The following is a 448,993-nucleotide window of genomic DNA, read 5'->3' as shown; positions in this document are numbered from 1 at the left end:
CGTAACTTCGAGACAATCTCTTCGGGCTTCGGTCTCTTGTTTGCCATTCGTCGTCCTCCGTTTCCTTAACATAACGGTGGACCAGTTCACTGGGGGAGGCTCAGCAAGGACCAAAACGCCCTATCTATCTCGGAATCTGGCGGCAAGCTGTTGTTGTACTGTTTCAAGAACGGTTGCGGCTTCCGGGATATCGCAGACGCGGCCAACCTTCCGGCTAATTCGGCGCAGATCGATCCGGCGGCGCAACGTGATGCGGATCAGAAGCGCAAAGAATACGAGGCCAACAAGCTGAAGCAGGCGCAGGGAATCTGGGAGGCCTGCCTCCCTATCGAACGCACCAAGGCCGAGGCATATCTGCGCGGAAGGGGTATCACATGCGACCTGCCCCGGTCTCTGCGCTTCGCACCGGATATCTTTCACAGCCCATCGACCTCGTGGTGCATGGCTATGGTAGCCCAAACCACGACCGGTGGCATTCATCGGACGTTCTTCGACAAGCGGGGCAATCGTCTAGAGAAAAACGCCAAGATGATGCTGGGGCCTTGCGCTGGTGGTGCTGTGGTGCTGTCACAGGCTGTCGGGTCGCTCGTGGTGTGTGAAGGCATCGAGACAGGTCTGTCGCTGCTGTCGGGGCTCCTGAGCGAGCCTGTCACAGTCTGGGCAACTCTCAGCACCTCGGGAATGAAAGCCCTGAACCTACCGGATCGGCCAGCGGATTTGATTATCGCGACTGATGGCGACGAAGCCGGGCGTGAAGCCGGTCATTCGCTAGCCAGTCGTGCCAATTCCCTAGGCTGGAAAGTATCGACCATGCCCGCACCTAACGGGCAGGACTGGAATGACATTTTGCAAGAAGGGGCAAAGGTATGACAGTGATCCAGCCCAAACCATTCATTGAAGAAGGTCCCCAGCCTCTGCTGCGGGAAATTCCGCGCGGTGATGAGTACCCTGTAAGTGCGCTGGGACCACTCAAGGGCGCTGTTCTGGCCGTGCAGCAAGCCACACAAGCTCCGGTGGCAATCGCGGCTCAATCGGCCCTGTCGGTGGCTTCTCTGGCGGTGCAGGCTCATGCTGATGTTGAAACCCTGGCCGGGTATTCACCAACTTCCCTGTACTGTCTGACGGTCGCGCAATCGGGTGAACGGAAAAGCGGATGTGACAAGCTGGTCATGAATGGCCTGCGTGAATTCGAGCGGGAACAAACAGCCCAGCACAAAGAGGACATGGCGGAGTGGCAGCTTGCCCAGAAGCTATGGACAGCTAAGCGTGACAGGCTGTTGAAAGAGGCATCGGGTAGCAAACCAGACAAGGCGACAGCAGCCGAGGCCGATTTAAAGTCCATGGGGCCGGAGCCCGCGCAACCCTTATCACCAAAACTGACGGCCTCTGAGCCCACGATTGAGGGCTTGGTAAAGCTCTACCTTGTGGGCCAACCCAGCCTTGGCTTGTTCTCAGACGAGGGCGGCGGGTTTCTAGGTGGCCACGCCATGAACAGCGACAACCGCATGAAAACCGTCGCTGGTCTTTCCAAGCTCTGGGACGGTGAGCCACCTGACAGGGTTCGCGCTGGTGATGGCGCTGTCAGCCTCTATGGTCGCAGGCTGGCCATGCACTTGATGGTTCAGCCAGTGGCGGCAAGGCCCCTGCTATCAGATCCGATTGCATCCGGTCAGGGTTTCTTGGCCCGGTTCCTCATAACCGAACCCATAAGCCACATCGGGGCACGACTGAACAGGCCGAATGCCGATGTAGCGAATGTAGCGAAAGTAGCAATGGCCAGCCGTCTGAATGCGCTTTTGAATCACCCAAAGCCCCTTGATGAGGACAAGCCTCAGGAACTCAAGCCACGGGCTCTGCATCTGTCCGGAGCTGCAAAGGATATTCTGTTTGAATACTACCGGGCCACTGAACTGTCACAGGGCAGCGGTGGCGATTTCGAGTACGTCAAGTCTTTCGCGTCTAAGTCCGCGGAACAGGCGGCGCGGATTGCCGGCGTGCTGACGCTTTGGAAAGACGTCAACGTGCAAGAGGTTTCGGTTGAGACGATGGCTGACGCTATCGACCTTGCACAATTCTATCTCCGCGAGGCAAAGCGTCTGGCTGAGGCCGCAATGATTACGGAGAGGATTGAGCAGGCCGAGCGCCTACGCAAGTGGGTTATCGACGGCTGGCCGGAACAGGCGCTGAAGCTGGGCAGAGACGCGAACACAATTCTGCCCCGCGACGTTGTACTGTACGGACCCAATTCGATGCGCGAGACGGCACAGGTTAAGTCTCTCCTGTCAGTTCTTTCATCTCATGGGTGGCTGCACCAGTTGGACGCCGGAACAGTGATTGACGGGGCTAGTCGCAACCTTGCCTTTCGTATCGTCAGGGGGTGAGCCGTGGCTGCATTCTTCGATACCCGCGCGGCACTTGCAAAAATCAAAAATCAGCAGTGCACCCCTGCTACATCCGCTACACCCGCTACACAGGGCGGCAAATCGAGGTCTCATGTAGCGAATGTAGCGGATGTAGCGGCACCACTTGGCCAAAACCCAAAAAATGAGGGTGAGCGGAATCCGCCTGTTTCCAAGGCTCCGCAGACAGATGAACACCCCGATAAGGTTGGTGTAGGCGGACGGCCCCGCACGTGGACCGGCAAGGTTGTCTCTCTGGATGACTGGCGAAGCTTGACGGAATGGGAACGCCACGGTCCGAACGGGCGCATGTGGAATGGCAAAACTCAGCAGTGGGAGCAGGGCTCATGAGCAGTGACGACAACCGAAAATACGGTGCGAATACGGATGAAAGAAACCCAGACGGCACGTTTTCGACCGGCAACCCAGGCAAACCACGTGGAACCCGCCACAGGGTCACACGGGCAGTTGAGGAACTGCTTGAAGGACAAGCCGAGGCAATCACTCAAAAGGCGGTCGAAATGGCGCTGGAGGGCGATAGCACGGCTCTGCGTCTGTGTCTGGAGCGAATAGCACCCACAAGAAAAGACGCGCCCGTCAGCTTTGAACTACCGCATATCAAATCGATCGAAGAAGCGTCAGAAGCTGCACAGGCAGTACTACAGGCCGTTTCAATGGGCGAGGTGACGCCTTTGGAAGGCGCAACCGTCATGGGGCTGGTTGAGCAGTATAGGCGGGTGCTGGAAACCACGGAACTGGAACGCAGGATCACAGCGTTGGAGGCACAGAAATGAAATTGCATAGTCGCGTTACTAAACTGGAAAAAGACCAGCCAACTGGCCCCGAAAAGCTCACCATTTACCGGACAATTGTGAGCAAAAAACCAGACGGCAAGCTGACAGAACGGCTGGCCACCATTTGGCAATCCGGCACCCTTTTTCGCAGGGGAAAGGGTGAATCCGAAACAGCGTTCATTGAGCGCGTTGAAGAAGCACAAGAAAGGAACAGCCAATGAGTTTGGAATCACGCCTCAGAAAAGTCGAAGGAAGATCCGGAGGGAAACGAGGCTCCGAGCCACACGCAGTCTACCTATGCGAACTGCAAACCGATGAAGAAGAAACCAAAGAAGGCGGTGAGCCACGACTGGCGTACATCATGAAGGGCCCGAATGCTGGTAGCCAGACATCACGGGAAGAAGATGAAACGCGGGCTGAGTTCGAAAGTCGCGTTCAGCGCTTGGTGGAGGGATTGGGATGAGCATACGGTCAAGAATTGGGAAACTGGAAAGGGCTGCGCCTATCGACTTCGAAACCTTGCACCCCGAGTTTTTCAGAGATAACGCGGGCGAATTGACAGCGGCTGAGTTACCGCAGCTTGGTTTGAAGCGTGTTAATCGCCTCAATGATGAGAAAGAGCTCGACTTCAAGCAACGTGTTCATCTGGAATTGGTGAAAGCGCACGCTGGGCGGTCTGGACCGTTCTACGAACTGATGGACACACCAACTCTTGAAGCATGCGGTGAAGCTATCGAGGCGGTAATCGCTGCGCACGATCCACGTCTGCTGGCGAAACTGAAAGAAAGCGGAGAACTAAACGGCCAATCCAAGCACCTAGAGGAAAAATAAAAAAGCTCGAAATTGGGGTTTGAATACTAATACCACAATCCACTCTCCCAACGCCCCTTATTGGGACCGAAACTCTGCCTTTAAATGCAAGCAATATCCCACAATAATCGCCGCTTTTTCTTGAGAAATGGGTGGTAATATGATACCTCTATTTGCACATAAGCAGTTGACGGCAGATCGAAATGATTGGGTTCATCGACGTACCACGGGACAGTGAGGGAGAGGTTATAGAAACCTACCCTGTGGCACTTTACGCAAACTCTCAACTGCTGATGGCACGAATGATGGCGGTGCTTCACGCGCAGCCTGAGCGATTCATCGAAATACTATGCGCGGATCGAGAGGCATTGCGAGATTATCTCGCTCAACTGGACGAGGCCATTGAAGCGCACCAGCAGGCGAAGCGGGGGCTAAATTGACATGGTCTTACCAGACAACAGCAGCACTCCAACAAACGCATCGAATCCATGGGTGCGCATGGCGTGTTGGGGCACCTGTTTGGTGGTTGCACCGCTGGGCATATTGGCCGCTTTGGGGAGTTTTTTAGATGCAGATGGGACCAACAATAAACGCGGCAACGCACATGTACGACAAGAAGCGCGCTCAACCCATGTTGGGGATTGGCCCAATGGCTTCGGCCTTGCAAGAGGCGTCGCCGCTTCTGCTGGCCATGTCCAAAGGGCTTCTATCTGGTGACGGCGTAGGGGCGCATATGGGGGAGGGTATCGCCCTGATGGACCGGCGCAGAAAGGAGCGGGAGCAAAAACAACAGATGGACACCCACGCAAAGCGCTTAGGTTCGCGTCTCGGGAGCTTTCCTGTGGCGGCGGCGTCTAGAACTCGCGGGGCGACCCGGCCTTTACCCAACCGTACCCTTGAGCAGGAAATCGGTGACAGCGCGATGGCTGCGCTTGGTAAACCGGGTGCCATGTCTCTAACCGGCCTATTCGGCCAGTTGGAACAGCAGCACGGCTTGCCTACAGGGTATCTACACCAAGTCGCCCAGATTGAAAGCGGTGGAAACCAGTATGCGCAGAACCCAAATTCGTCTGCCGGTGGAATGTTCCAGTTCATCGATAGCACGGCTCAGCGGTATGGGCTGACAGACAAAACCGACCCCCACGCGTCTGCGCAAGCTGCGGCCCGTCTTGCGGCGGATAACGCAACCCACCTGCGGCAGGTTCTTGGCCGTGAACCTACGGCGGCTGAGTTGTACCTTGCTCACCAGCAGGGCGCAGGCGGCGCGGCCAAGTTGCTTGCGAACCCGAACACACCGGCGTCTGATGTTGTTGGGCATGACGCGGTAATGCTCAATGGCGGCAACATGCATATGTCGGCTGGGGAGTTTGCGAACCAGTGGCTCGGTAAGTTCGGTGGTGGGCAGAACCCCAGCATGGTTGAGGTCGCTTCTAACGATCCGAGTGACCTCATAGCGCTGTTGGCCCATCCATCGACCACACCCCAACAGGCGCGGGCCATTCAGATGCAATACGAGCTTGAAATGCGCCAGCGCAACCAAGCCGGGCCCAATTATAGCATTCAGGAACTCGCGGATGGCCGCAAATACTACATCGATCCGACCGGCCAGCAGGCCCCCCGACTTGTGGCACCAAACCTGATGCCAACGCCCCCGGCCCCCGCAGATGAATACGGTCGATACGCAGCCGAGGAACGCAAGGCCGGACGCGCGCCGTTATCTCGCATTCAGTACGCCCAAGCCAAGAAGGGCGGTGGGTTCAATGTCACCACACCAGACGGCACCACCATTTCTTACGGCGGTGGCAATCAGCAGGGCTTTGGCACCAAGGCCACCAATGACATCGAGGGCCGCATACTGGACTCTGGCGCAATGCTGGGCCGGTTGAATGACACAAGAAAATTGTTCAAGCCAGAGTATCTGGAAATCTCTACCCGCATTGGTGCGAAATGGGGGCAGTTGCTGGACAAGATGGGCAGCGCCACGGCAGAGCAGCAAGAGATTGTTGCGAACTTCGCGCAGTTCAAAACCGAGGCTTTCAACAACCTCAACACCACCCTGAAAGAGCTATCCGGGGCCGCTGTGACTCCGCAAGAGGCAGAACGCTTGCTTGAGCAACTTCCCAGCGTAGGAACGGGCATTCTGGACGGGGACAGCCCGACAGAGTTCCAGGCCAAGCTTGAACAGTCCATTCTGCAACAAAAACGCGCCGTTGCCCGCTACAATCTCTGGCTGGCAACGGGCCGTCAGGGCAAGCCTTGGGAATTAAGTTCGCTGGATGACTTGGACAAGCTTATCAACCAGCGGGGCGAACAGATTGAGCAGCAGTTGCGGGCTGCAGGTTTTTCTGACGAGGCCGTTATCAAACAGCAGGCAGCGCAGCAACTTCGCGCAGAGGTGGGTATCTAATGGCGGGACATGATTACGCATCCGAGATATTCGGAACCAAGAAGGCAGCGGCTAAAACGCAGATGTACGACTATGCCGCAGAGATTTTCGGTAAGCCTTCGCACTCAGATCCACAGCCGCAAGGCGCTCAACGCAACCCGGACGGCACCTATGGGCAACCGCCTGAGGGCATGATTGTAAATCCGGTCACGGGACAGTTGACGGATCGCGACATGCTCACCAGCCACCACATGCAGAACAACAGCCGGGGCAGTGCTGCACTGCGCATGGCCGGTCATGGGGCTACTTTGGGCTTGTCAGACGAGGCGGCTTATCTGGGTGGTCGTTTGGCCGCTGGTCCAGAGGGCGGTACATTTGCACGAGAGAATGAGCGCGCCAAAATCGATGCGAACCGTCAGGATTTCCCGGTTACGTCCTTTGTGTCAGAGGCGGGCGGCGGTCTGGCTGTTCCCGCAACCCTTCTGGGCAATACAGCAAAGGCAGCGACCACGGGGCAGGCCATAAAACAGGGAGCCAAGACGGGCGCGACTGTTGGTACAATCTATGGTTTCGCGGAGGGCGAAGGGTTTGACAATCGCATGGTCCGCCTACCCGGCGGCCTCATCGGCGGTGCTGCAGGTGGCGCCGCGTCTGTCCCTGTGGCGAAAGTCGTGGGCTGGGCCGCAAAGAAGCTCGGTACGCCTGTTGCGAAACTGTTCCGCGACCGCCGCTATTACACACCAGAGGGCGGCATAACCCCCGCAGGTCGGGATGCCCTCAGACAGCTTGGGTATGAAGCAGACGATGTTAGCAACACATTCGCCCGCGAGTTTTCTAAGGGCATTGATGACGGTATCGATCCTGCCACTGCAGCCCGCGTTGCGGAAATGGAAGAATTCGGCATTCCGGCCTTCAAGCACAATGTCACAGGCGATGTGAATGATTTCGCGAACTTTGAACGTGCCCGCCGTGGTGTTGGTCCTGATGCTGTTGTGTCCAAGGCGCAGCGTGTCGGCAATCAGCAAGACATGGCCGCACGTCGCGCTGTGGACGGCGTAGCGAAGGAATTGAGCGACGGTATCCCGGCGGATCAGTTCGACGCCTCACAGGCAGTTACTGCCCGTTTGCAATCCATGAGTGAGGCCGAGAAGGCCGCCGCACAAACGCTCTACAGGGCCGCTGATGATGCTGGGGTTGCTGTGCCCGGAAATGTCGCTAAAGGCGTTGAGCAGCGCGTACAGGGCCGCTTGGCAGACGAGGAAATAGACCTCACGGCTGATATCTACTCTAATGCCCGCGCCTATATGTCCCGTCTACAGAAACGGGGTGAAGGTGAGGGCGGCGTATCCCTCAGGCTGATTGAGACATTCCGCAAGGATTTGAATGCATCGCTGTCCAAAGCAAAACCCGAGGACAAGCGGGCGCTTTCAATCATCAGGTCTGAGTATGATGCCTGGGTTGATGATGTGGTTACAGCCAAACTGTTTGATGGTAACGAGGCTGGATTTGGGGCGTTAAAAGAGGCTCGTAGGCTCTGGGCAGACTATTCCAAGAAATACCGGGGTAAGGATGCAGGATCGCGATTCTTGCAGGACATGATCGATGCAGACGCCAGCCCGGATCAGGTCATGCGGTGGATGTTCGGTGCGTCAAAGCTGGGGGCCGGTAAAATGAATTCGTCCTTAGCTGCAAGCCTGCGCGATACGCTGGGCAAGGGCTCTGATGAATGGAACCTTGTCCGGCAGGCTGCATTCCGGCATTTGGCGCAGAAACCGGGCACAGAGACACCGGGTGTCGCAGGCCCTATTCCATGGGGGCCTCAGAAAGTATCCGAGAATATCCGTAGCTTTTTCAGCAGCCCGCAAACCCGGCCGCTGGCGAACACCTTGTTCAGTCAGAAAGAACGCAACCAGATGATGCGGCTGGCCAACGCCCTGAATCGCATGGTGCCGCCACCGGGTGCAGTGAATCACTCAGGCACAGGGTACGAAAACGCTAGGGCCGCAAAAAAGCTCTGGGAGGGTGCGCTTACCTTGCTCGGTTACAAGGCAGGAGGCCCCGGCGGGGCTGTTGCGGGTCGTGCGGTGGCAAAGGGGGCTGAGAAAGGCGCGGGATGGCTTCAAGCCGCGAAAATAGGTCAGCCCATCCAAGGCGAAAAATCCATTGGCCCCGTGGTGGCCGGCGCAATTCCTGGGGCTGCTGCTGGCGGCTTCGCGACGGAATTCAGTTCCAGCTTATTGTACCCATACCAGCAAGAATGAGACCGCCGCCGACCAGCGCCACAGCAAAGCCTATCATCACTGCCATGTTGCCATCGCCCCGCTGCCAGTGAGCTACCGCGCTCTTGGCGAAAAAGACAACCAGATAGGCAATCAAAATGCCTGCTGCGACTTCCAAGGCTAACGGGGGATCGGCTGGGCTCATACCCACAACCTAAGTGCCAGTGTGTGATACGTCCAGATAGGAGGCCAGATATGAAGACAGAGATATGCGGAGCAAAAACCAAGGACGGTGCATGCATGGCAACCCCTATGGACGGAAAGACACGCTGCTACAGTCACGGTGGGGCTTCTACAGGAGCAAAGACACCTGAGGGGCGTAAACGGCAGTCTGAGGGCGCTAAGGCGATGTGGGCTGAGCGTAGGCGCCTGATAGATTTGGCTCGGGAGGCAGAACAGATTTAAAGTTGGGGCGTTCACCTAAATACTCAGAATATCCGCAAAACTCATATTTTCAGCGAATAAGTGCTATACTTACTAAGTTCATTTTCTTGAAGTCTGTTTTTTAAGGAGAATCATGTGAAAAACTTGACTAATTGGCTTTCTTCACTGACCATCTCACTCGGCTGCGTAATGATGGCATTTGCTTCAGAAGTTCGAGGTCACAACGTGGAAGGAGTTGTGAATGAATCTCGGAACCTTTCCAAAGATGAAAGCCTAAACAGCGAACTTGATGCAACACTCCATGGCATTATAAACGGAGCTAAGGTTTGGGAAACCGGTACACCCGTTGAAGTTTGCTTCATGGACGGAGATTCTAGCACGCAGTCTTTCGTACTAGAGACTATTGCGGATTGGGAACATGCTGCACCCGGTTTGTCATTCGATGGTAAATTGGATGGTGAACCGAGAATTTGCTCTGATGAAACCGCCGACATTCGTGTGTCCTTTGAATCGCAAGGCAATTGGTCCTTTGTGGGAAGAGACGCTTCGAGTGTGTCGGCCAAGCGACCGACACTGAATATAGCAGTGCTGCGTGGAGCGCTTACAAATCGTAAGAAGAAAGAAACAAGAGGAACGGTTTTGCATGAATTCGGGCATGCTCTAGGTATGTACCATGAACATCAACATCCTGACTCTAATTGCGAGGCACAGCTTAATTGGGATGTAGTATACGAAAAACTTGGCGCTCCACCCAATTCTTGGAGCAAAACGAAAGTTGATCGAAACATACGTTCACTAACAAAAAAGCGATATGATTTTTCACCGTACGATAGAGAGTCAGTTATGCACTATGAACTGCCGGCTTTATTCTTTTTTGAAGGGAGAAAAGCGAGTTGCTATGTTCAAAGGGGAAACACGCTCTCTAAAGGCGATAAGGAACTAATCTCGTTGAAGTATCCGGAGAACTCTAACAAGCAAGATGACTATTTCCAGTCATTGAAAGAGTTCTCTCAAGAGATAGCGGGAACATTGGAACAGGAAAAGGGCAGGCAATTCGTAGAAGCATTCAACAAAGCGCTACCTAAAAGATTCACGAGCCAATTCGGTGGTATTGCCTACCAGGGCTCAGTCAGTGTTGACATCAAGACAAGAGATAATATCGGAGGTGCAATCCTGGGAACGAATAGTGGGAGTTTTACAATCAACAACGAAAACAACTGAGATAGGAATCCGCAATGCTATTCAAGACACGATTGCTTCAACTAATGGGATTTATTTCATCCGCCTTTTTTCTGGGGCCAAGTTTAGTAGAAGCTGATCAAAGCAGTATTATCACACGAGATGTTATTGGAGGCGTAGTCGTAGGCCAGCAAACCGGTGGAACTATTATTGTTGAGAACAATGGCTCTCAGTTTAAAGTAGTAAACGGAAACAGAGTCAAAGTGCTTTCTCCAGGCGAAGAAAATATCCGACATCATTGCACAGCATTGGAAAGCAGCACAATTAGAAAGCAGTTGTTGGGATTGGATTTTGTAGGGGTTCAACTAACCGATCAACAAAAGAGAAATGAGGCAAAGGCCGTTATGAAGTTCATTGACCGAACTTTTGGTGAAGGCCCCCTACTTCCTCCCGGCGCATTGGGTTATTTAGGAGATTTTTACTTTGATGGGAAAGGGGACGTTTTCAGAAAACAAGCAGATGGCGCCTTTGTTCCAACAACGACTTACGACAAGACGACTAAAACCGAGAGAAGAAAACAATTTAAGAATTCAGGAATTCCAAACAATTATTTATTTTTCATAGATTATTTTTACCCCGATTTCGACTCAATCGTCATGGGGCCTTTGAAGGGCAAATACTCTGGTGCTGCAATTTACGTGAATTTCAATGGGAGACTTGAGGCGGCACTGAAATTTGAGCTTTTTGCAAAACAAGGTTCGGTCGATATGAGTGCCGTGGTTGCGTTGTATCAAGAAATGTACCAATGCGCGGCGTTTTCTGGGTCATGACACGATGCGAATGGCTGTGTTCATCCAACGCAGCTAGATGATTTTTCGAAGTTTACAATCCGTCATTACTTACTTCCCGGCTGAAAGCGAACTAGCTCCTGAGGCGACTTTCTAAGCCTGGCACCAGGTTCTCCGCTGTTCAGAAGCTCGATACCTGAGGCACTTAGTGCGTTATAAATCGCGACCTTTGTGGAAAGGTCAGCTTTAGCCATCGCCTCCGGCTTAGATTCCAGCCGCTTTACCGTTGACCCGCCAACTCCTGACTTTTCTGCCAAATCACCTTGTGACCACCCTAAGAGCATTCTGGCTGCTTTGGTGTGCTGGGGTGTGATGTCTGCAAAGTGCATAATACTTTATTTATCTCCATGGTACTTTTAGTATTGCGAAAGGGTAGTCCCTCCTGTATACTATAAGTATCACCGGCGATACTTTTGGACAAGGCGAGGATTTCCACCATGTATGACCGCCAGAACATCATGAACCGCGCTTGGGCCATCATGGCAGGACGCAAGCTTCACCGGGTTATCTGGCGCAATGCTCTGTGGCAGGCATGGGACGAAGCAAAGGACGCAGTGCGCCAGCCCGTCGCTGGTTATGGCCTTCACAAGCCACAACTATGAGAAAACCAATGAACAACACTCAAACAGGAAACGACCTACAGCAACACGCCGTTGCTCTGGAGAAACTCATATCCGCCGCCTTGGCGGTGCTGCCCCATGGAGAAGATTGCAGCGAAGCATGGGGGATCATGGATATGGCCCACTCACGCGCACGCAAGCTCAACGTGGCACTGGACAGTGTCAATGCTCTGGAGGTGGTGAAATGAAACAGAGTCACCGTCACTATAACTTCGGCACCTTCGAGGAACGTCTGGAACACTTCTGCCTGTTGTTCGAGCTGGACCCGCCTGAGATTGAGTATGAGGACGGCGATATTGCCTTGAACTCGCCTCTTATGGACTGGCTCACAGAGAATACGGCAAACATGGACTGGTTGTTCGCGGGTTGTCCAAGCGCAATGCTGCAACGCTGGGTCGAGAAAGAACGTAGTGTTCGTGACTTTAACCGAATAAACAAGGAGCTCGAACCACAGGTCCAGGAAGGCATGCGAGCCATGTTGACTGCCGTTGTAAATCACGACCTGCCACTCGAACCAGCTATCGAGATATTTCAGGGTGTGGTGGAAAAGTGGCGCGGGGAGAAAGCTTTCGACTAAACGTCTTGTAATTCAGACAATCGTGCCCGGCCCATGTGGTCGGGCTTTTTTGTTTCAACGCAAGAAGAACTGTTGGTTAAATCCGCGTTCTTCTATGTGATTTCTCCTAGGTATGGCTATGAAAAAAACATATTTCCAATTTCTTGGACCCAAAACTCATTGTTGCAACAATGCAACACAGATACTCACGTACCCGTTATGCAGGGTTAAACTGGGAGATTGCCGCCAATAGCTCGCTGCTGTTCTTGAAGCCGCCCGTTTGCACGGGATGGTATGGAATGAAGCAAATGTCGAAGCTACTTGTTGCAATTATAGTTAGTGCCCTTGCCGCAACCACTATCGCTGGCCAGGCGCAGGCTAAGAAAAAGGACCTGAGGCCGTATTATCCGGACAGCGGCATGGAAGCACCACCTCTCAATGAGGTGAACCCTCCCAATTATACACCGCCTGAGAGTAAGCCTGGGTATATTCCCAATTATCGCGATGGGAGCAATGACAACGGCACCCCAAAGATACCAATTCCAGATGGCACGCAACGGGGTGGTAATGGAGGAGGTGGTGGAGGCTCATCTCCAAACGAATATGGTACATCGCCTAGAGTTCAGGACAGAGGCGGCATTTGCCTTGGTACTCCAGACCTATGTGGTGTGTAAGGCATAATTGGGGCGGAGGGCTTGCCGATATGCGCTCTCTGCCCCAAGACTAAAACCCAGAAACCCAAGCAATGAACTGCGGCATTCGCAACGGCTCATAGGCCCGCAACGGGTGGCGGTGAAGGGCTATACTTGGATTGGGTCAGGCAAGGTTGGTTCCTTGTGTTGGCTACTGAGGATTGCATTTAGTCCAATGCGGACACTAGGTTTCATTGCATCGGGCAGATTAGTCTACCGGAATTCATTTCCAATATTATTCTGTTTCCCATAGCGGTTTGCATTGAGCGGAAAAAGGAAACACACCCTCGTCCCAAGAAGCATTCGGGTTCTCGTCACGGACAACAAGTCCTGGTCGAGCGAGTATTCGTAATTGAATTCCATCACCTACGTCAAAAAAGTAGAAGACAGCGTCCCATTCTCCATCCAGTCGGCTAAATCTTTCGTAGGCACCTTTTCCCACCCGATAGAACCTTTGCGGTCGCCCTTGGCCTTCCGCATACCTTCTTACCGCAATGTCTCCATAGAATTCCCAAGTGTTGGGGCCGTGACTAGTCATGCGTACGCACGACAAACCAGTCATGTCTACAGGTTCGGAGTTTGCAATAGTGCCCGCGACTACAGCGAATGACACCAAAGCCGATTGGATCATTTTCTTCATAGAGATAAGATTAAACAGTTATTTGGTCGAAGAAAACATACACTGTGCGATTTGGGCAATGGCGGACATTCGAAGTGAACAATAGGAGCGGCCATGGGTGTAGCTGAGGCGAGACATTTGCAAGGAGCCAAGATAGCCGTCATCTGTAATAGTGCGGTTGTGGCTTATCTGAGAGATGATTTCGACCACATTCCGAACCCAAATCAATGGGACTTACCGGGTGGCGTGCGCGAAGGTAGCGAAACCGCCTTTGAGTGCGCGATACGTGAAACACACGAAGAATTTGGCATCTCATTGTCAAAGAACCTGATTGATTTCGAGACGACTTACTTTGCTGAAGCGGCAGGGGCTCTACCCAAGCGCGAAGTCGCCTTTTTTGCGTGCGTTGTCTCAGAAGAACTCATTTCGACGATTAAGTTTGGTGAAGAGGGGCAATGTTGGCGAATGATGCCGATCCAAGAGTTTGTCACCCGTTCCGACGTTGTGCCTGAGCTTCAAATCGCGTTTCGGGTTTATTGGGAAAGCTGCACATGAAGCCCGCCATTCGCCAATCCTACGAGCGCTACATATCCAAGATAGAGGCAGAGCTTACCGACTGCACGGATGACGCACGCCGCGCCTGATCCGCTGGACCATTTCCAAGCCACGGATTTACTCATGCTGAATGCCTAAGACATATGGATAGCAGCCAGGATCAGGCGTCACGGTTATGCCGCCTGATACCCCCACCAGTTCACCATTTGGGCCAAGCTACCGACCGGGCTGAGACAGAGCTGTCCAAGATTATGAACGGCTATGGGGATTGGATGTTCTACGGCCACGCAGGGACAGATGGGCGAACGACACTGAGTTGGTGGCTGATAAACCTACGGGCCTTTAGAGCGGCGCTGATACGGCACCGGACCACTGGTGCGCGCTTGCATATGGCTGACATGCGACACCGGGACGGGACGTGCTTCAAGTGGTTCGATATCTGGTCATTTCCAAAGGAGCCGCGCTTGGTGATAGCAAGAGTTTAGTGCTCCAGTGAAATATGCCTGAGTCAAATGGTCGCGCATTACCACACGCGTAGCACAATAAAAAATTGAGAGTTGACGGCAATTTAGCGTATGAAATGTATGATACACAGAATCGAATAAATCGTTTAAACCGAATAAATCGTTTGGAAATACTTGTCTGCTATGTAATCTAGCACCAAGTAAGACATAAGAAGTTTACGCCATTATTGGTAAAACACTGATAAAGTGAGGGTATCCATGTCGGGAAACACTGCTGAAGTCGTCGACATCACAAAGAGGATGCCGACGCGAGAAGAGATTCAAAACGCGGGTGACGGATTAGCCGCGATAGAAAGCGTAATGAACGGCGAAGGTCAGTTGCCGATTGGAGAAGTGTACCTGTCGCCTGCGTTGACCGATTTGATCCGGGGATTGCTGGGTATCGTTTCAAGAGGTGAAACAGTCACCTACATGCCGCAAGGTCGAATGCTATCGACCCAGCAGGCTGCAGATATCTTAAATGTAAGCCGGTCTTATGTATTAAAGCTGATCGAGCGCCAGGAATTGTATCATGAGATGGTCGGTACACATCGCCGTGTGCCGTTCATTGAACTGATGAACTACAAAGAGCAGCGCTCTGCGGCGCGTAGTGAAGCGCTCGACGATATGCTGGACTTTACCATGGAGTTCGAAGCCGAGTGATTCCTGCGTCCAACAGGTTTCTGGCCGTGTTGGACGCTAGCGTATTGTACCCACTGGCGTCGAAAGACCTTCTTTTGCGTTTCTATCACGCGGACCTTTTCAAGGCGCGCTGGACCGACAAGATTATGGAAGAGTGGACCTTCAACTTAAAACGGAAACGGCCAGAACTTGAGGCAAGTATTAACAGAACCGAAGCAACCATGCGCGACAAGTTCGACGATGCATGGATATTTGACTACGAAGACTTGATCGATTCTCTGCAACTACCAGACCCGAACGACCGCCATGTTCTTGCCGCTGCTATTAAATGCGGAGCACACTACCTCGTCACTAACAACATAAAGCACTTTCCAACGGAAATTCTCGAAAGATATGACATGGAGGCTGGAACTGCAGACCAATTCCTGTCTGGTACAGTTGATCTGTTCCCTTACGAAGCGTTCCCAGTCCTTCGCGGACACCAGCAAAAACGCGATTTGGTTTTTGGCGAATACGTTTTGTACCTGCGAAAATCCCAGTTGCCCTTGCTCGCAAACTTAGTCAACGCCAACAAGGTATTCTTTTGACTGAGGGTGAACCAAAACTTGTAACTACGTACATCGTTCAGCGTTCGAAACCAACTATACCATCCAAACCTATTAAGGTGGTTGAAAGGGTGGTCAGAACAAGTGTCAATTTAGCCAAGTACCGGAATAAATTAAATTTTTTTGAAATAAATGGTGCCTCAAGAGGGACTCGAACCCCCGACCTTGTCCTTACGAAGGACCTGCTCTACCATCTGAGCTATTGAGGCAAGCGACGCTTCGTTTAAACCGTCACCTTGAGAGGCGCAAGTCTCGAAATCAGAAGGTTGCGCACCGTTTTATGCGCCAATTGATGCTGTACAGACGTGCTGTTCTTTCGCGTTGCCACTTTGACATTCTGTATTTTCCATTTTTTTCAGTGATATACGAACATCTAAGCTCATTTCAGGAGGTCGTTGACTCACAATCACTATTTCAATATTTCATGAAATATGATAGAATCTACGTCTGATAAGCTTTCAACACTCGGCCATCCACAACGCCTGATGGTGTTTCGCATGTTAATGCGACGTTTTCCTGACAGTGTCCCTGCCGGAGAGCTCGCATCCGAGCTAGAGATCAAAGCCAGCACTTTGTCGAATTACCTGAATGCGCTGCAGCGTTCGGGGCTGGTGCGGCATGACCGGTCAGGAACCTCGCTACTGTACTCGATCGAGATGAAGAACGTGCAGCACATGCTGGATTTCCTGCTGAACGATTGCTGCCGTGGACGTCCCGATATCTGCATGCCTTTTTCACAAGGAGCCAAGACGATGACGGATCGCAAATACAACGTTCTGTTTCTGTGTGTCGGCAACTCTGCACGTTCGATCTTTGCAGAATCCCTTTTGCGCACGTTGGGCGAAGACCGGTTCGAGGTTTATTCCGCAGGGACGCAACCAACATCTGAGTTGAACCCGTTCGCGGTGCAGGTTCTTAAGGACAAGGGGCATGACACGTCTGTCTTGCGTTCCAAGCACATGTCCGAATTTGCCGTTGAGGGCGCTCCGGAAATGGATTTTGTGTTTACGGTTTGCAATCAGGCTGCAAACGAAGAATGCCCGGCTTGGGAAGGGCAGCCCATTAGCGGTCACTGGGGCATGGTTGACCCGGTCAAAGCCACCGGTACGGACGCAGAAGTAAGTCTGGCGTTTCAGAACGCATATGGCGCGCTCAAGCGCCGGATTGAGGCTTTCACATCCCTGCCCGTCGAAAGCCTCGACCGGATCGCCTTGCAATCCGCTGTCGACGACATCGGAAGAACCCCCTCTGAGGAAATGAAATGACGACATATGCGCTTAACGGCCTGGGCCGTATGGGAAAGCTGGCGCTAAAGCCCTTGCTGGACAAAGGTGCGAACATCGCCTGGATCAATGATGGGGTCGGCGACCCGGAAATGCACGCGCATTTGCTGGAGTTTGATACCGTCCACGGGCGTTGGGGCGCAGAGTTTGAGCATGATGCGGACAGCGTCACGATCAATGGCACGCGATTGCCGTTTATCGGGACCAAAAACCTAAGCGAGCTTCCTCTGGATGGGGTGGACGTCGTCATCGACTGCACAGGTGTGTTCAAAACCGAGGCCAAACTTGCCCCGTATTTTGAGGCAGGCGTGAAAAAGGTTGTCGTTTCGGCCCCGGTCAAGGACGGATCGACGGCCAATATTGTCATGGGCGTAAACGAAGACACCTATGACCCCGCAACACATCACATCGTAACAGCCGCGTCCTGCACCACCAATTGCCTGGCACCGGTGGTTAAAGTCATTCATGAAAGTCTTGGCATCCGCCACGGCTCAATGACCACGATCCATGATGTGACGAATACGCAAACCATCGTGGACCGCCCGGCCAAAGATCTGCGCCGCGCGCGCTCGGCGTTGAACTCGCTGATCCCAACGACCACAGGCTCTGCCACAGCAATCACCCTGATCTATCCCGAGCTCAAGGGTCGGTTGAACGGTCACGCGGTGCGAGTGCCGCTGTTGAACGCATCGCTGACGGACTGCGTGTTCGAAGTAGAACGGAACACAACGGCCGAAGAGGTCAATGCGTTCTTCAAGACCGCTGCCGAGGGCGAGTTGAAGGGCATTTTGGGCTATGAAACCCGGCCTCTGGTTTCAACCGACTACACCAATGATGAACGCTCCTCGATCATCGATGCGCCGTCGACAATGGTTGTGAATGGAACGCAGGTGAAAATCTATGCGTGGTACGACAACGAAATGGGCTATGCCCACCGTCTGGTCGACGTCGCGCTGAAGGTTGGAGCCTCGCTGTGACATCCCGGCCCGAAGGACTGTCGGCCTATATCGCGGTCACGGCGGCCTATTGGGCTTTTATGCTGACCGATGGGGCCTTGCGTATGTTGGTGCTACTGCATTTTCATACGATGGGGTTCTCACCGGTTCAGCTTGCCTATCTGTTTGTTCTGTACGAAATCGCAGGGATGGGAACTAACCTTGCCGCGGGCTGGATTGCAGCAAGGTTCGGGCTGACCTCGACACTTTATGCGGGGCTTGGTCTTCAGGTCGGTGCATTGCTTTTACTGACACAGTTAGACCCTAACTGGGCGATTCCTGCGAAAGTTGTCTTCGTTATGGTCGTCCAAGGGGCAAGCGGTGTTGCCAAGGATCTGGCCAAAATGTCCTCGAAATCCGCGGTCAAGCTGTTGGCGCCGACGGAAGGGGGTGGCCTGTTTCGCTGGGTCGCCATCCTGACGGGATCGAAGAACGCGGTCAAAGGCTTGGGTTTCCTGCTCGGGGCCGCCCTACTTGCCACTTTGGGTTTCATGTGGGCCGTATTGGTTATGGCGATCGTGTTATTGGCGATCCTCTTGGCGGTCATCCTGTTCATGCCCGACGGGCTGCCCAAGGGCCGCAAAAGCGCGAAATTCTCCGAGGTATTTTCGAAATCGCCGAACGTAAACTGGCTGTCAGCCGCCCGCGTGTTCCTGTTCGGAGCGCGAGATATCTGGTTCGTGGTCGGTATCCCGATTTATTTCTACGCCGTCCTGTCGGATGGCACCGAGGATGGCAACCGCGCCGCCTTTTTCATGATCGGTACGTTCATGGCCATCTGGGTGATCCTTTACGGCGCAGTACAGGCCAGCGCGCCAAAAATTCTGCGCGCGGCAGACCGATCCGAAGGCGACTTGATCCATTCTGCCCGGAATTGGGCCGCTGCTTTGTTCTGTGTGCCAGCGGCGTTGACGGTCGCTGTACTGATGTCTTCGGGCCCACAGCCTTGGCTGACTGTCACGCTGGTCATTGGCCTTTTGGTTTTCGGCGCAATCTTTGCCGTCAACTCCTCATTGCATTCCTATCTGATCCTGTCTTTCACCAAATCCGACAGGGTCACGATGGATGTGGGCTTTTACTACATGGCCAACGCAACCGGGCGTCTTGTGGGAACTGTCTTGTCTGGTCTGACCTATCAAATAGGGGGGCTGGCTCTCGTCCTGGGCACTGCCGCAATCATGGTCGCGTTGGCTGCGCTGACGTCCTCCAAACTGACAAATCCCGCGTCCGAGGCTTATCCTTGAGTGTTTTTGAGCGATACCTTACAGTCTGGGTCGCTTTGGCGATGGTGGGTGGCGTGCTGATCGGCCTGATCGCCCCGGGTCTTGTCGAGCTGATCGCCGCGACCGAGGTCGCCAGCGTGAACTTTGTGGTCGCAATGCTGATATGGGCAATGGTTTATCCCATGATGGTCGGTGTCGACTTTGGCGCAGTCGCTGGCGTGGCGCGTCAACCACGCGGGCTGATCGTCACCTTGGCCGTCAATTGGTTGATCAAACCTTTTACAATGGCCGCATTGGCCGTTTTGTTCTTTGACTACGTCTTTGCACCTTGGATTCAACCCGAGGACGCTGCGCAGTACACCGCAGGTCTTATCCTGTTAGGGGCGGCCCCCTGTACTGCGATGGTCTTTGTCTGGTCGCAACTCACCCAAGGAGATGCTACCTAAACGCTGGTCCAGGTGTCCGTAAACGATCTGATCATGGTGATTGCTTTCGCCCCAATCGTGGCGTTTTTGCTTGGGGTTACGGATATCGCGGTCCCCTGGCAGACACTTGTTCTTGCGACGGTCCTATACGTGGTGCTGCCTTTGATCGCCGGGCTGTTGACCCGCCGTCGACTGAAATCACAACAAGCGATTGACGCGTTCACGGCGCGGGTGAAGCCGTGGTCGATCATTGGGTTGATTGCAACTGTGGTCATACTGTTCGGGCTTCAGGGGCAGACCATTCTGGCCAAGCCACTGGTCATCGTGCTGATCGCTGTGCCAATCCTGATCCAAAGCTATGGGATCTTTGCGCTGGCCTACGGGGCCGCCTATGCCCTGAAAATACCGCATCGGATTGCGGCCCCTTGCGCAATGATTGGCACCTCTAATTTCTTTGAGCTGGCCGTCGCAGTTGCCATCAGCCTTTTCGGCCTGAACTCGGGCGCAGCACTTGCCACCGTTGTTGGTGTATTGGTCGAAGTACCCGTGATGCTTTCGCTCGTCGCCTTTGCAAACCGAACGGGCGCCCGGTTTGCTCTTACCTGAAAGCACGATCTGACGGTTTTTTCTGTCCGATGACTAGGCAGAAAAGACACGCCGATAGCATATTTTGTGTTTTGCACTACCAATCGACGCTACTTATACTAAGGTTGTTCTGAAAATGAGCTTACCTTTGAGGTTTCTTCGAAGATGAAGTCGCGCAAAACCCCCCAAGTTGTCGAAGTCTCTATGCCGAAGACTCTGGTGGGGCAGAGGGCGGGAATATTCTTTTTGCTAAACGAACTGGAAATTCGAAAATCACAAGGCAAAAACCCCGCGATATCTGAAGACGTTGCTCAAAATGGTCAGACGCCAAAGTCTGCAGGCCCCAAATTGACTAAACCCTTTCATCTGACAGATGAGTTTATATTTACGTAAGCGGAGCTGTCACAGATGGGTGCCCGCGCAAAGGCATTGTCCCGCCTTGTCGAAATGTCTCGGTAATGACCGCCGAGCCTAATGATACGTGCGCAAAATAGTCTTGAGTTCGGAGATTATCCGGAAGGGTATGCAACAGTATTGCCTCGAATTTTGGCGGGGTTTTCTTGAAATTCCTCGTCATCACAAACGTGTCGGCTACCCTTTCGCGTTCAAATGGTCTTGGATATGACGGGTAACACCTAAATATTCATTATCCTCGTGGAAAATGTCGGAGCACAACAATGAAGTCTCGCAGTTTGATCTTGGCCATTGTTGCCTTCTTTTCTCCCATCGCAGCACTGGCACAGAGCCAAAGCGACGCTCAGGGTGATCTGATGATCGAACTGAACACGGTGCAGGACGTCGACCAGGCGTGTCGCCTGACATTTGTTGTACAAAACAAGACTGGTACCGCAATTGACGCGGCCAGTTTTGAGACCGTGATTTTTGATGCTTCGGGCAGCGTTGTCAGCCTGTCGCTGTTCAATTTCCGGGACCTTCCAGCGGATCGGCCGCGTGTACGCCAGTTTGATTTGCCGAACAGAACTTGTGACATGGTCGGGCAGGCACTGATTAATGGGTCCAGCGCCTGTGTTGTGGATGGGTCGGACAGCCAGCTTTGCCATGATGCTTTGAAACTGAGCAGTCGAACCGAAGTGGAGTTGCTGGGATGAGCCCGATGGAAGCGTTGCGCGCAATTGTGGCGCTAGGCGGACCGGTTGTTGCGATCCTGATTGCCATGTCCGTGGTGACCCTTGCGGTTACGCTCTACAAGCTTTGGCAGTTTACGGCGTCGGGTGTCGGACGGCACCGTGTGCTGTCTCAGGCACTTGCTGCCTGGGATGACGGGGATGTTCAGACCGCGCGTGCGCGTCTGGCCAAAAGCCGAAGCTACCTTGCGCCGTTGGTGCAAGTCGCCATGGATGCGCCGGAAACACCGGGACTGGATCAACGTCTGGATGCCGAGGCGGGTCTGGCGCTGGCCGGACTTGAACGTGGCTTTCGTCTTTTGGACACGGTTGCGCAACTGGCGCCATTGCTGGGCTTGTTCGGAACTGTTCTGGGTATGATCGAAGCGTTCCAAAGCCTGCAAGCGGCGGGTTCATCCGTTGATCCGTCATTGTTGGCGGGGGGTATCTGGGTTGCTTTGGTGACAACCGCGGTCGGGCTGGCTGTTGCGATGCCTACCTCGATGGTGCTGTCCTGGTTCGAAAGTCGCACGGCCCGTGAAAGGGTTTTTGCAGACAAAGCCTTGCGCACAATTCTGGTGCCGGGGCAGGCGATACCACTGGCGGACAGCACCGAGATGTTGGTGGCTGCGCCCGGACATGCGTAACACAGCCCCATTTGTGCGGCGGCCTTTGTCGATGACACCGCTCATCGACGTAATATTTCTGCTTTTGCTGTTCTTCATGCTGACATCGACATTCTCGAAATATGCTGAGATCGAGCTGAGCAACGCCACCGGCGGCGGCCCACCGTCCGACAGCCCGACCGAGCGGTTGTTTGTCCAGCTAGGCCCAGAGAGGCTTGTGTTAAACGGGTCTGAAATCGCTCTGGACGACCTGACCGCGCAAATCGAGGCCGGGCAGGTTCTGGTAAGCCTTGACCCAGACACAACGTCGCAAAGGCTGGTGGATCTTCTTGTCCGCCTAAGAGGGCGCGAAGGCATCAGCGTTCTGGTGTTGGAATGATTCAAGCGCCGCGCCCCCGCCGCAAACGCGACTCGACGATCGCCCTGATCAACGTCGTCTTTTTGATGCTGATCTTCTTTTTGATCGCAGGCACTGTGGCCGTGCCGTTAGACCCGGACCTTGAGCTTGTGGATACGTCCGATCTGGATGGGCGCGAACCACCGGATGCGCTGGTTTTGCACCAGGACGGGACGCTCAGTTTCCGTGGGAACACGATCGAACCCGAAGCATATATGGAGGGGCGCGAGCCCGGCGCTGTCCGAATTGTTCCTGACCGTGCGGCTCCGGGCAGCCGGTTGATCGAAGTTACGGGCACGCTTCGCCGGCTTGGGGCCACTTCTGTTTTTGTGGTGACTGAGAAGGCGCTCGAATGATCCGGGGGTCGATCTTCATAGCGGTGATCGCGATACTGATTTCGTTGGTATTGCATATCATGGGCCTAAGCATCACCGCCCCAAACCTGACACAAGATGCCGGAACGTCAGAGGCACCGGATGCGGTTGAGTTGGGAAACAGCTTTGAGGATCTGACCGATGAAATCGCGGAACCCGTAGAACCGGAAGCCGCCGAAGCCCCCGAACCACCCGTCGAAGAAGCACCGGTCGAGGAACCCCCGGAAGCGCCCGAAGTACCAATCAGCGAAGCATTGGTGGCCTCGGATGACCCTCAGCGTACCTTCGCCCCCGATGTCGGCGAGGCCGAGGTCGTGAATCCGGCTGCAATTGAGCCTGTTGAACCAGAAGCCGCCGAAACCGAAGATTCAGCGGATGGTGACAAGGCGGCCAGTGAAGATGTGAACGAAACGCCACCGGTTGAACCGGACGAAATCGCCGAGATTATCGAAGGCGATCCAGACGCACCCGCTGAGGAAGTCGAGGCTGCGCAGGAGGTTGAGCCAATCACGGCCGAGCCACAAGAGCTGGCCGCCCTGCCCGTGCCTGAGGCTGCTCCGGTTCCTGATGTGTCTGCTGTGCCCGTGGTTCCATTGGAAAATGAGGCGGTCGAGCCGGACCTGCCGGAAACGACCGCTGACCCTGATGAAACCGAGCCGACGTCCGAACTGGCCGTGACATCGTCAATCCGACCGCAAAGACCGGAACGACAGCCGACGCCTCAACGACAGGGTGTTCAGGGTGGTGCGCGGGATTTCAGCAACCTCAGATTCCCGGCGCAGGAGATTGAGTCGCCCCTTACAGCATACCGTCGCGAAGGGATCGACGCCTTTACATCAGGGGATAGCGGCACCCGGTCCGGTGGGCGAGGGCCCGGGAATGCGAATACGACCAACTACGCTGGGCGTGTTCTGGTGCATCTGAACCGTGCACCGATTGTTTTCGTATCCGCCCGAGGGTTTGCCCAGGTCTTTTTCGAGATCAACCCCGATGGCACTTTGGCATGGGTAGATGTCGTCGATAGCTCGGGATCGCGCGAGGTTGACCGCGCGGCCAAGGATCAGGTCAGGGCGGCTGCCCCCTTCCCGCGTCCACCCGGAGGTGCCAGCCGGAAGTTGTCATTCTTCTACACGAGCAACTAGTGGAAAATAGACGCGTGGCCTCGATCTTACTGTTGTACCGCCACCCTCGCAGATCGTTTTAGAGGCGGCGGTCGTGACCTAGATCAATACTTTTGGAAACGAACGCGTAGGTCGTCAGGCCTTGGCTGTCCGTTTTGTCATTTGGCTATTTTTTCTCAAAGAACAGAACAACTTCACCCAGTCGGACGCCATAGCGTGAGACATAAGCGCGGTTCAGCAGCCTGTCATCGGACAGCAACCACATCCAGTCATCGAAGTTCACACGCATGGTGCCATCTTTGACCGGCAGGTCGATCTTGTATTTCCAATTGAACGTATCGCCCCGTTCGATCCCGCTGGCGGTGCCCAGAACCCCCGGCGCGGTGCCGGTCCAGGTGTCTTCACCTGTTTTGGTCAGGGTCCAGATGCGTTGTTCCGTTGCACCGTCGTCGTACACAAAATCTTCGACCAGAGTCAGCGTCTCACCGTCCCATGTGCCGTCGATATCGACCGTGAACCGGCGCGGGATGTTCCCGAAGATGTCTTGAAACTGGCCGTAGGCGACGGTTTCGCCCTCAAAGAACTCTTCCAGATTCAGTTGCCGGTCGGACAGAAACGACTTGGGCACGCGCGGCTTGGCCGCACAGGAGGCCAGCGCAGTAACCCCAACTATGGCAAGCAACGATATCAGGAACCGACGCGAGATCATTGCAATGGCCTTGCTTCGGTATCGGCGTCATACCCGTTTGCGCCGTTCAGATGCGCAGATTTCGTTTCGGGTGCTGGGCGCATGGTCGCAACTAGTTCAGCGACCTTCAGGCCGAACTTGCGCATCTCGGAGCGGTTCATGATGACGCCGTTTTCGGTCAGGTACATCCAGTCGGTGACATCCAGTGTATGCCCACCCGAGTCTTCGGGCAGAATGATCCGGTAGGTCAGTTTGACGGTAGAGCCCGAGATCGTGCCTTTCCCTTCCCCGACGATATCATCCGCAGTGGCTGTAAATGTATTTCCGGTGCCCAAGGTCAGGTACCATTTCCGGGTCATCTTCTTGCCGTTGGAATACGTGAAGTATTCCGCCAGCGTGCCCTTGTTTCCGTCCCATTCACCGACCATACGCGCCACAAAACTGTTGGTCATCTTACCATTGGGCCCATAAATCAGACCTTCTGACAGGATCTCTCCGTTCAGGTTTTCCTTCATTTTGAAGGCGGGTCCGGTTCCCGAATAATCCGCAGGGGATTGGGACCGAAAGCTCAGAAAGCGACCCTTGACGGCAAAAAGAGCGAGAATGGCAAGTAGAACAACGACCAGCAGTTTCATTTGGCTGTGACCTCAGTTGGCAGCGTCAGGACCATTCCAAACGCGCCGAGTTTCAGGATGCAGGGCAGGACGGCATAGGCGAGGGTGAGCGTGCTCAACGCCTCAGCCGAGTTGGGCTGCCCCGGCGTGAATCCACTGCGCTCCAGCAGTGGCAGTGTAAAGAATGCGGCAAGGGCAAGGCCCAGTTTGCCAGCGAAGGACCAGATACCAAAGGCTGCCGAGGCGTTCAGACCCGCGCGTGTCAGAACGACCGAGAACATGGCAGGCAGTACGACCATGTCAGCCCCCAGCGCCGCGCCCGAGGCAATGCAGATCACCGCGAACCCCGTCAGGTTTCCGGCTGACAGGGCTGCTGCGCCAACAAAACCAGCGATCGACAGTGGCATCGCAATGATCAGGGTCTGTTTCGGACCAATCCGGTTACTGAGTCGCGCCCAAAGGGGCACCGTGACACCTGCGCTGAGAAAGAACAGGATCAAAAGCGGCCCCGCTTTCCCCGGCAGTTGCAGACGGTCTTCGACAAAAAACAAGAAAAGGGTCGATGTGATCGCAACTGGCAGGCTGTTGACCAGCGCCAGAAGAAGCAGGCGCAGCGCGCCGGCCTGACCCAATCCCGCAAAGGATAACCCGTCACCAGTGATCGGTGTACGTCGCCACATTGGAAGCGTCATCAGGGCCGTAAGCACCGCCAGCAGGCCCAGAAACACACCAAAGGCCGGATATCCCTGCGCACTTGCTCCAAACGCCAGAAACAGGGCAGGAGCGCTGGCTGCGATAACAACACCGGCCAACTGACCACCCTCCCGCCATGCGGCAAGGGTCATCAGTTCGGTCGGTTCGGGTCGTTTCGCTAAGGTGGCACTTCGACCGTACAACAGGATGGTGCCAAGGCTGTAAGCCGAAAAGAGCAGCACCAAGACAGACACTAATAAGGCAATACTGGCACCTTCAGGCAGGTTGAAGAGTAACGGAAACCCAATCGCCAGACCTAGGGCTGCCGTTGCCGCGAACAGCATTTGTGCCTTTGGCCAACGGTCGATCGCCCAACCGATCAGAGGGTCTTGCACCAGATCGACCAGCCGGATCACTAGCAGAACCGTGCCAATCACACCCAGCCCGATCCCTAGATTGACCGCCGCAAAGCGTGGCAGATGAATATAAAGGGGGATACCCGCTGCCGCGAGCATCAGCGCGTAGAGGCTGACTCGCGGATACAGCATTATTGTCCCCGCAATTTCTGCGTGAAGGCGGCCGACCGGGTGTTTTCACCCAGAAAAACAGACATAAAGCTGCGCTTGATGCCCGGATAGGACATCGTGCAGGTCTTGGCCCCGTTCAGCCAAAACGAAACGCTGTTTGGCCCGTCCGAGACAGCCAGAAACCGGTCGCCTTTCTTGACAGCCTTAAAGCAGACCTCAAGCTGATCGCGCACCGGCGCGGATCGCCCGATGCGGTCCATTTCATCGAGGGTCGAATTGATCAACGCTTTTTTGGTCACATTGCGGCGGTACTGAAGCTCTAGCGCGAAATCCTGCGACCAGTCGAAGGAGGCTCCGTTTTGGGTAAAAAGCTGCGCGTTATATAGCGGCAACCCCAGATAACGATAGGTTGCCTGGCCACGCAATTGAGCGTCATCCAACGTGTTCAGACCCGGCGACGCTGCCACGCCACCAGGGATCAGCAGCAGGCTCCAGATCAATGTCGCGGTCAGGCCGCCCTTACGCAGGGACGGCGCGATCTTTTTCAAGAATGCCATTTTCAGCTCCGAGGGTTTGCGGGGTGCCGTTCAATTGCGCGACGACATGCATCGCACTGGCAATCCCGTCTTCATGAAAGCCGTGCCTGTTATAAGCGCCGGCAAACCAAGTTCGGTTCTGTCCCTGCATCTCGCGGATTTGCCCTTGTGCCTTGAGGGCGGCCTTGTCGAATACCGGGTGGGCAAATTCGACCTGGTCATAGATTTTATCCGCGGGAATTTCCGATGAAACGTTCAAAGACACGAACAGCGGGTCGCTGTCCGGGATGTTCTGAAGGCGGTTCATCCAATAAGTCACCCCGACATTTCCATTCTGCGAGCGGTAGGTCCAGCTGGACCAGCACGCACGTCGGCGGGGCATTTGACGCGGGTCGCAGTGAAGGACCGCGCTGTTGGGTTGATACCGGATCGCGCCCAGCGCCGCTTTTTCGGCGTCTGTGGCGCTGTCACCCAGAATGGCGAGCGATTGGTCGGAATGCGTGGCCAAGATGACCTCATCGAATTGATCGGCATGGCCCTGGCTGTAGACGGTGGCGGCGACATCGTCGCGATGGATATGATCCACAGGTGCCGCAAGCCGAATGTCGCAGCCTCGGGCGCGCAACGCAGCGTCCAGTCGCCGGACATATTCGATGCTGCCGCCCTTGACGGTGTACCACTGATGCTGGTTGGCGCGACCCGACGCCAACAGGGCATGGTTGCGGAAGAACTGAACCAGCGATCGCGCCGGGAACTGATCCACAAATTCAACCGGAGTGGACCAGATCGCACCGCACATCGGCATCAGGTAATTGTGGCGGAACCAGTGACCCAGACGCAGCTGATCCACTAGCTCTCCGATTGTTGTGTCGTCGTCCTGTGCGGCCTCGGGGGCTTCTTTACCGAACCGCAGAATGTCTGCGATCATCTTGTAATATGCGGGCCGCGCCAGATTGCGTTTTTGTGCGGTCAGGGTGCGCAGGTTGTTCAACCCATATTCGATGCGCCCATTGTCGATGGTGGCACCAAAGCTCATTTCAGATTCGATGACAGGGACATTCAGCTCATCGAAAAGCTTCGTCAGGTAAGGGTAGGTGACGTAGTTGAAAACGATAAAGCCGGTATCAACGGGCTGATCGCCGTTCTTTCCCGCCATCACGGTACGGGCATGACCACCAAGCCGGGGTTCAGCCTCATACACTGTTACGTCGTTGTTTTCTGACAGGTAGTAAGCTGCGGATAGACCCGAGATGCCTGCGCCAATTACTGCGATTTTTTTCCGGCCGCCCCGGGATTCGTCGAACATTCCAGCCTCGTTATGTAACGTATTACAACAGGATACGCAGAATAGGCGGGGGTGGATCAATCGGTTTAGAAGAATCTCCGGGATGCACTATGTTGTGACTTCGGGTTACAAGACAGATTACTGACGTTGTCCGATGACGCGTGATCCAGTGCTCTGCCGGGGCCGTAAAAGAACTGAAAAGAATGAAACGGTTCCAGCATGAGCAGCTTTGACGGAAAAACCTACTGGATCATCGGCGCGAGCGAGGGTCTTGGCCGCGCTGTGGCCGAAGCCCTGAGCCGTCAGGGCGCGCGCCTCATCCTGTCGGCGCGCAATGGCGATCGTCTGGCCGAGATCTGTTCGTCTTTGCCTGATGCGCGTGCGATCGTGATGGATGTCACTGATTTAGAGTCTGTTCGCGCCGCTGTGGCGGATGCGGGTGAGGTCGACGGCCTGGTTTACAATGCTGGCGCATATGACCCTATGCGCAGCGGTGACTGGAACACCCAAGCTGCGTTGCGAATGGCAGATGTAAACTATCTCGGGGCCATGCGCGTGCTTGGCGAAACCGTTCCTGGTTTTGTAAAGGCGGGGCGTGGTGAGATTACTTTGATTGGGTCGCTTGCGGGGTATCATGGATTACCGGCAGCAATCGGCTACGCCTCGAGCAAGGCAGCACTGGTGTCATTGGCCGAGACGATGCGGCATGATCTGGCCGGTTCAGGTGTAACGGTGCGCATCGTCAATCCGGGGTTCATCAAAACCCGCCTGACCGAGAAGAACAGTTTCAAGATGCCGATGCTGATGACGCCCGAGGATGCAGCAGATCGGGTGGTCAAGGCGATGTCGCGCCGCCGGTTCCGCACCGATTTCCCGGCACCGTTTTCCTGGGTGATCCGGTTGATCGACTATCTTCCGGATGTGCTGGTCTATCGCGGAAAATAGACCCTAATTATGGGGTTTTTAGCAAAATTGCCCCTGACAGAACCAACCCGCAGACATCGTGCCGCCATGACCGTAGAACAGCCATAACCGCTCTCCCTGTTCTGTGACCACGACCCAATAGTCGCGTACGCCGCTGCGCCAGTTCGGATCATCGAGCCACCATTCGGGCGCGATGCGTTCCGGGCCGGTGGCTTGCGCCAACTGCCAGCTGCGCCCGCGCCACCGAAAGGTGTGGGGTACGTCCGGGGTTTCCGGGGCCATCACAGGCTCGGGTTGCCACATTTGCAACGGCCTGGGGCGGGGCGGCGCAGGCCAGTCACGCGCAGGTTCGGACCATGCCGCCGCCAGCACCTGTGCGGTTTTCTCGGGGATGTGCGAGGCTGCAGGATGCCGCCGAGTGATTGCGTCCAGGCCCACCCGCGCACCCAATTTGCCGATCAGGTCTTCGACGGCGGTATTGCCGTCCAGCCGGTCGCGGGCAACGCGGCGGGCTTCGGCATGGCCCGCCAGAGTGCGGGCGTGTATCGGTTCGGTCTGCACCGCCTCAAGCCGCAACATGTCGATGCCATAGCCCGCGTCGATTTGATCGATTTTCATCTCTAATAAAGGACGAATGCGGTGTTTGTCATAGGTCGGGCGGGCCAGTCCAACCTCGATGATCTCAGCCGCCTGATCGGCGCGGTGGGCCTCAAGCCGCAAGGTCCGCACCCCGCGCCCTTTCTCTTCCAGCTTGGCGCAGAGCGTTGGCAACACCCGGTCAATGGCCGCCATCACATCCTCGGCCAGACCAATCGGGTTGGGCAGGGTCATCCGCACCGCGAAATGATGTGGCGGACGGGCAGGTGAGACCGGTTCTGGCGCGCTGCCCATCGCCTGATCCAGCCGCAGCACCAGCCCGCGCCCGAACCGTCGGGCCAAACCGGCGCGCGGCTGGCCCAGCAGATCCCCGATCCGGCGCAGGCCCAGACTGTTCAACTGCGTCACGATCTGATCCTCAAGCCGCAGCGCCGCGATGGGCAAGGGGCTGAGCGCGCCATAGGACTGCCCCGGCGCGGCGATCCGTGCGCCGCCCCCCAGCGCGACCACCTGCGGCGCGGCCCCACCCTTGGTCCAGTGTCGCCGTTTGGTGGCGCGGGCGCGGGTGGCGCGGGCCTCCTGGCTGATGGCGTCGCCATTGCGATCCGAGACAGCCTCTTGCCCCGCATAGCGCGCCAAAGCCCAGGCCGCGCCCAGCGTATCAGCAATGCCCATCTGCACGCTGAGGCCCATATCGGCGCAGTCGGTTTCAATCACGTTCAACAACGCCTTTTCCCCGCCAAACAGATGGGCGCAACCTGACAGATCGACGATCAGGCCATCGGGGGCTTCTTCGGCGACCCAAGGGCTGAACTTGCCCACCCAGCGGCGTAGCGCGGTCAGAAAGGCAGCCTCTGCCGGGGCGTTGCGCGGGCGTGTCACCAGCGCGGCACACATGGCGTGGGCATCACGCACCGGCTGACCCACATGCAAACCAGCCGCCTGTGCCTGATCATTCAGTGAGGTGATGACCTGCATGTTGGACTGCTCGGTCACGATAGCCAAAGGCCCATCCTGCAGGCCCCGCGCGGCGCGGACCAACCGTTCAGCCCCCAGACGGGGAAACCAGAGTGAGAGTATTCGGCGTTTGGGCATCGGCAGACATCAAAAATGTTCCCATTTTGTTCTTACTCTAGAATCACGAGGGGAGTCTATGCCTACCCACAAACCAGACGCTGAATGACCCCGGCGTCGTCCACGTAAACATTCAGCCGGTCAATACGGTAATCCTGCGTGACCGCAGTATCGGGCCCCAGAACCCGTGACCGCTCTGGCAGTGTTGCTTGAATGGTTGATACCGGCTGACCGATAGAGTTGGCAAAAGGCTCACCCAGACAAAAAGCCAGATCAACAGGGGCGGGTTCAGATGCCCGAGGTGTGTTCTTAGGCGTAGGTGTTTCGGCACAGGCGGCCAACAGGATCAAAGGGGCAAGAAAACGGTACATTGGCGCTCCTTTTTCCGACAATGTCGTTTCTGCAATATCAGATGTTTAGCGGGTCTGCCATGAAAGCGCAGTTGAAAACGCCCTGCATTTGACGCAGGGTCGGGGCAAATTTGACAGGGAGACAAGCACAATGCGTACCCGTGCCGCCGTCGCCGTTCAGGCAGGCAAACCTTTGGAAGTGATGGATGTGAACCTCGAAGGCCCCAAAGCCGGTGAAGTTCTGGTTGAAATCAAGGCTACCGGCATCTGCCACACCGATGAATTCACCCTGTCGGGCGCTGACCCCGAGGGGCTGTTTCCCGCAATTCTGGGGCACGAAGGCGCAGGCGTTGTGGTTGAGGTCGGCCCCGGCGTGACCAGCCTGAAGCCGGGCGACCACGTAATCCCGCTTTACACGCCGGAATGCCGCGAATGCGAATACTGCCTGCACCCAAAGACAAACCTGTGTCAGGCAATCCGCACCACGCAGGGGCAAGGGCTGATGCCGGACGGAACCTCGCGCTTTTCGACGCTGGATGGTGATCCGATCCTGCACTATATGGGCTGCTCGACCTTCTCGAACCACACTGTTCTGCCTGAGATCGCGCTGGCCAAGGTGCGTGAGGACGCACCGTTCGACAAAATTTGCTACATCGGTTGTGGTGTGACCACCGGCATCGGTGCCGTGATCAATACCGCCAAGGTAGAAATCGGTAGCCGTGCGATTGTGTTCGGTCTGGGTGGCATCGGTCTGAACGTCATTCAGGGCCTGCGTCTGGCCGGAGCCGATCAGATCGTCGGCGTCGACCTGAACCCTGCCAAGGTCGAGATGGCCACCAAGTTCGGTATGACCGATTTCGTGAACCCCAAAGAGGTCGAAGGCGATCTGGTGCCCTACCTGGTCGATCTGACCAAGGGTGGCGCGGACTACACATTCGACGCAACCGGCAATGTCGGCGTAATGCGCGACGCGCTGGAGTCGGCGCATAAAGGTTGGGGTGAATCGATCATCATCGGCGTGGCACCTGCGGGGGCCGAGATTTCAACACGTCCGTTCCAACTGGTCACCGGCCGCTCATGGCGTGGGACAGCGTTCGGCGGTGCGCGTGGTCGGACCGACGTGCCGAAAATTGTCGACTGGTACATGGAAGGCAAGATCGAGATCGACCCGATGATCACCCACACCATGGGTCTGGACGACATCAATCACGGCTTCGACCTGATGCATAAAGGCGAAAGCATCCGTTCGGTTGTTGTGTACTAAGGCCCTGAACTTGCGATTTTGAGGACGGCGCGCTGTGAATGGCGCGCCGTTTTTATTTGCCGGGTCGGGTTGCGCCCGTGTCGGACCGGGGCGAGCGGACCCGCAGAACCGGGGTATTGACCGACGAGGTGTTCGCCCGGCTTTCGCGCCAGACCACATAGACGCCCGAAGCAATGATGATGCTGGCCCCGACCGCGACCCAACCATCGGGCCGCTCGTTGAAAAAGACCATGCCGAACAGCGTTGCCCATATGATCTGGCTATATTGGCTGGGGGCGACGACCCCTGCGGGCGCGGCGCGATAGGCAAGGATGATCAGGTGTTGTGCGATGACCGAGAACACGCCCACCAGCGCCATCATCGCCAAATGCAGCAGCGAGGGTGGTTGGTAAACGGCGGGTTGCATCAAGCTCATGACGACAATGGCCAATAGCATGGGATAGAGGATCAGCACGGCCGATCGTTCCTCATTCCCGATCTTGCGCACCAAAACAGATCCTAGCGCGCTGGAAAAAGCCGCCGTCAGGGCCGCGAGATGGCCTAGAGTGATATCCGTGGCACCGGGGCGCAGGACGATCAAGACCCCGATCAGGCCACAGCCGACGGCGGCCCAACGTTGAGCGCGCACGACCTCTCCCAATATCGGGATCGACAGGACAGTCACGAACAGTGGGAAGGCAAACAGAAGTGAATAGACCTCGGCCAGTGGCAGCGCCGAGAAAGCGTAGAAGGCGCAGACCATGGATGTGACCATCAGGGCCGAGCGCAGCAGGACCAGCCATGGGTGATGCGGCAGGAAATTACCTGTTGTCCGGTCGGTCAGGATCGTCACGGCCATCGGTACAAAGGAAAACAGCGTAGCGAAGAAGATGATCTGCATCACCGAATAGGTCCCGCCCAGCACCTTGATCAGTACGTCATGAGTCGCGAAGACGGCAAAGCCCGCAAACGCATAGCCAAGTCCCCGAAGGGTGGTGTTCTGAGTGCTCATAGTCTGGCCTCGGGCAATTGTCGGTGTGTTGGCGATCTGCCGAATGCAGCGCGAGCTGGAGCTCGGGCTGTGTGGATACTGATTAAACCGAATTCGCGGGTGCGAATAGCCCCTATTTTACCGCTAACATGTCAAACCCGCCATGACCTGAGATCAACGCAGGATCGGCGGTGCATCCTTTGGTTGGCGCGCAGATTGCACGCCGACCCGCATCCCCACTCCGATCCGCCGGGCCAAAGCGACCCACGGTGTTGCGGTTTCTGCAGGCAAGGTTTGGTTTGCGACCTCTTCAAACAGGTCCAGCCAATGGGCGAACATCTCGGGCTGGACGTCGGGGCGTTCTATGTGAACCCGTTGTGGATTGCCGTCATAGCTGCGCTCAAACAGGATGGCGTTGCGCCAGAAGGCAGCGATCTTGTTCTCATGCGCGGGCCAGTCGTGGACATGTTTGTTGAAAATCGGGCCCAGCACTGTGTCTTGCCGCACACGAGCATAGAAGGCGCGGACCTGTGCGTTGATCTGCGCAGGCGTCGCCGGAAAGCGCGGAGGCAGGGGTGGTCTGGTCATGAATACACCAAAATCGACTCTGTTTTGGGGCAATATCCGTTTGTCGTGTCAGGCAACAGGCGTGGTTTTGTCGCGTGGTTCGGGTGTCAGGAGATGCCGTAGCAGGGCGACCGGGTGCGCCCGCAAGCTAAGGCGGGTGGCCACGTAATCCTCGACCACCTGCTCGCCCAGCGTCATCTGCGGCAGATAGGCTTCGGGCTCATTCAGCGCCTCGCCCTCCAGATCCTGCGAGAACAGGGGCAGGGGTTTGGCGGTCGCGATCGCCTTGGCCTGCCACAGCGCCTCGCGCCTTGTCAGGTCGCAGGCGGCGAAGGCATCGGCCTCGGCCAACCGCTCGATCACCGACGGGCCAAGTCCCGCGCGCCGCCAGACGTCATCGACCTGATGGTAACCATTTCCGCGCGCGGCGGTCAGCCAACTGGCGTCTTCCTCGCTGAGGCCCTTGATCTGGCGGAACCCCAGCCGCAGGGCCAACCCGCCGTGACCGTCGGGTTCCATCACATTGTCCCAGAAACTGGCATTGATGCAGACCGGGCGCACCTGCACCCCGTGTTCGCGGGCATCGCGCACGATCTGGGCGGGCGCATAGAACCCCATCGGCTGTGAATTCAGCAGCGCGCAGGCGAAGATGCCCGGATGGTGGCATTTGATCCAGGCCGAGGCATAGACCAGTAGCGCAAAACTGGCCGCGTGGCTTTCGGGGAAGCCATAGGACCCAAACCCCTCAATCTGCGAAAAACAGCGCTCGGCAAACTCATCGTCATAGCCGTTGCGTTTCATCCCCCGCAGGAAAAGAGCGCGGAATTCGCTGACATTGCCGTGTTTCTTGAACGTCGCCAGCGAACGTCGCAGGCGGTCGGCCTGTTCCGGGGTGAAACCTGCGCCAACGATGGCGATCTGCATGGCCTGCTCCTGAAACAGCGGCACACCCAGCGTTTTGCCCAAGACTTCACCCAAGGCATCCGAGGGGAAGCTGACCTCCTCCTCTCCGTTTCGTCGTCGAATGTAAGGGTGAACCATGTCGCCCTGAATGGGGCCGGGGCGGATGATGGCGACCTCGATCACCAGATCATAGAAATTGCGTGGCCGCATCCGAGGCAGAAAGTTCATCTGCGCGCGTGATTCCACCTGAAACACGCCGATACTGTCTGCCTTGCAGAGCATGTCATACACCGCCGGATCCTCGGGCGGCAGGGTGGCAAGGGTGTAGCTCGTCTGGTGATGCTGGGTGATCAGATCGAACGCCTTGCGGATACAGGTCAGCATGCCAAGGCTGAGGACATCGACCTTGAGAATACCCAAGCTGTCGATATCGTCCTTGTCCCAGCAGATGACCGTACGGTCCTCCATCGTGGCGTTTTCGATGGGGACAAGTTCGTCCAATCGTCCTTCGGTGATGATGAACCCACCGACATGCTGAGACAGGTGGCGGGGGAAACCGTCTATCTCGTAGACCAACATTAGAGTCTGTTTTAGCCGCTTATCTTCTGGATCCAGGCCGATCTCACGCATCCGTTCGGCCTCAAGCCCTTTGGCCGAGAAGAACCCCCAGAGCTGTGATGAGAGCGCCGAAATCGTATCCTCGGTCAGGCCCATCGCCCGCCCGACCTCGCGGATGGCGCGTTTGCCGCGATAGTGGATAACAGTGGCGCAGAGACCCGCGCGGTTGCGGCCATAGCGGTCATAGATATGCTGGATTACCTCTTCGCGGCGTTCATGTTCGAAATCCACGTCAATATCGGGCGGCTCGTCCCGTGCTTCGGAGACGAAGCGTTCGAAGACCATCGTGCCCAGCTCGGGGCTGACCTCGGTGATGCCAAGGCAGTAGCAGACCACCGAATTGGCTGCCGAGCCGCGCCCCTGACACAGAATATCGCGGGACCGGGCGAATTTGACGATGTCGCGGACGGTGAGGAAATAGGGCTCATATTTCAGCTTGCCGATCAGGGTCAGCTCATGCGCCAGCATTTTCTTGGCTTTCTCTGATGCGCCCGCCGGATAACGCCATTTCAGCCCTTCATGGGCTAGACGGTGTAAGCGCTGGGTCGGAGTTTCCTGTTCGCTGCCCTCGCTGGGATATTCATAACGCAGCTCATCCAGCGAGAATTGCAGCTGTTCGCTGAGTATGTGGGCGCGGGCCACAGCCCCCTCATGACCGTTGAAGATACGCAGCATTTCGGCCTCGGACCGCAGGCGTTGTTCGCCATTGGCCAGGGCATTGCGGCCCAGATCATCGACCTTGCGGCGCAGGCGGATGGCGGTCAGCACGTCGGCCAGTTTGCGGCGAGCACCGTGATGCATCATCGGTGTGGCACTGGCCAGGGTGGGGATACTGAGTTGTTGTGATTCAGTCTCTAATAAAGAGAAATATGTGCTGTCTGCCCCATCATATCTGGGGTGCATCAACAGATGCATCCGCCCGGCAAAGCGGCGCGTCAGCTGTTGCGCCTGTGTCCGCCATGCGCTCGCGCCGCCCTGCGACCGGGTCGCCTGTGGCCAGAGCAGCAGGTGAAGGCCGTCGGAGAACTCCGTCAGGTCGGACAGGTGCAGGATGCAATCGCCTTTTTCCGCACGCAGGCGGCCTGCGGACAGGATTCGGCACAGGTTCCCCCAGCCTTGCCGGTTCAGGGGCAGGGCGGTGACGGTGGGCGCATCGGTGAAGATCAGCCGCGCTGCCGGGATCAGGCGGGGGACTGCGTGGATCGGGTAGGAGGGCGGCTTGGGAATGTGATCGGGGCAGGGCGGGCCGATGGATGTGTGCTGCGCCTCCCACTCCAGCCGTTCGCGCACCTTGCGGGCGATCTCGCGCCCTTGGGTATGGGCGCGGACGACTCCGGCGACTGAGTTGTCATCGGCAATCGCGACGGCGGGCAGACCCAGGGTCACGGCACGCTCCATATACTCCTCGGGGTGCGAGGCCCCGGTGAGAAAGGTGAAATTCGACGTGATCGACAGCTCGGCATACATGGCGATTCCACATTATATTCACCTTTTGTTCTTTTTCGAGTCCTTTGCGCAGGAAACGGGTCGCTTAGGTTTGTCCCGCTGAGCAAGGTGATAGAAAAAGGAGACGCGAGATGTTCAAGATCACTGCCCTGCCCACAACCCAGGTACGTGCGCTTCAGGCCGGAGGGCCGGACGCTTACGGCGCCGCGCCTGAGCGTGCTGTTTCAAACGGTTCCGGCAATCCCTGCCGTCATTGTCTGCAAAATATTCCCGAAGGCCACGAGATGTTGATACTGGCACATCGCCCTTTCTTAGAGACACATCCATATGCCGAAACGGGCCCGATATTCCTGTGTGCTGCCCCGTGCGAGCGATATGAAGGCGCGGCCTTGCCTGAGATTTTAACAACTTCCCCGGATTATCTGATCAAGGGGTATGGGATGGACGACCGGATCGTCTATGGCACCGGCAAGATTGCCTCTAAGGAACAGATTGGCGTTGCGGTAAAGGATATCTTTGATCGCCCCGACATTGCCTATATCCACGTGCGATCCGCCCGGAACAACTGCTATCAGGCGCGGATCGACCGGGCCTAAAGCTTAACCCTATGGATCCCTCGGCGCGGCTGATCGTGGTCGTCCGCCGGGGCATCGCCTGCGCGACTAGAGGTCAACGCAAGAAAGACGTCTTCTAGATCGGCCTCTTCGGTGCGGACGTCACGGATGCGGATATTCGCAGTGCGCACGGATTCCAGAACCTGCTCGGCACTGGTCTGGGTGCTGCGATACTGCAGTACAAGGCTGCCATCGTCGCGAAGCCCCGCGTCGACCCCATCGGTGGCAGGCAATTCGATAACAGGGCTATCAGGGATGATCACCATTGTGCGGCTGTCCATCCGGCTAAGCAGGTTCGAAGTGCTGTCCTGTGCGATCTTTTCACCATGGTTGATGATTGCGATCTCGTCGCACATCTCTTGCGCTTCTTCGAGGTAGTGCGTGGTCAGGATGATGGTCATACCCTGTTCGTTCAGTTTGCGAACATTTGTCCACAGCATCTGGCGCAGTTCAATATCGACGCCCGCCGTGGGTTCATCCAACACAAGGATTTTCGGATGATGCACCAGCGCCTTTGCCAGCAACAGCCGCCGCCGCATGCCGCCCGACAGCGTACGCGCATAGGCCTCGGCCTTGTCGCTGAGGCCGACGAGTTCCAGAATCTCATCGCTGCGGCGCTGCGCCTTTGGGACGCCGTATAACCCGGCCTGCACTTCCAGAGCACCGCGCGGGGTAAAGAATGGGTCGAGATTAAGCTCTTGCGGCATGACCCCGATTGCTGCGCGGGACTGGCGTGGGTGTTGGTCCTGATCAAAGCCCCAGATCGACACATTGCCCGACGTTTTCACCACCAGACCCGCGAGAATATTGATCAATGTCGATTTTCCTGCCCCGTTTGGCCCCAAAAGGCCAAAGACGGAACCCCGTGGAACAGTCAGGTCTATGCCCTTCAAGGCGTGCTTTTCGGGTTGCCCCTTGCCGCCGCGATAGGTCTTGCGCAGTCCTTCGATCCTGATTGCCGCATCACTCATGTGGCTCTTGCCCCCGGTTTGCTCATCGCTCATAAACGCACCTAATACATGCCCGCGAGGCCGACAACCGAAGAAGGATCGCCAGCCGTGACCATCGAAGCGCCGGAAACCAAGATCGTCGAAACCGCCCGTGTCGCCTGTGACGGTGGCGAAGGTGCGTTGGGCCATCCGCGCGTGTGGTTGCAAATCCCCGAAGACACCGGTTGGGTCGAATGCCCGTATTGCGATTGCAAATACATCCTGAAGGGCTCGCAGGCTGACAGCTGACCATCATTGCGTGCCAGATCACAGCCTTTCGGCCCTGTGAACCAGAACCGTTCTTTTAACAGGAAGGCCCGATGTTGTTTGCCCTTGATCAACTGCAGCTTTCTGACGGGGACCTTCTGACAAAAGGTGGCCATCGCGACGTCTATGCGTATCCTGATCAGCCCGGGTTGCTGGTCAAAGTCACCCGCCCGCGTACCCGAAAGAACAGATCTTTCGTAAAACGTCTGGTTCGGCGCCTTTTGCCCGACTCGCATTACCGAAACGCGCTCAAGGAAATTGAATGCGAAATGCAGGCGGCTTTGAAGATCGGCGATGAAATTTCGCGGTTGCCCCTGGCGCGTTGCTTCGGGGTGGCGCAAACGAATTTCGGACCTGGCGTGGTTGTGGAGAAAGTCACGTCTGCCGACGGTCAGCTTTCCGATCACCTGTCCACCTTATGCGCAAAAAATGCGTTGACTGCTGAGATGCTGGAGCAACTGAACAGCTTCGCGCAAAAGCTGTTTCAACTGCAGATCGTGGGGCGAGATATCCATGAAAAAAACATCGTCCACGGGTTGCGGGATAAAACCCCGATGTTTTTCCTGATTGACGGGTATGGCGAGCGGAACCTGGTACCTTTGCGCAGTCTCAGTCGCATGTTGAACGATCGTTCGCTGAACAAGCAAATGCATTCTATCGCTGGAAAAGTCGGGCTGCATTGGGACAAAAACAGCAGAGCCTTCCGAAACTCATAAAGTTGGTGTGCGTGTATCTTTGGGTCTACTTGGCATCCACTAAATTAAGACAGGCTGATTTCCTATTCCGCGCGGGGTCGGTTATGTCCCCCAAAGCACAGACTTAGCCTTTTTCCGCGCGTGCTTTGTCCCCGCCCAAGTCTTGCCGTGATTTTTGTGTTACTGGTTTTCAAAAGTTGTTTTGGGTGAGTTTTATGACCGACGTTGCCACCAACGACACAGCCAGCCCGGTTTTCGGCTGGATCGGGTTTTGTATCTCTGCTTTGGCATTGTTTGCCGCTTTGTTCGTGTTTTGGGCAGGGCCGTTTGCGCCCCAGCAATCAACGGGGGTAACCCTTGGTGAACTGGCGGCCGAGATCGGGAAATCGACCCTGCGCGCCGCTACCGGGGCCGAGCAGCCCGAGCCCGTAGCCCGAGCACGCGATCTGGACGATTTTCTGCAAATCGGTGTGGCGATGCTGGGCGGGTTGGCGATTGTTGTTTCGGTCATCGGCATCCTGCGCCACGAAAAACGCCGACCAGCCATTGCAGGTATGGTCATTGGCGTCGGTGCAATCCTGTTTCAGTTTTTCGCCTTTGCGTTTTTTGCCTTCCTCGGTGTGCTGGTCATCATGGCGCTGGTACACAGTTTTTCGGACGTTTTCAGCGGCCTCTTTGGGGGCTAGGACACGTTCCTGACTGGTCACTTGCGCGGCCCTGTGGCAGAACCATCTCTGACCGACAGGGAGAGCGCGCATGAGCAATTTCGGAAAAGGGTGTCACCTGCATCTGATCGACGGATCGGCCTTTATTTTCAGGGCCTATCACGCGCTGCCCCCATTGACGCGCAAATCCGACGGGTTGCCGATTGGTGCGGTCTCGGGCTTTTGCAACATGCTGCAGAAATATGTCGAAGGAAACGCCGGGCCCGACGCGCCGACCCATGTGGCGGTGATCTTTGACAAGGGCTCGCACACGTTCCGCAATGACCTTTATGACCTTTATAAAGCCAACCGCGAGGCGATGCCCGAGGATCTGCGCCCGCAGATGCCTTTGACCCGCGAGGCAACCCGCGCCTTCAACATCGCCTGCAAAGAGCTTGAGGGGTACGAGGCCGACGACATCATCGCCACGTTGGCCGTTCAGGCGCGTGAGGCCGGGGGCCGTGTGACCATCGTCAGTTCCGACAAGGACCTGATGCAGTTGGTCGGCGACGGCGTTGAGATGCTGGACGCAATGAAGAACAAGCGCATCGACCGGGATGGGGTGGTCGAGAAGTTTGGCGTGGGCCCCGAACGCGTGGTCGATGTGCAGGCGCTGGCCGGGGATTCTGTGGACAACGTTCCGGGCGCTCCGGGGATTGGGGTCAAGACGGCGGCTTTGCTGATCAATGAATACGGCGATCTGGAAACCCTGCTGGACCGCGCCGAAGAGATCAAACAGCCCAAACGCCGCCAGACCCTGATCGAAAAACGCGACCAGATTGAGCTGTCGAAAAAGCTGGTACAGCTGGACGAAAACACTCCGCTGGATTTCACGTTGGACGATCTTGAGGTGAAAGACCCCGATGCCGAAACCCTGCTGGGCTTTCTGGCGGATATGGAATTCCGCACCCTGACCAAACGCATTGCGGACAAGCTGGGGGCCGAGGCGCCGATGATTGCCGACGCGCCCGCGCCGGTCGCCGAGGTGGAAGAGGCCGAGGCGCTGCCCTTTGATGCCTCGAAATACGAATGCGTGCGGGATGCAGGTGCGCTGCAAAAATGGATCGATCAGGCGTACGAGCGGGGCTGGGTTGCAGTAGATACCGAAACCACCGGCCTGAATGAGATGATCGCTGATCTGGTTGGTATCTCGCTGTGCATTGAGGCCGGTGAAGCCTGTTACATCCCGCTGACCCACCGCGATGGTGCGGCGGATGATCTGTTTGGCTCAGACGCGCTGGCCGAGGGGCAGATGCCGCTGGATGAGGCTCTGACCCTGCTGAAACCGCTGCTTGAGGACCCGTCGATCCTGAAAATCGGGCAGAATATGAAATACGACGCCAAGATTTTCGCGCGTTATGGCGTGAGTGTTGCGCCGATCGATGACACGATGCTGATGTCCTACGCGATGCATGGCGGTGAGCATGGGCATGGCATGGATACCCTGTCGGAACGCTACCTGAGCCATACGCCCATTCCGATAAAACCCCTGCTGGGCTCGGGTAAGTCGGCGATCACCTTTGACAAGGTGCCGATTGATGAGGCCACCGCTTATGCGGCCGAAGATGCAGATATAACCCTACGCCTGTGGAAGCTGTTCAAACCGCAACTGCATCAGGTTCAGGTAACGACTGTTTATGAAACGCTGGAACGGCCTTTGGTGCCGGTTCTCAAAGAAATGGAAATGCACGGCATCAAGGTCGACCGTGATGTCCTGAGCCGTATGTCCAACGCATTCGCGCAGAAAATGGCTGGATTAGAGGCTGAAATTCACGAATTGGCTGGTGAGAATTTCAACGTCGGCTCGCCCGCGCAGCTGGGTGAGATTCTGTTCGACAAGATGGGGCTTGAGGGTGGCAAGAAGGGCAAGACCGGGAAGTATTCGACCGGGGCCGACATTCTGGAAGACCTCGCCACAGAACACGAACTGCCCCGCCGGGTGCTGGACTGGCGTCAGCTGTCCAAACTGAAATCGACCTATACGGACGCGCTTCAGACCCATATCAACCCGGACACGGGGCGGGTGCATACGTCTTATTCGATCACCGGGGCGAATACGGGGCGTCTGGCCTCGACCGATCCGAACCTGCAGAACATTCCGGTGCGCACCGAAGAAGGTCGCCGCATTCGTGAGGCGTTTATTGCCGAGCCGGGCAATGTGATGGTCAGCCTCGACTATAGCCAGATCGAGCTGCGGATTCTGGCCCATATCGCCGACATTCCGGCGCTGAAACAGGCGTTCACAGATGGATTGGACATCCACGCGATGACCGCGTCCGAAATGTTCGATGTCCCGCTGGATGAAATGACGCCAGATATCCGTCGTCAGGCCAAGGCGATCAACTTTGGTGTGATCTACGGCATCTCGGGTTTCGGTCTGGCGCGTAACCTGCGTATTCCGCGGGCTGAGGCGCAAGGTTTCATTGACCGCTATTTCGAACGTTTCCCGGGGATCAGAGCCTATATGGACGACACGGTCGCCTTCGCGAAGGAGAATGGATACGTGCAGACCCTGTTCGGACGCAAAATCCACACGCCCGAAATCAATGCCAAGGGGCCGCATGCCGGTTTCTCACGCCGCGCGGCGATTAATGCGCCGATTCAAGGCACGGCAGCGGACGTCATCCGACGTGCCATGGTGAGAATGCCGAAGGCGATCAACGGGCTTCCCGCAAAGATGCTGTTGCAGGTCCATGACGAATTGCTGTTCGAAGTGGCCGAGGATGCAGTTGATCAGGTCGTCGGCGTGGCGCGGCAAGTCATGGAAGGCGCGTGTGATCCTGCCGTGAAACTGGATGTGAAGCTGAGTGTTGATGCGGGTCAGGGTGCGAACTGGGCCGAGGCTCATTAAGGGTCGCACGAACCCTCGGGTCTATTTCGCGGCGAGTCAGTCCTGAGATTTCACCAACGAGTCCACCAGCCGGTGAACCGTTGGACCCAGGATAAAGATCACTGTAAACGCGATGGGCCAGCAAAATCCCCAAGACGCCATCCAGTCATTAAAGGTAGTTGGGCCCAGCCCCAAAGCCTTGACCGTGGCAATGCCAGTGACAATGCAAGACATCAGCCCCGACATGATCAGGCAAAACACAATGCGGGAAAAGCGAGCAGGGATCATCACACACTTCCTTGAGGCCGTTACGATGGTATCTGCGCGATTTTTCACGAAAAGACCAGATATCAGAGGTGTATCCATCCCAAACTGTTGAAAGTTTGCGTCGTCGAAGGCGTGTATTCGGCACTAACCCACCCGCCATAGCCTTTTTCGTCGAACGCGGAAAACAGGGCTGCGAAATCTGTCGGACCGCGTCCGGGCTCGGATCGGTCCGGGGCTGCTCCGATCTGCGCGTGCGAAACTAGAGGGTGAAAGCGATTCCAGACGTCCAGCGCGTCTCCGTGGATCATGTGTGCGTGAAAGCTGTCATATTGCAAACCGACATTCGGGCGATCTACCCGACCCAGAACCTCAGCGGCCAGATCGTAGTCGTTCAGGAAGTAGTCGGGCTGGGAAACGGGATTAAGGGGTTCGATCGTGAAACTTTGCCGAGGCGCAAAGTCAGCAGCCCACTGCAGGTTCTGGACAAAAGCATCCAGTGCATCCGGCCCGGACGCATATCCCGACATAATATGGATAAGCCCGGGTTTCAGCAGGTCGGCATAGCGCATGACACGCCGTATGTCGGATTGAAACCGATCCTTGCCGCCCGGAACAGCCGCGTATCCGGGCGTGCCGCCGGTGTAGTTTGGCGGCGGCGCATTAATCAAAACAAGCTCAAGACCGTTTGCCAAAAGCGCCCGGCGGGTTTCCTTGGCAGCCAGGTCATACGGAAACAGAATCTCGACCGCTTGGAATCCGGCTTCGGCTGCGGCTTGAAACCGGTCGAGGTAAGGTAGCTCGGCAAAGAGCAGCGATATGTTGGCAGCAAATTTCGGCATTGGTGTTCCCAGACATCTTGTTGCCGGACCTTAGCTGTAGCGAATGCGCGGTAAAAGAGACTGAAAACGACAGATTGTCGAAAACCGACCAGATCGCCCGGCGCGAATCAGGAACCTTTGCCGAAACGCTGCAGACTATTTCCGATCAGCGTCCAAACAGTAGGTCTGACAACATGGCTTGTGGCCCTGAACCCGTGCGCGGGGATAGCCTTTCTGTATCGCTTGGGCGACGTTCCGCCCTATCCGGCAACGGCCTTGCGGTTGCTTCTATGCTGACATGGGCTGCGGGATTTCCGGCGGCAGAAGTGTTGCTGCAAACCTGGCCGCCTGTGGCTCTTTTGGCCGCAAGGTTAGGCCTGGCCGTTCTTTTTATGGTCCCGCTGTGGTTTTGGCTCGACGGTCCAAGCCGGGTGCTTCGGGCCCGTTGGGGGCATGCGATGCTGGTCGGTGGCTTTGGTATTGGGGGCGGAATGTTCCTGATCATCGTCGCGCAGAAGCTGACGGATCCCGTAACGGTCGCCATCATTGCCTCATGTGCCCCGTTGACGGCCACTATATTGGAACTGGCGGCGGGAACGCGGCGTTTGCGCTGGAATTTTGCCTTGGGCGTGATTGTGTCGATCATCGGGGGCCTGATTGCCACCAGTGCGTTGATGCCAGCCCAGCTTGGGCTGGGCGCGATTTGTGCAGTTGTCTCTACAGGCCTGTTTTGCTGGGCAAGCATGGCAACTGCGCGAGACTTTCCAGAGCTTAGTCAGACCGGACGCACCACGATTACCTTTGTCGGTGGTCTGATAATGGCTGCGCTGTTGCTGTTTGGGGCGGCCCAGTTTGGAATGGATGTTTTGCCGACCGCGCAGTTTGATGTGCGCCAAGCCGGGATGCTTGTGATGTATTCGCTCATCGCGATGGGGTTGAGCCAGGTGCTTTTCATCGCGTCCATAAGCCGGATTGGCGTCGCCTTGTCCGCGTTTCACATCAACATTGCGCCGTTTTACGTGATGTTGATCATGTTGGTCATGGGCGAAGACTGGAACTGGACCCGCGCTTTTGGTGCCGCGATCGTGGCTGTAGCCGTGATTTTGGCACAGGATCGGCGGGGCACCCGCCCCACCTAATCAGGCAAATCCTGGGACCGGATCAGTGGAAAGAACTGGCCCGAGGACCAAATGCCGAACCACTCATCATCATGCTCTGCTATGTCGACCAGCCGATAAAAGCTCTTGCGGTCGATCCGGGCCTCAAGGTTTGCGCGCACCAATATATAAGGTGACGGCTCCTCCGTTTCCGGGTCAATGACAATCCGGATAGGATGATCCGGCCCAGCGGTGGCTGTGTCCCCCACAAGCGTCGAGAAAGTTAGTTTTTGGGCCTGCCCAGATCCTTCAACGTCGAAATCCACGGCTACGAACGGCGCATCTTCGACGGTGATTCCCACCTTTTCGACCGGGGTCACGAGGTAATATTTGCCCCCTTCTTTCTTAAGAATTGAGGAAAATAGCTTCACAAGCTCGAACCGGTTGATGGGCGACCCTAAATAACTCCAGGTGCCATCTTTGGCGATCCGGATGTCCAGATCGCCACAAAACGGAGGATTCCACAGGTGAACCGGGGGTAAGCCCCGTGTTTTCGCGGCTTGAACTGATGCCGCAATGCCATCAGGAGAGGGTGTCACAGGTTTTTGTCCGCTCATTACTTTTGCCATTTCCTTTTCGCGCGATACACTTCAACCATATTAGTCCACGGAAGGGAAAGTCATGACCGAACCTGCCGACCTCGTGTCCGAGATCGAAGCGCTGGAAACCAAACTGCAAGAGGCCAAGTCCTCGATCACCCGCCGCTTTATCGGACAGGAGAGGGTCGTGGACCTGACGCTGACCGCGCTGTTGTGTGGCGGGCATGCTTTGCTGATCGGTCTGCCCGGTCTGGGCAAAACGCGACTGGTCGAGACATTGTCGACCGTAATGGGTCTGCACGGCAATCGCATCCAGTTCACACCAGACCTGATGCCCGCCGATATTCTGGGGTCCGAGGTTCTGGATACCGCCGAAGATGGCAGTCGCCACTTCCGGTTCATTTCCGGTCCGATCTTTTGCCAGCTGCTGATGGCGGATGAGATCAACCGCGCCAGCCCCCGGACGCAGTCGGCGCTGCTGCAGGCGATGCAAGAACGCACTGTGACGGTGGCGGGCGAGGATCGCTCGCTTGGCACACCGTTTCACGTGTTGGCGACGCAAAACCCGATTGAGCAAGAGGGCACCTATCCGCTGCCCGAGGCGCAGTTGGACCGCTTCCTTGTGCAGATCGACGTGGAATACCCCGATCGCCAGACCGAGCGTGACATTCTGCTGGCGACCACGGGCGTCGAAGAGGACGATGCGCATGAGATTTTCACCAAAGAAGAATTGCTAGCCGCGCAGGTACTGTTGCGGCGCATGCCGGTGGGCGACTCGGTCGTTGAACTGATCCTTGATCTGGTCCGCGCTTTCCGCCCGGATGAGGCAGGCGTGTCTGAACGTGTAGCCGAAACCGTCGCTTGGGGCCCCGGCCCACGTGCGGCACAGGCGCTGATGATGACCGTGCGTGCGCGCGCAATGCTGCAGGGGCGTCTGGCCCCCAATGCCGAGGATGTTCTGGACATGGCGCGGCCTGTCCTCAGCCACCGGATGGCGCTGAACTTTGCGGCACGGGCGCGTGGTGACAATCTTGCTGATCTGATTGAGTCCACCGCAGCCGGGCTGATCCGCACCGAGGCTGCGGCGTGAATGCTGCGCTGACCCTTCGTGAAAGATCCGAGGCCGAAGCGTCCCGGTTGCCGCCGCTTTTGGCGCGCGCCGAGCATTTGGCCGGTACGGTATTGCTGGGGGATCACGGGCGCAGGCGGTCAGGATTGGGTGACGATTTCTGGCAATATCGCCCAGCGCAGATCGGTGACAGCCGCCGGATGATCGACCATCGCCGTTCGGCGCGTGGCGATCAGCAATTTGTGCGGGAACGCGAATGGCAGATTGCACAATCGGTCATGCTGTGGATCGATCAGGGTGCGTCGATGCGGTTTGCATCTGACAAGGGCCTGCCGACCAAGGCTGACCGGGCGCGGTTGTTGGGCCTGTCCACGGCCATCCTGCTGGTGCGCGGTGGTGAGCGGGTGGGCCTGACCGGCACCACCTTACCGCCAAGACGTGGCAATGCTCAGATTGTTCGTCTCGCGCAAGCGTGGTCCGAGGACTCAGAGACAGACTATGCCCCACCTGAACATCGGGCCATGATCCCGCACGCCCGGGCCGTGTTTATCTCGGATTTCCTTGGTCCAATGGACGAAGTTGAGCTGGCGCTGACCAAGGCCGCTGACCGCGGCGTGCGTGGCGTTCTGTTACAGGTGCTTGATCCAACAGAAGAAAGCTTCCCCTACCGCGGGCGCACTATTTTCGAGAGCGTCGGCGGCACGACACGCCATGAAACGCTCAAAGCCGGAGAGTTGCGAGACCGCTATCTAGAACGTCTTGCGGCACGCAAGGATGCGCTGACGCAACTGTGCCGTGCAACAGGCTGGCAGCTTGGCCTGCACCATACGGGTGACAGCGCACAAGCGGCCCTGTTGTGGCTTTATCGTGCGCTGGATCGGGGGTCGGTATGACGGTTCTTGCGGGCATCGGATTCACCGCGCCCTGGATTTTGATGGGCCTTCTGACGCTGCCAATTCTGTGGTTGATCCTGCGCGCTGTGCCGCCCGCGCCGATCCGGCGGCTGTTCCCGGCGGTAACGCTGCTGTTGGGGCTGAAGGATGAGGAAAGTGTTTCGGACCGCACCCCTTGGTGGCTGCTGCTGCTGCGGATGTTGGCCGCTGCGGCAATCATTATTGGATTGGCCGGGCCGGTTCTGAACCCATCTCGCGACCAAGCCGGGTCGGGGCCATTGATGCTGGTTCTGGATGCTAGCTGGGCGGGCGCGACACGGTGGTCGTCGACCCTTGATCAGATTGACGCACAATTGACCGAGGCAGGTCGCGCGGGTCGCACCGTTGCGATTCTCAGCCTCACTGAACCGGAAGTTCCGGTTTTTCAAACCGCCGAAGATTGGCGCGGCCGGTTGCCCGGATTGACACCCTCCCCATGGCAGCCGTCTGACGCACAGATTGACCAGGTTTTGTCGCTGCTCGACCAGGTGGACAGCGGATTTGATACGCATTGGTTTAGCGACCGTCTGGCGTTTGATCGCCAAGATGCTGTTCTGTCTGCGCTACAGGGCCGGGGCGATGTGACTGTCTATCAATCTCAGGCACCTGTTGTTGCCATTCAGCCCGCAGCCTATCAGGACGGTGTCATTCAGCTTACCGCGCAGCGAGCCGAGGCAGGCCCAGCCGAGACGATCACCATTCTGGCGCAGGGCCGAGACCCGGCAGGCGCGATGCGTGTGTTGCAATCGGCCGAGATGGGGTTTGCCAGTGGCGAGACGCGCGCGCAAGTCGAGTTGGCTCTGCCATCCGAATTGCGGGCACGGATCACCCGGTTTGAGATTCAGGGACAACGGTCCGCCGGGGCTGTAACCTTGACGGATGACAGCCTGCGCCGTCGCGAGGTCTCGTTGATTGCGGGGACGCTGAACCGGGAGGGTTTGGAATTGCTGTCCCCCCTGCATTACCTAACGCAGGTTCTGATCCCGACGGCCGATTTTGTCGAAGGTGGCTTGCTGGATGTTCTTCCTGCGAACCCGGATGTCATTGTGCTGGCCGATGTGGCCAAACTGTCTGATGGCGAACAAGAGGCCGTTATCGAATGGGTCGAGCAAGGCGGCCTGTTGTTGCGCTTTGCCGGGCCGCGAATGGCGGCCAGCGATTTGGGCCGCGATGCCGAAGACGAACTGTTGCCCGTTCGGTTGCGGAGTGGCGGACGCTCAGTCGGTGGCGCGATGAGTTGGGGGGAAGCAAAGGGTTTGGCACCCTTCACCGAAAATTCTCCATTTTTCGGGTTGAAAGTACCTGAGGATGTCTCGGTCACGACGCAGGTGATGGCACAACCGGACCCCAACCTTGCGGACCGGGTGATTGCATCCCTTTCGGACGGAACGCCATTGGTGACGCGCAAGGCGCTGGGATTAGGGCAGGTGGTGCTGTTCCATGTGACGGCTGATGCAGAATGGTCCAGTTTGCCGCTGTCCGGTCTGTTCGTCGAAATGTTGGATAGGCTGGCTGTCGCGTCGGCTGCCAAGTCCCGGCAGGAGTCTCAATTGCAAGGCACGACTTGGGAGCCCATTCAGGTGATGGACGGGTTCGGCAGCCTTTCTGATGCCAGCAATCTGCCCGGCGTGGACGGGGTGGCATTGGTGTCAGGTGATATCGGGCCCGAGCTGCAACCGGGACTTTACGAAAGTGGCAAGCAGAAACTGGCGCTGAATATTCTGTCGGAAGAGTCTGAGCTGACGCCGGTCTCGTGGCCTGCCGATGTGCCAATCAAAGGGCAGGAGGTCAGCACTGAAACTCCGATCGGGGGGATTTTGCTGAGTCTGGCTTTGCTGCTGTTGACCATCGACGTACTCGCATCGCTGGCGTTGTCAGGGCGGCTTGGTTTGGCGCGTGCAGCAGCGATGGCGCTGGGCGCGATGCTGATTGCCCCTGAGTTACAGGCGCAGACGCCTGAAGATACCGAATTTGCCCTGAACGCGACGCAGGAACTTGTTCTGGCGCATGTTCTGACCGGCAATGCACAGGTGGATGACATTGCGGGTGCCGGAATGCGTGGGCTTGCGCAGACGCTGTTCTATCGCACTTCGGTCGAGCCGGCGGAACCTTTCGGGGTGGATCTTGAACGTGATGAACTGGCGTTCTTCCCATTACTCTACTGGCCGGTTACGCCGGATCAGCCGCAGCCCTCGGCCGAGGCATATTCCAAGCTGAACGCCTATCTGCGATCAGGTGGGATGATCCTTTTCGATACCCGCGATGCGGATGTCGCCCGCTTTGGCGCGGCAAGTCCCAATGGGCGTAAATTGCAGCAACTGGCGGCACCGCTGAATATCCCGTCGTTAGAGCCTGTTCCGCGCGATCACGTGTTAACGCGCGCCTTTTACCTGCTGCAGGATTTTCCGGGCCGTTATGCGGGCACAGATGTCTGGGTCGAAGCTGCACCATTGGATGCAGAGCAAATCGAAGGGATGCCGTTCCGCAACCTCAATGACAACGTGACGCCGGTGGTCATCGGTGGAAACGACTGGGCCGGGGCGTGGGCTGTTGATCGCAATGGTCAAGCGTTGTTGCCGGTCGGCCGCGGCTATGCCGGGGAACGTCAGCGCGAGCTGGCAAACCGATTTGGTGTCAATCTGGTGATGCATGTGCTGACCGGGAATTACAAATCTGATCAGGTCCATGTGCCTGCACTATTGGACAGGTTGGGACAATGACCGGAACCGTTATCTTTGATCCGCTGATCCCGTGGCAGGTGCTGGTGATTGTCGCCTTGGTTGCGATGGCAGGTGTGGTCTTGGCGCTTTGGCGCGGGTTGTCCGGCTGGGCTTTGCGTGGCCTTGCAGCGCTTGTGGTAATTGCAGCGCTGTCCGGCCCTGTCTATCAGGTCGAGGACCGCGCGCCGCTGACAGATATCGTTTTGATGATCGAGGATGAAAGCGCCAGCCAGACGCTATCAGACCGGGCGGATCAGACCGCCCGCGCGGCCGAGGATCTGGCCGCCGAGATTGAATCCCGCGACAACACCGAACTTCGACGCATTAAGGTTGGCGATGGCGACGGCGATCAGGGAACGCAAATCATGGCAGCGCTGAACGAAGCGCTGGCCGAAGAACCCCGCGCGCGCATTGCCGGGGTTCTGGTTCTGTCAGACGGGATCGTACACGACGCTGATCAGGCACCCGACCTGCCTGCGCCGATGCACCTGTTGCAGACAGGTCGTGCATCCGATTGGGACCGCAGGCTTATTGTGCGCAACGCACCGGCATTTGCCATCATTGGTGAACCCGTCACGCTGACACTGAGGGTCGAAGACAGTGGCGCTGCCCCCGCGGGGGCCGTGACCGCGCCGCTTGAAATTTCAGTCGACGGTGCCGAACCGGATGAATACACAATCCCGATCGGCGTGGACGTTGAGCTTCCGATCACTCTGCCCCACGGCGGCAGGAACGTGCTGCAATTCACCGTCCCTCAGGCCGAAGGTGAATTGACTGACCGGAACAACACGGCGCTGATCCAGATGAACGGGGTGCGTGACCGGCTGCGTGTTCTGCTGGTGTCCGGAGAGCCCCATCCCGGTGGCCGGACTTGGCGCAACCTACTGAAATCGGATAGCTCGGTTGATCTGGTGCATTTCACCATTCTGCGCCCGCCCGAGAAACAGGATGGTGTCCCGGTCGACGAGCTGTCGCTGATCGCGTTCCCAACGCGCGAGCTGTTTCTCGAGAAGATCAACGATTTCGACCTGATCATTTTCGACCGCTACAAGCGACGGGGCATCCTGCCCGCGATCTATCTGGACAACGTCAACAACTACATCAACGACGGCGGGGCAGTTCTTGTTGCCGCGGGTCCTGATTTTGCGACAGCCGACAGTATCTCACGCTCTCCATTGGGACCGATTTTGCCGGCGCAACCGACCGCGCGGGTCATCGAAGAACGTTTTGTCCCTTCGGTTACAGATTTGGGTCAGCGCCATCCTGTGACGACCAATCTGGGCAACCCCGAGCAATGGGGCGCATGGTTGCGCCAGATTGATGTCAACCAACGCTCGGGCGAACTGTTGATGACCGGTGTCGACGATCGTCCACTGTTGGTTCTGGATCGCGTGGGTGAGGGCCGTGTTGCAATGCTGGCCTCGGATCACGCGTGGCTATGGAGCCGCGGCTTTGAAGGGGGCGGACCGCAGCTTGAGTTGCTGCGCCGGCTTGCCCATTGGATGATGAAGGAGCCGGAACTGGAAGAAGAGGCGCTTTGGGCCGAAGCGAACGGTCAATCCATGCGTATCATTCGGCAGACGCTTGAGGATGAAGTTGGACCGGTCACCGTAACCCGACCCAATGGCGAAACACTTGAGATACCTCTGGAAGAGGTGACCCCGGGGCGTTTTGAGGCGCAGTATTATGGACCAGAGATCGGGCTCTACCGACTGCAAGAGGGTGAATATTCCGCGGTTATCGGCCTTGGTCCGGCCGCACCAAAAGAGTTTGAGCGCACGATCAGCACATCCGAGGTGCTTGATCCGATCCTGGCGACCCTACGCGGTGGTGCGATCCGGATAGAAGACGGCTTACCTTCAATCCGCAACGTGCGTGAAGGACGACCAGCTTCGGGACGTGGTTGGATCGGCTTGACCCCGCGCAACGCCTATGAAACGCGGGACGTCACGCAGGCAGGGCTGCTGCCACCGTGGCTGGTCCTGTTGTTGGCTGGCGGATTTCTGGTGGGCGGCTGGTTGCGCGAAGGGCGGCGCTGATTATTCAAACACAACGCTGACCGAAGGATCGCCCGGCAAACCCTGATAGGTGGCGGACGCCTGCCCTTTTGCCTTGGCTGGTGGGAAAAGTGGCCCGAAAGAACCGACTGAGATCAGGTCGCCGGGCTGAAACTCGATCCCGGTTGATGCCAGCCACAGGGCTGCGTTTGCGGGATGTCCAAGCACAGCAGTTCCCGGTGCCTGGGCCAGAACTTCGCCAGTTGCATCCTGCAGGGTAACGGTCATATCTGCCAGCGCTTTCGTCATTTCCACCGCATCTTTGACCTCGATTCCAGGGCCTAACACGCCAAGTTTTGGCGCGACGCCAATGGCGGTCAGGGTCACAGGTGTAATCGGTTCTTCGTTTGACAGGGTAAGATCAGGTAATTCGATGAAGGGGTGGATGGCTGCGATGTTCTGCATAACCTCTAGTGGGGTGGTCGCCTGATTGATGGACTTGTCTGCGACGACTTGGATCAAATCGGCCTCGAACACCGGGCGAGCTCCCCAAGTCGTTGGTACAGTTGCGCCGTCTTTCAACATCATGTCCCGAAACAAAACACCTTGTACTGGTTCGGTCGCGCCGAACCGCTCTTGCGCCGGTGTGCTGGTTAAGCCGGCCTTATAGCCGATGACCGGGCCCAAATGCGGCTCTAACGCGATGACAAGCTTGGCTTGTGAACATAGCACGTCTTGCATGGTGCCGTTGGCTGACAGGGCGACGGTCGGGGTATTGGTCAGGTAATCTTGTAAAAACTGATCAATTTGCGGGTCTGTTGCGCAAGCAGCACTGGCGACTTGCGCACCAAAAATCAGAAAAAGGGCGGACGACAGACAGGTTTTTCGGGTCATGGGTGGCCTCCGATCCGAGGCGAAGTTTGCCATGGCAGCGGGACGTCAGGCAACGGTTTAAACAGTTCTTCATGCTCTGGGGTGATGCTGAGCAAGAACATGGCCGGGATCACCGATGATGAGTCTTGCAACAAAACTGGCACAGGAACGACGCGCACGGCTGGCGGCCGAACGTCTGCTTGAGATGAAACAGGCCGAGTTGTCGGCAGCCAATCGTAAACTGGGTCTGCACGCGATGGCGTTGACCAAGCGGATCGGCGAAACGCAGGCCGAGGTGGAAACCGTTCGGGATGAAAACGAAAAGGTCAAATCTGACCTTACCCGCGCGAATGCTCAGATCGAAGTTGCCGAACGCCGCCTTTGGCATTCGATCCAGACATTCCACGACGGTTTTGCGTTCTTCGATGAAAACAATTGTCTGATCGGCGCCAACGCAGCGTATCTCAGCGTGTTTGAAGGTCTGGACGAAGTTGCGCCGGGAATTTCATATGAACGTCTGCTAGCAGTCCTGATTTCGGAGGGGTTGGTTGACTTGGGCGCTGAAACAGCCGCTGATTGGTCAAGGCGCATGCTAAACCGCTGGATGCAGGCCAATCCGGAACCGGAGGTCGTGCGCCTTTGGAACGGGCACTACATTAAACTCATTGACCAGCGCGGCAATGGCGGAGATGTGGTCAGCCTCGCGCTGAATATATCCGCATCGGTGCAGTATGAGGCCGAGCTGCGCTCGGCCCGCGAACGGGCCGAGGCCGCCAATCGCGCGAAATCGGCCTTTCTGGCTAACATGAGCCATGAGATCAGAACGCCGATGAATGGCATTGTTGGGATGACCGAATTGCTGACGGAAACCCCGTTGGATGATGAACAGCGCCTGTACCTGAACACGATCCGAAACTCGGGGGAGGCACTGCTGGTCATCATCAACGACGTCTTGGATTACTCCAAGATCGAAGCGGATAGGCTAGTTCTCCATCCCGAACAGTTTGATTTTGAACGCTGTATTCTTGAGGTCTCGATGCTGCTGCAGCCCAGCGTGCGGGACAAAGGCCTGACATTGTTGGTGGATTATGACCTATTCCTGCCGACGCTATTTGTGGGTGATCCGGGCCGTGTCCGGCAGGTCCTGACCAATCTGGTGGGCAACGCGGTCAAATTCACGGCGGATGGGCATGTATTGGTGCGCGTGACCGGTGTGCCGAATGCCGAACAACAGACCTGTGACATCCACGTTGCGATCGAAGACACAGGCATCGGCATCGACGCCGAGAAAATCGAGCATATTTTCGGCGAATTCAATCAGGTTGAGGATGAGCGCAATCGCCAGTTCGAGGGGACCGGCTTGGGACTGGCCATCACCAAACGTCTTATCACGCTGATGGGGGGTACGATCTGGGCGGAAAGCGACCCCGGCAAAGGGTCATGCTTTGGGTTTCGCTTAACTTTGCCAACGGTTGCAGGGCCGCAGCCGGAACCGCCTGATCTGGCCGACCGTCCGTATCACGTCCTGGTCGTCGAAGGGCTGGCCGTCAACCGAGCAATACTTGCCAAACAGCTTGACCTGTTGGGGTCGCGCGTCACGGTTTGCGCTACAGGGGGCGAGGCCTTGGCCGCTGTGGACGACAGCATAGATCTTGTGTTGTGCGACCACGACCTGCCGGACATGGATGGATTGGAATTTGTGTCTACTCTGAAGGATCGCGGGTGGCCGGACTTGCAAGTGGTGTTGATGTCAGCCAATCCCGGCGTGATCCACGCCAACCCGGCCCGCCACTTAATCGAAGGCGTTTTGCAGAAACCGATACCAAGGGTCGAGCTCTACGCTCGCTTAACGGCGTTGGGGCAACGTACGGGATCAAATGTTGCCAAAAAGACCACGAAACCCGTCTTTGCAAAGGGCGAAACAGGTCAACGTCTGATGCGTGTTCTTGCGGCGGAGGACAACAGAACCAACCAGTTGATCCTGCAAAAAATGGTTAAGGATTTGAATCTGGACCTGCGCTTTGTTGCTAACGGCACCGAAGCTGTCGAAGCCTGTTCCGAGTTTGAGCCCGATCTTGTCTTTATGGATATCTCAATGCCCAAGATGGACGGCAAACAAGCGACTGCAGAAATAAGACGACGCGAGGTTGGAACGGACCGCCATGTTCCGATCGTGGCACTTACCGCGCACGCAATGGCCGGTGATGATCAAGGTATTCTGGCAGCGGGTCTGGATCACTATCTGACCAAGCCGCTGCAAAAGCTGAAAATCCATCAGATGATCCGAACTTACCATCCGGACGGCGCGCAGCACCTGATTGTCGAGGAAGGGGAACCAAACTAGTCTGACATCATGTCAGAAACCCGTGGATTTCAACCGCGCGCGCTGGGCGAGATTGCCATACGCTGCGCAGATATGAACGCAATGGTACGGTTCTATGAAGATGTGATCGGGTTAGAGCGCCTTTCGGGAGACCATAACAGCGCGATCACCTTTTTCCGCATCGCGCCCGGATTCGGTGGCCACACGCAGGTTCTGGCTCTCTTTCATCATTCCGCTGCCCCCCGGCCGGGATTGCATCCGAGTGGAAACACCCAACCAGCGACGGGGTCTGGGTCTTCGTTGCATCATTTTGCTCTTTCGCTGCCCTTTCACGAACAAGAGGCCGTGATGCAATGGTTCGATCACCTCGACCAGCCCTATCGCGTGGAGCAATTCGGATGGGTAGGTTGGCGCGGTATTTTCACCGAAGACCCCGAAGGCAACACGATTGAGCTGGTTGCCTTCGACGTGTCGATGAAGGATCAGGCCTGATAGGGACGGACGAAAACCGGTTTGTCCTCGGACGACAGATCCGCACGGTAAGCATAGCCACCCGTATCAAAATCCAACAACCCTGCGGGGTCGGTCAGGCGGTGTTGAATAACATAACGCGCCATTGCGCCACGGGCCTTTTTGGCAAAGAAACTGACGATCTTGGGTGTCCCTGCTTTGTCTTCCATGAACACCGGAGTGATGACGCGCAACTTAAGGGCTTTGGGATCGACCGCGCCGAAATACTCTTGGCTGGCGCAATTAATCAGCACATCCGAGCCGATCTCGGCACCTTGCGCGTTCAACGCCTTGCTGAGCTGATCGCGCCAATACTCATAAAGGTTCTTGCCGCGCCGCGTTTTCAGTTTGCTGCCCATTTCAAGGCGATAGGGCTGAATCGCGTCCAACGGGCGGAGCACGCCGTAAAGACCGGACAAAATACGCAGATGGTCCTGGGCCCAGGCCATTTCCTCGGTGTCCAGAGTGGCGGCTTCCAACCCTTGATACGTATCACCCGCAAAGGCCAGCGCGGCCGGGCGGGTCATTTCCGCGTCGGGTGCATCGGAAAAGGCGCGATAACGGTCGCGGTTCAGCCGGGCGAGATCATCGCTCAGGTCCATCAGCTTTTTCAGATCGCCGAGGGTCAGATTACGGGCGGTTTTCGATAGTCGGATTGCATCATCCTGAAAATCGGGTTGTGTGACCGCAACATCGCGCTCGACCCAATCCAGCCGTTTGGCCGGGGAAATCACTACCAGCATATCCGCCCTCGTTCCTTGCCTGATGAGGCGTATCTAGCCCGCCTGACGCAGCACGTCCAGAAATGCAGCTCCAAACCTTTCGTGACGCCGATCGCCCAGAACCTGCTCCATACCACGCGGATCGTCTGGGCGCAGTTGCGCGACTTTGGCCAACTGAGAGGCCGAGCAGGTCAGCGGCTTGTCAATCCCATCCGGGCCCCTTGCAAGATCGTTCTGGATCGACAGCAATTGATCGTAGATATCGCCCTGTTCGCGTCCGGCCAATTTACGCCGTGCAGGGTGGATGGCGGCAGCCTCGCCGGCAATCACCTCAAGGAACGTGTCGCCATACCGTTCCAGCTTTTTCGAGCCCACGCCCCCGACACGCGCCATATCGTCCAGCGTCATCGGGCGCTTTTCGGCCATTTCGATCAGAGTTCGGTCGGGAAAGATAACATAGGCCGGAACACGGGCAGCTTCGGCCAATGCGCGGCGCTTGGCCTTGAGCGCCGATAGCAACGGCGCGTCCTCATCAGAGACCATGGCCTTGACCGCGGGGCGTCGTGTTGCCTTGCGGATCGTGTCTCTGCGCAGGTCAATCTGTGCCTCACCTTTGAGGATGGGCTTGGCGGCTTCGGTCATGCGCAGCGCGCCGTGGCGGTCAGGGTCGGGGCGCACAAGGTCGTGGCCCATCATTTGTCTAAAGATCGCCTGCCATTGAGGGCGCGACCAGTCTTTGCCAACGCCGTAGGTCGACAGCGCATCATGCCGGCGTGCACGGATCTTGTCTGTTTCATTGGCCAGCAGAATGTCGATCAGATGACCTGCCCCAAACCATTCTTCGGTACGCAGGATTGCGGACAAGGCCATACGAACCGGGGTTGTGCCATCGAACACTTCGGGCGGGGTGTCGCACAGATCGCATTTGCCGCAAGGCTCGGCCTGTTCACCGAAGTATCCCAGCAGGGTTTTTCGGCGGCATTTCAAGGCCTCGGCAAGTCCCAATAGGGCGTTCAAGCGGGCATGATCGGCCATGCGACGTTCGGATGGCGCCAGCCCTTCATCTATCTGTGACCGCCGCAACCGAATGTCGTCCGGGCCAAAAAGTGTTAGGGTTTCAGCCGGGCCTCCGTCACGTCCAGCGCGGCCGATCTCCTGGTAATAGGCTTCGATGGATTTGGGCAGGTCCGCATGAGCGACCCACCGGATATCCGGCTTGTCGATCCCCATGCCAAACGCAACGGTCGCCACCACGATCAGACCGTCTTCACGGGCAAAGCGGGTTTCAACGATGCGGCGGTCTTCGGGATCCATACCCCCGTGATAATGACAGGCCGTATGGCCATCGGTGGTTAAGGCTTGCGCCAGCACTTCGGTTTTGTTCCGGGTGCCACAATAGACGATGCCCGATTGGCCTTTGCGGGCGGCGGCAAAGTCCAGGATCTGTTTGCGCGGTCCGTCCTTGGCGGCAAAGGCCAAGTGAATATTGGGTCGATCAAACCCGCGCAGAAACTTGCGCGGCGCGATGCCGTCGAACAGTTTCTCGACAATCTCGTCCTGCGTTTCCGCGTCCGCAGTGGCAGTGAACGCGGCCAGAGGGACATTCAGCGCCCGCCGCAGTTCGCCGATCCGCAGGTAGTCGGGGCGGAAGTCGTGACCCCACTGGCTGACGCAATGTGCTTCGTCCACGGCAATCAAGTTAACATTGATCCGACGCAACATGCCCAAAGCGGACCCGGCGCCCAGACGTTCGGGGGCCATGTAAAGCAGCTTGAGCCGCCCAGCCTCCAACGCCTCCCACACGGCATCTGTTTCTTCAGGGGTATTGCCCGAGGTCAGGGCACCGGCTTCGACGCCTGCTTCTTGCAAGCCGCGAACCTGATCCCGCATCAGGGCGATCAGGGGCGATATTACCACTGTGACGCCGTCCCTCAGCAAGGCAGGCAGTTGATAGCAAAGGGATTTACCGCCGCCAGTGGGCATGATCGCCAGCACATTTTCACCAGACGTCACGGCATCTACGATTTCCTCCTGTCCCGGGCGGAAGTCGTCGAATCCAAAGACATCTCGCAGCAAAGGCGCGGCGTCGAACATGTGGGGGTTGCCCTGTTTTAAGGTTTATCTGCTCTTAAGACAGGACAATCACATACTAAGATTCAGTGAACAAGAGGTCAGACGAAATAGACCATATTGTTGATAAGGATAATCCGCAGCGCGTAGACGCCGACCAGCACGACCAAAGGGGTCAAATCCAGCCCGCCCATGTTAGGCAACACGCGACGGATCGGGCCGTAGATAGGCTCGAGTATACGGTTCAGGCCGTACCAGATTTGTGCGACCAATTGCTGGTGCAGATTGAGCACCTGAAAGTTGATCAGCCAGCTCATGATCACATGGGCCAGAATGATGAACCAGACAATGTCCAGGATCAGCAGGAGGATTTGGATCAGCGACAGCATGGGCTCTCCGTTCTTGTGTTGGCTGAGAGGTAAGCGCCGCAACGGCAAAGAGCAAGTGTAGCGAACTCTGCGCTTGCGAATTGATCCAAAGCCCCGTCTTATAAAAGCAACAAAACAGGGGCAGTCATGGCAGAGATTTCCAGGCGCAGGCGCATTTGGGGCTGGTGGTTTTTTGACTGGGCCAGCCAACCTTATCACAGCTTGTTGGTCACCTTTGTCTTTGGTCCCTACTTTGCGGGGGTTGCTGCCGGGTATTTCTCGGGCACAGGGCTGGATGCGCAGGCAGCGGCTGCACGTGCGCAAACCGTTTGGGCCAATTGCCTGACCATCACCGGTCTTATCATCGCGTTCGGGGCCCCGTTTTTGGGCGCGATGGCAGATGTGACCGGGCGGCGCATTCCATGGATATTTGCGTTTTCGGTCATGTATGCGGTGGGTTCTGCCGCGTTGTGGTTTACAATGCCAGATGGCTCGAACATGTGGCTCATGTTGTCGGCATTTGGTCTGGGATTTGTGGGCGCAGAATACGCGCTGATCTTCATAAACTCGCAATTACCGGAATTGGGCGATGATGATGAAGTTGGTGAGATATCGGGCTCTGGTTTCGCGTTTGGCTATTTCGGTGGGCTGCTTTCCCTGGCCATAATGCTGGCCTTGTTCGTGGAACAGCCAAACGGCCGGACGCTAATCGGGATCGAGCCTGCCTTTGGGCTGGATCCGGCACAACAGCAGGGCACGCGGTTTGTCGGCCCGTTTACTGCCGGGTGGTTCATTCTGTTCATGGTGCCGTATTTCCTGTGGGTGCGCGATGACCCTGACAGCAGCAAAACCGGCTCGCTCACCGAAGCTTTGCACTTGTTGAAGAAATCCATCACGGATCTGCGTCACCGGGTCAGTCTGGCGACCTATCTGGGCTCATCCATGTTTTACCGGGATGCTCTGAACGGGTTGTACAGTTTTGGCGGCGTATATGCCCGGCTGGTGTTGGAATGGGGGCTGATCAAGATTGGAGTGTTCGGTATTGTCAGCGTTCTTGCCTCGGCTGTTTTTGCATGGATCGGGGGGAAGGCCGATAAGAAATACGGCCCTAAACCGGTTATTCTTGTCGCGATCTGGGTGCTGATCTTTGTGTGTATCACGGTGGTTTCGATGGACCGTACGCAGATTTACGGCATCAGTCTGCCGCAGGGGTCCGGATTGCCGGATATGGTGTTCTTTGGATGTGGCGTTTTGATTGGCGGGATGGGAGGTATCCTTCAATCCGCCAGCCGGTCGCTTATGGTGCGACACACCGATCCCAAGGCACCTGTAGAAAGCTTTGGGCTTTATGGATTGTCCGGCCGCGCTACGGCTTTCGTGGCGCCCTTACTGATCGGGATCGTGACGACAGCGACAGGCAGTGCGCGCTTAGGGGTGTCACCGATCATCGCATTGTTTATTCTGGGCCTATTCCTGATGCGCTGGGTGAAACCGGAAGGGGATCAGAGCAGATGATTTTACTACGTTTTTTGGCAATAATCGCCGCGATTGCATTCTCAGGTACGGCAGGGGCGCAGCCTCTGGCCAAGCAGTTGTTCGGGGCGCAAAAGCAAAGTTCACAGCAGAAACCGGCCGCTTTCGGCAGTTATTCGCGCGGATGTGCGGCGGGATCGGTGCAATTGCCCGAAACGGGGCCGACTTGGCAGGCGATGCGGCTTTCCCGCAATCGCAACTGGGGGCATCCTGACGCAATTGATTTCGTCAAGGATCTCAGTGCGGTTGCGGCCAGGCAGCCAGGGTGGAACGGGCTTTATATAGGCGATATCAGTCAACCCAGGGGCGGGCCGATGACGTCAGGCCACCGTAGCCATCAACTGGGGCTGGATATCGATGTTTGGATGTTGCCGGGTGACAATATGCGTCTCAGCCGCAAGGCACGCGAAAACTTGTCTTCGATTTCACTCCGACGCTCCAATGGGGCCTTCGTTAACGGCAATTGGACCAAGCAACACCACGAGGTTTTGAAAGCCGCGGCCAAAGACAAACGCGTCGCCCGCATTTTTGTCTTTCCGGGTGCCAAGGTGCAGATGTGCAATGATGAAAAGGGTAATCGAGCCTACTTGCGCAAAATTCGACCCTGGTGGGGGCATCACTACCATTTTCATGTCCGGCTGAACTGTCCGCGCGGGTCCAAAGGATGCGTTAATCAAGACCCGCCCCCCAAGGGTGATGGATGCGCGCAGGCGCAGGAATGGGTGAACAACATCCTGAACCCTCCGCCACCGGATCCAAACGCGCCGCCGCCCAAGAAACGTCGTGAGTATCGATTGGCTGATCTACCCCAGCAATGCGCCGCCGTCTTGCAATCCAACTAACCGCGGCGTCTTTGTTTGCCACTGCGGTTTTGGCTGTCGAGGTCAAAACTGCAGCGCAGCTGGGCAGCTTTGTCTGGCGAAATGACGCAGAATGGTTCGGCGGCTTTTCAGCGCTGCATCTGTCAGAAAATGGCAGCAAAATGCTGGTGCTCAGCGATCGTGCCCATTTGGCTCAAGCCGAGATTGACCGTGATGGGGATACCATCACGGGCGTTCGGGTTGTCGGCCATTGGCCAGTCCTGTCCACTACGGGTGCGACTTTACCGGGTATTTCGGGCGATTCAGAAGGGATCGCGTTCAAACCTGACGGCAGCTTCTTCATCTCGTTCGAGGGTGTGCACCGTGTGGCTTATTATGAAACGCCTCAGTCGGCTGCGCGCCCTCTGCCACGGCCCCGTGCGTTCAACGGGCTGAACCTGAACGGTTCGTTCGAAGCGCTGGCAATTGACGATCAACAGCGCCTTTACACCCTGACCGAGAAAAGCCGCACCCAACAGGGCGACATCCCAGTCTATCGCTGGGACGGGCAGTCATGGTCGACACCCTTCGTGTTGCCACAACGCGGTAAGTTCCTGCCCGTGTCCGCCGATTTCGGCCCGGATGGCAGGTTCTACGTGCTCGAGCGAGCGCTGGGCTGGACCGGTTTTCGGTCTCGCCTGCGTCGGTGGCGGATCGACGGGGATTTACCCACAAACGAAGAAGTTCTGTTTGAAACCCGCACGGGCACGCATGACAACCTTGAAGGGCTGTCAATCTGGCGCGATGGCCAGCAGAGATTGCGTGCGACCATGATCTCGGACGATAATTTTCTGGCGCTGCAACGAACCGAATTGGTGGAATACCTGCTGCCTGATTGACAGGGCAAGGCCAAAGGTCTAAACGCACGGCTTGCCTTGGGATACGCCCGGGGCCAAGTCGCCGCTACCTTGTCAAAACGGGCATCAAAACATGCAACGCAGCTTTCTACCCGGCATTATCGCCATGGCCTCCATTGTTGTGGCCTCGAATATTCTGGTCCAGTTCCTGATCTTTGACGGGCTGCTGACCTGGGGTGCTTTCACCTATCCGCTGGCCTTTCTGGTCACTGACATCATGAACCGCGTTTACGGCGCGGCCAGTGCCCGCAAGGTCGTTTTCGCAGGTTTTGTGACCGGCATTATCTGTTCGCTGATTGGCAGTCAGATCATGCTGCAAGGCGATGGGTTTACCTATGCGGCGGTGCCGCTGCGGATCGCTGTCGCGTCCGGTACGGCCTTCCTGATTGCCCAACTCACAGATGTGACCGTGTTCAATGCGATGCGTGGTGGTCGTTGGTGGCGCGCGCCGCTGGTCTCGACCATCATTGGCTCGGCGCTGGATACAGCGATCTTCTTTACCCTCGCCTTTTCAGCTTCGGTCACGTTGTTCGGGGCCAACGCCGACGCCGCAATCAACTGGGCGTGGGAACCTGTTCCGTTCATGCTGTCCGGACCAATGGCCCCGCTTTGGGTGACGCTGGCCTTTGCCGACTGGCTGGTGAAGCTGTCGCTGGCGCTGATCGCGCTGATCCCGTTCAAAGTGATCGTTGCGCGGTTGACTGCGCAACCGGCTTAAAAAAGTGCTTTGAGAATGGCGCATCTTGTGTCACCATCCTTATCAACCGCAACAGATAGAAAAGGAGGTGATCCAGTGTCAAGAAAGAGATTGGAGAGAGGTGTCGGAACAACCGGGGGGATCGCCTGCTAGGGCAGCCCTTGGTGGGGCGCACGCCCCGGCTGGTCGATTGATCTAACCGACCCGACCTCCTGAACTTTCGAAGGGCCGTCCCACCGGGGCGGCCCTTTTTGTTTCCGCAGCGCCCCTGTAAGGTCCACGTCATGTTGCGCATCAACGACGAAATTGCCCTGCAAGACTGGGAAATGACCGAAAGTTTTGTCCGCTCCTCCGGTCCCGGCGGTCAGAACGTCAACAAGGTTTCGACCGCGGTTGAACTGCGGTTTGAAGCGGCGCGCTCGCCCTCGCTGCCTGACCCGGTCAAAAACCGCCTAAAGCGTTTGGCCGGACGACGCTGGACCAAGGACGGCGCAATCATCATCCAGTGCGAAGAGACCCGCTCGCAGGCGCGTAACAGGGACATCGCCCGCGCGCGCTTGGCCGAACTGATCACGCGTGCATTGGTCAAACCCAAACGACGTATCGCCACTAAACCCACGTACGGATCGGTCAAACGACGGTTGGCCGCGAAAAAGGCGCGTTCTGACGTCAAAGCGCTGCGCGGCCGGGTATCCGAAGATTGACCTAGCAAGTTTCCTACGCCTTGCTACTTTACTTTCGTCAGGTGATGGGGAGGCAAATCTATGAGGCTAGAGGGAAAATCGGCGATCGTAACCGGCGGAGCGTCCGGGTTCGGGGCCGGGATCGTGCAAAAGTTCCTCGAAGAAGGGGCGCGGGTGATGGTCGCCGATATCAATGGTGATGCGGCACTGGATATGGTCAAACAACTCGGGTCAGCAGCGACAGCACAACAGGTCGATGTAGGCGATGAAACCTCTGTTCAGACAATGGCTGATGCCGCCTATGATGCGTTTGGTCAGCTGGATATTCTGGTCAACAACGCGGGCGTCACCCACTTGCCTGCTCCGCTAGAGGACGTGAGCCCTGAGGATTTTGACCGCGTGTTCAACGTGAATATGAAATCCGTCTATCTAACGGCCCGCGCTTTTGTTCCGCAAATGAAAGCAAGGGGGCGTGGGGCAATTCTGAACGTGGCTTCAACTGCCGGTTTATCGCCACGCCCGAACTTGAACTGGTACAATGCCTCCAAAGGCTGGATGATCACCGCGACCAAGACGATGGCCGTCGAACTGGCGCCATCCGGCGTTCGCGTCAATGCCATCTGCCCGGTGGCAGGCGAAACACCCCTGCTGAAATCTTTCATGGGGGAAGACACGCCGGAAATCCGGGCCAAGTTCCTGTCGACCATCCCACTGGGTCGTTTCTCGACACCTCAGGACATGGCCAACGCCGCGTGCTTCCTGTGCTCGGACGAGGCCAGCATGATCACAGGCACAGCGTTGGAGGTCGATGGTGGCCGCTGCATCTGATCCGTTCTTCATCTGGCCAAAAATATCCCCGCCGGAGGCAGCGCGCTTGCGCGCTTCCCTGCTCTGTCGTCCGAGGATCTCATGACCCCCGGCGTCAGGAACATGATCACCGATGTCCCTGGACTGCTGGTCGGGAACGCACAGTGTGCGACCCTGAAGTCAGGCACAACTGTTCTGACGTCAGATACCCCATTTACAGCGTCGGTTCACGTTATGGGTGGCGCACCGGGAACGCGGGAAACCGATATGCTTGCGCCAGATAAGTCCGTTGACCACGTAGACGCGATTGTTTTGTCCGGGGGGTCCGCGTTTGGGCTGGATGCCTGTTCGGGCGTGTCAGACGCGTTACGGGCGCAAGGGCGCGGTTTTCAGGTTGCTCATGCCGTTGTTCCCATTGTTCCGGGTGCCATTCTGTTCGACCTGTTGAATGGGGGCGACAAGAATTGGGACGAAAACCCGTACCGCGCATTGGGACGACGCGCTTTCCAAGATGCTTCGGACCGTTTTGACCTGGGCACAGCCGGCGCGGGTACAGGTGCTCTGGCAGCTCGGCACAAGGGCGGTCTGGGCTCGGCCTCGGTTGTTTTGGAAAATGGTGTGCATGTGGGGGCGCTGGTCGCAGCCAACCCGATGGGAAGTGTGACAACCCCGGGCGATCGTCACTTTTGGGCTGCACCGTTTGAGGTGGGGGATGAGTTTGGTGGCTTGGGCCCTGATCCGGTATCAGGGCTGGGTGCACCGAGCCCAAGCCTCAAGGCGCAGATGATCCACCCGGCACCGGCAGATCGCGGGAACACAACAATCGCTATCGTTGCAACCAATGCCGCCTTGACCAAGCCTCAGTGCCAGCGATTGGCCGTTGCGGCGCATGACGGCATCGCGCGGGCAATTGTTCCGGCACATACTCCGGGGGATGGTGATCTGGTTTTCGGGGTCAGTACAGGCGCGCACAAAGTTGACGCAGAAGCGATGGCGATGATCGGGCATGCAGCGTCGCTTTGTCTGGCCCGCGCCATAGCGCGCGCCATTTTTCTGGCGACGCCGAGTAGCGGGGATTTTCTGCCATGCTGGTCCGATTCTCATGATTCAGATTAAGGACGACTAAAGTCGCTCTGTGATACTCTTCCTTCACGCGGCAATCTGCGCGTTGACTCTCTGTTGTACCGGCTGTCCATTCGGTACAGCCAATTTGTATCGGAGCATGAGCCATGAATCGTATCCTCGCCACCGCAATTGTCGGCCTGCTGGCTGTTCCCGCGTATGCAGAAGGCGACGCGGAAGCCGGTAAAAAAGCTTTCAACAAGTGTAAATCCTGCCACCAGATCGCAGACGCGTCCGGTGAGGCAATCGTAAAGGGCGGCAAGACAGGCCCGAATCTGTACGCCATTTCAGGTCGTACCGCCGGCACGGTCGACGGGTTCAAATACGGTGACAGCCTCGTTGCCGCGGGCGAGAAAGGCTTGGTCTGGGATGAGACCACCTTTGTGGAATATGTCGAAGACCCCAAGGCGTTCCTGAAATCCTATTTGGATGAAACCTCGGCCAAGTCCAAAATGACCTTCCGTTTGAAATCGGGTGGCGAGGATATTTACGCCTTTATCGCCAGCGTTTCGGGCGAATAAAGCCTCTAACTTAACAGTTCGAATAAATTTGAAAGGCCGCAGCCCCCTGCGGCCTTTCGTGCGATTGATAACGGCCGGGAACAGCGCCACCTTGAAGGCTCAGAATGCCGTGAGTCCGTGCCCAACCGGCGGACCGGCAGCAGGAGACGACAAATGGGAATCATGATCCCGGCCTGGGTCGATGGTGAGTTGACCCCCGTGGACAAGCTTGAAGCGCATGAAAAGGGGCTGCGGCACAAGGCCGTGTCCGTCTTTGTCGTGCGTGGAACCGAGATTTTGCTGCAGCGCCGGGCTATGGGCAAATACCACACGCCGGGGCTTTGGGCGAATACGTGCTGCACGCACCCCGATTGGGGTGAGACACCGTCGGCATGCGCTGTTCGCCGTTTGCGGGAAGAACTGGGCATTACTGGTCTCTTCCCAGAATACCGTCACCGGTTGGAATATCATGCAGATGTTGGCAACAACATGATCGAGCATGAAGTGGTCGATATCTTCTTGGCCCACGTGCGCAGCCCCTTGAAAATCGAGCCTAACCCGGACGAAGTCATGGATATCCGCTGGATTGACTATCATGATTTGCTGGCCGAAGTGCAGCGTCATCCGACGCGTTTCACCCCTTGGTTGAAAATCTACCTGCACAGCTATGCGGATACAATTTTCGGCCCTGATCTGATTATCTCGGCCACCAGCTGACCGCTTCGGCTTGCAAGGGCGGTCCAAGCCGCCTAAATCAACGCGTCATGGCCAAGCAAAAGCAGAACACGGATCCGAACTACAAAGTCATCGCCGAAAACCGGCGTGCCCGCTTCGATTATGCGATCGAAGAGGATATCGAGTGCGGCATCGTGCTGGAAGGGTCCGAGGTCAAATCCCTGCGCGCGGGTGGGTCAAACATCGCCGAAAGCTATGCTTCGGTTGACGATGGTGAGCTGTGGCTAATCAACAGCTACATCGCCCCTTATGAGCAGGCCAAGGTGTTCAAACACGAAGAACGCCGCCGCCGGAAACTGTTGGTTTCCCGCAAAGAGCTGTCGAACCTGTGGAACGCGACCCAGCGCAAGGGTATGACGCTGGTACCGCTAGTGCTGTATTTCAACCACAAAGGTCGGGCCAAGCTTAAGATTGGCATCGCCAAGGGTAAAAAGCTGCATGACAAGCGCGAAACCCAGGCCAAGCGTGATTGGTCACGTCAGAAACAGCGTCTGATGAAAGATCACAGCTGAGTTTCGCTTTTTTTTGCCTTGAAGGGGCGACCAGGCCCTAGAACGCCATGGTCGCCTGAACGGCCCGTTGCCAACGTGCGTAGGCTGCGTTCCTGTCTTCCTCAGCCATCGCGGGTTCGAACCGGCGATCCAGATCCCAGGTGTCGGCAAAACCAGCTTGATCCGGATAAACACCGGCCTTCATTCCCGCCAGCCATGCGGCCCCAAGCGCCGTGGTTTCCTGCATAACAGGGCGGTCTACCGGTGCGCCAAGGATGTTGGACAGGCCCTGCATCGTCCAATCAGATGCGCTCATCCCGCCATCGACACGCAGTATGACGTCTGCCTCGGCCCCCCAGTCACCCTGCATCGCCTGCCACAGGTCACGCGTCTGAAACGCGATGCTTTCCAGCGTGGCGCGTGCGATCTCGGCCCGGCCAGAGTTTCGCGTCAGGCCAAACATGGCCCCACGGCATTCGGGCTTCCAGTAGGGCGCGCCGAGACCGGTGAACGCGGGCACAAGCACCACGTTCTGCGTTAAGTCCGCCTCAGCGGCAAGATCGCCGCTTTGCGGTGCGGCGTCGATTATTTTCAACGCATCGCGCAACCATTGCACGGCGGCACCCGCAATAAAGATCGACCCTTCCAGCGCATAGGTCTTTTGACCGTTCAGCTGATAGGCAATTGTGGTCAGCAGACGGTTCTTGGACATGACCGGCTGTGTCCCGGTGTTCAACAAAGCAAAACAGCCGGTTCCATAGGTGGATTTCATCATGCCAGGTTGGAAGCAAGCCTGCCCGATCGTGGCCGCCTGCTGATCACCAGCCACACCCAGAATCGCGATATTTCCCCCAAATAGGGTCGTTTCTCCAAATTCTGAGGCACAATCCTGGACACTGGGCAGCATGGACTGGGGCACATCCAACAGATCACATATTTCGGCGCTCCATTCCCCTTTGTGGATGTCGAACAGCAGGGTCCGGGCGGCGTTGGTGGCGTCTGTGACGTGGTTGCGGCCCTCAGTGAGGCGCCAGATCAAAAAGCTATCGATTGTGCCGAACATCAACTCACCGGCCTCTGCTTTGTCTCGCGCGCCCGGAACGGTATCCAGCAACCATTTGACTTTGGTTCCCGAGAAATAAGGATCCAGCAGCAGCCCGGTCTGAGCGGTCACATCATCCTCGCACCCCGCCTGTTTGTAACGGGCGCAAATCTCGGCCGTGCGTCGGTCTTGCCAGACAATTGCATTGTGGATCGGCTTACCCGTTGCGCGGTCCCATACAACGGTGGTTTCGCGCTGGTTGGTGATGCCTATGCCCGCGATCTGATCAGGTGCAACGCCGTTCGTTTCCATGACTTCACGGCAAACGCGCAAAACACTGTCCCAGATTTCCTCGGCATCATGTTCAACCCAGCCTTCCTGCGGAAAGTGCTGGGTAAACTCATGCTGGGCGGTTCCAGCACGTTGCATATCCGCGTCGAACAAAATGGCCCGTGACGATGTGGTACCCTGATCAATAGCGAGAATATAGGTCATTCCCCGCGCCCCTCCCGTTTCGTTTTGCGGGACTTTAGCGCAAACACACGCGCGGGTGCCAGAGTGTTCAGACAGGAATGTTGTCGATCAGACGCACCCCATCCGCCCAAGCGGCGGCGAACAACCTTGCGGGACGGTCTGCGTGTGTAATTGGGTCCAACGTTTCGGCGCAGCGCAGGTGGATATATTCGACCTGCGCGAAACCAGCAGCCAGAAGTGCGGCTTCAGCCTGCGCGGCTAGGGCGTCAAAAGCCGTACCGTCCTTTAAAGCAGCGGCCAATTCTTTCATGATCCGGTGCTTATGGGCCGCAACCTCAAGCCCCTCGGGCGACAGGCGCAGATTGCGCGATGACATTGCCAACCCCGAGGGTTCGCGCACCGTAGGGCAGCCGATCACCTCAATCGGAATATCCAGATCACGCGCCATGCGGCGCACGACCATCAGTTGTTGATAGTCTTTTTCCCCGAAATAGGCTCGATCCGCCTGTGTTTGCAGGAACAGCTTGGCCACCACTGTCGCGACACCGTCAAAGTGACCCGGGCGAAATTCACCTTCCATCACGTCCGTCAACCCTGTGACCGAGACGGTTGTGGCAAATCCTGTTGGATAGATTTCGTCGGGGTCGGGAACGTAAATCGCGTCAACGCCGAATGGGGCCAGTTTGTCGGCGTCTTCATGTTCGGTACGCGGGTAGTTGGCCAGATCTTCGGGATTGTTGAATTGTTTTGGGTTCACAAAGATCGTTACGATCACCCGGTCGGTGCCTGCCTTTGCGGCTTCGACCAGGGACAGATGCCCCTTGTGCAACGCGCCCATGGTGGGAACGACGCCGATCACCTCACCTTCGCGATGCCATTGGGTGGTCAATGCGCGCAAATCGGCCAGGCGGCGCAGGATAGGCGCGGTCATTGGCCGGATCCCGGTGCAGGGGCCTGATCGGAAAACACATGTTCGTCGGCTGGAAAAGCACGCGATCGAACTTCGGTTGCGTATTCAGCTATGGCGGCCTCAGCAAGCGGGCCAAGCTCAGCGTAGCGTTTGACAAATTTCGGTTTGAAGGCGGTGAAAAAGCCTACCATGTCGTCCACCACCAATATCTGCCCGTCACAACCAGCCGACGCGCCAATCCCAATCGTCGGGATCATGACTTCGTCTGTGATCCGGTTCGCCAAACCTTGCGGAACTTTCTCTAACACGATCGAAAATGCACCGGCCTCCGCCACGGCGTGTGCATCGGCCAGTACCGCCGCAGCCTGTTCATCGCGACCTTGCACCTTATAGCCACCCAAGGTGTTGATCGACTGGGGGGTCAGGCCGATATGGGCCATCACAGGGATACCGCGCTTGACGAGAAAGCGGATGGTTTCAGCCATTTCGACGCCGCCTTCCAGTTTGACGGCACCCGCGCCTGTTTCTGCCATAATGCGCGCCGCATTGTGAAAAGCCTGCATCGGGCTTTCCTCATAACTGCCGAACGGCATGTCGATGACCATCATGGCCTGCTGCAGACCGCGCCCTACGGCTTGGCCGTGCATGATCATCATCTCCATCGTCACGCCAAGAGTGGATTCCAGCCCGTGCAACACCATACCCACGCTGTCACCGACCAGAACGAAATCACAATGAGCATCCATCAACCGGGCCATCGGCGTCGTATAGGCGGTCAGACTGACCAGAGGCGTGCCACCTTTGCGGGCGCGGATATCCTCGGCGTTCGGGGCTTTTTTTCGGGCAGTGGCGCTCATTTCGGCTCCTGCTGTGTGGATATTTCGGTGCGGCATAGCAGATGGACCGGGGCCATATAAACCCCGGTTGCGCGAACATTTCCTTGATTGCCCCTAGGTTTATGGGGACATTGGCTCAAGAATGGCCCGAATAGATACGGGGCCCAGCAAACTCAGTGGGGAGTGATTTATATGACAAAGCAGTCGTTTCGAACTTTTGTCTCGGCTTTGGCGGTTGGTGCCAGCCTGTTTGCAGGGCAGGCGTTGGCCAAGTCGGATATCACCATCGCGATGCAGCTTGAACCTCCGCATCTGGATCCAACCAGCGCAGCTGCGCAAGCCATTGATTCGGTTGTCTACACCAATATCTTCGAAGGGCTGACGCGCTTTATGGGCGACGGATCAGTGGTGCCCGGCCTTGCCGAAAGCTGGGAGATTTCTGACGATGGGACGGTTTACACCTTCAAGCTACGCGAAGGCGTGTCATTCCACGATGGCACGTCCATGGATGCCGAGGACGTGAAGTTCAGCCTGGATCGCGCGCGGGCCGAAGACAGCGCCAATGCGCAAAAGGCGCTGTTCGCCGGGATCGACAGCGTTGATGTTCTGGATCCTCAAACAGTTCAGGTCACGCTGTCCGGGCCAAACGGCAATTTTCTGTTCAACCTCGCTTGGGGTGACGCGGTGATTGTAGCCCCCGAAAGTATCGAGGATATCAAAACCAACCCCGTCGGGACCGGCGCTTTCACTTTTGGCGACTGGGTTCAGGGCGACAGCATCACGTTGAACCGCAACCCGAACTATTGGGGCGATCAGCCCGCGCTTGAGACCGCGACCTTCAAGTTCATCTCGGACCCGACCGCAGCGTTTGCGGCCATGATGGCCGAGGATGTCGATGTGTTCGACAATTTCCCGGCCCCCGAAAACCTGCCACAGTTCGAAGCTGATCCGCGTTTTCAGGTTCTTGTGGGCTCGACCGAGGGTGAAACGATCCTGTCGACCAACAACAAACAGGCACCCTTTGACGATATTCGCGTTCGGCAGGCGTTGGCCCACGCAATTGACCGTCAGGCGATTATTGACGGGGCAATGTTTGGCTATGGCACGCCAATCGGAACGCATTTCGCGCCGCACAACCCGGCCTATGTCGATCTGACTGGAAAATCGGCTTATGACCCAAAAGAGGCCGCCAGACTGTTGGCCGATGCGGGGTATGCGGATGGGTTCGAAACCACGCTCCACCTGCCGCCACCGTCATATGCGCGCCGCGGGGGCGAGATCATTGCTGCTCAGCTGGCCGAGGTCGGCATCAAGGCCGAGATTATCAATGTCGAATGGGCGCAATGGCTGGAGTCGGTCTTTAAAGGCAAAGACTTTGGTTTGACCATCGTCAGCCATACCGAGCCGATGGATATCGGAATCTATGCGCGGCCTGACTACTACTTTCAATACGACAGCAGTGATTTTCAGGCGTTGATGGACCTTTTGAACACAACGACCGACCCGGATGAGCGTAAAAAGCTTATGGGTGAGGCGCAGCGTCTTATCTCGACAGATTATGTCAACGGCTACCTGTTCCAGCTCGCCAAGCTGGGTGTGGCCAAGGCAGGCGTACAAGGGCTTTGGGAAAATGCGCCAACGGCCGCAATAGACCTGACCCAGATCAGCTGGTCTGAGTAAAACTGCACGGGGCCAGCTATTCTGGCCCTGCCCGGCCGTTGGTTGCTGCGCATCCGCGCGCCACATAGCGCTATCGCGGCGGTCGCAGGCCATGTATTCATTCGGTCCCTTAGATGCTGGACCCCGGCTAGATGTGGCCCTAACGTCCTCAATATGCTGCGCTATGCTTTGAAACGCCTGATCTCGTTGATGATCAGCCTGGCTGTTGCCTCGGTGGTCATCTTTGCGGTGATTGAGGTGGCACCGGGTGATCCGGCGTCCTTCATGCTGGGTGTAAATGCGCAAGAGGATACGCTGGCTGCCCTCAGGGCCGAGCTGGGGTTGGATGTCTCAAAAACCGAACGGTACTTCAATTGGGTCGGCGGCATGCTGGTAGGTGATTTCGGCACGTCCTACACTTATCGCACGCCGGTGTCGCAGATGATCGCAGATCGGCTTTGGGTCTCACTGCCGCTGGCGCTTTATGCGTTGACGCTGTCCACGCTGATTGCGTTTCCCGCCGGTATCTACGCAGCGGCGCGGCGCGGTAAACCTGGTGACCTGACCGTTATGGGCGCAACGCAGTTGGGGATCGCCGTACCAAATTTCTGGTTTGCGATGATGCTGGTGCTGATTTTTGCGATCAACCTGCGCTGGTTCAATGCCGGAGGTTTCGCAGGTTGGGACAACGGCCTGTGGGTCGGGCTTCATTCGTTGACGTTGCCTGCCGTGGCCTTGGCGCTGCCGCAGGCGGCCATTCTGGCACGAGTCATGCGATCGGCGCTGTTGGATATCCTCGGTGAAGATTTTATGCGCACCGCGCGCGCCAAAGGGTTGTCGCGCCGTCAGGCACTATGGCGGCATGGGGTGCGAAACGCGCTAATCCCTGTACTGACCATCATAGGGCTGCAGTTTTCGTTCCTGCTGGCTGGGTCCATCATCATTGAGCAGGTCTTTTACCTGCCTGGTCTTGGCCGGTTGGTCTTTCAGGCCATTTCAGCCCGCGACCTGATCGTTGTGGAATCTGTGGTTATGTTGCTGGTCTTTGCAGTAATCACCGTGAATTTTCTGGTCGATCTGGCGTATGCCGCCGTCGATCCACGGTTGCGGAGCCGGACATGAACCGCAATCTGGTCCTTGGTGCAGGTTTGTCATCGCTGGTTTTGCTGGCGGCTTTGATCTCGTTCGTCTGGACGCCCTATGATCATGCTGCGCTGAATATTCCCGAAAAGTTACAAACACCCAATGCGCAGCATTGGTTTGGCACCGATCATTTTGGGCGGGACATGTTCTCGATGATCATGGTCGGGGCCCGTACGTCAATCGCAGTGGCGCTGGTGGCCGTGGGTATTGGCATGGCGCTGGGCGTGCCGCTTGGCCTGACGGCGGCCGCGCGAAAGGGGTCTTGGCTGGATGAGGTGATCATGCGCGGGAATGATCTTGTGTTTGCCTTCCCCTCGTTGGTCATCGCCATTCTGATCACCGCTGTATTCGGAGCCGGAGCGATCAACGCGATTATCGCCATTGGCATCTTTAACATCCCTGTCTTTGCCCGCATCACGCGTGGTGCAGCGCTGTCGCTCTGGGAACGAGAGTTCATCCTTGCCGCGCGCGTCTCGGGAAAAGGGGCCGCACGGATCTCGGCTGAGCATATTCTGCCGAACGTTGCGAACCTGCTGATTGTTCAGGGCACCATCCAGTTCAGTCTTGGTATTCTGGCCGAAGCCGGGCTTTCTTACGTTGGTCTGGGTGCTCAGCCGCCCACGCCAAGTTGGGGAAGGATGCTAGCCGATGCGCAGACAATGGTCAGTTTTGCCCCGCATTTGGCTCTGATACCGGGTCTGGCGATTATCGTCACGGTGCTTGGGTTGAACCTTTTGGGCGACGGTTTGCGCGACTGGCTTGATCCGCGGATCAGGGTGGCGCGCGCATGAGTTTGCTGCAGATTGAAAACCTTTCACTGTCGATCCACGGTGTCCAGGTTCTGAAACGGGTCAACCTGTCCATCGACCCCGGTCAAATCGTTGCGGTCACAGGTGAAAGTGGGTCCGGTAAGTCCATGACTGCGCTGGCTGTGATGCAATTGCTGCCGAACGGTTCCAAAGCCAGCGGTGCAATCCTGCTGGACGGCGCTGACGTTCTAGCCCAGTCCGAGGTCCAGATGTGTGCCTTGCGCGGGGCCGCAATCGGTATGGTGTTTCAAGAGCCTATGACGGCGCTCAATCCGGTGAAGACTATTGGCGATCAGGTGATGGAGACGATCCTGATCCACAAGGCCATGCCGCAGGATCAGGCGCTTGACCGTGCCCGCGACGTGCTGACCCGTGTGGGACTGCCGCCGGAACGTTTCCCGTTATCTCGGTACCCGCACGAATTGTCCGGTGGCCAACGTCAACGTGTCGTAATCGCGATGGCGATCGCCCTCCGGCCCAAACTGTTGATTGCTGATGAACCCACGACGGCATTGGACGTGACGACACAGGCGCAGATTCTGGATCTGCTCAAAGGGTTGGTGCGGGAATACGATATGGGTCTTCTGATGATCACACATGATCTGGCGGTGGTTTCGGATATGGCCGACCAGATCACAGTCATGCGCCACGGCGAAGTGGTCGAAAGCGGCGCTACGCAACACCTGCTGCACCATATGCAGCATCCCTACACTCGGATGTTGTTCGAAGCGTCAGACCATCAGGTGGTTCTGCCCGAACCGGGTGAACCGCGACCGTTGTTGGAGGTTTCGCAGGTCGTGCGCGACTACCGGTTGCCGAAACAGGGATTGCTGGATGCTCCACGCCATCACCGCGCCGTCGATAAGGTCAGCTTTACCTTGCACAAGGGGGAACGCTTGGGTCTTGTGGGTGAGTCTGGGTGCGGAAAATCGACTCTAACTCGGGCGATTTTGGGCCTTGAAGAGGTTCAAGCGGGGCACATCCGGCTGGATGGTCAACCAGTGTGCAGCGGGCACAAACCCAATCTTTCCGTGCGTCGCAAGATGCAGGTGGTGTTTCAGGATCCATATGGCAGCTTCAACCCCCGACATCGAGTGGCGCGGTTGATCACCGAACCGTTTCACCTGCTTGACGCGCAACCGACCGGATCTGAACGCCAAGATCGGATTTCCGAGATGTTAACGGCCGTTGGCCTGAGCCCGGACGATGCGGGAAAGTATATCCACGAGTTTTCAGGTGGGCAGCGGCAAAGGATCGCCATCGCACGTGCTCTGATCATCCGACCTGAATTGATTTTGTTTGATGAAGCCGTTTCAGCGTTGGACGTCTCGGTCCGTGCGCAAATACTGGATTTGCTGGCAGAGCTTTGCGAGGCATACGGTCTGACCTATCTGTTCATCAGTCACGACCTGAGCGTTGTGCGGACCATTACGGATCGGGTTTTGGTTATGCAGGCAGGTAAAATCGTTGAACAAGGCGATACGCAACAAGTCTTTTCTGACCCGCAGCATTCGTACACCCAAACACTGATCCAGGCGGCACCCAGTTTGCCGGAAATCAGTGTCGATCTGGCAAATATAACTTAATTAGAGCCGAAACGGAGGCTGAACATGTCCAATCCCATATGGTTCAACCCCACCCGCTGTCTGATTGGCGGCGCATGGGTCGAAACGTCGGCTCAGATGGATTTGCCGCTGATTAACCCGTCGGACGGGACCGAGATTTGCAGGATCGCGCGGGGCAACGCCGCCGATATCGACGCAGCCGTTCAGGCGGCCCATTCCGCGCTGGCAGGGGATTGGGGACGCAAAACAGCGGTCGAGCGTGGGCGCGTTCTGACGCGGCTGGGTCAATTGGTTCTGGAGCGCGTTGATGATCTTGCCGCGCTCGAGGCGATTGATGTGGGCAAGCCGCTCACACAGGCGCGCGCAGATGCGGTGGCGCTGGCGCGCTATTGCGAGTTCTATGGTGGTGCAGCGGATAAGATCATGGGCGAAACCATACCTTATCTGGACGGTTACACTGTTTACACCTTGCGCGAACCACATGGTGTCACGGGGCATATTGTACCGTGGAATTATCCGATGCAGATCATTGGCCGTTCGGTTGGTGCAGCGCTTGCGATGGGCAATGCTTGTGTCCTTAAGCCCGCGGAAGAGGCATGTCTGACCGCGCTCGCCTTTGCCCATCTGGCACAAGAGGCCGGGCTGCCGGCCGGCGCGCTGAACGTTGTCCCCGGCCTGGGGTCTGAGGCAGGCGCGGCGTTGTCGGGACATCCAGGCGTCAACCACATCTCATTCACAGGCTCCGTTGCAACGGGTGCGCTGGTGCAGCAGGCCGCGGGGAAAAACGTTGTGCCTGTGACTTTGGAGTTGGGTGGAAAATCACCGCAACTGGTATTTGATGACGCCGATCTGGACGCAGCCCTGCCGTTTCTGGTGAATGCAGGGATTCAGAACGCCGGACAAACCTGCTCAGCGTCTTCCCGCATATTGGTGCAGCGTGGGGTTTATGAAGAGGTCAAATCCCGAATGTCAGCGGCTTATGAGGACCTTACCGTAGGTCCCGCGCCCGAGGATTTGCGTGTTGGCCCTCTGATCTCGGATCGACAAAAGAGGATCGTTGAGGGTTTTTTGGATCAAGGCACCGACCTGACCGTCGCTGCGCGAGGGCAGATCGTTCCTCACGCGCCGTCGAGTGGTGCGTATGTGCGCCCAACCTTGTTTGCAGATGTAGCGCCCGATCACGTACTGGCCCAGGATGAGGTATTCGGGCCAGTGCAGGTTCTGATCCCCTTCGACACCGAAGAGGAAGCCGTTCGGATTGCCAATGGCACCGACTATGGGTTGGTGGCCAGCATCTGGACACGGGACGGCGGGCGGCAGATGCGACTGGCCAAAAAACTGCGTTCGGGTCAGGTGTTCGTCAACAATTATGGCGCCGGAGGCGGCGTCGAACTTCCCTTTGGCGGGGTCGGGAAATCGGGTCATGGCCGCGAAAAGGGATTCGAGGCGCTCTATGGCTTCTCGCAATTAAAAACCGTCGCGAATTACCATGGATAGGGTCTAAACAACGACTTCGATTGCCTCTTGAGCACCCACGCCGAACACACGCTTATAGCGTTCGATTTCCTGCGCAGGTCCCATTGCCTTTTCCGGATTGTCGGACAGTTTCACAGTCGGACGACCGTTGGCGGAGACGGCTTTGCAGACCAGCGAAAACGGCGCAAGCGCGTTGTCGGGGACCAATCCGCGAAAATCATTGGTCAGCAACGTACCCCAACCAAAGGACACTTTGGTCCGTCCAGCGAATTGGGCGTGCAATTCCCGAATTTTGTCCACGTCCAGCCCATCCGAGAAGATGATCCGCTTTTCGCGCGGGTCTTCTCCACGCGATTTCCACCAATTTATGGCCGTTTCCGCCCCTGTTGCCGGATCACCGCTGTCGACGCGGATGCCGGTCCAGCCCGCAAGCCAGTCGGGCGCGTTGTCCAGAAACCCTTTGGTTCCATAGGTGTCTGGCAAAATGATGCGCAAATTGCCGTCATGTTCGTCATGCCAATCGCTGAGAACGTCATACGGGGCTTGCGCAAGCTCGGCATCTGTCTCGGCAAGCGCTGAATAGACCATGGGCAGTTCGTGGGCATTGGTTCCGATCGCCTCGACCTCGCGGCGCATGGCGATCAGGCAATTCGACGTGCCGGAAAACGCAGGCCCCAGCCCCTCGATCATCGCCTGCACGCACCAGTCCTGCCATAGAAAGGAATGCCGCCGCCTTGTCCCGAAATCAGCGATCCCCAACCCGTCAATATCCCTGAGTTGTTCGATTTTTTCCCAAACGCGCGTCATTGCCCGCGCATAAAGCACCTGAAGCTCAAACCGGCGCATTTCGTTCAGAACCGCGCGGGATCGTAGCTCCATCAACACGGCAAGTGCGGGGATTTCCCACAACATGACCTCATGCCACTTACCTTCAAAGGTCAGCTCGTACTGATCGCCTTTTCGCTCTAAATGGTATGGCGGCAGGCGAAGGCTCTCGTACCATTCCATGAAATCGGAACGGAACATCTGCCGTTTGCCGTAAAACATGTTGCCCCGCAGCCATGTGCTTTCGCCCCGACTCAGGCTGAGGGAACGGATATGATCCAGTTGTTCGCGTAGCTCGCCCTCGTCGATCAACTTGGCCAGAGGTATGTGATTCGACCGATTGATCAGCGAAAACACCACATCCGTTTGGGGCTTATTTCGAAACACTGACTGGCACATCAGCAGTTTGTAGAAATCTGTGTCGATCAAAGACCGGATAATTGGGTCAATTTGCCATTTATGATTGTACACCCTTGCCGCAATATCGACCATGAGGAACTCCTGCGATTTCCGTTGTTAGATCAATCGGTGTGTGAAATGGCAAGAGTCGCTGGTTTGGTGACAATGACAATGTACAGTCACAAAGCGAGCATATTGTGTGATCTTTTCACTGGTTAGTGAAAAGAGAGGGTACGGAAGACGAGGTTAAAATAGTGTATGGTTCTCGAGTACGATTTTGACATTGTTGTTGTCGATCCGGGTGAAAGAGACCCAGAGGCCGGCCCGGATGGGTTTTCCAAGAAACCTGTGCTGCGTGCGATGTTTCGCAACGTAAAAACTGCGGACGCCCTGCGTGCCACCTCTCCTAAAATCCGCAAAATCTTTCAGGACGCCGGATTTGGGCTTGATGCAACTGGCAGTGAACTGATGCACGGTCTCTATCGTCCGCGTGACGAAGCCGAACGCGAGCGCATTCTGCGAGCGCTATTCAACAACATCCGGGAAATGGGTGTTCAGGGCGAATATTGCGGTGAGTTTGATTTCCTCAAATTCCTGCGGGACGTCAAAAATGCACGCCCACGGAACGGTCAGCGCCGTAAGGTTGCCGATTGGAGCCCGAACCCCCGGTACAAATCCCCGGCGTCGCCCGAACGGCGCACCCTGCCGGGTCGTATCGGTGTTGCTTTGGGGCTGGCCGTGGTCCTGTTTGTGATCCTCAAGTACCTGGCCGAGAGGGGCGGAACCCCCTAGACCAGTGTAATGCCTGCATTGCGCATGGCCGTTTCAGCGGCGGCCAGTGATCCATCTAGGTCAATGGCCCGACACGCATCCATTCGAACGGTGACATCAAACCCAAGGCGCGCCGCGTCCACAGCTGAGAAATGAACGCAAAAGTCTGTCGCAAGCCCGACAAGTGTCAATTTCTCAATCCCTCTGGTGTTCAGGTACCCCTTCAGTCCGGTCGGCGTCGTCTGATCGTTTTCGAAAAAGGCGGAATAGCTGTCGATAGCGCTCCGAAACCCCTTGCGGATGATCAGGTCGCCGTCGGTATTCAGATCTGGGTGGAACGCTGCGCCCGGCGTACCCTGAACACAGTGATCGGGCCATAACACCTGCGCACCATAGGGCATTTGGGTTACGTCGTAAGGATTGCGACCGGCATGGCTGCTGGCAAAAGAGGAATGTCCTGCAGGGTGCCAATCCTGGGTCAGGATCACGGCGTCAAAATCGCCCATCATGGCGTTGATGGGCGCAATGATGGAATCGCCATCCGGAACGGCCAGCGCACCACCGGGGCAGAAATCGTTCTGGACGTCGATTACGATCAGGGCATGAGTCATTCTGGGCCTCCTAGCGTTGCAATATCGGTAGGCGGCAAGTGCGGGGGCGTCAATCCGGTCACTTGCGACTCTGCGCGTCCGGGTTTAGACCGCGCGCATGTATACGATCGCTGCACTCTATCATTTCACCCGTTTCGCTGATCACGCCGCCCTGCGCGATCCTTTGCTGGATTTGTGCCGCGCGCAGTCGGTCAAAGGAACCCTGTTGCTGGCGCAAGAGGGGATCAACGGCACCATCGCGGGGCCACGCGCCGGAATTGACGCAGTTCTGGCCCATATCCGCGCCTTACCGGGGTGTGCCGATCTGGAGTGGAAAGAGGCAACTGCCGATCATCCGCCTTTCGGCAAGATGAAAGTGCGCCTTAAGAAAGAGATCGTGACAATGGGTCAGCCCGATGTCGATCCGCGCGCCCGCGTCGGCAATTATGTCGAGCCCGAGGAATGGAACGAGCTGATCCGGTCCGACGACGTAGTGGTGATTGATACGCGCAACGATTACGAAGTCGCGATTGGTACGTTTGAAGGTGCAATAGACCCTGAAACAGCCAGTTTTCGTGAATTCCCCGCATGGTGGGACGCCAACAAAGAGCGTTTTCACAACAAGCGGGTCGCCATGTTCTGCACGGGTGGTATCCGGTGCGAGAAATCCACCAACTTCTTGCTGGGGCAGGGCGTTGAGGATGTGTACCACCTGAAGGGTGGTATCCTGCGTTATCTTGAAGAAATGCCAGCCGATGACAGCACATGGCAGGGCGAGTGTTTTGTTTTCGACAACCGTGTGTCGGTGGGCCATGGATTGGTCGAAGGACCACACAAGCTGTGCCACGGGTGCCGTCGGCCGATTTTACCCGAGGATATGAAACGCCCGGAATACGAGCATGGTGTTGCTTGCCATCGGTGCGTTAACGAAACCTCCGAAGCGGACAAGAAACGTTTTCGCGAACGGCAAAAACAAATTGGTTTGGCGCGCCAACGCGGACAGGAACATCTGGGCGCAGATTAAATCGCCGCTTTTCGCGGTTGCGCGCATGAGCCAAAACCCGGATCATCGCACCCGCATAATACGGAGGCGACATGCACCGCGAACCAAATACGTTGGAAGAGTGGAAATCGACCCTGTTTGCAGCAGTTGGGCTCGTATTCGTCAGCTTTCTCGCGTGGTTCGGGCTATCCCGTCTGAGCGAGGCGACAGCTGGCGACACGATCGGCACAGTTGCAACCGTGTTTCTGGCTGTGTGGATGGTCTCGCAGATCTGGTACTATGCCACGCAAATCCGATCGCCCCGGCGACAGCTGTTGTTGATGGGGATTTCCTTTATTCAGGTGGTCCCATTCCTGTTCGCCGCTGTTTACGGCGCGTTTGGCTATCGTGATCTTTGCGTCGTCGGGGCCAAAGGTCCGGCGGATGTGCTTTATTTCTCATATGTCACGTTTACGACCGTCGGGTTTGGCGACTTGCGCCCCGCAGGATTGTGCCGCGGTCTGGCGGTCGCCGAGGCGATCACTGGCTACGTCTTGCTGGGCCTTTTCGTGGCCGCCGCCGTGGGTATTTACGCGCGCAGCCACAACAAAGCGTAACGCCTTATTTGTTGTGGTCGATCCACAATGACATGGCATGTTTGTCGCGAAAGCATTCCTGCGGGATTTGCCGACGCTTGATGCGCGCGATCCGTTCCGCATAGGCCACTTGTTTTCCCGTCGGATAGTTCGCGAATGGCGAAGGGTCACTTACCTTATGGGCGGAAATCCAGTCCGACATTGATTTTCGATCGCGCTGGGCCTCGACCGGAATCTCCAGTGCTGATTGCTGGGCAATCGCACGCGCGTATCGCATCTGCCGGTCTGTCACGGGCAACATATGATAGTCGTTGCTGGGTGCGTCATACCAGCTTTGACGGGCAGCGTTGGTCATAGCTCGAATACCTCCGTTCCGTCTCAGAAAATCTGATGGAACAAATATAGAACATTTTAGGAACTTTTTCAAGATTTCCACCGGTTCGCGCGGCCCCCGCCACGTATTCAACCAGTCTGTCCCGTCGTTTTTCGACCAAATCGGCACGTTTTTTCGTGCTTCATAAAAGAATCAAAGAATCGGCGTGCGTCGTTTCAATACACAGATGCTCACGAGATCGCGCGCGAGTCTTACAATGGCAATGATCCGCCGAAGCCGGGCCTATTTCCGGCGCTTTGGGTGATTTTTGCGACATTTCGCGTCGGGAACAGATCATAAGCTCTCGCAGAGCTGTGGCTGACTTTACCAAAGGGCGATGTTTTGCACGAGGAGAGCCGGACGATGAAAACCCATGCACAGGCGGTGGTAATCGGAGGAGGGCTGGTTGGATGTTCCATCCTGTATCATCTGGCGAAACTGGGCTGGAACGATGTTGTGCTGCTTGAACGGGATGAACTGACGTCGGGCTCAACCTGGCACGCAGCGGCAAACATTCACGGACTACACGACAATAACAACGTCACCCGCCTGCAGCATTACACCATGAACCTGTATAAGCAGTTGGAAAAAGAAACGGGCCAGGGATGCGGCGTGTTCCAGTCCGGCTCATTGTATTTGGCGCAGACGCAGGATCGGGAACATCAACTGCGTCTGCAAGAAGCCAAAGCGCGGTATTACGGCCTGAACTTCTATGAAGTCAGCCGTGAAGAAGCGATGGATTTGCACCCGTTGGCACAGTTCGACGACATTCGGTGCATCATGTTTGAACCGGACGGTGGCAACGTCGATCCCTCGGGTGTAACGCATGCTTATGCTGCGGGAGCACGGGCTTTGGGTGCCACAATCGAGCGGTTTTGCCCTGTAATAGGGACTGATCCGCAACCGGATGGGTCATGGATCGTGCGCACTGAAAAAGGCGACATCCATACGCAATGGGTGGTCAATGCAGGTGGGCTTTGGGGGCGCGAAGTTGCTGCCATGGCAGGGCTGACCCTTCCCTTACAACCAACCGAGCATCAGTATTTTGTGACAGAAGCAATCGAAGAGGTCGCCGCGCTGGGTCGGCGGCTGCCTTCAATTGCAGACCGGGATGGGGAATACTACTTCCGGCAAGAGGGCAATGGGCTGCTGATTGGTGCCTATGAAAAAGACATGCGGTTTTGGGCCGAAAACGGTACGCCGCTGGATTTCGCCCATGATCTTTTCCCGGATGACTTGGACCGCATCATGGAAAACGTCATTCGCGCGACAGAACGCGTGCCATTGGCCGCAACTGCGGGTGTAAAGCGCGTCATCAACGGGCCAATGATCTGGTCTCCGGACGCAAACGCGATTTGGGGGCCGGTTCCAGAGCTGAAAAACTACTTCTGCTCTACCGGCATCATCCCTGGGTTTTCACAGTCTGGCGGCTTGGGTCTTTTGGCGGCGCAATGGATCATCGAGGGCGAGCCGCAATATGACATGTTCGCATGGGATTTGGCCCGGTTTGGGGATTGGGCAGATCAGAAATTCACCAAAGCGCGGGTCCAGGACGCCTATACGCATCGTTTCGCGATCCATTTTCCGAACGAAGAACGCGCCGCGGGCCGTCCTGCACGCGTGCGCCCCGCTTATATAATGCAAAAGGAGATGGGCGCGGTCTTTGGCATGAACTGCGGTCGGGAGCATCCTTTGTGGTTTGCGGATGCACCGGATGTGACGGAAACGACCGGCTTTACCCGTCAGAATTGGTGGGAACCGGTTGGGCGCGAGGTCAAGATGCTGCGGGATCATGTGGGCGTGATCGATATCTCGAACTTTGCGAACTACGTGGTCAAAGGGCCCGGAACGTATGATTGGCTGGATCGCGTCGTTGCCAACCGCGTTCCAACAGAAATCGGGCGATCTTGCCTGACCCCGTTGATCTCGGTTCGGGGCGGTATCGCAGGGGATTTCACAATCACCAAAGTTGCCGATGACGAATACATGATGATCGGGTCCGGCATGGCTGAACGTTATCATCAACGGTTTTTCCGTATGGTAGACCTGCCCAAAAACACCACCTTTGAAATCGCGACGGATCGGATCGCCGGTTTCAACATTGCTGGTCCAAAATCCCGCGACCTGTTGCAACGGTTGACCAATGCTGACTTGTCCAACGATGGATTTCGGTTCATGCGATCTCGTGTGATCGATGTTGCCGGTGTCACATGTCTGGCGATCCGGGTCAGCTTTACCGGTGATCTCGGGTGGGAACTGCACTGTGCCGCAGAAGATCAGATCAGGCTCTATTCAGCGCTTTTGGACGTTGCCAATGATCTGGACGGAGGGCCTGTTGGGAGCCGCGCACTTGGATCTTTGCGCATCGAAAAAGGCTATGGGTCCTGGGGTCGCGAGTATTCGCAGGAATATTGGCCGCAGGAGGTCGGGCTGGCTGGCTTGATCAAGCTAGATAAGGATTTCCTGCACAAGGATGCCTATCTCGCAATCAAGGACAATGCACCTCGAGAGGTGTTGTCCGTCTTTTCAGTTGACGCCAAAGAGGCTGACGCGTCGGGTGGTGAGCCAATCTTTTCGCTGGACGGGACGCCCGTTGGGCGCGTGACTTCAGGGGCTTTCGGCTATTCCGTCGGAAAGTCTCTGGCGTTGGGCTATGTCGACCCCAAACTTGTCCAACCGGGGGAAACGGTCGAGGTTTTCATTCTGGGCGAACCCCACCGCGCGACCTTACTCGCCGAGCCGCCATTTGATCCTGAGGGTCATCGCCTGCGCGATACCGTTCAACCTGCCGCAGAGCTCGTCAAATGAGCGATACGTTTTCCCGCGTTGCCGATTTTGTTCTGAACCGGTCTTCGGATGATATGCCCGACAGCGCGAAAGAGGCCGCCGCGCTGCTTATGCTGGATACGATGGGGATCCTCATTGCTTCGGGGCCGATGGAGGCCGGGGTAATCGCGCGCGACACTGCAGCTTTGCTGTTTGCCAGCCACGACCCGTCTTATTCTGCACGGATGATGTTCGATGGTCGATCCGTCAGCATGGCGGGTGCCGTCTATGCCGCTGCCACGCAGACCGACAATTTGGACGGGCATGATGGGTACAACCCCACAAAGGGCCATATCGGTGTGGTCGTTTTGCCTGCTCTGGTGGCACTGGCGGAGAACTGTCCAGATTTGACCGGGCCAGAACTGCTGTCTGCCGTCGTCGCCGGGTACGAAATCGCAGGCCGGGCCGGGTTGTCCCTGCACAGTTCTGTCAGTGATTACCACACGTCCGGGGCTTGGAACGCGCTGGGCGTGGTGGCAATGGCGTCCCGATTGCGTCACCACTCGCCCGAACAGATGCGACAGGCCATGGGCATCGCCGAGTATCACGGACCACGCAGCCAGATGATGCGTGAAATTGCGAATCCGACGATGCTGCATGATGGCTCTGGCTGGGGGGCGCTGGCGGGAATGTCTGCTGCGGTTCTGGCCGAGCGCGAGTTTACTGGCGCTCCGGCGATTACGGTCGAAGCCCCGGAAGCTGCGCAATTCTGGCAGGATCTGGGGCGGTTTTGGCAGATCGAACATCAATATATAAAACCCTACCCAATTTGTCGGTGGGCCCATGCAGCCATTGATGGTGTCCGCGCATTGATGTCGGCCAACAATCTGATACATGAACAGATAGAAACCATACAAATCAACAGTTTTGACGAAGCTGCGCGTCTCTATGCGGGGATGCCCGATACGACATCTCAAGCGCAATACTCTTTGGCATTCGCAGTTGCCGTTAACGCGATTTATGGGCGGATTGGGGTGGAACATATCTCAGGCGCGGGTTTGCGCGATCCTGCCGTTGCCGCGCTGTTGGAGCGGATTCATGTCGCGGAAAGCCCTCGTCATTCAGCGCGCTTCCCCGAGGGGCGATGGGCGGATGTACAGATAACCACCGCGGATGGTCGCGTGTTCGACTCGGGCGACTTACACGCTCGTGGGGGACCGGAACACCCGTTTGGCAGGGCCGAGGTGATCGACAAGTTCAACGCCTTCGCGTCACCTGTGATCGGGATCGAACGCGCGGCGGCAATCCAGAACGCAGTATTGGGATGGACCAGCCCGTCTTCGCGGTTCTCGGACCTTTCCCAATGGCTTTTCGACCCGCTCGAAAGCTGAGCGGTAAAACAGCATCACTGTGTCGCCTGCGGAATGATTGCGCTCGCCCTTTTTACGGGCCAATCGCATTCAGCAGGTCAGCAATCGTTTGTCGAGCATCCGCGCTGTCTTGCAGCAGGATCCGGGCATCGGCCAATGGTTTATCCAGCTCTCGTGGGGGAGGTGTTGCGATCTTCTGTGACATCCGGTTGACCTCACCGAATTTCGTTTCGCGCGTTGGGGCGATCCTGTCAGGTTGATCCGCCAACCAAAACAGCCTGTCGGCTGCACTAACGTCTGCCAGCTCATTCAACAATTCTGCGGCTGCAGCTAAGTCCCCTGTTGCCATCATAGCCTGCGATTTGATTTGCAGCGCGCCTTCAGATGCGTCGTTTTCCAGCTCTAACATGGCGCGATGCGGGCGTCCCTGCAGCAACGATGCCTTCGCCCTTATTTGTGCGCGTTCGGCCCGGTGCTGCTTGTCTTGTGACCGATTGGCGAGAGTATATGCAGCCTGCGGGAAACCGAGTTTTGCCAGTCGCACTGATACTGACGTTGCCACGGTTGTACTGAGTGCTGCGCTGATCTCGTCAGAAAATGTCAACGCATGGCGTAGAAAGGTTACGTCACCGGCACGTTCACTCGCCAGGTGAATGATCCGGTTCAGCGCGGCCTCGCGTTCAACACCGATGGGGATTTGACCGGCGACACCCAATGCCGCGTCAAACTCATTATTCAGGCTCAGAGCGACTGCATGCGCGCGCATTAGCGTCGGATGCATGTCTGACTTACGGTGTTCGACTGCGAAAGCCGCCGCCAAACCCATTTCTTGAGGTGAAACGGATCCTCGGTCCATCCAGCGTTTTTCCACAAGGCGCGCCATCGCAAGAGGGGCTTCTTTGTTTGCGTCCTCTGCGGTGATGGCATCGGCCAAGTGCTTTTCTGCCTTCGGGCCATCGCCTTTCGCAGTCGCTACCGTGGCCTTGGCTTGCGACACGCCTGCGCTGGTGCTGGCTTCTATGCGGTCAACGGCTCTTAGGACGCGTTGCGCCGCTTCAAGTTTGTCGGCTGAGACCAAAATGTCGGACAGTTTTGGTCCGAGATATTGCCGCAAATGCGCAGGAAGAGCGGTAAAGGTCTTTTCGATACGGTTCAGATGCGCATCACCGCTCAATTCCCCTTCCGTCAGCACTGCCCAAAGTGCGACATCGCCGTCACAGCGCTGCAGACCCTGAAACGGGTTGTCACCAGTGAGTTGACCGTGGTCCAGGTATTGCGCGATCGCGGACACCCTATGTGTTTCGGCCGTGCTGAGTTGAGACAATTCCAGTGTATCAAGTGCTTCGGCACCAAACCCGTGATAGGTATATAGCTTCGCCAGCTTCAGCGCGCTGTCCCTATCAACAGTGTCAAACTCCTGAAACAGGGCAGAACGATGCGCCGCAACCAACACCGAAAACGGGGCTTCGCTGGACCACGTGTTAAATCCCAACTCTGTGTCAGACACGCAGACTGGGGGGCGTTCAGCGTCAGTCACATCCGGACCCAATAGGCCATCCAGTTCATCAAAAACTGATGTGACGTTAATGTTTGCATATAAGTCAGTCTGCGGAACCCGCACGTTTTGGGCCAGTGACGATCGGGGTCCCAAAGGTGCTAGGCTGAGGTCCACGAGACTACGATCCGCACCTTTGAGGACTTGTGCAGACAACTGGTTTTCGAGACTACGTGCGTTCAGATTGAGCAGTGGCAGAGGAAGCGTTTCCAAAGACCGCTCCGGGTCGACCGTACTGATTTCCGCCGCTACTTTCGGCAGGATCGGTGGCGGGATGCTTGCATCTATCGGCGGCAGTTTGGTCGCTGGCGCGATATCTACAACAATCATCGTGTCTTGATACAAAAACGAAGACGCAGCACATTCACAACCGAACTGCAATTCCAGCACGTCTCCGGGGTTCTTTTGCGATATTGCCGAAAGCCGGTTCTGAGTCAGACGCTGAAATACCGACGCTGTGCTAAACGTCACATCCGTCAAGTCGACTTTCAATTGCGCACCGTTTTTGGTTTGCGCAAACTCCCATTCCGTGCGCGCAGGGATCTGAACGACAAGCCGTGTATACCCTTCGTGTTCACCTGATCGAACCGTCAATTGTTGGGCAAAGGCCGCGCTCGCCACCCCCAAAGCGAACGCTGTCGCTAGAGCAATCCGGATCATGCCGCAGCCTGCTTGAGCTCTTTCAAAGCTTCCTCAAGTTCGGAAAAACCGGGGCGATTATGTGTTGGTGTATTCTGACGGCCAACTTCAATACACATGGCGGCGTTATGGTTATGCAGATTGGCAACCAGGACTTCCTTGATCAGTTGATAGAAGTGATTGTCCTCCTCAACCACAGCTTTCAATTTGCCGGCGAAGGGCCCAACCAGACCGTATGCCAGAAAAACCCCCAGAAAGGTCCCAACCAAAGCGCCGCCGATCAACTTGCCCAGCACCTCGGGTGGTTGGTCGATTGAGCCCATCGTTTTGATAACACCCAAAACAGCCGCGACAATTCCCAAGGCGGGCAATCCATCAGCAACTGTCTGCAACGCATGGCTGGAATGCATCGCGTGGTGGAAATTTGCCTCCATCCGTTTTTCCAGAACTTCTTCCACTTGATGTGGATCGTCATAATTCATCGAGGCAGACCGCATCGTGTCGCAAATCAGATCTACGGCCTCCTTGTCTGCTTGGATCTTGGGGTAGTTCGAAAAGAGCGATGAGTTCTGGGGGTCTTCGATATGTTGCTCAACCTCGACCGGGTTCGCCTTGGCAATGCGGATCAGCGAGAACAAAAGGCATAGCAAATCCCGGTAGTCATCGGGTTTCCATTTGGGGCCTTTGAAGACTTTGCCGATATCCTTGGCGGTGTGCTTTACCGCGCTCATATCGTTGCTGATCAAAAAAGCACCGACAGCCGCGCCGCCGATCATCATCATCTCGAACGGTAGTGATTTCAAAATGATCGTCATTTTTCCGCCTGCGGCGAGGTATCCGCCGAAAACCATTGCGAAAATAACTACGATTCCGATTATTCCGATCATGTGCGTTCCCCAGCGGTGTAATTTGCGGAATTGAATTTCATGAGGTTATTCCTGCGGCGCGGCAGCATTTCGACCGGCCATGATGACACTGATCGTGTAAGCGGCCTCGGGGCTTAACCCTGCAAGAACGCCAGCCGCTGCATCCGCGGGCATGCGTGACAGGAAACCGGCTGCAAATCCTGGGTCCATCGTTTCAAACAAGGCGGCGGCGTCTTTCGCTTTCATACTTTGATAGACATCGGTGAGGCGCGTAAGATCGCTCTCGGCCGCCTTTTCCGCGTATGAGAGCGTTTCTCTCAGGCTCGCTTCTGCCTCCTGCAACGCGGCTAGCCGTAATTCGATCGCATCACCCGCAAGCTTTAGTGCTTTTTCCCTGTCCAGCGCGGTTGCCTCCCGCTTTTCCAGTGCTTTCTCGCGACGCAACAGCTCTGTTAATAACTCATCTGCTCCTGGCAGATCAGACTGCACAATTGGCGATGCAGTGTTGGATGGGACGGCTTCTTTGGCCAAAGCCGGGCCCGCCTCGAGCCCCAGACGAATGGCGGCTGAGCCGATCATTAACAATGAGATCACGGCAAGCACGCCCCCTTTGGGTCGGGTGGAACGCTTGCCCAAAACCCTTCCCTTCATGGAGTGACCTCTTTGCGGTCGCGGCTGTGACGCATGAACATCAACCCGACAGGACGTTTGATCGGTTCCACCTGCACTGGATCAGAATCCACTTCTGCTTCAGTGTTGTTCTCTGATTCTGAAAGGTCGATTACCGGGGGCGCTTCGACGGGACCCTCATCGGGGATGACGTCGTGCATGGAAGCCATCGTCAGCTCCAGGCGTTTGGCCACAGATTCAGCACGCTGCGTGAGGTCGTTCAGCTCTACACCTGCCTGTTCCGAGGCCGAGCGCGCTGCGTCCAGAGACCCTTTCAATTCATCAACCTGCGACGATAATACGGCAACAGCGCCGCCCACGCCCTTTTCCAGATCCGTAAACCGCCTAAGACGCCGGGACAGGACGAAACAGTACAATCCCGCGCCCAAAGCACCGGCAACAAGCAAAATATCTGCGATCAATTCCATTATCGGCTCCTAATTCAGTACGAATTCCATCACGAGGACATCGCGTACGCGGTTCTCACCGACGACGATGCCGATTCGACGGAGCAGGTGGCCGCGGATGCGCATCAGGGCCAGTGAGTCCTCAAAGTCCGAGATTTCCACCGCGCGCAGATAGCTGTTCAGAACGTCCATGATTCGTGGCTTCATTTTCTCCACGTCGGCGATGTGTTCAGAATCCACCTCAAGCTGTGCGTGAAACTTCAGATGTCGAGAATCACCGGTTTTGACCGACACGATCACCGGCAGAAGGTCCACGAAGCCAACATCAGGCAACGCCTTGGCTGGTTTGTCCTTGTTTTGTTCTTTGGCCCCTGTTTCTGCGCGTTCGGGCCCAATTGGCAGTACGCCCGAGGTGGTGGCAAAATAGCCACCCGCAGCCCCGGCCACCGCCAGAATCACACCGATAATCAATCCCTTTTTCCCAGATTTTTCTGGGGCTTCTGCCTGTTCTGCAGTCGCGTCAGCCATGACGTCCTCATTCCTACGTTCTGAAGCTGTCATAACCCGGCAGGGACTAACCGATTGTTAAGGGCAATCGTTCAAACAAGGGATGCGTCAGGCAGAACGCCGGCGAGTCGGAGGTGAATGTGCAGCAGATCGGAACTGTCTGGGCAAATTTGGACAGGCGTAAACAAATCATCGTTGCCGGTGCAGTTGTACTGGTTTTTCTTGGGGTCCTTGCAATGTCGCGGATGGTCAGCGCGCCATCGATGACCTTGCTGTATGCCGGGCTGGAAAGCGGTGCGGCGGGCGACATTGTTCGATCGCTGGATCAGCGCAGTGTTCCCTATGAGATTCGCGGCGGCTCGATTTATGTGCCGGGCTCACAGCGTGACGAACTGCGGATGACACTGGCCAGCGAAGGGCTGCCCGCGAACGGGAACAGAGGGTACGAGCTGCTGGATTCACTTAGCGGTTTCGGCACTACGTCTCAGATGTTCGATGCCGCGTACTGGCGTGCAAAAGAGGGCGAGCTTGCGCGTACAATTGTTGGCAGTGCACATATCAACCAGGCGCGCGTTCATATTGCAAACGGATCGTCGAACCCGTTTCAGCGCAGCGTGGCACCCACGGCATCAGTATACCTTGTGCCATCGGGGGGCGACATAACTTTGGATCAGGCCAAGGCGGTTCGGTTTCTGGTCTCGTCCGCAGTCAGTGGCCTGATGCCGGAAAACGTTACGGTGATCGATTCGAACGGTGCAGTGATTGGGGCGCAGGACGGCGCTGTTGCCGCAGATACCGCGGATGACAAATCGCGCCAGCTGCGCGAACGTGTTCTAAGACTGATCGAAGCTCGTGTCGGCGCGGGGAATGCCGTGGTCGAGGTCAGCGTTGATACGGTCACCAAGACCGAGTCGATCCGTGAAAGGCGTTTCGATCCGAATGGTCGGGTAGCTATCAGTACCGACGTTGAAGAGCGTTCGGACAGCGCCCGAAATCAATCGGCAGATGTCACCGTGGCATCAAACCTGCCGGATGGGGACAGTGCGGGCGGTGATGAATCGAACTCAAACGCGACCCAAACCCGGGAGCGCGTGAATTATGAAGTCTCCGAAACAGAGCTTGAAGTTCACAACGCGCCCGGTGCCATCAAACGACTGACCGTTGCAGTGCTGGTCAACGGAACGACCTCAGTCGCCGCAGACGGAACCGAAACTTTCGCCCCGTTGCCGGAACAGGAAATGGGTGCTTTGAAAGAGCTTGTTGCCTCGGCCGTCGGATTTGATTCGGAACGCGGTGACGTGATTACGCTGAAGTCCATGGATTTGCCCACCGTTGAACCGCAGGGCACGGTCGCTTCGGTTTCGATCTGGCAGAATGTGCATTTGGATGCGATGTCGCTTGTCCAAATGGCGGTACTGGCTGTTGTATCGCTGGTTCTCGCGTTGTTTGTCATACGGCCGATCATGACGAAACCGGCTGCGGCCCCGGCGCTGTTGCCTGCAGGTTCATCCTCGGAACCCGAGACTTATCTGACCGGAGAAATAGCAACAGACGAAGGACAGCAATTCCAGGCGTTGCAGGCACAGGAACAATCCGGCGGGGTCCCCACCCTTGCAGCCCAACAAGCCACGGATCCGGTCGACCGGCTCAGGGCAATGATCGGCGACAAACAGGAAGAAACCGTCGAAATTCTGCGCAGTTGGCTTGAAGAAGGCGAGGAGCGCGTCTGATGTCGATTGCACACCTTCTTGAGGATTTCACCGTGCAGGCCAGCGGCGGTAAGCTGCACCTGCTGGACGAAGATGCGCTTGAGGAACAGCGACTGGCCGCGTTCGAGCAGGGATACAGCGCGGGTTGGGAAGACGCGCTTCAGGCGCAGGAACAAAGCCGGGGGCAGGTATCGGCCGACTTGGCCCGGTCGCTGCAAGACATGTCCTTTACTTACCACGAAGCGATGAGGCGTATGAGCCTGTCATTGGAGCCTTTGTTCCAAAGCCTCGTTCATGCCGTTTTGCCGGAAACGTTGGAACAAGGGTTTGCCCTACGCCTGGCCGAACAGCTGGTCGATATGGCCCGTGATGAGATCGGACAACCCATGCAGATATTCGCAGCCGGTGGACAGGTGGATGACATCAAGGCGTTGCTGCCAGCAGACCTTTCGCCACCTGTGGCCGTGATCGAAGACCCCTCGCTAACGGAGGGGCAGGCAAGGCTGCAAGTGGGTGTTTCACAGCGTGAGGTCGATACCGCCGGTCTGCTGGCTTCGATCTCAGGGGCCTTCGACGCGTATGTATTCGAGACAAAAAAGGCGACAAGCAATGAGTGACCCGCAAAATATGAAAACCGAAAAACCAAACCCGTTCGAAGCCGTCCCGATTGAGGTCACAGTTTCTGTCGGACGTGCCCGCCCATTGATCCGAGATTTGTTGAACATGGGAAAGAATGCGGTGCTTACACTGGACAAACGGATTGAGGATCCGGTCGATCTGTATGTGGGCGATCAGCTGGTAGCACGCGGTCTGTTGGAAGAGATGGAAGGTGACCAGCCGGGCCAACTGGCTGTCCGGTTGACGGAAATCGCCGATCTGCAAAACGGAATAGGCTGATGCGTGCCCTCTTGTGGGCGTTGGTCGCCGTCGCGCTGTTAAACCCCAGCCTTGCAGCAGCGCAGGACGTTTCGTTGTCTCTGGGTGAAGGTGGCTCAATTTCTGCGCGCACGATTCAGTTGATTTTGCTGATCACGGTTCTGAGCCTTGCTCCGGGATTGGCCATCATGATCACCTGTTTCCCCTTCCTGATCACGGTATTGGCGATTTTGCGACAGGGCATCGGCTTGCAGCAATCGCCGCCAAACATGTTGATCGTCAGCTTGGCGTTGTTTCTCACCTATTTCATTATGGAACCCACCTTTACTGAGGCCTGGACTGCGGGCATCCGCCCACTGGTCGAAGAAAAGATGGAGGTAGAACCCGCGCTGGAGCGTGCCTTGACCCCTTTCCGAGCCTTCATGGCAGCACGCTTGGACCCGGATACGTTTCACTCCATGGCGGCGCTGCGCCCGGGTGGTGACACTGTGGACGTGTCACCAGATGCGCCTCTGTCGATCCTGATGCCGTCATTCATATTATCCGAAATCGCGCGGGCATTTCAGATCGGATTTCTGATCTTTCTGCCATTCCTGATCATAGACCTTGTTGTTGCGGCAGTTCTGATGTCGATGGGGATGATGATGGTGCCGCCAGCGACCGTTTCTTTGCCCTTCAAGCTGGCATTTTTTGTTATCGCGGACGGCTGGTCGTTGATTGCAGGTGCACTGGTCCGCAGTTACATGACGTGAAAAGTCAGTGCCGGGCTATTTGCAGGCGGGCGCGGAGCCCGTGATCGCCCGCTTCGAAGCTTAGGGATCCGCCGTGCTGCTCGGCGACAGTGGCCGCGATGGTCAGGCCCAATCCGTAGCCGTCCGAGGATCCTGTGTTCGATCCCCGTCGGAATGGTGCCATCAAGGCCTCGATATCGGACACAGAAAGATCGGTGCCTTTGTCCTCGACAGTTATTGTCGCCATATGGGCATCGGTTTCCAGTTGGACATCTGCGTGCCGCCCATATTTCAACGCGTTGTCGACAAGATTGGTCAACGCCCGTCTAAGCGAAATTGGCCGGGCCATAACCAGCATGCGGCGCGTTTCGGTCAATGACCCTTGCCCCCTGCGTGACATGAAAACGGACGGTGCGCCCTCGACTTTGACGGGGTCGGTTTTTTGCAATGCGACCGGCAGGCCCATGTCCTGATAATCCGCCACCAGCGACTCGACGAGGGAGGTCAGGGAAACCTGGCGAGGCTCCTCAATACTGAGTTCCGACCGCGTGTAAGTCAGCACGCTTTCGATCATGCCAGTCATCTGATCAACGTCTGCCTCAAGCTTTTCACGCAATTCGTCGTCGGGGATCAGCGCGGCCCGCAACCGCACGCGCGTTGCAGGCGTTCCAAGATCGTGACTGACGCCGGACAAGACCGTTGCACGTTTTTCCAGCTGCTGCCGTTCGGCATCAAGATGGGCATTGACCGCAGAAACGATTTCGCGCAGTTCGCCGGGGCCATCGGTGTCATAGCTATCCGGCCCGCCCCGCCGTTGTCGCATGCGCAAAGCATGCGCGAACCGGGTGAACGTCTCGGACACGTTGCTGACAGAGGTCAGGATCACGGCCAACGCGACAATGCCAAGTATGATTGCGGGCAGCCGCAGGTCTGTCGGTGCTGCACCACATCCCCAGATTTCGGTTCCGTCCACTTTTTGCCACGGCCCGCGCCCGAATTGCGCGATCAAGATCGGCTCACTGCAATATGTGGCCAGCAGACGGGTCAGGTGCCCCATTTTCTCCGGTCCGGTCTGATCGCTGCCGGATACGATGTCAGAGACAGGGTACACCAACCTGTCGGACATAATGGCCAGTGTCAGCTCGCGACCGCTGAGCGGTGACGAACTGTCGGTAAGGATCGACAGGTTCGTGACAAACCGGCGATCGGAAAATCCCGGCAATTGCTGAAACTCGCCTTTGTTGGCCAGCACCGCTTCGGCCGGAGATAGCGGAGTGATGGACAGGCCCGCTGACGGTGCCATCCCGGTCCGTAACTCTTCATAAACGGCAAAGCCTGCCACAAAAGATTGCGTTACGAACTGGTTCCACGCGCGCGCCGAGGCGAACCACATGACGGCCGACAACAACCCTGCTGCAAAGGCAGAAAGAACCCATAGCCAACCCAGTTCGCGCAGGCGCAATGTCATTCGTCGTGCACCGAAACATCAGCTGCAAAGACATAACCCACACCACGTTCCGTGCGCAGCATCTGCGGATCTTTCGGATTTGCCTCGATCTTGGACCGTAGTCGCCCAACCAGCATGTCTATAGCGCGGCCCTGCGCTTCGGACTTGTCGGCATCGCCCGTCACATCAAGTGCTGCCACGATTTCATCGCGGGTCAGGGGTATGTGCGGATTGGCCAGCAACACTTTGAGCAGCGCTGTCTCTCGTTGTGACAGGGAAACAAGGTATCCTTCGGGCGAATGCACTTCGTCCCGCTTGCCGTCATAAACCCAGTCATCAAAGCGAAAGCTGCGGGTCTGTCTGCGATAGGCCAGCGACGACGTGCGCCGCGCCCGTTGCATGACCGCTCGCACCCGTGCCAGCAACAACTGTGGATTAAACGGCTTGGCGATATAGTCGTCGGCGCCGACCTCATATCCCGCCATGCGCTGGTGATCCGCCGACAGGGCGGAAACAAGGATGATCGGAACATCCTGTTCCGCGCGCAGGGTGGCGCAAATGTCGACACCGTTTTCATCGCCCAGCATGACGTCCAGCAGGATCAGATCGATACGGCCCGCATTCAGATGTGTTCGTATTTCGGCCTGAGAGCTTGCTGGAAGCGCGATAAAGCCGTTTTGCTGGAGGAACTGTGTCATCATTGACCGCATCTCTGGGTCATCATCCACCACCAAGAGCCGTGGAATGCTCACTGTCTTTATCCTCCCGTTCTCTGCCCCTCTGGCGTCGTCAATTGTAACGAACGGAAACAGATTCAATGTCAACGTAACACGCTGTAACAAAAGCGGTGAAAAATTGGACGGTTTGGGTGAATCGCCGCGGATTCCGCGTTGCCAGACGGCACTTGAGGCCCAGTATGACCGTCATCGCTGCTGCGGCAGTCACTGAGTTCTCTAGGGAGGAGACACTATGAAGCGTTTTTCATTTGCCACCGTATCGACGCTGGCGGTCATTGCCGGATCGACGGCTCTGGCCGGTCCAGAGGCCGAGGTACTGCATTGGTGGACCTCGGGCGGTGAGGCCAAATCGGTAGCCGTCCTGCAAGAAGAGTTTGCCTCGAACGGCGGCACATGGACTGACATGCCGGTCGCTGGCGGCGGTGGTGATGCAGCTATGACCGCGCTGCGTGCGCGTGTTTTGTCCGGCAACGCTCCCACGGCTGTTCAGCTGAAAGGCCCGGCCATTCAGGAGTGGTATGAAGAAGGTGTTCTGGCCGACATTTCCGCGGTGGCCGAGGCCGAAGGGTGGGCCGATGTTCTGCCAGCTTCGATCGCGGGTCATATGAAATGCGATGGCACATGGTGTGCAGCACCGGTTAACGTACACCGTGTCGACTGGATCTGGGCAAACGCCGACGTTCTTGCAGCAAATGGCATCGAGATGCCGTCCACATGGGAAGAATTCAACGCAGCTGCTGAAAAGCTTCAGGCGGCTGGTGTGATCCCATTGGCGCATGGTGGGCAGGCCTGGCAGGATGCCACCGTCTTCGAGGCGGTTGTCCTGGGTGTTGGTGGGCCTGAATTCTATCAAAAAGCCCTGGTCGATCTGGACGCGGATGCTTTGACATCAGACACGATGGTTCAGGTCTTTGATCAGATGCGCACAATGCGTGGTTACGTGGACGAGAACTTCTCGGGCCGTGATTGGAACCTGGCCACCGCGATGGTCATGAACGGCGAGGCCGCATTCCAGATCATGGGTGACTGGGCCAAGGGTGAATTCCTGGCGGCAGGCAAAAAGCCCGGTGAGGATTTCCTGTGCGCCTCGACCCCCGGTGATGGCTATCTTTACAATGTCGACAGCTTTGCCATGTTCGACGTGGACGGCGACGACAAGAAAGCCGGTCAGGACCTGCTGGCCAAGCTGATCGTTGCGCCGAACTTCCAGAAAGTGTTCAACCTGAACAAGGGCTCAATCCCTGCGCGTACCGACGTGGCGCTGGATGACTTTGACATCTGCGCCAACCTGTCGGCCGAAGATATGGGCTCGACCTCGGATGCAGGTTCTCTGCTGCCGTCCTATGCCCACGGCATGGCGTTGCGCGGGTCGCAGTCTGGTGCGATCACGGATGTTGTGACCGCACATTTCAACTCGGATATGTCGTCGGCTGACGCGGTTCAGCAATTGGCGGCGGCAGTGGCTAACAGCTACTGATCCAAATCGCTCTGCCCCCTATACTGACGGGGCAGAGCATCTTTCCCCGGAGGAAATCATGTCCGAATGGCTGGAAAACCACCTGCCCAAGGTGGTGCTGGCACCGTCGTTCATTGCCGTATTGATCTTTGTCTACGGCTTTATCGGATGGACGGCTTGGGTGTCGCTGACCCGATCGAAACTGTTGCCGAAATACGAAATCAAAGGCTTCATTCAATACGAACGCCTGTTTGAATCCCCCCGCTGGGATACGGCGATCAACAACCTTTATATCTTTGGCGCGTTGTTCATCGTGATTGCGATGGTGCTGGGCCTGTTGCTGGCCATCCTGCTGGATCAGAAAATCCGCGTCGAAGGGGCCATTCGCACGATCTACCTGTATCCCATGGCGCTGTCGATGATCGTGACCGGTACGGCGTGGAAGTGGATTTTGAACCCGGGTCTGGGCATCGAATCCATGGTGCAGGGCTGGGGTTTCACGAATTTCGAATTCGACTGGCTGGTGAACCCGGACTACGCGATCTACACCATCGTGATGGCTGCGATCTGGCAAAGCTCAGGCTTCGTGATGGCGCTGTTCCTCGCTGGTCTGCGGTCAGTGGACGGTGAGATCATCAAGGCCGCCCAAGTCGATGGTATCCCCACATGGCGTATCTATACGGCGATCATCATCCCGTCGATGGCTCCGATCTTCCTGTCGGCCTTCATCGTGCTGGCCCACCTTGCGATCAAAAGCTTTGATCTGGTCATCGCGCTGACAGGTGGCGGTCCGGGCTACGCAACCGATCTGCCTGCCACATACATGTACGCCATGGCGTTTTCGCGCGGCGATATTGGTCAGGCGGCCTCGTCCGCGATGATCATGATGCTGGTCGTCTTTGCCATCGTCGTTCCCTATCTTTACTCAGAGCTGAGGGCGAAAAATGACTGATCTGTCGATGCCCCAATCCCAAACCGAACCCCGCAGCCAAAGTGCCGCTGGCAAGATTGCCCTGCGTTGGTTACTCTATGTTCTGCTGGGCCTCTTTGCGCTGTACTACCTGATGCCGTTGTTCGTGATGTTGACCACATCGCTGAAAAGCCTTGAGGAAATCCGCACAGGCAGCCTGATTTCCTTGCCGCGCGAGGTCAGTTTTGACGCCTGGAAAACCGCATGGTCGGGCGCCTGTACCGGTATTCAGTGCGAGGGTTTGCGCCCCTATTTCTGGAACTCGGTCCTCATCGCGGTGCCTGCGGTGGCGATCTCGACCCTGCTGGGCGCGCTGAACGGCTATGTCGTGGCGCAATGGCGGTTCAAAGGCGCGAACATCATCTTTTCGCTCATGCTGTTTGGCTGCTTTATTCCGTTTCAGGTGGTTTTGCTGCCGATGGCGCGCCTGTTGGGCATGATGGGGATCGCGGGGACCATTCCGGGCCTGATCTTTGTCCATGTGATCTACGGGCTGGGCTTCACCACTCTGTTTTTCCGCAACTACTATGTCACCATCCCGTCCGAGCTGACCAAGGCCGCGCGCGTCGATGGGGCCGGGTTCCTGCGGATTTTCTGGTCGATCTTCCTGCCGCTGTCGCTGCCGATCATCGTTGTGACCGTGATCTGGCAGTTCACGCAGATCTGGAACGACTTCCTGTTCGGCGTGTCGTTCAGCCAGGCGGGCACGCAGCCAGTGACCGTGGCGCTGAATAACATCGTAAACTCCACCACCGGCGTCAAAGAATACAACGTCGACATGGCCGCCGCGATCATCGCGGGGCTGCCGACGCTGCTCGTCTATGTCGTTGCCGGTAAGTATTTCATCCGCGGCCTGACCGCCGGTTCTGTGAAGGGATAAATCATGGCCCCGATCCTTGATATCAACAAACTCTACAAGAATTACGGCGCGACCGAGATTCTGAAGGACATCAACATCTCGATAGAGCCGGGCGATTTTCTGGTGCTGGTTGGCCCCTCGGGCTGCGGTAAATCCACCCTGCTGAACTGCATCGCAGGGCTGGAGGAAATCACCGGCGGCACCCTGTCCATTGGCGGCAATGACATGACCCATGTCAGCCCCAAGGACCGCGATATCGCGATGGTGTTCCAGTCCTACGCTTTGTATCCTACCATGAGTGTGGCCAAGAACATCACCTTTGGCATGAAAGTGCGCGGGGTGGATCAGGCGACGCAGGATGCCAAGCTGAAAGAGGTCGCCCAACTGCTGCAGATCGAGCCTCTGCTGAACCGTCGCCCCAGCCAGTTGTCGGGCGGTCAGCGTCAGCGTGTGGCCATGGGTCGGGCGCTGGTGCGCGATCCCAAGCTGTTCCTGTTTGACGAGCCTCTGTCCAACCTCGACGCCAAGCTGCGGGTTGAGATGCGGACCGAAATCAAGAAGCTGCATCAGACGCTGGATGCCTCAATCGTCTATGTGACCCATGACCAGATTGAAGCGATGACCCTGGCGACCAAGATTGTCGTGCTGAAAGGCGGGGTCGTGCAGCAGATCGGCACCCCGGCCGAGATCTACAACAACCCGGCCAATCTGTTCGTGGCCGATTTCATGGGCTCACCGGCGATGAACCTGATCCCGGCGCAGGCGCATAAGAACGGAGCGGGCACGCAGATCGCGATTTCACGCGAAAGTGGCGAGACGCTGGTTCTGAACGACGCGCGTGATCTCGCACTGCCCAAGGATGTGATCCTGGGCCTGCGTCCCGAAGACATCGCCGAGGCCGGGTTCCGTGCGGGCGATGGCGTGCAAGAGGCCGAATGCCTGGTGGATATGGTCGAACCCGCGGGGGCGGATACCTATGTGGTTTCGGAACTGGGGGGCAAACAGGTGACGGCGCGGCTGCATGCAGAAACCAGTGCGCAGGCCGGTAAAGTTCTGAATCTGGCCTTTGACATGAGCAAGGTCTCCTATTTTGCCAAAGAAACTGGCGAACGACTGAACTAAGGCCGGCAAGGCCCCGACAAAAAAACGCCGCGCGATTGGATCGCGCGGCGTTTTTGCGATTTGGTGTTGCGATCAGCTCAGCTTGTTCTGGTTCATGTCCTTGATCAGGCGGTTCAGATCACCGCCGCGGGCGTCCAGCATCGCGCCGACTTCTGTCCGCTCGGTCAGCAGCATGTTTACGCCTTCGATAAACATGTTGAAAAACTTGTCGCTGCCCGACTTGTCAGATACCAGGAAGGTCACCTCGAACGGGGACGACCCCTGCAGCTTGACCGAGGTGCGCACCTCGTAACCTGCCTTGATTTTGCGCGCATTTCGAACGGTGACCTGACCGCCGATGAATTCACGGAAGCGGCGGCCGTACTTGTTCGAGATATAGCCCTGAAACGCGCTGGTGAACTGCCGCAGCTGCGCCGGGCTGGCTGATCGGCCATCGGCACCCAGCACATAGCGCGCCATGATCGGCACGTCCGCATATTGGGTAAAGATCTTCTCGAAATCGCGGATCATCGCATTCTCGGACTTGCCCGAGGCAATCACACGGTTGATGTCATCCACGACACTGACCACCAGCGCCTTGGCACTGGCTTCGGTCTGGGCAAAGGCGGGCAGGGCGGTCAGCATCGCCCCGGCAAAGCCAGTGGCAATGAAACCGCGTCGGTTCAGTTGATTATTCGGCATATGGGTCCTCGTAGGGGTCTAGGAAGGGGTCCCTGACAGGGTCGGTCCCGGTTACGGCGTAAGGGTCGTCATAGAGGTCCAGATAGGCCTCTTCGTCATCGCGTGCCAGTTCAAAGCGTCGGTTTTGCAGATAGATCGTCTGCGCCTGCGCGTAACTGTCCGCGCTTTCATACAAGATCGAGTCCACCGTGTCCGAGAACCGGCCCCGATCGCCCATGCGGCGGACCACTTCGGCATAGACACCGATATTGTCGACCGGACGAACCGGAGAGAAGTTGATCGGGTTCGAGAACAGATTGACCACAACGCCGATCGCGTCGCGTTGCGTCGATGGACCATAGAAGGGCAATTCGACATAAGCGCCTTCGCCCACGCCCCAAACGTGCAGGGTTTCACCGAAATCGGTATCAACCGGCGGCAGGTTCAATTCGTCCGCAGGTTTGGCCAGCCCGGCCCCCCCGACGGTCGTATTCACCGCAAAGCGCAGCAACGCATTGCCCGATTGTTTCAGGTTGCCCTGCAGCAGGTAGTCCAGTGCCTGTCCCGGCATCGTCAGGTTTTCCGCGAAATTGCTGAAGCTGGTCACAACAGGATCTGGCACGATCTTGACATAGCCTTTGGAGGCCGGACGGAACAGGAACCGGTCTACGCCAAGATTGAACTTGTGAATCCCGCGGTTGTTTCTCTCATAGGGGTCGAAAGTTGCACCCGGCGGGGTTCCTTCTGGGGGCCGCGTGGCACAGGCACCCAGGATTGCCAACAGGGACAGAACGATCAGGGGCTTAAAGCTGGTCTTACTCAACACGGTCTTTGCCACTCCAACGCGTCGGGATCAAAAGCTTCCCAACGTTAAATAAATACTGTTTCGGGCCGGTTTTCGGCTCAATCTGATGTCACATATGTGTTTCATAAATACATTGAAACAGCCAGCGTGTAACCTGCGCAAAAGGTCAACGTAAAGTGACACAAGTTCAACAGTCCAGAATAAGTGAAGTTATGCTTACTGCGCAGGCAATCCTAAAACTGCCGGTTTCCCGCTTTCCCAGTCGTGCGATCCCGGTTAGCGTCCGACCGAGTCGAATTAAGGTGAGGACCAACTCATGAGCATCGCAGCGAAACTGGAAAGCCTTGGCGTCACATTGCCCGACGCCCCCGCGCCTGCAGCGAATTACGTGCCTTTTGTGCGTATTGGCAATATTGTTTACGTCTCGGGCCAGATTTCCAAGGATGATAACCTGATCACCGGAAAACTGGGCGATGACTTGGACGTGGACGCCGGGGCTGCTGCGGCTAAAGTCTGTGCGATCAACCTGTTGGCACAGGTTAAAGCAGCGTGTGGCGGGGATATCGAGAAACTGGTGCGCGTCATCAAATTGACGGGCTTCGTGAATTCCACCGCTGGTTTCACAGCCCAACCGCAGGTGATCAACGGTGCGTCGGATTTCCTTGTCGAGGTGCTGGGCGATGCTGGCCGTCACTCAAGATCAGCCGTTAGTGCTGCGTCATTGCCATTGGGCGTCGCGGTTGAGATCGAAGGTATTTTCGAGGTCGCATGACACCCTCATTGCCACCGGCCTTTCTGGACGTGCCAATTGCGCATCGCGCGCTTCACGACCTGTCAGACAACCGCCCGGAAAACAGCCGGGCGGCCATTCGTGCAGCGATCGAGGCGGGTTACGGGATCGAGATTGATCTGCAACTGACATCCGATGACAGGGCCGTGGTCTTTCATGATTACGACATGGGTCGCCTGACAGGCCAATCAGGGCCGATCCGCCAGATAACGGCGGCGCAGGCATCTGATTTGACCTTGTTGCACGGTGAAGACGGCGTTCCAACACTGGAAGAAGTGGTCGCCATGGTGGCAGGTCGCGTGCCCCTGCTGATCGAGCTTAAAGATCAGGACGGTGCCATGGGGCCCGATGTCGGGCCGCTCGAACGTGACACGGTGCAGGCTTTGGATGGGTATGACGGGCCCGTGGCGGTCATGTCCTTCAATCCAAACTCGGTGGCTGAACTGGCGCGCATTGCGCCGCACTTGCCACGCGGCCTCACGACCTGTGCCTACAAGCCCAAGGTTGAACTTCTGCCACAAGATGTCTGCGATCATCTGCGCGACATTCCTGATTATGATCGGGTCGGTGCCAGTTTTATCAGCCACGAAGCCGCTGATCTTTCCCGCCCCCGCGTGGCTGAATTGAAAGCACAGGGTGTTCCCATTCTGTGTTGGACCATCCGGTCGCCTGAACAAGAGGCAGAGGCCCGCACGGTTGCCGACAATGTGACCTTTGAAGGGTATTTGGCCGCGCATTCGGGTTGAACCCGGTCCTGTACGTCACAGATAGTAAAAGGACGCGGAGGGCACATGGATCAGGCGCAAATCGAGGTTCGGGTACTTGGATCGCTCTCGCAGATTTCTGCGGCGGAATGGGATAGTTGCGCCTGTCCCGAGGCCGCAGATGGCGGACGCCCACTGGATCCATTTACCACGCATCGTTTCTTGCTGGCGCTCGAGGAAAGTGGCTCTGTAGGGCGGCGCACGGGATGGCAGCCGCAATACCTGACAGCCTATCTTGACGGAATGCTCATCGGTGCTGCGCCGATGTATGCCAAATCGCATAGTCAGGGCGAATATATCTTTGACCACAACTGGGCGCATGCTTACGAGAACGCCGGCGGTCATTATTATCCTAAGCTTCAGATCGCTGTACCGTTTACACCCGCCACAGGCAGGCGTTTTCTGGTGCGCCCGGGATATGAGGGTGTGGGCCTGTCGGCTCTGGTGCAAGGCGCGGTGCAGTTGGCTGCAGACAATCAGGTATCCTCGATCCACGCGACCTTCTGTACTGAAGAGGAGGCCGAAGCAGGTCAGGAAATGGGCCTGATGGTGCGCCACTCGCAACAGTTTCACTGGTTGAACGATGAATACGCGGATTTTGACGGATTCCTTGCTGCATTATCGTCTCGCAAACGCAAGAATATCCGCAAAGAGCGCAAGCAAGCCTGCGAGTTCGGCGGAGAAATACGAACCCTGACCGGCGCCGACCTGAGACCCGAGCACTGGGATGCGTTCTGGCGGTTCTATCAAGATACGGGTTCGCGGAAATGGGGTGTGCCATACCTGACCCGGCAATTCTTTGATATCGCACATGAAACCATGGCGGATGACATGGCACTTGTTCTGGCCGAGCGTGATGGCTACCCGATCGCCGGGGCGCTGAATTTCATCGGTCGCGAAACGCTTTATGGCCGGTATTGGGGCTGTATCGAGCATCATGCATGCCTGCATTTCGAACTGTGCTATTATAGGGCGATCGACTTTGCGATCGCCCAAGGCCACAAGCGGGTCGAGGCTGGCGCGCAGGGGGAACATAAACTTGCGCGCGGCTACCTGCCCACACGGACGCACAGCCTGCATTGGGTCAATGACCCGGGCTTTTCTGATGCGATCCGCAAATATCTGAAGGCCGAAGCACAGGCGATCGGCGACGAGATCGAAATCCTGACGGATTATGGCCCGTTCAGGAAAGCGAACCCGGAGGAACAGCAATGACCGAACTACTGTCGACCGAGACCCGCGGCCCCCTGCTGGACCCGCTGTTCGAAAACGGCTGGACCATGGTCGAGGGTCGGGACGCAATTACCAAGAGTTTTGTGTTCAAGGATTTCGTCCATGCCTTTGGTTGGATGACACAAGTGGCGATCTTTGCCGAAAAGTGGAACCATCATCCCGAATGGTTCAACGTATACCGAACGGTCGAGGTCACCCTGTCGACCCATGACGTTGGGGGATTGTCTGCGCTGGACGCCAAGCTGGCGCGCAAGATGGATAGTCTGGCCTAGCGCCGATCCATATCCGACCCGAAGCCACCCGCCAGGCTTGCGACCTGCCCCAGTTGCTTGAATTCAGCCGGAGTGACGGTTCCGTTGCTGACGTTAATATTGCTTGGAATTCGGGTGGCCCGGTTTCCGACCATTCGTACGGATCGGGCCGCCGGGTCGATATCCAGACACCGCGTTTCATAGCAGGTCAAACCACTTGTGTTGATCTGTATGCGCGGCTGGCCATCTGGACCCGTTACAATTGGGGCTTGTGGTACATCACAGGCTGCAATCAGGGCCACGACACCCAGAGAAATCCATTTGTTCATCTCGAACTCCTGACTCTTGAGGCAGGTGGCCGGATTCAGTCCAACTGACCGTTGCCGTCTTGATCGGCGGACTCGAAATCTTGGTTCATCTGCAAATCATATTCATCTTTTGAAATAAGGTTGTCTTGGTTGCGGTCAAGCTGCTGAAACTGCTTGATATCCAGAAACGGCTTGGCTTCTTCCAACCCCAATGTCCCGTTCTTGTCTTCGTCCATTGCCTGATACGCGTAGTCGGAAAAGGCATTGAACTCATCTTTGGATAGAAAGCCGTCATTGTTTGCATCTATGGCCTTCAGTTCATTCTCATGCAGTTCCGCAACGGTTTCAGCAATAGCCCCGCTGGAAAGTGTAACGAAGGCCAACGTCAAAATGTATCTCATGATCGCCCCTTTCAGCACGCGAATTTCTGCCCTTCGATCCCGCCAACCGCAGCACCTGCTGCTGTCAGGATCGTTTTACCCGAGCCGCCTCCGAACTGGTTGCCGATCACGCCACCCAGCAATGCACCGCCTACTGTGCCGCTGAGGCACGCAATCTCATGCTGACGTGCCGCCTGTTGTTGAGGCGTTGGCGCTGGACCACACGCGGCCAAGGCGCCGGCTGCACCCAGAGAAAGATAAATAACCTTTGGGTTCATGAAAAACTCCCTGACGAATACATCTCAAGTATTTGCGCATCAGGGCAGAGGATCAAGTTAATTAGGATACTGGCCCCGGCACCGCCGGGGCCAAGTTTTGGCTTAGATTACGTCCAGCAAACCTTCGCCGGCCGAGATTTCGCAAGCGCCGGGGCTTTCTTCGAGGTTCAAGGCGACAACCTTGCCGTCTTCGACAAGCATCGCATAGCGTTTCGAGCGCGCGATCAGACCAACTGGCGGTGCATCAAAGTCCATACCGATGGCCTTGGTGAATTCCGACGCCGCATCAGCCATCATGGTCAGGCCGGCTTCGGTCGCGCCGGTGGCCTCACCCCATGCGCTCATAACAAAGGGGTCGTTCACGGAAATGCAGATGATCTCATCCACGCCCTTGGCGTCGAACTGATCCTTGGTCCGCACAAAGCTGGGCACGTGGGCTGAATGACAGGTCGGGGTAAACGCACCCGGTACGGCGAAAATCACGACTTTCCGGCCACTTGTCTTATCTGAAATCCGAACTTCTTCGGGGCCTTCCGCGCCCATCTGGGTCAGCGTGGCGTCGGGCAGCGTGTCACCTGTTGAAATCATTTTTGTGCTCCTGTCGTTTGGATTTGCAGAGTCGGGCTTTGCCGCAATATAGGGGAGCCAGAGGAAGTGACCACGGTAATTCGACTGAGCGAGGAAATGATGAGCCATATTGTCGTGATTGGGGCTGGGCAGGCGGGTGCTTCGCTTGTCGCGCGACTGCGCAAGGATGGGTTTGACGGTGACATCACCCTGATCGGCGCTGAGCCGCATTTGCCGTATCAGCGCCCACCGTTGTCCAAAGCGTATCTGCTGGGCGAGATGGAGCTGGAACGCCTGTTCCTGCGACCCGAGAGCTTTTATGCCGAGAACAATATCACCCTGCGGCTTGGGCAACGCGTGACCGGTATTGACCCGCAGGCCAAGACTGTGTCGCTGGGCGATGAGGTCATTTCGTATGACGAGCTTGCCCTGACCACAGGGTCTGATCCGCGCCGTCTGCCTGCTGCGATCGGCGGCGATCTGGCGGGTGTGCATGTGGTGCGCGATCTGGCCCATATCGACGAGATGGAGCCGCGCGTGAAAGACGGTGCGCGGGCCTTGATCGTCGGCGGCGGTTATATCGGGTTGGAGGCTGCCGCAGTCTGCGCCAAGCGCGGGGTCAAGGTGACCTTGGTCGAGATGGCCAACCGCATTCTGCAACGCGTCGCTGCGGCTGAGACCAGTGACTATTTCCGCGCGCTGCATTCCGAATACGGCGCAGATATCCGCGAAGGGGTTGGGTTGGACCGTCTTGTGGGGGAAGACGGCAAGGTAACGGGTGCAATTCTGACCGATGGCACCGAACTGGACGTAGATTTCGTCGTCGTCGGCGTCGGTATCGCCCCGGCAACGGGGTTGGCAGAAATGGCTGGACTTGAGCTTGAAAACGGTATCAAGACCGATGCACATGGCCGCACCTCAGACGCGTCGATCTGGGCGGCAGGCGACTGCGCCTCGTTCCCTCATGCTGGGGGGCGCATTCGACTGGAAAGTGTGCCGAACGCCATTGATCAGGCCGAGATCGTCGCCCAGAACATGTTGGGCGCAGCCAAGGATTACACGGCGACACCGTGGTTCTGGTCGGATCAGTATGACGTCAAACTGCAGATCGCTGGATTGAATACCGGGTACGATCGCGTTGTGACCCGCAAGGGCGAGGGCTCGACCGTGTCCTTTTGGTACTACAAGGGTGATCAGTTGATTGCGGTGGATGCGATGAATGACCCGCGCGCCTACATGGTTGGTAAACGGTTGATCGACGCGGGCAAAACTGCGGACCCTGCCGTTGTGTCCGACCCCGCCGCGGATCTGAAGCCGCTTCTCAAGGCGTGAGGATCATCGCCGGACAGTACCGGGGCCGTTCTTTGGCCTCGGTCGGCAAGGGTGACGCAGGGGCGCATTTGCGCCCCACGACAGACCGGGTGCGCGAGAGTCTGTTCAACGTACTGAACCATCAGATCGACTTTGACGGACTGCGTGTTTTGGATCTGTTTGCAGGCACCGGAGCCCTGGGTCTTGAGGCTCTTTCACGCGGCGCGGCCCATGTGACCTTTGTTGACGATGGTCGCGTGGCGCAGGGATTGATCCGCAAGAATATCGAACTGACCCAAAGCCGCGACAATACGGATCTGATCCGTCGCGATGCCACTCGTTTGGCAGCGAACTCCGACGACCCTTACGATTTGGTTTTCCTCGATCCGCCATATGGCAAATCTCTTGGGCAAAAGGCGCTCGCCAACTTGACGCAACGCTGGTTGTCGGATGGTGCGCTGATTGTCTGGGAAGAAAGCGCACCGATGCAAGCGCCCGAAGGTTTCAGCGTGCATGACAGCCGCAAGTACGGCGACACGCATATCACGCTGATTTGGAAGGATGATGCGCATGCATGACCTGGTGATTTTTGATTGTGACGGCGTTCTGGTCGACAGCGAGCCGATATCCAATCAAGTCCTGGTCGACAGCCTGTCGCGTTATGGTCTGCCGCTAACCGTAGAAGAGTGCATGTCGCTATTCGTGGGCACCACCATGACAAAGGCACAAGACGTGGCGCAAGATATGGGAGCGGTATTGCCGGCGAATTGGATCGAAGAGGTCTACGCCGAAACCTATGCTCGTTTGCGCCAAGGTGTTTCATTGGTTGAGGGCGTGGCCGAAGTGCTGGACCGCTTGGATGAGAAGGCCATACCGTTCTGCGTCGCATCCAACGGGCGGGTGGACAAAATGAAAATCACGCTGGGTCAAAACGGTTTGTGGGATCGGTTCGCGGATGTCATGTTCTCGGCTCATGACATTGGTGTCGGTAAACCCGATCCGACGATGTTCCGTTTAGCGGCGCAACACTTCAACGCCAAATCTCCGGTCGTCATAGAGGACAGTGTCAGCGGGATTACTGCGGCTTTGCGGGCGAACATGCGCTGTCTTGGTTACGCTGCGCATGACGATGGTGACGAATTGGCCGCCTTAGGGGCCGAAGTTTTCACGCGCATGTCACAAGTGCCCGAGCTTTTGGGACTCTGACGACCGATCGTGCTATGGTCGTATTCATGGACCGTGCACTTACCCCGCCCCTGTGGGCATTTTCAAAAGACACCGAAGCTGCCACCGGACCCGAGCGCAAGCCAACGCGCGCGCCGGTTTTCATCCATGACGCGATCACGCCATGGGGTTCTGAGACGCTGTTGCTGAAACTGATGAGAGATCAGGCCACAGATCAGGACGAATAGGTCGGATGGAACCTGTCACCTGGTGACAGGGTGAAAATCTCAACCCCATTTGCGGTCACACCGACCGAGTGTTCGAACTGTGCCGACAGGGATTTGTCACGTGTTACCGCGGTCCAGTCATCTGCCAGCGTCTTGGTCTCGGGTCGGCCGAGGTTCACCATGGGCTCGATGGTAAAGAACATGCCCTCTTCCAGCACGGCACCTGTACCCGGGCGGCCATAGTGCAGAACGTTTGGCGGCGCATGGAAGACACGACCCAAGCCGTGCCCGCAGAAGTCCCGGACGACACTCATCCGGTGAGCCTCGACATAGGCTTGAATCGCGTGGCCGATATCGCCGAACGTGTTGCCGGGTTTGACCATTTCGATCCCTTTGAACAGGGCGTCATGCGTGACCTGAATCAACCGTTCCGCCTTGCGTGGCAGCTTGCCCGCTACATACATGCGTGACGTGTCGCCGAACCAGCCATCCACGATGACCGTGACGTCGATGTTCAGGATATCGCTATCCTTCAGCTTTTTGTCGCCGGGAATGCCGTGGCAGACCACATGGTTCACACTGATGCAACTGGCGTGCTGGTAGCCTTTGTAGCCAATAGTGGCCGAGGTTGCGCCTGCGTCTTCGACCATCCGGGTGATGATCCCGTCAATTGCACCGGTGGTCTGACCGGGAAAAACGTGTTCGGCAATGTCATCCAGAATCCGCGCGGCCAAGGCCCCTGCCGCTTGCATTCCGGCAAAGTCACCTTGCTCATAGATGCGTATACCGTCCTTGGTCAGGCGGCCACGATGTTCTTTCATCGGTGCGAGGCTCCAAATGTTTCGCGCAGCATTCTATTTACGCTGCTTGTGCAGAAAGTTCCAGAGGGCGTGCGGTCGCATCATGGTGAAACTATGTGCACATCATTTTCGCAGGTGGACCAAGGCGGCACAATGAACTAGCACAAGGCAAGTCCTACCCGCATGCTAAAACCACAAAAAAGGGTGCGCCAATGCAAAAAGCCGACCAGCTTCGGGCCGAAATTGCCAGCATTACAGACCTGCTCAAGAAGGGACGGCCAGAGCGTGCACTTAAACGAGCAAGCAAAGCCGCCAAAAAGTGGCCAAAGGTGGCTGCGTTGCCGAGGTTGGCAGGATTGTGCGCTGTTCAGCAGCAGAACCCCAAGCTCGCTCAACCTTATTTCGAACAGGCTTTGAAGCTGGACCCCGGTAATCAGGAATTGATCCAGAACTACGGTCTAAGTCTTGTCCAGGCGGGCGATGCCGAGGCTGCTTCGAGGTTTATCGCCAAAATCGCGTCCAAAGGGCCGTTGACGTCGGCGCAGCACTATATCCACGCGATGGCGTTGCTGCGGGAACGTCACTTGGATAAGGCGCTGGGCGCGGTTGATCAGGTGACACAACACGAGCCGCGCAATTTGGCGGCTGTCTGTCTCAAGGCGGATATTCTGGACGAGATGCACCGTTGGGACGACGCGATCGCTGTGTTGCAGGACTTGGTCGTTCAGCACCCACGTTTTCCTTACGGCCAGTTGCGGCTGGCCAAAGGCTTGTCGGGACTGGGGCGTGTCGATGAAGCCCTGGACCACGCCCGAACCGCACTCAAGCTGGCCCCAACACACGCCGAGACCCTGCGTTTCCTGGCAACCCTTCCCAATCTTACTGCCGATGATGTGTCGGATCTGAAGGCACGTGTTGGGCCTGTCGTTGCGAAGCTGCCATCCAGCAACAGCCAGGAAGACGCCGTGGTTCATTTCGCCGCCGCAAAACTCGCCCTTCGTGATAGGGACGCGAGGCAAGAGATGCAGCATCTGGCTATGGCGCACGAGTTGATGGCGACCGGCCTAGAAAAAATGGAAAACGATAAGGCAAAAGAGGCCCGTAAATTATTGGCGGCACCACTTCCGGCCGAGTCGGAGAACGCAAACCCAGAAATCCCTCGCCCAATCTTTGTGGTCGGGTTGCCTAGGTCTGGCACAACGCTGGTCGAGCGTGTTTTGTCCTCTCATTCAGGCGTTCACGGCTTTGGAGAGCTTGTCACCGTTCAACACTGGGTCAGAAAGAACAAGGTAGAGACCGTAGACAAGTGGGATATGGGCGATCTTGCGGAATTCTATGCGAACAAGCTGCCGGTCTATGATGGTGAACCGGTTGCCTTTGTGGACAAGATGCCCGGAAACTACGCCTATCTGGGGGCCATTGCGCAAGCCTTTCCGAATGCGATCATCCTGAATGTCCAGCGGGACCCAAGGGACATCGCCTTGTCGATGTGGCGCGAGTACTTTGGTGCCCGGGGTATGTATTTTTCGCATAACTTCAAATGGATGGCGGCAGAGGCCAACCGCTATCAACGATACATGCAGCATTGGCATCAGGTTTTGCCGGGTCGTATTCACGATATTGTCTATGAAGAGCTGGTCGGCAATTTCCCTGACGCAGCGCGTTCACTGGCGCAACTGTGCGATCTGGAATTTGAAGAGGACATGCTGACACCCCAGAAAACCCAGGATGCGGTGAGAACGGCCAGCTTTTTACAGGTTCGTAAGCCGGTCAGTACGTCATCGGTCGGGCGGTGGAAGGCGGTCGAAGACCATCTTGCGCCGTTTATCAAGTCGCTTGACACTACGCTGTGGGCGGACCTTGAACCCAAGACATAAGGTCTGGCTGCTTTATTGCTGGGTCAGGGTATCGTGACTCAGTTTTAGTATCCATGCCGACGGTTGCCGTGCTTGGGTGGGCTTGCGAATTTGGTGCAGACGCATGTGGAAACGATGAAGTTACGGGCGGTGATCCTTCTTTTTGTGGCCCTTGCAGGCTGCCGCGAAGATGTGACCATGCTGTCCGGACCTGAAATCGCGGCACTGCTGACGGAAGATCGCAAAATTTCATTCAAAAGGCTGCACTACAGCGGCACCGCCACGTTGCGCGCTGACAAAACGTTTAAGGCCTTGGTTCCGCGCGTTGGGCAGGACACGGGCATTTGGTGGGTGGAAGACAACAAAATCTGCAGCCGTTGGCAGGACTTCCGGCAGGGGCGTATGCTGTGCGCGCAGGTGGGGCGTTTACCCGATGGAACCTACAGGGGGCTGTTTGCGAACTCGGGCGCCTTTTTAGGGGATTTCCGGATCGTGCCGTAATCTCAGACGATCTGCCAGCGCTTTGCGGGATCGACCCAAACACCCTCGGGTGTGATCTTTGTGCCAACGATCAAACGCTCAACCCCTGTCGCCTCAGAGAACGCCGCCGCGTATTTGGGATCGATATCCGCCGCCAGCGTAAATTGATCGCAATCGGTACGTTGAACCAGATACAGCATGATCGCCCGGTGCCCTTCTGCTGACATAGCCGCAAGTTCCGTCAGGTGTTTGGCACCACGTGCGGTGACACTGTCGGGGAACTCGGCCAAACCGGATTGGCGCGATAGTGTCACGCTTTTGACTTCGACATAGGCGTCGGGCATGCCGGGTTGGGTCAGAAGGAAGTCAATTCGGCTGTTCTCGCCGTATTTGACTTCGGGACGCACAGTTTCATAGGCGGCCAGCTCAGGGATTGCCCGAGTTTCAAGCGCGGCGCGCAAGGCTTTGTTGGGAACCGAAGTGTCGACACCCGTGAAGTGTCCGTTTTCATGATCGACCAACCGCCAGCCGAATTTCAGCTTTTTCTTCGGGTCGTCATTGGGTTCCAGCCAGATTTTCTGGTCAGGTTCTGCCAAACCCATCATTGACCCCGGGTTGGCGCAATGCGCGGTAACTTCACGCCCGTCCTCCAGCCTGCAATCGGCAAGAAAGCGTTTATAACGTCGGATCAGGCGGGCGGGGACAAGAGGGGTTTCAAAGCGCATGTGTCACGGCCTATACCTGCCTCAAGGGTCGATCAAGAGGAGGGCACTTCGACATGTCCAATCCAACTGCTGCAATGCTTGTGATCGGGGATGAAATCCTGTCTGGCCGAACGCGCGACGCGAATATGCATTTCCTTGCCGGAGAGCTTACGAAACAGGGGATTGACCTGAAAGAGGTCCGCGTCGTCAGCGATGATGCACCCGCAATTGAAGCCGCCGTGCGCGCATTGTCTGAGGCGCATGACCATGTATTCACCAGTGGCGGTATCGGACCCACACATGATGACATCACGGCCGACTGCATCGCGCGCGCGTTTGACAGACCGATAGATATTCGCGCGGACGCACGCGCGCTTCTCGAAGCGCATTATGAAAAATCCGGGCTTGAACTGAACGCGGCCCGTTTGCGTATGGCGCGTATCCCGGATGGCGCAACGCTCATTGACAATCCGGTTTCGACGGCACCGGGGTTCACGATTGAAAACGTGCATGTCATGGCAGGTGTGCCGTCTGTCTTTCAGGCAATGGTGGCCAGCGTGCTGCCCGGGCTGACCGGAGGCCGTCCGCTTTTGTCGCAGACGCTGCGGGTGGATCGGGGGGAAGGCGATATTGCAGGCCCGCTTGCCGCTCTGGCCGCCGATTTTCCGGATCTGGCGATTGGCAGCTACCCGTTCCAGGTGAATGGCGTCTTTGGTGCCAATGTGGTTGTGCGTGGCACGGATGGTGCGCGCGTCGACGTCGCTGTCACCCGTTTGGCAAAAGAGTTCGCGCTTTGACGGATTGGCCCGGTGTTGTGGACGGAACATGGCCGGCTGCGCGATATCAAAAGCTAGGCCCTTTTCAACTGCGTGAAGGGCAGGGCGGCGGCTCGCGCGTTTCCGCGACAAGTACCTTTGAGCCCGCGACCGAGGCCCAGATTGATGCCGCGGAAGAGGCTATGCTGGCTATGGGCCAAAAGCGCATTTTTTGCATCTGGCCGGGAAATGAGACACTGGACAGGCAACTTGCGGGTCGCGGGTATTCGGTTCTGGACCCCGTGAATATTTACAGATGTCCGGTCTCTCATCTCACCGACGTGCCGATTCCGCGGGTGACGGTTTTCACCATTTGGGACCCGTTGGCCGTGATGAACGAAATCTGGGCCAAGGGCGGCATCGGGCCGGCGCGGCTTGCCGTTATGGAACGGGCGCAAGGGCCGAAAACCGGGCTTTTGCTGCGCCGCGTCGATCAGCCTGCGGGGACGGCCTTTGTGGCTATGCAAGGTAAGATTTCCATGGTGCACGCGCTTGAAGTTCTATCCAACCACCGCAGACATGGTCTGGGTCAATGGGCCATGCGGGCGGCCGCGTTTTGGGCGCAGGAACAAGGGGCACATACCCTCAGCGTGATCTGCACCAAGGCGAATGCAGGGGCGAACGCCCTTTATGCAAAGCTTGGGATGGAGCTTGCCGGAGAATATCATTACCGTCAGCTTGTGTAAGGAGAAAAGCCTGACGTGACCGATCACACCTTGCCGACTGCATTGAACCTACCCATGGTCGACCCGCTGCCGACTGAGACGCAGCGGTACTTTGATATCTGCGTCGAAAAGCTGGGCTTTGTTCCCAATGTTCTGCGCGCATATGCCTTTGACATCGACAAGCTGAACGCCTTCACCGGCATGTATAACGACCTGATGCTGGCCGAAAGCGGGTTATCCAAGCTCGAGCGTGAGATGATTGCCGTTGTTGTGTCTGCAATTAACAAGTGTTTCTATTGTCTTGTGTCCCACGGAGCAGCCGTCCGACAATTGTCCGGTGATCCGCAATTGGGTGAGATGTTGATGATGAATTACCGGGTAGCACCCTTAAACCCACGACAACGTGCGATGCTGGATTTTGCTGTGAAAATGACCACATCCAGCGCCGAGATTGATGAGACCGACCGGCAACATTTGCGCGACGCAGGATTCTCGGATCGCGATATCTGGGACATCGCCAATGTGACCGGTTTCTTCAACATGTCGAACAGGGTCGCCAGTGCCACGGCGATGGCCCCGAACGAAGATTACCACGCGCAGGCCCGATGATCTGCCGGGTCGCCCTGATACTCGCCGTCATGGCCGGACCCTTGCTTGCCCAAGAAGTCGCGATGCCTTCCGGCTCGCGATTGGTCAGTGATCGGGCCAGTCCTTTTGACAGCTATTACATGCCAACCGGCCCATTCTCCGGTGGCACGGTGCCGACGCTACGCGTCGAAGGGCAGGTCGAGCGGCTGACATGGCGCTTGCAGTCCGGGTCAAGCACCACATTGCAACTGCTATCGCCACTGCGTGACCAGATCGAGGCGCAGGGGTTTGACGTTCTTTTCGAATGCGATGCGGATACCTGTGGCGGGTTTGATTTCCGCTTTAATACCGAGGTTGTGCCCACCCCGGATATGTATGTTTCCATTCAGGATTACCGCTTTTTGTCCGCAACACGCGGAGAAGAAGCCCTGAGCCTTTTGGTGAGCCGCAACCCGCCGGACGGCTATGTTCAGATGATCCGCGTTACGCCGGTGGATGCGCCGCCCCCCCCACCTCTTGTCGTCGAAGAGACGATTACGCAGGCTGGGGGTTTGCTGGCTGATCTGGAAGAGAACGGCCATGTCATTCTGGCCGACCTGCATTTTCGCACCGGAGAGATAACACTGGGCGAAGGCCCGTTTTCCTCTTTGGGTCTGATTGCGGGCTACATGTCCGAAAACCCGGATGTCCGGTTGGCGCTTGTTGGGAACACGGACGACACGGGCGCGCTTGAGGCGAATATTTCGGTTAGCACAGGGCGTGCCCAGGCAGTACGTGTTCGGTTGATCGAAAATTATGGGATAGCTGGTGATCGGCTCGAGGCGCGGGGGATCGGATATCTGGCCCCGATGACGTCTAACGCAACCCCCGAAGGCCGCGAGCAAAACCGCCGGGTCGAGGCGGTTTTGCTGTTAAACTAATCGCCTACATAACCCACCACAGGTACACAGGCAGTCCAACCGTGATGTTGAACGGAAAGGAAACGCCCAGAGACAGGGTCAGATAGATTCCGGATTCGGCCTTGGGCAGCGCAATTTTCATTGCGGCAGGTACCGCGATGTATGAGGCCGATGCGGACAGAACCATAAACAGGAACAAGCTTCCTTCAGACAGTCCGATCAAGGCACCCACGACCCAGGCCATCAGCGCTCCGATCAGGGGCATCAGTACACCAAAGGCAAACAACCCCACCGACAGCTTGTCCCGGTTCTTGATCAGGCTTCGACCCGCCGACAGGCCCATATCCAGCAGAAACAGGCAAAGAATCCCGGTGAATGGGGTGACAATGAAGGGCGCGATCATCTGCATACCCTCGCCGCCGGTAATGGCGCCGATCAGAAAGGCTCCGGTCAGCAATACGATTGACCCATTGGCCAGCAGATCCCGCCAGAGTTTGTCGTCCTTTACACCGTTTCCGCCCGACCTGTGGGCCAGCCAGAGCGCGGACAGGATGGCAGGCACCTCCATCGCGGCGGCTACGGCCACCATGAAACCGTCATGGCTGAGGCCGACCAGATCCAAAAGACTGGTCGCGGTCACAAACGTTACGATCGAAATCGACCCATAGTGTCCTGCAACCGCCGCCGCGTTCAAAGCATCCAAGCGGGTCATCGCCCTCAGCAATCCGAACGCCACAAACGGAATGGCAAACGAGAGCGCAACACCCCCCAGCAATGTCAAAAACAGGTCCAGATGAACCCCATGCTCTGCCAGGTTGCTACCGCCTTTGAACCCGATGGCCAGCAATAGGTACAGCGACATGAATTTGGCTGCGCCTTCTGGAATGGACAGATCGCTTCGCACAAATGCGGCCAGCAACCCGAGGGCAAAAAAGAGGATCGTCGGCACCAACAAATTGCTGGAGAGGGTTTCGATTACGCTGGGCATATTTAGGCTCCTGTCCCGGTCTTTTGGGGCTGTTGCCTTGCAGAAAAGATTTATCCCAATATTATCTTTCTAAATTTAACATAGTTTAAGGCTATTAAATGCGACCAACCCTGCGCCAGTTGGAATATATTGTGATGGTAAGCCGACTGGGTCGCTTTGGGCTGGCCGCTGAGGTCCTCAATGTCAGCCAGCCCAGCTTGTCGGCCCAAATTGCGACGGTAGAACAAGAGCTTGGGCTGCGGATATTCGACCGAAACCGCGGTGGAGTTCAGGTAACGGCAAAGGGGGAAGAGTTCATTTCCCGCGCCCAGAAGATCCTCGCGGACGTTCAGGATCTGCGCCACGCCGTCACCAGCGATACTCCGGTTGGGGGACGACTACGGCTGGGCGTGTTGCCATCAATTGGTCCGTACCTGTTGCCGCAAGTCATCAAAAGGGTGCACCAGGATCGTCCAGGGCTGCGTATCGTCGTACGCGAGGAAAACACCCGCGATCTTGAGCAGGGCCTGAAAACAGGGCGGTTCGACATGATCATTTCCACCCCCGAAGATCATCCCAACACGGTTCAACAGCGACTGTTCAATGAAACCTTATGGATAGGTGTCGCGGTCGACGATATCCTGGCGCGCGATCTTCACGGTGTCACGGCCGAGGATTTGCGCGATCGGCTGATCCTGACGCTGGACCAAAGTCACCGTTTGTCCCGTATCGTCTATGCTTTGGCGGCCGAATGCGGAGGGGTGGTTTCAGATGAATATGAGGGCACGACACTGGATTCGATCGTGTTGATGGCCGCGTCGGGGGTTGGTGCTGCGGTTCTGCCCGATTTGTATGCCCGGCGTCAGGGGATATATCGTGACGAAGTTCGTTTGCGCCCGCTGGCAATTCCCAATGCCAACCGCGACATTGCCCTGCTGTCGCGCAGCGGCGAGCGTAATTTGCCCGGCCAGAATATTCTGACAGAGTCGCTGCGCACCGTGGCGCGCGGGATGGGGTTGAGGGTTCTGAGCGATTGAAAAAAAAGACCCGCACAGATGTGCGGGCCGTCTAGTTTCACCGGGGAGAAATTACCAATCCATCGGTCCCTTGTCTTTGAAGGACTCGACCAGAAAATCAATGAATGCGCGTACTTTGGGCTGGGTAAAGCGGCCGGGCGGATAGACCGCAAAGACACCCTGCACTTCATCCGGTAGTGACGGCATCGCGTCCAAAACCTGTCCGGATTTCAAAGCGTTGGCATATAGATAGCTTGGGAGATGCGCGATCCCAAGACCCGAGATCGCAGCGTTCAGCAAGGACTGCCCGTCATTCACGCTTAGCCAACCTGCAGTGCGGACCTGACGTTTTTCACCCGAAGGTGCGGTCAGTTTCCACACGTTGCCCGATGACTGGCTGGAATAGTGCAGCAACTTGTGTTCGTTCAGGTCGTCGATCTTTTGCGGACGGCCATATTTTTCAACATAGCTGGGTGCGGCGACCATGCGTTTAACGGTTTCCGTCAGCTTGCGGGCGCGCAGGGTGCTGTCTTCAAGCTCACCAATGCGCACGGCCACGTCAAAACCCTCTGAAATCAGCTCCACATAGCGGTTGTTAAGAACCATGTTCACGGTGATGTCCGGGTAGGCCGACAGAAACTCTGACAGGACCGGAGACAGGTGATTCACACCAAAATCGGTCGCAACGCTGATCCGCAACAGCCCGGATGGGGCGGATTGCATCGATGTTACCAAAGCGTCTGCTTCACCCGCGTCATTCAAGACGCGGCGGGCGCGATCATAATAGGCCAAGCCGATCTCGGTCGGCGAAACACGCCGTGTCGTACGGTTCAGCAGGCGGGCGCCCAAGCGGGCCTCCAGGCTCGATACGTGCTTTGACACGGCCGATTTGGAGATGCCCATCTTTTTCGCCGCGTCGGTGAAGCCGCCCTGGTCCACCACATTGGCAAAGGCTTCCATTTCGGTCAGTCTGTCCATCCTCGTTCCCCAGGTCTTTTCGTTTGCACCAACCTGACGGGCAATCTGGGCGGAAACAGGGCAGAGTCGGGATAATATCAGGGATTTAAAAGGGATCGTTTAAGGATGGGAAACGCGGAAACGGTGGTTTCCTAAATCGCCACAAACCCAGTAATCACAGGCTTTTGTGGGTCTTAGCCCGATTATGCCAAAATGAGAATGGCAATTTTGTGGCCATCGAGAAGGTTTTGGGCCTCATTTTCACCACCTCGATCCTGACTTTTTCTATCCCACTCACATGAGTTAATCGCGAAACTAAAATACCCCGGCTAGGATCGCCTATGTCGAGATGCTTTTGGATGCAAATACCACGCATGCTCCGATGACAGCGGTGTACCTGCAAAGAAAAAGGGGATGGCACCCACAGGGCTCGATTGAGACAAATGGGGGCACCACCATCCTTTGATTTTTGATCCCGGCGTTATTCTTAAAAACTTGCGGCCAATCGCGTGCCTTGATTAATCGCCCGTTTCGCGTCCAACTCGGCGGCCACGTCCGCTCCTCCGATCACATGCGGTGTGAGTCCGCGTTCGATCAGGATATCTGCGAGGCTACGGTCCGAGACCTGTCCTGAGCACAGAACGATTGTGTCCGCGGCAATCACGGTCGGATCGGCGCGTTCTTCGCCAAAGGTGATATGCAGTCCGTCATCGTCGATTCGTTCGTAGTTCACGCCACCGACGAAATTCACATTCTTCATCTTCAGCGTTGCGCGGTGGATCCAGCCCGTCGTCTTGCCCAACCCTTTGCCGTGCGCCTGTTTCTTGCGTTGCAACAACGTGACCTGCCGTGCAGGCGCGGCGGGTTGCGGCCCCTCGGGTGCCAGGCCCGAGCGGTGTTCAGCCGGATCTGTCACGCCCCATTCCTTCATCCACGCCGGAAGATCCGTGGTGACACTGTGGCCGTCTTCCAGCAGAAATTCGGAAACGTCAAAGCCAATACCGCCTGCACCAATAACGGCGACAGATTTACCGACATCGGCCTTGCCCCGCAGGACGTCAATATAAGTGAGGACGTTATCGCGATCTTGTCCCGGTATTTGCGGATCGCGCGGTGTGACGCCTGTTGCGATGACAATCTCATCGTAACCTGACAGATCGTCGGCGGTGACCTCGCGGCTTAGTTCAACCTTTACGTTCAACTCGTCCAGCATCGTGCGGTACCAGTCGACCAGCCCCCAGAACTCTTCTTTACCGGGCACCTGTTTGGCCATGTTCAGCTGACCACCAATTTCGGTGGCCCGGTCAAACAGGGTGACCTTATGTCCGCGCTGGGCTGCGGTCATCGCAGTGGACAGCCCTGCCGGGCCAGCGCCGACAATGGCGACTGTCTTGGTCGTCTGGGCATCTTCAATGACCAGTTCGGTTTCATGGCAGGCACGCGGATTCACAAGACACGAGGTGAGCTTGCCGCCAAACGTGTGGTCAAGACAGGCCTGATTGCATGCTATGCACGGCGCGATTTGTGCGGCGTCACCGGCGATCGCCTTATTGACGAAATCCGCGTCCGCCAACATTGGGCGTGCCAATGAGACCATGTCTGCACAACCCGTTGAAAGTACCTCTTCGGCGACTTCGGGCGTGTTGATGCGGTTTGATGTAATGACGGGGATCGAAACTTTGCCCATCAGCTTTTTGGTGACCCAGGCAAAAGCAGCGCGGGGTACGCTGGTGGCGATTGTGGGAATCCGGGCCTCATGCCAGCCAATACCTGTGTTGATGATTGTAGCACCGGCCTTTTCGATCCGCTGAGCCAGCTCAACCACCTCATCATGGGTCGAGCCGTTGGGTACCAGATCGATCATCGACAAGCGGTAAATGATGATGAAATCTGTTCCGACGGCTTCGCGCGTCCGTCGTACAACCTCGATCGGCAGGCGCATTCGGTTTTCATATGACCCGCCCCAACGGTCTTCGCGCTTGTTGGTATGGGTCACAAGGAACTGGTTCAGGAAATACCCTTCGGATCCCATGATCTCGACCCCGTCGTAACCGGCTTTCTGGGCCAGAACAGCGGCGTTGACGATGTCGCTGATTTGCTTTTCGATCCCGTCTTCATCCAGTTCATTCGGCGGAAAGGGTGAGATCGGAGATTTGACCGGGCTGGGCGCCACGCATTTCGGACCGTAAGAATAGCGACCCGCGTGCAAGATCTGCATTGCGATTTTACCGCCGGCCTGATGGACGCGGTCTGTCACGATCGAATGGTTCGCAACGTCCTTATCTGTGGTCATCATTGCGGCTCCGGGTAGGACGGAACCTTCAAGGTTCGGGCCGATCCCACCGGTTACCATCAGGGCAACACCACCACGCGCCCGGTCAGCGTAGAACTCGGCCACCCGGTTCCAGTCGCCGGTTTCCTCAAGGCCGGTGTGCATCGAACCCATCAGCACGCGGTTTTTCAGCGTGGTAAAGCCCAGGTCCAGCGGGGCCAGCATGTTTGGGTACGCAGTCATGGTGAACTCTCCCTCAGGAATATTGCCCGTTAGATTGACGTTCGCGTCATCTTTGTCACGTGAAACCTAACGTCACCCCCTATGCGGGCGTTGCGGCTGTTGATACAGAGTTTTCGTAGCACATTTATGAGGCCGCGCATGACCCCCGACGAAATCGCCAAACTGCCCTACCGGCCCTGTGTTGGGCTCATGCTGATGAATGCCGCGGGCAAGATCTTTGTCGGGCAGCGGAATGACCGTCACAAAGACGCCTGGCAAATGCCGCAGGGCGGCGTGGACAAGGGCGAAGACCCACGTGATGCGGCCCTGCGCGAGCTGTGGGAAGAAACTGGTGTCACGGCCGATCTGGTCGAGATCATCGCCGAAACCGAGGGCTGGTTGCCCTATGACCTGCCGCACGACATCGTGCCCAAGATCTGGAAAGGCCGGTATCGCGGGCAGGAACAAAAGTGGTTTCTGATGCGTTTTACGGGCCGCGACGAGCAGATCAATATCGAAACGGATCACCCCGAGTTCACGCAGTGGAAATGGCAGGAGCCTGCGAATCTGGTCAATGAAATCGTGCCGTTCAAACGCGCGGTTTACGTCAGCGTGCTCAGCGCGTTTGCTGCGCATCTGGAATGAAAGTTCGGCAACGCCCCATGTGTGATTTAGTTCCATATCCGAATGAATTCGGTCTTAGCGGGGTGGGCAGGGTCGCGTTGTGAGAACTGCCGTTGTCTCATGCATGAAGAACGAAGGACCGTTCGTTCTGGAATGGGTGGCCTATCACAAGGCCATCGGTTTTGACGATGTCTACGTCGTGACCAATGATTGCACGGACGGGACGGACCAGATCCTTGAGCGGTTGCAATCATTGGGTGTTGTTCGTCATTTCGATCAGTCCGTGCCCGAAGGCGAAAGCCCGCAGGTGAACGGATTGAAAGCGGTTATGGGCCTGCCCCAAATGGCGGACACCGATTGGTTGTTGCATGTTGATGCGGATGAATTCCTGAGGGTTTCCGCAGGCGACGGTCGGGTCGGCGATTTGCTGGATGTGTGCGGGCATGCAGATAACATTGCGCTGATGTGGCGGCCCTTTGGCAATTCCGGCCAAAGGTTTTGGCGCGGTGGCAGTGTATTGCGCAGTTTCCTGCGCTGCCAGGCGCGGCCCCGGCGGCCTAACTCTGGTCACAAATCCATGTTCCGGCCATCGAAGTTCACCTTCGCAATAGACCACATGCCGAAAATCCCGCGTGACCCAAAAATCCTTTGCGTGAATTCCAAAGGGGAAGAGATCAGCAATGCTGCGGTCAAGTCACCCGGACGTGCACGATATATTCTGTCAAACGACAAGCTGACCTGGGATGTGGCTTGTATTCACCATTATGCGATCCGTTCGCTGGATGTATTTCTGATGAAAAATGACCGCGGCGACGGCATGGGGCACAGCCATCAGAAATATTACATCAACTCGACCTTTTTCCGACGCCATAACGGGAATGACAGACGGGACACTGGCATTCTTGACCATATCGACGCGGTTGAGGGCTTGTTGTCGGATTGGTTGCAGGACCCCGTCCTTCGCGAACTCGAGCAAAACGCGTTACGTCTGTTTCAGGACAGAAGAGACAGGTTTCTGACCTCCGAACGCATTGCCAAGCTGACGATGTAACACCGAAACCTGATGTTTTTGCTGGCGGGCGTTCACTGCGCTGCACGTTGCCGTGAGGGGGCGTAGTTCGGGCTGGGGCACATCTCTAGCTTGGTCCGCATGAGAGACACCGCGCATACCGAACTCGCCATCGCTCCTGCAGGGCGCAAATTCACCGGCTCAGATCGCCGCGCACCTTTGCGTACCGGTTTGAAAAGCTGTGGCGAATACGGCGCCGGGCAGACTGCGGGTCGCTTTTATCCCATTGCCTGCGTAGCGCTTGAGGTGACGCAGCGCTGCAATCTTGATTGTACACTGTGCTATCTGTCTGACCGGGCCGAGATGACATATGACCCCCCGCTCTCGGTCCTGTTCGCGCGGTTGGCTACGATCCACAGCCACTATGGATCTGGCGTTTCCGTGCAGCTGACAGGTGGGGATCCGACGTTGCGCAAAGTCGAAGATCTTGAGGCGCTGTGCCGTGAGATCCGACGATTGGGCATGCGGTCCTGCTTGATGACGAATGGCATTCGCGCCAGCCGGGCCTTTTTGACACGTCTTGCCGCTGCCGGGCTGGACGATGTGGCCTTTCATGTGGACATGACACAGGAGCGTAAAGGATTCGATAGCGAGGTCGAACTGAACACGGTTCGTCGGGCGTATATTCGCCGCGCGCGCGGGCTGGGCCTTCGGATTTTGTTCAATACCACGGTGTTTGAAGGCAACTTTGCCGAGCTTCCGGCACTAGCCCGCTATCTGAGAGACCGGCCCGAGGTTGCCTTTGTGTCGTTCCAGATGCAGGCCGATACCGGGCGCGGCGTGTTGCGTGAACGTCCCGACATAATCACACAGGACGCCGTCGCCAAAGCTGTTGAGGAAGGCTACGAAACCCCTTTGCATTTCGGCACGGCTGCTGTGGGTCATTCCAAGTGCAACCGATACGCAAGCGTCGTGACGGCGGGTGGTCGGGCAAGATCAGTGCTGTCGAACCCAAAACTGGTGCATCGCGTCATGGCAGCGCTTGAAAAGGCGGACCGCGCGACAGATGGGCATCTGGTGATACGAGATGGCGTGCGGCGCATGGCTCTCCGAAACCCGCGGCTGGCTTTGAGGGCCGGTTTGCATCTGGCGGTATGTGTTTTGCGGCTGGGGACCGGGCTGTTGCGGGGGCCGGTTCGTCGGCAGGCTGTTTTCATTCACAACTTCATGGCAGCCGATGCGTTGGAAGAAGACCGATGTGCGTCATGCGTGTTTATGGTGGCGACGGCGAACGGGCCCTTGTCCATGTGTGTGCACAACGCCCAACGCGACATGCACCTTGCCAGCCCCGATCGCATTGACGGTCCAACCGGCCCCAGCTGGTGGAATGCTGCGGTTCCGCGTCTTTCGGGTGGCCCCGACCTACCCGATCTAAGCGATCCTGCGCTGGCCCCTATGAAACGATTGAAAGGGCAGATGCGCGCCCTGCGTCAAACTCGAAAGGACGCGTCATGAGAGCCTTCCTGTTGATCCTGCTATTTCCGCTGCTCGCAGCCTGTGCAAGCGTCGAACGTCTGGCATTGCCCGCGGCGGCGCCCTTGCCGGACAGCGCGTTGACCCAAACCGCGCCTCCGCCCGGTGAGCGCGTCGATCACCGCAATTGGAGCGCGTTCCTGAACAGCTACGTGGCACCGGACGCGCAAGGTGTGAATCGCGTGGCTTACGCGCAGGTTACGCAAGCCGACCAAGCGCGGCTGGATGATTACCTGAACCGGTTGCAGTCAGTGGACCCAACCACGCTGACCCGCGATCAGCAGCTTGCGTATTGGATCAACCTTTATAATGCGGTCACGGTTGACCTGATCCTTGAAAACTATCCGGTTGAGTCGATCCGGGATATTACAGATGGCGGGTTCTCTTTTGGCCCATGGGACAGGCCACTGGTCACGGTGGAGGGTCAGACCCTGACCCTAAACGAGATTGAACACCGCATCATTCGCCCAACCTTTGACGAACCTCGCATTCATTATGCGTTGAACTGTGCAGCCGTGGGCTGCCCCAACCTGATGGATCGCGCATGGCAGGCTGAAACGCTGGAGCGCGACCTGGCCGCAGCAGAACGCGCCTATATCAACGATCCGCGCGGCGTGCGCTTCAATGATCGCGGCGGTTTGATCTTGTCCAAGATCTATGTCTGGTTCCGCGAGGATTTCGGATCGAATGAGAAAGCCGTTTTGGAATACATCAAGACGGCCGCCGACCCGGATTTAAAAGCCCAGCTGGAGAACACGTCGCGGGTCAGCGCCTATAAATACGATTGGGCGCTGAACGACGCGGCAACCGGGTCCTGAGCGTGTTACAAAAGCCCTTCGGCCTGTAAAAGCTCCTTCATGTTCGCTTCGGGGCGTGGGCCGATGTGGCTGATGACCTCACGCGCGCAGACATTGCCGATCTTAGCGCAGGTCTCATAATCGCGACCTGTGGCCATTCCGAACAGGAAACCGGCGGCGAACTGGTCGCCTGCTCCGGTTGCATCTACTGGCACAACCTTTTCTACCGGCACATCTGTGCGCTGACCGTCGAACAAAACCGTCACGCCGTCACCTGAGCGAGTACAAACGACCAGCGGACAGATTGCTGCAGTTTTGGCTAGCGCTTCTTCCAGATCGTCGGTTTCAAACAGCGATTTGATCTCGGCCTCGTTGCCGATGACGAAATCCAGCTCATTCTCGATCAGCAGCAGGAAATCGACCCGGTGACGTTCCACGCAGAAAGGATCAGAAATGGCGATCCCGGCCTTGCCGCCACCTTTGTGACAGGTGCGCGCGGCCTCAAGAAACGCGGCCTTGCCCTTTTCCTTGTCGAACAGATACCCCTCAAGGAACATGATCTGGCTGTTGCCGGACACGTCCTCGGATACGTCCTGAGACGACAGTTCCGAGGAAATGCCCAGATAGGTGTTCATCGACCGCTCGCCATCGGGCGAGACAAAGATCATCGAGCGTGAGGTCGGCAACTCCCCACCCGGCACCGGCGGGTTCACGAAATCAACCCCATCCTCGTTCATCGCGTCCGCATAGAACCGGCCCAAAGCATCGTCATGAACCCGACCGATAAAGGCCGCATCCAGACCCAGTGCCCCGGCACCCGCGATGGTATTTGCGACCGATCCGCCCGGCGTCTGCACCCGGCCTTCCATCGAGGCATAAAGAACCTCACCGCGTTCCTGCTCGATCAGTTGCATGATGCCCTTCTCGATGCCCATCAGTTCCAGAAAACTGTCATCGGCCTGAGAGATCACGTCCACAACGGCATTTCCGATACCGGTGAGCTGATAGGTTTTCATAAGTTCTTGTCCTCGAATTGGCAGAGATCGCGGATGATACAGGTTCCGCATAGGGGTTTGCGCGCCTTGCAGTGATAGCGACCATGCAGGATCAGCCAATGATGCGCGTGAAGCTGGAAATCGGCGGGAATATTGTCTTCGATGGCGCGCTCGACGGCGTCCACATCCTTGCCGGGGCAGATGCCGGTACGGTTGCCGACGCGAAAGATATGCGTATCCACAGCCTGCGCCGGTTGCCGCCACCACATGTTCAGAACCACATTGGCCGTCTTGCGCCCGACACCGGGCAGAGATTGCAGGGCGGCACGTGAATTTGGCACCTCGCCGCCATACTCCTCGACCAGAATACGACTGAGTTTGATGACGTTCTTGGCCTTTTGGCGGAACAGACCAATGGTCTTGATATGCTGGGTCAGCCCCTCTTCGCCCAGATCCAGCATCTTTTGCGGGGTGTCGGCGATTTTGAACAGCTCGCGCGTGGCCTTGTTGACTCCTGCATCGGTTGCCTGCGCCGACAGCGCCACGGCGACGACCAGAGTGTAGACGTTCACATGCTCCAGCTCGCCCTTGGGTTCGGGGTCGGCGGCTTGAAAACGCGTAAAGATCTCGCGGATCGTGTGATAATCGAGTTGCTTTGCCATCCGGGTCTTAATGCCGCCCGCAGGGCTTTGACACAAGCCCAAAGCCAATGCGCAAGTTCCGGGTCGCGATGGCGTGGCCTGCGCGCTATGGTTTGGCCAATTGGAATGAGGTGAGTCCCATGAACGTCCAGACCCCCGAAAGCGGATACCACTACAACGTCATGCGCCGCGCGATCGAATTGATTGATCAGGGGGGTGAGGCCCTCAGCCTCGAGGAATTGGCCAAGCAGATGGACATGAGCCCAGCGCATTTCCAGCGACTGTTCTCGCGTTGGACCGGCGTGTCCCCCAAACGGTATCAGCAGTATCTGACGTTAGGCCATGCCAAGGCGCTGCTGCGTGAACGGTTCACCACTTTGGACACGGCCCATAATGTCGGTCTGTCCGGCAGCGGCCGTTTGCACGATCTTTTTCTCAAATGGGAATCCATGAGCCCCGGCGAATACGCCCGCAAAGGTGAGGGGCTTACGATTTATTGGGGTTGGTTCGATTGCCCCTTTGGCCCGACGCTGGTGATGGGGACTGAAAAAGGCATCTGCGGGATGGCCTTTGGTTCAGAGACCGGAGAAGAAGCCGCGATGGAGGATATGATCTCTCGCTGGCCCAAGGCGACCTATGTCGAGGATGCCGAAAAACTGCGCCCCTGGGTCGATACGTCCTTCGGAGCAGAGCGGTCTGAAACGCCACTGCATCTGATCGGTTCCCCCCTGCAGATCAAAGTGTGGGAGGCGCTGATGCATATCCCCTCAGGCCAGGTCACCACCTATTCAGAGATCGCGCAGCGGGTCGGTTCACCGCAAGCCGTTCGTGCAGTGGGCACCGCCGTTGGGCGCAATCCGGTCAGTTGGCTGATTCCGTGCCATCGGGCGCTGCGAAAATCGGGTGGGTTGGGTGGCTATCACTGGGGGTTGCCGGTCAAACGCGCCATGCTGGCCTATGAAGCCGCACAGGCGGATGCCTGAAGAATAGAGCGAGGCACCCTTGGGTGCCTCACAACTGGATAACAGTTTGCCCAGCTTACTCGGCCGCCCAACCGCCGACAGCTTTGACCTCAAGGAAATCCTCAAGCCCCCAAACGCCGCCCTCGCGCCCGTTGCCGGATTGCTTCATCCCCCCAAAGGGCGATCCTGCGCTGCGCGACTGGCCATTCATTTCGACCATACCGGACCGCAAAGCCCGAGCCATGCGGTTGGCGCGGGCTCCATCCTGTGTTTGGACGTAATTCGTTAGGCCATAGGGCGTGTCATTGGCAATCTCGATGGCCTCTTCCTCGGTATCGAAGGGTATCATGGTCAGAACAGGCCCAAAGATTTCCTCGCGCGCGATGGTCATCTGGTTGTTGGCATCGGCAAAGACGGTCGGGCGCACATAATAGCCTTTGTTCAGTCCCTCGGGCCGTCCGGTGCCACCTGCAACCAGGCGCGCGCCTTCATCAATGCCTTTCTGGATCAGGTCTTGGATTTTGGTCCACTGGACCTCGTTCACCACGGGCCCGATATGGCGGCCTTCTTCTGACGCTGGACCAACGGCCACATTGCCGGCCACCTCGGCGGCGGTCTCAACCGCCTGATCGTAGATCGGGCGCTGAACAAGCATCCGGCTGGGGGCATTACAGCTTTGACCTGTGTTGTTCATCATGTGCAGCACGCCGCGCTTGACGGCTTTTTCATCTGCGTCCGCAAAAACCACATTCGCGCCTTTACCACCCAGTTCAAGATGCACTTTCTTGAGCGTGTCGGCGGCATTCTTGGAAATTGCCGTTCCGGCGCGGGTTGAACCGGTAAAGCTGATCATCTCCACGTCTGGATGCGCTGAAAGGTGTGAGCCGACGCCGACGCCATCCCCGTTCACCAGATTGAAGACGCCCGGTGGGAATCCTGCTTCATCCATCATTTCAGCAAAGATCATCGCGTTCAGCGGGCTTTGCTCGGACGGTTTCAGGACCATTGTGCAGCCAGCGATTGCGGCGGCTCCTACCTTGAGTGTGATCTGATTCATCGGCCAGTTCCACGGCGTGATCAACGCGGCGACACCGACGGCTTCGTATATGATCCTGTCATTCGGGGCGTGCTCACCCAGCGGGCGGTCGAATTCAAAGGCTTTGGCCGCGCGCACAAAATTCTTCAGATGCCAGATACCTGCACCCACTTGCTGGGTTCGCGACATATCAATCGGGGCACCCATTTCGTGAGACATAGCTTGTGCAAGGTCTTCGGTGCGGGTCTGGTAAACTTCGACCAGTTTTTCGACCAACGCGATGCGTTCGCTGACTGGGGTGGCCATCCACCCTGGCAAAGCGGCTTTCGCGGCCGCAACGGCCGCGTCAGTATCGGAGGCCCAGCCCAATGAAATCACGGCGCAAGGCTCTTCGGTTGATGGGTCGATGACCTGAAAATCGTTGGGCTGTGCCGGGGAAACCCACTGGCCGTTGATATAGAAATCGCGCTTTTCGATCATGAGGGTTCCTCCGCACCACAAGATAACCGACCGAACGGTCGGCTTATAATCCACTTTGGCATCGCAGGGATGGCGACGAAAGCGAAAAACGTAAGTCAAATATGGCGATACGTGAATTTACCTTACGTAAGCACACAAAGGTTTAACCTGCGGCCAAAGTGGTTAAGTTTGCTGCAACCGACTCGGTTCCCATACCAACAGAGGAGACGCATCATGGGTTTGCGCATCAACGACACTGTCCCGAATTTTACAGCGGAAACGGATCAGGGGACCATTCAGTTCCACGATTGGATTGGCGACAGCTGGGCGATCCTGTTTTCACACCCCAAGGACTTTACCCCGGTTTGCACCACTGAGTTCTCGGCGGTCGCGCAATTGAATGACGAATGGGCTGCACGTGGCACCAAGGTGATCGGTGTGTCCGTCGATGGTGTTGAAGACCACAAGAAGTGGAAGAAAGACATCGAGGCTTACGGCAACGCCAATCCGGGCTTTCCGATTATCGCGGATGATGGTCTGGCGGTTTCAAAAGCATTCGACATGCTGCCCGCCGAAGCTTACCTGCCCGATGGGCGTACCCCTGCGGACAGCGCGACCGTCCGCTCGGTATTCATCATCGGGCCCGATAAGCAGTTGAAGCTGTCGATGACCTATCCAATGACCGTTGGCCGTAATTTTGCGGAAATCCTGCGCGCTCTGGACGGTCTTCAGATGAGTTCGAAGGGTGTTGCTACCCCGGCCAACTGGGTGCCGGGTGAAGACGTTATCATTCCACCTGCGGTATCGAATGAAGATGCCAAAGAGAAATTTGGTGAGTTTGAAACCATCTTCCCTTACCTGCGCAAGACCAAAGCACCCAGCTAAGAACGTGGGCGGGGCAATTGCTCCGCCCATTACCTTTTAAGGGCCTGCTGCTCTGATTCAGGCCGGACGGCCTATGCGGCCGGTCTTTGAGGGTGTTGAAGCAGTTTCGCCCGGTAGGCGGCTCGCTTGAACTCTCGCGTGACTTTGTCGGACGCTGGTGGGCGAACCTGAATGGTTGAACCACCGATTTGGCCCGCGATTTCCTGAATTCGCGTACCTTGCAAGGACAGAATTTGCTGTCCGGTCAGCCAATGCATTTGCAAAAATGTATCCACGGGGCGGTCGATCTTGTCCGTAACGGCCAGCAACCTTTTGGCTGCATTTCGACCGACCACCTGACAAACGCACTGCAGTCCAATCACTTTGGGCAGGATCAGACGCATCCCATCTTGCCGGGCAAGAACCTTGGCCGCGACTTCGCGCTGTTTGACGGGTATGCGGATGTAGTGGTCAGGCGTGGCGATCGGCTCCAGTATCTTCAGTGCCGTAGTCATACGCGCGGGATCAATCCGCAAATCGTCTTCGGTGATGATCGCAAGATCTATTTGCTCGTCGACCAGCTTGCGCCAAATCCGGCGGTGGCTTTCGAACACGCCAATCTCAGTAGGGCGCAGTTTGAACGGGTATGCCGGGCGATGCAGGTTGCCGGGAAACAACTGCACGCATGCAATCTGATGCGGGTCCCGGCCATCGACAGCCTCGAACAACTCAGCGTTTGGCAGATCATTGCACAGCTGTTCCGCGTTCGGTCGACGTGCAGCACTTGAAGACATATGAATAACGAAAGATCGCATGCCCCTGTGCATAGAGCACGAGGGCATGCGGGGGAAGTGAAACCGGAGAGAAACACTTCCCATTGCGGTCAGAAGCTTTGACGGAACCCGAAATTGACGCTGAATGCGTCGATATCGTCTTCGACTGTACCGGTAAGCGACCCATCAGGCGCAAAACGGTCAGAAGATACGTCGAAAGCACGAGAGTACCGGGTATCCAACGTCAGAGCGGTATTCTCGCTGACGTCATATGAAACACCCGCAATGATTTGCGCCGCGAAGTTCGTGTCGCTGTCATCAAGCTCGAGCCCCGGACCATAGGCAAAGTCCAAATCGGTATAGGTCGCTCCAATGCCCAGACCGACGTAAGGCGTGAACAATCCAGCCTGTTTGAAATCGACCAACACGTTGGCAAACAAAGAGGTCTGCGTCACGTCACCCGAAACGTTCCCTTCAGCGGCGGGTCCGTTGCCGGTAAAGTTTACCCCATCCACGTCGTTGTCGCGATAGGACAGCTCCAGCTCTACCCGGGTGCCGATGGTATCGTTGCTCCATTGTGGGATTTCCTTGCCCACAGCGACACCAAGGCCAAATCCACCATCAAAATCCGTGTCTACGTTTTCCGAAGATCCGTTGATGGTGCCGCTGAAGTCGCTGTCTTGCAGCTGGCTGTATCCCGCGAAACCTTGAATATAAAGTCCGTCTGTCAGGCTTTGGGCGGACAGCGCCGAAGCGCTGATCGTCAGGGCCGCCGTAGTAATGAGAAGACGCGTAACCATATCCATGTCCTTTGTTCCAAATGGTTCGTGTCGCTCATGTGGGCAACGCAGGTCCAAAAGGAAGCCAAGGAACCTTCACTTCGTTTCACAGGTATTTTGAGGGGTGTGAGCCGTTGATCTGAGGCAGTACTTGATCGCGTCTTACGTGACCGAAACCGGGCTAGCGGGATCTTTGAAAGAGGCGTCAGTTAGGTTGGGCTGAACAGGACGAAGACGGTCGTAAACGATGTGGAATACATAGGTGTAGACCGAATAAGTCACGGTCAGGCCGAGGTTGAAGGCCAACGCCGCTGTTAACGAATGTCCCCCCAAATACATCAGCAACGGGCATGTGATGAGGACTGCGGTCACCTCGTGCATCACGGCATGAATAATTCGCAGCTGGTGGGGGCGAGCACAGGCAAGTCGACAGGTTCGGTGTCGCTCAATCAGGTCGAACAGCGTGTTGAATATCGGTGACCAGATCAGGATGACGATGGACAGCATGGTAATCAATGCGAACCCGTGGGCCATAGATGCGCCTGCGATGTAGGCATAGACAGGTGAGACAAACGCGATGCCGATTAACTCGAAACTGCCCGTCTGAATGACTCGTTCCTTGAATGTCCTGAGTGTCATTTGCCGCCCCTTCAAATACACGCTTTTGAAATCTGTTCGCTCTGGTTTCGGGTCAAAAATGTCAGCCCAAGCGTAGATTGTTTCCGTTACGTAACCTGTCACGGCAAGGCGCCTTTGACTGTGAACTTGCACACAGACACATGATGGCCGGCGGAAACACACCCATGGCTTCGTATGTCGGGTCAAATATGTTAGGGTGATCTGGGGCGGGACATTCTTCATTTGGACAATTGCGGGTATCGGGCATTCAAACTGTGCATCACAGGAGAAGACGATGGCGTTTAAAGATTGGTATTTGGAAGGCGATGCCTTCGGAAATTGCAATTGCGGGTACGCATGCCCCTGCCAGTTCGAGGAGCTGCCGACAAACGGGCATTGCCGCGGGTTCGAAGTTCTGGAGGTATCGCGCGGGCATTTCGATGACGTCGATCTGACCGGTTGCAAGGCAGCTCTGATCTACGCTTGGCCGGGTCCGATTTTTGAGGGCGGCGGAGAGATGCAGGTTATCATTGACCAAGGTGCCTCAGATGCGCAGCGTGAGGCCTTGGAAAAGGTTTTCCACGGTGAAGAGACCGAAGAGATGGCGACCCATTGGTTCGTCTTCCGCGCGATGTGCAAGACTGTGCACGAAACCCTCTATCTACCGATAGATTTCGAAATGGATATGGAAGGCCGCACAGCCAAAGTTGCAATCGGTGACGTCCTAAGCTCGTCCGGTCGCCCGATTCAGGCCCCGCATGGCGGAGGTGAGCATCGTGTTCGGATCGACATCCCCGGCGGCATCGAATTCACCCTGGCCGAGATCGGCAGTGCCTCGACCAAGGCGGATGCCGCGATCAAGCTGGACCTTAATGACAGCTACGGGCAATGGCATGTGATGAAGCACGGACCGTCAGGTGTGGCGGTAAGCCACTAATTAAAAGCTACTTCGCCGTTCCACAAAAGAAGAAACAGGTGCTTTTCTGCACCCGTTTCTTTTTGGTAAAAATTCAAAACGTCAGACTAACAGCCAATCAGTTTCAAACGTGATGACGTCTGTTGTGCCTGAGTTTCCAGCGATCTCAATTTGCGTTAGACCCCCGATCTCGTTGACTGTTACGTCTTCGATCTGGTCCGCTTGTTCAACGATGGCTGAAAGATCGCTGACCTTGACCGATCCGCCTAGTGGATCCGGTTCGTCCGGCGCTGCGACCTCGTCAGTTCCGATTCCGATCTTTTTGTTCAAAGGATCATCAGACGACACAAAAACGAATTGATCTTCTTTGTTTTTTGGATTGATCAGATCGTCCGAGCCGAAAACATTACCGATGATCCCGGCAGCGTCCTTAACCAGAAACGTGTCGGTCACATCATTTCTGTTGACCTGAATCGTAAAGCTTTCTCCGTCAATATCCAGAAGAGTGACACGTGGGTCCCCATCCAAAGCGGCCTGAAGCAACGCCTGGTAGTCGCTTTCCCCTTTCGCAGAACCGCCGACCAGATCACCGATCCCGCCAACAGTGCCCAGCTCGTCGTCGACGTAGTTTTTACTGGTGCCGATAATCTTGCTGTTCTTGGTGTTGTCGGTTGCCGAAACCACATTAAAGGATTCACGATTGTCGCCGACATTGCCCCCAAAACCGCCGTTCTGGTCCAAAGATGCCATATCGGCATCCACGCGCAGTATGTCAGTCTTACCGGCGTCATTTGTGATTTCCAGCGTGTACCCGTGGCAGTCCAGTTCCGAGACTTTTACGCCTTCAACGTTTCCACCCAGCGCCTGATAGAAAAGCTCGACCATGGCGTCATAAGTCGAATTCGTGCTCATGATGCTATCAAAATCATCGCTGGCCGTGCTGACATTTCCAAAAAAGTACTTGTCGCCTTCGACCAGAGTAACCGTATTGGTTTTTTCGACGCCGCCGCCGACGTCCACTGCAATCTGTTTGACCATTTCTCCACCCGTTAACTTGTCAAATAAGGGGGAGTGTACCGGCGGTCATGTGGGAACTCACATTAAGTTTATGCCGTCAAACATTAAGATGTTGTAACAAAAAAATAGAACTTCAACTTCCGACTGTAGTGCGCAATCAGGTCGGGAAACATGAGTGCTCTGCACGTCGTTCTTTGGGCGCAACATTCCAGGCAGAATCGACCCGCAACGCTTTTTAGGAACGCGAAACAAAAAAAGACCCCGGCAAAAACCGGGGTCTTTCTTAGTTTAGTTGGAAGCACAGACTACTCTGCGTCTTCTTTCTTTTCTTTCTTCTCGGGAACGATCTCTTCGCCGGTTTCCTGATCGACAACTTTCATCGACAGGCGGACCTTGCCGCGGTCGTCAAAGCCCAGCAGCTTGACCTTTACTTCCTGACCTTCTTTCAGAACATCCGACGGATGGTTCAGGCGGCGGTTTTCGATCTGGGACACGTGGACCAGGCCGTCGCGCTTGCCAAAGAAGTTCACGAAGGCACCGAAATCGACGATCTTGACCACTTTGCCGGTGTAGATCTGACCTTCTTCCGGCTCGGCCACGATCGAATAGATCATGTCATATGCCTTCTGGATCGACTCTCCGTCCGGCGAGGCGATCTTGATGACGCCGTCGTCGTTGATGTCGACCTTGGCACCCGAAACCTCAACGATTTCGCGGATGACCTTACCGCCTGAACCGATCACTTCGCGGATCTTGTCGGTCGGGATGTTCATGGTCTCGATGCGCGGGGCGTGGACCGAGAATTCGTTGGTCTCGGACAGGGCTTTGCCCATCTCGCCCAGAATGTGCATCCGGCCCTCTTTGGCCTGCGCCAGAGCGGTCTCCATGATCTGCGGCGTGATGCCTGCGACCTTGATGTCCATCTGCAGCGAGGTGATGCCGTTCTCGGTACCCGCCACTTTGAAGTCCATGTCGCCCAGGTGGTCTTCATCACCCAGGATGTCGGTCAGAACAGCGTATTCGCCGTCATCTTCCAGGATCAGACCCATGGCCACACCGGCAACCGGCGCTTTCAGAGGAACACCCGCATCCATCATCGACAGCGAACCGCCGCAGACAGAAGCCATCGAGGAGGAACCGTTGGATTCCGTGATCTCCGACACCACGCGAACGGTGTAGGGGAAGTCAGTCGGCGCAGGCAGAACCGCCTGCAGCGCGCGCCATGCCAGCTTGCCGTGGCCGATCTCGCGGCGACCGGGCGAACCCACGCGGCCTACTTCACCAACCGAATACGGAGGGAAGTTGTAGTGCAGCAGGAAGTTCGATTTGAAGTTGCCATGCAATGCGTCGATGAACTGCTCATCGTCGCCGGTGCCCAGCGTGGTCACGGCCAGCGCCTGCGTTTCACCACGGGTGAACAGGGCGGAACCGTGCGTGCGCGGCAGCAGCGAGGTTTCCGCCTCAATCGCGCGAACATCGGTGGTCGAACGACCGTCGATACGCTTGCCGCCTTTGACGACGTCACCGCGCAGAATGCCGGCTTCCAGCTTTTTCATCGCCGAACCCAGGTTGCCGTCTTCCAGCTGTTCCTCGGTCAGCGCTTCTTTGATCGCTTCGCGGGCCGCGGCAACAGCAGCGGTGCGCTCTTGCTTGTCTGTGATCGCAAAGGCGGCGCGCATCTGCTCTTCACCGGCTGCGGAAACAGCGGCGTAAAGTTCCGAGTAGTCGGGTGCGACGAACTCAAACGGCTCTTTTGCGGTTTCTTCGGCCAAGCTGATGATCAGGTCGATGACCGGCTGAATCTGTTCGTGCGCGAAGGTCACGGCGCCCAGCATTTCCGCCTCGGACAGTTCGTAGGCTTCGGATTCCACCATCATCACGGCGTCTTTGGTACCTGCAACAACCAGATCCAGACGCTGTTCGGGGTTCAGGCGCAGGTCCTGCATGTCGTCCACGGTCGGGTTCAGGACGTATTCGCCATCCACGAAACCAACACGGGCACCGGCGATCGGACCCATGAAGGGCGCGCCGGAAATGGTCAGAGCAGCGGATGCCGCGATCATTGCAACGATGTCAGGGTCGTTGACCAGATCGTGGGACAGCACGGTGCACATGACCAGAACTTCGTTTTTGAAGCCATCGACGAACAGCGGGCGGATCGGGCGGTCGATCAGACGCGCGGTCAGCGTCTCTTTCTCGGTCGGACGCGCCTCGCGCTTGAAGAAGCCACCCGGAACTTTACCGGCGGCATAGTATTTCTCTTGGTAGTGGACGGTCAGCGGGAAAAAATCCTGACCGGGCTTTTGTTGCTTGGCAAAGGTCACGTTGGCCATGACGCTGGTTTCGCCCAGCGTGGCAATCACGGTGCCGTCCGCCTGACGGGCAACCTTGCCGGTTTCCAGTGTCAGCGTCTCTTCGCCCCACTGAATCGATTTCTTTGTTACATCAAACATATGCGTATCCTAGAACGGAGCACTCCCGCCCCTGCGGGTCTCCGGTTTGCATGGCGGCCCCATTGCCGCCGACCCCATTTATCTTCCATTCGAGTGCCGGGGTCAGGGCACAACGTCTCAGATACCCGCGCGGATACATGAGATTGCGGCCAAAGGAAAGCGAAACCGCACCGGGGCAGTGGTCCGCCATAAATAAGCAAAGCCCGCTTAATATCGTTGACGCGATTTCCGCAGAGCTTGAACATCCGTCGATCTGTCCGCTCTGCGCGAACGTTGGGCATTTTTATCGTCGAATTTCAATAGAGCCAAAGCCGTTATCGACCAGATCCAAGCGTTAAGCCAGAGCAGTGCCGCCAGCGACGCGACCCCCGTCAGAATGAAATCAAGATCAAACGCCGGCAGGGTTTGAGTGAAAATGAACAAAATAACGGACAAGATCAGGGGAAACAGCGCGTATAGGACGGATAATAGCTCAAAGTAGAATATCGGAAAGATAGACAAGAAGAAGACGCAGAACAGAGGGATGAAACTACGTCCGAAACCATTGAAGAATCCCGGACTGACAAAACCATGCCCGGCGGCTCGGGCTGCGTTTGCCAATGGAACAGCCATCAGCGCGTAGACCACTGATACGGTAATCGTAGAGACAACGATCTTGCCAAGCAGCGTGTAGATGCCAAAGGCGAAAAGTTCATCTTCGGTGACAGACTGAAGCGCTGACAATGACAGGGGCTCGCCGATTTTCCATAGTGCAAACCCGACTGCTGCATAGCTTGTGATCACATTCATTACAGCGAGAACGGCGATGAAAAACAAGCCATATAGAATCGCGAAGGCGATCAGGTTCTTGAAGTCTGTACGATGCCGGTCGCCGGTCAAAGCCAAAGCGGCGCGAATGCCAACCATGCTGATAAAAGCGGTTGTGACGCCCTCGCTGATGTATTCGGAAAGCCCGAGGGACACGATTCCCAGAACACTCCAGACGGGAATACACAAAGCGAAGATGATAAGCACCGGGAAGATCATGCGTACCGCCACACCGACTGAAAGAACCAATGACTGGAAGATGAGCTTCATAGGAAGTACCTTTTAACAATAGCATTCTTCTGGGTGTTAGAACGCCAAACCAATTAAAATCACTGAAAATGCCGTTGCTCTAAGCGCGGAGATTTCCAAGTTCACTCTACCCTTGCGAGAAAATGTTGCAAGAAATAGCGGTGATGCAAACCCGGTGAGTCTGAACTGTCGCAGTGTCTGCTGCGATTTTGCTGAACTGAACGAAACGATATCAGCGAAAAGCTCCTTGCTAATTATTATGTGATAACATAACAACTTTGAGGCAAGCTAGGTTATAACCCATTCGACGTCGCATCGTTTGCCGAGCCGCACATCTACATCACGGAGCCCTTAAATGACTGACACCCGCCTTCCAGTAACTGTTCTGTCCGGCTTTCTTGGTGCAGGTAAGACAACGCTTCTGAACAGGGTATTGAACAACCGCGATGGGCGTCGGGTCGCCGTAATCGTAAACGACATGTCTGAGGTGAATATTGACGCTGATCTGGTGCGGGCGGACACCGAGTTGTCGCGAACGGATGAGACGCTTGTGGAGATGTCTAATGGTTGCATTTGCTGCACCCTGAGGGATGACTTGTTGGACGAAGTGCGCCGTCTGGCAGGAGAGAAACGCTTTGACTATTTGCTGATCGAGTCCACCGGTATTTCCGAGCCGCTTCCAGTGGCGGCAACCTTTGATTTTCGTGACGAAGACGGGCTGAGCCTCTCGGACGTGTCGCGCCTTGATACGATGGTTACGGTAGTGGATGCGGTGAATTTGTTGGAAGACTATTCCAGCCATGATTTCCTGAAGGATAGAGGCGAAACGCTGGGTGAAGAAGACGAACGAACCTTGGTGCATCTACTGACGGATCAGATCGAGTTTGCTGATGTTGTCATTCTGAACAAGGTTGCGGATGCTGGTTCCACGCGCGTAGAGGCCGCGCGAAAAATCATTCGTAGCCTTAACGCCGATGCGCGGATCATTGAAACCAATCACTCTGATGTATCAGCGGCAGAAATTTTGGATACGGGCCTGTTCGACTTTGAAAAGGCTCATGAACATCCGATGTGGGCGAAAGAGCTTTACGGCTTTGCCGATCACGTCCCCGAAACTGAAGAATACGGCGTTTCCAGTTTTGTCTACCGTGCACGACAGCCGTTTGTACCAGAACGGATCATGGAGGTTCTGAATGGCGACTTGCCCGGGGTGATACGGGCCAAGGGGCATTTCTGGATTGCGACGCGCCCTGATTGGGTGGCCGAGTTTTCTTTGGCCGGTGCTTTGTCGTCAGTGCAGCCACTTGGCACATGGTGGGCCACTTTCCCAGAAGAGCGCCGCCCAACCCACCAAAGCGCCCAGGCTTATATGCAAGCCCATTGGCAGGAGCCTTGGGGCGATCGGCGTCAGGAGATCGTATTCATCGGCAGTGGCATTGACTGGCCTTCGCTCAAAAACCGTCTGGACGCGGCCCTTCTGCCCGAGAGTGTTGCGTCCGGTCCTGAAGACTTACCGCACCTTCCTGACCCTTTCCCCAACTGGCGGCGCGCGGAGGCTGTAGCATGAAGTTCGTGCGCGAAGCCATAACCGACGCGGCGATTGGCGTTGGCGTTTCTGAGACTCCCAATGGTTTAAACGTCATTCATCAACCGGGTTGTGCAGCCGCGATCTGGAGACGGAATCCTTTACCGGGGTTTCAGTCTTGGTTGGACGGGCTAGATCCTCAGCAATTGCCTAAAACGCGCGTGATCCTACGCTCCGAAGCGGCGCGTGATGTGGCTCATTCTGTCTGCGAGGCATCGGGAATACCGGATTGCGCTGAACGCGACCGTCTCGTGTTTGATATTGCGTCTCTGTCGGGCCTTTTCTCGGGTCTCATGCGGACCAAGTGGCTACGCTTGCGCTTGGATGTGGTCGAAACCAACGCCTGCCGCCGGTTCCACATCGACGCGGTAACTGCGCGTCTCGTTTGCACGTATCGAGGGACTGGGACCCAATATGGCATTTCGACGAGCGGTACTGATCCAATTCGGGTATTTACCGTTCCAACCGGTTCACCGATCTTACTGCGCGGCACACTCTGGCCCGAGCATCCGGCATCGGGTTTGCTGCACCGTTCTCCGCCAATCGAAGGAACGGGGGAAACGCGTCTTGTGCTGGTGCTGGACCCGGTTCTGGATCCCGAAGGCGAGCCAGATTCAATTTACATGAATTGAGCACTTTTTCGTCCAAGAATGGATGCTCTGATCTAATAAGCAAAGCGTGAGACTTAGCACGCGTTGCAACTAATGCGTGTTAGACACACTTTCGAATGCAGAAAAACTGGTTTGTTGAAACCGACTAGGTAAATTCGGCAAGCTGCAAGACATGCGTATTTCAACCATTTTTCAATTTCTTTTACCGCTTGTACTGTTCGGGATTTCTTATCTTTTTTTGTCAGGCACACTGTCGTTTGTTCAATTTTATCATAGCTTCCAGCGTTTAGGGTCTGGTGTGATCGGTCGTTCTGCCGAAGCAGTGCACAGTGTTAAGACAGACTCGAGCATCGCTCTAATAGACAGATACACTTTTGCAGGTCAGCTTGACGCAACGCTTAGGTTTGCCGATCCCGAGGGGCGCGAGACTGTCTATGATGTGCACTACCCGGGTGACTACACCATGTTTTTTGATGGCCTTGGCCCATTGTGGTTGGCCAACTGGAGACCGGACATTGCCAACAATCCGCAAGTCACACCTGTTTTGGGGAATTCCTGTCTGCAGACGGTCGGGACCGAAAACCTTGCGCCCAGCGTTCGATATCGAACGGGATTCAAAGAATACATCGTGTGTCGCTTTCTGGATGAGCAAAAGCCCGATGCGCCGCGAGTCTACGACATTTCTGGTGCGAGCCCCGCTGTGATCGGGGTAATCTGGGCCAGCCCTAATCATCAACCGATCGATATTCCGCGCGAACGATGTATAGCCGAGATGCGCATCTGGTCGACTGAGATTGCCCAACCCGGGGATCGTTTCATGGCCTGTCTCTTTGTTGTGAATGAGACGCCGGAGCAGGTTGAAGTTTTCGCTTTTGAATTGTCCGAAGACACCATTGTTGAGGTTGGCGGTGCCAATGAAAGCTGGTCGCGTGCGTCAGTCCCTGTGCGTGAGGACGCTGCGCGATTGAATCAATACCGGCTGATGCAAACCTGGCTGTTGGACGATGCTGCGCATGATCAAGCCATAGAACGGGCTCACAAGCGTATTGAAGCCAGCCTTGAACAGATTATTCCACACCGAGTTTCGCGTTTTGATGGGGTCGAGCTTCGGGACGGCATAATCAATTTCACCTTCAGTGCGCGTAACACGGCCGAGATGGTTCGGATACGCGATGAGTCGACCTTTGGGGCAGATCTCCATCTCTACCGACATATCCGTCCGGTAATCTGCGGTTCGGACGAGCGTGCCGCCTTGCTGGCATTTCAGGAAAACCGGACCGCTTACATGTTCGACTTATTCCGAAACGACGGAAGACCCCTGACGCGGTTTGGCCGTTTCCCCAATCTGCCCTGTTAGTCCTGACGGCTAAGAACGTGGCGAGGCGCGCCTGATGAAATGAAAACGCCCACCAAGCGGCGGGCGTTTCACCGGATCAGACCGGGTTCATTCGGAACGCAAAAAGCGATTAGCGGCGGATGCCCAGCTTTTTGATCAGGTCCTGATAACGCGCTTCTTCTTTGCCTTTCAGGTAGTCCAGCAGCTTACGGCGCTGGGCGACCATTTTCAGCAGACCGCGACGACCGTGATTGTCTTTTTTGTGGGTCTTGAAGTGCTCGGTCAGGGTGTTGATGCGCGAGGTCAGGATGGCAACCTGAACTTCAGGCGAACCGGTGTCGCCTTCTTTGGTTGCGAATTCTTGCATGACGCGTGCCTTTTCAGCAGCAGTGATCGACATCGGGGTCTCCTTTACAAGGTTAGAGGTGATGGCGCAGGCCGGGATGTCGTCCAGCACAGGCCCATGGAGAAAAACGCACCGATTCCGATGCGGATGGGCGCGTATAGGCGCTTTTTTCTGGAATGGCAAAAGGAATCTGCCGCGGTCAGCCCAACCCAGATAACTGGGCCAGATCGCTTTGGGCAATCAATTGAATGTCTTCGGCCGTCAGCCCTTCGGCCCCGAGTAACTGCGCGACAGTCTGGCCATCAACCAAAACATTTGTCAGGTTATCATTCTCGGCATCCGCTTCGATCTGAATGTCGGCTTCATCTTCGCCTTCCCAAGCGATCATCAGTTTGTCTTGCCCGGGTTGAAAGTCCATCACGGTGACGGCCTCATCATCCGCCTCTGCCGAGACAGCAATGCGGTCATCGCCTGCACCGCCAGTCACGATATCTCCGCCCTCGGCCAGAATGGTATCGTCACCTGCGCCGCCGTTCAGGAAATCCACTTCGTCACCATTTTCACCGTCTTGCCCGGTCAGCACATCGTCACCGTCGCCACCAAACAGCGTATCCTGTCCCGCGCCGCCGGAAAGGTGATCGTCGCCAAAGCCACCATGCAGCGCGTCATCTCCGGCCTCGCCCGCCAAGGTGTCGTCGTCTTGCCCGCCGTAGAGCACATCATCGCCGTCACCGCCTTGCAGGTTGTCGGCACCGAAGTGACCGTACAGCGCGTCCTCGCCTTCGCCTCCGCTCAGTAGGTCATCGCCATCCTCGCCGTGCAAAGTGTCATCGCCTTGGCCCCCGATCAGTGTGTCGTCACCTGTACCGCCATAAATGGAGTCGTCCCCCATACCGCCGAAGACCGTATCGTCATCGTCATACCCGTTGATCTGATCATTCCCGTCGTGACCGGTCAGGATATCCTCGCCGTCGCTGCCAGCGACAATCAGGTCGCCATCAAACTCTGAAATCACAGTGCCGGTTGAAGCCTTGGTTTCTTCGGGATCAGGAGGGTTTTCGCTGATTTCAAGCAGATTCCCATGTGATGTCTCTTCGACCTCATCTTCGACGATCTCATCGTCTTCCGGCTCTTCGCTCAGCTCAAAAAGATCGCTTATGGCGTAAGCTGTACCTCCAACGGCCACGAGGCTGAACAATCCGATCAGAAACATCTAACCCTCCCAATGCGCACGGCGTTGAGGGTGATTTATCTCATTTGGTCAAGCGGTTGGTCAAAGCCAGGTTGGGCTCTTGGTTAACCTTTGGTCACCACGGCTCTGGCTGTTGGGTGTAGGATATGTAAAGCGGATGTTTGGGGTGACCGGCCTGGGTCAGCCCCAGATGGAACAAAGGCTGCCTGGTGCCCCGCAACAGGGTTTCAACCGCAGGCCCTCGGTCCAGATGTGCGCCGTGGGTGCCCCATGCGGCGATGACCTGATCGGCCCATTGAACGCCCTCGAGAATAGCCGCGTCATTAGCCGGGCCCACCGGATCGGTGGCGGCGCGCATCTTGCGCGGGTCGGTGTCGCGCCACGCAAAGATATTCGTCACCTGAAACGCACCAAACCCCAGCGCCCGTGCACGGCGTTCGCAGCGTTCGACCGTGGGGTCATTCTGAACCTCGGTCGCGGTCGAAGGGTTCAGCATCACAAACAGCGCCTTGCGCCCGTCCGGGTCCCAGACCCGGGTCAGGCTATAGCGATACTTTTCGCAATCGGAATAGACGGCGGTCGAGGGCGCGTCGCCCTTGGTATGCGTTCGGGTGATCATACTAAGTTTATCCAATTCTCATTTTGATACCACTATATGTGGATTGTGTTCTCGTTTTGTGCCAATGTGGATTTAGTGATTCCATAGGAGACTGACATGCCAGCGAAAAAGCAATCGGGCAACAAAACTTCAACTTTGGCTTCAAAAGTGCTTTCGGGCAAAAAGAAGCCGACGCAAAGGGAAATCAAGTCTTTAGCAGCTTCTGTGCTGTCTCAGGACGAAACCAAAGGAAAGCGCAGGTCTTCTAGGTGACGAACACCCGGCTGGGGTGCAGTTCGCCGGATTTATAGATGCCCACGGCCACAGCTTTGCCGTCCAGTGAGGCCCAAGCCTCGTCGCCGTATTCCACGTCGCTGGCCAGAACCATACCCGGATTGCCGTTGCGCAGGCGGGTGGCGCCTTCGGGGGTGCATTTCAGCTCGGGCAGGTCGGCGAGGCCGGTTTCCAGCGGGTGCAGGTAGTCGTCCAATGCCTCGGTTTTGGCCATCTCGTCGATCTGTTCGATGCTCAGCCCATCTTCGACCTCGAACGGGCCGGACCAGATGCGACGCAGCTCTTTCACATGGCCGTGGCATCCCAGCGCCGCGCCCAGATCGCGGGCGATGGAGCGGACATAGCCGCCTTTGCCGCAGGTCATCTCAAGCACCACGTGATCGGCGTCGGGGCGGTCGACAAGGATCAGTTCCTCAACCCACAGGGGGCGGGCGGACAGTTCCACATCCTCGCCGTCGCGGGCCAGTTTATAGGCGCGCTGGCCGTCGATCTTCACGGCCGAGAACTTGGGTGGCACCTGCATGATGTCGCCCAGAAACGGGGTCAGCGCCTGTTTGATGTCGTCATCTGATGGACGCGCATCGCTGGAGGCGATCACCTCGCCCTCGGCATCGTCGGTATTGGTGGCCTGACCCAGACGCACGGTGAAGGTGTAAGCCTTCAGAGCGTCGGTGATATAGGGAACGGTCTTGGTCGCCTCACCCAAAGCCACGGCCAGAACGCCGGTTGCCTCGGGGTCCAGAGTGCCCGCATGGCCCGCCTTTTTCGCATCCATGGCCCAACGCACTTTGTTGACCACAGAGGTCGAGGTCATGCCCGCAGGCTTGTCCACCACCAGCCAACCGGAAATGTCGCGGCCTTTGCGTTTGCGTCCCATATCACACCTTGATTCATGCTAAGGCGCGCGGGGTAGCGGATCACATGGGCGCTGTCAATTTACGGGTGCGCTTTCGACCACTCCCACGATCGGCCCCAGCGAGAACCCGATATCCGAGCGTCCCCCGGCCCGGTGATACATGCGTGAGATATTGCCGTCGAAGAACAGCGCATTGGGTGTTTTCAGCTCGTCCCGAAACAGGCTGCCGAATTCGTGGAAGGTAACGTAATCGTCCGAGATCGCAAACACCGCGCGGGTGCCATCACCGCTGGTACCCACCCCGTTGCGCACGAAAAGAGAGGTCGAGTCGGGCAGAAAGCGCGGGTGCAGCTCTCCGTCGATCACCAGCATGGGGCCGGATTGGGTGGCAAAGCGGCAGTCGGGGGCCTGATCCACATAGTCGAGCGTTTCGAATACATCGGCGCGACCGTCGCGGATGCAGAACACGCCATTGGGCAGCAGGCCGAAATTGCCGGGGCCGGGGTTGGCGATGACGCGCATCTGCTCCTGCCCGTCCTCGACATAGTGACCCACTGGCGAGCGGTCGTCGTGATACATGCCCGCGTTCATAGCAAAGGCCAGACGTTCGCCGCCGGGGGCCAGCGCCTCATTCACTGACGAGAAATGCCCCAGAAGGGCACCGTTTTCGTCGTTCAGAAACAGGCGCAGGTCTTCATTGGCCGCGTCCACCTCGCAAACGGTATAGCGCTTGTCCCCATGTGTGACCTTTTCACAGGTCACCGCGCCAGCCTGCGCGGCCCAGAGGAGCGCGCATAATGTGGCCAGCGTGCGGATCACTCGTCCAGATCGCGGCGCACCGCGTCCTGTTCGAACATGCGGCGGGTGTCGTCCAGACGGTCGAACGTATCATCCAGTCGGAACCGCAGATCGGGCGAGAATTTCAGGTTTAGCTTCTTGCCGATCATGCGCCGCAGCTCACCCTTGTTACGGGCCAGCAGATCGATTACGTCTTCCTGTCCCTTGCCGCCCAGTGGCAGCACATAGGCGGTGGCGATCTTGAGATCGGGCGAGGTACGCACTTCGCCTACAGTAATCGACATGCGGTTCAGGTCGGGGTCGTGGACATCTCCGCGCGCCAGAACCTCGGACAGGGTGCGGCGGATCAGTTCGCCGACGCGCAGCTGTCGTTGGGACGGGCCGGGGCCATCGTGGAATTTGTTCTTTGCCATGACTTCGATCTAAGCCCAAATCCCACCTTTGCCAAGCGGGCGCGAACCGGGTAGGAGGCTTTGAGCCGATTGCAATGAGGGAAGCAAGCCATGACCCATATTCCGGGGATCGTCATCACAGGGGCTTCGGGCCGTATGGGGCAGATGCTGATCAAAACCGTGACTGAGAGCGATCAGGCGCGTCTGGTCGGTGTCGTCGAACGCACGGGTCATGACTGGATCGGTCAGGATGTGGGTACGGCCATGGGCGGTCAGGCGCTGGGCGTCACCGTCACCGATGACCCGCTTGAGGCATTTGCGCAGGCGCAGGCCGTGATAGACTTCACCGCGCCCGAAGCGACGCTGGAATTCGCCGCGCTGGCGGCGCAAGCGCGCTGCGTGCATGTGATTGGAACCACCGGTATGACGGATGAGCAGATCGCGACTCTGGAACCTGCCGCGCGCCATGCGGTCATCGTGCGGGCGGGCAACATGAGCCTTGGCGTCAACCTGCTGGTGCAGCTGACCAAAAAGGTCGCTGCCGCGCTGGACGAGGATTTCGATATCGAGGTCATCGAAGGCCATCACCACCACAAGGTCGATGCGCCATCGGGCACCGCCCTGATGCTGGGCGAAGCCGCTGCAGAAGGGCGCGGGGTCAATCTGGCGGACGTGTCCGATCGCGCCCGCGACGGTATCACTGGCGCCCGCAAGCGCGGCGATATCGGCTTCCACGCCATTCGCGGCGGTGACATCGTGGGCGAACACGACGTTTTGTTCGCCGCTCCTGGCGAACGCATCGTGCTGCGCCATCTGGCCACTGACCGCGCCATTTTTGCACGCGGCGCATTGAAAGCTGCGCTGTGGGGACAGGGCAAAGCGCCCGGCCAATATGACATGGTGGATGTGCTGGGCCTCTGAGACATAGACGCGGAGACCAAAGGCGCTAGGGTCACCTTATGCGAACCGTGAAGTCTCGCGTAGTTTTGGGCTTGCTGCTGGTGGTGTTCTATCTGACGCTGCTGCCTTTCGTCGTGCATGGTTTTGCAATGATCGGTGTCGGGCTGTCCGAAGACGCGGCGCAGCAAAGCTATTTGTTTGCAGAAGGGCAGCGCGTCGGCAATTTGGCGATGCTGGTGCATATTTTCGCCGGGACCGTGTTGGTTGCGCTTGTCCCTTTGCAATTGCTACCAAACTTGCGGCGGAGATTTACCGGTTTCCATCGTTTACTGGGCAGAGTGCTGGTCACGCTGGCACTGATAACCGGTTTGGCGGGAATGACCTATATTCCGCTGCGCGGCACGATCGGTGGGCCGGTTATGTCAGCCGCTTTTTTCCTTTATGGTCTTTGCCTGTTTACCGCTGCAATGATGGTGGCCCGCAGGGCGCGCACCCGGAACCGAGAGGGTCATTGGGCGTGGGGGCTTCGGCTGTTTTGGCTGGCGCTTGGGTCATGGCTGTACAGGGTGCACTACACGATTTGGTATCTTCTGACAGGCGGGCTGGGGTCCGAGCCCGATTTCTCGGGCCCGTTTGACCTTGTGCAGGATTTTGCGTTCTTTGTACCCTATCTGCTGGCCGTTCAGGTCTGGATCATGCGCCAGAAATCGGCACATGGCGGGGCTTTGCCTAAACGTCCTTGATCTTGTCCGCGCGCAATGGGCAGGCGAGATAGACTCCGAATTCCTTGCCGATATCGGCACTGACCCGTGCGTGAACCGCGCCCTGGCGGTCTAGAAACCGTTGTTCGTCCTGGACCGGGAAAATCCCCTCGTGCCAGATGCCGGGGTGGATATAGAGACCGCGTGAGCCATCACACCAAAACGCCACCACCTTTTCCGGTGTCAGGTTGTCGCCGGGCAACGCGGCAGGAATGATGAAGGGCTTGTTGTCCAGCGGCCAGAACATTTGCCCGCCATCCGGGTGATAGTTCATGTGCCACAAAAGCACCTGATAACGCGGAGCGGTCTGCCGGTCGGCCTGCGCCTTTTGCGGATCGGTAGACCAACCCAGAACGTAGTGACCCCCAACCGCTTCGTTTCGACCATAGAGCACATCGCCCTTCCACTCGCCATGAAAGGTGCCCTCAACCCAACCGCCTTCATCCCCCGTGCCCTCGTCAATGGGCCGCCAGCCCTGTTGCGGCCAGCGGGTGATTTCGATCTCGAACCCTTCGGGATCATCGACCAGACAGCCATAGCCTTTAACCGTCTCATCGGTGGCTTGGATCAGCGGGACCTCGTGCCAGGGCAGAGACGGTTTGGTGCTGGCTTCAAAGATGTACTCCGGTGCGTTCATGCGGCCCCCATATGCTTGTTGACCATGCGCTGTACCATGGGCGCAAAGTGGGTAAAGTCAGGGGTCTGCATATCCGGGCGCTTGCCTGCCTCGTCCAGATAGCGGACCTGAATGATCTCTTTGAGGTTCGGATTGGATTCGAACTCGGCCACTTCTGCGGGGGTCATGGGCCCACCCTGCAATTCCAATGTGTGGACCGAGGCGGCGGACAAGCGATTGAAATATTCCGGCTTGGTCGCACACAGATACCTTTTGGCCGCAACGTGATAGCGGCAGCTATCGGTAATGACTGAGGGGAAGAATTGCTGCAGCACCTCGGCCCCCGCATCTTCGTGGTGCCGGTCCTCGGTGTCGTCTGGGTGATAGGTGCCGAACTCGGACGTGAAGTGGCCGATATCGTGAAGCAACGCGCCCACGATGATCTCTTCGGGCATGCCGTTCTGTTCGGCAATCGTGGCCCCTTGCAGCATATGTTCGGCCATGGTGACGGGCTCACCCAGATATTCCTCACCGCCGCGGCGCGCGAAGATATCACCGATAAATGCCACGATATTGTCGCGGGTCAGGGTCGAGAAATCGGGCTTCATTCTGCGGCCTCCGGTGTGGTCATCTCCATCGCTGCCAGTGTTGACAGCAAGCCGTCCTTGTCAGCGTAGCATCCCTGCAACCAACGCGATCCTGCACCGGAGTATCCCAGCCTTGCATGCAACACACGGGTGTTGTCGACGATAAAGCTTTCGCCCGGCTCAAGCTTGAAGGAAACACCCATTTCAGGGTCGTCGATATAGGCCGCCAACTGACGGTAGGCGGCATAGTAGGCTTCCATCCTATCAAACGGAATGTCGACCAGAGGCGCTGTTGACCGGTTATTGAAACGGATGGCGATCAACTCGCCGTCTGGCGACAGTTCGATCATCGGGCGTCTTGAGCGCAGGCAAACTCCATCTGAACCTTTATATTCGAAACGGGCCGGATACCCTGCCAGCAAAGCAAAACCTTCAGGGTTATCCGTGCGCAGGCGTTCGGCCGCGCGGAAACCATCGACGACGATCGAGTCGCCCCCTTCTGCGCTGTTTTCAAGGCAATATAGGATTTGCAGCGTTGGTACCGGATCGCGATAGGGGTTGTCCGTATGCGCCTGTAAACCCAGGCCCGTATAAGCAAGGTTGGTTGGGTTCACCTCGGTGCGGACTTCGAAGTAGGGGCCGTAGTTGGTCTCGCGGACATAGCCGAACAGATCGGCCACTTGCAGCAGTGACTCCGGTTCTTTCGGGCCGCCGGTCAATTTGGCAAAGCCAAATTCGGCCACAGCCGCCAGCCAGTCGCGTTTGACGGCAGGATCGGTCTGCACCCGAGTCCAGTCTGCGCTGGGCGCATCAATATCGTTCTGCCACGTGGTAATGCCGGGGGCCGTGCGGCCGAAATCGGTTGAGTGGTCGTGGTCGTACCGATGGGCGGCCAACCAATGGGCGGGGAAGGTGACTGTCTTGTTCTCGGGTTTGAACGTGATCTGTAAATCGCCATCCACGATCTCTACCGCGCTGATCGTGACCTGTTCGGGCAGATCGCCGATGGTGATCAGTCGCTGACCGTTGCCCGGTGCGCGCGTTTCTGGGTCCAGCGCGTTGTCACGCAACCAAATGGCATGAAAGCGAGATCTGGAACCGTCGGTGAATTCGACCGTCAAGACGGACGCATCAAAAGTGGCTTGGCGCAGCATGGGGCATCTCCTGTTCAGCGCGAGCTTTGATTGAGCTGATACGCCGTTCATGGCATTACGACAATTAATCCTTATTACGACTGAGGCTTGGAATTACTTATGGCTAAGAAAAAGATCGGATTGCCCCCGTTGGATTGGTTGCGTGTTTTCGAGGCTGCCGGTCGTCTTGGCGGATTTTCAGCGGCTGCTCGTGAATTCGGCTTAACGCAGGCCGCGGTCAGCCAGCGTATCGGGAACCTCGAGGCGTGGTTGGGTCGATCCTTGTTTGTGCGCGAGGCGCGCGGTGTGTCCTTGACGGTTGAAGGTGAAAGCTACCTGCCGCTTGTGCAGGACAGTTTGCAGGCGTTAGAGCGCAACACCGAGGATTTATTCGGGAAATCCCCGCGCGAACTGCGGGTGGCGGGGCTGTCGTCGAATATTCACGCGTTGGTCGTGCCTGCGATCACAAGGTTTCGGCAGATGCGTCCGAAAGTCCGAGTTCTGACAGATTCGGTTGCCCGCAGGTCGTCGCTGGATGAAGAACGGACATGGTTGCAAATCCGTTATGGACGAGGGGCGTGGCCGGGACGTGAGGCAGAGTTAATTGCGCCCGAAGTTCTGGTTCCGATGGCCGCCCCAGGGATCGAATGGGGTGATGCGGTCATTGATCTGCGTGGGGAAAGACCCGGTTGGCGCGACTGGTCCCGAAAGGTTGGGTTAACCGAGGTTTTGCCGTCAAAGATCAGCTTTGATTCGATGGAGCATGCTATTTCTGCCGCGCGACAGGGCATGGGGGTGGCGCTGTGTTCTGTACCTTTGGCGGGCGCCGATCTGCGCGCGGGGCGTTTGGAAAGACTGGACTTGCCGGAATTGGAAACAAAGGACGGCTATTGGCTGACATGGCCCGAAGAACGGGCGAAATCCAAAAAGCAACGCACTCTTATTAGCGATTTCCTGCAAGCACTCAGGGAGTTTTAGGGGTCAAAAGTCGATTGCGATGCCCTTTTTTTCCCAATCACCATACCGGGCCGGGTCAGGGCCGTCTCGGCCACCCAGCTCTTTGGGCAGCTCTTTCGCCTCGGCCGCGGCCTTGCGACGACGTTCTTCGGCTTCGGCCAGAGCACGCTGTGCTGCAGGGGGCAGGTCTTTGCGATCGTCAGTCATGACACTGGGTTCCTTTCCGTGCATCTGCTTGATATACGCCCCCGTCCGCGATTGGCAATGCGGGCGAGGGTCACAGCAAAGGCGGTTCCATGTCTGACAATGCAACAGCGGCACGACGCAGCGCGATATATCTGCTGGATCAGATTCTGGGCGAGGGGCGGCTGTTATCCGAATGCCTTGCCGCCGGTGCGTTAGAGCGGCTGAACCCCGAAGACCGCGCGCGTGCGCAGCGTTTGACGCTGGAAACCCTGCGCGGATTGGAACGGGCAGATCGCCTGCTGGACAACCATCTGAACAAGTCCCCGGCGCTGACTGTGCGCAACGCGCTGCGACTGGGTGCTGTCGAGCTGTGCCATGGCGAGGCGGCGCATGGGGTGGTGAATTCCATGGTCGAGATTGTAGGACGCTCGCGCAAACATGGTCGTCTCAAGGGATTGGTCAACGCGGTGCTGCGCAAGGTTGCAGCAGAGGGTCCCGAAGCATGGCCCAAGATGCGGGTGCCACGCCTGCCCGAGTGGTTACGTGACCCTCTGACCATGGCTTGGGGGGCGGATGCCGTTGCGGGTATGGAACGGGCGCATTTTGAAGGCGCGGCATTGGATCTTTCGCTAAAACCCGGGGCCGACGGACCAGGCGAGGTGCTGCCGACCGGTTCGCACCGGGTGCGAGACGCGGGTCAGGTCTCTGCTTTGCCCGGCTATGATCGCGGCGATTGGTGGGTGCAGGACGCCGCTGCGGCATTGCCTGTGCAAGTTCTGGCGCCAAAAGCCGGAGAGAAGATCCTTGATCTCTGCGCAGCACCGGGTGGCAAGACGCTGCAACTGGCTGCGGCCAAAGCGCAGGTCACCGCATTGGATGTATCCGAGACGCGGCTGGAGCGCGTGCAGGAAAACCTGACTAGAACAGGATTGAACGCCCAAGTTATCGCTGGGGACGCGTTGGAGCATCAGGGCCAGTATGATGCTGTTTTGCTGGATGCGCCCTGTTCGGCGACGGGTACCATTCGACGCCACCCGGATTTGCCGTTTGCCAAGGACGGTTCTGAATTTGGTGAGCTGATCGCGCTGCAATCGCAGATGCTGTCTCATGCGTGGCAATTGCTGAAACCGGGGGGGCGGATGGTGTATTGCACATGCTCATTGCTGCCAGACGAAGGCGAGGTGCAGATCGAAGACGCACTGGAGCTGCATTCGGACATGCAAGTCGATCGCGCGGCACTGGATTTGGACGGTGTTGAAAAAGACTGGATCAACTCAGAAGGCGGCTTACGGCTTCGGCCCGATTACTGGGCGGATCTGGGCGGAATGGATGGCTTCTATATCGCTTGCCTGAACAAATCTTCCTGAGGCTACGCTTTTCGATGACATGACGCGCGACGCGGTTTATCGTCGGGCACATGCGCCACCAGAGCGCAGGGGGCAGAGTAACGAGCGGCATGTCGAATTCGGATAGCATGGCAAATCGGTGGACGCGGTTTCAGAACCGTCTTTACGCGCGTCTCAGCCAACGACGTAAGGCCGTAAACGGTTTCGTCGGCGACCCCGAGCCGCGAACTGTCGGATCCTTTGCGCGCGGACGACAGCTGGTCGCCGGAAACCTTTTATTTGCAGGCTTTCTTGTCGAAGCGCAGGATACCGAGCTTTGGGATGTCACCGCGCCAAGCGCAGGTTTTGATCATGAACGGCACGGGTTTTCATGGCTGGACGATCTGGCTGCCGTGGGTGATATGCGCGCCCGGGAAAAGGCGCAGCGTTGGGTTTGGGGCTGGATCGCGGCGCATGGGCGTGGACATGGCCCGGGGTGGGCCCCGGATCTGACAGGTCGGCGCGTTATGCGCTGGATCAACCACTCGTCCTTTCTGTTGCGTGGTCAGGACGAGAAACAAAGCCAGCAGTTCTTTCGCGCTTTGGCTCAACAGACATGGTTCCTGTCCAAACGGTGGAAAGCAGCCACGCCGGGGCTGCCCCGTTTCGAGGCTTTGGCGGGCTTGGTTCAGGCGGGTTTGGCGCTGGATGGTTTTGAGCATATGGCAGATCCGGCGCTGCGTGCGCTGGCCCGCGAATGTGACACGCAGATTGATCAAAAAGGTGGTATTCCAACGCGAAACCCAGAGGAATTGCTTGAGGTCTTTACCCTGCTGGCCTGGACGTCGGCGGCGCTCAGTGAACTGGGGCGTGGGACACCCGGTGCGCAATCCAATGCCATTAAGCGGATGGCTCCAACCCTGCGGTGCCTGCGGCACGCGGATGGCGCGTTGGCGCGGTATCATGGGGGTGGTCGCGGCGTCGAAGGCCGTTTGGATCAGGCCTTGGCGCAAAGCGGAGTCAGGCCCCAGCACGTCACCGGATTGTCGATGGGCTTCGCGCGCTTATACGCGGCACGAACCAGTGTAATCATTGATGCCAGCGCCCCGCCCAAAGGGGCCACATCCTTTAACGCACACGCTTCGACCCTGGCATTCGAGCTGACGTCCGGACGGCGGCCTTTGATTGTCAATTGTGGTTCAGGTGAAACCTTCGGGGCAGAATGGCGTCGGGCCGGGCGTGCAACCCCGTCGCATTCGACGTTATGTCTGGATGGCTATTCCAGCGCACGTTTGACCGCACCCAACGAAGGCACCGGAACCGAGGCTTTGGTTGATGCGCCAAAAGACGTTCCGAACGAATTCGAAGAGTTTTTCGACGGCACCCGGTTCATGGCGGGTCACGACGGCTATGCCAAGGTTTTTGGCCTGACGCATGCGCGTACGTTCGAGCTGCGCTTTGACGGGCGCGAACTGGTTGGCGAAGATATTCTGCTCGCTGCCGATGACAAGGCAAAACGGCAGTTCGACAAGGCGCTGAACGCCTCGAATCTGCAGGGCATCGGTTTTGATGTCCGCTTTCACCTTCATCCGGACGTGGATGCAGCGCTGGATTTGGGCGGGGCCGCGGTGTCGATGGCCCTCAAAAGCGGCGAGATATGGGTTTTCCGCCATGATGGCGTTGCGAAATTGTCCGTTGAACCAAGCGTTTATCTTGAAAAGGGTCGCCTGAAGCCCCGCGCGACAAAACAGATCGTTCTATCTGGCCGCGCAATGGAGTATGCGACGCGCATTCGGTGGACGTTGAGCAAGGCACAGGATACAGCCTATGCCGTGCGCGATGTGCACCGGGACGAGCCCGTTTTCGACTGACGCCAAAAGGACCTTTGGACCCATGACCGACCTTCACCCCGTGCGCCGCGCGCTACTTTCCGTATCCGACAAGACCGGATTGATAGACCTCGGCAAGGCACTGGCCGAGCGCGAGGTTGAGCTGTTGTCGACCGGCGGTACGGCACGCGCGCTGCGTGATGCCGGGCTGGAGGTCAAAGACGTAAGCGAGGTCACCGGCTTTCCCGAAATGATGGATGGCCGCGTAAAAACGCTGCACCCGATGGTGCACGGCGGGCTGCTGGCGCTGCGTGACAATGACACCCATGTGGCTGCGATGAATGAACATGGCATTGGCGCGATCGACCTGCTGGTGGTGAACCTCTACCCGTTCGAGGCGACCGTGGCCAAAGGTGCCGGCTATGACGAGTGCGTCGAGAATATCGACATTGGCGGCCCCGCGATGATCCGCGCCGCGTCCAAGAACCACGCCTTTGTAAACGTCGTCGTGGATGTCGAGGATTACGATGCCTTGCTGGCCGAACTGGCGGCAAATGACGGTCAGACCTCTTATGCGTTCCGGCAGAAACTGGCCCAGACTGCCTATGCGCGCACGGCGGCCTATGACAGTGCTGTATCCAACTGGATGGCAGATGCACTGTCCGCCGAGGCCCCGCGCCGCCGCGCCTTTGCCGGTGAGTTGAAACAGACCCTGCGCTATGGCGAGAACAGCCATCAGACGGCGGCGTTCTACACAGATGGTACGAACCGCCCCGGCGTGGCGACTGCCGTGCAGCATCAGGGCAAGGAACTCAGCTATAACAACATCAACGACACCGACGCAGCGTTCGAACTGGTGGCCGAGTTCGACCCGGCACAGGGTGCCGCCTGTGCCATTATCAAACATGCCAACCCCTGCGGTGTGGCGACGGGTGCCACGCTGATTGAGGCTTACAAGGCCGCGTTCGACTGCGACCGGACCTCGGCCTTTGGTGGGATCGTGGCTCTGAACCAACCGCTGGATGCGGAAACCGCGCAGGAAATCACCGGGATTTTCACCGAGGTGGTGATTGCCCCCGGTGCCTCGGATGAGGCCAAGGCGATCTTTGCCGCCAAGAAGAACCTGCGCCTGCTGACGACCGAAGGGCTGCCGGATGTGACCGCAGGCGGCAAGACCGTCCGGCAGGTGGCCGGTGGCCTGTTGGTGCAGGACAAGGACAATGGCTTTGTCGGTATGGATGACCTGAAGGTTGTGACCAAAAAGGCCCCGACCGAGGAACAGATGCGCGACCTGCTATTTGCGTGGAAAGTGGCGAAACACGTCAAGTCCAACGCCATCGTCTACGTCAAGGACGGCGCGACCGTAGGCGTGGGCGCAGGGCAAATGAGCCGCGTGGATTCGGCCCTGATCGCGGCCAAGAAAGCCGAACGCATGGCCGACGTGCTGGGGCTGCCGCAACCTCTGACCATCGGCTCAGCCGTGGCCTCGGATGCATTCTTCCCCTTCCCCGATGGTCTGATGGAGGCTGCCGAGGCGGGCGCGACCTGTGTCATTCAACCCGGCGGCTCGATGCGCGATGATGAGGTGATCGCGGCTGCGGATGAGGCCGGGCTTGCCATGGTCTTCACCGGCATGCGCCACTTCCGCCACTGATGCGGTATCGGCTTCTGCTCTGGGCCGCACTTGTGGCGTTTGCGATCGACCAGATCAGCAAGGTTCTGGTCGTTCACGTCATGCGCGTGGCCGAGGGCGATATTGATGTGCTGCCACCCTTGCTTGTGTTCAAATACGGTGAAAATCGGGGCATCAACTTTGGCCTGTTCCAGGGTAATAGCGACGCCGCGCGCTGGGTTTTGATCGCAATCTCGCTGGCAATCGCGATAGGCGTGATGATCTGGCTTGTGCGATCCGCGCCGTCAAAAATAATGTTATTCTGCGGTGGGCTGCTGATCGGCGGTGCGCTTGGAAACGTTCTGGACCGGCTGCTTTATGGATATGTCCTGGATTTTCTGAACATGTCCTGCTGTGGCATAAACAACCCTTTTGTTTTCAACCTTGCAGATGTGTTCATTTTCGCTGGGGCCATCGGTCTCGTGATCTTTGATGGTAAAAAGCCCTCGTGACGCGCGAATTGAAATGCGATAAAAGCGCCTGAAACAGGCTGGAGACTCTGATGCGGTTGCCGCGTTCCTTCATTGCAGTGACATTGGCCTTTGCGGCTGCGGGTTGTTCCGATATCGGTCTGCGCCATCTTGAGGCGCCGGGACCGGGACCGGATGAGTTTTCGGTTCTTCCGGCTAAACCGCTGACACAGCCACAAGACTATCAGTTTCTGCCTGCACCCACACCCGGGGGTACCAACCTGACGGACCCGACGCCAAAAGCTGATGCAGTGGCTGCATTGGGTGGCAACCCTGCCGCGTTGAACCCGAACACTGCCATCCCGTCGACGGATGCGGCCTTGGTGACGGCTTCCAGCCGCTATGGCGTTCCGGCGAATACACGGCAGACGGTCGATGCCGAAGATGCCGAATTTCGCAGGAAACAGGGACGCCTGACGCGTCTGCGTCTGTTCAAGGTGGATCGGTACGCGCAGGTTTACCGCAAGGACGCGCTTGATGCAGAAGAACAGAACCAAGCGGCCCGTCGCGCGGGTATCGAAACGCCGTCGGCGCCCCCGGCGGATGAATAATCCTTAACTTTTCGTCATCAGTCTTGAACCTGCGCCGCGTCACCGTAGTTTGAACATCAGACAACAAACGGAGGATGCCCCATGGTTCGGGCCCTGGCACTGTCGGCTGCCCTTATCGCCGCCACCCCGGTTTTCGCCGAGGACGGTCAAGAGGCGGTCACGACCTTCACACTGGATAACGGCATGGATGTCGTTGTGGTCGAAGACCGCCGCGCCCCTGTGGTGCAGCACATGGTATGGTATCGCGCAGGTTCTGCGGATGAGCCGGTGGGCTCGTCCGGTGTTGCGCATTTCCTGGAACATCTGCTGTTCAAAGGTACGGACACGCTGGCACCGGGTGAGTTTTCGGCCACGGTCGCGGCCAACGGCGGCAACGACAACGCCTTTACCTCGTATGATTATACTGCGTATTTCCAGCGCGTCGCCGCCGATCGGCTTGAACTGATGATGCGTATGGAAGCGGATCGCATGCGCAATATCCGCCTGTCCGAAGACGATATCGTCACGGAACGCGACGTGATCCTTGAAGAACGCAACCAGCGTACAGACAACAACCCGCGCGCGCTGTTCGGCGAACAGATGAACGCGGCGCAATATCTGAACCATCGCTACGGCGTGCCGATCATTGGATGGCGGCATGAGATGGAGACGTTGGACATGGAGGACGCGTTGTCCTTCTACCAGACCCACTATGCGCCAAATAACGCCATTCTTGTGGTAACCGGAGACGTGGACCCTGATGAGGTCAAGACGCTGGCAGAGCAATATTATGGTGTGATCCCTGCCAATCCGGACCTACCAGAACGGATCCGGTCGCAAGAACCACCGCAAACCGCGGAACGTCGATTGACGTTCAAGGATCCACGCGTGTCGCAACCCTATGTGCAGCGCAGCTATCTGGCGCCCGAGCGCGACTCTGGCGCGCAGGAGAAAGCCGCCGCGCTATTCCTGCTGGCCGAGTTGCTGGGCGGTGGGAATACCTCTTACCTGAACGAAAAGCTGCAGTTTGAACAGCAAACCGTCGTATATGCGGGCGCGTTCTATCGGGGCGTGTCCTTGGACGACACAACCTTTGATCTTCTGGTTGTTCCGGCGCAGGGCGTGTCGCTGCAAGAGGCGGAGGATGCGATGGATCAGGCGGTTGCCGATTTCATTGCCGAAGGCGTGAATGAAGACGACCTGAACCGCATCAAAATGCAACTGCGTGCCGCGCAAACCTATGCGCGTGATAACGTGGATGGTATCGGAAACCGGTATGGCCGTGCGTTGACCAGCGGCCTGACAGTCGAGGATGTGCAGGCTTGGCCTGATGTTCTTCAGGCCGTGACCGGTGATGAGATCATCGCGGCTGCCCGCGAAGTTCTGCAACGCGAAGCATCCGTCACGGGTTGGCTGATGCGCGATGATGAGGTGACGCAATGAAACGGTTTCTGGTAACACTGATCGCTTTTGTCGTCGCTCTGCCCGCATGGGCCGAGATCGAGATCGAAGAAGTGACATCGCCGGGTGGTATCACCGCCTGGCTGGTCGAAGATCACTCAATCCCCTTCACGGCGCTTGAGCTGCGTTTCAGAGGCGGCACGTCGCTGGATGATCCGGACAAGCGCGGTGCCGTCTACCTGATGAGCGGCCTGATCGAAGAGGGCGCAGGCGATATGGATGCGCGAACCTATGCGCGCCAGTTGGAATCCCTTGCGGCCTCGTTCCGGTACAACGCGTCTGATGATACCGTTTCGGTATCTGCGCAGTTTCTGACCGAGAACCGCGATGAGGTTATAGATCTGCTGCGCACCACTTTGCACGAGCCACGGTTTGATCAAGACGCTGTAGATCGCGTCAAGGCGCAGGTGTTGTCTGGGCTTCGGTCGGACCAAACGGACCCAAATGACATCGCCGGACGCAGCTTTGCGCAGATGGCCTATGGTGATCACCCTTACGGCTCCGAAGGGAAAGGCACCCTAGACAGCGTGACGGTCCTGACACGGGATGACGTTGTCACGGCATATGAGAATGTCTTTGCCAAGGACCGGCTGTATGTCGGTGCGGTCGGAGATATTACGGCCGAGGAACTGGGCGAATTGCTGGACAAGTTGCTGGCCGACCTTCCCGAAACAGGAAAACCCATTCCGGGCAAGGCCGACGTGACCATCCCCGGTGGTGTCAGCGTTGTCGATTTTGATACGCCGCAATCCGTGGCCCTGTTTGGCCATGCGGGCATTGACAGGCACGATCCGGATTTCTTTGCGGCTTTTGTCCTGAACCACATTCTGGGCGGCGGTGGTTTTGAAAGCCGATTGATGCATGAAGTTCGGGAAAAACGTGGGCTGACCTATGGCGTGGCGACTTACCTTGTGCCCAAGGATTTGGCGTCGGTTTATCTGGGGTCCGTGTCCTCGGCCAACGACAGAATCGCCGAAACCGTCGAGGTGATCCGCAACGAATGGGCGCGGGCTGCGTCCGAGGGTGTGACGCAGAAGGAACTGGACGACGCCAAAACGTATCTGACTGGCGCTTACCCGCTGCGGTTTGATGGGAATAGTCAGATCGCCGGGATCATGGTGGGTATGCAGATGGACGATCTGCCTATCGACTATATCGCCACGCGGAATGATCAGGTGAATGCGGTGACGTTGGACGACGTAAATCGCGTCGCGTCAGAGCTGCTGAACCCTGAGGGGCTGCATTTCACGATCGTTGGTAAACCCGAAGGGCTGGACGGTTAAGCCCTAGGCCGCCGCTGGCTGCTTTTGGGCCTTGAGCGTATGTTTGTTGCTGTTCAGCAGCTTTTGCCGCGCATGTCTGAAATGCGCGGCCTTCAGCGCATCATCAATATGGCGGTTGCGGCGCAGCAAACGGGCCAGTTGAATATTGTCGAACACAAGGCACTTGGTGGGCTCAGTGGCGATGACGGTTGCCGTTGCAGGTAACCCCAAACCGAAGGTGAGCTCTCCTAATATTTCGTCTGATCCGCAGGTGTTGATCACCTGGTCTTCTTTGAGAATGGTCGTCTTACCACTTAGGACAAACCCAAGAAAATCCGTGGTTTTGCCCTCTTCGATCAATATGTCCCCAGTGGGAAACTCCCGGACAGTGGCCGTGTTCAGCAGTTTTCGGGCTTGATGGGGTTTGAGGGATTCAAGGTGCAATGCAATGAACTGCCGTTCGTCGTCGGAAAAACGGACAAAGTGACGTGCAAGATAGCCGCGCATCAGTCCCAGTACCGAAATCAGAATATAGGCGAATTGTATGATTGACCCAGCGAGGTTGAACTCTTTCGCCATGCTGATCAGTACGCAACCTGCGGCGACAATGACCAACACCGGATACGCGATGCCATTGCCACGAATGAAACCCATCTGCAGTAGGAAATAGTTCAGTATGTAAAGACCGGCGCCGGTCACGCCGATCAATGTGGTCAAGTGAACGAATTCAGGAAAATCAAACGGAAAACTCAGCATGGTCGGGCGTGCCCTCGTGTTGAATGCACCCAAACTGAAGTTTTCACTTTCGATTGTATATGAACAAATTCACAGGTTAATTTGTGTTATGTGCGTGTTTTCGCCTGAGCACGCAACATCTGCCCCATCATTTGACCAAATTTGCCCGAACCGCGTTGATATAATGCCCCGTCGACAGACAAGACTGTGCCGCTGATATAACTGGCCATATCCGAGGATAGGAACAAGCAAGCATTGGCGACGTCCTGCACGGTTCCCCAGCGGCCAATTGGGACATCTGCGCGTAACTTCTCGGCTGCGTCTTCAGTCGGTGCAAGCCGACGGGCCCCTTCGGTGTTTTCGATAAATCCGGGCACGACCGAATTGATACGGATGCCTTCGACACCCCATTCCATCGACAGGGTACGGGTAATCTGGTCAACGCCAGCTTTCGCGGCGCAGACGTGGGCTTGCCCTTCGTATGGCAAAAAGGCCTGCGGGGCCGAGATGTTGATGATGCTGGCCCCGGGCCGTTTGAGATAAGGGTAGGCCCCTTTCATGACGTGGACAGTTCCCATCAGATCAATATCGACAACAGTTTTGAACGCGTTGACCGACATTTCCGAGGTCAGAGCCGGAAAATTACCCGCTGCACCCGAAACCAAAACGTCAAAATCGCCGAGCGCCTCGTGGAACTGTTTAAGGCCCTTAGCTACGGCCTCGGGGTCGCGTACATCAAACGCTGCACCGATGGCATCAGCGGCACCCGCAGTCTTGAGTGCGGCTACGGTGTCATCCACCTTTTCCTGCGATCGGCTGGCGACGGCCAGTTTGGCACCCGAGGCCGCAAAGGCCTCGGCGATGCCCCGGTTTATACCGCTGGTGCCGCCGATCACAATGACGGTTTGTCCTGAAAAATCCATGTGGGCCTCCCGTGATGCGGGAGCCCTACTCGCCGTAGGGCACCCAGATGTTTTTCACTTCGGTCGCAGCCTGCAGGAAGCGGCGGGAATGGTCCATGCTCCAATCAATTGCCGTCGCGTTATTGACCCAAGTGCGTTTCAGGTTTCCGGCGGACACAGCCTCGATTTCTTTCGACAGGTCGGTGGACGAGAACGACCAGACCGCATCGACGTTCAGGTGTGAGGCCAGCGGCTTTGCCAGTTCTGCGTGGCGGCCGGTCAGAATGTTGACCACGCCTGCGGGTACGTCCGAGGTTTCGAGGATCTGGTAGAAATCCGTCGCGGCTAGCGGGTAAGGTTCTGATGCGGCCAGCACCACCCGGTTGCCCATCGCAATCGCCGGGGCCAGGACCGAGACCAGACCCAGCAAAGGTGCCTCATCCGCGCACAGCGCGCCGATCACACCCACGGGTTCCTTCATCGCAAGGGCTACTCCCCGGATTGGTACCCCGTGGACTTGACCGTCATATTTGTCGGCCCAGGCGGCGGCGGTGAACAGGCGCTGGATTGAGGCGTCCACCTCTTTTGCACCGGTCTTGCCGCCGGTCATGGCATCAATCCGCGCCGCGAACTCATCCGCACGGGCCGAGAGGTTTTCGCCGATGTAGTACAGGATCTGCGCGCGCAGATGGCCGATGGTCTTGCTCCAACCTTTGGCTCCTGCCGCCGCCTCAACCGCGTTGCGCACGTCCTTGCGGTTGGCCAGACCCACATGGCCCAGAAGGCCCGATTTGCCCCAGACGGGTTTCGAGTACCCGCTATCGGGCCGCGCCTGTTTGCCGCCGATATACATCTTGGCGGTGCGGTCGATTGGATCGACCGGGGCACCGTCGCCTGTCGGAACTTCGACCTTGGTCAGCGGCTTGGTCTTGCCCTTGGGTTTGGTATAGGCGGCCAGCCCTTCCCAACCGCCTTCGCGGCCAAAGCCGCTTTCGCGGACACCGCCAAAGCCGGCGGCTGCGTCGAACAGGTTGGTGGCATTCACCCAGACCACACCCGCAACCAGTTTGGGCGCGATATCCAGCGCGAGGTTCACATTCTCGGTCCAGACTGTCGCGGCCAGCCCATAACGGGTGTTGTTGGCCAGCTCGACCGCCTCAGCCGGGGTGCGGAAGGTCGTGGATACCAGAACCGGGCCGAAGATCTCTTCTTGCATCAGCGGATCGGATGTCTCCAGACCCGAGATCAGCGTGGGCGGATAATAGCAGCCGTTCTCGGGCAGCGCGCAGGCCGCCTGATAAACCTCACCTGCGGTGTTGCTGTCGACCATGCCTTTGATCGTCTGCAACTGGATCGGGTCTACAACCGCGCCCACGTCGATGCACTTGTCCAGCGGATCGCCGATGCGCAACCCATCCATCCGCGCGCGCAGCTTGGCGTAGAACCTCTCGGCAATGCCTTCCTGCACCAACAGGCGCGAGCCCGCGCAGCAGACCTGACCCTGATTGAACCAGATCGCATCCACCAGACCTTCGATGGCTGAATCGATATCGGCATCGTCAAACACGATATAGGCGGATTTGCCGCCCAGCTCCAACGTCAGTTCCTTGCCCGAGCCTGCCGTTGCCTCGCGAATACGCCGCCCCACGGTGGTTGATCCGGTAAAGGCGATCTTGTCCACGTCGGCAGCCACGATCATCTCACCCACCGCGCCGTCGCCGGTGACGATGTTGACCACACCCTTGGGCAGCCCGGCCTGCGAGCAGATGTCAGCAAACAGCAGCGCCGTCAGCGAGGTATACTCGGCCGGTTTCAGAACCACCGTATTGCCCATCGCCAACGCGGGCGCGATCTTCCACGCCAGCATCAGCAGGGGGAAGTTCCACGGGATGATTTGACCACACACACCCAACGCCTGCTCGTCGGGCAACTCGCTCTCCATCAATTGCGCCATGCCCGCGTGGTAATAGAAATGCCGCTGCGCCAGAGGGATGTCGATGTCGCGCGATTCACGGATCGGCTTGCCGTTATCCATAGTTTCCAGAACGGCAAACAGGCGCGCATGTTTCTGCAACAGCCGCGCAATGGCATAAAGGTAACGCGCACGTCCCGCGCCACCGAGTTTCTCCCACTTGGGCTGCGCCTTGCGGGCGGCTGCCACGGCAGCGTCGACGTCGGCCTGCTTGGCTTGCGTCAGCTTGGCCAGCACCTCTCCGGTCGCGGGGTTGCGGCTTTCGAACCCTTTGCCGGGCTTGGTGAAGGCCCCGTCGATATAGTGGCCGAATTTGTCACCCTGATCGACCAGCCAGGCCAACGCCTCGGCTGCACTTTCGGGGGCGGGGCCGTAGTCCATGGTTTCGAAAATCTCTTTGACTGTCATTATTCTTGTCCTCAGCCCATGGAGTGACGATAGCCGGCGGAGTAGGCGCCCGTTACATAATGTTCCAACTGCCGTTCGATATCGCCCAGCAGCGAGGAGGCGCCAAAGCGGAACAGGTCCGGTTCAAGCCAGCGATTGCCCAGCTCATCCTTGATCAGCGACAGATAGACCAGTGCGTCCTTGGCCTTGGAAATCCCGCCCGCAGGCTTGTAGCCGACCCGATACCCGGTGCGGTCATAGTAATCGCGGATCGCGCGGATCATCACCAGCGATACGGGCAGGGTGGCGTTAACGCTTTCCTTGCCGGTCGAGGTCTTGATGAAATCCGCCCCCGCCATCATGCACACGACCGAGGCGCGAGCGACATTGCGCAGGCTGCCCAGCTCTCCGGTGGCTAGGATGGCTTTGACATGGGCGTCGCCACAGGCGGCGCGAAACGCTTTCATCTCATCATACAAGGCCTGCCAGTCACCCGACAGCACATGGCGGCGCGAGATCACGATGTCGATTTCTTCGGCCCCGGCCTTCACGCTTTCTTCGATCTCGGCCACGCGCAGGTGAAAGGGCGACAGACCCGCCGGGAACCCGGTCGAGACAGCCGCCACCGGAATGCCCGTGCCTTTCAGCGCCACAACGGCGGGTTCGATCATGTCGTGATAGACACAAACTGCGCCTGTGGTGATCGGTGGCATATCCATCGCCTGCAACAGCGCTGGGGCCACAGGTTGCCGCGCCTTGGCGCAAAGACGGCGAACGCGGCCCACCGTGTCATCACCTGACAAGGTGGTCAGGTCGATCATGGTGATCGCCTTCAGCAGCCAAGCGGCCTGATAGTCTTTCTTTACCGAACGACGACCGGGCAGGGTGGCGGCACGGCGTTCAATAGCCGATGTATTGGCCTGAACAGCGCGCACCCAATCCAGGTCCAGGTCCATGCCCGGGTTTCTGGGTTCGGTCACTTGCGGCAGATGCGCGGTGCGCACGGGGCTGTCTGAGCTCTGCGTTTCCATCTTCACATCCTTTGGGAGGTTTGCGCCAAAATCGCATGTGTTGCGGGTAAATGGAAGGCAGTCCGGCGTCTGAAGTCCAGTTTTTTTGACCAAATGGACAAAAATAATGAACTTTCTTGCGAATAATTCTCAATAGCATTGACTTAGTTGCGAGTGGTTCGCATATTTAACGTCATGGGGATATCAGATCGGGGTCTGACATGATTCGTCGTAGCTTTCTTGCAGCGCTGGCTTTTGCCGTCGCGCTGCCCGTATCGGCTTGGGCCGGATCGCCGCTGAAAGTGGTGGCAACGACTGGTATGATTGCAGATGCCGTGCGTCAGGTCGGTGGTGATCAGATCGAGGTCAAAGGCCTGATGGGTCCGGGTGTCGATCCACATGCCTACCGCCAGACCCGCAGCGACATCGTCGCGATGACCCGTGCGGACTTGATCCTTTGGCACGGTCTGTATCTTGAAGCGCAGATGGAAGACTTCTTTCACGATCTGGGCCGTAAACGGAACGTGGTCGCCGTGGCCGAGGTGATCGACACATCCAAACTCCGCGCGCATGACGATTACGCCGACAAATACGATCCGCATATTTGGATGAGCCCCGCCTTGTGGCGCGATGTGGTTGTCGAGGTGCAGAATGCCTTGACCGAGGCGCGTCCCGACGCGGCTGATTTCTTCGCAGCCAACGCGAAGACACACTTAACCGAGATTGACCAATTGGAAGCCTATGGCAAGAAAGTGCTAGCGGCCGTTCCAGAAGACCAACGGGTGCTTGTGACCGCGCATGATGCCTTTGGGTATTTTGGTGCGGAATACGGGTATGATGTTTTGGGAATTCAGGGCATCTCGACCCAATCCGAGGCCGGTTTGAACCGGATTGGCGAATTGGTCGATGCGCTGGTCGACCAGAAGCTTGCTGCAGTGTTCGTCGAAAGCTCGGTTTCTGATCGTTCGATGCTGGCCCTGATCGAAGGGGCCGCAGCCAAGGGTCATGATGTCAGCATCGGAGGCGAGCTGTTTTCGGACGCAATGGGCGAGCCCGGAACATATGAGGGCACATATATCGGCATGCTGGATCATAACTTCACCGTCATCGGGGGCGCTCTGGGCGCAGACGTGCCGGATCGCGGTATGAACGGCAAACTGTCGGCGGGGTTCTAAGCGATGCTTGAACTGGCGGCAAATCAGGGTGTATCCGTACAGGAAAATGGACTTGAAAACAGCCCTCTCGCTATTCGCGGGCTGACCGTCTCTTATGGCCAGAAACCGGCGGTGTTTTCCGTTGACATGACCGTGCAGCCTGGGGCGATGACCGCCATTATTGGCCCGAACGGAGCCGGTAAATCGACGTTGCTAAAGGCGGCGCTGGGCATAGTCTCGCCGCTGTCCGGGCAGGTGACCGTCTATGGTCAACCGTTGGAAAAACAACGTGCCCGAATTGCCTATGTACCGCAGCGCGCAAGCGTTGATTGGGATTTTCCGACCCGCGTGATTGACGTGGTGCTGATGGGACTGTCTCGGGAATTGGGCCTGCTGGGACGTGTTCGCGCGCGGCACAAGGCGCGGGCGATGGATTGCCTGAGCCGGGTCGGCATGCGCGATTTCGCAGATCGTCAGATCGGCCAGCTGTCAGGGGGGCAACAGCAACGCGTGTTTCTGGCGCGTGCATTGGCGCAGGACGCTGACCTGTATCTGTTGGATGAACCCTTTGCCGGTGTCGATGCGGCCACGGAAAAGGCCATCATTGCTGTTCTGAAATCGTTGAAAGAGGCTGGCAAGACCGTGGTCGTGGTCCATCATGACCTTGCCACTGTGACCGACTATTTCGATCATGTTTTCCTGATCAACACGCGCAAAGTGGCCGAGGGAACAGTGGCTCAGGCGTTCACTGCTGAAACCCTGCAATCCGCCTATGGAGGGCGGTTAGCGACAGCTCAGATCGACCAGATTTCGCGCGCATTGGGATAACCATGCTTTGGGACGCTCTGACCCTGCAGCTTGGCTACAACGCCTCGCTGGTCGCCATTGGTGCCGCGCTACTGGGTGTGTCGGCTGGTGTGACAGGCACCTTTCTTTTCCTGCGCAAGCGCGCGCTGGTCAGTGACGCAATCAGCCATGCGACCCTGCCGGGCGTATGCCTGGCCTTCATGCTTTTGGTCCTGTTGGGCGGCGACGGTCGCAACCTGATTGGATTGTTGGCGGGCTCTGCCGTATCCGCGTGGATAGGGCTTTTGTGTATGAACTGGCTGACGCGCAACACAAGGCTGGCAGAGGATGCAGCGATTGGCGCGGTTCTGTCGGTTTTCTTTGGGTTTGGCATCGTTTTACTGACCATTATCCAAACTATGGGTGTCGGCCGTCAGGCCGGGTTGGAAGGGTTTCTTTTGGGATCGACCGCCGGAATGCTGTGGGCCGACGCGTTGATTATCGCAATCGGTGGGGCAGTGACCTTGGGGTTGGTGATGCTGCTGCGACGTCCCATGACCCTGGTGGCCTTTGATCCGGAATATGCCGCAGCCCGAGGCGTGCCTGTGCATCGGGTCGATCTTGCCATGATGAGTCTTGTCATGGCGGTGACGGTCGTCGGGTTGAAAATCGTCGGTTTGATCCTGATCGTCGCCTTACTGATCATCCCGGCTGTGACGGCCCGTTTCTGGACAGAACGGTCGGATCGCGTCGTTGTGCTGGCCGGTCTGGCAGGGGGCGTATCCGGATACGTCGGAGCTGCGTTATCCGCATCGGCACCCAATTTACCGACTGGCCCAATCATAGTTCTGGTGAGTTTCGCGCTGTTTTTGCTGTCTTTGCTTCTGGCACCAGTGCGCGGTGTCATGGCGGCCCTTCTGCGGCACCTTAGGTTTCAACGTCGCGTACACATCCGGCAGGGTTTGCTGGCGCTGGCGCAGGGGCAAAAAATCTACGAACCGCTGACCTTGCGATTGTTGTGCCGCGCCGGTTTGGCGCGCGCGGACGGTGTCGCAACCGAGGCCGGGAAAGCCCGCGCCGCGAAGGCGTTGCGCGACGAAAAGCGTTGGGAAGTTGTCCGGGCCGATCAGGCTCACGAGGCGACAGCCGCGCTGTATGATGGTTTGCGCGATATCGAAACTGTATTGACGCGCGACCAGATCATCGAGATCGACCGTCAGATTGGCGGCCCGCAGGGGGTTGTAACATGAGCGGTGAAGAATTTGTCCCCCTTTCATTGACGCCCCTATTGATTGGTACGTTTGCAGCCATCGCCTGCGCATTGCCGGGCAATTTTCTGGTGCTGCGCAAACAGGCTCTGATCGGGGACGCGATCAGCCATGTCGTGTTGCCGGGGATTGTTGTGGCGTTCATACTGACCGGCGCAATTTCCACCTGGCCGATGATGTTGGGGGCCGCCGGTGCCGCTGTGGTCGCTGTTATATCGATTGAGGCGATCCGCCGTCTTGGCCAGATCGAGCCCGGTGCCGCGATGGGTGTGGTCTTTACCACTATGTTCGCCGCGGGCGTTCTGTTGCTTGAGCAAACGGACACCTCGACCGTGCATCTGGATGTGGAACATGCGCTCTACGGCAATCTGGAAAGCCTGATCTGGCTTGACGCAACCGGGTGGTCGTCGCTGTGGGACATCGAGGCGCTGGCCGGTCTGCCGCCGGAACTGCCACGCATAGCTTTGACCGTCGCCGGGGTTTCTTTGTTCACTTGGTTGTTCTGGCGGCCGCTCAAGATTTCGACCTTTGACGAAGGTTTTGCGCGTACCGTCGGAATTCGCACGGGTCCGTTGGGTTTTGCCCTTGTGATCACGGCTGCAATTGCGGCAGTGGCGGCATTTGACGCGGTGGGTTCAATCATCGTGATTGCAATGTTCATCTGCCCGCCCGCTGCGGCGCGAATGATGACCAACCGGCTTGAGTCCCAGATTGGTTGGAGCATCGTATTTGCCGTGATTTCAGCGGTCGCCGGATACGTTTTGGCGGGGTACGGACCCTTATGGCTGGGGATGGCAGACGCGGTCAGCGCGGCAGGTATGATCGCAACTGTTTCGGGCCTAATACTGGCGCTGGCTGCGATCTTGGGGCCGTGTCGAACCCGGGCCGGGGCACCGGGACCGGCATAAATACGGTGTGCGCAGGGGCCAGATTCGGCTGAACTCCGCCCAACGGGATGGGGGCTTCAGAGTTAATGAGCCCCAAAGGGCATTTCGTGTTACAGAACTTTCATTGTTAAACGTTTGACCGCCACTCACATTGGATCGTTCGGGCAACCGCGAATACGCTTATCACCCCTATTTTGATGACGCGACGCGATTGTCCGAACGCCCCCTCTCTCTTTAAATCCAGTATCTATGAAGGTGGTAGAATCGTGCGCACCTGTGCTAGGTCTAGGGGTATGGCGCATGTAGACCCCAATATCCGCGAAAATCGACCGGTTATCCGACAGCTGGATGACGCCGCGATCAACCGTATCGCAGCGGGGGAAGTGGTGGAACGCCCGGCCTCTGCCGTCAAAGAGCTGGTCGAAAACTCGATTGATGCGGGATCAACGCGAATTGCCATAGATATTGCGGATGGGGGTAAGACACTGATTCGTGTCACAGATGACGGATGCGGTATTTCTACCGATGATTTGCCGCTGGCCTTGTCGCGCCATGCCACGTCAAAGATTGACGGCTCGGACTTGTTGAACATCCACACGTTCGGCTTTCGTGGCGAGGCACTGCCCTCGTTGGCGGCCGTCGGTCGGCTGACCATCACCAGCCGAGTGCCGACGGAAGACGCGGCGCAGATCCATGTGGCGGGGGGCAAAATGGAGGCAGTTAAACCTGCCGCCCTGCGCGGGGGTACTGTGGTCGAATTGCGCGATCTGTTCTTCGCAACGCCTGCACGATTGAAATTCATGCGCACAGACCGGGCCGAGGCGCAGGCAATCACGGATACAGTCAAACGCCTTGCGATGGCAGAGCCGGCAATCACCTTTACGCTGCGCGATGTGTCCGGTGGTGGTGAGGGTCGGGTGACCTTTCGCGCCTATCGTGAAAATGGCGATCTCTTTGATGCACTGCACGCACGACTGGCCCGTGTCATCGGACGCGACTTCGCCGAGAATGCCCTGAGGATCGACGCCACACGCGAAGGCATTCGACTGTACGGTTACGCGGCCCTGCCGACCTATTCCCGTGGTGCCGCCGTGGCGCAATACCTTTTCGTCAATGGCCGTCCTGTGCGGGACAAGATACTGACTGGCGCCCTGCGGGCAGCCTATTTCGATTTCCTCAGCCGCGATCGGCATCCCGCTGCTGCATTGTTCATCGATTGTGACCCGACCCTGGTTGATGTGAATGTACACCCTGCAAAATCCGAGGTTCGGTTCCGCGATCCCGGCGTGGCGCGCGGTCTGATTGTCTCGGCTTTGCGCCATGCACTGGCCGAGGCTGGTCACCGGGCGTCATCCACCGTGGCGAATGCGACGCTTGGTGCGATGCGGCCAGAGCTGGCGCAACCGGAACCAGCACGGGTGTATCAGATGGACCGGCCATCGCGCGCTGCGCGGCAGATCGCCTTTCAGGCGCAATCGCCCGGTTTTTCCGAATTGTCGCAGGATTACAGCGGTAGGATTGTCGAACCGGGCCCCACAGCGACCCCTGCAGCAGAAGAACCACCTGTGCAAGAGCTTCCTCTGGGTGCCGCGCGCGGGCAGGTGCACGAAAACTACATAATAGCCCAGACGGCTGACGGCATGGTCATCGTTGACCAACATGCTGCGCATGAGCGGCTGGTCTACGAAAAGCTGAAGACCCAGATGGCCGAGAATGGTGTCGCAGCGCAGGCGCTACTGATCCCGGAAATTGTGGAATTGTCCGAGAGCGACTGCGCGCGTTTGATGGCCGTTTCTGACGACCTTTCCCGCCTTGGCCTGACGCTGGAGCCGTTTGGTGGCGGGGCAATCGCAGTGCGCGAAACACCCGCAATTCTGGGCGAGGTCGACGCGCGCGCGATGATCCTGGATATCCTTGATGAATTGGCGGACCAAGGGGAAAGCCAGACGTTACAAGCCCGGATTGAGGCGATCCTGAGCCGGGTTGCGTGTCATGGCTCGGTCCGTTCGGGGCGCCAGATGCGTGCCGAGGAAATGAACGCGCTGCTGCGCGAGATGGAGGCGACGCCCCATTCCGGTCAGTGCAACCATGGACGGCCAACATATGTGGAACTGAAACTGGCCGATATTGAGCGTTTGTTTGGACGCAGTTGATCCCGCCTTGCGCGCGGGCTAATAAGAATAAAACAAGAACATCCGAGGCGACATGATCGAGATTGCAGGTACTCAATACGCGCTGAACGACCCGGTGGTCCTGACCGTGGGCGGAGTGGTCGCGCTCATTCTGGTCTTGTTGTTTTTGTCGCTGCGTGCGGCCAACCGATCCGCCCAATTGGCAGAGCCCCTTTCCCGTCAAATGGCGCATCTGGGGCAACATGTGCAGCAGTTGGGGCAGGGGCAAGAGCAGCTGCGCGGCGGGTTGCAGCATGTATCTGACACGCAGGCCAACGCGCAGGTGCAGGTGATCCAGACGGTCGAATCCCGCTTGTCCTCGGTACAGCAGCAAATGAACGACCGGCTGGCGGACAATGCGATGAAATCGGCACGTGCCCTGGCTGAGATGCAGGAAAGGATGAAAGAGTCACTGCACGGCTCTTCCAAGCAGACGGCCACCTCACTGACCCAATTACAGGAACGTTTGGCGGCTATCGACAAGGCACAGGACAATATTACCAAATTGTCCGGTGATGTGTTGTCCTTGCAGGATATTCTGTCGAACAAGCAAACACGCGGCGCGTTCGGTGAGATCCAGTTGAATGATATCGTGTCCAAGGCGTTACCATCGGACAGTTTCCAATTGCAGGCTACGCTGTCGAATGGGCGACGCGCGGATTGTCTGATTAACCTACCCAACCCACCGGGCCCAATCGTGATTGACAGCAAATTCCCATTGGAAGCCTACGAGGCGCTGATCGGGTCGACCAACGATGTGGAGTTGAAGGCGGCGGTGCAGATGTTCCGCAGCACCGTTCGCAAGCACATCACCGACATTGCCGAGAAATACATACTGGATGGCGAAACCGCCGATGGCGCGTTGATGTTTCTCCCATCCGAGGCAGTCTATGCCGAGCTGCATGCCAAATTCCCCGAGCTGGTGCAGGAAAGCTTTAGCAAGCGGGTCTGGATCGTTTCACCGACCACCTGCATGGCAACACTGAACACGATGCGCGCGATCCTGAAAGATGCGCGAATGCGCGAGCAGGCCGGGGCGATCAGAAAAGAGCTTGGGCTGCTGCATAAAGACGTGGAGCGTTTGGGGGATCGCGTCTCGAACCTGGATCGGCATTTTGGGCAGGCTGCCAAAGATATCTCAGAAATCAAGATCAGCGCCGAAAAGGCCGGACGCAGGGCACAACGGTTGGATAATTTCGACTTCGAAGAATTGGCCCCCGAAGACCACACAAACGTCGTGCCTTTGGGTAAGTCCGAAGGTTAGGCGTTACTGGATAGACAGATCGAGGTTATAGCCAACGGTCTTTCCTGTATCGCGGTCATTGCCCATCAGGTAGACGCGGATCGTGTATTCCCCGTCTTCGGGCAGGTTTATGCGGGCTGTATTGCCGTCAATGGACCCAATATAGATCGCCTCACCATCACTGCCCGGTGGCAGGATGTTGAAATAGACCACACCGTTGCCGTTCGTGTCACTGACAACAAGCTCTGCGAACATTTCCTGCCCGGCTGAGGCGCCCAGCTTATAGTCGAAATACTCATACCCAGTGACTGTTCCGCTGACCATCGTGCCATAGTTGCCTTGGTCGAATTTGACATCGGCCACACGCTGAGCAGAAGCGACTGTGGCCAACCCGATGGTTGTCGCAAGAACGAACAAAACTCTCAGCATAGCAAGGCCCTCCACAGTGCGGGTTCAGTTTAGCACAACCGGGCGATACGCGTCAGATTCGAAGAAAGGGCTGAAAAATGCGCGGCATCAGTTTGCTGAATTTCAGCGGCGCATCCGTGACCGCCAGGCAAATGCAATCCTCGGACATGTCTGCCGTGGGGGTGTGATGCAGGTCTTCGTCCGCAATCTCAACATCACCACGGGCAAAGTGATCAACCTCGTCCGAGAACGCACCCTGCAGCACCATCGTCAGCTCAATACCCTTGTGCGAATGGTCCGGCACGGCAGCTCCGGCCGGGATGAACAGAAGGCGGGCTGTCGCTTCGCGCGTCGTCGGCAATATCGCCTGTTTGACGCCCATACCGATCGAGCGCCACTGGATGTCGTTCACGTCACCGCCAACGTAGTCCTGCAGCGGTGTTGGTAGAACCGAACAGCCGGGACGCGACGGTTTCGCAATTGGCGCGCCTTGGGCGATCATAGCCATAGTTGCGGCAAGGGACCCGTTGCTCATGCCGATAGTGTCATCCTGCTCTTGCAGGACACAGCCGCCTACGGCGTCGAACCCTTCGGCACGCGCACGGCAGTGGTCGCACAAGGATAGATGCGTCGCGACCATCAGGTCGAACGCCTCGGGCAAAGACCCTGCAGCGTAGGCCATCAGCAGGTCGTCTGTCAGGTGATGTTTGATCTTGTTACTCATCATCGTCATCTCAGTTCATGGCATGGCGCAAGCGGTCCAGCGCCAACCTAATTCTAGATTTGATCGTTCCCAGGGGCAGCCCGGTCTGCGATGCGATCTCTCGGTGACTCAGGTCGCCGAAATACGCCTTCTCGATCAGTTCTCTTTGCGCCACTGGCAACGCGGTCAAAGCGTCACGCAATTGCGCGGTTTCCTGTTGCAGCGCGATCACGTCGTCCTGATCCGGCTCTGCCTCGGGTCCCCAGCCAAGATCTTCTGGCTCGGGTCGGCGTTGCTTGCGCAGGACGTCGATGCGCTTGTTTCTTGCAATCGTGAACACCCAGGTGGCCACGGTTGCGCGGGTCGGGTCGAACAGATGCGACTTGTGCCACAAGGTGGCCATAACCTCCTGCGCGCACTCTTCGGCCAAAGTGGCGTCCGATCCTGATTTCATCAGGAACGCCTTGACCCGAGGGGCAAAGTGCTGGAACAGCTCGGCAAAAGCCGCCTGATCCTGCCCATCGCGGATACGGGTGATGTGACTCACCCAATCGGTTCTTGTGTCGCAACTGCCGTTTGCCTGGTTCACCGGTTTACCCTTGATGCGTTGCTTTGCGCGCAAGGGTGTCACTATGGGCCCGTCGGCCACCGGTTCATCCAAGCTCGCGGTATCGATCTCGGTAAACATAACCTTATTACGCGGGCAGACCCAAGCCGGATCACTCTGCACAATTATTTTAATCCACACTGACTACGATTTCGTAGTACGCATATGTAAAGACTGAGGAAAAGAATGCAGTTTGATCGGTTGGCGGGCAAAATGGGAAAGGCAGGATGAACCGGATTGATCACATCGCGGGGCATACCTACCACGGACGTAAAGGTGCGATAGAAAACGCGTTTCGCTATTCGGTCGACTATATCCTGCTGGATCCCGAAGCCGACGTAGCGACACCGTTTTTATTCTCACTCAACAAACCGAACATTACCAATTGGCGCGAGCGGGATCACGGTGGGGAGCCTGGCAAAGGGCGTGGTGCAGAATGGCTGCGTGAGCAGTTTGAGCTGCTGGGCGTGACACAGCCCAAACGCATCGCTTTGCTGACCCAACCGCGTGTACTGGGCCATGTCTTCAACCCGGTCAGTTTTTGGTTCTGCTTCGATGCCGAAGATAATTTGTATGCAGTCGTGGCTGAGGTGACGAACACCTATGGCACACGCCACAGTTACCTGTGTCACAACGCGAACTTTGCGCCTATCCAACCGTCAGACAGGATTGTGGCCGACAAGTTGATGCATGTGTCTCCGTTTCAGAAGATCGAAGGGTCTTACACCTTTCGGTTTGATTTGCGTCCCGATCGGGTTGGCGTCTGGATCGACTATGGGCGCGAGGCGGGGGGCCTGATCGCCACGCTGACGGGACCGCGTGCGCCACTGACGGACCGGGCTTTGGCTTGGTCATTGGTGCGCCGGCCATTCGGTGCACGCCGTGCCTTTACGCTGATTGTCTGGCAGGCCTTGAAGCTAAAGCTGAAGAAAGCCCGATTTCGCCCGTTTCGCAGCGCACCGGTGCCGGATCACCCTGTTTCGGGTATCCGCAAACCCTAAACCCTCGTTTTTTGCTCAAGATCAAAGACTCAACCCGGTCTCGGTGGTTGATGTTGTCTTGAAACCGCGAACACGAGGAGTCGGAACATGCTGGAAATCTCGGCAAGAAAAATCGCTCAGGTCGCCATGATGGGCCGTGAACTGGATCGGGCCGAGGGCGAGTTGCGTGCGTTTATTGATCGTATGGGTGAGGACGAACAGGCCGAGCTGGTCGCCGTCATGTGGATTGGCCGCGAAAGCTTTTTCGCAGAAGATCTGGCCGAAGCTATTGCAACTGCCAAATCCGAAGCATCGACCCCCTGTGCGGATTACCTGATTGGCACACCGCACCTGTCAGATCACCTTGAAAACGGTTTGGACGCCTTGGGTATTTCAGCTGAGGATGTCGAGAACGATCTGATGTGATCTTGTGGGCAACCGCAAAACTCCGACAAAAATTTTGACACGAACATCCTGAAATGCCTTGTTAGGCGTGGGCTGGCTTTGTTTGTCTGAGGCTTGGCCAGAACAAACGTATTGCGCAAAAAAGGGATGGGATATGACGTTGGATTTACAAGAGGTTTGTAGCGGCTTGGGCTTTCCAGAAGGACCGGTCGCGATGGACGATGGGTCTGTCCTGTTCGTGGATATCAAGGACGAAAACCTGTCCCGAGTGACGCCTGACGGGAACGTCACTGTCGTTGCCCATATACCCGGTGGACCGAATGGCGTTGCTATCGGTCCGGATGGCGCGGCGTATGTGTGTAACAACGGTGCCGTTTACAGCTTTGTCCCCTATGGCCCGGACAAAATCACTGTGCCGTCGCCTTTGCGCCCGGATTATCGGGGTGGATCGGTTCATCGTGTCGATCTAAGCACCGGCAAGGTTGAGCCCTTGTTTGACTCGTACAAGGGCGAAAGGCTGATTGCACCTGATGATATCGTCTTCGATGCGGACGGAGGGTTCTGGTTCACAGACACCGGAATTCAGGATGAAACCTCGACCCGATATGGGGGGCTGTACTATGCCTCGATCGACGGAAAAACGCTGATCAAGGCTGCGACGATCCCCATGCCCAATGGCGTTGGGCTGTCTCCGGACGGAAAAACAATCTACGTTTCGGACACTGTTTTTGGTCGTTTATGGGCGATGGAGATCACCGGACCCGGAGAGGTCAAGCCCGGACCGATTCCGGGGATGACTGGAACCGTGGTGCAAACCTTGCCGGGATACCAATGGCTGGATAGCCTCAAGGTGGAACAGGACGGTCGCGTTTGCGTTGGAACAATCTACAACGGTGGGATCACTGTTTTCAGCCTCGATGGGACAACGGAACATGTGCCGGTGCCGGACCTCTTCACAACAAATTTATGTTTCGGCGGCAAAGACATGCAGGATCTGTGGATAACTGCGTCGAGCACCGGTAAAATCTATAAAACCAGATGGCCCCGCCCCGGCCTGAAACTTGCATTTACGGCCTAAGATACAGCTTTTGGATGCAATCGCGTGACATTTTCGCTTCCCGGTCGGGATGTCTTGTCGATTGGGTTGTGTCGCGTACTGGCGGGGTCGGTCGCGGTGTTGTAGACAAAACACCGATATGGTGAAGGACAAGGATAAGCCTGCCAAGGAATTGGCAGAATCGGCGCAGCGTCGTCCGGTTTCCGTATTGTTCGCCGATATGGTTGGCTACACCGCGATCATCGCCGGGCTGGAAGAAGAAAAGTCTCTGGAATTTGTGCGCACCGTCTATGACATGCTGGTGCGTTCAGTCGAAGAACATGGCGGCACTGTCCGTGATTTCGGCGGCGATAGCATCATGGCCCTGTTCGGAATTCCGGATGCATTGGAAGACCCGGCACTGCGGGCATGCCGTGCCGCTCTGACTGTCCATCAAGCTTTTGCTGAGGCAGAGGATGATTTTGAAAGCCGGTTCGGTGTCCGCCCCAAAATGCGGGTTGGGGTCAGTTCTGGTACCGTTCTGATGGCCACCGTGCAGGGCAAAGGCGGCCCGACGACGGCTGTGGGCAGCACCGTGAACTTGGCGGCGCGGCTTGAAAACCTTGCGCCACCCGGTGGCAGTCTGATCTGTGACACGACCCGCGGTCTTGTCGAGTGGGTGACAGAGCTGGGTTTCTTTGGCGAACACCCGATCAAGGGTTTGGACGCACCCCAAAAGCTGTGGCAATTGCAATCGGTCAAAGACGAAGCCACGCGGTTTGATGCCTCTGTTGCGCGTGGCCTAAGTGACTATGTCGGTCGGGCCGGTGAATTGGATGCCATGTCCACCGCTTTGGCACGATCCGAGCGCGCCCGTGCGGTCATAGATCTTGTCGCGGAACCCGGCCTTGGAAAAACACGTCTGGTTTTTGAGTTCCTGCAGCGGGTTCAGTCCGAAGATGTTTCAGTATTGACCGGTCACTGTTTTGCAGACGGCCAACAGGTGCCGTTTCTGCCCTTCCTTGAGATTTTGCGAAAGTCCTTCCAGATCGTCGATGCCGATCAGCCTCAGCGGATTCAAAAGAAACTGGAGGTCGGGCTAGAGAAATCCAAACTCTATACGCAAGAAAACCTTGGTCTGGCGATGAACCTTCTGGGGCTGCGCCCGCCAGCGGATGCGTTGGACGGTTTGGACGGCGTTTTGATCGGGTTGCGCAGCCGCGAGCTTATGCTGGCGCTGCTCAGATCGAAATGCAGCCGGGACCGCGTGATCCTGTTGATCGAAGACAGCCACTGGATTGACAGCGCCTCCGAAGATCTGTTGGGCCTTGTGATCGAAGAACCGGAATTCGCCAATCTCATGGTCATTCAGACGCGTAGGCCGGAATACACGCCCGGCTGGCTGGGCGAGGCTGGTGTCACGACGCTGGCGCTCAGCCCGCTTGAGGTTGATGATTTCGCCGATTTGGCCCGTGCGCGTCTGGGTGTGGATGATCTGGAAGACGGGCTGGCCGAACAGTTGACAACCCGGGCAGGTGGAAACCCGTTATTCGGTGAAGAAATCCTGAGTTTTCTTCAGGATCAAGGAACGCTGCGCGTGGACGCAGGCAAGGCGCATTTCGACGCGGAAATGGACGATACCGGTCTTCCTGTGACGATGCGCAGCCTTCTTGCGGCGCGGATTGAACGGCTGGAACCCGAAGACCGGGAATTGCTACAGGCGGCGGCTGCGATCGGGCGCCGCTTTGATCCGGGTCTGTTGTCCCAACTTGCAGAGCAGGCCGAAGACACAGGCGCGGTTTTGCAGCGTCTGCAGGCGCAGGATGTTTTGTACCGCGAGGCGAACTCGTCCGATTACATCTTTCGCCACGTTCTTTTACGGGATTCAGTTTACCACAACCTCGTGGCGTCCCGGCGAGCAGAGCTGCATTTTGCAATTGCCGAAGCTTTGGTGCATCGCAACGCAAACCGTTTGCAAGAGGCGGCCGAGATGCTGGCCTATCACTACGGATTGTCGGATCGGGTGGATCAGGCGTTTCGCTTTAGCGCGATGGCCGGTGACAAGAGTTTGGGCGTCTATTCACTGGATGAGGCCAACCGGTATTACGAGTCGGCGTTGGACTTGTATCTGAACAACCCAGATTGTGCCTCGAAAGAACAATTTGCGGCGTTTCTGGCGAATTTCGCATTGTGTTCTAACATCTCGCTCAGGGTGAAAACACTTATCGATCTGGCAGGAACCGTTCGTCCGATCCTGGAACAGGTTGGAGACGACAAAAACCACGCCTTGTTCCTGCATCACTATGTGTCTTGCCTTGTGTGCAATGGAAAATACCACGAGGCGCATTGGGTTCAGAAAGAACTGACCGAAATGGCCAATCGCCTGCGCGATCCGGCCTCCAAGGCCTATGCGATGGTGAACGAGCTTTCGGTCTCCATCTATCATTCGCCAATCGACAACGACAAGTTCGAGGCCAGAAAGGGTCAGGTCGAAGCTGTCCTTGAACAGATCGAAGACGCCTATATCCAGAACTTCTATCTGGCGACTGTCGGCTGGAATGAACTGTGCCGCGGTCGTGTTGCGCGCGCGCATGCGACATCGGATCGAATGATCGCAGTGGGCGAGACGCGTAATGACCCGCGATCACTGGGTTATGGCAAGGCGATGAAAGCGCTGATCGCAATGGTCACCGACGATTACGAGCTGGCGTTGGCAATGGCAGAAGAAGCGCGCAAAACCTCGAAGGTCGAATTCGAACGCGCCATTGCTGCGGCTGCAACCGTAGGGGCGTTGTTGCCCCTGCAAAAGCCCGAAGCGATCGAAACGGCCAAACGCCACATTGAAGACTGCCAGGAAAAGGGGTGGTCTTTGTTTACGGTCGGTCCCGAAACGATGCTGGGGGTCGCGTATGCGATGAACGGCCAAATCGCAGAAGGTCTGTCACAGATAGAAACCGCGCTGGCAAAACGCGAAACCGAAGGTACCCAGATCGCGACGGATTGGGCGCGCCTTTACATGTGCGAGCTTTATTTGGCGATCCTAACGGGTGAGGGCGGCGGCTCATTGCGGGTTCTTTTGCGGAATTTCAGGTCCATACTGTGGGTTGTTCTGTTTGGTGAGAAACGGCTGCGGTCGATGATCGACGCGGTTCGCAGCAACCCTCAGTTGGACAAGAACGGTCACTATATCGCACGCTGCGACATGATCATGGGCTTATTGTGCAAGGCCCGGAAAAAGAAAGATCAAGCCATAAGTTATCTGACCAAGGCTCGTGTTGTCGTCGAGACGGCCGGCAAAACGCCGTTGCTGGCACGTATCGACGCCGCTTTGGCGGAACTGGCCTAATCCGTCAGCTCGGACAGGTATTTTATCGCGGTCAGACTGGGCAAAAAGGTATATGCACCCCCGCGTGTGAAAATCAGCCGCGGGAAGCCGTACAAGCGGATCGTATCGCCGTCGGGCAGTGTCATGTCAAACCAACTGGTCTCGGCTGTGTTCGCCCCCAATAGCGGGTCATTTGCCCCGGTTATGTTGGGGTCCTGCAGGCCAAGGTTGATCCAGTCACACATGACTGCTTCGAATTGCGCGCCGATATTGGCACCGATGAAGCTGCCCAGCAGTCCACGTTCCGCGCTGTCGGGGTTTTGCGGGTCAAAGTCGGGGCCATAAGACATACCCCGGCGCACCAGTCGCCGGGTGTAATTGGCGATCCGCTGAACGATAGGCCCACCACGCGGGTTGCCGCGGCGCAAATGCGACCCGGCAGGGCAACGCGAACCGTGCGTATAGTCAAAATTGGTTGGTGAAACCTCGGTTTCCGGCCACTGCGCGTCTGGCGAAAGCTCGTAAGGGACACCATTGCGCCAGCGCCCGCACATCTGGGCGGCAACGACTTCGCGCAGTGCGCCGCGCTGATCCAGACCTTTGCCGATACGGTCCAAGTGATCGGGGTCGGCCAACAGATCGCGCTTGGGGTGATCCATCAGTGTGTCAGCGGCCTGATCCAGATAAGCCTCGAACGCGGCTGCGTCCTGCGCGAGAATGCGAAAGGCATTGAAGGATCCATTAACGCCCAAAGCATCCGGGGATGGGACGCGGAACAAAACGCCCTCTTGCCGCGTGGGGTATCCCAGCAAAGCCGTGCCCAGCGGGTCAATCGGTTCGTCCACCCCGGCTTGATCAGGGTCGAATACCTGTTCGAACCTGGGTTGAGAGATGCCATCGACATAGCCAAAGAACACCTTGCCTTCAGGCAAATTTCGACCGTTGCGCACACCCAAAACATTGAACGCCGCGCTCACCTGCTTTTCGATGAGGTCGAGGTGTTCTGCAACGTCGGAATGCACCGAAGCCATCAGGTGAATGCGGTCTGGCTGATCAAACGGTGCGGGCCAGTGCTCAGGTGCGCTATCGCCGAAGTCGCCCAGTTTCATCGCGCGGCTTGTCATGCCCTGCTTGAATTCTGTGGGAAAAGTATTGAGATGCTGCGCCGGAGTTCCCAGCGCCCGCAGTCCCTGATACGTAATGCCGATGTTAAAGCAGAAGGGCGGCTTGACCTCCCACAGCACCCCGCGTGTGATGGCCGGAACGTTGTCCTGCCCGCCTTCAACCGTAGCGGCCAGAAACTGACGTGCAGCTGCGCGGTCCGTGACTTCCAGAAAAAGGTGGCGCACAAGGTCAAGGCGGTAGCCGCGCAGGATGTTGCCCTGAATATCGGCGAGATCGAGTTTTCTGGTCACCAGCCCTGTCCAAACTTTTGGCGCACTTGCGCGGCTGAAACTCCGGGATAGGCGCGATAGCCGCCCCCGAGCGAAATATTGCGGTTGGCATGTAGTTGCAGCACAAAGTCACGCGGCAGCGACGCCAACATATGGGGCGGCTTGTTCGGTTCCCGCCCTTTGGCGATGTCCTGCAGTCCGAACATGTCGGTGGGGAAATCAGGCGCCTGAAACAAGTCGTGCTCGTGGACCCAGTCGATGAACTCTTCGACGTTGTGTTCCGTTGGAATCAGATGATCTGCGCCATCCACCAGTGAGATCACATCGTTGAACACACTGCCGATTGTGGTGATGAAGTCGCGGATGTAATTGGTGAAATCTCCGTCATAGACCGAGATCATACAGATATTATTGTCGATCAGAAGGAACCGGGCGAAATGCACGGTGCCGACGTTGTCGAGCCCGGCAAAGATCTCGTCCACGTTTTGCGCAATTGCCATTGTGGCGCGCGCTCGACCGTCGGGCGAGGGGTCCTTGAGCGGCATGATCAGGTTCATCATGCGCTGCACGTTCTCACTGGGTTGCGGCGATGGGCGTGGCCCGCCCGGTAGCTTGGGTTTGGGGTCACGCCAGATCCAATAGGGCACGACGATGTATCGCGACAGGAACTGGAACCAGCCGCGATCAGGCAGGCTGTTGACGTATGTGTTGAACCATCCGTTCTGCGAGGACATGCGCTTACCCCTTTGAGAACGGGCAGGGGGAACCGCCGCGCCATTCGCTTGAGATTTTGTACGACTCGATACGGATTTTCAGCACCGGGTCATCTGAGGCCTCGATCCCCTTGGTCAGAAGCCCAGGGTTGAAGCTGAGTTTTTCGCAATCGGCAATCTGGTTTTCGGGGACGGCATCTACCGTCAGGGTCCCCATCATGATCCGTTTGCGATGGGGTGGCCAGGGACGGGATGAGTTTGAAAAGTCGTCGCCAACCTCGCCTATCGCCATCATCAAGGAAAACCGTGCAGGTTCCTTTGACAATCGCCTTTTTAGTTCGCCACGCAGGTAATCGTTGTCCGGCGGCTCATTGGGATTGGTCTTCAAGACACCCGCGATGGGCTGCCAGGAAAACCGCACCCAGCGGCGCACATTGTCCGGGCCTGTCACAATAAATGTGTGCACCGCATGGTACGCAGCGCGCACATAGCTGGTTGGCGCGCCGATTTGTGCGGCCTGCATCACACCCAGCTGTGAAAACGCGTATTTGTCGGCGAACGCGATCGCACCGTCGTCGGGGCTGATGGTTTCATCGGGATAGGGGTCACGTTTCGGCAGCATCAGGTGCAAGTAGTTGCTGATCTTTTGCCAAGGCGTTTCACCATGATAAGTTTTGGGCTTGGCCTCTTCGGCGAATTCCAAAAATGTTTCGGGCGTTGGTGCGAAGAATTCCGGCAGAGTCATCGCAATCAGATCGGTGTCCGAGCCGTCGGGCAGGTGGAACCGCACCGCCATGCCACGCACGTCTGACCAACCATCATGCACATCTGCGCTGCCTGACCCGTTTGAAAACCGCACGATCACGTCCGTCTTTTGCGTGTTAAAGTGCTCGGCAATACAGAATGTCTTGGCGATCGGAGAAGGCTCGAAAAATCCCGTTGCACTTATGCCGATCGTATGAACCGGACGAAGGTCCACGTCGCCATCAGGTCGACGTAAAACCTCGACCAGCTTCTCGGCAATGCCGGGATCGCTCATGCTTCTGCCCTCGTGTAATGTACTGATATTTTGAAACTAACGATGCGTTAACCATACTTACTTCGTTTCCAAAAACAACAGTGACGACGAGGTTGACCGGGTTTCAGTTTACCAGTTGCTCAGCATGCTGAGGGCGTTTTGCCAATACTTGCTTTGTTTGCAGGCCTGGAACGCGTTTTCCATCAAAACGTAGGATTCCGGTTTGTGCGTGGCCAGTCCCACCACTTTGGGCAGCGGCGGGTTAATCCGCACAAGCCGGTCCTTCAGAACAAGGCGTGCCATCCAGTGCTGATTTTCGGCAGATGTTGTCAAAAGCAGTTCAATCAGCGCCCCTTTATGCGCGCCCGAGGTGATGCCGAACCATTTCAACAGGCCCCAATCGTCAGGATTGCGAACCATCTGCTCTGAGATATCGGTTGGTTGTTGTCCGGTGCCGATCGACAAGGCGTCAATATCTGCCAAACCTTGCGCGTGGCCGGTTGCGATGGCTACATTTATCCCGTTCATGACCGGGTTGTTGGCAAAGGTGCCGCCGTCGGCAAAATAGCCGTAATCCTTGCCGCCCGCCTTGATCAGATGGGGTGGGAAATAAGAAGGTGCGGCCGAGCTGGCCAGCGCAACGTCGAGCAAATGCACCGCGCTCATATCCAGCCACGAGTCTTGCGTGAGGTTCTGGTTGGTAATCGTAAAGGGCGACCAGCCAATTTTGTCGCTGCGGTGCAGGCAGGCCGTGTTCACGGCCAGTACCAGATCGGGATCCAGCGAACCGACTGTACGGTCAGAGACCAAAGAATGCCCGATGTCCTCAAGCCCGGTCGCGACGTATTGCGAGGCAAGGATGCCGGGGCCACCACCCAGTTTGAACCGCCGCAATAGGTCATCCAAAGCCTTGTCCAAAAGGGTGCGTTCATTTTCGCGGAATATGGTCGCGGCGTCGTCGCGATAGTGCTTTGCAAGCTGAGCGATCAAACCGCCCATATCCTTGCCCTGGGTGCGACCGTCCGCCAAAGCGACGGCAATCAGCCCGCCGGTAGACGTGCCCGCGAACCCGTCTGCCATATCCAGAAAGCCGGTTTCTTGGTGCAGGCCCTCAAGGATCAGGCAAGTCAGGTATCCCCTGATCCCGCCGCCGTCGCAGGAAACCAATTTAAACGTCACGTGCCTGGCCTCATCTTCTGCCCTGCGCTTTTCGTGCGCGGGTATTCTTTTTCGGGCCCATCATGGAAAATTCAGTCTGAAGCGCAAGACCCCAATCTGGGCAACATAGCCGCCCCAAACGTTCAGGCCGATGTTTGACCGGCGCGAAGATGGTGGCTGAATATGACCTGACCGGATTGCACGTCCGTACGAAAATCGGCAGAGCGTCCTGACAACGAGTGATAGAACTGCCGCAAACCCGGTTCGACATTCGCCGACAGCGTCGCGCAACGCAGGCACATCTGCTCGATGCTCTGGTGCGATTGTCTGTTGCGGATGGCGTCAATCAGGTCTGAATGCGCGGTTGCGAGCTTTCGAAAACCAGGGCTTTCCAACACAGACTTGTCACCCACCAGAACGTAAACAGCCTCTAGGTCTGATTTCCCTTTGAGGTCGACAAACCCGGCCTCCAACATTGCAAGGTCTCGGCGGGCCGCCCGGTAGACAGAGTTCGAGACAACGATGTCATAGTCAACGTGGCGACAGCTTTGTTCGATACGGGCCGCGATATTCACAACATCGCCGATTACGGTGTAGTTGAATCGGCTTCGTGACCCGATATTGCCGACGCAGGCCTGACCCGTTGCACAGCCCGTCGCCAATGCAATCGGTGGCCGGTTCCGCATAACGGGTGATGCATTGAACGCAACCAGAGCCTTGCGCATCAGCAACGCGGCATGGGCGGCCCGGCAGGGGTGGTCCTCGACCGGCAATGGCGCGTTCCAGAATGCCATGACAGCATCACCGATGAATTTGTCGATCGTACCGCGTTCATGAAGAATCTGATCGCCGACTTGCGAAAACAATTCGTTCAGCAGCGCTACAAGATCAGTCGCAGAGACGGTTTCTGACAGGGGGGTAAAGCCACGGATGTCGGAAAACATGACGGTGATTTCCTGGGTTTCGCCACCCAGTTGCAACTGGTGACCCGAGAGTTCCATTTCGTCCAGAATCTCGGGGGCGACATAGTGCGAAAAGACCTTGCGGATTTCACGCTTTTCCCGCTCGGTCGATACAAACAGGTATCCTGCCAACAACCCGAAATTTGCCATTCCACCGACCAAAGGAAAGGTCACATCGAAAAGCGTTAGCTGGTTTTGAAAAGCAAGCCAACTGGTGCCCAAAACGACCCCAGCCGCAAGCCCGCCCGCAACGAAGGACACAACTGCGCCAAAGCTGGACATTACGGCGATTACGATGAGCCCAAGCAGCACAAAGGACAGCAATTCAAGTGCCGCTGTCACATCTGAACGGTTCAGCATTTCGCCCGTCAGAATTTGCTCTAGCAACTGGGCATGAATTGATACGCCTGGAACGGACTCGCCCAACGGCGTTTGGTGCATGTCAAACAGTCCGGCCGCCGATGTCCCCACCAGAATGATCCGGCCTTCGATTTCGGCGCGCAAAGCCGGATCGTTCGGATTTTGCATGATCTCATTCGCCGACAGATACAGGTCGGGTCGGTCGCGTCTGTACCTGACCCAGACCTCTCCGTTTTCGGTGGTTGGCAAGCGAAACTCACCAAGTTCGACCGCAAGCATGATCCCCGCCTCATCCGGGGACCCTTCGGCCAGAACAAAGGGCGCGTCGATCGCGACCCTTAGTGCTTCAATCCCAAGGCTAGGGATTGGACCGCTAGGTCCACCCCACAGGACAGGCACGCGCCTGACAACTCCGGTCCCGCCAAGGGGCGACACATTTACACCGCCAATACCGGCGGCGCTTCGATCCAATGGTGGGGCGATAGGTGTCCAATACGGGACCCGTACCAGCCCTGCGGTTGGCTGTTCACCGATTTCAATGATGCCCGCTTTGGGGGTAACGTCGGACCCTTCCTGAGATATCCGCGCAGCGGTTCCCATAACAACCGGCCAATTCGCAACCTCCAAACCGAAAAGGACATCATAGTCTATGTGATGGGCTTGGCGTTTGACCGTCAGAACCTCGGAAAGAGTAGGATCATTCAGCAACCGAGTTGGCGAATACCTGTCGGGTTCGACGAACAGCATATCAAACGCGATTGCTGCTGCGCCATATTCGCCAAGGTTCTGAACCATCTGCGCCAGCAGCGTCCGGGGCCACGGCCACTGCCCCCAGTTTGCCAATGTCCGCTCGTCAATATCCAGAACGCGGATGGGCAGGTCAGGGACGTATTCCCGAGGAGATATCCGTTGCAGAAGATCGAAATAGATTAACCGCGTCTGCCTTACAGGATAAGGATCCAGAACCCTGATCAGGCACCCAAGCAGGATCAGGGCAAGGCCGACCAGCCGGAAGCCCCGCCGACGCCCTGTTTTTTCTCTGGGTCTTCTGGTCACTCCGGCCTCCGTATGCAGCAATCTGTTTCTAGCTGCGGATGGCTTGCATGCGCCTGACGCGACTTACTTTGCCTTCTTGCCCGGTCACTCGACTGAGTTACCCGCTCAGGTTTTACCTTTTCTTCCTTTTCCCTGTCCCTTTCCTTTGCCATGCCCCGGCCCCTTGCCTTTTCCGGGGTTGTTTACACCTCCGGATTTTCCGGAGACCCCGGCTGGGTTTGAACCATCTTGCTGACCCGAACGGCTCGACCTTGTCGGTGGCTCGGACGAAGGTGGCTCAGACGAAGGTGGCTCTGGTGAAGGTGGTTCAGCAGACGGCGGGTCCGGGCGCGGTGGGTCTGGCGTCGGCGGTTCTGGCGGGGCCTGCTCCTGCAGTGCCGCTTGTCGGAAACCGGGTCGTGGAGGTGGGTCAGAGTTCACAGATGGGATTGGTGCGGCCTCACCCGCGCATCCTCCGATGTCTACCTGAAGCGGGCTGAGCAAGTCCTGCTGTGACTGAATGAAAGGAAACCCCGATTGCAGCGCCAGATCGTATTGAACCTGATCTATAGGGCGACCGACGCTGCCGCGCTCGGACGTCGCATACAGGCTGCATACGCGCCCCGCCGATCGACAGGCACCGCTTTGTCCGCACATGCGAACGGATCCTTCCAGAACCAACATTGCGCTTTGCGCATCGGAAACGACCCACATGTCAAACGTTGTCCCGCGCACGGCCATGGTGGCAGTGGGTGTTTTGATCGAATAGGCACGCTTTTTGCTTTTGCCCGAGATAAAACGAAAGCTACCGCCAAGGGCCTGAACGGCAAATGACTTTGCCTTTTGGTTGCCGCGTAGCATGGTGACATCCAACACCATGCTGGCGTTCGGACCAATCGCAATTTTGGTTTCGTCGCTAAAGATAAGCTGAACCAGACCGCTACCGTTCGTCGAGATCGCGTCGCCCGACGCGACCTCCATCCCGGTCTTCAACGGTTGCGACTTTCCTGCGCGCGTGATCTGCGCGCCTTGCTTTACGCCGACAACTTTTCCGATGTTGGCCAGAGCCTGCACAGGCGCAAGCAGCAAACACAACAAAACAAGTAACACTTTTAACCAGGCCAACCGTCTATTCCCCCAAATAGATTATGTTGCAGGCGAAACGCCTACTGCCCGGTTTTGACCTCTATGAATTTAATCTTTTTGTTTTCTTAAAATATGTCTGAACAAATATGCCTTATAATACGCATGTTTGGCAAGTTTTATGGCGTATTTAGTGAAACAACTCGTGCCGAGCAAACCGCCAACGTAGCCCCTGCGCGTTTTTGAGGCGCGTATCGTGGGTTTCGTGGTCTCGTTCCCGGCCAAACTTGTCTCGGTAGGCAGAAAAATTGCGAGGCTCTGGAAAATCGTCTTGTAACTGGTCAACAGGCGAGGATATACCGGCCAGCGGAGACGTGGCCGAGTGGTCGAAGGCGCTCCCCTGCTAAGGGAGTAGGCGGGAAACCGTCTCGAGGGTTCGAATCCCTTCGTCTCCGCCACCTAAGCCAACTCTAGTAATAGTACGGGCTGGCTGGCTTTTGCCTTGTTCGTCCTCGGCTTTTTTGCATCTGTTCTTGGGGTTTGGCGGCTAAAGGCTGTCTGGAAAGCTGCGGCAACGGGGCGTTATCGCGCGGGTTTTTTGTAGACTGAATTGATGATTACCCGGCACTCAAGACCACCCAATGTTTTTGACCGGTCCAACTCAAGCTTGGCACCATAGGCATTCAGGAGGTCGACCGCGATCGCAAGCCCCAGACCCGTACCGGCCACCGAGGTATCGAGGCGACCGCCGGATCTCAGCGCTTCTCGGCGATCATCCTCCGGGATGCCTGGACCATCATCTTCGATGTGAATTTCTATGCGACCTGGCTTGGCAAAGGCGGAAACGCGAACGGTATTGCGGCACCACTTGACCGCGTTGTCCATAAGGTTTCCCAAGACCTCTTCGATGTCCTGCGGGTCCATTCGAACCCAAAGGTCCTTTTGGCGCGTGACTTCAAATACCTTGTCGTCCCTAGCTGCCATCCTTGAAAACAAGCGCGAAAGCCGATCGACCGAGTTCGACAGGTCGGCGCGCGAATGAGAAAGCTCGGCAGTATTCATAGCGCGCATTCTGGCCAGTGATCTGCTCAGTTGCGCGTCGATCCTCCCCAAAGCTTCTTGGGCTGTTTCAATCTGGGTGCCTTGCTCGGACAGGTTGCTCAGCTCGTTTCGCAAAATGGCCGTCGGTGTTTTCAGGGCGTGCGCCAAATCCGCCGTTTGCCGTCGAGATCCAGACACGATATCGCGGTTGCGCTTTGAGAGCTGGTTCAAGTCGTCGACCAGCGGCGATACTTCTTCCGGGTAGTCATCCGGTTTCAGACCTTCATCTGTGTCCCAGCGATGAGCGACATCCGTTCGCAGTTTCTGAAGGGGGCCAAGAATCGCAGACATAAGAAACAACGATCCGGCGACCCCGATCAGCCCGACCAGTGTGAAGACGGGAAAAAGACTGCGTTGCGCGGCACGGCGTTCACCGATCAGCTCATCCCGGCTTTCGGCGACGCTGACCCCCCAAACCGTTCCGTCTTCGTAAGAGATTTCCTGATAAATGCTGCGCAGTTCCTCACCTTCCGGCCCTTCGGTATTCCATAGGACGGGTGCGGTTGGGGTGGATTGCGGCTCTGCAATGGTTTCGTCAAACAGAGAGGCGGATGTAAAAACATCACCCGCCTGGCTTGTGACTTGCCAATATCGCCCGGAATAAGGAGTGCTATAGGCCGGGTCGAACATCAGATCACCCAGGGCCCCGGGGTTCTCCGTTGTTACACTCAGACCAACGACAAGCTGTGTATGCCGGTCCCGCAGTGCTGCGTCAAACTGATCTGAAACCCTAGAGTTGATATAGGAAAGAACGGCCAGCGTTCCGACGGTGACGGATATGGCGCCTGATGCCATGCCACCCAACAAGGCGCGTTGACGCAATGAAAGCATCAGGTCCCATCAATCATGTAGCCGCGTCCGCGTACTGTCTTTATAAGTTCAGGCCCCAGCTTTTTTCTCAGACGCGTTATAAACACCGCGATGGTATTTGAATCCCGATCCCCATCATATTCATAGATATGCTCAGAGAGTTCGGTTCTTGAGATCAACCGACCCCTGTTATGCGCAAGGTAGGTCAGAACGGCGATTTCCTGTGCCGTCAGATCAATCGGTATACCCTTTGCTGTGACCCGACCGTTCTTTGTGTCCAGCGACACATCACCCATCTCGATCATCGGGTTTAGTTGTCCGCTTTGCCGCCTCAAGATCGCGCGGACCCGTGCGGCAAGTTCCGGCATGTGGAAGGGTTTTGTCATATAGTCGTCGGCACCCGCATCAAGGCCGTCGACGCGTTCGCTCCAGCCGTCGCGAGCGGTCAGGATCAAAACGGGGGTTTTTACACCAGCCGATCGCCACTCTCGTAGAACGGAAATTCCATCGCGCTCAGGCAGGCCCACATCCAGAACGATGACGTCGTAGGGTTCGGTTGACCCCAGATGGAGGGCTTCAAGACCATTATGGGCGACATCCACAACGCGCCCTTCGGCATTCAGAAGCTTTTTGATTTGCGCACAGAGGTGCGGTTCATCTTCTGCCAGTAATACTCTCATATGCGAAAACTACCGTGCCTCGGTCAATTGTTCATTCTTTATCTTCTACCGCCGCCGTTGCCATTGCCGCCGCTGTTGCCGCCACCGCCGCTGTTGCCGCCACCGCCTTTATTGCCGCCGCCGTTGCCGCCACCATTACCGCCGCCGTTGCCGCCACCATTACCGCCGCCGTTGCCGCCACCATTACCGCCGCCGTTGCCGCCACCATTGCCGCCGCCGTTGCCACCACCATTACCGCCAGCGTTGCCACCACCATTACCGCCAGCGTTGACGTTACCGTTGTTCCCGGAGTTACCGCTATTGGCTTTGTTGCCAGCTTGGCTGCGTGTATTCGCGGTTCTGGTCGCGCTTGCTTGGGCGGCCTCTTTTATTTGTCGCCCCAGGCTCGATCGATTGGAAACGACCACGCCGGTTTTGGCATCGACGATGACACTTACGATCTTGCCATCCGGTTTTTTAACCAGAATCCGATAATAGACACCGTCGGATTGATAGGCTCGTGCGTCGACCGGTGTCCCGCCAAAGACTTTTTCGACCCCTCGGATCACTTTCTTTAGCCGAATTGCCCCGCCGGACTTGGTCGCCTGACGCAACTCTGACTGCTTTAATTCGCGCACGGCAGCGTTCCCTTCACTCGTCACGAGAAGGGCCACACAAACTGTCGTGGCAAAAAGCTTTATCATCACTGTCACTGTCTTGGCGTACATCACACTAAAGATTAATTAATTCTATGTGAACTAGTGATGAACAAACAGTTTTTCGTGTGTTCAGCGAGCATCAGTTCTTATGGGAGGGCAGGTGATTCCTTTCCGAGCTTTTCCGCCCGGAGTTGTGATTGCCAGGATCTGACCCAAGAGGATGAAATGAAAACCAAGGTAACCAGTCTGTTGAAAGCTTCTGCAGTTGCAGTGGCTCTGGTTGGCTCCGCTGCGGTTGTTGCGACTATGGCAATGCCCGATGCAGCGTTTGCGAAACCAGGTAACGGAAATGGTGGGGGCAAAGGTAACGGCGGCGGTAACGCCGGAGGAAATGGCGGCGATAAGGGTAACGCCGGCAACAGTGGTGGAAAAAGTAAAGGTTCCGGTTTTAGTGCTGGAAAAGGTAAAGGTATCGGTTTTGGCGCTTCCAAAAATGAAGGCGCGAAAATCGGCGGACTCAACCGTGGCGGTAGCAAATCGAAAAAAGGCAAAGGCTTTTCTCTGAAAGGTTTGCTGGGCATCGACAAGAGCGGTGGAACGAAATCGAAAGCCGGTCAGAAAAAGACTGGCGGAGCGCAAAAGGCGTTCGCGTCGACTGATGTAGAAACTTCGGTTCGACCAAAAGTACGCGCCAAAGGAAACAAAGCTGCGGCGCTTTTGGGTGCACATCCTTCTGAGCTAGGTGCGCTCAACGCGGCGAATGCAAGCGAAACAGCGTTGCTGAATGCATCGCCCAATTCGCGGGTTGGTCGGATTGCGATCTATCGTGATACGGTACTGGCCGGGCAGCAGCTTGAGGAAGATCTTGCAATCGCTGAAGGTATCTTGGCTGGCTTGGATGAGCCAGAGCGTACCGTCAGTGAGATAGATCCGGAACTGGAAGCCGCGCTGACTCAAGTTCAGGAAGATCAACAGGTTCTGGATGATCTGAACCAGGATTTGGAAGACGTAGGCGGCACCGACCCAGATATCGAAAACGCGATCGAACAAGCTGAGGCTGATTTGCAAGCGTCGAAAGATGCAGCGGATGCTTTGTCGGATGAACGTCAAGACGCGCTCGATTTTGAACAAGCCGTGAACGATGTCGAAACGCTGAACGAAGCTATCGAAGAGCAACCCGAACTTGAACGGGCTGCACTGGAAGACGCTGCAAACAAACCTGTAAACGACGAAGTGGAGGCAGCCGTAAAAGCCCTGCTGGGTTTGGAATAGTCAACGCCAACTCATTGCCCTGACACCCACGGAGGCAAGGGGGGCCGGGCCAGCCATTTTCATCCACCTACACAAACATTGGCTGGCCCGGTTACTTAAAATACTAGGTGTAAATTGAAGCACCGCAAACAGAACACGCGCACCTTGTACTCACTCTAAGCGCGAACGAAAGCCCGCTCTTATTTTGAGCGGGCTTTTTCTGTGCAATGGGTCTGAACCAGTTATTGCTCGCCTAATCTGACTGCACGGTTGGCCGGTTTTTCTTTTGGTCACTTGGTTGAGTTTGATGAAGAAGATTTCAAGACGTTTCCGGTTATGGGTAAAGCGTTCGAAACGAGTTTTCGATTCGTCCGCTTTGGTGTGTCATCGGTCGGTCGGGAAGCGGTCGAGACTGACTTGCGACCAACGCTCTTAGATTAAAATGACAACTAGCCCCCGGGGTTTCCCTTATGTATCTGAAGCCTCCGCTTCCAGACCCGGGATAAGCCAGCTGCGCTTAAGCCGAATTATGGCCGAACACATTGAAAATACATTGGTTAATTTTCGCTTTGGTTGTCCCCAATGCGTGGACAATCACTTGATTATAGCCGCGAATCGAAGGTTACTTTGTTTGTAACAAACAGACCTTAATGGTTCCCGATTCTGATCTATTGCCTGACTGGCTAAATGCCGGTGAAACAGCGATTTCGGGCATTTTTGACAACGTTCTTAGGTTCAAAAGCCCACTATCGCTCTAATCGACAAAGGATACGCAAAAATAAAAACATCAAACAATTGCGTGTTCATATTCAGTTAAAATAACATTCATTTACTGTAATCTAAACTCCCGATTTATGGCCAATTAGAAACAATTTCTTCTGAGATAAAGGCAAATAATTATTGCCGTATTGGAGATTCAAATGCCTAAGTTCTGGCCCAATGGACGACCCAAGCGCAGTCTGAATTGGAAGCAATCGAAGCCAAAAGAAACCTTCGCCTCCGATGAAGATGGTGCTCTTACAATTTTCGTCGTTTTCGTATTTTTGGTTTTGTTGGCAGCGACTGGTATCGCTGTTGACGTAGCGAACTACGAACGAGACCGTGTTAAACTGCAGTGGGTTCTGGATAATGCCGTACTGGCGGCTACAAATCTGGATCAGGAACTGCCCCCAGCCGATGTTGTGAACGCGCATCTGGCAGCTAATGGTTTGTCTGAATACGAAAATTCTGTGGCAGTCCAAGAGGCAATCCGGGAGCGCACGGTCAGTGCAAGTATTAGCACTGATTTTAACACGAATTTCATGCGCTTGAGCGGGGTCAAAACCTTGTCTCTCGACGTTAACTCAGCTGCGAATGAGGCGGAACCATGTACTGAGATTTCCATGGTGTTGGACATCTCGGGGAGTATGGGAGACAACGCGCGCCTGACGCTAATGCAGACTGCTGCCAAAGAGTTTGTGACGAAAACCCTGGAGCATAACGACGACCCTGACAACGCATGCGCGACCTCGGTCAGCATTATCCCGTTTGCGGGTCAAACCAACCCAGGTTCGGTCATGTTCGAATATCTGGGCGGCGAGCGGTTTGGCACGACCACCGACGAGGATTACTTCCCGGAATGGCAACAGGATATCTCGAACGTCGTGTTCTGGTTCGATACAGACGGCAATGCCGACCCCGATTTTTCCGTCAAGATCGACAGTTTCCCGGACAACGAAACCGATCTGTTCAACAAGGATGACGTCGACACCTACTACCACTATGTGCGCGACTTTATCATCGACAACTCGTCCCAGCTGCCTGAAAGCGCCGAATTGGTTGGAGCTTCGATCAAAGGAGGACGGCAGAAGACGACGTATTTCAGCATTGACAGGACATCGACGGAATATGATGAGGCTGATGGCCCGACCAAATTCAATAACGTGGACATCGAACTGCAGTATTCTGATTTCCACAATTACGTGGGCAACATTCCGAACAATACTTCGTCTTGCCTTGAGATGACGTATTCGGATTTCCTGGACACAAGCCTACCTTCAGGCTCGATCGAACAGACGCCCTATTTCGTGAACTGGGAATATGATGCGACCACCCAGAACTGGGGCTGGTGTCCGGAAGACGAAATGAGCATCCAATACGCTCAGGGCGATGAAGCTGAACTGCATACCTTCATCGACGGTCTGCGCCTGTTCGACGGCACCGGCACCAACTATAGCATGAAATACGCGCTGGCCCTGCTGGACCCGTCAAGCCAGGATGCGTTTGCCTATCTCAGCCAAGCCGGGGAAGTACCTGCCGAGTTCGCAAACCGCCCGCTGAGCTGGGAACACGAAAACAGCTCGAAGATCATTGTCATCATGACCGATGGACAGACCAGCCCGCAGGTGCGCCCCACCGACGAGATGGAAGAGGAAAACGGCCTGACGGAGCTGGTGGCTCGCCCCAGCGAAGACACGACCATTACCTCGTCGCAGCTGACCAACCTGCAACTGTTCAACCAGCAGTGTGAATTGGCCAAGGCAAAAGGCGCGGTCGTCTACACCGTCGCGTTCGAAACCACGGACGAGGCTGCTTCCGAGATCAGAACCTGCGCATCTTCGTGGTCACACTACTACGAAGTGACTGGCGAAGAGATCATCGACTCGTTCGTGTCGATTGCAGGCTCGATCCAGAAGCTGCGTTTGATCAAGTAAACAGGTCCAATACAGGCTTAAGAACCAAAGGGGCGCGGTTTACTGCGCCCCTTTTGCATTGGTCTGGGTGTTTCAGTTAGATGCAGAGCCCGATTGGTGCCGGCGCATCATTATCGCTGACTCGCCAATACGCGGCCAGTCGTTGTCCCCAGAGGTTAGTTGAACTGGGTCACTGCGTTGCCGCTTTTTCGATAAGCCGTGCAAGAGGTCGGATCTGCGCCGCAATCTGTTGGCGCAAAGTCTCAAGGGTCATGCTGTCCTGTTTTACAAAATCGACGAACATTTGGTTCAGGCAGTTGAAGATCATCCGGCCCAGATCACTGGCAACAAGATCGGTTCTGATTTGTCCCCTGTGCTGCAGGACAGTGATCAGATCCGTGACCTGTGCGGCCAGCCGTTCATCCTGTTCTGCGTATTTCCGACCGCTTGGCGTGTTTGGATCTTCGATGGAATGCGCCATCGCCGTACGCCACATTTCCTTGGAAAGATACTCGAGCGAGTGATCATAATACTCATAGATCAATGCAAGAATGGCCTCGTCCAGCCGACCCGGGGGATCGGCCAGAATGCGCTCGCCTGCGGCGATGACCTCTTCGACCTCCATTGCGACGGTCGCGATCAGAATGTCCCCTTTGGTCTGGTAGTAATTGTACACCGTCCCGACAGAGACCTCGGCCGTTTCGGCAAGGTCCTCGATTCGCACCGAGCGATAGCCCTGCGACCGGAATTTGGCAGATGCTGCCTCGAGGATTCTGCGTTCTCGTGCTGCTTTTTGCCTCTCTCTTAATCCTGCCATGGGCTCATCCGTGTGAAATGTAAATTTAGAGTTGACTATAAAGATGAGGGTGTTCAAGTTTTTTCTTGCAGACCCACTCAAAAAACGGGCGACCCGAAATCAACAGGAGATGAAGCAAATGCGAACCAGATGGAAAATCCTTGGTGTGTCGGCACTGGCCCTGACCGCGGGCAACGCCTGGGCCGAAGGTGAATTGAATGCGTTGGTGTGGTGTGACCACACGGACCCCGAACTGATTGCGCCGTTCGAAGAAAAACATGGCGTAAAGGTCAATCTGCGCGAATACGAAGGAACAGGGGCCGCGTTGGCCTTGCTGGAACAGTCCCGCCCGGGGGATTGGGACGTTCTTGTTGTGGACGGGATCGACGTGTTTCGAGCGGTAGAGGCCGGTGTATTGGCCCCGTTGCCTGATGGCGCGGTGTCGACAGCCGATTACTTCCCCGAAGTGGTCATGGCCGAAAACAACACAATTGATGGCGTGACATACGCCGTGACTGAAAAGTTTGGCTATAACACGATCTCGTACAACTCGGCCAAGGTTGATCCTGCGGATATGGAGGCGTTGTCCAGCGTCTGGTCCGAGAAATACGACGGTAGAATCTCAATCTATGACTACTACTTGCCGGTCATGGGGCTTGCTGCGATCGCAGAAGGGATCGCCACGGATGCGATTGGTGCGGGCGATCTGGCAAAGATCGGTGATGTCTTGTCCACGATGCGTGGGCGGGCAGCTTCGGTTGCGGGCGTTGTCGCCGCGCAAACAGCACTGGCCACAGGCGAGGTCGATATCGTTGTGGGTGGTGGCGAGTGGCTGACGGCCGTCTTGGCCTCGGAACAACCCGAGCTGACATGGACCATTCCCAAGGAAGGTGCGGTGCGCTGGGCGCAGTCAATCGGCGTGGTCGAAGGTGCGCAAAACCCTGACATGGCGGTTGAGTTCATCAAATACATCACCAGTCCGGAAGGTCAGGCCCGTCTGGCAACGTCATCTTGTTTCTGGGGGATGCCCGCCAACGCCAAGGCTGGTGACGTTCTGACGGATGAGCAAAAGTCCATACTGCGTTGGGATCAGCAGCCGGATTATCTGGCGTTGACGCAGCTTTATCCGGCACCTGATGCGGATTTGGACATCGAGATGCAGGACCTCTGGCTCGAGACTCTGCAGCAGTGATGCAAAAGGACCAGTTGCGGGGCTGGGGCTTTGTGACCCCGGCCCTTCTTTGGACTGTCGTATTCTTTGTCGTCCCTTTCGTTGTGATGGGGGCGATGAGTTTTGCGTCACTCGAAGGGCGCAAGCTGGTCTGGGATTTGTCACTGGCGAATTACGCGGAATTGTTTGAGAAAGCGTACCTGTCGCGCGCGATTGTGGTGTCGTTGGAGATCACGCTGACGGTCACGGTTGTTTCGGTTCTGCTGGCCTATCCACTTGCTTGGATACTCGCCTTCAAAGTGCCCCCGCGCTGGCAACGCCTTGCGTTGTTGCTGGCGATTTTACCGTTCTGGACGTCCTACGTTGTGCGCTCTTACGCTTGGCTTTTGGTTCTGGCACGCGAGGGTGTTGTGAACGAAGCGCTGATGGGGCTGGGGCTGATTGGCGAGCCGATTACACTGGCCAACACGCGCTTTGCTACGGTGACCGGTTTTGTCCATTTCTTTGTCATGCTGTTGACGCTGACCATCTATGCAAACCTGATCCAGCTATCGCCGAATTACCGCCGGGCTGCCATGGATCTGGGCGCGAATGCCTTTCAAACCTTTCGGCATGTCATCCTGCCACTGACGCTGCCCGGTATCGTGACAGGGGCCTTTCTGACGTTTGTCTTATGCATAGGGGATTACGTGACCCCCCAGATTTTGGGCGGGAACACCGAGCTTACTGTGCCGCAGGTCATCATGGTGCAGCTTGGCCGCCGAGCCGATTTCCCGCTGGCCTCGGCACTGGCCATCGTATTGATGAGCATCGTTGCATTGGCATATCTGGCTTCTGCGCGCTGGCTGAGGATTGACCGGTTATGATGCGCGCGCTGCCCTGGATCTACCTCGTTGTTGCGTTTGTCTTCATTTACCTGCCGGTGGGTGTTCTGGTGCTGTTTTCGCTGCAGGACGGAACCTTGCCGGTGCCGCCATTCAATGGCCCATCGCTGCGCTGGTACCAGACCATTTTGGGTGATTCCGATCTGATGGGCGCGTTGCGCAATTCATTGGTCGTGGCGTTTGGCGCATCTGCTGTTGCTGTAACGCTTGGGTTTCTCGCCGCTTATGGGTTGGCGCGCCATGTCCTGCCGGGTTCGGCCCTGATCCGAGGGTTGCTGATCACACCATTGACCGTCAGTTACCTGATCGTCGGGCTGGGACTGTTGATCGTACTGACACGGACTGGCATGGGTGTATCCCTGTGGACCGCGGCAATCGGGCATGTGGTGATCAATCTGCCACTGGCCTTTGCGATCATATATGCCTCGATGGGGGCGCAGCAGCAGAACGCTGAACGGGCCGCGCGCGATCTGGGTGCATCAGAACCCAAGGTAATCCTGCTTGTCACTGTGCCGATGCTGTTGCCGTCCATTGCGGCGGCGTACTTTCTGTCTGTCACGCTCAGCTGGGATGAGTTCATCATCGCCTTTCTCCTGACGCGCTTTGATGTGACCTTACCGGTTGAGATCTGGTCTTTGCTGCGGTCGGGGTTATCCCCGCAGTTGAACGCGATCGGTAGTTTTGTCTTTGTCATCTCGGTCGCAGTTGTGCTGCTGTTGGAATTCACGATCTTTCGGAAGGGCCGCTCATGACTGCGTCCGTAACCTTTTCCGGCCTCAACCACTGGTTCGGTCAGTTTCAGGCCCTGCGCGATATAGACTTGCAAATCGAAGCGGGCGAATACGTGACCCTGTTGGGGCCGTCAGGTTGTGGCAAGACCACCTTGTTATCCATCTTGGGCGGCTTTCTGGAACCAACCGAGGGGCAGGTTCTGATCGGCGGCAAGGACATGACCCATGTTGCACCGGTGAAACGGCCCACCACTACCGTGTTTCAGGATTACGCTTTGTTTCCGCATATGTCTTTGCGCGACAACGTGGGCTTTGGCTTGCGGATGTCCGGTGTGAACCGCAAAGACCGCAACATCCGCGCCGACGAAATGCTGGATCTGGTCGGGCTGAAACAGGATGCCGCAAAACGGCCACACGCATTGTCTGGTGGCCAACGCCAGCGGGTCGCGCTGGCGCGCGCCTTGGCGGTCAATCCGGATGTGCTGTTGCTGGACGAACCCCTTGGGGCGCTTGACCTCAAACTGCGCCGTTCAATGCAGGATGAGTTGAAGGGTATCCAAAAACAAATCGGCACCACATTCGTACATGTCACACATGATCAGGAAGAAGCCATGGCCATCGCGGACCGGATCGTGGTGATGAGCAAAGGCCGGATCGAAGATCACGGTACGCCGGATCGTGTCTACCGCCACCCGGCAACTTTGTTCACCGCAGATTTCATGGGCGAAAACAACCACATCCCCGGCAAGCAAACCGGGGCAGGGGTTGAGACTGCCTTTGGTCTTTTGCCCTCTGCCTCAGATATTCCGCAGGGCGCTGCAGCGATTTGTTTGCGGCCCGAGGATATCCGCCCGGACGATCAGGGCGCGGTTCAACTGGGCGGTGCCAGCCTGACATCCGTGGCGTTTTTCGGAACCTATTGCCGGGCGCATTTGTCGCCGGAACGCGCGCCCGACCTGACCCTGACTGCCTATTTGGCACCGGACAGGGCGTGGTCTTCGGGGGACGTGATACAGCTGTCAGCTGACGGCGACAGTTTTCGTGTTTTTTCAGGAAAGGCATGACTGATGGAGCGTGCAAGACCGCAGGATTGGTATCGCACCACCCGTAAAGGCGATGATGTGACCTTGATTGATGAGCCATTCATCACGCCGTTCTACCGCTGCAATATGTGGCATGTTCGGGGGCGTGATCGGGATATGCTGATCGACAGCGGAATGGGTGTTGTGTCGCTGCGCGAATGGGTTCCCTTGGTAACAGAACGGGCACTGACAGCGGTCGCGAGTCACACGCATTTCGACCATATCGGCTGCCATCATGAGTTCGAAGATCGTGCCGTACACTGGGCCGAGGCGGACATTCTGGCGACACCTTCCAGGGCTGCAACACTGGCGGACCCGTATGTCACGGACGAGATTTTTGACCGCCTTCCACCGTTGCCGTACCGTTCAGACAGCTACTCGGTCAAAGGGGCGCGGGCGACGCGTCTGCTGGACGATGGGGATGTGGTCGATCTGGGGGATCGCCACTTTGAGGTCATCCACACTCCGGGTCATTCGCCCGGCGGTATCGCCTTGTGGGAAGCCGCGACGAGCACGTTGTTTTCAGGTGATATCGTCTATGACGGAGAGCTTATCGAAGACACCTACCATAGCGATGCGGCCGATTATTATCGATCTATGGTTCGCCTGTATGGTCTGCCTGTGCGCGTTGTGCATGGCGGCCATTTCCCCAGCTATGATGGTGAACGTCACCGCGCGATTATCCGCGCTTGGCTTGATCAGAAGGAATCCGCCTGACCTGCAGCGAGGCTTCGGTTTCGGACCCAATCCAGAACCGACTTTGCGGTGTCTGCCCACTGCGTGTCGAACTGAATGTAATGGCAGGCCCCTTCAACCGCGATAAAGTCAGCCGTTTTGTAACGCTCTGACATAGAGCGCGCGGTACTGGTCGCGACAGCTTTGTCCTGGGTTCCCGACACGAACAACAGCGGGCACGTTATGGTTTCAGGGTCAATCAACGTCGTCTGATGTATGTCGTACATCCAGAACACAAACTCGAACAACACGCGCCCGGATTCCGTGCCCAATCGCTCGTGAATTTCGTGCTGCAAGGCGGGCGGCAGCGTGTTCAGCCCGTAGGTTGCCAAAAGGTCAAAGTCCTGACCCAAAGCCTCTTCCCAGAATGCCCCGGCTGAAATGAAAAGCTGACCCAGTTCCCGCTCACCGTCTGTTGTCGGCAAGACGCCGTTAACGATGCTGCTGTTCAGCATGACGGCGGCTCGGATCAATCCTTGGGATGCCAAGAGCTGTGCGACCACGCCTCCCAAAGAATGCCCCACGACGATAGGGGGTTCTCCGATTTCAGTGATCTTGTTCCGTGCATCTTCCACATAGTCGGCAATGCTGAGCCCAACCAGTTTGGCGTCGCGTTCTGGTCCGGGGGGTAGGTCGTGATGGCGATAGGTCAGGCTGTGGCAGGCGTAGCCTTCGGCTTCAAAGACCAATCGGACATTGTCCATTGTCCAAGCGGCGGCGTTTGTACCTGTCAGCAAAAGGACAGGCGGTCGTGAGGGGTCTGCCATGCGATATTGTTCCTTCCCAGGAACAGCAAACCGCGTTTGTGAACCACGCGCAATAGCTCTTAGCCAGTGGCGGCAAATTCGCGTATCACCTGGCCCGCGTTTTGGTCCGTGCGCTGTCCATTTTGCATTGCCAGTTTCCCGTTCACCAGCACATGTGCGATGCCCGACGCATATCTACGGGGGTTTTGTGCTGTCGCGTTGCTGGCGATATTCACCCGGTCAAACACGCAGATATCCGCCCTTTGACCTGCGGCCAGACGCCCGCGGTTTTGCAATCCAAGACGATCTGCCGGGATCGAGGTCAGCTTGGCGATACCCTGTTCCAGCGTCAGCGTGCCACGATCCCGCACATAGTACTGCAGGAAACGCGCCGCCCAGCCATAGCCCGAAAGCGAGCCGATATGATCCTTAAGAATGCCCTCGTTGGCGATGGCCACGGTGTCCGAGATCACCGCGCATTCCGGTTGATCCAGGCACAGTTCCACATCCGAGTTGCGGAAGGATTTGGAGGACCACATGCAGGCCATCAGGTTCTCACCTTCCTCCAGCAGGATATCCAGCACCGCATCATAGGGGTGGCAGTTGCGCATCCGCCCGATCTCGGCAAAGTCGGCGCCAACGATGTCTTTGTTGACGGTGGCGTTCAACAGGATGATGTCCGACCATTTCTCGGCCTTGACGATCAGCCACATGGGCTGTGGGTTGGCTTTGATCTTTTCGCGGCTTTCAGGATCGGCCAGCCGTTTCAGCACATCATCGACTGACCCCGCCTGCGCCCATTTTGGCAGGATCGCCGCCATCAGCGTGTGGTTCCAGTCATGCGGGATCACGTCAAAGGCGATGTCCACATCGTGACGGCGGGCCAAGTCGATCATCTCCAGCGTATGATCCATCGCATAGTCCGGCGCGCCGAATTTGGGCTGTATATGGCTGATCTGCAGCTTTGCGCCGGATTGCCGTGCGGTGGCGATGGCCTCAGCAAAGCCCAGATCATAATGCGTATCCCGGTTGCGCACATGAGTGGCGTAGAGGCGTTTGTATTTGGCCGCGACCTCGCACATCGGCACCAGATGTTCGGGCGCGGCGAGGCTGCCGGGGAAATATTCCAGACCCGAGGAGAACCCGCCTGCGCCTTCGTCCATGCATTGATCGACCAGACGGGCCATTTCGGCAACCTCTTCGGCCTCGCCGGGGTGCAGTTGATCGCCCAGAACCGCGCGATGCACGGTGCCGTGGCCGACAAAGGCCATGACGTTCACGCCGAGTTCGGTGCGATCCAGCACATCCAAATAGTCGCCGAAACCCAGCCATGTGTCATGCCTGGCCTGATCGGTGTACCACGGCGCGACGCGGCTGATGTCACCGGGCGTGTTGACCGGCGCGCAGCTTATGCCGCATTGGCCGATGACCTCGGTCGTGACGCCCTGATGCACCTGACTTTCGGCGCGCCCATCCGCGATCAGGGTGAAATCGGAATGGGTGTGCATGTCGATGAAGCCCGGCGCGACCACCAGACCTGAGACGTCGATCTCTTGCGCAGCCTTGCGCGCCGGTAGTTCTCCGGCAGGAGTCACCGCGCTGATCGTTTCGCCTGTGATCGCCACGTCGCCGACAAAGCCGTCCTGTCCCGTGCCATTAACAATGGTGCCGCCTTTCAGAACAAGATCGAACATGGGGGCCTCCTATTTCGCTTCTCCGTACAGCCAGTCGGGCAGGAAGGTGGTGAGGTCGGGGAAGAATATCAGGATCACCATGCCGATGATATAGGCGAGGATGAAGGGCAGGACACCGACGGATATGCGTTCGATGGATATCCCGGATATCCGCGCCGCAACCGTCAGGTTCGCGCCCAAAGGCGGCGTCAGGAACCCGATCTCGCAGGTGATGACGGTGAAGATGCCGAACATCACCGGATCAACACCCAGAGAGCTGACCAGCGGCAGGAACACGGCGGTGAACAGGACGATCTGGGCCAGCGACTCCATGAAGGTGCCGATGAAGATGTAGAATACGCCGATCAGCAGCAGCACGAGGAACTTGTTCTCGGTGATCGAGGTGATGCCGTCCTGCACCGCCGTGGGCACGTCATAGAACGCAGTCAGTTGCCCGAAGGCCAGCGTGGGCGTCAGCAGGATCAGGATGCCGGTCAGCAGCGATGTAAAGCGCAGCGCCTCAATCAGCTTTTTGATCGTCAGTTCGCGGTAGATGAAGAAGCCCACGAACAGCGAATAGAACACGGCCACGCCTGCCGCCTCGGTCGGGGTGAAGGCCCCGCCATAGATGCCGCCAAGGATCAGAACCGGCGCGCCGATGGACCATTTGCCGTCCCACGCCGCGCGCAGGAAAGGACCCCATGAGAACCGCTCACCGTCGCCTCCATACCCTCGCCGACGGGCGACGATGTAAGTGGTGATCATAAGCAGAATCGTGACCATCAGCCCGGGGATCAGCCCAGCCAGAAACAGGCGCGGGATCGAGGTTTCCGAGACCAGCCCGTAGATAATCAGCAGGTTCGAAGGCGGGATCAGGCTACCCAATGCACCGGCGCTGGCGGTGATGGCGGCGGCAAAGGGCACGTCATAGCCTTCACGTTTCATGGCAGGCACGGTTACAGATCCGATCGCCGCCGTGGTGGCAGGGCCCGAACCCGAAAGCGCGGCAAACAACATGCAGGCAAAGACCGTCACCAACCCCATTGACCCGCGATAGGCCCCAACAAGGTTGGTCGCGATTGAGATCATGCGGGTGGCCATGCCGCCCACTTCCATCAACCGTCCAGCCAGCACAAACAGCGGAATGGTCAGCAGGGGAAAGGGCGTCAGGCTGCCATAGCCAGTCTGCGCCATCAGCGTATAGGGGATGTCGATCAGATACAGCGCCAGCGCCGTGGTCAGACCGACCGACACAAACAGAGGCACGCCAATGACGGTCAGCACCACAAAGGCGATGGCCAGAACCATCAGAGCACTCATATCTGATGCTCCTGGTCCTTGGTGGTCGCTTCCCACTCCTCGGCCAACATACCCGGCAGGCCGTTTCGCCCGTCCCGCCACCAGTTGACATAGGTTTGTGCCAGACGGATCAGCATCAGCGCGTAGCCGATCACCAGAATGGTTTGCGGGTAGAACTGGTTGATGCCAAGGCTGGGGCTGGTTTCGGGAAAGCGCCAGAAGACCGCGAGATAATCCCAACTGATCCGCAGCATGAAGAGGCAGAAGAAAGCCCAGAAGATGTCGGCGATGAAAATGACGATCTTGCCGAAGCCGGTGGGTAGCGCTTGCACCGCGACCATGATGCGGATGTGGAACCGCTCGCGTACACAAAGTGATGCACCCATATAAACCGCCCAGACCATGCACATGGCTGCGGTTTCTTCGGTCCAGTGCAAGGCGACCTGAAACACATAGCGCGCCACCACTTGCGCAAAGACCGCTACGGCAATCACCGCCAGACAGGTGCAGCAGATCAGTTCCTCGAAATGCCGTTCGAGCCACTTGAGTGCAGCCATTTTGTCCCTCGTCCGCTTACCGGGCCGAAAAAGGGCGCCTTGTGGCGCCCGGTTTGTTTATTGGGCGGCCGCCTGAATGGCGTTCACCAAGGCGATGAAATCATCACCGCGTTTTTCCGCGAACTCCTGCTGCACGCCCTGAGCAGCGGCAATAAAGTCGGTGCGGTCCGGATCGGTACGCGCCATACCACCTTCTTCGACTAGCCATGCACGAACCTCTTCGGTCTCACTCGCGACCTGCGCTGCGAACTCGGCCCCAGCCTCTTCGGCGGCGGCAAGGATTTGGGCGCGCTGCTCATCGTTCAACTTCTTCATGAAGTTGTCCGACGCGAACAGAGGTGCGAAGGCCACAAAGTGTTCGAGGATGACCAGATGCGGCTCGAACTCAAAGAACTTCATGTCGCGAATGAAGGATGTGCCGTTGTCGCCACCATCCACGGTACCGGTTTGCAGCGCGGTGGGGGTCTCTGACCACGCAAGCGGCACTGGGTTTGCGCCAAAGGCTTCGAACGTGGCGATCATCACCTCGTTCTTAGGCACGCGGATTTTCAGCCCTTCCATATCCGCCATGGTGTTCACCGGGCGCACCGAGTTGTAGAAATCGCGATAAAGCGCCGGGCCAAAAGCCAACAGGTGTACACTGGTATCGGCCTGCAGCTGATCTTTCATCTGCTGACCCACATCGCCATTCAGCACCCGGTCCAGATGTTCGGCGTTCTGGAAGATGTAGGGCAGAACCGTCACATCCATCAGCGGCCAATGGGGCGAGACATTGTTGGCCGTGATAAAGAACCCATCAACCGTACCCAACTGCATGGCTTTGAAAGCCTCATCCTCGCTGGAAATCTGGTTGCAGCAGCGCAGCTTGACCTCGATCGCGCCGTCCGAGTGCTCGGCCACTTTTTCCTGAAAAATCTTACCAAAACGACCGTAGAGAGACTCTTCGGGTGCGCCAAAGCCGACATTCATCGTGATGTCAGCTGCCAGAGCGGATGTGGCAGAGAGTGCGAATGCCAGTACCGGCATCGTCACCGTTTTCAAATTCATCAATTTCATGAAGTCCTCCTGGTTGGTCGCGTTCTGTTATGTGGTTTTTGTCTTTCGCCCCGGTTTTGTACCGTCTCTTTCAAGGGTTAAGTCGTTCCAACGATACTCCGCAAACTTGGGCAGGCAGTCTTTGAGAAAGCTACCCAATCCCAATAAATGCAGAAAACAATTGTTTTGGCGGGGTATTCATACATTTTTTGACGCTTTTAGCGGTGGTCGGACGCCGGGGTCGACAGCAGGTGGTCAAATCCCCCCTGATCGGCGATTTCGCGGCACGTCTCCAGAACGGTGCGCACCAAAGCAGATCGTTTGCCAGCGCCAGTATAGGCGACACCGTAGTGGGGGGCGTCCTGGTTGCCTGAAATCGGCCGGGCGACATATCCGTTTTGGCCTTTTCGGTCCAACGGCCCGCAGATGTTCAGGATGGCATATCCCAGATCAGCCCCGACCATGCCGCGCAATACCGAAGAGCTTTTGGTGGTATGCGCGACCTTTGTCCGAAGGCCTTCGGCTGTGAACAGGGCTTCGAAGTAATCCGGGGCTCCGGGCAAATCGAGAAGGATCATCGGCAGGTCAGCCAGATCCGACAACGCAACCTTTGGTTTTTTCGCAAGCGGAGAAACATCAGGTATCAACGCGATTGGTGCCGCTTTGAACATTGGCAGAAACGGTTGCGCCTTGGGTGCTGCGCGACGGTAGGTCAAAGCAAGATCAACAACACCGCCATTGAGCAGTTCAGCGATGCTCAGCATGTCGCCTTCCTTTATTTCGACCCTGATCTGAGGAAAGTCCTGCGAGATACGCTTTAGGATTGGCGGCAGAACATACGGCGCAGTCGGAGCATAGCATCCCAACCGCAAAGTTCCTGCCGGATCACCGGTGAGTGTCAGCAGGTCGGATTCGAATATTCGGGCCTGTTCCAGAAACTCTCGAATGCGCGCGCCGATTTCGATCCCTTTGTCCGTTGCGATTATGCCCTTGGCGGGCATGCGCCGCAAAAGCTCGGCTTGTGTGGTGCTTTCGATCATGTCGATGGCCGCGGTGATCGAGGATTGAGAGATGTTCATTTCAACCGACGCCCGGGCAATTGATCCGGTTCGTAATGCGGCGTCGAAATATTGCAGTTGCTTAAGGGTGAAACGCACGGAACATCCCATATTTTTTGTGTGATACTCCGATACTAATTCCATTTTTCCAAACGACAAAGCTTGGATAGCTGTTTGGAAACGGTAGTAGGACGGGCATGGGTAAAACGCTTTTATTTCACGCTAAATCGGTGCTGACGATGGATCGTAACATCCCCCGGGCGACCCATGTGGCGGTACGGGATGGGCGGATTCTGGCTGTCGGCGGTCCGGATTGTGCCAGCGCGTGGGGCGGAGCAGATCAGCACATCGACCTGTCCGACTGCGTCCTGATGCCGGGTTTTGTCGAAGGCCACGCCCATATGATGGCGGGCGCCATGTGGGATTACGTCTATTGCGGGTATCACGACCGGCTAGACCCGCAAGGCCGGCTGCACAAAGGCATGACCGAGATCAACCATGTCATTCAGCGGTTGAAAGAGAACGAAGCCGATCTGGCACCCGGACAACCACTTGTGGGATGGGGTTTTGACCCGATATTCCTGACGAGCGAACGTCTTAGCCGACGCCATCTGGATCAGGTCAGTTCCGAACGGCCAATCGCTATCCTGTTCTCAAATTTCCATCTGCTGTGCGCCAATAGCGCGGCACTGGACCTTGTCGGGTATGATCAGTCCACCAATGTTGAGGGTGTGATCAAAGGCGAAGACGGTCTGCCCACGGGTGAGTTGCAGGAAATGGCGGCGATGTTCCCGATCATGCGTCGAACGGGGATTGATTTTCGCGCGCTCACACAAACCGATGCTGCCCTGACATCCTACGGAGAGGTCTGCAAACGTGCGGGCGTGACAACGGTGACGGACCTATTCGCCACGCTGACGGATGAAGATATCGGTCGGCTGGCGACTGCGACGGCGCGGGTTGATTTTCCTGTGCGATTGGTCCCTGCGCTGGGCGCCATGGGTGCGCCCCCGCACGAGATCGCGGCAAGTGCCTTGAAAATGCGTGCGGCATCTACCGACAAGCTGCGGTTGGGGGCCGTCAAGCTTATGACCGATGGATCAATTCAGGGCTGGACAGCGCGCGTCCGCGCGCCGGGCTATGTTGGGGGTCAGCCTAACGGGTTATGGAACACGCCACCGGAACAGATTTTTCAACTCTGCAATGCAATGCAGGAACATGGCGTTCAGATGCATATCCACGTCAACGGGGATGAAGCGGCCGAAGTCTCGCTGAATGCGCTAGAAGATGCTGCGCGCAGTCACCCTTGGCCGGGCGCGCGACATGTTTTGCAGCATTGCCAGATGATGGATTCCGCTTTGTTTCGACGCGCTGCCGAATTGGGCGTCGCGTGTAACATCTTTGCCAATCACATCTGGTATTTCGGCGATCAGCATGCCGCGCTGACAATCGGGCCCGAAAGGGCCAACGCAATGGACGCGGTGCGCGACAGTCTGGATGCCGGGGTGGTCACAGCGATCCATTCCGACGCGCCTGTCACGCCGATGGGCCCGCTATTCACGGCATGGTGCGCCGTTAACCGCCAAACGATGAGCGGTCAAACACTCGGACCGCGGCAATGCATTACAGTGCAAGAAGCACTTTCAGCAATCACGCTGGGGGCGGCGCAGACTTTGAAAATGGACGCAGAAGTCGGGTCGATTCAGGTTGGAAAACGTGCGGATTTTGCCTTGCTTGGCGCGGATCCTCTGACTGTATCAGCGACCGAGTTAAAGGATGTCCCGGTTTTGGGCACCGTGCTTGGGGGCGAGGTCCACCGCCTATGACCCAACTGCCCCTGACGGTGATCGGAGGTTACCTTGGCGCGGGAAAAACAACGCTGATCAACCATGTTCTGGCAGCGGATCACGGCCTACGCATATTGGTTTTGGTCAACGACTTTGGCGCGATCAACATTGATGCAAGCCTGCTGATTTCATCTGACGAAGATACGATCGAGCTGGCAAATGGATGTGTCTGCTGCACAATGGGTGCGGACTTATTCCTTGCGGTGGGCGACGTTCTGGACCGTACTCCACGACCCGATCACCTGATCATTGAGGCAAGTGGTATCGCAGACCCTGCCCGTATCGCCAACGTCGCCAGAGCCGAGCCTGATCTGCGCTATGCTGGTATCGTCACTGTCGTGGATGAGACACAGTTCGAAAAGTTGAACGCGGACCCGATGATTGCACCGCAGATACACGGCCAGATCACATGCGCCGACATTCTGGCGCTCAGCAAATCGGATGGTGCTGACGGAATTGGCGAGATCTTATCTGCGATAAATCCAAATGCCCCACAGATCCGGGCAGAGGCGTTTGACATAACATCGGTTCTGTTAACCGCAATGGAGCCCGGAGAGGTGGGCGAGGAGTTGCATCCCGCTTACACGAAATGGTCCTTTACCGGTCGACAATCCTTTGACCGGCGCCAGTTGGTTGCCGCTTTGGCAGAAAGGCCTGAACATTTGTACAGGATAAAAGGGCAGATACGCGGCACCTCCGGCAAAGGGTATCTGGTGCAGGTTGCGGGCAATTCGGTAGGAATCGAGGAAATCCCGCAGCCCGACCAAGGGCAACTTGTTGGTATCGGGTTGGCTTCCCGTCTTTCTGCCACTGACTGCGAGGCTTGGTGGTCGGAATATTGCACGACTTGCGGTTAGGCGCATGGGTTGTGGCACCCATTGAACGGTACCACAAGGTTGCGGCGCGAAGCCGAGCTTTTAAAGCAACCGACTTACAACCGGTGTCAGGTGTATCCCAACAACTTTCGCGCGACACGGAAGCATTCCAGTGCCTGAGGGACGCCGCAGTAAATGCCGATCACGTGGATGATGGCGCGGATTTCCTCGGGTGTGACGCCATTGGTGATCGCGCCTTTGCAGTGAATTTCCCATTCGTGCATTTTACCCAATGCGCCGATCATCGACAGGTTCATCATTGAGCGGGTCTTGGCGTCGATCACGTCATCCCCCCAGCCAAAGCCCCAGCACCATGCCGTCATCGCCTCTTGGAACGGACGGGTGAAATCATCGGCAGCGGCAAGATTTTTCTCGACATATTCTGCGCCTAACGTGCTTTTGCGCTGCTCTAGCCCTTTCAGGAACAGGTCTTCGTCAAAAATGTCAGCCATTGTAGGTCTCCCGGTCGTTCAGTCTTTCAGGCGATGCTTATAGAGATGGTCGTAATGCGGTTTCATCCGCCGGTACACCTGTTTGACCCGATCCGGCGCATCTGTGATCGATATGTGTTTGCGCGGCTGTGGGGTCAGCCCGGTCGACTTGGCGAGATTGGCGTGAAACGAGCCACCGTCCCACCAGCTATGGGCCGCAGGGTCTCCGCCCGCCTCCCAGTGCAGGGCGTCCTCGATAAAGGGGATGCCGACCGTTTCGCAAAACCGTTGCGTCATCCTGTGCGGGTTCTCCAACAGATCATCGCTATCGATCACGGGTGGGGGTGTTCCGTTCAGGGCAGTTAGCAGGTCGAACAGGGCGCGCTGTTCGGGAAAGCCAACCTCACCTTCGGCAAAGTCGGGCCAGTGTTTGTACATTGAGGTTATCGTCTTTGCCGGATCGCGGATCAGGAAGGCATGATTGAAATGGGAAAGGAACGCGGCATCCCACATATGGTTGATGTAATGAGGGAAGTCTTTGATGAAGACCGGGCCTTTTTCGGCGCGTTCCTGAATATCTTGCCAAACCGTCTCAAGCGTCAGACCGGGTGTGGTGACGTCACCGGGTTGAAACCGGTGCCAGAGAGGGTCTTCCCCCTGATACCATGCTTCGCCAAAGGGTTCGTGCAAGCATTCCAGATCGCCGCGTTGACGCATCATCCACTCAAATGCGGTCGAGGTGGATCTTGGCACTGCCCAAAGCGCAAGAATCTTTTGCATGCTGCCGTGGTCCTTTTTGCTAGAGCTGCCTAAGCAATCGCCCGGGTGGCTGCGCAGGAGTTACACCAAGCGATTTGAAGATGCGCCAGTAGAGCGCAATGTCGTGACCGATCACTGGTTTGTCCAAAGCGGCCTCCAGCTCGTCGACCAGATGCAGGGGTCGTTGTGGCAGCCCGTTCAGACCGCTGCGGAAGTTGCACATACCGTTGATCAGGATCGCGTCGGCACTGGGTGCTTTTTCAGCGACATATTCAAAGCTTTTCAACGCCAGATCACCATCAAAAACCCAGCGATGATCATTCACCTGTTCCTGTGTTTCGAACCAACCCTGATCGTGGAAATTGCCGGCCCATAAGACGTCGAATCCGGCCTCTTGCAGGAACCCCACTGTCCCGCGCCACCATTCCGGCCAATGGTAGGCCGCGTTCAGGGCGACTTTTTCGACGTTCATCTCACGCAGGGCTTCGACCATGGCATAGCCGGCCATATGGAACTGTGTGCCGTATTTGTCGGACAGGTTTTCACAATGCTGGCGAACACCATCAACGCCCAACCCACAAGCGTGCACCCAGTTGGACCCGACTTGTCCGCAAACATCGACACCATTGCGCGACATGCAATGGACGAAATCCTCGAGCATGCCAAAGTTCTGTCTCCGCTGGTCCAGCCCGTGCACGTAATCTGGTACGTGCAGCATCCAGCCATGAACACCGACAGTTTCGGGGCAAATGCGCAGAAAATCCGATGGCGCTGCGTCAAAGTCAAACGGCGGGCTGGTAAAGCCCACCTGATAGGGGAACAGCTTGTGTTCGGGGTGCCATTCTTCGGGCATCAGCATGTGGCATCACCTGTCGTCACGGATCAACCGCTTCGCGCATCCATTGTTGCAGCTTGGCAATCGAGTGTTCCGACATCACTCCGCAGCCGGGATCCAGGACCAGTGGGCCGGGGCGATAGCCGCGCGATTTCAGGCCGCGGTGGACGCTCTCGACCAGATGGATATCCTCTTCGACCGTTGTTTCGCGATCTTGGATGGCCAGTTGCCGGATCACGGCGCTCTCAGACCCGCCTTCGGTGAACCAGCCGCGCCAAACGGTGCAGTGATCTGCATCGTCCGCACGCCAGTGATAGGTGTTCAGAACATTGCCCGGATAGCACTGGAATGAGAACATGGGCCACAGGAACCACGACTGATAGTCGCCCGCATGGGGCACCGACAGGTCGATGGGATAGGTCATTTTATCGAGGCTCTGACACTCGGTCGTGTGACGCAGGACGTAACCGCCACCAGCATCCGGTTGAATGTCATAGGTTTCGGGCTTTACCACGCCCTCAGCAAAGGTCGGGTGGTTGGTGGGGCAGTGATAGCATTCCGAGTAATTCTCGATACTGACTTTCCAGTTACATTTTTCGGGAATCTCGACCCATTCGAGCGGCTCAAGATCGTCAATATGCGGGACAAACGCGCGAATTTCTTCGCGTACGCCGGGGTACCATTCATCCATAGGCGCGGCGTCATCGTCGAGATTGACGAAGATAAAGCCGTTGAACACTTCGGTCCGGACCGAGGTCAGGCAAATGGCGCTGCGGTCGAAGCCGGGGACGGATTTGATGTTGGGTCCGGCGCGCAGATGGCCTGTCAGTTCATACGTCCACGCGTGGTAGGGGCAGACCACGACGCGCGTGTTGCCAGCGCCTGTGACCATCTCATGCGCGCGGTGTTGGCAGACGTTGTAGAAAGTGCGAATTTCACCGTCCCGGCCACGAATGCAAAACAGGCCTTGTCCGGCGATCTCGAACGCAAAGTAATCGCCGGGCTCGCGCACCTGTGCAACATGCCCTGCGAATTGCCATGTTCGGGCCAGTAGCCCCTGCATCTCCTGCTGAAAGATGGCGGGGTCGGTATAATATCGGGCGTCCAGTGAATGGGTCAGGTGGGCATTCATTCGGGCTCCTCCGCGTAGATGCCAAGCTGGTGTCTGCGTTGATGAAACCGTTCCACCCGCTCGACGATTTCGTCGCTGGCGACGGCGATCACAAAGGATAGCAACGTCTCAAGCAGCGCGATGGTCGAGACAGAGGACGGGAAGAATTGTGGTGTGTCGACTGCAATGACAAAGCCATGATGCGCATTAAGGATGACAGGGCTGGCGGGGCTGTCGGATATACTGACCACGGTCATCCCTTGTTCTCGGGCCAGTTTGACTGCCTCGATGACTTCGGTGCGATAGGGGTGGCAGGTCATTGCGATCAGGACGTCCTGATCATCGGCCCAGGCCAGATCGTCTACGGGTGTCGATCCCGGGCGCGGTATGGCGTGGAATTGTTTCATGCCGGTTGAGGCAAGATAGGTGAAATTCCGTGCATTGGCGTTATTGACGCCGACGCCAAGCGTGAAAATCTGACGGCAATTCCAGATATCCTCGGCAGCGGCCTTCAGGCGTGTCGCGTCGATCCCTGCAAAGGTCTCTTCGATATTGCGGATTGTCGCACCGATCATATCCGCGTAGAGGCCGCCCAGCTCTCCGGACTTGCCGATATCCTGCAGCCATTTGGCTCGATCGGGAAACGAGACGTTCCCACGCCGAATCGCATCGCGGAACGGAGCGCGGAAATCCTCGTATCCGTTGAACCCGACTTGCCGCGCCATGCGGACAAAAGTGTTGGGTTTGACTTTGGCCGCCTCGGCGATCTCGCGCACGGTTGAAACCCCAACATCCGTTGGGTTTTCCAGCACATAACGCGCTGCTTTCTGCGCTTCGGGCGTCAGGGCGTCCCATTCCTCGGTCAGGCGGTCAAGAACGATTGATGATACATTTGTGTCATTCATGATTGACGATGGTACAAATGTGGAATTAGCCTGTCGAGCAGAAAAGCGACTCGGGAAGAGGAAAAATCATGTCCGGGAACGAATTGCCGTCACACACCCGCGTGGTCATTGTGGGTGGAGGAGTTATGGGGGTCGGTCTGGCCTACCATCTGGGTCACGAAGGGTGGGGTCATGATACCGTCCTTTTGGAAAAGGCCGAGTTGACCAGCGGCAGCACTTGGCACGCCGCGGGCCAGATCACGCATTCGACCTCAAGCTTTGGGCTGGGGAAATGCGTGGACTACAACATCGGTCTCTACTCCGGCGCGTTGGAGGCTGAAACGGGCCAGCCTGTGACATGGCATGGCTGCGGCTCGTTCCGTCTGGCCTATACCGAGGATGAGATAGACTGGCTGCGCCACACCCTGTCGGTGGGCCGGTCGTTGGGGTTCAACATCGAATTGGTGGGCCCTGAGAAGGTGGCCGAGCTGCATCCGTTCTACAATCTCGACGGGGTCTTGGGCGCGCTGTACACGCCGGATGATGGGCACGTCGATCCAACCAATGTGACCATGGCGATGGCCGCGGGTGCACGCCAAAAGGGCGTCCGCATCTTCCGCAACTGCCGCGCCACCAACATCACGCAGGCCGAGAGTGGTGAGTGGGTGGTCGAAACCGAGATGGGCACCATCACCTGCGAGCATGTGGTGAACGCGGGCGGCACTTATGCGCGCCAGATGGGCGAATGGTCGGGGCTGCAGCTCCCGATGACCTCGATGACCCACCATTATTTCGTCACCGAGCCGGTGCCCGAATTCCAGAATCTGGACAAGGAACTGCCGGTGATCCGCGATGACCGTAAGGTCTCGGGCTATATCCGGATGGAACAGCAGCGCGGGCTGATCGGGATTTATGAGAAGGAGAACCCGAACTCGGTCTGGCATGACCATTGTCCGTGGGAATACGAGAACTGGCTGTTCGATGCCGACTACGACCGGGTGATGCCGTGGCTTGAGGAAAGCCTGAACCGGATGCCGATCTTTGCCGAGTTGGGCATTCAGCGCGATGTGCACGGGGCGATCTCGCACCCGCCAGACGGCAACCCTCTGATCGGGCCCGCGCCGGGTGTGCGAAACTACTGGTGCTGCTGCGGGACACAGATCGGTATTGGCTGGGGGCCGGGTCTGACGCGTGAGCTGGCGCGCTGGATGGTGCATGGGGCCGCCGATATCTCGATGCGCGAGTTCGATCCGCGCCGGTTCGGCAGCTATGCCACCAAGGGCTGGCAGGTGATCAAGGCCGAGGAAGATTACTGCCTGCGCCACGAAATCCCCTTTCCGCATTTCAACCGGTTGGAGGGTCGTCCGATCAAACCGTCGCCGCTCTATGAGTTGCTGAAATCCAAGGGCGCGGTGCATGAAGAAGTCTACGGCTTCGAACGCCCTCGCTGGTTCGCGCGGGATGGGGTAGAGCAGCGCGATCACTATTCCTTCCGCCGCACGCCTGCCGACGACATGGTCGCGGCCGAGGTCAAAGCGGTACGCGAACGTGTCGGCATCATGGATGTGACGGCCTTTACCAAGGTCGAGGTCTCAGGTCCGGGGGCCTATGCGCTGCTGGACCACCTGACCGCGAACCGGATGCCGCAAAAGGTTGGCTCAATCACCCTGACCCATATGCTGAACCGCCGGGGCCGCATCGAGCTGGAGACCACGATTGTCCGCATGGCCGAAGACCGCTTCTATCTGGTCTGCGCCGCGTTTTTCGAACAGCGCCTGCTGGATCACTTGCGCGGGGCAAGAATTTTCGACGAAAATTCTGTCGACATCGTCGCCCTTTCGTCCGATTGGTCAGCCTTGTCGCTGAACGGGCCCCGCGCGCGCGAAGTTCTGGCACGCTGCACGGATGCAGATCTGACCAATGCGGGGTTCCGCTGGTTATCTGCGCAGGAAATCACCATCGCGGGCCACAAGGTCTGGGCCTTCCGCATGTCTTACGCTGGCGAGCTGGGTTGGGAGTTGCACATGCCGAACGCCGCCTGTCTCGATGTTTACAACGCGCTTTGGGCGGCGGGTGAGCCGCATGGCATCAGCGACTACGGCAGCTTTGCCATGAACGTGATGCGGATGGAGAAGGGCTTTAAAGGCGCAGGAGAACTGACCAATGAGGTCACTCTGGCCGAGGCCGACGTGCTGCGCTTTGCCCGCACGGACAAGGACTATCTGGGTAAGGACAAGACCCTGAATACCGATATGCCATGGGTTTGCGCCTATCTGGAAATCGAACCGGATGGTGAGATTGATGGCCATGGTGGCGAGGCCGTCATGATGGACGGTCGCGTCGTCGGTTCGACAGCGTCGGTGGTTTACGGGCATACGGTCAGTAAAATTCTGGCGTTTGCCTACATCAAACCCGAAGCAACTGCGCCAGGTACATCTCTTGAGGTTGTGATCCACGGGACGCCACGCGCAGCGCGAGTGCTGGGCGAGCCGGCCTATGACCCGCAGAGTCTGCTGCCCAGAACCGACGCCGTATTGGAGACCGCCTGATGTCTCTGCCGGATACAATGAAAGCCATGGTCACAATGGGCCATGGCGGTCTGGAGCAGATGGTCCTTCATCCGGACTGGCCCCGCCTGGACCCAGCCGCCGGAGAGGTGTTGATCAAGGTCGCCGCCTGCGGTTTGAACAATACCGATGTGAACACGCGCTCGGGTTGGTACTCGAAAACCGTGACCGACGCGACCACCGGCGGCGCGTTCGAAGAGGTCGGGGAAGAAGACCCGACCTGGGGCGGCACCCCGATCACTTTCCCGCGCATTCAGGGTGCGGATATCTGCGGTGAGATCGTTGCCGTCGGCGCAGGCGTGGATAGCGCCCGCATTGGCGAGCGCGTGATCACCGATGGCTGGCTGCGCGATCCTGCCGATCCCGGAAACATGGACAAGACAGGCTATTTCGGATCCGAGCGGGACGGGGGATTTGCCGAATACGCCACGACCTTGGCAGTTAACGCTATACCAATCACCTCGGACCTGTCTGACGCAGAGCTGGCCACATTCTCATGTTCCTATTCCACGGCTGAGGGCATGCTGACCCGAGCCAACGTCACCGACAAAGATACGGTTCTGGTGCCCGGTGCCTCGGGCGGCGTGGGTGGTGCGTTGGTTCAGCTGGCCAAACGACGCGGCGCGCGCGTCATTGCGATGGCGTCCGAGGCGAAACACGCGGATGTGGCTGAACTGGGCCCCGACCTGATCCTGCCACGCGCACCAGATGATCTGAAAACTGCACTTGGAACCGAAAAGATCACTGTTGTGGCAGATGTAGTTGGCGGCCCCTACTGGGCCAAACTCATCGACGTTCTTGAGCGCGGCGGCCGGTATACATGTTCTGGCGCCATCGCGGGTCCAATTGTCGAGTTCGACTTGCGTACTTTCTATCTGCGTGACCTGACATTCACAGGCTCAACGGTGATCGACCCTCAGGTCATGCAGAACCTTGTGAAATATATCGAGAGTGGAGAAATCAAACCCGCCCTCGCAGCGACTTACCCCTTAGAGGATCTACGCGAGGCGCAGGCAGCTTTCATTGCCAAGAAACATACTGGGAATATTGTGGTGATCCCATGAATATGGATGACGTTTTAAAAGCCGCGCAACAGCTGCACCACGCACACCCAGATTTGTGCGCATTCGGGGAGTGGCCCGAAGACTTGCAACCGGGTGAATTGTCTCCGAACCCGATCCCTGCGGTTCCGCTGGTACAAGCGATCGAAACAGAGGATGCGCCGACCAGAGCGCTGGCCGAAGCGATCAAAGCAACGGCACATCTGGCGCACTGGAAGCTGACCTATACCGAGGATGAGGTTGGCGCGGATTTCCTGAACCGGTTTGGATACTATGAACTGTTTGGTCCGACGGGGCATTTTGTGACCAACACATTGCGCGGCTACGTCGCGTTTTGGGGCGAAGGGCTGAACTATGACTGGCACAGCCATCAAGCCGAGGAACTGTACCTGATCGTCTCGGGCGGGGCTCGGTTCAAGGTTGCGGGAAATGAGGCCAATCTTGAACCCAACCAAACCCGCCTGCACGCCAGTTGGCAAAGTCACGCAATGACAACGACAGATCGTCCCATCCTGACCTATGTGCTGTGGCGCGGTGATGGGCTGGGCGCATTACCCCAGATGGATGCAGCATGAAGATCACCCGCATACGTGTCTATCAGACCGCGTTGCCCTATGCGGGCGGCGCTTATGTCTGGGGGGCGGGAAATGCCATAGAAACGGCCACTGCCTCAGTTGTTGTGATAGACACTGATGCGGGTCTGCAGGGTTGTGGTGAGTTCACGCCCTGTGGCGAGAATTACATGGTGGCTCATTCCGAGGGTGTAAGAGCGCTGGCGCGTCTGGTTGCACCGAAACTGTTGGGCGAAGACCCGCGGCAGGTCGGGCGCGTCGAACAGCTGATGGATCATCTGGTGCAAGGGCATGGATACGCCAAAGCCCCTTTCGACGCCGCCTGCTGGGACATTCTGGGGCAGGCCTGTGATCAACCGGTCTGGATGTTGTTGGGCGGCAAGCTGACCGATGGGGCCCCGATGTATCGGGTCGCGCCACAGAAAGCCGTGGATGAGACCGTGGCCGAAATGAACACCTACCGAGATCAGGGCTACCGCCAGTTTCAGGTCAAGGTCGGTGGCGATTGGGTCACGGATATTGAGCGTATCAAAACGACGGTTCCGCTTTTGCAGCCGGGGGAAAAAGCAATGGCGGACGCCAATCAGGGTTGGCGAGTGGACAACGCGATCCGAGTGGCGCGGGCGACGCGTGATCTGGACTATATCCTGGAACAGCCTTGCCGGACCTATGAAGAATGCCAGCAAGTGCGCCGTGTCGCCGAGCAACCGATGAAGTTGGATGAATGCGTGACCGGATTGCAGATGGCCCAACGCATCGTCGCTGATCGTGGGGCCGAAATCTGTTGTCTGAAAATCTCTAACCTCGGTGGGTTGAGTAAGGCCCGGCGCGTGCGTGACTATCTGGTCGAGAACCGGATCCCCGTGGTCAGCGAAGACACCTGGGGTGGGGAAATCGCGACCTCGGCTGTTGCGCATTTCGCGGCCTCTACGCCCGAGGAATACCTGCAAAACACCACGGATCTGATGAATTACAACACGCGGTCAACCGGCATCGGCGGGCCTGTTTCGCGTGATGGAAAGCTCTATGCATCAGATCGTGCGGGGTTGGGTGTAACCCCCGATTTCACAAGCCTTGGCGCACCGGTTGAGGAGTACAGGATATGAGACCCCAAGCTGTCGCGACACAATTGGTCGACGATGCCCGCGTTCGCGTGACACGGTTCGACTTTGCACCGGGTGCAGAGACGGGGTGGCACCGTCACGAGATGGATTATGTGATCACCGCGATAACGGATTGCCATATGCGTCTGGAAATGCCCGACGGGTCGGTCAACGAGGTGACCGTCCCGGTCGGAACGGCCTATCGCCGGGATGAAGGCGTCGAACACAACGTGATCAATAGTGCAGACGCACCAATGTCTTTTGTCGAAATGGAACTGAAATGAAGATATCCGCGATCACCCTTTGGTCGACGGATCTGACCAGCCATGAGACCTATCACATGGCCGAGGGTAAGACCTGTGCAACGGTCAAATCGCACGTCCTTTGCCTTGAAACGGATACCGGCCTGAAAGGGTGGGGAGAGGTTTGCCCAATTCCCCATTACCTGCCGGCCTATGCCGATGGTGTTCCGGCCGCAGTCGCTGAAATGGGGCCTGAGGTTCTTGGCATGTCCCCGTTCGGTGCGGATGCGCCGATGCGCAAGCTTGATGGGTTCCTGCAAGGTCATCGCTACGCAAAATCCGCGGTTGATATCGCCCTGTGGGACTTGTTCGGCAAAGCAACGGGCCAACCGGTTTACGCGCTGCTCGGCGGGCGAACGCGCAAGGATATGCCCCTTTACCACTCGATTACCTGCATTGCTCCGGATGACATGGCGCGGATCGCAAAGACGGCGTATCAAACGGGCATACGGCAATTTCAGGTCAAGCTGGGGGTCGAGGGTGATTGGCAAGCTGATGCCGAACGTCTGATCAAAGTGCGCGAAGCCGTGGGTCATGGACCGCTGGTATACGGCGACTGGAACTGTGGCGCATCACGTCTGCAGGCCACAAGAACAGGTCGCGCGGTGGCGCATCTGGATGTGATGCTGGAACAGCCCTGCAAAACGCTCGAAGATTGCGCGGCGGTTCGACAGGCCACAGGTCTGCCAATGAAGATCGACGAAAATGCGCATGATTTGGCGTCGCTATTAAGGGCGCACGAGCTGCGGTGCATGGACGCCGTGGCGCTTAAGCTCTCAAAGTTTGGCGGGTTGTCAGCAATGCGTCGTGCGCGGGATTTGACCGTGCATCTGGGGGCTGAAATCTGTGCTGAATGCACGTGGGGGTCGGACGTCGTTACCGCAGCTTCGCTACATTTTGCAGCCTCGACCCCAATTGGGTCACTGTTGAATACCTGCGATCTGTCTTCCTATGTTTCACCACGCATCTGCCCTGATGCGCCAACCCGAAAAGACGGCAGGATTTCTCCGCCCGAAGGTCCCGGTCTGGGCGTTACGCCTGATCTGGACATCCTTGGTTCCCCGATATTGGAGATCGTGTGAGATGCTCAAGATCAATACTCAATCCGAATGGATCAGCCGCGCGAACGAAGTTCTGCCCGCCGGAGGGTTCGGCAATTTCGACCCCGGTATCATCATTGCCCGAGGCGATGGCAGTCGGGTCTGGGATGAGGATGGCAACGAATACATCGACTATCTGATCGGCTCTGGCCCCATGCTGTTGGGACATGGACACCCTGAAGTCATGGAAGCGGTGCTTGAACAACTTCCCAAGGGGATGACCTTTTTTGCCAACAATGCCAAAGGTGTCGAACTGGCAGAGGCGATCGTCGCAGCGGTTCCCTGCTGCGAGCAGGTGCGATTTGTAGCCTCAGGTGGTGAGGCGGATATGTACGCCATTCGGCTGGCCCGGGCATATACGGGCCGCAACAAGATCCTGAAGTTTGAAGGTGGGTATCATGGCATGAGTGCCGAGGCGCAAATGAGCCTTGCCCCCAGCCGACAGGTCAATTTCCCGCAAGCTGTGCCTGACAGCGCGGGTATTCCCGACAGTGTGGCCGAGCAGATGTTGATCGCGCCCTTCAACGACCTCGATGCCGTCGCGGTGCTGCTGGACGAACATCAAGATATTGCCGCGATCATGGTCGAGCCATTGCAAAGGATCATCCCGCCGTTGCCCGGCTACCTGCAGGGCCTGCGGGATCTGTGCGACAAACATAACGTTCTGCTGATTTTTGATGAGATCGTGACCGGGTTCCGCCTGGCCTATGGCGGCGCACAGGAAAAATACGGCGTGACCCCGGACATCTGCACGCTTGGCAAGATTATCGGAGGCGGCTTTCCTCTGGCAGCGCTGGGCGCAAGCGCCGATATCATGAAGCATTTCGACAAAGACCAGGTCGGAGAAGGCGGGTGGTTAATGCAATTGGGGACCTTGTCAGGCAACCCCGTTGCTTCGGTCGCGGGGTTGAAGACGATGGAAGTGCTACGGCGCGACGGGGTTTATGACCGGCTTCGGGAAACCGGAGCAGCGCTGCAAAAGATGCAGGTGGACGCGCTGACTGAAGCGGGTATTCCGCATCAGGTCTGCGGTGATGAAACCCTGTTTGATATTTACTTTACGGACGCCCCATGCCGCGATTATCGCAGTGCCCGGCATGACGACCCCCAGCGTAACGCGGCGTACAACAACAGCTTACGGGCGAGTGGTATCTTCAAATCTCCGGGTAAGCTTTACCCGTCACTCGCCGTGACCGAAGCCGACCTGCAACAGACGCGGGACGCGATCGAGACGGCAGTGCAGGTTATCGCCAGCTAAGTTGTCAGAATAAAAGAAACGGGCCGCTGTCAGATAGTGACAGCGGCCCTTACAGATCGGATCTCAGGGTTGGGTCTCGCCCCCTCGAATACCACTTAAAAAACGGACAGACTTACAAACTTTCGACTTTTTCGAGACCAACCCGACTTCTCAATCGGTATGACACCTTAATGCCCGATGATCGCGAGGTCGGCAGTGAAGTAGTTCACATTATGTGAATTTTTCTTCAATTTCTCCAATCAAAGAAGCCGGGACCGGCCTTGTCCAACAGTGTTTGAGCCATATCGCGGCCCATAGCTGTGCCATCTTCAATGGCACCCGTGAGATCTTCGGAAATCGCCTCGGAACCGTCCGGTCGCAATACTTCGCCGCGCAGGCGCATTTGCCCACCGGAAATCTCTGCCAATCCCGCAATTGGCGTTTCACAAGAGCCATCCAAAGCAGCCAACAGCGCCCGTTCGGCGGCAAGTCTTTGGCCGGTTTCGTCGTGATGAATAGCCTCAAGCATTCCCGCTGCGCGGGAATCGTCAATGCGCCGTTCGATGCCGATTGTACCTTGGGCGATTGCGGGCAGCATATCTTCGGGTGCAATGGCCGTGGCTGGAACCTCGCCCATATCCAGGCGACGAATTCCGGCCATCGCCAAAAAGGTGCAATCAGCGACGCCATTGGCCAGCTTTTGCAGACGTGTCTGCACGTTGCCCCGAAACTCAACCACGTTCAGATCGGGCCGCCGGTTCAGCAATTGCGCCCGACGACGCAGCGACGATGTCCCAACGACGGCCCCTTGAGGCAGATCGTGGATTGAGCTGAGGGTGGGAGAGATAAAGGCGTCGCGCACATCTTCGCGCGGCAAGAACGTGTCCAGTATCAGACCTTCCGGCTGCGCGACCGGCATATCCTTGGTGGAGTGTACTGCGATGTCGATATCGCCCCGCAGCATCGCCTCTTCGATTTCCTTGGTGAAAAGGCCCTTGTTACCGATTTCCTTCAGCGGGCGGTCCGCGTCGATCATGGCGCGGTTGTCGCCCGTGGTTTTGATCACGACGATTTCAAACGCGTCTTCAGGCAGGTCAAAAGCAGTCCCCAGGCGCTGCCGGGTTTCATAGGCTTGTGCGAGCGCCAGAGGCGATCCGCGCGTGCCGATCTTGAGCGGTGAGTCGGGGGAGGGCAGGGTCAACGTCATGTGCCCAGCTTTAGTCGCGTCACATTGCCCTGACAATGGGGGCATGGCTTGACAAATTGCCGCCGAAAGATGACCCGTGACGGAAACCGGATGATTGGGGGCAAAGATGGCCGAGACGAAAAAGCTACTGCGGACACTGGCGGGTGAAGTGCAGGATGTGCCACCGATCTGGATGATGCGGCAGGCAGGACGCTATTTGCCGGAATACCGCGCGACGCGTGCTCAGGCCGGTGACTTTCTTTCGCTGTGCTACAATCCCGAGCTTGCGGCTGAGGTAACCTTGCAGCCGATCCGTCGCTATGGGTTCGATGCCGCGATCTTGTTTGCGGACATCTTGCTGGTGCCGCAGGCCTTGGGGGCCGATCTTTGGTTCGTTACTGGGGAGGGGCCGCGCCTCTCTACCATCACTCAGCAAGCAGAGTTCGATGCGCTGAAACCGGTCGATTCCATTCACGACACTCTGTCGCCCGTCTATGAAACGGTCCGCATTCTTTCGCGTGAGTTGCCATCCGAGACAACTCTGATCGGGTTTGCGGGCGCGCCCTGGACTGTGGCGACATATATGATTGCGGGTCGGGGCACGCCGGACCAGGGGCCAGCACATGCGTTGCGTGAAGAAAACACGGCTCTGTTCGAAGCATTGCTGGAGCGGATCACGCTGGCCACGATTGAATACCTGTCAGCCCAGATCGAAGCCGGTGCCGAAGTGGTCAAGATATTCGACAGCTGGGCGGGTTCCCTGAAAGGTGAGGCATTTACCAAATACGCCGTTGAGCCTTGCCGCGTGATCACCCAGGCCATCAAAGAGCGTCATCCAGGCATTCCTGTAATCGGTTTTCCACGTGAGGCGGGCAAAGGCTATGTCGGGTTTGCCAAAGCAACCGGTGTGGATTGTGTGGCACTTGATAACTCAGTCTCGCCGGACTGGGCCGCGCAGAATGTGCAGGTAGACGGGTGTGTGCAGGGAAATCTGGCCTCGTCTCATATGGTGACAGGTGGGCAGGCGTTGGTTGACGAGACACGCCAAATTGTTCAGGCGTTTTCCAATGGGCCGCATATCTTCAACCTAGGTCATGGGATCACGCCGGATGCGGACCCGGAAAATGTCAAACTGATGATTGATACGGTGCGAGGCCTCTAGGAAAAAGGGGGCCAGCCCCCTTCTTGGCCTATGGCCAATTCATCCCCCGGGATATTTTTAGCCAGATGAAGGGGCGGATCAGCCTTTGTTTCGGAGTTCTGAAAGGATTTCTTGCGTGTGCTCCCCGCGTCTGGGGCTATGTCGCGGGTGCCATTCGAAGGCCGAGAAGCGCGGAGCTGCCGCTGCCTGCATATTTCCATCGTTGTCGACCCAGGCCTGACGCGCGGCGTTCATAGCGTGGTTTTGCGCCTCATTGGGTGAGAGAACGGGCGCCACGCAGGCATCGGTGCCGTAGAATAATGCTGCCCATTCATCTCTTGGTTTGGACGCAAAGATCAGCGTCAGTCTTTCCGTCAAGCGTGGCCACGCATCAAGGTCATATTGCCGGGCAAATTCCGGATCAGTGTCGAGGTCGAGAAGGGCCAGGAAGCACGCATAGAACTTCGGCTCGAGGCATTGTACGGATATGAACCCGCCATCAGCGCAGGCATAAGTTCGGCTCCAGTGTGGGCCGTCGAGCAGGCTGTGTCCGCGTGTTTCGGACAGGTTGTTGGTTTGGCGCATGCTCATCAACAGGTTCATCATATGAGCCGAGCCATCATAGATTGCGGCATCCACAACGGTACCTTGGCCCGTTCGTTGGGCGTTGAGTAACCCGGCGAGGAGGCCTGTCACCAGGTACATTGCGCCTCCTCCTATGTCACCGACCAGCGTGGCTGGTGTTTGGGGCGTGTCGCCGGGGGCAGACGCGTACCACAGGGCGCCGGACATCGCGATGTAATTCAGGTCATGGCCGGCAGACGCGGATAGCGGGCTTTCCTGACCCCAGCCCGTCATGCGGCCGTAGACCAGTTTTGGGTTCAGGTCGCGGCAGGCGTCTGGCCCGAGGCACAGCTTTTCCATCACACCGGGGCGGAAACCTTCGATCAGGGCATCGGCGGTTGCAATCAGATCGCGCGCAGCCTCCAGATCGTCAGTGTCTTTGAGATTAAGTGCGATCGAACGCTTGCCCCGGTCCAAAATAGACTGTTCCGGCATTCCCGGCGTTACAGGCTGACCTTTGCGATGGATGGTGATCACGTCGGCACCCATATCGGCCAACTGCATGGCGGCGAATGGTCCCGGACCCAGCCCTTCGAATTCGACAACGCGGAAACCGTTCAGCATTTTGCCACTCCTTTTTGGCAGGTTCTTGGGCTGGTCCTGAAAATGCAAGTGCGGATTCGCGGGATTTATCTGGGGGATCAGCGTTTGCTCATCCACTGCCGCTGTCGGGTCAAGCGCACCCAAGGTGCGATCTGAAAGCCTATCAAGTCGAAAGAGAGGAATGGGCCTGTTCGGCGTGGTGCCGCCAAGGTAGTGTCGCGGCCAGAACGGGGAAAGTGCATGTCGACTATTCTGTCTATCAGAGAATTGCGGAAGTCCTACGCCGGAGGGTTCGAGGCGCTGAAAGGCGTGTCACTCGACATCGAGCAAGGCGAGATACTGGCGCTACTGGGTCCGAATGGCGCCGGAAAAACAACGCTGATTTCGACGATATGTGGGATTACCACGCCGACCTCAGGGACCGTTACGGTTGGCGGTCACGACATTCAGACAGATTTTCGCGCAGCCCGCCGCATGATCGGGCTTGTGCCGCAAGAGATCGCACTTGAGCCGTTTGAAAAGGTCTGGAACACGGTGCGGTTTTCGCGGGGGCTGTTCGGGTATGGGGCCGACAACGCGCATCTCGAGCAGATATTGCGCAAACTATCGCTGTGGGACAAACGCAAGAGTGCTATCAAGGAATTGTCCGGAGGTATGAAACGCCGGGTGCTTATCGCCAAAGCCCTTGCGCATGAACCGCGGGTGCTGTTTCTGGATGAGCCGACCGCAGGCGTTGATGTGGAGCTGCGCAAGGACATGTGGGAGATCGTGGCCGAATTGAAACAGGCTGGTGTCACCATTATCCTGACCACCCATTACATCGAAGAGGCCGAGGCCATCGCCGACCGTGTCGGCGTTATCGATCAGGGTGAATTGCTGTTGGTGCAGGACAAGGACACGCTGATGGCGCAGATGGGCAAGAAACAGATCGAAGTCATGCTGACCGAGGCCATTGAGGTCATTCCGCCCGGTCTTTCAGCCCATAATCTGACGCTGAAAGGAAACGGGGACGTTCTGGTTTACACCTATGACACACATGCGGATCGTACCGGCATTACGACGCTGTTGAACGATGTGGCTAACGCCGGTCTGGTTTTGCGGGACGTTCAGACCCGGCAGTCCAGCCTAGAAGAGATTTTCGTCAATCTGGTTTCCGGAGATTCCACATGAACTGGACCGCCATTGCCGCCATCTACCGGTTCGAAATGGCCCGGTTCTTTCGCACATTGGCGCAGAGTTTTCTGTCGCCGGTTTTGTCGACTTCGCTTTACTTTGTCGTTTTCGGCACGGCCATTGGCAGTCGCATTCAAGAGGTCGAAAGCGTATCATATGGCGCGTTCATCGTGCCGGGGCTGATCATGTTGTCGGTGGTCATGTTGGCCATTTCGAACGCGTCTTTCGGGATCTATTTCCCGAAATTTCTGGGAACGATCTACGAGCTACTATCGGCCCCGGTCAATTTTATCGAAATCGTCATTGGTTACGTTGGCGCCGCGGCGACAAAGTCGCTGTTTGTGGGTGTGGTTATTCTGATCACGGCGACCTTCTTTGTGGACTTGCGGATCGAGCACCCGGTTGCGATGGTCGCGTTTCTGGTGCTGACCTGTCTCAGTTTTTCACTATTGGGGTTTATCATCGGTATCTGGGCCAGCAACTTTGAACAGATGTCTCTGGTGCCCCAGCTTGTCGTAACGCCTCTTATTTTTCTGGGGGGGACATTCTACTCGATCTCGATGCTTCCGACAGTGTGGCAGACGATCACTTTGTTCAACCCGGTGGTCTATTTGATCTCGGGGTTTCGGTGGTCGTTTTATGGGCTTGCGGATGTGCCGATCGGGTTCAGCCTGCTGGCTATTGTCGCCTTTACCGGACTGTGTCTGGGGATCATTGGATGGATATTCAGAACGGGTTGGCGCATCCGGAGTTAGGCTTTGACCTGCGTTGCATTTTTGCCCGTTGACGCCGGGAAATGTGTTTCCGCTGCATCTAACGTTCAACCCGTCCCTTGTTTACCTGTTGGCCGCACTCTACATCGGCACCCATGAAACTCAGCCTGCCCTTCATCAAAAAGCAACCTTGCGTCGCAGTTGTTCGCCTATCCGGAGCAATCGGAATGGCCGGGCGCGGGTCGATGTCAGATACGTCTTTGGCGCCCGTTCTTGAGAAGGCATTCCGAAAAGGAAAACCGGTCGCCGTCGCGCTTGAGATCAATTCGCCCGGCGGATCACCTGTTCAAAGTTCACTCATTGGTTCGCGAATCCGCAGGTTATCTGAGGATTTGAACGTACCTGTCATAGCTTTTGTCGAGGATGTCGCTGCATCGGGTGGGTATTGGCTGGCCGCTGCCGCGGATGAGATTTACGCTGATGACAGTTCGGTGCTGGGCTCGATCGGGGTGATCTCGTCAGGGTTTGGTGCACATGTGCTGCTCAAGCGTCAGGGTATCGAGCGGCGCGTACACACTGCGGGTCAGTCGAAATCCATGCTCGACCCGTTCTCTCCGGAAAAGAAAGAGGATGTCGCGCGGCTGGAGGGGTTGTTGGCCGATATTCACGACAATTTTATCCGACATGTCAAAGCGCGCCGCGGCGACAAGCTGGATGAAAGTCAGGACCTCTTCACCGGAGAAATCTGGCTGGCGCGCCGCGCGCAAGAGCTTGGGCTGATCGACGGCATCGCGCATCTGAAACCGATGTTGCAGGCGCGGTTTGGCGACAAAGTTAAATTCCGCCGCTATGGGTTGCGCAAACCCTTCTGGTCACGGTTTGGCGCCTCATTGGCGCAAGACGCAATAGCCGGGCTTGAGGAGCGCGCCGCTTACGCGCGTTTCGGTTTGTGACGTGATTATCAAGATTGTCTCCCTCTTCCTGATTGCCATGGGCGTTTTGGCGATGTTCGGCAAGCTGCGCTTTCCTGGGCAAAAGAGGCTGCAATCTTCCCGCTGTTCGCGTTGCGGGCGTTTCAGGATCGGCAAGGGCCCGTGCGCTTGCGAAAAAGGAGGCCGTACATGACGGCATGGCTGTTGTCCGGCCTCGGGTTGCTGATCCTGCTACTGGCAGGGGATGCGCTTGTACGTGGGGCGGTAAACCTGAGCCTGCGTCTGGGCGTGCCGGCTCTGATCGTCAGCTTGACGATCGTCGCTTTCGGGACCTCGGCCCCTGAACTGCTGATCGCAATCAGCGCGATTCAGGAAAACGCACCCGGCATTGCATTGGGAAATGTCGTTGGCTCGAACACGGCCAACATCCTGCTGGTTCTGGGCGTGCCAGCACTATTGGCCACATTACACACCAGTGAGTGCGACAGTCGTAAGAATTACGTCTTCATGCTGTTGGCGACAGTGCTGTTTATCGTGCTGGCCTTTGGCGGCGTGTTCAACATGTACAGCGGGGTTATCCTTCTTGCGGCCTTGGCTTTGGTATTGTGGAATGCCTTCCGCGAAGCCCATGCGCACAGAAAAGCCTGCGGCGAAGCTTGTGCGGATGACGAAGAACTGGACGGTTTGGAAGAAGCCGACCCCAACATGCCGTACTGGAAGATAACCATTTATCTGGTTCTGGGCCTGATCGGCCTGCCGATGGGCGCGCATCTTTTGGTCGACAATGCAACGATCATTGCGCGGACCTATGGCGTCAGTGAAACGGTGATAGGCCTGACACTGGTTGCTGTTGGCACGTCTCTGCCGGAACTTGCGACAACGGTGATGGCGGCTTTGCGCCGTCAGGCGGACGTGGCGTTGGGCAATGTCATTGGGTCAAACATGTTCAACCTGCTGGCCATTGTCGGGATCGCGACGATGGTCGGACCTATTCCGGTCGACCCGGAATTCCTGCAGTTTGATCTGTGGGTCATGCTGGGTGCATCGCTGTTGCTGATCCCGTTTGTTTTCTTCAAAAAAGATATCACCCGCGGCTGGGGGTTTGCGTTGACACTGCTGTACGCGGTCTACGTTATCTCTCTGCTGGCGTGACGTGACAAAAAGGAAACCCACATGACCCGAGCCTTGGTAACCGGTGCCGGAATCCGTCTTGGCCGGGCTATGGCCCTGTATCTGGCGCAGCGTGGGTATGATGTGGCGGTTCATTACGCCTCGTCAGAGGAACCGGCGTCCGAAGTCGTGGCCGAGATCAAGTCCATGGGCCGTAACGCAGTTGCGCTGCAGGCTGACCTGCTTGACGAAGAACAGGTTCAGGCCCTCTTGCCCCGCGCGGCAGAGGCATTGGGGGGCGCTGTGACCTGTTTGGTCAACAACGCGTCCATATTCGAGTATGACAACATTCAGACGGCGAACCGTGAAAGCTGGGACCGCCATCTGGACAGTAACCTGCGCGCACCCTTTGTGTTGACACAAGCGATGGCTGGTCAGGGACTAGAGCCTGAAACGGACGAGGCGGGCGAACCCGTTGCAACAGGTCTGATCGTGAATATGGTCGACATGCGCGTGCGGAAACTGACGCCCGAGTTCATGTCGTACACGATCGCCAAGATGGGTTTGTGGGCTTTGACCCGCACAGCGGCGCAAGCCCTGACGCCGGCCATACGTGTGAATGGGATCGGCCCCGGTCCGACCATGCAGGGGCACCGTCAAAGCGAAGAACATTTCAAAGCGCAGCGTATGAACACCGTGTTGGAGCGTGGGGCGAACCCTTCGGATATCACGGCCGCGCTGGGCTATTTTCTGGACGCTCAGGCTGTGACGGGACAGCTTTTATGTGTCGACGGCGGACAGCATTTGGCTTGGAAAACACCAGACATTCTTGGTGTTGAATAAGTAATTCAGCTACAAGTTTTGCACCGCTCTCATTTCCGTTACCTGCGCGTTACAAAAATGTCTTTTTTTTCATGCACTTGCCATGTGTAATAAAAAATAATGATTAAAAACAATAGCTTAATATGCCGCCTATTTTTTGTGCAAATCAACGAATGTACAAGGAATTAAGGGAAAATCGGGATACCCGGAAACTTATCTTCATACTTATCCACAGAAACCGTGGATTTGTTTTCTCTTGATCTGGGGCGCTCAAGATTGCAGCCATGGACAGGGAATCATATCTCAGGCCCATGACGACCCCAACAGAATCACATACTGAAACACATCCGACCGGGTATGCCTGCATTCAGGCTTATGTAAAAACGCTGGACAGCTCTCCGGGCGTGTACCGAATGCTGGATGCGGACAGTCGTGTTCTGTACGTTGGGAAGGCGCGTAATCTCAAGGCGCGGGTGTCGAATTATACGCGCCCCGGCCATTCGGGCCGGATCGAGAAGATGATCGCATCGACCGCGTCGATGATGTTTCTGACCACTCGGACCGAGACCGAGGCGCTGCTGCTGGAACAGAACCTGATCAAGCAGCTCAAGCCGAAATACAACGTGCTGCTGCGCGACGACAAAAGCTTTCCGAATATTCTGGTCGCCAAGGATCACGGCTTTCCACAGATCAAGAAACATCGCGGAGCCAAAAAGGAAAAGGGTGCCTATTTCGGCCCTTTCGCCAGCGCGGGGGCGGTGAACCGAACGCTGAACCAGCTGCAAAAGGCGTTCCTGTTGCGCAATTGTTCGGACTCGATGTTCGACAGCCGCACGCGGCCCTGTCTGCTGTATCAAATCAAGCGGTGCTCTGGGCCGTGCGTCGGGTTGATCTCCGAGGATGACTACCGCGAAAGCGTCAAGGATGCCGAACGCTTCTTGTCGGGGCGCTCGACCAAGGTGCAGGAAGAGCTGGCCGAACAGATGATGGCAGCGTCCGAGGCCATGGAGTTCGAACGCGCCGCCAGCCTGCGCGACCGTATCCGGGCGCTGACGCAGGTGCAGACCTCTCAGGGTATCAATCCGCGTGGCGTGGCCGAGGCGGATGTGATCGGGCTGTATATGGACAGCGGACAGGCCTGTGTGCAGGTGTTCTTTATCCGCGCCAATCAGAATTGGGGGAACAAGGATTTCTACCCTCGGGTCGGGTCCGATGTATCTCCGGCTGAGGTGATGGAGGCCTTCCTGGGTCAGTTCTACGACAATAAGGAACCACCTCGCCAACTGATCCTGTCAGACGGTATCGAGAACGCCGATCTGATGCAGGAAGCCCTGTCCGAGAAAGCCGGGCGCAAGGTGGAAATCCTTGTCCCGCAACGGGGCGAGAAACAGGAACTGGTCGCGGGGGCCTTGCGTAACGCGCGCGAGTCGCTGGCGCGGCGTATGTCGGAAAGTGCGACACAGGCCAAGCTGCTACGTGGTGTGGCCGAAGCATTTGATCTGGATACACCGCCTGAACGGATCGAGGTCTACGATAACTCTCATATCCAAGGCACCAACGCGGTGGGCGGGATGATTGTGGCCGGCCCCGAGGGGTTCATGAAAAACGCCTATCGCAAGTTCAACATTCGCGGTGATGACCTGACCCCCGGCGATGATTTCGGCATGATGAAAGAGGTTCTGACCCGCCGCTTTACCCGCCTGCAAAAAGAAGACCCAGACCGCGAAAAAGGCATGTGGCCCGACCTTTTGCTGATCGACGGCGGTGCCGGGCAGGTGAGTGCGGTGCATGAGATCATGGTCAAGCACGGGGTTGAAGACATCCCGATGGTTGGGGTCGCCAAAGGGGTGGACCGCGATCACGGCAAAGAAGAATTTCACCGAATGGGTCAACGCGCTTTTGCTCTGAAACGCAACGACCCTGTGCTCTATTTCATCCAGCGCCTTCGGGACGAGGCGCACCGGTTCGCGATTGGCACCCATCGCGCGAAGCGTGCCAAGGCTGTGGGGGCGACTCCGTTGGATGAAATCCCCGGTGTCGGGGCCGCGCGCAAGCGGGCCTTGCTGACCCATTTCGGCAGCGCCAAAGCCGTAAGCCGTGCGAACCTGGCGGACCTGAAGGCGGTCGAGGGGATCTCAGCCGGGTTGGCCCAGAAGGTTTACGATTTTTTCCACGACAAAGGTTAGGCGCGTCGACCGCGCCACAGGATATAGAGGCCCGAGGCAACGATCAGCGCCGACCCGATCCACATGGTCTGGTCAAGACGCTCGCCAAACATCACCACGCCCAGTCCAATTCCGAACAGCAGGCGTGAGTAGCGAAACGGTGTGACCGCAGATACCTCGCCCGTGCGCATTGCTTTCATAAGCGAGGCATAGGCCATGACCCCCATCAGAATTGCCCCACTCAGGTGGAGGCTTACGTGCGGTGTCAGCGGTTGCAACGGCGTGCCTTCCCAGAAACGGTAGGCCAGCCCGGCGGCGATGATGCACAAGAAGCCATAAAAACCCAGCACCTCGGTCCCAAGTGACGCGGGCGCGGCGCGGCTGGCGAGATCCCGTCCGGCAAAGCCCAGCATGCCCAGCACGGCAAGGATCGACAGCGCCGTAAAACTGTCTCCGGTCGGTTGGATGATAATCACGACGCCGAGCAAGCCAATCAGAATGGCGCTCCACCTTCGCCAGCCGACGGTTTCGCCAAACACCAGTGCCGCTCCGGCGACCACCACAAGCGGCGTTGCCTGCAAAATCACCGTGGCCGAAGACAAGGGCGTCAGCGCGATGGCCAACACATAAAACAACCGTCCCAGAATTTCGAAAACCACGCGCACCTTCATCGGGCGCGACAGCACATCGGGTTGAAACAGGCGCGTTCCACGCACCACAGCAACGGCCGCGTAGATCACAGAGCCGCCTGCGCCAAACAAGACCAGCACCTGCCAAATCGGAATCGAAGCCGAGGCACTTTTGATCAGCGCGTCTTCTAGCGCAAACAAAGCCATTGCAGCGATCATCCAAAGGCTGCCGACTAGGTTTGACCGTGGATCTGTTTGAATATGCGTGGTCATGGGGTGCGATCTGTAGTCCGGGAACCGCCAATCTGACCGCAAAGCCGTCCCGGGCCAAGCCGTATCTGGCCCGTTGCGGGGGATTGCGACCCTTTGACACCAAGTGCTGCAACTGCCTGTGAATGGGTCAGTTTTTCGCAGGCTCGTCTTTTATGTCTGGAACCGGCGATGTAGAGTTTCGGTTATGAAGTGGAATTTGCCGAATATCCTGACCGTATTACGCCTTTTGGCGGCTCCCGGTTTGGCAGTCATGTTTTTGTATTTCACGCGACCGTACGCAGACTGGTTCGCACTGGTCCTGTTCCTGTCCGCGGCGATTACGGATTGGTTCGATGGATATCTGGCGCGTGCCTGGAAGCAGGAAACCAAGATCGGCGCCATGCTGGACCCAATTGCCGATAAGGCGATGGTCGTTATCGCGCTGATGATCCTTGTGGGGTATTCGACCGAAAGCTGGACGCCTTGGCTGGTACTACCCGCAACGGTGATCTTGTTTCGCGAGGTCTTCGTCTCGGGGCTGCGCGAGTATCTTGGCGACACGGCCGGAACGCTCAAGGTGACCAAACTGGCAAAGTGGAAAACCACGGCGCAAATGGTGGCAATCGCTATCCTGTTCTCGCAAGGTATATTCGAACATTACTTTGTTATGGGGACGTTCGGGATGGACCCTGCAACCGTTGATCAGGTTCTGAGCGGTCAGGTCGAAGATCTGAACCACCTGCGTTGGCATCTTGAGGGCATGTTCTGGTCGGGTCGCATTGGGTTGTGGCTTTTGTGGATTGCCGCGACGCTGACATTGATCACGGGCTTCGACTACCTACGTAAAGCCATGCCCCATCTGAAGGAGAGCTAAGCCATGGACGTGCTGTATTTCGCCTGGGTGCGTGAGCGCATCGGTCTGCCGAAAGAAAAGGTCGAAACGCAGGCGGCCACGGTGTCGGATCTTGTTGCCGAGCTCAGCGCGCGCGAAGACCGCTATGCTGCGGCTTTTGCCGATCTTTCCGCGTTGCGAGTGGCGTTGGATCAAGAGCTTTCGGATTTCGACGCCTCGCTTGCTGGCGTGCGTGAGGTCGCGTTCTTTCCACCCATGACCGGTGGCTGACTTGCGGATCGTTGTTCAGGAAGACGCCTTTGATTTAGGGGCTGAGGCAAACGCCTTTGCTGCGGGGGATGACGCAGCGAACGGTGCGATTGTAACGTTTACCGGCGTCGTACGCGATCTGGCCAGCGGCGATCTTGATGTCATGGAAATCGAGCATTACCCCGGAATGACCGAACGCGCGCTGGCAAAGATCGCGCAAGAGGCGCAGGCGCGCTGGTCTTTGGGCGATGTATTGGTGATCCACCGGCATGGGCGGTTGGCGCCCGGGGATCGAATTATGATGGTGGCCACGGCCGCTCCTCATCGCAAGGATGCGTTTGAGGCGGCCGAGTATCTGATGGATTACCTGAAATCCCGCGCGCCCTTCTGGAAGAAGGAAATCACCAATTCTGGTGCAGAATGGGTTGCTGCCAAGGACGAAGATGAAGACGCCCTGACACGTTGGTAGTTCAGTCGGCGTTGTTGATGCGTCCGCGCAGTTCTTCGGCCTCTTGGCGGGCTGCGCGCAAACCGTCCATCGCAGCAGACAGTTCCGCCTCGGCCTGGGTCAGTTGATTGGTCAGTTCAGCTTCGCGCTGTTGCAGGTAGGTGATGGCCTGATCCCGGGTTTCTTCGGCTTCGTGCAATTCCTGGCTCATGCGATCCAGATCGGCCACGTCGCTTTGGCGCACACGCGACAGACGATGGGCCAGCCAATTGGCGAACCAGCCCACGCAGAAGGCTCCGAACAGGATAATGGCCGTGGCGATGATGAATTCGATTCTGTTCAACTTACTGGTCCCCTGCGCCGGTTTCCTCGGCGTCTGGCTGCGCGTCTTGTGATGTTTGCGTGTCCGCCTCAAGCGCTTCGAGCCCGGTTTCCGAATTCGCAACAGGCTCGGGCCGGATCAGGCGGAATTCGATACGGCGGTTTTCTTCACGGCCTTCTTCGGTGTCGTTGTCGGCAATCGGCTGTGTCTCGCCATAACCCACCGCGGAATAGCTGGCCGTCGGGATTCGGCGGCCACGCAGCTCATTCAGGATCGACTGGGCACGCGCCTGGCTGAGTTGCTGGTTCATCTCTTCACGGCCCTGACTGTCCGTGTGTCCCTGAATCTCAAGCCGGATCGGTCCGCATTCCCGCAAAATATCTGCGATCTGGTTTACGGTGTCGCGTGAATCGGCTGCAACCGTGGCCGAACCCGGCTCAAACGCAATTTTGCTGCTGGCTTGCACTTCGGCAATCTGTGCCTCGCACAGCTCTGGGTCGGGCAGTTTGTCCTCGGGTTCCGGGGGTGGCTGATAGGTGATCGACAGCGTGAACTCCTGGGCCTCACCCAACTTGTCTGAGAGTTGTCCGGCAATCCGTGCTTTCGCCTCGGCGTCATGACTTACGCCGCTCAGCGCGACATTGTCGGGTGTTACGGTCAACGCACCATTGTGCAGCTGCGACAGGGCGTCCAAACCCGCCAGCACGCGAACCGGCCAATCCGCAGGCAGGTCAGGCGCAATCCGTGTTGCAGTGTAAACCTGTTCGGACCCGAAAGAGGCGCGGGCGAAACTGTCGACCATATCGCGCAGGGTCTCATCCCCCAGCCGACCCCTCATTTGCACCAGACCTTCGGGGCTGCGGGTGGCCGAGAATTCGATGGGGCCAGCAGGTGCGTCCACTTCAGGTTCAGGCAAAACGGCATGCAGGGCAAACACATCGGGCAGGGCGTTTTCCAGCTCCCCAATCACCCGATCAAAAACTGTGGCATCCGTTCCTTGGGCTGCAACCAGCGTGATATCTGCATCAGACAGGGTGACAGAGCCCTGACCGATTTCCGCCAAAGCGCCGATGCTAAGGATCGCGGCGTCAGACCAGCGTGGGGATGGCACGCCCAGCCCGATGGTACAGCTATAGGGTCCCGTCATGCCGGCTTGCTGGGCGGCGTCGACAATCGCGGCGCGCCCTTTCTCATCCTGTGCGGAACAGGCATCGAACTGCCCCCCATCGGCGTCGATCAGAAAGCGCAGCGTAAAGGGTGTGATGACCGGGCGTGGGGCCGTAATTGCCAGGCCGATGCGCAGGCTGGGTGGCGCAGCACGCGTCAGGTCCTGTTCCAGCCGTTCTTTTTCCTGCTGACTGTCGGCGATTGCCGTGATCCGAACCAGGCCGGGGCTGGCAGATATCTTGGCGCGCGGCAGTCTGGTCAGTGCCTCGATTGCGTAATCCAGCGCGTCTTGCCAGCCTTCAGGTTTGGGGTAGTCGGCGGTTTCCATCAGATCGGACACCGACCCGCCGCCCAGACGTTGCAAACGCTGTACAAGATCGTCTCGGTCTTGGCTTGCGGGGATCAGTCCGATCACCGAGATACCGCTGTCGTTGCGCAGAATTTCCGCCGAAAACCTTGGAGGAGCCAATTGCGTGGTCGGAGCCACCTGCATCTGGTCGATCACGCGGGACGTGTCGACCTCGGTGCCGGCAGCGGTCAGCGCGTTGAACCGCGCAGCCTCATCCGCGGCAATACCCGTCAGGATCACGCGCAACCCATCCGATTCGACTTCGGCCCAATCATGACCTTTGAGATCCAGCGCGCGACGCACTGCAAATTCCGAAGCATCCTCGACCTTGGTGACCGCATAGCTTGCCGCCAGCAGCGACAGCCCGGCAGACACCAGAAAGATCAGGGCAACGGCTAGAAAATAGGGCAGGCGCATGTGCGGGCAGTCGACTCCTGAAGTGATTGAGCAGGACTCTTACAGAGGCCTGCGCCGGGGTGCAATCAGACCAGCAGTGCGACGCAAAGGAAGATCAGCGGAATAAGGCCGGTGTCCCGGTTTGCGCGAAACAATTGCAGCAGTTTTGCGTTGTCCTCGGTGTCCAGTCCGCGCAATTGCCAGGCCATGTGCCAGCCCATGGCCCAAGGGCCCGCGAGCGCGACGAACAAGGCCATGATCGATGTCTGCGTCGTCATGGCGTCGATGATCGCCAGCCCCATCAGCGAGACGGTTGCCACAAGGAAATATTTCAGCCACTTGGCGGTGTCTTCCCCAAACAGGCGCGCCGTGGATTTTACGCCGATCAATTCGTCGTCTTCTGCGTCCTGATGGGCGTAGATGGTGTCGTAGAACAATGTCCATGCGATACCTGCCAGATACAGGGTGATCGCTGGAACGCCTATGGTTCCGGTATGGGCCGCCCATGTCAGCAGAATGCCCCAGTTGAACGCCAGCCCCAGAAAGACTTGCGGCCACCATGTGAAACGTTTGGCATAGGGGTAGATGGCCACCGGCAGCAATGACAAAACACCCATGGCAATGGCGGCCTGATTGAATGTCAGCAGAATCATCAATGCCAGCAGGCATTGCAGCACCATCCAAACAGCAGCTTGCCGCACGTTGACCTGACCTGACGGGATAGGGCGCGATCGGGTGCGTTCGACCTGCGCATCGAATTCGCGATCACTGATATCATTCCATGTGCAGCCCGCGCCGCGCATCAGAAAGGCACCGATGGCACATCCAACTGCAATCCACAGATCCTCCCAGCGGGGTGTGCCGTCACTCAGGATCGCCAGTGTCAAACCCCACCAGCACGGGATCAGCAACAGCCATGTGCCGATCGGCCGGTCTGCACGGCTCAGGCGCAGATAGGGTCGGGTAAAGGCGGGCGCGTAGGTATCGACCCAGTTGCCGCTGACGGCGTCGGCGACTTGACCGTCTGGTGTTGGAGCATTGCCTTGCATATGTAAGGTCTCATGAGTGCAAAGATCAGACTGTATGTAGAGCACCCTTTGGGTCCGGGGCAATCGGTTCCTTTGACGCGTGATCAGGCGCATTACCTGTTCGGCGTCATGCGGCTGGCTGTCGGTGGGCATGTCGCCCTGTTTAACGGCAAAGACGGAGAGTGGCAGACCGAGGTGGTCGAGGCGGGCAAACGCGCGGGCTTGCTGCGCTGCGTCGCCCAGAGCAAGCCGTTGCTGCTGCCGCCTGATCTGTGGCTTCTGTTTGCGCCGATCAAAAAAGCGCGCACCGATTTCATTGTTGAAAAGGCGGCTGAAATGGGCGCTGCCCGGATCATGCCGGTGCAGACCGAATTCACCAACTCAGAGCGTATCCGTCAGGACAGGCTGCAAGCTCATGCGGTCGAAGCGGCCGAACAATGCGGCGGAACATACGTGCCGGATGTCGCTGATCTGCAGCGGCTCGACCGTGTGTTGGAGGCATGGCCATCGGATCGTCAGCTTATGTTCTGTGACGAGGCCGAGGTTGGCTCGGCCCTGCGTCTGGCAGCGCAGGAAAAAGGACAGCCTTGGGCAATACTGATCGGCCCCGAAGGCGGGTTTTCAGACCGCGAGCGCGCGCGACTGACCAGCTTGCCCTATGCGCATGTGGTAAGCCTCGGGCCCCGCATTCTTAGGGCAGATACTGCGGCGGTGGCAGCCCTGACCATGTGGCAGCAAGCGCTGGGAGACTGGGCGTGATGTGGCAACAGGCGGGTGACGCCGATGTGCCAAAGATCGAACGTTTCTTGCTTCAATATATTCAGACGTCGATGTTCCCATTGGCGAATCTGCGCGATCATGGCTTGCGGGGATCAGATCCGCGTGCCGTCGACGTTTGGATGTTAGGTCAGGCACCTCGCGCCACATGGTCCATCACCAACGAGGGGATGTTGTTGCCGCAGTGCCCCGATTGCACCGATGAGGAGCTTTCCGCCGCGATCGACCTGATCCGAGGGCGCGCCTTGTTTGGAGTAGCGGCCGAAGCGACACAAGCGCGCAGAATTATGCAACTGGCAGAATGGGAGGACCGGCCCGCAACGCTCAACAGTGATGAGCCGGGATTTACCCTGGATCTGCGACAAATGATTGTCCCGGATATCAAAGGGGCACGGCTTGAACCCTTAGGGTGCGTGCCCCCAGACGTTATCGAACGATGGTGTGCGGATTACCTGGTTGAGGCGATGGATTTCGACCGCAAGCGGGCTTGTGTTCAAGCCGCAAAAGACCGTGAGGCTTATATAGCCCGGGATTCTCATCGCGTTTTATTGCTGGATGATCAGCCTGTTGCGATGACGGGATTTAATGCGCGATTGCCTGAGATCGTGCAGGTTGGTGGTGTCTACACTCCGCCCGACTTGCGTGATCGTGGCTATGCCCGGCTTGCCGTTGCTCTGCATCTGAGTGAGGCGCGCAGCCTTGGCGTTTCCCGCGCAGTGCTGTTCGCGGCTTCCGATTCTGCGGCACGCGCCTATATATCAATCGGATTCAAACTCGCAGGACAGTTTTCGCTGATCCTGTTCAAAAACCCAAAGGACCCGGCATGAGTTTCATCCGACCCGAAGCCAAACTCGCCTTGTGGCGCTGGCGCGAGGTGTTGATCGCCGCAGCCGTGTTGCTGGTCGGTCTAAGCTGGATCACGGGGCCGGGCGGACTTTTGGGATGGATCGGTTGGGTTCTTATCCTCGCTGCCATCGCCCTGGCGGTGATCGGGGTACAGCGCGCTCGGTTCCGTACAGGTGCTGGCGGCGTGGGTGTTGTCACCATCGACGAAGGTCAGATCACTTATCTTGGCCCGCTGGACGGCGGGATCGTCGCCACGCGCGAAATCGAGCGGTTGGCACTGGATCCAACCTCGGAACCGGCGCATTGGGTTTTGGAACAACCGGGGCAGCCCATGCTTCACATTCCTGTGAATGCAGAAGGCGCAGAGGCGCTGTTTGATGTGTTCTCGACGTTGCCGGGGCTGAAAACCGAACAAATGCTGGCCGAACTGAACGGTCGCGCTGCGCATCCGGTGGTGATCTGGGAACGGCATCCAATGCGCCCTTCGCATCTTCGCCTGCATTGACACTGGCGGCGTTTGCGCCCACGACTGACCCCAATACAGACACATCAGGATCGGAGCACGGTTCATGTCCATTCCCCAGTCCGGCGGCGGGCCGATCGAACGCCACGAACAACTGGCCGAATATCTGGAATCGGGCTGCAAGCCCAAGTCCGATTGGCGCATCGGGACCGAGCATGAGAAGTTCGGCTATTGCAAGGACACCCTGAAGCCGCTGCCGTTTGAAGGTAAGCGGTCCATCGTTTCGGTGCTGGAAGGTTTGCGCGACCGCCACGGCTGGGCCGAGTTGCGTGAGGGCGGCAAGCTGATCGGTCTTGAGAAAGATGGCGCGAATGTCAGCCTTGAACCAGGTGGCGCGCTGGAATTGTCAGGTGCGCCGCTGGAAACCATCCATGAGACCTGTGATGAGGTGAACACACACCTTCGTGAAGTCAAGGATATCGCCGATGAGATTGGCGTGGGCTTCATCGGTCTGGGTGCGGCTCCAATCTGGACCCATGATGAGATGCCGTTGATGCCCAAAGGCCGTTACCGGTTGATGAACGACTATATGGAAAAGGTCGGCACCATGGGCCGCGCCATGATGCGGCGCACCTGCACGGTCCAGGTGAATATCGACTTTGGGTCCGAGGCGGACATGGTCCAGAAACTGCGCGTGGCGCTGGCCTTGCAGCCGGTGGCGACGGCGCTGTTTGCGAACTCTCCGTTCTTTGAGGGCAAACCGAACGGCCAGAAAAGCTGGCGCAGCCATATCTGGCGGCATCTCGACGATGCGCGCACGGGCATGCTGCCTTTCGTATTCGAAGAGGGCTTTGGGTTCGAACGCTACGCGCAATACGCGCTCGATGTGCCGATGTACTTCGTCTATCGCAATGGCGAGTATATCAACGCGCTGGGTATGTCTTTCCGTGACTTCCTCAAGGGCGAATTGCCTGCCTTGCCGGGCGAAACGCCAACCTTGTCCGATTGGGCTGATCACCTGACCACGGCCTTCCCCGAAGCGCGGATCAAGAAATTCATGGAGATGCGCGGCGCAGATGGCGGCCCTTGGCGACGCCTATGTGCGCTGCCTGCCTTCTGGGTCGGCCTGACCTATGATCAGGGTGCGCTGGATGCGGCTTGGGATCTGGTCAAGGGGTGGGACGCGGAAACGCGCGAAGCGCTGCGGGTTGAGGCCGCAAAGGACGGATTGCAGGCTCAAGTTGGCAACATAAACATGCATGACCTGTCCCGCGAAGTTGTGTCGATTGCCGAGGCGGGTTTAAAGGCCCGCGCCTATCCCGGTGCAGGTGGAATGGTGCCGGACGAGACGCATTTCCTGAACGCACTGAAGGAAAGCCTTGAAACCGGTAAGGTCCCTGCAGATGAGCTTTTGGATCATTACAACGGCGATTGGCAGGGTGACCTGACCCGCATTTACCCTGAATTCAGCTACTGATCGCTTACTGTTTACCCGTTGCAGTAATGTAACCGTTATTTTGCCTTTCAAGCCTGTGCTTGAAAGGCCAGATATATGGCCGATACTTTGATGGTAACTCGTAAACAGCGGTGATCTTGTGGCTCGAATAAGCGAACTCCACTACTCGAATGCGTTTGCCGCTCAATCGGGCGTATCCGAGTTTCTCGAAGTCGCTCTCAGCGCGTCCGAGGACCCGTCAGATTTTACCGTGTCCTTTTATCAGGCTGACGGAACGGTCGGGTTCGAGGTTTCGCTGGACGATCCCGCAATTCAGGTTTTCACGGACCCGGACAACAATGAACAGGTCTTTGTCATCTCGGCGGATGACTTCCCGATTCAGCTGACAGATCCTGATGGCGGTGGGCCAACCAACTTTGAAGCCTTTGCGCTGACCAACACCTCGACCAACGAGGTGATTGATTTCTATGACATCGGTGGCGGCACTCAGAACATTCTGGCGCTGGATGGTGCCGCAGCCGGGGCAACTTCGGAAAACCTGCCTGTTCTGACCAATCCGGGCCAGACCAGAACATCGATCCAGTTCAACCAGCCCAATCCAGACGTTCTGGTGAATGGTGATCTGTCTCCGGGCGACAGCGGCGCGCCTTGCTTTGTTGCAGGCACATTGGTCGACACGCCAGACGGCCCCCGCCCGGTCGAGCGGATCAAGCCGGGCGATCTGGTGGACACCGTTGATCACGGTGCCCGCCCCGTTTGCTGGGTCGGCGGGCGCACCGTTCGGGGTGTCGGGCGTTTTGCCCCTGTTCTGATCCGGTCCGGGGTGTTGGGGGCCAAGACAGATATCTGCGTCTCGCCGCAGCATCGCGTGCTGATTTCAGGATGGCAGGCGCAGCTTTTGTTTGGCGAAGACGAAGTGTTAGTCGCCGCCAAAAGCCTGATTAACGGATCCACTATCCTATCGGCTCCGAGGGCCCGCGTGCGGTATGTTCATCTGTTTTTTGACCAGCATCAGCTTGTCTCGACGTCCGGTTTGATTTCGGAAAGCTTTTTTCCCGGGCAGGAGGGGGTTGACGGAATCGACACCGCCGCGGCCGAGGAACTGTTTGCGCTTTTTCCTGAACTGCGCAAATCGCCGAAGGGCTATGGTACGACGGCGCGGCCCGTCCAAAGCGTCAGCGACGCATCAGTGCTTCACGTGGATTGATTGCACGCAGCGCCCTCTTGCTTTCGCGGGCGGCTGTGATAGCAGGTCGTGAACACCACTCAAGGGTCAGTTTCGGAAAGCGTCATGGACGATCTTAAGGCAAAATATCTGGGTCAAATCGCCGAAGCGGGCGACGAAAACACGCTTGAAGCGATCCGCGTCGCCGCTGTGGGCAAAAAAGGCGAGGTCGCGTTGAAGATGCGCGAGCTGGGCAAGATGACCCCCGAGGAACGCCAGGTTGCAGGCCCTGCACTGAACGCCCTGAAGGATGAGATCAACTCGGCGCTGGCCGCGAAAAAGGCCGCGTTGGCTGATGCCGCACTGGATGAGCGTCTGCGCACCGAATGGCTGGACGTCACCCTGCCGACCCGTCCGCGCCGTCAGGGTTCGATCCACCCGATCAGCCAGGCGACCGAGGAACTGACCGCGATCTTTGCCGAGCTGGGCTTTTCGGTGGCTGAAGGTCCTCGGATCGAGGACGACTGGTATAACTTTGACGCCCTGAACATCCCCGGCCACCACCCCGCGCGGGCCGAGATGGACACGTTCTACATGCACCGCGCCGAGGGCGACGACCGCCCGCCGCATGTGCTTCGGACGCATACGTCGCCGGTGCAGATCCGCTCGATGGAGAAACAGGGCGCGCCGATCCGCGTCATCTGTCCGGGCGGCGTGTATCGCGCCGACTATGACCAGACCCACACGCCGATGTTCCATCAGGTCGAGGGGCTGGCGATCGACAAAGACATCTCGATGGCGAACCTGAAATGGGTTCTGGAAGAGTTCGTGAAGGCGTTCTTTGAGGTCGACGATGTCGAGCTACGCTTCCGCGCCTCGCACTTCCCCTTCACCGAGCCCTCGGCCGAGGTCGATATCCGCTGTTCCTGGGATAACGGTCAGCTGAAGATAGGCGAGGGCGACGACTGGATGGAGATTCTGGGCTCCGGCATGGTCCACCCCAAGGTCATCGCCGCCGGAGGGATCGACCCCGAGGTCTATCAGGGCTTTGCGTTCGGGATCGGCATCGACCGTCTGGCGATGCTGAAATACGGCATTCCTGATCTGCGGGCGTTCTTTGATTCTGACCTACGCTGGCTGCGCCACTACGGGTTCGCGGCGCTGGATATGCCGAACCTGCATGGTGGTTTGAGTAGGTAGGTGTACCCGCTGGGCGTATATATGGCTCGATACGTCGATTGGTGCAGAAGGCGCGCCAAAGGCATCCGGCTGTGGCAAATATTCGGGCTGTTCACGCTTTCCATCGTAGCAATGTTCTTAGCTTTCGCGTTCGGTGGGGAAGTGGTCGGCTATTTGTTCGCGGCAGTGGTTGTTCTTCCGTTACTTTTCTTTTTACAGATTGCAGGTGACGTTTGGTCGGAGGAAGCAACCCGCCGTCAAAACGATTATGAGCAGCTCCAGAAAACAAGAAAGCTATTGAAAGGCTTCCTAAAATAGTGAGCGGTTAGCAAAGGCCGATAGGCAGCCACGCTATAGGTCGTTCATTGAGGCGCCATTGGTTCAAACCCAATGGACGACACCGCCCGGACGGGCTGGCGATTTATCTCCGCCAGCGCAACGCTCGAACAGTGCGCGGATTTGGCTGGCATAAAGTGCCCAACACAAAACTTGGATCGCCACCCCGCGGTCTGGCGATAGCGCGGCTTGCGTTTTGAACGGATGTAGGGAGGGCCTCAGCTCGCTTTACGGCGCTATATTACAGTTTCGCACAGGGTTGTGACGTGACAGTCGGCGTCAGGTGGCTAGGCTCCGGCCTATGATTTATCGACTGCTTTTTCTCTTGCTGACCGCAACCCCGGCATTCGCTATGGGACCGTGGAAATCCGACTGTCATGGCGATACAGCATGCGAGGTCGGGGACCGCTCATACCATGTGCTCGAACCTGAGGGATGGGACGGGGAAACGGCTTTGCCAGTGCTTTTGCATTTTCACGGCTGGGCGCGGCAAGGCACTGTGGTGGTCAACCATCAGCGCATCGCCGGGGCGACCAAGCTGCGGGGGGTGTTGCTGGTGGCCCCGAACGGTTTGGGTAAAAGCTGGGATTTCTGGCGTGCGAACACACGGGATGTGCCCTTTGCGGATGCCGTTCTGGAGGACGTGGCCAAGCGCTATCCGGTTGATCCTGAACGCATCTACGTCTCCGGCTATTCCTTTGGTGGTGCGATGGCGTGGCGCTATGTGTGCCAGTCCGGCAATGACATCGCCGCCCTTTTGGCCGTTGCCGGCAGCATCCGCCAGACCGAGGATTGCCCCGAAGCCCCGCGTGAGGCGCGTCATGTGCATGGGCTCAGCGATACGGTGATGGATTTCCCTTACGGTGCCAACGGCGACACGACCTATCCGGTGGCGCTGTGGCGCGGGGTCTATGACTGCCATGACGCCACGCCGCGCGGGGATTGGAACGTTGTGCCGATCCTGACCCTCAGCCGTGTGGAATGGACCGATTGCGCGCGGGGGCATGTCACTTTGGACACGCATCCTGGTGGGCATTTTATCCCGCATGGCTGGATTGGAAGGCAATTGGATGAGTTGCTGGGGCGCACTCCGACCTATCCCTAGGCGTTGACATATCCGGTTGTTGGCTCTCCTGTTTGATTGATCACAAAACAGGAGCCTATCCGTGAAACCCCTGCTGCTTGGCGCATTGCTTGTTGCTGTCCCCGCCTTTGCCAAAGACACGTATCCGCCGGTCGAGCTGCTGGTGCAGACGGACAAATCCGTGATTGGTGAGCCACTGGAATACCCCGGAGGGCAAGCCGAGATCACGATGGCGATTGTCACAATGCAGCCGGGTCAGGATACAGGCAGCCACCGGCATGATGCACCGTTGGCAGCCTATGTGCTTGAGGGTGAGATCACCGTGGATTACGGCGCTGCGGGGCAGCGGGTTTACAAAACCGGGGACGCGTTTGTCGAGGCATTCCGCTCGACCCATTCGGGTGTGAATACAGGCGAGGGGATCGCGCGCATTCTGGCGGTGTTTGCCGGGTCTGACAGCGTTTCGAACACGGTAGCCGCAGACTAAGGCGAACGGCCTCTTTCCCCTGTGTGCAATATCCGCTACATGCGGTCTGACCCAAGATGACTGGCGGATGACGACCGATGAAATTCACTCTTTCCTGGCTGAAAGACCACCTCGACACCGACGCTTCGGTTGATGAAATCGCCGAGGCGCTGACCGACCTTGGGCTTGAGGTCGAAGAGATCGTCAACCCGGCGGATCGGCTTGCGGGTTTTACGCTGGGCCACGTTAAGCACGCCGAAAAACACCCCGATGCCGACAAGCTGCGGGTCTGTACGGTGGCGACTGACGAGGGCGATCTGCAGATCATCTGTGGCGCACCCAACGCACGCGAGGGGATTACCGTCGTCGTGTGTAAGCCGGGCATGTACATTCCCGGTTTGGATATCACGATCAACGTCGGCAAAATCCGCGGCGTCGAAAGCTTTGGCATGATGGCATCCGAGCGTGAGCTGGAGCTGTCGGACGAACATGACGGCATTATCGAGCTGCCCTCGGGCGAGGTTGGTGACCGGTTTGTCGACTGGCTGGCCGAGAATGACCCCTCGAAGGTCGATCCGATGATCGAGATCGCGATTACACCGAACCGCCCCGATGCACTGGGCGTTGCGGGTATTGCGCGTGATCTGGCCGCGCGCGGCGTCGGGGCGCTGAAACAGCACGTCTATGCCCCGGTGCCCGGTGATTTTGAATGCCCGATTAAGGTTACCATCGACGAAGATACGCTGGATGGTGCCCCTCATTTCACCGGCCGCGTGATCCGGGGGGTCAAGAACGGCCCCAGCCCGCAATGGCTGCAGGATCAGCTAAAGGCGATTGGGCTGCGCCCGATCTCGGCTTTGGTCGACATCACCAACTATATGACCTTTGATCAGAACCGCCCGCTGCATGTGTTCGACGCGGACAAGGTGCAGGGCAACCTGCGTGTTCATCGCGCGAAAGGTGGTGAGAAGCTGATTGCGCTGGATGAGAAGGAATACACCCTGCAGCCCGGCATGATGGTGATTTCGGACGACAAAGGTCCGGAATCGATCGCTGGCATCATGGGCGGTGAGGAAACGGGCTGCACCGAAGAAACCGTCAATGTGTTCCTTGAAAGCGCGTTTTGGGATCACGTGCAGATCGCCCTGACGGGTCGCGCGCTCAAGATCAACTCGGACGCGCGCTACCGGTTCGAGCGTGGCGTTGATCCGGATTTCACCCGCGAAGGATTGGAACAGGCAACACAGATGATCCTTGATATCTGCGGTGGCGAGGTGTCTTCGGTCGTCGAAGCGGGCAAAGCGCCGAACCACGCACGCGCTTATAAGCTGGATGCAGCGCGGGTGCAGTCGCTGGTCGGAATGGATATTCCGGAATCCGATCAGCGTCAGACTCTGACCCGTCTTGGGTTCCGCTTGGAAGGTGAGATGGCGCATGTTCCCAGTTGGCGTCCTGACGTCATGGGCGAAGCTGATCTGGTTGAAGAAGTCGCGCGGATCGCCTCGTTGACCAAGTTGCAGGGTAAACCGCTACCGCGCGTGGTCGATGGCATTCCGAAACCGGTCATGACGCCGACACAGCGACGGCAATCGATGGCGCGTCGCACCTGTGCTGCGCTGGGCTACAATGAATGCGTGTCTTACACGTTCATTGATCAGGCGTCGGCTGCGTTGTTTGGCGGCGGCGATTATGCAACGCGGCTGGAAAACCCGATCTCGTCCGAAATGAGCCATATGCGACCCGACCTGTTGCCCGGGCTGTTGCAGGCGGCTGCGCGCAATCAGGCGCGTGGTTACGCAGATGTGGCGTTGTTCGAAGTTGGTCCTGTTTTCCATGGAGGCGAGCCAGGAGACCAGAAAACGCAGATTTCCGGCGTGCTGGTTGGCCGGGATGGTGACAAGGATGTGCACGGTGCGTCCCGCTCCGCAGATGTGTTTGATGCCAAGGCGGATGCCGAGGCGGTGCTGGCGGCCATTGGTGCGCCTGCCAAAGTGCAGATTCTGCGCGATGGGGATGCCTGGTGGCATCCAGGTCGCCACGGCAAGATTTGTCTTGGACCCAAGAAGGTGCTGGGCGTCTTTGGTGAACTTCACCCGCGCATTTTGCAGGCGATGGATATCAAAGGCCCGGCGATGGCGTTCACGATCTGGCCGGACGAGGTTCCTCTGCCCCGAAAATCCGGGGCAACCCGCGCCGCGCTTGAGCTGCGCGATCTTCAAGCGGTTGAACGTGATTTCGCCTTTGTCGTTGATGAGGGTGTCGAGGCTCTGACGCTGGTCAACGCCGCTGCTGGTGCGGATAAGGCGCTGATCGAAGATGTCCGCGTCTTTGATGAGTTCATTGGTGGCAGCCTTGGCGAAGGCAAAAAGTCTTTAGCCATAACTGTGCGTCTGCAACCTACGGACACGACGCTGAAGGAAAAGGACATCGAAGCGGTGGCCGAAAAGATTATCGCCAAAGTCTCAAAAGCGACGGGTGGCGTTCTACGCGGATAAACCCGTGTGAACAGGATGAGTTGAACGCGCCTTCGGGCGCGTTTTTCGTTGGGCTTTGGCGTTTCGCGCCTTAAGTAGGCGATAGAGTAAATTGAGAGGATGCCATGGGCCTGAATGTGTATTTGTCCGGAGAAATCCATACCGACTGGCGAGAACAGATCATCGATGGGGCGCAAGGTTTGGATATCGCATTCAACAGCCCGGTCACGGATCATGCCGCCAGCGATGATTGCGGTGTCGCCACACTTGGAGCAGAGCCAGACAAGTACTGGCATGACCACAAGGGTGCGATGGTTAACGCAATCCGGACCCGCAAGGGTATCGCGGACGCCGATGTGGTCGTCGTACGTTTTGGCGTTAAATACAAACAGTGGAACGCCGCCTTTGACGCAGGCTATGCGGCTGCGTTGGGCAAGTCACTGATCGTGTTGCACGGACCTGACCACCAGCACGCGCTGAAAGAGGTGGACGCGGCGGCATTGGCTGTAGCAGAGCACCCCAAACAGGTCGTTGACGTGCTCCGATATGTTCTGACCGGGCAATTGCCCGGCTAAGATGAAACGGGCGAGGTCTGGCCTCGCCCTGCTTCAGCTGGCATCCGGAATGGACAGCCCCCGCTGCACGGCGGGACGATCAAGGAACCGGTCCATATAAGGCTGCAGGTTCGAGAAGTCATCCCAGCCAAGGATCTCTTTCACACCGTAGTAGTCCAGCCCGCGCAGCCATGGGACGATGGCCATATCTGCAATCGAATAAGTGCCGGCGATCCAGTCCTGACCATCAAGCTGCGTGTTCACGACATTCAGCAGGCGTTTGGCTTCGTTGATATACCGCTCACGAGGGCGGGGATCTTCGATCTCTTTTCCGGCGAATTTGTGGAAAAACCCCAATTGCCCGAACATCGGGCCCAGGCCTCCCATCTGGAACATCAGCCATTGTGTAACGCGATGTTTGTCGCCCGCGGTTTCACCAAGAAACTTGCCGCTTTTTTCCGCCAGATACAGAAGAATGGCTCCGCTTTCGAACAGGCTTAGCGGTTTGCCGTCCGGACCGTTGGGATCAATCAGCGCAGGGATTTTGTTGTTTGGATTCAGCGACAGGAACTCCGGGCTTTTGACGTCCGAATCCGCAAGGGTCACCAGATGTGCCTCATAGGGCAGGCCGGTTTCTTCCAGCATGATCGAGGCCTTGACTCCGTTCGGCGTGGGGTAGGAGTACAGTTGGATTTTGTCCGGCGACTGGGCAGGCCAGCGGGCCGTAATCGGGTGGGAAGCAGTGTCCAGCATTGAAAGCTCCTGTTGCGGTGTACCCATCAGGTAGGTGCTTAACTTGCGTCTTACCAGTATGCGGCGTGTGCGTCTCTGGTCAGATATTGTGCATTTTGGAACAGCGGGGAAAACCGTAGAAACTCACACCTAGACTGAACCGCAGTTATCACTCACAATCTTGTGACTCCCGCGCTTTTGCCGCGGGTTTGTTGTGACTCGCAAAGGAGAAGCGCGTGGATGAGGTCGTAACACAGGTCGGGGCGTTTGCGCCTCTTATCATGAGCGCGGTCAAGGCGCTGATTGTTCTAATTCTGGGTTGGATCGTTGCCGGGGCGATTGGTGGTGTGGTGCGCCGCAGGATCAACGCGACGCCGCATATTGACCAGACATTGGGGAATTTTATGGCCAGCCTCGTCAAATGGGCGATCCTGGCCATGGTGCTGGTTGCGGTTCTTGGCATTTTCGGTATCCAAGCCACCAGTATCGTCGCCATTCTGGGTGCCGCATCCCTGGCCATTGGTCTGGCGCTGCAAGGCACGCTCAGCGATCTGGCCGCAGGCGTCATGCTGGTTGTGTTTCGTCCCTATAAATTGGGACAGTATGTAGATATCGGCGGCACGGCTGGAACCGTTAAGGATCTCAATTTGTTCACGACCGAGCTGGTCACACCCGACAATGTGCAGATCATTGTCCCCAACGGCCAATCCTGGGGGTCGATCATCACAAACTATTCCGCGCATGATACACGACGCGTCGATTTGGTCTTTGGGATCGACTATGGCGACAGTGCAGATGAGGCGATGAAGATTATTCTGGATGTGGCCAAGGCAGATGAGCGTATTCATAGCGATCCCGAGCCCTGGGTACGTGTCACCAATCTGGGCGACAGCTCAGTCGATTTGACGGCGCGCCTCTGGTGTGCCGCTGCAGATTATTGGGACGTAAAGTTCGAACTCACTAAGGCGGTTAAGGAAGCATTTGACGCCAAGGGTGTTTCCATCCCCTACCCACATTCTGTGGAAATTCAGAAACAAGGCTAGTGCTCCCGCCCGTCGATTGGGCATTGGCATGCCCGCCTCCGGTTGGGGCCGGCGCCGCGCGTCAGCGCGGCGCTACGCCCAACGCTGTAAACGCCCTCGCAAGAGGGCGCTTTCAGGGGCGGGAGGCTTCAGGACTTGATTGCAATGCTGGGGGATACGACGTCTATTCCCAGGGCCTTGCCAACCGCATAGTAGGTCAACTGACCCGCGTGGACATTGAGGCCAGCCATTAGGTGAGGATCGTCCTGACAGGCCTGTTTCCAGCCTTTGTCAGCCAGCGCCAGCATAAAGGGCATCGTCGCGTTGCCCAATGCGATCGTTGACGTCCGCGCAACCGCGCCGGGCATATTGGCAACGCAGTAGTGCATGATACCATCGACCTCATAGATCGGTTCGGCATGCGTCGTTGCTTTGGACGTTTCAAAGCACCCGCCTTGGTCGATCGCCACGTCCACCAGAACCGCGCCGGGTTTCATGGTAGAAAGCTGCGCGCGCGTGACCAGTTTCGGCGCGGCTGCACCCGGGATCAGCACGGCACCGATTACCATATCCGCTGTTTGGATCAATTCGGCCGTCGCGCCAGCGGTTGAATACTGGTTTTTGAACTGGTTTCCGAACACATCATCCAGGTACCGCAAGCGGGGCAGCGAGCGATCCAGAACCGTGACATCGGCACCCATCCCGGCCGCGATCTTGGCGGCATGCGTTCCGACAACACCGCCGCCGATGACAACGACCTTGGCCGGGCCCACACCGGGTACGCCGCCCATCAGAACGCCCCGACCGCCGTTGGCTTTCTGCAGTGTCCACGATCCAACCTGTGGGGCCAGACGACCGGCAACCTCGGACATGGGGGCCAGCAAGGGCAGGCCGCCGCCTGCGTCTGTTACGGTTTCATAGGCAATGGCTGTGCAACCCGACGCCAGCAAGTCGTGTGTCTGATCTGGGTCGGGCGCAAGGTGAAGGTAAGTAAACAACAACTGACCTTCACGCAGCATCTTGCGTTCTGCGGCCTGCGGTTCCTTGACTTTGACGATCATGTCAGCGGTCGCAAAGACCTCGGCCGCAGTGTCAACGATGCGCGCACCCGCCGCAAAGTATGCGTCATTGTCAAAGCCAGAGCCCTGCCCGGCACCGGTTTCAATAATTACCTCATGGCCTCGGGCGATTGCTTCTTGTGCTGCGTTTGGGGTCATGCCAACCCGAAACTCTTGCGGTTTGATTTCTTTGGGGCAACCGATCTTCATTGGGTTTCTCCGTTCATAAACTGCTTAAATAATGGGCATATTTAAGGCGCAATTTCTGTGAAACTCTCTCACTATCTGCGGTTCTCTTTGAAAGATTCTGCGGTAAAATGATCTAAACTTGCAAAGGATTTGCGTGAATGAGCCTGGATACGACGGATAGAAAGATTCTGGCGGCGTTACAACGAAATGGCCGGATGTCGAATGCAGAGCTGTCCGAGCAGGTGAATCTGTCGCCCTCAGCCTGCCACCGGCGCGTGCAAAGGCTTGAGGCCGATGGGTTTATTCGCAACTACGTAGCACTTTTGGATGCGCGTAAAATGAATGTACCGACAACCGTATTTGTCGAGATCACGCTGCAGGGACAGGCCGAAGAAGTCTTGGAAGCCTTTGAGAAGGCCGTCGCGCGTATTCCGGATGTATTGGAGTGCCATTTGATGGCTGGCACAGCGGATTACATCCTCAAGGTCGTTGCCGAAAACACCGAGGATTTTGCCCGTATCCATCGCCAATACCTGTCACGCTTACCGGGCGTGGCCCAAATGCAAAGTTCGTTTGCCTTGCGGACCGTATTCAAAACCACGGCTTTGCCTGTGTAATCAGGCCGGGCCGGGATAGGTAAACAAAATCAGGTGCGCTGCGTTAAAGGCGAAATGCATCAGAACGGGAATCCATAAGCGCCCTGTCGCATAGTATCCAAGCCCGCAAGCCGCCCCCAGGGTCGTGGCGAAAGCAACCAATGGAAGGCCACCAGCAATATGGGCCAGACCAAATAGTAAGCTGGCAATTGCGATCCCGTAGATGGTGCCGATCTTCGAGGATAAGGCGGATTGCAGATAGCCGCGAAAGAGAGCTTCCTCTGTCAGGCAGGTCAAAAACAGATTGGACATGGCGAAAACAAGCCACCAGTGTGGTATGCCGAATTCCGGGTGAACAGCACCGACCGTCAATCCCAACAGAAACAGCGCGGGCAAAAGTGCGAGTCCGATCAACATCGGAGCCGCGTGAAACGCGTTACCGTTTTTGATCATGCTGGGCCACGCGACGAGCACTGCAAACAGGATCATTGGCTTGTCCAGGTTCAGGTACATCGTGAACGTGGTGCTGCCTGGCCCGACCCGAACTTGGTCTAATACCAACAGATTATGAAATCCGGGAAAAACGTGGATGCCCAAAGCAAGGCACCAAAGCACCAGTGCGACATGGCCAAGTGCGGCAGCTACTCCGGACAACCGGTATAGAAATGCTGAACCGATAATACCTGATACAACGATGGCCGCGGCGACGGGATCCACGAGGCCCGTGGCCAAAGACACGATCCCGAACAATGTCAGCAACGCGAAGCCAATGGGTTTTTGACCACTAACAGCGCATATTTGAGCGGTGATCAGGATCAACCAAGGCCAGATTGCAGGAAGTAATGAGATAAAATGCGCCACGGTCCTCTCACGCTTTGGACATCCGCTTTCATGACGCGACAAACCCGGTTCTGGCAAGCCCATCAAAGGCTGGCCTGCACTGATTGATCAGAGGGTTGGTTGCGTTTTCGCGCCGCAGTGATCTTGTGGCCGCAAGCTGTTATAATTAGAAATGGGCTTTCATCAATTCTTCTGATGACATCAGGCGTTTACACGCGCCTGATACGGTCTGAACCCGTTGACACATAAGGAGCAGATTTTGGCCGACGAATATAACGACGCCTCCAAAGACTGGCTGGAAGCCGAGTTGGAAGACACGCTGGACGAAGATTTTGAGATCGAGTTCAGCGAACCCATGCTGTCGATGGAAATCCGCAAGATCTATAAGGATCAGCACCCAGAGATGCTGGATCGCAAGGTGTATTTCCGGAACCTGCTGCGGCTTCAGGCCGAGCTGATCAAGGTTCAGGATTGGGTCCAGCACACCGGCGCGAAAGTTTGCATTCTGTTCGAAGGCCGCGACAGTGCGGGTAAAGGGGGTGTAATCAAACGGATCACCCAACGCCTGAATCCTCGTGTGGCTCGCGTGGTCGCTCTGCCAGCGCCTAGCCGCCGGGAACAGAGCCAATGGTATTTCCAACGTTATGTTCCGCACCTGCCTGCGGCGGGTGAAATCGTTTTGTTCGACCGGTCATGGTACAATCGCGCGGGCGTCGAACGGGTGATGGGTTTTGCCAGCGAAGATCAGGTTGAACAGTTCTTTCAGGACGTTCCCGAATTCGAACGCATGCTGGTACGGTCGGGTATCATTTTGTTGAAATACTGGTTCTCGATCTCTGACGAAGAACAGCAACTGCGCTTCCTGATGCGGATTCACGACCCGATGAAACAGTGGAAACTGTCACCAATGGATCTTGAATCGCGTATCCGGTGGGAGTCCTACACGAAGGCCAAAGAGGATATGCTGTTCCGCACCAATATCCCCGAAGCGCCGTGGTACATTGTTGAAGGCAACGACAAGAAACGCGAACGTCTGAATTGTATCGAGCACCTTTTGACCAAGATCCCCTATACAGATGTGCCGCAGGAAAAGGTCAATCTGCCGGACCGCAAGTACAACCCGGAATATGAACGCCGTGTTCTACCGGACGAATTGCACGTGCCTAAAATCTACTGATCCCAGTGATCCTTCGATACCCCTGAAACGACAAACCCCCGAGCGATGCTTCGGGGGTCGTCAAATAGTGTCATCCAAAGCTGGACGAGCGTCAGGTGCTTAGAGCAAACCTTCGCGCTGGGCTTTCTTGCGTGCCAGTTTACGGGCACGGCGGATCGCTTCAGCTTTCTCGCGCGCTTTCTTCTCGGACGGTTTCTCGAAATGTTGCTTCAGCTTCATTTCACGGAACACGCCTTCGCGCTGCAGCTTTTTCTTCAGGGCACGAAGCGCCTGATCGACGTTATTGTCGCGAACACTAACCTGCATGTGGTTGTCACCACCTTTCTAGATAGAGTTGCAAGGAAATTGCAGGAGTTGGCCGTATAGCAAAGCGCCCCTATCTTGTCTAGTACTGGACCCGAGAACCGGAGAACCGCCATGACCACCACTTATGAAGACGCAAAAGACCAGCTACTGGATGCAATGCTGGGCCATGTTCCGTTTGATGGCTGGTCGGAAACCAGCTTTCGTATGGCGGTCGCGGATTGCGAGATCGAAGACACATTGGCCCGCGCGATTTGTCCCCGTGGCGCGGTAGATATGGCGCTGGCATTCCACGCACGGGGCGATGCCGCAATGGTAGAACGCCTGAAAACCGAAGATTTGTCCGATCTGAAGTTCCGGGATCGCATTGCCGCAGCCGTTCGATTCCGTCTGCAAGCCGTCGAAGACAAGGAACTGGTGCGCCGGGGAATGACGCTGTTTGCCCTGCCGATGCATGCAGCCGATGGGGCGAAGGCGCTCTGGCAGACCTGCGATCTGATCTGGGATACCCTGGGGGATACCTCGGATGATGTGAATTGGTACACCAAGCGGGCAACCTTATCGGGTGTCTATTCTTCGACCTTGTTGTTCTGGCTGGGCGATGATTCGCCGGATCATCAGAAAACGTGGGAATTCCTGGATCGGCGGATCGACAACGTCATGCAGTTCGAAAAGCTCAAGTCGCAGGTCAATGGCAATCCTCTGTTCAAGCCTTTTCTGGCTGTTCCAAACTGGTTGGCGGGTCAGGTCAAAGCTCCGATGAAAATGCGGGCCGATTTGCCGGGATTGCTGAACCCGCGCAAGTAACTGGCTTGTCGCTGGGCCTTCCGTGAATTGCCTGCTAGGCATTGCGCAAAGGAGATTTGCCCATGACCCAGATGATGCGCGCCGTTGAAATCACCAAACCCGGTGGCCCGGATGTTCTGCAATTGACCGAACGGCCTGTGCCCACACCCGCTACGGGTCAGGTCGTTCTCAAGGTCGCTTATGCAGGGATCAATCGTCCGGATGCGTTGCAGCGCGCTGGTGCCTATGACCCGCCCCCCGGGGCGAGCGATTTGCCGGGGCTTGAGGCATCGGGCGAAGTTGTGGCCGTCGGTGCCGGTGTCGAAGGCCTTTCCATTGGCGATCAAGTCTGCGCATTGCTGCCGGGTGGTGGGTACGCTGAATACGTGGCGACACCCGCAGCGCATTGTTTACCGGTCCCTGCCGGGATGGGTTTGAAAGAGGCCGCCTGTTTACCCGAAACCTTTTTCACGGTCTGGTCGAATGTTTTCACACGCGGCGGCCTTAAAGCGGGTGAAAGGTTCCTGGTACATGGTGGCTCCAGCGGGATTGGCACGACGGCCATCCAATTGGCCAATGCCTTTGGCGCGCGCGTGTTTGCCACCGCCGGATCGGATGAAAAATGCGCAGCCTGCGTCAGCCTGGGCGCTGAAAAAGCCATCAATTATCGTGAAGAGGATTTTGTGGCCGCTATGCGGGCCGAGGGCGGTGCGAACCTGATCCTTGATATGGTGGGTGGGGATTATATCCCCCGCAACGTCAAAGCGCTGGCCGAGGACGGACGGTTGGTTCAGATCGCCTTTCTGCAAGGCCCGAAGGTCGAGCTGAATTTTGCCATGATGATGGTCAAACGCCTGACCCTGACCGGCAGTACGTTGCGGCCACAAAGCGATCTGGCCAAAGCGAAAATCGCACAGGACTTGCGTGAAGCGGTCTGGCCGTTACTTGCCGCAGGCAAGGTCGCTCCGGTCATGGATAGTGAATTCGCATTGGCAGACGCAGCGGCCGCACATGCACGGATGGAAAGTTCGGGTCATATCGGCAAAATCGTTTTGAACGTAGGCAATTGAGTCAGGCCACGGCACGCCGGTAAAGGTGCCAGGTCGCATGGCCTAGGACCGGAATGACGACAATAAGACCCAAGAGCATCGGGACCGCCCCCAGGATCAGCGATACGACGACGACGAACCCCCACGTCAGAATGACACCGGGGTTGCGCCGCAAGACCCGAACAGATGTCACAACGGCCACAGGCACGCCAACCTTGCGGTCCAAAAGCAGTGGAAAACTGACCACGCTGATTGCCAGGGCGACCAGCGCGAACATGAACCCAATGGCATTGCCTGCCAGGATCATCGTCCAGCCTGCCGGAGTGGTGAAAACATCGCTTAGGAATGCGCCGAACGACGTGGGTAAATCGGGGCCGAGCGTGTGTTCATAGATGCTTTGGGCCACCATCAGCCAAATCAGCAACAGCATGACCAGATAGAACCCCAGCGCCAGAATGGCCCCGAACGAGGGCGAGCGGAAAACGCCGAACGCGTCCAGCCAATGCGCCTCGGTTCCCTGTTCGCGACGTCGGCTGATCTCATACAGGCCAACAGCCGCCACGGGCCCCACAAAGGCAAAGCCCGCCACCAGAGGGGCCAGAAGCGGTACCATGTTCTTGTTCAACCCAAAGCCAAACATCAACAGACCGGCGATCGGGTAGATCAGCACGACAAAGATCGCGTCGGCCCGGGTTTCAAGAAAGTCATCAGAACCGGCCCGCAAGCAGGCCCACAAATCGCTTAGTCTTAGTGTCTGAGGCTCCGGTACCTGACGCGTCTCTGCGCTGCCGATCCGGTTCACGCTTTCTGCTATGTGATCTCCGGTGGCACCGATACTCCGGGCCGCCCAACTGATCGGATTTCCTATCGTCCTGACCATCGTCATCCCTCCCGTTTGCAGACACGCGCAGCAGAGATGATCCGACATGAGTTGCCCTTGGCCGGACCAGCCGGCAACGCTTAGGCGTCAAGTATAGCACAGTTTTTTGCAAACCTCATGCCATCGTGCCGATTGCCCTGTGACACAGGCGTGTTAGCTTGTCGTCAGGTGTAAGGAGGTGAGTATGCAGCAAACGGCACGTACAGTCGTCATTCACGAACATGGTGGCCCCGAGGTACTGAAGATCGAAGACCGCGCTCTTGGTGATCCGGGACCCGGAGAGGTCCGTATCCGGCATCATGCCTGTGGTTTGAATTTCATCGATGTCTATCAGCGTACTGGCCTCTATCCGATGGATTTGCCTCATGCATTGGGGATGGAAGCAGCGGGTGTTATCGAAGCTGTCGGTGAGGGTGTGACACATCTTGTGCCCGGCCAGCGCGCCGCGTATGCCGCCGCCCCTTCCGGAGCCTATTGCGAGGCGCGGGTCATGCCCGCTGCGCAGGTCTGCCCTTTGCCTGACGGAATTTCCTATGATGCAGCGGCTGCCATGATGCTCAAGGGGATGACGGTTGAATATCTGTTCCACCGTACAACGCCGCTCAGGCGCGGTGATACCGTTCTTTTCCATGCAGCCGCCGGAGGTGTCGGGTTGATTGCCTGTCAGTGGGCGAAATCCGAAGGGATCAAACTGATCGGGACGGCAGGGACCGATGAAAAGTGCAGCCTTGCCCAATTCAATGGCGCCACGCATTGCATCAATTACAAAACCGAGGACTTCGCCCAACGTGTGTCCGAGATCACCGGCGGCAAGGGCGTAGACGTTGTGATGGACTCGATCGGTGCTGATACGTTCAACGGCTCACTGGATTGTCTAAAGCCATTGGGCATGATGATTTCGTTTGGTAATGCTTCCGGTCCGGTACCTTTGATGGATATCGGCATTCTTGCGAAAAAGGGGTCGTTGAAAATCACGCGGCCAACATTGTTCACGCATATTTCTGATCATGCGGTGTGTCAGGCTATGGCCCGACGGCTGTTCAACAAGGTCGAAGGTGGCGAGGTCAAAATCCACATCGACCAGCGTTTTCCGTTGCAGCAGGTGGCAGAGGCCCACCGCGCATTGGAAGCCCGTCAAACAACAGGCAGCACGGTTCTCGAGCTTTCGGACGAATAGATAGCTGCCTGCCACAAACAAAAAAAATCGGCGGCAGATATTTCTGCCGCCGATCTTTCTGAACTTTTGGTCGGTTTACTGCGCTTGCAGTTCAGCCGGAGTTTTGGTCGCGATGTCTTTCCAGTTGGCGTCTGCGCGCTCGTTAAAGCCCGGGATGTCGCCTTCCCAGCGTTCCTGAATGTCTGCCGACAGGTTCAGGTACAGCTTGTTGTCAACGATTTTCCAGTAGTTCGGGTCACCATCGAACTTGAAGCCCATCGCGGTGCCGAAGGCGCAGTAGCCGCCATATGCAGGCAGGTATGCTTCTGGGTTCTCTTCGAACGCGGCTTTGTTTTCTTCGTTTGCAAAGCGATACAGCGCATCGTTGTGCAGCGTGGTGATGCGGTAGTCACCTTTGGTTGCTTCGCCAACGGTGAAATAGGCAACCGGGTCGTAACCCTGCAGCGCCAGACCGGTCGAGCTTGCGTTCAGCTCAACGCCAGCGGCCAGAGCCGTGCTTGCAACTGCGACGGACAGCGCAACACCGCCGATGAGGGATTTGAACTTGTTCATGGTTTTCACCTTTCGTGAATTGAGCAACCTGTCAGTACAATAATTGAACTAGGGCCGCCCTTTTTAGATTTTGTTCCGTGCGGTCGGTAATTGGCCGTCACGATCCCGAAGTGGGTGGTTCCGCCTTCACGTTCAAAACAATCAATTGTGATTGTGCGTAATCGAATAGTTATTGTGCAGAAATGCAGATCGAAGGTCAGGGATCGGGCAAAAAATTGATGACAAATGCAGTCACCTTTTCGACCGTCATTTCACAAGGCCGCAACAATGCCCCGCTGTTTTGAGTGAGGTACAGGTTCAGGCTGATATAGTCCGAACCGCCAAGCTGGTGAGCGACAAGTTTGTTTGATTTGCCGCGTGCAAGTTGCGATCGGCTAACGACGTACCGCCGGCCGTTGCTGGAGCCGGTCGAAGTGCCCAATGGTATCGCAAAGAAAGCGTTGAGGAACGCGTCTGATGTCGTCAAGACTGGCCGATCTTAGGCTCAGTGCCGGCGCGTATCCGCGCGATGTTGGCGCTGTGGCGCCAATAGACAAGCAGTGTCAGCGCCATGCCCAGAAAGAACGCTTGTCCGTTTGTTAGCAGCATGATCCAGATTGTCGACATGGCCGCCGCCGAGAGCGCGGCAAGTGAAGAGATGCGCCAGACCAAGGCGGCAACCAACCACGTCAAGCAACACGCGATACCGATACGCCAGTCCAACGCCAGCCAAAGGCCCAGAAATGTTGCGACGCCCTTACCGCCTTTGAAGCCCAGCCAAACCGGAAAACAATGGCCAAGAAACGCCGCTAGTGCAGCGATCTGTGCGGCGTCTTCACCGGCAAGGGCGCGGGCCAGCAGTACGGCGACGGCACCTTTTGCGGCGTCGCAAATCAGGGTCAGGGCCGCGGCGGATTTGTTCCCGGTACGCAGAACGTTGGTTGCGCCGATATTGCCCGACCCGATGTCGCGCAGATTCCCTAGCCCCATGACTTTGGCGACGATCATCCCAAACGGGACGGACCCCATCAGGTATCCAAGCGCGGCCCATAACAGGAGTTGGGCCGTTGAGCTGTCAATCGGGGGCATTAGGGTCTCCGGTAGATTTCTTGTCCTGCCACGTATGTTGCGGTGACCTTACCTTGCATCCGCTGACCGTCAAACGGCGTATTCTGCGATTTCGATTTCAGGCTGAACCGGTCCAGGACAAACGGCACATCGGGGTCGAACAGAACAAGGTCGGCCGGCGCACCATTGGCCAGACGGCCACCCTCCAGACCTAACCGTTTTGCTGGGTTCAGCGACATGGCGCGGAACAGGGTCGGCAGGTCCAGTTGGTCTGCATGATAGAGGCGCAATGCGGCGGGCAGCAGCGTTTCCAGCGCCACCGCGCCAGAGGCTGCTTCTTCGAACGGTAGCCGTTTGCTTTCTTCGTCCTGTGGCGTGTGCATCGAGCTGATCGTGTCGATCAGGCCGGTGCGCACGGCCTCAATCACGGCTTGCCGGTCGTCTTCGGATCGCAGGGGTGGCTTGACCTTGAAGAAGGTTCTGTAATCGGCCACGTCAAGTTCGTTCAGCGTCAGATGGTGGATCGAGGTGCCCGCAGTTATGTCCAACCCGTTGCGCTTGGCGCGCTCCAGCGCGGGCAGGGCGCGGGCGGTGGTGATCTGGTCGGCGTGATAGGCCGCGCCAGTCATTTCCAGCAGTGCAATGTCGCGGTCCAATCCCATACGTTCTGCCATGGGCGAAACGGCGAGCAGCCCGCGCAGAGCGGCAAATTTGCCACTGGTGGCCGCTGCACCCTGGCTGAGCCCGGGTTCTTGCGGGTGTGCTATCACCAGCGCGCCGCAGGATTTGGCGTAGGTCAAAGCGCGCGAGAACACCTTGGTGTTGGTGATGACATGATCGCAATCGGTAAAGGCCACAGCGCCCGCGTCCTGCAGGAACCCGATCTCGGTCATTTCGCGCCCTTCGCGTCCTTTGGTCAAAGCAGCCATGGGCAACACATTGACCGGCGCATCTGCCTGTGCGCGGCGGGTTGCGAATTCCAGCGTTTCGGGGGTGTCGACTGCAGGTAATGTATCAGGCCGGGTGACGATGGTGGTTACCCCGCCAGCCGCTGCTGCCAAACCTGCAGACTTATAGCTTTCCTTGTGCCGTTCACCGGGCTCACACACCTTGACGCCGATATCGACGATACCGGGGGCCAGGCATTGCCCACCGCAATCTATAACATGCGCGTCCGCGGACGGAGCCTCGCCTTCGCCGCGCGCAACGATCCGTCCTTCCGCGACATGGAGCCAACCGGCCGAGTCCGTCCCGGCTTCGGGGTCAATCAGACGGGCGTTGGAGAAAACTGCGGATGTCATGCTGAGGCCTCTCGGGCTTGTTTCAAGGCCGCCAAAGCGGCGTCAGGGTCGGCAAGATATTCGAACACAAGGAATAGTCGGCGGGAAAACACGACATTCTGTCTGCTGCGATGAAATTTCAATGCACTGTCAATTGGAACGCGCTTGGGTTTGAAAATTTCACTGATCCACCAAGCGTTATGTGTCGTGACAACATAGACGCGCTTTGAACGTACCAAACGGTCCCACCAGATGAAGAACGCAAGAAGCGCCGTACAGCTGACCAGTTTCCAATAATCCCTAACGGTGTCTGCGAATAGAGGGCTGGCCAGCCATGTCAGCGCGAGGCCAGAGATCAGAATGCGATAGGACCAACCCACCTGATAGGGAAAAAACCCGTTATGCGGACGCCCCGACCAAATGACCTGTTCGTCGTCTGGGATCTGACTGCGCCACCAAGCTTCACCGCTGTTCGTCATCCCATCGCCCTTTCAATCGCGGCTTTGGTGGCGGCAGGGTCGGCCTGGTACTTGATCAGATGTTTGTCGCCAGCTTTGGTTACGACCTGAACAAAGCTGCCCATGGTGTTGACGGCCTCAATCCGGTTCAACGCCACGGTGCGCGGACCCGGACCGGTGAGGGTGGTGTCAGTCATCTCCCACGTATTGGTCAGCTCTTCCGAGGCCAGATACCACGCGCGGATACCAATGGCGGCCAGCCCGGCGGGGGCACCGGTCCAGACATAGGGATTGCCGATCAGCCACAGAACAATCATCGCGCCCGCCATCGCAATGGCGGCAAGGGTCAGGTTTGTTTGGATGTAGGCACCCCGGCTTGGGGTAAAGATCACAGGATCAGCCATAGGACACCTCCGATAGCTATCAGAACAACCAGCGCCAGAATGGCTGAACCTATCCGGCGCGGTTGATCATTTTCAGACGGTGACTGAGGCGCGGAGTAAGGTTTGGCGCTTTCCGTTTCAATAATGCCGCCGGTCCAGTTTGTGGCCTCTTCGGTCAAAAGCTCTATCAGGCTAAGTCTGGGATCGGGTTTCAATGTTGCCACACGACCGCCAAACGCTGCGCTGCGCAAAACCATGACCCAGCCTTCGACAGAGTCCAGAATAGTGCGGTTCAACTGGTCCTGTGACACCCCGCAACCGTCATTCAGGTAGCCATAAAGCCCCAGATCTTCGAGGTCCGAGACCGGAAAGATGTCGATCTGTGCAGGGTCCAGACCTTCGACCCCCAAAACCTGATCAGCCGCACCCGGTTCGCGCAGAAATTTTGCCTCTTCCGGGCGCATGTCCAGCGTGAACAGGCGGATTACGCCGCGTTCGTTGGGGGCGACGGTCAGATTGCTCATGCGGCCTCGCGCAGGTTGCGGGCCAGCAGCTCCATCGCGGCCATGCGGACGGCGACGCCCATCTCGACCTGTTCCTGAATGACAGAGCGGTTGATGTCATCTGCCAGCGTGCCATCGATCTCGACCCCACGGTTCATCGGGCCGGGGTGCATGACGATGGCGTCAGGCTTGGCCAGCGCCAGTTTCACAGCATCTAGCCCGTAGCGGTGATAGTATTCGCGCTCGGACGGGATGAAACCACCATCCATGCGTTCCCTTTGAAGGCGCAGCATCATGACGACGTCGACGTCCTGAAGGCCCTCGTTCATGTCGTCATAGATTTCGGCGCCAAATTCAGCGAACTGGCCGGGCACCAGGGTCGGCGGGCCGATCAGGCGGATGCGGTTTTCCATCTTGCCCAACAGTATCAGGTTCGAGCGCGCCACGCGGGAGTGAGCCACATCCCCGCAAATCGCGATGTTCAGCCGGTGCAACCGACCCTTGGCGCGGCGAATGGTCAGCGCGTCCAACAAAGCCTGCGTGGGATGTTCATGCCGACCGTCACCCGCGTTAAGCACAGCACAATTCACCTTTTGCGCCAGCAGGTCTACCGCACCTGAATGCGGATGCCGCACCACCAACAAATCAGGGTGCATCGCGTTCAGCGTCATCGCCGTGTCGATCAGCGTCTCGCCCTTTTTGATCGAGCTGGCCTGCATCGCCATATTCATCACATCCGCGCCCAGCCGCTTGCCCGCCAGTTCGAAACTGGCCTGCGTACGGGTCGAGTTCTCAAAGAACATGTTGATCTGCGTCAGCCCCGACAGCACGTCGGAATGCTTGGTCGACTGTCGGTTCATGTCGACATAGGTCTCGGCCAGATCGAGGATGGCGGTGATATCGGATTGCGACAGATGCTCGATGCCAAGAAGGTGACGATGGGCGAAACGCATGGGCGGGCTCCTGTCTGACAATCGAGCCGCTTATAGAAACCTGCGTGGGCTAAGGCAACCTATGGTTCCGAACCCTCTGGCAGTTTCTCGCACCCGCCTCCGGGCAGGCATTGCTCGCCGGGTTTGCACCATTTGGCATAGCCACAGTCGACAGCCTTGACGGGCACGCATCCCTGGTTTCTTGAGCATTTGAAACCCGGACGACATTGCGAGCCGGTTTTTTCGCACAAGAACCAGCCTGGTTGTGTGCAACCGCCGCCGGGCAAACAGCTTGAGCCGCTTACGCAGGTGCTGCCGTCGTCACATCTGGCTTGCGGGCGGGGCAGGGTGAATTCCAGCGTGATCGGCTCGCATTCGCCGCGCCCGTTGCACGAGGTGCCGCTGGGGCAATCCAGCGTCGAACGGCATTTGTTTTCGCCCTTCGGCGCACATCGACGACGGTCGACGCAGCGTTCGAACGGGCCGCAGGACAAGCCGCCGCCGCAATATGTAGCTCCTAGTGGAATACAATGGCCATCAAAGCTGCATCGTTGGCCAGCCGCGCAACACCGAGTGCCGCATCTAAGCTGTCTGCCCTGACACTGAGCGTTCCTGTCGTAAAGGCCGCCTCGGTTTTGAAGGCTATTTCTGTCGTTGATCTGTGCAAAGCCGGGGCCGCCGACGGATGTCAGCAGCAGGGTCAGCAAGAGGAATCGCAAAATAACACACATGAACGATCTGATCGTCGGCGCGACCGGTTGGTGGATCAAGACCTATTCGCTTTCCCTCGGTCAAAAGGTGGTTAGATTGAGGGCTATGGAATCGGCTTTGGACTATCATACAGCGCGGGCTCTGCTGGAGTGGCAGATCGAAATGGGCGCGACAGATGCAATCGGTGATGCGCCGGTTGATCGCTATTCGCTTCCGGATGTGACGCCAAAGGCCAAGAAACCGGCAGCGCAGGCAGCACCCGCCAAGCCGGTCGCGGTGGATGCGGTGGCCGTGGCCAAAGCATCCGCGCAGACTGCAGGGTCGCTACAACAACTCCGCGATGCGATGGCGGCGTTTGATCATTGCGAGCTGAAACGCGGGGCGCGGCAGTTGGTCTTTGCTGACGGATCGCCAGACGCGAAGGTGATGATCATCGGCGAAGCACCGGGGCGCGACGAAGACCGCGAGGGTAAGCCCTTCGTCGGGCGCGCGGGGCAATTGTTGGATCGGATGCTGGCGGCAATCAATCTGTCGCGGGACAGGGACGTCTATATCACCAACGTCCTTCCATGGCGGCCCCCTCAGAACAGGGATCCAAAACCCGAAGAGATCGGGGTGATGAAGCCCTTTCTGGAACGCCACGTGGCCTTGGCCAAGCCCGACATTCTTGTGGTGATGGGCAATATCAGTTGTCAGGCCGTACTTGGCAAACGCGGCATCACGCGTTTGCGGGGGCAGTGGGATCAGGCCATGGATTTGCCGGTCATACCAATGTTCCACCCTGCCTATCTATTGCGACAGCCTGCGATGAAACGTCAGGCCTGGGCGGACTTGCTGGAACTTAAGTCCCGGATGGAGGCCAAATGATGCGCATTCTGGCGTTTTCGGACCTGCATATGGCGCGCAATCGCGCTGCCGAGGTTGTCAAAGCCAGCGTCGACGCGGATCTGGTCATCGGAGCGGGTGATTTCTGCAATATGCGGCAAGGGTTGGATGAGGCGATGGCGATGCTGTCAGGCATCTCTGTTCCTTTGGTTTTAGTGCCGGGGAACGCTGAAAGCGCCGAAGAGTTGACGGACGCGGCGGCCGAAGGCGTGCACGTCCTGCACGGTGCCGGGATGACGCTGGACGGGCTGCGGTTGTTCGGAATGGGATATGGCGTGCCCCAAACGCCCTTTGGTGACTGGTCCTGCGACCTGACCGAGGCCGAGGCGACCGAGTTGCTGGATCGGTGTGACAGCGCTGATATTCTGATTACGCATTCGCCGCCAAAAGGTCATGGCGACACAACCTCGATGGGCGACTCGGTCGGGTCGGTTGCCGTGCGGGACGCGATTGAACGCGTTCAGCCAAGTTTTTCGCTGCATGGACATATTCATGACAGTTGGGGCTATCGTGGAGTGATCGGGCGGACGCAGGTTGCCAACCTTGGACCCAGACCCAGTTGGTTCGAGGTGGATGCATGATCGAGATCGTTACGTTGCTGGCTTTCGTGCCTGCCGCTCTGGCCCTGAACTTTACGCCCGGTGCAGATATGATGTTCTGTTTCGGACAGGGGCTGCGTTCGGGGGCAAAGCCTGCGCTGATCGCCAGTGCCGGGGTGTCAGCTGGCCTGATGGTTCATGTTCTACTGGCGGGGCTGGGTTTGGGTGCGGCGGTGTCGACTTTGCCATGGCTATTTGATGTGATCCGCTGGATGGGCGTCGCGTATCTTTTGTATCTGGCGTGGGGGGCGATCCGAAACGGGGCAGTCTCGGGCGATGCGCCTGCAAAACCTGCGAAGTTCGCCTTTCGGGACGGATTGGTCGTAAATCTCACCAACCCTAAGGTGATCTTGTTTGTCTTGGCCTTTATTCCGCAATTCGTTAACCCGGCGCTGGGTCCGATCCTGCCGCAATTCCTGATCTTTGGCGTGATAATTGCGCTGGGCGGTTTTGTGGTGAACGGGCTGGTCGGTGTCTTCGCCGGTGGTGCGGGGCGTGTGCTGATTTCAAACCCGCGTGCATCGCGGGTCATGGGCTGGGTGACAGGCGGTATTTTTGCAGCACTCGCCATCCGACTTGCAGTTATGGAAAGGGCCTGACGCAGCATGTCACGCATTGACGAAACGATGGAATTCATCCCGATCCGGATCGCGGTACTGACGGTTTCGGACACGCGGTCTCTGGACGAGGATCGCTCGGGCCAGACGCTTGTGGACAGGATCGAAAAAGCCGGGCACTCGGTCGCGGATCGAAAGATTATTCCGGACGAACGCAGTATGATAGCCGATCAGCTGCGTTCGTGGATCGCTGATTCTGACATCGACGTCGTGATATCGACCGGCGGAACCGGTTTAACCGGCCGTGATGTGACGGTTGAGGCGCATCGCGACGTATACGAAAAGGAAATCGAGGCTTTCGGAACAGTCTTCACCATCCTGTCTATGGAAAAGATTGGCACCTCTGCCGTGCAGTCGCGCGCGACGGGTGGCGTTGCAGGCGGAACTTATTTGTTTGCTCTGCCCGGCAGCCCCGGCGCGTGCAAGGACGCCTGGGACGGAATCCTAGAAAAACAGTTCGATTACCGGCATCGTCCCTGCAATTTCGTGGAAATAATGCCCAGATTGGACGAACATCTGCGACGGAAGTAAACTGGTCGTACGTTCAACTGTATATAACTGCTTTGTGGCTTGGCAATTTCGACGGTCCGGCTACCTTTTGTTTGTGGTAGCATGATGCAACCGGGGTTTGAGTAACATGCGCTTTTTAAGGCAAAGCCTTGTTGGTGTGTTTTTGGCGTCCGTGACGCTGGCGCTGCTGTTTGCGGCTGCCCAGATGATCGCCGGTGCGGTTCAGGACGTGCTGGCGCGTGAAGATAAAGCCCCGCAAGCACGCGAGCGTGTCTTTGCCGTAAGTGTGCGCGAAGCAGAATTTGAAACGGTAACCCCCTTGTTGGAGGCCTTTGGCGAGGTTCAAAGCCGTCGTCGCCTTGAACTGCGCGCCGCTTTGGGCGGGCGTGTCGTAACCTTGTCCGACGATTTTGAGGATGGCGGTGTCGTGACCGCGGGTGAGGTTTTGGTTGAGCTGGACCCTGCGGATGCGCAGTCAGCGTTGGACCGGGCAAAATCTGACTTGCTGGATGCCCAGTTTGAAGAACGTGATGCTGAACGATCATTGCTTTTGGCGCAGGACGAATTGAACTCGGCCGAGTCGCAGGCTGAGTTGCGTGGGCGTGCCATGCAACGTCAGAAAGACCTTCAAACGCGCGGTGTGGGCGCAGCGGCCGCCGTGGAAGAGGCTGAACTGGCCGAAGCTGTCGCACAGCAGGCGGTACTGTCCAGTCGTATTGCATTGGCACAGGCAGAATCGCGCGTGGATCAGGCGTCTACCTTGCTGGCCAGGGCGCGTATTGCGCTGGAAGCGGCTGAGCGCGATCTCAAGGACATGACGATACGCGCGCGCTTTAGCGGAACTTTGACAGACGTGACCCTTGTCGAAGGCCGGTTGGTCGCTGCCAATGAAAAACTGGCGGAACTGGTTGATGCGAACGCGCTTGAGGTCGCGTTCCGTGTGTCTACTGCGCAATTCGTGCGTCTTCTGGATACCGAGGGCGACCTGATCAGCGCACCGGTGACCGTGTCGCTTGAGGTGACCGGGGCGGATTTGCTGGCCACGGGTCTAATCAGTCGCGATAGCGGCTCGGCTGGTGAAGGCCAGACAGGTCGCCTTATTTATGCGCGCCTTGAAGACGTTTCAGGCTTTAAGCCGGGGGATTTCGTTACGGTTACTGTCGAAGAGCAACCACTGGATAACGTGGTCAGGCTGCCATCGTCGGTACTGGATGCGATCGGAACGGTTCTGGTTCTAGGAGAGGATGACCGCCTCGAAGCGCTGCCGGTACAGTTGATCCGCCGTCAGGGGGATGAAGTGTTGCTGCGCGGCGAAGGTCTGGAAGGGCGTGAAGTTGTCGTTGGCCGCACACCTCTGCTTGGTCCGGGTGTTCGGGTTCGACCGCTCAGGGACGAAGACAGCGCAGGTGTTGAATCGGATATGGTTGAACTGACCGACGAACAACGCGCACAGCTTGTGGCGCAGGTCGAAGCAAGCGACCGGATGCCAAAGGACATGAAAGACCGCGTTCTGACGCAGCTGGGTGAGGCCAAAGTGCCCGCATCACTCGTGCGTCGCATAGAAAACCGGGCAGGGGGATAGGCGCGATGATGCGCGAGATCCCCGGCGCGGCAAGCGGTATCCTCAGCTATTTCACCCGGCATCGGACGGTCGCCAATCTATTGCTGCTGGTCATGCTTGTTCTGGGTGCAGCCGCCATCCCGAACATGCGGGCGCAGTTTTTTCCCGATGTGGTCCGCGAAATTGTCGACGTGAATATCGAGTGGGAAGGCGCCGGGCCTGAGGACGTCGACAACGGCATTGTCCAGATCCTTGAACCTGCGCTTTTGGCTGTTGAAGGCGTCTCAAGCACAGAGTCGACCTCGCGCGAGGGGCGGGCCGGTATCCGGATGGAGTTTGAGCCGAACTGGGATATGTCCCGTGCGGTAGAAGAGGTCAGAACCGCTATCGACGGGGTGACTAACCTGCCGGAAGACGCCGAAGAACCCACAATCCGTCGCGGGGCCTGGCGGGATCGGGTCACGGATGTGGTCTTGACCGGGCCGGTATCGCCCGACCAACTGGCCAAGTTTACAGATGAGTTGATCAACCGGCTTTTTGCGGTCGGCGTCACGCGCACAACCATCCAAGGATTGGCGGCACCGCGCGTTGTCGTCGAGGTTCCCACCGCTCAGTTGATCGCCAACGACATAACTTTGTCTGAGATTGCGCAGGCGGTTGCAGCCGAGGTAAACGCCAACCCCGCCGGTGACGTGAGCGGGGCGAACGCGCGTATACGGACCGGCACGGAAAAACGTACGCCGGAAGAAATCGAAAGCATCCCACTGCGTAATTTCGCCGATGGCTCAAAGATGCTGATCGGAGATGTTGCGCAAATTCGGGTTGAAGGCGTCGACCGGGTCCGCAGCTATTTTGTAGGCGAAAACCCGGCGATGTCCGTAAGGGTTGACCGCTCGAACCTGGGGGATGCGATTGAAATCCAGCACACGGTCGAAGATGTGCTTGCCGAAATGCAAGCCAGCCTGCCCGAGGGCGTGACGGTCGAACTGATCCGGACCCGGGCGCAGGCGATTACCGACCGCCTGGATATTCTGATCGATAACGGGCTGGTCGGGCTGGGGCTGGTCGTGTGTCTGCTGTTTCTGTTTCTGAATGCGCGCATCGCCTTTTGGGTCGCGGCTGGGATACCGGTGGCAATGTCGGCCGCGATCGCCTTCATGTATATCGGCGGACTGTCGATCAACATGGTGTCGCTGTTCGGCCTGATCATTACGTTGGGGATCGTGGTGGACGACGCCATCGTGGTGGGCGAACACGCCGATTTCCGCGCCCGCCGACTTGGTGAAGCGCCCATGGTGGCGGCAGAACGTGCTGCGCGCCGGATGGCTATGCCGGTCTTTGCGGCTACGCTAACGACCGTGATTGCCTTTTTTGGCCTGACTGCAATCGGGGGACGGTTCGGCGAATTGATCCGTGACATCCCGTTCACCGTGATCGCCGTGTTGATTGCGTCGCTGATTGAATGCTTTTTGATCCTGCCAAATCACATGGCGCACGCCATTGCGCACTCGGCCAAGGAACACTGGTACGATATGCCCAACCGCGTGGTTAATCGGGGGTTCCGATGGGTGCGTGACCACTTGTTCCGCCCGGCGATCGCCTGGGTCATCTGGGCGCGCTATGTGGTGGTTGCATCCATGATCCTGATCCTTGCCAGCCAGGCTGTGCTATTCATTCGTGGTGATGTGAACTGGCGGTTCTTTAACGCGCCCGAGCGCGGCTCGGTCACTGGGAACTTTATCATGGCCGAAGGGGCCACCCGCGAAGACACGCTGGCAATGATGCGTCAGTTGCAAACAGCGGTCGACGAATTGGGTGTGATCTACGAGGAACGGCACGGGCGCAATCCAATCGACTATGTCCTGGCCGAGGTCGGTGGATCGGCAGGGTTTGGGCTATCGGCGGCAGACGGGAAAGACGAAGACCTTTTGGGCGGCATCTCGATCGAGTTGATCGACGCCGATCTGCGGCCCTATTCCAGTTTTGAATTCGTGGGCGAGCTGCAGGATTTCGTGCCGCGCCACCCCAAGGTCGAGCTGCTCAGCTTCCGCGGTTGGCGGTCTGGTCCGGGCGGTGATGCGATTGACGTTCAGTTCTATGGTGCCGACGTCAACACGCTCAAGGCCGCGTCTGAGGATCTGCAGGCCGAGCTGGCCAAATATTCCGAGGTTTCAGCTCTGGAAGACAACCTTGCCTATGACAAGGAAGAGTTCATTCTGGATCTGACCGCGCAGGGCCAGGCGTTAGGGTTCAGGATTGAAACACTGGGCCGTGTTCTGCGGGACCGGTTGAATGGGATCGAGGCCGCAACTTTCCCAGATGGCCCGCGCAGCGCTGAAATTCGGGTCGAGCTTCCCGAAAGCGAGCTGACGGCGGATTTCCTGGAACGAACGCTGATGCGAACTCCGGATGGGGTATATGTGCCTCTTGCTGATATTATCTCGGTCCAGCGCAAGTCAGGGTTTTCGACAGTACGGCGTGAAAACGGGTTGCGGGTGATCTCGGTCAACGGTGACATATCCGAGGATGATCCCGCACGGGCCGAAGAAATCAGCCGCGCCATGAGCGAAGAGATACTGCCCAATATCGCCGCAGAACGTCAGGTCGAATGGACGATGGCCGGGTTAAGCGAACAGGAGGATGAGTTCCTGTCAGAGGCGCGTACCGGTTTGATCCTGTGTCTGACGGGTATCTATCTGGTCTTGGCGTGGGTGTTCGCCAGTTGGACCCGACCGCTGGTGGTGATGGCGATCATTCCATTCGGCTTGGTCGGTACGATCTGGGGGCACTACATCTGGGATGTGCCGCTCAGCATGTTCACAGTTGTCGGTTTGCTGGGCATGACAGGGATCATCATCAACGACTCGATCGTCTTGGTGACAACTATTGACGCTTACCAAAAGGATCGCGGTTTGGTGCCGTCGATAATCGAAGGAACCGCCGACCGCCTGCGCCCCGTTATGCTGACCACGCTGACGACCGTTCTGGGGCTGACGCCACTGCTGTATGAAGGATCACAGCAGGCGCAGTTCCTCAAACCGACAGTGATCACGCTGGTTTACGGTTTGGCCTTTGGCATGGTTTTGGTTCTGATTCTGGTGCCAGCGCTGTTGGCTATTCTCAACGATCTGGCGCGTCCGATGACCGCGATGCGGCGCGCTTTACGTGCGCCTGACCGGGTAGTTCAGGGCGCGCTTGTGGCGACAGGTGCGACGCTGCTGGTTTGGTTTGGCTTAACAATGGTCTGGCCTGCAATAACCGGTGGCCCGGTTGGCGTCCTGTCGGGCCTTTATGGATCAGAAGATGGGCTTGCTGCCCTGCACATGGGGCTAGGCGCTTTTGTTGCCGGAGCTGCAGTCATTTTGTTGTGCAGTGTTGTGCTGTCTGGATTGTTGTACACACGCCTCAGGGATCGAATGGCTTAACTGCGTCGTAAGGCCGTTTCCAATAGATCGGTGACCCGGTCGCTCATGGGCAGATCGCGCTTGCGTATTTGCTCCAGCGGAAACCAACGCGCGTCGAGCGCATCATCGCCCGCTGTGGGCTGACCTGACACGTACCGACAGGCTACGCCGACCAAAAGATAGTGGGAAATAGTCTCGCCTTGCGCGTCCTGGCGCAGCAAGTCGAGGTTGTCCAGATAATGCAACGGTTCTGCTATGATCGCTGTTTCTTCGGACAGCTCGCGTTGTGCTGCTTGCAGAACCGTTTCACCCCATTCCACGTGGCCACCGGGAAACCCCCAAAGACCTGCGTCCGGTTGTTTGCTGCGTTTTACAAGCAAGACGTGACCGTCGTGCACGACAACGGCCAAAGCACCAATTTTGGGCGATTGTGCCACCCCGGTCAGCCTGCGCTGCACCCTTGAATATCGACGGCGTGATTGGCACCCAGAACGGTGATCCGAATTTCGGACCGGTCCAGCGCAAAGGATGCCCCTGATGCGCTGATCACTTCGGATGTTGCGATCAACGTATCCCCGTGACGCTCGGTCTTGGGTTGCGAGGCCCAAAGGGTTGGATTGCCGGGTTCGATCACGGCAAGCTCGGTGCCACCAGCCGAAGGCATGGTCAGCCGGGCCTCAATCTGCATACCGTCCGATGTCGGGGTTAGTTGACACTGTGCCGCGGTGACCTGCGCCTCTTTCGCGGAATAGGGTCGTTGGGCCATCGCGGCTGCAATCGCAGGGTTGCGATCAGCCTCGGCATCGACAGAGTGGTCAAAGCCAAGCTGCGCGGGAATGCAGACGTCTTTGCATACGCCCAGATCCATCGTGCCCTTCAGGTGAACCGGCCGAGCCGGGTCGCGCGGTGTGATCTCGACCGGCAAAACCAACTGGTCTTCATAGCCGATGGATGTCAGCCCATTTTGGTCAAAGATATCCGGAGCGGGCCAAGTGATAGAAACATCCCCGACATTGTCCGAGTTATTCCAGTCGAATTGCGGAGGGATACCGGCGTCGCCGGGCGCGCGCCAATAGGTTTTCCACCCCTCTTCCAGTGTCACACGCACCGCGCCAAGGTATGTGCCTTGTGCTGTCCGTCCGCCATCCAGAATGTCCAACTCGGCCACCGATCCTGTTACCTGCGCCGAACTGGGTCCGGCGGTACCGATGGCAAGGGTCAAAGCGACCACTGAGAATGTCATATGCGCGTTCATAACCTATAAATGCGCGGTCCAGCCGCAGATTCCAAGTCACGTTCCGGTCACCTGAATGAAATCTGCGGAAATCTGCGCTGATCCCTTGCCAATCCACGCCCCTCAGGGTCATTGTTGAAGCAGACACAGCAAGAGATGTCATCTGATGGACCTGACGGGAAAACTGTTGATAGCGATGCCCGGCATGGGCGATCCGCGCTTCGATCATTCGGTGGTGTATATGTGCAGCCATGGCGAAAATGGCGCGATGGGTCTGATCATCAACAAACCGTCCGACCTGCGCATCAAAACCTTGCTGGAACAGCTCAATATCGCTTGTCGGATACCGATCGTCGGGGAACGTCTTGTCCATTTCGGTGGCCCGGTTGAGATGTCGCGGGGCTTTGTCCTGCACAGCTCTGACTATGACGCGAATCTGCATTCGATGAAGATTTCAGATGATTTCAGCATGACGGCAACTTTGGATGTGCTGGAGGATCTGGCATCCGGGCGCGGCCCGCTGAATTCGACGCTGGCCTTGGGCTATTCCGGCTGGGGACCGGGACAGTTGGAAGACGAAATCGCCATGAATGGCTGGCTAACGACCGACGCGACGTCGAAACTGGTGTTCGACGTTCCGGATGACGAAAAATGGGAGGCCGCGCTGGCCACACTGGGCGTGGATCCTTTGACCTTGTCGGCAAGCGCCGGGCGCGCCTGATCAGCTATCTCGTGGTGCGGCGGCTCTGCGCAAACGGTCGTTAATGGCCGCACCCAGCCCCTCATCAGGAATGGCCGAAACGGCAATCGGGCGGCCGGTGGCGTTCAAAGTATGGAGTGCTGCGAACAGGTTGGCGGCTGCTTCGTTCAGGTTACCGCTTGGCGACAGGTTCAAATCGCAATCAATTTCGCCGAAACCCAGCAGTACCTCATCGCCTTGCAGGTCTTTTGCATTCAATCTGACCGGCGCATCCGGTGCGTAATGCGATTGGAGTTGCCCGGGGGCTGTCAGCAGGCTTCCGGGTTGGTGGTGGTGCAGCTGTGTTCCCAAGACGTCTTCGATCTGGTCCAACGGGATGCCACCGGGGCGCAATAGCGCAGGATCGCCTGCCAAACCGACGATCGTGGATTCCAGCCCGACACCACAGGGGCCATCGTCAAGAATTGCAGCGATGCGACCGCTCAAACCCGCGCGTACGTGTTCTGCTGTAGTAGGGCTGATCTGACCCGATGGATTCGCCGAAGGCGCTGCGACAGGTCCATCGAAAGCGGCTAGAACGGCCCGTGCGGTCGGGTGCGCCGGAATTCGGATGGCCAGTGTCTCTAGCCCGGCCGTGACCAGTGAAGATACCCCGTGCCCCTCGCGCAAAGGCAGGACCAGTGACAGGGGGCCGGGCCAGAAGGCTGCGGCCAATGCTTCGGCCTGATCCGACCAGATCACGAAACGCTGCGCGGCCTCAACCGAGGCAACATGGGCGATCAGTGGATTGAAACTGGGCCGCCCCTTTGCGGCATAGATGCTGGCCACAGCCTCGCCGTTCCGCGCATCACCGCCCAGACCATAAACCGTCTCGGTCGGAAAGGCGACCAGAAGACCCTGACGCAAAAGGTCTGCAGCGTGGGCGATTCCATCCGGATCTGCGGATAATTCTTGTGTGCCGTTGGGGATCATGGCTGGTGACGCCGCGTTTTGATTGCGTGTAACATGAGGAAGGCTACGTAATAATTCAAACCCAGATGCATAAAGGTGGGCGCTGGAAATTCCAACCCCGCCTGCGTACACCGAGTTAGACAGCCCGAGGAAAACTATGCCATATCGCGCGCCAATCTCTGATTATGAGTTTTTGTTCCGCAATGCTGTTGGTTTTGATCAGATCGCGGCAACCGAGAAGTTCGCAGAGGCAAGCGAAGATCTTGTAACCGCAATTCTGACCGAAGCGGGCAAGATGTGCGAAGAGGTGATGGCGCCCTTGCAACGCCCCGGTGATCTGGAACCGGCGAGGTTGGAGAACGGTGTGCTGCGGACGTCGCCCGGCTATGCCGACGGCTGGAAGGCGATTGCCGAAGGTGGCTGGATCGGGATGAGCGCGCACCCCGAATATGGTGGTATGGGTCTGCCGATGACGCTGACCACCGCAGTGAATGAGATGATGAGCGCGGCTTGCCTGTCGCTGCAATTGGCTCCGCTGATGAGCCAGGGCCAGATTGAGGCACTGGAGTATCACGCCAGCGATGACATAAAGGCGCTATACCTTCCCAAAATGATCGCGGGTGAGTGGTCGGGGACCATGAACCTGACCGAGCCCCAAGCAGGGTCAGATGTTGGCGCACTGACATCAAAGGCAGAGCCGAACGGGGACGGGACGTTCTCTGTCACGGGCCAAAAGATCTATATCTCTTGGGGTGACAACGACTTTACCGAAAATGTTTGCCATCTTGTTTTGGCGCGCTTGCCGGATGGTGTGCCCGGTACCAAGGGTATTTCGCTGTTCCTGGTGCCAAAGTACCTGCCGGACGAGAATGGAAATCCCGGCGTGGCCAATGATCTGAAGGTCGTCTCGCTGGAGCATAAGATGGGGCTGCATGGCTCTCCGACCTGTGTGATGCAGTATGACGGGGCCAAGGGGTGGCTTGTTGGGCAAGAGCATGGCGGCATGGCCGCGATGTTCACTATGATGAACAATGCGCGGCTGGGTGTTGGTGGTCAGGGTGTCGGTGCCGCCGAAGGTGCGTACCAACATGCACTGGCTTATGCGCTGGAGCGTAAACAGGGCAAAACCCCCTCGGGTACGATTATCGACCACGCGGATGTGCGTCGGATGCTGATGAGCATGCGCGCCGATACGTTCGCTGCACGGGCCATCATGTTGGCCAACGCAGCCGCAATAGATATGGCCTGCGCCACTGGCGATTCCGACTGGGTCGCGCGCGCCGCTTTGTTGACACCGATCAGCAAAGTGTTCGGCACCCAGACCGGCATGCGGGTATCGGAAGAGGGCGTGCAGGTCCACGGGGGTATGGGCTTTATCGAGGAAACCGGCGCTGCCCAGTATTACCGCGACGTTCGGGTGACTGCGATCTATGAGGGGACCAACGGCATTCAGGCAATGGATCTTGTTGCCCGTAAGATGATGGATGGCGGTGAGGCCGCAGGACGTCTGTTGGATGAGATCGAAGATCATGCCGAAATGGCCCGGACATCCATGCCCGAACTGGCCGGCCCTGTCTGGGAAGCAACCGAGAGCCTGCGTGAAGCGACAGAGTGGTTGGTGGCACAATCGGATATGAATAACCGTTTCGCGGGGGCAGTGCCCTATCTACATGCGTTCGCGCGCGTCTTGGGTGGGCATTACCACCTTAAAGCCGCTTTAGCCGAACCAGACGGGCCCCGATTCAAACTGGCGCGTTTTTATATCAACGCGTTGCTGCCCGAGTGCGCCGGGCTATTGGTCCGGGCACAGTGCGGGGCCGACGATGTGTTTGCCTTAAGCGCTGAAGAATTGACAGCCTGATGGACGGCGATACCCCTTTGACGATCCGGTATCCCTGGCCCGAACCTCCGGCTGAGGGCGAGGCTATTGAGGTTGCCGAAGGCGTTTTGTGGATGCGGTTGCCCCTGCCGATGGCTCTGGACCACGTCAACGTATATGCGCTGGATGATGGCGATGGATGGACGGTGATCGACACGGGCCTGTCGTCGAACAAAACCCGGCGCATCTGGGCCGAGCTTTTGGCAGGCCCACTGGGCGGCAAGCCCGTGAACCGCGTTATCATCACGCATCACCATCCCGACCATGTCGGCAATGCCGGATGGTTTCAGTCTGAGCATGGGTCCGAGCTGGTTACGACACGAACGGCATGGCTTTTTTCTCGCATGCTGCAGTTGGACGTGCAGGAAAACTGGCCACAGGAAACGCTGGACTACTACCGAAGTGCCGGGATGGATCCTGATTTCCTTGCCAAACGCATGACCGAGCGCCCGTTCAATTTTTGCGATACGGTTTACCCAATGCCCTTGGGCTTTACCCGGATCAAACAGGACAGCGTGATCCGGATGGGCGGTCGTGATTGGGATGTGCACATTGGCAACGGCCACGCCCCAGAACACGCAACGTTCTGGAGCCGTGACGACAATCTGGTGATCACCGGTGATCAGATCCTAAGCTCGATCAGCCCGAATCTGGGTGTCTATGTCACCGAACCGATGGCCGATCCCGTTGCCGAATGGCTGGATGCCTGTGAGCGCCTGCAAGGGTTGGCGCGGCCAGATCATCTAGCGCTGGGTGGACACAAGTTACCCTTCACCAGATTGCCGTTGCGCATGAAGCAACTGATCGAAAACCACCATAGCGCACTGGACCGTCTGCAGGATAACCTCGATCGTCCCAGAACCGCCGCAGATTGTTTTGTTCCGTTGTTCAAGCGCCAGATAGGCGAGGGGGAATACGGCCTGGCACTAGTCGAAGCGGTTGCACATCTGAACCATCTTTACCACACTGGTGCCGTGACCCGAACGCGTCGTGCGGACGGGGCCTGGGAGTTTCAGCGCAAAGGGTAACCAGAATGGACAAAATCGAAACCTCGGCCGAAGCGGCAGAGTCCGCTGCCCTTCCGCGCTGCTACGAGGTTCACGCGAATTCGGAATCCCAATCCGGCACGCAGGAACTGCCGGGTCCGTTGCAAAAGCCTGTTGAAACCAAAAGTCCTGCCCAGTGGGCCTATGAACGGCTGATCCTGTACATCCAGAACTTTGAAAAAACGCTGGACGGTGATCACGAAGTCGCAATGGGTTTTACCGGAGGGGATGCAGGTGTCATGCGGATCGAAGGGATGGGATACTTCGATCCGGACGTGATCACCTTTTTCGGGTCAGACGCGACGGGTGCGCGCACTCAGCTCGTACAACATGTCAGCCAGTTGAACGTGATGTTGCGTGCCTTGCCAAAATCGGTGGAAGACAAACCCGCAAATCGCATTGGGTTCAGGTTGGCGGCTGATCTGGAAGAAAACGAATAGACATCTTGCAATTCACGTCTGCGCAGCCTTGAATGAATCGACCATTTATTAGGGGCGTATCGTGACCAGTTTTTCAGCCGTTACAAATGCCTACAAAGTCGCTTGGGCGCATCGCACCGTCTTTATCCCGATTTATGTTGCTGTTCGATTGCTGCTGATCGCACTAATCGCCCCGGGCGTCGCAATAGCTGTGAATCTTGCAGTATCGTTGTCGGATCAGACCGCACTGACGGATCAGGACATCGCGGCTTTTTTTCTTTCACCCATCGGGTTCGTCGCAGCCATCATCGTGCTGAGCATTTTTCTGCTGGCCGAAGTCTTTGTGTTTTCGGTCATGGCAGGGTCTTTGCGCATGGGCGAAAGCGATCCGTGGCGCGCAGGCAGGTCGGCTGTTGGATTAATCCTGTCCCGCTTACCTGCGCTCTTTGGGTTCGCGGCGCGGTTTGTGCTGCGCGTTCTGGTATTGGTTGTTCCATTTGCTGCGGTTGCGGCATTGATCGCATGGTGGCGCCTGACCGAGTATGACATCAACTATTACCTTACGTTCAAACCACCGTCCTTCTGGATCGCCGTTGGCCTGATTGGGATTGTGGTTTTGGTCATGGCGTGGGTTTTGATCCGCAGACTTTCGGCTTGGGCGTTGGGCCTGCATCTGGTTCTGTTCGAAGGTCTGAAACCGTCGCAGGCCTTTGCGACCAGTGCCGAGCGGATGGAGGGCAAACGTGGCCGTCTCAAGATCGAGCTTGCGATCTGGTTAGGTGTGCGATTGCTGATCGCCGCTATTATCGCTGCGGTCGTCGGGCTTTTATTCGATCTGGTTCCTTTGCAGGGGTCTGCGAACCTGCGGGTGGCACTTGTCTACAGCTTGATTGTTGCAGCTGTGTGGTCTTTGGCCGGACTGGTTCTGGCAGCGATTGCTTTGGGCGCACTGGCCGTTGTGCTGGATCGCTTTTTCGAGACCGACGCCGACAGACCACCGCTTCCCGAACCGGGGAAATTCCGTGCTCCGCTTTTTGTCGCGCTGGGCGGCACGGCCGTTGCAGTTTTGATCGGCCTTTGGTTCGGCAAGACGTTGCTTGAGCAAGTGCAAGCCGAAGACCGGGCCGAAGTTATCGGTCATCGTGGTGCGGCGGCGCTGAGGCCGGAAAACACCATGACCTCGGTCCTTAAGGCGATTGAGGACGGCGCGGACTGGGTCGAGATCGACGTGCAGGAATCTGCGGATGACGTGGTTCTAGTGGCGCATGACAGTGATTTCATGAAACTGGCGGGCGTGAACCTCAAGGTCTGGGATGCCACGATGGAGGACGTGGCCGATATCGACATCGGCAGCTGGTTTGGACCCGAATACGCTGACGAGCGCACCCCGACCCTGAGCGATGTTCTGGCCGCAGCAAAGGGTAAGTCCAAAGTCATAATCGAACTGAAATATTATGGGCATGATATCGATCTGGAAAATCGTGTCGCTGCCTTGGTCGAAGAATTCGAGATGCAGGACGATATCGCGACCATGTCGCTGAAATACCCGGCCGTGCAAAAGATGAAGTCACTGCGTCCGGATTGGCGCGCTGGCGTATTGGCGGCAACAGCAATCGGTGATCTGACAGGGCTGGAAGGCGATTTCGTTGCGGTCAACGCGGCAATGGCCTCGCCGGGTTTGGTTCGTTCCGTGCAGGCGGCCGGGAAAGATATCTACGTCTGGACGGTGAATGATCCTTTGCAGATGTCGGCGATGGCTTCGATGGGGGTGGACGGGCTGATCACTGATCGCCCCGCAATGGCCAACGAAGTACTTCGTGTGCGGGCCGAGCTTGGTCCGGCCGAACGGATATTGCTGTGGATGGCGACAACCTTCGGGATGTCCTTCGACAAGGAAGCCATGCGCGATGAAAGCCCTTAAAGCTGCGGTTCTGATCGCGATGATCGCTGCCCCGTCATGGGCGCAGGATATCATGCGCAGTATCGAAATGCCTGCGCATCGTGCTCTGATCGCTCAGAAGGGTGAAGTCGACTTGACGCCGTTTGAAACGGATGGGTGTTCCGGTGGCCTTTCCGCCAGTTGGCGGTTCGTAGCCGAGACTTTCCCAAAGTTCCGTGCGCTTTACGAAGCCCATCCGCCTTGGGAAAACTGTTGTGTTGACCATGATCGCGCCTACCACAATGCCGGGGGCGCGCTGCTGCCCGAAGACAGTTTCACAGCCAGGCTTTCTGCGGATGACACGTTGCGCAGCTGTGTAAAGCAACATGGCAGGGACCACGCTGACACGTATGCCCAGCGTTACGACATGACGCCAGACCAGATACGATCAGCGTATTCCATTACGGCCGAGGCGATGTATGCGGCCGTTCGATTTGGCGGCGGTCCGTGTTCTGGCCTGCCTTGGCGATGGGGGTTTGGGTATCCGGGCTGCTCGGTGTTTCAGCCCTTGTCCCCTGCGCGCGAATGACGTGGTGACAGGCCCGGCAAATTCGATTATCCAACATTCCAAACACGCGAATTGGGAATCTATCTGACATGGCTGAACACAAGCACGGCGAAATGGACATCACCGTTCAAACCAAAACTTTCAACGGGTTCGTTAAGGCAACCACATGGTGCGTCGTCGCCATTGCCCTCCTGTGCCTCTTCCTGGCGGTTTTCGCCTCTTAATCCAAAGCGGGGTCGGCCGTGATCAGGATTTTGATTGCCTGCCTGCTGGCAGCGACAGTTGCCGGCTGTGTCGGCTCTCAGCGCCCGCAGGCAGACCAGGCCGAGATTGTGGCGCGTTCGTACCGTGATCCTGGCCCATCGACGCTGACCCTTTACACGATGATCAGCACCCGGACCGGCTCGGGTGCGCATACTTCGCTTATGATCAGCGGTAGCGAGCGTGTGATTTTCGATCCGGCGGGATCGTTCCGGGCGGATGTTGTGCCGATCAAAGATGATGTGTTGTACGGCATCACTCCGAATGCCGAGCGTGCCTATCGCAGCAGCCATGCCCGCGAGACGCATTATGCGCGTATCCAGACCATCCAAGTGACCCCGCAGCAGGCTGAGATCGCTTTGCAGCTGGCCAAGCAGTCTGGTCCGGTTGCAGGCGCCTTTTGTGCAAATTCAACGGCGCAACTGTTGCAGCAAGTGCCGGGGTTCGAACAGATCAAAACGACCTTCTATCCAGTCAAACTGTCGGATCAGTTCGGTCAGATTCCGGGGGTCGTTACCACGGAATACCGTGAGAATGACAATGCCGATCTGCAGCAGGGGCTGGCCGAAAACAATGCACGCCTTAACCAGCTTGAGGCCGCCTCAGCCAACTAAGTAAAGCAACCCGTAAAGTGTCGCGGCGCCGGAAAAGATGGCGGCCAATACGTTCTTGGTGATGTAGCCCACCGCCAAGGCGACTGCGGCTGCTGCCATCCGCGGCACATCCGGCTGCCCCTCGGTCGCTGTGGGCCAGACTACCAAGGGCGCGATCAGAGCGGGAATGATGGCTACAGCCGTGTATCGCAGATGCCGCAGCAACCAGGGCGGCATCGGTCGATCCCCGACCAGCCCTATGAAAGTGAAACGCAAGGCGTAACTGCCAAACGCCAATCCGGCGATGATGATCCACATTGTTATTGGGTCGACTTTGGTCATGTCGGGCGTCTTTCCAGCATCAGTTCGACATATGCACCGGCAATCATCCCCGCCGTGCCCGCGATCAAAAGGCCAAGGTTATAGGGCACGGCTACGGCCAGCAGAGCCACCGTGATGGCGACCAGTGCAGCGACAACATGGGCCAGCGTCCGCATCATCGGGCCGATCATTGCGAGAAAAGTAATCGGCAGCGCAAAATCCAACGCCCAGCTTTCGGGAATTTGCGCGCCCAGAACAGCGCCCAGATAGGTGCCCAGCATCCACATCGGTGTAATCGGGGCCGTTGTGCCCAGGAAATATGTCATCCGCTGAGGGACAGTCATCTGGGGTTCTTTTTCGAACTGCACCATCGAACAGGCATAGGACTGATCCACGATCAAATAGGCTGCACAAGCCCGCTGCCACAATGGTGCCGCCCCCAAATAGGGCGTCAGTGAAGCCGAATACATTGCCACGCGCAGGTTCACGGCAAGTGCCGAAACAAGAATGATGATCGTCGGCGTGTTGTCCTGCAGCAATTGTAGCGCTGTAAATTGGGCGGCACCTGCAAAGACAGTGGCGGAAAAGGCGATCGTCTGGACGATGTTCAGCCCGGCTTCTGTTGCGAAAACCCCAAACAACAGGCCAAACGGTACGGCGACGAAGACAAACGGCGTGCCGTCGCGAAAACCTTTCCAGAAGTATGACTTGGATGTGGCAGAGGCCATGGCTAAATCCTATGGTGATCGAAGCAGCAGTAGCGGTCTTGGGAAAGGGTTGCAATTGGCCACGGAAATCGACCTGACAGACTATATCATCGCCCCCGATCCCGGAGCGTCACGCCTGACCCGTGCAGTGGAAGGCGTGGACCAGAATGGTGCGGTCAGCCAGATCTCAGTGGTCGAGGAACGCCCGCTTACGATCTTCCTGAACGCGCAAGAGATCGTGACAGCGATGACCATCGGCGACTATCCCGAATATCTGGCGCTGGGCTTTCTGCGTAATCAGGGCATGTTGCTGGAAGACGACCAGATCACCCGCGTCGACTATGACGATGACCTTGAAACGGTTGTCGTGCGAACGGCGCGTCAAACCTCGTATGAGGACAAGCTCAAGAAAAAGACCCGCACCAGCGGGTGCGCTGTCGGGACCGTGTTCGGCGACATGATGGAAGGGCTCGAAGATGTGCGCTTGCCTCAGGTTCATGTACGGACATCGTGGCTGTATGAGCTTGCGGCCAAGATCAACCGCACCCCGTCTTTGTATCTTGAGGCAGGGGCGATCCACGGAACGGTGCTGTGCCGGGAAAACCGACCTCTGGTGTATATGGAAGATGTGGGCCGCCACAACGCGGTCGACAAGATTGCCGGCTGGATGCTGTCCGAAGGCGAAGGTGCAGATGACAAGATTCTGTATACCACGGGCCGCCTGACGTCCGAGATGGTGATCAAGACTGCGATGATGGGCATCCCGGTTCTGGCCTCGCGGTCCGGGTTCACAGCGTGGGGCGTCGAGATCGCGCGCGAGGTCGGCCTGACTCTGATCGGCCGAATGCGCGGGCAACGGTTCGTATGCCTGTCGGGCGAGGATCGCCTGCTGCGCGACATCGATCCGGCCAGCGTCGCGGTTGAGGAAAAGAAACATCGGCGAAAGAGTGCCAATGCCTGACACCGCATCAAGACCCCTCGGAGTAATCCTTGCCGGCGGCCTGGCCACCCGAATGGGCGGTGGCGACAAGGGGCTGCTGCGGATCGGTGGGCAGAGCCTGATGTCTTATGTAATCGAACGCCTCGCCCCACAGGTAGATGGGCTTGCGCTGAATGCGAATGGTGATCCAGCACGGTTCGCTGATTTGGATTTACCCATTCTGCCCGACAGTATCGAAGGGTTTGCGGGCCCTTTGGCAGGAGTATTGGCCGGTTTGGATTGGGCGGCGGAACAGGGTGCGGACGCAATCGTGACGGCCGCTGCCGATACGCCGTTCTTTCCGCGCGACCTGACGGCACGGCTGGTCGCAGCTGCCGAAGGTCAAACCCATCCGTTGGTTCTTGCGACCACGCCGCGTGGCGAGGACGAAGCTTTGAAATCCGGTGGTGGAAAACGCATCAATCGCCATCCGACCTTTGGTCTCTGGCCCGTTGCATTGCGCGATGATTTACGTGCGGCCTTGAATGACGGGTTGCGCAAGGTTGTCTTGTGGACGGACAAGCACGACGGACGAGAAGCTTTGTTCTCCGCAGATCCCTTTGATCCATTCTTCAACGTAAACACCCCTGACGATCTGGCCCGGGCGCAAACACTGCTGGAGCAGGCATGAAGATCTACGGCGTTACGGGTTGGAAAAACGCAGGTAAAACCGGTCTGGTCGAGCGGTTGGTGACCGAGATCACCGGGCGCGGCTTTACTGTTTCCACGCTCAAACACGCGCATCACGCCGTAGATGTGGATCAACCCGGCACCGACAGCCACCGGCACCGAACGGCTGGTGCATCCGAGGTCTTGCTGGCTTCGGCGCAACGCGTTGCCATCATGCAAGAGCTGCGCGGATCGCCAGAACCCGCTTTGCCAGATTTGCTGGCACGTCTGGCCCCGGTGGATTTGGTGTTGATCGAAGGTTTCAAGCGCGAACAACATCCCAAGGTCGAGGCTTATCGCGCAGAAGCCGGAAACCCTTTGATCGCGACAGACAATACGTCAATACGCGCCGTTGCCAGTGATACGCCTTTGGATGTGGATCGCCCGGTTTTCGATCTGAATGATACGGCGGCCATTGCGGATTTCATACTGCATGAGGTGGGGTTATGAACAAGCCAGACATCGCACCGCCGCCCTTACGCAATGATTGTTTTGCGTTGCCCGCCGGGGTGAGTTGGACGCCGGTCGATGACGCGCTGGCACTGCTGCGCGACCGGTTGTCCACCGTGAAAGCGGCAGAGACTGTGCCGCTTGCGCAGGCGGCTGGTCGTATCCTTGCCGAAGATGTTCATGCGAAGCGTTCGAACCCACCGCAGCCTAACACGGCCGTGGATGGGTATGGTTTCGCCGGTCCCGCGCCGGACGGGGCGCAGGTTATGCCGGTGCAGGACGGGCGCGCGGCGGCCGGTATTCCATTTGACGGTCAGGTTGCGGCGGGCAACGCTCTTCGGGTGCTGACAGGTGCGGCGCTTCCCGACGGGGTTGATACGGTCATTCTTGAGGAAGATGTCACGTTTCAGGACGGGCACATCGCGTTTCGCGGGCCACTAAAACTGGGGGCGAATACCCGCCGCGCCGGAGAGGACGTCGCCGCAGGGGATCTGGCCCTGAGCGCGGGACGTCGGTTAACGCCTGCTGATCTGGCACTGTTATCTGCGATCGGTGTTGCCAATGTCTCGGTCCGCGAAACACTGAGGGTCGCCGTTTTATCGACAGGTGATGAACTGCGCGAGCCGGGTGACACCGTTGGTGCCGGGCAGATCTATGACGCGAACCGCCCGATGTTGTTGTCGCTCATCGAGCGTATGGGGTTTCATCCCGTCGACATGGGGCGTGTGCCGGACGATCGCGAAGCATTGCGCGCGCGCCTTGATAGCGCGGCGAAACAAGCCGACGTTATCCTGACCAGCGGTGGCGCTTCGGCTGGGGATGAGGATCATGTCTCGGCGCTGTTGCGGGATGCTGGGGCAATGCAGGAATGGCGCATAGCTTTGAAACCCGGGCGTCCCCTTGCGCTTGGCATGTGGGAGGGTGCTCCGGTATTTGGATTGCCCGGAAACCCGGTCGCGGCTTTGGTTTGTACGTTGATCTTTGCCCGACCTGCGTTGGGATTGCTGGCTGGCGAGGGCTGGCAGGAGCCACAGGGGTTCGCCCTGCCCGCAGGTTTCGAGAAGCGCAAGAAACCGGGTCGGCGGGAATACCTGCGCGCCCGGGTGCGCGATGGTCGGGCCGAGGTCTTTGCCTCAGAAGGGTCCGGGCGGATCAGCGGATTGAGTTGGGCTGAAGGGCTGGTCGAGATTGGCGACGGTGCCTGCCACATTCAACCCGGCGATATGGTGCGGTTTATTCCCTACGGCAGTTTCGGTCTTTAGCCGTCAGTCAAACGTTCCTGCAACCCGACCCAGCAGCATGAATGCCCGCGCGGTGCGCGTGTCGCCAAGTGCCGTCAGTTCCGCGTCACTGGCTTCGGGTTCGAATTCGATGATCATGTGGTCAAAGCGGCGCAGGAAGTGATGCGCAGCATCGCGAAAGATCGGATCCTGTTTCATCCGCGCCGACGTCAGTGCAAGAGAAGACCGATCCCTGATCCCGCCCAATGCAGCGACCGAGCGTCCTCGGGCCCCTTGCGCGAATTGCCGCCAGATTTCGGGGCGCGCCATATCAGGGCGCAAGTCATCCATGTAGATGCCTTCCTGGCTAAGCAGGGTCAGCACATCCTGCGATGCCTGCACCAGCTGGGCCGCTTTGCGGTCTTTCAGCGCAAGACGCAGGGCGTTGAACCCTTCGGTATCTTCCTGCGTTTCGGGGAAATTCAACGCGCGTATGAAAACGTCGGTACTAAGCGGTGGTGAGATGTCCCCGGCCTGCGTACCCAGTTCCAACGTGGTTTGATCCCCGTTCGCATTCGGTGTCTTGCCGCGGATCGTTTGCCGCCGATTGGACGAGAACGTGGCCAGCGCGCTTTCGGTTTTCTTCGCCGTTTCGACGATTTCGTCCAGTTTCTTGGTGACGTTCGGCTCATACCCGCTGGAGGCACGCTGTTGCTGTGCAATAAGCGCGTTGCGAATTGCGTCGATTGAACTTTGCAGCCGCGCACTTTCCTCGCGCATTATGCGACTGGCACGCAGGGCAGTCGCTGCGACCCAGATCATCGCGATCGGCATGAACACAGCAAGCAAAGTTACAACAAAGCCGCTACCGCCAACCTTCCCGGGCAGGACCAGAAAGACAACCGACACGACCAGCCAGACAAGGCTAAGCGCGATGGCTGCGATTTCGATCTCTGTCACCGAAGGTTCGGCGGGTTTGTCATAAACACCCAGAGGCGTTGGCCGCTCGGGTTCTTTCTCTTGCGTGGACTCGGACATTGTCGTCGCTTGGATCAGGCGTACTCGATACTCAGGATTTCATAGGAGCGCACACCACCAGGTGTGCGGACCTCGACACTGTCACCTTCTTCCTTACCAATCAAGGCGCGCGCGATAGGAGATTTGATGTTCAGCAGACCATTTTCGATATTGGCCTCGTACTCACCAACGATCTGCCATGTTTTTTCTTCGTCGGTGTCTTCATCAACCAAAGTCACTTTTGCACCGAACTTGATCGCACCCGATAACTTGGATGGGTCAATCACATCGGCCAGCGAAAGAATGCTTTCCAGTTCTTTGATGCGGCCTTCGATAAAGCCCTGTTTTTCGCGTGCGGAATGGTATTCTGCGTTTTCCTTCAGGTCGCCCAGTTCACGCGCCGAGGCGATCGCCTCGATAATCGCGGGGCGCTCGACGGACTTCAGGTTTTTCAGTTCCGCCTCGAGCGCGGCATTGCCAGCAGGCGTCATTGGAATTTTTTCCATATTCTTGTCGTCCACGCATAAATTGAGTCGCCCCGCCGCACAAAAAGCGTCGGGGCGAAGTGTTGGGTCGCTGAATACCTGACCCAAATGGCGCGTGAAATGCAAGGGGGCTTTGTCGCACCATGTGCGGATTGCGGCCTAGTTATAACTGATCACTTCGAATTCGATCCCGTTATCGTCGTCGAAATAAAACCTCTTACCCGGTTCGTAATCTGCGTGTGATTTCGGGACAAACCCGGCCTTGACGACCTTGGCTTCGGTTTCATCGATGTCTTCCACCAGAACACCGACATGGTTAAGCCCGCCCACGATGTCATAGCTGCTTTCCTCGGAAAGTTTCGGATCACTGGGTGCATAAAGTGCAAGGTAGGTATGAGCACTGCCCACATGGACCGTATAGCCGCCAGCAATGGCCGGGCCTTCCCAGCGTGTCTTCCAACCAAATACATCCTGCATCCATTTCGCCGAGGCCTGCGGATCGCGGACTGTGAAATTGGTGTGTTCAAGTGTCGCCATCATGGGATCTCCTTTTCTACTTGAGGCTTGTCCCGACTCACCGTAATTTCTAAACCTAACTTTAGGTCAAGGTATTTTCTGAGGACGAAATGGCAGCTGCTGAAGGTTTGGCTATTGGGGCTTTGTCGCGACGCACGGGTTTGGCTGTTTCGGCGATCCGGTATTACGAGGCGCAAGGCTTGATCGCGCCTTGGCGCAATGCGGGGGGGCAGCGCCGGTATCAGCGCGCCGACATTCGACGTTTGAGCTTTATTATGATCGCTCAGCAGTTCGGCCTGACATTGCCTGAGATCCGCGATGTCTTGTCGGGTCTGCCGGGAAACCGCACGCCGACACCCAAGGATTGGACGGATATCAGTGTTGGTTTGCGAACCCATCTGGACCAGCGAATCGAAACTCTGACACGATTGCGTGACAATCTTGATGGCTGCATTGGCTGCGGGTGCCTGAGCCTGCCAAAATGCGCGTTATATAATCCCGATGATCGTGCAAAATCCTATGGTAACGGTCCCAGATACCTAATGGGTGACACTCCGGAAGGCAGAAGTGTCGAATAGCGGCATTGTTACGCCGTGTTTCGATTGACCTATGTCTTTCTCAGCATGTAATCAGCCGTGAAACAAAATTGCGCCGACCGCGCGCATAAAGCGCCAATTCGGAAAGTTAGCTAAGGAGCCCGCGATGGCCGATATTGAACGCGAAGCGATGGAATATGACGTGGTGATCGTGGGCGCAGGCCCCGCGGGCCTGTCTGCGGCCATCCGTCTGAAACAGCTGGACGCCGACCTGAACGTCGTGGTTCTGGAAAAAGGTTCGGAAGTTGGCGCGCATATCCTGTCGGGCGCGGTGCTGGACCCCTGCGGGCTGGATGCACTGATCCCGGATTGGAAGGAAAAAGGCGCGCCGCTGAATACCCCGGTGCACGAAGACAATTTCTACATGCTGGGTGAAGCCGGTCAGATTCGCATCCCCAACTTCCCAATGCCGCCGCTGATGAACAACCACGGCAACTACATCGTCTCGATGGGCAATGTCTGCCGCTGGATGGCTGAACAGGCCGAAGAGCTGGGCGTGGAAATCTTCCCGGGCATGGCGTGTTCCGAGCTTGTCTACGGCGAGAATGGCGAAGTCAAAGGCGTGGTCGCCGGTGTCTTTGGTTTGGAGGCGGACGGTTCCTATGGCCCCAACACCGAACCGGGGATGGAGCTGCACGGCAAATACGTCTTCCTGTCGGAAGGTGTGCGCGGCTCACTGTCTAAAGAAGTGATCGCCAAATACGACCTGTCTGCGGGCAAAGAGCCGCAGAAATACGGCGTCGGCATGAAAGAAATCTGGGAGATCGACCCGGCCAAGCACAAAGAAGGCTCTGTCACGCACACGATGGGTTGGCCGCTGGGCAGCAACGCGGGTGGCGGGTCGTTTATCTATCACCTGGAAAACAATCAGGTTTATGTCGGTTTCGTAGTCCACCTGAACTACAAGAACCCGCACCTGTATCCGTACATGGAGTTCCAGCGCTTCAAGCACCACCCGATGGTGGCCGAGCTGCTGAAAGGCGGCAAGCGTGTGGCCTATGGCGCGCGCGCGATCACCGAGGGCGGTTATCAGTCGATGCCCAAGCTGGTCGCGCCGGGCGTGGCGCTGCTGGGCTGTTCGGCGGGTATGGTCAACGTGCCGCGCATCAAGGGCAACCACAACGCGATGCTGTCGGGCAAAGCTGCCGCCGAGGCCGCCTATGACGCCATCAAAGCCGACCGTTCTGGCGATGAACTGACCGCGTACGAAACCGACGTGCGCGAAGGTGCGATCGGTTCGGACCTGAAGAAAGTGCGCAACGTCAAGCCGATCTGGTCGAAATGGGGTCTGACGGCCTCGTTGATGCTGGGCGGTCTGGATATGTGGACCAACACGCTGGGCTTTTCTTTGTTTGGAACCGTTGGGCACGGCAAGAACGATGCAGAATCGACCGAAGAGGCGAGCAAGCACCAGCCCATCGACTATCCCAAGCCCGATGGGGTGCTGTCTTTTGACCGTCTGACCAACGTGTCTTTCGCAATGACCAACCACGAGGAAAGCCAGCCTTGCCATTTGCGGCTGTCGGACCCGGCTGTCCCGGTCAGTGTCAACCTGCCGAAATTTGCCGAACCGGCGCAGCGGTATTGTCCGGCTGGTGTCTATGAGGTGGTCGAAGACGAAGGCGAGCCACGATTCGTTATCAACTTCCAGAACTGCGTTCACTGCAAGACATGTGACATCAAGGATCCCAGCCAGAACATCACCTGGACAACGCCGCAGGGCGGCGATGGCCCAAATTATCCCAACATGTAAGCAAAAAATGGGCAATGGCACCGTCGTGAAGGCTCTGCCATTGCCTCTTTCGAGACGAAGCCCTAGCTTATTACGCAGTCAACAATGGCAGGGCAGGGTTTTGGTGGTATCCGTCTTTCGTCGCGCGGCGCTTGCTGCGCTATTCTCCTCGGCATTTGCGTTTCCCGGTTTTTCGGATACCGGGTCCGGTGCGTATCTCGCCGGGCGACAGGCGATTTTCCAAAATGACTATACCGCGGCCGAACGGTATTATGCCCAGGCGCTGCGATCCGATCCTGAAAATGCCCAACTCTTGGAAAGTGTTGTCGTCGCCCGGCTTTCGCTGGGGGAAATCGGACGCGCCTTACCGGTTGCAGAAGTTATCGAAGAGATGAACCTGCAAAGTCAGGCCGCCAGAATGGTGATCGTGGCGAACTTGATTGCCGATGAAAAGCTGGATGAGCTGTTGTCGCGTGACCCGGAAACTCAGGGTGTCGGTCCGCTTGTAGACGGGTTGATTCTGGGTTGGGCCCATGTCGGTCAGGGCGCAATGACCAAGGCGATGGACCAATTCGATACCGTCTCTCAGCAAGAGGGCTTGGCTGAGTTCGCACTTTACCACAAAGCTTTGGCGCTGGCCTCTGTTGGGGATTTCGAAGCAGCCGAGGCGATCTTTTCGTCCAATGGCGGCGCGATTTCCAGATTTACCCGCCGTGCGGCATTGGCCCGGACGGAAATCCTGTCGCAGTTGGATCGAAACGAAGATGCACTGGCGTTTCTGAACGAAGTCTTCGTCGCCGGAAGCGATCCATCAATCGAAGGCTATGAAGCCCGCCTGAAGGCCGGGGAAACGCTGCCCTTTACGCATGTGTCGTCACCGCAAGACGGAATGGCCGAGGTGTTCTTTTCCGTAGGCGCAGCACTCAGCAGCGAGGCGGCGCAAAACTATGTATTGCTCTATGCGCAGCTCGCCGCGTTTCTGCGCAGCGACCATATAGATGCGATCCTGCTAAGCGCTGAATTGCTTGATGCGCTCGAACAATATGACCTTGCGGTCGAGGTTTACCGCAAAGTGCCTTCCACCAGCAGCGATTACCATGCGGCCGAATTGGGCCGCGCCGAGGTTTTGGGGCGCGCCGGTAAAACGGATGCCGCGGCCGAGGTGCTGCAAAATCTGGCAGCCAAAAGCCCCGATTTGCCCAGCGTTCATGTGGCCTTGGCCGATTTGCAGCGGCGCGAGGAAAACTATGCCGAGGCTGTTGAAACCTATGATACCGCGATCGAGCTGATCGACGCCGGGGTCGGCGGGAACTGGTTTTTGCACTACGCGCGCGGTATCTCGCATGAGCGGCTAAAGAATTGGGACGCGGCCGAAGCCGATTTTCGTCGCGCTTTGGAATTGAACCCGGATCAGCCACAGGTTTTGAATTACCTGGGTTATTCCCTGGTCGAGCGGCGAGAAAAGCTGGACGAGGCACTTGATATGATCGAACGCGCAGTCGCCGCGCGGCCTGACAGCGGGTATATCGTAGACAGTCTGGGTTGGGTTTTGTTCCGCCTTGGCCGGTACGACGAGGCGGTCGGACATATGGAGCGCGCGGTCGAGTTGATGCCGGTCGACCCGGTGGTCAACGACCATCTGGGCGATGTGTACTGGGCTGTTGGTCGGGCACGTGAGGCTGAGTTTCAGTGGAAACGCGCCTTGTCGTTCATTGATCCCGAAGACACCGATGGCGAAGCCGACCCGGATCGCATTCGTCGCAAGCTTGAAATCGGGCTGGACGCGGTGTTGGTCGAAGAAGGTGCGGACCCTTTGAAGGTGGCCAATGAAGGCTGAGGCTTTCGCGCCTGCCAAGATCAATCTTTCTCTTCATGTGACCGGCCGCCGCGAGGACGGCTATCACGAGTTGGATTCCTTGGTGGTCTTCGCTGATTTCGGTGACCGGTTAAGTTTCACACCCGGAGATGCCTTGTCGATCTCGGTAACGGGTGAACATGCTGAGGGGGTCCCTACAGACAGCCGAAATCTCGTCTGGAAAGCCGCTGACGCAGTGGGTTGGTCGGGCCATATAACGCTGGACAAAGTGTTGCCGCATGGTGGCGGGATCGGTGGTGGTTCGTCTGATGCGGCGGCCACGTTGTGGGCGCTATCGGGGATGGGTTATAGCATCCCAGACGAAGTTCCGGTTTCGCTGGGTGCGGATGTTCCTGTTTGCATGGCAGCCAAGGCGACAAGAATGCAGGGCATTGGCGACAGGTTAACGCCGGTCACCCTTCCGCATTTGCCCGCCGTGCTTGTGAACCCGGGCATCCCTGTCCCAACGGCTGCTGTGTTTGGGGCGTTGGCCTCGCGTAATAATCCGAGAATGCCTCAAGAAATCCCGGAATTTAAGTCCCCCGCGGATTGTGCGCATTGGCTAGGGGATCAACGCAATGACCTTGAGATGCCGGCAACCGGTGTGGCGCGTGAGATCGAGTTTGTATTGGATGAGCTGAAGCTAGCGGAACACCCGCTTATGGCTCGGATGTCCGGCTCTGGTTCTACTTGTTTTGCGCTCTACCCCACGATGGCAAAGGCTCGGGTTGCGGCAGAGACACTGCAGGCTGCCCACCCCGATTGGTGGTGTCGGGCAACGCAGCTTAATTGAGGCGAGAGACTACGTAGTCGGCTAAATCCCGCAACAATGTGCGGATTTCATGATCGGGCAGAGCGTCAAGCGATGCCTTCGCTTTATTGGCCCAGCCGAACGCATCTGCTCTTGTGGCCTGCAGCGTGCCGTATTTGGCCATCAGGGAAAGCGCATGGTCCAGATCGCCGTCTTCCTGGCGGCCACGTCCAATCGTACGTTCCCAAAACGCGTGTTCTTCGGGTGTCGCCTGTGCCACAGCCTTAATGACAGGCAGGGTCAGTTTGCGTTCGCGGAAATCGTCACCGACGTTTTTGCCGGTTGCGTTGCTGTCGCCCTGATAATCCAAAAGGTCATCTGCGATCTGAAAGGCGATCCCTAGCGCGTCGCCATAGGCGTAGAGTGCTTTGACCTGTTCCTCCGACGCTCCGGCGATCACGCCTCCGACCTCGGTCGCAGCCGAGAACAGGGCGGCCGTTTTTCCGCGCACAACCTGAAGGTAGATCGCCTCGGTCGTACCCAGATCAGTGGCCGCGGTCATCTGCAGAACCTCGCCCTCGGCGATTGTTGCGGACGCGTTGGCGAGAATGTCCAGAACTCGCAGGGATCCGGTTTCCACCATCAACTGGAAACTGCGGGAAAACAGGTAATCCCCAACCAGAACACTTGATTTGTTGTCCCACAACAGGTTGGCCGTCGGGCGCCCGCGGCGCTGGGCGCTTTCGTCGACCACATCGTCGTGCAGCAGTGTTGCAGTGTGGATGAATTCGACCGTTGCGGCCAAGCGCAGGTGATGGTCACCCGCATACCCAAACAACCGGGCCGCCGCCAACGTCAGCATCGGGCGCAGACGTTTGCCGCCTGCCTCGACTAGATGCGCGGTGACCTCGGGGATGCGGGGCGCATGTTCAGACGCCATGCGCGTGCGGATCAGGTCGTTGACCGAGTTCATTTCGCCTGCAAGCAACTCTGCCAGGCGCTCATGCGGCTTTGAGATCGTGCTGATATCCATCACACTCCTGATACAAGGCTCGACTTCCACCTCACCTTGCCCTTACATCCATCCCCATGAAAGAACTTCTGCGCAGCACCGATCCAACGATCCTGGCCTTTGCTTCTGCCCTTCTTGAAGGCGAGGATATAGACTGCTTTCAAATGGACGTAAATATGAGCATCCTCGAAGGAGGCATCGGCATCTTTCCGCGTCGTCTGATGGTTCGGACTGACGACCTGACCCGTGCCGAGCGTGTGATGCGGGATAACGACATTCCGCTGGGTCGATGACCCAATTCCCTGAAGCCGATCTGACACGCAATGATTTTCTAGGCGGTCGTGTGCGGCTGTGGCAGCCCCGATCAGGCTATCGGGCTGGGGTTGACCCTGTTTTATTGGCCGCTGCGGTACCTGCGGAGCCCGGCCAGACTATGCTTGAGCTGGGGTGTGGTGCCGGTGCGGCGGTACTGTGTCTGATGGCCCGGGTACCTGAATTGCGTGCCACTGGTGTGGAATTGCAAGCGGCTTACGCTGAACTTGCGCGGCGAAATGCGGCAGAGAATGAGGTCAGGCTACAGGTGATCGAGGCCGATCTGACCGATTTGCCTGCTGATCTGAGGCAGCGCCAGTTTGATCACATTATCGCGAACCCACCTTACTATAGGGCAGGTGCGCATAGCCCAGCCGAGAATACTGGGCGCAGCATAGCGCTCGGGGAGCAGACACCACTGGCCTCATGGGTTCAATGTGCTGCCAAACGCCTTGCGCCAAAGGGCTATTTGCACATGATCCAAAAGGCCAACCGGCTGCCCGAAATGCTGACCGCCTGCGAAGGGCGGCTGGGGTCGGTCGAAGTGTTACCATTGGCTGCACGGATCGGCCGCTCGGCAGAGTTGGTGATACTCAGGGCGAAAAAAGGTGGTAAAGCCGCGTTTCAGCTTCATGCACCGCTGATCTTGCACGAAGGAGAATCCCACCAGCAGGACGGTGACAGCTATACACCGCAGGTCTCTGAGGTCCTCCGAAATGGGGCTCAACTTCCGGGTTTTTCAGGCTGATTGGCATTAACCAGCCGAAATTGTCGGATTTATCATATTTTCTATGCACCCGCAGCGTGACAGGCTGGAAACGATGTGGTCAACTTCTTACGTGAACCTGAGACACCAACGAAGGAGTATCGAAATGAGCGTGAGCGCACATCTGACCGAACTGAAGAAAAAGCACGAAACTCTCGGTCTCGAAGTAGAACAAGCCCAACGCTCGCCAGGTATCGACGATCTCCATATAGCCCAGCTCAAAAAACAGAAGCTAAGGTTAAAGGAAGAGATTGAGCGATTGTCCAGTTAACGAGCGATACTGGCCCGCGCGGCAATAATCGCGCCACCTGTAACCAAGAGCGCCGCGATCGCCAGACCCCAGCTAGGGGCGGCGATCCCGGCCAGCACCAAAACAAGCGTAGACAGCAATGGGGCAGCATAAGAAGACGTGCCCAGCATTTGAATGTCACCCTGTTTGACCCCGATATCCCAGACATAAAATGCCAAGCCCACTGGCCCCAGCCCCAGCGCGGCGACCGAAATCCAACCCGTTGCGGTTTCAGGCCACACGGTCTCTTCCAGTGCCATGTGCAACAGGCCCGACGCGATGGCTGTAGCAACGCAAAACACAGCGACGGAACTTGTCGGTGTATTGCCAAGTCTGCGGGACAGGACCGAGTATCCTGACCAGGTCAGCGCACATAGCAACGCCAAGGCATACCCGGGGATATGTTGTGATTGAAATCCTGTGCCAGCGCCCGCGATGATGACAGCCGCACCGGCGAAACCCAGGCAGGCACCGATCAAGTGTCCAATACGCAGGTGTTCCCCCGGCAAAAGCCCCGAAAACAACACGATAAGCAGGGGCCAAAGGTACGCGATCAAACCGGCCTCGGCAGCCGGAGCCATACGCAAAGCCGAAAAATACAGCGCGTGGTACCCAAACAAGCCAACCGTCCCGAACAGGTAGGTTGTCCAGGGTACAGTTTTTAACTGGCCAATTTCGCCATTGGCCCAGGTCCAAACCAATCCCAGGCTGCCCCCGATCGAAAAGCAGATGGCGTTTAACAACAATGGGGGCGTCGGGGCCGACCCAACTGTAAACAACGCGAGCAGAGCCCAAAGCAGGACGGCAACAAAGCCAATCCCGGTTGCACGCGTTCTTGTCATGGGGCAGGAACCTTTTCTACCGGAATGATCGTGAATTCATCCGAAAGATGCGCGGTCTTTTCAATCTCGGTCATGAACCAATCGCGGAAGGCTGCAATCTGGGGCCGTTTTTCCGCACCCTGAAGGCACAAGAAGCGAAACCGCCCGCGGGTTTCGATAGCGACCTTAAACGGGGCAACCAAACGGCCTTCGGTCAGGTCTTTGATGATCATCGCGCGGCGGCCCAAAACAACACCAACACCTGCGACTGCGGCATCAATTGCGTGATCGGCATTTGAGAAATGCGCGCCATGTGTCGGCGCAAAATCGACGCCTACGGCACGAAACCATGTGGGCCAATCACTGGGCGGGCGCAAAAACGCGATCGAGTCGTCAAAAATCAGGGGTGCCTCGCGCAGGCTGTCCGGTGTTGGATACTGCGCGGCCAGCTCTGGCGTCATGACTGGGGTCAGCCACTCTTTGCGGACCGGCAGGGAGTAAAGCCCCTCATCTTCATCGTAGCCAAAGCGTATGGCCACATCCACGTCGTCCCGTTCCAGATCCATGTTTCGCAGGGTGGCCGAGAATTTGAGGTCAATATCGGGATGCGCGCGCGCAAAATCATATAGTCTGGGGGCAAGCCATTTCGCTGTCAGGGCCGGGCCGGCTGTTACGGTCAGGCTTGTGTCATTGCCTTGCTTGCGTGTCGCCTGCCAGGCTGCCTGAAGGGTCGCGAACCCTTCGGCGGCACCGGGGGCCAGAATACGCCCAGCTTCGGTAAGCTCAACCGCGCGGTTCAAACGGCGAAACAGAGGGCGCCCCAAGTGTTCTTCCAGCGATTTGATTTGAAAGGAAAGGGCTGCAGGTGTGACGTGCAGCTCTTCGGCGGCTTGGGCAAATGACATATGACGCGCGGCTGCATCAAAAGCGCGCAACGCGGTCAGTGGGGGGAGATAGTCGCTCATGTCAGGTAAGTTTTATTTAACTGAAGGGTGTAGAAAGCTCGTTTGTACGACACATTGGTAAGCGTCATATTGGTTTCAAGTCAAACAAAACTGTACTGAAAGGACGACTGCCATGATCGAGATTACGACCAACCCCGCAGCTGCCCGCGCCTTTCAAAAGGCGCACGCTCAGCGTGGTGAGATTTTCAAGCAAGCCCTGAAATGGCTTTTTGGTTCCCGCTGAATATAGCGCGCGTGTTCTTACGGGATAAAAAAGGGCCGGTTCGATGAACCGGCCCGAATTGTATCTGGGCTGTCAGTCTTACGAGAAGAACTGAGCGCCATTCGCAGAAATGGTGGAGCCGTTGATGAATTGTGAATCATCCGAAGCCAGGAATGTCACGCAGCGCGCGATTTCATCTGCCTCGCCAAGACGGCCCGCCGGAATTTGCCCGATGATGGCCTCGCGCACCTTTTCCGGAACGGCCATAACCATCTCGGTTGCGATGTAGCCGGGGCAGATGGCGTTTGCAGTGATACCCGCACGTGCGCCTTCCTGCGCCAGGGACTTCACAATGCCCAAATCGCCAGCTTTGGTCGCCGCATAGTTGACCTGCGCAAACTGACCCTTCTGACCGTTAACCGAGCTGATTACGATGACACGTCCGAACTTGCGCTCACGCATGCCGGGCCAGACCGGGTGGATTGTGTTGAAAACACCGGTCAGGTTGGTGTCGATAACCTGAGTCCACTGCTCGGGCGTCATCTTGTGGAAGGGTGCATCGCGTGTAATGCCGGCATTGGCGACCACAATGTCAATGGCACCGACCTCGGCCTCGACCTTTTCGATCCCGGCTTTGGATTCGTCGTAGTCGGCCACGTTCCATTTGTAAGTCTTGATGCCGGTTTCTTCGGTAAACTTTGACGCCGCTTCGTCATTTCCCGCATAGGTAGCGGCAACATTGTATCCTTCGGCCTTAAGAGCCTTGGAAATGGCCGCGCCGATCCCGCGCGAACCGCCGGTAACAAGTGCTGTACGTGCCATTATGGTAGTCCTCCAGTTTAGTCGTCTTGGTAATTCTGTTACTTTGATGGATTGATTTGCGCAACATTATTGTCTTGCTTTGGCTTCCTCCGGAGCCAGAATATTGCTGCATTTGAGAGTTAACATTGATCTGCAACAAAAAAGGGCGCCTGATCGGCGCCCTTTTTTATTTGAGTGGGGACGCACTTAGTCGCGCTCCACACACAGGGCTACGCCCATTCCGCCGCCGATGCACAAGGTCGCCAAGCCTTTCTTGGCGTCGCGTCGCTTCATTTCAAACAGCAGCGTGTTCAAGACGCGGCAGCCCGAAGCGCCGATGGGGTGGCCAATCGCGATGGCCCCGCCATTCACGTTCACAATCGAAGGATCCCAGCCCATATCTTTGTTTACCGCACAGGCCTGAGCGGCAAATGCTTCGTTGGCTTCGACCAGATCCAGATCGTCCACGGACCAGCCAGCTTTTTCCAACGCCTTGCGCGAAGCGTAGATCGGACCAACACCCATGATGGACGGGTCAAGACCAGCTGTTGCATAAGACGCGATGCGGGCCAAAGGCTCGATCCCGCGCTTTTCTGCGTTTTCCGCTGACATCAGAAGCGTTGCCGCTGCGCCGTCGTTCAAGCCAGACGCGTTCGCCGCTGTGACCGAACCGTCTTTGGTAAAGGCCGGGCGCAGTTTGCCCATAGCCTCGATTGTGGCGCCGTGGCGGATGTATTCATCCTTGTCCATCACGATGTCGCCCTTGCGGGTCTTGATCGTGAAAGGGGTAATCTCGTCCGCGAATTTACCGGCTTTTTGCGCCGCTTCCGCTTTGTTCTGGCTGGCTACGGCAAATTCATCCTGCATATCGCGGCTGATTTGCCATTTCTCGGCCACGTTTTCAGCGGTTTGCCCCATGTGATAGCCGTTGAAAGCATCCCAAAGACCATCGCGGATCATCGTGTCGATGTACTTAACGTCGCCCATCTTGTGTCCCGCGCGAAGCGCCGCGGCATGGGGGGACAGCGTCATATTCTCTTGGCCACCTGCGGCAACAATATCCGCGTCACCCAGTTGGATGTGCTGCGCGCCCAAGGCAACAGCGCGCAGGCCCGAGCCGCACACTTGGTTAATACCCCAAGCCGCACTTTCCTGCGGAAATCCTGCGTTGATATGTGCCTGACGCGCGGGGTTTTGACCCTGCGCTGCTGTCAGAACCTGTCCCATGATGGTTTCGGAAACTTCGCCCTTTTCGATCCCGGCGCGTTCCACAACGGCCTTAAGCACAGCGGTTCCCAGATCATGCGCAGGCGTGTTCGCAAAGGAACCACCGAAACTGCCCACACCGGTGCGTGCCGCGGATGCGATTACTACGTTCGTCATTTAGACAATCCTTTACCGTCAAGGTCCTGTGGGAAACGTGACGGCGCAGTTATCAGAGGTCGCCCCCTGCCAGTAAGAGCGCCACATGATCCCCCGCTCCAACTGCTCATGGAATAGCCTAACGCTGCACATGCAGCAACGGTCAGCTTGTCTCAGGCTGACTCCGGTGATTATTTATTGACTAAACTGCTGAATGTTTGACCTTTTCGTTTTTCCAAGGCGGCGAAACGCTTGGGGCACCGAAGAGGAACCCCTGTAAACAGTCAACTCCGTTCGACACAAGAAACTCAGCATCCTCTTTTGTTTCGACCGATTCGGCTGTGACGAGGATTTCAAATTCGCGCGCGACGGCGATCAGGGCGCGGACCAATGCCTGATTGTCGGGATTAGTGCTAATGCCGCGAACGAACTGGCCGTCGATCTTGGCGGCGTCGAAAAGGAACTCGCGAAAATGGCGAAAGCTGAAATTGCTGGCGCCAAAGTCATCCAGAGCAAAGGCTACACCGCGCGGCTGCAACCGGTCCATGAAGTCCATCACGAGTTCAGGCACGGTCATCGCTGAACTTTCAGAGATTTCCAGGATCAACCGCTCGCCTATGTTGGCGTCTTTCTTCAAATACCGCTCAAGCACACGATTCCAGCGTGCATAACCGATCGCACGCGCGGACATGTTGACCGACATTCGAATATCGGGATTGCGGGCCAATGCGCGCAATCCCATTTCCAGCGCGATACAATCCAGTTCGCGGCCGATTGGTGTGTTTTCCAGTTGAGGCATAAATTCTCGGGCCGGGATTACCCGGCCGGTTTCATCCAAGACGCGGATAAAACATTCGTAAAAGGCAACAGCATGCGGCGGGTTGGCTTGCATAACGGGTTGGTACGCCAGCTTACACTGTTTGTGCATCACCGCCTCGGTCGCCATTTGAACGGTTGAGGCGTCGCGGGATGTGACGGCCGCGTTCAGCGGACTGTCCGAGCCTTCGGGCAAGTCTGCCAGTTTGTTGTCCTGCATGCGCTGTTGCCCCTTGCCGTTGACGGTCAGGGTTGGATTTCAGAACAAACCTGTGAATCTGGAGTTAATTTCCGGCTTAAACTTAGCGCAAATTGTTCAGCGAGCGATTTCCCAAGTTTTACCCAAGGCTGCCGCCGCGCCAACAATCGCGCCTGCAAAACCCAGCGCCATCATGACAAAACCCAGCGCAATACCTGTGGGCGCTGAAGTCGTCAGTGCCAAGAGCATCGCCAGAACCAGACCAGCCAAACCGAGGATGGTAGAATAGGTTGTTAAACGGTTCATTTTGCTCTCCGGCGTCTTCGGCTTCATCCATAGGAATATGGAATGCGAAGCCCCGCCTTCAAGAATCGACCCCCAACAGACCGGCGCGTTTACGCCTGTTTTGCCTGCGAATTAGGCGTTTCTGCCGTGAAATGCTCAAATCCGGGCGTTCCGCGATCTTCAGGATGGCGCATAAGGTGCTTTGCTTTGATCTGGTCAGAGTTATCCCGGCTACCGTCATGGCTGTACCCCGGCGGTGCAAAACAATAGGCAAGTCGCTGGCGTAGTGTCAGCCCTGGTTGGGTGGCATCCTTCCAGATGCCGACCCATTCGTGAAAGGCGACACGCAGGGGGTTGAATGTTCCGATGTTGTGGACCAGCCCAAAATCAACGCGGTCATTCTCTTGTTCGGGAACAAAAGTGCCAAAGAGTTTATCCCAGACGATAAACACACCCGCATAGTTACAGTCCAGGTAGCGCGCGTTGCGGCCATGATGGGCGCGGTGATGGCTTGGGGTGTTCATCACCGCCTCGAACCAACGCGGCATTTTGCCGATGGCCTCGGTGTGAATCCAGAATTGGTAGATCAGGTTCAGACCTCCCACGAACAGAACCATCGCCGGGTGGAAGCCCAGCAGGATAAGGGGTGCGCGTACAACCATCATGAAGGTGAACGTATAGGTCCAGGTCTGCCGCAGCGCGGTCGTCAGGTTGTAATGCTGCGAACTGTGATGGTTCACATGGCTGGCCCAGACCCAGCGGATGCGGTGGCCAAATCGGTGTACCCAGTAATAGCGCAGATCATCCAGCACAAAGCACAGGATGATCACCGGGATCGAGGTGCCAAGGTTCAGCGGCGTGATCTGCCACAACCACATGAAGAACCCATAGGCGATGAACCCCAGCAAAAAGCCTGAGGCGATGTTGCCCGCGCCCATGACCAATGAAGTTACGGCATCGCGGGTCTCGTACCGCCCGCCTTTGCCTTTGACGGCAATCCACAGGAATTCGGCCAGAATGGCGGCTATGAAGAAGGGCACGGCCCATTGCACGGCGTCGGGGAAGGTGATTTGGTCAGTCATGTGGGGTCCATCAGATGTTCCCAGTGCGGGCGTTCAAAGTCGTCAAGGCGGATGATGGCTTTGGGGGTGCCGAAGTCGTGGAACTGAACTTCGAACCCGTCGGGGTGGTCGATCCGGTCGAAATCCATAAGGTGGCGGGCCACAGTGTCGGCCCCAAAAGACCACAGCAGCCCGTTCCCGCTTTCGGTTCGGACCAAGGCAGAATGTCTGTCATGTGCAATGGTGATGTCGATGATCACATCATCGGGCGCATGACGCAGCCATTCCGAGCGCGCAGTCTCGGGCGTCAGCTCGCGCATCCGCGACCGTCCAGTTAAATGCAACAGCACTGTTACGCCGACGATACCGCCGACGACCAGAACCAACAGTATGTCCAGTGGCATTCCATCCTCCTGCAGTCAAACTGCAAAGAGGATGGGTATCTGTCAAAGGTGGCGTCGCGTCAGTTTCGCAATACGCGGTTACTTGGACCTCTGCTTTGACCTGCGGTACGTTTTGATTTCCGTGAACGAATTATTCCGTCATCGTGAAAGTGATAGAGTCACCTTTGCCACGATCCCGCGTAAAGGTGGCCTGGTTGCCTTCAACCGACACTTTCTGACAGTCTTCGGGCAGTTGATTTTCGCCGATTACGATGTTGCGGCACCAATACCGTTTGTTCCAAGCCCAGGCCCCAACAACCTTGGCATTGTCGCGACCAACGCCCGAGATTTTGCCATCGGCAGAAATGATGAACCATGTATCGCCGCTTACCAGTTTCTTACCGGCTACGGATTCGAGGAACTTATCTTTTTTCTTTACGTCTTTAGCTTCGGCGGGATCTGCCAGCGAAAAGATGCAGGCAGCAGCGGCGACAACATAAGCTATGGTCTTCATAAGAAAATCTCCCGGTTTTAAACGCCGGGAGATTACCACGATTCGATGATTTCAGCCGAAAATTCTCAGCTTTCACCCGCCACGAGAGCGCCAACAATCGCCTTCGCGCTATCCGAGTTCCACTCGGCATCACCGATCAAGCGGGCGATTTCGTCACCGTTGGGGTCAAGGATTACGGTGATTGGCAGGGCAATGACACCGAACTCACGCGCTACGGCAGAACTTGCGTCCTGATGGCGGGGCAGGTTGTTGATACCGTTCTCCTCGAAGAACTTCTTGATGCCTGCGGGTGAGTTGCGGCCGGTGGCCAGTGTGACAACCTCAAACTTGTCACCGCCGAACTCTTCCTGAAGCTCAGCGATCTGAGGCATTTCCTTGCGGCAGGGGGCACACCAGGTGGCCCAGAAATTCACCAGAACATATTTGCCTTTGTAATCGGCCAGCGTCGCGGTGCCGCCGTCATCTTCCAACTGGAACTCGATAGCCGCTTTGGGCTTGGGCTCTTTATGCAGGATCAGACGCTTGAGCGTCCCTTCTCGCAGTGGTTTCAGAGTTTCTACATCCGCGGCCAAAGCCGCATTTGCACCCAGCGCAAGGGCCATATAAAGGGGGATCAGACGAAATAGGCGCATATCAACTCCGGGTTTTCTTACATGACCGATCAATCCTCGAACCAGATGTGGGGCGGCCGCTTTGCCGCCGGTCCTGACGCGATCATGGAGGCGATCAACGCCTCGATCGGGTTCGATCAGCGGATGGCAGCCCAGGACATCGCAGGCTCGCGCGCCCATGCCGCCATGTTAGCGGCCACAGGCGTCATAAGTGATAGTGATGCAGAAGCTATTCGGGAAGGGCTGCTCACAGTCTTGTCAGAAATTCAATCCGGTTCGTTTCAGTTTTCGACTGCGCTTGAGGATATTCATATGAATGTCGAAGCGCGGCTGAAAGAGGTGATTGGCGAACCCGCTGGTCGTTTGCACACCGGACGTTCCCGAAATGACCAGGTGGCGACAGATTTCAAACTGTGGGTGCGCGATCAGTTCGATGCGGCGGAAACCGGCCTGCTGGCCCTGATCCGTGCGCTTTTGGCGCAGGCTGAGGCGGGGGCCGATTGGGTCATGCCCGGCTTTACCCATCTGCAGACCGCGCAACCGGTCACATGGGGCCACCACATGATGGCTTATGTCGAGATGTTTGGTCGCGACCTGTCCCGCGTCCGCGATGCACGCGCCCGGATGAACGAATCCCCTCTTGGTGCCGCCGCGCTGGCGGGCACGTCTTTCCCCATCGATCGTGCAATGACGGCTGAGGCGCTGGGATTCGACCGTCCCGCCGCGAACTCGCTGGACGCCGTCAGCGACCGTGACTTTGCGCTGGAGTTCCTTTCCACCGCCTCGATCTGCGCCGTTCATCTGTCGCGCTTTGCCGAAGAATTGGTGATCTGGTCCTCGGCGCAATTCCGGTTCGTGACGCTGTCGGATCGGTTCTCGACCGGCTCGTCGATCATGCCTCAGAAGAAAAACCCCGACGCGGCCGAGCTGATCCGCGCCAAAGTTGGCCGTATCTACGGCGCGAACACCGCGCTGATGATGGTGATGAAGGGCTTGCCGCTGGCCTATTCCAAGGACATGCAAGAAGACAAGGAACAGGTGTTCGACGCTGCCGACAACTGGATGCTGGCGCTGGCGGCGATGGAGGGCATGGTCAAGGACATGACCGCCAACCGGGAAAGCCTTGCAGCGGCTGCCGGGTCGGGTTTCTCGACCGCGACCGATCTGGCCGACTGGCTGGTGCGAGTGCTGGGCCTGCCGTTCCGCGATGCTCATCACGTCACTGGATCGCTGGTCGCTATGGCCGAGACCAAAGGCTGCGATCTGCCCGATCTGACGCTGGATGACATGCAATCCGTGCACTCGGATATCACAGATGATGTCTATTCTGTCCTAACGGTCGAAAATTCGGTAAACTCACGCCAATCCTATGGTGGCACTGCTCCCGATCAGGTGCGTGCGCAGATCAAGCGATGGAAGGCGCAGGTGTGATGCGAGTCTTGCGATTTGTGGTAATAGTGTCGGCCGGATTAGCCTTGGCCGGGTGCGGCGCAGATGGCGAACCTATTCAACCCACTATGAGCGCCAATATCGGTGTCGGAAGCAGCGGAGCCTACGGCGGCGTGGGCGTTGGCCTGCAGCGTGGTGGGTTGGGTATTTTCCTTGGGCTTTGAGGGTTGATACCCTCAAGCTCAAAAGGACCGAGCCCGCAGCCGTTTCTAACTTTACGATGAGATTGAAATGAGAATAGCTGCCTTTTTTGTTGCGCTGTGTGCCCTTGCTGCTTGTGACCCTTCGTACCAACCGCGCCCAGAGCCGGAAACGAGTTCCGGCGGGTCGGGTATTTCGATTTCGGGGTATGGACGGATTGGCGTGTCGACTGTTCGTTAACGCGATGTCGCGAATCCATTGATCCAAGGGGCGTTTTTGGTCTAAGCGCGCAGTCATGGATCACTTTCTCTACCGCGACGGCGCGCTTTACGCCGAGGATGTCCCGATATCTGAGATCGCAGCTGCGGTCGGAACCCCTTTCTATGTGTACTCGACGGCGACACTTCTGCGGCATTTCAAGCTGTTTGATGATGCGCTGGAGGGGACCGAGCATTTGGTCTGCTATGCGATGAAAGCGGCCAGCAATCAGGCGATCCTGAAAACGCTGGCGCAGGCCGGGGCCGGTATGGACGTGGTTTCGGGCGGTGAATACCTTCGCGCCAAAGCCGCAGGTGTGCCAGGCGACAAGATCGTGTTCTCGGGCGTGGGCAAAACGGCGGATGAAATACGCACAGCGCTAACCGGCGGTATCCGCCAGTTCAACGTGGAATCCGAGCCCGAGATGGAAGTGATCAGTGCCGTAGCCACGGAATTAGGCGTGGTTGCACCGATCACCGTCCGTGTGAATCCCGATGTGGACGCCAAGACTCATGCCAAGATCGCGACCGGAAAATCCGAAAACAAGTTCGGTATCCCGATCTCGCGCGCTTCTGAGGTTTATGCGCTTGCGGCCAGCTTGCCGGGGCTCGAGGTAATCGGGATTGACGTCCATATCGGCTCGCAACTGACCGAGCTTGAGCCGTTTGAGTTAGCCTATCGTAAGGTCGCTGAATTGACCGAGCAGCTGCGCTCCGAAGGCCATGATATCCGACGTCTGGATCTGGGCGGAGGTTTGGGTATTCCATACACCCGTGCGAATGACGCGCCGCCCTTGCCGATGGAATACGGCGCGCTCATCACGAAAACGCTAGGTCATCTGGATTGCGAGATCGAGATTGAACCCGGCCGCCTGATCGCAGGCAACGCGGGGCTGATGGTATCCAAAGTTATCTACGTGAAGTCAGGGGAAGACCGTGATTTCCTGATCGTAGACGGTGCGATGAACGACCTGATCCGTCCGGCCATGTACGAGGCGCATCATGATATCGTCGCAGTCGTCGAACCCTCACCAGGTATCGAACAGCGCCCCTACGACATTGTTGGGCCGGTCTGCGAATCTGGGGATACCTTTGCCAAGGGCCGCAACATGCCCCCGCTTGCTGCGGATGATTTGATCGCATTCCGAAGCGCGGGTGCGTATGGGGCCGTCATGTCCAGCGAGTACAATACGCGGCCTCTGATCCCCGAAGTTCTGGTGAACGGGGATCAATTTGCAGTTATTCGTGAACGCCCAAGCTTTGACGAAATCATAAACCGCGATACCATACCCTCGTGGCTTTGACGCGATAGGCGCGCGGGCCTGATCAGGAGGCCCGCCTTTATGGCTAAACAGACCCTGCCGATTCCAAAGTTTTCCCTGCTGTTGACGCATGCGGGGATGCTCGCCGAACGGGTTTGGCGCGCTTTTTGGCCGTTTTTTTCGGGAGTTATGGCGGTTCTGGCCGCCCTGATGCTGGGTTTGCAGGACCTTGTCAGGGTTGAGGTTGTTTGGGGCGTTGCAGCGTTGTCAGTGCTGGCTCTTGTGTTTGCAGCCGTTTTTGGGGCCAGGCGATTCCATCTTCCGACACGCGCCGAAGCGCTGATGCGGTTGGATGAAACCCTTCCGGGTCGACCGATTCAGGCGCTGATGGATGATCAGGCGATTGGCGCGATGGATGCGGATTCTGTTGCATTGTGGCACGCACACCAGACACGTATGGCACAACGCGCAGCGCAGGCGGAACCGGTGAAACCCAATCTTCGCCTGGCTGATCGCGATCCGTTCGCTTTGCGCTATGCTGCGCTGCTGGCGTTGGTAATTGCAGCGTTATTCGGCTCTTTCTGGCGGATCGGTTCGGTGACTGAGATGACGCCGGGGGCCGCCGTGGCAGGGCAGGGGCCCACTTGGGAAGGCTGGGTTGAGCCGCCACGATACACTGGGCTGCCGACGCTTTATTTGGCGGATCAATCAGACCCGACCCTGTCGGTTCCACAGGGCAGCCGCATTACACTGCGCTTTTATGGCGAGGTCGGCGCGCATACGTTGACCGAAACGTCGACGCCTTTGGGCACCGAAGCCGCAGCAGAGCCCGAGCAGGAGTTCGTCGCGGACCGCTCGGGTCTTTTAAAGATTGACGGTCCGGCGGGCCGTGAGTGGGCACTGAGCGTAATCGCTGATACGCCCCCGCAGATCGGCGTTGCCGACGTTGCCGAGTCTGAGGCGGGCGGCCAGATGAAATTGCCTTTTGCGGCAAGTGATGATTACGGCGTCGTTTCAGGTTCGGCATTGATTGAACTGGACCTTGCTTCGGTTGATCGCAGCTATGGTCTGGAAACGAATCCTGAACCGCGCGAAACGATCATTGTTGAGCTGCCGATGCCAATCACCGGCGATCGTGCTGATTTTGTCGAAGATCTGATCGAAGATTTTTCCCAGCACCCTTGGGCGCATTTGCCGGTCAAGATATCGCTTATGGCGCGCGATGCTGCGGATCAGGAAGGTCAGTCAGAACCCTATTTGACGGAACTACCTGCACGTCGGTTCTTTGATCCTTTGGCCGCAGCGGTGATTGAACAACGCCGCGACCTTTTGTGGTCACGGGAAAATGCGACCCGGGTATCTCAGTTGTTGCGGGCTGTGTCGCATCTGCCTGAAGGTTTCTTTAGGTCGGATACCGCATATCTGCGGTTGCGGGTCACTCTGCGCCGGCTCGAGTTGTTCAATCAATACGGGTTGAAACCCGAACAGCAGGAAGAAATCGCGCAGGCATTGTGGGATCTGGCGGTTCAGATCGAAGACGGCACGCTGGCGGACGCACTAGAGCGTATGCGCCGTGCCCAGGAGCGTTTGACCGAAGCGATGCAGAACGGAGCCTCGGACGAAGAGATCGCTGAACTCATGCAGGAATTGCGGGAAGCGACGCAGGAATACATGCGACAGCTTCAGCGTCTGGCCCAGGAAAACGGCGAAGGCGGCGAGAACCGGCAGGGCCAAAACGGCGAGTCCATGCAAATGACGCAAGACGATCTGCAGCGGATGATGGATCGCATTCAGGAGCTGATGGAACAGGGTCGCATGGCCGAAGCGCAGCAGGCGTTGGAAGAATTCCAGCAGATGATGGAAAACATGCGTGTCACGCAAGGTCAGGGGCAAGGTCAACAATCCGAAGGCCAACAGGCTATGGAGGGCTTGGCCGAAACGTTGCGCGAACAGCAAGGCTTAAGCGATCAGGCATTCCGCGATTTGCAGGAACAATTTAATCCCGGTGCCCAAGCGGGCGAAAATCAGGGCAACGAAGGGCGCAACGGCGGTCAAGGCCGTGGTGAAAGCCACGAAGGTCAGGGCGGTCAGGGCCAAGGTTCTGATCAGGCCGGTGAAGGCCAACAAGGTCAGGGATCACTGGCTGACAGACAGCAAGCCCTGCGGGATGAGCTTGGTCGTCAACAGCAAAACCTGCCCGGTGCTGGAACCCCGGAAGGTGAGGCCGCACGGGACGCGTTGGGCCGGGCGGGTCGCGCAATGGACGAGGCTGAGCAGGCCTTGCGCAATGATGATCTGGCCGAAGCCATCGACAATCAGTCCGAGGCCATGGAGGCCTTGCGCGAAGGTATGCGTTCTTTGGGCGAAGCATTAGCCCAGAACCAACAGAACCAGCCGGGTCAGGGCGCGCAAGAAGGTGATATGCAGGCCAATAACCGGGACCCATTGGGGCGCAACCCCGGGTCTTCAGGGTCGATCTCGACCGATGACAACCTGCTTCAGGGTGAGGATGTGTATCGTCGTGCGCGGGAACTGCTGGACGAGATCCGTCGCCGCACGGGCGAATCTGATCGTCCCGAGGTCGAGCTGGAATACCTCAAGCGTTTGCTGGAGCGGTTCTGAACTGAAACCTTAGTTCTGCGACCCACCCGATCCTGACTGCGCCTCGAGCCACAGCCGGGCCTGATCGACCACGGATACATACCCCTCAAGAACCGGCTCGGCCTGAGGAACGGCCTCAGATATCTGTTGGGCGTTTCCGTAGATCAGGAACAAGATGACGCCAATGATGATGGCGATCAGAAACCCACGCCGAAATCCACCGCTGGACCGTCGCGGCAGCGGCTGAACTTCTTCCTGTGTCGGAGCGGCTTCGGTACTGCGCAGGCTTGAATTGATCGCGTCAACATCGGGTAGGTCATCTGACTGCGCGGCGTCTTTTTCAGCTTCGGCTCTGGTCAGCTCCTTGATCCGCTGCTCTGGATCAGGGGCAGGGGGTGCTTCCAGCGCCAAGTCCGGTTGCGTCTCCAGACTTTCGGCTTCTTTCGCGCGCAATTGCGCCTCGCGTTCGGCCTCTTCCTTCAGAATGCTGGCGACGTCGGGGTCGACATGGGCCGATGGCGAAGCCTCGTCTTTCTGATCAGGATCCGGTTTCGGCGGAAACGGTGGGGTCGGAACTGGCTCGGGCTCGGCAGCCGGTTCCATTTCGGGCTGCGCTGCTTCTGGTTCTGTAGGTTCGGGCTCAGGGGTCTGAGGTTCTGTTTCCTCTGGTGCGGCAGCAGCCTCAGGGTATTTGCTCTGAAACCATGTCTTTTCGCAGTTCGAACACTGCACATCGCGCCCCTCTTCGGGGATGACCTCGTCTGGAACCTCGTACTGGGCACTGCAATTTGGACATGTAAGACGCATGCTGCCTCCCGGCCATGGCGTTGGCCTGATAATAGTTTTTTCAGAAATGATATTCCGTTAAGACCTGACAGCAAAGGGTGTTTTCGGTTTCACGGCCTAAGTGTCACCAATTCGACCCGGTGCAGGCATTGAAACCGTGGCGACGCTCGGGCAAGAAGAGCGGCAATCAAATTGGGGGCTCCTGTGATCGAGCTGGAAAACGTCAGCTATACCTACGGTGGTGACGCATTGCTGAGCGATGTGTCCCTGCAAATTCAGCCCGGATCCTTCCATTTTCTGACCGGACCTTCGGGGGCGGGTAAGACGACCTTGCTCAAGCTGTGTTACGGCGCATTGTTGCCAACCTCGGGTCGGATGATCGCGTTTGAACAGAACATCGCGGATCTGGACCGGGACCAAATGGCCCTGCTTCGGCGTAGAATTGGCGTCGTGCACCAGGACTGCCGGTTTCTGGATCACATGACGCTGGCCGAAAACGTGATGCTACCCCTGATGGTTTCCGGGCGCGCCGAAGCAGCGCAGCAGAGCGACCTGACTGAACTTATGGGTTGGGTCGGATTGGCTGCCAGACAGGAGGCCCTGCCGCCCGAGCTGTCCGGCGGTGAACGTCAACGTGCAGCCCTGGCGCGCGCTGTCATCCTGTCACCGGATGTTGTGTTGGCGGACGAGCCGACCGGTAACGTGGATTGGGAAATGTCTCAGCGGTTGCTGCGCCTTCTGGTCGAGCTGAACAAGATGGGCAAAACCGTCCTGATCGCAACCCATGATCTAAGCCTGATCCGGGCGGCCAAAAGCCAGGTTCAGGCGCGCGTTCTACGAATTAACCAACGACAGGTTCAACTGGCAGGGGCAGACCTATGAGCGAGGGAACCATCCGAAATCTGTTAAAGCGGGACTCGCGTGCGGATCGTGTCGTTCCACCCACCGGCTATACGGCACAGCTGACCCTTTTCGTGTCCGGGGCTATGGCCTTTTTGGCGGTGTTTGCGCTGGCCCTGTCTTTGGCGTCGGGGCGGTTGGCAGATCGTTGGGCGACAGAACTCGCGGGGGCTGCAACGTTGCGCATCAATGCGCCGGCAGATCAATTGCAGGCCCAGACGCAGGCGGCGCTGACCGTGTTATCGCAGACGCCTGGTGTCGCATCGGCACGTGCGCTTTCGTCTGATGAACAAATCGCGCTTCTATCCCCGTGGTTTGGGTCCGACTTGCCGTTGGAGACACTTCCGATCCCTCAACTCATCGAAATCATCGAGGGTGAGCCGGGCATGGATGCCGCCGGTTTGCGTTTGAGGCTAGGTGCCGAAGTTCCCGGTGCCGTTCTGGATGACCATACCCGCTGGCGCGAACCTCTGGTCGACGCGGCGACGTCACTGCGCAGATTGGGTTGGGTGTCTATCCTGCTGATCGGCGGAGCAACCGCTGCCATGATCACGCTGGCCGCGAATGCGTCACTCGCCGCCAATGCGCAAATCATCGAAGTTCTGCGCCTTGTCGGCGCGCGCGACCGGTTTATCGCCAGCGCGTTTGTCCGACGTTTTACCTATCGCGCCTTCTTTGGGGCCGTGGTCGGAGTGGTTCTGGGTATGACAGGTGTTTTGTTGCTACCCGAGGCCTCGGATGAGGGTGGCTTTCTGACTGGGCTGGGTTTTCAGGGTGTCGGTTGGCTATTACCCGCCCTGATCCCGGCACTGGGGGCAATGGTCGCGTTTCTGGCGACGTGGACGGCCGCCAGCCGCAAACTAAAGGAGCTTTCGTGATGCTGACAGCGATTCAATGGGTTCGCTCTTTGGTCTTCATGATCGTGATCTATGTATGGATGCTGATCCTTGGCATCGTGTTCGCGCCCTATGCAATATTCGCGAAACAGGGCGCGCGGAAAGCCTGCAAAACATATGCGCGTACAACCATGTGGCTGGCACGTTGGATGGTTGGTATCCGATGCGAGGTGCGTGGAACCGCACCGGTGGATGAAGTTGTCGTGGGCGCGAAGCACCAGTCGTTTTTGGATATCATCATGATCTTTAACGCGATGCCGCAGGCCAAGTTCATCATGAAGCGAGAACTCATGTGGACCCCGATCATCGGCGTGTACGCGCGTCGTTTGGGCTGCATCCCGGTCGATCGCGGGAAAAAGGGTGCGGCTGTGGCAAAGATGGTCAAGGACGTTGCCAAAGAGTTCGCCGAACCCGGTCAGCTGGTTATCTATCCGCAGGGGACACGCGTCGCTCCGGGTCTGCAGAAACCCTACAAGGTTGGAACCGCCGTTTTGTACGAGGGGCTCGGCTTTCCATGCGTGCCAGTTGCAACGAACGCTGGCGTGTTTTGGCCGCGCACTGGGGTCATGCGTAAGCCGGGTTTGGCGATCGTGGACTTTCTTGACCGGATCGAGCCCGGGGTCGAACGGGCTTCGTTTTTGGAACGCCTTGAGGGCGTGATCGAGGACCGCTCGAATACGCTGATGAGAGAAGTGGGGTTTGATCCTGATGGAATTCGTTGAGGATATCGAAACGCTCGAAGGGCTCTATGGAACGCCCGCCGCGCCCGCTCTGCGCAAAGTCGCATATCGGATGACGCCGCTTTATCGAAAGTGGATCATGGCGTCACGGCTCTGTGTCCTCAGCACTGTGGGCCCAGAAGGCGTCGACGGCAGCCCGCGTGGCGATGATGGCCCGGTTGTACTAGAGCTGGACGAACAAACGCTGGCTTTGCCGGACTGGCGTGGAAACAACCGGTTGGACAGTCTGCGCAATGTCGTGCGGGATCCACGCGTCGCGTTGATGTTTGTCGTGCCCGGCTCAAACACTGTTGTGCGGCTTAACGGGTCCGCGCGTCTGACAGCAGATGAAGGGCTCAGGGATCGGTTTTCTAAAGGCGGCAAACGCCCGGCCACTGTGATCGTTATTGAAATCTCGGAAATCTACACCCAATGCGCCCGTGCGCTGATGCGCGCACGAACATGGACGAGCGGAGATGAAACCGCCCAATTGCCCACGGTCGGAGAGATTCTGGCAGAGGCATCAGAGGGTGAAGAGGGCGGTGCGCTTTATGACAGGGAATGGGGCGCGCGCGCTGCGAAGACGATGTGGTAACAATTCTCGGTATTTTTTGTGATTGTTTCCGCATTGATCCCTTAATTTCGCCACGATTGTACTGTTCATTCACGCCAACCGGGTGCAGTCAAGGTGGTCATTCATGCAGAGTTTAGAAGCCCTTCTGAACAGGTTCCTGTCGCATACGCGCGAGGTACTTCTCACTCCTTTCGATTCAAGTGACAGAGTTTACCTCCTCTATCTGATCACTTCGATGCTGATCGCATTCCTTATTTACCGGCGCGTTCGCCGGTCCGAAAATGTAGAGGGTACAGACTCTTTTCTACAGTTTCTTTTCCCGAAAAAAGTCTGGTCTCATCCCTCTGCGTGGTTAGATCTACGCTATTTCTTTTTCCACAAACTAATCGGCCATTTCCTGTTGCTCGGGCTGGCTGGGGCAACCGGAGCCGTTGTTTTCAAATGGGTAACCGGTGGTCATTCGGTACTCGCCGTCGCAAACAACTCACCGCTTGAGGGGTGGGTTGGCTTTCTTATCGCATCAGGCTTTATGTTTGTTGCTATGATCGCAGGCGATTTCGTCAATTACTACGTCCATTATCTGCAGCACAAGGTTCCAATTCTCTGGCAGTTTCATAAGGTTCACCACTCGGCCGAGGTTATGCACCCTTTGTCCAACTACCGTGAACACCCGGTGGACAATTTACTCTACTTGCTTGCTAACGGTGCCATCTACGGCATGGTGGCTGGCATTGGCTTCAACATCTTAGGGTATACACCGTCGATGCCTTCTCTACTTGGTGTGCCCTTTATGATGTTTCTATTCAATCTGGTGGGCTACAACCTGCGGCATTCGCATATCTGGCTGCGTTGGCCGGGCGTGTGGTCCAAGGTCTTCCCTTCTCCGGCACATCACCATGTGCATCATAGCTGTCACCCGGATCACCTGGACAAAAACTTTGCTTTCATGTTCCCACTTTGGGACGTGGTTTTTGGCACCTATGAGATGCCGGAAGACAATCGTGACGTTAAGTTCGGTGTAACAGAAAAAGACCGGGGCCATGAACTTGATACTTGCTGGAAGCTGTATTCTGTTCCGGTCAAGGATGCGTGGCGTATTCTGACGAACAAACCGCAGGATGAGACTGCGTCGCCTGAGGAAGAAAAAATACATCCAGCAGAATGAAAAAGACGAACCCAGCAAGGGTTCGTCAATCTTTACACTGGGTTTAGCTTCAATCAGCTGTGGATCGGGCCGTCGCCACAGGCCAGCGCGGCTTCGCGCACCGCTTCGGAATATGTCGGGTGCGCGTGGCAGGTCAGGGCCAGATCTTCGGCAGACGCGCCAAACTCCATCGCCACGCAGACCTCGTGGATTAGATCGCCCGCCGCAGGGCCGATGATATGTGCGCCCAGAATGCGGTCGGTGTCCTTGTCAGCCAGAATTTTTACAAAACCGTCAGCGGCAAAATTCGCCTTGGCGCGGCCATTGCCCATGAACATGAACTTACCCACCTTGTAGGCGCGGCCAGCAGCCTTGAGCGTCTCTTCGGTTTCGCCCACATTGGCAACCTCGGGCCAGGTATAGATCACTCCTGGAATCACGCCGTAATTCACGTGGCCATGCTTGCCGGCGACCTGTTCAGCGGCTGCCATGCCCTCATCCTCGGCCTTGTGGGCCAGCATCGGGCCTTCGGTCACGTCACCGATGGCATAGATGCCGGGTACATTGGTTTGCCAGTCACTGCCGACCTTGATCTGACCGCGCGGCGTCATCTCAACGCCCAGAGCCTCAAGCCCCAGCCCGTCCGAGAAGGGCTTGCGCCCGGTGGCGACCAGCACGGTGTCGGCGTCGATCACGTGCTCGCTGTCATCCTTGCGCAGTTTGTAGGTGACTTTGGCCTTGGTCTTGGTGGCTTCGGTTTTCTGAACCGCAGCGCCCATGACAAAGTTTAGCCCCTGCTTTTTCAGGATACGCTGGAATGTCTTCTGAAGCTCGGGGTCCATGCCCGGCGTGATCACGTCGAGGAATTCGATCACCGTTACCTCGGCGCCCAGGCGTTGATAGACCGAGCCCAATTCCAACCCGATCACGCCCGCGCCGATGACGACCATCTTTTTCGGGATCTTGCCCAGTGACAGCGCCCCTGTCGAGGTCACAACGACCTTTTCATCCACTTCGACACCGGGCAGCGAAGCAGGTTCCGACCCCGACGCGATGATGATGTTCTTGGCGGTATGGACCTCATCACCGACCTTGACCTGACCGGCGGCGGGGATCGAGCCCCAGCCTTTCAGCCAATCGATCTTGTTCTTCTTGAACAGGAACTCGATGCCCTTGGTGTTGCCTTCGATCGTTTCCTCTTTGTAGGCCTGCATCTGCTTCCAGTCGACAGAGGGGCTTTTGCCCTTGAGGCCCATCTTGGCAAAGTTATGCTCGGCCTCGTGCAGTTGATGGCTGGCGTGCAGCAGGGCCTTGGACGGGATACAGCCCACGTTCAGGCAGGTACCGCCCAAGGTGTCACGCCCTTCGACAACGGCGGTTTTAAGGCCCAGCTGGGCGCAGCGGATGGCACAGACATAGCCGCCGGGGCCGGCTCCGATTACGATGACGTCATAGCTGGACATAGGGCACTCCTTGGTGTGTCTTGGCCGCGCCTTTCAAGACGCGGCAATTCAGGCTCTACAGAGCTTGCAGGTAAAGATAAGCCGTCGCGAGAAATCCTACCAGCCAGACAATGGTGCGCAGGAACGGAACGGGAATGGCGAACGCGTAAATCGGCACAAAGGCGATCCGGGCGATCAAAAACAACTGTGCGGCAAACAATGTGCCACCTGTAAAGGCGTCCTTGGCGGACAGGATCAGAATGGCAGGGGCAAACAGCGCCATTGCCACGACAGAGTTGGTCAGTGCGCGCTCGACACGACCGGCAACCCCGGTCAGCGGTGGCATATCATCCCGTGCGCCACCCAAGGTCATAAGCCCGACCTGCGACATGGCGGTCAGGACATTAACCAGAATGACCACGATTACGACGAGGCCATATAGTGCCAGAATTGAAAGCTCGGAAGACATCATAGGTATCCTTTTATCAATCAGAGTCCGGTCTTGCGATTAGCATTCGCACTGGTCGAGCGCAGGTCAGGTTCACGCGCATGTGCTATCCCGTGTGCCGAGGTGGGCCCGGCACACAGGTAAGTTTCGTGTCAGACGGGCTCCAGCAGTTTCACCTGGATGTGGGCGACGCCGCCGCGCTCGTGGTGCATTGCCAATTCCTGGGATTCCAGAAATCGGCGAGCTTTGTCCAGATCGCGCACTTCGAACATGGCTATGGCATGGTCGCGCTGATCGGGGTCGCGCCAGACATGCAGGTCATGAATACCTGCCGCCTTGCGCGCGGGTTGATCTTCGCGAAACACAGTGAGCCAGGCATTGAAATCGGCCACATCGGCCTGCCAGAGAACATGGGTTGCCATTATTACAGGTCCATCAACAGACGACGTGGATCTTCCAGCGCCTCTTTCACGCGCACAAGGAAGGTCACCGCGCCTTTGCCATCAACGATCCGGTGGTCATAGGACAGCGCCAGATACATCATCGGACGGATCACCACCTGACCATTGATCGCCATCGGGCGATCCTGGATCTTGTGCATCCCCAGAATACCCGACTGCGGGGGGTTCAGGATCGGCGAGGACATCAGCGAGCCATAGACACCACCGTTCGAGATGGTGAAGGTGCCGCCCTGCATTTCCGCCATCGACAACTTACCGTCACGGGCGCGTTTGCCTTTCTCGGCGATGGCTTTTTCGATCGCCGCAAAGGACATGCTGTCAGCATCGCGGATGACCGGAACCACCAGACCGGTCGGCGTGCCGGCGGCCACGCCCATATGAACGAAGTTCTTGTAGACAATGTCGGTGCCGTCGATCTCGGCGTTCACCTCGGGCACTTCTTTCAGCGCGTGGCAGCAGGCCTTGGTGAAGAAGGACATAAAGCCCAGACGCACGCCGTGCTTCTTCTCGAACTGGTCCTTATACTGGCTGCGCAGTGCCATCACCTCGGTCATGTCCACCTCGTTATAGGTGGTCAGCATGGCGGCGGTGTTCTGGCTGTCTTTCAGACGCTTGGCGATGGTCTGGCGCAGGCGAGTCATCTTGACCCGTTCCTCGCGCGCTGCATCGTCGGCGGCCACAGGCGCTCGCGGCGCAGGGGCCGGTGCCGGAGCGGTAGCAGGTGCGGGCGCAGCCGCGGTGGCGACGGCGCGGGCAACGTCTTCTTTCATGATGCGACCGTCACGGCCTGTGCCGGTGACCTGACCTGCGGCCAGACCAGCCTCGGCCATCGCCTTCTCAGCAGAGGGCGCGTTGGCCACGTCCTTGCCGGTGGCCGCGGACGCCGGGGCCGCTGCTGCTGCAGGGGCCGCCGCTGGGGCTGCAACAGCACCCGAACCCGAGATGACAGCCAGCTTGGCCGTTGCATCCACGGTTGTACCCTCGGGTGCTACGATTTCAGCCAGCACGCCAGCCGCCGGGGCCGGAACCTCGACCGAGACCTTGTCGGTTTCCAGTTCACACAGCATTTCGTCCTGCGCGACGGCGTCGCCCACTTGTTTGAACCACGTCGAAACAGTCGCTTCGGTCACGGATTCGCCCAGCGTGGGCACCATCACATCAACGCTGTCACCTGATGCTGCCGCAGGGGCCGCCGCCGGCGCTGCCGCCGCCGCTGCCGGAGCAGGGGCAACGCCTTCGCCCGCAGTAATCGTGGCCAACAATGCATCAACGCCAACGGTTTCGCCTTCGGCGGCGACGATTTCACCCATCACACCCGCGGCAGGGGCAGGCACTTCGACGGTGACTTTGTCTGTCTCCAACTCGCACAGCATCTCGTCGACTGCGACCGCGTCACCGGGTTTTTTGAACCAGGTGGCGACGGTGGCTTCGGTGACCGACTCGCCCAGCGTGGGAACACGAACTTCAATGGTCATCATTACTTTCCTTCAATGCTCAGCGCTTCGTTCACCAGCGCTTCTTGTTGGGCTTTGTGTTGGCTGGCCAAACCCGTCGCGGGCGAGGCCGAAGTTGCGCGACCAACATAACGGGGCCGTGTGTTTTTGGCCTTAATGCGGGTCAGAACCCATTCAATGTTGGGTTCGATAAAGGTCCATGCCCCCTGGTTCTTGGGCTCTTCCTGACACCAGACGATCTCGGCGCCTTTGAAACGCTCGAGTTCGTTGATGAGAGAGTGGGCTGGGAACGGATAGTATTGCTCGATCCGCATCAGATAGATGTCGTCGATCCCGCGCGCATCGCGTTCTTCCAGTAGGTCGTAGTAGACCTTGCCCGAACACATCACCACGCGCTTGATCTTCTTGTCGGCCACCAGCTTGGTGTCAGAGTTCCCCTGTTGTGCGTCGTCCCATAGAACCCTGTGGAAACTGGACCCGGTGGTGAACTGGTCCGCAGTGCTGACGGCCAGCTTATGACGCAACAACGACTTGGGCGTTACCATGATCAGAGGCTTGCGGAAGGTCCGGTGCAACTGACGGCGCAGGATGTGGAAATAGTTCGCAGGCGTCGTACAGTTCGCCACAATCCAGTTGTCCTGACCGCACATCTGCAGGAACCGCTCAAGCCGCGCCGAGCTGTGTTCAGGGCCTTGCCCTTCGAACCCGTGCGGCAACAAGCAAACCAAGCCGGACATCCGCAGCCATTTGCTTTCGCCCGAACTGATGAACTGGTCGAACATGATCTGCGCACCGTTGGCAAAGTCACCAAACTGCGCTTCCCATAGGGTCAGTGCATTGGGTTCGGCCAGCGAGTAGCCATACTCAAACCCCAGCACGGCATATTCGCTGAGCATCGAGTCGATGACTTCGTAGTGCGATTGTCCTTGTCGAATGTTGTTCAGCGGATAGTACCGTTCTTCGGTTTCCTGATGCACAAACCCCGAGTGGCGCTGAGAAAACGTCCCGCGTGTTGCATCCTGACCTGACAAGCGCACCGGATACCCTTCGGTCAGCAAAGACCCGAATGCCAAAGCTTCGCCGGTTGCCCAGTCGAAACCCTTACCCGTTTCGAACATCTGCTTTTTATGTTCCAGCAGACGGGCAACAGTTTTGTGGACGGCGATATCTGCTGGTGCATGGGTCAGCGCGTTGCCGACCTCGGCCAGTGTTTCCGGCGTAATGGCGGTGTCGCCACGCACGTATTCGTCCTTGTTTCTGTCCAGATGTGACCAGCGCCCATCCAACCAGTCGGCTTTGTTGGGCTTGAAGTCCTTACCAGCGTCGAACTCATCGTTCAGATGAGCCTGGAACGCGGCCTTCATATCCTCGATCTCACCTTCCGGGATCAGGCCGTCCTTCACCAGACGTTCCGTGTACAGTGACAGGGTCGTCTTATGCGTCTTGATCTTCTTGTACATGATCGGGTTGGTGAACATGGGCTCATCGCCCTCATTGTGACCAAACCGGCGGTAGCAGAAGATGTCGATGACCACGTCCTTGTGGAACTTCTGACGGAACTCGGTCGCGACCTTGGCTGCGTGAACCACGGCCTCGGGGTCGTCACCGTTCACATGGAAGATCGGCGCTTCGACCATCAACGCGATATCGGTCGGATATGGGCTGGAACGCGAGAAGTGCGGTGCAGTGGTGAACCCGATCTGGTTGTTCACAACGATATGCATGGTGCCGCCGGTCTTGTGACCGCGCAGACCAGACAGGCCGAACCCTTCGGCAACAACACCCTGACCGGCAAAGGCGGCATCGCCGTGCAACAGGATGCCCATTACAGCCGTGCGATCCTTGTCGTTCAACTGGTCCTGTTTTGCACGGACCTTGCCCAGAACCACAGGGTTCACCGCCTCAAGGTGCGAGGGGTTCGCTGTCAGAGACAGGTGTACGCTGTTGCCATCAAACTCACGGTCACTGGACGCACCGAGGTGGTATTTCACGTCACCCGATCCATCTACGTCTTCCGGTTTAAAGCTGCCGCCCTGGAATTCGTTGAAGATGGCCCGGTACGGCTTGCGCATCACGTTGGCCAGAATGTTCAAACGGCCCCGGTGGGGCATCCCGATCACGATGTCGCTGACACCCAATGCACCGCCGCGCTTGATGATCTGTTCCATCGCGGGGATCAGAGCCTCTCCACCGTCAAGACCGAACCGCTTGGTGCCCATGTATTTGACGTGCAGGAATTTCTCGAAACCCTCGGCTTCGACCATCTTGTTCAGGATCGCCTTGCGACCTTCCTTGGTGAACTGGATTTCTTTGCCGTAGCCTTCGATCCGCTCTTTCAGCCACGCGGCCTCTTCCGGGTTCGAGATGTGCATGTACTGCAATGCAAAAGTACCACAGTAAGTGCGCTTCACGATCTCGACGATCTGGCGCATGCTGGCCATCTGCAGGCCCAGTACGTTGTCGATAAAGATCGGCCGGTCCATGTCAGCGTCAGTGAACCCATAGGTCTTGGGGTCCAATTCCGGATGCGTGCTGGCCGCGCGCATGCCCAACGGATCGAGATTAGCGGCCAGATGCCCCCGGATCCGATAGGCGCGGATCAGCATCAGTGCGCGCAGGCTGTCCAGCACCGCGCGTTTGATCTGGTCGTCGCTGACCTCGACCCCTTTTGCAGCGGCCTTGTCCTTGATCTTGTTGCCCGCCGCCTTGGCATCAATCTCGGCCCACTCGCCCGTAAGTGCCCCGGTCAGATCGTCCGTCGGCATCGGAGGCCAGTCGGTCCGCGCCCAAGACGGGCCTTCGGCCTCTTTCTGCACGTCAGGCGTTGCATCGCCCATTGCCTTGAAAAACTCGGCCCAGGCCGCATCTACAGCGCCTGGGTTCTTGGTGTACTGGGCATAGAGCTGCTCCAGATACTCTGCGTTATGCCCCTGCATGAAGCTTGAGGCATGAAACTGGTCGTTGGGCGAGTGTTCGGTCATGGGATTACCTCTGTTGGGTTGGGACCGTATTGATTGGTGCCTGGTTCACTGGGGCGGGTCAGCCACCACAAAACCAGGAGGGGCGACACCACCAGAACCAGTAGTGTCGGAATAACAAGAAGCAGCGTGGCACGGGTAAACAGGATATCCAGGCTACCCCCGTGCTGGAAATGAGACGCAAGGCCGATGCCAAAGATCAAAACCCCCACGGCCCCGATGATCAGCAAAATCGGGAGCAAAGCGTAAAACCCGCTGCGTCCGGTATCGTGCATCCGGCGAAACGCTGCGGCCAGATGCGGAAAAAACACAATCGCGCCGACAATGGTCTGCACAGGGCCAGAGGACGTGGCGGTCACAGATTTGGTCGTTTCGGTTTCTGTAGTGGCGACCTGAGTGAAGAACTTGAGGTCGATTATTCCGGCGATGATGCTCCAGATCACGATGAAAAGGAAAAAGAACCAGTATTCGGGCCGCGAAGCACGACCCGTGAAGGTGAAGAACTTGGAGAAACAAGTGCGGATGGCGTCGGAAAAGGTCATTGTTCCGTGTTGATTCATCCCTTACCCCCTAGTTGCTGGACGCACAGTCAAAAATTGACTGACGACGCTCAAATAGAAGGAATGAGTTGCCGATAGCGCTGTCCGAAACAAGCCTTGGGGAACCTTCAAACTGTGTGCACCAGAAGTCGGCCGCTGTTTGCAGTTCCTCATTATCAACACGAATGCTCAAGTAAGTGAATGATATGCGGTCTTGTCCCAGTGTTTCTGTCGAACCGCCTGTCACACTGGGAATGGCTCGAACGATGAATTGATCCGACGGTGTTTTGTTGGAAGCTTCGGCGCCCGCCGTGCCACTTGAGCAAGCAAGCGCGACAATGAAGCCCGCCCGCCCCAGAGGACGGGCGCTTCGCAACCACCCCAGATAGGGTGCTGCCCTCAGCACATATGCGCAGGGGGCAGACATAGCCTAACCAATCGCTTCCAGCACAGCCTCACCCAGCGTCGCGGGGCTTTCTGCCACAACGATACCGGCCGAGCGCATGGCTTCGATTTTGTCCTCTGCACCGCCTTTGCCGCCGGCGACGATTGCGCCTGCGTGGCCCATGCGGCGGCCCGGAGGGGCCGTGCGGCCTGCGATGAAGCCAGCAACCGGCTTTTTACGGCCCTTCTTGGCCTCATCCGCCAGGAACTGTGCTGCTTCTTCCTCGGCCGAGCCACCGATCTCACCGATCATGATGATCGAGTGGGTCTCGTCATCGGCCAGGAACCATTCCAGCACGTCGATATGCTCGGTTCCTTTGATCGGGTCGCCGCCGATACCCACGCAGGTGGATTGGCCCAGACCCACATCGGTGGTCTGCTTGACGGCCTCATAGGTCAGGGTGCCCGAGCGCGAAACAACGCCGACCGAGCCGCGTTTGTGGATGTGGCCGGGCATAATGCCGATCTTGCAGGCGTCGGGTGTGATGACACCGGGGCAGTTCGGCCCGATCAAGCGCGAGCTTGAACCTTCCAGCGCGCGTTTGACCTTCATCATGTCCAGCACTGGGATGCCTTCGGTGATGCAGACGATCACTTCCATCTCGGCATCAATCGCTTCGAGGATCGAGTCCGCTGCAAAAGGCGGTGGAACATAGATCACCGAGGCGTTGGCTTCGGTCACATGCTTGGCCTCGTGGACCGAGTTGAACACGGGCAGGTCAAGATGTGTTTGCCCGCCTTTGCCGGGGGTCACGCCGCCGACCATCTTGGTGCCATAAGCAATGGCCTGTTCGCTATGGAATGTGCCCTGCGAGCCGGTAAAGCCCTGACAGATCACTTTGGTATTTTCGTCGATGAGGACTGCCATTTGGCGTTCTCCTTTTTTTGGCGGGCCTCGGCCTGCCAGAATTCTTCGGAAAGGTGTGCCGAAGCGCACCCTACGGAATTGGGATTAGCCTTTGACGGCCTTCACGATCTTCTCGGCGCCGTCTTTCAGGTTGTCCGCCGCGATCACGTCCAGGCCAGAGGTGTTGATGATCTCTTTGCCTTTCTCAACGTTCGTGCCTTCCAGACGCACGACCAGCGGAACCTGCAGGCCGACCTCTTTCACCGCGGCAACCACGCCCTCGGCGATGACGTCACAGCGCATGATGCCGCCGAAGATGTTGACCAGAATGCCTTTGACGTTGTCGTCCGAGGTGATGATCTTGAACGCTTCGGTCACTTTTTCTTTGGTCGCGCCACCGCCTACGTCGAGGAAGTTGGCCGGCTCGGCCCCATAGAGCTTGATAATGTCCATCGTGGCCATCGCCAGACCGGCGCCGTTCACCATGCACCCGATCTCACCGTCTAGCGCGATGTAGTTCAGGTCGTATTTCGAGGCTTCCAGTTCCTTGGGGTCTTCCTCGGTCGTGTCGCGCAGCTCCGCGATGTCGGGGTGGCGGTAGACCGCGTTGCCGTCAAAGCCGACCTTGGCGTCCAGAACTTTCAGGTCACCCTTGTCCGAGATGATCAGCGGGTTGATCTCCAGCATCTCCATATCCTTCTCGACGAAGGCGTTATAGAGCTGGTTCATCAGCTTAACGCATTGCTTGACCTGTGCACCTTCCAGTCCCAGCGAAAAGGCGATGCGGCGGCCGTGATAGGCCTGATAACCGGTCGCGGGGTCCACCGAGAACGAAAGGATTTTCTCTGGTGTGGCTGCGGCCACCTCTTCGATATCCATGCCACCTTCGGTCGAGCAGACAAAGGAAATGCGGCTGGTCTGGCGATCCACCAGAAGCGCCAGGTACAGTTCGCGTTCGATGCCCGATCCGGCCTCAATATAGATGCGGTTGACCTGCTTACCTGCGGGGCCGGTCTGATGCGTCACCAGGGTGCGGCCCAGCATCTTTTTGGCTTCTTCTGCCGCTTCTTCCACCGATTTGGTCAGACGGACACCGCCCTTTTCACCGGCGTCGGCCTCTTTGAAAGACCCCTTGCCGCGTCCACCTGCGTGGATTTGTGCTTTGACAACCCATAAGGGGCCGTCCAGTTCACCGGCTGCGGTTTTGGCTTCCTCGGCGCGCAACACGGCGCGTCCATCGGAGACCGGAGCGCCATAGCTGCGAAGAAGAGCTTTGGCCTGATATTCGTGAATGTTCATCGAAATATGTCCCGTCTGACTACGATTACACCTTTATAGGGGGGTCTAGGGGACAAGTTTAAAGGCTTTTTTGACGTCGAAGCGCTTTTTCACGAAGATTTTCACTATTTGTGATCACGCATTTTTTGGGTGTGATCACAAAACTTGAGTTGCTGCTTTGTGTTGATTCGGCACGGAATTCCGACCTTGGAATGTAATGTGTCGGAAGCTAGCGCTAACCTTGGCAGAGCTTAGCAGCCGCTTTTTAGGTGACAAGGTTGATTTGCATAACTTGTCGTGTGCGTCGTTTGGATGAATTTGCCCGGCGGCAGGTCTACTGGTGCTTTGTTTCGGGAAGATGCCGCTCTCAGATAAACAAAAACCCGGCCCCTTTTTGCAAGGAGCCGGGTTCATCAGTTCTATGCAAAAGCTCAGGCCAAAGAGCTGTCGATACCCTTACAAGCCTCGATCAGGCCTTTTACGGCGTTGACCGAGTTATCGAACCCGGCTTGCTCTTCTGCGTTGAGTTTGATGTCGACGATGCGTTCGATGCCGCCAGCGCCGATAACGGTGGGTACGCCGACATACATGCCTTCGACACCCAGTTCACCGTCACAATAGGCAGCACACGGCAGAACGCGTTTCTGGTCTTTCAGGTAGGCTTCGGCCATTTCGATCGCCGAAGTAGCCGGAGCGTAGAAGGCCGATCCGGTTTTCAGCAGGCCAACGATCTCGGCACCGCCGTCACGGGTGCGCTGAACGATAGCGTCCAGTTTCTCTTGTGTGGTCCAGCCCATTTCAACCAGATCGGGCAACGGGATACCGGCAACGGTCGAGTAACGAACGGACGGCACCATCGTGTCGCCGTGACCGCCCAGAACGAATGCAGTGACATCGCGCATAGAGACGTTGAATTCTTCCGACAGGAAGTGGGCAAAGCGACCCGAGTCCAGAACGCCTGCCATACCGCAGACCTTGTTGTGGGGCAGGCCTGAGAATTCGCGCAGTGCCCAGACCATCGCATCCAGCGGATTGGTGATGCAGATGACAAACGCGTTGGGCGCGTTGGCGGCAATGCCTTCACCCACGGATTTCATGACCTTCAGGTTGATGCCCAGCAGGTCGTCGCGGCTCATGCCCGGTTTGCGAGGGACACCGGCTGTGACGATGCAGACATCCGCGCCTGCGATGTCTTCATAGGACTGCGTGCCTTTCAGCTTGGCGTCGAACCCTTCCGAGGGACCGGATTCTGCGATGTCCAGCGCCTTGCCTTCGGGGGTGCCTTCGGCGATGTCGAACAGGACAACGTCACCGAGTTCTTTCATTGCTGCGAGGTGGGCGAGCGTGCCGCCGATCTGACCTGCGCCGATCAGCGCGATCTTGGGTCTGGCCATTTGGATTATCTCCGGTCGGTTTTGAAATCGCGGTTTTGCTAGTCGTTAAATGCGTTTCTTGCAAGTGTCCTGCGGCGCGGCATGCAACCGCATACTGTTTGCTCTCTCCATTGTGATTGCGCTAAATGGCCTAGCACACAGGCGTATTTACGGGATGCCACATGTTCGAATTGAACCTGATGTTTTTTGCAGTGGCGATCCCGGCAGTGATTTTTGCCGGCATTTCCAAGGGGGGCTTTGGGTCTGGCGTGGCGTTTGCGTCTTCGTCGATTCTGGCATTGATCCTGACGCCGGGCCAGGCGTTGGCATTGATGTTGCCGATCCTGATGGTGATCGACGTCACCACGCTTGGGCCGTATTGGAAGCGCTGGAGCTGGCCGGACTCGAGGTTACTGATCCTTGGGGCTGTGCCGGGCGTGGCGCTTGGCGCATGGCTCTACCGCGCCACCGATGACGATTTGCTACGGCTGCTGATCGGAGGGATCTCGGTTGGGTTTGTGGTGTGGCATATGGCGCAGAGCAAGGGGTGGATTCGCGGGTTTGCAAATCGACTACCGCCGCCCGCAGGCTTGTTCGCGGGTCTGGTGGCTGGATTCACCAGCTTTGTCAGCCATGCCGGGGGGCCCCCGGCTGCAGTGTACCTGTTATCGCAACGGCTTTCGAAAACTGAATTTCAGGCGTCAACTGTGTTGGTGTTTTGGGTGATCAATTTTGCCAAGTTTGTCCCATACGCCTATCTGGGTCTGTTCACGTGGCACACGGCCTTGGCTGATCTGTTGTTGACCCCATTTGCCATTCTGGGTGCGTGGCTTGGCGTTCGAGCCCATTTCATGCTGTCCGAACGTCTGTTCTTTGGTATCGCTTATGTCTTGTTGACTTTAACGGGCAGCAAGTTGATTTGGGATGCATTGACCTAAGTGTTGGGCGGCAAATCTTCGGCCGTATCTTCATACGCGCGGCCCGAGGCGAACAAGCAAGTCGTTCCATCGGGATGTGTGACGGTAATGGTCCAGCTTCCGGTTTGATCTGACGCGAATACCTCCATCACAACACCCTGTCGGGCGATCCCTATCCCGCGGCGTGTTTCCCCATAGGTTTCAGCCAGTCGTTTGAGCACATCTTTTCGCGGCGCACATGTTTGCGCGTTCACCTGTTGGACAGCCAGAGCCATGACGCCCAAGCCAATTGTCATCTTGATAAGTGTCTTTTTCATTAGCGATTCCTTCGGGTTCAACTGACCCAAAAGGTGCGGAGTAGACTCCGAAATCTGGTTAAATAAACGTACGTTGCGTCGTTTATGCTGCGATGCGGCGATTTTGTCCTTGAACTTTCCGAAAAATAATGCCCCATTTCACGCAACTTTATTTCAAGAGGGAGAGGCCCGTGGACACCCGTCAGCGCCCCTATCGTTCTGTTCTGTACATCCCCGGTTCCCGGGACCGCGCGCTGGACAAGGCGCGCACTCTTCCTGTCGACGCGATTATCTTTGATCTGGAAGACGCGGTGGCAGCGGATGAAAAGGACAATGCGCGCGCCACCCTCAAAACTGCTTTGGACGCTGGCGGCTATGGCGCGCGGGTCAAAATTGTGCGGATCAATGGGCTAGACACCGAGTGGGGCCGTGCCGATGCAGAAGCCGTTCGAGATATGGATGCCGATGTGGTTCTTTTACCCAAGGTGAATTCCGCGGCGGATGTGGATGCGTTGGCCGCAATCACCGGCGATTTACCCATTTGGGCAATGATGGAGACGCCGCGCGGGATGCTGAACGCAGCCGAGATTGCCGCCCACCCTTTGATGGCGGGCTTTGTGATGGGCACAAATGATCTGGCCAAAGAGCTGCAAACCCGTTTCCGCCCGGACCGCTTGCCCATGATGGCCTCGCTGGGGCTGTGCCTGCTGGCCGCAAAGGCCGAGGGGCTTGTGATCGTGGATGGTGTTTATAACGCGTTCAAAGATGACGCAGGCCTTGCTGCGGAATGTGAGCAGGGGCGTGATATGGGGTTTGATGGCAAGACTCTGATCCATCCGGCGCAAGTGGATATCACCAATGCGGCCTATGCGCCGTCAGATGCCGAGATCGATCTGGCACGACGTCAGATTGTAGCGTTTGAAGAGGTTGAGGCCCAAGGGCAGGGTGTTGCCGTTGTTGATGGCAAAATTGTTGAAAACCTGCACGTTGCAACCGCCCGCGAAATTCTGGCAAAAGCAGAGGCAATTTCAGCTTTGCAAGCGGGGTAAGCCAGCATGGGCTTTGTTCTTCTGATCCTTGGTGTGGCGCTTTGGTGGGCGGCTCATCTGTTCAAACGTGTAATGCCTGCGCAGCGCGCGGCGATGGGCGATGGCGGCAAGGGTGCCGTGGCGCTGGCTTTGGTCGCGGCGATTTTGTTGATGATCTTCGGATATCGCATGACCGATTTCGTCTATGTCTGGGCACCGCCGACATTCCTGATCCACGTCAACAACTTGTTGGTGCTGATCGCCATCTTTCTGATGAGCCCCGCACCGAAGAAAGGCCGCCTGCTGAACAAGCTGCGCCATCCGATGCTGGGCGGGTTTAAGCTGTGGGCTTTTGCGCATCTGTTGGTGAATGGCGATCTGGCCTCGATCATCCTGTTCGGCGGGTTGCTGGCCTGGGCCGTGGTCGAAGTGATCGTGATCAACAAATCCGAGCCCGAGTGGACGCCGGGCGAACCTGGCACCTACGGTAAAGACGCGATGTTCTTTGTGGCCTCGATCGTTCTGCTTGGGATCATCGGCTATATTCACGGGCTGGTTGGCCCGTCACCGTTTGGTTCGTAAGAGGTATACCGATGGCGAAACTCTATCGCATTCTGACCGAGGAGGACACCTCGGCTTTCTGCCACAAAGTGTCCGATGCCCTGGCCAAAGGTTGGGAGCTTTACGGCGACCCCTCATACGCCTTTGACGCGGCCAACAACGTCATGCGGTGCGCGCAAGCTGTGACCAAAGACGTTGCGGCCGACTATTCCCCCGATATGAAACTGGGACAGCAGTAATGGCAAAAACCAATCCGGGACGCTTTTTTGAGGATTACTCTGTCGGTCAGGTCCTGCATCATGCGGTGCCGCGGACTGTGACAGATGGCGAGCGGGCTTTGTATCACGCGCTCTATCCAGCGCGTCATGCGCTGTATTCCTCGGACGAGTTTGCCCGGGCAAGCGGTTTGCCGAAAAGCCCGATTGATGATCTGGCCGCCTTTCATGTCGTGTTCGGCAAGACCGTTCCGGATGTATCACTGAATGCTGTCGCCAATCTTGGTTACGCCGAAGGACGCTGGCTGAAACCGGTTTATCCCGGCGATACGTTGCGGTCGGAATCAGAGGTGATCGGCGTCAAGCAGAACTCTAACGGCAAGACGGGCGTTGTTTGGGTGCGGACACGCGGCCTGAATCAACGCAACGAAGCTGTTCTGGATTATGTTCGTTGGGTTATGGTGCGTAAATCGGATCCGGGTGCACCTGCGCCCGATACGGTCGTTCCGGAACTGAAAAAGGTCTTGGAACCGCAGGATCTGGTCGTTCCTGACGGTCTGGACTTCACGCATTACAACTTTGCGCTTGCAGGAGAGCCGCACCGTTGGGGTGACTACTCGGTTGGCGAAAAAATTGATCACGTTGACGGCGTCACCGTGGAAGAGGCCGAGCATATGCTGGCAACTCGGCTGTGGCAGAATACGGCCAAAGTACATTTCGACCTGACGTTCCGACCCGAAGGTCGATTGATCTACGGTGGGCACGTGATTTCGATGGCGCGTGCGCTGTCCTTTAACGGGCTTGCAAATGCGCAAATGATCGTTGGGCTGAACGGTGGGGCGCATGCCAACCCATGTTTCGGGGGTGACACAATCAAAGCCTGGTCCGAGGTTCTGGATAAGGCGGAAACCGCCGTGCCCGGTGTTGGTGCCATTCGCCTGAGACTGGTCGCCACCAAGGGTGGGTCGGCATTCAAGCTGAATGGTGAGGACGGCAAGTACCTGTCTGATGTCCTTCTTGACCTTGATTATTGGGCTCTTATGCCGATTTGATCGACGCCCACATTCATGTGATCGCAATGACGGCCAATCGTGCTAGGCTGCGCGCATGGTTCTGCTTCGTTCCCTTGCGGTCACCCTTGGTCTTTCTTCTCCCGCTTTGGCGTGTGACCTCGCTTTGGCTCTGGCAGTTGATGTTTCCGGGTCGGTTGATTCCACGGAATACCGCATTCAAATGGACGGTCTGGCCGCCGGTTTGCGCGACCCAATCGTGTCCGAGGCGCTGGTGCGAGGCGATGCCAGATTGATGCTGGTGCAGTGGACCGGTGCGTCTCGGCAAAAAGTGACGATCCCGTGGACCCGGATCGACAGTTTTGAAACCTTGGATCGCTTTGCCGATCAGGTGGCGGCTGACCCTAGGGTTTGGCGCAACTTTTCCACCGCGATCGGAGAAGCGCTCGAGATGACATTGTCCAGCTTTGACGAAGTTTCTGAATGCAAACGTCATCTGATCGACATATCAGGTGACGGAATCTCGAACGAAGGGGTCGAGCCTAACGAAATACATGACGTTCTGCGAAACCGAGGTGTGACGGTGAATGCGATCGCCATTGAAGAGAGTGAACCGGACCTGACCGCCTACTTCTTTGAAAACGTTATAGTGGGCGAAGGCGCATTCGTTGTTTCGGCCGCCGGATTCGCGGATTATCCCGAGCGCATCCGGAAAAAGTTGCTGCGGGAAGTGACACAACAAACGGCTGGGTTGGAATAGTCGAAACGCAGATTCGGAAGTCGCGGCGCTAACATCCAAAGGACTCGAATTCATTTGTGATCACGTCATTATTTTGTGTGATCACGTTTTCGCAATATCTGCCATATTGCGTCAATTTGCGGCTTTTTTGCATGTGCAGCACGTGACAGTGTCGCAAAAACCAGTAAAACGTTCGGTAGCCAACCGAAAAGGAGCCGCCATGGCCGATGTTAATCGGGGCAATCGCCCGTTATCACCGCACCTGTCGATCTATCGACCGCAGCTGACCTCGGTCACATCCATTCTGACCCGTATCACCGGAAACGCCATGATCGTGGCCGCGTTGCTGATCGTGTGGTGGTTTCTGGCCGCCGCGACGTCGCCCGAGGCATTTGAACGCGCAAACTGGTGGGTGACCTCGGTTCTGGGTGATCTGGTGATGGCGTTTTCCTTGTGGGGTCTGTGGTATCACACCCTGGCTGGTGTACGTCACCTGATCTGGGATAACGCCGTGGGGCTGGACTTGCCCACCGCGACCAAGCTGGGTTGGGCGGTTGTCATCGGTTCAGTCGTTCTGACCCTTTTGACCCTGATCATCGTCGCTTAAAGGAGGCCTGACATGCGTTATCTGACGGACCGTAAACGCGCGATTGGTCTGGGTTCAGCCAAGGCGGGGACTGCGCATTTCTGGCGGATGAAGGTCAGCTCGGTTGCTTTGCTGATCCTTGTTCCGCTTTTCATCTTCACATTCGGCCCGGTACTGGGACAGCCCTATGATGTGGTGCTGGACTATTACTCGCGCCCCTTCCCGGCAATTGTCGCGGCGCTGACACTGGTTATCGGGTTCAAACACTTTGCCGAAGGCGCGCAGGTGATGCTTGAGGATTATGTCCATGGCACCATGGAAAAAGTCCTGATCATCCTGACCACCTGCCTGTCTTACGGCGCGGCAGCGGCTGGCTTGTTCGCCATCGCGCGCATTGCCCTTTAATTCCCGGAGCTGAACGAAATGGCTGCATACGAATACGAAACACATGAATATGACGTGGTCGTTGTCGGCGCTGGTGGGGCCGGTCTACGCGCCACTCTGGGCATGGCAGAACAAGGGTTGCGCACGGCTTGTGTAACCAAGGTTTTCCCGACGCGCTCGCACACGGTTGCGGCACAAGGCGGGATTGCGGCGTCGCTGTCGAACATGGGGCCGGACCATTGGCAGTGGCACATGTACGACACCGTCAAAGGATCTGACTGGTTGGGCGATACCGACGCGATGGAATACCTTGCGCGTGAGGCGCCCAAGGCGGTTTATGAGTTGGAACACTACGGCGTTCCGTTCAGCCGGACTGAAGAAGGCAAAATCTATCAGCGTCCCTTCGGCGGCCACACCACTGAATTTGGTGAAGGCCCTGCTGTACAGCGGACCTGTGCCGCGGCTGACCGGACCGGTCACGCGATCTTGCACACGCTCTATGGTCAGTCGCTAAAGAACAACGCCGAGTTCTACATCGAATATTTCGCCATCGACCTGATCATTTCCGATGACGGGCAGTGTCAGGGCGTTGTCTGCTGGAAGCTGGACGACGGCACCATGCACGTCTTCAACGCCAAGATGGTGGTGCTGGCAACTGGCGGCTATGGCCGTGCCTATTTCTCGGCCACGTCGGCCCATACTTGCACCGGTGACGGTGGCGGTATGGTGGCCCGCGCGGGTCTGGCTCTGCAGGACATGGAGTTTGTGCAGTTCCACCCGACCGGCATCTACGGCTCGGGCTGCCTGATCACGGAAGGTGCGCGCGGTGAGGGGGGGTACCTGACCAATTCCGAAGGCGAGCGGTTCATGGAGCGCTATGCGCCCCAGTACAAAGACCTTGCGCCGCGCGATTACGTCAGCCGGTCCATGACCATGGAGATCCGCGAAGGGCGCGGTGTGGGCGGTGAAGGTGATCATATCCACCTGAACCTGTCGCACCTGCCTGCCGAGGCACTGGCGGAGCGTCTGCCCGGCATCTCTGAATCAGCCAAGATTTTCGCCGGTGTCGATGTCACCAAAGAACCGATCCCGGTTCTGCCGACCGTGCACTACAACATGGGTGGCATTCCCACGAACTATTGGGGTGAGGTGCTGAACCCAACCGCCGATGACCCAACCGCCGTAGTTCCAGGCCTGATGGCCGTGGGTGAAGCAGGGTGTGCGTCGGTCCATGGGGCGAACCGTTTGGGTTCGAACTCTCTGATCGACCTTGTGGTCTTTGGGCGCGCAGCGGCGATCCGGGCCGGAAAAGTGGTGGATGCTGAGGCATCAAACCCTGTTCTGAACCAGGCGTCTGTCGACAAAGCATTTGATCGGTTCGACGCCGTTCGCAACGCCAGTGGTGAAATCCCGACGGCCGACCTGCGGCTTGAGATGCAGAAAACCATGCAGGCCGACGCGGCCGTTTTCCGCACCGCCAAGACGATGGCCGAAGGCGTCGAGAAGATGACCGCGATCGCTGCCAAGATGGACGATCTGAAGGTGACCGACCGCTCTTTGGTCTGGAACAGTGACCTGATGGAAACGCTTGAGCTGACGAACCTGATGCCAAGCGCGCTGGCAACGATTGTGGGCGCCGAAGCACGTAAGGAATCACGCGGTGCGCACGCGCACGAAGACTTCACGGAACGTGATGACGAAAACTGGCGTGTTCATACCGTCAGCCGAGTTGAGGGCAACAAGGTTGAACTCAGCTATCGCCCGGTCATCGTCGATCCGCTGACAACAGAAAACGAAGGTGGCATCAGCCTTCAGAAAATCGCGCCCAAGGCGCGGACGTTCTAAGGAGAGGAACATATGGTACAGCTGACCCTCCCAAAGAATTCCCGGATCACAACCGGAAAGACGTGGCCCAAACCTGATGGCGCGACCAATGTGCGTAAGTTCCAGATTTATCGCTGGAACCCAGATGACGGTCAGAACCCGCGCGTTGATACGTATTTCGTTGATATGGATAGCTGCGGTCCGATGGTTTTGGACGCGCTGATCAAGATCAAGAACGAGATTGATCCAACTCTGACCTTCCGCCGGTCTTGCCGTGAGGGGATTTGCGGGTCGTGCGCGATGAATATCGACGGGATAAACACGCTGGCCTGTATCTACGGCATGGATGAGATCAAGGGCGACGTGAAGATCTATCCGTTGCCACATATGCCTGTGGTCAAGGACCTGATCCCGGACCTGACGCATTTCTACGCGCAGCACGCCTCGATTATGCCTTGGTTGGAAACCAAGACGAACCGCCCCGCGAAAGAGTGGAAGCAGTCGATCGAGGACCGCAAAAAGCTGGACGGTCTGTATGAATGCGTGATGTGCGCCAGCTGTTCGACATCGTGCCCCAGTTACTGGTGGAACGGCGACCGCTATCTCGGGCCCGCCGCGTTGTTGCATGCCTATCGCTGGATCATCGACAGCCGTGACGAAGCAACGGGTGAGCGTTTGGATGAATTGGAAGATCCGTTCAAACTGTATCGCTGTCACACCATCATGAATTGCGCAAAGACCTGCCCCAAGGGTTTGAACCCGGCACAGGCGATTGCGGAAATCAAGAAAATGATGGTCGAACGCGCCGTTTAACCGCTTGATTTCATGTGCTTGCCGTGTTGCGGCAAGCGCATGGCAAGGTTGCAAAATCATGGGCTGCAGCGCGATCTGATCGACGTTATCTGATCGATCAGGGAGGAATGATATCACCTATAAGGGATCGTTCCGATGCAGAAAACTCAACCAGAAAGCAAATCCAAAGCGCAAGAAGCGCTGGCAGTTCTTGAACAGGCGTGGGCCTATTACATGCCCGAGCCGGTCGTCGGACAGGATAAAGCCGAACCAGAGCTGTTCGAATACGCAAACGCTGCGTGAAACCACACCAAGACACTTGAAGCCATACAGAGATTGGGCAAAGCATAGTCATGCCCATTCTCTTGCTTATTTTGGCCCTTGGGGTCTTTGCATACCTTTTATGGCGCTCGCGGACCACGTCGTTGACCCGCGACTGTCGTTGGCGCCAACACCGCAAAGAGGGTACTTGGGTCTGTGCCTTTTGCGGTGCGGAACAATCTGGCGATGATGCGCCTACCCAATGTTTGAAAAGCAGGCAGGGTTAAGGCGACCTTGCTGGCTTTGGGCTGTTATTCGGCGTCGGGGAACGCTGCATGAAGCGCGATCTCAACCATCTCGCCAAAACTGCGTTCGCGCTCGGACGAGGGCAACGCCTCACCGGTGAGCAAATGGTCGGATACCGTGAGCACCGCGAGGGCCCGGCATTTGTGACGCGCGGCCAGAATATAGAGTTCCGCGGCCTCCATCTCGACGCCAAGAATACCGTGCCGGACCATTTGATCGTTCAGATCGGGACGCTCATCATAGAAAACATCCGACGAGTATATTCCACCAATATGGGTTGGGGTGCCCTTGGTGGCTGCGGCGTCTGCCGCGGCCTGTAACAGACCCCAGTCGGCGCAGGGTGCAAAGTTCAGCTCTTTCATAATCCCACGAGAAGGTGTGCTGAGCGTGGTCGAGGTCATCGCCAGAATGACATCTCGAACGTTCACGCTGTCTTGCATGCCGCCGCATGAACCGATGCGGATCAGCGTTTTTGCACCGTAGTCGCGGATCAGCTCGTTTACATAAATCGACAGTGATGGCATCCCCATCCCACTGCCCTGAATCGTAACCGGATTTCCTTTCCAGGTGCCGGTGTAGCCCAGCATTCCGCGGGTTTCGTTAACCAGTTTGACGTCTTCCAGAAAGGTTTCAGCCGCCCATTTCGCCCGGTAGGGGTCACCCGGCAGAAGTACGGTTTCAGCAATCTCACCTTTCGCGGCACCAATATGGATCGTCATTTTAAAGCTTTGTCCCCTTGGATTCAGGCCTAACGCCATTTTTACAGAGCCGGTTCAGCGCAAATTCAGACAGCACAGCCGAAGTGAAACGTATCGAACCTTGCGCAGCGGTGCAGCGATTGGGCATTTGTTGCCCCCCACGTCTTTCCGCTTTGTGGTTGCAAATCGCTATGCTGACTATGATTCCCGTTGTTTCCTGGCCCACATAAGAAACTACGGCTTACTGGAAGAGTAGCCGTAGTTACAAGCTTAACGCTCAAATATCCCGGTTTATTGCTCAGATCAGATCAGATCAGATCAAAACCGAAAGCGCCCTGCGCGCTATTCCGCGGCGAGGGTTTGGGGGTCAACCAAGGTGACGATGTCATCCATGATTGCGTTCAACTCAAAGTTCTTGGGTGTGTAGATTTCTGCGACGCCCATCGCCTTTAGTTTTGCGGCATCCTCGTCCGGGATAATGCCGCCGACAATTACCGGTACGTCTTCCAATCCGGCCTGCCGCAACCGTGCCATAACGTCTTCGACCAACGGAATATGGCTGCCCGACAGAATTGAAAGGCCGATGATATGGGCCTTGTCTTCCATCGCGGCGTTCACGATTTCTTCGGGGGTCAAGCGGATACCATCATAGGTAATGTCCATTCCGCAGTCGCGGGCGCGAAACGCGATTTGCTCGGCGCCGTTTGAATGCCCGTCCAGGCCGGGTTTTCCGACAAGGAATTTTAGTCGACGGCCCAGCCTGTCGCTAACGGCGTCGACTGCGGCGCGAAGATCGTCCAGCCCTTCGGTCTTGTTGGACACCGAGCCGGACACACCGGTCGGGCCGCGATACGTGCCGTAGGCTTTGCGCATCTCTTCGGCCCATTCACCGGTGGTGACGCCGGCCTTGGCGGCCTCGATGGACGGAGCCATAACGTTTGCGCCGGTTCGCGCCGCGTCCCGCAGCGCTGCAAGCGCGGTGGCTACTGCGGCCTCGTCGCGATTGCCGCGCCATTCATTCAGGCGTGCGATCTGTTCTTGTTCAACCGCGGGGTCTACGACCATGATCCCGCCGTCTTCGGTTTGCAGTGGCGATGTTTCACCGTCGGTCCACTTATTGACGCCAACTACGACAGTCTCGTTCCGTTCAATCCGGTTCAGCCGTTCCGCGTTTGAATCCACAAGGCGCGACTTCATGTACTCGATCGAGGCCACGGCACCTCCCATTGAGTCCAGATTGGCCAGTTCTGCGCGCGCGCCTTCTTTCAGTTCTTCGACCTTGGCGTCCACATTCGGGTTGCCATCGAACAGGTCGCCATATTCCAGAAGATCGGTCTCATAAGCCAGAATCTGCTGCATCCGCATCGACCATTGCTGATCCCAAGGGCGGGGCAGGCCGAGGGCCTCGTTCCATGCAGGCAATTGAACGGCGCGCGCACGAGCCTTTTTGGACAAGGTTACGGCCAGCATTTCAATCAGGATGCGATAGACGTTGTTTTCGGGCTGTTGCTCGGTCAATCCAAGCGAGTTCACCTGAACGCCATAGCGAAAGCGGCGGAACTTGGGGTTTTCGACGCCGTAACGATCCAGCAAAATCTCATCCCAAAGGTCGACGAAGGCGCGCATCTTGCACATCTCGGTGACAAAGCGGATGCCAGCGTTCACGAAGAACGAAATCCGGCCGCAAAGCGCAGGGAAGTCTTTGGCTGGGACGCGCGGACGCAGCTCGTCCAGAACGGCAATCGCGGTGGCCAGCGCATATGCCAATTCCTGCTCGGGCGTGGCGCCAGCTTCTTGCAGGTGGTAGGAACATACGTTCATTGGGTTCCATTTGGGCACATGCGAATAACAATACTCGGCCACGTCCGCGATCATCTTCAAGGATGGCTTTGGTGGGCAAACATAGGTTCCGCGGCTCAGGTACTCTTTGATGAGATCATTCTGCACGGTGCCTTGCAGTTGTGAAATATCGGCACCCTGTTCTTCGGCAACCGCGATGTATAGCGCCAGCAACCATGGGGCTGTCGCATTGATCGTCATCGAGGTGTTCATCTGTTCCAGCGGAATCTGATCGAACAGGACCCGCATGTCGCCCAGATGGCTGATCGGTACGCCGACTTTTCCCACCTCGCCGCGCGCCAGCGTGTGGTCGCTGTCATACCCGGTCTGAGTCGGCAGGTCGAAGGCCACGGACAGGCCCGTTTGCCCCTTTGCGAGGTTCCCCCGGTACAATGCGTTTGACGCCTTGGCGGTGGAATGACCGGCGTAGGTTCGGATGAGCCAAGGGCGATCTTTCTGCATCTGCGTCATAAGGGGCCTCGTGTGTTTGACGGGTAAGAAAATTACTCTCAGAGGTTCTAAAGCGCAATTTTCGGGATATGTCAATTCGCTGCGTTGCGGCATATGGGTTTCTTGTGATTGTAGGACGCAGCGTTTGCTGGCAGGGTGCGCGCATGACTCAGACCGTGGAGCTTCCGCTTTGGCTTTTTTTGCTGATCCTGGTGTTCGCCGTGGTCACGTTGGCGTCTCATTTTTTGTTCCCGTCCGTGCGGTGGTTTTTCCGGCGCAGGCTTGAACGGGCGGTTAAACGGCTGAACACACGTCTTCAGCGACCCATCCAGCCCTTCAAATTGGCCGAACGTCACGACATGATTCAGCGCTTGATTTATGATCCTCAGGTTAGTCATGCCGTTCAGGATCATGCGCGCGAAGCGGGTGTGCCTGAGGCCGTCGCTTTCGAACAGGCGCGGCGTTACGCGCGTGAAATCGTGCCTTCCTTTTCTGCGGTCGCGTATTTCAGTTTTGCTATTCGAGCAGCTCGGGCTTTGAGCAACGCGTTTTATGATGTGCGGCTGACCTATCAGGATAATGACGCCGTAAAGAATATCGACCCTGACGCGACAGTGGTTTTTGTGATGAATCACCGCAGCAACATGGACTACGTTTTGGTGACGTATCTTGCCGCGCAGCAATCTGCGCTGTCGTATGCTGTGGGCGAATGGGCCAGGGTTTGGCCACTTAGCCGCCTGATCCGGGCGATGGGCGCTTACTTTATCCGCCGCCGGTCAGGAAGCGAGCTCTATCGTCAAGTGCTGTCTTGCTATGTGCGACACGCGACCGAGGCTGGCGTGACACAGGCCATGTTTCCAGAGGGCGGCCTTAGCCTGACGGGGGCTTTGGGTCGACCCAAACTTGGATTGTTGAAATATATCGTCGACGGTACACGACCAGACGGGAAAGACGTGGTGTTTGTACCCGTCGCATTGAATTACGACCGTGTGCTGGAAGATACGATTCTGACAAAGGCAGCCCTTGGGAATCAACGGCGGTTCCACGCACGGATTGGTGTTATCACAGGGTGGATACTTAAACAGATCGGCCGCCGACTGGTCGGGCGCTACAAACGTTTTGGACTTGCCGCGGTGCGTTACGGTCGGCCTGTTTCGCTGCAACAGTTTCAGGCTGAGCATGGTGGTGATGTCGTTACCGATCTGGCCCGAGAGTTGATGTCGCGCATCAAAGGCGCGATTCCCGTACTTCCGATTCCAGCCGCGTGCTGGCTTGTTCGCGAGTGTGAAAGCCTGCCCGAAGACGAGGCGCGTCGCGTGATTGCGGATCTTATGCGACGTGACGGAAACTCGGCAGAACAGGCTCAGGCTTCGGTATCGGCGGCGTTGGATCAATTGATTGAACGTCGGATTTTGCTGCGATCAGAGGGAAAAATAGCTCAATCTGGCCAACGCATTGACCTGTTGAACTACTATGCAGACTCTGTCGATTTGGATCGGGAAAGCTTGAATGCTGCGATAGCAAAGTAATTTTCTGCATCCGCTGGGTCATAAAATTACAAAATACATCCAAAATCTATTGCAATATTTCTCAATGCCCAATATCTCCTCTGTTAATGCAAGCGATTCTGCATCGCGGCGAAAGCAATGAGATAAAGGAGGCCAATATGGCTCTGGACACCGAAAGCGGTATCGCGTCTTACGATGCGCCGGAAAAAGACCTCTATGAAATGGGTGAAATCCCTCCGATGGGATATGTGCCCAAGAAAATGTACGCTTGGGCGATCCGCAGGGAACGTCATGGCGAGCCGAATACGGCTATGCAGCTGGAAGTGGTCGATGTTCCCAAGCTGGACAGCCATGAGGTTCTGGTTCTGGTGATGGCCGCCGGCGTTAACTACAACGGTGTTTGGGCCTCGCTCGGTAAACCGATCAGCCCGTTTGATGGGCATGGTCAACCGTTTCACATCGCCGGTTCGGACGCATCGGGTATCGTTTGGGCCGTGGGTGACAAGGTAAAGCGCTGGAAAGTGGGTGACGAAGTTGTCATTCACTGCAACCAGGACGACGGCGATGATGAGGCTTGCAATGGCGGTGACCCGATGTATTCGGATAGCCAGCGCATCTGGGGTTATGAAACGCCCGATGGTTCATTTGCGCAGTTCACCAATGTCCAGGCGCAACAGCTGATGCCGCGCCCCAAGCACCTGACTTGGGAGGAAAGCGCCTGTTACACTCTGACGCTAGCCACCGCCTACCGGATGCTGTTCGGGCACGAGCCGCATGACCTGAAACCCGGCCAAAATGTTCTGGTCTGGGGCGCCTCGGGTGGATTGGGCTCTTACGCCATTCAGTTGATCAACACTGCTGGCGCGAATGCGATTGGGGTTATCTCTGACGAAAGCAAACGTGACTTTGTGATGGGTCTGGGCGCCAAGGGTGTTCTGAACCGCAAGGATTTCAACTGCTGGGGCCAGCTGCCTACAGTCAACACACCCGAATATGCCGAGTGGTTCAAAGAGGCCCGTAAATTCGGCAAGGCCATTTGGGACATCACCGGCAAGGGTGTGAACGTCGACATGGTATTCGAACACCCCGGTGAAAGCACCTTCCCGGTCTCGACCTTCGTGGTGAAAAAGGGCGGTATGGTTGTGATCTGCGCGGGTACTACAGGCTACAACCTGACATTCGACGTGCGTTACATGTGGATGCATCAAAAGCGCCTGCAGGGTTCGCACTTTGCGCACCTGAAACAAGCTTCGGCTGCGAACCAATTGATGGTTGAGCGCCGCCTTGATCCCTGCATGTCCGAAGTCTTTACATGGCAGGACCTGCCTGAGGCACATATGAAAATGATGCGCAACGAACATAAGCCGGGGAATATGTCGGTTCTGGTTCAGGCACCGCGCACCGGTATGCGTACCCTCGAAGAGGTCCTTGACGCGGGCAGATAACCCGTCAAACAAACATCAGAGACACCCGCGAACCGCGCAACCGGTTTGCGGGTGTTTCCGTTTTCACGCAAGGATCAGAATTACCAAAGGCTTGGAAATTGCTGCCCCGCTATTTTTGGGGAGTAGAAATCGGTGAATAGGCTAAAAAACACTGTACATGTTATGGTTGTGTTAACCCTTCGTTAACCGTTTCGGAGAGACTTTGGATGGCGCAAAATGAGTGGATACTGGACGTTCTGTCGGACCTCAACGCCTTCGCGGTTGAGAACGGTTTGACCGCGCTTGCTGAACAGCTTGATGACACAAAGCTGATCGCAGCGGCCGAGATTGCGTCCATGAAGAACGAGGCACGAGCGCCTGCGAATGGGAACGCAAATCGATTTGAGCCAGGTCCTGGAGGACTTGGAAAGCACCAGCACGCTTGACGAGCTGGGTGATGTTGCAGTTCGACTGCGTGATCGGCTGAAAATACAGCATCTGATTTACCATTGGGTTGATGGTGCTGGCGATCAGTACGGGTATACGACCTATCCGGATGCGTGGGCCGAAAGGTATCTTGAACGCAATTATCACCGGATTGATCCTGTGATCCTGGGCTGTTTTCAACGGTTCCATCCAGTCGACTGGAAAGCACTGGACTGGTCAGGAAAAGTCGCAAAGAACTTTCTACAGGACGCGTTAGAGCATGGGGTCGGGAACCAAGGTTATTCGATTCCGATCCGTGGCCCGAATGGTCAGTTCGCTTTGTTTACCGTAAACCACTCCTGCAGCGATGAAGTGTGGAAGGCTTTCATCGACAGTCATGGGCGCGAGCTGATCCTGATCGCGCATTTCTTTAACCGCAAAGCGTTAGAATTTGAAAGCAACCGTCAACCGGATGCACCCCGCGGTTTATCTCCGCGTGAGGTTGATGCGATGACCTTACTTGCGCTGGGATACAGCCGCGCGCAGGTGGCACATTCACTTTCGATCTCTGAACATACGCTAAGGGTCTATATCGAAAGCGCGCGCGCCAAGCTTGGGGCGCTGAACACCACGCATGCCATCGCAACTGCGCTCAGCCGGGGATTAATAGTCGTTTAACGACCGCGCGTCCCTCGAACCGGAAATTAACCACGGCTTTGTACCTCCTTCGTTCCTGCACAGGACGACAAGGGGAAAAAGTCATGTTGCGCTATTTGTTTGCCGACGAATTACACAAGTATCCAAATCTGGCGGACGGGATGTTTCGGGACCGGGCAGATCAGTTCAAGACCCGGCTGGGTTGGGACGTTCATGTCAACGATAAGGGTGAAGAGCGGGATCAATACGATGACCTGAACCCGCTCTATGTAATCTGGGAAGAAGAGGATGGCAGCCATGGTGGTTCCATGCGCGTCCTTCCGACAACCGGCCCGGTTATGGTCAACGAAGTGTTTGGGCATCTCACGGGTGGCAAACCGGTTCACAGCCCTTTGATTTGGGAAGTGACAAGGTTTTGTCTGTCGCGAACGGCTAGTCCCCGTACAGCCGGGGCGATTATGTTGAGCGGCGGAGAGATCATGGAGGGTTTTGGCCTGACCCATATCGCCGGTGTCTTTGACGCGCGAATGATCCGTATTTACCGTCTGATTGGATCATCGCCGGTTGTCCTTGGTTCGGAAGGTGAGGGGCGCGATCAGATCTCGGTCGGTTTGTGGCCCTATTCTTCCGAAGACTGTAACCGCGTCGCCGAACGCGCAGGCATCCCTCGCGAGCTGTCGCGTCTTTGGTTTAAAACAGCTTTTGGCAACGGGCGGCAGCATCGTTTTGCGATGTCAGCCTGAAAGGTGGAAAACCCAAATCCACATCTGGCGATAGGCTGCGCGGCCCTGTAGGGTCGCGCCATGTCTTTGACCCCCGTAACCTTTTCCGATGACCAGGCTGCCGCCTACGACAACATCTCAGAGATGTTGAAATCAGCGGGCGTAGATCTGGATGACGACGCTTTGCTGAAATTACCGGGCAACGGAAAATCCGGTGTCATGGCCGTTATTGGCAAGGCCGGGTCAGGCAAAACGCTGCTGTTGGCCGAGCTTTACAAAGCCCTTGCTGAAACAGGTGTGCAAATTGTCTCGGGCGATTTCGAAAGCCGAAAAGCACGTGATAAGCGTAGTCTCGCTATTCTTGCCCCAACCAACAAGGCCGCCAGCGTATTGCGGCTGCGAGGGGTGCCTGCAACAACGATTCACCGTATCCTTTACACGCCGGTCTATGACCCGGAATATGAACGGATCGCAGAATGGCTGGCCGGAAATGACGAGCGTCCCGAGATCGAAGGCCTGACCGATGAAGCGCTGGACCGGGCAGCCGCGTTTTATGAAAACAACAAGTCGATACCGGGCGCGTTGGCCGCGGCAGGACTGCGGGGATCTGACTTTATCACAGGTTGGAAACGCCGGGATGAGCCTTTGGATATTGGCTTTGTCGACGAGGCATCCATGCTGGACGACAGGCAATTCGAGGATCTTCAGGAAATTTTCCCTACTCTGCTTCTGTTTGGCGATCCTGCGCAGTTGGCTCCGGTCAACCAGTCGGGCAGCATGGTTTTTGACGGTTTGCCCGGGCCACGTAAACAAATCCTGCAGCGCGTGCACAGGCAGACCGCAGATAATCCGATTCTGGATCTGGCGCATGCGCTTGCCGACCCTGCCCTTGGGTTTGAGGATTTCGAACGCATGGTCGAGCAGACCGCGCTAAAGGATGACCGGGTTATATGGGGACAGCGGGTCGAAGTTGACTTAATGGCCCGTAGCCCGGTTCTGGTCTGGCGAAACGCCACGCGTATCCGGTTGATACAGGCGTTCAGACAGGTGCACGGGGCACCTGATACCGAACTCTTGGAAGGTGAACCGCTGATTTGCGATGGGATCGAGCTTCCGTTGAAACACCGCAAAAAGCGACTGGACCTGGAGGCGCGGGGGCTCATCAAGGGGGCCCAGGTCATCTATCTTGGGCCGGGTCGAAAGCCCGGATTTTCTCGACTACATGTGATGGGCGCAGAAGACCCTCAGGTCAGCGCGGCTTCGATCGTGAAAATTGAAATGCCGGATGAAGAAGAGCCATTTATTCCCTACGCAGCGCGGATGGGGGCGACGTTTTTGCATGGCGCGGCGGTCACGATACACAAGGCCCAAGGGTCGCAATGGGATACTGTGCAGGTCTTTGCGCCCGACATTTACGCGGCCGCGCGCATGGGACGGACCGAAGCGGGTCAGCCCTTGTGGAAGCGCCTTGCCTATGTTGCCATAACTCGGGCGCAAGAACGGTTGATATGGGTTGTGCGCAATCGCCTGGCCAAGCCGACCCATCCCTTGCGTGTCGATGATTTGCGTGCGGCCCCGGCGGCGGCCCTGACATTAGAAGCGGAAGAAACATGAAAACCATTATCGTGACAGGAGCCAGCTCTGGTATCGGTCGATCCACGGCCGAGCTGTTCTTGGCCGAAGGCTGGACCGTGGGCTTGATCGCACGCAGTGTCGAGACATTGGATGCAATGGCGTCTGAGAACGCAAATGCAGTCTCTCTGCCAGCAGATGTCACCGACCCCGATGCTGTGTCGAAGGCGTTTCAGCTATTTCAGGACAAGACCGGTCACTTGGACGTCCTGTTCAACAACGCAGGTATTTTTGCACCCGGCGGCACCATTGATGAGATCGCCCTAGAAGACTGGTACCAAAGCGTCAACGTCAACCTGAACGGCATGTTCTTATGTGCACGTGAGGCGTTTCGCATCATGCGCCATCAGCACCCTCAGGGTGGGCGCATCATAAATAACGGATCAATTGCGGCCCATGTACCGCGCCCGAATTCCACGCACTATTCCGCCACCAAACATGCGGTGACCGGTCTGACCCGCAGCCTTTCACTGGACGGTCGTGCGTTCGGGATCGCCTGTGGTCAGATTGATATTGGTAACGCGCGAACGCAGATGGTTCAGGATCTTGCTGATGCGACCATTGCGTCCGGCCAACAACCCGATCCTACCATGGCGGTCGAGGATGCGGCGCGATCTGTTCTGCACATGGCGTCGTTGCCGCCCGAGGCGAACGTGCAGTTTATGACGGTGATGGCGACGACAATGCCCTATATCGGGCGCGGGTAACGATCAGTTCTCACGCAAAAGCCGGAACGCCGTCGAAGCGCCCCAACCCGCCGCAATGGCGATGACAAGGGACATAAGCCCGTACCACACCGGTTGCTGTCGGGACATATTGTACAAGAAACGCTCTAGCCCGACCTTACGGACATCGATTACCGTTTCAAAGCGAGATACGACCTCGCCCCCGCGGGTCAGGAAAATGCGCGCGACATACTCCCCTTCGGTCAAGTCTGCAGGCATTGCGATAGAGGTTCGAAACAGGGTTTGTTCATCAACGGCGACGGTGTCTTCACGGATGGAATATAAACCCTCGTCCTCGCGAATGCGCACAACGGCATCGGCAAAGTCCTGAGCGCTGCGAATGTGCATGGCGGCGCCTACTGAACGGATCGCGCGTTCTATAGAAACCCGATAACGCAGGTCTTCGGTATCGGTCAGAATATCGTCAAGCGGTGCGCTGGTCGCAACTGCGTAAAAGCTGGGGGCCAGATCAACCAGCACGCTATCGGTATTCACCCATATCCCAAGTTTGCGTTCCTTTCGGCGCACTGTCACGGGGCCGGACGGACCGGCGACGGCAACAATGACTTCGAGTGGAGGCCCCGACGGGATCGGCGTTTCGCGTTTGACCGCGCCAAAGATAAGGATTTCAGAGCCATCAAAATTGGCTGTGATCGCGACACGATCCTGACTGAGCCCCAGAACAACCTGTTCCTCTTGCGCTGACGCAGCCGAGCAGAACAGGAGCAGAAACAGGGCAAGACGCAACAGCATGTCAGTGCCCCCCTTCCGTGCCCAACGAATAGAGCTCGGACGGTTCAAGCAAAAGGTCCAAGGCCAGCTTGCCACACACTACAAGAACGAGGGCCGCCAGCAGTACGCGCAATTGCTCGGCTGGCATGCGGGCTCCGATGACGGTTCCGATCTGAGCGCCAATGACGCCACCAACCAGCAGCAACACAGCCAGCACGATATCGACCGTATAGTTGGTGGTCGCGTGCAGCATCGTTGTGAAGGCGGTGACGAAGATAATCTGGAATAGCGATGTTCCGACGACCACTTTCGTGGGCATTCCCAACAGGTAGATCATTGCCGGAACCATGATGAAGCCGCCCCCGACGCCCATGATTGCCGAAAGGACACCAACGCACAGCCCGACCAATACCGGTGGGATAACGGAAATATACAGGCCCGATGTCCGGAACCGCATTTTGAAGGGCATTGCATGGACCCACCCGCGTTGGCGGCGCGGGGCAGGGGCTGTGCCGCCTTTCTTGGACTTGCGCAGCGCGTTCAGGCTTTCAATGAACATAAGGCTGCCGACAACCCCGAGGAAGACGACATAGCAAAGCGTCACCAACAGATCGACCTGACCCAGGCTTTTGAGGTAATTGAATACCACCACGCCGAGAGCCGCCCCCATCAGGCCTCCGGTCAGCAGCACTGTCCCCATCTTTAGATCAACGGTTTTTCGTCGGAAATGGGCCAGAACACCTGAAAAAGATGAGGCCACGATCTGGTTTGCCTCGGTCGCAACTGCAACGGCCGGCGGGATGCCAATGAAAAACAGCAACGGGGTCATCAGGAACCCGCCTCCGACACCGAACATGCCGGACAAGATGCCAACCATGCCGCCCAGCCCCAGAAGCAGAAAGGCGTTTACGGAGACTTCGGCAATTGGAAGGTAAATCTGCATGACGCACTAACTAATAAGTCCAGATGCATCGCGCAATGTGACACGAGCTTCTCTGGAAGACCGGGTTAAGCTTGAATATGCCGCACCTGCAAACGACGGGTTCGACGGTCGCCAGACATCCGCAAACTCACCGTAACGTCGCGTCGGATGCCTGGGCACTGGATGTTTCCCAAAACTCTGTAATGTCGCGGTCAATGTTCGGGTCATTGCACCCGTCACCCCGGTGGCTCGTTTTCCGAGGTCAGTTATCACAGGAAACACACGCATACCTCTTTAGAGCCTTTGCGGCATGCAAAATCAACTCTGCATGCCGCCCTGCAGCGAACAGGACTGAACTGAGTTCCAAACTGGACCTATCAGCGCTCCTTTACATAGGGTTCGCCACCAGCGCGCGGAGGAATCGCTTTGCCGACAAACCCGGCCAGGATAACAACCGTCAGGATATAGGGCAGGGCGTCCATGACCTGTACGGGAATGACGATTCCGCCCAGATCAATGTTCTGAAACCGCAGTGCTATGGCTTGTAGCAGTCCGAACAAAAGGCAGGCACCCATTGCATGCCACGGCCGCCATTTCGCAAAGATCAGGGCGGCCAGGGCGATAAAACCACGTCCCGCCGTCATCTCTTTTACAAACCCAGCCTGCAGGGCGGTGGCTAGGTAAGCGCCCGCGATACCGCAAAGCACACCGCAAATAGCCACAGCGGCAAAGCGCAAACCGACGACAGAAACCCCAGCGGTATCAACCGCAGCCGGGTTTTCACCCACGGCGCGCAACCGCAAACCAAATCGGGTGCGATACAGGATCCACCACGTCGCGGGCACCATCAGGAATGCGAAATACACAAGGACTGAGTGTCCGGACAAAAGCTCGGAATAGATGAGTTCAAAGAAATTCGCGTCAGACATCAGCTCTGAAACGGATTCCCCGGTTCGCTCGGCATCGTCGGGACCGATTGCAAACGGGAACTCGGTCGGTTCAAACCTGCCGCCTCCCACCAATGAGGGGGTGCGCCCGCCTTGTTGGAACCAGCTTTGCGCTATTAGCACTGTCAAACCAGACGCCAGAAAGTTAATTGCAACGCCTGAGATAAGTTGGTTGCCGCGGAACGTGATCGAGGCTAGACCATGCAGGCCGGACAGGACCAAAGACGCGGCTGTACCTGCTAACAAGCCCAACCAAACCGATCCGGTGACCGCCGCCACAGCAGCAGAGAAAAAGGCAGACATCAGCATCTTGCCTTCGAGCCCAATGTCAAAAATCCCGGCCCGCTCGGAATATAGCCCGGCGAGACAGGCCAATAGCAGCGGCGTCGCAAGGCGGATCGTTGAGTCGAGAACCTGAACGAGGGTAATGAAGAATTCCATTACTGTGCTCCTCCTTTGCGGAGGCTCAGGAACACTTTCTCAAGCGGCATCCGAACCATGTTGTCCAGCGCTCCGGTGAACAGAATGACCAGCGCCTGAATGACGACAATCAGCTCGCGCGGGATTGACGTCCACAATGCCAATTCCGCACCACCCTGATACAGGAACCCGAACAAAATCGCGGCCAGAAATACACCAAACGGGTGCGATCGCCCCATCAGGGCTACGGCGATTCCGATAAAGCCAGCGCCTTCGGTCGAGTTGAGAACCAACCGCTCTGCTTCGCCCATCACATTATTGATGGCCATCAGGCCCGCCAGCGCGCCCGAGATCAGCATCGCAATGATGGTTATGCGAACTGGTGAGATCCCCGCATAGACCGCGCCTGTTTCCGAATGTCCGTAGGCGCGGATTTCATAGCCTAAACGTGTACGCCAGATCAAAGCCCAGACGACGACGCAGGCAAGCAGGGCAACAAAGAACGAGATATTTGCTGGCGCACCCCGGAACATCACGTTTTCCGCGGTCGAGAACATCGACTGGAAGGTCGGCAGATGCACTGACTCGGGGAAACGTGCGGTCGCAGGGTCTTGCGAGCCTTGCGGGCGCATCACGTTAACCAACATATAGTTAAGAAACGCGGCCGCGATGAAGTTGAACATGATGGTAGTGATCACGATATGGCTGCCGCGTTTGGCCTGCAAATAGGCCGGAATCGCAGCCCAGAGGGCCCCAAACAGCATAGATCCGACGCAGGCGGCCAGCAGGGCGATGCTCCAATGCGGCCAGTCGATATAGAGGCAGACCATAGCAACGCCCAGCCCGCCCAGCATGGCTTGGCCTTCGCCGCCGATGTTGAACAGGCGCGCGTGAAACGCCACCGCCACTGCGAGACCGGTGAACATGAAATTGGTCGCATAATAGAGCGTATAGCCCCACCCATAAGTCGACCCCAACGCGCCGGTGACCATTAGGTTCACGGCCTCGACCGGATTTTCGCCGATCGCAAGAATGACAAGTGCCGACAGGATTGCTGCCAGGATCAGACTGATCAGCGGGATCAGAACGACGTCGGCCCATTTGGGCATTTTTTCCATGTTACGCGGCCTCTCCCGCAACACCGGCCATCAACAGGCCCAGCTCTTTTTCATTTGTCTCATGCGGCAGACGTTCGCCCATGATATGTCCGTCAAACATCACCGCAATCCGATCAGACAGCGAGAAGATCTCTTCCAATTCGACCGAGACCAGCAGGATTGCTTTCCCCTGATCGCGCAGGGCGACGATTTGTTTGTGAATGAACTCGATCGCGCCAATGTCCACACCACGGGTGGGCTGGCCGACCAACAACAGATCGGGGTTCCGCTCAATCTCGCGCGCGACGACGATCTTTTGCTGATTGCCGCCCGAAAAGCTTTTGGCCGCCAACCAGCCATTGGGTGGGCGCACATCGAACTTTTCAATCTTGCGCTCGGTATCTGCGCGCAGGGCGGCGTTGTCCATGAAGATGCCGCGCTTGTAGGCTGGGTCGCGGTGATAGCCAAAGGCCACATTCTCCCACGCGTGGAAGTCCATGATCAGACCTTCGCGCTGGCGGTCTTCGGGCACATGGGCGATGCCGCGCGCGCGCCGGGCCTGACCGTCTGATCCGGCACCAGACAGCGCAAGTGGCGCGCCGTTCAGGCGAATTTCGCCTTGACCCGGGCGCATGCCGCCCAGCACCTCAAGCAATTCCGATTGCCCGTTGCCGGCGACACCAGCAATGCCGACGATCTCGCCGGCGCGGACGGTCAGGTTGATACCTTTGACGCGTTCAACACCGGCTGAATCGAAGACCCGCAGATTTTCGACCTCAAGCACCGGCTGCCCCGGTTTGGCAGGTACCTTGTCGACCTGCAGCAGCACCTTACGGCCGACCATCAACTCGGCCAGCTCTTGTGGGTTGGTCTCAGCTGTTTTCACGGTGGCCGTCATCTCACCACGCCGCATGACCGAGACGGTGTCGGTGTTTTCCATGATCTCGCGCAGTTTGTGCGTGATCACGATGATGGTTTTCCCTTCCGAGCGCAGGCGATCAAGAATGCGGAAAAGCTGATCGGCCTCAGCGGGCGTCAAAACGCCGGTGGGTTCGTCCAAGATCAGAATCTCGGCCTTGCGATACAGCGCCTTCAGGATTTCCACCCGCTGCTGCATGCCCACACCGATTTCGTCGATGCGTTTGTCTGGGTCCACGAACAGCTCGTATTCCTCTTCCAGCGCTTTCAGCTCTTTGCGTGCTTTGGCCAAAGAGGGTGCCAGCATGCCGCCGTCTTCGGCCCCCAGGACGATGTTTTCAAGAACGGTAAAATTTTCAACCAGCTTAAAGTGTTGAAACACCATTCCAATGCCTGCAGCAATTGCAGCCTGACTGTCGGGAATATCGGTTTTGGTTCCGTTGATCCAAATCTCGCCTTTGTCGGCTTTGTAAAAGCCGTAGAGGATACTCATCAACGTGGATTTGCCCGCTCCGTTTTCACCGATGATACCGTGAATTGTACCGGGGGCGACGCTGATTGAGATATCTTTGTTGGCTTGAACAGGCCCAAAGGCTTTGGAAATCCCTTTGAGCTCAATGGCGGGGACGCTCATGTCTTGTCCTCAATTCCCGAAGGGGCTGCCCGGCTAAAACCGAGCGGTAGAGTGGGTGCGAGACGGAGGTCAAACCCCCGCCTCGCGCGATATCAGAACTGCAGTGCCGGGCAGCTGTCGTTCTCGTAGTAGCTGACCACGGTTACGTTACCCGCGATGATGTCATCACGCGCTTTGTCGACCGCAGCTTGCATTTCGTCGGATACAAGTGGGGCGTTATTCTCGTCCATGGCAACGCCTACGCCTTCTTCCGCCAGACCCATGGCAAAGACACCGGTTTCAAGGTTTTCACCCGCTTTCATGGCGTCGTAAACGGCAACATCTACACGCTTGAGCATCGAGGTCAGAACTTTGCCGGGATGCAGGTGGTTCTGGTTGCTGTCCACGCCGATCGACAGAATGCCTTCGTCGGCTGCGGTTTGCAGAACACCAACGCCTGTGCCACCGGCCGCTGCATATACGACGTCAGCGCCTTGGCTGATCTGAGCTTTGGTCAGCTCGGACCCTTTGACCGGGTCGTTCCAGGCGGCCGGAGTGGTTCCGGTCATGTTGGCGACGACTTCGATATCTGGGTTCACAGCCTTGGCACCCTGCGCATACCCACAGCCAAAGTGGCGGATCAGCGGAATGTCCATACCGCCGATAAAGCCAACCGTACCTGACTCAGACGCCATAGCGGCCATCATGCCAACCAGATAAGAGCCTTCATGTTCGGCAAAGCCGATCTGACGGATGTTGGGGATGTCCAGCCAGTTCACGTCAACGGCGACGAATTTCGTGTCCGGATAATCACCTGCAACTGCAGAAAGCGGATCAGCCATGGCAAAACCCATGGTGATGATCGGGTTCAGACCTGCTTCGGCGAAACGGCGCAATGCCTGCTCGCGCTGCGCTTCGGACTGCAGTTCGATCTCACGATAGCTGCCACCGGTTTCGTCGGCCCAGCGCTGCGCGCCGTTATGAGCAGCTTCGTTGAACGACTTGTCGAATTTGCCGCCCAGGTCAAAGATCAGGGCAGGCTCTGCCAATGCTGCACCTGCGGTCAGTGCAACTGCGGCTGCAGCTCCCATCAAGGATTTCATCAGGGTCATTTGTTACTCCCGTTGGTTATTGTCAGTCGGGGCCGATGTCGCCCCGCTTACCCAATGTGGGCGAGCATAACTGTTGTGATGGCGGGAATTAAGGACGTTTGCAACAGCTTGGGTCAACAGATTTTTGACCAATTGGTCGAAAAAAATGGCGAAGTGAATTCAGGTCAAATCGCAATTCATCACGATAGCGTCAATTTTTTTATTGTTTTCACGCAGATAGTAATTTTTACGCAGCCCACTGGGTCTGTATCCACAACGCTCGTACAGTGAGATCGCGGGCAAGTTGTCTTTCGCTACGTCAAGAAAGGCATGTGTTGCGCCTATTTTTTTTGCCTCTGCATGCCATTCGTTCATGCATTTCCAAGCCAGTCCCTGACGTTGAACGCTTGGGTGCGTGGCAATTGTCAGCAATTCAGCTTCACCGGCGATAACTTGAAACAGCGCAAAAGATTGATCATTCCCAATGGCATAGGTGAATCGATTCTTCAGAAGCTCTGCAAACTCCACAGCATTCCAAGGCCGCGATTGGGTGAAAGCGGCCTTATGTATTTGGGCCATAAGCTCGGGCGTCATTCGTCCAACAAAACCGGGGGTGACTCTTTGGACGGGGCCGCATCCGCAGGGCGTATGTAAAGCGGGGCTGGCGGTTCGACTGCGTTTGGCCATTTTTGAAGCGTGACACTGGCGATGGCGCGCACCTGTGCATCTGGGTCGTCGTTGAAGGTAAGCGGCCCAAGTGATTCTGCCTGATCCAGCGTGATCAATACCGGGGGTTGACCGGGAGCAGAGACGTAGACTTGGTCGCGTGGGGCGCGGATTGCGGGAAGAGCATCGGGGTTTTCGGCTGCCAAAGCTTCGAACCCGTTGACGCCAACCGCTGGGATGCCAAGACCCAGCGCGAGCCCGCGCGCGGCGGAGACGGAAATTCGAATGCCGGTGAAATTGCCCGGCCCGATACCCACACCTATCGCGGTGAGGTCAGTCCAAGTAAAACCCGCTGTAGATAGCGTTTCCTCCAACAAAGGCATTAGGCGCTCGGCCTGACCCTTTTTCATGGGCTCAACACATGAAGTAAGGAATGTATCCCCACGCAACAAAGCGGCCGCGCAATGCGCGGCCGATGTATCAAAAGCCAGAATAAGTGGGTCAGACGGCAACGGGCCGTACCTCGGTCACTTCTGGGATATAGTGGCGCAGCAGGTTTTCGATGCCCATTTTCAGCGTAAGGGTCGAAGACGGACATCCGGCGCACGCACCCTGCATATGCAGGTAGACGATACCTCTGTCGAAACCATGAAAGGTGATGTCGCCACCATCCTGCGCCACGGCCGGGCGCACGCGGCTGTCCAAAAGATCCTTGATCTGGTTAACAACTTCGGCGTCTTCACCAGTGTGTTCCGCATGTCCTGAGGCCGTCGTCGCATCCGCAGCCATGACCGGCTGACCAGATTGATAGTGTTCCATCACGGCACCCAGAATGGCGGGTTTGATGTGATCCCACTGAACGTCATCAGATTTGGTGACGGTGACAAAATCATTGCCAAAGAACACGCCTGTCACGCCGCTTACCGCGAAAATCCTGTTGGCCAATGGCGATTTTTCTGCCGCGTCAGCCGTCGGAAAATCTGCAGTCCCGGCCTCAAGAACGGTCTGCCCGGGCAGGAATTTCAGCGTTGCAGGGTTTGGCGTGGATTCGGTCTGGATGAACATGTCGCGGCTCCGTATCAGGTGTTCCTGATATGCGGCCCCGGGCTCAGGAAGTCAAGATTTGGAACCGTTCTAAATTTCAGCAGCCTGCATAATCGCGTCTTCAAGCCTGTCGTCGCCCCAAAACAATTCATCTTGCACCAGAAAGCTGGGTGCTCCGAACAGGCCTTTGTCCTGTGCTGTTTTGGTTTGCGCGACCAAAGCCTGTTTTATGTCGGGGTCACTGGCCTTGGCCATCAGATCGCCGGACAATCCGGCAGTGTTCAGGCAGGATTCCAAAACCGCATCGTCTGCAATGTTCTGACCATCCGCGAATTCCGCAGAATATACTGCGCGCACGAAAGCGGCCTTGTGAGATGGGTCATCGATCGCCAGAGTCAGCCGGGCCGCCCTCAGGCCATTTTGTGGAAACGGATCGGGCTTCACAATGGGCAGGCCGCGTTTCGCGCATAGGCGTGCCATGTCCTGCCACATGTACCTGCCCTTGGCCGGGTAAAGGTTGAATGGCGAGCTGTTCCAACCCTGGCTTGCAAAGATAGGACCCAGCAGAAATGGCTGCCATTCAACAGTCAGGTTATGCTTTGCCGCAGCGTCCTCGATACGCATGGCGCTGAGATAAGAGTAGGTCGACGCAAACTCGAACCAGAACTGGATACTGCGTGGCATAGCAAAGCCTTATGTGATTGCTTCCAGCTTTTCCTTGCTCAGATCACCAGGGACAATCGTGATCGGAATCGGCAGGCTGCCCGAGTTCTTGGTCAATTGCGTCACCAGCGGGCCCGGGCCTTTCTTTTCAACGCCTGCGCCCAGAACCAATACCCCGATCTCTGGGTCGGATTGAACATGTTCGATGATCTGCGCCACCGGTTCGCCTTCGCGTATCGCCAGCTCGGGATCAACGCCTTGTTTGTCACGCATCCATTTCGCAAAAACTTCGTAGTGGGCGTGGATGCGTTCACGGGCTTCTTCGCGCATGACCTCGGCCACACCGATCCAATGGTTGAACTCATCCGGAGGGATGACTGACAGGATCGTGACGCCGCCATTGGTATGAGCGGCGCGCATCGCTGCAAAACGCATAGCGTTTAGGCATTCGCGGCTGTCATCCAGTACGACCAGGAACTTGCGCATGGGTGTCCTCATTCTTTTCGGGTGATCATGCCCGACCAGATGCTGACTGGCAACCGATGCCTAGCGCGTGGTGGCTGCCCAATCCCAATACAGTTCCCGCGCGCGGCGGGCGATGGGGCCAACCTGGTATTGCGTGTCTTCAAGCGCTGTAACGGGGGTAATCTTGCTCATGTTACCCGTCATGAAGACTTCATCCGCCTGATGGAAGTCATCAAAGGTCAGAATGCTTTCATGCACGGTAACACCGTCGGCGCGCAGATTTTCAATGTGGCGCGCACGTGTGATTCCGGCCAGAAACGTGCCGTTGGGGGTGGGGGTGAACACCTCGCCGTCGCGGACCATAAAGATGTTGGCGGTCGCCGTTTCGGCCACATGGCCCAACGCATCAGCCACCAGCGCGTTCGAGAAACCTTTTGACCGGACCTCACTCAGCATGCGCGCGTTGTTGGGGTAAAGACAGCCGGCCTTGGCATTCACGACCGCCGATTCCAGAACCGGACGGCGGAACCGCGTATATCCCAACGTGGCCGAGGCGCTTTCGGGTGCCATCGGAATTTCTTCAAGGCAAATGGCAAAGCCGGTGCTGTTTTCCAAAGGAACGATCGCCGTGCGGTCACCGTCGATACCCCAATACATCGGGCGGATATAGACGGCGGTGTCTGGCGCATAGCTTACCAACCCCTCGCGGATGATCTCGACCATCTGTTCGGTTGTCACGAAGGGCGTCAGCATCAATGCCTCTGCCGAACGGTTTACACGGGCGCAATGGGCTGCAAGGTCGGGAACAAGCCCGTCGAAATAGCGTGCTCCGTCAAAGACAGACGACCCCAGCCAGGCGCCATGATCGGCCGCGCGCATGATGGGTGCATCCCCGTCATGCCACTGACCTTCGAAATAGGTGCGAATATTCTTGCCGACTGCCATGACGCCCTCCCAAGCTTTGCGGCAAACCTAGGAAGACGTTGCGGTAAGGTCCAGAGCTATCAGCCCTGTTTTGCGCCTACCATGCCCACGATTTCGTAAGTCTGCTGCAAGATCGGTGCAGCGATCGCACGTGCCTTTTCCGCGCCATTGGCCAAAATCCGGTCAATCTCGGCCTCTTCGCCCATCAGGCGGGCCATTTCGGACGAGATCGGGGCCAGTTTTGACACAGCCAACTCAGCGAGCATCGGCTTGAACTCGCCAAACTGCTTGCCACCCACCTCGGTCAAAACCTGTTCGGCAGTCTGGTCGCTAAGGGCTGCGTAGATACTGACCAGATTGCGCGCCTCGGGGCGCTCAGATAGACCATCCACCTCAGAGGGCAGGGCATCCGGGTCCGTCTTGGCCTTGCGGATTTTCTTGGCGATGGCGTCGGCGTCATCGGTCATGTTGATCCGGGTCATGTCTGACGGGTCCGACGACGACATCTTACGCGACCCGTCCCGCAGGTTCATGACGCGCGGGGCAGGGCCGCCGATCACGGGTTCGGTCACTGGGAAGAACTCGACACCATAGTCGTGGTTGAACTTGATCGCGATGTCGCGGGTCAGTTCCAGATGCTGTTTCTGATCTTCGCCCACCGGCACATGGGTCGCGTGATAGATCAGGATATCCGCTGCCATCAGTGCCGGATAGGCAAACAGACCCAGCGAGGCGTTCTGCGCATTCTTGCCGGCCTTATCCTTGAACTGTGTCATCCGCTGCATCCAGCCCATCCGGGCGATACAGTTGAAAATCCAGGCCAGCTGCGTGTGCTCGGGCACCTGACTTTGATTGAACAGGATGGATTTTTCCGGGTCCAGACCAGCGGCGATGAAACCGGCGCAGACCTCGCGGGTCTTTTCGCGCAGACGGGCCGGATCCTGCCAGACGGTGATCGCGTGCAGGTCGACCATGCAATAGATGGTCTCAAAATCTTCGCCCTGCATATCCACGAACCGCTTGAGCGCACCCAGATAGTTGCCAAGGTGCAGGTTTCCCGACGGCTGGATGCCGGAAAACACGCGCGGTGTGAACTGGGTCTCGGTCATCGAAGGGAACTCCCGTCTGGAAAAATCAGCCCCCGTCGCTTACCCATGAGGCCAAGGGACGTCAACAGCCGCGAAAGGCCAGCCCAATGAGCAGTGAGCATTATACACCCGCCGTGAACCCCCTGCCGCCCGTGGTTGTGGCGCTGGTTTTGTTCATCATGGGGATCGAACTGGCCTTTAACTTTGGCGCACGCGGGCTGATCGGAGGGCCGTCTGCGGTTGGATGGCGGCTGGATGCGCTACAGCATTATTCTTTCTCGCCGGACATATTCGATTGGATGGTGAAAAACGGGCGTTGGCCGGTTGAGCATCTGATCCGTTTCGTGACCTACCCTTTCGTTTCAGCCAATTTCACACAGGCCATATTCGTCTGTGTTTTTGTTCTGGCGATGGGCAAGATGGTGGCCGAGGTTTTCGGCGGCGTTCAGATGCTGGTGATTTTCGTGATATCGGGCATCGGTGGGGCGCTGGTATATGCACTGTTGTTTGATCCGCAATATCCGCTGGTTGGTGGGTTTCCTCCGGTTTACGGGCTTATCGGTGCGTTTACGTGGATTTTGTGGCGCAGGCTGTCGATCGTCGGCGAGAACCAGTCGCGTGCGTTCAGTCTGATTGCAGTATTGATGGGCATTCAGCTTTTGTTCGGATTGCTATTTGGCGGCACGCTGGACTGGGTGGCCGATCTGGGTGGGTTCGCGACAGGTTTTGCCCTGTCGTTCTTTGTGGCTCCGGGTGGATGGGCGCGTATCGTGCGGCGCATCCGCCGCGACTGATCAAGATCGGCGCAGGGCTTTGCGGAGTTCTGAGAATTCGAAGGCGCGCAGCAGGTGAGCCAGGAAAAAATAAGTAGATGCTGCAACCAGGATCAGGACGATCAGTGCGAAATAGCGCCATCCCGGCAACAAAAATGCCCAGCCGAAAAGCTGGATCGCGACGAAAAGAACCAAACCCATCCCCAATGACGCCGCGACGATCCGCCAGACCCGGCGCTTGAACCGGTCATCAAATCTGGCTTCTTGGCCCATGTTACGCGATCCTAGAACCAGCAGCCCAACCATGGCCCATCCGGCGGCAGAGGCGGCAATGGCAGGCGCAATCCATCCCAATATCGGGTACAGGCCGAACGCCAATCCAGCATTCACAACCATTGCCACCAGGGCATAACGGAACGGAGATTTGGTATTCTCGCGCGCGAAAAACAGCGGTTGCAGCAGTTTTTGCAGCATGAAAGCGGGCAGCCCTAGCCCATAGATCGCCACGGCCAACGCAGTGGCGGCGGTATCCTCGGACGTGAACTGGCCACGCTCGAACAGGACCGAGACCAGTGGCGCTGGCATGATCACAAACGCCACGGTCGAGGGTAGGGTCAGCAGCAAAGTAAACTCTCCGGCCCGCGAAAAAGCGTTTCGGGCACCATCTTTGTCATCTGCGCGCAGACGTCGTGACAGGTCGGGCAGCAGGACGATGCCGACGGCAATGCCGACAACGCCGAGCGGTAGCTGATACAGACGATCTGCTGCAAATAGCCAACTGACCGCATTCTCTGTTTTTGACGCCACCAGTTGCCCAACCACAAGGTTGACTTGTGTAACCCCCATCGCCAGCGCGGCAGGCACGGCAATGCGCACCATCTGGCGCATCTCGGGGCTGAGTCTGGGTACACCCGGACGTATGCGAATGCCGGCGCGCTCGGTCGCGATCCAAACCAGCGCAAGCTGCGCAACGCCTGCCACCGGGATGACGGTGATCAGCCAGCGGATTACGTCGCCGCCCGACATGGCACCGACGATCAATGCAGTGCATGCGAAGATGTTCAGCAATACCGGCGCGGCGGCTGCGGCCGCAAAACGCCCCGTCGCATTCAGAACGCCAGAAAACAGCGCCGCCAGCGACATGAACAGGATGTAGGGAAACACCACATAACCGTAGTCCACAGCCAGATCGAACCGCTCGTCGCCGTAAAACCCTTCGGCTGTGATCCAGACCAAAGCGGGCATGAACACCATGGCAAGCCCGACCAGCGCCAGAACGGCCACGGCCAGCAGGTTAAAGGCATCCTGTGCAAAACCTTCGGCGTTTTCCTCGCCTTCCAGCCGTTTCGAGAACATCGGCACAAAGGCCGCGTTGAACGCGCCTTCGGCAAAGAAACGGCGGAACATGTTGGGCAGGCGGAACGCGGCGACAAAAGCATCCATCACCGGGCCCGGGCCGATATAGGCTGTTAGCAGGATTTCCCTCAGGAACCCCAAAATCCGGCTTGCCAGTGTCCAGAACCCGACTGTGAACAGTCCTGAAAACAGCCGGATCTGTTTCATGAAGCTGCGCGCTCGGCGCCCTCGGTGATGGCTTTGCGCAGTTTGGCCTCAAGCCCGCGCTGCTTGCTTTCCGAGTGATATTTCAGCCCGAACATGTCTTTGACATAGAACGTATCAACCACCTGTTCGCCATAGGTCGCGATGACCGCGTTGGCGATGTAGACGTTTGCTGCGGCCAGCGTACGGGTCAGATCATACAAAAGGCCAGGGCGGTCGCGAGTGTCGACTTCGATGATCGTGTAGATCTCGGACCCGTCATTATCAAAGATGATATGCGTGGGCACGTTAAAGGCCCGTTCGCGTTTCTTGATCTTGTCGCGGGATTTCAATGCATCGCGTGCAACGACTTCGCCTTTCAGCGTTTTTTGGATCATTTGTGTCAGGCGGGGCAGGCGGCTTGCCTCGTAAGGGCGTCCGTCTGCGTCCTGAATCCAGAACGCGTCCGTCACATATCCGTCCTTGGTGGTGTAGCTTCGCGCATCTACGACATTCGCGCCCAAAAGCGCCAAAGCACCTGCGATCCGTGCAAAGATACCCGGGTGATCGCCCATCGCAAAACAGGCGCGGGTTGCGTCCCTGTCCACATCCGGTTGCAGCCTGATTTCCATCGCCCCCGGATCGCCGCTTTGGTCAAGCTCTTGCAGCATCTCCGCAAACTCGACATGGGTCGACAGGTTCAGCCCCTGCCAATAGGGGTCATAATGTCGGCCCGTCTCGGTTTTCAGATCAGCCTTGGACCAATTCGACAGTTCCGCACGAAGGGCCTTTTTGGCTCCGGCTCCGCGATTGGCCCGGTTGAGGTCTTCCATACCGGTTTCAAGCGCGCGCTTGGTTTCGGCATGCAGTGCACGCAAAAGGGTCGCTTTCCAGTTGTTCCAGGTGTTCGGGCCAACACCGCGGATATCGCACACCGTCAACACGGTCAGAAGATCCAACCGTTTTACGGTTTTGACGGCCTTGGCAAAATCACGCACCGTGCGCGGGTCCGAGATATCGCGTTTCTGTGCCATATCCGACATCAGCAGATGGTAACGGACCAGCCACTCTACCGTTTCGGAATCCGCCTTGTTGAGACCCAGTCTCGGGGCAACTTTTCGCGCGATCTGCGCCCCAAGGATCGAGTGGTCTTCGGGTCGACCCTTGGCGATGTCGTGCAGCAGCAAGGCGACATAGAGGACTTTGCGATTAACGCCTTCCTTCAGGATGGACGAGGCCAGCGGCAAGGACTCTACCAGTTCTTCGCGTTCTATCTGCGCCAGGTTCACGATGCACTGTATCGTATGCTCGTCCACGGTGTAGCTATGGTACATGTTGAACTGCATCATTGCGACGATGTGTTCAAACTCAGGCAAAAAGGCCGATAAGACCCCCAGTTCATTCATGCGCCGCAAAGCACGTTCAGGATTGCCGTGCTTCAGCAACAAATCCAGGAAGATGCGTTGCGCTTCCTTGTCTTCGCGCATGTCTTCGTCGATCAGGTGCAGGTTCGCGCTGACTAGACGCATCGCGTCAGGGTGGATCAGCATACCTGTTCGCAGACCTTCTTCGAACAAACGCAGCAAGTTTAGTTTGTCGGAAAGAAACGCGTCCGCATCGGCCACATCCAGACGGCCGTGTACGACTTCGTACCCCGGTTTGGCATGAGGGCGGCGACGAAAAATCCGCACCAGCAAAGGCGCGCCTTTCATATGCGTCGCCTCAAGCTTGGTCAGAAAAATGCGGGTCAGTTCACCGACCTTGGTGGCCTCGCGAAAATAGCGTTGCATGAACACTTCGACGGCCCGCCGCCCTGCGCGGTCCTCGTAACCCATGCGGTCGGCGACTTCGACCTGCAGATCAAAGTTCAGTTGTTCAGTCGCCCGGCCAGTAACCAGATGCAGATGAGACCGCACGGCCCACAGGAAATCCTCGGCCTTGACGAAGGTTTGAAACTCTTCGGGTGTAAACAGACCCAGCGGCACCAGCTCGGCTACGTCCTGCACGCCGTAGATGTATTTGGCAATCCAGTAGAGTGACTGAAGATCGCGCAGCCCGCCTTTGCCCTCTTTGACGTTGGGCTCGACCATATAGCGCTGGCCTTGTTTTTTGTGGCGTTCGTCGCGCTCTTGCAGTTTCGCTTCGATGAACTGCCGCTCTGTTCCTTTGAACAGATCGGATTTAAGCCGGGTGTCTAAATCGTTGGCCAGAGTTGTATCTCCGGCCAGATAGCGCTGCTCCAGCATAGCCGTCCTGATCGTGAAATCATCTGCCCCAAGCCGCAGGCAATCCTTGATCGTGCGTGAGGAATGCCCAACCTTCAGCCGCAAATCCCAAAGGATATACAGCATGGATTCGATCACGCTTTCGGCCCAGGCGGTGATTTTGTAGGGGGTCAGAAACAACAGGTCTACGTCCGAAGACGGTGCCATTTCGCCCCGACCATACCCACCGACGGCAAGAACTGCGATTTTTTCGCCCTGTGTTGGTGTCGCCAGCGGGTGCAGATCCTGGCTGGCGACCTGCATAGCAGTACAGACCAGCCCATCCGTCAGATAGGTGTAGGAATGCGTGAGAGGCCGCGCGTCAAACGGGCGTTGGGCAAAAGCGTCGGCAATGGCTTGGCGACCGGTTTTCTGCGCCTCGCGTAGAATGCGCACCGTCTCACTGCGTCGCGCTGCATTGTCGGTGGTATCTTCAAAGGCGTCCGACAGCTGAGCCATCACGGCTGCGCTGTCGAAAATGTCTTCGGCCGGGCAGATCAACTCACCTTTTGGGGTGAGCGTCAGCGCCGGTCTATCAGAAGCCGGCGCCAGAGAAGCTTTGTGGGGCAGGGTCAATCACTACTACCTGTTTATTCTGGATCGTGGCGACAGCCAGACCGCGTTCGTTGGTGCCGTCGGATCGTAGACGGAAGATACCGCCGACGCCCTGGAAGCCGGCATTCTGTGTCAGGGCTGAGGCGGTTAGTGCATCCGCCTTGCCTTGGCTGACAAGCGCGCCGATTGCCGCAATGCCGTCATATGCCAATCCGCTGATCGGATGAGGCGCTTCGCCATAGGTGTTGTTGTAGCGCTGACGATAGGCTTGGGCCTTTGTCGGGTCAGGCAAAGCGAACCAGCCGCCCTGAACACCCGGCAGCTCTAACGTCTGAGCGGGAATATCCCAACGGGTCAGACCTATATACTGGGTTGTGGCAGGTGAAACGCCTGCTTCTGGCAGAAGCTGCGAATACAAAGGCAATGCTCCTGCAGTCGTTGCGGTCAGGAAAATCGAATCTGCACCGGCTGCGTCCACGGTGGCTTTGATCGTGGGGACCGAATTGATTACGCCTTGCTGCGACCGGTCATAACCGACGGTGCCAGCATTGTTGACCCGGCTGCCAGCAAGCGCGCCCGCGATTGCCGATTGACCCAACTGACCGGCGGCATCGTTGCTGTGCACGATAACCATCCCCGTTTTGCCTTGCGATCCGGCAAAGTTGACCAGTCGGTTTGCGGTATTGTTAAACGTCGGGCCCAGAACAAAGACATTGCCGCCCGCAATGCTTGGGTTGTTCGAGAAGGACAAGACATTGACGTTATTGTTCAGAACTGCCAGCCCGGCCGAGTTCGCCGCCTGCGCATAAACAGGTCCAAGGATGACTTTGGCACCTTCGGAGACAGCGCGCTGGGCGACTTCGGCCGCGGTATTCGAGCTGCCGCGCGTATCGTACACGCGCAGATCGATTTGGACGTTCTGCAAGTCCGACATTGCCAGACGTGCTGCATTTTCAAGGCTACGGGCCAATGCGGCATCACCGGAATTCGCCGAGCCAGCCGGAACCAACAGCGCAACGGGGACAGGTTTGGACGTGTTGATCGACGGGCCTCCGCCAAGGCCGCCCGGTTCACATGCGGCCAGAAATGCTGCGGTGGCCAGGAAGGCCGCGGTTTTCGCCAGTTTGCGAACGGGCTTGCAATCGGTAAACATCTAAATGAAAACTCCCTGTCCCGGCAGCTTGAAGCGCTGCCAATTTGTTAGGCAGCAATAATAAACGTCACGCTGTGAGGGTCCAGCTTTGAATCACCAAAAAGTCAGATTGGGCCCGGGCCTGTATTTTGTTGCCACTCCGATCGGTACGGCGCGCGATATTACGCTCAGGGCGCTTGATGTGTTGGCGTCAGCAGACGTAATTGCCGCCGAAGATACACGCAGCCTGCGGCGTTTAATGGAAATCCACGGTGTACCGTTAGAGGGCCGACGCGTCTTTGCCTATCACGACCACAGCGGTGCGGGTGCACGAGAAAAACTTCTGGATGCTTTGCGCGACGGTAAATCCGTAGCTTACGCTTCAGAGGCCGGAATGCCATTGATTGCGGACCCCGGGTACGACCTGGGTCGTCAAGCCGCAGAAGCCGGGTTTACAGTGACTTGTGCCCCGGGCCCGTCCGCCGCGCTAATGGCGTTGACACTGGCGGGGCTGCCGACAGACGCATTCTTTTTTGCGGGTTTTTTGCCCAACTCTTCGAACGCCAGACGCTCTCGTATCGAGGCGCTGCGCGATGTGCCCGGTACGCTTGTATTCTACGAATCGCCCAAACGCGTTGCGGCCTGTGTCGCGGATCTTGCGGCTGTCTTGGGTGAAAACAGGCCCGCAGCAATGTGCCGAGAGCTGACCAAGAAATTCGAAGAAGTCAGGCGCGGCACCCTGGCGCAACTGTCCGCTGATCTCAGTGAGCAATCCGTGAAAGGTGAGATTGTCTTGCTGGTAAACCGCGGCGATTCAGAAACCGTTAACGAGTCGGACGTAGAAGAGGCGCTGAAAAAGGCTTTGGAAACACATTCGGTTCGGGATGCGGCTGATTTGGTTTCAAGCATGTACAAGTTGCCAAGACGTCCGATTTATCAGAAGGCTCTGAAACTGGCGAAGGGATGACATGAACGCGCGATCTGCTCAAAGTTCCGTTTCTTATCAAGTAGGTCGATCCGCTGAGATTTTGGCAGCCAAAGACTATGAGCGGCGTGGACTGTCCATCCTTCAAAGCCGTTGGCGCGGTGCTGGGGGTGAGATCGACTTGATCGCGCGCGATCGCGAAGGTTTTGTTTTCATCGAAGTCAAGAAAAGCAGCAGCTTTGAACGGGCGGCTGCACGGATCAGTCGGCGTCAGATGAACCGGATATGCGCGTCAGCGGCCCAGTTTTTAGAAGGCCAACCGGGTGGGCAACTGACGAATGTGCGCTTTGATGTGGCCTTGGTTGATGCTTTGGGTGACGTGCAAATCATCGAAAATGCCTTTGGCTTGGCCTGATCCCCATTGAACACCTGCCCCTGCTGCGCCATGTATCTGGCGTGAATTTGAGGGACACACCATGAAAATCGCCTTTCAGATGGACCCGATCGGGGCCGTGGATATCAATGCTGACAGCTCGTTCCGACTGGCCGAAGAGGCTCAGGCGCGCGGTCACACGCTGTTTTTCTACGACCCGGACCAGCTGGCCTATCAAGAGGGGCGGATTACAGCACGCGGTCACGATATGAAGGTTCAGCGCATCGCTGGAAACCCTGCCGAACTGGCGCCAGAGCGCGAGGTCGATCTGGCAGAGTTTGATGTGGTCTGGCTACGGCAGGATCCCCCATTCGACATGCATTATATCACGTCGACTCATTTGCTGGACCGCCTGAAGGGGCAGACGCTGGTGGTAAACGACCCGTTTTGGGTGCGTAACTATCCCGAGAAACTGCTTGTTCTGGATTTTCCCGAACTGACGCCGCCAACAACGATTGCGCGAGACCTGCAAACGATCAAGGCCTTCAAGGAAAAGCACGGCGACATCATTCTAAAACCACTTTACGGAAACGGAGGTGCAGGTGTTTTCCGGCTAGATGCGAACGACCGCAACCTGACGTCACTGCACGAGCTTTTCACCGGATTTTCGCGCGAACCGCTAATTGTGCAGAAATTTCTGCCCGATGTCAGCAATGGGGACAAACGTGTGATCTTGGTCGACGGCGAGCCCGTCGGAGCCATCAATCGCGTTCCCGCTGAAGGTGAGACACGATCCAACATGCACGTTGGCGGGCGCCCTGAAAAAATAGGCCTGACCGCGCGCGACAAGGAAATCTGCGCCGTGATCGGACCATTGCTGAAAGAAAAAGGACAGGTTTTCGTAGGGATCGACGTGATCGGGGATTACTTGACAGAGATTAACGTGACCTCTCCCACAGGTATTCAGGAGCTTGAGCGGTTTGATGGCGTCAACATCGCCGAAAAAATCTGGCAGGCCATCGAAGCCAAGCTTTAGGACGCAACCTTGGCGCTGATGCGAAAGCTCAGCGCCTCGGCCACATGAGGCCGTCGCACGTCTGGGGCGTTGTCCATGTCGGCTATGGTGCGGGCCACCCTCAGCACGCGGTGATAGGCGCGCGCGGACAGGCCGAACCTTTCCGCAGCTTGCAACAGCAGCGCTTTGCCTTCTGCGTCTGGGGCGGCGATTTCTTCTAAAAGGTTCCCCTCGACATCTGCGTTCTGGCGGATCGCAGGAGTTTTGGAAAACCGTGCGGCCTGAACCTGTCGTGCCCGTTCGACCCGCGCGGCAACTGTCGCCGAACTATCCCCGGATGGAGGCAGGTCAAGGTCGGTGAATCCGACAGGCGGAACCTCAATCCTCAGGTCAAAACGATCCATCAGCGGACCGGAAATCCGCCCCAGATAGTCTTCACCGCAGACGGGCGCACGGGAACAGGCACGCGCAGGGTCCGTCAGGTATCCGCATTTGCAGGGGTTGGCGGCCGCAACTAGCATGAACCGGCAGGGATATTTCACATGCGCGTTTGCGCGTGCAACCATGACCTCGCCCGTTTCGATAGGCTGGCGGAGTGTCTCTAAAACAGTGCGGGGAAACTCGGGGAATTCATCCATGAAGAGGACCCCGTTATGGGCCAAGGATATCTCACCAGGTTTGGCCCCTTTCCCGCCGCCAACAATTGCAGCCATTGATGCCGTGTGGTGCGGCTCGCGGAATGGGCGGGAACGGCTGATCCCACCTTCGTTCAGCAGCCCGCAGAGGGACTGGATCATCGAGGTCTCCAAAGCCTCGGCGGGCGTAAGCGGTGGAAGGATTCCGGGTAACCGGGCCGCCAGCATGGATTTCCCAGATCCCGGTGTGCCGATCATGATCAGGTGGTGCCGCCCTGCTGCTGCGATCTCTAATGCGCGTTTGGCGCGTTCTTGCCCTTTGACGTCTCTCAGATCACGCGCATTCGGGGAAAGGTCGACTTCGCCGGGTTGCGCGGTGGGCAAAGGGTTTTGACCAGAGAAATGCCGCACGACTTCGGCAAGGGACGCTGCGCCCAATACCTGTGTGGCATCCACCCAAGCAGCTTCGGCGCTGGAGGCTTTGGGGCAGAGTAACGCACGATCCTCGGCCGCTGCCGTCATCGCAGCAGGGAGCGCGCCAACCACCGGAACAAGCGAGCCGTCCAGCGACAGCTCTCCCAACGAAACCGCGCTTTCTGCGGCGTCCTGCGGGATGATCTCAAGCGCAGACAGCAGCGCAACGGCGATAGGAAGATCAAAATGGCTGCCCTCTTTCGGCAGGTCAGCTGGTGACAGGTTGATCGTGATGCGTTTGGACGGCAACGCAATTGCCATGGCGCTTAGTGCGCTGCGCACCCTGTCACGTGCCTCAGATACCGCCTTGTCAGGCAATCCCACGATGGAAAAGGCGGGTAAGCCGGGTGTGACGGCGCATTGCACTTCGACCGGGCGGGCTTCGACCCCTTGGAATGCAACTGTATGGGACCGGGTGACCATGCAAGACCTTTTTGGTTAACAGGTTCTTGCTTGCACGGCTGAGGTTTAGGAATCGTTAACGGCACCCGTCATTGCGGCAAACTTCGGCCACGCACCGGGATCGGCCACGGTCTTGTCGCGGCAGAATTGGTTGCAGAACCCCCAAACCTGCTCGTTAAGCTTTAGGAAATCCGTGACCGGTTTGCCGGAATAGGGGCAGACTTGGTTCAAGGAAGGTCCAGTTTCGACAGGTTCCGCCATCGTGTCCCCAATCGGCCATGGATCAGTCTGCAGGTTTTGCGGGTATGGGAAAGGATCGTAGTCAACTGTCAGACCCATAGCGCGCCATTGTCGGACAGACGTGTCAGACAATAACTCAAGGCAATAAGCTAGGTTCTCGGCAGATATCGGTAAACCAAATCCAACGACGCGCGCAGCCACAGGGGTATAGAAAACATCCGCCAGAGAATAAGCCCCAAACAGTGGGCCAGATGTGGCCCCTGAAATAGAGCGGGCGTGGGCCCAAAGCGTTTCGATCCTGCTGAGGTCGGCTAGGGTTTCGGCCGAAGGCTCAAACCCTTTCCAGCAGTGTTTTAGCTGCATCGGACATTGCCCGCGCAAAGCCGAGAAACTGGCCACCATTTCGCAGCAGATCCATCGCGCGGTGGCACGCGCTGCGGGGTCTGAGGGCCATAACGCAGCTTCGGGATGCCGTTCGGCCAGTGTTTCGGCCATCGCAAGGCTTTCACCGACAACCGTCCCGTCAGGCAGGCGCAGGGCAGGGACCAGACGCGCCGGGGCCAACGGCTTCATGTCTTCGCCCATGGTGCCCGAATACAAGCCGATCATATGGCTTCGATAGGGCAGGCCAAACTTTTCCAGCATCAACCAGCCGCGCATCGACCAACTGGAAAACAGCCGGTCACCGATAAACAGATCATAAGTCATGGCAATAGAATGCCGCGGTTGGTTTGGGTCGTAAAACAGTGATTTGTGCGCGTTGGGATCACGGGCAGTGATTGATCCGCCCGACTGACCATCGGTCATCATGATGGGTGATCTCGGTGACAGAAAGGTTGTCGATCCTGTGGCTGAACGCCTCATAGGCGCTGATATCCAGAGCGCGTTGTACCTGAGTCAGAATGACCCCGAAATGCGCCACGACAATCAAATCCTGTCCTGAATGTGAGACGATCAGGTTGTCGATGACTGCGTCGACCCGGGCGCGGACGTCGTTCCAGCTTTCTCCGTCTGGCGGGCGGACGTCACCGGGGTTGTCCCAATAGGCGAAGGTCAATTCCGGGTCTTCGGCCTCGATCTCTTTGAAGCAGCGCAACTCCCAACTGCCGAAATTGATTTCTCGCAAGTGCGGGTGATGCGGCAGGCGCGCGCGCGCGCCTTGAATGGCCGAAGCGGTATCTGCGGCACGGGACAGATCGGATGAAACGACAACGGCCTGTTCAGGCAGATGGTCACGTAGCCGCGCGATCGCTGCGTGGTCGCTGAGGTCAGCGGGTATATCGGACCACCCGACCATGGTTTTGGCGTGAGTTGGCCCATGCCGGACAAGATGCAATCTTGTCATGGCAACTGGCCCTTTAAGACCAACGGTAATCCAGCCGTCACCTGCACCACACGGTCAGCTTGGGCGGCCAGCGCGATGTTCAACCGACCCTGCGCTTCGCGAAAGCGACGAGATAATGCGTTGTCCGGTACAATCCCGTACCCCACTTCGTTCGAGACGATGACGACCGGCGCGCGACAGCCTGAAAGCGCGTCAAACAATTCCGCCTGCGCGTGCTCCAGGTCATTCTCGGCCAGTATATGGTTGGTCAGCCACATAGTTGCGCAATCGATCAGGCAGACCTGGCTTTCGTTGAGTGTAGATAACCCCGGGCGCAGATCGAAAGGGGCCTCAATCGTTGTCCATCCGGCACCCCGCTGCTGGATGTGTTTGTTCACCTTTTCGTGCATTTCATCATCAAACACTTGTGAAGTGGCGAAATATACCCGGTCTTTGTCATAAGAAACAACAAGTTGTTCAGCGAAAGCCGACTTCCCAGAGGCCGCTCCACCCAAGATTAAGGTTAAATCCGGACCCACTATTACTACCTTCCATGTGATCCACCCGGTTCTGTTCTGCGTATCCACCATAAGTTGGCAAAGCAAGGCCGAGCTACGCCTGTGAAAAGGGGAGATTTCCATGGCACTGGACAATACGAACGATTTCTCAATGTCACGGCAGGCGATGAAAGCCGAGTTGCTGGACGCGGAAACAGAATTACAGCTGGCTTACGCGTGGCGCGACCACCGCGACGAGCAAGCGCTGCACAGGTTGATCACTGCTTATATGCGGCTGGCAATCTCGATGGCCGCCAAGTTCAAACGATACGGCGCCCCGATGAACGACCTGATCCAAGAGGCCGGGCTAGGCTTGATGAAAGCGGCTGACAAGTTTGACCCCGATCGCGGTGTGCGGTTTTCGACCTATGCGGTTTGGTGGATCAAGGCCAGCATTCAGGACTATGTGATGCGGAACTGGTCGATGGTTCGGACCGGGTCGACCTCTTCCCAGAAATCGCTGTTCTTTAATATGCGTCGGGTTCAGGCACGTCTGGAACGTGAGGCTGCAACCGAAGGCATGGACCTTGATCGCCACCAGTTGCATCAGATGATTGCTGCCGAGATTGGTGTGCCGCTTCGCGATGTTGAGATGATGGAGGGTCGGCTTTCGGGATCGGATTTCTCGCTGAACGCAGTGCAGTCCGCGGACGAAGATGGTCGCGAGTGGATTGATGCGCTGGAAGACGACAGCGAGCAGGCCGCGGAAACTGTCGAAAACAGCCACGACACCGAGCAGCTTCGTGAATGGCTTGTGACAGCGATGCAATCTCTTAACGACCGTGAACGCTTTATCGTGCGCGAGCGCAAGTTGCGTGAACCAGCCCGGACGTTGGAAAGCCTTGGGCAGGAGCTGGGTCTTTCGAAAGAACGTGTGCGCCAGCTTGAAGCCGCTGCATTCGTAAAAATGCGCAAGAACCTTGAAGCTCAATCGCGCGAGGTGCAACACTTCATCGCATGAAACAGATTGCGATTCTGCTTATTGCACTAGTGGTTACGCCGGGCTTGGCCCGTGCCGAACAATTGATACCTGATGAGGTATCTGCGGCAATGCAGGCCGCAGATATCGTTATTCTGGGTGAGATTCACGACAACCCACAGCACCACATTGTCCAAAAAGAAGCGCTGGAACTGATCAACCCATCCGCTGTTGTATGGGAGATGATTACCGAAGAGGGCGCGCGACGGCTTGGGCAGAAAGCTGCGACCAACCCCGAGGAACTGGCCCGGATTCTTGAGTGGGCAGAGATGGGATGGCCGCCTCTCAGCCTGTATTATCCTGTTTTTCAGGCTACCGACGCACCGGTTTACGGCGCAATGGTACCACGTGCGGCGGCGCGTGCGGCAATGCAGCGAGGCGCGGCGACAGCATTGGGCGCGGATGCTGCGCGGTACGGCCTGACGGTGCCGCTGTCTGCCGCAGATCAGGCAGAGCGAGAAGCTGATCAAATGGCGGCTCATTGCAACGCACTGCCTGCTGAGGCTTTGCCGCAAATGGTGGCGATACAGCGCTTGCGCGATGCGGTTCTGACCCGTGCCATCCTCCGTGCCGAGGACGAAACTGGCGGGCCTATCGCTGTGATCACGGGCAATGGCCATGCTCGCAAGGATCGCGGCATTCCCACCTTTTTGTCGCGCCTGCGCCCGGGCCTGAAGGTTTTTGTTCTGGGACAATCCGAAGATGGCAGCATTAACGGAGAGTTTGATGCCGTGATCGACAGCCCCACGGTTGAACGTGAAGACCCCTGTCTGGCGTTTCAGACGCAGAATTAACGGCTGGTACTGGAGCGCAGCCTTGCCTAATGTCGGGACCGATCTGCACGGGAAGGGCAAAACATGCTGGCATCCAAACGCATTCTGCTGATCATCGGCGGAGGGATTGCGGCCTATAAGTCGCTGGATCTGATCCGTCGGCTGAAAGAACGCGGTGCTGCCGTGACGCCTGTCCTGACGAAAGCGGCTGAGGAATTCGTCACACCCCTGTCGGTTTCTGCACTAGCGGGTGAAAAGGCCTATCGTGATTTGTTCGACCTGACTGACGAGGCCGAGATGGGACATATCCAATTGTCTCGCTCGGCGGATTTGGTGGTTGTCGCCCCCACAACGGCTGACTTGATGGCGAAGATGGCGGCAGGTTTGGCCAACGATCTGGCCTCGACTTTGCTGATGGCGACTGACACGCCGGTTCTGTGTGCGCCTGCCATGAATGTTCGGATGTGGGATCATCCGGCGACCCAGCGCAATCTGGGGCTATTGCAGTCAGATGGTGTTTTGTTCGTTGGCCCGAATGAGGGCGACATGGCCTGTGGTGAATACGGGCCGGGCCGCATGTCGGAACCTCTTGAGATCGTCGCAGCTATCGAGGCGCAACTGGGCGATGGACCGTTGGCTGGAAAACGTGTTCTGGTCACGTCTGGCCCGACGCAAGAACCGATCGACCCGGTCCGATACATCGCGAATCGATCTTCTGGTGCGCAAGGCACAGCGGTCGCACGCGCATTGTCCGCATTGGGGGCTGAGGTGATTTTTGTGACCGGGCCTGCCGACGTCGCGCCGCCCGCAGGGGTCCATGTGGTGTCCGTGGAGACCGCGCAACAAATGTCTGACGCGGTTGACGCCGCGCTGCCTGTTGATGCAGGCGTCTTTGCTGCAGCCGTTGCCGATTGGCGGGTTGCAAGCGCCTCGGATCGAAAGCTCAAGAAAACCCGTGATGGCTTGCCTGCGCTCGAGTTTGCCGAAAACCCAGACATTCTGAAGCGCATCTCTCAATTGGAGGCAGGCCGCCCCTCGCTTGTCGTTGGGTTCGCTGCGGAAACAGATAATGTGGTCGAACATGCAACCGCCAAACGTGCGCGCAAGGGCTGCGATTGGATTGTTGCGAACGATGTCAGCCCTGCGACCGGCATAATGGGCGGGTCCGAGAATGCGGTGACCCTGATTTCCGACACCGGTGCCGAAGCATGGCCGCGTATGGGGAAAGACGCAGTTGCCCAACGCCTGGCCGCCAAAATTGCCGATGCGCTTACAGGATAGATGAAAGGACCCAGGATGGTAGCGATCCGTGTGATCCGAGACGAGGATTCCGACTTGTCGGTGCCGTTGCCCTCATATGAGACCGCAGGTGCTGCGGGCGCAGATATACGCGCGAACCTGCCGGGAAAAGCGTCAATTCAACTGGAACCGGGTCAAAGGGCGCTGGTACCCACTGGATTGCGCGTTGAGATCCCGCAGGGTTACGAGATTCAGGTGCGGCCGCGTTCGGGACTGGCCTTGAAACACGGTATCACCTTGCCCAACACACCCGGCACAATTGACAGCGATTATCGTGGCCCTTTGGGTGTGATTGTCCTGAATGCGGGTCAGGATACCTTTGAGATCGCACATGGCGAGCGTATCGCCCAATTGGTTGTTGCCCCGGTTGTGCAAGCCGTGTTCGAGGCAGCCGAGACCCTCAGCGATACGGATCGCGGTGCGGGCGGTTTTGGTTCGACCGGGCGAGGCTAGATGCTGCTGATCCTCATTCTTGCCTCCGCTCTGTGGGGGATCGGGTATTTGGCGGGAGTGTCACGCACCGCGCGCATGGTCTTGGTCGGGGTTTTGCTTTTGGGCGTCATCGTGGCGCAGCTGGTGCTACCTGACGGCCACCCCTTGCGCGAGGCCACCGGTGGTTCTGCTGCGATGTGGTTGATATTGGGTGGCTCGGCGGTTTTGGTTCTGGTTTATGGAAAGGTGCTGAAAGCGCTGCGAGATCGCGCTGCACCTTCCACGACCAAGGAGCCCGCCATGCCATCTGACCAATTTTCTGAAACTGAGCTGGAACGCTATGCGCGCCACATCGTGCTGCGGGAATTGGGCGGGCCGGGTCAAAAAAAGATGAAACAGGCCCGGGTGCTTGTGATAGGCGCGGGTGGCCTCGGTGCTCCGGCATTGCAGTACTTGGCAGCGGCGGGTGTCGGCACGATCGGTGTCATTGACGATGACGTGGTCGAGAATGCCAACCTTCAGCGACAGGTGATCCACCGAGACGCAGATATCGGTATGCCCAAAGTGTTTTCGGCGCAGCAGGCCATGTTGGCGCAGAATCCAAACGTGGTGGTTTTGCCCTATCACCGGCGTCTGACCGACGAGATTGCGTCCGACCTGTTTGCGGATTTTGATCTGGTGTTGGACGGTACTGACAATTTCGATACGCGCTATCTGGCCAATCGGACCGCCGTGGCATTGGGCAAACCGCTGATCTCGGGCGCGTTGTCTCAGTGGGAAGGACAATTGAGTGTTTTTGACCCCGCGGGCGAAGCGCCTTGCTACCAATGCATTTTTCCAGAGGCACCGGCACCCGGATTAGCCCCTTCCTGCGCCGAGGCCGGAGTGGTTGGCCCGCTTCCGGGTGTGGTGGGGTCGATGATGGCGGTCGAGGCGATCAAGGTCATCACAGGGGCCGGTCAGGCCCTTCGTGGCGACATGCTGATCTACGATGCACTTTATGGCGAAAGCCGGAAAATCACTCTGTCGCGCCGCGCTGATTGCCCGGTTTGCGGCACAGATTGATCACCTGCACTGGACCGGCGCCGCCTCTGTTCCTAGGTAATGGTCAAAGGAGAGCTCTATGACCAACCCGATCCTGTCCGATTGGACGACCCCGTTCGAAATTGCACCATTCGACAAGATTTCCGACGAAGATTATGCGCCCGCATTGGACGAAGCCCTGCAAACCCATAATGCTGAAATCCAAGCAATCGCGAATAATCCAGACGCACCCACATTCGCCAACACGGTCGAGGCTCTTGAGGCTGCGGGTGAGCAGGTAAATAAAGTTCTGTCCGTTTTCTATGCCGTCGCGGGGTCAGACAGCAATCCAAAGCGCGAAGCGTTGCAGCGCGAGTTTTCGCCAAAGCTGGCGGCGCATTTCGCAGGGATCTCGTCGAACAAAGCCCTGTTTAACCGGTTGGCTGATCTTTGGGGCCGGGTGGATGACCTGAACCTGAGTGACGAGCAAAAACGTGTACTGATGCTGACGCATCGCGGTTTTGTAAGATCCGGGGCTGCTCTGACCGGTGCAGAAGACGTGCGGATGCAGGAGATCAAGGCGCGGTTGGCGTCTTTGGGGACGTCCTTCACCCAAAATATTCTGGCTGATGAGCGTGAATGGTTCATGGAATTGGCGGAAGATGATCTGGAGGGCTTGCCGGAATTCGTCGTGAACGCGGCACGTGCGGCGGGCGAGGAAAAAGGTGCAGGCGGGCCTGTTGTGACGTTGTCGCGATCCTTGATCGTGCCGTTTCTGCAGTTTTCCAGCCGTCGTGATCTGCGTGAAAAGGCGTACCGGGCGTGGACAGCGCGCGGCGCAGGTGGAGGCGAAACGGATAACAGGGAAATCGCGGCCGAGATTTTGCACCTGCGCGAAGAACGCGCAAAACTGCTGGGTTATGACAGCTTTGCAGCCTTCAAGCTGGAAACCGAAATGGCAGGCACCCCGGATCGGGTGCGCGAATTGTTGATGCAGGTTTGGGAACCGGCCAAGTCGCGCGCGGATGCGGACGCCGAAACCCTGCAACAGATGATGCAAGCCGACGGTGTGAACGGATCACTCAAGGCCTGGGATTGGCGTTATTACGCCGAGAAACGCCGCAAGGTCGAACATGATCTGGATGAAGCCGAGCTGAAACCTTACCTGCAATTGGACCGTATGATCGAGGCCGCTTTTGATTGCGCCAACCGTCTGTTCGGATTGGAATTTGCACCATTGGATGTGCCGCTCTACCACCCCGATTGCCGTGCGTGGGAGGTCACACGGAACGGTCAGCACGTTGCAGTGTTTATCGGCGATTACATCGCGCGCGGATCCAAACGTTCGGGCGCGTGGTGCAGCGCCATGCGATCTCAGGCGAAATTTCCCGATGTCCAGACGCCGATCGTCAAGAACGTCTGCAGTTTTGCGAAAGGCGAGCCCACGCTTTTGTCATACGATGATGCGCGAACCTTGTTTCACGAATTCGGTCACGCCCTGCACCAGATGTTGTCTGATGTGACTTATGAAAGCATCTCGGGAACGTCGGTAGCGCGCGATTTTGTGGAACTTCCCAGCCAGCTATATGAACACTGGCTTGAGGTCCCGGAAGTATTGACGAAATTCGCCACCCACGCCGAGACCGGCGCGCCGATGCCGAAAGACATGCTGGAAAAAGTCCTACGGGCTGCCAATTTCGATCAGGGTTTCCAGACCGTGGAATACGTATCTTCGGCCTTGGTTGACTTGGCCTTTCATGACGGTCCCGCGCCTATCGACCCGATGGTAAAGCAAGAGGAAGTTTTGGCCGAGTTGGGGATGCCGCAGGCGATAGGTATGCGGCATGCAACCCCGCATTTTTCGCACGTCTTTGCCGGTGACGGTTATAGTTCGGGTTACTACAGTTACATGTGGTCCGAGGTTATGGATGCTGATGCATTCGCCGCCTTTGAAGAGGCCGGTGGCGCTTTTGATCCCGAACGCGCCAAAGCGTTAGAGGAACATATCCTGTCCACCGGTGGCTCGCGCGAGGCAGAAGATCTGTATATGGCGTTCCGCGGACGTCTTCCCGGTGTTGAGGCGCTGCTGAAAGGGCGGGGTTTAATCGCCGCCTAATATCCCAAAGAACGATCGACGAGGTGCAGGAACGGCTCTCCGGCTTCGCCTCGTCGGATGTTTTCACAGATCACCTGCGCCGCGGTTACAGGGCGTGTTTCGGACGCAATATGCGGCGTCACGGTTACGTTTGGATGTGCCCAATAGGGGTGATCCACCGGCAAAGGCTCGGTTCGAAATACATCAAGCGTGGCATGCCCGACCTTTCCGCTATTCAGTGCGTCAAGCAAAGCGTCATCGTCAATCAACGGCCCGCGCCCGGGATTGATAATGCACGCGCCTGTGGTCAATAAGGCAAGCGTTTCGGCGTTGAGCGTATTCTCGGTCGCCGGGGTGTCGGGTAGCAACAGAACCACGATCTCGGATTGGGAAAGGGCAGTGCGCAGGCCATCTTGGCCATGCATGCAAGTGATATTGGGAATGTCTTTTGCCGTGCGGCTCCAACCTATGACGTCAAAATTCAGATAGGCCAGTGCTTGGGCCGCTGCGCTGCCCAAAGCGCCCAGTCCCAAGACACAGACCGTGCGGTCCGAAGCCAACGGAGGTGCGATAGGTGTCCACACGCCGTCCTGAACCGTGATGTGCTTGTCCATACCCAGATGGTACCGCAGCACATGCCCCACCACCCATTCGGTCATGCCCTGTGTCAGCCCGTGATCAACCATCCGCGTCAATGGAACGGTCAGGGTATGATTGTCCGAGATGCTTTCCACCCCTGCCCATAGGCTGAGCACCGCCTTGAGCCGTGTGTAGGGGCTGAAATCCGACAACCCACCGTTCGGGGCATAGACCACATAGTCCACCTGATCCGGTGCCATCTGCGTATCCAGATTAACGTCCAGCCCCGCGTCGGATAGCCCTTTTGTCAATAAAGGTTGGTATTCTGGCCATAGTTCAGGGCGCGCAGAAAACAGAACGTTTACGGGCATTGGTGGCCTTTCAGCTTAGCGGGGGCGGTGAATATGCGCGCTTTGAACGATGCCGAACGCGGCCATCAGGACAAGCATGGCCGACCCACCATAGCTGACCATCGGCAGCGGAACACCAACGACCGGGGCAAGGCCCATGACCATCGACATGTTCACAGCAAAGAACAGGAAGAAGTTCAACGCGATGCCCAGCGTCACCAGTGACGAAAAACGGTCTTTCGTCATAAGCGCAGTGACAACACAAAAGACAAGGATCAGGCCGTATAGGGTCAACAACGTGATGCCACCGACGAAGCCGAACTCTTCGGCCAGCGTGGTAAAGATGAAGTCCGTGTGCTTTTCGGGCAGAAAGTTCAGCCGCGATTGCGTTCCCTGCATGAACCCACGCCCATTCCAGCCACCCGACCCCAAGGCGATTTTGGACTGTGTGATGTGGTAGCCCGCGCCCAACGGGTCGGTGGAGGGGTCCAGAAATGTATCAATCCGTCGGAACTGATAGTCCTTGAGCAGCTGCCATTCAGTGCCGCGGCTGTTGAAGACTGTGGCGACCAGTCCGACGCCTGCAGCTATGACAGCCGCAAAGTAAGCCCAATGAACCCCGGCCAGAAACATCAGGCCGCCGCCCGCGGCCAGCAAAAGGATCGAAGTGCCAAGATCCGGTTGGCGCAAAACCATGAAGGTCGGTATCAGGATCAGCACAACCGGTATTATGACCCACAGCGGCCTTGAGGTTTTATGTGACGGAAGCCAGTCATAGTAGGCTGCCAGAACCATCACCAGCGCGACCTTCATGACTTCGGAGGGTTGCAGTCGCATAAAGCCCAGGTCGATCCAGCGCTGTGCGCCCATGCCGATCGTTCCAAAAAGTTCGACTATGATCAGCAATCCGATCGAGCCCAGGTAGGCCAGGACAGACATGTTGCGCCAGAACCAAATGGGCACCATGGCGATGATGAACATCACGGCAAGCCCCAGCCCGAACCGCTCCATCTGGGGTTCGGCCCAAGGGGTCCATGAGCCACCCGCCACCGAGAACAGCATCAGGAAGCCTGCGCTTGCCACGCTGATCAGCAACAGCGTCAAAGGCCAGTTCATATAGAGGAATTTGCGAAACCCCGATGGTGTGGATTTGACGGCGTATTCCAAATAGCTCATGCGCGATCCTTCTCGGATGGACGCGCTTTGGGACGGCGGTCGCCCTCAAGCTGTTTTTGCTGTTCCTTGATGCGGTCCCGATCGGCAACCGGATAAGCTTCTAGTGGAGGTGTGCCGTTGTAGAGCGCCTGCAACATGATGTCCCGCGCGACCGGAGCCGCAGCTTTCGAGCCGCCGCCACCATGCTCTACCACCACGGCGATCGCGTATTTCGGCTTGTCATAAGGTGCGAAGCTGACAAACAGCGCGTGGTCCCGGCGCTCCCACGGCAGGTCCTCATTTCTGATAACCCCGGCTGCGCGTTCGGCCTTGGTGATATTGCGGACCTGGCTGGTGCCTGTTTTGCCGGCCATGCGGAAGTCTTCTGCAATGATGCGACTACGATAGGCCGTGCCGCGCCGGTCGTTGGACACCGAGAACATCGCTTCGCGGATATACTTCAGATTGTTCGGGTTTACGGCCAACGGCTCACCCGCACCCGATGGCTGCTCAACCCCGTTGATCGAACGAACCAGGCGAGGTTTGACCTCACGTCCAGTGGCAATTCGGGCGGTCATAACCGCCAGTTGCAAGGGGGAAGCCAGCATAAAGCCCTGACCGATAGAGGCATTCGCGGTATCACCAACCAGCCAGCCTTCGCCGTGGACGCGCTCTTTCCAGGCCTGATTAGGGGCCAATCCAGCGGCGACCGCAGACATTGGAATGTCGTGCTTGACCCCCAGTCCGAACGTACGCGCCATATCCGATATCTTGTCGATCCCCGTTTTCAGGGCGACATCATAGTAGTAAACATCGCAGCTGCGTTTCAGCGAAAGCTCAAGATCAACTGTTCCGTGGCCACCGCGTTTCCAGCAGTGAAAACGTCGGCTGCCAACTTTCAGGTGACCGGGGCAGTACACTGTATTGCCGGGACCGACGACACCAGCCTCAAGTGCTGCCATGGCAGTGATCATCTTGAACGTCGACCCAGGCGGGTAGGTCCCCTGCACGGTCTTGTTCGCTAGCGGGCGGTAGTTATCCTGCGTCAGTGTTCGGTAATCGGCAACTGATATGCCGCGCACAAACAAGTTGGGGTCAAAGCTGGGTGCGGAACTGATCGCCCGGATGTCGCCAGTCTCGCAGTCGATCACAACGGCGGCGGCGCTTTCTCCGGCAAGTCGGGCTTGGGCGTATTGCTGCAGGTCGGCGTCTACGGACAATTGCAGATCGGCTCCGGCCTCTCCTTCCTGACGATCCAACTCGCGCATAACACGGCCGGTGGCGTTGACCTCGACGCGTTTGGCGCCTGCCTTGCCGCGCAGCGAAATTTCCTGTTTCGCTTCCAACCCAACCTTACCGATCTGGAACCGGGGGATACGCAGGACGGGCTCGGGGTCTTCGATCTGGCTGAGGTCATAGTCGCTGACCGGGCCGACATAGCCGACCACATGTGCAAAGTCCTCATAACGCGGATACTGCCGTGTCATGCCGACTTCGGGCGTCACACCGGGTAGGGCGGGTGCATTAACGGCAACTTTCGAGATATCTTCCCACGTCACCTGATCCGCCAGCGTGACAGGCAGGAAAGGGGCCGAGCGGCGCATCTCAGCCTTGGCGCGTTCGATTTCATCTTGGGTCAGCGGGATAATGCTGGACAGTTTTGAGATAACGGCATCCACATCACCGGCATCCTCGCGCACCATCACGATCCGGTACGAAGGAGAGTTTTGGCCGATGATTTGCCCGTTGCGGTCGTAAATTCGGCCCCGTGTTGGTGGAATCAGGCGAATATTGATCCGGTTCTCTTCTGCAAGCAGGCGGTATTCGTCGGCTTGCTCGACCTGCATAAACCGCATCCGCGCAGCAAGGCCACCGATAAAGACGGCTTGCATTCCACCTAGTATCAACGCGCGTCTGGGTAGACGCTTATAGGCAAGGCCTTGTGTTTTTGGTTTGCGCTGCTTCATGGCCGCGCTCCTGCGGATCCGGCCTCACCGGCAGATATACGTCGCACTCCAAAGCCGCTCTGGCTTAGGAAAACCACCACTGGGTAAACTGCGATTGTCAAAACCACTTGAATCACGACCGGTCCCAATGCCGCTTGTTGCACAGATAGAATAGCAAGAATTACCCGGTTCAGCACAAAAACTGCCGTGATCACGACCGCAGCCGTTGTCCATTCGCTTGCGAACCCGCCATCCCGCATTCCCGGTGCCGAGTTTCGTAGAAACCCCGCGCCAATAACGACCAGCGCGGCCAATAACCCTGGCGGTCGTTGAAGCAGAAGGTCAGCCGTCAGCATGACAACCGCGATAAGGGGAACAGGCACGTATTCAGGTCGCCGAACAACCCAAACGAATGTGAGTGCGATAAGCAGATCCGGAAATGGCCATCGGTCTGGCTTGGAATCCAATGGCAGAAGGTGCAGGAACAGGATCAGTGTCGCCAGAAACAGATACAGCCCCCGCTTGGCCCAGAGTCGAGACGCTTGCCTATCCATCACCAACCTCCGCAGGGGCTAGGGCGGCCTCGGGGCGTCTGGGGCCAACGATATCGCCGGAATCGTCAATCGCCGGGGCGGAATGGAATCGCAAGACGCGTAAAAATTCGAGCCTTTCGAAATCAGCAGACAAACGGACGCGAAGGCGCCCACCGGGGTCCTCAGCAATTTGGCCAATCAGCAGGCCACCGGGAAACACCCCCCCATCCCCTGAGGTGACAACACGGTCACCGGGGCGCACTAGCTCGCGGTTTTCAAGAAACTCTACAGCGGGTGACGAGGTATTGTCACCTGCGATCAGGGCCGTTTGACCCGAAGGCTGAATCGTCGCGGGAATGGCGCTGGATGCGTCGGTCAGCAGGATCACCCGAGCCGTGTCAGGGCCGACGCCCGAGATGCGCCCGACCACTCCGATCCCGTCCATCGTAGCCCATCCATCCATAATGCCGTCACGCTCGCCGACATTAAGCAGAACGGACTGCCGAAACGGAGAACCACTGTCCGCCATTACGACCCCCGTTATGTAGGTCAGGCGCGGGTCCAGACGGACATTGTTCAGATCAAGCAGGCGGGCATTTTCCTGCTCTAGCTGAAGGGCCGCTTCTTTCCATGCTCGCATGAGGCGCAGTTCACTGCGCAGCTCTTGATTTTGCTCGCTCAGGCGTTGGTAGCTTTGGAAATCCCGCACCAGATTGACCAGGCCATTCACCGGGACCATCGCCCATTCCATCGAGGGGACCACGCTATCCACCACTTGCGCGCGGAACCGTTCAACGCGCGGGCTATCAATTCGCCAAACCAGAAAGATTCCGAGCAAGCACAATACAACGATCCCCAGCAGCAGGCGTCGCAGAGGGGCAGTGTATTCGTCGCGTTGTGATCGGTCCTTTGCCACAGGTTACCTTCCCGTGCTGCTCATGCCCGAGTTCTCACCCCATAAAGGTGCGCGCCTTAGCTTTCGTAGTCAATCGCGTGACGCAGTTGTTTTTCGTATTCCAGCGCTTTGCCGGTGCCCAAAGCCACACAATTCAGGCTTTCATCGGCAATCGACACGGCCAGACCCGTCTGTTCGCGCAGCGCCAGATCCAGATCGCCCAGCAGCGCACCACCACCCGTCAGCATCACGCCCCGATCCACGATGTCAGCGGCCAGATCGGGCGGCGTGGTTTCCAGCGCGGTCATCACCGCCTCGCAAATTTGCTGAACGGGTTCGGAAAGAGCCTCGGCGACTTGCGCCTGGCTGATTTCGATTTCCTTGGGCACGCCGTTCAACAGGTCACGGCCTCGGATATGCATCGACTGGCCGCGGCCATCGTCGGGCATCCGTGCAGTGCCGATGGTGGTCTTGATGCGCTCCGCAGTGGATTCACCGACCAGCAGGTTTTGCTGGCGGCGCAGGTACGAGATGATCGCCTCATCCATCCGGTCACCACCTACGCGGACCGAGCGGGCGTAAACAATGTCACCCAGCGACAGAACCGCGACTTCGGTCGTACCGCCGCCGATATCGACGACCATGTTGCCCGTTGGGTCTGTGATCGGCATGCCAGCGCCAATCGCGGCGGCAATCGGTTCGGCAATCAGGCCTGCGCGACGCGCACCTGCTGACAGAACCGACTGGCGGATCGCCCGCTTTTCGACCGGAGTCGCGCCATGGGGAACGCAAACGATGATTTTGGGCTTCGAAAAGGTCGAACGTTTGTGCACCTTGCGAATGAAGTGCTTGATCATTTCCTCCGCGGTGTCGAAGTCGGCGATCACGCCTTCACGCATCGGGCGGATCGCCTCGATCGAACCGGGCGTCCGACCCAGCATCAGCTTGGCATCCTCGCCCACCGCCAGAACTTTCTTAACGCCGTCCTTGACGTGATAAGCCACAACCGACGGCTCCGAGAGGATAACACCGCGCCCTTTGACATAAACCAGCGTATTCGCTGTCCCAAGGTCGATAGCCATGTCCGCCGTGAACAAGCCGCCCAGATTGCCAAAAATGCCCATGTTTTCACTGATCCCGTTCGTCAGAATTTCCACTGCCCGCGACTCGACGGTTCCGGGACGGATGCCTTATAGGGTGCCATCTCGCCCGGTAAAAGGGCTGATTCCGCGACAATCAGCACCTTTCCGCTTTATTGATTGGGACTTTAGAAGGCAACATGCTCTCATATCAACATATTTACCATGCTGGAAATCTGGCTGATGTACAAAAGCACGCTTTATTGGCCTGGATGCTGGATTACCTGACCCAAAAAGAAAAGCCACTGACCTATCTTGAGACGCATTCCGGGCGTGGTCTTTATCACCTGGACAACGCCGCAGCGATCCGAACTGGTGAGGCCGCAGCTGGCATCGGGCGCGCAGTGCGCGAGGGCTGGTTCGCAGAGTCCCATCCGTTGACCCGAGCTTTGACCAAAGTGCAGGAACAACATGGGTCGCAGAGCTATGCGGGGTCACCCTTGATCGCGGCCAACCTGTTGCGCGATCACGATAGTATTCAATTGGCAGAGTTACACCCACAGGAATACGAAGCCTTGTCGCTGACAATGTCACCCTTTGGCGGACAGGTTCACAAACGGGATGGGTATGAGCTGGTGCAATCGCTTTGCCCGCCGACCCCGCGCCGGGGGCTCATGCTGATCGATCCGAGCTATGAGGTGAAATCCGAATACGATCGTCTGCCGGGTATTATTGCCAAACTACATCGCAAGTGGAACGTGGGCGTGATCGCATTGTGGTATCCCATTTTGACAAGCGATCTTCACAAGCCAATGATTTCAAGCCTGAATTCACAAGATTTTCCGAAAGCTATATGCCATGAGGTTCGTTTCCCACCCGTACGCCAAGGGCACAGGATGGTTGGTTCCGGGATGTATGTTCTAAACGCTCCTTTCGGTATCGAAAACGAGATGAACCGTCTGTCAGAACTTTTCGCGGATATCTGATCGCTATTCTGGCCGACAACCTGAGGCCTCCCGCCTTGTTGGCCTGCATCAAAGATGCCGTCAAACAAGTTGGGCCCGGCAGCGCGCCAAAGGCGCGCTGCCGGGCCCAAAAACCGTAAGGTTGGTCGGCGAAGCCGGGCACCCGCGGTTGCGGGAGACCCCGTTCAACGCGTCAGGTCAGGTCTTTATAGCTGATCTCGCGTGTATCCGCGCCTGGGCCTGCTTTTTCACGACGCATGATCAAGCGGTTCAATGCGTGGATATACGCCTTGGCCGAAGCAACGACAGTGTCCGTATTCGCTGATTGGCCGGTCGCTATCATGCCGTCTTCTTCCAAACGAACTGATACCGTCGCCTGCGCATCGGTCCCTTCGGTCACCGCATGCACCTGATAAAGCTGAAGATGGGCTTTGTTCGGATAGACCTTTCTGATTGCCTTGAATGTTGCATCGACCGGACCGTCTCCGTGTTCGGTTGCGATGATGTCTTTGCCGTCCATCTCAAGCTCAACGGTTGATTCCGCTTGGCCGCCTGTGCCGCAGGTGACCTTCATCGACACCAGCTGCAGGTAATCGTCGTGCTCATCCATCGTCATTAACGCGATGAGGTCATCGTCGAATACTTCTTTCTTGCGGTCGGCCAGGTCTTTGAACCGCACAAAGATATCTTTGAGCTGGTTGTCGCCCACATCAAACCCGAGGGTTTCGAGCTTGTCGCGCAACGCTGCTCGGCCAGAGTGTTTGCCCAGCGGTAAAGACGTGCCGGACAGACCGATATCTTCGGGACGCATGATCTCGAAATTCTCGCGGTTTTTCAGCATGCCGTCCTGATGGATACCGCTTTCATGTGCAAAAGCGTTCTTGCCGACGATGGCCTTGTTAAACTGCACGTTGAAGCCCGACACCGTCGCGACCCGGCGCGAGATATGCATGATCTTGGTCGTGTCGATACCCGTATGCCAAGGCATGATGTCGTTGCGGGTGCGCAAGGCCATGACGACCTCTTCCAGTGCGGTGTTGCCCGCGCGTTCGCCCAATCCGTTGATGGTGCATTCAATCTGACGCGCCCCACCAGCGACGGCGGCCAGCGAGTTCGCGGTCGCCATACCAAGGTCGTTGTGACAGTGGGTGGCAAAGATGACCTCATCCGCGCCGGGTACGGTTTCGATCAGGCGTTTGATCAGGTCGGCGCTCTCCACAGGTGCGGTGTACCCAACAGTGTCAGGGATGTTGATCGTCGTGGCCCCTGCCTTGATCGCAATTTCGATCACACGGCACAGGTAATCCCATTCGGTCCGGGTGGCATCCATCGGCGACCACTGCACGTTTTCGCACAGGTTGCGCGCATGGCTGACCGTTTCATGGATTTTCTCGGCCATTTCATCCTGCGTCAGGTTTGGAATGGCGCGATGCAGAGGTGAAGTGCCGATAAACGTATGGATACGGCTTTTTTCAGCGTGTTTAACGGCGTCCCAGCACCGGTCGATATCGGCAAAATTTGCGCGTGCCAGACCGCAGATGCGGCTGTTTTTCGATCGCTCGGCAATCTCGCTGACCGCTTTGAAATCGCCTTCGGATGCGATCGGGAAGCCGGCTTCGATGATATCGACGCCCATCTCGTCCAGAAGTTCGGCAATCTCGAGCTTTTCGTTATGGGTCATGGTTGCGCCGGGGCTTTGCTCGCCGTCGCGCAAAGTGGTGTCAAAGATCAAGACGCGGTCTTGGTCGGTCACGTTCGTCATGGGATTCTCTTTCTTCTTCTGTCCTAAAGCCTTTGGCGCGCTGGCGTCCTCCTCTGAGCGGGCGCGCCGGATGGCACGCTCAGAGGCGGATTAGGATCAGTAGGCCACGCAGCGACGCACCGCTGAGGGCGGTGTTGGCAAAAGGGATATCTGCGCGGTTGATCATGAGGTTGAGGTTATACAGCCCGCACCAGGAATGAAAAGATGGAAATTTCGGCTTTGCCTTGGCGAACTTAGTTTTTCCGCATCAGTTGATCGAAGGTGAGTGGCTGCTAGATGGTCGAAAATGAAGACTGCACTTGTCATCGGCGCATCAGGCGGAATTGGGTCAGCCGTTCACAACCAATTGCTTCAACAGTCGGTATCCGTCACGACACTGTCCCGGTCGTCGGACGGGTTCGATCTGACGGACCCTGATCGGATTAATGCGGCCTTGCAGGCTTTGGATGGCCCCTTTGATCTTATTCTGGTCGCGTCCGGTGCCTTAGAGATTGATGGGGCCGTGCCCGAAAAGACAATCAAGGGCGTGTCGGCAGAGGCTATGATGAACCAGTTCGCGCTGAATGCGGTTGGTCCTGCTCTGATTTTGGCGCATGCAAGTCGTCTGATGCCCAGAGACACCCGCGCAGTGTTTGCAGTGTTATCTGCAAGGGTTGGGTCGATCGGTGACAACCGGTTAGGTGGGTGGATTAGCTATCGTGCCTCCAAGGCCGCTGTGAACCAGATCGTACATACGACCGCGATCGAGCTTGCCCGCACCCACAAGCAAGCGATCTGCGTTGCGTTGCACCCCGGAACTGTACGGACCGAGTTCACTCGGAAATACGTAGGTCGTCACCCGGCGGTCGCCCCAGCTGAGGCCGCGCAAAACCTGCTGACAGTGGTGGACAACCTGACGCCCGCTGAAACGGGTGGCTTTTTCGATTGGTCTGGAAGACCTGTGCCGTGGTAGCGGCTTAACCGTCCGAGGGTGTGTCAGACTCGGGCTCTTGGGCGGGTGTCTCGTTGGGTGCCGTGGCTTCGGGTTCGGTCCTGTTTTCGCTGGGCAGAACGCCATTCTCCCACGTACCGGATTCTTCTTCGCCGTTCGCATAGCGCATCGTGCCATCGCCGTGGCGTTTGTTGTCCAGAAAGTTGCCTTCGTAGACGTCGCCCGTTGCATAGGTCGCCGTTCCACTGCCGCTGATCTTTCCGTCCGCCCAACTGCCAGTATATGTAAAACCACGCGGAGTGGTGATGGTTCCTTGACCGTGGCGATTGCCGTCCATGAATTCACCTTCGTAGACAGTGCCGTCAGGGAAGCTGGCTTTGCCAACGCCTTGCCTCGCCCCTTCAACCCAATCCCCTTCGTAACGGTAACCATTTGCGAATGTCAGTACGCCGGTTCCGTGGCTGAGGCCGTTTTTGAACTGTCCTGTGTAGACCACGCCGTTTGGATAAGTCGCCGTTCCGCTGCCCTCAAAGATGCCCGCAATCCAATCCCCGTCATAGATGATGCCATCGGGATACGTGTGGGTCCCCTTGCCGTGCGGCAGGTCCGAGCTGAAATCACCGACATAAACCGAGCCGTCAGGGTACGTCATTTCGCCAAAGCCATCAATCTGACCCTCGGCCCATTCGCCATTATACTCAAACCCATCCGAGCCCAGGAAACGGCCTTTTCCGTGCCGCCGGTCGTCGACATAGTCGCCTTCGTAGATTGCTCCGTTGGCGTAGGTCGCTTTACCTTTTCCCTGCCGTCGACCGTCGATTAGATCGCCTTCGTAAACATCCCCGTTTGCCAGAACCTGTCGGCCCTTGCCGGTCATGCGATCTTCGAGCCATTCTCCGGAATAGGTCATGCCGTCCGGGACGGACAATGTGCCCTGTCCGTGACGCTTGCCGTTCAGAATTTCGCCTTCGTAGACATTGCCCTGAGCCGAGGTGATCTTGCCGGTGCCTTGTTTGACACCTTCGACCCAGTCACCATCATAGATGTAGCCGCTTGGATCTGTCAGAACGCCGCTACCGTGATAGCGCGCATCCTTGAACCCACCGGCATAACGCACGCCGTTGGCATATATCGCCACACCAGTGCCGTTTATCGATCCGTCGGCCCATTCGCCTTCATAGCTGCCGCCGTCCGGATACACGATTTTGCCCTGGCCTTCGGGCTGTCCATTGGCAAATGTACCCTCGTAGACCGAGCCGTTGGCGTATCGGGCTATACCTTGCCCCTGAATTTCGCCTTCGGCCCATTCCCCCGCATATTCAAAGCCGTTTGGCAGGCGATACGTGCCGGTGCCGTGTCTCAGGCCGTTCAGAAAAGTGCCTTCGTAGACGCCACCGACCTCATCGTCGGCCGTGATCACTTGGCTATCCTGCGCATTCGCGGCCAAAGCCGTCAAAGCGATCGCCGTTGCAGCAATTGAGGTACGGAATGCGTTCATGGTTGTCTCGGCCTGCCCGGTTATCATCCTTTGGCGCAAAACTAAGATACCGTTGGGGACAGGGCAACGGCTTTTGCCGTATTTGCCTTTTCCTCGCGGCGCGATCTGGTAAATGGCATTAGAACAGACGATGGCAAGAGGGCACCATGGCCGACCGTTTCCGCATCACTCTGGCGCAACTCAACCCAGTTGTCGGGGATCTCGAAGGCAATGCGGCTAAGGCCTTCGATGCTTGGGAACAAGCGCGTGCAGCCGGGGCCGACATGATCGCTTTGCCCGAAATGTTCATCACGGGCTACAATACGCAGGATCTGGTGATGAAACCGGCGTTTCATCGGGCGGCTATGTCAGCGGTTGAAGCTTTGGCGGAAAAATGCGCAGACGGCCCTGTATTGGCCATCGGCGGCCCGTGGGTTGAGGATGGCAGCCTTTTCAACGCCTATCTGATTCTGAAAAACGGAAAGGTGGGCAGCAAGGTGCTCAAGCACCATTTGCCGAACGAGACTGTCTTTGACGAAGTGCGCCTTTATGACTCTGGCCCCCTTGGTGGGCCTTATTCGGTCGGCAATACCCGCATCGGCAGCCCGATCTGCGAGGACAGCTGGCATCCAGATGTGGCCGAGACACTGGAAGAAACAGGGGCCGAGTTTCTTCTGATCCCGAACGGATCGCCATATTACCGTGACAAGTATGACGTGCGTCTGAACCACATGGTTGCGCGGGTTGTCGAAACCGGTTTGCCGTTGCTTTACCTAAACATGGTCGGCGCGCAGGATGATCAGGTATTTGACGGCGCGACCTTCGGCCTGAACCCGGGAGGTGAGCTTGCGTTTCGGATGCCGGTTTTTGACGAGGCCGTAACCCATGTCGATCTGGAACGCGGCGATGAAGGTTGGCGCATAGTGCCGTCCGAGATTGTGCCCCAGCCTGATGCGTGGGAGCAGGACTATCGCGCGATGGTTCAATCCCTGCGGGACTATATGGGCAAGACTGGGTTTCGTAAGGCGGTGCTGGGTCTTTCGGGTGGCGTGGACTCGGCCTTGGTTGCGACCATCGCGGTGGATGCGATTGGCGCGGAAAACGTACGCTGTGTCATGTTGCCGTCGGAATACACCAGCCAGTCATCTCTGGATGACGCTGAGGCAGTCGCTAAGGCACTGGGCGTTCACTATGACTACGTTCCGATTTCGGAAAGCCGCGCAGCGGTAACGGCGACCTTGGCCCCGATATTCGCTGGGCGGGACGAGGACTTGACCGAAGAAAACATCCAGTCCCGCCTGCGCGGGCTGCTGTTGATGGCGATGTCGAACAAATTCGGTGAGATGCTTTTGACCACCGGCAACAAATCTGAGGTGGCGGTCGGCTATGCCACGATTTATGGCGATATGAACGGTGGCTACAACCCGATCAAGGATTTGTACAAAACGCGCGTGTTCGAAACCTGTCGCTGGCGTAATTCCAACCATCGCGCATGGATGATGGGGCCAGAAGGCGAGGTTATTCGCCCTTCGGTTATCGACAAACCCCCGAGTGCCGAATTGCGCGCCGACCAAAAAGACAGTGACAGTCTGCCGGACTACCCCGTATTGGATGCGATTCTGGATATTCTGATAGATCAGGACGGGTCAATTGCAGATTGCGTCGCCGCTGGCTTCGCCGAAGAGGATGCGCGCCGGGTCGAGCATCTGGTTTATATCAGCGAATATAAACGCTTTCAGTCCGCTCCGGGCACACGTCTGACCAGCCGTGCGTTCTGGTTGGATCGACGGTATCCAATCGTGAATCGGTGGCGGGATCGGTCCTGATTTTGCACCGATAATTGTCTGCAAATTAACATCAATAACTCGCTTTATGCGAAAGTGTTTCAATTTCGTTGATGGGTTAGCCGTTCTTCTGCGAAAAAGGCCCTTGTCGCTTGAAGCGGTGCCGCCTTTTGGCCATATTTTAGCTGTATTATTGCCCGATGTCGGGCGAGTGTGACGCAATTCTGCTTGCTGCAGAGAGACGAGTAAAGTTCTGGTCTGGGTTGTGCGTGACACTTGAAATTTGGTGGCTGTGTTAACGATTTGGTATCGCTATGCGTGAGGAATACGACAAACCGCTCCATTCTCCGCTTCCGTGGAGATCTATGGAATCCGAAGGCCAGGCTTTGGATGAGTCCAAGCTTGATCTGGCGATTTCTGACCTCTTGCAACAAGAACAACCCAAAGCACCGGTCAAGGCAGATGTGACCCCGAAGGCTGAAACGACATATGCCGACCTTTCGGAAGCAGAAGAGCTTGCCGAAGAAGACCCTGATACGGTTATTGGGTTTACCGCATCATTGAAGCAGAAATGGGCGGAACTCGTCGGCGCAGCCTGATGCTGCAGCCTTTGAAGCGATCGGCTGAAACCGCCGCGCGTGTGCGCAAGAACACATATCACGAAAATAGTGGCAAACCCGACTAGGGTCGTATTGCCTCTGGTCAGGTCTCAGGCATTCATTGCGGTCCGAGCAATGATGTAAGAGCGGCTGATGCCCGGCCCCAAACCGACATTTGTAGAACCTGATCTGAATCTTCCGAAAAATGTCGATGTCGTCGTTATCGGAGGTGGGATTATTGGTGCCGCAACAGCTTATGAGCTGTCCGAACGTGGTGCGCGTGTCCTTCTGTGTGAAAAAGGGCAGATCGCGGGCGAACAGAGCTCTCGCAATTGGGGATGGGTCCGTTTGGGTTTGCGTGATCCGCGCGAAATCCCGTTGATGCTGGAAGCGCAGCGCATTTGGGACGGGTTGGATCAACGCACGGGCCGAAAAACAGGCTTTACCCGCTCGGGCATCTTGTTTGCAGCATCCGGTAAGCGCGACGCTGAAAACCTGAAGCGATGGATGCGCCATGTAGACCGGCTTGAGACGGGTGCGACGATGGTATCCGGGCAAGCCTTGGCCGCGTTATTACCAGAACAACACATGAGTATTGAGCAGGCTTTGTTCATGCCTCTCGATGGCCGGGCCGAGCCGCAATGGGCAGCGCCCGCAATCGCAGAAGCGGCACGAGACAGAGGGGCCGTGCTAATGACGAACTGTGCCGTTCGCAGCGTCGATGTGCAGGCTGGACGAATTGCAGGTGTATTCACAGAACGCGGGCGCGTCGCCTGTGACTATGTTGTTCTGGCAGGGGGCGCTTGGTCACGATTGTTTGCTGGGAACGCTGGCATCGAAATCCCACAGCTCAAAGTGTTGAACACTGTTCTGCGGACGTCACCTGCGCAAGGTCCCGAAGCCGCCGTATGGTCGGATGATTTCGCAGTTCGCAAACGGGCCGACGGTGGGTACACGATCGCGTCGGGGCATGAAAACACGGTTGATATCGTGCCGGACAGTTTCAGATTGGCGCGCCAGTTCTTGCCCGCATTCTGTCAAGAATGGCGATCGCTTCGGTTCCGTTTGTCCAAGCGCTGGTCTGTCGAAGCGGGCTATGACAGGTCGTGGCTTCCGACCGACGTCACGCCTTTTGAACATTGTCGCGTTCTGGATCCCGAACCATCACAGAAAGTGCTGCGGCGGGCGTGGAGCAAGGCGCAAAAGGGGCTGCCTGCGTTGCAAAAAGCCGAGCTTATCCAAAGCTGGGCGGGGCTGATTGATGTCACCCCGGATGCGATCCCCGTAATCTCGGACGTGGAAAAGATACCCGGAATGTATGTCGCGACCGGTTTCTCAGGGCACGGTTTCGGTATTGGCCCCGGAGCGGGGCGGTTGATGGCCGATCTGGTTGCCAGAACAACGCCATGTGTTGATCCGGCCGCATTTCGCCTGTCCCGATTTACGGATGGCTCAGTTGTGCGGCCGGATACAGGGTACTAGCCCTTAGCCCATCATCTGATAGCTGACCGGTACAAAGCGGAAGCCGTCACCACGGGTTTCCACAAAACCGGCCGCTGGGAAAGGCATGTGGAAGCCAATCATCGGCACTTTGTCGGCAGCCAGCATTCCCAGAACTTTGCGGCGTGACGCTGTCGCTGCTTCCTTATCCATGTCAAAACGAACTTCCCATTCCGGATGCGCGAATGACCACACATAGTGGTTTGCCAGATCCGCGGTCAAAACAAGACGCTGACCATTGCTTTCCAGATGGTAAACCGTGTGACCCGGCGTATGACCATAAGCCGCGACGGCGGTTATCCCCGAGGCAACCTCACCGCCATCTGTGAGGAACGACAGTTTCTCGGCTTGGGGTTTCACCTTGGCTGTGACCAGATCGCCCACGCGGTTACCCGCATCCTGTGCGGCCCAGAAATCATATTCCGGGGCTGCAGTCACAAAGCGTGCCTTGGTGAAGGTTGGGGCATCGTTGGTTGTCATGCCGCCGATATGGTCGGGGTGCATGTGAGTCAGAACGACCACGTCGATCTGATCCGGCGTCACACCCGCATCCGCCAGCGCGGCTTGGATACCGCCCTGCCCAAGTCCGGTATCAAACAGGACAAGCTCGGACCCGGTGTTCACCAGTGTTGGAGTGAAGAAGAATTGCGCTGCATCCGCCGGGATGAAGTTGTCGGCCGACACTTTGGCAAACTCTTCATCAGAAGCGCCGCCGCCAAAGATTTCCTTGGCGCCGTCTCGCGGAAGGCTGCCGTCCAATAGCGATGTAACGGTGAAGTCGCCCAGCTTAAATGATTTTGCGATGGTTGAATTGGCTTTGGTTTCTGTGCCTGCCGCCAGAACCGGCGCAGCAGCTGATGCAAATGGCAAAGCCGCCGCTGCACCTAGCGCAGCCCGGCGGGTCAATTTAACAGTCATTTTGTGTCTCCCTGTGTGTGCGAGCCATCTTTAGATAGGTCACGGTTTTCAACATGCATCTGACGTTCCCGTGAACAGGCGCAGTGACTGGACAAAACGCCCCCCGTATGACATGAGCCGCGCCAACAGGAGACTCCTATGACAACCACCCGTTTCGCCCCGTCGCCCACCGGCTATATCCACGTGGGCAATCTGCGTACCGCCCTGATGAACTATCTGATCGCCCGCAAAGCAGGCGGCACGTTCATCCTGCGTATCGACGACACTGACCCCGAGCGGTCGAAGGAAGAATATGTCGATGCCATCAAGCAAGATATGGAGTGGCTGGGTCTGCATTGGGATCGGATCGAACGTCAGTCCCACCGCTTGGATCGCTATGATGAAGCTGCGGACAAGTTGCGCGAAATGGGTCGGTTTTATGAGGCGTTTGAAACGCCAACCGAGCTGGACCTTAAGCGTAAAAAGCAACTGAATATGGGCAAGCCACCGGTTTATGACCGGGCAGCCCTCAACCTCAGCGACGCTGAGAAAGAAGCGCTTCGCGCCGAGCGGGGAAATGGTGTCTGGCGTTTTAAGCTGGACCATGAGCGCATCGAATGGACAGACGGGATTCTGGGTGACATTTCGATTGACGCAGCCTCGGTCTCTGATCCCGTGCTCATACGTGGTGATGGTCAGGTTCTGTATACCATCGCTTCGGTGGTAGATGATACGGAAATGGGTGTAACCGATGTTGTGCGCGGCTCTGACCACGTCACCAACACCGCGACCCAGATACAGATTATCGAGGCGCTGGGTGGCCAATGCCCCCGTTTTGCCCACCATTCCTTGCTGACGGGTCCACAGGGTGAGGCTCTGTCCAAACGTTTGGGCACTTTGGCGCTGCGTGATCTGCGCGAACAAGGCGTACAGCCAATGGCCCTGCTGAGTCTGATGGCGCGTTTGGGGTCATCCGATCCAGTCGAGCTGCGCGCGGACATGTCCGAACTGATCGAGGGTTTTGATGTAAGCCGTTTTGGCGCGGCGCCGACCAAATTTGACGTTCAAGACCTGTTCCCGCTGACGGCCAAACACCTGCAGTCACTGGAGCTGTCAGCTGTGGCCGATGCGGTTGCAGGGGCGGGCGTGCCGGCAGAATTGGCAGAACCCTTTTGGGCGATGGCTCGAGAAAACATCACGACTCTGGCCGACCTCAAAGGATGGTGGGACCTGTGCCGCGACGGCGCGGAGCCTTTGATCGCTGACGAGGACCAAGAGTTTATCGCACAAGCCATTTCTCTGTTGCCGGAAGGCCCGCTGGACAGTGACAGCTGGGCGACCTGGACGGCGTCAGTCAAGGAAGCGACGGGCCGAAAAGGCAAAGGCCTGTTCATGCCCTTGCGCAAAGCGTTGACCGGAATGGAGCGGGGGCCCGAGATGGCAGCCCTTTTGCCGTTGCTTCAGGTTATCCGCGCGCGCGGATAATTCGCCGGTGAAAACTTTTAGAAGGCGAGGTTAACGGACCTCGCCTTTTTCTATGCCGGGTTGATGATGTCTACTGAAAGTCGACGCAGGCGATCGTCAACGAACTCCGCCTCGCTTGCTTTCAGTTGTTGATGCCGTGGGTATCGTGGTGCAGCCCGATCGTTGAGGATTGGTACGTCCCAACAATCAGTGGTGGCAAAGAACCGGTCTGCGCCATCTTCGCCGTATGCCCGCAAGTACCCCTGAACCACTACGTCAATGTAGCTGAGTACAAGTGGATGGCGGTTCGTCGGTTCGTTCTGCTTGTCGTGAGGGACCGCATAAACTGCAATCTCAACCTCATGGGTAAGCGGGTGTGACACCGATTGTGTGGCTGGTACCCGGTCGTAAGCCCATTCGCGCTTATCCAATGCGGCCCAGTCGTTTTTGGGCACGTGCGCAATCATCCCTTCAATCTCGGTGTCCGGATCCGGCACGACGGTCAGAAAGGCGACCTGCCGCAAGTCGGTGTGACGCCAGACGCGCTTCCAGCCTTGCAACCGGGCAGGTCGCGGGTCGGGGAAATCGTGCGTCGCAAGGTTCACAAGGCTGCCATAGCCAAAGAAGTAGGGGTCTGCCATGGGATCTCGGTTCCTGTTTCGCTGATTGATGTATGTCAAACCGCCTTTTTGCAAGACATGCAATAAGGTCGCATCGTGAAAACTGGGAGGCAATCATGCGCATTACCAAAAGGACGAACATTGCAGTACGCCTGTTGATGTACTGCGCCGCGCATCAGGATCGGCTGGTGACCAAGTCCGAGATCGCAGAGGTTTGTAATATCTCGGAAAATCATCTGGCACAGGTGATCAATCAGCTTAGCCAGCTTGAATATCTCAGCACGCAGCGCGGGCGGAACGGCGGTATGGCTCTGGCGCGACCGGCCGAACAGATTCGCATTGGCTCGGTCTTTCGTCATGTCGAAGGAAACTTGCCTTTGGCCGAGTGTTTTGCGGACGCTGACAATACCTGTCCGTTAACCGACGCTTGCAGATTACGCTTGGCGCTGCAGGACGCGGCCGAAGTCTTTTACGCCTCGCTGGACGAAATCACCTTGGACGCGCTTGTCTGTGACAACGACAAGCTGTTGAAAATCCTTCAGCCGGTCGCCTGCGTTCGCTAGTTCTAGTCACTGGCCCGCAAGATGCGGGCCGGTCGCACGGCAAGAGGGCGAAGGGCAAAGGCCAGACCTGCGCCGAGGGTCACGAGAACTCCGGCCAAGACTATGCCTATGGCGGACGGCCATATGATGCTGAACGCAGTGTCGAAGATATAGGTGGCGACGGCCCATCCGCCCAATATCCCCGTTAACAAGGCGACGCCCCCGGCGGCGGCTCCCAGAAAAACTGCGCGCAGGGCAAAGCTGAACAATATGCTTCGTCTGTCTGCACCCAGTGTCTTGAGAACCGCAGCTTCGTATCTGCGTGCCGGTTCTCCTGCCGCGGCAGCGCCGATCAGGACCAAAAATCCGGTCAACAGCGACACGCCCGCACCATATGACGTTGCCGAAGCCAGCCCGGCCAAAAGGCCCGAGACACGATCTATCGCATCGCGCACACGTATAGCGGTGATATTGGGGAACTGACCGGCAAGATCGCGCAAGATCGGACCTTCGGCCTGCTCTTCGGCATAAACCGTTGCAATGAAACTATGTGGCGCACCCGCCAGAGCGGCGGGGTTCATGGACATAATAAAACCCATACCAGCCGTCGAAAAATCAACTTCACGCAGTGAGGTGATTTCGGCAGATATGTCCCGCCCGAGTATGTTTACCGTCAGAGTGTCGCCCAGTTTAAGACCCATTTCTTCGGCCTCTTCAGCCGCGAAACTGACTTGTGGGGTGCCGGTATAGGTCTCGGCCCACCATTTCCCTGTGGTGATGCGAGCGTTTTCGGGCGGTTTTTCCGAGTATGTCACGCCGCGATCTCCGTCCAGCACCCAGTGATCCCCGGCGACCTCGCGGGCAGCGCGCCCGTTTATTTGTGTGATAATCCCACGCAACATAGGTGCGCTTTCGATACGGCTCACGGCGGGGTCGGCTTCCAGTCGTTCAAGGAAACCGGGCATCTGGTCCTTTTGGATATCAACGAAGAAGTACGAGGGTGCAACATCCGGCAAGTTGCCCGAAATCGCGTTGCGCAGCGTCCCGTCTATTTGGCCCACTGCCGCTAAAACCGAAAGGCCCAACCCCAGTGACAAAACAACCGAAGCGGCCCCCTCACGCGGGTCTGAGATTGCCGACAGAGCCCAACGTAGTGTTGGTCGCCCGCGGGCCCAGGGCGTCAGGGCGCGGGCCAGTTTTCGGATTACTATGGCCGAAAGTGCCAGCAGTGCCAATGCCCCGATTAACCCACCGGCTGTCCACAAGGTCAGCCGTGTTGAGCCACTGAACCATGCTGCCAAAGCGACCAGAACGGTTAATCCGATGGCAGTTGCCAGTAAGAATACAGGCCGCGGGAACACCCGGGCCGACGTCAGAGCGTCGCGAAAGAGGGTCGCTGCGCGCACCTGTTCCGTGCGTGCTAAAGGCCAAAGCGTGAAAAGAAACGCGGTCAGTACGCCGTAAAGCGAGGCTTCGATCAGGGGGCGGGGATAGATCGCGAATACTGCGGGCACCGGCAATTGTGCTTCGATCAGCGGGGCCAGTACAACTGGGATCGCGCCACCTAAAACCACCCCAAGCAGCACGCCCACGCCGGACAGGACCCCTATCTGCAGCATGTATGTCTGGAAAATCGTCGCCCGATCTGCACCAAGTGTGCGCAAAGTGGCGATCGTTTCTGTTTTCCGAGACAGGTATGCGCGGACCGCGGCAGAGACACCAATTCCCCCAACGGCCAATCCCGATAGGCCAACAAGGACAAGAAAGGCGCTTAGACGTGCGACGAACTCGGATATTCCCGGGGCACCGTTTCGCGCATCGGTCCAGCGCATACCTGTGCCCTCGAAATTGTCACGCGCGGAGCCCGAGAGTCCCGCCAGGTCAGTACCTTGCGGCAGCGCAAGCCGATACTTGGTCGAAAACAGTGTCCCCGGAGCCAGCAGTCCGGATGCCTGCAGATCTTTAGTCCGGACAAGGGTGCGTGGTCCCAACCCAAACCCATCGGCGGCGCCGTCGGGCTCATGCACAAGAGCGGCGGATAGGACAAAGTCTTGGGTTCCCAAGGCAAATACGGATCCTATGGACAGGTTGAGTCGGTCGATCAGAGAGGGGTCCATGACGGCACCGGGCAGGTCGCCATTGCCATTCAGTGCCTCTGGTAGAGAGATATCCGGCTCAAGGACCGGCGTGCCCAGCAGCGGGTAACTGTTGTCGACAGACTTCACCTGCGTCAACGCGCGATCCGTGCTGCCCCCAGCTGACGAGACCGCCATGGACCGGAAATCGACAACCTCTGATATCGCGTTGGCCGACTGCAGCATCCAGTCACGCTCTTCGTCTGTGGCAAAGCGGTAGGTGAATTCCAATTGGGCGTCCCCGCCCAGAAGAGCTGCCCCTTCTTGGGTGAGTCCGGTTTGGATTGCATATCGGACAGAACCTACCGCGGCGATCGCGGCAACGCCGAGGGCTAAACATGCCAGGAACACCCGAAATCCGCGCAGCCCGCCACGCAATTCACGGCGTGCCAAACGCCCGGCAAGGCGCAGGCTCATTCGGCGGCCTCTTGCAGCGTATCTTCGGCGATCCGCCCATCTCGCAAGCGAACGACACGGTCACACCGGCGTGCAAGGCTGTGGCTATGGGTGACCAGAATGAGTGTCGCGCCGTGCTTATCGCGCAGGTCGAACAACAGGTCTACGATGGCCGCCCCATTTGCTTCGTCCAAATTCCCCGTAGGTTCGTCGGCCAATAGAATCTGCGGTCGCGGCGCTGATGCCCGGGCCAAAGCAACGCGTTGTTGCTCGCCACCCGATAGCTGAGCGGGATAGTGGTTTCGCCGGTGCGACAACCCAACCGCGTCCAATTCGGCCTCTGCCCGGGTAAAGGCATCCTTCTGCCCCGCCAATTCCAGCGGGGTCGCGACGTTTTCCAGCGCGGTCATGGTTGGGATCAGATGAAAGTTCTGAAACACAACACCCATCGACTGCCGCCTGAACCGGGCCAGAGCGTCTTCATCCAAACGGGTCACATCCTGACCCAAAACCTCGATCGTGCCGGTCGTGGCGCGTTCAAGCCCGCCCATCAACATCAGCAGCGAAGACTTGCCTGACCCGGACGGTCCGACCAGCCCCAGGGTTTCCCCCTTGTTCACGGACAATGTAATGTCGTGCAGGATATCCACTAGACCGGCATTGCCATCCAGCGACAATGCCGCATTCTTAAGGGACAGGACGATTGAGGTCATTGCGTTTTCCAACCTTGGACGTTCGGATTTGATATGGAGCGTTAAAGATGTTGCGCAAGGTTTTGATGACGGTGCTGCTTACCTGCTGCGGTTTCGGAGCCACAGCCGAAACGACTGTGATCGCGGCGCTTGGCGATTCACTCACCCAGGGCTACGGGCTGCCCGAGCAAGATGGTTTCGTGCCGCAACTTGACCGTTGGCTTGCGGCTCAGGGCGCTGATGTCCGCCTTATCAACGCTGGTGTCTCGGGGGATACCACTGCAGGCGGGGCTGCGCGCGTTGACTGGACCCTGACGCCAGAGGTTGACGGCATTGTTGTGGCCCTTGGCGGAAACGACCTGTTGCGCGGGATCGACCCAGCAGTTTCACGGTCCAATCTTGAGGCAATCGTCAAAACTGCCGAAGCCAAAGGCGTCGCTGTTCTTTTGATTGGAATGCAGGCGCCAGGGAATTACGGTCCTGACTACAAGGCGTCGTTTGATGCGATGTACCCTGAATTAGCCCAACAATACGGTACTGCGTATGCCCCCAGCTTTTTCACGGGTTTGACTGTCGAAGGGAACCCAGAGGCCGCGCGTGAATACATGCAGCCAGACGGAATCCACCCCAATGCCACGGGTGTCAGCCGTATTGTCGAGAACTTGGGCCCCCACGTTCTGACCTTGGTTCAGACGATTAACCCGTAATCAGACAACCGTCACAACGGTTCCGATCGGTACGCGGTCGTAAAGATCCACGACATGCGCGTTCAGCATGCGGATACAACCGTTTGAGGCTGCACGTCCTATGGTTTGCGGCTGGGTTGTGCCGTGGATGCGGAAATACGTGTCTACGCCGTTTTGAAACAGGTATAGCGCACGGGCACCCAGCGGGTTGTCGCCACCGCCGGGTTGGACATAGTCGTTATCCTTGAACCGCGCATAGGTGATGGGTTCGCGCTCGATCATTTCGTCGGTGGGGCGCCATGTGGGCCACTCTTTCTTGACGTCGATCGTTGCGGTGCCCGTGAACTCCAACCCCGCTCTGCCAACGCCGCATCCATACCGGATCGCTTTGCGCGGCTCGGTCACATAATACAAATAGAACGATCGGGGTACGACCAGAAGCTGCCCCGGCAGAAACTCTTTCTTGACCCGAACGAATTGGGGCGTGGGATCATATTCGACGGGTTTTTTCTTTGCAATCGCTGCGCCGGGTACAAGGCTAGTCGCGGCAGCGGCGGTCAGGAATGTACGGCGTGTAAACATATCTGTTCTCTTCAATACAACAGGAAAATCATGACCATAGTGTCGGAATGATAGCCGATCTGGTCAATCTGCGGTCAAGAGTAACTGAAATGTGATGTCGTCAACGGGCCACAGTTATGTTGCCTGACGCAAAAAGGGCAGAGGTTTTCCTCTGCCCTTGGAACAGCTTAGGCCAGTTCGATATTATCCGCGCTTTCGCGGCCGTCACGACCCGAGCGCAGCTCGTAGGTGACTTTCTGGTTGTCGGCCAGGCCGGTCAGGCCCGAGCGTTCTACGGACGAGATGTGCACGAACACATCTTTGCCGCCATCTTCGGGCGCGATAAAGCCGTAGCCTTTGGTGGTGTTGAACCATTTAACGGTGCCTGCGGGCATATCCGTATTCTCCTGTTTGGTGCTGCCCACGGGGATGCGGCAGCCTGGCGTCGTAGTCTGGATCGAATGACTGAGCGCCGGAAAAGGAGACAGTGGGTCGAAATAGAAAAACGTAAGCCCTTTGCATATGGCATTGGGGTGGGCGTGTGGCAAGGGTGGAACTTAGAAATAGGTGGCGAGCAATCAAGGCTGATTGGACTGTAGTCTAAGCCAAGATAGAACGACGAAAAGGACCACTAGCAAGGCGCTAATCGACAAAACTCCTGGCTGAATACTAAATCCGTACTTCTCTTCCAAAAGGCCCAAGTCCAAAAGCGAGCCCCCAACGAACGCTGCGATTGACATCACTAGAACCCAATACCGGGATTCCTTTAACCTTTTGCGTTCTTCCTCTGCACGAGTAAAATTCTCACTGGCTTCTTTGGCTAGGCTAGCCAACTCCCTGCGCAGAGACTCTGATTTTTCCAAGTCTTCTGCAAGAATTGTGCCTAAGGCTCTGCGCTCTGGGTTCAGGTTTGATTTAAGCCATGAGGCAACATCTTGCGCGTTTGCCTCATGAATTCTTAACTGCATCGGTTGCCCACCACTCGCGTCTAAGATCTCTTGCTGTCCTACAATAGCGTAACCTTTTTGCGAACCTAGGCGATCTATACAGTAGATTCCTTGGTGTACGGTCCTACCATTGATAAGAAAATCAACCTTGTAGATCTTTTTAGACGCAAACGGGGTGCCGCAGGAGTGCAGAGAGATTGATCGCGTGTTTCGAAGGAACTTTTGCTGTTCCTTTGGTGTTTTTGTTTCATCACCTTCGACGTCACGGTCTGGTAGTTTGACGATCAAGTCCATGGAGATCACCTCATACTATGTGAGGTGATCTCTAAGAGAATCAATTTTAAATGGCAAATCTTATGGCAGTCGCAATCTTGGGTAGATTACCGCGCAAACTTCTTATGCTTCAAGCGCTTGGGCTCCAGTGCATCCGGTCCCAGACGGCGCTTTTTGTCTTCTTCGTAATCCTCGAAGTTGCCCTCGAACCATTCCACATGCGCATCGCCCTCGAATGCCAGAATATGCGTACAAATCCGGTCGAGGAAGAAGCGGTCGTGCGAGATCACAACAGCGCAGCCGGCGAAATCGACCAGCGCGTCTTCCAGCGCGCGCAGGGTTTCGACGTCCAAATCGTTGGTCGGTTCGTCGAGCAGCAGAACGTTGCCACCCTCTTTCAACAGGCGAGCCATGTGGACGCGGTTGCGCTCACCCCCTGATAGCAGCGAGACTTTCTTCTGCTGGTCGCCGCCTTTGAAGTTGAAGGACGAGCAATAGGCGCGGGAATTGACCTGTGCGTCGCCCAGCTGGATGATCTCGGCACCGCCGGTGATCGCCTCCCACACGGTGTCGTTGTCTTTCAGGTCGTCGCGGGACTGGTCGACGTAAGACAGCTCGACCGTGTCGCCCAGCGTGATGGTGCCGCTGTCGGGCTGTTCCTGGCCGGTGAGCATCTTGAACAACGTCGATTTACCCGCACCGTTGGGGCCGATGACGCCGACAATGCCGCCGGGGGGCAGGGCAAAATCCAGCCCTTCGATCAGTTGCTTGTCGCCCATGTGTTTCGACAGACCCTCGACCTCGATCACCTTGCCGCCAAGGCGCTGGCCGTTGGGAATAACGATCTGGGCGCGGGTCAGCTTTTCGCGCTCGGACTGTTCGGCCAGTTCGTTATAGGCGTTGATCCGGGCCTTGGATTTGGCCTGACGGGCCTTCTGGCCCTGACGCATCCATTCCAATTCGCGCTGCAGGGTCTTCTGCTTGGACTTGTCCTCGCGCGCTTCCTGCTCCAGCCGTTTTGCCTTTTGTTCCAGCCATGCGGAGTAGTTGCCTTCGTAGGGGATGCCGCGACCACGGTCGAGTTCCAGGATCCAGCCGGTAATGTCGTCCAGGAAATAACGGTCGTGCGTGACGATCAGGATGGTGCCCTTGTAGTCGATCAGGTGCTGTTGCAGCCAGGCGATGGTCTCGGCGTCCAGGTGGTTGGTCGGTTCGTCCAGCAGCAGCATGTCGGGTGCTTCCAGCAGCAGCTTGCACAGCGCCACGCGGCGTTTCTCACCACCCGAGAGGTTGGCAATGTTGGCATCGTCCGGCGGGCAGCGCAGCGCCTCCATCGAGACGTCGATCTGGCTGTCGAGATCCCACAGGTTCTGGCTGTCGATCTCGTCCTGCAGCTTCGCCATCTCATCGGCGGTTTCGTCCGAGTAGTTCATGGCCAGATCGTTATAGCGGTCGAGGATCGCCTTTTTCTCGGCCACGCCCAGCATGACGTTTTCGCGCACGGTGAGCGATTCATCCAGCTGAGGCTCCTGCGGCAGATAGCCGACTTTTGCGCCTTCGGCGGCCCAAGCCTCACCGGTGAAATCCTTGTCGAGACCGGCCATGATTTTCATCAGGGTCGATTTACCCGCGCCGTTGACGCCGACAACACCGATTTTCACACCGGGCAGAAAGCTCAGGTGGATGTTTTCAAAGCACTTCTTGCCACCGGGATAGGTCTTTGAGACACCCTGCATGTGGTAGACATATTGATAGGCGGCCATGTCGCGTCCTCTGGGTCGGGGAAATCAGGTTGAACCGCTAGATATCCAAGCATTGCGGGCGGGGCAAGCTGGTGGTTTTGTGAATTTCGCGCAGCGGCGCCTTTGTTTAGATTGGCGCAGTTGCAACACCCGGAGGGGAAATTGGCTGAACTGGCAGAATTGATTGCGGGATGGGCGCAACCCGGTCGGGTCGAGTGGATTGGGCTTCGGCCAGAGAGACGAGCGCCGATGCTTGCGGTGGAGGCGGCCGAGGTGACCTCCGACGGGCTTTCGGGCGACCGTAGTCGGGCAGGTAAGCGGGCGGTGACCGTGATCCAGCAAGAACACTTAGGCGCGATTGGCAGTTATCTGGGTCGCGGGCTGATCAAGCCGGAGGTTTTGCGGCGCAATCTGGTGGTGTCGGGGATCAATCTAGCGGCGCTCAAGGGCCGTGAGGTACAGCTAGGCGAGGCCATCCTACGCTTTACCGTGATCTGTGCACCCTGCAGCCGGATGGAGGAAGCACTGGGCAAAGGGGGCTACTCTGCCGTGCGCGGTCATGGTGGCTGGTGTGCCGAAGTGGTTCAGCCTGGGCACGTCAAGCTGGGCGATGTGGTGCAACCTGTTGATTGACAAGCCGCCTCAGTTCTGAACATCAGCGGGGAATGGAGCGTTTCCTAATCCCATATGCGCGGCCCGGACAGGTCATTGGGCTGTTGGGTGGGTCATTTGATCCGCCGCATCGCGGTCATGTGCACGTGACGCGCGAGGCGCTGAAGGCGTTTGATCTGGATCGGGTTTGGTGGCTGGTATCTCCGGGCAACCCGTTGAAAGAACGTGGCCCTGCACCCATGCAAGACCGAATGCGAGCGGCGCAAGCCATGATGCAGCATCCGCGTGTCGACGTAACGGATTTGGAAGCTTTGACCGGAACGCGGGCAACAGCGGACACTCTGGCTGTGCTTCAACAGCTATATCCGCAGGTGAAATTCGTCTGGTTGATGGGGGCCGATAATTTGGCGCAGTTCCACAAATGGAAAGACTGGCGCCTGATTATGGATCGCGTGCCAGTCGGCGTTGTTGCGCGGCCGGGAGACAGGATATCGGCCCGCATGTCCCCCGCAGCGCGGGTTTACGCCAAATACCGGATCGACGGTCAGGCGCGGCAATTGTTGGGCCGGGCCGAGGCTCCGGCCTGGTGTTTTGTCAACATGCCGATGGTGGATGTCAGTTCAACTCAACTTCGCAATCGCGGCATCTGGGCGAATGGGGTGTTGCCGGAATAACCCCTCAAGACGCATAATCCCGGCGACCGGTTGTTTGCCCGAATACTCTGGGATTTTAATTGATCTATGGCTGATCGTCTTTCGCGTCGTATGTTTCTTGGTGGCCTGTCGGCCGCAATGCTTCCCGGCATGGTGCTGGCCGATGCACCCGCGGTGTCCTTGCGGCCCCAGTTGCGCGGAGCGCAGCCAAACGGTGCAGAGCGGCTAATACAAGCCGCTGGCCTGCGCGGAGAGGTTGCCTTTGCGGTGGCGGATGCCAAAACCGGGATCGAACTGGAAGCAGTAGGCGGTGATTTGGGCCTACCGCCAGCCAGTGTGGCCAAGGCGCTGACTGCTCTTTATGCGCTGGATGTGTTGGGCGCCGACTACCGGTTTGAAACCGCTTTGATGGCCGACGGTCCGATAGAAAACGGGATACTGAATGGCGACCTGATTTTGGTCGGAGGCGGCGATCCCTTGCTGGATACGGATGCGCTGGCCGCGATGGCGGCAAGTTTGCGAGAGGTTGGGATCACCGAAGTCCGTGGTGCGTTCAAGGTTTACGACGGTGCGCTGCCCTACGTTTTCAGTATCGACCCCGGTCAACCGGATCATTTGGGATACAGCCCGGCCATCAGTGGAATTTCTTTGAACTTCAACCGGGTGCATTTCGAGTGGAAGCGGGCCGGAACAAATTACGAAGTCACAATGGATGCGCGTAGCGCGCGATACAAACCCGCAGTCGATATGGCGACGATGTGGGTCGATAGTCGTAAGGCGCCAATTTACACTTATGAACCAAGTGCCCGGCAAGACCGTTGGACGGTCGCTCGGTCTGCATTGGGGAACGGCGGCGCGCGCTGGTTGCCGGTACGCAAACCTGCGCTTTACGCGGGCGATGTGTTTCGGACGTTGGCGCGATCGAATGGGATCGTTCTAGGGCGTGTTCAGGTGACAGGTGAGGCACCGCAGGGGACTGTTCTGGTAATGCATGAGAGTGACTCGCTGGACAGTATTCTGCGTGGAATGCTGAAATTCTCGACCAACATCACCGCTGAAATGGTCGGAATGGCAGCTTCAAAAGCCCGCGGTGCGAATTTGCAGAGTTTGACGGACTCTGCGGCGGAAATGAATCGTTGGGCCGCGGAATCCTACGGGGTTCAGGGCATCTCGATGGTTGATCACTCGGGGCTGGGTGACGCGTCGCGGGTCGCGCCGGGTGATTTCGTCAAGGCGCTGGTTGGGGCGCAGCAATCCGGGATGCTGCGGCCACTGTTGAAGCGTTTCAACTTGACCGACAGCCAGGGCCGGCCTGTAAAAAATCACCCGATCAAAGTGGACGCAAAAACAGGAACGCTGAACTTTGTGTCGGGCTTAGGCGGGTTTTTGACGACACCCGATGGATCTGAATTGGTCTTTGCGATCTTTACGGCTGACGTTGATCACCGCGCGACTATTCCGCGCGCGCATCGGGAACGGCCAGCAGGCGCGCGCAGTTGGAACAGCCGTTCACGCAGGTTGCAACGCGCCCTGATCGCACGTTGGGGAACGCTGAGCGGTAGCTGAGGTCAGGTCGTGTGACGCGCGCGAGCTCCGCGTTCAATCGCGGCGGCGTGCAGGCGGTCAATGCTTAATTCATAACGGATTTCTTCCAGCAGGCGCAGTTCTGTTTCTGCCAGCGATCCATCGGCGGCGGCTACATCACACGCCAGCGCATATGCAGTTTCATTCAAACGCTCAGGAAGGTTGTCGCGGATCAGACCGAACAGGGCATCCAGACCGTCCTCTTGCTCAAACAAATCGAACACGATTTGAGAAACACGGCGGGTGCGGTCGATGTCGTAATCCGCAAAAACCGGCAGCATGTTCACTGCGCCCTCGATTTTGACCAGTTCGGCCGTACGGATTGTTTCGTCCGAAGCAGAAATCGCAACCATGATCGCGACTAGGCAATCCTGAGGTGACATGGGGTGTGGAACTTGGTCAGTCATTTGATCGTCCTGCTTGGGCTGTTCTAAAGGCGCACGATAGGAGGGTCGCGAAACGGGTTCAACGGACTTTTGGCCGCAAGCGGTTATAGTATGGGCAATGGTCCGCGCGTTTTTGTCTGCCGCAGAACGAAATTGCTACGTGTGTCGCGGACAAGTCCGGATTTCAGAAGACGTTGCATGATAAAGTGCTCAAGGTCTTCGGGCGTCTTGGCATAGACTTTCAGTATGAAGTCATGATCCCCGGTGATCGAAGCGCATTCGACGATCTGCGGTTCAGTCTCAACCAGTCGCAGGAAGGCGGCGATACTGTCCTCGTGATGATCGCGAAGCGCAATGTGGACATAGGCGATGGCGTTTAAACCGACCAGTTTTGCAGGAACCCGCGCAGCATAACCGGCCAGAATACCCGCTGCTTCGAGGTCACGTACCCGGCGCCAACACTGCGACGCAGACAGGCCCGTGCGTTCGGCCAAATCCTGCATCGAAAGGCGGCCTTCCTTCTGCAACTCTTGCAGGATTGCGATATCTGCGATTTGGAGTATTTGGTTCGTCATTTTGGTATCTTTGAAATGTTTAACCCAAAATAGCCGAAATTCCGACGATAGAAAATCCAATAATCCCAAAATAGTCGGCTAAAATTCTCTTAAGGAGGATACACAATGCCGAATTCGACCAAGTATGTAGCGAAAGTGGCCGATACACAGGGTCATATCGTTTATTCGCCCGAAGAGGACGCTGTTTGGGCTGATCTTTATGCGGCGCAGGCCAAAAATATTCACCGTTACATGGCGCAGGATTATTTGGATGGTTTGGCGCGGCTGGCTTTACCCAAGACAAAGGTGCCGTCCTGCGTCGAAATCTCGGAGCGTCTGATGGATATGACCGGTTGGCGCGTGCAGCCGGTTCCGGCCTTGATCGGGTTCAAGACATTTTTCGGGATGTTGGCTGACCGCGTGTTTCCTGCCGCTTCCTTTATTCGGTCTCGTGAAGATTTCGACTATATCGAAGAGCCCGATATTTTTCACGAGATATTCGGGCATACCCCGTTGTTGAGCGATCCTCGCTTTGCCGCGTTCAGCCACGCGATTGGCAAAGCTGGCGTGCGGGCGGGCGACAAAGATTACGCGTGGCTCATACGTCTTTATTGGTTTTCCATAGAGTTTGGCCTGCGCCGCCAGAATGGCGAGATCAAGGCCCTGGGATCCGGGCTAGCCTCATCCCCGACTGAGCTGGTTTACGCGGTTGAGAGTGATTTCCCGGATCGTGATCCGTTCGACATCATGACGATCCTGCGGACACCATATCGGATCGATATGCATCAGATGGGGTATTTCGTTTTGGACGATCCTGTAGATTTGTTCGCGGCCGCGGATCGCGATCTGCTGGCAGACGTTCGCCAAGCGCAGAGGTTGGGGCTGCTGCCCAGCAAATTCCCCGAAAGAACAACCGCCGCGGAGTAGAAAGAAATGGCGCAATCAAACGAAACCTGTAACCTATCTGATCGAAATTGTGTCCCCTGTTCGGGCAACATTCCTGCGTTGTCACCTGAAGATGCCAGATTACGTCTGGATTCGCTTGCTGCTGATTGGACCCTTAATGCAGACTGTAAGCAGCTATTAAGGCGCTTTGCGTTCAAGGGCTTTGCCAAGGCGACCTATCTTGCCAATCTTTGCGCGTGGCTGGCCGACAAGGAGGGGCACCATCCAGATATTTCTTTTGGTTGGGGATATGTGGATGTTCGTTTGACAACGCATGAGATTGGCGGGCTTAGCGAAAATGATTTTATCTGGGCGGCGAAACTGGATCAGCTAACGGCCTAGTTTATGGTCAGCCGTCGTTCTCGTTAGGAAAAATCCCGCCCTTTATTGACTCATGCTGCACCGGCACAATAGGAGGGGTCGGTCGGTTGCATAGGGCAACCGGTCCTGTTTTCCTGATGGAGCCCGTACACAAATGTCTGAACTGCGTGAAACCGCGATGTCGTCCAAGGCCTGGCCTTTTGAAGAGGCGCGTCGGGTCCTCAAACGCTATCAGAAAGCAGCGCCGGAAAAGGGCTATGTTCTGTTTCAAACCGGGTATGGCCCCTCGGGTTTGCCCCATATCGGGACCTTCGGCGAAGTGGCCCGGACGTCCATGGTACGCCACGCTTTTGAACAGATCAGCGATATCCCAACCAAGCTGATTTGCTTTTCGGACGACATGGATGGGTTCCGAAAGGTACCGACGAATGTTCCGATGCAAGAAGAGCTTAAAGAAGATCTGCATCTGCCATTGACCAAAGTGCGTGATCCCTTTGGAACCCATGAGGGCTTTGCACAGCACAACAACGCAATGCTGTGTGATTTCCTTGATAGCTTTGGGTTCGAATACGAATTTGCGTCGGCCACCGATTACTATACCAGCGGCAAGTTTGATGATATGCTGCTGACAGCGCTGGAGCGTTTTGAAAAGATACAGGAAATCATGCTGCCTACCCTTGGGGCCGAGCGGCGTGAGACCTATTCTTGTTTCCTGCCTGTAAGCCCGAAAACCGGTCATGTGCTTCAAGTGCCGACGTTGGAGCGAAACGTGGCCAAGGGTACGATTGTCTATCAGGAACCCGATGGTGAAAAGGTCGAAATCCCTGTCACCGGCGGCAACGTCAAGATGCAGTGGAAGCCTGACTGGGCGATGCGCTGGGCCGCCTTGGGCGTGGATTATGAGATGTCAGGCAAGGACCTGATCGACTCGGTCACGCAGTCGTCCAAGATCTGCCGGGCGCTGGGCAAACAGCCGCCCGAGTCCCTGAGTTATGAGCTGTTCAATGATGAGCAGGGGCAGAAGATCTCGAAATCCAAGGGCAATGGGTTGTCGATGGAAGAGTGGCTGACTTATGCCGCGCCCGAGAGCTTGTCATATTTCATGTACCAAAAGCCCAAAACGGCAAAGCGTTTGTATTTTGACGTGATCCCGAAAGCGGTTGACGAGTATCATCAACAACTGCGCGCGTATCCGGATCAAGAGTTGAAAGCGCAATTGAACAATCCGGTCTGGCATATTCACGGTGGGGATGTCCCCAAGTCGACCTTGATGGTGCCGTTCGCAATGCTGCTGAATTTGGCCTCAGTATCAGGTGCCGAAGACAAAGAGGCGCTTTGGGGCTTCATTCGTCGTTATGCGCCAGATGCGACGTCAGAAACGCATCCCGATCTGGATCAGGCCGCAGGCTTCGCGGTGCGATACTTCAACGATTTCGTCAAACCAACAAGGAAGCACCGTGCACCGAGCGAACAGGAGCGAGAGGCGCTTGAAGCGTTGAAAGCCGCGCTTGAGGCCTATGACGGTCCGATCGAGGACGAGGCGCTGCAATCGGTGGTCTATTCCATTGGTCGTGAACGCTTTGACCCCATGCGGGGCTGGTTCACGGCGCTTTACGAGGTGTTGTTGGGGGCCTCACAAGGGCCGCGCTTTGGTGGCTTCATCGCGCTTTATGGTGTGCCGGAAACGATCGCGCTGATTGATAAGGCACTGGCCGGAGAGCTGGTCTGATTTGACCTGTTTCCGCATGGGGCTACCCTTGTTTCAGGAGGTAGCCCCATGCGTCGTTTCTTACTTGCTTTGTCTTTGAGTTTTGGCCTGACCTCGGCTGTGTTCGCACAGAGCGATGAGATTGAGGCAAATATCGCGGCGCAGATACAGGCGTTCAAAGCGGACGATTTCGCAACGGCCTTTACCTTTGCCAGCCCGAACATTCAGCGGCTTTTCCAAACGCCCGACAATTTCGGTGTGATGGTGCGCCGCGGGTATCCCATGGTCTGGCGCCCGTCAGAAGTTAGGTTCTTGGATCTGCGCGAGATTGACGGTGCCCTGTGGCAGAAGGTCATGATCGTCGATAGCGACGGACAGGTCCATATTCTGGACTACCAGATGGTACAGCTTGAAAGCGGCTGGAAAATCAACGGCGTGCAGCTTCTGGCCAATTCGGACCCCGCAGCCTGACGCAACACCACCGTCACGGCGGTATGACCGGCAGTTAATTCCTTTCGGATACTCAGACTTTTGCGCTCGGGGCACCCTCGGGCACTGGGTTCACGCGCATGGTGTTCGAACGCCGCGCAATTGGGAAAGGGATTTTGATGAACAAGGCAATCACAGACGGTATCGTGTTTATGCCGCCTTCTTTCGCAAATGGCTTGAACGTTTGGTCCAGTGGCGATGGAACACCGGGTTCACCGACTTATGCCGGGTCTGGCAACGGGGTGTTTGTTCCCGCCGATGCGGATTTTGGCGGCTGTCTCGAAATACTAAAGATCAGCCCGACGCAAAGGCTGCGCTATATGGGGCAAACTCCGTTGCAGCCGGGGTGCTATTTGCAGATCAAAGCTCGCGTCAAGGCGATTAGCGGTCCGTTGCCTGAAGTCAGGATCGCAGCATGGGCTGGTGGGGCAGGTGACACCCATATTGATGGCGTTGTTGAACAAGGCCCTGCGGTGCAGCTTTCGGGGTATGGCAACGTTCACGAAGTTACGGCGATTGTTGGCGCGGGTCAGCGCCAGGGTGTGGATATGCCGTGGGGCGTTGCTGCGTTATACGGCCATTTCGGATTGGACCTTGTTGGTGCCAATGGATCGGTTGTGCGCGTTGATGATATCGAGATCGCGGATGTGACCGGCGTCTTTCTGCGCGACATGATCAGCCTTGTGGACGTTCGCGATTTCGGCGCGGTCGGAGATGGCGTGGCGGACGATACAGATGCGTTCGAAGCAGCGGATCAAGCTGCTGGCGGCCGCCGTGTCTTTGTATCTGAAGGTGTTTACCGATTGACACAAAACACCACGATATCTTCTGAAATCGAGTTCGAGGGCACCCTGACCATGCCTGACGACAAGATGCTGCTTTTGACGAAAAACTTTGATTTGCCGGCTTACATTACAGCCTTTGGAGACGAAGAGCTGGCGTTCAAGAAAGCGTTCCAGGCGCTGCTGAACAATTCGGATCATGAATCGCTGGACATGGGCGGGCGCAAAATTTCGGTTAACGCGCCGATTGATATGGCAGCGGCTGTTCCGAATAGACAAACCGGCTTTTCAACGCGGCGGATCATTCGCAACGGTCAATTCGATGTCAAAAGCAACGCCGCTTGGGATACCGAGACGTTTACTTCAGTCGCGACCTATAATCCAAACGACCCGACGCGGCTAACGAATGTGGCAAATGTCGCCAATATTCCGGTGGGATCGCTTGTGCAGGGAAGTGGCGTGGGACGCGAAATATACGTGCGCTCCAAGAATGTCGGTGCTGGTGAAATAACGCTGAATGCGCCGATCTATGACGCATCGGGCACGCAGACATTCACGTTCGCGTCCTTTAAGTATCTGTTGGATTTCAGCGGGTTCAGCACATTGCGCAAATTCGGAATGGAAGAGATTGAATTCCAGTGTAATGGCCGTTGCAGCGCGATCCGTCTGGCTCCGTCTGGCAGCACCTTTGCAATCTCAAACTGCTTTATCAGCCGTCCGAAGGATCGGGGGATCACGTCCACGGGCACAGGCTGTCAGGGGATGCTGATCGACAATTGCCAGTTTTTGTCCACCGAAGAGTCGTTCAACGTGTCTGATCGAAAGTCGATTGCGTTGAATGCAACAGCTAACGACGTCAAGTTGCGGCACAACCGGGCTGTCAGGTTTTTGCATTTTGCGGTATTGGGTGGCACGAACAATCTGGTGTTGGGGAACCATTTCTTTCAGGGCGACAGCATTCCGCAGGGCGTGCGCAGTGCGGGCCTGGTGATGATCGGGACGTATAACAGCTCGACCATTTCCGAAAATTACGTCGACAATTGCTTTGTGCAGTGGACAAATGAACGAGATGCCAACCCTGTCTACACGGCCGGTTTTTCATTCAGCGCCATGAGCATTACCGACAACATTTTCTACTCGAGCGAGGTTGCCCCGTGGTTCAGTTCGATTGTCATTCGCCCTCACGGCGGGGGCCATTTTCTGAATGGTGTCGTGGTAACTGGAAACAAATTCCGTTCGACCAACGGCAGCATTGATCGCGCGGAACGGGTCGATACAAGTTTTGCAAGCCTGAACAAAAACGCCCATATGAATGTAACTTTCCAGAACAATACGTTCCACGGGGTCACGACAAAGGTCGAAAGTCCATTGCGGTTAAGGCATACACAGAACTCGGTTGCTCAAGTCTGGACGATCTCTGCGAATAGTCGGTTGCCGTTCGTCGGAAAAACCCGTGGTGCTGATGCGGTAACGGTTTTGGGGCCGCTTAAGAATGCTTTCGGGGCGACTGTCTACGCAACGCCATACGTTGATCTGGAGCGCGGATCCAACGGCGACGCTATCCAACTACGCTGGCCTCAGGCCGTTCGGGGAGAGGTATCCGCGATTACCCGAATGGATCGCTGAGGTTTAACTCAGTATTCGCCCCAAATAGCCAACCTGATGCCCGTGTTGCTACGGGCATCGTTTCGTTCGAGACCAATCACCCAAGTCGTGGGCTTTCCTGGTTTTCGGATGAGGATCGAGGGGCGTATGCGCCAATACAGCGGGTCTCCGCTGCGATAAGAGGTTTCTATCTGCACGAGCGGGTTCACAAGGCGCGGCGCAGACAGCCCTGCGGTCAGGTCCAGCTTTCGATAGAGTGCGTCATGGGTTCGATACTCGAGCGTTGTGTCGACAGCCAACCAGCCGCTGCCCCAACCGGATTGAAATCCTTTGCCATAAGACAGCGTTGCTTTGTACAGCGCCCAAGCACCATGGTATCTGTGGTGCACCCCCGCACCGAACTGCGCTGCGAAACGACCTTGGTTTTGAAGATCTACGATTGGTACGCGCATAAATGCAGTGGCATGGCCATATAGATCCCGGTTTTCTTCAAAGTCGAACCCTAATGTCAGGTCGTCTTTCAGGCCCCATTCAGCATAAACCGACGATTTGTAATCGTAGCCATAATCGCCATCCTTAAAGGCGGTCGCGGAGGCTGCGGTAAAAGCCGAACCCTTTTCGCGCAACCAAGCGCCTGACCAAGCCGGGGCGGCCATCAAAAATAATACCAAAAGGTAAACAACGCGAAACATGCGGGCAGCATCGACCAGCATGGTTAACGGATCGTTAGTAACTCTTCTTTTCTCTGAACCTGCAAAATTCCTGTGCGGGCAACGAAACCCAAGACCTTTTCCAATCCTGTGTTAAGTTTAATGCATACAAGGGAGATTCCAGATGCCTAAGATTGTCAAAAACGCCAGCATCCAAACCGTTATTACCACCTTCGAAATGACACCGGGTACGTGTCAGGATTTGTTGGAAGCCCTCACCGATGCCTATTCCGAGTTTATCTCGAAGCAGCCCGGTTTCATCGCCGCTGGTCTGCATGTGAACGACGCTCAGACCCGGATCGCCAATTACTCACAATGGGAGCGGCGCGAGGATTTTCTGGCCATGTTGCGCACACCCGAAATGCGCGACCGAAACCGAAAGATCAATGAGCTTTGCAAAAGCTTTGAGCCGGTCATGTATGATGTCGCAGAAAGTTTTGGCGGATCGTGACCTGAATCAAAGTAAGCCAAACTGAAAAGACGCATTTTTCCGTGGAATGAAACGGAGGTGTGCATCATGTATCACAACATTCTGGTCCCAATTTCCTTTGATGCCGAGCGGGATATTTCCGGCCCCATGAAACTCGCCGATGTTCTCGCCACACCCGATGCTCAGGTGACACTGTTGCATGTGGTCGAACATATTCCGAACTACGCCATTTCCTACATGCCGCCTGAGTATCTGACTGAAGCGCGCAGGGCGCTGCAGACGGAACTGGATGACTTGGCGGCCAAGTTGCCCAATGCCAAGGGCGTTGTGATCGAGGGCCACTCGGGGCGTACGATTCTGGATTGGGCGCAGGAACATAAACCCGATCTGATCATAATGGCATCGCATCGGCCCGGAATGCAGGACCTGCTGCTGGGCTCTACGGCTAACCACGTGGTTCGCCACGCTGCTTGCGCAGTGCACGTCGTTCGTTAAGTCAGATCAAGGTCTTCGGGGCTCAGGCGCCATGCCTTCCCAAAGCCGCCGTTGAGAAGGCCGTCAGTAACGGAGAACCGCACAAAGCTGAAATCGGCGAAGTCAACATACAGCTTCGCTTTGGGTCGCAGTTCAAGGTAGTGGCTTCGAAGCCTGTCGTGTTCAGTTGTCGCGCGCGGGACAAACTCTGCCCGCGCGTGCAACGTTAGCCGGGGATGGGTTAGTGGGTCTCCGGTTTCGCCGGGTTCACCGATTAACAGCGCGCAGACGGGGTTGGCGTGCAGCGCGCGGGTATGATCCGAGAGGGATGAGATCAAGGTCATCGGCCGCCGATCCGGATCTATAGCCAGCGCGATCCGTGAAATCGACGGCCCCTGAGTGCCTTCGCGCAGAACCGCCAAGGCCGCGAACGTTGCCGAATCCATTAGCTCTCGGGCAAGGCGGCGCGCTAAATCGTCTGCTGTCCGGAAGGGATCTGCCTTGGCCATTTTATGTGTCCAGTAGGGGGTCGTTGGCGTTTTTGAACCTTAGCTTCTGCAGGCCACAAATGCGCGCTTTTGCAGGGGTTTAATTCACAAATGCGTGGTTTCGGTCAGATCGATGAAAAAGCCTCGGATTCGTCTCAATACGTGTATACTACAGAGGTATGCCGCCTCAAGAATCCAATTCGCGCCCGGTTTTCACCGACCCGACGGCGCCAACCCGACGCCGCCGTGCGGATGCCACGCGCAGGCGGGCGTTATCTCCGTTTCGTATCTTTTTCATGATCCTGATGTTGCCGGTCACAACGGCGGCGATCGCGATGAGTGTTTATATCCGCACTTCTGAGTTTGAACAGGAAGAGGCGTTGTTGCACCTGATCGCCATGACCGGGTGCGAGGCCGCGACAAAGATCATACCGGGGCCATATTACGACGGGCAACCCGGCTATCACCTGCGCAACGATCCCGATGGCGACGGTATTGCGTGCGACCGGTCCTCACGTGTTTCCCAGCCGCAGGCCAGCGCATCCCCGGCTATTGCACAACCTGCGGCGCGCGAAGTTGGCGACGCCAAGTTTCTGCGCCCCTGACGCTGGTTCTGTCAGACCTTTGAGGGCGAGCCCATCAAATGAGCCGGGATGAGTTCAACACCTTCTGCGCATCGCTCAAGGCTACAACGCATGTTGTGCAGTGGGGCAATGCGGACGTGTGGAAAGTGGGTGGCAAGGTCTTTGCGATTTGCGGTTGGAACAACGGCGAGGATGCGTTCACCTTCAAGGCCACCGATCTGGCGTTTGAAGTGCTAAGCGATGAGCCCGGCATCCGCCCTGCGCCCTATCTGGCTTCGCGGGGGATGAAGTGGCTTCAGGTCTACGAAGAACGCGGGATGAGCGACGCCTCGCTGCGCGAGCATATCGCAACGTCCTATGATTTGGTGGTGTCCAAGCTGACCAAGAAGGCAAGGGCGGAGTTGGGAGTCTAGGGTACACGGCGGACCTGCAACCTTGGGGTGTTGGTTAGCATGCCCGGGTGAGGCGCGTGGTTGAAAATGCGCCGAATTCATAAGTATCAATACGAGATTATCGACCGCCATGCTACCTTGTGCGCGGCGGGATTTTTTTGATCGCGCCCCACGGCAATTTCGCCAGACGAGGGAGGAAAGTCATGTTTGCACGTATTACTCAATTCAAAATGAAGCCAGGCACGCGCGAGGCCGCGACGGCGAAAATGAACGCGTTGAAGTCAGAAATCATGGGCATGCCTGGCATGCACAGCTTTACCAACGTGATGAACGAAGACGGCTCGGGCTATGTGATCTCGGTGGTCGAGAGCGAGGCGACCTCGGACGCGAACGCGCCCAAAGTGGCCGAGCTGTGGGGCCATTTCGCCGAATTCATGGAAGGCCCACCGACACCGGTTGGGTATGATGTGATTGCCCATTGGGATAAGGGGTGAGTTAAAGGGCGGGGGTTTCCCCGCCCTTTTTGGGGCGGTGTAGGATGGGGTTTTACCCCATCATGCGTTTGGCCACCGCCGGGTGATGGGTTGGAAACCTATCCTACGCTTGCTGCAAGTAAGAAGTGTAGGGTGTGTCGGATGAGGTATTATCCCACCATGCTTTTGGATGCTTCCAGTTTGCTCGGTCGAAAACCCATTCTACGAATGCTAGCCAAAAGCTGACAATCCGTCTAATTTGCTAGGGAGAAGCTCAGCACAAAGCGCGACTCCAAGTTGTGAAGCGCTGGCTTGGGTAATCACGTCAATTCTTGAACTCTCATTTGGATCAAACCTGCTAGATGTGTAATCTGGAAGAACAGATACGATATTTTTGACCTCTTTAAGAATGTCTTTGGGGAAAAATTTCTCTAGTTCATTCAAGAGCTTTTCTTGGTCGTGACCAATCTTTTTCCTCAAATGTTCTTTGGGAAAGCCGTTTTCAAGCATGACTGCCTTAGCCGCCAGCTCAAACGTTAACCAAGTTTCAGAATTGGAGAACCCAACAAAATAAGATCGCGACAAATTGTCGGAAATCGAATTCAAGTACGAGTTGCTTTTCTGCCAAAAAAAGCGAGCGGTGTCGGATTTAATTGCTGAAGGTTGTACGTTGTTGGCTAGTAGAACCACTATGGATTGAGCCGAAACATGATTAAAGATATCGTCCCGATTGCGACAAAAGTCCCGCAACTCCTGTTCGGAATGGAAGCCGCAAATACTATGAGGTTTAAAGGTAACTGTGCCAAATGGAATAGGTAGCGCAACTTTTTTGACTCTATCCAAGGAATTGATAAACCCGGTACCCATTCCCGGCCAACTCAGCGAATATTCGGGAAACAGTTTTCTATAATCGGAAGCTATTTCTTGTCCTAGTTCCGTGGTGAAGTTTCCGTAGACCGGGCCAAAAATCATTTTCCCAGCACTCTCTGCTCGACAGTGAAATGGCACGCCAACTTCGCTCATTTTTTCGTCCGCATCCAAAATGTCTTTTTCAGACCATTTTTTCAATTCTACCTCTTCCTCCGCTTCACATTCCCACCACGTTGCCCCGGCCTGCCCGCCGTTGACCGTCCGCGCGATTTCAACGCATCCTCGGACGCTTTCTCGACCGCCCATTGACGCGCCATGGGGTCGTCGGCGACGGCAAGGTCGACCGCTTCCAGACGTTTGATCTCATCGCGGATGTTGGCGGCCTCTTCGAATTCCAGATTCTCGGCAGCTTTGCGCATTTGCTCGCGCAGGCCGTCCAGATGCGCCTCAAGGTTCGCGCCGTGCATCGGTTTGTCGATGGTGGCGGTGACGCGGTTCATGTCGACGTCGCCTTCGTAGAGACCGGCCAGAACGTCCTCGACATTCTTCTTCACCGTCTCGGGCGTGATGCCGTGTTCCTCGTTATAGGCGATCTGTTTGGCGCGGCGGCGGTTGGTCTCATTCAGCGCGCGTTCCATCGAGCCGGTGATCTTGTCGGCATACATGATCACCCGGCCCTCGGCGTTCCGCGCCGCGCGGCCGATGGTCTGGACCAGAGAGGTCTCGGACCGAAGGAACCCTTCCTTATCCGCATCCAGAATGGCGACCAGCCCGCATTCGGGGATGTCGAGCCCCTCTCGCAGCAGGTTGATGCCGACCAGCACGTCAAACGCGCCCAGCCGCAGGTCGCGCAGGATTTCGATCCGTTCGATCGTGTCGATATCAGAGTGCATGTAGCGGACTTTGATGCCCTGTTCGTGCAGGTATTCGGTCAGATCCTCGGCCATGCGTTTGGTCAGGGTCGTGACCAACGTGCGGAAACCATCAGCGGCCACCTTGCGTACCTCGTCCAGCAGGTCGTCTACCTGCATCGAGACGGGGCGGATTTCGACCTCGGGGTCCAGCAGTCCGGTAGGGCGGATGACCTGCTCGGTGAAAACGCCACCCGATTGGTCCAGCTCCCACGCCGCCGGGGTGGCTGAGACAAAGACGGATTGCGGGCGCATGGCGTCCCATTCTTCGAACTTCAGGGGGCGGTTGTCCATGCAGGACGGCAGGCGGAAGCCATGTTCGGCCAGCGTGAATTTGCGCCGATAGTCGCCCCGGTACATGCCGCCGATCTGCGGGACCGAGACGTGAGATTCGTCGGCAAAGACAATGGCGTTGTCAGGGATGAATTCGAACAGGGTTGGGGGTGGTTCGCCCGGTGCGCGGCCGGTCAGATAGCGCGAGTAGTTTTCAATCCCGTTGCAGACGCCGGTGGCCTCGAGCATCTCCAGATCGAAATTGGTGCGCTGTTCCAGACGCTGCGCCTCCAGCAGTTTGCCTTCGCCGACCAGTTGGTCCAGCCGGATGCGGAGTTCTTTTTTGATGCCGATGATCGCCTGCTGCATCGTGGGCTTGGGCGTCACGTAGTGCGAGTTTGCGTAGACCCGGATTTGCTCCATCGTATCAGTTTTCTCACCCGTCAGCGGATCGAATTCGGTGATCTGTTCCAGTTCCTCACCGAAGAAAGACAGCTTCCAGGCGCGGTCCTCAAGGTGGGCAGGCCAGATTTCCAGTGAATCGCCACGTACCCGGAATGACCCACGCTGAAACGCCTGATCATTGCGGCGATATTGCTGGGCGACCAGATCCGCCATCACTTGCCGCTGGTCATAGTCACTGCCCACCTTCAAATCCTGGGTCATCGCCCCGTAGGTCTCGACCGAGCCGATACCGTAGATGCACGACACCGAGGCGACGATGATCACATCGTCGCGCTCCAGCAGAGCCCGCGTGGCCGAGTGGCGCATCCGGTCGATCTGTTCGTTGATCTGGGATTCTTTCTCGATATACGTGTCCGACCGCGGCACATAGGCCTCGGGCTGGTAATAGTCATAGTAGCTGACAAAATATTCGACCGAGTTCTCGGGGAAGAACCCCTTGAACTCACCATAGAGCTGCGCGGCCAGCGTTTTGTTGGGCGCAAGGATGATGGCGGGGCGCTGGGTTTCCTCGATCACCTTGGCCATGGTGAAGGTCTTGCCCGTGCCGGTCGCGCCCAGCAGAACCTGATCCCGCTCGCCGTCCTGAACGCCGCCTGCCAGTTCCTTGATGGCCGTTGGCTGATCCCCTGCGGGGGAAAAATCGGTATGCATGACAAATGCCTTGCCGCCTTCCAGTTTCAGGCGGGCGCGGACGTCTTCGGCAGTCAGCTGGGTCTTGTCGGAATGAGCATAGGCCATAAGGGAGGGATTCCTTTCGCGCCTGATTTTGGTCTGTTTTTGTTCTTGTTCAAGGGGGCATTTCCATTGCACGAAATTGCGACAATTGCGGACTTGTCCGCACCGCGCGTCTGACGCATAAACACCCTCAGCCAAGTGAGTACGGAGAGGCGACATGCGCGCACGGATTTACCAGCCTTCACGGAACGCCATGACCTCGGGTATGGCAAAGACACGGTACTGGGTTCTGGAATATGCTCCTGCATCGGCGCGCGAGGTTGATCCATTGATGGGCTGGACTTCTTCCAGTGACACGCAGACTCAGGTGCGCCTGAAGTTCGATACCAAGGAAGAGGCGCTGGATTACGCGAAGGACAACGGCATAGATGCGCAAGTCAGCGAACCGCACAAGCGCAAGCCAAACCTGCGTGCCCGAGGCTATGGCGAGAATTTTGCCACTGATCGCCGGGCACCCTGGACACACTGAATGATCGAAATTCGAAGAGCAGACCCAACATCGGACGAATTGCGTCCGGTGGTTGAGGCGCATTTTGCCCACAGCGAAACGGCGGGCCCTGCTGAAAGCAATCATACGATGGATGCGGCCGGCCTGGCGGGCGCGTCCATGCGGTTCTGGGCCATGTATGACGGTGACCGACCCGTCGGGTGCGGGGCTCTTAAAACGTTGCCGGATGGAACTGTCGAGGTGAAATCTGTGCATGTGTTGGCTCGTGAACGCGGTCGCGGTTTGGCGCGAACCATGATGGATTTCCTGGCGGATGTCGCGCGAGAGGACGGCGCATCTGCGCTGGTTCTTGAAACTGGCGCAGATCACCTGCCGGAATATGACGCGGCGCGAAAGCTGTACGAAGCCCTTGGGTATTCCTATTGCGGTCCAATCTTCGGATACGACCCGGATCCCAACAGCGCATTCATGCGCTTGGCCCTTGAACCCCGGTCGTAAAAACAGCAAGAAGGGCGCAGCGGTCCCGTAGCTCAACTGGATAGAGCAGCTGACTTCTAATCAGCAGGTTGAGGGTTCGAGTCCTTCCGGGATCGCCATATCATTCAAGTCGAGATTGTTTGAACAACCCCAAAGGGCCGACAGCCTGCATGCTGTCAGCTTAAAACTATCGGTTGTCGAATGCGCAGCCGGTCAGGTGACGGCTTCAGCCGCGCCGCATCTCACTTGATAAACACCAAGCGGCCAAGGCAGTAGAGCCCTATCAGTACGGCCACAAGAAGCACCGGGTTGTCCACAAGTTGGCCAAACCACGATGAAACACCAAAATCGCCAAAGTTGAATCCACCTAGACTGAACTTTGACCCGCCACCAGAGACGGACCCAAAATCAAACATAGTAACAACACCCCACAAACAATGGGGTATTATGGCACAAATCCGCTGAAAAATCGCGATATTCGGATGTTTGGTGTGTAAGAACTTGTTAAATAACATTTTCTTCCGTTGTGTCTAGCGTAATTCCAGTTGCTGTCAGCCCGAACTTTGCAGAGAATCACTTGATATTTCAGGGCGCTAGATTGGCTGATCCACTTAGGCCGTTTCAGACCGGGGCAACGCGGGAAGAAGGTGCTGTAACGACCGGTCCCGGGATGGAAAAGCCGACCTTTATCAATGCAAGTCTGCGGATAAGCGCAAATTTTGGAAGCCGTTGAAAAAATTCTTGCAACCGGTTGCAATAGCAAACATTGTATCTGGGAAGACTGGATTCGGGAGAACGGCATGCTCAAGATCGGATTGCTGGGGGCAGGGCGAATTGGCCGTGTGCATGCCAATACCATTTCTGCGCACCCACAGACCGAACTGACGGCAATTTCGGATGCAGTTCCCGATGCGGCCAAGGCGTTGGCTGATGAATTCGGGGCTCAGGTAATGAATTCCGAAGAGATTATTGCTGATTCTTCGATTGACGCCGTTCTTATTGCGACACCCACTGATACCCATTCTGATTTGATCGAATCCGCTACACAGGCGGGAAAAGCGGTTTTGTGCGAAAAACCGGTAGACCTTGACCTCAACAGGGCGATTGCGTGCCAAAAGGCTGCTGCGGCGAATGGGAAACCTGTGATGATCGGTTTTAATCGCCGCTTTGACCCCGGGTTTTCGGCACTGAAGAATGCGTATGACAAGGGTGAAATCGGCAAGGCAGAACTTTTGTCGATTACGTCGTTCGACCCGGCACCACCACCGGTTAGTTACGTGAAAGTCTCTGGTGGTTTGTTCCGCGATATGATGATCCATGACTTTGACATGGCCAACTACCTGACTGGACGCGTTCCGGTCACGATCTCTGCCGTAGGATCCTCTGTCGTGGACCCGGAAATCGGACAGGCCGGAGACGTTGATACCGCTGTAACCACAATGACTTACGAAGATGGTAGCTTGGCGGTTATCAAGAATTCAAGACGTGCGGCTTATGGCTATGATCAACGGGTTGAGTTGTTAGGGTCCGATGGGCTTTTGCAGGCACATAACGTGCTTGAAAACACCGTGGTAAAATCCACGGCTGACGGCGTGATTGGCGCAAAGCCCACATATTTTTTCCTCGAGCGATACATGCCTGCCTACCGCGCTGAATGGGATGCTTTTGTGCAGGCTTTGCATGGGGGAACAGACATGCCTGTCTCGCTTGAAGACGGTGTTGCTGCACTGGCCATGGCCGAAGCTGCGACCCTCTCTGCCAAGTCCGGCAGGCCGGTCGCGTTGGAGGAAGTTTTTTGAAACCGGTTGCAAAATGATCGGATATCCGGAAACTGAAGGCAGCCCGGTTTCTGACCGGGACAGAGGAGATTCGGTTTAGCCGAATGGTCGGGCGAATCCCGGCAAAAAGTTTGACTGTTCTATTGGGAGGAATGGAAATGAAAATGTTCGTTAAAGGGGTACTGATGGCCAGTGCAGTCGCGCTTGCCGGTGCCACCGGCGCGGCCGCGGAAGGCGAGAAATACATTCTGGTCAGCCACGCCCCTGACAGTGACAGCTGGTGGAACACCATCAAGAACGGCATTGCCCTTGCCGGTGAGCAAATGGGCGTCGAGGTGGAATACCGTAACCCGCCCACCGGCGACCTGGCTGACATGGCGCGGATCATCGATCAGGCCGCCGCGTCTGGGCCAAACGGCATCATCACGACGCTGGCAGATCCGGACATTCTGGAAGGCCCGATCCGTGCTGCCGTGGATTCCGGCATCGACGTGATCATCATGAACACCGGTACGCCTGAAAAGGCCCGTGAAGTCGGCGCGCTGATGTATGTTGGCCAGCCGGAATATGATGCCGGTTATGCGGCGGGGCTGCGTGCAAAAGGTGATGGCATCGGGTCGTTCCTGTGCGTGAACCACTACATCGTGCAACCTTCCAGCCAAGAGCGGTGCCAGGGTTTTGCAGACGGTCTGGGCATTGAACTGGGCGAGCAGATGATCGACGCCGGTCAGGACCCCGCGGAAATCAAGAACCGCGTTCTGGCGTATCTATCCGCAAACCCCGACACGGATGCTGTTCTGACGCTTGGCCCGACCTCGGCTGATCCGACCATTCTGGCGCTGGAAGAAAACGGCATGGCTGGCGACATCTATTTCGGTACCTTCGATCTGGGTGGTGAGATCGTCAAAGGCATCAAAAGCGGTGTGATCCAGTGGGGCATCGACCAGCAGCCCTTCCTGCAGGCCTATCTGCCGGTTGTCGTCATGGCTAACTTCCACCGCTACGGCGTGCTGCCGGGCAACAACATCAACTCGGGCCCCGGTTTCGTGACGGCTGACGGGTTGGAGAAGATCGAAGAATTCGCGGGCGAATACCGCTGATCTTCACTTTGGCGCGGGCGCCGGATGCGCGCCCGCCCCTCATCAAGTTCTAAACATTCTGTAACGCGCGAGGGGAGGCAACAATGGCTGAATCAGCGCAAACCGCAGCCGGTGGCGACGAACGAATCAAAGAGATCTCGCCACTGCGCAGGGCTTTGATCCGTCCGGAATTGGGCGGGATGGTCGGTACTGTGGCCGTGTTCACCTTTTTCCTATTGTTTGCCTTCGACAGCGGCATGTTTACCTCTCAGGGTGTGATGAACTGGTCGATCGTTTCGGCCCAGTTCATGATTATCGCCGTTGGGGCCTGCCTGCTGATGATCGCGGGTGAATTTGACCTGTCTGTGGGGTCAATGATCGGCTTTGCTGGAATGATGATCGCGATCTTTTCGGTCACGCTGAGCTGGCCAGTTTGGATGGCAATCATTGTGACCTTTGCGCTTTGTGTCTCAATTGGCGCCGTGAACGGGTATATCGTCGTGCGAACAGGTTTGCCCAGTTTCATTGTGACGCTGGCTTTTCTGTTCATTCTGCGCGGTTTCACAATCTATCTGCCCCAAACGATCGAGCGTAAAACGATTATCGGTGGCATTCGCGACGCGGCTGAAGGGGATTGGCTTGCTTCGGTCTTTGGTGGCAAAGTCGGGCAGGGATTCTTTGTCTGGCTGGGCGACAACGGGCTTATCGAAACGTTTGAGCGCGGCACGCGCGCCGGGCAACCCGTCGTCGACGGTATCCCGATGTTGCTGATCTGGGCGGCAATCATCATAATCTTTGGCCATGTTTTATTGACCAAAACCAAATTCGGAAACTGGATTTTTGCCGCTGGAGGTGACGCCGAGGCCGCGCGAAATTCGGGTGTTCCGGTGAACCGCGTCAAAATCCTGATGTTTATGTTCACCGCTTTCTGCGCGACCGTTTTCGCCACCTGTCAGGTGATGGAGTTCGGCTCGGCCGGGGCGGATCGCGGGTTGCTCAAGGAATTTGAAGCGATCATTGCCGTGGTGATTGGCGGGGCGCTTCTGACGGGCGGCTACGGCTCGGTCCTGGGGGCTGCACTGGGGGCACTGATCTTTGGCGTGGTGCAACAGGGGCTGTTCTTTGCAGGGGTCGAAAGCTCTTTGTTCCGGGTGTTCCTGGGTGTGATCCTGCTGGGGGCGGTGATCCTCAACACCTACATCCGTCGTATCATCACAGGAGAACGCTGAGATGACCGAAGATACCAAGTTCCATCACGGTGACTCTGACCAGAGCGCGCCCATTATACGGATGGTCGACATCCAGAAACACTTTGGTTCGGTGATCGCCCTGGCCGGGGTCAGCTTTGACCTGAAACCGGGTGAGTGCCATTGCCTTTTGGGCGACAATGGCGCGGGTAAATCGACCTTTATCAAAACCATGTCCGGCGTTCACAAGCCAACGGCGGGCGAGATATTCTTTGAAGACAAGCCGATGCATTTCGAGGACCCGCGCGATGCGATCGCAGCGGGGATCGCGACAGTACACCAGCATCTGGCGATGATCCCGCTGATGAGCGTCAGCCGAAACTTCTTTATGGGGAATGAACCGACGAAGAAGGTCGCGGGTATCAATTTCTTCGACAAGAAACTAGCCGACGAGATCACGATGGAAGAGATGCGTAAGATGGGCATCAATCTGCGTGGTCCCGATCAGGCCGTGGGTACCCTGTCAGGTGGCGAACGTCAGACTGTCGCTATTGCTCGAGCGGTGCATTTCGGTGCAAAGATTCTGATCCTGGATGAGCCGACCTCGGCGCTGGGTGTCCGTCAGACGTCAAACGTTTTGGCGACCATCGACAAAGTGCGAAGTCAGGGCGTGGGCGTTGTCTTTATCAGTCACAACGTGCGCCACGCACTGGCTGTCGGGGATCGCTTTACCGTTTTGAACAGGGGCCAGACGCTGGGCACAGCCAAGCGTGGTGAGATTTCGCCCGAAGAACTGCAAGATCTCATGGCAGGTGGTCAGGAACTGGCCGAGCTGGAAGGATCGCTTGGCGGAACCGTTTGACGCGACACTGTCATACTTATTGGAAAAACTGGAATTCAACGGAACGCCGTTCAAGGCCTTGTGTTGAAAGGAAACACGAATGAGCAAGACAATCCGACTGACTGCGGCACAGGCATTGGTGCGCTATCTTGGTGCGCAGATGAACGAAGCCGGAGAGCCCTTTATCGCGGGTGTTTGGGCCATCTTCGGTCACGGCAACGTGGCCGCGCTGGGCGAGGCTTTGCACGCTGTCAAGGACAGCTTGCCCACGTATCGGGGGCATAACGAACAGACCATGGCGCATTGTGCGATTGCGTATTCCAAGCAGATGCGTCGCACACGGGCCATGGCTGTGACGTCGTCGATCGGACCTGGGGCGACAAATATGGTGACAGCAGCCGCGCTTGCTCATGTGAACCGTTTGCCAGTTCTTTTTCTACCTGGTGACGTGTTTGCCACCCGCGGCCCAGACCCTGTGTTGCAACAGACCGAAAGCTTTGGCGACGGTACGATCAGCGCGAATGACTGTTTTCGTCCGGTCAGCCGTTACTTTGATCGCATCACGCGGCCCGAACATCTGCTGACTGCGCTGCCGCGCGCGTTTCGTACGATGACCGACCCGGCCGATTGCGGTCCGGTGACGCTGGCCTTTTGTCAGGATGTACAAGCCGAGGCTTACGACTATCCCGAAAGCTTTTTTGAACCCCGTGTCTGGTATCAGCGACGTATCCGCCCAGATGAAGGGGAACTGGCCCGCGCTGTCGCGGCGATAAAGTCCGCGAAACGCCCCGTGATCATTGCCGGGGGTGGTGTGCATTATTCCGACGCGACAGGCGCGCTTCAAAGCTTCGCGGAAATGCACAACCTTCCGATCACCGAAACGCAGGCGGGCAAGTCAGCCTTGGCCTGGGATCATCCGTTGAACCTCGGGCCCGTTGGTGTCACCGGGTGCGAGCCGGCAAACGCAACTTGCGCCGAGGCCGATCTTGTTTTGGCAGTCGGTACGCGGCTGCAGGATTTCACCACGGGGTCATGGGGCCTGTTCTCAAACCCCGAGCGTGAGATCGTTTGTCTGAACACCAACGCCTATGACGCCGAGAAACACGGCGCGATGCCGTTGCAGTCCGACGCCCGCGTTGGTCTGGACGAGCTGGGCGCGGCTTTGCAAGGTTATCGCGCCGATCCGGTGTCGGACACGCTCAAGGCCGATTGGTATGGCAAGGTTGATAAGCTGACCGATGCGCCGGGCGACGGGAATGCGTTGCCGACGGACATGCAGGTTGTGGGCGCGGTCCAGCGCGCCTCGCATAACGATACGGTGGTGATGTGCGCTGCGGGCACCATGCCGGGCGAGTTGCACAAACTGTGGAAAGCCCCGCGCCCCGGCGCGTATCACATGGAATACGGCTTTAGCTGCATGGGGTATGAGATCGCGGGCGCCATGGGCATCAAAATGGCTGAGCCTGAGCGCGACGTGATCTGTTTCACCGGCGACGGCACCTATATGATGGCCAACTCCGAGATGGCCTCGGCCGCGATGATGGGTGTCTCGTTTACCGTGGTGATCACTGACAACCGAGGTTTTGGCTGTATCAACCGCTTGCAGATGGGTACCGGTGGCGCCGAGTTTAACAACCTGCTGGATCATGCAGTGCATGAGAACCCGTCCAATATCGATTTTGCCGCCCACGCGGCGGCGATGGGAGCGACCTCGGTCAAGGTAGGCTCGATTGCCGAGCTCGAGGATGCACTGGCCAAACGCGCCGATATCAAGGGGCCGTATGTGGTTGTTATCGACACCGATCCTTACCCCTCGACCGAATATGGCGGCACGTGGTGGGAGGTTGCAGTGCCCGAGGTCAGCATCCGCCCCGAAGTGAACGAAAAGCGCGCGGCTTACGAGTTGGCGATCAAGGAAAGAAATACGAAATGAGCGTGAAAATCGGGATTTCTCCGATCGCGTGGCAGAATGATGATCTGCCGGACCTGACGGCTGCTTACACGATGGAGCAGGCGCTGAAAGAGTCGCGTGACATCGGCTATACCGGCGTCGAACGTGGCCAGCGCATGCCCGGTGATACCGAAGGTCTGCGCGCTTATCTTGAGGCAAATGACATCGCGCTCTGCGGTGGCTGGTGCTCGGGCGCGTCGCTGGTGAATGACTTTGCCACCGAACGCGACGCCGTGCGCGAACAGGTCGACCAATTCGTGGCGCTGAACAGTCCCTGCATCGTCTATGCTGAATGTTCGAACACCGTGCAGGGCCAGATCGGAACGCCGGTCAACGACCGTCCCAAACTGTCCAAGGACGAGGTTCTGGCCTATGCGGCCAAGATCACCGAACTGGCCAAGTGGATGGCCGATCAGGGCATGCCGATGGCCTATCACCATCACATGGGCACGATCATCGAAAGCGAAGACGACGTGAACTGGCTGATGGAAGGGTCAGGTCCCGAGGTGAAGCTGTGCTTTGACACAGGCCATCTGCTGTTTGGCGGAGGCGATGTGCTGGCCACCCTGAACCGTTGGGGCGACCGCGTGCACCACGTTCATTTCAAGGACATTCGCCCGGATGTGGTGCAGGATACCCGCGAGAACAATCGCAGTTTTCTGGATGCCGTGATTGCAGGCGCATTCACCGTACCCGGCGACGGCTGCATCGATTTTCAGGCCGTGGCGAACGCGCTGAAGGCGATGGACTACAGTGGTTGGATCGTGGTCGAAGCTGAGCAAGACCCAGCCAAGGCACCGCCCTATGAGTATTCCAAAATGGGCTACGACCACATTGTCGATGTCTGCGGAGAGGCTGGATTGGAAATCACTGCTTAACAACCCGTCCTATTGGGCAGCACCAACGCCATGAGAAAGGAGATTATCATGGTAAGTCAGAAACTTGGATATGTCGGATATTTTGACCGAGAGTCCTGTGATCTGGACGAATTCAAGGTGCTGACCTCTCAGAACCTGACGGCGCAGACTGTGCCCCATGCTGCTGCTATTGAGAAAAACGTGCCCGTCTACGACATGGATGCGCTGCGTCCGATGTTGGAAGACGGGGACGCGCGCCGGCGGCTTTTGGCGGAATGGGGTCATGTCCTGAACGCATCTGCCGGGGTAATCGCACTCAAGGGCGCTTTTGCGGATACCACCGTGATCGACCGCGCGACGGATGTATTTCGACAGATCATAGCCGAAGAGCGTGCCGGCGGTGCCGGAGAAGGCGACCATTTCGCTGCATCCGGGGCGAATGATCGCGTTTGGAACGCGTTGCAGAAACAGTGCCTGCGGGACCCCGAGGGCTTTGCTTTGTACTTCGGAAACACGGCGATTGCTGCCGCATGCGAGGCGTGGCTGGGGCCCAACTATCAGGTGACGGCACAGATAAATCAGGTGCGACCCGGCGGTCAGGCGCAACAGGCGCACCGTGATTATCACCTGGGTTTTCAAAACGCTGAAGGTGCGGCGCAATACCCAGTACATGCGCATCTTGTAACGGCAACCCTGACGCTTCAGGGTGCGGTCGCGCATTGCGATATGCCGGTGGAAAGCGGCCCAACAAAGTTGCTGCCGTTTTCTCAGCTTTATCCGCCCGGGTATCTGGCGTTTCATGACGCGGCCCACAGGGAACATTTTGAAGCCAGTTATATTCAGCTGCCGTTGGAAAAGGGCGACGCGGTGTTTTTTAACCCCGCCCTGTTCCACGCTGCTGGGGAAAACCGCAGCAAGGATATCCATCGCATGGCGAACCTTCTGCAGATCTCTTCAGCCTTCGGTCGTGCGATGGAGGCCATCGATCGAAGGGAAATGTCGCAGAAAGTCTTTCCTTCGCTGATCGCGCTGAAGCAGCGTGGTGTTCTGATCGGGTTGGAACTGGATGCAGCTATCGCAGCAACAGCTGAAGGTTACCCATTCCCGACCAATCTTGATACAGACCCACCGATTGGTGGAAACGCGCCAGCCAGTCAGGCGGATGTTTTGCGCGAGGCTGTCTCGCTTGGCTGGACCGAAACGCAACTTGCCGAGGCTTTGGCTGCACTTGAGACACGTCAGGCTGCCTGAGTGAAAACAGGGCAGGCCGCCAAGTCTGCCCACCAAGGAGAATACAATATGGCGGACCTGCTCAAAAAGCCTTTCGGGACCCGGGGCAAAGTACATGACATAACCCCGGCCAATGCGGGCTGGCGCTATGTCGGGTTTGGGCTTTACCACTTGCGCGCCGGGGATACCGCGTCCGAAGTAACAGGTGATCGCGAAGTCATTCTGGTAATGGTTGAAGGCAAGGCCCGCATCAACGGAGCAGGGCAGGATTGGGGTGTGCTTGGCGATCGGATGGATGTGTTTGAAAAGACGCCGCCGCATTGTCTTTACCTTCCGAACGGAACCGAGTGGCAGGCGGTGGCTGAAACCGATTGCGTCATGGCCGTTTGTTCGGCCCCCGGTAAAGGCGATCACGCGGCGCGTCGGATTGGGCCGGATGGCATCACTCTGACCGAACGTGGCAAAGGGGTGAATACGCGCCACATCAACAACATTGCCATGGAAAACGAAGACTATGCCGACAGCCTGCTGGTGACCGAAGTGTTCACGCCGAATGGCCACTGGTCCTCTTATCCCAGCCATCGCCACGATGAGGACGACTTTCCGCGGATTACGTATCTGGAAGAGACGTATTACCACCGGCTGAACCCGTCGAATGGCTTTGGAATACAACGTGTCTATACCGATGACGGACAGTTGGATGAAACAATGGCCGTGTCCGATGGGGATGTCGTGTGCGTTCCGCGTGGCCATCACCCATGCGGGGCCCCGTATGGGTTCGAGATGTACTACCTGAATGTTATGGCAGGACCCTTGCGGAAATGGCGCTTTGTTCCCGCCCCCGAGGTCGAATGGATCATGGAGCGCGACGCCTAGCACAAGGTCGCGCCCAACTGCCCCTTAACGCATTGGCGGGGCACCAAAGGCACGGATTACCAGCCGTGCGGCGGCTTCGACGGGGTTTTGCGTTTCCTTCAGGATTGCCACCCGGTCGAACCGGTCGGGATCGTGGTTCACGGCATGCCGTAGGGCCGCGCCAAAGGCCATGCGCAACTCGGTCCCGATGTTGAATTTGCAGATTGATGTTTCGCGAGCCAACCTGCTGCGTTGTTCAACCGGCACGCCCGATCCACCGTGGATCACCAAAGGTACTTGGGTCAGAGCGTCGATTTCCGCGATGCGAACCTCGTCCAACCCGCCCTCTTTGTCTTGCTGTAGGTGGACGTTGCCAACAGAAATTGCCATTGCGTCCACGCCGGTTTGCTGCGCGAATTGCGCGGCTTCGTTTGGATCAGTGCCAGCTGACCCTTCGCCCCCCGAATAACCGACAAAACCGATCTCTCCCTCGCAGGAGATGTCAGCTGCATGCGCCATTTCGGCGATTGCGGCGGTTTCGTCAATGTTCTGCTGAAGCGGCTTTCTGGAGCCGTCAAACATCAGCGATGTAAAGCCGCTCTCCAGTGCGATCTTGCATTCTTCAAACGTGTAGCCATGATCCAGATGTGCCACGACCGGGATTGAGGCGTTTTCGGCCAGATGCCGGAACATTTTTCCCAAGATCGGCAGAGGCGTGTGCTCGCGACAACTGGGGCCTGCCTGCAGAATGACGGGGGCGTTTTCAGCCTCAGCCGCGGCCACATAGGCGCGCATGTCTTCCCAGCCCAACGTAACCAACCCACCGACTGCGTAGCCTTGCGCATAGGCAGGGGTCAGAACATCTTTCAATGTGACCAACGTCATTTGAACTTGGCGATCATGTCTTTGATGCCCGGTATCGTTTCGATTTGATAGGCATGGGTGGGCTGGAAATACTGCACCAATGAGCGCTGCGTCAGGCCGCCGAGGATGGTGAAATAATACATCTCGTACCCCGGCAGAACGCAGCACGGATGATACCCATTGTCGATGCAGATCGTTGAGCCATCGACGATATGATAGGCATCGCCGGGCGCGTTATCCTCGCGTTGCAGCATCTGCAGCCCCGAGCCCCAATTGGGTTTGAAGCGAAAATTGTAGGTCTCGTCGTGGCGTGTTTCGTCTGGCAGACGGTTGGTGTCGTGTTTGTGGCTGGGAAAGCCCGACCATCCGCCCTGACCGACAGTGAACAGCTCGCTCACCAGAAGGCGACCGACCTTGTCATGCTGTTTTTGGCCCAGGATGTGCTTGATTTTACGGTGTGTTTTGGTGTCGTCGCTGCCGTATTGAACAAGATCATGTTCGCGAACGTCGAACGGGTCCAGTACCTTGTCGTATTTGGCACCGGCTACAAAAACCTCGGTCGTGTCGGACACGCAGACCATCTGGGCCTTGGCGCCGACGGGGACGTACACGCCTTCGGGTTCACCGTCCCAGACATCTTCGCCGCGGTTGCCCAGTTTCGGAAACTGCGCCCCCTCGATTTCGACATCGACCGAGCCGGTTGCCGGAACGATGCAGGTTTCATAACCCGGCACCTGGTATTCGAACGCTTCACCGCGTTTGAGTTTGACGATGTTGAAATAGTTCAGGGGCACCGTCGGATCTTCGGCATCGACGATGGGTTTGTTCTGATTGTCATAAGGGGCGATATGCATGGGACCTCCTAGGTCGTCGGACCGGGGTGGGACGCAAGAAAAGCATCCAGTTCAGCAGTCGTGGGCATAGCCGGAGAGCAACCGGGCCTGGACACGACAATTGATGCGCAGGCGGATCCGCGCATGACTGCATCTTTTAGGGGATGTCCGGCCGCGATCGACGCCAGCAGGCCCGCCATAAAGCTATCCCCGGCTCCGACGGGTTTGATGGCATCTACGGGGTAAATTCCGGTTTCGATTTCCTGCCCGTCAGCCAGCGTAACGGCGCCTTTTTCACCCATCTTGTATATGACAACCCGCCCAGGTTTTTCGGCCAGCTCTTTTGCCTTGGCAAAGCCTTTGTCGATTCCGCCGGCCATGAATCCGAACTCTTCATCATTCCCGACGATCAGGTCGCTGGCCTCACCCGCACGCGAAAGAACCTCAGAGGCCACGTCCGGTGAGGGCCAGCTATACGGTCGGTAGTCGATGTCAAAGACAACCGGCAACCCGGCTTTCTTGGCGTTGTCAAAAGCGCGAAACGTGGCGCTGCGCGAGGGCTCGCCCGCAAATACGGTTCCGGCGGAAATGGCGGCTGTGAACGCGGTGTAGTCGACCTTGTCCATGTCGTCTTCGGTTACTTGAAAATCGACCGCGCCATTGCGGTAGATCACGTTCTGGAAATTCTCGGTGCAGCTTTCGTATATCGCCAAAGATGTCCGGAACTCGCCCCCCACCACCCGTATGAAAGAGGTGTCCACGCCGTAATGAGTAAGCCGGTTCATGCAAAAACGACCTACCGCATCGTCCGAGACCGACGTGACAAGTGCGGCGTGGCTGCCCAGTTTGACCAGCCCTGCACAGATGTTGGCCGAGGACCCGCCGAGATCTGCGTGAAAACTACCGGCGTCCTCGCTTTTGACGCCAATCGGATCGGCAAACAAGTCCATGCCTGCGCGTCCAAAGACGGCAAACCGGTTTCCCTTGATACCGTCCATCAAAGTGCTCACGTCTGGTCCTCCGGCAAAAAGGGGTAGGCAAGGATCGTTGGTCCTTGCGTTGAATCGATTCACACGATACTCATTTTGCAACCGGTTGCAAATACATTGTTCGGAGCCGTTGCAAATGCCTGAAATCGGAATTGGAATCGTTGGTGGCGGCTATATGGGCAAGGCCCATTCCGTTGCGATGGCGGCGGTTGGGGCGGTGTTCAATACCACGTTGCGACCGCGACTGGAGATGATCTGCGCATCGTCTCATGACAGCGCAGAACGTTACAGGACGGCCTTTGGATTCAACCGAAGCACACATGATTGGTCTGTGTTGGTAAACGACCCAAAGGTCGAGGCCGTTGTAATTGCTTCGCCGCAGTCCACACATCGTCAGATTGCCGAAGCAGCCTTTGCCCTTGGCAAGCCGGTTTTCTGTGAAAAGCCCTTGGGTGCATCCCTTGATGACAGTCGCGCAATGGTTGCCGCGGCAGAAGCCGCCGGGACGGTTAATATGGTTGGCTTCAACTATATCCGTACCCCTGCAAGCCAATTCGCGCGGCAGTTGATTGCTCAGGGTGAGATTGGCGACGTCACGTGGTTTCGCGGTGAACACACCGAGGACTTTTATGCCGATCCTCAGGCCCCGGCGACCTGGCGTACCACTGGTATGGCAAACGGAACGATTGGCGATCTTGCGCCGCACATGGTCAACGGCGCGCTGGCTTTGATTGGCCCGATCGCCCGCGTCATGGCTGACGTGGAAACTGTGCATCGGACGCGCCCGGGCGGAGAGGTCACCAACGACGACCATGCTCAGATAATGTGCCGTTTTGAAAATGGCGTCATGGGCAATCTGTATTTCAGCCGCGTCGCGACCGGGCGCAAGATGGGCTACGCTTATGAGGTGACAGGGACAAAAGGGGCCATCCGTTTTGATCAGGAGGATCAGAATGCGCTGTGGCTATACCGACGCGAAGGCCCCGAGGCCGGTCGCGGATTCACCAAGATTCTGACGGGACCTGCGCATCCGGATTATGAACCCTTCTGTCAGGGGCCCGGGCATGGCACTGGCTATCAGGACCAGATAATTATCGAGGCCAAGGATTTCTTGCAGGCCATCGAAGCAGGTCAGAGCGTTTGGCCCACATTCCGGGACGGTCACGAGGTTAACCGCGTATTGGCGGCGGCCCTTGCATCCTCGGATCAACAGACCTGGCAAAATGTTGGCAACTTCTGATCGACGCGAAACACCAAACACGGACGAGAGACTAAGACCATGGCAAAGCTGAAATGGGGCATGATAGGAGGTGGCGAAGGCAGCCAGATCGGGCCTGCACACAGGTTAGGGGCACAGGCGGATGGTTTGTTTGAGTTCGCGGCTGGCGCATTAGATCACCGGCCGGACGTTGGCCGGGAATATGCGCAAAGGCTGGGTGTCGCATCCGATCGCGCTTATGGCGATTGGAAAGAGATGCTGGCCGGTGAAAAGAACCGTTCCGACCGGATTGACCTGGTGACGATTGCGACGCCGAACTCAACGCATTTCGAAATCGCCAAAGCCTTTCTTGAAGCTGGCTTTAACGTCCTTTGCGAAAAACCCATGACCATGACGGTTGAAGAGGGGGAAGAGATTGTCCGGGTGGCCGAAGCGTCGGGTAAGATCTGCGCTGTGAATTATTGCTATTCGGCTTATCCGATGGTTCGGCAAGCCCGTGCAATGGTACGTGCCGGTGATATCGGCAAAGTCCGCCTGATTGTCACCAATTTCAGTCATGGCCACCACGGGGATGCAACTGATGCCGACAATCCGCGGGTCCGGTGGCGCTATGATCCGGCGATGGCTGGCTTGTCCGGGCAGTTTGCCGATTGCGGGATTCATGCGTTGCATATGGCCAGTTTCATCAGCGATGACGAGGTCAAGACGCTCTCCGCCGATATGGCGTCGACCATTCCCAGCCGTGAACTGGAAGACGACGCAATGGTCAATTTCCGAACCGAAGGCGGGGCGGTTGGGCGCTTGTGGACCTCGTCCGTGGCGATCGGACGCCAGCATGGATTTGATATCCAAGTGTTTGGTGAAACGGGTGGTTTGCGCTGGGCGTCTGAGCAACCCAACCAACTGATCTACACTCCGGTCGGCGGTCGGACGCAGATCATCGAAAAAGGTGAGGGTGGTTTGCACGACGACGCGCAACGCCTGTCACGAGTGGCCATCGCGCATCCCGAAGGTTTTCCACTGGCTGTTGCAAATATCTATTGCGACTTGTCCGATGCGATACGTGGCGAACATCGCGACGGCTTACCAACGCCAGCGGATGGCGTTCGCTCGATCGCAGCCGTTCATGCCGCGGTCGCGTCGGCCAAAAACGCCAGTGCCTGGATGGATGCGCGCCCGCCGATGTTTCGTTGATTACGACCGGGGTCGCAGTGTGCCTCGTTCGATCACGCGACACGGGAAAATGCGAGCCTCGGGATAGCGATCGGGATCTTTCAACATCTCTTCGACCAGATCGACCGAAGAGGTAATGATCTGCTTGATGGGCTGGTGAATCGTAGTGAGGTTCACGTTCTCCCAGCGTGACATCTCCATATCATTCAGCCCAATGATACCGATGTCTTGCCCGGGGTGCAGGTTGTGATCCGATAATGCCGAAAGTGCTCCGATCGACAGAATGTCGTCGCCGCAAAAGTACCCATCTGCCGGATTTTCCGCCAGCAAACGCAACATTTCGGCGCGACCGGCCTCAAAGGAATAAGCCCCGGCAAATGAATGCGAGACGGCAAGCCCCGAGTGCTTTTCTACCTCTTCCATGAAGCCCTGGTACCGGTCCATCGCCGAAGTGGCATCTTTGGGACCACCCAGGTAACCCACATGCTTGTAGCCGCGCGCCGTTAGTTCGCGTGCTGCCATACGGCCACACTCAACATTGTCGATGCCGACAACATGAACCTCTGGTGATGTGGCAGACCGCCCGAAGGTATGCACCACGGGTACACCTGCGTCATGAAACGCCTTTGCAAAACTGGGCGGCAACGTGGACGAGGCCACGATCACCGCATCCACAGAATACTGGCGCAGCATGCGAACGGAATTTGCGGGTTCGGTTTCGTCTGTCAGATTTACAATCAACGGACGCAAACCGCGTTCCTGCAAAGCTCTGGTGAACTGGTCGAACACTTCAAGGAAGATCGGATTGTGGAAGTTGTTCGAGATCAGCCCAATCAGTTTGGTGCGCCCTGTCGTCAGGGAAGACGCCAACGCGTTCGGGCTGTACCCCAACTCGGCCGCTGCTTTTTCGACCTTGCTGCGTGTTTTCGCCGAGACCGACGCGCCCTCAGTAAACGTCCGGGACACGGCCGAACGTGACACACCCGCCAGTGCGGCGACTTCTTTCAGGGTCACGACCACAGTGAACACCAAGGGCTTGCGAAGGATTCAGCGGATGATTTCATAGCACAGATACTATGCAGTACTGCACCGGTTTTGCAATCGGTTGCAATTCGTTTGGCCGAATTGGATTCGTTAGATAGGTTTTAAGGGGAATGGTGGGTGATGAGAGACTCGAACTCCCGACATCTTCGGTGTAAACGAAGCGCTCTACCAACTGAGCTAATCACCCGTGACGGTGCATGTATCCAAGCCTGAGCGCGGGCGCAAGAGGGTTTGGTGCAATTTATTCTGGGAAACTTCAGATTAGTCGGCCATCTCCTGTAGTGCAGACAATAACTGCGAGATTTCCTGTTCCGTATTGTAGTGGCACAGGGATATGCGAATGCACTCTTTCAGCCCTAACGGGTTGAGCACATTGCCACTGTAATGGTCGGCCTTACGGATATGTGTGCGAATCCCTTGATCATTCAGGCGACCCACGACATCGGCTGCGGGCAGGTCTTTCACAACGATCGAAACCAAACCTTCGCGGGCAGGGTTGTCTGCTCCGGCAAGGATCGAGATGTGGTCCATATCGCGCAACCCGGGCAGGTTGCCAGTGCCGTTGATCATCGCATTCGTCAGATGTGTTTCATAGGCGTGGATAGCCCGACCGGCCGCCTCGATCCGCGCGCGGCGGTCGGGTGTGTCGGATACTTGCGTGCCCAGCCAGTCGAAGTAATCCACCACGTCCGACATAGTCGCGTAAGATCCCGTGTCCCGTGTGCCAAATTCCCACCCCGAAGTGGGCGCGTCCAGCAGTTGATCATGAGGGAGGGCCGTCAAGCGATCGGATATCCAGGCAACGCCGAAACCATGACGAGAGAAAACCTTGTAGGGTGAGATCGCATATCCATCGACTTCATAGCTGTTGATGTCCAACTGACCGTGAGCCGCATGTTGAATACCATCGACGATGATAAAACAGTCGGGAGAGATTTCACGAATTGCCCGCGAGATAGCAGCCACATCCATTCCCATCCCTGTGACAGGCGAGGCATGCACGATCGTCGCCACCTGCACGTCGGGCGTCATTGCGGCCAGATAGGCGTCAGCCGTGACCAGTCCTGTTTCGCTATTGTGCTGGACGTTGACGTATTCCAACCCTGCGATTTCGGCCCAGCGATGCGCAGCGCTGCGGCTAGCAGGATGTTCGATGGAACTGCCAATAACCTTTCCGCCCGATGGCGCGTTCACGCAAGCCGTGCGGATCATTCGAAACAGCAGCTCGGTTCCGCTTTCGCCCACGAAAAACTGTCCGGTTGGGGCGTTCATGAATACGGACAAATCCTCCTTTGCCTTGTTGATGATATCCACCAAAGCGTGACTGGCCACATTGTCGCGCCCCTGGTTGTCAGGAATTGCTGCAAATTTGGCTGAGGTCTCAACCACGGAGTTCAGCGTCAGCGCGCCACCTGCGTTCTCGAAAAATATACGCTGACCCTGAAACGGGCATGTTTCGACATGGGCAAATCGGGAGCGGATCGCTTCTATCAAACCGGGTGTGGTGTGCAGCATATCGGGCGTCCTGTCATTGGTTTATGGGCAACATCCACGTGGCGCGCTGCAGGATCAATACCGTTTGCGACATTGGGGACGTTTCAACGACTGGAAAACACCTTGCGCAGGTAATTATTTGTTCATTCTCGGCTATCTGCACCCGCACAATACTCATAGAAGCTTGCGTGCCCCCTGTCGGCTCAGATATCCCCGGGGGGACCTTAGTTTTCGGGGTGGGATGGAATGATCCTGTCACATCTGCGCCGCGCTGTTTTTGCGGCTTTTTTGGGTGCTTTTACTCTGGCCCCTCTTCGCGCGGAAGCGGAGGGCCTTTTGGTGTTCGCTGCGGCCAGTTTGAAAAACGCGCTGGACGAAATAACCCCGGAATTCGAATTGCAGTCCGGCCATGATGTTACGGTGTCATTTGCGGCGTCCTCGGTATTGGCCCGGCAAATTCAAAAGGGCGCACCGGCGCATGTCTTCATATCCGCGAATGCCGACTGGATGGACCTCTTGCAACAGCAGGAGTTGGTCAAATCAGGCTCCAGAGTCGATCTGCTGGGGAATGGGCTTGTTCTGATTGGCGGTCATGCTGGGCCAGATATTGATGCGCTTTCTCCTCAGACGGATCTGCCGGGTGCTTTGGCCGGTGGATATTTGGCGATGGCATTGGTTGATGCTGTTCCCGCCGGCATTTATGGCAAGGCCGCGTTGCAGAGCTTGGGTCTGTGGGATGGCGTTCAGGACAAGGTCGCGCAAACGGATAATGTTCGTGCGGCGTTGGCGTTAGTTGCGACCGGCGCTGCGCCTTTGGGGATTGTCTACCGCTCGGACGCTCAGGTCGAAACCCGCGTTCGGGTTTTGGCGGACTTTGCCGCAGACCTGCATCCTGCAATTGTTTACCCGGCGGCCGTGACTGCATCTGCGCCACCCGCGGCACAGGAATTTCTGGATTTTCTGCAATCTGACGCCGCAGGGGTAGTGTTTGCAAATCAGGGCTTTGCCCTGCCGGGTGGGTAAGGCATGGGTTGGCTCGGACCAGAAGAACTTGAAGCGCTGAAACTTTCGTTGCGTGTTTCGTTTTGGGCAACGCTGGTTACGCTGCCAATTGGTGTCTTCGTCGCTTATGCGTTGGCGCGTTGGCGGTTCCCCGGGCGGCAAGTTCTGAACGGGCTGGTGCATTTGCCGCTGATCCTGCCGCCCGTTGTGACCGGCTATCTGTTGTTGCTGACCTTCGGTATTCAGGGTCCGCTGGGAAAACTGCTGGCCGAGATTGGCATCGTGGTGGCCTTTCGATGGACCGGGGCGGCGCTGGCTGCGGGCATCATGGCCTTTCCTCTGATGGTCCGGGCAATTCGATTGTCGATCGAAGCGGTTGATCCCAAATTGGAACAGGCCGGGGCAACGCTTGGCGCATCCCGTTTGATGGTGTTCATCACGGTCACACTGCCGATGATCCTGCCGGGTGTGATTGCGGGCGCCATTCTGGCTTTTGCGAAAGCCATGGGTGAATTCGGTGCGACGATTACCTTTGTGTCCAACATCCCGGGGCAGACCCAGACACTGCCATCAGCTGTTTATGCGTTCTTGCAGGTTCCCGGTGGTGAGGGTGCAGCGACAAGGTTGGTCGTTATTTCCATCGTGATCGCGATGGGGGCTCTGATGTTATCCGAGGTCGTCAGCCGACGTGTTGCAGCTCGGGTGGCTGGGTCATGAGCTTATCTGTTCGCATGCAGCATGATTTACCGGACATCAAGCTGGACCTCAGCTTTGATGCACCGCCCGGCGTGACGGTTTTGTTCGGACGATCAGGGTCGGGTAAAACTACTGTTGTCAACGCGGTTGCCGGGTTGCTGAAGCCTGCCGCCGGTCGGGTTGCCGTGGACGGGTGGGAATTGTTTGACAGCGCCAAAGGTCTGTGGCTACCACCGCACAAACGCCGGTTGGGATACATCTTTCAAGAAGGTCGATTATTTCCGCATCTCACAGTGCGCCAGAACCTGTTTTATGGCCGTTGGTTTGCGCCAAAGACGGCACGGCAGGAAAACCCGGACAAAGTGATTGAGATGCTGGGCATCGGTCGCCTGCTTGATCGTCGTCCTGCTGGTCTGTCGGGCGGAGAAAAACAGCGCGTTGCGATTGGACGCGCTCTGCTGGCGAACCCGCGTTTGATCCTCGCGGATGAGCCGTTGGCTGCGCTGGATGACGCGCGAAAATCGGAAATATTGCCGTATTTTGAACGTCTCAGGGATGAGGTTTCTGTCCCGATCCTATATGTCACCCACTCGGCGGCTGAGGTTGCGAGACTGGCAACATCGGTTGTTGCCCTGCAAGACGGCAAAGCTGTGCGCCACGGTCCCGCTTCTGAGGTTCTGGCTGACCCATCGGTTGCGCCCGCAGGTATCCGCGCTGTCGGTGCCGTTCTGCAAGTGCAGGTGTCGAAACACCATGCGGACGGGCTGACGGAATTGGATGCTGGTGGCATTAGCCTGTTTCTGCCACGTATCCCGCATCAGGTTGGGGCCAAACTGCGTATTCGCATTCCGGCGCAAGAGGTCATCTTGGCGATCAAACGGCCAGAAGGCCTGTCTGCGCTTAACGTCCTTTCAGGCACTGTTCACACTATTCGTTCTGGCGAGGGCCCCGGCGCAATCGTTTCGGTCCAATCTGCCGCCGGGACGGTATTGGCCCGCGTTACCCGTCGTTCTGTTTCCACCCTTGGTCTGACGGCAGGAATGCAGTGCTTTGCGGTTATCAAGACCGTTGCTTTGGCACCCGACGATGTCGGCGGGCGCGTCGTTTCTGACTAGAAAAAAGGGCCGTCACTAGCGGTAGTTTTTCGTTCAGTTTACGTTTTCAAAATGGAGTTCGTGGTCCAGTGCGATCTTGGATCACAATAATCCAATTCGTCAGACTTACCTTCGATCCACCTGCGTGCGTTGAAACAGCTCCGGGGCACACAAAGCGTAAGAAGAGCCGGAGAGAACATAAGCACGTTGTCTGCTGAGAAACTGTGCTATGATAGCTTTATTGACTTCACGATGACGAAATAGCCTGGCCCAAATGGCCAGAGTGGAATGAAACATGAAGCTTTTCAAAGTGGCGTTTCTGGCCATCCTTATTTGTTTGCCGGGTTTGTCTCAGGCCGTTGGTGTTGGATTCAGACTCAATCCTGCAATTCGAATCAACGTCGCCGATAAGGGCAACGGGATTTACGAAGTATCGACCAGTGGAACGTCTGCTCCGGTCGCGTATTGGTGCGGTATCGGAGATTACGCGATCCGTACCCTCAGAACCAAAGCAACACAGCGGATATACATCACTCGGGCCTATGAAAAACAAAACCGCACTGTACAATTTTCACTGACAGCCCCCGAAGGCGTTGATACCAATCCGGGTTATTCGGTGACCGTAAAACGCGTGGGCGCGAACCTTTCGGCGGCTTCGGCCCAAGGCTACTGTTTCGATAACTTTATGGATTTTGGATTCTGAGCGGTGCTTACACCCATTTTGCCAGTGGCGGCAGGCTCATAAGAACGGCGTCGGGGTCGTGTCCCGTCTCTAGCCCGAACTTGGTACCCCGGTCGTAAATCAGGTTGTATTCGGCATAGAGCCCGCGATGCACCAATTGGGTGTTTTTGTCTGCCTCGTCGAAACTCTGCACTCTGCGTTTTTCGACCAAGGGCAAAAACGCAGGTAGAAACGCTCGACCAATGTCTTGCGTCAGTGCAAAGTCTGCGGGCCAATCGCCGGTGCAGTAATCATCCATGAAAATGCCACCGACACCGCGTGCGCGCTTGCGGTGAGGGATATAGAAATACTCATCCGCCCAGTCTTTCAGCCGTGGGTAGTGCCCTGGCCCGTGCGGGTCCAGATGCGCCTTTTGGGTGGCGTGAAAATGGGCGGTATCTTCGTCATATTCGATGCAAGGATTCAAGTCCGACCCCCCTCCGAACCACCAAGCGTGAGGGGTCCAGAACATCCGGGTGTTCATGTGCACAGCCGGAACATGCGGGTTTTGCATATGGGCAACCAGCGAGATACCCGAAGCCCAGAAACGAGGGTCTTCGGTCATGCCGGGTATACCCTTGCGAGCTGCCATCGCCTGCTGTGCGCGATCACCCAAGGTTCCATATACCGTTGAGACGTTGACACCGACCTTTTCAAACACCCGTCCGCCGCGCATTACCGACATCAACCCCCCACCGGCGTCAGAGCCATCTTCGGACTGACGCTGTGTTTCCTTGACCTCGAACCGGGCAGGGGCAGCGTCCGAAAAGGGGCCGTTTTCGTGGCTGTCTTCCAGAGCCTCAAAGGCGGTTACGATTTGATCCCGCAACTCGCGAAACCATGCAGAAGCGGTGGTTTTTTCTTGTTCAAACATATGTTTAATGCGCCGGGGCTGCGACGGGGTCCAGCAGCGTGCGCCCCCCGTCTATGGTCAGAATTTGCCCAGTGATGAACCCCGCCGCGTCAGAGGCCAGAAACTGCGCGGTTTCAGTAAGCTCGGTCGGGGCTGCGATACGGGCTAAAGGGGTGTGCTTTTCGATATCGTCCCGGAAGTCGCGGTTTTCCTTCAAGGTCGATTGCAGTGATGCGCTCATGACCGATCCCAGCGCGATCGAATTCACGCGAATACGGTTCGGTGCAAACGCCACGGCCAGTGATCTTGTCATCTGATCCAGTGCCGCTGTGGAAACCGAATAGGCCATCAGGTCGGGGTGCGTGCGCCGTGCCGCGATCGAGGACAGGTTGATGATCGAGCCGGCTGGTCCTTCATCGTCGCCCGCCTGTTTTATCATGCGCTTGGCAACTACCTGGCTAAGGCGCAAAGCAGGCATCAGGTTTTGGTTCAATAACGTTTTGACCGACTCGTCTTCTGTGTCCAGCGGATCAGAAGGGATCACCTGCCGCGCGCCATTGATTAGGATATCCACCTGGTCAAACGCGTCGATCGTGGCGGACAGAAGGTTGGCGATAGTCAATTTCTCGCGCAAATCCCCAGCGAAAAAGCGAATGTTGCTGTCGTCGGCTTGCTCACCCAACTCATTTGCCAGGCGCTTTTCATCCATGTCGGCGAACATTACATTAGCGCCCGCATCCGCAAAGTGGCGGCCGATGGCCAGCCCGACTCCGTTGGCGCCGCCGGTCACGATCGCAGTTTTGCCGGCAATGGAAAATGACATGCGTTGTCTCCTGAGTTGCTACGCAGGTTAACCGGGATCACCGCCGAGGGCGAGAGGCGTGAAAAACCTTGAACCGATTGTTGCCGGTTACCTCTTCGACCTGAGCGAAGCTGTCGCTGAGCGTGGTTTCATATGGAAGGTGACGGTTAGCGACCATCCAGAGGTTGCCATGTTTTGCCAGATTGCGCGCCGCGGATAGGATGAAACCCTGACCTAATGCTGGGTCCGCACTGCGCGACGTGTGAAAGGGCGGGTTCATGATCACGGTGTCCAGCAGTTCGGGTGCCCGCCAGGACACTGCATCTGCCCAATGAAAAATGGCCCGTTCGTCGATGACATTGCGTCGGGCGCAAGTCAGCGCGATATGGTCCGCTTCGACCAGATGCAAGATACGCAGTTCCGTTCTTTTGATCACCGCAGCCGACAGGAACCCCCAGCCAGCACCCAAGTCGGCTACCCGCGCACCAAGCTTGTCAGGCAAAGCCTCCAGCAGCAGGGCAGAGGCCGGATCAATTCCATCCGCGGAAAAGACGCCGGGGGCCGTGATGAACCCATCGACTTTCTGCTTGTCCGGGGCGGCCCAGTCTTGAAAAGCATCAGGCGCGGATTGGAACCAGAAAATCTTGCCATGTGCTTTGGAAATGGGGCCCTCAATATCCACGCGTTTGCGAATGTCTTTCAGCAAACTGTCCACGCCGTCCGTTTTGGCACCATCTATAACAACCAACCGGTTTGCATGCTTGCAGGCCTGATGCACCATACTGCGGGCCAAGGCTTTGGCCCGAGGCAGGAAAACGATGGCGTCCTGGCAAGGTTCTTGCGCGTCCGCGACTGCCGCAAAACCTTGTTCTGCGAAATGGTCGTGAAAAGGTTTGAAGGGCTGCACAATCTGCGTTGAACGGCTTAATGCCGACAGGTCGTGCCCCGGGTTTGGCCCGATCACGGTCAGCGGTTCGGCCAGCGCAAGGCCGCTGTGAAGGGCAAGATCAAGGCGAGGGGACATTATCGTTTTCGACCGAAGCGGGCCTTATTCTTCCCGTTCCATTGTGCATTGCAGAGGGTGTTGGTGCCTGCGGGCGAAATCCATTACTTGGCCAACCTTTGTCTCGGCGATTTCATGACTGAACACGCCCACCACGGCGACGCCCTTTTTGTGAACCGTCAGCATGATCTCAAACGCTTGTGCGTGGGTCATTCCAAAGAAACGCTCCAACACATGAACAACGAATTCCATCGGTGTGTAATCGTCATTCAAAAGCAGCACCTTATACAAAGGCGGACGCTTGGTTTTCGGGCGCGTCTGCACCAGAAGGGACGAGTCACCATCGTCGTCCTCTTTGTCGGACATGATCCATTGGTTTTCAAACATCGCGCGCAATTGTCCGATTCAGGCTTCGGTTTATCTGAGCGGTTATATAACGTTGAACGGGTCGGAGAAAAGAGCCAGTAGGACGTATTTACAATGCCAGAAAAGCTGACAACGATCGGGTTCGACGCAGATGACACCCTTTGGCATAATGAGCGGTTTTTCCAGCTGACCCAAGCCTATTTCACGGAACTGCTGGCAGATCACGCGGAACCCGATCATCTTCTGGATCGCCTGTTAGAAGCCGAAAAGAGAAACATCCGGCACTATGGGTATGGAATCAAAGGCTTTGTCCTGTCGATGATCGAAACGGCCATCGAAGTGACGGACGACCGTGTCCCGGCATCGGTTATCCGGCAACTGATCGAAGCCGGGCAGGATATGCTGGCCCACCCGATCGAGCTGCTGCCGCATGCAAAAGATGCCATCGAAGCGGTCTCGGCGACCCACAAAGTTGTCCTGATTACCAAAGGTGACCTTATTGATCAGGAGCGAAAGCTGGCTCAATCCGGATTGGGAGAGCTTTTTGACGAGGTCGAGATCGTTTCGGAAAAATCCGCGAATACCTATCGCGACATCTTTGAACGCCACGGGGATGGGCCGGCCTCGGCAATGATGGTGGGTAACTCGATGCGATCCGATGTTGTGGCCCCAATTCAGGCCGGATGTTGGGGTGTGTACGTTCCCCACGGATTGGTGTGGGAGATCGAGAAGGCTGAGACGCCAACAGAGTCTCCGCGTTTCAAGGAGCTGCGTGATTTGGGCGAGCTGGCAGGTTTTATTCGGGCGATTGGCTGATGTTGCCATTTGGTATCAGTTTGCAAAAAATGATGTGCCGGTCATTTGGCCCACGATGATCGTCGCCGATCTGGTAGCGCCTCTGGCGTGAGCTGCTAGATATAGTGGCTGATCCAGCCAATAACGAAATAGCGAAACACGCAGCTTTCGGTTTCTTTCATGGGGCCTCTGTGTTAGCCTAGTTGTTAATAAAATAAATGAATTGCTGACCGGGAAAACCCGGCGGCGCGAGGTAGACAGAGGCAAAGATCGTGCAGGTTCGGCGGACAGTTCCGGCCCGAATGGGCTTATTTCTTATAGCATTGGTATGGCTGCTTTCCTTTGCGCCCATGCAATCCTTCGCGGCACCTTATGCTGCGATGGTCATTGATGCACGCACTGGTGAGGTGCTGCACTCTCGCAATGCTGATACCAGATTGCACCCGGCATCGCTGACCAAGATGATGACGCTGTATATCGCTTTCGAAGCCGTCAGAAACGGTGAGATCGAGTTGGACACGCAAGTTCGTATCACAAAGAAGGCTGCGGCCGAACCCCCGTCCAAGCTGGGTTTGCGCACAGGGCAAAGGATCGCTTTTCGTTATCTGATACGTGCTGCGGCGGTAAAGTCAGCCAATGACGCGGCGACTGCAATCGGGATTGCCATCAGTGGTTCCGAAGCGGCATTTGCACGTCGTATGACAAGAACGGCCAAAGCCATGGGCATGAACCGTACAACGTTCAAAAATGCGCATGGTTTGACGGAATCCGGTCACCTGTCGACTGCCCGCGATATGACGACGCTGGGCCGTCATCTGCTGTATGATTACCCGCAATACTACAATCTGTTCTCGCGGACATCGACCCATGCCGGGATCAAGACAGTTCCGAATACCAACCGTCGATTGCTGGCCGCGTACAAAGGCGCGGACGGCATCAAGACGGGATACACAAGAGCCGCCGGTTTCAACCTGGTTGCTTCGGCCAAGCGTAAAGACGAGCGCATCATCGCAACCGTGTTTGGTGGCAAGTCCGGGGCATCGCGGAACGCGAAAGTGGCCGAACTGCTGGATATGGGTTTTCGGCGAGCGCCGTCGCGGGCTCCGATTCGTAAGCCGTCCCGCCCGGCCTACGCAGGAAACGCAGGGCTGAACGCACAGGTCGCGCGTTTGGAGGCTGCGCCCACGACCAGCTTGCGGCCCGTGCTTCGGCCCGGTGCAGGCGCGACTGTTCAGGTTGCCGGTACAGTGGCCGCCACAGCCGCTGCAAATCGCGCGCGCATTCAGGATGGGATTGCCGCAGCGATTGCCGCCGCTGATATTCAGAAGCCCGGCCAAGACACAGTGCGTCCGGCATCACGACCCAATGATGTTGTCCTTGCTGCGACCGAACCTGAGCCTGAACAGGAAATCGTAACCCGCCTTTCAACGTCGGGTGGCCATTTGTGGGGCGTCAACGTGGGCCGCTATACGACCCGTTACGAGGCTGAAAAGGTTCTGCTGAAAACAGCGCTGACCGAGATGACGACCTTGGAAGGGACGCTGCGCAAGGTGAACCAAAGCTCGCGCGGTTTCGACGCGACCTTTCAGGGCATGACACGTGAGCAGGCCGATTTGGCGTGCCGGCGGTTGCAGGCCAGAAACGTGACTTGTTTCATGATCGGGCCGTCATAAGACCCGACGTTTTCTCCTGTTGGACTTGGGCTGTGGGGTTTCCCGCAGCCTTTTTTCAATCGAACACATGACCGTGCTGGTATTGCTCGTCCTGTCCGGCCGCGGCGGTCAGAGCAGCCACGTTATCCTTGGTAAAGAAGCCATCGTATTTGTGGCAGCGCTCGATGTATTCGGTAATCAACAGCGTGTTTTTCGAGTGTTTCGAGAATATCTGTTTCAGGTTCGGGTCGTCCTTACATTCGCCTACGACATGCGCCAGAAACGGAACACCCTTGTCCTTGAGGGTGTTCACTACGAAATCGACGTTCTTTTCGCCCGCGCCATGGTCACCATCCTGAATCTCGACGGCCATGTGGTGCAACCGGCGCCCAAAATTGCGGACGAAATCCTCGGTCGGCATGGGGAGTTTGGCAAAGGAATTCACAAAGGACGGCGTGTTGTTGGCCGTAAAGACCTTGGCTGGTGATTTCTTGTCGTCGTCGACGTTTGGATTGCGGTTCACATTGGTCGACGAGTTCATGTCAAAAATGTTGTAGGCACCCCAAAAGTAGTAGGGCACCATTGTCAGAAACTCGAGGATCGCATCCTCACGCTCACCAGCCAGAACGCGTGTGGCAAGGTGGTCGATACCCAGCATCAGTGGCGCGATATTGCTGTCCGCGCCAAAAGCGGCTGCTTGGTCAAGGCGCGCTTGTTCGGTGTCGCTTAGCAATACCCGGTCACCCAGACCAAGGCTGTCAGTGTCATTGAAATCCAGCGTGGAATATCCCACACGGTTGCAGGTGAAATCAGATGGTGTGGTGAAGCGAAAACCATCCAAGGTATAAAAGGGGTTTTCGGTATCGCCCGCGTATTCAAAACGAATGTTCTGATCTTCCAGCGTATTGGTGAGAGCTTTTAGGTCGGTCGCGCCGTAAACCTCACCGACGTAGCGCGTTTGTGGGGCGTTGCGCGCCAACGGGTACATGCGGTTAATGCGCGGGATAAAGTCCTCGAAAGTCGGGCTGAGCGGGGCCATCAAGATCAGAGCCGGGAAATCCGGATGAGAATGCAAAACCGAAAATTTGTGGGTTTGCCCCAGATAGCTTGACGTATGACGGTATGGGGTCATTACGTAGAGCTCGACCAGAGTGTCGAACAGCGCGTCCGTTTCGACCTGCAGAACGATCGCGCGCATCGCGCCGACCTGATCTGCGATGCCAGAACTTATGCGACGTTCATAGATCTTCGGCAAATACTCGGAAAAAAAGTCCGAGTTCTTTTTGTCGCCGCGCGGTTCGTAAGACATCAGATCAAATGACATAAAGCTACCTCCTTGCCCAAGCTGCGATTGCGCGCAGCCGGTCGTTGCCGGGATTTGTGGTATTCAGAACATGCACTTGCGATCATGCTATTCTGCCCGGCCACCCCCGGCAACTACCCACAGGTAATTCGTCTGTCTTAAGCGCGTGTGGTCAGCGGATGAACTTTGTGACGTCGACCCCGCCTTCAATCAGATTCTCGCGCACCGAGCGCGCGATTTGGACTGCTGTTGGACCGTCGCCGTGCAGGCAGATTGTATCGATAGAAGTTTCTAGCCGCTGGCCGCTTTCGGTGATGATCGCGCCTTCCCGGACCATGTCCAATATGCGGGGGCCAGCGATGTCGGGGTCATGGATCACAGCCCCTGGTTGGCTGCGGTCAACAAGAGTGCCATCATCGTTGTATGCGCGGTCCGCAAAAATTTCGCCGACCCATTTGCAACCCAATTCTCGCACGGCATCCTCTTGTTTGGTGACGGCCAGAACCATGATGATTATGTCGGGATCGACATCCAGCGCACCTTGATAGCAGGCTCGGGCCATATCGAGATCAACCGAACACATATTTGCTAAAGCGCCATGTAACTTGAGATGCCGCACGTGGGTGCCGACTGCTTTGGCCATGCCGATCGCGGCGCTCAACTGATATCTAACCAGATTGCGAAGGCTGTCATGGGGGATTTTCATGTTGCGTCGACCGAAACCCTGCAGATCAGGAAAGCCGGGATGCGCGCCTATTCCAACATCGTTCTGCGCGGCCAGCGTCATTGTTTTCGCCATCACATCCGGGTCGCCCGCGTGAAACCCGCAGGCAATGTTCGCTGACGTGATTATTTTCAACAGGCTGTCATCGTCACCCATATTCCAGGGGCCAAAGCTTTCGCCCATATCGGCATTCAGATCGACGCTTGGCATCAGCAATACTCCTTAGTCCGTGGCAGAGATCATTCCGCTGATCAATTGGTAGGACAACAGATCCGGAATGTCATGCGGGTCGCGCACTAGGGGCTCGACCTGCGTGGGCAAACGCGCCAGCCCGGCTGTGTAGGCACTCTGTAGCGCAACAGCTTCTTCTAAAGAGACGAATTGGAAGCGTATCTCTGCACCCGCCGGGGTTTGTGCGGCCCTTGGGATATCACATGGCAGCACTGTGGCGATGCGAGGATACCCGCCTGTGGTTTGGCATTCCGGCAGCAATATGAAAGGGTTGCCTGTACCGGTCATCTGGATATCGCCCGGTGTTATGACTTCGGACAGGATGTTCAACTGACCTTTTGCGGCGAACCCCTCTCCGTCACTTTCAAGTTGCATGCCCATTCGGTTTGCGCGCGTCCCGCGGTGGAAAGCCGTTCGGGTAAATCTATCCAGCGTATCCTGATCGAAAAGTGGCGTTTGAAAACTGCGCACGATGCGCAATAGCCCCCCTGAGAACCGGTCATCTTGCGGCAGCTTTCGCCCGGCTTGACCTGCTTCGGGACCAGCTTTGAGGATGTCACCGGCCTGTACGGCGTGCCCGATCTTGGCTGTCAGGTGCACCGACCGCGATCCCATTCGTTCCGGCGCATCAATCCCACCGCCGAGGTGCAGGTATCCGTAACTGCCTTTTAGGTTTGCTCCGAGTGTCAGGTGCTGTCCTTGTTCCATCCGGTGGGAGGCATTCCAAACAACCGAACTACCGTCAATGCTGGCCTGCATTGGCGCGCCGGTCAGCGCGATGTTCACCGGATGGATTGCTTCGAATGTGCCGCCCATGCCTGCCATTTCCAATGCGGCGACCGTCGGGCTCTGACCCAAAAGCGCGGCACCTTCATGCAAGGCGTACACATCCGCGGCCCCTGACCGCGACAGCCCTTGTGCCAGCACACCTGTTCGACCTTGATCCTGAATTGTGCAGGCTGGGCCAATGCGCAAAACGGCCAGGCTCATTCTTCGATCTCCTGACAGGTTGCCCCGCCTTTGCCGTCCGCATTATTCTCGCGGATTTGCTCTAACTCATCGGGCGCAATTGGCACGAATTGCATCTCGTCACCGGGGTTGAGGGTGAAACTGCGCAGCGCATCTGGGCGAAAACACTGAAATGCTGTCTGACCAATGTGCCTCCAGCCCGTTGGGGTTGGCCCCGAAAACAGAACAAATTGCGAGATTGCCAATACCAGTGCACCCTCTGGTACCATGGGGGTCAGTTCCTTGAGGCGCGGTATGTTGAATTCTGGGCCCAATGGCCCGAGATAGGGTTGCCCGGGTGCAAATCCGATGGTCAAGACGCGCACGCGTGTATTGCTGAGTCTTTCTATGGCGTCCCTAGGGGTCATTCCTGCGGCTTTGGCGGCTTCGTCCAACTGAGGTGCCAGCTCTCCACCATAGACCGTAGGAACCCGCCAGAACTTTCGGCCGATCGGCATCGGGGCATCATACCAATCCTGTTGGTTCAAAAGTCCGGCCACCCGCTTTTGGATATCTTCGTGTGACAGCCGTGAGGGATCAAACCTTAGATATGCAGATGCCAACGACGCCGATGTTTCGAGAACCCCGTCCCAGTCTTGGGCGTCAAGCATGCTGCGAAAAGCCAGTGCAGCTCGGTTCGAAGGTTCTGCCATCGTGTCGGCAAACGAGATTAACAGACCGTCATAGCCTACGGTTCGGATCATTGGGAAAGTGTCTGCAAGTATCTGTGTCATGGCAGAGGGTGAAAGCCTGTCAGTTTTCCAGACCTGACCGCATCCGCCGGGAATGCGCAAGCCTTAGGATTTCAGGGTACGCGTTTTGACGACATGAGGGTCGTTGGGTGCCTTGAATCGCGTTCGGGTGCGATTCACTTGGGCAGCGCGACTCGAGCGAATTTAGTGCCCATTCGGCGACGATTCACTATATATAGAGTTTGGCCATAACGCCCTGTTTGCGCGATTTGTCAGCCGACGCCTGGATTGCACTAATCGGCGCCCTTGGCTGTGGAGTTTTGGGGGTGTAAGTATTTGATTTAATTTTATAAAAAAGAAAATCGCAAAAAAAACGCGCAAGATGTGTTTTTCTTCTTGCGGAGGTCTGATGTTAGGCTTAGAACCCCCTTCACCGGCGCTGTTGAGGTGCTGGGACGCGGCGGAAGCGGCGGAGACGCATCGGAGAGACGGTGGGCATCTAGGGTTATTGATTAGGGCGGTGGCGCT

General features: G+C 57.2%; 456 protein-coding genes, 4 tRNA genes and 2 pseudogenes. 263 read left to right on the top strand and 199 right to left on the bottom strand.

Features of this window, described 5'->3' with window-relative positions; translation table 11 throughout:
• Positions 1-153: 153 nt before the first annotated feature.
• From ACR0DG_RS07515 to ACR0DG_RS07475, 9 genes are all read left to right on the top strand, one after another.
• On the top strand, positions 154-870 hold the full coding sequence (locus tag ACR0DG_RS07515) for a toprim domain-containing protein (RefSeq protein ID WP_480695843.1): 717 nt from the start codon (positions 154-156) through the stop codon (positions 868-870).
• Positions 867-2,381: a YfjI family protein gene (locus ACR0DG_RS07510; RefSeq protein WP_480695841.1), complete on the top strand. Its 1,515-nt coding sequence runs from the start codon at positions 867-869 to the stop codon at positions 2,379-2,381. Before ACR0DG_RS07515 ends, ACR0DG_RS07510 begins: the two co-directional genes overlap by 4 nt.
• A 365-nt stretch (positions 2,382-2,746) precedes the next feature.
• Positions 2,747-3,193 (top strand): DUF5681 domain-containing protein, encoded by a 447-nt coding sequence (locus ACR0DG_RS07505; protein ID WP_480695839.1) that lies wholly within the window; start codon positions 2,747-2,749, stop codon positions 3,191-3,193.
• A complete protein-coding gene (locus tag ACR0DG_RS07500; RefSeq protein WP_480695837.1) occupies positions 3,190-3,414 on the top strand; it encodes a hypothetical protein in 225 nt (74 codons plus the stop codon). The genes ACR0DG_RS07505 and ACR0DG_RS07500 overlap by 4 nt, the downstream gene beginning before the upstream one ends.
• Positions 3,411-3,656: a hypothetical protein gene (locus ACR0DG_RS07495; RefSeq protein WP_480695836.1), complete on the top strand. Its 246-nt coding sequence runs from the start codon at positions 3,411-3,413 to the stop codon at positions 3,654-3,656. The genes ACR0DG_RS07500 and ACR0DG_RS07495 overlap by 4 nt, the downstream gene beginning before the upstream one ends.
• Positions 3,653-4,024, top strand: a complete 372-nt coding sequence (locus ACR0DG_RS07490; protein WP_480695834.1) for a hypothetical protein — start codon at positions 3,653-3,655, stop codon at positions 4,022-4,024. Before ACR0DG_RS07495 ends, ACR0DG_RS07490 begins: the two co-directional genes overlap by 4 nt.
• 182 nt (positions 4,025-4,206) lie before the next feature.
• Positions 4,207-4,443, top strand: coding sequence for a hypothetical protein (locus tag ACR0DG_RS07485; protein ID WP_480695832.1), 237 nt, complete (start codon positions 4,207-4,209; stop codon positions 4,441-4,443).
• A gap of 164 nt (positions 4,444-4,607) precedes the next feature.
• Positions 4,608-6,410 (top strand): transglycosylase SLT domain-containing protein, encoded by a 1,803-nt coding sequence (locus ACR0DG_RS07480; protein WP_480707096.1) that lies wholly within the window; start codon positions 4,608-4,610, stop codon positions 6,408-6,410.
• The gene (locus ACR0DG_RS07475; RefSeq protein ID WP_480695828.1) at positions 6,410-8,650 is read left to right on the top strand and encodes a hypothetical protein; all 2,241 of its coding nucleotides are present in this window, start codon (positions 6,410-6,412) and stop codon (positions 8,648-8,650) included. The genes ACR0DG_RS07480 and ACR0DG_RS07475 overlap by 1 nt, the downstream gene beginning before the upstream one ends.
• Here the strand turns inward: ACR0DG_RS07475 and ACR0DG_RS07470 are convergent.
• Complete coding sequence (locus ACR0DG_RS07470; RefSeq protein ID WP_480695826.1) at positions 8,613-8,813, bottom strand: hypothetical protein; 201 nt, start codon at positions 8,811-8,813, stop codon at positions 8,613-8,615. The genes ACR0DG_RS07475 and ACR0DG_RS07470 overlap by 38 nt on opposite strands.
• Positions 8,814-8,863: 50 nt before the next feature.
• On the opposite strand from ACR0DG_RS07470, the gene ACR0DG_RS07465 reads away from it, so the two are divergent.
• From ACR0DG_RS07465 to ACR0DG_RS07455, 3 genes are all read left to right on the top strand, one after another.
• Positions 8,864-9,073, top strand: coding sequence for an HGGxSTG domain-containing protein (locus tag ACR0DG_RS07465; RefSeq protein ID WP_480695824.1), 210 nt, complete (start codon positions 8,864-8,866; stop codon positions 9,071-9,073).
• Positions 9,074-9,187: 114 nt separating this feature from the next.
• Positions 9,188-10,273: a M12 family metallopeptidase gene (locus ACR0DG_RS07460; protein ID WP_480695822.1), complete on the top strand. Its 1,086-nt coding sequence runs from the start codon at positions 9,188-9,190 to the stop codon at positions 10,271-10,273.
• Between the two features lie 14 nt (positions 10,274-10,287).
• Entirely contained in the window at positions 10,288-11,061 is a 774-nt protein-coding gene (locus ACR0DG_RS07455) for a hypothetical protein (protein ID WP_480695820.1), read from the top strand.
• A gap of 65 nt (positions 11,062-11,126) precedes the next feature.
• Here the strand turns inward: ACR0DG_RS07455 and ACR0DG_RS07450 are convergent, their stop codons facing one another.
• Positions 11,127-11,363 carry a helix-turn-helix domain-containing protein gene (locus tag ACR0DG_RS07450; RefSeq protein ID WP_480695874.1) on the bottom strand — a complete coding sequence of 79 codons (237 nt, stop codon included), beginning with the start codon at positions 11,361-11,363 and terminating at the stop codon, positions 11,127-11,129.
• 153 nt (positions 11,364-11,516) lie between these two features.
• On the opposite strand from ACR0DG_RS07450, the gene ACR0DG_RS07445 reads away from it, so the two are divergent.
• The 4 genes from ACR0DG_RS07445 (at position 11,517) to ACR0DG_RS07430 (ending at position 12,929) form a co-directional block, all read left to right on the top strand.
• Positions 11,517-11,681 (top strand): hypothetical protein, encoded by a 165-nt coding sequence (locus ACR0DG_RS07445; protein WP_480695818.1) that lies wholly within the window; start codon positions 11,517-11,519, stop codon positions 11,679-11,681.
• A gap of 8 nt (positions 11,682-11,689) precedes the next feature.
• Positions 11,690-11,887, top strand: a complete 198-nt coding sequence (locus ACR0DG_RS07440; RefSeq protein ID WP_480695816.1) for a hypothetical protein — start codon at positions 11,690-11,692, stop codon at positions 11,885-11,887.
• Positions 11,884-12,276, top strand: coding sequence for a hypothetical protein (locus ACR0DG_RS07435; RefSeq protein ID WP_480695814.1), 393 nt, complete (start codon positions 11,884-11,886; stop codon positions 12,274-12,276). The genes ACR0DG_RS07440 and ACR0DG_RS07435 overlap by 4 nt, the downstream gene beginning before the upstream one ends.
• Before the next feature lie 143 nt (positions 12,277-12,419).
• Entirely contained in the window at positions 12,420-12,929 is a 510-nt protein-coding gene (locus ACR0DG_RS07430) for a hypothetical protein (protein ID WP_480707094.1), read from the top strand.
• A 253-nt stretch (positions 12,930-13,182) separates the two neighbouring features.
• Here the strand turns inward: ACR0DG_RS07430 and ACR0DG_RS07425 are convergent, their stop codons facing one another.
• A complete protein-coding gene (locus ACR0DG_RS07425) occupies positions 13,183-13,587 on the bottom strand; it encodes a hypothetical protein (RefSeq protein WP_480707092.1) in 405 nt (134 codons plus the stop codon).
• 93 nt (positions 13,588-13,680) lie between these two features.
• On the opposite strand from ACR0DG_RS07425, the gene ACR0DG_RS07420 reads away from it, so the two are divergent.
• From ACR0DG_RS07420 to ACR0DG_RS07410, 3 genes are all read left to right on the top strand, one after another.
• Complete coding sequence (locus ACR0DG_RS07420; protein WP_480695812.1) at positions 13,681-14,121, top strand: NUDIX domain-containing protein; 441 nt, start codon at positions 13,681-13,683, stop codon at positions 14,119-14,121.
• 722 nt (positions 14,122-14,843) lie between these two features.
• Positions 14,844-15,287 carry an excisionase family DNA-binding protein gene (locus tag ACR0DG_RS07415; protein WP_480695810.1) on the top strand — a complete coding sequence of 148 codons (444 nt, stop codon included), beginning with the start codon at positions 14,844-14,846 and terminating at the stop codon, positions 15,285-15,287.
• Positions 15,284-15,853, top strand: coding sequence for a PIN domain-containing protein (locus ACR0DG_RS07410; RefSeq protein ID WP_480695808.1), 570 nt, complete (start codon positions 15,284-15,286; stop codon positions 15,851-15,853). The genes ACR0DG_RS07415 and ACR0DG_RS07410 overlap by 4 nt, the downstream gene beginning before the upstream one ends.
• A 151-nt stretch (positions 15,854-16,004) precedes the next feature.
• Here ACR0DG_RS07410 and ACR0DG_RS07405 read toward each other — a convergent pair.
• Positions 16,005-16,080: transfer RNA gene (locus tag ACR0DG_RS07405), tRNA-Thr, on the bottom strand.
• A gap of 222 nt (positions 16,081-16,302) precedes the next feature.
• On the opposite strand from ACR0DG_RS07405, the gene ACR0DG_RS07400 reads away from it, so the two are divergent.
• The 10 genes and pseudogenes from ACR0DG_RS07400 to ACR0DG_RS07355 all read left to right on the top strand — a co-directional run bounded on the left by ACR0DG_RS07400 (position 16,303) and on the right by ACR0DG_RS07355 (position 24,045).
• Positions 16,303-17,136 (top strand): arsenate reductase/protein-tyrosine-phosphatase family protein, encoded by an 834-nt coding sequence (locus tag ACR0DG_RS07400; protein WP_480695806.1) that lies wholly within the window; start codon positions 16,303-16,305, stop codon positions 17,134-17,136.
• Complete coding sequence (locus tag ACR0DG_RS07395) at positions 17,133-18,131, top strand: ArsJ-associated glyceraldehyde-3-phosphate dehydrogenase (protein WP_480695804.1); 999 nt, start codon at positions 17,133-17,135, stop codon at positions 18,129-18,131. Before ACR0DG_RS07400 ends, ACR0DG_RS07395 begins: the two co-directional genes overlap by 4 nt.
• Positions 18,128-19,393 carry an organoarsenical effux MFS transporter ArsJ gene (gene arsJ, locus ACR0DG_RS07390; protein ID WP_480695802.1) on the top strand — a complete coding sequence of 422 codons (1,266 nt, stop codon included), beginning with the start codon at positions 18,128-18,130 and terminating at the stop codon, positions 19,391-19,393. The genes ACR0DG_RS07395 and arsJ overlap by 4 nt, the downstream gene beginning before the upstream one ends.
• Positions 19,394-19,434: 41 nt before the next feature.
• A pseudogene (gene arsB / locus ACR0DG_RS07385) lies at positions 19,435-20,403 on the top strand (ACR3 family arsenite efflux transporter).
• A 144-nt stretch (positions 20,404-20,547) separates the two neighbouring features.
• Positions 20,548-20,775 (top strand): hypothetical protein, encoded by a 228-nt coding sequence (locus tag ACR0DG_RS07380; protein ID WP_480707090.1) that lies wholly within the window; start codon positions 20,548-20,550, stop codon positions 20,773-20,775.
• Positions 20,776-21,059: 284 nt separating this feature from the next.
• Positions 21,060-21,491, top strand: a complete 432-nt coding sequence (locus tag ACR0DG_RS07375; RefSeq protein ID WP_480695800.1) for a hypothetical protein — start codon at positions 21,060-21,062, stop codon at positions 21,489-21,491.
• Positions 21,488-22,153, top strand: a complete 666-nt coding sequence (locus ACR0DG_RS07370) for a MotA/TolQ/ExbB proton channel family protein (protein ID WP_480695798.1) — start codon at positions 21,488-21,490, stop codon at positions 22,151-22,153. Before ACR0DG_RS07375 ends, ACR0DG_RS07370 begins: the two co-directional genes overlap by 4 nt.
• Entirely contained in the window at positions 22,146-22,511 is a 366-nt protein-coding gene (locus ACR0DG_RS07365) for an ExbD/TolR family protein (RefSeq protein ID WP_480695796.1), read from the top strand. Before ACR0DG_RS07370 ends, ACR0DG_RS07365 begins: the two co-directional genes overlap by 8 nt.
• On the top strand, positions 22,508-22,885 hold the full coding sequence (locus tag ACR0DG_RS07360) for an ExbD/TolR family protein (protein ID WP_480695795.1): 378 nt from the start codon (positions 22,508-22,510) through the stop codon (positions 22,883-22,885). Before ACR0DG_RS07365 ends, ACR0DG_RS07360 begins: the two co-directional genes overlap by 4 nt.
• On the top strand, positions 22,882-24,045 hold the full coding sequence (locus tag ACR0DG_RS07355) for an energy transducer TonB family protein (RefSeq protein WP_480695793.1): 1,164 nt from the start codon (positions 22,882-22,884) through the stop codon (positions 24,043-24,045). Before ACR0DG_RS07360 ends, ACR0DG_RS07355 begins: the two co-directional genes overlap by 4 nt.
• 145 nt (positions 24,046-24,190) lie before the next feature.
• Here ACR0DG_RS07355 and ACR0DG_RS07350 read toward each other — a convergent pair whose 3' ends face one another.
• Genes ACR0DG_RS07350 through ACR0DG_RS07330 form a run of 5 tightly spaced genes read right to left on the bottom strand, consistent with a single transcriptional unit; the run spans position 24,191 to position 28,388 of the window.
• A complete protein-coding gene (locus tag ACR0DG_RS07350; RefSeq protein WP_480695791.1) occupies positions 24,191-24,733 on the bottom strand; it encodes a DUF3833 domain-containing protein in 543 nt (180 codons plus the stop codon).
• Positions 24,730-25,347 carry a DUF3833 domain-containing protein gene (locus ACR0DG_RS07345; RefSeq protein WP_480695789.1) on the bottom strand — a complete coding sequence of 206 codons (618 nt, stop codon included), beginning with the start codon at positions 25,345-25,347 and terminating at the stop codon, positions 24,730-24,732. Before ACR0DG_RS07345 ends, ACR0DG_RS07350 begins: the two co-directional genes overlap by 4 nt.
• Entirely contained in the window at positions 25,344-26,567 is a 1,224-nt protein-coding gene (locus ACR0DG_RS07340) for an MFS transporter (protein WP_480695787.1), read from the bottom strand. Before ACR0DG_RS07340 ends, ACR0DG_RS07345 begins: the two co-directional genes overlap by 4 nt.
• On the bottom strand, positions 26,567-27,103 hold the full coding sequence (locus ACR0DG_RS07335) for a hypothetical protein (RefSeq protein ID WP_480695786.1): 537 nt from the start codon (positions 27,101-27,103) through the stop codon (positions 26,567-26,569). Before ACR0DG_RS07335 ends, ACR0DG_RS07340 begins: the two co-directional genes overlap by 1 nt.
• Entirely contained in the window at positions 27,066-28,388 is a 1,323-nt protein-coding gene (locus ACR0DG_RS07330) for an NAD(P)/FAD-dependent oxidoreductase (protein WP_480695784.1), read from the bottom strand. Before ACR0DG_RS07330 ends, ACR0DG_RS07335 begins: the two co-directional genes overlap by 38 nt.
• Positions 28,389-28,586: 198 nt before the next feature.
• On the opposite strand from ACR0DG_RS07330, the gene ACR0DG_RS07325 reads away from it, so the two are divergent.
• On the top strand, positions 28,587-29,312 hold the full coding sequence (locus tag ACR0DG_RS07325) for an SDR family NAD(P)-dependent oxidoreductase (protein ID WP_480695782.1): 726 nt from the start codon (positions 28,587-28,589) through the stop codon (positions 29,310-29,312).
• Positions 29,313-29,330: 18 nt separating this feature from the next.
• Here ACR0DG_RS07325 and ACR0DG_RS07320 read toward each other — a convergent pair whose 3' ends face one another.
• Positions 29,331-30,983, bottom strand: coding sequence for a DUF6504 family protein (locus ACR0DG_RS07320; protein WP_480695780.1), 1,653 nt, complete (start codon positions 30,981-30,983; stop codon positions 29,331-29,333).
• 62 nt (positions 30,984-31,045) lie between these two features.
• Entirely contained in the window at positions 31,046-31,333 is a 288-nt protein-coding gene (locus tag ACR0DG_RS07315; RefSeq protein ID WP_480695778.1) for an I78 family peptidase inhibitor, read from the bottom strand.
• A 130-nt stretch (positions 31,334-31,463) separates the two neighbouring features.
• Between ACR0DG_RS07315 and ACR0DG_RS07310 the strand changes: the two genes are divergently transcribed.
• Positions 31,464-32,576 (top strand): S-(hydroxymethyl)glutathione dehydrogenase/class III alcohol dehydrogenase, encoded by a 1,113-nt coding sequence (locus tag ACR0DG_RS07310; protein ID WP_480695776.1) that lies wholly within the window; start codon positions 31,464-31,466, stop codon positions 32,574-32,576.
• Positions 32,577-32,628: 52 nt separating this feature from the next.
• Here ACR0DG_RS07310 and ACR0DG_RS07305 read toward each other — a convergent pair whose 3' ends face one another.
• From ACR0DG_RS07305 to ACR0DG_RS07295, 3 genes are all read right to left on the bottom strand, one after another.
• Complete coding sequence (locus ACR0DG_RS07305; RefSeq protein WP_480695774.1) at positions 32,629-33,567, bottom strand: DMT family transporter; 939 nt, start codon at positions 33,565-33,567, stop codon at positions 32,629-32,631.
• 153 nt (positions 33,568-33,720) lie between these two features.
• A complete protein-coding gene (locus tag ACR0DG_RS07300) occupies positions 33,721-34,134 on the bottom strand; it encodes a group III truncated hemoglobin (RefSeq protein WP_480695772.1) in 414 nt (137 codons plus the stop codon).
• A 48-nt stretch (positions 34,135-34,182) separates the two neighbouring features.
• Entirely contained in the window at positions 34,183-37,101 is a 2,919-nt protein-coding gene (locus ACR0DG_RS07295) for an error-prone DNA polymerase (protein ID WP_480695770.1), read from the bottom strand.
• Between the two features lie 110 nt (positions 37,102-37,211).
• Here ACR0DG_RS07295 and ACR0DG_RS07290 point away from each other — a divergent pair, with 110 nt between their 5' ends.
• Positions 37,212-37,676 carry a DUF1203 domain-containing protein gene (locus ACR0DG_RS07290; RefSeq protein WP_480695768.1) on the top strand — a complete coding sequence of 155 codons (465 nt, stop codon included), beginning with the start codon at positions 37,212-37,214 and terminating at the stop codon, positions 37,674-37,676.
• On the opposite strand, the gene ACR0DG_RS07285 is transcribed toward ACR0DG_RS07290, so the two are convergent.
• A complete protein-coding gene (locus tag ACR0DG_RS07285; RefSeq protein WP_480695872.1) occupies positions 37,673-38,665 on the bottom strand; it encodes an ABC transporter ATP-binding protein in 993 nt (330 codons plus the stop codon). The genes ACR0DG_RS07290 and ACR0DG_RS07285 overlap by 4 nt on opposite strands.
• Before the next feature lie 87 nt (positions 38,666-38,752).
• Here ACR0DG_RS07285 and ACR0DG_RS07280 point away from each other — a divergent pair, with 87 nt between their 5' ends.
• The 4 genes from ACR0DG_RS07280 to polA all read left to right on the top strand — a co-directional run bounded on the left by ACR0DG_RS07280 (position 38,753) and on the right by polA (position 43,200).
• Positions 38,753-38,932, top strand: coding sequence for a zinc-finger domain-containing protein (locus tag ACR0DG_RS07280; RefSeq protein WP_480695766.1), 180 nt, complete (start codon positions 38,753-38,755; stop codon positions 38,930-38,932).
• A gap of 71 nt (positions 38,933-39,003) precedes the next feature.
• Complete coding sequence (locus ACR0DG_RS07275) at positions 39,004-39,666, top strand: YrbL family protein (RefSeq protein WP_480695764.1); 663 nt, start codon at positions 39,004-39,006, stop codon at positions 39,664-39,666.
• A gap of 194 nt (positions 39,667-39,860) precedes the next feature.
• On the top strand, positions 39,861-40,331 hold the full coding sequence (locus ACR0DG_RS07270; RefSeq protein WP_480695762.1) for a hypothetical protein: 471 nt from the start codon (positions 39,861-39,863) through the stop codon (positions 40,329-40,331).
• Between the two features lie 70 nt (positions 40,332-40,401).
• Positions 40,402-43,200: a DNA polymerase I gene (gene polA, locus ACR0DG_RS07265; protein WP_480695760.1), complete on the top strand. Its 2,799-nt coding sequence runs from the start codon at positions 40,402-40,404 to the stop codon at positions 43,198-43,200.
• 36 nt (positions 43,201-43,236) lie between these two features.
• Here polA and ACR0DG_RS07260 read toward each other — a convergent pair whose 3' ends face one another.
• Complete coding sequence (locus tag ACR0DG_RS07260) at positions 43,237-43,467, bottom strand: DUF2798 domain-containing protein (RefSeq protein ID WP_480695758.1); 231 nt, start codon at positions 43,465-43,467, stop codon at positions 43,237-43,239.
• 62 nt (positions 43,468-43,529) lie between these two features.
• A complete protein-coding gene (locus ACR0DG_RS07255) occupies positions 43,530-44,285 on the bottom strand; it encodes a hydroxypyruvate isomerase family protein (RefSeq protein WP_480695756.1) in 756 nt (251 codons plus the stop codon).
• Between the two features lie 2 nt (positions 44,286-44,287).
• Here ACR0DG_RS07255 and ACR0DG_RS07250 point away from each other — a divergent pair, with 2 nt between their 5' ends.
• Positions 44,288-45,403 (top strand): DMT family transporter, encoded by a 1,116-nt coding sequence (locus tag ACR0DG_RS07250; protein ID WP_480707088.1) that lies wholly within the window; start codon positions 44,288-44,290, stop codon positions 45,401-45,403.
• On the opposite strand, the gene ACR0DG_RS07245 is transcribed toward ACR0DG_RS07250, so the two are convergent.
• A complete protein-coding gene (locus ACR0DG_RS07245) occupies positions 45,400-45,978 on the bottom strand; it encodes a DUF1285 domain-containing protein (protein ID WP_480695753.1) in 579 nt (192 codons plus the stop codon). The two genes, ACR0DG_RS07250 and ACR0DG_RS07245, sit on opposite strands and share 4 nt — an antisense overlap.
• Positions 45,979-46,042: 64 nt before the next feature.
• Between ACR0DG_RS07245 and ACR0DG_RS07240 the strand changes: the two genes are divergently transcribed.
• Genes ACR0DG_RS07240 through ACR0DG_RS07225 form a run of 4 tightly spaced genes read left to right on the top strand, consistent with a single transcriptional unit; the run spans position 46,043 to position 52,720 of the window.
• Positions 46,043-47,050: an AAA family ATPase gene (locus ACR0DG_RS07240; RefSeq protein WP_480695751.1), complete on the top strand. Its 1,008-nt coding sequence runs from the start codon at positions 46,043-46,045 to the stop codon at positions 47,048-47,050.
• Entirely contained in the window at positions 47,047-47,922 is an 876-nt protein-coding gene (locus ACR0DG_RS07235; protein ID WP_480695749.1) for a DUF58 domain-containing protein, read from the top strand. Before ACR0DG_RS07240 ends, ACR0DG_RS07235 begins: the two co-directional genes overlap by 4 nt.
• Positions 47,919-50,681 (top strand): DUF4159 domain-containing protein, encoded by a 2,763-nt coding sequence (locus ACR0DG_RS07230; protein ID WP_480695747.1) that lies wholly within the window; start codon positions 47,919-47,921, stop codon positions 50,679-50,681. The genes ACR0DG_RS07235 and ACR0DG_RS07230 overlap by 4 nt, the downstream gene beginning before the upstream one ends.
• Positions 50,678-52,720, top strand: coding sequence for a hypothetical protein (locus tag ACR0DG_RS07225; RefSeq protein ID WP_480695745.1), 2,043 nt, complete (start codon positions 50,678-50,680; stop codon positions 52,718-52,720). Before ACR0DG_RS07230 ends, ACR0DG_RS07225 begins: the two co-directional genes overlap by 4 nt.
• Here ACR0DG_RS07225 and ACR0DG_RS07220 read toward each other — a convergent pair whose 3' ends face one another.
• On the bottom strand, positions 52,721-53,572 hold the full coding sequence (locus ACR0DG_RS07220) for a 2-keto-4-pentenoate hydratase (protein WP_480695743.1): 852 nt from the start codon (positions 53,570-53,572) through the stop codon (positions 52,721-52,723).
• A gap of 118 nt (positions 53,573-53,690) precedes the next feature.
• Here ACR0DG_RS07220 and ACR0DG_RS07215 point away from each other — a divergent pair, with 118 nt between their 5' ends.
• Positions 53,691-55,895 carry a response regulator gene (locus ACR0DG_RS07215; protein ID WP_480695870.1) on the top strand — a complete coding sequence of 735 codons (2,205 nt, stop codon included), beginning with the start codon at positions 53,691-53,693 and terminating at the stop codon, positions 55,893-55,895.
• A 9-nt stretch (positions 55,896-55,904) separates the two neighbouring features.
• Complete coding sequence (locus ACR0DG_RS07210) at positions 55,905-56,366, top strand: VOC family protein (protein WP_480695741.1); 462 nt, start codon at positions 55,905-55,907, stop codon at positions 56,364-56,366.
• On the opposite strand, the gene yaaA is transcribed toward ACR0DG_RS07210, so the two are convergent.
• The 3 genes from yaaA to ACR0DG_RS07195 form a co-directional block, all read right to left on the bottom strand.
• Entirely contained in the window at positions 56,357-57,127 is a 771-nt protein-coding gene (yaaA, locus tag ACR0DG_RS07205; RefSeq protein ID WP_480695739.1) for a peroxide stress protein YaaA, read from the bottom strand. The two genes, ACR0DG_RS07210 and yaaA, sit on opposite strands and share 10 nt — an antisense overlap.
• A gap of 33 nt (positions 57,128-57,160) precedes the next feature.
• Entirely contained in the window at positions 57,161-59,200 is a 2,040-nt protein-coding gene (gene recQ, locus ACR0DG_RS07200) for a DNA helicase RecQ (RefSeq protein ID WP_480695738.1), read from the bottom strand.
• A 77-nt stretch (positions 59,201-59,277) separates the two neighbouring features.
• Positions 59,278-59,565 (bottom strand): YggT family protein, encoded by a 288-nt coding sequence (locus ACR0DG_RS07195; RefSeq protein ID WP_171123085.1) that lies wholly within the window; start codon positions 59,563-59,565, stop codon positions 59,278-59,280.
• A gap of 126 nt (positions 59,566-59,691) precedes the next feature.
• On the opposite strand from ACR0DG_RS07195, the gene ACR0DG_RS07190 reads away from it, so the two are divergent.
• The 10 genes from ACR0DG_RS07190 (at position 59,692) to smpB (ending at position 67,850) form a co-directional block, all read left to right on the top strand.
• Positions 59,692-61,059, top strand: coding sequence for an MFS transporter (locus ACR0DG_RS07190; protein WP_480695735.1), 1,368 nt, complete (start codon positions 59,692-59,694; stop codon positions 61,057-61,059).
• The gene (gene mepA, locus ACR0DG_RS07185; RefSeq protein ID WP_480695733.1) at positions 61,056-61,919 is read left to right on the top strand and encodes a penicillin-insensitive murein endopeptidase; all 864 of its coding nucleotides are present in this window, start codon (positions 61,056-61,058) and stop codon (positions 61,917-61,919) included. The genes ACR0DG_RS07190 and mepA overlap by 4 nt, the downstream gene beginning before the upstream one ends.
• Positions 61,892-62,776: an esterase-like activity of phytase family protein gene (locus ACR0DG_RS07180; RefSeq protein ID WP_480695731.1), complete on the top strand. Its 885-nt coding sequence runs from the start codon at positions 61,892-61,894 to the stop codon at positions 62,774-62,776. The genes mepA and ACR0DG_RS07180 overlap by 28 nt, the downstream gene beginning before the upstream one ends.
• A 91-nt stretch (positions 62,777-62,867) precedes the next feature.
• Positions 62,868-63,512: a queuosine precursor transporter gene (locus ACR0DG_RS07175; protein WP_480695729.1), complete on the top strand. Its 645-nt coding sequence runs from the start codon at positions 62,868-62,870 to the stop codon at positions 63,510-63,512.
• 263 nt (positions 63,513-63,775) lie between these two features.
• Complete coding sequence (arfB, locus tag ACR0DG_RS07170) at positions 63,776-64,195, top strand: alternative ribosome rescue aminoacyl-tRNA hydrolase ArfB (protein ID WP_480695727.1); 420 nt, start codon at positions 63,776-63,778, stop codon at positions 64,193-64,195.
• A gap of 60 nt (positions 64,196-64,255) precedes the next feature.
• On the top strand, positions 64,256-65,002 hold the full coding sequence (locus ACR0DG_RS07165) for an SDR family oxidoreductase (RefSeq protein WP_480695726.1): 747 nt from the start codon (positions 64,256-64,258) through the stop codon (positions 65,000-65,002).
• Positions 65,003-65,083: 81 nt separating this feature from the next.
• Positions 65,084-66,097: a P1 family peptidase gene (locus ACR0DG_RS07160; RefSeq protein ID WP_480695725.1), complete on the top strand. Its 1,014-nt coding sequence runs from the start codon at positions 65,084-65,086 to the stop codon at positions 66,095-66,097.
• Between the two features lie 113 nt (positions 66,098-66,210).
• The gene (locus ACR0DG_RS07155; RefSeq protein WP_480695723.1) at positions 66,211-66,624 is read left to right on the top strand and encodes a c-type cytochrome; all 414 of its coding nucleotides are present in this window, start codon (positions 66,211-66,213) and stop codon (positions 66,622-66,624) included.
• A 153-nt stretch (positions 66,625-66,777) separates the two neighbouring features.
• Positions 66,778-67,320 carry an isopentenyl-diphosphate Delta-isomerase gene (gene idi / locus ACR0DG_RS07150; RefSeq protein WP_480695721.1) on the top strand — a complete coding sequence of 181 codons (543 nt, stop codon included), beginning with the start codon at positions 66,778-66,780 and terminating at the stop codon, positions 67,318-67,320.
• 47 nt (positions 67,321-67,367) lie between these two features.
• Positions 67,368-67,850, top strand: coding sequence for an SsrA-binding protein SmpB (smpB, locus tag ACR0DG_RS07145; RefSeq protein ID WP_480695719.1), 483 nt, complete (start codon positions 67,368-67,370; stop codon positions 67,848-67,850).
• A 37-nt stretch (positions 67,851-67,887) separates the two neighbouring features.
• Here smpB and glpK read toward each other — a convergent pair whose 3' ends face one another.
• The 3 genes from glpK to panB form a co-directional block, all read right to left on the bottom strand.
• Positions 67,888-69,366 (bottom strand): glycerol kinase GlpK, encoded by a 1,479-nt coding sequence (gene glpK, locus ACR0DG_RS07140; protein WP_480695717.1) that lies wholly within the window; start codon positions 69,364-69,366, stop codon positions 67,888-67,890.
• Between the two features lie 67 nt (positions 69,367-69,433).
• Complete coding sequence (gene panC / locus ACR0DG_RS07135) at positions 69,434-70,276, bottom strand: pantoate--beta-alanine ligase (RefSeq protein ID WP_480695715.1); 843 nt, start codon at positions 70,274-70,276, stop codon at positions 69,434-69,436.
• A complete protein-coding gene (gene panB, locus ACR0DG_RS07130) occupies positions 70,273-71,112 on the bottom strand; it encodes a 3-methyl-2-oxobutanoate hydroxymethyltransferase (RefSeq protein WP_480695713.1) in 840 nt (279 codons plus the stop codon). Before panB ends, panC begins: the two co-directional genes overlap by 4 nt.
• A 171-nt stretch (positions 71,113-71,283) precedes the next feature.
• On the opposite strand from panB, the gene ACR0DG_RS07125 reads away from it, so the two are divergent.
• The 5 genes from ACR0DG_RS07125 to ACR0DG_RS07105 all read left to right on the top strand — a co-directional run bounded on the left by ACR0DG_RS07125 (position 71,284) and on the right by ACR0DG_RS07105 (position 77,764).
• Entirely contained in the window at positions 71,284-72,771 is a 1,488-nt protein-coding gene (locus tag ACR0DG_RS07125) for an ABC transporter substrate-binding protein (RefSeq protein WP_480695711.1), read from the top strand.
• 153 nt (positions 72,772-72,924) lie between these two features.
• The gene (locus ACR0DG_RS07120; protein WP_480695709.1) at positions 72,925-73,872 is read left to right on the top strand and encodes an ABC transporter permease; all 948 of its coding nucleotides are present in this window, start codon (positions 72,925-72,927) and stop codon (positions 73,870-73,872) included.
• Entirely contained in the window at positions 73,869-74,684 is an 816-nt protein-coding gene (locus tag ACR0DG_RS07115) for an ABC transporter permease (RefSeq protein ID WP_480695707.1), read from the top strand. The genes ACR0DG_RS07120 and ACR0DG_RS07115 overlap by 4 nt, the downstream gene beginning before the upstream one ends.
• Positions 74,681-76,288 (top strand): ABC transporter ATP-binding protein, encoded by a 1,608-nt coding sequence (locus ACR0DG_RS07110; RefSeq protein WP_480695705.1) that lies wholly within the window; start codon positions 74,681-74,683, stop codon positions 76,286-76,288. Before ACR0DG_RS07115 ends, ACR0DG_RS07110 begins: the two co-directional genes overlap by 4 nt.
• A gap of 24 nt (positions 76,289-76,312) precedes the next feature.
• Positions 76,313-77,764, top strand: coding sequence for an aldehyde dehydrogenase family protein (locus ACR0DG_RS07105; RefSeq protein ID WP_480695703.1), 1,452 nt, complete (start codon positions 76,313-76,315; stop codon positions 77,762-77,764).
• A gap of 3 nt (positions 77,765-77,767) precedes the next feature.
• Here ACR0DG_RS07105 and pncB read toward each other — a convergent pair whose 3' ends face one another.
• Positions 77,768-79,060: a nicotinate phosphoribosyltransferase gene (gene pncB, locus ACR0DG_RS07100; RefSeq protein ID WP_480695701.1), complete on the bottom strand. Its 1,293-nt coding sequence runs from the start codon at positions 79,058-79,060 to the stop codon at positions 77,768-77,770.
• A gap of 165 nt (positions 79,061-79,225) precedes the next feature.
• On the opposite strand from pncB, the gene ACR0DG_RS07095 reads away from it, so the two are divergent.
• Positions 79,226-79,759 (top strand): hypothetical protein, encoded by a 534-nt coding sequence (locus ACR0DG_RS07095; protein ID WP_480695699.1) that lies wholly within the window; start codon positions 79,226-79,228, stop codon positions 79,757-79,759.
• Here the strand turns inward: ACR0DG_RS07095 and pncA are convergent.
• Positions 79,756-80,349 carry a bifunctional nicotinamidase/pyrazinamidase gene (gene pncA / locus ACR0DG_RS07090; protein ID WP_480695697.1) on the bottom strand — a complete coding sequence of 198 codons (594 nt, stop codon included), beginning with the start codon at positions 80,347-80,349 and terminating at the stop codon, positions 79,756-79,758. The two genes, ACR0DG_RS07095 and pncA, sit on opposite strands and share 4 nt — an antisense overlap.
• Before the next feature lie 97 nt (positions 80,350-80,446).
• On the opposite strand from pncA, the gene trhO reads away from it, so the two are divergent.
• Both trhO and ACR0DG_RS07080 read left to right on the top strand, forming a co-directional pair.
• On the top strand, positions 80,447-81,352 hold the full coding sequence (gene trhO / locus ACR0DG_RS07085; RefSeq protein WP_480695696.1) for an oxygen-dependent tRNA uridine(34) hydroxylase TrhO: 906 nt from the start codon (positions 80,447-80,449) through the stop codon (positions 81,350-81,352).
• Positions 81,353-81,423: 71 nt separating this feature from the next.
• Positions 81,424-81,927: an ion channel gene (locus tag ACR0DG_RS07080; RefSeq protein ID WP_480695694.1), complete on the top strand. Its 504-nt coding sequence runs from the start codon at positions 81,424-81,426 to the stop codon at positions 81,925-81,927.
• A gap of 4 nt (positions 81,928-81,931) precedes the next feature.
• Here ACR0DG_RS07080 and ACR0DG_RS07075 read toward each other — a convergent pair whose 3' ends face one another.
• Complete coding sequence (locus tag ACR0DG_RS07075) at positions 81,932-82,261, bottom strand: hypothetical protein (RefSeq protein WP_480695692.1); 330 nt, start codon at positions 82,259-82,261, stop codon at positions 81,932-81,934.
• Between the two features lie 381 nt (positions 82,262-82,642).
• Here ACR0DG_RS07075 and ACR0DG_RS07070 point away from each other — a divergent pair, with 381 nt between their 5' ends.
• Positions 82,643-85,087: a GcvT family protein gene (locus tag ACR0DG_RS07070; RefSeq protein WP_480695690.1), complete on the top strand. Its 2,445-nt coding sequence runs from the start codon at positions 82,643-82,645 to the stop codon at positions 85,085-85,087.
• A complete protein-coding gene (locus ACR0DG_RS07065; protein ID WP_480695688.1) occupies positions 85,084-86,436 on the top strand; it encodes an MmgE/PrpD family protein in 1,353 nt (450 codons plus the stop codon). Before ACR0DG_RS07070 ends, ACR0DG_RS07065 begins: the two co-directional genes overlap by 4 nt.
• A gap of 52 nt (positions 86,437-86,488) precedes the next feature.
• Here ACR0DG_RS07065 and ACR0DG_RS07060 read toward each other — a convergent pair whose 3' ends face one another.
• From ACR0DG_RS07060 to ACR0DG_RS07040, 5 genes are read right to left on the bottom strand one after another with little or no spacing between them, the layout of a single operon-like run.
• Entirely contained in the window at positions 86,489-88,630 is a 2,142-nt protein-coding gene (locus tag ACR0DG_RS07060; RefSeq protein WP_480695686.1) for a hypothetical protein, read from the bottom strand.
• The gene (gene motA, locus ACR0DG_RS07055) at positions 88,627-89,496 is read right to left on the bottom strand and encodes a flagellar motor stator protein MotA (protein WP_480695685.1); all 870 of its coding nucleotides are present in this window, start codon (positions 89,494-89,496) and stop codon (positions 88,627-88,629) included. Before motA ends, ACR0DG_RS07060 begins: the two co-directional genes overlap by 4 nt.
• 45 nt (positions 89,497-89,541) lie before the next feature.
• Positions 89,542-90,126, bottom strand: coding sequence for a MotE family protein (locus ACR0DG_RS07050; protein ID WP_480695683.1), 585 nt, complete (start codon positions 90,124-90,126; stop codon positions 89,542-89,544).
• A complete protein-coding gene (locus ACR0DG_RS07045; protein ID WP_480695681.1) occupies positions 90,123-90,572 on the bottom strand; it encodes a hypothetical protein in 450 nt (149 codons plus the stop codon). Before ACR0DG_RS07045 ends, ACR0DG_RS07050 begins: the two co-directional genes overlap by 4 nt.
• 9 nt (positions 90,573-90,581) lie before the next feature.
• On the bottom strand, positions 90,582-91,079 hold the full coding sequence (locus ACR0DG_RS07040) for a flagellar basal body-associated FliL family protein (protein ID WP_480695679.1): 498 nt from the start codon (positions 91,077-91,079) through the stop codon (positions 90,582-90,584).
• Positions 91,080-91,198: 119 nt separating this feature from the next.
• Here ACR0DG_RS07040 and fliF point away from each other — a divergent pair, with 119 nt between their 5' ends.
• Genes fliF through fliP form a run of 4 tightly spaced genes read left to right on the top strand, consistent with a single transcriptional unit; the run spans position 91,199 to position 94,395 of the window.
• Entirely contained in the window at positions 91,199-92,788 is a 1,590-nt protein-coding gene (gene fliF / locus ACR0DG_RS07035) for a flagellar basal-body MS-ring/collar protein FliF (RefSeq protein ID WP_480695677.1), read from the top strand.
• The gene (locus tag ACR0DG_RS07030) at positions 92,788-93,384 is read left to right on the top strand and encodes a FliH/SctL family protein (RefSeq protein ID WP_480695675.1); all 597 of its coding nucleotides are present in this window, start codon (positions 92,788-92,790) and stop codon (positions 93,382-93,384) included. The genes fliF and ACR0DG_RS07030 overlap by 1 nt, the downstream gene beginning before the upstream one ends.
• Positions 93,377-93,664 carry a FliM/FliN family flagellar motor switch protein gene (locus ACR0DG_RS07025; RefSeq protein ID WP_480695673.1) on the top strand — a complete coding sequence of 96 codons (288 nt, stop codon included), beginning with the start codon at positions 93,377-93,379 and terminating at the stop codon, positions 93,662-93,664. Before ACR0DG_RS07030 ends, ACR0DG_RS07025 begins: the two co-directional genes overlap by 8 nt.
• Positions 93,664-94,395: a flagellar type III secretion system pore protein FliP gene (gene fliP / locus ACR0DG_RS07020; RefSeq protein ID WP_480695671.1), complete on the top strand. Its 732-nt coding sequence runs from the start codon at positions 93,664-93,666 to the stop codon at positions 94,393-94,395. The genes ACR0DG_RS07025 and fliP overlap by 1 nt, the downstream gene beginning before the upstream one ends.
• Before the next feature lie 4 nt (positions 94,396-94,399).
• On the opposite strand, the gene ACR0DG_RS07015 is transcribed toward fliP, so the two are convergent.
• Entirely contained in the window at positions 94,400-95,842 is a 1,443-nt protein-coding gene (locus ACR0DG_RS07015; RefSeq protein ID WP_480695669.1) for a sensor histidine kinase, read from the bottom strand.
• On the bottom strand, positions 95,839-96,573 hold the full coding sequence (locus tag ACR0DG_RS07010) for a response regulator transcription factor (RefSeq protein WP_480695667.1): 735 nt from the start codon (positions 96,571-96,573) through the stop codon (positions 95,839-95,841). Before ACR0DG_RS07010 ends, ACR0DG_RS07015 begins: the two co-directional genes overlap by 4 nt.
• A gap of 217 nt (positions 96,574-96,790) precedes the next feature.
• On the opposite strand from ACR0DG_RS07010, the gene ACR0DG_RS07005 reads away from it, so the two are divergent.
• Genes ACR0DG_RS07005 through ACR0DG_RS06990 form a run of 4 tightly spaced genes read left to right on the top strand, consistent with a single transcriptional unit; the run spans position 96,791 to position 100,965 of the window.
• Positions 96,791-98,035 (top strand): ABC transporter substrate-binding protein, encoded by a 1,245-nt coding sequence (locus tag ACR0DG_RS07005; protein ID WP_480695665.1) that lies wholly within the window; start codon positions 96,791-96,793, stop codon positions 98,033-98,035.
• A 58-nt stretch (positions 98,036-98,093) separates the two neighbouring features.
• The gene (locus ACR0DG_RS07000) at positions 98,094-98,966 is read left to right on the top strand and encodes a carbohydrate ABC transporter permease (protein ID WP_170684314.1); all 873 of its coding nucleotides are present in this window, start codon (positions 98,094-98,096) and stop codon (positions 98,964-98,966) included.
• Positions 98,959-99,864 (top strand): carbohydrate ABC transporter permease, encoded by a 906-nt coding sequence (locus tag ACR0DG_RS06995; protein ID WP_180885230.1) that lies wholly within the window; start codon positions 98,959-98,961, stop codon positions 99,862-99,864. The genes ACR0DG_RS07000 and ACR0DG_RS06995 overlap by 8 nt, the downstream gene beginning before the upstream one ends.
• 3 nt (positions 99,865-99,867) lie before the next feature.
• Entirely contained in the window at positions 99,868-100,965 is a 1,098-nt protein-coding gene (locus tag ACR0DG_RS06990) for an ABC transporter ATP-binding protein (protein ID WP_480695663.1), read from the top strand.
• Between the two features lie 72 nt (positions 100,966-101,037).
• Here ACR0DG_RS06990 and ACR0DG_RS06985 read toward each other — a convergent pair whose 3' ends face one another.
• Together ACR0DG_RS06985 and ACR0DG_RS06980 are read right to left on the bottom strand one after the other, a co-directional pair.
• Positions 101,038-101,646 (bottom strand): MlaC/ttg2D family ABC transporter substrate-binding protein, encoded by a 609-nt coding sequence (locus tag ACR0DG_RS06985; protein WP_480695661.1) that lies wholly within the window; start codon positions 101,644-101,646, stop codon positions 101,038-101,040.
• A complete protein-coding gene (locus tag ACR0DG_RS06980) occupies positions 101,636-102,451 on the bottom strand; it encodes an MlaA family lipoprotein (protein ID WP_480695659.1) in 816 nt (271 codons plus the stop codon). The genes ACR0DG_RS06985 and ACR0DG_RS06980 overlap by 11 nt, the downstream gene beginning before the upstream one ends.
• Positions 102,452-102,746: 295 nt before the next feature.
• Here ACR0DG_RS06980 and ACR0DG_RS06975 point away from each other — a divergent pair, with 295 nt between their 5' ends.
• Genes ACR0DG_RS06975 through ACR0DG_RS06960 form a run of 4 tightly spaced genes read left to right on the top strand, consistent with a single transcriptional unit; the run spans position 102,747 to position 105,489 of the window.
• A complete protein-coding gene (locus ACR0DG_RS06975) occupies positions 102,747-103,202 on the top strand; it encodes a RidA family protein (protein WP_480695657.1) in 456 nt (151 codons plus the stop codon).
• Positions 103,199-103,966, top strand: a complete 768-nt coding sequence (locus ACR0DG_RS06970; protein ID WP_480695655.1) for a glycerophosphodiester phosphodiesterase family protein — start codon at positions 103,199-103,201, stop codon at positions 103,964-103,966. Before ACR0DG_RS06975 ends, ACR0DG_RS06970 begins: the two co-directional genes overlap by 4 nt.
• A gap of 45 nt (positions 103,967-104,011) precedes the next feature.
• Complete coding sequence (locus tag ACR0DG_RS06965; RefSeq protein ID WP_480695653.1) at positions 104,012-105,199, top strand: GNAT family N-acetyltransferase; 1,188 nt, start codon at positions 104,012-104,014, stop codon at positions 105,197-105,199.
• Positions 105,196-105,489: a 4a-hydroxytetrahydrobiopterin dehydratase gene (locus tag ACR0DG_RS06960; protein ID WP_480695651.1), complete on the top strand. Its 294-nt coding sequence runs from the start codon at positions 105,196-105,198 to the stop codon at positions 105,487-105,489. The genes ACR0DG_RS06965 and ACR0DG_RS06960 overlap by 4 nt, the downstream gene beginning before the upstream one ends.
• On the opposite strand, the gene ACR0DG_RS06955 is transcribed toward ACR0DG_RS06960, so the two are convergent.
• The 4 genes from ACR0DG_RS06955 to ACR0DG_RS06940 form a co-directional block, all read right to left on the bottom strand.
• On the bottom strand, positions 105,486-105,797 hold the full coding sequence (locus tag ACR0DG_RS06955) for a hypothetical protein (protein WP_480695649.1): 312 nt from the start codon (positions 105,795-105,797) through the stop codon (positions 105,486-105,488). The genes ACR0DG_RS06960 and ACR0DG_RS06955 overlap by 4 nt on opposite strands.
• 35 nt (positions 105,798-105,832) lie before the next feature.
• Entirely contained in the window at positions 105,833-106,177 is a 345-nt protein-coding gene (locus tag ACR0DG_RS06950) for an EF-hand domain-containing protein (RefSeq protein ID WP_480695647.1), read from the bottom strand.
• An 11-nt stretch (positions 106,178-106,188) separates the two neighbouring features.
• Positions 106,189-106,434, bottom strand: coding sequence for a glycine zipper 2TM domain-containing protein (locus tag ACR0DG_RS06945; protein ID WP_480695645.1), 246 nt, complete (start codon positions 106,432-106,434; stop codon positions 106,189-106,191).
• Between the two features lie 102 nt (positions 106,435-106,536).
• A complete protein-coding gene (locus ACR0DG_RS06940; protein ID WP_480695644.1) occupies positions 106,537-107,022 on the bottom strand; it encodes a redoxin family protein in 486 nt (161 codons plus the stop codon).
• Between the two features lie 99 nt (positions 107,023-107,121).
• On the opposite strand from ACR0DG_RS06940, the gene ACR0DG_RS06935 reads away from it, so the two are divergent.
• Genes ACR0DG_RS06935 through ACR0DG_RS06920 form a run of 4 tightly spaced genes read left to right on the top strand, consistent with a single transcriptional unit; the run spans position 107,122 to position 109,724 of the window.
• A complete protein-coding gene (locus ACR0DG_RS06935; RefSeq protein ID WP_480695868.1) occupies positions 107,122-108,333 on the top strand; it encodes an NAD(P)/FAD-dependent oxidoreductase in 1,212 nt (403 codons plus the stop codon).
• On the top strand, positions 108,330-108,890 hold the full coding sequence (gene rsmD, locus ACR0DG_RS06930; protein WP_480695642.1) for a 16S rRNA (guanine(966)-N(2))-methyltransferase RsmD: 561 nt from the start codon (positions 108,330-108,332) through the stop codon (positions 108,888-108,890). Before ACR0DG_RS06935 ends, rsmD begins: the two co-directional genes overlap by 4 nt.
• Positions 108,883-109,518 (top strand): HAD family hydrolase, encoded by a 636-nt coding sequence (locus ACR0DG_RS06925; RefSeq protein WP_480695640.1) that lies wholly within the window; start codon positions 108,883-108,885, stop codon positions 109,516-109,518. Before rsmD ends, ACR0DG_RS06925 begins: the two co-directional genes overlap by 8 nt.
• Positions 109,519-109,544: 26 nt before the next feature.
• The gene (locus ACR0DG_RS06920) at positions 109,545-109,724 is read left to right on the top strand and encodes a hypothetical protein (RefSeq protein ID WP_480695638.1); all 180 of its coding nucleotides are present in this window, start codon (positions 109,545-109,547) and stop codon (positions 109,722-109,724) included.
• Here the strand turns inward: ACR0DG_RS06920 and map are convergent.
• Positions 109,712-110,524, bottom strand: coding sequence for a type I methionyl aminopeptidase (map, locus tag ACR0DG_RS06915; protein WP_480695636.1), 813 nt, complete (start codon positions 110,522-110,524; stop codon positions 109,712-109,714). The genes ACR0DG_RS06920 and map overlap by 13 nt on opposite strands.
• Positions 110,525-110,715: 191 nt before the next feature.
• On the opposite strand from map, the gene ACR0DG_RS06910 reads away from it, so the two are divergent.
• A complete protein-coding gene (locus ACR0DG_RS06910) occupies positions 110,716-112,380 on the top strand; it encodes a tetratricopeptide repeat-containing sulfotransferase family protein (RefSeq protein WP_480695634.1) in 1,665 nt (554 codons plus the stop codon).
• A gap of 114 nt (positions 112,381-112,494) precedes the next feature.
• On the top strand, positions 112,495-112,860 hold the full coding sequence (locus ACR0DG_RS06905; protein ID WP_480695632.1) for a hypothetical protein: 366 nt from the start codon (positions 112,495-112,497) through the stop codon (positions 112,858-112,860).
• A gap of 2 nt (positions 112,861-112,862) precedes the next feature.
• On the opposite strand, the gene sfsA is transcribed toward ACR0DG_RS06905, so the two are convergent.
• Entirely contained in the window at positions 112,863-113,564 is a 702-nt protein-coding gene (sfsA, locus tag ACR0DG_RS06900) for a DNA/RNA nuclease SfsA (RefSeq protein WP_480695630.1), read from the bottom strand.
• Between the two features lie 53 nt (positions 113,565-113,617).
• Between sfsA and ACR0DG_RS06895 the strand changes: the two genes are divergently transcribed.
• From ACR0DG_RS06895 to ACR0DG_RS06880, 4 genes are read left to right on the top strand one after another with little or no spacing between them, the layout of a single operon-like run.
• Positions 113,618-114,340, top strand: coding sequence for a competence/damage-inducible protein A (locus ACR0DG_RS06895; protein ID WP_480695628.1), 723 nt, complete (start codon positions 113,618-113,620; stop codon positions 114,338-114,340).
• Positions 114,337-115,044 (top strand): GNAT family N-acetyltransferase, encoded by a 708-nt coding sequence (locus tag ACR0DG_RS06890; protein ID WP_480695626.1) that lies wholly within the window; start codon positions 114,337-114,339, stop codon positions 115,042-115,044. Before ACR0DG_RS06895 ends, ACR0DG_RS06890 begins: the two co-directional genes overlap by 4 nt.
• Before the next feature lie 15 nt (positions 115,045-115,059).
• Complete coding sequence (locus ACR0DG_RS06885; protein ID WP_480695624.1) at positions 115,060-115,632, top strand: peroxidase-related enzyme; 573 nt, start codon at positions 115,060-115,062, stop codon at positions 115,630-115,632.
• Complete coding sequence (locus ACR0DG_RS06880) at positions 115,629-116,531, top strand: OmpA family protein (RefSeq protein ID WP_480695622.1); 903 nt, start codon at positions 115,629-115,631, stop codon at positions 116,529-116,531. Before ACR0DG_RS06885 ends, ACR0DG_RS06880 begins: the two co-directional genes overlap by 4 nt.
• 4 nt (positions 116,532-116,535) lie before the next feature.
• Here the strand turns inward: ACR0DG_RS06880 and ACR0DG_RS06875 are convergent, their stop codons facing one another.
• Positions 116,536-117,498: a sodium-dependent bicarbonate transport family permease gene (locus ACR0DG_RS06875; protein ID WP_480695620.1), complete on the bottom strand. Its 963-nt coding sequence runs from the start codon at positions 117,496-117,498 to the stop codon at positions 116,536-116,538.
• A 98-nt stretch (positions 117,499-117,596) separates the two neighbouring features.
• On the opposite strand from ACR0DG_RS06875, the gene ACR0DG_RS06870 reads away from it, so the two are divergent.
• Positions 117,597-118,514: a hydrogen peroxide-inducible genes activator gene (locus tag ACR0DG_RS06870; RefSeq protein WP_480695618.1), complete on the top strand. Its 918-nt coding sequence runs from the start codon at positions 117,597-117,599 to the stop codon at positions 118,512-118,514.
• 51 nt (positions 118,515-118,565) lie between these two features.
• Here the strand turns inward: ACR0DG_RS06870 and ACR0DG_RS06865 are convergent, their stop codons facing one another.
• Both ACR0DG_RS06865 and ACR0DG_RS06860 read right to left on the bottom strand, forming a co-directional pair.
• Positions 118,566-119,471, bottom strand: a complete 906-nt coding sequence (locus ACR0DG_RS06865; RefSeq protein WP_480695616.1) for a LysR family transcriptional regulator — start codon at positions 119,469-119,471, stop codon at positions 118,566-118,568.
• Between the two features lie 466 nt (positions 119,472-119,937).
• Positions 119,938-121,965 (bottom strand): FAD-dependent oxidoreductase, encoded by a 2,028-nt coding sequence (locus ACR0DG_RS06860; RefSeq protein ID WP_480695614.1) that lies wholly within the window; start codon positions 121,963-121,965, stop codon positions 119,938-119,940.
• Between the two features lie 138 nt (positions 121,966-122,103).
• Between ACR0DG_RS06860 and ACR0DG_RS06855 the strand changes: the two genes are divergently transcribed.
• The 4 genes from ACR0DG_RS06855 to ACR0DG_RS06840 all read left to right on the top strand — a co-directional run bounded on the left by ACR0DG_RS06855 (position 122,104) and on the right by ACR0DG_RS06840 (position 125,928).
• Positions 122,104-122,589 carry an RNA pyrophosphohydrolase gene (locus tag ACR0DG_RS06855; RefSeq protein ID WP_480695612.1) on the top strand — a complete coding sequence of 162 codons (486 nt, stop codon included), beginning with the start codon at positions 122,104-122,106 and terminating at the stop codon, positions 122,587-122,589.
• Between the two features lie 103 nt (positions 122,590-122,692).
• Positions 122,693-123,619: a glycosyltransferase family 2 protein gene (locus tag ACR0DG_RS06850; RefSeq protein WP_480707086.1), complete on the top strand. Its 927-nt coding sequence runs from the start codon at positions 122,693-122,695 to the stop codon at positions 123,617-123,619.
• Positions 123,620-123,718: 99 nt separating this feature from the next.
• On the top strand, positions 123,719-125,092 hold the full coding sequence (locus ACR0DG_RS06845; protein WP_480695608.1) for a radical SAM protein: 1,374 nt from the start codon (positions 123,719-123,721) through the stop codon (positions 125,090-125,092).
• Positions 125,089-125,928: a DUF547 domain-containing protein gene (locus ACR0DG_RS06840; protein WP_480695606.1), complete on the top strand. Its 840-nt coding sequence runs from the start codon at positions 125,089-125,091 to the stop codon at positions 125,926-125,928. Before ACR0DG_RS06845 ends, ACR0DG_RS06840 begins: the two co-directional genes overlap by 4 nt.
• Positions 125,929-125,933: 5 nt before the next feature.
• Here ACR0DG_RS06840 and ACR0DG_RS06835 read toward each other — a convergent pair whose 3' ends face one another.
• Together ACR0DG_RS06835 and nth are read right to left on the bottom strand one after the other, a co-directional pair.
• Complete coding sequence (locus tag ACR0DG_RS06835) at positions 125,934-126,923, bottom strand: adenosine kinase (protein WP_480695604.1); 990 nt, start codon at positions 126,921-126,923, stop codon at positions 125,934-125,936.
• Complete coding sequence (gene nth / locus ACR0DG_RS06830) at positions 126,920-127,564, bottom strand: endonuclease III (RefSeq protein WP_480695602.1); 645 nt, start codon at positions 127,562-127,564, stop codon at positions 126,920-126,922. Before nth ends, ACR0DG_RS06835 begins: the two co-directional genes overlap by 4 nt.
• A gap of 119 nt (positions 127,565-127,683) precedes the next feature.
• On the opposite strand from nth, the gene ACR0DG_RS06825 reads away from it, so the two are divergent.
• Positions 127,684-128,526 carry a bifunctional helix-turn-helix domain-containing protein/methylated-DNA--[protein]-cysteine S-methyltransferase gene (locus tag ACR0DG_RS06825; protein WP_480695600.1) on the top strand — a complete coding sequence of 281 codons (843 nt, stop codon included), beginning with the start codon at positions 127,684-127,686 and terminating at the stop codon, positions 128,524-128,526.
• Positions 128,527-128,581: 55 nt separating this feature from the next.
• Here the strand turns inward: ACR0DG_RS06825 and ACR0DG_RS06820 are convergent, their stop codons facing one another.
• Positions 128,582-130,021 (bottom strand): aldehyde dehydrogenase family protein, encoded by a 1,440-nt coding sequence (locus ACR0DG_RS06820; protein ID WP_480695598.1) that lies wholly within the window; start codon positions 130,019-130,021, stop codon positions 128,582-128,584.
• A gap of 213 nt (positions 130,022-130,234) precedes the next feature.
• Here ACR0DG_RS06820 and ACR0DG_RS06815 point away from each other — a divergent pair, with 213 nt between their 5' ends.
• Positions 130,235-130,885: a peroxiredoxin gene (locus tag ACR0DG_RS06815; RefSeq protein ID WP_480695596.1), complete on the top strand. Its 651-nt coding sequence runs from the start codon at positions 130,235-130,237 to the stop codon at positions 130,883-130,885.
• Positions 130,886-130,956: 71 nt separating this feature from the next.
• Here ACR0DG_RS06815 and ACR0DG_RS06810 read toward each other — a convergent pair whose 3' ends face one another.
• The 3 genes from ACR0DG_RS06810 to ACR0DG_RS06800 form a co-directional block, all read right to left on the bottom strand.
• Positions 130,957-131,679 (bottom strand): glycosyltransferase family 25 protein, encoded by a 723-nt coding sequence (locus ACR0DG_RS06810; protein WP_480695594.1) that lies wholly within the window; start codon positions 131,677-131,679, stop codon positions 130,957-130,959.
• A 68-nt stretch (positions 131,680-131,747) separates the two neighbouring features.
• Positions 131,748-132,437, bottom strand: coding sequence for an outer membrane protein (locus ACR0DG_RS06805; protein WP_480695592.1), 690 nt, complete (start codon positions 132,435-132,437; stop codon positions 131,748-131,750).
• Between the two features lie 141 nt (positions 132,438-132,578).
• Positions 132,579-133,055, bottom strand: coding sequence for a PACE efflux transporter (locus ACR0DG_RS06800; protein ID WP_480695590.1), 477 nt, complete (start codon positions 133,053-133,055; stop codon positions 132,579-132,581).
• Positions 133,056-133,329: 274 nt separating this feature from the next.
• Between ACR0DG_RS06800 and ACR0DG_RS06795 the strand changes: the two genes are divergently transcribed.
• On the top strand, positions 133,330-133,971 hold the full coding sequence (locus tag ACR0DG_RS06795) for a DUF1326 domain-containing protein (RefSeq protein ID WP_480695588.1): 642 nt from the start codon (positions 133,330-133,332) through the stop codon (positions 133,969-133,971).
• A gap of 81 nt (positions 133,972-134,052) precedes the next feature.
• Here the strand turns inward: ACR0DG_RS06795 and ACR0DG_RS06790 are convergent, their stop codons facing one another.
• The 3 genes from ACR0DG_RS06790 to ACR0DG_RS06780 form a co-directional block, all read right to left on the bottom strand.
• Positions 134,053-134,988: a hypothetical protein gene (locus tag ACR0DG_RS06790; RefSeq protein WP_480695586.1), complete on the bottom strand. Its 936-nt coding sequence runs from the start codon at positions 134,986-134,988 to the stop codon at positions 134,053-134,055.
• 284 nt (positions 134,989-135,272) lie between these two features.
• Entirely contained in the window at positions 135,273-137,420 is a 2,148-nt protein-coding gene (gene pnp / locus ACR0DG_RS06785; RefSeq protein WP_480695584.1) for a polyribonucleotide nucleotidyltransferase, read from the bottom strand.
• Between the two features lie 207 nt (positions 137,421-137,627).
• Positions 137,628-138,497 carry a hypothetical protein gene (locus ACR0DG_RS06780; protein WP_480695582.1) on the bottom strand — a complete coding sequence of 290 codons (870 nt, stop codon included), beginning with the start codon at positions 138,495-138,497 and terminating at the stop codon, positions 137,628-137,630.
• A 334-nt stretch (positions 138,498-138,831) separates the two neighbouring features.
• Here ACR0DG_RS06780 and ACR0DG_RS06775 point away from each other — a divergent pair, with 334 nt between their 5' ends.
• The 3 genes from ACR0DG_RS06775 to ACR0DG_RS06765 all read left to right on the top strand — a co-directional run bounded on the left by ACR0DG_RS06775 (position 138,832) and on the right by ACR0DG_RS06765 (position 142,029).
• The gene (locus ACR0DG_RS06775) at positions 138,832-140,043 is read left to right on the top strand and encodes a GTP-binding protein (protein WP_480695580.1); all 1,212 of its coding nucleotides are present in this window, start codon (positions 138,832-138,834) and stop codon (positions 140,041-140,043) included.
• The gene (locus ACR0DG_RS06770; protein WP_480695578.1) at positions 140,040-140,693 is read left to right on the top strand and encodes a DUF1826 domain-containing protein; all 654 of its coding nucleotides are present in this window, start codon (positions 140,040-140,042) and stop codon (positions 140,691-140,693) included. The genes ACR0DG_RS06775 and ACR0DG_RS06770 overlap by 4 nt, the downstream gene beginning before the upstream one ends.
• Before the next feature lie 277 nt (positions 140,694-140,970).
• Positions 140,971-142,029, top strand: coding sequence for a hypothetical protein (locus ACR0DG_RS06765; RefSeq protein ID WP_480695576.1), 1,059 nt, complete (start codon positions 140,971-140,973; stop codon positions 142,027-142,029).
• Positions 142,030-142,138: 109 nt separating this feature from the next.
• On the opposite strand, the gene rpsO is transcribed toward ACR0DG_RS06765, so the two are convergent.
• The 3 genes from rpsO to ACR0DG_RS06750 form a co-directional block, all read right to left on the bottom strand.
• Positions 142,139-142,408 (bottom strand): 30S ribosomal protein S15, encoded by a 270-nt coding sequence (rpsO, locus tag ACR0DG_RS06760; protein ID WP_170329634.1) that lies wholly within the window; start codon positions 142,406-142,408, stop codon positions 142,139-142,141.
• 145 nt (positions 142,409-142,553) lie between these two features.
• Positions 142,554-143,567, bottom strand: a complete 1,014-nt coding sequence (locus tag ACR0DG_RS06755; protein WP_480695574.1) for a calcium-binding protein — start codon at positions 143,565-143,567, stop codon at positions 142,554-142,556.
• A gap of 94 nt (positions 143,568-143,661) precedes the next feature.
• Entirely contained in the window at positions 143,662-144,165 is a 504-nt protein-coding gene (locus tag ACR0DG_RS06750; protein WP_480695572.1) for a DUF1643 domain-containing protein, read from the bottom strand.
• 96 nt (positions 144,166-144,261) lie between these two features.
• On the opposite strand from ACR0DG_RS06750, the gene ACR0DG_RS06745 reads away from it, so the two are divergent.
• Complete coding sequence (locus ACR0DG_RS06745) at positions 144,262-144,417, top strand: hypothetical protein (protein ID WP_480695570.1); 156 nt, start codon at positions 144,262-144,264, stop codon at positions 144,415-144,417.
• On the opposite strand, the gene truB is transcribed toward ACR0DG_RS06745, so the two are convergent.
• From truB to rbfA, 3 genes are read right to left on the bottom strand one after another with little or no spacing between them, the layout of a single operon-like run.
• The gene (gene truB / locus ACR0DG_RS06740; protein WP_480695567.1) at positions 144,410-145,315 is read right to left on the bottom strand and encodes a tRNA pseudouridine(55) synthase TruB; all 906 of its coding nucleotides are present in this window, start codon (positions 145,313-145,315) and stop codon (positions 144,410-144,412) included. The two genes, ACR0DG_RS06745 and truB, sit on opposite strands and share 8 nt — an antisense overlap.
• A gap of 54 nt (positions 145,316-145,369) precedes the next feature.
• Positions 145,370-146,113 carry a phosphodiester glycosidase family protein gene (locus ACR0DG_RS06735; protein WP_480695565.1) on the bottom strand — a complete coding sequence of 248 codons (744 nt, stop codon included), beginning with the start codon at positions 146,111-146,113 and terminating at the stop codon, positions 145,370-145,372.
• Positions 146,110-146,505, bottom strand: coding sequence for a 30S ribosome-binding factor RbfA (gene rbfA / locus ACR0DG_RS06730; protein WP_170379347.1), 396 nt, complete (start codon positions 146,503-146,505; stop codon positions 146,110-146,112). Before rbfA ends, ACR0DG_RS06735 begins: the two co-directional genes overlap by 4 nt.
• Before the next feature lie 90 nt (positions 146,506-146,595).
• On the opposite strand from rbfA, the gene dapB reads away from it, so the two are divergent.
• Both dapB and ACR0DG_RS06720 read left to right on the top strand, forming a co-directional pair.
• A complete protein-coding gene (gene dapB / locus ACR0DG_RS06725) occupies positions 146,596-147,405 on the top strand; it encodes a 4-hydroxy-tetrahydrodipicolinate reductase (RefSeq protein ID WP_480695563.1) in 810 nt (269 codons plus the stop codon).
• Between the two features lie 38 nt (positions 147,406-147,443).
• Positions 147,444-148,127, top strand: coding sequence for a DUF2306 domain-containing protein (locus ACR0DG_RS06720; protein WP_480695561.1), 684 nt, complete (start codon positions 147,444-147,446; stop codon positions 148,125-148,127).
• On the opposite strand, the gene ACR0DG_RS06715 is transcribed toward ACR0DG_RS06720, so the two are convergent.
• The 3 genes from ACR0DG_RS06715 to tmpA are packed head-to-tail and all read right to left on the bottom strand — an operon-like array spanning position 148,114 to position 150,502.
• Positions 148,114-148,782, bottom strand: a complete 669-nt coding sequence (locus tag ACR0DG_RS06715) for an ureidoglycolate lyase (RefSeq protein ID WP_480695559.1) — start codon at positions 148,780-148,782, stop codon at positions 148,114-148,116. The two genes, ACR0DG_RS06720 and ACR0DG_RS06715, sit on opposite strands and share 14 nt — an antisense overlap.
• A complete protein-coding gene (gene tmpB / locus ACR0DG_RS06710) occupies positions 148,779-149,369 on the bottom strand; it encodes a (R)-1-hydroxy-2-trimethylaminoethylphosphonate oxygenase (protein ID WP_480695558.1) in 591 nt (196 codons plus the stop codon). The genes ACR0DG_RS06715 and tmpB overlap by 4 nt, the downstream gene beginning before the upstream one ends.
• Positions 149,366-150,502, bottom strand: coding sequence for a 2-trimethylaminoethylphosphonate dioxygenase (gene tmpA / locus ACR0DG_RS06705; RefSeq protein WP_480695556.1), 1,137 nt, complete (start codon positions 150,500-150,502; stop codon positions 149,366-149,368). Before tmpA ends, tmpB begins: the two co-directional genes overlap by 4 nt.
• Positions 150,503-150,601: 99 nt before the next feature.
• Between tmpA and ACR0DG_RS06700 the strand changes: the two genes are divergently transcribed.
• The gene (locus ACR0DG_RS06700; RefSeq protein WP_480695554.1) at positions 150,602-151,459 is read left to right on the top strand and encodes a LysR family transcriptional regulator; all 858 of its coding nucleotides are present in this window, start codon (positions 150,602-150,604) and stop codon (positions 151,457-151,459) included.
• Between the two features lie 3 nt (positions 151,460-151,462).
• Here ACR0DG_RS06700 and ACR0DG_RS06695 read toward each other — a convergent pair whose 3' ends face one another.
• On the bottom strand, positions 151,463-151,645 hold the full coding sequence (locus tag ACR0DG_RS06695; protein WP_480695552.1) for a DUF1674 domain-containing protein: 183 nt from the start codon (positions 151,643-151,645) through the stop codon (positions 151,463-151,465).
• A gap of 89 nt (positions 151,646-151,734) precedes the next feature.
• Here ACR0DG_RS06695 and ACR0DG_RS06690 point away from each other — a divergent pair, with 89 nt between their 5' ends.
• The 7 genes from ACR0DG_RS06690 to ACR0DG_RS06660 all read left to right on the top strand — a co-directional run bounded on the left by ACR0DG_RS06690 (position 151,735) and on the right by ACR0DG_RS06660 (position 160,194).
• Positions 151,735-152,991, top strand: a complete 1,257-nt coding sequence (locus tag ACR0DG_RS06690; protein WP_480695550.1) for an RsmB/NOP family class I SAM-dependent RNA methyltransferase — start codon at positions 151,735-151,737, stop codon at positions 152,989-152,991.
• Between the two features lie 89 nt (positions 152,992-153,080).
• Complete coding sequence (locus tag ACR0DG_RS06685) at positions 153,081-154,820, top strand: heparinase II/III family protein (protein ID WP_480695548.1); 1,740 nt, start codon at positions 153,081-153,083, stop codon at positions 154,818-154,820.
• A 22-nt stretch (positions 154,821-154,842) separates the two neighbouring features.
• Positions 154,843-156,432, top strand: a complete 1,590-nt coding sequence (purH, locus tag ACR0DG_RS06680; protein WP_480695546.1) for a bifunctional phosphoribosylaminoimidazolecarboxamide formyltransferase/IMP cyclohydrolase — start codon at positions 154,843-154,845, stop codon at positions 156,430-156,432.
• On the top strand, positions 156,432-156,902 hold the full coding sequence (gene lspA, locus ACR0DG_RS06675; RefSeq protein ID WP_480695544.1) for a signal peptidase II: 471 nt from the start codon (positions 156,432-156,434) through the stop codon (positions 156,900-156,902). Before purH ends, lspA begins: the two co-directional genes overlap by 1 nt.
• Before the next feature lie 50 nt (positions 156,903-156,952).
• Positions 156,953-157,471, top strand: a complete 519-nt coding sequence (locus ACR0DG_RS06670; protein ID WP_480695542.1) for a DUF3035 domain-containing protein — start codon at positions 156,953-156,955, stop codon at positions 157,469-157,471.
• A gap of 81 nt (positions 157,472-157,552) precedes the next feature.
• Positions 157,553-158,893 (top strand): M16 family metallopeptidase, encoded by a 1,341-nt coding sequence (locus ACR0DG_RS06665; protein ID WP_480695540.1) that lies wholly within the window; start codon positions 157,553-157,555, stop codon positions 158,891-158,893.
• Positions 158,890-160,194, top strand: coding sequence for a M16 family metallopeptidase (locus ACR0DG_RS06660; RefSeq protein WP_480695538.1), 1,305 nt, complete (start codon positions 158,890-158,892; stop codon positions 160,192-160,194). The genes ACR0DG_RS06665 and ACR0DG_RS06660 overlap by 4 nt, the downstream gene beginning before the upstream one ends.
• A gap of 3 nt (positions 160,195-160,197) precedes the next feature.
• Here the strand turns inward: ACR0DG_RS06660 and ACR0DG_RS06655 are convergent, their stop codons facing one another.
• The 4 genes from ACR0DG_RS06655 to deoC form a co-directional block, all read right to left on the bottom strand.
• A complete protein-coding gene (locus tag ACR0DG_RS06655; protein ID WP_480707083.1) occupies positions 160,198-160,890 on the bottom strand; it encodes a cyclic nucleotide-binding domain-containing protein in 693 nt (230 codons plus the stop codon).
• 125 nt (positions 160,891-161,015) lie between these two features.
• On the bottom strand, positions 161,016-161,831 hold the full coding sequence (locus tag ACR0DG_RS06650) for an SDR family oxidoreductase (RefSeq protein WP_480695534.1): 816 nt from the start codon (positions 161,829-161,831) through the stop codon (positions 161,016-161,018).
• A 25-nt stretch (positions 161,832-161,856) separates the two neighbouring features.
• A complete protein-coding gene (locus ACR0DG_RS06645) occupies positions 161,857-164,190 on the bottom strand; it encodes an aldehyde dehydrogenase family protein (protein ID WP_480695532.1) in 2,334 nt (777 codons plus the stop codon).
• A gap of 11 nt (positions 164,191-164,201) precedes the next feature.
• Positions 164,202-165,200, bottom strand: coding sequence for a deoxyribose-phosphate aldolase (gene deoC / locus ACR0DG_RS06640; RefSeq protein WP_480695530.1), 999 nt, complete (start codon positions 165,198-165,200; stop codon positions 164,202-164,204).
• 200 nt (positions 165,201-165,400) lie between these two features.
• Here deoC and ACR0DG_RS06635 point away from each other — a divergent pair, with 200 nt between their 5' ends.
• The 6 genes from ACR0DG_RS06635 to ACR0DG_RS06610 all read left to right on the top strand — a co-directional run bounded on the left by ACR0DG_RS06635 (position 165,401) and on the right by ACR0DG_RS06610 (position 172,709).
• Complete coding sequence (locus ACR0DG_RS06635) at positions 165,401-166,354, top strand: metal ABC transporter solute-binding protein, Zn/Mn family (protein WP_480695528.1); 954 nt, start codon at positions 165,401-165,403, stop codon at positions 166,352-166,354.
• A gap of 3 nt (positions 166,355-166,357) precedes the next feature.
• Positions 166,358-167,161, top strand: coding sequence for a metal ABC transporter ATP-binding protein (locus tag ACR0DG_RS06630; protein WP_480695526.1), 804 nt, complete (start codon positions 166,358-166,360; stop codon positions 167,159-167,161).
• 2 nt (positions 167,162-167,163) lie between these two features.
• On the top strand, positions 167,164-168,369 hold the full coding sequence (locus tag ACR0DG_RS06625; RefSeq protein WP_480695524.1) for a metal ABC transporter permease: 1,206 nt from the start codon (positions 167,164-167,166) through the stop codon (positions 168,367-168,369).
• Entirely contained in the window at positions 168,366-169,295 is a 930-nt protein-coding gene (locus ACR0DG_RS06620) for a metal ABC transporter permease (RefSeq protein ID WP_480695522.1), read from the top strand. The genes ACR0DG_RS06625 and ACR0DG_RS06620 overlap by 4 nt, the downstream gene beginning before the upstream one ends.
• Before the next feature lie 272 nt (positions 169,296-169,567).
• On the top strand, positions 169,568-171,427 hold the full coding sequence (gene mutL, locus ACR0DG_RS06615) for a DNA mismatch repair endonuclease MutL (RefSeq protein ID WP_480695520.1): 1,860 nt from the start codon (positions 169,568-169,570) through the stop codon (positions 171,425-171,427).
• Between the two features lie 52 nt (positions 171,428-171,479).
• Positions 171,480-172,709 carry a DNA recombination protein RmuC gene (locus ACR0DG_RS06610; RefSeq protein ID WP_480695518.1) on the top strand — a complete coding sequence of 410 codons (1,230 nt, stop codon included), beginning with the start codon at positions 171,480-171,482 and terminating at the stop codon, positions 172,707-172,709.
• 3 nt (positions 172,710-172,712) lie between these two features.
• On the opposite strand, the gene ACR0DG_RS06605 is transcribed toward ACR0DG_RS06610, so the two are convergent.
• The 3 genes from ACR0DG_RS06605 to ACR0DG_RS06595 are packed head-to-tail and all read right to left on the bottom strand — an operon-like array spanning position 172,713 to position 174,388.
• Positions 172,713-173,117, bottom strand: coding sequence for a hypothetical protein (locus ACR0DG_RS06605; RefSeq protein ID WP_480695516.1), 405 nt, complete (start codon positions 173,115-173,117; stop codon positions 172,713-172,715).
• A gap of 52 nt (positions 173,118-173,169) precedes the next feature.
• Entirely contained in the window at positions 173,170-173,820 is a 651-nt protein-coding gene (locus ACR0DG_RS06600) for a ChrR family anti-sigma-E factor (RefSeq protein WP_480695866.1), read from the bottom strand.
• Positions 173,821-173,830: 10 nt separating this feature from the next.
• A complete protein-coding gene (locus ACR0DG_RS06595; protein ID WP_480695864.1) occupies positions 173,831-174,388 on the bottom strand; it encodes a sigma-70 family RNA polymerase sigma factor in 558 nt (185 codons plus the stop codon).
• Positions 174,389-174,633: 245 nt separating this feature from the next.
• Here ACR0DG_RS06595 and ACR0DG_RS06590 point away from each other — a divergent pair, with 245 nt between their 5' ends.
• The 4 genes from ACR0DG_RS06590 to ACR0DG_RS06575 all read left to right on the top strand — a co-directional run bounded on the left by ACR0DG_RS06590 (position 174,634) and on the right by ACR0DG_RS06575 (position 180,173).
• On the top strand, positions 174,634-175,407 hold the full coding sequence (locus tag ACR0DG_RS06590) for a DUF1365 domain-containing protein (protein WP_480695514.1): 774 nt from the start codon (positions 174,634-174,636) through the stop codon (positions 175,405-175,407).
• Between the two features lie 87 nt (positions 175,408-175,494).
• On the top strand, positions 175,495-175,812 hold the full coding sequence (locus tag ACR0DG_RS06585) for a DUF3775 domain-containing protein (protein ID WP_170408475.1): 318 nt from the start codon (positions 175,495-175,497) through the stop codon (positions 175,810-175,812).
• 133 nt (positions 175,813-175,945) lie between these two features.
• A complete protein-coding gene (locus ACR0DG_RS06580; RefSeq protein WP_480695512.1) occupies positions 175,946-176,869 on the top strand; it encodes an SMP-30/gluconolactonase/LRE family protein in 924 nt (307 codons plus the stop codon).
• Positions 176,870-176,987: 118 nt separating this feature from the next.
• Positions 176,988-180,173 carry an ATP-binding protein gene (locus ACR0DG_RS06575; RefSeq protein WP_480695510.1) on the top strand — a complete coding sequence of 1,062 codons (3,186 nt, stop codon included), beginning with the start codon at positions 176,988-176,990 and terminating at the stop codon, positions 180,171-180,173.
• On the opposite strand, the gene ACR0DG_RS06570 is transcribed toward ACR0DG_RS06575, so the two are convergent.
• The 6 genes from ACR0DG_RS06570 to ACR0DG_RS06545 form a co-directional block, all read right to left on the bottom strand.
• Positions 180,170-181,567 (bottom strand): Dyp-type peroxidase, encoded by a 1,398-nt coding sequence (locus ACR0DG_RS06570; protein WP_480695508.1) that lies wholly within the window; start codon positions 181,565-181,567, stop codon positions 180,170-180,172. The two genes, ACR0DG_RS06575 and ACR0DG_RS06570, sit on opposite strands and share 4 nt — an antisense overlap.
• A complete protein-coding gene (locus ACR0DG_RS06565; RefSeq protein WP_480695506.1) occupies positions 181,564-182,280 on the bottom strand; it encodes a hypothetical protein in 717 nt (238 codons plus the stop codon). Before ACR0DG_RS06565 ends, ACR0DG_RS06570 begins: the two co-directional genes overlap by 4 nt.
• A 4-nt stretch (positions 182,281-182,284) precedes the next feature.
• A complete protein-coding gene (locus tag ACR0DG_RS06560) occupies positions 182,285-183,298 on the bottom strand; it encodes a catalase (RefSeq protein ID WP_480695504.1) in 1,014 nt (337 codons plus the stop codon).
• Positions 183,299-183,406: 108 nt separating this feature from the next.
• Entirely contained in the window at positions 183,407-184,456 is a 1,050-nt protein-coding gene (locus ACR0DG_RS06555) for a patatin-like phospholipase family protein (protein ID WP_480695502.1), read from the bottom strand.
• 122 nt (positions 184,457-184,578) lie between these two features.
• Entirely contained in the window at positions 184,579-186,813 is a 2,235-nt protein-coding gene (locus tag ACR0DG_RS06550; RefSeq protein ID WP_480695500.1) for a CHASE2 domain-containing protein, read from the bottom strand.
• Between the two features lie 105 nt (positions 186,814-186,918).
• Positions 186,919-187,881: a FecR family protein gene (locus tag ACR0DG_RS06545; RefSeq protein WP_480707081.1), complete on the bottom strand. Its 963-nt coding sequence runs from the start codon at positions 187,879-187,881 to the stop codon at positions 186,919-186,921.
• Positions 187,882-188,243: 362 nt separating this feature from the next.
• On the opposite strand from ACR0DG_RS06545, the gene ACR0DG_RS06540 reads away from it, so the two are divergent.
• Positions 188,244-188,333: transfer RNA gene (locus ACR0DG_RS06540), tRNA-Ser, on the top strand.
• A gap of 124 nt (positions 188,334-188,457) precedes the next feature.
• On the opposite strand, the gene ACR0DG_RS06535 is transcribed toward ACR0DG_RS06540, so the two are convergent.
• Genes ACR0DG_RS06535 through ACR0DG_RS06525 form a run of 3 tightly spaced genes read right to left on the bottom strand, consistent with a single transcriptional unit; the run spans position 188,458 to position 191,083 of the window.
• Positions 188,458-189,807 (bottom strand): sensor histidine kinase, encoded by a 1,350-nt coding sequence (locus ACR0DG_RS06535; RefSeq protein ID WP_480695496.1) that lies wholly within the window; start codon positions 189,805-189,807, stop codon positions 188,458-188,460.
• Positions 189,807-190,466, bottom strand: coding sequence for a response regulator transcription factor (locus tag ACR0DG_RS06530; RefSeq protein ID WP_480695494.1), 660 nt, complete (start codon positions 190,464-190,466; stop codon positions 189,807-189,809). The genes ACR0DG_RS06535 and ACR0DG_RS06530 overlap by 1 nt, the downstream gene beginning before the upstream one ends.
• Positions 190,467-190,504: 38 nt before the next feature.
• Positions 190,505-191,083: a PepSY domain-containing protein gene (locus ACR0DG_RS06525; RefSeq protein ID WP_480695492.1), complete on the bottom strand. Its 579-nt coding sequence runs from the start codon at positions 191,081-191,083 to the stop codon at positions 190,505-190,507.
• A gap of 246 nt (positions 191,084-191,329) precedes the next feature.
• Here ACR0DG_RS06525 and ACR0DG_RS06520 point away from each other — a divergent pair, with 246 nt between their 5' ends.
• Positions 191,330-192,376: a hypothetical protein gene (locus tag ACR0DG_RS06520; RefSeq protein ID WP_480695490.1), complete on the top strand. Its 1,047-nt coding sequence runs from the start codon at positions 191,330-191,332 to the stop codon at positions 192,374-192,376.
• 899 nt (positions 192,377-193,275) lie between these two features.
• The gene (locus tag ACR0DG_RS06515; RefSeq protein ID WP_480695488.1) at positions 193,276-195,048 is read left to right on the top strand and encodes a pilus assembly protein TadG-related protein; all 1,773 of its coding nucleotides are present in this window, start codon (positions 193,276-193,278) and stop codon (positions 195,046-195,048) included.
• Positions 195,049-195,217: 169 nt separating this feature from the next.
• On the opposite strand, the gene ACR0DG_RS06510 is transcribed toward ACR0DG_RS06515, so the two are convergent.
• Positions 195,218-195,844 (bottom strand): TetR/AcrR family transcriptional regulator, encoded by a 627-nt coding sequence (locus ACR0DG_RS06510; RefSeq protein ID WP_480695486.1) that lies wholly within the window; start codon positions 195,842-195,844, stop codon positions 195,218-195,220.
• 118 nt (positions 195,845-195,962) lie between these two features.
• Between ACR0DG_RS06510 and ACR0DG_RS06505 the strand changes: the two genes are divergently transcribed.
• The 5 genes from ACR0DG_RS06505 to ACR0DG_RS06485 are packed head-to-tail and all read left to right on the top strand — an operon-like array spanning position 195,963 to position 200,408.
• On the top strand, positions 195,963-197,015 hold the full coding sequence (locus ACR0DG_RS06505) for an extracellular solute-binding protein (RefSeq protein ID WP_480695485.1): 1,053 nt from the start codon (positions 195,963-195,965) through the stop codon (positions 197,013-197,015).
• Positions 197,015-197,860, top strand: a complete 846-nt coding sequence (locus ACR0DG_RS06500) for an ABC transporter permease (protein WP_480695483.1) — start codon at positions 197,015-197,017, stop codon at positions 197,858-197,860. The genes ACR0DG_RS06505 and ACR0DG_RS06500 overlap by 1 nt, the downstream gene beginning before the upstream one ends.
• A complete protein-coding gene (locus ACR0DG_RS06495) occupies positions 197,857-198,630 on the top strand; it encodes an ABC transporter permease (protein WP_480695481.1) in 774 nt (257 codons plus the stop codon). Before ACR0DG_RS06500 ends, ACR0DG_RS06495 begins: the two co-directional genes overlap by 4 nt.
• Positions 198,627-199,673 carry an ABC transporter ATP-binding protein gene (locus tag ACR0DG_RS06490; protein ID WP_480695479.1) on the top strand — a complete coding sequence of 349 codons (1,047 nt, stop codon included), beginning with the start codon at positions 198,627-198,629 and terminating at the stop codon, positions 199,671-199,673. The genes ACR0DG_RS06495 and ACR0DG_RS06490 overlap by 4 nt, the downstream gene beginning before the upstream one ends.
• 3 nt (positions 199,674-199,676) lie before the next feature.
• A complete protein-coding gene (locus ACR0DG_RS06485) occupies positions 199,677-200,408 on the top strand; it encodes an MBL fold metallo-hydrolase (protein ID WP_480695477.1) in 732 nt (243 codons plus the stop codon).
• Here ACR0DG_RS06485 and ACR0DG_RS06480 read toward each other — a convergent pair.
• The 6 genes from ACR0DG_RS06480 to ACR0DG_RS06455 form a co-directional block, all read right to left on the bottom strand.
• Positions 200,390-201,193, bottom strand: a complete 804-nt coding sequence (locus ACR0DG_RS06480) for an alpha/beta hydrolase (RefSeq protein ID WP_480695475.1) — start codon at positions 201,191-201,193, stop codon at positions 200,390-200,392. The genes ACR0DG_RS06485 and ACR0DG_RS06480 overlap by 19 nt on opposite strands.
• A gap of 59 nt (positions 201,194-201,252) precedes the next feature.
• Positions 201,253-202,866 carry an N-acyl-D-amino-acid deacylase family protein gene (locus tag ACR0DG_RS06475; RefSeq protein ID WP_480695473.1) on the bottom strand — a complete coding sequence of 538 codons (1,614 nt, stop codon included), beginning with the start codon at positions 202,864-202,866 and terminating at the stop codon, positions 201,253-201,255.
• A 9-nt stretch (positions 202,867-202,875) separates the two neighbouring features.
• Positions 202,876-204,165, bottom strand: a complete 1,290-nt coding sequence (locus ACR0DG_RS06470; protein ID WP_480695471.1) for a TRAP transporter large permease — start codon at positions 204,163-204,165, stop codon at positions 202,876-202,878.
• A complete protein-coding gene (locus ACR0DG_RS06465; protein WP_480518710.1) occupies positions 204,162-204,701 on the bottom strand; it encodes a TRAP transporter small permease in 540 nt (179 codons plus the stop codon). Before ACR0DG_RS06465 ends, ACR0DG_RS06470 begins: the two co-directional genes overlap by 4 nt.
• Before the next feature lie 57 nt (positions 204,702-204,758).
• A complete protein-coding gene (locus ACR0DG_RS06460; protein WP_480695469.1) occupies positions 204,759-205,757 on the bottom strand; it encodes a TRAP transporter substrate-binding protein in 999 nt (332 codons plus the stop codon).
• 197 nt (positions 205,758-205,954) lie between these two features.
• Positions 205,955-206,893 carry a LysR substrate-binding domain-containing protein gene (locus tag ACR0DG_RS06455; RefSeq protein WP_480695467.1) on the bottom strand — a complete coding sequence of 313 codons (939 nt, stop codon included), beginning with the start codon at positions 206,891-206,893 and terminating at the stop codon, positions 205,955-205,957.
• 98 nt (positions 206,894-206,991) lie between these two features.
• Here ACR0DG_RS06455 and ACR0DG_RS06450 point away from each other — a divergent pair, with 98 nt between their 5' ends.
• Together ACR0DG_RS06450 and ACR0DG_RS06445 are read left to right on the top strand one after the other, a co-directional pair.
• Positions 206,992-208,620, top strand: coding sequence for an amidohydrolase (locus ACR0DG_RS06450; protein ID WP_480707079.1), 1,629 nt, complete (start codon positions 206,992-206,994; stop codon positions 208,618-208,620).
• The gene (locus ACR0DG_RS06445) at positions 208,617-209,498 is read left to right on the top strand and encodes a CobW family GTP-binding protein (protein WP_480695463.1); all 882 of its coding nucleotides are present in this window, start codon (positions 208,617-208,619) and stop codon (positions 209,496-209,498) included. Before ACR0DG_RS06450 ends, ACR0DG_RS06445 begins: the two co-directional genes overlap by 4 nt.
• An 86-nt stretch (positions 209,499-209,584) precedes the next feature.
• Here the strand turns inward: ACR0DG_RS06445 and ACR0DG_RS06440 are convergent, their stop codons facing one another.
• The 5 genes from ACR0DG_RS06440 to ACR0DG_RS06420 are packed head-to-tail and all read right to left on the bottom strand — an operon-like array spanning position 209,585 to position 213,557.
• A complete protein-coding gene (locus ACR0DG_RS06440) occupies positions 209,585-209,968 on the bottom strand; it encodes a carboxymuconolactone decarboxylase family protein (RefSeq protein ID WP_480695461.1) in 384 nt (127 codons plus the stop codon).
• Positions 209,969-209,986: 18 nt separating this feature from the next.
• A complete protein-coding gene (locus ACR0DG_RS06435) occupies positions 209,987-210,727 on the bottom strand; it encodes a sulfotransferase-like domain-containing protein (protein WP_480695459.1) in 741 nt (246 codons plus the stop codon).
• Positions 210,728-210,746: 19 nt separating this feature from the next.
• Entirely contained in the window at positions 210,747-211,565 is an 819-nt protein-coding gene (locus tag ACR0DG_RS06430; protein ID WP_480695457.1) for a hypothetical protein, read from the bottom strand.
• 16 nt (positions 211,566-211,581) lie between these two features.
• Positions 211,582-212,673, bottom strand: a complete 1,092-nt coding sequence (locus ACR0DG_RS06425; RefSeq protein WP_480695455.1) for an aromatic ring-hydroxylating oxygenase subunit alpha — start codon at positions 212,671-212,673, stop codon at positions 211,582-211,584.
• The gene (locus ACR0DG_RS06420; protein ID WP_480695453.1) at positions 212,670-213,557 is read right to left on the bottom strand and encodes a MurR/RpiR family transcriptional regulator; all 888 of its coding nucleotides are present in this window, start codon (positions 213,555-213,557) and stop codon (positions 212,670-212,672) included. The genes ACR0DG_RS06425 and ACR0DG_RS06420 overlap by 4 nt, the downstream gene beginning before the upstream one ends.
• 68 nt (positions 213,558-213,625) lie before the next feature.
• Here ACR0DG_RS06420 and ACR0DG_RS06415 point away from each other — a divergent pair, with 68 nt between their 5' ends.
• Genes ACR0DG_RS06415 through ACR0DG_RS06385 form a run of 7 tightly spaced genes read left to right on the top strand, consistent with a single transcriptional unit; the run spans position 213,626 to position 221,499 of the window.
• A complete protein-coding gene (locus tag ACR0DG_RS06415; protein ID WP_480695451.1) occupies positions 213,626-216,085 on the top strand; it encodes an FAD-dependent oxidoreductase in 2,460 nt (819 codons plus the stop codon).
• Positions 216,085-217,167: an alcohol dehydrogenase family protein gene (locus tag ACR0DG_RS06410; protein ID WP_480695450.1), complete on the top strand. Its 1,083-nt coding sequence runs from the start codon at positions 216,085-216,087 to the stop codon at positions 217,165-217,167. Before ACR0DG_RS06415 ends, ACR0DG_RS06410 begins: the two co-directional genes overlap by 1 nt.
• Positions 217,164-217,739, top strand: a complete 576-nt coding sequence (locus tag ACR0DG_RS06405) for a dimethylsulfonioproprionate lyase family protein (protein ID WP_480695448.1) — start codon at positions 217,164-217,166, stop codon at positions 217,737-217,739. The genes ACR0DG_RS06410 and ACR0DG_RS06405 overlap by 4 nt, the downstream gene beginning before the upstream one ends.
• On the top strand, positions 217,736-218,842 hold the full coding sequence (locus tag ACR0DG_RS06400; RefSeq protein WP_480695446.1) for a mandelate racemase/muconate lactonizing enzyme family protein: 1,107 nt from the start codon (positions 217,736-217,738) through the stop codon (positions 218,840-218,842). Before ACR0DG_RS06405 ends, ACR0DG_RS06400 begins: the two co-directional genes overlap by 4 nt.
• Complete coding sequence (locus tag ACR0DG_RS06395) at positions 218,839-219,123, top strand: cupin domain-containing protein (protein ID WP_480695444.1); 285 nt, start codon at positions 218,839-218,841, stop codon at positions 219,121-219,123. The genes ACR0DG_RS06400 and ACR0DG_RS06395 overlap by 4 nt, the downstream gene beginning before the upstream one ends.
• Positions 219,120-220,223, top strand: coding sequence for a mandelate racemase/muconate lactonizing enzyme family protein (locus tag ACR0DG_RS06390; RefSeq protein ID WP_480695442.1), 1,104 nt, complete (start codon positions 219,120-219,122; stop codon positions 220,221-220,223). The genes ACR0DG_RS06395 and ACR0DG_RS06390 overlap by 4 nt, the downstream gene beginning before the upstream one ends.
• Position 220,224: 1 nt before the next feature.
• A complete protein-coding gene (locus ACR0DG_RS06385) occupies positions 220,225-221,499 on the top strand; it encodes an aspartate aminotransferase family protein (RefSeq protein WP_480695440.1) in 1,275 nt (424 codons plus the stop codon).
• A 226-nt stretch (positions 221,500-221,725) separates the two neighbouring features.
• Here ACR0DG_RS06385 and hemC read toward each other — a convergent pair whose 3' ends face one another.
• On the bottom strand, positions 221,726-222,685 hold the full coding sequence (gene hemC, locus ACR0DG_RS06380; RefSeq protein WP_480695437.1) for a hydroxymethylbilane synthase: 960 nt from the start codon (positions 222,683-222,685) through the stop codon (positions 221,726-221,728).
• Positions 222,686-222,791: 106 nt separating this feature from the next.
• On the opposite strand from hemC, the gene hemE reads away from it, so the two are divergent.
• Positions 222,792-223,826: a uroporphyrinogen decarboxylase gene (gene hemE, locus ACR0DG_RS06375; RefSeq protein WP_480695436.1), complete on the top strand. Its 1,035-nt coding sequence runs from the start codon at positions 222,792-222,794 to the stop codon at positions 223,824-223,826.
• Between the two features lie 78 nt (positions 223,827-223,904).
• Here hemE and ACR0DG_RS06370 read toward each other — a convergent pair whose 3' ends face one another.
• On the bottom strand, positions 223,905-224,993 hold the full coding sequence (locus ACR0DG_RS06370; protein ID WP_480695434.1) for a CaiB/BaiF CoA transferase family protein: 1,089 nt from the start codon (positions 224,991-224,993) through the stop codon (positions 223,905-223,907).
• A gap of 219 nt (positions 224,994-225,212) precedes the next feature.
• On the opposite strand from ACR0DG_RS06370, the gene ACR0DG_RS06365 reads away from it, so the two are divergent.
• From ACR0DG_RS06365 to uvrC, 6 genes and pseudogenes are all read left to right on the top strand, one after another.
• Complete coding sequence (locus tag ACR0DG_RS06365) at positions 225,213-226,142, top strand: ABC transporter ATP-binding protein (protein ID WP_480695432.1); 930 nt, start codon at positions 225,213-225,215, stop codon at positions 226,140-226,142.
• Entirely contained in the window at positions 226,139-226,900 is a 762-nt protein-coding gene (locus tag ACR0DG_RS06360; RefSeq protein WP_480695430.1) for an ABC transporter permease, read from the top strand. The genes ACR0DG_RS06365 and ACR0DG_RS06360 overlap by 4 nt, the downstream gene beginning before the upstream one ends.
• Positions 226,901-227,013: 113 nt before the next feature.
• Entirely contained in the window at positions 227,014-227,811 is a 798-nt protein-coding gene (locus ACR0DG_RS06355) for a S49 family peptidase (protein WP_480695428.1), read from the top strand.
• A gap of 168 nt (positions 227,812-227,979) precedes the next feature.
• Positions 227,980-228,942: a calcium/sodium antiporter gene (locus ACR0DG_RS06350; protein WP_480695425.1), complete on the top strand. Its 963-nt coding sequence runs from the start codon at positions 227,980-227,982 to the stop codon at positions 228,940-228,942.
• An 18-nt stretch (positions 228,943-228,960) separates the two neighbouring features.
• Positions 228,961-229,743 (top strand): annotated as a pseudogene (locus tag ACR0DG_RS06345) (SDR family oxidoreductase); the annotation flags it as partial.
• A 290-nt stretch (positions 229,744-230,033) separates the two neighbouring features.
• Positions 230,034-231,908 (top strand): excinuclease ABC subunit UvrC, encoded by a 1,875-nt coding sequence (gene uvrC, locus ACR0DG_RS06340; RefSeq protein WP_480695862.1) that lies wholly within the window; start codon positions 230,034-230,036, stop codon positions 231,906-231,908.
• On the opposite strand, the gene ACR0DG_RS06335 is transcribed toward uvrC, so the two are convergent.
• A complete protein-coding gene (locus ACR0DG_RS06335) occupies positions 231,905-232,789 on the bottom strand; it encodes a DMT family transporter (protein ID WP_480695423.1) in 885 nt (294 codons plus the stop codon). The two genes, uvrC and ACR0DG_RS06335, sit on opposite strands and share 4 nt — an antisense overlap.
• A gap of 184 nt (positions 232,790-232,973) precedes the next feature.
• On the opposite strand from ACR0DG_RS06335, the gene pgsA reads away from it, so the two are divergent.
• The 3 genes from pgsA to ACR0DG_RS06320 are packed head-to-tail and all read left to right on the top strand — an operon-like array spanning position 232,974 to position 234,339.
• Positions 232,974-233,642, top strand: coding sequence for a CDP-diacylglycerol--glycerol-3-phosphate 3-phosphatidyltransferase (gene pgsA / locus ACR0DG_RS06330; RefSeq protein ID WP_480695421.1), 669 nt, complete (start codon positions 232,974-232,976; stop codon positions 233,640-233,642).
• A gap of 3 nt (positions 233,643-233,645) precedes the next feature.
• The gene (gene moaD / locus ACR0DG_RS06325; protein WP_010443581.1) at positions 233,646-233,891 is read left to right on the top strand and encodes a molybdopterin converting factor subunit 1; all 246 of its coding nucleotides are present in this window, start codon (positions 233,646-233,648) and stop codon (positions 233,889-233,891) included.
• A 1-nt stretch (position 233,892) separates the two neighbouring features.
• Positions 233,893-234,339 carry a molybdenum cofactor biosynthesis protein MoaE gene (locus ACR0DG_RS06320; RefSeq protein WP_480695419.1) on the top strand — a complete coding sequence of 149 codons (447 nt, stop codon included), beginning with the start codon at positions 233,893-233,895 and terminating at the stop codon, positions 234,337-234,339.
• A gap of 1 nt (position 234,340) precedes the next feature.
• On the opposite strand, the gene ACR0DG_RS06315 is transcribed toward ACR0DG_RS06320, so the two are convergent.
• From ACR0DG_RS06315 to ubiA, 3 genes are all read right to left on the bottom strand, one after another.
• Positions 234,341-234,661 carry a hypothetical protein gene (locus ACR0DG_RS06315; protein WP_480695417.1) on the bottom strand — a complete coding sequence of 107 codons (321 nt, stop codon included), beginning with the start codon at positions 234,659-234,661 and terminating at the stop codon, positions 234,341-234,343.
• 1 nt (position 234,662) lies between these two features.
• Positions 234,663-236,573, bottom strand: coding sequence for an OmpA family protein (locus ACR0DG_RS06310; RefSeq protein ID WP_480695415.1), 1,911 nt, complete (start codon positions 236,571-236,573; stop codon positions 234,663-234,665).
• A gap of 65 nt (positions 236,574-236,638) precedes the next feature.
• Positions 236,639-237,601 carry a 4-hydroxybenzoate octaprenyltransferase gene (gene ubiA, locus ACR0DG_RS06305; RefSeq protein ID WP_480695413.1) on the bottom strand — a complete coding sequence of 321 codons (963 nt, stop codon included), beginning with the start codon at positions 237,599-237,601 and terminating at the stop codon, positions 236,639-236,641.
• A gap of 12 nt (positions 237,602-237,613) precedes the next feature.
• On the opposite strand from ubiA, the gene ACR0DG_RS06300 reads away from it, so the two are divergent.
• The 11 genes from ACR0DG_RS06300 (at position 237,614) to ACR0DG_RS06250 (ending at position 248,401) form a co-directional block, all read left to right on the top strand.
• Positions 237,614-238,339, top strand: a complete 726-nt coding sequence (locus ACR0DG_RS06300) for a 16S rRNA (uracil(1498)-N(3))-methyltransferase (protein WP_480695411.1) — start codon at positions 237,614-237,616, stop codon at positions 238,337-238,339.
• A complete protein-coding gene (locus tag ACR0DG_RS06295; RefSeq protein ID WP_480695860.1) occupies positions 238,339-239,184 on the top strand; it encodes a GNAT family N-acetyltransferase in 846 nt (281 codons plus the stop codon). The genes ACR0DG_RS06300 and ACR0DG_RS06295 overlap by 1 nt, the downstream gene beginning before the upstream one ends.
• Entirely contained in the window at positions 239,181-239,708 is a 528-nt protein-coding gene (locus ACR0DG_RS06290; RefSeq protein WP_480695409.1) for a hypothetical protein, read from the top strand. The genes ACR0DG_RS06295 and ACR0DG_RS06290 overlap by 4 nt, the downstream gene beginning before the upstream one ends.
• Positions 239,709-239,772: 64 nt before the next feature.
• Entirely contained in the window at positions 239,773-241,143 is a 1,371-nt protein-coding gene (locus tag ACR0DG_RS06285; RefSeq protein ID WP_480695407.1) for a glutamate--cysteine ligase, read from the top strand.
• Between the two features lie 118 nt (positions 241,144-241,261).
• The gene (locus ACR0DG_RS06280) at positions 241,262-242,329 is read left to right on the top strand and encodes a Hint domain-containing protein (protein WP_480695405.1); all 1,068 of its coding nucleotides are present in this window, start codon (positions 241,262-241,264) and stop codon (positions 242,327-242,329) included.
• Between the two features lie 84 nt (positions 242,330-242,413).
• Positions 242,414-243,487 (top strand): phenylalanine--tRNA ligase subunit alpha, encoded by a 1,074-nt coding sequence (gene pheS, locus ACR0DG_RS06275; protein WP_480695403.1) that lies wholly within the window; start codon positions 242,414-242,416, stop codon positions 243,485-243,487.
• Positions 243,488-243,508: 21 nt separating this feature from the next.
• On the top strand, positions 243,509-243,784 hold the full coding sequence (locus ACR0DG_RS06270) for a hypothetical protein (protein ID WP_480695401.1): 276 nt from the start codon (positions 243,509-243,511) through the stop codon (positions 243,782-243,784).
• 319 nt (positions 243,785-244,103) lie between these two features.
• A complete protein-coding gene (locus ACR0DG_RS06265) occupies positions 244,104-244,907 on the top strand; it encodes a CE1 family esterase (RefSeq protein ID WP_480695399.1) in 804 nt (267 codons plus the stop codon).
• A 61-nt stretch (positions 244,908-244,968) separates the two neighbouring features.
• Complete coding sequence (locus ACR0DG_RS06260) at positions 244,969-245,373, top strand: cupin domain-containing protein (protein WP_480695397.1); 405 nt, start codon at positions 244,969-244,971, stop codon at positions 245,371-245,373.
• A gap of 77 nt (positions 245,374-245,450) precedes the next feature.
• The gene (gene pheT, locus ACR0DG_RS06255; RefSeq protein ID WP_480695395.1) at positions 245,451-247,847 is read left to right on the top strand and encodes a phenylalanine--tRNA ligase subunit beta; all 2,397 of its coding nucleotides are present in this window, start codon (positions 245,451-245,453) and stop codon (positions 247,845-247,847) included.
• Positions 247,848-247,951: 104 nt separating this feature from the next.
• A complete protein-coding gene (locus ACR0DG_RS06250) occupies positions 247,952-248,401 on the top strand; it encodes a YtoQ family protein (protein WP_480695393.1) in 450 nt (149 codons plus the stop codon).
• Between the two features lie 33 nt (positions 248,402-248,434).
• Here the strand turns inward: ACR0DG_RS06250 and ACR0DG_RS06245 are convergent, their stop codons facing one another.
• Positions 248,435-249,133, bottom strand: a complete 699-nt coding sequence (locus tag ACR0DG_RS06245; RefSeq protein ID WP_480695391.1) for a glutathione S-transferase family protein — start codon at positions 249,131-249,133, stop codon at positions 248,435-248,437.
• Positions 249,134-249,393: 260 nt separating this feature from the next.
• On the opposite strand from ACR0DG_RS06245, the gene ACR0DG_RS06240 reads away from it, so the two are divergent.
• Positions 249,394-250,155 carry a mechanosensitive ion channel family protein gene (locus ACR0DG_RS06240; RefSeq protein WP_480695858.1) on the top strand — a complete coding sequence of 254 codons (762 nt, stop codon included), beginning with the start codon at positions 249,394-249,396 and terminating at the stop codon, positions 250,153-250,155.
• 128 nt (positions 250,156-250,283) lie between these two features.
• Here the strand turns inward: ACR0DG_RS06240 and ald are convergent, their stop codons facing one another.
• Positions 250,284-251,402 (bottom strand): alanine dehydrogenase, encoded by a 1,119-nt coding sequence (gene ald, locus ACR0DG_RS06235; protein WP_480695389.1) that lies wholly within the window; start codon positions 251,400-251,402, stop codon positions 250,284-250,286.
• Between the two features lie 137 nt (positions 251,403-251,539).
• Between ald and ACR0DG_RS06230 the strand changes: the two genes are divergently transcribed.
• The gene (locus tag ACR0DG_RS06230) at positions 251,540-251,998 is read left to right on the top strand and encodes an Lrp/AsnC family transcriptional regulator (protein ID WP_480695387.1); all 459 of its coding nucleotides are present in this window, start codon (positions 251,540-251,542) and stop codon (positions 251,996-251,998) included.
• Here the strand turns inward: ACR0DG_RS06230 and ACR0DG_RS06225 are convergent, their stop codons facing one another.
• A complete protein-coding gene (locus ACR0DG_RS06225) occupies positions 251,999-252,901 on the bottom strand; it encodes a CPBP family intramembrane glutamic endopeptidase (RefSeq protein ID WP_480695385.1) in 903 nt (300 codons plus the stop codon). It abuts the gene before it with no gap.
• A 175-nt stretch (positions 252,902-253,076) separates the two neighbouring features.
• Between ACR0DG_RS06225 and ppk2 the strand changes: the two genes are divergently transcribed.
• Entirely contained in the window at positions 253,077-253,994 is a 918-nt protein-coding gene (gene ppk2, locus ACR0DG_RS06220) for a polyphosphate kinase 2 (RefSeq protein WP_480695383.1), read from the top strand.
• Between the two features lie 99 nt (positions 253,995-254,093).
• Here the strand turns inward: ppk2 and rpsU are convergent, their stop codons facing one another.
• Entirely contained in the window at positions 254,094-254,300 is a 207-nt protein-coding gene (gene rpsU / locus ACR0DG_RS06215; RefSeq protein ID WP_005614280.1) for a 30S ribosomal protein S21, read from the bottom strand.
• A gap of 111 nt (positions 254,301-254,411) precedes the next feature.
• On the opposite strand from rpsU, the gene ACR0DG_RS06210 reads away from it, so the two are divergent.
• Complete coding sequence (locus tag ACR0DG_RS06210) at positions 254,412-255,104, top strand: COQ9 family protein (RefSeq protein WP_480695381.1); 693 nt, start codon at positions 254,412-254,414, stop codon at positions 255,102-255,104.
• 62 nt (positions 255,105-255,166) lie between these two features.
• Positions 255,167-256,153: an NAD(P)H-quinone oxidoreductase gene (locus ACR0DG_RS06205; protein ID WP_480695379.1), complete on the top strand. Its 987-nt coding sequence runs from the start codon at positions 255,167-255,169 to the stop codon at positions 256,151-256,153.
• A gap of 1 nt (position 256,154) precedes the next feature.
• Here the strand turns inward: ACR0DG_RS06205 and ACR0DG_RS06200 are convergent, their stop codons facing one another.
• The gene (locus tag ACR0DG_RS06200) at positions 256,155-257,012 is read right to left on the bottom strand and encodes a DUF2189 domain-containing protein (RefSeq protein WP_480695377.1); all 858 of its coding nucleotides are present in this window, start codon (positions 257,010-257,012) and stop codon (positions 256,155-256,157) included.
• A 184-nt stretch (positions 257,013-257,196) separates the two neighbouring features.
• Between ACR0DG_RS06200 and ACR0DG_RS06195 the strand changes: the two genes are divergently transcribed.
• The gene (locus tag ACR0DG_RS06195) at positions 257,197-258,189 is read left to right on the top strand and encodes a quinone oxidoreductase family protein (RefSeq protein WP_480695375.1); all 993 of its coding nucleotides are present in this window, start codon (positions 257,197-257,199) and stop codon (positions 258,187-258,189) included.
• A gap of 75 nt (positions 258,190-258,264) precedes the next feature.
• Here ACR0DG_RS06195 and ACR0DG_RS06190 read toward each other — a convergent pair whose 3' ends face one another.
• From ACR0DG_RS06190 to ACR0DG_RS06160, 7 genes are all read right to left on the bottom strand, one after another.
• Positions 258,265-258,741: a YHS domain-containing (seleno)protein gene (locus ACR0DG_RS06190; RefSeq protein WP_480695373.1), complete on the bottom strand. Its 477-nt coding sequence runs from the start codon at positions 258,739-258,741 to the stop codon at positions 258,265-258,267.
• A 462-nt stretch (positions 258,742-259,203) separates the two neighbouring features.
• On the bottom strand, positions 259,204-259,809 hold the full coding sequence (gene plsY / locus ACR0DG_RS06185) for a glycerol-3-phosphate 1-O-acyltransferase PlsY (RefSeq protein ID WP_480695371.1): 606 nt from the start codon (positions 259,807-259,809) through the stop codon (positions 259,204-259,206).
• Positions 259,809-261,089, bottom strand: a complete 1,281-nt coding sequence (pyrC, locus tag ACR0DG_RS06180; RefSeq protein ID WP_480695369.1) for a dihydroorotase — start codon at positions 261,087-261,089, stop codon at positions 259,809-259,811. The genes plsY and pyrC overlap by 1 nt, the downstream gene beginning before the upstream one ends.
• Complete coding sequence (locus ACR0DG_RS06175; protein WP_480695367.1) at positions 261,086-261,547, bottom strand: hypothetical protein; 462 nt, start codon at positions 261,545-261,547, stop codon at positions 261,086-261,088. Before ACR0DG_RS06175 ends, pyrC begins: the two co-directional genes overlap by 4 nt.
• Positions 261,544-261,930 carry a hypothetical protein gene (locus ACR0DG_RS06170; RefSeq protein WP_480695365.1) on the bottom strand — a complete coding sequence of 129 codons (387 nt, stop codon included), beginning with the start codon at positions 261,928-261,930 and terminating at the stop codon, positions 261,544-261,546. The genes ACR0DG_RS06175 and ACR0DG_RS06170 overlap by 4 nt, the downstream gene beginning before the upstream one ends.
• Positions 261,915-262,433, bottom strand: coding sequence for a hypothetical protein (locus ACR0DG_RS06165; protein WP_480695363.1), 519 nt, complete (start codon positions 262,431-262,433; stop codon positions 261,915-261,917). Before ACR0DG_RS06165 ends, ACR0DG_RS06170 begins: the two co-directional genes overlap by 16 nt.
• Positions 262,430-263,365: an aspartate carbamoyltransferase catalytic subunit gene (locus ACR0DG_RS06160; RefSeq protein WP_480695361.1), complete on the bottom strand. Its 936-nt coding sequence runs from the start codon at positions 263,363-263,365 to the stop codon at positions 262,430-262,432. Before ACR0DG_RS06160 ends, ACR0DG_RS06165 begins: the two co-directional genes overlap by 4 nt.
• Before the next feature lie 795 nt (positions 263,366-264,160).
• Here ACR0DG_RS06160 and ACR0DG_RS06155 point away from each other — a divergent pair.
• The 6 genes from ACR0DG_RS06155 to ACR0DG_RS06130 all read left to right on the top strand — a co-directional run bounded on the left by ACR0DG_RS06155 (position 264,161) and on the right by ACR0DG_RS06130 (position 271,652).
• Complete coding sequence (locus ACR0DG_RS06155) at positions 264,161-264,922, top strand: uracil-DNA glycosylase (protein ID WP_480695856.1); 762 nt, start codon at positions 264,161-264,163, stop codon at positions 264,920-264,922.
• Complete coding sequence (locus tag ACR0DG_RS06150; protein ID WP_480695855.1) at positions 264,922-265,521, top strand: metallophosphoesterase family protein; 600 nt, start codon at positions 264,922-264,924, stop codon at positions 265,519-265,521. Before ACR0DG_RS06155 ends, ACR0DG_RS06150 begins: the two co-directional genes overlap by 1 nt.
• On the top strand, positions 265,518-266,138 hold the full coding sequence (locus ACR0DG_RS06145; RefSeq protein ID WP_480695359.1) for a LysE family translocator: 621 nt from the start codon (positions 265,518-265,520) through the stop codon (positions 266,136-266,138). Before ACR0DG_RS06150 ends, ACR0DG_RS06145 begins: the two co-directional genes overlap by 4 nt.
• Before the next feature lie 6 nt (positions 266,139-266,144).
• Positions 266,145-266,687 (top strand): molybdenum cofactor biosynthesis protein B, encoded by a 543-nt coding sequence (gene moaB / locus ACR0DG_RS06140; RefSeq protein WP_480695357.1) that lies wholly within the window; start codon positions 266,145-266,147, stop codon positions 266,685-266,687.
• A 106-nt stretch (positions 266,688-266,793) separates the two neighbouring features.
• Entirely contained in the window at positions 266,794-268,248 is a 1,455-nt protein-coding gene (locus ACR0DG_RS06135) for an efflux RND transporter periplasmic adaptor subunit (protein WP_480695356.1), read from the top strand.
• Between the two features lie 5 nt (positions 268,249-268,253).
• Positions 268,254-271,652 (top strand): efflux RND transporter permease subunit, encoded by a 3,399-nt coding sequence (locus ACR0DG_RS06130; RefSeq protein ID WP_480695355.1) that lies wholly within the window; start codon positions 268,254-268,256, stop codon positions 271,650-271,652.
• On the opposite strand, the gene ACR0DG_RS06125 is transcribed toward ACR0DG_RS06130, so the two are convergent.
• Positions 271,649-272,068, bottom strand: a complete 420-nt coding sequence (locus tag ACR0DG_RS06125; protein ID WP_480695353.1) for an NUDIX hydrolase — start codon at positions 272,066-272,068, stop codon at positions 271,649-271,651. The two genes, ACR0DG_RS06130 and ACR0DG_RS06125, sit on opposite strands and share 4 nt — an antisense overlap.
• A gap of 5 nt (positions 272,069-272,073) precedes the next feature.
• Positions 272,074-272,886: a protein-disulfide reductase DsbD domain-containing protein gene (locus ACR0DG_RS06120; RefSeq protein WP_480707077.1), complete on the bottom strand. Its 813-nt coding sequence runs from the start codon at positions 272,884-272,886 to the stop codon at positions 272,074-272,076.
• 145 nt (positions 272,887-273,031) lie between these two features.
• On the opposite strand from ACR0DG_RS06120, the gene ACR0DG_RS06115 reads away from it, so the two are divergent.
• Positions 273,032-273,586 carry a YqgE/AlgH family protein gene (locus ACR0DG_RS06115; protein WP_480695349.1) on the top strand — a complete coding sequence of 185 codons (555 nt, stop codon included), beginning with the start codon at positions 273,032-273,034 and terminating at the stop codon, positions 273,584-273,586.
• Here the strand turns inward: ACR0DG_RS06115 and ACR0DG_RS06110 are convergent, their stop codons facing one another.
• Positions 273,587-274,537 carry an L-threonylcarbamoyladenylate synthase gene (locus ACR0DG_RS06110; RefSeq protein WP_480695347.1) on the bottom strand — a complete coding sequence of 317 codons (951 nt, stop codon included), beginning with the start codon at positions 274,535-274,537 and terminating at the stop codon, positions 273,587-273,589.
• Between the two features lie 136 nt (positions 274,538-274,673).
• On the opposite strand from ACR0DG_RS06110, the gene ACR0DG_RS06105 reads away from it, so the two are divergent.
• The 7 genes from ACR0DG_RS06105 to ACR0DG_RS06075 all read left to right on the top strand — a co-directional run bounded on the left by ACR0DG_RS06105 (position 274,674) and on the right by ACR0DG_RS06075 (position 281,182).
• Positions 274,674-276,377 carry an acyl-CoA dehydrogenase gene (locus ACR0DG_RS06105; RefSeq protein ID WP_480695345.1) on the top strand — a complete coding sequence of 568 codons (1,704 nt, stop codon included), beginning with the start codon at positions 274,674-274,676 and terminating at the stop codon, positions 276,375-276,377.
• The gene (locus tag ACR0DG_RS06100) at positions 276,377-277,423 is read left to right on the top strand and encodes an MBL fold metallo-hydrolase (protein ID WP_480695343.1); all 1,047 of its coding nucleotides are present in this window, start codon (positions 276,377-276,379) and stop codon (positions 277,421-277,423) included. Before ACR0DG_RS06105 ends, ACR0DG_RS06100 begins: the two co-directional genes overlap by 1 nt.
• Before the next feature lie 5 nt (positions 277,424-277,428).
• Complete coding sequence (locus ACR0DG_RS06095) at positions 277,429-277,881, top strand: DUF6173 family protein (RefSeq protein WP_480695341.1); 453 nt, start codon at positions 277,429-277,431, stop codon at positions 277,879-277,881.
• Positions 277,882-277,942: 61 nt separating this feature from the next.
• On the top strand, positions 277,943-279,781 hold the full coding sequence (locus tag ACR0DG_RS06090) for a glycerophosphodiester phosphodiesterase family protein (protein ID WP_480695339.1): 1,839 nt from the start codon (positions 277,943-277,945) through the stop codon (positions 279,779-279,781).
• Positions 279,768-280,328 (top strand): hypothetical protein, encoded by a 561-nt coding sequence (locus tag ACR0DG_RS06085; protein WP_480695337.1) that lies wholly within the window; start codon positions 279,768-279,770, stop codon positions 280,326-280,328. Before ACR0DG_RS06090 ends, ACR0DG_RS06085 begins: the two co-directional genes overlap by 14 nt.
• 68 nt (positions 280,329-280,396) lie before the next feature.
• Positions 280,397-280,531, top strand: coding sequence for an aa3-type cytochrome c oxidase subunit IV (locus ACR0DG_RS06080; protein ID WP_480695335.1), 135 nt, complete (start codon positions 280,397-280,399; stop codon positions 280,529-280,531).
• A gap of 18 nt (positions 280,532-280,549) precedes the next feature.
• The gene (locus ACR0DG_RS06075) at positions 280,550-281,182 is read left to right on the top strand and encodes a hypothetical protein (protein ID WP_480695333.1); all 633 of its coding nucleotides are present in this window, start codon (positions 280,550-280,552) and stop codon (positions 281,180-281,182) included.
• On the opposite strand, the gene ACR0DG_RS06070 is transcribed toward ACR0DG_RS06075, so the two are convergent.
• Both ACR0DG_RS06070 and ACR0DG_RS06065 read right to left on the bottom strand, forming a co-directional pair.
• Entirely contained in the window at positions 281,171-281,503 is a 333-nt protein-coding gene (locus ACR0DG_RS06070) for an AzlD domain-containing protein (RefSeq protein ID WP_480695331.1), read from the bottom strand. The genes ACR0DG_RS06075 and ACR0DG_RS06070 overlap by 12 nt on opposite strands.
• On the bottom strand, positions 281,500-282,210 hold the full coding sequence (locus ACR0DG_RS06065) for an AzlC family ABC transporter permease (protein ID WP_480695329.1): 711 nt from the start codon (positions 282,208-282,210) through the stop codon (positions 281,500-281,502). The genes ACR0DG_RS06070 and ACR0DG_RS06065 overlap by 4 nt, the downstream gene beginning before the upstream one ends.
• Here ACR0DG_RS06065 and ACR0DG_RS06060 point away from each other — a divergent pair.
• From ACR0DG_RS06060 to ACR0DG_RS06045, 4 genes are read left to right on the top strand one after another with little or no spacing between them, the layout of a single operon-like run.
• A complete protein-coding gene (locus ACR0DG_RS06060; RefSeq protein WP_480695327.1) occupies positions 282,209-283,150 on the top strand; it encodes a formate dehydrogenase accessory sulfurtransferase FdhD in 942 nt (313 codons plus the stop codon). The genes ACR0DG_RS06065 and ACR0DG_RS06060 overlap by 2 nt on opposite strands.
• A complete protein-coding gene (gene mobA / locus ACR0DG_RS06055; protein ID WP_480695325.1) occupies positions 283,143-283,799 on the top strand; it encodes a molybdenum cofactor guanylyltransferase MobA in 657 nt (218 codons plus the stop codon). Before ACR0DG_RS06060 ends, mobA begins: the two co-directional genes overlap by 8 nt.
• Positions 283,796-284,287 (top strand): molybdopterin-guanine dinucleotide biosynthesis protein B, encoded by a 492-nt coding sequence (gene mobB / locus ACR0DG_RS06050; RefSeq protein ID WP_480695323.1) that lies wholly within the window; start codon positions 283,796-283,798, stop codon positions 284,285-284,287. Before mobA ends, mobB begins: the two co-directional genes overlap by 4 nt.
• Positions 284,284-285,549: a molybdopterin-binding protein gene (locus ACR0DG_RS06045; protein ID WP_480695321.1), complete on the top strand. Its 1,266-nt coding sequence runs from the start codon at positions 284,284-284,286 to the stop codon at positions 285,547-285,549. The genes mobB and ACR0DG_RS06045 overlap by 4 nt, the downstream gene beginning before the upstream one ends.
• A 3-nt stretch (positions 285,550-285,552) precedes the next feature.
• Here the strand turns inward: ACR0DG_RS06045 and ACR0DG_RS06040 are convergent, their stop codons facing one another.
• The 3 genes from ACR0DG_RS06040 to ACR0DG_RS06030 all read right to left on the bottom strand — a co-directional run bounded on the left by ACR0DG_RS06040 (position 285,553) and on the right by ACR0DG_RS06030 (position 287,549).
• Positions 285,553-286,545 carry a hypothetical protein gene (locus ACR0DG_RS06040; RefSeq protein ID WP_480695319.1) on the bottom strand — a complete coding sequence of 331 codons (993 nt, stop codon included), beginning with the start codon at positions 286,543-286,545 and terminating at the stop codon, positions 285,553-285,555.
• Between the two features lie 14 nt (positions 286,546-286,559).
• The gene (gene greA / locus ACR0DG_RS06035) at positions 286,560-287,030 is read right to left on the bottom strand and encodes a transcription elongation factor GreA (protein ID WP_480695317.1); all 471 of its coding nucleotides are present in this window, start codon (positions 287,028-287,030) and stop codon (positions 286,560-286,562) included.
• A gap of 138 nt (positions 287,031-287,168) precedes the next feature.
• Entirely contained in the window at positions 287,169-287,549 is a 381-nt protein-coding gene (locus tag ACR0DG_RS06030; RefSeq protein WP_480695315.1) for a VOC family protein, read from the bottom strand.
• 86 nt (positions 287,550-287,635) lie between these two features.
• On the opposite strand from ACR0DG_RS06030, the gene soxR reads away from it, so the two are divergent.
• From soxR to ACR0DG_RS06010, 4 genes are all read left to right on the top strand, one after another.
• Positions 287,636-288,103: a redox-sensitive transcriptional activator SoxR gene (soxR, locus tag ACR0DG_RS06025; protein WP_480695313.1), complete on the top strand. Its 468-nt coding sequence runs from the start codon at positions 287,636-287,638 to the stop codon at positions 288,101-288,103.
• A 124-nt stretch (positions 288,104-288,227) separates the two neighbouring features.
• Positions 288,228-289,874 carry an electron transfer flavoprotein-ubiquinone oxidoreductase gene (locus ACR0DG_RS06020; RefSeq protein ID WP_480695311.1) on the top strand — a complete coding sequence of 549 codons (1,647 nt, stop codon included), beginning with the start codon at positions 288,228-288,230 and terminating at the stop codon, positions 289,872-289,874.
• Between the two features lie 103 nt (positions 289,875-289,977).
• Positions 289,978-291,690 carry a tetratricopeptide repeat protein gene (locus ACR0DG_RS06015; RefSeq protein WP_480695309.1) on the top strand — a complete coding sequence of 571 codons (1,713 nt, stop codon included), beginning with the start codon at positions 289,978-289,980 and terminating at the stop codon, positions 291,688-291,690.
• A complete protein-coding gene (locus tag ACR0DG_RS06010; protein WP_480695307.1) occupies positions 291,680-292,501 on the top strand; it encodes a 4-(cytidine 5'-diphospho)-2-C-methyl-D-erythritol kinase in 822 nt (273 codons plus the stop codon). Before ACR0DG_RS06015 ends, ACR0DG_RS06010 begins: the two co-directional genes overlap by 11 nt.
• On the opposite strand, the gene ACR0DG_RS06005 is transcribed toward ACR0DG_RS06010, so the two are convergent.
• Complete coding sequence (locus ACR0DG_RS06005) at positions 292,494-293,492, bottom strand: polyprenyl synthetase family protein (RefSeq protein ID WP_480695306.1); 999 nt, start codon at positions 293,490-293,492, stop codon at positions 292,494-292,496. The genes ACR0DG_RS06010 and ACR0DG_RS06005 overlap by 8 nt on opposite strands.
• A gap of 56 nt (positions 293,493-293,548) precedes the next feature.
• Between ACR0DG_RS06005 and ACR0DG_RS06000 the strand changes: the two genes are divergently transcribed.
• The 3 genes from ACR0DG_RS06000 to ACR0DG_RS05990 all read left to right on the top strand — a co-directional run bounded on the left by ACR0DG_RS06000 (position 293,549) and on the right by ACR0DG_RS05990 (position 294,820).
• On the top strand, positions 293,549-293,764 hold the full coding sequence (locus ACR0DG_RS06000) for a putative signal transducing protein (RefSeq protein WP_170333283.1): 216 nt from the start codon (positions 293,549-293,551) through the stop codon (positions 293,762-293,764).
• Complete coding sequence (locus ACR0DG_RS05995) at positions 293,761-294,531, top strand: tRNA1(Val) (adenine(37)-N6)-methyltransferase (RefSeq protein WP_480695304.1); 771 nt, start codon at positions 293,761-293,763, stop codon at positions 294,529-294,531. The genes ACR0DG_RS06000 and ACR0DG_RS05995 overlap by 4 nt, the downstream gene beginning before the upstream one ends.
• Positions 294,532-294,655: 124 nt before the next feature.
• Complete coding sequence (locus tag ACR0DG_RS05990) at positions 294,656-294,820, top strand: YdcH family protein (RefSeq protein ID WP_480695302.1); 165 nt, start codon at positions 294,656-294,658, stop codon at positions 294,818-294,820.
• On the opposite strand, the gene yddG is transcribed toward ACR0DG_RS05990, so the two are convergent.
• From yddG to ACR0DG_RS05940, 10 genes are all read right to left on the bottom strand, one after another.
• Entirely contained in the window at positions 294,817-295,680 is an 864-nt protein-coding gene (yddG, locus tag ACR0DG_RS05985) for an aromatic amino acid exporter YddG (protein ID WP_480695300.1), read from the bottom strand. The genes ACR0DG_RS05990 and yddG overlap by 4 nt on opposite strands.
• Positions 295,677-296,624 (bottom strand): transcriptional regulator GcvA, encoded by a 948-nt coding sequence (locus ACR0DG_RS05980; RefSeq protein ID WP_480695298.1) that lies wholly within the window; start codon positions 296,622-296,624, stop codon positions 295,677-295,679. The genes yddG and ACR0DG_RS05980 overlap by 4 nt, the downstream gene beginning before the upstream one ends.
• A gap of 301 nt (positions 296,625-296,925) precedes the next feature.
• Positions 296,926-297,648, bottom strand: a complete 723-nt coding sequence (gene phbB, locus ACR0DG_RS05975; protein WP_480695296.1) for an acetoacetyl-CoA reductase — start codon at positions 297,646-297,648, stop codon at positions 296,926-296,928.
• A gap of 186 nt (positions 297,649-297,834) precedes the next feature.
• Complete coding sequence (locus ACR0DG_RS05970) at positions 297,835-299,010, bottom strand: acetyl-CoA C-acetyltransferase (protein ID WP_480695294.1); 1,176 nt, start codon at positions 299,008-299,010, stop codon at positions 297,835-297,837.
• A gap of 181 nt (positions 299,011-299,191) precedes the next feature.
• A complete protein-coding gene (locus ACR0DG_RS05965) occupies positions 299,192-300,025 on the bottom strand; it encodes an EAL domain-containing protein (RefSeq protein ID WP_480695292.1) in 834 nt (277 codons plus the stop codon).
• A 96-nt stretch (positions 300,026-300,121) separates the two neighbouring features.
• On the bottom strand, positions 300,122-300,310 hold the full coding sequence (locus tag ACR0DG_RS05960) for a hypothetical protein (protein ID WP_480695290.1): 189 nt from the start codon (positions 300,308-300,310) through the stop codon (positions 300,122-300,124).
• A gap of 89 nt (positions 300,311-300,399) precedes the next feature.
• Positions 300,400-301,371: a sterol desaturase family protein gene (locus tag ACR0DG_RS05955; protein WP_480695288.1), complete on the bottom strand. Its 972-nt coding sequence runs from the start codon at positions 301,369-301,371 to the stop codon at positions 300,400-300,402.
• On the bottom strand, positions 301,368-301,754 hold the full coding sequence (locus ACR0DG_RS05950; RefSeq protein WP_480695286.1) for a hypothetical protein: 387 nt from the start codon (positions 301,752-301,754) through the stop codon (positions 301,368-301,370). The genes ACR0DG_RS05955 and ACR0DG_RS05950 overlap by 4 nt, the downstream gene beginning before the upstream one ends.
• Positions 301,755-301,884: 130 nt before the next feature.
• Entirely contained in the window at positions 301,885-302,247 is a 363-nt protein-coding gene (locus ACR0DG_RS05945) for a hypothetical protein (RefSeq protein ID WP_480695284.1), read from the bottom strand.
• A 65-nt stretch (positions 302,248-302,312) separates the two neighbouring features.
• Positions 302,313-302,879, bottom strand: a complete 567-nt coding sequence (locus ACR0DG_RS05940) for a TlpA disulfide reductase family protein (protein WP_480695282.1) — start codon at positions 302,877-302,879, stop codon at positions 302,313-302,315.
• 21 nt (positions 302,880-302,900) lie between these two features.
• Between ACR0DG_RS05940 and argH the strand changes: the two genes are divergently transcribed.
• The 4 genes from argH to ACR0DG_RS05920 all read left to right on the top strand — a co-directional run bounded on the left by argH (position 302,901) and on the right by ACR0DG_RS05920 (position 308,589).
• Positions 302,901-304,289, top strand: a complete 1,389-nt coding sequence (gene argH, locus ACR0DG_RS05935; RefSeq protein ID WP_480695280.1) for an argininosuccinate lyase — start codon at positions 302,901-302,903, stop codon at positions 304,287-304,289.
• On the top strand, positions 304,289-304,471 hold the full coding sequence (locus tag ACR0DG_RS05930; protein WP_480695278.1) for an argininosuccinate lyase: 183 nt from the start codon (positions 304,289-304,291) through the stop codon (positions 304,469-304,471). Before argH ends, ACR0DG_RS05930 begins: the two co-directional genes overlap by 1 nt.
• Positions 304,472-304,743: 272 nt before the next feature.
• On the top strand, positions 304,744-306,009 hold the full coding sequence (lysA, locus tag ACR0DG_RS05925) for a diaminopimelate decarboxylase (protein WP_480695276.1): 1,266 nt from the start codon (positions 304,744-304,746) through the stop codon (positions 306,007-306,009).
• 39 nt (positions 306,010-306,048) lie between these two features.
• On the top strand, positions 306,049-308,589 hold the full coding sequence (locus ACR0DG_RS05920) for a TIGR02302 family protein (protein ID WP_480695274.1): 2,541 nt from the start codon (positions 306,049-306,051) through the stop codon (positions 308,587-308,589).
• Positions 308,590-308,598: 9 nt separating this feature from the next.
• On the opposite strand, the gene ACR0DG_RS05915 is transcribed toward ACR0DG_RS05920, so the two are convergent.
• On the bottom strand, positions 308,599-309,375 hold the full coding sequence (locus tag ACR0DG_RS05915) for a zinc-ribbon domain-containing protein (RefSeq protein ID WP_480695272.1): 777 nt from the start codon (positions 309,373-309,375) through the stop codon (positions 308,599-308,601).
• Between the two features lie 183 nt (positions 309,376-309,558).
• Between ACR0DG_RS05915 and ACR0DG_RS05910 the strand changes: the two genes are divergently transcribed.
• The 5 genes from ACR0DG_RS05910 to ACR0DG_RS05890 all read left to right on the top strand — a co-directional run bounded on the left by ACR0DG_RS05910 (position 309,559) and on the right by ACR0DG_RS05890 (position 313,608).
• Complete coding sequence (locus ACR0DG_RS05910; protein ID WP_480695270.1) at positions 309,559-310,236, top strand: cell division ATP-binding protein FtsE; 678 nt, start codon at positions 309,559-309,561, stop codon at positions 310,234-310,236.
• Positions 310,233-311,132 (top strand): cell division protein FtsX, encoded by a 900-nt coding sequence (locus ACR0DG_RS05905; protein WP_480695268.1) that lies wholly within the window; start codon positions 310,233-310,235, stop codon positions 311,130-311,132. The genes ACR0DG_RS05910 and ACR0DG_RS05905 overlap by 4 nt, the downstream gene beginning before the upstream one ends.
• Positions 311,132-311,872, top strand: a complete 741-nt coding sequence (locus ACR0DG_RS05900; RefSeq protein WP_480695266.1) for a lysophospholipid acyltransferase family protein — start codon at positions 311,132-311,134, stop codon at positions 311,870-311,872. The genes ACR0DG_RS05905 and ACR0DG_RS05900 overlap by 1 nt, the downstream gene beginning before the upstream one ends.
• Entirely contained in the window at positions 311,859-312,464 is a 606-nt protein-coding gene (locus ACR0DG_RS05895; protein ID WP_480695853.1) for a pyridoxamine 5'-phosphate oxidase family protein, read from the top strand. The genes ACR0DG_RS05900 and ACR0DG_RS05895 overlap by 14 nt, the downstream gene beginning before the upstream one ends.
• 103 nt (positions 312,465-312,567) lie before the next feature.
• Positions 312,568-313,608 (top strand): sterol desaturase family protein, encoded by a 1,041-nt coding sequence (locus ACR0DG_RS05890; protein WP_480695264.1) that lies wholly within the window; start codon positions 312,568-312,570, stop codon positions 313,606-313,608.
• A gap of 53 nt (positions 313,609-313,661) precedes the next feature.
• Here ACR0DG_RS05890 and lpdA read toward each other — a convergent pair whose 3' ends face one another.
• From lpdA to mdh, 9 genes are all read right to left on the bottom strand, one after another.
• A complete protein-coding gene (gene lpdA / locus ACR0DG_RS05885) occupies positions 313,662-315,050 on the bottom strand; it encodes a dihydrolipoyl dehydrogenase (protein ID WP_480695262.1) in 1,389 nt (462 codons plus the stop codon).
• Positions 315,051-315,105: 55 nt separating this feature from the next.
• Positions 315,106-315,498 carry an MAPEG family protein gene (locus ACR0DG_RS05880; protein ID WP_480695260.1) on the bottom strand — a complete coding sequence of 131 codons (393 nt, stop codon included), beginning with the start codon at positions 315,496-315,498 and terminating at the stop codon, positions 315,106-315,108.
• A gap of 131 nt (positions 315,499-315,629) precedes the next feature.
• Entirely contained in the window at positions 315,630-315,899 is a 270-nt protein-coding gene (locus ACR0DG_RS05875) for a hypothetical protein (RefSeq protein WP_480695258.1), read from the bottom strand.
• Positions 315,900-315,901: 2 nt separating this feature from the next.
• Positions 315,902-317,413 carry a 2-oxoglutarate dehydrogenase complex dihydrolipoyllysine-residue succinyltransferase gene (gene odhB, locus ACR0DG_RS05870; RefSeq protein WP_480695256.1) on the bottom strand — a complete coding sequence of 504 codons (1,512 nt, stop codon included), beginning with the start codon at positions 317,411-317,413 and terminating at the stop codon, positions 315,902-315,904.
• A 2-nt stretch (positions 317,414-317,415) separates the two neighbouring features.
• Positions 317,416-320,373: a 2-oxoglutarate dehydrogenase E1 component gene (locus tag ACR0DG_RS05865; RefSeq protein ID WP_480695254.1), complete on the bottom strand. Its 2,958-nt coding sequence runs from the start codon at positions 320,371-320,373 to the stop codon at positions 317,416-317,418.
• The gene (locus ACR0DG_RS05860; RefSeq protein ID WP_480695252.1) at positions 320,370-320,930 is read right to left on the bottom strand and encodes a DUF805 domain-containing protein; all 561 of its coding nucleotides are present in this window, start codon (positions 320,928-320,930) and stop codon (positions 320,370-320,372) included. The genes ACR0DG_RS05865 and ACR0DG_RS05860 overlap by 4 nt, the downstream gene beginning before the upstream one ends.
• Before the next feature lie 409 nt (positions 320,931-321,339).
• The gene (gene sucD / locus ACR0DG_RS05855; RefSeq protein ID WP_480695250.1) at positions 321,340-322,221 is read right to left on the bottom strand and encodes a succinate--CoA ligase subunit alpha; all 882 of its coding nucleotides are present in this window, start codon (positions 322,219-322,221) and stop codon (positions 321,340-321,342) included.
• 84 nt (positions 322,222-322,305) lie between these two features.
• Positions 322,306-323,499 (bottom strand): ADP-forming succinate--CoA ligase subunit beta, encoded by a 1,194-nt coding sequence (gene sucC / locus ACR0DG_RS05850; protein WP_480695248.1) that lies wholly within the window; start codon positions 323,497-323,499, stop codon positions 322,306-322,308.
• A 410-nt stretch (positions 323,500-323,909) separates the two neighbouring features.
• On the bottom strand, positions 323,910-324,872 hold the full coding sequence (gene mdh / locus ACR0DG_RS05845) for a malate dehydrogenase (RefSeq protein ID WP_480695246.1): 963 nt from the start codon (positions 324,870-324,872) through the stop codon (positions 323,910-323,912).
• Between the two features lie 161 nt (positions 324,873-325,033).
• On the opposite strand from mdh, the gene ACR0DG_RS05840 reads away from it, so the two are divergent.
• Positions 325,034-325,789 (top strand): sulfite exporter TauE/SafE family protein, encoded by a 756-nt coding sequence (locus ACR0DG_RS05840; protein ID WP_480695244.1) that lies wholly within the window; start codon positions 325,034-325,036, stop codon positions 325,787-325,789.
• On the opposite strand, the gene ACR0DG_RS05835 is transcribed toward ACR0DG_RS05840, so the two are convergent.
• The gene (locus ACR0DG_RS05835) at positions 325,786-326,085 is read right to left on the bottom strand and encodes a hypothetical protein (RefSeq protein WP_480695242.1); all 300 of its coding nucleotides are present in this window, start codon (positions 326,083-326,085) and stop codon (positions 325,786-325,788) included. The two genes, ACR0DG_RS05840 and ACR0DG_RS05835, sit on opposite strands and share 4 nt — an antisense overlap.
• A 170-nt stretch (positions 326,086-326,255) precedes the next feature.
• On the opposite strand from ACR0DG_RS05835, the gene ACR0DG_RS05830 reads away from it, so the two are divergent.
• From ACR0DG_RS05830 to ACR0DG_RS05785, 10 genes are all read left to right on the top strand, one after another.
• On the top strand, positions 326,256-327,113 hold the full coding sequence (locus ACR0DG_RS05830) for an HpcH/HpaI aldolase/citrate lyase family protein (protein WP_480695240.1): 858 nt from the start codon (positions 326,256-326,258) through the stop codon (positions 327,111-327,113).
• Between the two features lie 6 nt (positions 327,114-327,119).
• Positions 327,120-327,674, top strand: a complete 555-nt coding sequence (locus tag ACR0DG_RS05825) for an NnrU family protein (protein WP_480695238.1) — start codon at positions 327,120-327,122, stop codon at positions 327,672-327,674.
• 11 nt (positions 327,675-327,685) lie between these two features.
• Positions 327,686-327,892, top strand: coding sequence for a DUF1737 domain-containing protein (locus tag ACR0DG_RS05820; RefSeq protein WP_480695236.1), 207 nt, complete (start codon positions 327,686-327,688; stop codon positions 327,890-327,892).
• Entirely contained in the window at positions 327,892-328,920 is a 1,029-nt protein-coding gene (locus ACR0DG_RS05815; protein WP_480695234.1) for a MaoC family dehydratase, read from the top strand. Before ACR0DG_RS05820 ends, ACR0DG_RS05815 begins: the two co-directional genes overlap by 1 nt.
• 55 nt (positions 328,921-328,975) lie before the next feature.
• The gene (locus ACR0DG_RS05810; RefSeq protein WP_480695232.1) at positions 328,976-329,638 is read left to right on the top strand and encodes a DUF1194 domain-containing protein; all 663 of its coding nucleotides are present in this window, start codon (positions 328,976-328,978) and stop codon (positions 329,636-329,638) included.
• 199 nt (positions 329,639-329,837) lie between these two features.
• The gene (gene sdhC, locus ACR0DG_RS05805) at positions 329,838-330,224 is read left to right on the top strand and encodes a succinate dehydrogenase, cytochrome b556 subunit (protein ID WP_480695231.1); all 387 of its coding nucleotides are present in this window, start codon (positions 329,838-329,840) and stop codon (positions 330,222-330,224) included.
• Between the two features lie 12 nt (positions 330,225-330,236).
• Complete coding sequence (gene sdhD / locus ACR0DG_RS05800) at positions 330,237-330,608, top strand: succinate dehydrogenase, hydrophobic membrane anchor protein (protein ID WP_480695229.1); 372 nt, start codon at positions 330,237-330,239, stop codon at positions 330,606-330,608.
• 18 nt (positions 330,609-330,626) lie between these two features.
• A complete protein-coding gene (sdhA, locus tag ACR0DG_RS05795; RefSeq protein ID WP_480695227.1) occupies positions 330,627-332,432 on the top strand; it encodes a succinate dehydrogenase flavoprotein subunit in 1,806 nt (601 codons plus the stop codon).
• A 12-nt stretch (positions 332,433-332,444) separates the two neighbouring features.
• Positions 332,445-333,224 carry a succinate dehydrogenase iron-sulfur subunit gene (locus tag ACR0DG_RS05790; RefSeq protein ID WP_480695225.1) on the top strand — a complete coding sequence of 260 codons (780 nt, stop codon included), beginning with the start codon at positions 332,445-332,447 and terminating at the stop codon, positions 333,222-333,224.
• 135 nt (positions 333,225-333,359) lie between these two features.
• A complete protein-coding gene (locus tag ACR0DG_RS05785; protein ID WP_480695223.1) occupies positions 333,360-333,506 on the top strand; it encodes a hypothetical protein in 147 nt (48 codons plus the stop codon).
• Positions 333,507-333,775: 269 nt separating this feature from the next.
• Here ACR0DG_RS05785 and deoD read toward each other — a convergent pair whose 3' ends face one another.
• A complete protein-coding gene (gene deoD / locus ACR0DG_RS05780) occupies positions 333,776-334,489 on the bottom strand; it encodes a purine-nucleoside phosphorylase (RefSeq protein WP_480695221.1) in 714 nt (237 codons plus the stop codon).
• Positions 334,490-334,810: 321 nt separating this feature from the next.
• A complete protein-coding gene (locus tag ACR0DG_RS05775; protein WP_480695219.1) occupies positions 334,811-336,871 on the bottom strand; it encodes a methylmalonyl-CoA mutase family protein in 2,061 nt (686 codons plus the stop codon).
• 50 nt (positions 336,872-336,921) lie between these two features.
• On the opposite strand from ACR0DG_RS05775, the gene ACR0DG_RS05770 reads away from it, so the two are divergent.
• The 7 genes from ACR0DG_RS05770 to ACR0DG_RS05740 all read left to right on the top strand — a co-directional run bounded on the left by ACR0DG_RS05770 (position 336,922) and on the right by ACR0DG_RS05740 (position 343,833).
• Positions 336,922-338,286, top strand: coding sequence for a 1-acyl-sn-glycerol-3-phosphate acyltransferase (locus ACR0DG_RS05770; RefSeq protein ID WP_480695217.1), 1,365 nt, complete (start codon positions 336,922-336,924; stop codon positions 338,284-338,286).
• Positions 338,287-338,423: 137 nt separating this feature from the next.
• The gene (gene ccrA, locus ACR0DG_RS05765) at positions 338,424-339,710 is read left to right on the top strand and encodes a crotonyl-CoA carboxylase/reductase (protein WP_480695215.1); all 1,287 of its coding nucleotides are present in this window, start codon (positions 338,424-338,426) and stop codon (positions 339,708-339,710) included.
• 206 nt (positions 339,711-339,916) lie between these two features.
• Positions 339,917-340,135 (top strand): hypothetical protein, encoded by a 219-nt coding sequence (locus tag ACR0DG_RS05760; protein WP_480695876.1) that lies wholly within the window; start codon positions 339,917-339,919, stop codon positions 340,133-340,135.
• Positions 340,074-340,793 (top strand): helix-turn-helix transcriptional regulator, encoded by a 720-nt coding sequence (locus ACR0DG_RS05755; RefSeq protein ID WP_480695213.1) that lies wholly within the window; start codon positions 340,074-340,076, stop codon positions 340,791-340,793. Before ACR0DG_RS05760 ends, ACR0DG_RS05755 begins: the two co-directional genes overlap by 62 nt.
• An 83-nt stretch (positions 340,794-340,876) precedes the next feature.
• The gene (locus ACR0DG_RS05750; protein WP_480695211.1) at positions 340,877-341,515 is read left to right on the top strand and encodes an acyl-homoserine-lactone synthase; all 639 of its coding nucleotides are present in this window, start codon (positions 340,877-340,879) and stop codon (positions 341,513-341,515) included.
• 60 nt (positions 341,516-341,575) lie between these two features.
• Positions 341,576-343,108 (top strand): ATP-dependent DNA helicase, encoded by a 1,533-nt coding sequence (locus ACR0DG_RS05745; RefSeq protein WP_480695209.1) that lies wholly within the window; start codon positions 341,576-341,578, stop codon positions 343,106-343,108.
• On the top strand, positions 343,105-343,833 hold the full coding sequence (locus ACR0DG_RS05740; RefSeq protein ID WP_480695207.1) for an SDR family oxidoreductase: 729 nt from the start codon (positions 343,105-343,107) through the stop codon (positions 343,831-343,833). The genes ACR0DG_RS05745 and ACR0DG_RS05740 overlap by 4 nt, the downstream gene beginning before the upstream one ends.
• A 3-nt stretch (positions 343,834-343,836) precedes the next feature.
• On the opposite strand, the gene ACR0DG_RS05735 is transcribed toward ACR0DG_RS05740, so the two are convergent.
• The 13 genes from ACR0DG_RS05735 to trpS all read right to left on the bottom strand — a co-directional run bounded on the left by ACR0DG_RS05735 (position 343,837) and on the right by trpS (position 355,462).
• The gene (locus ACR0DG_RS05735) at positions 343,837-344,604 is read right to left on the bottom strand and encodes a TIGR02186 family protein (protein ID WP_480695205.1); all 768 of its coding nucleotides are present in this window, start codon (positions 344,602-344,604) and stop codon (positions 343,837-343,839) included.
• A gap of 1 nt (position 344,605) precedes the next feature.
• A complete protein-coding gene (locus ACR0DG_RS05730; RefSeq protein WP_480695203.1) occupies positions 344,606-345,526 on the bottom strand; it encodes a sulfite exporter TauE/SafE family protein in 921 nt (306 codons plus the stop codon).
• Between the two features lie 356 nt (positions 345,527-345,882).
• Positions 345,883-346,893 (bottom strand): ABC transporter permease, encoded by a 1,011-nt coding sequence (locus ACR0DG_RS05725; RefSeq protein WP_480695201.1) that lies wholly within the window; start codon positions 346,891-346,893, stop codon positions 345,883-345,885.
• Positions 346,893-347,990 (bottom strand): ABC transporter permease, encoded by a 1,098-nt coding sequence (locus ACR0DG_RS05720; RefSeq protein ID WP_480695199.1) that lies wholly within the window; start codon positions 347,988-347,990, stop codon positions 346,893-346,895. The genes ACR0DG_RS05725 and ACR0DG_RS05720 overlap by 1 nt, the downstream gene beginning before the upstream one ends.
• Position 347,991: 1 nt before the next feature.
• Positions 347,992-349,521: an ABC transporter ATP-binding protein gene (locus ACR0DG_RS05715; RefSeq protein ID WP_480695197.1), complete on the bottom strand. Its 1,530-nt coding sequence runs from the start codon at positions 349,519-349,521 to the stop codon at positions 347,992-347,994.
• 92 nt (positions 349,522-349,613) lie between these two features.
• Positions 349,614-350,612 carry a BMP family lipoprotein gene (locus ACR0DG_RS05710; RefSeq protein ID WP_480695195.1) on the bottom strand — a complete coding sequence of 333 codons (999 nt, stop codon included), beginning with the start codon at positions 350,610-350,612 and terminating at the stop codon, positions 349,614-349,616.
• Between the two features lie 159 nt (positions 350,613-350,771).
• Positions 350,772-351,185 carry a GNAT family N-acetyltransferase gene (locus tag ACR0DG_RS05705; protein ID WP_480695193.1) on the bottom strand — a complete coding sequence of 138 codons (414 nt, stop codon included), beginning with the start codon at positions 351,183-351,185 and terminating at the stop codon, positions 350,772-350,774.
• The gene (gene tsaB / locus ACR0DG_RS05700; protein ID WP_480695192.1) at positions 351,182-351,769 is read right to left on the bottom strand and encodes a tRNA (adenosine(37)-N6)-threonylcarbamoyltransferase complex dimerization subunit type 1 TsaB; all 588 of its coding nucleotides are present in this window, start codon (positions 351,767-351,769) and stop codon (positions 351,182-351,184) included. Before tsaB ends, ACR0DG_RS05705 begins: the two co-directional genes overlap by 4 nt.
• Positions 351,759-352,322 (bottom strand): NifU family protein, encoded by a 564-nt coding sequence (locus ACR0DG_RS05695; RefSeq protein ID WP_480695190.1) that lies wholly within the window; start codon positions 352,320-352,322, stop codon positions 351,759-351,761. The genes tsaB and ACR0DG_RS05695 overlap by 11 nt, the downstream gene beginning before the upstream one ends.
• 69 nt (positions 352,323-352,391) lie before the next feature.
• Positions 352,392-352,985: a DsbA family protein gene (locus ACR0DG_RS05690; protein ID WP_480695188.1), complete on the bottom strand. Its 594-nt coding sequence runs from the start codon at positions 352,983-352,985 to the stop codon at positions 352,392-352,394.
• Between the two features lie 9 nt (positions 352,986-352,994).
• A complete protein-coding gene (locus ACR0DG_RS05685; protein WP_480695187.1) occupies positions 352,995-353,450 on the bottom strand; it encodes a universal stress protein in 456 nt (151 codons plus the stop codon).
• 60 nt (positions 353,451-353,510) lie between these two features.
• Positions 353,511-354,374 (bottom strand): branched-chain amino acid aminotransferase, encoded by an 864-nt coding sequence (locus ACR0DG_RS05680; RefSeq protein WP_480695185.1) that lies wholly within the window; start codon positions 354,372-354,374, stop codon positions 353,511-353,513.
• A 59-nt stretch (positions 354,375-354,433) separates the two neighbouring features.
• A complete protein-coding gene (trpS, locus tag ACR0DG_RS05675) occupies positions 354,434-355,462 on the bottom strand; it encodes a tryptophan--tRNA ligase (RefSeq protein ID WP_480695182.1) in 1,029 nt (342 codons plus the stop codon).
• A gap of 86 nt (positions 355,463-355,548) precedes the next feature.
• On the opposite strand from trpS, the gene ACR0DG_RS05670 reads away from it, so the two are divergent.
• Entirely contained in the window at positions 355,549-356,235 is a 687-nt protein-coding gene (locus tag ACR0DG_RS05670) for a rhomboid family intramembrane serine protease (RefSeq protein WP_480695180.1), read from the top strand.
• On the opposite strand, the gene murJ is transcribed toward ACR0DG_RS05670, so the two are convergent.
• Genes murJ through ACR0DG_RS05655 form a run of 3 tightly spaced genes read right to left on the bottom strand, consistent with a single transcriptional unit; the run spans position 356,236 to position 361,725 of the window.
• Positions 356,236-357,777, bottom strand: coding sequence for a murein biosynthesis integral membrane protein MurJ (gene murJ, locus ACR0DG_RS05665; RefSeq protein ID WP_480695178.1), 1,542 nt, complete (start codon positions 357,775-357,777; stop codon positions 356,236-356,238).
• A complete protein-coding gene (locus ACR0DG_RS05660; protein WP_480695176.1) occupies positions 357,774-360,593 on the bottom strand; it encodes a [protein-PII] uridylyltransferase in 2,820 nt (939 codons plus the stop codon). Before ACR0DG_RS05660 ends, murJ begins: the two co-directional genes overlap by 4 nt.
• Positions 360,553-361,725, bottom strand: a complete 1,173-nt coding sequence (locus ACR0DG_RS05655) for a penicillin-binding protein activator (protein ID WP_480695174.1) — start codon at positions 361,723-361,725, stop codon at positions 360,553-360,555. Before ACR0DG_RS05655 ends, ACR0DG_RS05660 begins: the two co-directional genes overlap by 41 nt.
• Before the next feature lie 88 nt (positions 361,726-361,813).
• Here ACR0DG_RS05655 and rsmI point away from each other — a divergent pair, with 88 nt between their 5' ends.
• The 3 genes from rsmI to gshB all read left to right on the top strand — a co-directional run bounded on the left by rsmI (position 361,814) and on the right by gshB (position 364,038).
• Positions 361,814-362,671 (top strand): 16S rRNA (cytidine(1402)-2'-O)-methyltransferase, encoded by an 858-nt coding sequence (gene rsmI / locus ACR0DG_RS05650; RefSeq protein ID WP_480695172.1) that lies wholly within the window; start codon positions 361,814-361,816, stop codon positions 362,669-362,671.
• A gap of 1 nt (position 362,672) precedes the next feature.
• Positions 362,673-363,044 (top strand): YraN family protein, encoded by a 372-nt coding sequence (locus tag ACR0DG_RS05645; RefSeq protein ID WP_480695170.1) that lies wholly within the window; start codon positions 362,673-362,675, stop codon positions 363,042-363,044.
• A 61-nt stretch (positions 363,045-363,105) separates the two neighbouring features.
• Positions 363,106-364,038, top strand: coding sequence for a glutathione synthase (gene gshB, locus ACR0DG_RS05640; RefSeq protein WP_480695168.1), 933 nt, complete (start codon positions 363,106-363,108; stop codon positions 364,036-364,038).
• On the opposite strand, the gene ACR0DG_RS05635 is transcribed toward gshB, so the two are convergent.
• The 4 genes from ACR0DG_RS05635 to cobU are packed head-to-tail and all read right to left on the bottom strand — an operon-like array spanning position 364,035 to position 367,682.
• Positions 364,035-365,549: a YifB family Mg chelatase-like AAA ATPase gene (locus ACR0DG_RS05635; protein WP_480695166.1), complete on the bottom strand. Its 1,515-nt coding sequence runs from the start codon at positions 365,547-365,549 to the stop codon at positions 364,035-364,037. The two genes, gshB and ACR0DG_RS05635, sit on opposite strands and share 4 nt — an antisense overlap.
• Positions 365,550-365,594: 45 nt before the next feature.
• Positions 365,595-366,476 carry a glutathione S-transferase gene (locus ACR0DG_RS05630; RefSeq protein WP_480695851.1) on the bottom strand — a complete coding sequence of 294 codons (882 nt, stop codon included), beginning with the start codon at positions 366,474-366,476 and terminating at the stop codon, positions 365,595-365,597.
• A 58-nt stretch (positions 366,477-366,534) separates the two neighbouring features.
• Positions 366,535-367,113: a histidine phosphatase family protein gene (locus ACR0DG_RS05625; protein WP_480695164.1), complete on the bottom strand. Its 579-nt coding sequence runs from the start codon at positions 367,111-367,113 to the stop codon at positions 366,535-366,537.
• The gene (gene cobU / locus ACR0DG_RS05620) at positions 367,110-367,682 is read right to left on the bottom strand and encodes a bifunctional adenosylcobinamide kinase/adenosylcobinamide-phosphate guanylyltransferase (RefSeq protein WP_480695849.1); all 573 of its coding nucleotides are present in this window, start codon (positions 367,680-367,682) and stop codon (positions 367,110-367,112) included. The genes ACR0DG_RS05625 and cobU overlap by 4 nt, the downstream gene beginning before the upstream one ends.
• Positions 367,683-367,731: 49 nt before the next feature.
• Here cobU and ACR0DG_RS05615 point away from each other — a divergent pair, with 49 nt between their 5' ends.
• From ACR0DG_RS05615 to ACR0DG_RS05590, 6 genes are all read left to right on the top strand, one after another.
• A complete protein-coding gene (locus tag ACR0DG_RS05615; protein WP_480695162.1) occupies positions 367,732-368,610 on the top strand; it encodes an RNA polymerase factor sigma-32 in 879 nt (292 codons plus the stop codon).
• Positions 368,607-369,422 carry a ChaN family lipoprotein gene (locus ACR0DG_RS05610; RefSeq protein WP_480695160.1) on the top strand — a complete coding sequence of 272 codons (816 nt, stop codon included), beginning with the start codon at positions 368,607-368,609 and terminating at the stop codon, positions 369,420-369,422. The genes ACR0DG_RS05615 and ACR0DG_RS05610 overlap by 4 nt, the downstream gene beginning before the upstream one ends.
• Positions 369,423-369,485: 63 nt before the next feature.
• Positions 369,486-370,682, top strand: coding sequence for a bifunctional phosphopantothenoylcysteine decarboxylase/phosphopantothenate--cysteine ligase CoaBC (gene coaBC, locus ACR0DG_RS05605; RefSeq protein WP_480695158.1), 1,197 nt, complete (start codon positions 369,486-369,488; stop codon positions 370,680-370,682).
• A gap of 15 nt (positions 370,683-370,697) precedes the next feature.
• Positions 370,698-371,153, top strand: coding sequence for a dUTP diphosphatase (gene dut / locus ACR0DG_RS05600; protein WP_480695156.1), 456 nt, complete (start codon positions 370,698-370,700; stop codon positions 371,151-371,153).
• Entirely contained in the window at positions 371,154-372,197 is a 1,044-nt protein-coding gene (locus tag ACR0DG_RS05595; RefSeq protein WP_480695154.1) for a HesA/MoeB/ThiF family protein, read from the top strand.
• Between the two features lie 58 nt (positions 372,198-372,255).
• Positions 372,256-374,271 (top strand): M3 family metallopeptidase, encoded by a 2,016-nt coding sequence (locus ACR0DG_RS05590; protein ID WP_480695152.1) that lies wholly within the window; start codon positions 372,256-372,258, stop codon positions 374,269-374,271.
• Here ACR0DG_RS05590 and ACR0DG_RS05585 read toward each other — a convergent pair.
• The 6 genes from ACR0DG_RS05585 to ACR0DG_RS05560 are packed head-to-tail and all read right to left on the bottom strand — an operon-like array spanning position 374,268 to position 380,832.
• Positions 374,268-375,200 (bottom strand): 2-hydroxyacid dehydrogenase, encoded by a 933-nt coding sequence (locus ACR0DG_RS05585; protein ID WP_480695150.1) that lies wholly within the window; start codon positions 375,198-375,200, stop codon positions 374,268-374,270. The genes ACR0DG_RS05590 and ACR0DG_RS05585 overlap by 4 nt on opposite strands.
• Positions 375,201-375,215: 15 nt before the next feature.
• On the bottom strand, positions 375,216-376,355 hold the full coding sequence (gene rodA, locus ACR0DG_RS05580; RefSeq protein ID WP_480695148.1) for a rod shape-determining protein RodA: 1,140 nt from the start codon (positions 376,353-376,355) through the stop codon (positions 375,216-375,218).
• Positions 376,352-378,301, bottom strand: a complete 1,950-nt coding sequence (gene mrdA / locus ACR0DG_RS05575) for a penicillin-binding protein 2 (RefSeq protein ID WP_480695146.1) — start codon at positions 378,299-378,301, stop codon at positions 376,352-376,354. The genes rodA and mrdA overlap by 4 nt, the downstream gene beginning before the upstream one ends.
• Entirely contained in the window at positions 378,298-378,834 is a 537-nt protein-coding gene (locus tag ACR0DG_RS05570) for a rod shape-determining protein MreD (protein WP_480695144.1), read from the bottom strand. Before ACR0DG_RS05570 ends, mrdA begins: the two co-directional genes overlap by 4 nt.
• Complete coding sequence (gene mreC / locus ACR0DG_RS05565; protein ID WP_480695142.1) at positions 378,827-379,729, bottom strand: rod shape-determining protein MreC; 903 nt, start codon at positions 379,727-379,729, stop codon at positions 378,827-378,829. Before mreC ends, ACR0DG_RS05570 begins: the two co-directional genes overlap by 8 nt.
• 56 nt (positions 379,730-379,785) lie before the next feature.
• Positions 379,786-380,832 (bottom strand): rod shape-determining protein, encoded by a 1,047-nt coding sequence (locus tag ACR0DG_RS05560; RefSeq protein WP_039523195.1) that lies wholly within the window; start codon positions 380,830-380,832, stop codon positions 379,786-379,788.
• Between the two features lie 155 nt (positions 380,833-380,987).
• On the opposite strand from ACR0DG_RS05560, the gene rlmJ reads away from it, so the two are divergent.
• Positions 380,988-381,773, top strand: a complete 786-nt coding sequence (rlmJ, locus tag ACR0DG_RS05555; protein ID WP_480695141.1) for a 23S rRNA (adenine(2030)-N(6))-methyltransferase RlmJ — start codon at positions 380,988-380,990, stop codon at positions 381,771-381,773.
• Between the two features lie 172 nt (positions 381,774-381,945).
• Here the strand turns inward: rlmJ and ACR0DG_RS05550 are convergent, their stop codons facing one another.
• On the bottom strand, positions 381,946-383,514 hold the full coding sequence (locus ACR0DG_RS05550) for a 2-isopropylmalate synthase (protein ID WP_480695139.1): 1,569 nt from the start codon (positions 383,512-383,514) through the stop codon (positions 381,946-381,948).
• A gap of 286 nt (positions 383,515-383,800) precedes the next feature.
• Between ACR0DG_RS05550 and ACR0DG_RS05545 the strand changes: the two genes are divergently transcribed.
• Positions 383,801-384,466, top strand: coding sequence for an SDR family NAD(P)-dependent oxidoreductase (locus ACR0DG_RS05545; RefSeq protein ID WP_480695137.1), 666 nt, complete (start codon positions 383,801-383,803; stop codon positions 384,464-384,466).
• 4 nt (positions 384,467-384,470) lie between these two features.
• Here the strand turns inward: ACR0DG_RS05545 and ACR0DG_RS05540 are convergent, their stop codons facing one another.
• Entirely contained in the window at positions 384,471-385,943 is a 1,473-nt protein-coding gene (locus ACR0DG_RS05540) for an MORN repeat-containing protein (protein WP_480695135.1), read from the bottom strand.
• 146 nt (positions 385,944-386,089) lie between these two features.
• Between ACR0DG_RS05540 and ACR0DG_RS05535 the strand changes: the two genes are divergently transcribed.
• The 3 genes from ACR0DG_RS05535 to ACR0DG_RS05525 all read left to right on the top strand — a co-directional run bounded on the left by ACR0DG_RS05535 (position 386,090) and on the right by ACR0DG_RS05525 (position 389,787).
• Complete coding sequence (locus tag ACR0DG_RS05535) at positions 386,090-387,748, top strand: NAD+ synthase (RefSeq protein ID WP_480695133.1); 1,659 nt, start codon at positions 386,090-386,092, stop codon at positions 387,746-387,748.
• Positions 387,749-388,071: 323 nt separating this feature from the next.
• Positions 388,072-388,305: a hypothetical protein gene (locus tag ACR0DG_RS05530; protein WP_480695131.1), complete on the top strand. Its 234-nt coding sequence runs from the start codon at positions 388,072-388,074 to the stop codon at positions 388,303-388,305.
• A gap of 153 nt (positions 388,306-388,458) precedes the next feature.
• Positions 388,459-389,787 carry an NAD(P)/FAD-dependent oxidoreductase gene (locus ACR0DG_RS05525; RefSeq protein WP_480695129.1) on the top strand — a complete coding sequence of 443 codons (1,329 nt, stop codon included), beginning with the start codon at positions 388,459-388,461 and terminating at the stop codon, positions 389,785-389,787.
• A gap of 3 nt (positions 389,788-389,790) precedes the next feature.
• On the opposite strand, the gene ACR0DG_RS05520 is transcribed toward ACR0DG_RS05525, so the two are convergent.
• Positions 389,791-390,723 (bottom strand): MBL fold metallo-hydrolase, encoded by a 933-nt coding sequence (locus ACR0DG_RS05520; protein WP_480695127.1) that lies wholly within the window; start codon positions 390,721-390,723, stop codon positions 389,791-389,793.
• 138 nt (positions 390,724-390,861) lie between these two features.
• Here ACR0DG_RS05520 and gltX point away from each other — a divergent pair, with 138 nt between their 5' ends.
• A complete protein-coding gene (gltX, locus tag ACR0DG_RS05515; RefSeq protein ID WP_480695125.1) occupies positions 390,862-392,187 on the top strand; it encodes a glutamate--tRNA ligase in 1,326 nt (441 codons plus the stop codon).
• A 50-nt stretch (positions 392,188-392,237) separates the two neighbouring features.
• Here the strand turns inward: gltX and ACR0DG_RS05510 are convergent, their stop codons facing one another.
• Complete coding sequence (locus tag ACR0DG_RS05510; RefSeq protein ID WP_480695123.1) at positions 392,238-392,807, bottom strand: gamma-glutamylcyclotransferase family protein; 570 nt, start codon at positions 392,805-392,807, stop codon at positions 392,238-392,240.
• Positions 392,808-392,902: 95 nt separating this feature from the next.
• Between ACR0DG_RS05510 and ACR0DG_RS05505 the strand changes: the two genes are divergently transcribed.
• A complete protein-coding gene (locus tag ACR0DG_RS05505; protein ID WP_480695121.1) occupies positions 392,903-393,349 on the top strand; it encodes an RrF2 family transcriptional regulator in 447 nt (148 codons plus the stop codon).
• Between the two features lie 2 nt (positions 393,350-393,351).
• Here ACR0DG_RS05505 and ACR0DG_RS05500 read toward each other — a convergent pair whose 3' ends face one another.
• Together ACR0DG_RS05500 and ACR0DG_RS05495 are read right to left on the bottom strand one after the other, a co-directional pair.
• A complete protein-coding gene (locus ACR0DG_RS05500) occupies positions 393,352-395,880 on the bottom strand; it encodes an ABC transporter permease (protein ID WP_480695119.1) in 2,529 nt (842 codons plus the stop codon).
• Positions 395,877-396,572 (bottom strand): ABC transporter ATP-binding protein, encoded by a 696-nt coding sequence (locus ACR0DG_RS05495; protein ID WP_480695117.1) that lies wholly within the window; start codon positions 396,570-396,572, stop codon positions 395,877-395,879. Before ACR0DG_RS05495 ends, ACR0DG_RS05500 begins: the two co-directional genes overlap by 4 nt.
• Before the next feature lie 47 nt (positions 396,573-396,619).
• Here ACR0DG_RS05495 and ACR0DG_RS05490 point away from each other — a divergent pair, with 47 nt between their 5' ends.
• Positions 396,620-397,258, top strand: a complete 639-nt coding sequence (locus tag ACR0DG_RS05490; RefSeq protein WP_480695115.1) for an arylesterase — start codon at positions 396,620-396,622, stop codon at positions 397,256-397,258.
• Here ACR0DG_RS05490 and ACR0DG_RS05485 read toward each other — a convergent pair whose 3' ends face one another.
• From ACR0DG_RS05485 to ettA, 4 genes are all read right to left on the bottom strand, one after another.
• A complete protein-coding gene (locus ACR0DG_RS05485; RefSeq protein ID WP_480695113.1) occupies positions 397,259-397,819 on the bottom strand; it encodes a L,D-transpeptidase in 561 nt (186 codons plus the stop codon).
• A gap of 167 nt (positions 397,820-397,986) precedes the next feature.
• Positions 397,987-398,193, bottom strand: coding sequence for a cold-shock protein (locus ACR0DG_RS05480; RefSeq protein ID WP_155149991.1), 207 nt, complete (start codon positions 398,191-398,193; stop codon positions 397,987-397,989).
• 183 nt (positions 398,194-398,376) lie between these two features.
• Positions 398,377-399,039: a hypothetical protein gene (locus ACR0DG_RS05475; protein ID WP_480695111.1), complete on the bottom strand. Its 663-nt coding sequence runs from the start codon at positions 399,037-399,039 to the stop codon at positions 398,377-398,379.
• An 86-nt stretch (positions 399,040-399,125) separates the two neighbouring features.
• Positions 399,126-400,781: an energy-dependent translational throttle protein EttA gene (ettA, locus tag ACR0DG_RS05470; RefSeq protein ID WP_480615473.1), complete on the bottom strand. Its 1,656-nt coding sequence runs from the start codon at positions 400,779-400,781 to the stop codon at positions 399,126-399,128.
• A gap of 141 nt (positions 400,782-400,922) precedes the next feature.
• Between ettA and ACR0DG_RS05465 the strand changes: the two genes are divergently transcribed.
• From ACR0DG_RS05465 to dacB, 3 genes are all read left to right on the top strand, one after another.
• The gene (locus ACR0DG_RS05465; RefSeq protein WP_480695109.1) at positions 400,923-401,393 is read left to right on the top strand and encodes an MOSC domain-containing protein; all 471 of its coding nucleotides are present in this window, start codon (positions 400,923-400,925) and stop codon (positions 401,391-401,393) included.
• Between the two features lie 32 nt (positions 401,394-401,425).
• The gene (locus ACR0DG_RS05460; protein WP_480695107.1) at positions 401,426-402,046 is read left to right on the top strand and encodes a nicotinate-nucleotide adenylyltransferase; all 621 of its coding nucleotides are present in this window, start codon (positions 401,426-401,428) and stop codon (positions 402,044-402,046) included.
• 66 nt (positions 402,047-402,112) lie between these two features.
• Positions 402,113-403,591, top strand: a complete 1,479-nt coding sequence (gene dacB, locus ACR0DG_RS05455; RefSeq protein ID WP_480695105.1) for a D-alanyl-D-alanine carboxypeptidase/D-alanyl-D-alanine endopeptidase — start codon at positions 402,113-402,115, stop codon at positions 403,589-403,591.
• Between the two features lie 2 nt (positions 403,592-403,593).
• On the opposite strand, the gene ACR0DG_RS05450 is transcribed toward dacB, so the two are convergent.
• Both ACR0DG_RS05450 and ACR0DG_RS05445 read right to left on the bottom strand, forming a co-directional pair.
• Positions 403,594-404,016 carry a tellurite resistance TerB family protein gene (locus ACR0DG_RS05450; protein ID WP_480695103.1) on the bottom strand — a complete coding sequence of 141 codons (423 nt, stop codon included), beginning with the start codon at positions 404,014-404,016 and terminating at the stop codon, positions 403,594-403,596.
• Positions 404,017-404,099: 83 nt separating this feature from the next.
• Complete coding sequence (locus tag ACR0DG_RS05445) at positions 404,100-404,570, bottom strand: Lrp/AsnC family transcriptional regulator (RefSeq protein ID WP_480695101.1); 471 nt, start codon at positions 404,568-404,570, stop codon at positions 404,100-404,102.
• Between the two features lie 105 nt (positions 404,571-404,675).
• Between ACR0DG_RS05445 and phhA the strand changes: the two genes are divergently transcribed.
• The 5 genes from phhA (at position 404,676) to ACR0DG_RS05420 (ending at position 410,420) form a co-directional block, all read left to right on the top strand.
• The gene (gene phhA / locus ACR0DG_RS05440; protein ID WP_480695099.1) at positions 404,676-405,476 is read left to right on the top strand and encodes a phenylalanine 4-monooxygenase; all 801 of its coding nucleotides are present in this window, start codon (positions 404,676-404,678) and stop codon (positions 405,474-405,476) included.
• 6 nt (positions 405,477-405,482) lie between these two features.
• Positions 405,483-405,836, top strand: a complete 354-nt coding sequence (locus tag ACR0DG_RS05435) for a 4a-hydroxytetrahydrobiopterin dehydratase (protein ID WP_480695097.1) — start codon at positions 405,483-405,485, stop codon at positions 405,834-405,836.
• A gap of 133 nt (positions 405,837-405,969) precedes the next feature.
• Complete coding sequence (locus ACR0DG_RS05430) at positions 405,970-407,544, top strand: lysine--tRNA ligase (RefSeq protein WP_480695095.1); 1,575 nt, start codon at positions 405,970-405,972, stop codon at positions 407,542-407,544.
• Positions 407,545-407,592: 48 nt separating this feature from the next.
• Complete coding sequence (locus ACR0DG_RS05425) at positions 407,593-407,994, top strand: DUF4864 domain-containing protein (protein WP_480695093.1); 402 nt, start codon at positions 407,593-407,595, stop codon at positions 407,992-407,994.
• 137 nt (positions 407,995-408,131) lie between these two features.
• A complete protein-coding gene (locus ACR0DG_RS05420) occupies positions 408,132-410,420 on the top strand; it encodes a glycosyl hydrolase family 28-related protein (RefSeq protein WP_480695091.1) in 2,289 nt (762 codons plus the stop codon).
• 8 nt (positions 410,421-410,428) lie between these two features.
• Here ACR0DG_RS05420 and ACR0DG_RS05415 read toward each other — a convergent pair whose 3' ends face one another.
• Positions 410,429-411,112 (bottom strand): hypothetical protein, encoded by a 684-nt coding sequence (locus tag ACR0DG_RS05415; protein ID WP_480695089.1) that lies wholly within the window; start codon positions 411,110-411,112, stop codon positions 410,429-410,431.
• A gap of 121 nt (positions 411,113-411,233) precedes the next feature.
• On the opposite strand from ACR0DG_RS05415, the gene ACR0DG_RS05410 reads away from it, so the two are divergent.
• Positions 411,234-411,560, top strand: coding sequence for an antibiotic biosynthesis monooxygenase family protein (locus ACR0DG_RS05410; protein WP_480695087.1), 327 nt, complete (start codon positions 411,234-411,236; stop codon positions 411,558-411,560).
• Positions 411,561-411,626: 66 nt separating this feature from the next.
• Positions 411,627-412,034 (top strand): universal stress protein, encoded by a 408-nt coding sequence (locus ACR0DG_RS05405; RefSeq protein WP_480695085.1) that lies wholly within the window; start codon positions 411,627-411,629, stop codon positions 412,032-412,034.
• Here ACR0DG_RS05405 and ACR0DG_RS05400 read toward each other — a convergent pair.
• Positions 412,031-412,522, bottom strand: coding sequence for a HugZ family pyridoxamine 5'-phosphate oxidase (locus tag ACR0DG_RS05400; RefSeq protein WP_480695083.1), 492 nt, complete (start codon positions 412,520-412,522; stop codon positions 412,031-412,033). The genes ACR0DG_RS05405 and ACR0DG_RS05400 overlap by 4 nt on opposite strands.
• 158 nt (positions 412,523-412,680) lie before the next feature.
• Here ACR0DG_RS05400 and ACR0DG_RS05395 point away from each other — a divergent pair, with 158 nt between their 5' ends.
• The 3 genes from ACR0DG_RS05395 (at position 412,681) to ACR0DG_RS05385 (ending at position 413,971) form a co-directional block, all read left to right on the top strand.
• Positions 412,681-413,106, top strand: coding sequence for an excalibur calcium-binding domain-containing protein (locus ACR0DG_RS05395; protein ID WP_480695081.1), 426 nt, complete (start codon positions 412,681-412,683; stop codon positions 413,104-413,106).
• A 38-nt stretch (positions 413,107-413,144) separates the two neighbouring features.
• A complete protein-coding gene (locus ACR0DG_RS05390; protein ID WP_480695079.1) occupies positions 413,145-413,498 on the top strand; it encodes an MmcQ/YjbR family DNA-binding protein in 354 nt (117 codons plus the stop codon).
• Between the two features lie 182 nt (positions 413,499-413,680).
• The gene (locus tag ACR0DG_RS05385) at positions 413,681-413,971 is read left to right on the top strand and encodes an antibiotic biosynthesis monooxygenase family protein (RefSeq protein ID WP_480695077.1); all 291 of its coding nucleotides are present in this window, start codon (positions 413,681-413,683) and stop codon (positions 413,969-413,971) included.
• A gap of 210 nt (positions 413,972-414,181) precedes the next feature.
• On the opposite strand, the gene ACR0DG_RS05380 is transcribed toward ACR0DG_RS05385, so the two are convergent.
• Complete coding sequence (locus ACR0DG_RS05380; protein ID WP_480695075.1) at positions 414,182-415,018, bottom strand: HEPN domain-containing protein; 837 nt, start codon at positions 415,016-415,018, stop codon at positions 414,182-414,184.
• 2 nt (positions 415,019-415,020) lie between these two features.
• Positions 415,021-417,207 (bottom strand): excinuclease ABC subunit UvrB, encoded by a 2,187-nt coding sequence (uvrB, locus tag ACR0DG_RS05375; RefSeq protein ID WP_480695073.1) that lies wholly within the window; start codon positions 417,205-417,207, stop codon positions 415,021-415,023.
• Positions 417,208-417,361: 154 nt separating this feature from the next.
• Between uvrB and ACR0DG_RS05370 the strand changes: the two genes are divergently transcribed.
• The 11 genes from ACR0DG_RS05370 (at position 417,362) to iolB (ending at position 427,928) form a co-directional block, all read left to right on the top strand.
• Positions 417,362-417,673, top strand: coding sequence for an ETC complex I subunit (locus tag ACR0DG_RS05370; protein WP_480695071.1), 312 nt, complete (start codon positions 417,362-417,364; stop codon positions 417,671-417,673).
• On the top strand, positions 417,674-418,150 hold the full coding sequence (locus ACR0DG_RS05365; RefSeq protein ID WP_480695069.1) for a GNAT family N-acetyltransferase: 477 nt from the start codon (positions 417,674-417,676) through the stop codon (positions 418,148-418,150).
• 21 nt (positions 418,151-418,171) lie between these two features.
• Positions 418,172-418,248 (top strand) — tRNA-Arg (locus ACR0DG_RS05360).
• 681 nt (positions 418,249-418,929) lie between these two features.
• Positions 418,930-419,928, top strand: coding sequence for an inositol 2-dehydrogenase (gene iolG, locus ACR0DG_RS05355; RefSeq protein ID WP_480695067.1), 999 nt, complete (start codon positions 418,930-418,932; stop codon positions 419,926-419,928).
• Positions 419,929-420,065: 137 nt separating this feature from the next.
• Positions 420,066-421,007 carry a sugar ABC transporter substrate-binding protein gene (locus ACR0DG_RS05350; RefSeq protein WP_480695065.1) on the top strand — a complete coding sequence of 314 codons (942 nt, stop codon included), beginning with the start codon at positions 420,066-420,068 and terminating at the stop codon, positions 421,005-421,007.
• A gap of 83 nt (positions 421,008-421,090) precedes the next feature.
• Positions 421,091-422,215 carry an ABC transporter permease gene (locus ACR0DG_RS05345; RefSeq protein ID WP_480695064.1) on the top strand — a complete coding sequence of 375 codons (1,125 nt, stop codon included), beginning with the start codon at positions 421,091-421,093 and terminating at the stop codon, positions 422,213-422,215.
• A gap of 1 nt (position 422,216) precedes the next feature.
• The gene (locus ACR0DG_RS05340; RefSeq protein WP_480695062.1) at positions 422,217-423,035 is read left to right on the top strand and encodes an ATP-binding cassette domain-containing protein; all 819 of its coding nucleotides are present in this window, start codon (positions 422,217-422,219) and stop codon (positions 423,033-423,035) included.
• A 79-nt stretch (positions 423,036-423,114) separates the two neighbouring features.
• Entirely contained in the window at positions 423,115-424,947 is a 1,833-nt protein-coding gene (iolD, locus tag ACR0DG_RS05335; RefSeq protein WP_480695060.1) for a 3D-(3,5/4)-trihydroxycyclohexane-1,2-dione acylhydrolase (decyclizing), read from the top strand.
• Positions 424,944-425,843: a myo-inosose-2 dehydratase gene (iolE, locus tag ACR0DG_RS05330; RefSeq protein WP_480695058.1), complete on the top strand. Its 900-nt coding sequence runs from the start codon at positions 424,944-424,946 to the stop codon at positions 425,841-425,843. The genes iolD and iolE overlap by 4 nt, the downstream gene beginning before the upstream one ends.
• Before the next feature lie 30 nt (positions 425,844-425,873).
• Positions 425,874-427,073, top strand: a complete 1,200-nt coding sequence (locus tag ACR0DG_RS05325; RefSeq protein ID WP_480707074.1) for a phytanoyl-CoA dioxygenase family protein — start codon at positions 425,874-425,876, stop codon at positions 427,071-427,073.
• A gap of 48 nt (positions 427,074-427,121) precedes the next feature.
• Complete coding sequence (gene iolB, locus ACR0DG_RS05320; RefSeq protein WP_480695054.1) at positions 427,122-427,928, top strand: 5-deoxy-glucuronate isomerase; 807 nt, start codon at positions 427,122-427,124, stop codon at positions 427,926-427,928.
• Between the two features lie 24 nt (positions 427,929-427,952).
• Here the strand turns inward: iolB and ACR0DG_RS05315 are convergent, their stop codons facing one another.
• The 3 genes from ACR0DG_RS05315 to iolC are packed head-to-tail and all read right to left on the bottom strand — an operon-like array spanning position 427,953 to position 430,602.
• Positions 427,953-428,792: a class II fructose-bisphosphate aldolase gene (locus ACR0DG_RS05315; RefSeq protein WP_480695052.1), complete on the bottom strand. Its 840-nt coding sequence runs from the start codon at positions 428,790-428,792 to the stop codon at positions 427,953-427,955.
• A complete protein-coding gene (locus ACR0DG_RS05310) occupies positions 428,789-429,625 on the bottom strand; it encodes a 5-deoxy-glucuronate isomerase (RefSeq protein ID WP_480695050.1) in 837 nt (278 codons plus the stop codon). The genes ACR0DG_RS05315 and ACR0DG_RS05310 overlap by 4 nt, the downstream gene beginning before the upstream one ends.
• Positions 429,626-429,633: 8 nt before the next feature.
• A complete protein-coding gene (iolC, locus tag ACR0DG_RS05305) occupies positions 429,634-430,602 on the bottom strand; it encodes a 5-dehydro-2-deoxygluconokinase (RefSeq protein ID WP_480695847.1) in 969 nt (322 codons plus the stop codon).
• A gap of 127 nt (positions 430,603-430,729) precedes the next feature.
• Here iolC and ACR0DG_RS05300 point away from each other — a divergent pair, with 127 nt between their 5' ends.
• Positions 430,730-431,833, top strand: a complete 1,104-nt coding sequence (locus ACR0DG_RS05300) for a Gfo/Idh/MocA family protein (protein ID WP_480695049.1) — start codon at positions 430,730-430,732, stop codon at positions 431,831-431,833.
• 39 nt (positions 431,834-431,872) lie between these two features.
• Positions 431,873-433,006: a Gfo/Idh/MocA family protein gene (locus tag ACR0DG_RS05295; protein ID WP_480695047.1), complete on the top strand. Its 1,134-nt coding sequence runs from the start codon at positions 431,873-431,875 to the stop codon at positions 433,004-433,006.
• Here the strand turns inward: ACR0DG_RS05295 and ACR0DG_RS05290 are convergent, their stop codons facing one another.
• The 3 genes from ACR0DG_RS05290 to ACR0DG_RS05280 all read right to left on the bottom strand — a co-directional run bounded on the left by ACR0DG_RS05290 (position 433,007) and on the right by ACR0DG_RS05280 (position 435,544).
• The gene (locus tag ACR0DG_RS05290; RefSeq protein WP_480695845.1) at positions 433,007-434,005 is read right to left on the bottom strand and encodes a LacI family DNA-binding transcriptional regulator; all 999 of its coding nucleotides are present in this window, start codon (positions 434,003-434,005) and stop codon (positions 433,007-433,009) included. It lies immediately after the preceding gene.
• A gap of 135 nt (positions 434,006-434,140) precedes the next feature.
• Positions 434,141-434,216, bottom strand: a tRNA-Val gene (locus ACR0DG_RS05285).
• A 74-nt stretch (positions 434,217-434,290) separates the two neighbouring features.
• On the bottom strand, positions 434,291-435,544 hold the full coding sequence (locus ACR0DG_RS05280) for an aminotransferase class V-fold PLP-dependent enzyme (protein ID WP_480695045.1): 1,254 nt from the start codon (positions 435,542-435,544) through the stop codon (positions 434,291-434,293).
• A gap of 225 nt (positions 435,545-435,769) precedes the next feature.
• Here ACR0DG_RS05280 and modA point away from each other — a divergent pair, with 225 nt between their 5' ends.
• From modA to ACR0DG_RS05260, 4 genes are all read left to right on the top strand, one after another.
• A complete protein-coding gene (gene modA / locus ACR0DG_RS05275; protein ID WP_480695043.1) occupies positions 435,770-436,546 on the top strand; it encodes a molybdate ABC transporter substrate-binding protein in 777 nt (258 codons plus the stop codon).
• Between the two features lie 3 nt (positions 436,547-436,549).
• Positions 436,550-437,242 carry a molybdate ABC transporter permease subunit gene (gene modB / locus ACR0DG_RS05270; protein ID WP_480695041.1) on the top strand — a complete coding sequence of 231 codons (693 nt, stop codon included), beginning with the start codon at positions 436,550-436,552 and terminating at the stop codon, positions 437,240-437,242.
• Entirely contained in the window at positions 437,239-438,336 is a 1,098-nt protein-coding gene (modC, locus tag ACR0DG_RS05265; protein ID WP_480695039.1) for a molybdenum ABC transporter ATP-binding protein, read from the top strand. The genes modB and modC overlap by 4 nt, the downstream gene beginning before the upstream one ends.
• 274 nt (positions 438,337-438,610) lie before the next feature.
• Positions 438,611-439,018 carry a hypothetical protein gene (locus ACR0DG_RS05260; protein WP_480695037.1) on the top strand — a complete coding sequence of 136 codons (408 nt, stop codon included), beginning with the start codon at positions 438,611-438,613 and terminating at the stop codon, positions 439,016-439,018.
• Positions 439,019-439,025: 7 nt separating this feature from the next.
• Here the strand turns inward: ACR0DG_RS05260 and hemF are convergent, their stop codons facing one another.
• From hemF to clpS, 4 genes are read right to left on the bottom strand one after another with little or no spacing between them, the layout of a single operon-like run.
• Positions 439,026-439,910 carry an oxygen-dependent coproporphyrinogen oxidase gene (gene hemF, locus ACR0DG_RS05255; RefSeq protein WP_480695035.1) on the bottom strand — a complete coding sequence of 295 codons (885 nt, stop codon included), beginning with the start codon at positions 439,908-439,910 and terminating at the stop codon, positions 439,026-439,028.
• A gap of 4 nt (positions 439,911-439,914) precedes the next feature.
• Positions 439,915-440,712: an SDR family NAD(P)-dependent oxidoreductase gene (locus ACR0DG_RS05250; RefSeq protein ID WP_480695033.1), complete on the bottom strand. Its 798-nt coding sequence runs from the start codon at positions 440,710-440,712 to the stop codon at positions 439,915-439,917.
• Between the two features lie 37 nt (positions 440,713-440,749).
• Entirely contained in the window at positions 440,750-441,715 is a 966-nt protein-coding gene (locus tag ACR0DG_RS05245) for a class I SAM-dependent methyltransferase (RefSeq protein ID WP_480695031.1), read from the bottom strand.
• 24 nt (positions 441,716-441,739) lie between these two features.
• Positions 441,740-442,081 carry an ATP-dependent Clp protease adapter ClpS gene (clpS, locus tag ACR0DG_RS05240; protein ID WP_480695029.1) on the bottom strand — a complete coding sequence of 114 codons (342 nt, stop codon included), beginning with the start codon at positions 442,079-442,081 and terminating at the stop codon, positions 441,740-441,742.
• 93 nt (positions 442,082-442,174) lie between these two features.
• Here clpS and ACR0DG_RS05235 point away from each other — a divergent pair, with 93 nt between their 5' ends.
• A complete protein-coding gene (locus ACR0DG_RS05235; protein ID WP_480695027.1) occupies positions 442,175-442,876 on the top strand; it encodes an HAD family hydrolase in 702 nt (233 codons plus the stop codon).
• A gap of 281 nt (positions 442,877-443,157) precedes the next feature.
• Complete coding sequence (locus ACR0DG_RS05230; RefSeq protein ID WP_480695025.1) at positions 443,158-444,528, top strand: D-alanyl-D-alanine carboxypeptidase family protein; 1,371 nt, start codon at positions 443,158-443,160, stop codon at positions 444,526-444,528.
• Positions 444,529-444,583: 55 nt separating this feature from the next.
• On the opposite strand, the gene ACR0DG_RS05225 is transcribed toward ACR0DG_RS05230, so the two are convergent.
• The 4 genes from ACR0DG_RS05225 to ACR0DG_RS05210 form a co-directional block, all read right to left on the bottom strand.
• On the bottom strand, positions 444,584-445,831 hold the full coding sequence (locus tag ACR0DG_RS05225; RefSeq protein WP_480695023.1) for a hypothetical protein: 1,248 nt from the start codon (positions 445,829-445,831) through the stop codon (positions 444,584-444,586).
• A gap of 151 nt (positions 445,832-445,982) precedes the next feature.
• The gene (locus tag ACR0DG_RS05220) at positions 445,983-446,744 is read right to left on the bottom strand and encodes a LamB/YcsF family protein (protein WP_480695021.1); all 762 of its coding nucleotides are present in this window, start codon (positions 446,742-446,744) and stop codon (positions 445,983-445,985) included.
• Between the two features lie 12 nt (positions 446,745-446,756).
• Positions 446,757-447,755, bottom strand: a complete 999-nt coding sequence (locus ACR0DG_RS05215; protein WP_480695019.1) for a 5-oxoprolinase subunit C family protein — start codon at positions 447,753-447,755, stop codon at positions 446,757-446,759.
• A complete protein-coding gene (locus ACR0DG_RS05210) occupies positions 447,752-448,507 on the bottom strand; it encodes a 5-oxoprolinase subunit B family protein (protein WP_480695017.1) in 756 nt (251 codons plus the stop codon). The genes ACR0DG_RS05215 and ACR0DG_RS05210 overlap by 4 nt, the downstream gene beginning before the upstream one ends.
• Positions 448,508-448,993 lie beyond the last annotated feature (486 nt).

The organism is Ruegeria sp. BG8 (assembly GCF_056538325.1).
The sequence above is the reverse complement of the archived record's forward strand: the minus strand, read 5'-3'. Positions and strand labels throughout refer to the sequence as shown.

Coding starts and splice junctions, on each gene's coding strand:
- ACR0DG_RS07210 (WP_480695741.1), top strand. CDS start 55,905: ATGTCAGAAACCCGTGGATTTCAACCGCGCGCGCTGGGCGAGATTGCC.
- mdh (WP_480695246.1), bottom strand. CDS start 324,872: ATGGCCAGACCCAAGATCGCGCTGATCGGCGCAGGTCAGATCGGCGGC.
- ACR0DG_RS07380 (WP_480707090.1), top strand. CDS start 20,548: ATGAAGTCGCGCAAAACCCCCCAAGTTGTCGAAGTCTCTATGCCGAAG.
- ACR0DG_RS07270 (WP_480695762.1), top strand. CDS start 39,861: ATGACCGACGTTGCCACCAACGACACAGCCAGCCCGGTTTTCGGCTGG.
- ACR0DG_RS06020 (WP_480695311.1), top strand. CDS start 288,228: ATGGCCGATATTGAACGCGAAGCGATGGAATATGACGTGGTGATCGTG.
- ACR0DG_RS06300 (WP_480695411.1), top strand. CDS start 237,614: ATGAGTGCAAAGATCAGACTGTATGTAGAGCACCCTTTGGGTCCGGGG.
- trpS (WP_480695182.1), bottom strand. CDS start 355,462: ATGACCGAGACCCAGTTCACACCGCGCGTGTTTTCCGGCATCCAGCCG.
- ACR0DG_RS07375 (WP_480695800.1), top strand. CDS start 21,060: ATGAAGTCTCGCAGTTTGATCTTGGCCATTGTTGCCTTCTTTTCTCCC.
- ACR0DG_RS06850 (WP_480707086.1), top strand. CDS start 122,693: ATGAAGAACGAAGGACCGTTCGTTCTGGAATGGGTGGCCTATCACAAG.
- ACR0DG_RS07220 (WP_480695743.1), bottom strand. CDS start 53,572: ATGACCCGAAAAACCTGTCTGTCGTCCGCCCTTTTTCTGATTTTTGGT.
- ACR0DG_RS05730 (WP_480695203.1), bottom strand. CDS start 345,526: ATGCAGATTTACCTTCCAATTGCCGAAGTCTCCGTAAACGCCTTTCTG.
- ACR0DG_RS05750 (WP_480695211.1), top strand. CDS start 340,877: ATGTTGCGCTATTTGTTTGCCGACGAATTACACAAGTATCCAAATCTG.
- yddG (WP_480695300.1), bottom strand. CDS start 295,680: ATGACAAGAACGCGTGCAACCGGGATTGGCTTTGTTGCCGTCCTGCTT.
- ACR0DG_RS06715 (WP_480695559.1), bottom strand. CDS start 148,782: ATGAACGCACCGGAGTACATCTTTGAAGCCAGCACCAAACCGTCTCTG.
- ACR0DG_RS05510 (WP_480695123.1), bottom strand. CDS start 392,807: ATGGCAGACCCCTACTTCTTTGGCTATGGCAGCCTTGTGAACCTTGCG.
- ACR0DG_RS06430 (WP_480695457.1), bottom strand. CDS start 211,565: ATGCTGATGCCCGAAGAATGGCACCCCGAACACAAGCTGTTCCCCTAT.
- ACR0DG_RS07300 (WP_480695772.1), bottom strand. CDS start 34,134: ATGACCAGACCACCCCTGCCTCCGCGCTTTCCGGCGACGCCTGCGCAG.
- uvrB (WP_480695073.1), bottom strand. CDS start 417,207: ATGGCCTATGCTCATTCCGACAAGACCCAGCTGACTGCCGAAGACGTC.
- ACR0DG_RS05820 (WP_480695236.1), top strand. CDS start 327,686: ATGGCGAAACTCTATCGCATTCTGACCGAGGAGGACACCTCGGCTTTC.
- ACR0DG_RS06820 (WP_480695598.1), bottom strand. CDS start 130,021: ATGATCGAAAAGCGCGATTTCTATATCAACGGCCAGTGGGTTTCCCCG.
- ACR0DG_RS05705 (WP_480695193.1), bottom strand. CDS start 351,185: ATGACGCCCGAGCTTATGGCCCAAATACATAAGGCCGCTTTCACCCAA.
- ACR0DG_RS07330 (WP_480695784.1), bottom strand. CDS start 28,388: ATGTTCGACGAATCCCGGGGCGGCCGGAAAAAAATCGCAGTAATTGGC.
- pnp (WP_480695584.1), bottom strand. CDS start 137,420: ATGTTTGATGTAACAAAGAAATCGATTCAGTGGGGCGAAGAGACGCTG.
- ACR0DG_RS05945 (WP_480695284.1), bottom strand. CDS start 302,247: ATGAAGACCATAGCTTATGTTGTCGCCGCTGCTGCCTGCATCTTTTCG.
- ACR0DG_RS06805 (WP_480695592.1), bottom strand. CDS start 132,437: ATGGTTACGCGTCTTCTCATTACTACGGCGGCCCTGACGATCAGCGCT.
- ACR0DG_RS06635 (WP_480695528.1), top strand. CDS start 165,401: ATGATTCGTCGTAGCTTTCTTGCAGCGCTGGCTTTTGCCGTCGCGCTG.
- tmpB (WP_480695558.1), bottom strand. CDS start 149,369: ATGAAGCCCGATTTCTCGACCCTGACCCGCGACAATATCGTGGCATTT.
- cobU (WP_480695849.1), bottom strand. CDS start 367,682: ATGGTGGATACGCAGAACAGAACCGGGTGGATCACATGGAAGGTAGTA.
- ACR0DG_RS06970 (WP_480695655.1), top strand. CDS start 103,199: ATGACACCCTCATTGCCACCGGCCTTTCTGGACGTGCCAATTGCGCAT.
- ACR0DG_RS06530 (WP_480695494.1), bottom strand. CDS start 190,466: ATGAGAGTATTACTGGCAGAAGATGAACCGCACCTCTGTGCGCAAATC.
- deoD (WP_480695221.1), bottom strand. CDS start 334,489: ATGACGATCCATATTGGTGCCGCGAAAGGTGAGATTGCTGAAACCGTA.
- ACR0DG_RS07260 (WP_480695758.1), bottom strand. CDS start 43,467: ATGATCCCTGCTCGCTTTTCCCGCATTGTGTTTTGCCTGATCATGTCG.
- panC (WP_480695715.1), bottom strand. CDS start 70,276: ATGACCGCGCCTATCCTGCGCCGCCTGGCCGATTTGCGCGCATTGACC.
- ACR0DG_RS07310 (WP_480695776.1), top strand. CDS start 31,464: ATGCGTACCCGTGCCGCCGTCGCCGTTCAGGCAGGCAAACCTTTGGAA.
- coaBC (WP_480695158.1), top strand. CDS start 369,486: ATGCTGGCATCCAAACGCATTCTGCTGATCATCGGCGGAGGGATTGCG.
- ACR0DG_RS06210 (WP_480695381.1), top strand. CDS start 254,412: ATGACCACCACTTATGAAGACGCAAAAGACCAGCTACTGGATGCAATG.
- truB (WP_480695567.1), bottom strand. CDS start 145,315: ATGGGACGCAAACGCAAAGGCCGCGACATTTCCGGTTGGCTGGTGGTG.
- ACR0DG_RS06535 (WP_480695496.1), bottom strand. CDS start 189,807: ATGCTTTCATTGCGTCAACGCGCCTTGTTGGGTGGCATGGCATCAGGC.
- ACR0DG_RS05790 (WP_480695225.1), top strand. CDS start 332,445: ATGGTACAGCTGACCCTCCCAAAGAATTCCCGGATCACAACCGGAAAG.
- ACR0DG_RS06940 (WP_480695644.1), bottom strand. CDS start 107,022: ATGATTTCAACAGGTGACACGCTGCCCGACGCCACGCTGACCCAGATG.
- ACR0DG_RS05325 (WP_480707074.1), top strand. CDS start 425,874: ATGAGAAAGGAGATTATCATGGTAAGTCAGAAACTTGGATATGTCGGA.
- ACR0DG_RS07175 (WP_480695729.1), top strand. CDS start 62,868: ATGCAACGCAGCTTTCTACCCGGCATTATCGCCATGGCCTCCATTGTT.
- polA (WP_480695760.1), top strand. CDS start 40,402: ATGAGCAATTTCGGAAAAGGGTGTCACCTGCATCTGATCGACGGATCG.
- ACR0DG_RS06990 (WP_480695663.1), top strand. CDS start 99,868: ATGGCCCCGATCCTTGATATCAACAAACTCTACAAGAATTACGGCGCG.
- ACR0DG_RS05895 (WP_480695853.1), top strand. CDS start 311,859: ATGGAATTCGTTGAGGATATCGAAACGCTCGAAGGGCTCTATGGAACG.
- ACR0DG_RS06895 (WP_480695628.1), top strand. CDS start 113,618: ATGTCCAATCCAACTGCTGCAATGCTTGTGATCGGGGATGAAATCCTG.
- ettA (WP_480615473.1), bottom strand. CDS start 400,781: ATGGCCGCCTATCAATATGTCTACCACATGCAGGGTGTCTCAAAGACC.
- ACR0DG_RS07475 (WP_480695828.1), top strand. CDS start 6,410: ATGGCGGGACATGATTACGCATCCGAGATATTCGGAACCAAGAAGGCA.
- iolG (WP_480695067.1), top strand. CDS start 418,930: ATGCTCAAGATCGGATTGCTGGGGGCAGGGCGAATTGGCCGTGTGCAT.
- lpdA (WP_480695262.1), bottom strand. CDS start 315,050: ATGTCCAGCTATGACGTCATCGTAATCGGAGCCGGCCCCGGCGGCTAT.
- ACR0DG_RS07485 (WP_480695832.1), top strand. CDS start 4,207: ATGATTGGGTTCATCGACGTACCACGGGACAGTGAGGGAGAGGTTATA.
- ACR0DG_RS06810 (WP_480695594.1), bottom strand. CDS start 131,679: ATGCGATCTTTCGTTATTCATATGTCTTCAAGTGCTGCACGTCGACCG.
- ACR0DG_RS05410 (WP_480695087.1), top strand. CDS start 411,234: ATGCCTAAGATTGTCAAAAACGCCAGCATCCAAACCGTTATTACCACC.
- ACR0DG_RS05615 (WP_480695162.1), top strand. CDS start 367,732: ATGGCACTGGACAATACGAACGATTTCTCAATGTCACGGCAGGCGATG.
- ACR0DG_RS07245 (WP_480695753.1), bottom strand. CDS start 45,978: ATGAGCGGACAAAAACCTGTGACACCCTCTCCTGATGGCATTGCGGCA.
- smpB (WP_480695719.1), top strand. CDS start 67,368: ATGGCCAAGCAAAAGCAGAACACGGATCCGAACTACAAAGTCATCGCC.
- ACR0DG_RS07075 (WP_480695692.1), bottom strand. CDS start 82,261: ATGACCAACGCTGCCCGTCAAAGCTGGTATGACGCACCCAGCAACGAC.
- ACR0DG_RS07275 (WP_480695764.1), top strand. CDS start 39,004: ATGTTGTTTGCCCTTGATCAACTGCAGCTTTCTGACGGGGACCTTCTG.
- murJ (WP_480695178.1), bottom strand. CDS start 357,777: ATGAAACAGATCCGGCTGTTTTCAGGACTGTTCACAGTCGGGTTCTGG.
- ACR0DG_RS06370 (WP_480695434.1), bottom strand. CDS start 224,993: ATGCTGAACGGTTTCCGCGTTGTCGAATTCGAAGGGCTGGGTCCGGGA.
- ACR0DG_RS07080 (WP_480695694.1), top strand. CDS start 81,424: ATGCACCGCGAACCAAATACGTTGGAAGAGTGGAAATCGACCCTGTTT.
- modA (WP_480695043.1), top strand. CDS start 435,770: ATGATCCTGTCACATCTGCGCCGCGCTGTTTTTGCGGCTTTTTTGGGT.
- ACR0DG_RS06405 (WP_480695448.1), top strand. CDS start 217,164: ATGAATATGGATGACGTTTTAAAAGCCGCGCAACAGCTGCACCACGCA.
- ACR0DG_RS06475 (WP_480695473.1), bottom strand. CDS start 202,866: ATGTTCGATCTTGTTCTGAAAGGCGGCACCATTGTTAATGGCACGGGA.
- hemE (WP_480695436.1), top strand. CDS start 222,792: ATGGCCGAGACGAAAAAGCTACTGCGGACACTGGCGGGTGAAGTGCAG.
- ACR0DG_RS06520 (WP_480695490.1), top strand. CDS start 191,330: ATGAAAACCAAGGTAACCAGTCTGTTGAAAGCTTCTGCAGTTGCAGTG.
- ACR0DG_RS07370 (WP_480695798.1), top strand. CDS start 21,488: ATGAGCCCGATGGAAGCGTTGCGCGCAATTGTGGCGCTAGGCGGACCG.
- ACR0DG_RS05695 (WP_480695190.1), bottom strand. CDS start 352,322: ATGTTCATCCAGACCGAATCCACGCCAAACCCTGCAACGCTGAAATTC.
- ACR0DG_RS05725 (WP_480695201.1), bottom strand. CDS start 346,893: ATGGAATTCTTCATTACCCTCGTTCAGGTTCTCGACTCAACGATCCGC.
- ACR0DG_RS07425 (WP_480707092.1), bottom strand. CDS start 13,587: ATGAAGAAAATGATCCAATCGGCTTTGGTGTCATTCGCTGTAGTCGCG.
- ACR0DG_RS06855 (WP_480695612.1), top strand. CDS start 122,104: ATGACCCCCGACGAAATCGCCAAACTGCCCTACCGGCCCTGTGTTGGG.
- ACR0DG_RS05880 (WP_480695260.1), bottom strand. CDS start 315,498: ATGTCTTCCGAGCTTTCAATTCTGGCACTATATGGCCTCGTCGTAATC.
- tmpA (WP_480695556.1), bottom strand. CDS start 150,502: ATGCTGCGCCAAGCCACTTTTGATGCGTCCGTCTTGACGGTCGAATTC.
- sucC (WP_480695248.1), bottom strand. CDS start 323,499: ATGAACATTCACGAATATCAGGCCAAAGCTCTTCTTCGCAGCTATGGC.
- ACR0DG_RS06995 (WP_180885230.1), top strand. CDS start 98,959: ATGACTGATCTGTCGATGCCCCAATCCCAAACCGAACCCCGCAGCCAA.
- ACR0DG_RS06115 (WP_480695349.1), top strand. CDS start 273,032: ATGGACCTGACGGGAAAACTGTTGATAGCGATGCCCGGCATGGGCGAT.
- ACR0DG_RS05505 (WP_480695121.1), top strand. CDS start 392,903: ATGCGCATTACCAAAAGGACGAACATTGCAGTACGCCTGTTGATGTAC.
- ACR0DG_RS07240 (WP_480695751.1), top strand. CDS start 46,043: ATGACCGAACCTGCCGACCTCGTGTCCGAGATCGAAGCGCTGGAAACC.
- ACR0DG_RS06565 (WP_480695506.1), bottom strand. CDS start 182,280: ATGTCCTCGCAGAACGGATGGTTCAACACATACGTCAACAGCCTGCCT.
- ACR0DG_RS06335 (WP_480695423.1), bottom strand. CDS start 232,789: ATGACCACGCATATTCAAACAGATCCACGGTCAAACCTAGTCGGCAGC.
- ACR0DG_RS05405 (WP_480695085.1), top strand. CDS start 411,627: ATGTATCACAACATTCTGGTCCCAATTTCCTTTGATGCCGAGCGGGAT.
- ACR0DG_RS05215 (WP_480695019.1), bottom strand. CDS start 447,755: ATGAGCCTGGCCGTTTTGCGCATTGGCCCAGCCTGCACAATTCAGGAT.
- ACR0DG_RS06600 (WP_480695866.1), bottom strand. CDS start 173,820: ATGAGTAACAAGATCAAACATCACCTGACAGACGACCTGCTGATGGCC.
- ACR0DG_RS05970 (WP_480695294.1), bottom strand. CDS start 299,010: ATGACGAACGTAGTAATCGCATCCGCGGCACGCACCGGTGTGGGCAGT.
- ACR0DG_RS07225 (WP_480695745.1), top strand. CDS start 50,678: ATGACCGGAACCGTTATCTTTGATCCGCTGATCCCGTGGCAGGTGCTG.
- iolD (WP_480695060.1), top strand. CDS start 423,115: ATGAGCAAGACAATCCGACTGACTGCGGCACAGGCATTGGTGCGCTAT.
- ACR0DG_RS06815 (WP_480695596.1), top strand. CDS start 130,235: ATGGGTTTGCGCATCAACGACACTGTCCCGAATTTTACAGCGGAAACG.
- ACR0DG_RS06350 (WP_480695425.1), top strand. CDS start 227,980: ATGACGGCATGGCTGTTGTCCGGCCTCGGGTTGCTGATCCTGCTACTG.
- map (WP_480695636.1), bottom strand. CDS start 110,524: ATGAAAGAACATCGTGGCCGCCTGACCAAGGACGGTATACGCATCTAT.
- ACR0DG_RS05460 (WP_480695107.1), top strand. CDS start 401,426: ATGGAGCGTTTCCTAATCCCATATGCGCGGCCCGGACAGGTCATTGGG.
- ACR0DG_RS07490 (WP_480695834.1), top strand. CDS start 3,653: ATGAGCATACGGTCAAGAATTGGGAAACTGGAAAGGGCTGCGCCTATC.
- ACR0DG_RS07350 (WP_480695791.1), bottom strand. CDS start 24,733: ATGATCTCGCGTCGGTTCCTGATATCGTTGCTTGCCATAGTTGGGGTT.
- ACR0DG_RS06065 (WP_480695329.1), bottom strand. CDS start 282,210: ATGGCCTCTGCCACATCCAAGTCATACTTCTGGAAAGGTTTTCGCGAC.
- yaaA (WP_480695739.1), bottom strand. CDS start 57,127: ATGCTGGTAGTGATTTCCCCGGCCAAACGGCTGGATTGGGTCGAGCGC.
- ACR0DG_RS07005 (WP_480695665.1), top strand. CDS start 96,791: ATGAAGCGTTTTTCATTTGCCACCGTATCGACGCTGGCGGTCATTGCC.
- argH (WP_480695280.1), top strand. CDS start 302,901: ATGACCGATCAATCCTCGAACCAGATGTGGGGCGGCCGCTTTGCCGCC.
- ACR0DG_RS06440 (WP_480695461.1), bottom strand. CDS start 209,968: ATGGCTGACATTTTTGACGAAGACCTGTTCCTGAAAGGGCTAGAGCAG.
- arfB (WP_480695727.1), top strand. CDS start 63,776: ATGTTGCGCATCAACGACGAAATTGCCCTGCAAGACTGGGAAATGACC.
- ACR0DG_RS07325 (WP_480695782.1), top strand. CDS start 28,587: ATGAGCAGCTTTGACGGAAAAACCTACTGGATCATCGGCGCGAGCGAG.
- ACR0DG_RS07155 (WP_480695723.1), top strand. CDS start 66,211: ATGAATCGTATCCTCGCCACCGCAATTGTCGGCCTGCTGGCTGTTCCC.
- deoC (WP_480695530.1), bottom strand. CDS start 165,200: ATGGAAACGCAGAGCTCAGACAGCCCCGTGCGCACCGCGCATCTGCCG.
- ACR0DG_RS07335 (WP_480695786.1), bottom strand. CDS start 27,103: ATGGCATTCTTGAAAAAGATCGCGCCGTCCCTGCGTAAGGGCGGCCTG.
- ACR0DG_RS06005 (WP_480695306.1), bottom strand. CDS start 293,492: ATGGATATCAGCACGATCTCAAAGCCGCATGAGCGCCTGGCAGAGTTG.
- ACR0DG_RS05980 (WP_480695298.1), bottom strand. CDS start 296,624: ATGAGCGACTATCTCCCCCCACTGACCGCGTTGCGCGCTTTTGATGCA.
- pyrC (WP_480695369.1), bottom strand. CDS start 261,089: ATGACATCCGCAGTTTTCTCCAACGCCCGTCTGATTGACCCCGAAGCC.
- ACR0DG_RS05495 (WP_480695117.1), bottom strand. CDS start 396,572: ATGACCTCAATCGTCCTGTCCCTTAAGAATGCGGCATTGTCGCTGGAT.
- panB (WP_480695713.1), bottom strand. CDS start 71,112: ATGAGCGCCACTGCCCGAAAAAAAGCCCCGAACGCCGAGGATATCCGC.
- ACR0DG_RS05690 (WP_480695188.1), bottom strand. CDS start 352,985: ATGCCACGCAGTATCCAGTTCTGGTTCGAGTTTGCGTCGACCTACTCT.
- ACR0DG_RS07030 (WP_480695675.1), top strand. CDS start 92,788: ATGTCGATTGCACACCTTCTTGAGGATTTCACCGTGCAGGCCAGCGGC.
- ACR0DG_RS06085 (WP_480695337.1), top strand. CDS start 279,768: ATGAAAGCCCTTAAAGCTGCGGTTCTGATCGCGATGATCGCTGCCCCG.
- ACR0DG_RS05560 (WP_039523195.1), bottom strand. CDS start 380,832: ATGGGCATTTTTGGCAATCTGGGCGGCTTGTTCACGGCGGACATGGCT.
- ACR0DG_RS06835 (WP_480695604.1), bottom strand. CDS start 126,923: ATGAAAACCTATCAGCTCACCGGTATCGGAAATGCCGTTGTGGACGTG.
- greA (WP_480695317.1), bottom strand. CDS start 287,030: ATGGAAAAAATTCCAATGACGCCTGCTGGCAATGCCGCGCTCGAGGCG.
- ACR0DG_RS05630 (WP_480695851.1), bottom strand. CDS start 366,476: ATGACTTATGATCTGTTTATCGGTGACCGGCTGTTTTCCAGTTGGTCG.
- ACR0DG_RS05930 (WP_480695278.1), top strand. CDS start 304,289: ATGCGAGTCTTGCGATTTGTGGTAATAGTGTCGGCCGGATTAGCCTTG.
- ACR0DG_RS05955 (WP_480695288.1), bottom strand. CDS start 301,371: ATGACTGACCAAATCACCTTCCCCGACGCCGTGCAATGGGCCGTGCCC.
- ACR0DG_RS05755 (WP_480695213.1), top strand. CDS start 340,074: ATGGGAACGCAAATCGATTTGAGCCAGGTCCTGGAGGACTTGGAAAGC.
- ACR0DG_RS05815 (WP_480695234.1), top strand. CDS start 327,892: ATGGCAAAAACCAATCCGGGACGCTTTTTTGAGGATTACTCTGTCGGT.
- ACR0DG_RS05635 (WP_480695166.1), bottom strand. CDS start 365,549: ATGGTCACCCGGTCCCATACAGTTGCATTCCAAGGGGTCGAAGCCCGC.
- ACR0DG_RS05345 (WP_480695064.1), top strand. CDS start 421,091: ATGGCTGAATCAGCGCAAACCGCAGCCGGTGGCGACGAACGAATCAAA.
- ACR0DG_RS06155 (WP_480695856.1), top strand. CDS start 264,161: ATGGAATCGGCTTTGGACTATCATACAGCGCGGGCTCTGCTGGAGTGG.
- ACR0DG_RS06385 (WP_480695440.1), top strand. CDS start 220,225: ATGCTCAAGATCAATACTCAATCCGAATGGATCAGCCGCGCGAACGAA.
- ACR0DG_RS06030 (WP_480695315.1), bottom strand. CDS start 287,549: ATGATGGCGACACTTGAACACACCAATTTCACAGTCCGCGATCCGCAG.
- ACR0DG_RS06880 (WP_480695622.1), top strand. CDS start 115,629: ATGATCTGCCGGGTCGCCCTGATACTCGCCGTCATGGCCGGACCCTTG.
- ACR0DG_RS07505 (WP_480695839.1), top strand. CDS start 2,747: ATGAGCAGTGACGACAACCGAAAATACGGTGCGAATACGGATGAAAGA.
- ACR0DG_RS06445 (WP_480695463.1), top strand. CDS start 208,617: ATGACCCAACTGCCCCTGACGGTGATCGGAGGTTACCTTGGCGCGGGA.
- ACR0DG_RS05995 (WP_480695304.1), top strand. CDS start 293,761: ATGACCCAATTCCCTGAAGCCGATCTGACACGCAATGATTTTCTAGGC.
- ACR0DG_RS06610 (WP_480695518.1), top strand. CDS start 171,480: ATGATCGAGATTGCAGGTACTCAATACGCGCTGAACGACCCGGTGGTC.
- ACR0DG_RS06070 (WP_480695331.1), bottom strand. CDS start 281,503: ATGACCAAAGTCGACCCAATAACAATGTGGATCATCATCGCCGGATTG.
- ACR0DG_RS05385 (WP_480695077.1), top strand. CDS start 413,681: ATGTTTGCACGTATTACTCAATTCAAAATGAAGCCAGGCACGCGCGAG.
- iolE (WP_480695058.1), top strand. CDS start 424,944: ATGAGCGTGAAAATCGGGATTTCTCCGATCGCGTGGCAGAATGATGAT.
- ACR0DG_RS07400 (WP_480695806.1), top strand. CDS start 16,303: ATGATAGAATCTACGTCTGATAAGCTTTCAACACTCGGCCATCCACAA.
- ACR0DG_RS06170 (WP_480695365.1), bottom strand. CDS start 261,930: ATGGCTGATCCTGTGATCTTTACCCCAAGCCGGGGTGCCTACATCCAA.
- ACR0DG_RS06645 (WP_480695532.1), bottom strand. CDS start 164,190: ATGACAGTCAAAGAGATTTTCGAAACCATGGACTACGGCCCCGCCCCC.
- ACR0DG_RS06250 (WP_480695393.1), top strand. CDS start 247,952: ATGGGCCTGAATGTGTATTTGTCCGGAGAAATCCATACCGACTGGCGA.
- ACR0DG_RS06200 (WP_480695377.1), bottom strand. CDS start 257,012: ATGGTCAGGACGATAGGAAATCCGATCAGTTGGGCGGCCCGGAGTATC.
- ACR0DG_RS06975 (WP_480695657.1), top strand. CDS start 102,747: ATGAGCATCGCAGCGAAACTGGAAAGCCTTGGCGTCACATTGCCCGAC.
- ACR0DG_RS06510 (WP_480695486.1), bottom strand. CDS start 195,844: ATGGCAGGATTAAGAGAGAGGCAAAAAGCAGCACGAGAACGCAGAATC.
- ACR0DG_RS06605 (WP_480695516.1), bottom strand. CDS start 173,117: ATGCTGAGAGTTTTGTTCGTTCTTGCGACAACCATCGGGTTGGCCACA.
- ACR0DG_RS07045 (WP_480695681.1), bottom strand. CDS start 90,572: ATGGAATTGATCGCAGATATTTTGCTTGTTGCCGGTGCTTTGGGCGCG.
- gshB (WP_480695168.1), top strand. CDS start 363,106: ATGAAAATCGCCTTTCAGATGGACCCGATCGGGGCCGTGGATATCAAT.
- ACR0DG_RS05875 (WP_480695258.1), bottom strand. CDS start 315,899: ATGGCAACCCATGTTCTCTGGCAGGCCGATGTGGCCGATTTCAATGCC.
- ACR0DG_RS06950 (WP_480695647.1), bottom strand. CDS start 106,177: ATGAGATACATTTTGACGTTGGCCTTCGTTACACTTTCCAGCGGGGCT.
- ACR0DG_RS06720 (WP_480695561.1), top strand. CDS start 147,444: ATGCGAACCGTGAAGTCTCGCGTAGTTTTGGGCTTGCTGCTGGTGGTG.
- ACR0DG_RS06490 (WP_480695479.1), top strand. CDS start 198,627: ATGACTGCGTCCGTAACCTTTTCCGGCCTCAACCACTGGTTCGGTCAG.
- ACR0DG_RS05770 (WP_480695217.1), top strand. CDS start 336,922: ATGACTCAGACCGTGGAGCTTCCGCTTTGGCTTTTTTTGCTGATCCTG.
- ACR0DG_RS05715 (WP_480695197.1), bottom strand. CDS start 349,521: ATGAGCGTCCCCGCCATTGAGCTCAAAGGGATTTCCAAAGCCTTTGGG.
- ACR0DG_RS07440 (WP_480695816.1), top strand. CDS start 11,690: ATGAACAACACTCAAACAGGAAACGACCTACAGCAACACGCCGTTGCT.
- ACR0DG_RS06390 (WP_480695442.1), top strand. CDS start 219,120: ATGAAGATATCCGCGATCACCCTTTGGTCGACGGATCTGACCAGCCAT.
- rlmJ (WP_480695141.1), top strand. CDS start 380,988: ATGCTCTCATATCAACATATTTACCATGCTGGAAATCTGGCTGATGTA.
- ACR0DG_RS05745 (WP_480695209.1), top strand. CDS start 341,576: ATGTCTTTGACCCCCGTAACCTTTTCCGATGACCAGGCTGCCGCCTAC.
- ACR0DG_RS07305 (WP_480695774.1), bottom strand. CDS start 33,567: ATGAGCACTCAGAACACCACCCTTCGGGGACTTGGCTATGCGTTTGCG.
- ACR0DG_RS06190 (WP_480695373.1), bottom strand. CDS start 258,741: ATGAACAAGTTCAAATCCCTCATCGGCGGTGTTGCGCTGTCCGTCGCA.
- ACR0DG_RS06945 (WP_480695645.1), bottom strand. CDS start 106,434: ATGAACCCAAAGGTTATTTATCTTTCTCTGGGTGCAGCCGGCGCCTTG.
- ACR0DG_RS06040 (WP_480695319.1), bottom strand. CDS start 286,545: ATGTCCGAGTCCACGCAAGAGAAAGAACCCGAGCGGCCAACGCCTCTG.
- ACR0DG_RS07495 (WP_480695836.1), top strand. CDS start 3,411: ATGAGTTTGGAATCACGCCTCAGAAAAGTCGAAGGAAGATCCGGAGGG.
- hemC (WP_480695437.1), bottom strand. CDS start 222,685: ATGACGTTGACCCTGCCCTCCCCCGACTCACCGCTCAAGATCGGCACG.
- ACR0DG_RS05625 (WP_480695164.1), bottom strand. CDS start 367,113: ATGACAAGATTGCATCTTGTCCGGCATGGGCCAACTCACGCCAAAACC.
- ACR0DG_RS06935 (WP_480695868.1), top strand. CDS start 107,122: ATGAGCCATATTGTCGTGATTGGGGCTGGGCAGGCGGGTGCTTCGCTT.
- ACR0DG_RS06910 (WP_480695634.1), top strand. CDS start 110,716: ATGCAAAAAGCCGACCAGCTTCGGGCCGAAATTGCCAGCATTACAGAC.
- iolB (WP_480695054.1), top strand. CDS start 427,122: ATGGCGGACCTGCTCAAAAAGCCTTTCGGGACCCGGGGCAAAGTACAT.
- ACR0DG_RS06755 (WP_480695574.1), bottom strand. CDS start 143,567: ATGTTTCTGATCGGATTGTTCAGCCTCGTGGCCGTTGGAGGTACAGCT.
- ACR0DG_RS06120 (WP_480707077.1), bottom strand. CDS start 272,886: ATGAACGCGCATATGACATTCTCAGTGGTCGCTTTGACCCTTGCCATC.
- ACR0DG_RS06985 (WP_480695661.1), bottom strand. CDS start 101,646: ATGCCGAATAATCAACTGAACCGACGCGGTTTCATTGCCACTGGCTTT.
- rbfA (WP_170379347.1), bottom strand. CDS start 146,505: ATGGCAAAGAACAAATTCCACGATGGCCCCGGCCCGTCCCAACGACAG.
- ACR0DG_RS06415 (WP_480695451.1), top strand. CDS start 213,626: ATGTCCGGGAACGAATTGCCGTCACACACCCGCGTGGTCATTGTGGGT.
- mobA (WP_480695325.1), top strand. CDS start 283,143: ATGCCTGACACCGCATCAAGACCCCTCGGAGTAATCCTTGCCGGCGGC.
- ACR0DG_RS07480 (WP_480707096.1), top strand. CDS start 4,608: ATGTACGACAAGAAGCGCGCTCAACCCATGTTGGGGATTGGCCCAATG.
- modB (WP_480695041.1), top strand. CDS start 436,550: ATGGGTTGGCTCGGACCAGAAGAACTTGAAGCGCTGAAACTTTCGTTG.
- ACR0DG_RS05740 (WP_480695207.1), top strand. CDS start 343,105: ATGAAAACCATTATCGTGACAGGAGCCAGCTCTGGTATCGGTCGATCC.
- sfsA (WP_480695630.1), bottom strand. CDS start 113,564: ATGCGCTTTGAAACCCCTCTTGTCCCCGCCCGCCTGATCCGACGTTAT.
- ACR0DG_RS06080 (WP_480695335.1), top strand. CDS start 280,397: ATGGCTGAACACAAGCACGGCGAAATGGACATCACCGTTCAAACCAAA.
- ACR0DG_RS05430 (WP_480695095.1), top strand. CDS start 405,970: ATGTCTGAACTGCGTGAAACCGCGATGTCGTCCAAGGCCTGGCCTTTT.
- ACR0DG_RS05810 (WP_480695232.1), top strand. CDS start 328,976: ATGGTTCTGCTTCGTTCCCTTGCGGTCACCCTTGGTCTTTCTTCTCCC.
- ACR0DG_RS06845 (WP_480695608.1), top strand. CDS start 123,719: ATGAGAGACACCGCGCATACCGAACTCGCCATCGCTCCTGCAGGGCGC.
- ACR0DG_RS06010 (WP_480695307.1), top strand. CDS start 291,680: ATGAAGGCTGAGGCTTTCGCGCCTGCCAAGATCAATCTTTCTCTTCAT.
- ACR0DG_RS07125 (WP_480695711.1), top strand. CDS start 71,284: ATGACAAAGCAGTCGTTTCGAACTTTTGTCTCGGCTTTGGCGGTTGGT.
- ACR0DG_RS06360 (WP_480695430.1), top strand. CDS start 226,139: ATGAACTGGACCGCCATTGCCGCCATCTACCGGTTCGAAATGGCCCGG.
- ACR0DG_RS05490 (WP_480695115.1), top strand. CDS start 396,620: ATGTTGCGCAAGGTTTTGATGACGGTGCTGCTTACCTGCTGCGGTTTC.
- modC (WP_480695039.1), top strand. CDS start 437,239: ATGAGCTTATCTGTTCGCATGCAGCATGATTTACCGGACATCAAGCTG.
- ACR0DG_RS06270 (WP_480695401.1), top strand. CDS start 243,509: ATGGCTCGATACGTCGATTGGTGCAGAAGGCGCGCCAAAGGCATCCGG.
- ACR0DG_RS05685 (WP_480695187.1), bottom strand. CDS start 353,450: ATGCGCAAGTTCCTGGTCGTACTGGATGACAGCCGCGAATGCCTAAAC.
- ACR0DG_RS05585 (WP_480695150.1), bottom strand. CDS start 375,200: ATGCCCGTAAACGTTCTGTTTTCTGCGCGCCCTGAACTATGGCCAGAA.
- ACR0DG_RS05535 (WP_480695133.1), top strand. CDS start 386,090: ATGGCCGACCGTTTCCGCATCACTCTGGCGCAACTCAACCCAGTTGTC.
- ACR0DG_RS07105 (WP_480695703.1), top strand. CDS start 76,313: ATGTCCAATCCCATATGGTTCAACCCCACCCGCTGTCTGATTGGCGGC.
- ACR0DG_RS05445 (WP_480695101.1), bottom strand. CDS start 404,570: ATGACGAACCAAATACTCCAAATCGCAGATATCGCAATCCTGCAAGAG.
- gltX (WP_480695125.1), top strand. CDS start 390,862: ATGACAACCACCCGTTTCGCCCCGTCGCCCACCGGCTATATCCACGTG.
- ACR0DG_RS06435 (WP_480695459.1), bottom strand. CDS start 210,727: ATGCAAAAGATTCTTGCGCTTTGGGCAGTGCCAAGATCCACCTCGACC.
- ACR0DG_RS06920 (WP_480695638.1), top strand. CDS start 109,545: ATGGACCGTGCACTTACCCCGCCCCTGTGGGCATTTTCAAAAGACACC.
- ACR0DG_RS06130 (WP_480695355.1), top strand. CDS start 268,254: ATGATGCGCGAGATCCCCGGCGCGGCAAGCGGTATCCTCAGCTATTTC.
- ACR0DG_RS06965 (WP_480695653.1), top strand. CDS start 104,012: ATGGATCAGGCGCAAATCGAGGTTCGGGTACTTGGATCGCTCTCGCAG.
- pheS (WP_480695403.1), top strand. CDS start 242,414: ATGGACGATCTTAAGGCAAAATATCTGGGTCAAATCGCCGAAGCGGGC.
- ACR0DG_RS07230 (WP_480695747.1), top strand. CDS start 47,919: ATGACGGTTCTTGCGGGCATCGGATTCACCGCGCCCTGGATTTTGATG.
- ACR0DG_RS05645 (WP_480695170.1), top strand. CDS start 362,673: ATGAACGCGCGATCTGCTCAAAGTTCCGTTTCTTATCAAGTAGGTCGA.
- ACR0DG_RS07420 (WP_480695812.1), top strand. CDS start 13,681: ATGGGTGTAGCTGAGGCGAGACATTTGCAAGGAGCCAAGATAGCCGTC.
- moaD (WP_010443581.1), top strand. CDS start 233,646: ATGGACGTGCTGTATTTCGCCTGGGTGCGTGAGCGCATCGGTCTGCCG.
- ACR0DG_RS06450 (WP_480707079.1), top strand. CDS start 206,992: ATGGGTAAAACGCTTTTATTTCACGCTAAATCGGTGCTGACGATGGAT.
- ACR0DG_RS07025 (WP_480695673.1), top strand. CDS start 93,377: ATGAGTGACCCGCAAAATATGAAAACCGAAAAACCAAACCCGTTCGAA.
- ACR0DG_RS06460 (WP_480695469.1), bottom strand. CDS start 205,757: ATGAAATTGATGAATTTGAAAACGGTGACGATGCCGGTACTGGCATTC.
- ACR0DG_RS06865 (WP_480695616.1), bottom strand. CDS start 119,471: ATGGACAGACTGACCGAAATGGAAGCCTTTGCCAATGTGGTGGACCAG.
- ACR0DG_RS05550 (WP_480695139.1), bottom strand. CDS start 383,514: ATGACGAACGTGACCGACCAAGACCGCGTCTTGATCTTTGACACCACT.
- ACR0DG_RS07345 (WP_480695789.1), bottom strand. CDS start 25,347: ATGAAACTGCTGGTCGTTGTTCTACTTGCCATTCTCGCTCTTTTTGCC.
- ACR0DG_RS06225 (WP_480695385.1), bottom strand. CDS start 252,901: ATGGGCTTGCCAGAACCGGGTTTGTCGCGTCATGAAAGCGGATGTCCA.
- ACR0DG_RS06175 (WP_480695367.1), bottom strand. CDS start 261,547: ATGACGAACAGCGGTGAAGCTTGGTGGCGCAGTCAGATCCCAGACGAC.
- rpsU (WP_005614280.1), bottom strand. CDS start 254,300: ATGCAGGTTAGTGTTCGCGACAATAACGTCGATCAGGCGCTTCGTGCC.
- ACR0DG_RS07365 (WP_480695796.1), top strand. CDS start 22,146: ATGCGTAACACAGCCCCATTTGTGCGGCGGCCTTTGTCGATGACACCG.
- ACR0DG_RS07285 (WP_480695872.1), bottom strand. CDS start 38,665: ATGAGTGATGCGGCAATCAGGATCGAAGGACTGCGCAAGACCTATCGC.
- ACR0DG_RS05540 (WP_480695135.1), bottom strand. CDS start 385,943: ATGAACGCATTCCGTACCTCAATTGCTGCAACGGCGATCGCTTTGACG.
- ACR0DG_RS07060 (WP_480695686.1), bottom strand. CDS start 88,630: ATGATCCGGATTGCTCTAGCGACAGCGTTCGCTTTGGGGGTGGCGAGC.
- nth (WP_480695602.1), bottom strand. CDS start 127,564: ATGGCAAAGCAACTCGATTATCACACGATCCGCGAGATCTTTACGCGT.
- ACR0DG_RS07315 (WP_480695778.1), bottom strand. CDS start 31,333: ATGTACCGTTTTCTTGCCCCTTTGATCCTGTTGGCCGCCTGTGCCGAA.
- sdhD (WP_480695229.1), top strand. CDS start 330,237: ATGCGTTATCTGACGGACCGTAAACGCGCGATTGGTCTGGGTTCAGCC.
- ACR0DG_RS05950 (WP_480695286.1), bottom strand. CDS start 301,754: ATGCCACTGGACATACTGTTGGTTCTGGTCGTCGGCGGTATCGTCGGC.
- ACR0DG_RS06825 (WP_480695600.1), top strand. CDS start 127,684: ATGAACGTCCAGACCCCCGAAAGCGGATACCACTACAACGTCATGCGC.
- ACR0DG_RS07340 (WP_480695787.1), bottom strand. CDS start 26,567: ATGCTGTATCCGCGAGTCAGCCTCTACGCGCTGATGCTCGCGGCAGCG.
- ACR0DG_RS06590 (WP_480695514.1), top strand. CDS start 174,634: ATGAACCGGATTGATCACATCGCGGGGCATACCTACCACGGACGTAAA.
- ACR0DG_RS06500 (WP_480695483.1), top strand. CDS start 197,015: ATGCAAAAGGACCAGTTGCGGGGCTGGGGCTTTGTGACCCCGGCCCTT.
- ACR0DG_RS06515 (WP_480695488.1), top strand. CDS start 193,276: ATGCCTAAGTTCTGGCCCAATGGACGACCCAAGCGCAGTCTGAATTGG.
- ACR0DG_RS06465 (WP_480518710.1), bottom strand. CDS start 204,701: ATGGCTGCACTCAAGTGGCTCGAACGGCATTTCGAGGAACTGATCTGC.
- ACR0DG_RS06110 (WP_480695347.1), bottom strand. CDS start 274,537: ATGATCCCCAACGGCACACAAGAATTATCCGCAGATCCGGATGGAATC.
- ACR0DG_RS06575 (WP_480695510.1), top strand. CDS start 176,988: ATGGTGAAGGACAAGGATAAGCCTGCCAAGGAATTGGCAGAATCGGCG.
- ACR0DG_RS05245 (WP_480695031.1), bottom strand. CDS start 441,715: ATGTCCCCTCGCCTTGATCTTGCCCTTCACAGCGGCCTTGCGCTGGCC.
- ACR0DG_RS06695 (WP_480695552.1), bottom strand. CDS start 151,645: ATGACTGACGATCGCAAAGACCTGCCCCCTGCAGCACAGCGTGCTCTG.
- pncA (WP_480695697.1), bottom strand. CDS start 80,349: ATGACTCATGCCCTGATCGTAATCGACGTCCAGAACGATTTCTGCCCC.
- ACR0DG_RS05475 (WP_480695111.1), bottom strand. CDS start 399,039: ATGGACTTGATCGTCAAACTACCAGACCGTGACGTCGAAGGTGATGAA.
- pgsA (WP_480695421.1), top strand. CDS start 232,974: ATGAAGTGGAATTTGCCGAATATCCTGACCGTATTACGCCTTTTGGCG.
- ACR0DG_RS07180 (WP_480695731.1), top strand. CDS start 61,892: ATGCGCCGCCGTCTTGCAATCCAACTAACCGCGGCGTCTTTGTTTGCC.
- ACR0DG_RS06685 (WP_480695548.1), top strand. CDS start 153,081: ATGTCGAATTCGGATAGCATGGCAAATCGGTGGACGCGGTTTCAGAAC.
- ACR0DG_RS07110 (WP_480695705.1), top strand. CDS start 74,681: ATGAGTTTGCTGCAGATTGAAAACCTTTCACTGTCGATCCACGGTGTC.
- ACR0DG_RS05350 (WP_480695065.1), top strand. CDS start 420,066: ATGAAAATGTTCGTTAAAGGGGTACTGATGGCCAGTGCAGTCGCGCTT.
- ACR0DG_RS05395 (WP_480695081.1), top strand. CDS start 412,681: ATGCCGCCTCAAGAATCCAATTCGCGCCCGGTTTTCACCGACCCGACG.
- ACR0DG_RS05420 (WP_480695091.1), top strand. CDS start 408,132: ATGAACAAGGCAATCACAGACGGTATCGTGTTTATGCCGCCTTCTTTC.
- ACR0DG_RS06265 (WP_480695399.1), top strand. CDS start 244,104: ATGATTTATCGACTGCTTTTTCTCTTGCTGACCGCAACCCCGGCATTC.
- sdhA (WP_480695227.1), top strand. CDS start 330,627: ATGGCTGCATACGAATACGAAACACATGAATATGACGTGGTCGTTGTC.
- ACR0DG_RS06620 (WP_480695522.1), top strand. CDS start 168,366: ATGAGCGGTGAAGAATTTGTCCCCCTTTCATTGACGCCCCTATTGATT.
- ACR0DG_RS05520 (WP_480695127.1), bottom strand. CDS start 390,723: ATGACTGTTAAATTGACCCGCCGGGCTGCGCTAGGTGCAGCGGCGGCT.
- ACR0DG_RS05525 (WP_480695129.1), top strand. CDS start 388,459: ATGCCCGGCCCCAAACCGACATTTGTAGAACCTGATCTGAATCTTCCG.
- ACR0DG_RS05610 (WP_480695160.1), top strand. CDS start 368,607: ATGAAACAGATTGCGATTCTGCTTATTGCACTAGTGGTTACGCCGGGC.
- ACR0DG_RS06105 (WP_480695345.1), top strand. CDS start 274,674: ATGCCATATCGCGCGCCAATCTCTGATTATGAGTTTTTGTTCCGCAAT.
- ACR0DG_RS05590 (WP_480695152.1), top strand. CDS start 372,256: ATGACCAACCCGATCCTGTCCGATTGGACGACCCCGTTCGAAATTGCA.
- ACR0DG_RS05500 (WP_480695119.1), bottom strand. CDS start 395,880: ATGAGCCTGCGCCTTGCCGGGCGTTTGGCACGCCGTGAATTGCGTGGC.
- ACR0DG_RS07510 (WP_480695841.1), top strand. CDS start 867: ATGACAGTGATCCAGCCCAAACCATTCATTGAAGAAGGTCCCCAGCCT.
- ACR0DG_RS05390 (WP_480695079.1), top strand. CDS start 413,145: ATGAGCCGGGATGAGTTCAACACCTTCTGCGCATCGCTCAAGGCTACA.
- ACR0DG_RS06365 (WP_480695432.1), top strand. CDS start 225,213: ATGTCGACTATTCTGTCTATCAGAGAATTGCGGAAGTCCTACGCCGGA.
- ACR0DG_RS05530 (WP_480695131.1), top strand. CDS start 388,072: ATGGAATCCGAAGGCCAGGCTTTGGATGAGTCCAAGCTTGATCTGGCG.
- ACR0DG_RS06485 (WP_480695477.1), top strand. CDS start 199,677: ATGGAGCGTGCAAGACCGCAGGATTGGTATCGCACCACCCGTAAAGGC.
- sucD (WP_480695250.1), bottom strand. CDS start 322,221: ATGGCAGTCCTCATCGACGAAAATACCAAAGTGATCTGTCAGGGCTTT.
- recQ (WP_480695738.1), bottom strand. CDS start 59,200: ATGTTCGACGCCGCGCCTTTGCTGCGAGATGTCTTTGGATTCGACGAC.
- ACR0DG_RS07165 (WP_480695726.1), top strand. CDS start 64,256: ATGAGGCTAGAGGGAAAATCGGCGATCGTAACCGGCGGAGCGTCCGGG.
- ACR0DG_RS05915 (WP_480695272.1), bottom strand. CDS start 309,375: ATGCGTCTTACATGTCCAAATTGCAGTGCCCAGTACGAGGTTCCAGAC.
- ACR0DG_RS06425 (WP_480695455.1), bottom strand. CDS start 212,673: ATGAATGCCCACCTGACCCATTCACTGGACGCCCGATATTATACCGAC.
- ACR0DG_RS06665 (WP_480695540.1), top strand. CDS start 157,553: ATGGTTCGGGCCCTGGCACTGTCGGCTGCCCTTATCGCCGCCACCCCG.
- ACR0DG_RS07000 (WP_170684314.1), top strand. CDS start 98,094: ATGTCCGAATGGCTGGAAAACCACCTGCCCAAGGTGGTGCTGGCACCG.
- ACR0DG_RS05835 (WP_480695242.1), bottom strand. CDS start 326,085: ATGAAAAAGACACTTATCAAGATGACAATTGGCTTGGGCGTCATGGCT.
- ACR0DG_RS05300 (WP_480695049.1), top strand. CDS start 430,730: ATGCCTGAAATCGGAATTGGAATCGTTGGTGGCGGCTATATGGGCAAG.
- ACR0DG_RS05840 (WP_480695244.1), top strand. CDS start 325,034: ATGTTCGAATTGAACCTGATGTTTTTTGCAGTGGCGATCCCGGCAGTG.
- ACR0DG_RS07015 (WP_480695669.1), bottom strand. CDS start 95,842: ATGACATTGCGCCTGCGCGAACTGGGTTGGCTATGGGTTCTTTCTGCC.
- ACR0DG_RS06195 (WP_480695375.1), top strand. CDS start 257,197: ATGCAGCAAACGGCACGTACAGTCGTCATTCACGAACATGGTGGCCCC.
- ACR0DG_RS05990 (WP_480695302.1), top strand. CDS start 294,656: ATGAGCGTGAGCGCACATCTGACCGAACTGAAGAAAAAGCACGAAACT.
- ACR0DG_RS06795 (WP_480695588.1), top strand. CDS start 133,330: ATGGCGTTTAAAGATTGGTATTTGGAAGGCGATGCCTTCGGAAATTGC.
- ACR0DG_RS06875 (WP_480695620.1), bottom strand. CDS start 117,498: ATGCCCAGCGTAATCGAAACCCTCTCCAGCAATTTGTTGGTGCCGACG.
- ACR0DG_RS07435 (WP_480695814.1), top strand. CDS start 11,884: ATGAAACAGAGTCACCGTCACTATAACTTCGGCACCTTCGAGGAACGT.
- ACR0DG_RS06160 (WP_480695361.1), bottom strand. CDS start 263,365: ATGCGTTTCGCCCATCGTCACCTTCTTGGCATCGAGCATCTGTCGCAA.
- ACR0DG_RS06165 (WP_480695363.1), bottom strand. CDS start 262,433: ATGAGCAATCTGACCGTCGCCCCCAACGAACGCGGCGTAATCCGCCTG.
- plsY (WP_480695371.1), bottom strand. CDS start 259,809: ATGCCCCCGATTGACAGCTCAACGGCCCAACTCCTGTTATGGGCCGCG.
- mepA (WP_480695733.1), top strand. CDS start 61,056: ATGATTTTACTACGTTTTTTGGCAATAATCGCCGCGATTGCATTCTCA.
- ACR0DG_RS06000 (WP_170333283.1), top strand. CDS start 293,549: ATGAAAGAACTTCTGCGCAGCACCGATCCAACGATCCTGGCCTTTGCT.
- ACR0DG_RS07215 (WP_480695870.1), top strand. CDS start 53,691: ATGAGTCTTGCAACAAAACTGGCACAGGAACGACGCGCACGGCTGGCG.
- ACR0DG_RS06395 (WP_480695444.1), top strand. CDS start 218,839: ATGAGACCCCAAGCTGTCGCGACACAATTGGTCGACGATGCCCGCGTT.
- ACR0DG_RS06100 (WP_480695343.1), top strand. CDS start 276,377: ATGGACGGCGATACCCCTTTGACGATCCGGTATCCCTGGCCCGAACCT.
- ACR0DG_RS06770 (WP_480695578.1), top strand. CDS start 140,040: ATGAAGTTCGTGCGCGAAGCCATAACCGACGCGGCGATTGGCGTTGGC.
- ACR0DG_RS06470 (WP_480695471.1), bottom strand. CDS start 204,165: ATGAGTGCTCTGATGGTTCTGGCCATCGCCTTTGTGGTGCTGACCGTC.
- ubiA (WP_480695413.1), bottom strand. CDS start 237,601: ATGCAAGGCAATGCTCCAACACCAGACGGTCAAGTCGCCGACGCCGTC.
- ACR0DG_RS05785 (WP_480695223.1), top strand. CDS start 333,360: ATGCAGAAAACTCAACCAGAAAGCAAATCCAAAGCGCAAGAAGCGCTG.
- ACR0DG_RS06145 (WP_480695359.1), top strand. CDS start 265,518: ATGATCGAGATCGTTACGTTGCTGGCTTTCGTGCCTGCCGCTCTGGCC.
- ACR0DG_RS05315 (WP_480695052.1), bottom strand. CDS start 428,792: ATGACGTTGGTCACATTGAAAGATGTTCTGACCCCTGCCTATGCGCAA.
- ACR0DG_RS07115 (WP_480695707.1), top strand. CDS start 73,869: ATGAACCGCAATCTGGTCCTTGGTGCAGGTTTGTCATCGCTGGTTTTG.
- ACR0DG_RS07290 (WP_480695768.1), top strand. CDS start 37,212: ATGTTCAAGATCACTGCCCTGCCCACAACCCAGGTACGTGCGCTTCAG.
- ACR0DG_RS05250 (WP_480695033.1), bottom strand. CDS start 440,712: ATGTCATTTTCCATTGCCGGCAAAACTGCGATCGTGACCGGCGGCGCC.
- ACR0DG_RS06045 (WP_480695321.1), top strand. CDS start 284,284: ATGAACAAGCCAGACATCGCACCGCCGCCCTTACGCAATGATTGTTTT.
- ACR0DG_RS05760 (WP_480695876.1), top strand. CDS start 339,917: ATGGCGCAAAATGAGTGGATACTGGACGTTCTGTCGGACCTCAACGCC.
- ACR0DG_RS06285 (WP_480695407.1), top strand. CDS start 239,773: ATGTCCATTCCCCAGTCCGGCGGCGGGCCGATCGAACGCCACGAACAA.
- ACR0DG_RS05570 (WP_480695144.1), bottom strand. CDS start 378,834: ATGGATAGGCAAGCGTCTCGACTCTGGGCCAAGCGGGGGCTGTATCTG.
- ACR0DG_RS05370 (WP_480695071.1), top strand. CDS start 417,362: ATGCGCGCACGGATTTACCAGCCTTCACGGAACGCCATGACCTCGGGT.
- ACR0DG_RS06840 (WP_480695606.1), top strand. CDS start 125,089: ATGAGAGCCTTCCTGTTGATCCTGCTATTTCCGCTGCTCGCAGCCTGT.
- ACR0DG_RS06310 (WP_480695415.1), bottom strand. CDS start 236,573: ATGCGCCTGCCCTATTTTCTAGCCGTTGCCCTGATCTTTCTGGTGTCT.
- ACR0DG_RS05595 (WP_480695154.1), top strand. CDS start 371,154: ATGCTGCTGATCCTCATTCTTGCCTCCGCTCTGTGGGGGATCGGGTAT.
- ACR0DG_RS06670 (WP_480695542.1), top strand. CDS start 156,953: ATGCGGTTGCCGCGTTCCTTCATTGCAGTGACATTGGCCTTTGCGGCT.
- ACR0DG_RS05400 (WP_480695083.1), bottom strand. CDS start 412,522: ATGGCCAAGGCAGATCCCTTCCGGACAGCAGACGATTTAGCGCGCCGC.
- ACR0DG_RS06580 (WP_480695512.1), top strand. CDS start 175,946: ATGACGTTGGATTTACAAGAGGTTTGTAGCGGCTTGGGCTTTCCAGAA.
- mutL (WP_480695520.1), top strand. CDS start 169,568: ATGGCGCATGTAGACCCCAATATCCGCGAAAATCGACCGGTTATCCGA.
- dacB (WP_480695105.1), top strand. CDS start 402,113: ATGGCTGATCGTCTTTCGCGTCGTATGTTTCTTGGTGGCCTGTCGGCC.
- ACR0DG_RS05655 (WP_480695174.1), bottom strand. CDS start 361,725: ATGTTTACCGATTGCAAGCCCGTTCGCAAACTGGCGAAAACCGCGGCC.
- glpK (WP_480695717.1), bottom strand. CDS start 69,366: ATGACCTATATTCTCGCTATTGATCAGGGTACCACATCGTCACGGGCC.
- ACR0DG_RS05940 (WP_480695282.1), bottom strand. CDS start 302,879: ATGCGCCTATTTCGTCTGATCCCCCTTTATATGGCCCTTGCGCTGGGT.
- pncB (WP_480695701.1), bottom strand. CDS start 79,060: ATGGTCGATATTGCGGCAAGGGTGTACAATCATAAATGGCAAATTGAC.
- ACR0DG_RS05220 (WP_480695021.1), bottom strand. CDS start 446,744: ATGCCAAGCGTCGATCTGAATGCCGATATGGGCGAAAGCTTTGGCCCC.
- ACR0DG_RS06560 (WP_480695504.1), bottom strand. CDS start 183,298: ATGAGCGATCCCGGCATTGCCGAGAAGCTGGTCGAGGTTTTACGTCGA.
- ACR0DG_RS05960 (WP_480695290.1), bottom strand. CDS start 300,310: ATGAACCGTTTAACAACCTATTCTACCATCCTCGGTTTGGCTGGTCTG.
- ACR0DG_RS05480 (WP_155149991.1), bottom strand. CDS start 398,193: ATGCCCGCAGGCACCGTTAAATGGTTCAACACCACCAAAGGCTACGGC.
- ACR0DG_RS06860 (WP_480695614.1), bottom strand. CDS start 121,965: ATGACTGCGTACCCAAACATGCTGGCCCCGCTGGACCTGGGCTTTACC.
- ACR0DG_RS06925 (WP_480695640.1), top strand. CDS start 108,883: ATGCATGACCTGGTGATTTTTGATTGTGACGGCGTTCTGGTCGACAGC.
- rpsO (WP_170329634.1), bottom strand. CDS start 142,408: ATGTCGATCACTGCTGCTGAAAAGGCACGCGTCATGCAAGAATTCGCA.
- ACR0DG_RS07465 (WP_480695824.1), top strand. CDS start 8,864: ATGAAGACAGAGATATGCGGAGCAAAAACCAAGGACGGTGCATGCATG.
- ACR0DG_RS07295 (WP_480695770.1), bottom strand. CDS start 37,101: ATGTATGCCGAGCTGTCGATCACGTCGAATTTCACCTTTCTCACCGGG.
- ACR0DG_RS06295 (WP_480695860.1), top strand. CDS start 238,339: ATGTGGCAACAGGCGGGTGACGCCGATGTGCCAAAGATCGAACGTTTC.
- mrdA (WP_480695146.1), bottom strand. CDS start 378,301: ATGAAGCAGCGCAAACCAAAAACACAAGGCCTTGCCTATAAGCGTCTA.
- rodA (WP_480695148.1), bottom strand. CDS start 376,355: ATGAGCTATTTGGAATACGCCGTCAAATCCACACCATCGGGGTTTCGC.
- ACR0DG_RS07050 (WP_480695683.1), bottom strand. CDS start 90,126: ATGAAGGGAAGGGTTTTGGGCAAGCGTTCCACCCGACCCAAAGGGGGC.
- dapB (WP_480695563.1), top strand. CDS start 146,596: ATGACCCATATTCCGGGGATCGTCATCACAGGGGCTTCGGGCCGTATG.
- ACR0DG_RS06480 (WP_480695475.1), bottom strand. CDS start 201,193: ATGGCAGACCCCTCACGACCGCCTGTCCTTTTGCTGACAGGTACAAAC.
- iolC (WP_480695847.1), bottom strand. CDS start 430,602: ATGGACGGTATCAAGGGAAACCGGTTTGCCGTCTTTGGACGCGCAGGC.
- ACR0DG_RS07160 (WP_480695725.1), top strand. CDS start 65,084: ATGACCCCCGGCGTCAGGAACATGATCACCGATGTCCCTGGACTGCTG.
- ACR0DG_RS07065 (WP_480695688.1), top strand. CDS start 85,084: ATGAGCGATACGTTTTCCCGCGTTGCCGATTTTGTTCTGAACCGGTCT.
- ACR0DG_RS07255 (WP_480695756.1), bottom strand. CDS start 44,285: ATGCCGAAATTTGCTGCCAACATATCGCTGCTCTTTGCCGAGCTACCT.
- phbB (WP_480695296.1), bottom strand. CDS start 297,648: ATGGCACGTACAGCACTTGTTACCGGCGGTTCGCGCGGGATCGGCGCG.
- ACR0DG_RS06205 (WP_480695379.1), top strand. CDS start 255,167: ATGACCCAGATGATGCGCGCCGTTGAAATCACCAAACCCGGTGGCCCG.
- ACR0DG_RS05865 (WP_480695254.1), bottom strand. CDS start 320,373: ATGACCGAACACTCGCCCAACGACCAGTTTCATGCCTCAAGCTTCATG.
- ACR0DG_RS07395 (WP_480695804.1), top strand. CDS start 17,133: ATGACGACATATGCGCTTAACGGCCTGGGCCGTATGGGAAAGCTGGCG.
- ACR0DG_RS06775 (WP_480695580.1), top strand. CDS start 138,832: ATGACTGACACCCGCCTTCCAGTAACTGTTCTGTCCGGCTTTCTTGGT.
- ACR0DG_RS07470 (WP_480695826.1), bottom strand. CDS start 8,813: ATGAGCCCAGCCGATCCCCCGTTAGCCTTGGAAGTCGCAGCAGGCATT.
- ACR0DG_RS05545 (WP_480695137.1), top strand. CDS start 383,801: ATGAAGACTGCACTTGTCATCGGCGCATCAGGCGGAATTGGGTCAGCC.
- ACR0DG_RS05435 (WP_480695097.1), top strand. CDS start 405,483: ATGGCGCAATCAAACGAAACCTGTAACCTATCTGATCGAAATTGTGTC.
- ACR0DG_RS06700 (WP_480695554.1), top strand. CDS start 150,602: ATGGCTAAGAAAAAGATCGGATTGCCCCCGTTGGATTGGTTGCGTGTT.
- ACR0DG_RS06955 (WP_480695649.1), bottom strand. CDS start 105,797: ATGAACAAATGGATTTCTCTGGGTGTCGTGGCCCTGATTGCAGCCTGT.
- ACR0DG_RS06240 (WP_480695858.1), top strand. CDS start 249,394: ATGAGCGCGGTCAAGGCGCTGATTGTTCTAATTCTGGGTTGGATCGTT.
- dut (WP_480695156.1), top strand. CDS start 370,698: ATGGTAGCGATCCGTGTGATCCGAGACGAGGATTCCGACTTGTCGGTG.
- ACR0DG_RS07445 (WP_480695818.1), top strand. CDS start 11,517: ATGTATGACCGCCAGAACATCATGAACCGCGCTTGGGCCATCATGGCA.
- ACR0DG_RS06800 (WP_480695590.1), bottom strand. CDS start 133,055: ATGACACTCAGGACATTCAAGGAACGAGTCATTCAGACGGGCAGTTTC.
- ACR0DG_RS06505 (WP_480695485.1), top strand. CDS start 195,963: ATGCGAACCAGATGGAAAATCCTTGGTGTGTCGGCACTGGCCCTGACC.
- ACR0DG_RS05365 (WP_480695069.1), top strand. CDS start 417,674: ATGATCGAAATTCGAAGAGCAGACCCAACATCGGACGAATTGCGTCCG.
- ACR0DG_RS05900 (WP_480695266.1), top strand. CDS start 311,132: ATGCTGACAGCGATTCAATGGGTTCGCTCTTTGGTCTTCATGATCGTG.
- sdhC (WP_480695231.1), top strand. CDS start 329,838: ATGGCCGATGTTAATCGGGGCAATCGCCCGTTATCACCGCACCTGTCG.
- ACR0DG_RS06650 (WP_480695534.1), bottom strand. CDS start 161,831: ATGGATTTTTCAGGACAAACCGTCATTGTGATCGGCGGCACCAGCGGT.
- ACR0DG_RS07320 (WP_480695780.1), bottom strand. CDS start 30,983: ATGCCCAAACGCCGAATACTCTCACTCTGGTTTCCCCGTCTGGGGGCT.
- ccrA (WP_480695215.1), top strand. CDS start 338,424: ATGGCTCTGGACACCGAAAGCGGTATCGCGTCTTACGATGCGCCGGAA.
- ACR0DG_RS06245 (WP_480695391.1), bottom strand. CDS start 249,133: ATGCTGGACACTGCTTCCCACCCGATTACGGCCCGCTGGCCTGCCCAG.
- ACR0DG_RS05735 (WP_480695205.1), bottom strand. CDS start 344,604: ATGCTGTTGCGTCTTGCCCTGTTTCTGCTCCTGTTCTGCTCGGCTGCG.
- ACR0DG_RS06960 (WP_480695651.1), top strand. CDS start 105,196: ATGACCGAACTACTGTCGACCGAGACCCGCGGCCCCCTGCTGGACCCG.
- ACR0DG_RS05680 (WP_480695185.1), bottom strand. CDS start 354,374: ATGGCAGTCGGCAAGAATATTCGCACCTATTTCGAAGGTCAGTGGCAT.
- ACR0DG_RS06750 (WP_480695572.1), bottom strand. CDS start 144,165: ATGATCACCCGAACGCATACCAAGGGCGACGCGCCCTCGACCGCCGTC.
- ACR0DG_RS05450 (WP_480695103.1), bottom strand. CDS start 404,016: ATGACTGACCAAGTTCCACACCCCATGTCACCTCAGGATTGCCTAGTC.
- ACR0DG_RS05905 (WP_480695268.1), top strand. CDS start 310,233: ATGAGCGAGGGAACCATCCGAAATCTGTTAAAGCGGGACTCGCGTGCG.
- ACR0DG_RS07360 (WP_480695795.1), top strand. CDS start 22,508: ATGATTCAAGCGCCGCGCCCCCGCCGCAAACGCGACTCGACGATCGCC.
- ACR0DG_RS07095 (WP_480695699.1), top strand. CDS start 79,226: ATGGTTCTCGAGTACGATTTTGACATTGTTGTTGTCGATCCGGGTGAA.
- ACR0DG_RS05235 (WP_480695027.1), top strand. CDS start 442,175: ATGCCAGAAAAGCTGACAACGATCGGGTTCGACGCAGATGACACCCTT.
- ACR0DG_RS06290 (WP_480695409.1), top strand. CDS start 239,181: ATGAGTTTCATCCGACCCGAAGCCAAACTCGCCTTGTGGCGCTGGCGC.
- ACR0DG_RS06495 (WP_480695481.1), top strand. CDS start 197,857: ATGATGCGCGCGCTGCCCTGGATCTACCTCGTTGTTGCGTTTGTCTTC.
- idi (WP_480695721.1), top strand. CDS start 66,778: ATGGGAATCATGATCCCGGCCTGGGTCGATGGTGAGTTGACCCCCGTG.
- ACR0DG_RS05965 (WP_480695292.1), bottom strand. CDS start 300,025: ATGCAGGACAACAAACTGGCAGACTTGCCCGAAGGCTCGGACAGTCCG.
- ACR0DG_RS07455 (WP_480695820.1), top strand. CDS start 10,288: ATGCTATTCAAGACACGATTGCTTCAACTAATGGGATTTATTTCATCC.
- ACR0DG_RS06630 (WP_480695526.1), top strand. CDS start 166,358: ATGCTTGAACTGGCGGCAAATCAGGGTGTATCCGTACAGGAAAATGGA.
- soxR (WP_480695313.1), top strand. CDS start 287,636: ATGGCAGCTGCTGAAGGTTTGGCTATTGGGGCTTTGTCGCGACGCACG.
- ACR0DG_RS05890 (WP_480695264.1), top strand. CDS start 312,568: ATGCAGAGTTTAGAAGCCCTTCTGAACAGGTTCCTGTCGCATACGCGC.
- odhB (WP_480695256.1), bottom strand. CDS start 317,413: ATGACCATTGAAGTTCGTGTTCCCACGCTGGGCGAGTCGGTCACCGAA.
- lspA (WP_480695544.1), top strand. CDS start 156,432: ATGCGGTATCGGCTTCTGCTCTGGGCCGCACTTGTGGCGTTTGCGATC.
- ACR0DG_RS05720 (WP_480695199.1), bottom strand. CDS start 347,990: ATGGAAAAAATGCCCAAATGGGCCGACGTCGTTCTGATCCCGCTGATC.
- clpS (WP_480695029.1), bottom strand. CDS start 442,081: ATGTTTGAAAACCAATGGATCATGTCCGACAAAGAGGACGACGATGGT.
- ACR0DG_RS06905 (WP_480695632.1), top strand. CDS start 112,495: ATGAAGTTACGGGCGGTGATCCTTCTTTTTGTGGCCCTTGCAGGCTGC.
- ACR0DG_RS05670 (WP_480695180.1), top strand. CDS start 355,549: ATGAGCAGTGAGCATTATACACCCGCCGTGAACCCCCTGCCGCCCGTG.
- fliP (WP_480695671.1), top strand. CDS start 93,664: ATGCGTGCCCTCTTGTGGGCGTTGGTCGCCGTCGCGCTGTTAAACCCC.
- ACR0DG_RS07190 (WP_480695735.1), top strand. CDS start 59,692: ATGGCAGAGATTTCCAGGCGCAGGCGCATTTGGGGCTGGTGGTTTTTT.
- ACR0DG_RS07450 (WP_480695874.1), bottom strand. CDS start 11,363: ATGCTCTTAGGGTGGTCACAAGGTGATTTGGCAGAAAAGTCAGGAGTT.
- motA (WP_480695685.1), bottom strand. CDS start 89,496: ATGATCGGAATAATCGGAATCGTAGTTATTTTCGCAATGGTTTTCGGC.
- mobB (WP_480695323.1), top strand. CDS start 283,796: ATGAAGATCTACGGCGTTACGGGTTGGAAAAACGCAGGTAAAACCGGT.
- ACR0DG_RS07415 (WP_480695810.1), top strand. CDS start 14,844: ATGTCGGGAAACACTGCTGAAGTCGTCGACATCACAAAGAGGATGCCG.
- ACR0DG_RS06410 (WP_480695450.1), top strand. CDS start 216,085: ATGTCTCTGCCGGATACAATGAAAGCCATGGTCACAATGGGCCATGGC.
- ACR0DG_RS06660 (WP_480695538.1), top strand. CDS start 158,890: ATGAAACGGTTTCTGGTAACACTGATCGCTTTTGTCGTCGCTCTGCCC.
- ACR0DG_RS06095 (WP_480695341.1), top strand. CDS start 277,429: ATGGACAAAATCGAAACCTCGGCCGAAGCGGCAGAGTCCGCTGCCCTT.
- ACR0DG_RS05710 (WP_480695195.1), bottom strand. CDS start 350,612: ATGACCCTGATGAAATCCTTGATGGGAGCTGCAGCCGCAGTTGCACTG.
- moaB (WP_480695357.1), top strand. CDS start 266,145: ATGTCACGCATTGACGAAACGATGGAATTCATCCCGATCCGGATCGCG.
- ACR0DG_RS06150 (WP_480695855.1), top strand. CDS start 264,922: ATGCGCATTCTGGCGTTTTCGGACCTGCATATGGCGCGCAATCGCGCT.
- ACR0DG_RS06585 (WP_170408475.1), top strand. CDS start 175,495: ATGCTGGAAATCTCGGCAAGAAAAATCGCTCAGGTCGCCATGATGGGC.
- ACR0DG_RS05310 (WP_480695050.1), bottom strand. CDS start 429,625: ATGCATATCGCCCCTTATGACAATCAGAACAAACCCATCGTCGATGCC.
- ACR0DG_RS06625 (WP_480695524.1), top strand. CDS start 167,164: ATGCTTTGGGACGCTCTGACCCTGCAGCTTGGCTACAACGCCTCGCTG.
- ACR0DG_RS05425 (WP_480695093.1), top strand. CDS start 407,593: ATGCGTCGTTTCTTACTTGCTTTGTCTTTGAGTTTTGGCCTGACCTCG.
- ACR0DG_RS06060 (WP_480695327.1), top strand. CDS start 282,209: ATGGCTAAATCCTATGGTGATCGAAGCAGCAGTAGCGGTCTTGGGAAA.
- ACR0DG_RS07355 (WP_480695793.1), top strand. CDS start 22,882: ATGATCCGGGGGTCGATCTTCATAGCGGTGATCGCGATACTGATTTCG.
- uvrC (WP_480695862.1), top strand. CDS start 230,034: ATGACGACCCCAACAGAATCACATACTGAAACACATCCGACCGGGTAT.
- ACR0DG_RS07500 (WP_480695837.1), top strand. CDS start 3,190: ATGAAATTGCATAGTCGCGTTACTAAACTGGAAAAAGACCAGCCAACT.
- ACR0DG_RS06870 (WP_480695618.1), top strand. CDS start 117,597: ATGCGACCAACCCTGCGCCAGTTGGAATATATTGTGATGGTAAGCCGA.
- ACR0DG_RS05340 (WP_480695062.1), top strand. CDS start 422,217: ATGACCGAAGATACCAAGTTCCATCACGGTGACTCTGACCAGAGCGCG.
- ACR0DG_RS05230 (WP_480695025.1), top strand. CDS start 443,158: ATGGGCTTATTTCTTATAGCATTGGTATGGCTGCTTTCCTTTGCGCCC.
- ACR0DG_RS06780 (WP_480695582.1), bottom strand. CDS start 138,497: ATGAAGCTCATCTTCCAGTCATTGGTTCTTTCAGTCGGTGTGGCGGTA.
- ACR0DG_RS05825 (WP_480695238.1), top strand. CDS start 327,120: ATGGGCTTTGTTCTTCTGATCCTTGGTGTGGCGCTTTGGTGGGCGGCT.
- ACR0DG_RS06355 (WP_480695428.1), top strand. CDS start 227,014: ATGAAACTCAGCCTGCCCTTCATCAAAAAGCAACCTTGCGTCGCAGTT.
- pheT (WP_480695395.1), top strand. CDS start 245,451: ATGAAATTCACTCTTTCCTGGCTGAAAGACCACCTCGACACCGACGCT.
- ACR0DG_RS06690 (WP_480695550.1), top strand. CDS start 151,735: ATGTCTGACAATGCAACAGCGGCACGACGCAGCGCGATATATCTGCTG.
- phhA (WP_480695099.1), top strand. CDS start 404,676: ATGCCGAATTCGACCAAGTATGTAGCGAAAGTGGCCGATACACAGGGT.
- ACR0DG_RS05860 (WP_480695252.1), bottom strand. CDS start 320,930: ATGAATCAACACGGAACAATGACCTTTTCCGACGCCATCCGCACTTGT.
- ACR0DG_RS05280 (WP_480695045.1), bottom strand. CDS start 435,544: ATGCTGCACACCACACCCGGTTTGATAGAAGCGATCCGCTCCCGATTT.
- ACR0DG_RS05225 (WP_480695023.1), bottom strand. CDS start 445,831: ATGTCATTTGATCTGATGTCTTACGAACCGCGCGGCGACAAAAAGAAC.
- ACR0DG_RS05775 (WP_480695219.1), bottom strand. CDS start 336,871: ATGCCGCAACGCAGCGAATTGACATATCCCGAAAATTGCGCTTTAGAA.
- ACR0DG_RS05295 (WP_480695047.1), top strand. CDS start 431,873: ATGGCAAAGCTGAAATGGGGCATGATAGGAGGTGGCGAAGGCAGCCAG.
- ACR0DG_RS05485 (WP_480695113.1), bottom strand. CDS start 397,819: ATGTTTACACGCCGTACATTCCTGACCGCCGCTGCCGCGACTAGCCTT.
- ACR0DG_RS05920 (WP_480695274.1), top strand. CDS start 306,049: ATGGCTAAACAGACCCTGCCGATTCCAAAGTTTTCCCTGCTGTTGACG.
- ACR0DG_RS05415 (WP_480695089.1), bottom strand. CDS start 411,112: ATGCTGGTCGATGCTGCCCGCATGTTTCGCGTTGTTTACCTTTTGGTA.
- ACR0DG_RS06790 (WP_480695586.1), bottom strand. CDS start 134,988: ATGGTCAAACAGATTGCAGTGGACGTCGGCGGCGGCGTCGAAAAAACC.
- ACR0DG_RS06420 (WP_480695453.1), bottom strand. CDS start 213,557: ATGAATGACACAAATGTATCATCAATCGTTCTTGACCGCCTGACCGAG.
- ACR0DG_RS06745 (WP_480695570.1), top strand. CDS start 144,262: ATGCCAGCGAAAAAGCAATCGGGCAACAAAACTTCAACTTTGGCTTCA.
- hemF (WP_480695035.1), bottom strand. CDS start 439,910: ATGTTTGAACAAGAAAAAACCACCGCTTCTGCATGGTTTCGCGAGTTG.
- ald (WP_480695389.1), bottom strand. CDS start 251,402: ATGAAGATCGGTTGCCCCAAAGAAATCAAACCGCAAGAGTTTCGGGTT.
- trhO (WP_480695696.1), top strand. CDS start 80,447: ATGTATACGATCGCTGCACTCTATCATTTCACCCGTTTCGCTGATCAC.
- ACR0DG_RS07120 (WP_480695709.1), top strand. CDS start 72,925: ATGCTGCGCTATGCTTTGAAACGCCTGATCTCGTTGATGATCAGCCTG.
- lysA (WP_480695276.1), top strand. CDS start 304,744: ATGGATCACTTTCTCTACCGCGACGGCGCGCTTTACGCCGAGGATGTC.
- ACR0DG_RS07070 (WP_480695690.1), top strand. CDS start 82,643: ATGAAAACCCATGCACAGGCGGTGGTAATCGGAGGAGGGCTGGTTGGA.
- ACR0DG_RS05210 (WP_480695017.1), bottom strand. CDS start 448,507: ATGACACAGATACTTGCAGACACTTTCCCAATGATCCGAACCGTAGGC.
- ACR0DG_RS05260 (WP_480695037.1), top strand. CDS start 438,611: ATGAAGCTTTTCAAAGTGGCGTTTCTGGCCATCCTTATTTGTTTGCCG.
- purH (WP_480695546.1), top strand. CDS start 154,843: ATGACCGACCTTCACCCCGTGCGCCGCGCGCTACTTTCCGTATCCGAC.
- ACR0DG_RS07040 (WP_480695679.1), bottom strand. CDS start 91,079: ATGGCTGACGCGACTGCAGAACAGGCAGAAGCCCCAGAAAAATCTGGG.
- ACR0DG_RS06400 (WP_480695446.1), top strand. CDS start 217,736: ATGAAGATCACCCGCATACGTGTCTATCAGACCGCGTTGCCCTATGCG.
- ACR0DG_RS06135 (WP_480695356.1), top strand. CDS start 266,794: ATGCGCTTTTTAAGGCAAAGCCTTGTTGGTGTGTTTTTGGCGTCCGTG.
- ACR0DG_RS06230 (WP_480695387.1), top strand. CDS start 251,540: ATGAGCCTGGATACGACGGATAGAAAGATTCTGGCGGCGTTACAACGA.
- ACR0DG_RS07195 (WP_171123085.1), bottom strand. CDS start 59,565: ATGCTGTCGCTGATCCAAATCCTCCTGCTGATCCTGGACATTGTCTGG.